Source organism: Streptomyces roseirectus (genome assembly GCF_014489635.1).
GTDB lineage: Bacteria > Actinomycetota > Actinomycetes > Streptomycetales > Streptomycetaceae > Streptomyces > Streptomyces roseirectus.
Map to the genome: position 1 here is coordinate 8,138,449 of NZ_CP060828.1, position 457,497 is coordinate 8,595,945.

General features: G+C 72.6%; 407 protein-coding genes, 1 tRNA gene, 5 pseudogenes and 2 riboswitches (2 of these 415 cut by a window edge). Of the genes and pseudogenes, 197 read left to right on the top strand and 216 right to left on the bottom strand.

Translation table 11 applies throughout. The annotated features are described in order from the left end of the window. Both IAG44_RS35210 and IAG44_RS44380 read right to left on the bottom strand, forming a co-directional pair. Window positions 1-475, bottom strand: the 5' portion of a protein-coding gene (locus IAG44_RS35210; RefSeq protein WP_187751115.1) for a bestrophin-like domain. The gene continues 290 nt to the left of window position 1, outside the view; the window shows 475 of its 765 coding nt (coding positions 1-475); it begins with the start codon at window positions 473-475; its stop codon lies off the left edge, out of view. 75 nt (window positions 476-550) lie between these two features. Continuing rightward, window positions 551-682, bottom strand: a complete 132-nt coding sequence (locus IAG44_RS44380) for a hypothetical protein (protein ID WP_281404318.1) — start codon at window positions 680-682, stop codon at window positions 551-553. Window positions 683-1,911: 1,229 nt separating this feature from the next. Here IAG44_RS44380 and IAG44_RS35215 point away from each other — a divergent pair. From IAG44_RS35215 to IAG44_RS35225, 3 genes are all read left to right on the top strand, one after another. Further along, window positions 1,912-2,931: an SCO0930 family lipoprotein gene (locus IAG44_RS35215; protein ID WP_187751116.1), complete on the top strand. Its 1,020-nt coding sequence runs from the start codon at window positions 1,912-1,914 to the stop codon at window positions 2,929-2,931. Window positions 2,932-3,178: 247 nt separating this feature from the next. Then, window positions 3,179-3,991 carry an SAM-dependent methyltransferase gene (locus IAG44_RS35220; RefSeq protein ID WP_187751117.1) on the top strand — a complete coding sequence of 271 codons (813 nt, stop codon included), beginning with the start codon at window positions 3,179-3,181 and terminating at the stop codon, window positions 3,989-3,991. Next, on the top strand, window positions 3,988-6,123 hold the full coding sequence (locus tag IAG44_RS35225; protein ID WP_187751118.1) for a putative bifunctional diguanylate cyclase/phosphodiesterase: 2,136 nt from the start codon (window positions 3,988-3,990) through the stop codon (window positions 6,121-6,123). Before IAG44_RS35220 ends, IAG44_RS35225 begins: the two co-directional genes overlap by 4 nt. 913 nt (window positions 6,124-7,036) lie before the next feature. Here the strand turns inward: IAG44_RS35225 and IAG44_RS35230 are convergent. Further along, window positions 7,037-7,921 carry a LysR family transcriptional regulator gene (locus IAG44_RS35230; protein WP_187751119.1) on the bottom strand — a complete coding sequence of 295 codons (885 nt, stop codon included), beginning with the start codon at window positions 7,919-7,921 and terminating at the stop codon, window positions 7,037-7,039. Window positions 7,922-8,052: 131 nt separating this feature from the next. Between IAG44_RS35230 and IAG44_RS35235 the strand changes: the two genes are divergently transcribed. The 6 genes from IAG44_RS35235 to IAG44_RS35260 all read left to right on the top strand — a co-directional run bounded on the left by IAG44_RS35235 (window position 8,053) and on the right by IAG44_RS35260 (window position 14,194). Beyond that, entirely contained in the window at window positions 8,053-8,724 is a 672-nt protein-coding gene (locus tag IAG44_RS35235) for a succinate dehydrogenase (protein ID WP_187752982.1), read from the top strand. 1 nt (window position 8,725) lies between these two features. Then, entirely contained in the window at window positions 8,726-10,675 is a 1,950-nt protein-coding gene (locus IAG44_RS35240; RefSeq protein ID WP_187751120.1) for a fumarate reductase/succinate dehydrogenase flavoprotein subunit, read from the top strand. Next, window positions 10,672-11,421: a succinate dehydrogenase/fumarate reductase iron-sulfur subunit gene (locus IAG44_RS35245; protein WP_187751121.1), complete on the top strand. Its 750-nt coding sequence runs from the start codon at window positions 10,672-10,674 to the stop codon at window positions 11,419-11,421. The genes IAG44_RS35240 and IAG44_RS35245 overlap by 4 nt, the downstream gene beginning before the upstream one ends. 208 nt (window positions 11,422-11,629) lie before the next feature. Further along, window positions 11,630-12,403, top strand: a complete 774-nt coding sequence (locus IAG44_RS35250; RefSeq protein WP_187751122.1) for a GNAT family N-acetyltransferase — start codon at window positions 11,630-11,632, stop codon at window positions 12,401-12,403. Beyond that, on the top strand, window positions 12,403-13,164 hold the full coding sequence (locus tag IAG44_RS35255) for a lysophospholipid acyltransferase family protein (protein WP_187751123.1): 762 nt from the start codon (window positions 12,403-12,405) through the stop codon (window positions 13,162-13,164). Before IAG44_RS35250 ends, IAG44_RS35255 begins: the two co-directional genes overlap by 1 nt. Window positions 13,165-13,168: 4 nt before the next feature. After that, window positions 13,169-14,194: an NAD-dependent epimerase/dehydratase family protein gene (locus IAG44_RS35260; RefSeq protein WP_187751124.1), complete on the top strand. Its 1,026-nt coding sequence runs from the start codon at window positions 13,169-13,171 to the stop codon at window positions 14,192-14,194. Here IAG44_RS35260 and IAG44_RS35265 read toward each other — a convergent pair. Together IAG44_RS35265 and IAG44_RS35270 are read right to left on the bottom strand one after the other, a co-directional pair. Continuing rightward, the gene (locus tag IAG44_RS35265; protein WP_187751125.1) at window positions 14,136-15,179 is read right to left on the bottom strand and encodes an LLM class flavin-dependent oxidoreductase; all 1,044 of its coding nucleotides are present in this window, start codon (window positions 15,177-15,179) and stop codon (window positions 14,136-14,138) included. The genes IAG44_RS35260 and IAG44_RS35265 overlap by 59 nt on opposite strands. Before the next feature lie 331 nt (window positions 15,180-15,510). Next, window positions 15,511-15,984, bottom strand: a complete 474-nt coding sequence (locus IAG44_RS35270; protein WP_187751126.1) for an Lrp/AsnC family transcriptional regulator — start codon at window positions 15,982-15,984, stop codon at window positions 15,511-15,513. A gap of 82 nt (window positions 15,985-16,066) precedes the next feature. Here IAG44_RS35270 and IAG44_RS35275 point away from each other — a divergent pair, with 82 nt between their 5' ends. Further along, entirely contained in the window at window positions 16,067-16,690 is a 624-nt protein-coding gene (locus tag IAG44_RS35275; RefSeq protein ID WP_187751127.1) for a LysE family translocator, read from the top strand. 67 nt (window positions 16,691-16,757) lie between these two features. Here the strand turns inward: IAG44_RS35275 and IAG44_RS35280 are convergent, their stop codons facing one another. Further along, window positions 16,758-17,915, bottom strand: a complete 1,158-nt coding sequence (locus IAG44_RS35280; protein WP_484604070.1) for a GTP-binding protein — start codon at window positions 17,913-17,915, stop codon at window positions 16,758-16,760. A 5-nt stretch (window positions 17,916-17,920) separates the two neighbouring features. Next, on the bottom strand, window positions 17,921-18,091 hold the full coding sequence (rpmF, locus tag IAG44_RS35285) for a 50S ribosomal protein L32 (protein ID WP_187751128.1): 171 nt from the start codon (window positions 18,089-18,091) through the stop codon (window positions 17,921-17,923). A 114-nt stretch (window positions 18,092-18,205) separates the two neighbouring features. Between rpmF and IAG44_RS35290 the strand changes: the two genes are divergently transcribed. After that, a complete protein-coding gene (locus IAG44_RS35290) occupies window positions 18,206-18,691 on the top strand; it encodes a phosphatase domain-containing protein (protein WP_187751129.1) in 486 nt (161 codons plus the stop codon). Window positions 18,692-18,795: 104 nt separating this feature from the next. Next, entirely contained in the window at window positions 18,796-20,937 is a 2,142-nt protein-coding gene (locus IAG44_RS35295) for an eCIS core domain-containing protein (RefSeq protein WP_187751130.1), read from the top strand. A gap of 15 nt (window positions 20,938-20,952) precedes the next feature. On the opposite strand, the gene IAG44_RS35300 is transcribed toward IAG44_RS35295, so the two are convergent. The 7 genes from IAG44_RS35300 to IAG44_RS35330 form a co-directional block, all read right to left on the bottom strand. Continuing rightward, window positions 20,953-21,168 (bottom strand): dodecin, encoded by a 216-nt coding sequence (locus IAG44_RS35300; protein ID WP_187751131.1) that lies wholly within the window; start codon window positions 21,166-21,168, stop codon window positions 20,953-20,955. Window positions 21,169-21,234: 66 nt separating this feature from the next. Further along, window positions 21,235-22,197 (bottom strand): L-histidine N(alpha)-methyltransferase, encoded by a 963-nt coding sequence (egtD, locus tag IAG44_RS35305; protein ID WP_187751132.1) that lies wholly within the window; start codon window positions 22,195-22,197, stop codon window positions 21,235-21,237. Next, a complete protein-coding gene (gene egtC / locus IAG44_RS35310; RefSeq protein ID WP_187751133.1) occupies window positions 22,194-22,967 on the bottom strand; it encodes an ergothioneine biosynthesis protein EgtC in 774 nt (257 codons plus the stop codon). Before egtC ends, egtD begins: the two co-directional genes overlap by 4 nt. After that, window positions 22,967-24,394 carry an ergothioneine biosynthesis protein EgtB gene (gene egtB, locus IAG44_RS35315; protein ID WP_246562277.1) on the bottom strand — a complete coding sequence of 476 codons (1,428 nt, stop codon included), beginning with the start codon at window positions 24,392-24,394 and terminating at the stop codon, window positions 22,967-22,969. The genes egtC and egtB overlap by 1 nt, the downstream gene beginning before the upstream one ends. Beyond that, window positions 24,391-25,668, bottom strand: coding sequence for an ergothioneine biosynthesis glutamate--cysteine ligase EgtA (egtA, locus tag IAG44_RS35320; RefSeq protein WP_187751134.1), 1,278 nt, complete (start codon window positions 25,666-25,668; stop codon window positions 24,391-24,393). The genes egtB and egtA overlap by 4 nt, the downstream gene beginning before the upstream one ends. 302 nt (window positions 25,669-25,970) lie before the next feature. Further along, window positions 25,971-27,524, bottom strand: a complete 1,554-nt coding sequence (locus IAG44_RS35325) for an NlpC/P60 family protein (RefSeq protein ID WP_187751135.1) — start codon at window positions 27,522-27,524, stop codon at window positions 25,971-25,973. Window positions 27,525-27,654: 130 nt separating this feature from the next. Beyond that, window positions 27,655-28,101 (bottom strand): type II toxin-antitoxin system PemK/MazF family toxin, encoded by a 447-nt coding sequence (locus tag IAG44_RS35330; RefSeq protein WP_187751136.1) that lies wholly within the window; start codon window positions 28,099-28,101, stop codon window positions 27,655-27,657. Between the two features lie 280 nt (window positions 28,102-28,381). On the opposite strand from IAG44_RS35330, the gene IAG44_RS35335 reads away from it, so the two are divergent. Next, a complete protein-coding gene (locus IAG44_RS35335) occupies window positions 28,382-29,596 on the top strand; it encodes a lipase family protein (RefSeq protein WP_246562278.1) in 1,215 nt (404 codons plus the stop codon). 63 nt (window positions 29,597-29,659) lie between these two features. Here the strand turns inward: IAG44_RS35335 and IAG44_RS35340 are convergent, their stop codons facing one another. Next, the gene (locus tag IAG44_RS35340) at window positions 29,660-31,216 is read right to left on the bottom strand and encodes an SPFH domain-containing protein (RefSeq protein ID WP_246562280.1); all 1,557 of its coding nucleotides are present in this window, start codon (window positions 31,214-31,216) and stop codon (window positions 29,660-29,662) included. Between the two features lie 134 nt (window positions 31,217-31,350). Then, window positions 31,351-31,569: a hypothetical protein gene (locus tag IAG44_RS35345; protein WP_187751137.1), complete on the bottom strand. Its 219-nt coding sequence runs from the start codon at window positions 31,567-31,569 to the stop codon at window positions 31,351-31,353. A 224-nt stretch (window positions 31,570-31,793) separates the two neighbouring features. Here IAG44_RS35345 and IAG44_RS35350 point away from each other — a divergent pair, with 224 nt between their 5' ends. Continuing rightward, on the top strand, window positions 31,794-33,188 hold the full coding sequence (locus IAG44_RS35350) for a glycoside hydrolase family 43 protein (protein WP_187751138.1): 1,395 nt from the start codon (window positions 31,794-31,796) through the stop codon (window positions 33,186-33,188). 54 nt (window positions 33,189-33,242) lie between these two features. Here the strand turns inward: IAG44_RS35350 and IAG44_RS35355 are convergent, their stop codons facing one another. Next, window positions 33,243-35,306: an ABC transporter permease gene (locus IAG44_RS35355; protein ID WP_187751139.1), complete on the bottom strand. Its 2,064-nt coding sequence runs from the start codon at window positions 35,304-35,306 to the stop codon at window positions 33,243-33,245. A gap of 176 nt (window positions 35,307-35,482) precedes the next feature. Here IAG44_RS35355 and IAG44_RS35360 point away from each other — a divergent pair, with 176 nt between their 5' ends. Beyond that, window positions 35,483-35,956, top strand: coding sequence for a MarR family winged helix-turn-helix transcriptional regulator (locus tag IAG44_RS35360; protein WP_223006813.1), 474 nt, complete (start codon window positions 35,483-35,485; stop codon window positions 35,954-35,956). 44 nt (window positions 35,957-36,000) lie between these two features. Here IAG44_RS35360 and IAG44_RS35365 read toward each other — a convergent pair whose 3' ends face one another. The 4 genes from IAG44_RS35365 to IAG44_RS35380 all read right to left on the bottom strand — a co-directional run bounded on the left by IAG44_RS35365 (window position 36,001) and on the right by IAG44_RS35380 (window position 39,853). Next, window positions 36,001-36,813, bottom strand: a complete 813-nt coding sequence (locus IAG44_RS35365; protein ID WP_187751141.1) for an SDR family NAD(P)-dependent oxidoreductase — start codon at window positions 36,811-36,813, stop codon at window positions 36,001-36,003. Between the two features lie 83 nt (window positions 36,814-36,896). Beyond that, window positions 36,897-38,315 carry an MFS transporter gene (locus IAG44_RS35370; RefSeq protein WP_187751142.1) on the bottom strand — a complete coding sequence of 473 codons (1,419 nt, stop codon included), beginning with the start codon at window positions 38,313-38,315 and terminating at the stop codon, window positions 36,897-36,899. Window positions 38,316-38,374: 59 nt separating this feature from the next. After that, window positions 38,375-38,569: a ferredoxin gene (locus IAG44_RS35375; RefSeq protein ID WP_187751143.1), complete on the bottom strand. Its 195-nt coding sequence runs from the start codon at window positions 38,567-38,569 to the stop codon at window positions 38,375-38,377. A gap of 81 nt (window positions 38,570-38,650) precedes the next feature. After that, a complete protein-coding gene (locus IAG44_RS35380) occupies window positions 38,651-39,853 on the bottom strand; it encodes a cytochrome P450 (RefSeq protein WP_187751144.1) in 1,203 nt (400 codons plus the stop codon). Between the two features lie 100 nt (window positions 39,854-39,953). On the opposite strand from IAG44_RS35380, the gene IAG44_RS35385 reads away from it, so the two are divergent. After that, window positions 39,954-40,583: a TetR/AcrR family transcriptional regulator gene (locus IAG44_RS35385; RefSeq protein WP_246562281.1), complete on the top strand. Its 630-nt coding sequence runs from the start codon at window positions 39,954-39,956 to the stop codon at window positions 40,581-40,583. Here the strand turns inward: IAG44_RS35385 and IAG44_RS35390 are convergent. Then, the gene (locus IAG44_RS35390) at window positions 40,483-41,790 is read right to left on the bottom strand and encodes a cytochrome P450 (protein ID WP_187751145.1); all 1,308 of its coding nucleotides are present in this window, start codon (window positions 41,788-41,790) and stop codon (window positions 40,483-40,485) included. The two genes, IAG44_RS35385 and IAG44_RS35390, sit on opposite strands and share 101 nt — an antisense overlap. Window positions 41,791-41,818: 28 nt before the next feature. Then, complete coding sequence (locus tag IAG44_RS35395) at window positions 41,819-43,012, bottom strand: NAD(P)/FAD-dependent oxidoreductase (protein WP_187751146.1); 1,194 nt, start codon at window positions 43,010-43,012, stop codon at window positions 41,819-41,821. Between the two features lie 249 nt (window positions 43,013-43,261). Between IAG44_RS35395 and IAG44_RS35400 the strand changes: the two genes are divergently transcribed. The 4 genes from IAG44_RS35400 to IAG44_RS35415 all read left to right on the top strand — a co-directional run bounded on the left by IAG44_RS35400 (window position 43,262) and on the right by IAG44_RS35415 (window position 47,631). Beyond that, window positions 43,262-44,701: an aldehyde dehydrogenase family protein gene (locus tag IAG44_RS35400; RefSeq protein ID WP_187751147.1), complete on the top strand. Its 1,440-nt coding sequence runs from the start codon at window positions 43,262-43,264 to the stop codon at window positions 44,699-44,701. 43 nt (window positions 44,702-44,744) lie between these two features. Next, window positions 44,745-45,485, top strand: coding sequence for an SDR family NAD(P)-dependent oxidoreductase (locus tag IAG44_RS35405; protein ID WP_187751148.1), 741 nt, complete (start codon window positions 44,745-44,747; stop codon window positions 45,483-45,485). 173 nt (window positions 45,486-45,658) lie between these two features. After that, complete coding sequence (locus IAG44_RS35410) at window positions 45,659-46,978, top strand: sensor histidine kinase (protein ID WP_187751149.1); 1,320 nt, start codon at window positions 45,659-45,661, stop codon at window positions 46,976-46,978. Further along, a complete protein-coding gene (locus tag IAG44_RS35415; protein WP_187751150.1) occupies window positions 46,975-47,631 on the top strand; it encodes a response regulator in 657 nt (218 codons plus the stop codon). Before IAG44_RS35410 ends, IAG44_RS35415 begins: the two co-directional genes overlap by 4 nt. Window positions 47,632-47,726: 95 nt before the next feature. Here the strand turns inward: IAG44_RS35415 and IAG44_RS35420 are convergent, their stop codons facing one another. The 4 genes from IAG44_RS35420 to IAG44_RS35435 form a co-directional block, all read right to left on the bottom strand. Further along, on the bottom strand, window positions 47,727-48,656 hold the full coding sequence (locus IAG44_RS35420; protein ID WP_187751151.1) for an alpha/beta hydrolase fold domain-containing protein: 930 nt from the start codon (window positions 48,654-48,656) through the stop codon (window positions 47,727-47,729). A gap of 308 nt (window positions 48,657-48,964) precedes the next feature. Further along, on the bottom strand, window positions 48,965-49,483 hold the full coding sequence (locus IAG44_RS44595) for a winged helix-turn-helix domain-containing protein (protein ID WP_187751152.1): 519 nt from the start codon (window positions 49,481-49,483) through the stop codon (window positions 48,965-48,967). Next, a complete protein-coding gene (locus IAG44_RS35430; RefSeq protein ID WP_187751153.1) occupies window positions 49,378-50,022 on the bottom strand; it encodes a hypothetical protein in 645 nt (214 codons plus the stop codon). The genes IAG44_RS44595 and IAG44_RS35430 overlap by 106 nt, the downstream gene beginning before the upstream one ends. Continuing rightward, on the bottom strand, window positions 50,019-51,734 hold the full coding sequence (locus IAG44_RS35435) for a PHP domain-containing protein (protein ID WP_187751154.1): 1,716 nt from the start codon (window positions 51,732-51,734) through the stop codon (window positions 50,019-50,021). The genes IAG44_RS35430 and IAG44_RS35435 overlap by 4 nt, the downstream gene beginning before the upstream one ends. 497 nt (window positions 51,735-52,231) lie before the next feature. Here IAG44_RS35435 and hisS point away from each other — a divergent pair, with 497 nt between their 5' ends. From hisS to IAG44_RS35510, 15 genes are all read left to right on the top strand, one after another. Beyond that, window positions 52,232-53,560: a histidine--tRNA ligase gene (hisS, locus tag IAG44_RS35440; RefSeq protein WP_187751155.1), complete on the top strand. Its 1,329-nt coding sequence runs from the start codon at window positions 52,232-52,234 to the stop codon at window positions 53,558-53,560. A 723-nt stretch (window positions 53,561-54,283) separates the two neighbouring features. Next, on the top strand, window positions 54,284-54,922 hold the full coding sequence (locus IAG44_RS35445) for a LysE family translocator (RefSeq protein ID WP_187751156.1): 639 nt from the start codon (window positions 54,284-54,286) through the stop codon (window positions 54,920-54,922). 373 nt (window positions 54,923-55,295) lie between these two features. Further along, window positions 55,296-55,877 (top strand): GTP cyclohydrolase II, encoded by a 582-nt coding sequence (locus tag IAG44_RS35450; protein WP_223006815.1) that lies wholly within the window; start codon window positions 55,296-55,298, stop codon window positions 55,875-55,877. Between the two features lie 15 nt (window positions 55,878-55,892). Next, window positions 55,893-57,590: a WD40 repeat domain-containing protein gene (locus tag IAG44_RS35455; protein ID WP_187751158.1), complete on the top strand. Its 1,698-nt coding sequence runs from the start codon at window positions 55,893-55,895 to the stop codon at window positions 57,588-57,590. Window positions 57,591-57,646: 56 nt separating this feature from the next. After that, complete coding sequence (locus IAG44_RS35460; protein ID WP_187752986.1) at window positions 57,647-58,597, top strand: formylglycine-generating enzyme family protein; 951 nt, start codon at window positions 57,647-57,649, stop codon at window positions 58,595-58,597. Next, window positions 58,594-59,628 carry a formylglycine-generating enzyme family protein gene (locus IAG44_RS35465; RefSeq protein WP_246562282.1) on the top strand — a complete coding sequence of 345 codons (1,035 nt, stop codon included), beginning with the start codon at window positions 58,594-58,596 and terminating at the stop codon, window positions 59,626-59,628. Before IAG44_RS35460 ends, IAG44_RS35465 begins: the two co-directional genes overlap by 4 nt. Window positions 59,629-59,640: 12 nt before the next feature. Beyond that, window positions 59,641-60,801, top strand: coding sequence for a flavodoxin family protein (locus IAG44_RS35470; RefSeq protein ID WP_187751159.1), 1,161 nt, complete (start codon window positions 59,641-59,643; stop codon window positions 60,799-60,801). 46 nt (window positions 60,802-60,847) lie between these two features. After that, on the top strand, window positions 60,848-62,749 hold the full coding sequence (locus tag IAG44_RS35475; RefSeq protein ID WP_187751160.1) for a non-ribosomal peptide synthetase: 1,902 nt from the start codon (window positions 60,848-60,850) through the stop codon (window positions 62,747-62,749). Continuing rightward, entirely contained in the window at window positions 62,746-68,313 is a 5,568-nt protein-coding gene (locus IAG44_RS35480; protein ID WP_187751161.1) for a type I polyketide synthase, read from the top strand. The genes IAG44_RS35475 and IAG44_RS35480 overlap by 4 nt, the downstream gene beginning before the upstream one ends. After that, the gene (locus IAG44_RS35485) at window positions 68,310-69,170 is read left to right on the top strand and encodes a 3-hydroxyacyl-CoA dehydrogenase family protein (RefSeq protein WP_187751162.1); all 861 of its coding nucleotides are present in this window, start codon (window positions 68,310-68,312) and stop codon (window positions 69,168-69,170) included. Before IAG44_RS35480 ends, IAG44_RS35485 begins: the two co-directional genes overlap by 4 nt. A gap of 1 nt (window position 69,171) precedes the next feature. Beyond that, on the top strand, window positions 69,172-69,426 hold the full coding sequence (locus IAG44_RS35490) for an acyl carrier protein (RefSeq protein WP_187751163.1): 255 nt from the start codon (window positions 69,172-69,174) through the stop codon (window positions 69,424-69,426). Beyond that, window positions 69,419-70,546 (top strand): acyl-CoA dehydrogenase family protein, encoded by a 1,128-nt coding sequence (locus tag IAG44_RS35495; protein ID WP_187751164.1) that lies wholly within the window; start codon window positions 69,419-69,421, stop codon window positions 70,544-70,546. Before IAG44_RS35490 ends, IAG44_RS35495 begins: the two co-directional genes overlap by 8 nt. Continuing rightward, a complete protein-coding gene (locus tag IAG44_RS35500; RefSeq protein WP_187751165.1) occupies window positions 70,531-71,631 on the top strand; it encodes an HAD-IIIC family phosphatase in 1,101 nt (366 codons plus the stop codon). The genes IAG44_RS35495 and IAG44_RS35500 overlap by 16 nt, the downstream gene beginning before the upstream one ends. Window positions 71,632-71,673: 42 nt before the next feature. Continuing rightward, window positions 71,674-72,375: an alpha/beta fold hydrolase gene (locus IAG44_RS35505; RefSeq protein WP_187751166.1), complete on the top strand. Its 702-nt coding sequence runs from the start codon at window positions 71,674-71,676 to the stop codon at window positions 72,373-72,375. Between the two features lie 18 nt (window positions 72,376-72,393). Further along, the gene (locus tag IAG44_RS35510; protein ID WP_187751167.1) at window positions 72,394-73,257 is read left to right on the top strand and encodes an MBL fold metallo-hydrolase; all 864 of its coding nucleotides are present in this window, start codon (window positions 72,394-72,396) and stop codon (window positions 73,255-73,257) included. Window positions 73,258-73,313: 56 nt separating this feature from the next. Here IAG44_RS35510 and IAG44_RS35515 read toward each other — a convergent pair whose 3' ends face one another. From IAG44_RS35515 to IAG44_RS35525, 3 genes are all read right to left on the bottom strand, one after another. Continuing rightward, window positions 73,314-74,492 carry a pyridoxal phosphate-dependent aminotransferase gene (locus IAG44_RS35515; RefSeq protein ID WP_187751168.1) on the bottom strand — a complete coding sequence of 393 codons (1,179 nt, stop codon included), beginning with the start codon at window positions 74,490-74,492 and terminating at the stop codon, window positions 73,314-73,316. Between the two features lie 35 nt (window positions 74,493-74,527). Beyond that, window positions 74,528-76,255: a hypothetical protein gene (locus tag IAG44_RS35520; protein ID WP_187751169.1), complete on the bottom strand. Its 1,728-nt coding sequence runs from the start codon at window positions 76,253-76,255 to the stop codon at window positions 74,528-74,530. Between the two features lie 273 nt (window positions 76,256-76,528). Further along, complete coding sequence (locus tag IAG44_RS35525; RefSeq protein ID WP_187751170.1) at window positions 76,529-78,073, bottom strand: AMP-binding protein; 1,545 nt, start codon at window positions 78,071-78,073, stop codon at window positions 76,529-76,531. A gap of 315 nt (window positions 78,074-78,388) precedes the next feature. Between IAG44_RS35525 and IAG44_RS35530 the strand changes: the two genes are divergently transcribed. The 4 genes from IAG44_RS35530 (at window position 78,389) to IAG44_RS35545 (ending at window position 80,585) form a co-directional block, all read left to right on the top strand. Beyond that, on the top strand, window positions 78,389-78,817 hold the full coding sequence (locus tag IAG44_RS35530; RefSeq protein WP_187751171.1) for a hypothetical protein: 429 nt from the start codon (window positions 78,389-78,391) through the stop codon (window positions 78,815-78,817). Continuing rightward, window positions 78,814-79,521, top strand: a complete 708-nt coding sequence (locus IAG44_RS35535; protein ID WP_187751172.1) for an RICIN domain-containing protein — start codon at window positions 78,814-78,816, stop codon at window positions 79,519-79,521. Before IAG44_RS35530 ends, IAG44_RS35535 begins: the two co-directional genes overlap by 4 nt. 239 nt (window positions 79,522-79,760) lie before the next feature. Beyond that, complete coding sequence (locus IAG44_RS35540; RefSeq protein WP_187751173.1) at window positions 79,761-80,348, top strand: TetR-like C-terminal domain-containing protein; 588 nt, start codon at window positions 79,761-79,763, stop codon at window positions 80,346-80,348. Window positions 80,349-80,402: 54 nt separating this feature from the next. Next, window positions 80,403-80,585 carry a hypothetical protein gene (locus tag IAG44_RS35545; RefSeq protein WP_187751174.1) on the top strand — a complete coding sequence of 61 codons (183 nt, stop codon included), beginning with the start codon at window positions 80,403-80,405 and terminating at the stop codon, window positions 80,583-80,585. A gap of 25 nt (window positions 80,586-80,610) precedes the next feature. Here IAG44_RS35545 and IAG44_RS35550 read toward each other — a convergent pair whose 3' ends face one another. The 5 genes from IAG44_RS35550 to metE all read right to left on the bottom strand — a co-directional run bounded on the left by IAG44_RS35550 (window position 80,611) and on the right by metE (window position 89,227). Beyond that, window positions 80,611-82,068: an amidohydrolase family protein gene (locus tag IAG44_RS35550; RefSeq protein WP_187751175.1), complete on the bottom strand. Its 1,458-nt coding sequence runs from the start codon at window positions 82,066-82,068 to the stop codon at window positions 80,611-80,613. 126 nt (window positions 82,069-82,194) lie between these two features. Continuing rightward, window positions 82,195-83,643, bottom strand: a complete 1,449-nt coding sequence (locus IAG44_RS35555) for a LuxR family transcriptional regulator (protein WP_187751176.1) — start codon at window positions 83,641-83,643, stop codon at window positions 82,195-82,197. Further along, window positions 83,640-84,842, bottom strand: coding sequence for a cytochrome P450 family protein (locus IAG44_RS35560; protein WP_187751177.1), 1,203 nt, complete (start codon window positions 84,840-84,842; stop codon window positions 83,640-83,642). Before IAG44_RS35560 ends, IAG44_RS35555 begins: the two co-directional genes overlap by 4 nt. Before the next feature lie 246 nt (window positions 84,843-85,088). After that, the gene (locus IAG44_RS35565; RefSeq protein WP_187751178.1) at window positions 85,089-86,732 is read right to left on the bottom strand and encodes an allantoin permease; all 1,644 of its coding nucleotides are present in this window, start codon (window positions 86,730-86,732) and stop codon (window positions 85,089-85,091) included. Window positions 86,733-86,935: 203 nt separating this feature from the next. Beyond that, complete coding sequence (metE, locus tag IAG44_RS35570) at window positions 86,936-89,227, bottom strand: 5-methyltetrahydropteroyltriglutamate--homocysteine S-methyltransferase (RefSeq protein WP_187751179.1); 2,292 nt, start codon at window positions 89,225-89,227, stop codon at window positions 86,936-86,938. 130 nt (window positions 89,228-89,357) lie between these two features. Continuing rightward, a riboswitch (cobalamin riboswitch) is annotated at window positions 89,358-89,577 on the bottom strand. 190 nt (window positions 89,578-89,767) lie between these two features. Here metE and IAG44_RS35575 point away from each other — a divergent pair. The 3 genes from IAG44_RS35575 (at window position 89,768) to IAG44_RS35585 (ending at window position 94,691) form a co-directional block, all read left to right on the top strand. After that, a complete protein-coding gene (locus IAG44_RS35575) occupies window positions 89,768-91,270 on the top strand; it encodes an MFS transporter (RefSeq protein WP_187751180.1) in 1,503 nt (500 codons plus the stop codon). Window positions 91,271-91,611: 341 nt separating this feature from the next. Beyond that, window positions 91,612-93,333 carry an ABC transporter permease gene (locus tag IAG44_RS35580; protein WP_187751181.1) on the top strand — a complete coding sequence of 574 codons (1,722 nt, stop codon included), beginning with the start codon at window positions 91,612-91,614 and terminating at the stop codon, window positions 93,331-93,333. A gap of 53 nt (window positions 93,334-93,386) precedes the next feature. Then, on the top strand, window positions 93,387-94,691 hold the full coding sequence (locus tag IAG44_RS35585) for an ABC transporter ATP-binding protein (protein ID WP_187751182.1): 1,305 nt from the start codon (window positions 93,387-93,389) through the stop codon (window positions 94,689-94,691). Here IAG44_RS35585 and IAG44_RS35590 read toward each other — a convergent pair. Both IAG44_RS35590 and IAG44_RS35595 read right to left on the bottom strand, forming a co-directional pair. Beyond that, window positions 94,678-95,094, bottom strand: a complete 417-nt coding sequence (locus tag IAG44_RS35590; RefSeq protein WP_187751183.1) for an ArsR/SmtB family transcription factor — start codon at window positions 95,092-95,094, stop codon at window positions 94,678-94,680. The genes IAG44_RS35585 and IAG44_RS35590 overlap by 14 nt on opposite strands. A 52-nt stretch (window positions 95,095-95,146) precedes the next feature. Continuing rightward, window positions 95,147-96,547 carry an FAD-dependent oxidoreductase gene (locus IAG44_RS35595; RefSeq protein WP_425508490.1) on the bottom strand — a complete coding sequence of 467 codons (1,401 nt, stop codon included), beginning with the start codon at window positions 96,545-96,547 and terminating at the stop codon, window positions 95,147-95,149. A 156-nt stretch (window positions 96,548-96,703) separates the two neighbouring features. Here IAG44_RS35595 and IAG44_RS35600 point away from each other — a divergent pair, with 156 nt between their 5' ends. The 4 genes from IAG44_RS35600 (at window position 96,704) to IAG44_RS35615 (ending at window position 101,228) form a co-directional block, all read left to right on the top strand. Next, window positions 96,704-98,014 (top strand): MFS transporter, encoded by a 1,311-nt coding sequence (locus IAG44_RS35600; RefSeq protein WP_187751184.1) that lies wholly within the window; start codon window positions 96,704-96,706, stop codon window positions 98,012-98,014. A 15-nt stretch (window positions 98,015-98,029) separates the two neighbouring features. Further along, on the top strand, window positions 98,030-98,689 hold the full coding sequence (locus IAG44_RS35605) for a response regulator transcription factor (protein ID WP_187751185.1): 660 nt from the start codon (window positions 98,030-98,032) through the stop codon (window positions 98,687-98,689). 3 nt (window positions 98,690-98,692) lie between these two features. Then, window positions 98,693-100,084, top strand: coding sequence for a sensor histidine kinase (locus tag IAG44_RS35610; protein ID WP_187751186.1), 1,392 nt, complete (start codon window positions 98,693-98,695; stop codon window positions 100,082-100,084). 169 nt (window positions 100,085-100,253) lie between these two features. Then, window positions 100,254-101,228 (top strand): TAXI family TRAP transporter solute-binding subunit, encoded by a 975-nt coding sequence (locus tag IAG44_RS35615; protein ID WP_187751187.1) that lies wholly within the window; start codon window positions 100,254-100,256, stop codon window positions 101,226-101,228. 23 nt (window positions 101,229-101,251) lie between these two features. Here the strand turns inward: IAG44_RS35615 and IAG44_RS35620 are convergent, their stop codons facing one another. From IAG44_RS35620 to IAG44_RS35640, 5 genes are all read right to left on the bottom strand, one after another. Further along, window positions 101,252-101,902: an ABC transporter ATP-binding protein gene (locus IAG44_RS35620; RefSeq protein ID WP_187751188.1), complete on the bottom strand. Its 651-nt coding sequence runs from the start codon at window positions 101,900-101,902 to the stop codon at window positions 101,252-101,254. Further along, complete coding sequence (locus IAG44_RS35625) at window positions 101,895-102,848, bottom strand: ABC transporter ATP-binding protein (RefSeq protein ID WP_187751189.1); 954 nt, start codon at window positions 102,846-102,848, stop codon at window positions 101,895-101,897. Before IAG44_RS35625 ends, IAG44_RS35620 begins: the two co-directional genes overlap by 8 nt. Window positions 102,849-103,538: 690 nt before the next feature. After that, the gene (locus IAG44_RS35630) at window positions 103,539-104,411 is read right to left on the bottom strand and encodes an ABC transporter permease (RefSeq protein WP_187751190.1); all 873 of its coding nucleotides are present in this window, start codon (window positions 104,409-104,411) and stop codon (window positions 103,539-103,541) included. Then, a complete protein-coding gene (locus tag IAG44_RS35635) occupies window positions 104,401-105,369 on the bottom strand; it encodes an ABC transporter permease (protein WP_187752989.1) in 969 nt (322 codons plus the stop codon). Before IAG44_RS35635 ends, IAG44_RS35630 begins: the two co-directional genes overlap by 11 nt. Window positions 105,370-105,452: 83 nt before the next feature. Continuing rightward, window positions 105,453-107,027: an ABC transporter substrate-binding protein gene (locus IAG44_RS35640; protein ID WP_187751191.1), complete on the bottom strand. Its 1,575-nt coding sequence runs from the start codon at window positions 107,025-107,027 to the stop codon at window positions 105,453-105,455. A 153-nt stretch (window positions 107,028-107,180) separates the two neighbouring features. Here IAG44_RS35640 and IAG44_RS35645 point away from each other — a divergent pair, with 153 nt between their 5' ends. From IAG44_RS35645 to IAG44_RS35690, 10 genes are all read left to right on the top strand, one after another. Further along, on the top strand, window positions 107,181-107,870 hold the full coding sequence (locus tag IAG44_RS35645; protein WP_187751192.1) for a M24 family metallopeptidase: 690 nt from the start codon (window positions 107,181-107,183) through the stop codon (window positions 107,868-107,870). Between the two features lie 31 nt (window positions 107,871-107,901). Further along, window positions 107,902-108,222, top strand: a complete 321-nt coding sequence (locus IAG44_RS35650) for a hypothetical protein (protein WP_187751193.1) — start codon at window positions 107,902-107,904, stop codon at window positions 108,220-108,222. A gap of 5 nt (window positions 108,223-108,227) precedes the next feature. Next, entirely contained in the window at window positions 108,228-109,250 is a 1,023-nt protein-coding gene (locus tag IAG44_RS35655) for an enoyl-CoA hydratase/isomerase family protein (RefSeq protein ID WP_425508491.1), read from the top strand. A 160-nt stretch (window positions 109,251-109,410) separates the two neighbouring features. Further along, window positions 109,411-110,541 carry a LacI family DNA-binding transcriptional regulator gene (locus tag IAG44_RS35660; RefSeq protein WP_425508492.1) on the top strand — a complete coding sequence of 377 codons (1,131 nt, stop codon included), beginning with the start codon at window positions 109,411-109,413 and terminating at the stop codon, window positions 110,539-110,541. A gap of 182 nt (window positions 110,542-110,723) precedes the next feature. Then, window positions 110,724-112,100 carry an ABC transporter substrate-binding protein gene (locus IAG44_RS35665; protein ID WP_187751194.1) on the top strand — a complete coding sequence of 459 codons (1,377 nt, stop codon included), beginning with the start codon at window positions 110,724-110,726 and terminating at the stop codon, window positions 112,098-112,100. 1 nt (window position 112,101) lies between these two features. Continuing rightward, window positions 112,102-112,980 (top strand): carbohydrate ABC transporter permease, encoded by an 879-nt coding sequence (locus IAG44_RS35670; protein WP_187751195.1) that lies wholly within the window; start codon window positions 112,102-112,104, stop codon window positions 112,978-112,980. Continuing rightward, on the top strand, window positions 112,977-113,888 hold the full coding sequence (locus tag IAG44_RS35675; protein WP_187751196.1) for a carbohydrate ABC transporter permease: 912 nt from the start codon (window positions 112,977-112,979) through the stop codon (window positions 113,886-113,888). The genes IAG44_RS35670 and IAG44_RS35675 overlap by 4 nt, the downstream gene beginning before the upstream one ends. Before the next feature lie 44 nt (window positions 113,889-113,932). Beyond that, entirely contained in the window at window positions 113,933-116,053 is a 2,121-nt protein-coding gene (locus IAG44_RS35680; protein WP_187751197.1) for a beta-galactosidase, read from the top strand. Then, window positions 116,047-117,822, top strand: a complete 1,776-nt coding sequence (locus tag IAG44_RS35685) for an RICIN domain-containing protein (protein WP_187751198.1) — start codon at window positions 116,047-116,049, stop codon at window positions 117,820-117,822. The genes IAG44_RS35680 and IAG44_RS35685 overlap by 7 nt, the downstream gene beginning before the upstream one ends. A 103-nt stretch (window positions 117,823-117,925) precedes the next feature. After that, window positions 117,926-118,576, top strand: coding sequence for an FMN-dependent NADH-azoreductase (locus tag IAG44_RS35690; protein WP_187751199.1), 651 nt, complete (start codon window positions 117,926-117,928; stop codon window positions 118,574-118,576). 1 nt (window position 118,577) lies between these two features. On the opposite strand, the gene IAG44_RS35695 is transcribed toward IAG44_RS35690, so the two are convergent. From IAG44_RS35695 to IAG44_RS35730, 8 genes are all read right to left on the bottom strand, one after another. Next, the gene (locus IAG44_RS35695; protein ID WP_187751200.1) at window positions 118,578-119,858 is read right to left on the bottom strand and encodes a YhgE/Pip domain-containing protein; all 1,281 of its coding nucleotides are present in this window, start codon (window positions 119,856-119,858) and stop codon (window positions 118,578-118,580) included. Between the two features lie 461 nt (window positions 119,859-120,319). After that, a complete protein-coding gene (locus tag IAG44_RS35700) occupies window positions 120,320-121,441 on the bottom strand; it encodes an extracellular solute-binding protein (protein WP_187751201.1) in 1,122 nt (373 codons plus the stop codon). A 121-nt stretch (window positions 121,442-121,562) separates the two neighbouring features. Beyond that, entirely contained in the window at window positions 121,563-122,057 is a 495-nt protein-coding gene (locus tag IAG44_RS35705) for a MarR family winged helix-turn-helix transcriptional regulator (protein WP_187751202.1), read from the bottom strand. A 69-nt stretch (window positions 122,058-122,126) separates the two neighbouring features. Then, the gene (locus IAG44_RS35710) at window positions 122,127-122,513 is read right to left on the bottom strand and encodes a hypothetical protein (RefSeq protein WP_187751203.1); all 387 of its coding nucleotides are present in this window, start codon (window positions 122,511-122,513) and stop codon (window positions 122,127-122,129) included. Between the two features lie 163 nt (window positions 122,514-122,676). Beyond that, on the bottom strand, window positions 122,677-124,056 hold the full coding sequence (locus IAG44_RS35715) for a glycoside hydrolase family 43 protein (protein WP_187751204.1): 1,380 nt from the start codon (window positions 124,054-124,056) through the stop codon (window positions 122,677-122,679). Window positions 124,057-124,208: 152 nt separating this feature from the next. Continuing rightward, complete coding sequence (locus IAG44_RS35720; RefSeq protein ID WP_187751205.1) at window positions 124,209-125,078, bottom strand: sugar phosphate isomerase/epimerase family protein; 870 nt, start codon at window positions 125,076-125,078, stop codon at window positions 124,209-124,211. Further along, a complete protein-coding gene (locus IAG44_RS35725; protein ID WP_187751206.1) occupies window positions 125,075-126,091 on the bottom strand; it encodes a Gfo/Idh/MocA family protein in 1,017 nt (338 codons plus the stop codon). The genes IAG44_RS35720 and IAG44_RS35725 overlap by 4 nt, the downstream gene beginning before the upstream one ends. 18 nt (window positions 126,092-126,109) lie before the next feature. Beyond that, on the bottom strand, window positions 126,110-127,531 hold the full coding sequence (locus IAG44_RS35730) for a sugar porter family MFS transporter (protein ID WP_187751207.1): 1,422 nt from the start codon (window positions 127,529-127,531) through the stop codon (window positions 126,110-126,112). A gap of 183 nt (window positions 127,532-127,714) precedes the next feature. Here IAG44_RS35730 and IAG44_RS35735 point away from each other — a divergent pair, with 183 nt between their 5' ends. Continuing rightward, window positions 127,715-128,707 carry a LacI family DNA-binding transcriptional regulator gene (locus tag IAG44_RS35735; protein WP_187752992.1) on the top strand — a complete coding sequence of 331 codons (993 nt, stop codon included), beginning with the start codon at window positions 127,715-127,717 and terminating at the stop codon, window positions 128,705-128,707. 123 nt (window positions 128,708-128,830) lie between these two features. Further along, the gene (locus IAG44_RS35740) at window positions 128,831-129,394 is read left to right on the top strand and encodes an EF-hand domain-containing protein (protein ID WP_187751208.1); all 564 of its coding nucleotides are present in this window, start codon (window positions 128,831-128,833) and stop codon (window positions 129,392-129,394) included. Between the two features lie 683 nt (window positions 129,395-130,077). Here the strand turns inward: IAG44_RS35740 and IAG44_RS35745 are convergent. From IAG44_RS35745 to IAG44_RS35755, 3 genes are all read right to left on the bottom strand, one after another. After that, window positions 130,078-130,665, bottom strand: a complete 588-nt coding sequence (locus IAG44_RS35745; protein WP_187751209.1) for a hypothetical protein — start codon at window positions 130,663-130,665, stop codon at window positions 130,078-130,080. Window positions 130,666-130,747: 82 nt separating this feature from the next. Continuing rightward, window positions 130,748-131,095, bottom strand: a complete 348-nt coding sequence (locus tag IAG44_RS35750; protein WP_187751210.1) for an ArsR/SmtB family transcription factor — start codon at window positions 131,093-131,095, stop codon at window positions 130,748-130,750. A gap of 30 nt (window positions 131,096-131,125) precedes the next feature. Beyond that, window positions 131,126-131,626: a MarR family winged helix-turn-helix transcriptional regulator gene (locus IAG44_RS35755; RefSeq protein ID WP_187751211.1), complete on the bottom strand. Its 501-nt coding sequence runs from the start codon at window positions 131,624-131,626 to the stop codon at window positions 131,126-131,128. Window positions 131,627-131,862: 236 nt separating this feature from the next. On the opposite strand from IAG44_RS35755, the gene IAG44_RS35760 reads away from it, so the two are divergent. The 4 genes from IAG44_RS35760 (at window position 131,863) to IAG44_RS35775 (ending at window position 137,455) form a co-directional block, all read left to right on the top strand. Continuing rightward, entirely contained in the window at window positions 131,863-132,648 is a 786-nt protein-coding gene (locus tag IAG44_RS35760) for a putative protein N(5)-glutamine methyltransferase (protein WP_187751212.1), read from the top strand. Window positions 132,649-133,038: 390 nt separating this feature from the next. Next, on the top strand, window positions 133,039-133,920 hold the full coding sequence (locus IAG44_RS35765) for a hypothetical protein (protein WP_187751213.1): 882 nt from the start codon (window positions 133,039-133,041) through the stop codon (window positions 133,918-133,920). 38 nt (window positions 133,921-133,958) lie between these two features. Next, window positions 133,959-134,312, top strand: a complete 354-nt coding sequence (locus IAG44_RS35770; RefSeq protein WP_187751214.1) for a hypothetical protein — start codon at window positions 133,959-133,961, stop codon at window positions 134,310-134,312. A 14-nt stretch (window positions 134,313-134,326) separates the two neighbouring features. Then, the gene (locus tag IAG44_RS35775; RefSeq protein WP_187751215.1) at window positions 134,327-137,455 is read left to right on the top strand and encodes an ATP-binding protein; all 3,129 of its coding nucleotides are present in this window, start codon (window positions 134,327-134,329) and stop codon (window positions 137,453-137,455) included. On the opposite strand, the gene IAG44_RS35780 is transcribed toward IAG44_RS35775, so the two are convergent. Beyond that, on the bottom strand, window positions 137,410-138,228 hold the full coding sequence (locus IAG44_RS35780; RefSeq protein ID WP_187751216.1) for an ABC transporter permease: 819 nt from the start codon (window positions 138,226-138,228) through the stop codon (window positions 137,410-137,412). The two genes, IAG44_RS35775 and IAG44_RS35780, sit on opposite strands and share 46 nt — an antisense overlap. Before the next feature lie 23 nt (window positions 138,229-138,251). Then, a complete protein-coding gene (locus IAG44_RS35785; protein ID WP_187751217.1) occupies window positions 138,252-139,265 on the bottom strand; it encodes an ATP-binding cassette domain-containing protein in 1,014 nt (337 codons plus the stop codon). A 182-nt stretch (window positions 139,266-139,447) separates the two neighbouring features. Between IAG44_RS35785 and IAG44_RS35790 the strand changes: the two genes are divergently transcribed. The 6 genes from IAG44_RS35790 to IAG44_RS35815 all read left to right on the top strand — a co-directional run bounded on the left by IAG44_RS35790 (window position 139,448) and on the right by IAG44_RS35815 (window position 143,564). After that, a complete protein-coding gene (locus IAG44_RS35790) occupies window positions 139,448-139,864 on the top strand; it encodes a tetratricopeptide repeat protein (RefSeq protein WP_187751218.1) in 417 nt (138 codons plus the stop codon). Between the two features lie 273 nt (window positions 139,865-140,137). Continuing rightward, window positions 140,138-141,346, top strand: a complete 1,209-nt coding sequence (locus IAG44_RS35795; RefSeq protein WP_187751219.1) for a helix-turn-helix domain-containing protein — start codon at window positions 140,138-140,140, stop codon at window positions 141,344-141,346. 94 nt (window positions 141,347-141,440) lie between these two features. Next, window positions 141,441-141,902, top strand: a complete 462-nt coding sequence (locus tag IAG44_RS35800) for a recombinase family protein (RefSeq protein WP_187751220.1) — start codon at window positions 141,441-141,443, stop codon at window positions 141,900-141,902. Window positions 141,903-142,071: 169 nt separating this feature from the next. Beyond that, window positions 142,072-142,170 (top strand) — tRNA-OTHER (locus tag IAG44_RS35805). Window positions 142,171-142,257: 87 nt separating this feature from the next. Next, window positions 142,258-142,395 carry a hypothetical protein gene (locus IAG44_RS35810; protein WP_187751221.1) on the top strand — a complete coding sequence of 46 codons (138 nt, stop codon included), beginning with the start codon at window positions 142,258-142,260 and terminating at the stop codon, window positions 142,393-142,395. Beyond that, on the top strand, window positions 142,392-143,564 hold the full coding sequence (locus IAG44_RS35815; protein WP_425508542.1) for a methyltransferase domain-containing protein: 1,173 nt from the start codon (window positions 142,392-142,394) through the stop codon (window positions 143,562-143,564). The genes IAG44_RS35810 and IAG44_RS35815 overlap by 4 nt, the downstream gene beginning before the upstream one ends. A gap of 333 nt (window positions 143,565-143,897) precedes the next feature. Here the strand turns inward: IAG44_RS35815 and IAG44_RS35820 are convergent, their stop codons facing one another. The 3 genes from IAG44_RS35820 to IAG44_RS35830 form a co-directional block, all read right to left on the bottom strand. Then, window positions 143,898-145,082 (bottom strand): MFS transporter, encoded by a 1,185-nt coding sequence (locus IAG44_RS35820; protein ID WP_187751223.1) that lies wholly within the window; start codon window positions 145,080-145,082, stop codon window positions 143,898-143,900. 155 nt (window positions 145,083-145,237) lie between these two features. Beyond that, the gene (locus tag IAG44_RS35825; RefSeq protein WP_187751224.1) at window positions 145,238-146,002 is read right to left on the bottom strand and encodes a class I SAM-dependent methyltransferase; all 765 of its coding nucleotides are present in this window, start codon (window positions 146,000-146,002) and stop codon (window positions 145,238-145,240) included. Window positions 146,003-146,007: 5 nt separating this feature from the next. Further along, window positions 146,008-146,571: a type 1 periplasmic-binding domain-containing protein gene (locus IAG44_RS35830; protein WP_187751225.1), complete on the bottom strand. Its 564-nt coding sequence runs from the start codon at window positions 146,569-146,571 to the stop codon at window positions 146,008-146,010. 264 nt (window positions 146,572-146,835) lie between these two features. On the opposite strand from IAG44_RS35830, the gene IAG44_RS35835 reads away from it, so the two are divergent. Then, window positions 146,836-147,555 carry a TetR/AcrR family transcriptional regulator gene (locus tag IAG44_RS35835; RefSeq protein WP_187751226.1) on the top strand — a complete coding sequence of 240 codons (720 nt, stop codon included), beginning with the start codon at window positions 146,836-146,838 and terminating at the stop codon, window positions 147,553-147,555. 128 nt (window positions 147,556-147,683) lie between these two features. Here the strand turns inward: IAG44_RS35835 and IAG44_RS35840 are convergent, their stop codons facing one another. The 4 genes from IAG44_RS35840 to IAG44_RS35855 form a co-directional block, all read right to left on the bottom strand. After that, a complete protein-coding gene (locus IAG44_RS35840; RefSeq protein WP_187751227.1) occupies window positions 147,684-149,015 on the bottom strand; it encodes a Gfo/Idh/MocA family protein in 1,332 nt (443 codons plus the stop codon). 95 nt (window positions 149,016-149,110) lie between these two features. Further along, window positions 149,111-150,448: a D-alanyl-D-alanine carboxypeptidase/D-alanyl-D-alanine endopeptidase gene (gene dacB / locus IAG44_RS35845; RefSeq protein ID WP_187751228.1), complete on the bottom strand. Its 1,338-nt coding sequence runs from the start codon at window positions 150,446-150,448 to the stop codon at window positions 149,111-149,113. Window positions 150,449-150,770: 322 nt separating this feature from the next. After that, the gene (locus IAG44_RS35850; protein WP_187751229.1) at window positions 150,771-152,297 is read right to left on the bottom strand and encodes an alpha/beta hydrolase; all 1,527 of its coding nucleotides are present in this window, start codon (window positions 152,295-152,297) and stop codon (window positions 150,771-150,773) included. 166 nt (window positions 152,298-152,463) lie between these two features. Then, on the bottom strand, window positions 152,464-152,787 hold the full coding sequence (locus IAG44_RS35855; protein WP_187751230.1) for an antibiotic biosynthesis monooxygenase family protein: 324 nt from the start codon (window positions 152,785-152,787) through the stop codon (window positions 152,464-152,466). Between the two features lie 119 nt (window positions 152,788-152,906). On the opposite strand from IAG44_RS35855, the gene IAG44_RS35860 reads away from it, so the two are divergent. Then, window positions 152,907-155,105, top strand: coding sequence for an MMPL family transporter (locus tag IAG44_RS35860; RefSeq protein WP_187751231.1), 2,199 nt, complete (start codon window positions 152,907-152,909; stop codon window positions 155,103-155,105). Here IAG44_RS35860 and IAG44_RS35865 read toward each other — a convergent pair. Continuing rightward, window positions 155,102-156,238 carry a hypothetical protein gene (locus tag IAG44_RS35865; RefSeq protein ID WP_187751232.1) on the bottom strand — a complete coding sequence of 379 codons (1,137 nt, stop codon included), beginning with the start codon at window positions 156,236-156,238 and terminating at the stop codon, window positions 155,102-155,104. The two genes, IAG44_RS35860 and IAG44_RS35865, sit on opposite strands and share 4 nt — an antisense overlap. Window positions 156,239-156,330: 92 nt before the next feature. Further along, on the bottom strand, window positions 156,331-157,356 hold the full coding sequence (locus tag IAG44_RS35870) for a 3-oxoacyl-ACP synthase III family protein (RefSeq protein ID WP_187751233.1): 1,026 nt from the start codon (window positions 157,354-157,356) through the stop codon (window positions 156,331-156,333). 465 nt (window positions 157,357-157,821) lie between these two features. Between IAG44_RS35870 and IAG44_RS35875 the strand changes: the two genes are divergently transcribed. Continuing rightward, window positions 157,822-159,186 carry a class I adenylate-forming enzyme family protein gene (locus tag IAG44_RS35875; RefSeq protein ID WP_187751234.1) on the top strand — a complete coding sequence of 455 codons (1,365 nt, stop codon included), beginning with the start codon at window positions 157,822-157,824 and terminating at the stop codon, window positions 159,184-159,186. A 4-nt stretch (window positions 159,187-159,190) separates the two neighbouring features. On the opposite strand, the gene IAG44_RS35880 is transcribed toward IAG44_RS35875, so the two are convergent. The 8 genes from IAG44_RS35880 to IAG44_RS35915 form a co-directional block, all read right to left on the bottom strand. Next, entirely contained in the window at window positions 159,191-160,762 is a 1,572-nt protein-coding gene (locus IAG44_RS35880; protein WP_187751235.1) for an acyl-CoA dehydrogenase family protein, read from the bottom strand. Further along, window positions 160,752-161,729 carry an ACP S-malonyltransferase gene (locus IAG44_RS35885; RefSeq protein ID WP_246562283.1) on the bottom strand — a complete coding sequence of 326 codons (978 nt, stop codon included), beginning with the start codon at window positions 161,727-161,729 and terminating at the stop codon, window positions 160,752-160,754. The genes IAG44_RS35880 and IAG44_RS35885 overlap by 11 nt, the downstream gene beginning before the upstream one ends. Window positions 161,730-162,591: 862 nt before the next feature. Continuing rightward, a complete protein-coding gene (locus tag IAG44_RS35890; RefSeq protein ID WP_187751236.1) occupies window positions 162,592-163,362 on the bottom strand; it encodes an ABC transporter ATP-binding protein in 771 nt (256 codons plus the stop codon). Continuing rightward, window positions 163,359-164,369 carry a FecCD family ABC transporter permease gene (locus IAG44_RS35895; RefSeq protein ID WP_187751237.1) on the bottom strand — a complete coding sequence of 337 codons (1,011 nt, stop codon included), beginning with the start codon at window positions 164,367-164,369 and terminating at the stop codon, window positions 163,359-163,361. Before IAG44_RS35895 ends, IAG44_RS35890 begins: the two co-directional genes overlap by 4 nt. Then, window positions 164,366-165,379: an ABC transporter substrate-binding protein gene (locus tag IAG44_RS35900; protein ID WP_187751238.1), complete on the bottom strand. Its 1,014-nt coding sequence runs from the start codon at window positions 165,377-165,379 to the stop codon at window positions 164,366-164,368. The genes IAG44_RS35895 and IAG44_RS35900 overlap by 4 nt, the downstream gene beginning before the upstream one ends. A gap of 305 nt (window positions 165,380-165,684) precedes the next feature. Then, window positions 165,685-165,809, bottom strand: a riboswitch (cobalamin riboswitch). Between the two features lie 10 nt (window positions 165,810-165,819). Continuing rightward, the gene (locus tag IAG44_RS35905; RefSeq protein WP_187751239.1) at window positions 165,820-166,377 is read right to left on the bottom strand and encodes a GNAT family N-acetyltransferase; all 558 of its coding nucleotides are present in this window, start codon (window positions 166,375-166,377) and stop codon (window positions 165,820-165,822) included. Then, complete coding sequence (locus IAG44_RS35910; protein WP_187751240.1) at window positions 166,374-166,754, bottom strand: helix-turn-helix domain-containing protein; 381 nt, start codon at window positions 166,752-166,754, stop codon at window positions 166,374-166,376. The genes IAG44_RS35905 and IAG44_RS35910 overlap by 4 nt, the downstream gene beginning before the upstream one ends. Window positions 166,755-166,775: 21 nt before the next feature. Continuing rightward, window positions 166,776-167,234, bottom strand: coding sequence for a MarR family winged helix-turn-helix transcriptional regulator (locus IAG44_RS35915; RefSeq protein ID WP_187751241.1), 459 nt, complete (start codon window positions 167,232-167,234; stop codon window positions 166,776-166,778). A gap of 120 nt (window positions 167,235-167,354) precedes the next feature. Here IAG44_RS35915 and IAG44_RS35920 point away from each other — a divergent pair, with 120 nt between their 5' ends. Further along, window positions 167,355-168,806, top strand: coding sequence for an MFS transporter (locus IAG44_RS35920; RefSeq protein WP_187751242.1), 1,452 nt, complete (start codon window positions 167,355-167,357; stop codon window positions 168,804-168,806). Window positions 168,807-168,830: 24 nt separating this feature from the next. Here the strand turns inward: IAG44_RS35920 and IAG44_RS35925 are convergent, their stop codons facing one another. The 6 genes and pseudogenes from IAG44_RS35925 to IAG44_RS35945 all read right to left on the bottom strand — a co-directional run bounded on the left by IAG44_RS35925 (window position 168,831) and on the right by IAG44_RS35945 (window position 176,021). Continuing rightward, on the bottom strand, window positions 168,831-169,469 hold the full coding sequence (locus IAG44_RS35925) for a response regulator (RefSeq protein WP_187751243.1): 639 nt from the start codon (window positions 169,467-169,469) through the stop codon (window positions 168,831-168,833). After that, complete coding sequence (locus tag IAG44_RS35930) at window positions 169,466-170,659, bottom strand: sensor histidine kinase (protein WP_187751244.1); 1,194 nt, start codon at window positions 170,657-170,659, stop codon at window positions 169,466-169,468. The genes IAG44_RS35925 and IAG44_RS35930 overlap by 4 nt, the downstream gene beginning before the upstream one ends. A gap of 147 nt (window positions 170,660-170,806) precedes the next feature. Continuing rightward, window positions 170,807-171,916 carry an ABC transporter substrate-binding protein gene (locus IAG44_RS35935; RefSeq protein WP_187751245.1) on the bottom strand — a complete coding sequence of 370 codons (1,110 nt, stop codon included), beginning with the start codon at window positions 171,914-171,916 and terminating at the stop codon, window positions 170,807-170,809. 158 nt (window positions 171,917-172,074) lie between these two features. Then, the gene (locus tag IAG44_RS43870; RefSeq protein ID WP_425508543.1) at window positions 172,075-172,353 is read right to left on the bottom strand and encodes a helix-turn-helix domain-containing protein; all 279 of its coding nucleotides are present in this window, start codon (window positions 172,351-172,353) and stop codon (window positions 172,075-172,077) included. A 624-nt stretch (window positions 172,354-172,977) separates the two neighbouring features. Beyond that, a pseudogene (locus IAG44_RS43875) lies at window positions 172,978-173,565 on the bottom strand (PucR family transcriptional regulator); the annotation flags it as partial. A 1,478-nt stretch (window positions 173,566-175,043) separates the two neighbouring features. Then, a complete protein-coding gene (locus tag IAG44_RS35945; RefSeq protein WP_187751247.1) occupies window positions 175,044-176,021 on the bottom strand; it encodes an alpha/beta hydrolase in 978 nt (325 codons plus the stop codon). Window positions 176,022-176,297: 276 nt separating this feature from the next. Between IAG44_RS35945 and IAG44_RS35950 the strand changes: the two genes are divergently transcribed. Beyond that, on the top strand, window positions 176,298-177,254 hold the full coding sequence (locus tag IAG44_RS35950) for a TerC/Alx family metal homeostasis membrane protein (RefSeq protein WP_187751248.1): 957 nt from the start codon (window positions 176,298-176,300) through the stop codon (window positions 177,252-177,254). On the opposite strand, the gene helR is transcribed toward IAG44_RS35950, so the two are convergent. Both helR and IAG44_RS35960 read right to left on the bottom strand, forming a co-directional pair. Beyond that, window positions 177,244-179,367 carry an RNA polymerase recycling motor ATPase HelR gene (gene helR / locus IAG44_RS35955; RefSeq protein ID WP_187751249.1) on the bottom strand — a complete coding sequence of 708 codons (2,124 nt, stop codon included), beginning with the start codon at window positions 179,365-179,367 and terminating at the stop codon, window positions 177,244-177,246. The genes IAG44_RS35950 and helR overlap by 11 nt on opposite strands. A gap of 24 nt (window positions 179,368-179,391) precedes the next feature. Further along, complete coding sequence (locus tag IAG44_RS35960; RefSeq protein WP_187751250.1) at window positions 179,392-180,585, bottom strand: glycosyltransferase; 1,194 nt, start codon at window positions 180,583-180,585, stop codon at window positions 179,392-179,394. Between the two features lie 235 nt (window positions 180,586-180,820). Between IAG44_RS35960 and IAG44_RS35965 the strand changes: the two genes are divergently transcribed. Continuing rightward, on the top strand, window positions 180,821-181,702 hold the full coding sequence (locus IAG44_RS35965; protein ID WP_187751251.1) for an LLM class F420-dependent oxidoreductase: 882 nt from the start codon (window positions 180,821-180,823) through the stop codon (window positions 181,700-181,702). 214 nt (window positions 181,703-181,916) lie between these two features. Here the strand turns inward: IAG44_RS35965 and IAG44_RS35970 are convergent, their stop codons facing one another. Continuing rightward, window positions 181,917-182,480, bottom strand: coding sequence for an NAD(P)H-dependent oxidoreductase (locus IAG44_RS35970; RefSeq protein ID WP_187751252.1), 564 nt, complete (start codon window positions 182,478-182,480; stop codon window positions 181,917-181,919). Window positions 182,481-182,598: 118 nt separating this feature from the next. Between IAG44_RS35970 and IAG44_RS35975 the strand changes: the two genes are divergently transcribed. From IAG44_RS35975 to IAG44_RS35985, 3 genes are all read left to right on the top strand, one after another. After that, complete coding sequence (locus IAG44_RS35975; protein WP_187751253.1) at window positions 182,599-183,267, top strand: TetR/AcrR family transcriptional regulator; 669 nt, start codon at window positions 182,599-182,601, stop codon at window positions 183,265-183,267. A gap of 128 nt (window positions 183,268-183,395) precedes the next feature. After that, window positions 183,396-184,433: a LacI family DNA-binding transcriptional regulator gene (locus IAG44_RS35980; RefSeq protein WP_187751254.1), complete on the top strand. Its 1,038-nt coding sequence runs from the start codon at window positions 183,396-183,398 to the stop codon at window positions 184,431-184,433. Window positions 184,434-184,624: 191 nt separating this feature from the next. After that, window positions 184,625-186,058 (top strand): benzaldehyde dehydrogenase, encoded by a 1,434-nt coding sequence (locus tag IAG44_RS35985; protein ID WP_187751255.1) that lies wholly within the window; start codon window positions 184,625-184,627, stop codon window positions 186,056-186,058. Between the two features lie 3 nt (window positions 186,059-186,061). Here the strand turns inward: IAG44_RS35985 and trxA are convergent, their stop codons facing one another. Further along, complete coding sequence (gene trxA / locus IAG44_RS35990; RefSeq protein ID WP_246562285.1) at window positions 186,062-186,442, bottom strand: thioredoxin; 381 nt, start codon at window positions 186,440-186,442, stop codon at window positions 186,062-186,064. Window positions 186,443-186,558: 116 nt separating this feature from the next. On the opposite strand from trxA, the gene IAG44_RS35995 reads away from it, so the two are divergent. After that, on the top strand, window positions 186,559-187,956 hold the full coding sequence (locus tag IAG44_RS35995; protein ID WP_187751257.1) for a dihydrolipoyl dehydrogenase family protein: 1,398 nt from the start codon (window positions 186,559-186,561) through the stop codon (window positions 187,954-187,956). A gap of 53 nt (window positions 187,957-188,009) precedes the next feature. Here IAG44_RS35995 and IAG44_RS36000 read toward each other — a convergent pair whose 3' ends face one another. Next, entirely contained in the window at window positions 188,010-188,633 is a 624-nt protein-coding gene (locus IAG44_RS36000) for a peptide deformylase (protein WP_187751258.1), read from the bottom strand. A gap of 136 nt (window positions 188,634-188,769) precedes the next feature. Here IAG44_RS36000 and IAG44_RS36005 point away from each other — a divergent pair, with 136 nt between their 5' ends. Further along, a complete protein-coding gene (locus tag IAG44_RS36005; RefSeq protein ID WP_187751259.1) occupies window positions 188,770-190,179 on the top strand; it encodes a PepSY-associated TM helix domain-containing protein in 1,410 nt (469 codons plus the stop codon). Between the two features lie 36 nt (window positions 190,180-190,215). Here IAG44_RS36005 and IAG44_RS36010 read toward each other — a convergent pair whose 3' ends face one another. Beyond that, entirely contained in the window at window positions 190,216-190,650 is a 435-nt protein-coding gene (locus IAG44_RS36010; RefSeq protein WP_187751260.1) for a MarR family winged helix-turn-helix transcriptional regulator, read from the bottom strand. Next, window positions 190,647-191,129: a MarR family winged helix-turn-helix transcriptional regulator gene (locus IAG44_RS36015; protein WP_187751261.1), complete on the bottom strand. Its 483-nt coding sequence runs from the start codon at window positions 191,127-191,129 to the stop codon at window positions 190,647-190,649. The genes IAG44_RS36010 and IAG44_RS36015 overlap by 4 nt, the downstream gene beginning before the upstream one ends. A 99-nt stretch (window positions 191,130-191,228) precedes the next feature. On the opposite strand from IAG44_RS36015, the gene IAG44_RS36020 reads away from it, so the two are divergent. Further along, window positions 191,229-192,194, top strand: coding sequence for a pirin family protein (locus IAG44_RS36020; protein WP_187751262.1), 966 nt, complete (start codon window positions 191,229-191,231; stop codon window positions 192,192-192,194). 6 nt (window positions 192,195-192,200) lie between these two features. Here IAG44_RS36020 and IAG44_RS36025 read toward each other — a convergent pair. Continuing rightward, a pseudogene (locus IAG44_RS36025) lies at window positions 192,201-192,938 on the bottom strand (MFS transporter); the annotation flags it as partial. Window positions 192,939-193,101: 163 nt separating this feature from the next. On the opposite strand from IAG44_RS36025, the gene IAG44_RS36030 reads away from it, so the two are divergent. From IAG44_RS36030 to IAG44_RS36070, 9 genes are all read left to right on the top strand, one after another. Beyond that, on the top strand, window positions 193,102-194,250 hold the full coding sequence (locus IAG44_RS36030; protein WP_187751263.1) for an acyl-CoA dehydrogenase family protein: 1,149 nt from the start codon (window positions 193,102-193,104) through the stop codon (window positions 194,248-194,250). A gap of 32 nt (window positions 194,251-194,282) precedes the next feature. Next, on the top strand, window positions 194,283-194,546 hold the full coding sequence (locus IAG44_RS36035) for a MoaD/ThiS family protein (protein WP_187751264.1): 264 nt from the start codon (window positions 194,283-194,285) through the stop codon (window positions 194,544-194,546). Continuing rightward, window positions 194,543-195,376: a hypothetical protein gene (locus IAG44_RS36040; protein ID WP_187751265.1), complete on the top strand. Its 834-nt coding sequence runs from the start codon at window positions 194,543-194,545 to the stop codon at window positions 195,374-195,376. Before IAG44_RS36035 ends, IAG44_RS36040 begins: the two co-directional genes overlap by 4 nt. 121 nt (window positions 195,377-195,497) lie before the next feature. Further along, window positions 195,498-196,622, top strand: a complete 1,125-nt coding sequence (locus tag IAG44_RS36045) for a hypothetical protein (protein ID WP_187751266.1) — start codon at window positions 195,498-195,500, stop codon at window positions 196,620-196,622. Between the two features lie 163 nt (window positions 196,623-196,785). Then, window positions 196,786-196,965, top strand: a complete 180-nt coding sequence (locus IAG44_RS36050; protein ID WP_187751267.1) for a hypothetical protein — start codon at window positions 196,786-196,788, stop codon at window positions 196,963-196,965. 11 nt (window positions 196,966-196,976) lie between these two features. Continuing rightward, entirely contained in the window at window positions 196,977-197,654 is a 678-nt protein-coding gene (locus IAG44_RS36055) for a hypothetical protein (RefSeq protein ID WP_246562287.1), read from the top strand. Beyond that, window positions 197,651-198,748 carry a DUF6895 family protein gene (locus tag IAG44_RS36060; RefSeq protein WP_187751268.1) on the top strand — a complete coding sequence of 366 codons (1,098 nt, stop codon included), beginning with the start codon at window positions 197,651-197,653 and terminating at the stop codon, window positions 198,746-198,748. The genes IAG44_RS36055 and IAG44_RS36060 overlap by 4 nt, the downstream gene beginning before the upstream one ends. Next, entirely contained in the window at window positions 198,748-199,662 is a 915-nt protein-coding gene (locus tag IAG44_RS36065) for a DUF6895 family protein (RefSeq protein ID WP_187751269.1), read from the top strand. The genes IAG44_RS36060 and IAG44_RS36065 overlap by 1 nt, the downstream gene beginning before the upstream one ends. Continuing rightward, window positions 199,662-200,666 carry a serine hydrolase domain-containing protein gene (locus IAG44_RS36070; protein WP_187751270.1) on the top strand — a complete coding sequence of 335 codons (1,005 nt, stop codon included), beginning with the start codon at window positions 199,662-199,664 and terminating at the stop codon, window positions 200,664-200,666. The genes IAG44_RS36065 and IAG44_RS36070 overlap by 1 nt, the downstream gene beginning before the upstream one ends. A 4-nt stretch (window positions 200,667-200,670) precedes the next feature. On the opposite strand, the gene IAG44_RS36075 is transcribed toward IAG44_RS36070, so the two are convergent. Then, window positions 200,671-200,937, bottom strand: a complete 267-nt coding sequence (locus IAG44_RS36075) for a DUF6059 family protein (RefSeq protein ID WP_187751271.1) — start codon at window positions 200,935-200,937, stop codon at window positions 200,671-200,673. A 74-nt stretch (window positions 200,938-201,011) separates the two neighbouring features. On the opposite strand from IAG44_RS36075, the gene IAG44_RS36080 reads away from it, so the two are divergent. From IAG44_RS36080 to IAG44_RS36095, 4 genes are all read left to right on the top strand, one after another. Next, on the top strand, window positions 201,012-201,719 hold the full coding sequence (locus IAG44_RS36080; RefSeq protein WP_187751272.1) for an APH(3') family aminoglycoside O-phosphotransferase: 708 nt from the start codon (window positions 201,012-201,014) through the stop codon (window positions 201,717-201,719). Window positions 201,720-201,816: 97 nt separating this feature from the next. Then, entirely contained in the window at window positions 201,817-202,266 is a 450-nt protein-coding gene (locus IAG44_RS36085; RefSeq protein WP_187751273.1) for a hypothetical protein, read from the top strand. An 11-nt stretch (window positions 202,267-202,277) separates the two neighbouring features. Beyond that, window positions 202,278-202,943, top strand: coding sequence for a two-component system response regulator CseB (gene cseB, locus IAG44_RS36090; protein WP_187751274.1), 666 nt, complete (start codon window positions 202,278-202,280; stop codon window positions 202,941-202,943). Further along, window positions 202,940-204,133 carry a sensor histidine kinase gene (locus IAG44_RS36095; RefSeq protein WP_187751275.1) on the top strand — a complete coding sequence of 398 codons (1,194 nt, stop codon included), beginning with the start codon at window positions 202,940-202,942 and terminating at the stop codon, window positions 204,131-204,133. The genes cseB and IAG44_RS36095 overlap by 4 nt, the downstream gene beginning before the upstream one ends. A 6-nt stretch (window positions 204,134-204,139) precedes the next feature. Here IAG44_RS36095 and IAG44_RS36100 read toward each other — a convergent pair whose 3' ends face one another. The 7 genes from IAG44_RS36100 to IAG44_RS36130 form a co-directional block, all read right to left on the bottom strand. Further along, window positions 204,140-205,027 (bottom strand): SDR family oxidoreductase, encoded by an 888-nt coding sequence (locus tag IAG44_RS36100; RefSeq protein WP_187751276.1) that lies wholly within the window; start codon window positions 205,025-205,027, stop codon window positions 204,140-204,142. Next, window positions 205,027-205,653 carry an enolase C-terminal domain-like protein gene (locus IAG44_RS36105; RefSeq protein ID WP_187751277.1) on the bottom strand — a complete coding sequence of 209 codons (627 nt, stop codon included), beginning with the start codon at window positions 205,651-205,653 and terminating at the stop codon, window positions 205,027-205,029. Before IAG44_RS36105 ends, IAG44_RS36100 begins: the two co-directional genes overlap by 1 nt. A 298-nt stretch (window positions 205,654-205,951) precedes the next feature. Next, window positions 205,952-206,152, bottom strand: coding sequence for a DoxX family protein (locus tag IAG44_RS36110; RefSeq protein ID WP_187751278.1), 201 nt, complete (start codon window positions 206,150-206,152; stop codon window positions 205,952-205,954). Then, a complete protein-coding gene (locus IAG44_RS36115) occupies window positions 206,149-208,116 on the bottom strand; it encodes an acetoacetate--CoA ligase (protein ID WP_187751279.1) in 1,968 nt (655 codons plus the stop codon). Before IAG44_RS36115 ends, IAG44_RS36110 begins: the two co-directional genes overlap by 4 nt. Beyond that, window positions 208,113-209,693 carry a bifunctional 3-(3-hydroxy-phenyl)propionate/3-hydroxycinnamic acid hydroxylase MhpA gene (gene mhpA, locus IAG44_RS36120; protein WP_187751280.1) on the bottom strand — a complete coding sequence of 527 codons (1,581 nt, stop codon included), beginning with the start codon at window positions 209,691-209,693 and terminating at the stop codon, window positions 208,113-208,115. The genes IAG44_RS36115 and mhpA overlap by 4 nt, the downstream gene beginning before the upstream one ends. Window positions 209,694-209,712: 19 nt before the next feature. Continuing rightward, a complete protein-coding gene (locus IAG44_RS36125; RefSeq protein ID WP_187751281.1) occupies window positions 209,713-210,651 on the bottom strand; it encodes a fumarylacetoacetate hydrolase family protein in 939 nt (312 codons plus the stop codon). Window positions 210,652-210,679: 28 nt separating this feature from the next. Beyond that, window positions 210,680-211,822: a VOC family protein gene (locus IAG44_RS36130; protein WP_187751282.1), complete on the bottom strand. Its 1,143-nt coding sequence runs from the start codon at window positions 211,820-211,822 to the stop codon at window positions 210,680-210,682. A 135-nt stretch (window positions 211,823-211,957) separates the two neighbouring features. Between IAG44_RS36130 and IAG44_RS36135 the strand changes: the two genes are divergently transcribed. Beyond that, the gene (locus IAG44_RS36135; RefSeq protein WP_187751283.1) at window positions 211,958-212,593 is read left to right on the top strand and encodes a TetR/AcrR family transcriptional regulator; all 636 of its coding nucleotides are present in this window, start codon (window positions 211,958-211,960) and stop codon (window positions 212,591-212,593) included. 2 nt (window positions 212,594-212,595) lie between these two features. On the opposite strand, the gene IAG44_RS36140 is transcribed toward IAG44_RS36135, so the two are convergent. Next, a complete protein-coding gene (locus tag IAG44_RS36140; RefSeq protein WP_187751284.1) occupies window positions 212,596-213,378 on the bottom strand; it encodes an LmeA family phospholipid-binding protein in 783 nt (260 codons plus the stop codon). A gap of 37 nt (window positions 213,379-213,415) precedes the next feature. Then, complete coding sequence (locus IAG44_RS36145) at window positions 213,416-214,054, bottom strand: TetR/AcrR family transcriptional regulator (RefSeq protein ID WP_187751285.1); 639 nt, start codon at window positions 214,052-214,054, stop codon at window positions 213,416-213,418. 186 nt (window positions 214,055-214,240) lie between these two features. Here IAG44_RS36145 and IAG44_RS36150 point away from each other — a divergent pair, with 186 nt between their 5' ends. Continuing rightward, entirely contained in the window at window positions 214,241-215,854 is a 1,614-nt protein-coding gene (locus IAG44_RS36150; RefSeq protein WP_187751286.1) for an MFS transporter, read from the top strand. Between the two features lie 423 nt (window positions 215,855-216,277). Here the strand turns inward: IAG44_RS36150 and IAG44_RS36155 are convergent, their stop codons facing one another. The 8 genes from IAG44_RS36155 to IAG44_RS36190 all read right to left on the bottom strand — a co-directional run bounded on the left by IAG44_RS36155 (window position 216,278) and on the right by IAG44_RS36190 (window position 228,643). Then, window positions 216,278-218,209 (bottom strand): Stk1 family PASTA domain-containing Ser/Thr kinase, encoded by a 1,932-nt coding sequence (locus IAG44_RS36155; protein WP_187751287.1) that lies wholly within the window; start codon window positions 218,207-218,209, stop codon window positions 216,278-216,280. A gap of 103 nt (window positions 218,210-218,312) precedes the next feature. Beyond that, entirely contained in the window at window positions 218,313-218,984 is a 672-nt protein-coding gene (locus tag IAG44_RS36160; protein WP_425508493.1) for a TetR/AcrR family transcriptional regulator, read from the bottom strand. 57 nt (window positions 218,985-219,041) lie between these two features. Next, window positions 219,042-220,130, bottom strand: coding sequence for a catalase family protein (locus tag IAG44_RS36165; RefSeq protein ID WP_187751289.1), 1,089 nt, complete (start codon window positions 220,128-220,130; stop codon window positions 219,042-219,044). A 26-nt stretch (window positions 220,131-220,156) separates the two neighbouring features. Next, complete coding sequence (locus IAG44_RS36170) at window positions 220,157-221,503, bottom strand: Dyp-type peroxidase (RefSeq protein WP_187751290.1); 1,347 nt, start codon at window positions 221,501-221,503, stop codon at window positions 220,157-220,159. Window positions 221,504-221,518: 15 nt separating this feature from the next. Next, window positions 221,519-222,127 carry a hypothetical protein gene (locus IAG44_RS36175; protein ID WP_187751291.1) on the bottom strand — a complete coding sequence of 203 codons (609 nt, stop codon included), beginning with the start codon at window positions 222,125-222,127 and terminating at the stop codon, window positions 221,519-221,521. Between the two features lie 297 nt (window positions 222,128-222,424). After that, a complete protein-coding gene (locus tag IAG44_RS36180; protein WP_187751292.1) occupies window positions 222,425-224,218 on the bottom strand; it encodes a thiamine pyrophosphate-requiring protein in 1,794 nt (597 codons plus the stop codon). A 200-nt stretch (window positions 224,219-224,418) separates the two neighbouring features. Further along, window positions 224,419-227,658, bottom strand: a complete 3,240-nt coding sequence (locus IAG44_RS36185) for an FAD-binding and (Fe-S)-binding domain-containing protein (RefSeq protein ID WP_187751293.1) — start codon at window positions 227,656-227,658, stop codon at window positions 224,419-224,421. A gap of 28 nt (window positions 227,659-227,686) precedes the next feature. Beyond that, window positions 227,687-228,643 (bottom strand): LLM class F420-dependent oxidoreductase, encoded by a 957-nt coding sequence (locus IAG44_RS36190; protein WP_187751294.1) that lies wholly within the window; start codon window positions 228,641-228,643, stop codon window positions 227,687-227,689. Between the two features lie 103 nt (window positions 228,644-228,746). Between IAG44_RS36190 and IAG44_RS36195 the strand changes: the two genes are divergently transcribed. Continuing rightward, on the top strand, window positions 228,747-229,343 hold the full coding sequence (locus IAG44_RS36195; protein ID WP_187751295.1) for a diguanylate cyclase: 597 nt from the start codon (window positions 228,747-228,749) through the stop codon (window positions 229,341-229,343). Here the strand turns inward: IAG44_RS36195 and IAG44_RS36200 are convergent. Then, window positions 229,279-229,950 (bottom strand): ANTAR domain-containing protein, encoded by a 672-nt coding sequence (locus IAG44_RS36200; protein ID WP_187751296.1) that lies wholly within the window; start codon window positions 229,948-229,950, stop codon window positions 229,279-229,281. The genes IAG44_RS36195 and IAG44_RS36200 overlap by 65 nt on opposite strands. 147 nt (window positions 229,951-230,097) lie before the next feature. Between IAG44_RS36200 and IAG44_RS36205 the strand changes: the two genes are divergently transcribed. The 7 genes from IAG44_RS36205 (at window position 230,098) to IAG44_RS36235 (ending at window position 234,310) form a co-directional block, all read left to right on the top strand. After that, on the top strand, window positions 230,098-230,439 hold the full coding sequence (locus tag IAG44_RS36205) for a MarR family transcriptional regulator (protein ID WP_187752995.1): 342 nt from the start codon (window positions 230,098-230,100) through the stop codon (window positions 230,437-230,439). Window positions 230,440-230,525: 86 nt separating this feature from the next. After that, the gene (locus IAG44_RS36210; protein WP_187751297.1) at window positions 230,526-230,717 is read left to right on the top strand and encodes a hypothetical protein; all 192 of its coding nucleotides are present in this window, start codon (window positions 230,526-230,528) and stop codon (window positions 230,715-230,717) included. A 110-nt stretch (window positions 230,718-230,827) separates the two neighbouring features. Then, window positions 230,828-231,289, top strand: a complete 462-nt coding sequence (locus IAG44_RS36215; RefSeq protein ID WP_187752996.1) for an MrpF/PhaF family protein — start codon at window positions 230,828-230,830, stop codon at window positions 231,287-231,289. A 45-nt stretch (window positions 231,290-231,334) separates the two neighbouring features. Beyond that, complete coding sequence (locus IAG44_RS36220; RefSeq protein WP_187751298.1) at window positions 231,335-231,595, top strand: Na(+)/H(+) antiporter subunit B; 261 nt, start codon at window positions 231,335-231,337, stop codon at window positions 231,593-231,595. Beyond that, window positions 231,592-232,320 carry an MnhB domain-containing protein gene (locus IAG44_RS36225; protein WP_187751299.1) on the top strand — a complete coding sequence of 243 codons (729 nt, stop codon included), beginning with the start codon at window positions 231,592-231,594 and terminating at the stop codon, window positions 232,318-232,320. The genes IAG44_RS36220 and IAG44_RS36225 overlap by 4 nt, the downstream gene beginning before the upstream one ends. Then, window positions 232,320-232,667, top strand: a complete 348-nt coding sequence (locus tag IAG44_RS36230) for a sodium:proton antiporter (RefSeq protein WP_187751300.1) — start codon at window positions 232,320-232,322, stop codon at window positions 232,665-232,667. The genes IAG44_RS36225 and IAG44_RS36230 overlap by 1 nt, the downstream gene beginning before the upstream one ends. Further along, window positions 232,667-234,310, top strand: coding sequence for a complex I subunit 5 family protein (locus IAG44_RS36235; protein ID WP_187751301.1), 1,644 nt, complete (start codon window positions 232,667-232,669; stop codon window positions 234,308-234,310). Before IAG44_RS36230 ends, IAG44_RS36235 begins: the two co-directional genes overlap by 1 nt. On the opposite strand, the gene IAG44_RS36240 is transcribed toward IAG44_RS36235, so the two are convergent. Then, window positions 234,256-235,263: a Ppx/GppA family phosphatase gene (locus tag IAG44_RS36240; RefSeq protein WP_187751302.1), complete on the bottom strand. Its 1,008-nt coding sequence runs from the start codon at window positions 235,261-235,263 to the stop codon at window positions 234,256-234,258. The two genes, IAG44_RS36235 and IAG44_RS36240, sit on opposite strands and share 55 nt — an antisense overlap. A 92-nt stretch (window positions 235,264-235,355) precedes the next feature. Between IAG44_RS36240 and IAG44_RS36245 the strand changes: the two genes are divergently transcribed. Beyond that, window positions 235,356-235,526 (top strand): hydrophobic protein, encoded by a 171-nt coding sequence (locus IAG44_RS36245; RefSeq protein ID WP_187751303.1) that lies wholly within the window; start codon window positions 235,356-235,358, stop codon window positions 235,524-235,526. 27 nt (window positions 235,527-235,553) lie between these two features. Here IAG44_RS36245 and IAG44_RS36250 read toward each other — a convergent pair whose 3' ends face one another. From IAG44_RS36250 to IAG44_RS36310, 13 genes are all read right to left on the bottom strand, one after another. Further along, window positions 235,554-235,829 (bottom strand): gas vesicle protein K, encoded by a 276-nt coding sequence (locus tag IAG44_RS36250; protein ID WP_187751304.1) that lies wholly within the window; start codon window positions 235,827-235,829, stop codon window positions 235,554-235,556. Then, the gene (locus tag IAG44_RS36255) at window positions 235,826-236,014 is read right to left on the bottom strand and encodes a gas vesicle protein (protein WP_187751305.1); all 189 of its coding nucleotides are present in this window, start codon (window positions 236,012-236,014) and stop codon (window positions 235,826-235,828) included. Before IAG44_RS36255 ends, IAG44_RS36250 begins: the two co-directional genes overlap by 4 nt. Then, the gene (locus tag IAG44_RS36260; protein WP_187751306.1) at window positions 236,011-236,835 is read right to left on the bottom strand and encodes a GvpL/GvpF family gas vesicle protein; all 825 of its coding nucleotides are present in this window, start codon (window positions 236,833-236,835) and stop codon (window positions 236,011-236,013) included. The genes IAG44_RS36255 and IAG44_RS36260 overlap by 4 nt, the downstream gene beginning before the upstream one ends. Next, complete coding sequence (locus IAG44_RS36265) at window positions 236,832-237,140, bottom strand: gas vesicle protein (RefSeq protein WP_187751307.1); 309 nt, start codon at window positions 237,138-237,140, stop codon at window positions 236,832-236,834. Before IAG44_RS36265 ends, IAG44_RS36260 begins: the two co-directional genes overlap by 4 nt. Continuing rightward, window positions 237,137-238,210 (bottom strand): SRPBCC family protein, encoded by a 1,074-nt coding sequence (locus IAG44_RS36270; RefSeq protein WP_187751308.1) that lies wholly within the window; start codon window positions 238,208-238,210, stop codon window positions 237,137-237,139. The genes IAG44_RS36265 and IAG44_RS36270 overlap by 4 nt, the downstream gene beginning before the upstream one ends. Next, window positions 238,207-238,791 (bottom strand): DNA primase, encoded by a 585-nt coding sequence (locus IAG44_RS36275; protein WP_187751309.1) that lies wholly within the window; start codon window positions 238,789-238,791, stop codon window positions 238,207-238,209. The genes IAG44_RS36270 and IAG44_RS36275 overlap by 4 nt, the downstream gene beginning before the upstream one ends. Beyond that, entirely contained in the window at window positions 238,788-239,039 is a 252-nt protein-coding gene (locus tag IAG44_RS36280) for a gas vesicle protein GvpG (RefSeq protein ID WP_187751310.1), read from the bottom strand. Before IAG44_RS36280 ends, IAG44_RS36275 begins: the two co-directional genes overlap by 4 nt. Before the next feature lie 7 nt (window positions 239,040-239,046). Continuing rightward, complete coding sequence (locus tag IAG44_RS36285) at window positions 239,047-239,775, bottom strand: GvpL/GvpF family gas vesicle protein (RefSeq protein WP_187751311.1); 729 nt, start codon at window positions 239,773-239,775, stop codon at window positions 239,047-239,049. Next, window positions 239,772-240,200, bottom strand: a complete 429-nt coding sequence (locus tag IAG44_RS36290; RefSeq protein ID WP_187752997.1) for a gas vesicle structural protein GvpA — start codon at window positions 240,198-240,200, stop codon at window positions 239,772-239,774. Before IAG44_RS36290 ends, IAG44_RS36285 begins: the two co-directional genes overlap by 4 nt. A 46-nt stretch (window positions 240,201-240,246) precedes the next feature. Further along, window positions 240,247-240,534 (bottom strand): gas vesicle protein GvpO, encoded by a 288-nt coding sequence (locus IAG44_RS36295; RefSeq protein WP_187751312.1) that lies wholly within the window; start codon window positions 240,532-240,534, stop codon window positions 240,247-240,249. A 114-nt stretch (window positions 240,535-240,648) separates the two neighbouring features. After that, window positions 240,649-241,542: a non-homologous end-joining DNA ligase gene (gene ligD / locus IAG44_RS36300; protein ID WP_187751313.1), complete on the bottom strand. Its 894-nt coding sequence runs from the start codon at window positions 241,540-241,542 to the stop codon at window positions 240,649-240,651. A gap of 3 nt (window positions 241,543-241,545) precedes the next feature. After that, window positions 241,546-242,967 (bottom strand): NAD(P)/FAD-dependent oxidoreductase, encoded by a 1,422-nt coding sequence (locus IAG44_RS36305; RefSeq protein ID WP_187751314.1) that lies wholly within the window; start codon window positions 242,965-242,967, stop codon window positions 241,546-241,548. 595 nt (window positions 242,968-243,562) lie between these two features. Then, window positions 243,563-244,027 carry a phage holin family protein gene (locus IAG44_RS36310; RefSeq protein WP_187751315.1) on the bottom strand — a complete coding sequence of 155 codons (465 nt, stop codon included), beginning with the start codon at window positions 244,025-244,027 and terminating at the stop codon, window positions 243,563-243,565. Window positions 244,028-244,466: 439 nt separating this feature from the next. Between IAG44_RS36310 and IAG44_RS36315 the strand changes: the two genes are divergently transcribed. The 6 genes from IAG44_RS36315 (at window position 244,467) to IAG44_RS36340 (ending at window position 249,553) form a co-directional block, all read left to right on the top strand. Further along, window positions 244,467-245,027, top strand: coding sequence for a hemerythrin domain-containing protein (locus IAG44_RS36315; protein ID WP_187751316.1), 561 nt, complete (start codon window positions 244,467-244,469; stop codon window positions 245,025-245,027). Window positions 245,028-245,310: 283 nt separating this feature from the next. Next, window positions 245,311-245,676, top strand: coding sequence for a 6-pyruvoyl trahydropterin synthase family protein (locus IAG44_RS36320; protein WP_187751317.1), 366 nt, complete (start codon window positions 245,311-245,313; stop codon window positions 245,674-245,676). Between the two features lie 97 nt (window positions 245,677-245,773). Continuing rightward, window positions 245,774-246,442, top strand: a complete 669-nt coding sequence (locus tag IAG44_RS36325) for a 7-carboxy-7-deazaguanine synthase QueE (RefSeq protein WP_223006882.1) — start codon at window positions 245,774-245,776, stop codon at window positions 246,440-246,442. After that, the gene (gene folE, locus IAG44_RS36330; RefSeq protein ID WP_187751318.1) at window positions 246,439-247,032 is read left to right on the top strand and encodes a GTP cyclohydrolase I; all 594 of its coding nucleotides are present in this window, start codon (window positions 246,439-246,441) and stop codon (window positions 247,030-247,032) included. Before IAG44_RS36325 ends, folE begins: the two co-directional genes overlap by 4 nt. A gap of 59 nt (window positions 247,033-247,091) precedes the next feature. Continuing rightward, on the top strand, window positions 247,092-248,300 hold the full coding sequence (locus IAG44_RS36335) for a glycosyltransferase family 4 protein (protein WP_187751319.1): 1,209 nt from the start codon (window positions 247,092-247,094) through the stop codon (window positions 248,298-248,300). Window positions 248,301-248,302: 2 nt separating this feature from the next. After that, a complete protein-coding gene (locus IAG44_RS36340) occupies window positions 248,303-249,553 on the top strand; it encodes a glycosyltransferase (protein WP_187751320.1) in 1,251 nt (416 codons plus the stop codon). A 51-nt stretch (window positions 249,554-249,604) separates the two neighbouring features. On the opposite strand, the gene IAG44_RS36345 is transcribed toward IAG44_RS36340, so the two are convergent. From IAG44_RS36345 to IAG44_RS36370, 6 genes are all read right to left on the bottom strand, one after another. Further along, window positions 249,605-250,384: an FkbM family methyltransferase gene (locus IAG44_RS36345; protein WP_187751321.1), complete on the bottom strand. Its 780-nt coding sequence runs from the start codon at window positions 250,382-250,384 to the stop codon at window positions 249,605-249,607. Further along, complete coding sequence (gene queC / locus IAG44_RS36350; protein ID WP_187751322.1) at window positions 250,381-251,133, bottom strand: 7-cyano-7-deazaguanine synthase QueC; 753 nt, start codon at window positions 251,131-251,133, stop codon at window positions 250,381-250,383. Before queC ends, IAG44_RS36345 begins: the two co-directional genes overlap by 4 nt. A 218-nt stretch (window positions 251,134-251,351) precedes the next feature. Further along, window positions 251,352-254,240 (bottom strand): helix-turn-helix transcriptional regulator, encoded by a 2,889-nt coding sequence (locus IAG44_RS36355; protein ID WP_187751323.1) that lies wholly within the window; start codon window positions 254,238-254,240, stop codon window positions 251,352-251,354. Next, the gene (locus tag IAG44_RS36360) at window positions 254,237-255,115 is read right to left on the bottom strand and encodes a class I SAM-dependent methyltransferase (protein ID WP_246562289.1); all 879 of its coding nucleotides are present in this window, start codon (window positions 255,113-255,115) and stop codon (window positions 254,237-254,239) included. Before IAG44_RS36360 ends, IAG44_RS36355 begins: the two co-directional genes overlap by 4 nt. A 245-nt stretch (window positions 255,116-255,360) precedes the next feature. Beyond that, on the bottom strand, window positions 255,361-255,687 hold the full coding sequence (locus IAG44_RS36365; RefSeq protein WP_187751324.1) for a plasmid stabilization protein: 327 nt from the start codon (window positions 255,685-255,687) through the stop codon (window positions 255,361-255,363). 36 nt (window positions 255,688-255,723) lie between these two features. After that, a complete protein-coding gene (locus tag IAG44_RS36370) occupies window positions 255,724-256,260 on the bottom strand; it encodes a type 1 glutamine amidotransferase domain-containing protein (RefSeq protein ID WP_187751325.1) in 537 nt (178 codons plus the stop codon). 87 nt (window positions 256,261-256,347) lie between these two features. On the opposite strand from IAG44_RS36370, the gene IAG44_RS36375 reads away from it, so the two are divergent. Genes IAG44_RS36375 through IAG44_RS36390 form a run of 4 tightly spaced genes read left to right on the top strand, consistent with a single transcriptional unit; the run spans window position 256,348 to window position 259,280 of the window. Next, window positions 256,348-256,572: a DUF6458 family protein gene (locus IAG44_RS36375; RefSeq protein ID WP_187751326.1), complete on the top strand. Its 225-nt coding sequence runs from the start codon at window positions 256,348-256,350 to the stop codon at window positions 256,570-256,572. 8 nt (window positions 256,573-256,580) lie between these two features. Then, a complete protein-coding gene (locus tag IAG44_RS36380; RefSeq protein WP_187751327.1) occupies window positions 256,581-258,425 on the top strand; it encodes a transketolase in 1,845 nt (614 codons plus the stop codon). Window positions 258,426-258,436: 11 nt separating this feature from the next. Beyond that, the gene (locus IAG44_RS36385; RefSeq protein ID WP_187751328.1) at window positions 258,437-258,952 is read left to right on the top strand and encodes a DUF6328 family protein; all 516 of its coding nucleotides are present in this window, start codon (window positions 258,437-258,439) and stop codon (window positions 258,950-258,952) included. Between the two features lie 55 nt (window positions 258,953-259,007). Next, a complete protein-coding gene (locus IAG44_RS36390) occupies window positions 259,008-259,280 on the top strand; it encodes a WhiB family transcriptional regulator (protein WP_246562293.1) in 273 nt (90 codons plus the stop codon). 71 nt (window positions 259,281-259,351) lie between these two features. Here the strand turns inward: IAG44_RS36390 and IAG44_RS36395 are convergent, their stop codons facing one another. Then, window positions 259,352-261,445: a catalase gene (locus IAG44_RS36395; RefSeq protein ID WP_187751329.1), complete on the bottom strand. Its 2,094-nt coding sequence runs from the start codon at window positions 261,443-261,445 to the stop codon at window positions 259,352-259,354. A gap of 181 nt (window positions 261,446-261,626) precedes the next feature. On the opposite strand from IAG44_RS36395, the gene IAG44_RS36400 reads away from it, so the two are divergent. After that, window positions 261,627-262,088, top strand: coding sequence for a VOC family protein (locus IAG44_RS36400; RefSeq protein WP_187751330.1), 462 nt, complete (start codon window positions 261,627-261,629; stop codon window positions 262,086-262,088). A 19-nt stretch (window positions 262,089-262,107) separates the two neighbouring features. Here IAG44_RS36400 and IAG44_RS36405 read toward each other — a convergent pair whose 3' ends face one another. After that, the gene (locus tag IAG44_RS36405; RefSeq protein WP_187751331.1) at window positions 262,108-262,515 is read right to left on the bottom strand and encodes a VOC family protein; all 408 of its coding nucleotides are present in this window, start codon (window positions 262,513-262,515) and stop codon (window positions 262,108-262,110) included. 87 nt (window positions 262,516-262,602) lie between these two features. Further along, entirely contained in the window at window positions 262,603-264,045 is a 1,443-nt protein-coding gene (locus IAG44_RS36410; protein ID WP_246562295.1) for an aldehyde dehydrogenase family protein, read from the bottom strand. A 58-nt stretch (window positions 264,046-264,103) separates the two neighbouring features. Here IAG44_RS36410 and IAG44_RS36415 point away from each other — a divergent pair, with 58 nt between their 5' ends. Both IAG44_RS36415 and IAG44_RS36420 read left to right on the top strand, forming a co-directional pair. Continuing rightward, window positions 264,104-264,559: a DUF1569 domain-containing protein gene (locus IAG44_RS36415; RefSeq protein WP_246562297.1), complete on the top strand. Its 456-nt coding sequence runs from the start codon at window positions 264,104-264,106 to the stop codon at window positions 264,557-264,559. Beyond that, window positions 264,546-265,196 carry a TetR/AcrR family transcriptional regulator gene (locus IAG44_RS36420; RefSeq protein ID WP_187751333.1) on the top strand — a complete coding sequence of 217 codons (651 nt, stop codon included), beginning with the start codon at window positions 264,546-264,548 and terminating at the stop codon, window positions 265,194-265,196. The genes IAG44_RS36415 and IAG44_RS36420 overlap by 14 nt, the downstream gene beginning before the upstream one ends. On the opposite strand, the gene IAG44_RS36425 is transcribed toward IAG44_RS36420, so the two are convergent. After that, window positions 265,163-266,005: an SDR family NAD(P)-dependent oxidoreductase gene (locus tag IAG44_RS36425; RefSeq protein ID WP_187751334.1), complete on the bottom strand. Its 843-nt coding sequence runs from the start codon at window positions 266,003-266,005 to the stop codon at window positions 265,163-265,165. The two genes, IAG44_RS36420 and IAG44_RS36425, sit on opposite strands and share 34 nt — an antisense overlap. A gap of 248 nt (window positions 266,006-266,253) precedes the next feature. Here IAG44_RS36425 and IAG44_RS36430 point away from each other — a divergent pair, with 248 nt between their 5' ends. Next, a complete protein-coding gene (locus IAG44_RS36430) occupies window positions 266,254-267,648 on the top strand; it encodes an NsdA family TPR-like regulatory protein (protein WP_246562299.1) in 1,395 nt (464 codons plus the stop codon). Here the strand turns inward: IAG44_RS36430 and IAG44_RS36435 are convergent. The 3 genes from IAG44_RS36435 to IAG44_RS36445 form a co-directional block, all read right to left on the bottom strand. Then, window positions 267,636-268,220, bottom strand: a complete 585-nt coding sequence (locus tag IAG44_RS36435) for a helix-turn-helix domain-containing protein (protein WP_187751336.1) — start codon at window positions 268,218-268,220, stop codon at window positions 267,636-267,638. The two genes, IAG44_RS36430 and IAG44_RS36435, sit on opposite strands and share 13 nt — an antisense overlap. After that, window positions 268,220-268,546 carry a non-heme iron oxygenase ferredoxin subunit gene (locus IAG44_RS36440; protein ID WP_187751337.1) on the bottom strand — a complete coding sequence of 109 codons (327 nt, stop codon included), beginning with the start codon at window positions 268,544-268,546 and terminating at the stop codon, window positions 268,220-268,222. Before IAG44_RS36440 ends, IAG44_RS36435 begins: the two co-directional genes overlap by 1 nt. A gap of 176 nt (window positions 268,547-268,722) precedes the next feature. Further along, window positions 268,723-269,622, bottom strand: a complete 900-nt coding sequence (locus tag IAG44_RS36445; protein ID WP_187751338.1) for a LysR family transcriptional regulator — start codon at window positions 269,620-269,622, stop codon at window positions 268,723-268,725. Between the two features lie 122 nt (window positions 269,623-269,744). Here IAG44_RS36445 and IAG44_RS36450 point away from each other — a divergent pair, with 122 nt between their 5' ends. The 7 genes from IAG44_RS36450 to IAG44_RS36480 all read left to right on the top strand — a co-directional run bounded on the left by IAG44_RS36450 (window position 269,745) and on the right by IAG44_RS36480 (window position 281,273). Next, entirely contained in the window at window positions 269,745-271,133 is a 1,389-nt protein-coding gene (locus IAG44_RS36450) for a M20/M25/M40 family metallo-hydrolase (protein WP_187751339.1), read from the top strand. 85 nt (window positions 271,134-271,218) lie between these two features. After that, window positions 271,219-272,523 carry an MFS transporter gene (locus tag IAG44_RS36455; protein WP_187751340.1) on the top strand — a complete coding sequence of 435 codons (1,305 nt, stop codon included), beginning with the start codon at window positions 271,219-271,221 and terminating at the stop codon, window positions 272,521-272,523. Window positions 272,524-272,583: 60 nt separating this feature from the next. After that, on the top strand, window positions 272,584-273,756 hold the full coding sequence (locus tag IAG44_RS36460; protein ID WP_187751341.1) for a winged helix DNA-binding domain-containing protein: 1,173 nt from the start codon (window positions 272,584-272,586) through the stop codon (window positions 273,754-273,756). A 135-nt stretch (window positions 273,757-273,891) separates the two neighbouring features. Beyond that, window positions 273,892-276,774, top strand: a complete 2,883-nt coding sequence (locus tag IAG44_RS36465; protein WP_187751342.1) for a SpoIIE family protein phosphatase — start codon at window positions 273,892-273,894, stop codon at window positions 276,772-276,774. 26 nt (window positions 276,775-276,800) lie between these two features. After that, window positions 276,801-277,289, top strand: a complete 489-nt coding sequence (locus IAG44_RS36470; protein WP_187751343.1) for an RpiB/LacA/LacB family sugar-phosphate isomerase — start codon at window positions 276,801-276,803, stop codon at window positions 277,287-277,289. A gap of 805 nt (window positions 277,290-278,094) precedes the next feature. After that, window positions 278,095-279,081 carry an ATP-grasp domain-containing protein gene (locus IAG44_RS36475; RefSeq protein ID WP_187751344.1) on the top strand — a complete coding sequence of 329 codons (987 nt, stop codon included), beginning with the start codon at window positions 278,095-278,097 and terminating at the stop codon, window positions 279,079-279,081. A 527-nt stretch (window positions 279,082-279,608) separates the two neighbouring features. Next, entirely contained in the window at window positions 279,609-281,273 is a 1,665-nt protein-coding gene (locus IAG44_RS36480; protein WP_425508494.1) for a cellulase family glycosylhydrolase, read from the top strand. A gap of 48 nt (window positions 281,274-281,321) precedes the next feature. Here IAG44_RS36480 and IAG44_RS36485 read toward each other — a convergent pair whose 3' ends face one another. The 3 genes from IAG44_RS36485 to IAG44_RS36495 all read right to left on the bottom strand — a co-directional run bounded on the left by IAG44_RS36485 (window position 281,322) and on the right by IAG44_RS36495 (window position 286,126). Further along, on the bottom strand, window positions 281,322-283,484 hold the full coding sequence (locus IAG44_RS36485) for a sensor histidine kinase (RefSeq protein ID WP_187751346.1): 2,163 nt from the start codon (window positions 283,482-283,484) through the stop codon (window positions 281,322-281,324). Window positions 283,485-283,731: 247 nt separating this feature from the next. Next, window positions 283,732-285,594: a serine/threonine-protein kinase gene (locus IAG44_RS36490; RefSeq protein WP_246562314.1), complete on the bottom strand. Its 1,863-nt coding sequence runs from the start codon at window positions 285,592-285,594 to the stop codon at window positions 283,732-283,734. Window positions 285,595-285,697: 103 nt separating this feature from the next. Beyond that, a complete protein-coding gene (locus IAG44_RS36495) occupies window positions 285,698-286,126 on the bottom strand; it encodes an ATP-binding protein (protein ID WP_187751347.1) in 429 nt (142 codons plus the stop codon). A 133-nt stretch (window positions 286,127-286,259) separates the two neighbouring features. Here IAG44_RS36495 and IAG44_RS36500 point away from each other — a divergent pair, with 133 nt between their 5' ends. Both IAG44_RS36500 and IAG44_RS36505 read left to right on the top strand, forming a co-directional pair. Next, window positions 286,260-286,481, top strand: coding sequence for a DUF397 domain-containing protein (locus tag IAG44_RS36500; RefSeq protein WP_425508544.1), 222 nt, complete (start codon window positions 286,260-286,262; stop codon window positions 286,479-286,481). A gap of 152 nt (window positions 286,482-286,633) precedes the next feature. Then, the gene (locus IAG44_RS36505; RefSeq protein ID WP_187751349.1) at window positions 286,634-287,554 is read left to right on the top strand and encodes a helix-turn-helix domain-containing protein; all 921 of its coding nucleotides are present in this window, start codon (window positions 286,634-286,636) and stop codon (window positions 287,552-287,554) included. Between the two features lie 32 nt (window positions 287,555-287,586). Here the strand turns inward: IAG44_RS36505 and IAG44_RS36510 are convergent, their stop codons facing one another. After that, window positions 287,587-288,405: an SAM-dependent methyltransferase gene (locus IAG44_RS36510; protein ID WP_187751350.1), complete on the bottom strand. Its 819-nt coding sequence runs from the start codon at window positions 288,403-288,405 to the stop codon at window positions 287,587-287,589. Between the two features lie 182 nt (window positions 288,406-288,587). On the opposite strand from IAG44_RS36510, the gene IAG44_RS36515 reads away from it, so the two are divergent. From IAG44_RS36515 to IAG44_RS36530, 4 genes are all read left to right on the top strand, one after another. Further along, entirely contained in the window at window positions 288,588-289,253 is a 666-nt protein-coding gene (locus tag IAG44_RS36515; protein ID WP_187751351.1) for a helix-turn-helix transcriptional regulator, read from the top strand. 67 nt (window positions 289,254-289,320) lie between these two features. Further along, complete coding sequence (locus IAG44_RS36520; protein ID WP_187751352.1) at window positions 289,321-290,298, top strand: threo-3-hydroxy-L-aspartate ammonia-lyase; 978 nt, start codon at window positions 289,321-289,323, stop codon at window positions 290,296-290,298. 137 nt (window positions 290,299-290,435) lie between these two features. Continuing rightward, the gene (locus tag IAG44_RS36525; protein ID WP_187751353.1) at window positions 290,436-290,795 is read left to right on the top strand and encodes a cupin domain-containing protein; all 360 of its coding nucleotides are present in this window, start codon (window positions 290,436-290,438) and stop codon (window positions 290,793-290,795) included. A 156-nt stretch (window positions 290,796-290,951) separates the two neighbouring features. After that, window positions 290,952-292,607 (top strand): multicopper oxidase family protein, encoded by a 1,656-nt coding sequence (locus IAG44_RS36530; protein ID WP_246562316.1) that lies wholly within the window; start codon window positions 290,952-290,954, stop codon window positions 292,605-292,607. A gap of 5 nt (window positions 292,608-292,612) precedes the next feature. On the opposite strand, the gene IAG44_RS36535 is transcribed toward IAG44_RS36530, so the two are convergent. The 9 genes from IAG44_RS36535 to rhaI form a co-directional block, all read right to left on the bottom strand. After that, the gene (locus tag IAG44_RS36535; RefSeq protein WP_187751354.1) at window positions 292,613-293,485 is read right to left on the bottom strand and encodes a DUF4436 family protein; all 873 of its coding nucleotides are present in this window, start codon (window positions 293,483-293,485) and stop codon (window positions 292,613-292,615) included. A 157-nt stretch (window positions 293,486-293,642) separates the two neighbouring features. Next, the gene (locus IAG44_RS36540) at window positions 293,643-294,935 is read right to left on the bottom strand and encodes a VWA domain-containing protein (protein ID WP_246564792.1); all 1,293 of its coding nucleotides are present in this window, start codon (window positions 294,933-294,935) and stop codon (window positions 293,643-293,645) included. Between the two features lie 53 nt (window positions 294,936-294,988). Continuing rightward, window positions 294,989-295,846, bottom strand: a complete 858-nt coding sequence (locus IAG44_RS36545) for an AAA family ATPase (protein WP_187753003.1) — start codon at window positions 295,844-295,846, stop codon at window positions 294,989-294,991. Window positions 295,847-295,910: 64 nt separating this feature from the next. Further along, window positions 295,911-296,555: a LutC/YkgG family protein gene (locus tag IAG44_RS36550; RefSeq protein ID WP_187751356.1), complete on the bottom strand. Its 645-nt coding sequence runs from the start codon at window positions 296,553-296,555 to the stop codon at window positions 295,911-295,913. Continuing rightward, window positions 296,552-298,030, bottom strand: a complete 1,479-nt coding sequence (locus tag IAG44_RS36555) for a LutB/LldF family L-lactate oxidation iron-sulfur protein (protein WP_187751357.1) — start codon at window positions 298,028-298,030, stop codon at window positions 296,552-296,554. The genes IAG44_RS36550 and IAG44_RS36555 overlap by 4 nt, the downstream gene beginning before the upstream one ends. Further along, window positions 298,027-298,782, bottom strand: coding sequence for a (Fe-S)-binding protein (locus IAG44_RS36560; RefSeq protein ID WP_187751358.1), 756 nt, complete (start codon window positions 298,780-298,782; stop codon window positions 298,027-298,029). The genes IAG44_RS36555 and IAG44_RS36560 overlap by 4 nt, the downstream gene beginning before the upstream one ends. A 99-nt stretch (window positions 298,783-298,881) precedes the next feature. After that, window positions 298,882-300,258 carry a rhamnulokinase gene (locus IAG44_RS36565; RefSeq protein WP_187753004.1) on the bottom strand — a complete coding sequence of 459 codons (1,377 nt, stop codon included), beginning with the start codon at window positions 300,256-300,258 and terminating at the stop codon, window positions 298,882-298,884. 56 nt (window positions 300,259-300,314) lie between these two features. Continuing rightward, window positions 300,315-302,354, bottom strand: a complete 2,040-nt coding sequence (locus IAG44_RS36570; RefSeq protein ID WP_187751359.1) for a bifunctional aldolase/short-chain dehydrogenase — start codon at window positions 302,352-302,354, stop codon at window positions 300,315-300,317. A 67-nt stretch (window positions 302,355-302,421) separates the two neighbouring features. Beyond that, the gene (gene rhaI, locus IAG44_RS36575) at window positions 302,422-303,582 is read right to left on the bottom strand and encodes an L-rhamnose isomerase (RefSeq protein ID WP_187751360.1); all 1,161 of its coding nucleotides are present in this window, start codon (window positions 303,580-303,582) and stop codon (window positions 302,422-302,424) included. A gap of 249 nt (window positions 303,583-303,831) precedes the next feature. On the opposite strand from rhaI, the gene IAG44_RS36580 reads away from it, so the two are divergent. The 11 genes from IAG44_RS36580 (at window position 303,832) to IAG44_RS36630 (ending at window position 315,210) form a co-directional block, all read left to right on the top strand. Then, window positions 303,832-305,346: a sugar ABC transporter ATP-binding protein gene (locus IAG44_RS36580; RefSeq protein WP_187751361.1), complete on the top strand. Its 1,515-nt coding sequence runs from the start codon at window positions 303,832-303,834 to the stop codon at window positions 305,344-305,346. Then, the gene (locus IAG44_RS36585) at window positions 305,343-306,398 is read left to right on the top strand and encodes an ABC transporter permease (protein WP_187751362.1); all 1,056 of its coding nucleotides are present in this window, start codon (window positions 305,343-305,345) and stop codon (window positions 306,396-306,398) included. Before IAG44_RS36580 ends, IAG44_RS36585 begins: the two co-directional genes overlap by 4 nt. Beyond that, window positions 306,391-307,398, top strand: a complete 1,008-nt coding sequence (locus tag IAG44_RS36590) for an ABC transporter permease (protein WP_187751363.1) — start codon at window positions 306,391-306,393, stop codon at window positions 307,396-307,398. Before IAG44_RS36585 ends, IAG44_RS36590 begins: the two co-directional genes overlap by 8 nt. An 11-nt stretch (window positions 307,399-307,409) precedes the next feature. Beyond that, the gene (rhaS, locus tag IAG44_RS36595; protein WP_187751364.1) at window positions 307,410-308,492 is read left to right on the top strand and encodes a rhamnose ABC transporter substrate-binding protein; all 1,083 of its coding nucleotides are present in this window, start codon (window positions 307,410-307,412) and stop codon (window positions 308,490-308,492) included. A 17-nt stretch (window positions 308,493-308,509) separates the two neighbouring features. Next, on the top strand, window positions 308,510-308,830 hold the full coding sequence (locus IAG44_RS36600; RefSeq protein WP_187751365.1) for an L-rhamnose mutarotase: 321 nt from the start codon (window positions 308,510-308,512) through the stop codon (window positions 308,828-308,830). Between the two features lie 12 nt (window positions 308,831-308,842). After that, entirely contained in the window at window positions 308,843-310,255 is a 1,413-nt protein-coding gene (locus IAG44_RS36605; RefSeq protein WP_187751366.1) for a BNR repeat-containing protein, read from the top strand. 81 nt (window positions 310,256-310,336) lie between these two features. Beyond that, window positions 310,337-311,362 carry a LacI family DNA-binding transcriptional regulator gene (locus IAG44_RS36610; protein ID WP_187751367.1) on the top strand — a complete coding sequence of 342 codons (1,026 nt, stop codon included), beginning with the start codon at window positions 310,337-310,339 and terminating at the stop codon, window positions 311,360-311,362. A gap of 41 nt (window positions 311,363-311,403) precedes the next feature. Next, the gene (locus tag IAG44_RS36615; RefSeq protein WP_187751368.1) at window positions 311,404-312,690 is read left to right on the top strand and encodes an alpha/beta fold hydrolase; all 1,287 of its coding nucleotides are present in this window, start codon (window positions 311,404-311,406) and stop codon (window positions 312,688-312,690) included. Beyond that, window positions 312,690-313,421, top strand: a complete 732-nt coding sequence (locus IAG44_RS36620) for a PIG-L deacetylase family protein (RefSeq protein ID WP_187751369.1) — start codon at window positions 312,690-312,692, stop codon at window positions 313,419-313,421. The genes IAG44_RS36615 and IAG44_RS36620 overlap by 1 nt, the downstream gene beginning before the upstream one ends. Further along, entirely contained in the window at window positions 313,418-314,341 is a 924-nt protein-coding gene (locus IAG44_RS36625; RefSeq protein ID WP_246562325.1) for a sigma-70 family RNA polymerase sigma factor, read from the top strand. The genes IAG44_RS36620 and IAG44_RS36625 overlap by 4 nt, the downstream gene beginning before the upstream one ends. A 41-nt stretch (window positions 314,342-314,382) precedes the next feature. Beyond that, window positions 314,383-315,210 carry a pentapeptide repeat-containing protein gene (locus tag IAG44_RS36630; protein WP_187751370.1) on the top strand — a complete coding sequence of 276 codons (828 nt, stop codon included), beginning with the start codon at window positions 314,383-314,385 and terminating at the stop codon, window positions 315,208-315,210. Here IAG44_RS36630 and IAG44_RS36635 read toward each other — a convergent pair. After that, entirely contained in the window at window positions 315,172-316,788 is a 1,617-nt protein-coding gene (locus IAG44_RS36635) for a cytochrome P450 (RefSeq protein ID WP_187751371.1), read from the bottom strand. The genes IAG44_RS36630 and IAG44_RS36635 overlap by 39 nt on opposite strands. Window positions 316,789-316,920: 132 nt before the next feature. Between IAG44_RS36635 and IAG44_RS36640 the strand changes: the two genes are divergently transcribed. Together IAG44_RS36640 and IAG44_RS36645 are read left to right on the top strand one after the other, a co-directional pair. After that, window positions 316,921-317,523, top strand: a complete 603-nt coding sequence (locus IAG44_RS36640) for a TetR/AcrR family transcriptional regulator (RefSeq protein ID WP_187751372.1) — start codon at window positions 316,921-316,923, stop codon at window positions 317,521-317,523. 119 nt (window positions 317,524-317,642) lie between these two features. Then, on the top strand, window positions 317,643-318,362 hold the full coding sequence (locus IAG44_RS36645) for a DUF2470 domain-containing protein (protein WP_187751373.1): 720 nt from the start codon (window positions 317,643-317,645) through the stop codon (window positions 318,360-318,362). Window positions 318,363-318,400: 38 nt separating this feature from the next. On the opposite strand, the gene IAG44_RS36650 is transcribed toward IAG44_RS36645, so the two are convergent. The 3 genes from IAG44_RS36650 to IAG44_RS36660 all read right to left on the bottom strand — a co-directional run bounded on the left by IAG44_RS36650 (window position 318,401) and on the right by IAG44_RS36660 (window position 321,297). Next, the gene (locus IAG44_RS36650; RefSeq protein WP_425508545.1) at window positions 318,401-319,651 is read right to left on the bottom strand and encodes a lactonase family protein; all 1,251 of its coding nucleotides are present in this window, start codon (window positions 319,649-319,651) and stop codon (window positions 318,401-318,403) included. A gap of 229 nt (window positions 319,652-319,880) precedes the next feature. Beyond that, a complete protein-coding gene (locus IAG44_RS36655) occupies window positions 319,881-320,183 on the bottom strand; it encodes a DUF7677 family protein (protein ID WP_187751375.1) in 303 nt (100 codons plus the stop codon). A gap of 94 nt (window positions 320,184-320,277) precedes the next feature. Then, window positions 320,278-321,297, bottom strand: coding sequence for a hypothetical protein (locus IAG44_RS36660; protein WP_187751376.1), 1,020 nt, complete (start codon window positions 321,295-321,297; stop codon window positions 320,278-320,280). 248 nt (window positions 321,298-321,545) lie between these two features. Here IAG44_RS36660 and IAG44_RS36665 point away from each other — a divergent pair, with 248 nt between their 5' ends. Next, on the top strand, window positions 321,546-322,877 hold the full coding sequence (locus IAG44_RS36665; protein WP_187751377.1) for an erythromycin esterase family protein: 1,332 nt from the start codon (window positions 321,546-321,548) through the stop codon (window positions 322,875-322,877). 2 nt (window positions 322,878-322,879) lie between these two features. Here IAG44_RS36665 and IAG44_RS36670 read toward each other — a convergent pair whose 3' ends face one another. Beyond that, complete coding sequence (locus IAG44_RS36670; protein ID WP_187751378.1) at window positions 322,880-323,374, bottom strand: FBP domain-containing protein; 495 nt, start codon at window positions 323,372-323,374, stop codon at window positions 322,880-322,882. Between the two features lie 120 nt (window positions 323,375-323,494). Here IAG44_RS36670 and IAG44_RS36675 point away from each other — a divergent pair, with 120 nt between their 5' ends. Beyond that, window positions 323,495-324,373, top strand: coding sequence for a DUF3626 domain-containing protein (locus IAG44_RS36675; protein ID WP_187753006.1), 879 nt, complete (start codon window positions 323,495-323,497; stop codon window positions 324,371-324,373). A 54-nt stretch (window positions 324,374-324,427) separates the two neighbouring features. On the opposite strand, the gene IAG44_RS36680 is transcribed toward IAG44_RS36675, so the two are convergent. Together IAG44_RS36680 and IAG44_RS36685 are read right to left on the bottom strand one after the other, a co-directional pair. Beyond that, complete coding sequence (locus IAG44_RS36680; protein ID WP_187751379.1) at window positions 324,428-325,075, bottom strand: PAS domain-containing protein; 648 nt, start codon at window positions 325,073-325,075, stop codon at window positions 324,428-324,430. Continuing rightward, a complete protein-coding gene (locus IAG44_RS36685) occupies window positions 325,072-325,515 on the bottom strand; it encodes a phosphohydrolase (RefSeq protein WP_187751380.1) in 444 nt (147 codons plus the stop codon). Before IAG44_RS36685 ends, IAG44_RS36680 begins: the two co-directional genes overlap by 4 nt. A 167-nt stretch (window positions 325,516-325,682) precedes the next feature. Here IAG44_RS36685 and IAG44_RS36690 point away from each other — a divergent pair, with 167 nt between their 5' ends. Next, window positions 325,683-328,865 (top strand): cytochrome P450, encoded by a 3,183-nt coding sequence (locus IAG44_RS36690; protein ID WP_187751381.1) that lies wholly within the window; start codon window positions 325,683-325,685, stop codon window positions 328,863-328,865. A 17-nt stretch (window positions 328,866-328,882) separates the two neighbouring features. Then, window positions 328,883-329,836, top strand: coding sequence for a phosphotransferase family protein (locus tag IAG44_RS36695; RefSeq protein WP_187751382.1), 954 nt, complete (start codon window positions 328,883-328,885; stop codon window positions 329,834-329,836). A gap of 31 nt (window positions 329,837-329,867) precedes the next feature. Here the strand turns inward: IAG44_RS36695 and IAG44_RS36700 are convergent, their stop codons facing one another. Together IAG44_RS36700 and IAG44_RS36705 are read right to left on the bottom strand one after the other, a co-directional pair. Then, the gene (locus IAG44_RS36700) at window positions 329,868-330,839 is read right to left on the bottom strand and encodes an SDR family NAD(P)-dependent oxidoreductase (protein WP_187751383.1); all 972 of its coding nucleotides are present in this window, start codon (window positions 330,837-330,839) and stop codon (window positions 329,868-329,870) included. A gap of 56 nt (window positions 330,840-330,895) precedes the next feature. Continuing rightward, window positions 330,896-331,938: pseudogene (locus tag IAG44_RS36705) on the bottom strand (PHP domain-containing protein). Between the two features lie 76 nt (window positions 331,939-332,014). Between IAG44_RS36705 and IAG44_RS36710 the strand changes: the two are divergent. Further along, a complete protein-coding gene (locus IAG44_RS36710) occupies window positions 332,015-332,269 on the top strand; it encodes a hypothetical protein (protein ID WP_187751384.1) in 255 nt (84 codons plus the stop codon). A gap of 54 nt (window positions 332,270-332,323) precedes the next feature. Beyond that, window positions 332,324-332,782: a PPOX class F420-dependent oxidoreductase gene (locus IAG44_RS36715; protein ID WP_187751385.1), complete on the top strand. Its 459-nt coding sequence runs from the start codon at window positions 332,324-332,326 to the stop codon at window positions 332,780-332,782. Here IAG44_RS36715 and IAG44_RS36720 read toward each other — a convergent pair. Together IAG44_RS36720 and IAG44_RS36725 are read right to left on the bottom strand one after the other, a co-directional pair. Next, entirely contained in the window at window positions 332,779-333,441 is a 663-nt protein-coding gene (locus IAG44_RS36720; RefSeq protein WP_187751386.1) for a VanZ family protein, read from the bottom strand. The two genes, IAG44_RS36715 and IAG44_RS36720, sit on opposite strands and share 4 nt — an antisense overlap. Before the next feature lie 91 nt (window positions 333,442-333,532). Further along, on the bottom strand, window positions 333,533-334,162 hold the full coding sequence (locus tag IAG44_RS36725; RefSeq protein ID WP_425508546.1) for a DUF4230 domain-containing protein: 630 nt from the start codon (window positions 334,160-334,162) through the stop codon (window positions 333,533-333,535). 279 nt (window positions 334,163-334,441) lie between these two features. Between IAG44_RS36725 and IAG44_RS36730 the strand changes: the two genes are divergently transcribed. Continuing rightward, window positions 334,442-334,870, top strand: coding sequence for a nuclear transport factor 2 family protein (locus tag IAG44_RS36730; RefSeq protein ID WP_187751387.1), 429 nt, complete (start codon window positions 334,442-334,444; stop codon window positions 334,868-334,870). A gap of 141 nt (window positions 334,871-335,011) precedes the next feature. Here the strand turns inward: IAG44_RS36730 and IAG44_RS36735 are convergent, their stop codons facing one another. Together IAG44_RS36735 and IAG44_RS36740 are read right to left on the bottom strand one after the other, a co-directional pair. Beyond that, window positions 335,012-335,683, bottom strand: a complete 672-nt coding sequence (locus IAG44_RS36735) for a response regulator (RefSeq protein ID WP_187751388.1) — start codon at window positions 335,681-335,683, stop codon at window positions 335,012-335,014. Window positions 335,684-335,738: 55 nt separating this feature from the next. After that, a complete protein-coding gene (locus IAG44_RS36740) occupies window positions 335,739-336,959 on the bottom strand; it encodes a sensor histidine kinase (RefSeq protein ID WP_187751389.1) in 1,221 nt (406 codons plus the stop codon). Between the two features lie 308 nt (window positions 336,960-337,267). Here IAG44_RS36740 and IAG44_RS36745 point away from each other — a divergent pair, with 308 nt between their 5' ends. From IAG44_RS36745 to tuf, 3 genes are all read left to right on the top strand, one after another. Then, window positions 337,268-338,554 (top strand): alpha/beta fold hydrolase, encoded by a 1,287-nt coding sequence (locus IAG44_RS36745; RefSeq protein ID WP_187751390.1) that lies wholly within the window; start codon window positions 337,268-337,270, stop codon window positions 338,552-338,554. Window positions 338,555-338,620: 66 nt separating this feature from the next. After that, window positions 338,621-339,583, top strand: coding sequence for a ribose-phosphate diphosphokinase (locus tag IAG44_RS36750; protein WP_187751391.1), 963 nt, complete (start codon window positions 338,621-338,623; stop codon window positions 339,581-339,583). Between the two features lie 70 nt (window positions 339,584-339,653). Then, the gene (gene tuf / locus IAG44_RS36755) at window positions 339,654-340,847 is read left to right on the top strand and encodes an elongation factor Tu (protein WP_187751392.1); all 1,194 of its coding nucleotides are present in this window, start codon (window positions 339,654-339,656) and stop codon (window positions 340,845-340,847) included. Window positions 340,848-340,853: 6 nt separating this feature from the next. On the opposite strand, the gene IAG44_RS36760 is transcribed toward tuf, so the two are convergent. Together IAG44_RS36760 and IAG44_RS36765 are read right to left on the bottom strand one after the other, a co-directional pair. Next, complete coding sequence (locus IAG44_RS36760) at window positions 340,854-341,228, bottom strand: anti-sigma factor antagonist (protein WP_187751393.1); 375 nt, start codon at window positions 341,226-341,228, stop codon at window positions 340,854-340,856. Between the two features lie 177 nt (window positions 341,229-341,405). Continuing rightward, on the bottom strand, window positions 341,406-341,831 hold the full coding sequence (locus IAG44_RS36765) for a MarR family winged helix-turn-helix transcriptional regulator (protein WP_187751394.1): 426 nt from the start codon (window positions 341,829-341,831) through the stop codon (window positions 341,406-341,408). A gap of 112 nt (window positions 341,832-341,943) precedes the next feature. Between IAG44_RS36765 and IAG44_RS36770 the strand changes: the two genes are divergently transcribed. Continuing rightward, on the top strand, window positions 341,944-343,398 hold the full coding sequence (locus IAG44_RS36770) for an aldehyde dehydrogenase family protein (protein ID WP_187751395.1): 1,455 nt from the start codon (window positions 341,944-341,946) through the stop codon (window positions 343,396-343,398). Between the two features lie 42 nt (window positions 343,399-343,440). Further along, window positions 343,441-344,514, top strand: coding sequence for an NAD(P)-dependent alcohol dehydrogenase (locus tag IAG44_RS36775; RefSeq protein WP_187751396.1), 1,074 nt, complete (start codon window positions 343,441-343,443; stop codon window positions 344,512-344,514). A gap of 18 nt (window positions 344,515-344,532) precedes the next feature. Here the strand turns inward: IAG44_RS36775 and IAG44_RS36780 are convergent, their stop codons facing one another. The 3 genes from IAG44_RS36780 to IAG44_RS36790 form a co-directional block, all read right to left on the bottom strand. Further along, the gene (locus IAG44_RS36780) at window positions 344,533-345,096 is read right to left on the bottom strand and encodes a TetR/AcrR family transcriptional regulator (RefSeq protein WP_187751397.1); all 564 of its coding nucleotides are present in this window, start codon (window positions 345,094-345,096) and stop codon (window positions 344,533-344,535) included. Beyond that, complete coding sequence (locus tag IAG44_RS36785) at window positions 345,093-345,455, bottom strand: DUF1304 domain-containing protein (RefSeq protein WP_187751398.1); 363 nt, start codon at window positions 345,453-345,455, stop codon at window positions 345,093-345,095. Before IAG44_RS36785 ends, IAG44_RS36780 begins: the two co-directional genes overlap by 4 nt. A gap of 206 nt (window positions 345,456-345,661) precedes the next feature. Next, on the bottom strand, window positions 345,662-346,105 hold the full coding sequence (locus IAG44_RS36790) for a nitroreductase family deazaflavin-dependent oxidoreductase (RefSeq protein ID WP_187751399.1): 444 nt from the start codon (window positions 346,103-346,105) through the stop codon (window positions 345,662-345,664). A 205-nt stretch (window positions 346,106-346,310) separates the two neighbouring features. On the opposite strand from IAG44_RS36790, the gene IAG44_RS36795 reads away from it, so the two are divergent. Together IAG44_RS36795 and IAG44_RS36800 are read left to right on the top strand one after the other, a co-directional pair. Further along, window positions 346,311-347,507: a cytochrome P450 gene (locus IAG44_RS36795; protein WP_187751400.1), complete on the top strand. Its 1,197-nt coding sequence runs from the start codon at window positions 346,311-346,313 to the stop codon at window positions 347,505-347,507. Window positions 347,508-347,519: 12 nt separating this feature from the next. Further along, complete coding sequence (locus IAG44_RS36800) at window positions 347,520-347,708, top strand: ferredoxin (protein WP_187751401.1); 189 nt, start codon at window positions 347,520-347,522, stop codon at window positions 347,706-347,708. On the opposite strand, the gene IAG44_RS36805 is transcribed toward IAG44_RS36800, so the two are convergent. Next, window positions 347,695-348,609 (bottom strand): hypothetical protein, encoded by a 915-nt coding sequence (locus IAG44_RS36805; protein WP_281404319.1) that lies wholly within the window; start codon window positions 348,607-348,609, stop codon window positions 347,695-347,697. The genes IAG44_RS36800 and IAG44_RS36805 overlap by 14 nt on opposite strands. A 182-nt stretch (window positions 348,610-348,791) precedes the next feature. On the opposite strand from IAG44_RS36805, the gene IAG44_RS36810 reads away from it, so the two are divergent. Next, window positions 348,792-349,760 (top strand): aldo/keto reductase, encoded by a 969-nt coding sequence (locus IAG44_RS36810; protein ID WP_187751402.1) that lies wholly within the window; start codon window positions 348,792-348,794, stop codon window positions 349,758-349,760. 18 nt (window positions 349,761-349,778) lie between these two features. On the opposite strand, the gene IAG44_RS36815 is transcribed toward IAG44_RS36810, so the two are convergent. After that, the gene (locus IAG44_RS36815) at window positions 349,779-350,564 is read right to left on the bottom strand and encodes a phytanoyl-CoA dioxygenase family protein (RefSeq protein ID WP_187751403.1); all 786 of its coding nucleotides are present in this window, start codon (window positions 350,562-350,564) and stop codon (window positions 349,779-349,781) included. Between the two features lie 36 nt (window positions 350,565-350,600). Here IAG44_RS36815 and IAG44_RS36820 point away from each other — a divergent pair, with 36 nt between their 5' ends. Beyond that, window positions 350,601-351,488 (top strand): helix-turn-helix domain-containing protein, encoded by an 888-nt coding sequence (locus tag IAG44_RS36820; RefSeq protein ID WP_187751404.1) that lies wholly within the window; start codon window positions 350,601-350,603, stop codon window positions 351,486-351,488. Here the strand turns inward: IAG44_RS36820 and IAG44_RS36825 are convergent. Genes IAG44_RS36825 through IAG44_RS36835 form a run of 3 tightly spaced genes read right to left on the bottom strand, consistent with a single transcriptional unit; the run spans window position 351,485 to window position 354,649 of the window. Next, window positions 351,485-352,072 carry a histidine phosphatase family protein gene (locus IAG44_RS36825; RefSeq protein WP_187751405.1) on the bottom strand — a complete coding sequence of 196 codons (588 nt, stop codon included), beginning with the start codon at window positions 352,070-352,072 and terminating at the stop codon, window positions 351,485-351,487. The genes IAG44_RS36820 and IAG44_RS36825 overlap by 4 nt on opposite strands. 1 nt (window position 352,073) lies before the next feature. After that, window positions 352,074-354,065, bottom strand: coding sequence for a PEP/pyruvate-binding domain-containing protein (locus tag IAG44_RS36830; protein ID WP_187751406.1), 1,992 nt, complete (start codon window positions 354,063-354,065; stop codon window positions 352,074-352,076). Next, the gene (locus tag IAG44_RS36835) at window positions 354,062-354,649 is read right to left on the bottom strand and encodes a transcriptional regulator (protein WP_187751407.1); all 588 of its coding nucleotides are present in this window, start codon (window positions 354,647-354,649) and stop codon (window positions 354,062-354,064) included. Before IAG44_RS36835 ends, IAG44_RS36830 begins: the two co-directional genes overlap by 4 nt. A 98-nt stretch (window positions 354,650-354,747) precedes the next feature. On the opposite strand from IAG44_RS36835, the gene IAG44_RS36840 reads away from it, so the two are divergent. Next, window positions 354,748-355,803 carry a TetR/AcrR family transcriptional regulator gene (locus IAG44_RS36840; RefSeq protein ID WP_187751408.1) on the top strand — a complete coding sequence of 352 codons (1,056 nt, stop codon included), beginning with the start codon at window positions 354,748-354,750 and terminating at the stop codon, window positions 355,801-355,803. On the opposite strand, the gene IAG44_RS36845 is transcribed toward IAG44_RS36840, so the two are convergent. Both IAG44_RS36845 and IAG44_RS36850 read right to left on the bottom strand, forming a co-directional pair. Next, a complete protein-coding gene (locus IAG44_RS36845) occupies window positions 355,804-356,880 on the bottom strand; it encodes a sensor histidine kinase (protein WP_187753008.1) in 1,077 nt (358 codons plus the stop codon). Window positions 356,881-356,984: 104 nt separating this feature from the next. Further along, entirely contained in the window at window positions 356,985-357,650 is a 666-nt protein-coding gene (locus IAG44_RS36850; protein WP_246562346.1) for a response regulator, read from the bottom strand. A gap of 213 nt (window positions 357,651-357,863) precedes the next feature. On the opposite strand from IAG44_RS36850, the gene IAG44_RS36855 reads away from it, so the two are divergent. From IAG44_RS36855 to IAG44_RS36865, 3 genes are all read left to right on the top strand, one after another. Then, the gene (locus IAG44_RS36855; RefSeq protein WP_187753151.1) at window positions 357,864-358,166 is read left to right on the top strand and encodes a hypothetical protein; all 303 of its coding nucleotides are present in this window, start codon (window positions 357,864-357,866) and stop codon (window positions 358,164-358,166) included. Window positions 358,167-358,189: 23 nt separating this feature from the next. Next, complete coding sequence (locus tag IAG44_RS36860; protein WP_187751409.1) at window positions 358,190-359,317, top strand: ABC transporter substrate-binding protein; 1,128 nt, start codon at window positions 358,190-358,192, stop codon at window positions 359,315-359,317. A gap of 477 nt (window positions 359,318-359,794) precedes the next feature. Further along, the gene (locus IAG44_RS36865) at window positions 359,795-361,558 is read left to right on the top strand and encodes a ricin-type beta-trefoil lectin domain protein (RefSeq protein WP_187751410.1); all 1,764 of its coding nucleotides are present in this window, start codon (window positions 359,795-359,797) and stop codon (window positions 361,556-361,558) included. A gap of 29 nt (window positions 361,559-361,587) precedes the next feature. On the opposite strand, the gene IAG44_RS36870 is transcribed toward IAG44_RS36865, so the two are convergent. Together IAG44_RS36870 and IAG44_RS36875 are read right to left on the bottom strand one after the other, a co-directional pair. After that, window positions 361,588-362,847: an SLC13 family permease gene (locus IAG44_RS36870; RefSeq protein ID WP_187753010.1), complete on the bottom strand. Its 1,260-nt coding sequence runs from the start codon at window positions 362,845-362,847 to the stop codon at window positions 361,588-361,590. A gap of 281 nt (window positions 362,848-363,128) precedes the next feature. Further along, window positions 363,129-365,501 (bottom strand): SpoIIE family protein phosphatase, encoded by a 2,373-nt coding sequence (locus tag IAG44_RS36875; RefSeq protein WP_187751411.1) that lies wholly within the window; start codon window positions 365,499-365,501, stop codon window positions 363,129-363,131. Window positions 365,502-365,745: 244 nt separating this feature from the next. Between IAG44_RS36875 and IAG44_RS36880 the strand changes: the two genes are divergently transcribed. From IAG44_RS36880 to IAG44_RS43880, 5 genes are all read left to right on the top strand, one after another. After that, window positions 365,746-368,823, top strand: a complete 3,078-nt coding sequence (locus IAG44_RS36880; RefSeq protein WP_187751412.1) for a glycoside hydrolase family 2 TIM barrel-domain containing protein — start codon at window positions 365,746-365,748, stop codon at window positions 368,821-368,823. Between the two features lie 146 nt (window positions 368,824-368,969). Beyond that, on the top strand, window positions 368,970-371,213 hold the full coding sequence (locus tag IAG44_RS36885) for a glycoside hydrolase family 9 protein (protein ID WP_187751413.1): 2,244 nt from the start codon (window positions 368,970-368,972) through the stop codon (window positions 371,211-371,213). Between the two features lie 106 nt (window positions 371,214-371,319). Then, on the top strand, window positions 371,320-371,571 hold the full coding sequence (locus IAG44_RS36890; RefSeq protein WP_187751414.1) for a hypothetical protein: 252 nt from the start codon (window positions 371,320-371,322) through the stop codon (window positions 371,569-371,571). Then, window positions 371,568-371,945 carry a toxin Doc gene (locus tag IAG44_RS36895; protein ID WP_187751415.1) on the top strand — a complete coding sequence of 126 codons (378 nt, stop codon included), beginning with the start codon at window positions 371,568-371,570 and terminating at the stop codon, window positions 371,943-371,945. Before IAG44_RS36890 ends, IAG44_RS36895 begins: the two co-directional genes overlap by 4 nt. Before the next feature lie 205 nt (window positions 371,946-372,150). Next, entirely contained in the window at window positions 372,151-374,271 is a 2,121-nt protein-coding gene (locus IAG44_RS43880) for an RICIN domain-containing protein (protein ID WP_246562348.1), read from the top strand. A 5-nt stretch (window positions 374,272-374,276) separates the two neighbouring features. On the opposite strand, the gene IAG44_RS36905 is transcribed toward IAG44_RS43880, so the two are convergent. From IAG44_RS36905 to IAG44_RS36915, 3 genes are read right to left on the bottom strand one after another with little or no spacing between them, the layout of a single operon-like run. Next, entirely contained in the window at window positions 374,277-375,446 is a 1,170-nt protein-coding gene (locus tag IAG44_RS36905; protein ID WP_187751416.1) for a lactate 2-monooxygenase, read from the bottom strand. A gap of 9 nt (window positions 375,447-375,455) precedes the next feature. Next, a complete protein-coding gene (locus tag IAG44_RS36910; protein ID WP_187751417.1) occupies window positions 375,456-376,133 on the bottom strand; it encodes an alpha/beta fold hydrolase in 678 nt (225 codons plus the stop codon). A 41-nt stretch (window positions 376,134-376,174) separates the two neighbouring features. Further along, a complete protein-coding gene (locus tag IAG44_RS36915) occupies window positions 376,175-376,357 on the bottom strand; it encodes a hypothetical protein (RefSeq protein WP_187751418.1) in 183 nt (60 codons plus the stop codon). Between the two features lie 395 nt (window positions 376,358-376,752). On the opposite strand from IAG44_RS36915, the gene IAG44_RS36920 reads away from it, so the two are divergent. Next, complete coding sequence (locus IAG44_RS36920; protein WP_187751419.1) at window positions 376,753-377,187, top strand: subtilase-type protease inhibitor; 435 nt, start codon at window positions 376,753-376,755, stop codon at window positions 377,185-377,187. A gap of 226 nt (window positions 377,188-377,413) precedes the next feature. On the opposite strand, the gene IAG44_RS36925 is transcribed toward IAG44_RS36920, so the two are convergent. From IAG44_RS36925 to IAG44_RS36960, 8 genes are all read right to left on the bottom strand, one after another. Further along, on the bottom strand, window positions 377,414-377,692 hold the full coding sequence (locus IAG44_RS36925; protein WP_343075757.1) for an STAS domain-containing protein: 279 nt from the start codon (window positions 377,690-377,692) through the stop codon (window positions 377,414-377,416). A 240-nt stretch (window positions 377,693-377,932) separates the two neighbouring features. Further along, on the bottom strand, window positions 377,933-378,247 hold the full coding sequence (locus tag IAG44_RS36930; protein ID WP_187751421.1) for a hypothetical protein: 315 nt from the start codon (window positions 378,245-378,247) through the stop codon (window positions 377,933-377,935). A gap of 53 nt (window positions 378,248-378,300) precedes the next feature. Continuing rightward, window positions 378,301-378,903 (bottom strand): response regulator transcription factor, encoded by a 603-nt coding sequence (locus IAG44_RS36935; RefSeq protein WP_187751422.1) that lies wholly within the window; start codon window positions 378,901-378,903, stop codon window positions 378,301-378,303. 420 nt (window positions 378,904-379,323) lie between these two features. Beyond that, on the bottom strand, window positions 379,324-379,923 hold the full coding sequence (locus IAG44_RS36940; RefSeq protein ID WP_187751423.1) for an RICIN domain-containing protein: 600 nt from the start codon (window positions 379,921-379,923) through the stop codon (window positions 379,324-379,326). 918 nt (window positions 379,924-380,841) lie between these two features. Next, a complete protein-coding gene (locus IAG44_RS36945; protein WP_187751424.1) occupies window positions 380,842-383,649 on the bottom strand; it encodes an NHLP bacteriocin export ABC transporter permease/ATPase subunit in 2,808 nt (935 codons plus the stop codon). Continuing rightward, entirely contained in the window at window positions 383,646-385,817 is a 2,172-nt protein-coding gene (locus IAG44_RS36950) for an NHLP family bacteriocin export ABC transporter peptidase/permease/ATPase subunit (protein WP_425508547.1), read from the bottom strand. Before IAG44_RS36950 ends, IAG44_RS36945 begins: the two co-directional genes overlap by 4 nt. Beyond that, window positions 385,802-386,605, bottom strand: coding sequence for an HlyD family efflux transporter periplasmic adaptor subunit (locus IAG44_RS36955; protein WP_187751425.1), 804 nt, complete (start codon window positions 386,603-386,605; stop codon window positions 385,802-385,804). Before IAG44_RS36955 ends, IAG44_RS36950 begins: the two co-directional genes overlap by 16 nt. Window positions 386,606-386,693: 88 nt before the next feature. Then, window positions 386,694-386,900 (bottom strand): type A2 lantipeptide, encoded by a 207-nt coding sequence (locus tag IAG44_RS36960; RefSeq protein WP_187751426.1) that lies wholly within the window; start codon window positions 386,898-386,900, stop codon window positions 386,694-386,696. 783 nt (window positions 386,901-387,683) lie between these two features. Between IAG44_RS36960 and IAG44_RS36965 the strand changes: the two genes are divergently transcribed. Further along, entirely contained in the window at window positions 387,684-389,084 is a 1,401-nt protein-coding gene (locus tag IAG44_RS36965; protein WP_187751427.1) for a S1 family peptidase, read from the top strand. 276 nt (window positions 389,085-389,360) lie between these two features. Continuing rightward, complete coding sequence (locus IAG44_RS36970; protein ID WP_187751428.1) at window positions 389,361-389,969, top strand: response regulator transcription factor; 609 nt, start codon at window positions 389,361-389,363, stop codon at window positions 389,967-389,969. Between the two features lie 13 nt (window positions 389,970-389,982). On the opposite strand, the gene IAG44_RS36975 is transcribed toward IAG44_RS36970, so the two are convergent. The 4 genes from IAG44_RS36975 to lanKC all read right to left on the bottom strand — a co-directional run bounded on the left by IAG44_RS36975 (window position 389,983) and on the right by lanKC (window position 396,888). Continuing rightward, a complete protein-coding gene (locus IAG44_RS36975) occupies window positions 389,983-391,665 on the bottom strand; it encodes an ATP-binding cassette domain-containing protein (RefSeq protein ID WP_187753013.1) in 1,683 nt (560 codons plus the stop codon). A 251-nt stretch (window positions 391,666-391,916) separates the two neighbouring features. Beyond that, window positions 391,917-393,968 (bottom strand): ATP-binding cassette domain-containing protein, encoded by a 2,052-nt coding sequence (locus IAG44_RS36980; protein ID WP_246562359.1) that lies wholly within the window; start codon window positions 393,966-393,968, stop codon window positions 391,917-391,919. A 119-nt stretch (window positions 393,969-394,087) separates the two neighbouring features. Next, the gene (locus tag IAG44_RS36985) at window positions 394,088-394,198 is read right to left on the bottom strand and encodes a SapB/AmfS family lanthipeptide (protein WP_055719801.1); all 111 of its coding nucleotides are present in this window, start codon (window positions 394,196-394,198) and stop codon (window positions 394,088-394,090) included. 53 nt (window positions 394,199-394,251) lie between these two features. Next, window positions 394,252-396,888 (bottom strand): class III lanthionine synthetase LanKC, encoded by a 2,637-nt coding sequence (lanKC, locus tag IAG44_RS36990; RefSeq protein ID WP_187751430.1) that lies wholly within the window; start codon window positions 396,886-396,888, stop codon window positions 394,252-394,254. 207 nt (window positions 396,889-397,095) lie between these two features. Between lanKC and IAG44_RS36995 the strand changes: the two genes are divergently transcribed. Then, window positions 397,096-399,561, top strand: coding sequence for a SpoIIE family protein phosphatase (locus tag IAG44_RS36995; protein WP_246562361.1), 2,466 nt, complete (start codon window positions 397,096-397,098; stop codon window positions 399,559-399,561). A 310-nt stretch (window positions 399,562-399,871) separates the two neighbouring features. Here IAG44_RS36995 and IAG44_RS37000 read toward each other — a convergent pair whose 3' ends face one another. Continuing rightward, entirely contained in the window at window positions 399,872-400,930 is a 1,059-nt protein-coding gene (locus IAG44_RS37000) for an alpha/beta hydrolase (RefSeq protein ID WP_187751432.1), read from the bottom strand. A gap of 208 nt (window positions 400,931-401,138) precedes the next feature. On the opposite strand from IAG44_RS37000, the gene IAG44_RS37005 reads away from it, so the two are divergent. Beyond that, entirely contained in the window at window positions 401,139-402,995 is a 1,857-nt protein-coding gene (locus tag IAG44_RS37005) for a cellulase family glycosylhydrolase (protein WP_187751433.1), read from the top strand. Window positions 402,996-403,082: 87 nt separating this feature from the next. Here the strand turns inward: IAG44_RS37005 and IAG44_RS37010 are convergent, their stop codons facing one another. Next, the gene (locus tag IAG44_RS37010; RefSeq protein WP_187751434.1) at window positions 403,083-404,327 is read right to left on the bottom strand and encodes a YncE family protein; all 1,245 of its coding nucleotides are present in this window, start codon (window positions 404,325-404,327) and stop codon (window positions 403,083-403,085) included. A gap of 168 nt (window positions 404,328-404,495) precedes the next feature. Between IAG44_RS37010 and IAG44_RS37015 the strand changes: the two genes are divergently transcribed. Then, the gene (locus tag IAG44_RS37015) at window positions 404,496-405,161 is read left to right on the top strand and encodes a TetR/AcrR family transcriptional regulator (RefSeq protein WP_187751435.1); all 666 of its coding nucleotides are present in this window, start codon (window positions 404,496-404,498) and stop codon (window positions 405,159-405,161) included. A 146-nt stretch (window positions 405,162-405,307) separates the two neighbouring features. Here IAG44_RS37015 and IAG44_RS37020 read toward each other — a convergent pair whose 3' ends face one another. Further along, the gene (locus tag IAG44_RS37020) at window positions 405,308-406,519 is read right to left on the bottom strand and encodes a glycosyltransferase (protein ID WP_187753014.1); all 1,212 of its coding nucleotides are present in this window, start codon (window positions 406,517-406,519) and stop codon (window positions 405,308-405,310) included. Window positions 406,520-406,744: 225 nt separating this feature from the next. Continuing rightward, on the bottom strand, window positions 406,745-407,113 hold the full coding sequence (locus tag IAG44_RS37025; RefSeq protein ID WP_187751436.1) for a nuclear transport factor 2 family protein: 369 nt from the start codon (window positions 407,111-407,113) through the stop codon (window positions 406,745-406,747). A 166-nt stretch (window positions 407,114-407,279) separates the two neighbouring features. Between IAG44_RS37025 and IAG44_RS37030 the strand changes: the two genes are divergently transcribed. Further along, a complete protein-coding gene (locus tag IAG44_RS37030; protein WP_187751437.1) occupies window positions 407,280-407,585 on the top strand; it encodes a hypothetical protein in 306 nt (101 codons plus the stop codon). Between the two features lie 93 nt (window positions 407,586-407,678). Here the strand turns inward: IAG44_RS37030 and IAG44_RS37035 are convergent, their stop codons facing one another. From IAG44_RS37035 to IAG44_RS37075, 9 genes are all read right to left on the bottom strand, one after another. Then, entirely contained in the window at window positions 407,679-408,836 is a 1,158-nt protein-coding gene (locus tag IAG44_RS37035) for a type III PLP-dependent enzyme (protein WP_187753015.1), read from the bottom strand. A 5-nt stretch (window positions 408,837-408,841) separates the two neighbouring features. Continuing rightward, window positions 408,842-410,560: an IucA/IucC family protein gene (locus IAG44_RS37040; RefSeq protein WP_187751438.1), complete on the bottom strand. Its 1,719-nt coding sequence runs from the start codon at window positions 410,558-410,560 to the stop codon at window positions 408,842-408,844. Beyond that, window positions 410,560-411,726: an MFS transporter gene (locus tag IAG44_RS37045; RefSeq protein ID WP_187751439.1), complete on the bottom strand. Its 1,167-nt coding sequence runs from the start codon at window positions 411,724-411,726 to the stop codon at window positions 410,560-410,562. Before IAG44_RS37045 ends, IAG44_RS37040 begins: the two co-directional genes overlap by 1 nt. Continuing rightward, complete coding sequence (locus tag IAG44_RS37050) at window positions 411,723-413,303, bottom strand: IucA/IucC family protein (RefSeq protein ID WP_187753016.1); 1,581 nt, start codon at window positions 413,301-413,303, stop codon at window positions 411,723-411,725. The genes IAG44_RS37045 and IAG44_RS37050 overlap by 4 nt, the downstream gene beginning before the upstream one ends. Window positions 413,304-413,314: 11 nt before the next feature. Continuing rightward, window positions 413,315-414,460: an ATP-grasp domain-containing protein gene (locus IAG44_RS37055; protein ID WP_187751440.1), complete on the bottom strand. Its 1,146-nt coding sequence runs from the start codon at window positions 414,458-414,460 to the stop codon at window positions 413,315-413,317. A gap of 141 nt (window positions 414,461-414,601) precedes the next feature. Continuing rightward, window positions 414,602-415,636 carry an ABC transporter substrate-binding protein gene (locus tag IAG44_RS37060; protein WP_187751441.1) on the bottom strand — a complete coding sequence of 345 codons (1,035 nt, stop codon included), beginning with the start codon at window positions 415,634-415,636 and terminating at the stop codon, window positions 414,602-414,604. 31 nt (window positions 415,637-415,667) lie between these two features. After that, window positions 415,668-416,480: an ABC transporter ATP-binding protein gene (locus IAG44_RS37065; protein ID WP_187751442.1), complete on the bottom strand. Its 813-nt coding sequence runs from the start codon at window positions 416,478-416,480 to the stop codon at window positions 415,668-415,670. Further along, window positions 416,480-417,520 (bottom strand): FecCD family ABC transporter permease, encoded by a 1,041-nt coding sequence (locus tag IAG44_RS37070; protein ID WP_187751443.1) that lies wholly within the window; start codon window positions 417,518-417,520, stop codon window positions 416,480-416,482. The genes IAG44_RS37065 and IAG44_RS37070 overlap by 1 nt, the downstream gene beginning before the upstream one ends. Beyond that, entirely contained in the window at window positions 417,517-418,509 is a 993-nt protein-coding gene (locus IAG44_RS37075) for a FecCD family ABC transporter permease (protein WP_187751444.1), read from the bottom strand. Before IAG44_RS37075 ends, IAG44_RS37070 begins: the two co-directional genes overlap by 4 nt. A gap of 173 nt (window positions 418,510-418,682) precedes the next feature. Here IAG44_RS37075 and IAG44_RS37080 point away from each other — a divergent pair, with 173 nt between their 5' ends. Continuing rightward, on the top strand, window positions 418,683-419,390 hold the full coding sequence (locus IAG44_RS37080) for a (2Fe-2S)-binding protein (RefSeq protein WP_187751445.1): 708 nt from the start codon (window positions 418,683-418,685) through the stop codon (window positions 419,388-419,390). On the opposite strand, the gene IAG44_RS37085 is transcribed toward IAG44_RS37080, so the two are convergent. Continuing rightward, window positions 419,387-421,171, bottom strand: coding sequence for an ABC transporter ATP-binding protein (locus IAG44_RS37085; RefSeq protein ID WP_246562362.1), 1,785 nt, complete (start codon window positions 421,169-421,171; stop codon window positions 419,387-419,389). The two genes, IAG44_RS37080 and IAG44_RS37085, sit on opposite strands and share 4 nt — an antisense overlap. 97 nt (window positions 421,172-421,268) lie before the next feature. On the opposite strand from IAG44_RS37085, the gene IAG44_RS37090 reads away from it, so the two are divergent. From IAG44_RS37090 to IAG44_RS37115, 6 genes are all read left to right on the top strand, one after another. Beyond that, on the top strand, window positions 421,269-422,357 hold the full coding sequence (locus IAG44_RS37090) for an S-(hydroxymethyl)mycothiol dehydrogenase (protein WP_187751446.1): 1,089 nt from the start codon (window positions 421,269-421,271) through the stop codon (window positions 422,355-422,357). Then, window positions 422,357-422,986 (top strand): MBL fold metallo-hydrolase, encoded by a 630-nt coding sequence (locus IAG44_RS37095; protein ID WP_187751447.1) that lies wholly within the window; start codon window positions 422,357-422,359, stop codon window positions 422,984-422,986. The genes IAG44_RS37090 and IAG44_RS37095 overlap by 1 nt, the downstream gene beginning before the upstream one ends. A gap of 76 nt (window positions 422,987-423,062) precedes the next feature. After that, window positions 423,063-424,010, top strand: coding sequence for an SDR family oxidoreductase (locus IAG44_RS37100; RefSeq protein ID WP_187751448.1), 948 nt, complete (start codon window positions 423,063-423,065; stop codon window positions 424,008-424,010). 71 nt (window positions 424,011-424,081) lie between these two features. After that, a complete protein-coding gene (locus tag IAG44_RS37105) occupies window positions 424,082-425,338 on the top strand; it encodes an MFS transporter (RefSeq protein ID WP_187751449.1) in 1,257 nt (418 codons plus the stop codon). Between the two features lie 133 nt (window positions 425,339-425,471). Next, on the top strand, window positions 425,472-426,167 hold the full coding sequence (locus tag IAG44_RS37110; protein ID WP_187751450.1) for a L,D-transpeptidase family protein: 696 nt from the start codon (window positions 425,472-425,474) through the stop codon (window positions 426,165-426,167). Between the two features lie 112 nt (window positions 426,168-426,279). Beyond that, window positions 426,280-426,453 carry a hypothetical protein gene (locus tag IAG44_RS37115; RefSeq protein WP_187751451.1) on the top strand — a complete coding sequence of 58 codons (174 nt, stop codon included), beginning with the start codon at window positions 426,280-426,282 and terminating at the stop codon, window positions 426,451-426,453. A 69-nt stretch (window positions 426,454-426,522) separates the two neighbouring features. Here IAG44_RS37115 and IAG44_RS37120 read toward each other — a convergent pair whose 3' ends face one another. Both IAG44_RS37120 and IAG44_RS37125 read right to left on the bottom strand, forming a co-directional pair. Beyond that, window positions 426,523-427,860: a S1 family peptidase gene (locus IAG44_RS37120; RefSeq protein WP_246562364.1), complete on the bottom strand. Its 1,338-nt coding sequence runs from the start codon at window positions 427,858-427,860 to the stop codon at window positions 426,523-426,525. Between the two features lie 133 nt (window positions 427,861-427,993). Beyond that, complete coding sequence (locus IAG44_RS37125) at window positions 427,994-428,884, bottom strand: hypothetical protein (RefSeq protein WP_246562366.1); 891 nt, start codon at window positions 428,882-428,884, stop codon at window positions 427,994-427,996. A 166-nt stretch (window positions 428,885-429,050) separates the two neighbouring features. On the opposite strand from IAG44_RS37125, the gene IAG44_RS37130 reads away from it, so the two are divergent. The 6 genes from IAG44_RS37130 to IAG44_RS37155 are packed head-to-tail and all read left to right on the top strand — an operon-like array spanning window position 429,051 to window position 434,796. Beyond that, a complete protein-coding gene (locus IAG44_RS37130; protein ID WP_187751454.1) occupies window positions 429,051-430,382 on the top strand; it encodes a type 2 periplasmic-binding domain-containing protein in 1,332 nt (443 codons plus the stop codon). Beyond that, on the top strand, window positions 430,379-431,287 hold the full coding sequence (locus IAG44_RS37135) for a carbohydrate ABC transporter permease (protein ID WP_187751455.1): 909 nt from the start codon (window positions 430,379-430,381) through the stop codon (window positions 431,285-431,287). The genes IAG44_RS37130 and IAG44_RS37135 overlap by 4 nt, the downstream gene beginning before the upstream one ends. After that, window positions 431,284-432,225 carry a carbohydrate ABC transporter permease gene (locus IAG44_RS37140; RefSeq protein ID WP_187751456.1) on the top strand — a complete coding sequence of 314 codons (942 nt, stop codon included), beginning with the start codon at window positions 431,284-431,286 and terminating at the stop codon, window positions 432,223-432,225. Before IAG44_RS37135 ends, IAG44_RS37140 begins: the two co-directional genes overlap by 4 nt. Window positions 432,226-432,251: 26 nt before the next feature. Then, window positions 432,252-433,154, top strand: coding sequence for a 5-dehydro-4-deoxyglucarate dehydratase (locus IAG44_RS37145; protein WP_187751457.1), 903 nt, complete (start codon window positions 432,252-432,254; stop codon window positions 433,152-433,154). Continuing rightward, on the top strand, window positions 433,151-434,401 hold the full coding sequence (locus IAG44_RS37150; protein WP_187751458.1) for a glucarate dehydratase family protein: 1,251 nt from the start codon (window positions 433,151-433,153) through the stop codon (window positions 434,399-434,401). Before IAG44_RS37145 ends, IAG44_RS37150 begins: the two co-directional genes overlap by 4 nt. A gap of 17 nt (window positions 434,402-434,418) precedes the next feature. Beyond that, window positions 434,419-434,796, top strand: a complete 378-nt coding sequence (locus IAG44_RS37155) for a PPOX class F420-dependent oxidoreductase (protein WP_187751459.1) — start codon at window positions 434,419-434,421, stop codon at window positions 434,794-434,796. 57 nt (window positions 434,797-434,853) lie between these two features. On the opposite strand, the gene IAG44_RS37160 is transcribed toward IAG44_RS37155, so the two are convergent. The 4 genes from IAG44_RS37160 to IAG44_RS37175 all read right to left on the bottom strand — a co-directional run bounded on the left by IAG44_RS37160 (window position 434,854) and on the right by IAG44_RS37175 (window position 439,950). Continuing rightward, window positions 434,854-437,613 (bottom strand): alpha/beta hydrolase family protein, encoded by a 2,760-nt coding sequence (locus IAG44_RS37160; RefSeq protein WP_246564852.1) that lies wholly within the window; start codon window positions 437,611-437,613, stop codon window positions 434,854-434,856. Window positions 437,614-437,774: 161 nt separating this feature from the next. Then, on the bottom strand, window positions 437,775-438,179 hold the full coding sequence (locus IAG44_RS37165) for a Zn-ribbon domain-containing OB-fold protein (protein ID WP_187751461.1): 405 nt from the start codon (window positions 438,177-438,179) through the stop codon (window positions 437,775-437,777). Between the two features lie 160 nt (window positions 438,180-438,339). Continuing rightward, window positions 438,340-439,020 carry a TetR family transcriptional regulator gene (locus IAG44_RS37170; protein WP_187753018.1) on the bottom strand — a complete coding sequence of 227 codons (681 nt, stop codon included), beginning with the start codon at window positions 439,018-439,020 and terminating at the stop codon, window positions 438,340-438,342. Window positions 439,021-439,101: 81 nt separating this feature from the next. Then, window positions 439,102-439,950, bottom strand: coding sequence for a bifunctional methylenetetrahydrofolate dehydrogenase/methenyltetrahydrofolate cyclohydrolase (locus tag IAG44_RS37175; protein WP_187751462.1), 849 nt, complete (start codon window positions 439,948-439,950; stop codon window positions 439,102-439,104). Window positions 439,951-440,124: 174 nt separating this feature from the next. Between IAG44_RS37175 and IAG44_RS37180 the strand changes: the two genes are divergently transcribed. Together IAG44_RS37180 and IAG44_RS37185 are read left to right on the top strand one after the other, a co-directional pair. Next, window positions 440,125-440,889: a peptidoglycan-binding domain-containing protein gene (locus IAG44_RS37180; protein WP_187751463.1), complete on the top strand. Its 765-nt coding sequence runs from the start codon at window positions 440,125-440,127 to the stop codon at window positions 440,887-440,889. Window positions 440,890-440,937: 48 nt separating this feature from the next. After that, window positions 440,938-441,144, top strand: coding sequence for a hypothetical protein (locus IAG44_RS37185; RefSeq protein ID WP_187753152.1), 207 nt, complete (start codon window positions 440,938-440,940; stop codon window positions 441,142-441,144). On the opposite strand, the gene IAG44_RS37190 is transcribed toward IAG44_RS37185, so the two are convergent. The 5 genes from IAG44_RS37190 to IAG44_RS37210 form a co-directional block, all read right to left on the bottom strand. After that, window positions 441,120-441,506, bottom strand: a complete 387-nt coding sequence (locus IAG44_RS37190; protein WP_187751464.1) for a hypothetical protein — start codon at window positions 441,504-441,506, stop codon at window positions 441,120-441,122. The genes IAG44_RS37185 and IAG44_RS37190 overlap by 25 nt on opposite strands. A 128-nt stretch (window positions 441,507-441,634) precedes the next feature. Next, window positions 441,635-442,546, bottom strand: coding sequence for a MurR/RpiR family transcriptional regulator (locus IAG44_RS37195; RefSeq protein WP_187751465.1), 912 nt, complete (start codon window positions 442,544-442,546; stop codon window positions 441,635-441,637). Window positions 442,547-442,601: 55 nt separating this feature from the next. Continuing rightward, complete coding sequence (locus tag IAG44_RS37200; RefSeq protein ID WP_246562374.1) at window positions 442,602-444,182, bottom strand: ArnT family glycosyltransferase; 1,581 nt, start codon at window positions 444,180-444,182, stop codon at window positions 442,602-442,604. A gap of 63 nt (window positions 444,183-444,245) precedes the next feature. Further along, window positions 444,246-446,144: a phosphatase PAP2 family protein gene (locus tag IAG44_RS37205; RefSeq protein WP_187751466.1), complete on the bottom strand. Its 1,899-nt coding sequence runs from the start codon at window positions 446,142-446,144 to the stop codon at window positions 444,246-444,248. 230 nt (window positions 446,145-446,374) lie between these two features. Then, window positions 446,375-447,283, bottom strand: a complete 909-nt coding sequence (locus IAG44_RS37210; RefSeq protein WP_187751467.1) for an N-acetylglucosamine kinase — start codon at window positions 447,281-447,283, stop codon at window positions 446,375-446,377. Between the two features lie 379 nt (window positions 447,284-447,662). Between IAG44_RS37210 and IAG44_RS44850 the strand changes: the two are divergent. From IAG44_RS44850 to IAG44_RS37240, 6 genes and pseudogenes are all read left to right on the top strand, one after another. Next, window positions 447,663-447,734, top strand: a pseudogene (locus IAG44_RS44850) (hypothetical protein); the annotation flags it as partial. A gap of 807 nt (window positions 447,735-448,541) precedes the next feature. Further along, window positions 448,542-449,225, top strand: a pseudogene (locus IAG44_RS37220) (ROK family protein); the annotation flags it as partial. Window positions 449,226-449,468: 243 nt separating this feature from the next. After that, window positions 449,469-450,800 (top strand): ABC transporter substrate-binding protein, encoded by a 1,332-nt coding sequence (locus tag IAG44_RS37225; RefSeq protein ID WP_187751468.1) that lies wholly within the window; start codon window positions 449,469-449,471, stop codon window positions 450,798-450,800. 37 nt (window positions 450,801-450,837) lie between these two features. Then, on the top strand, window positions 450,838-451,812 hold the full coding sequence (locus IAG44_RS37230; protein WP_187751469.1) for a carbohydrate ABC transporter permease: 975 nt from the start codon (window positions 450,838-450,840) through the stop codon (window positions 451,810-451,812). A gap of 18 nt (window positions 451,813-451,830) precedes the next feature. Then, window positions 451,831-452,703 carry a carbohydrate ABC transporter permease gene (locus IAG44_RS37235; RefSeq protein WP_187751470.1) on the top strand — a complete coding sequence of 291 codons (873 nt, stop codon included), beginning with the start codon at window positions 451,831-451,833 and terminating at the stop codon, window positions 452,701-452,703. Window positions 452,704-452,709: 6 nt separating this feature from the next. Then, window positions 452,710-454,530 carry a hypothetical protein gene (locus IAG44_RS37240; protein ID WP_187751471.1) on the top strand — a complete coding sequence of 607 codons (1,821 nt, stop codon included), beginning with the start codon at window positions 452,710-452,712 and terminating at the stop codon, window positions 454,528-454,530. Here IAG44_RS37240 and IAG44_RS37245 read toward each other — a convergent pair. From IAG44_RS37245 to IAG44_RS37260, 4 genes are all read right to left on the bottom strand, one after another. Then, entirely contained in the window at window positions 454,520-454,690 is a 171-nt protein-coding gene (locus IAG44_RS37245) for a hypothetical protein (protein ID WP_187751472.1), read from the bottom strand. The genes IAG44_RS37240 and IAG44_RS37245 overlap by 11 nt on opposite strands. Then, complete coding sequence (locus IAG44_RS37250) at window positions 454,687-454,935, bottom strand: hypothetical protein (protein ID WP_187751473.1); 249 nt, start codon at window positions 454,933-454,935, stop codon at window positions 454,687-454,689. Before IAG44_RS37250 ends, IAG44_RS37245 begins: the two co-directional genes overlap by 4 nt. Window positions 454,936-455,002: 67 nt before the next feature. Then, window positions 455,003-456,442 (bottom strand): MFS transporter, encoded by a 1,440-nt coding sequence (locus IAG44_RS37255; protein WP_187751474.1) that lies wholly within the window; start codon window positions 456,440-456,442, stop codon window positions 455,003-455,005. After that, a protein-coding gene (locus IAG44_RS37260) for an FAD-dependent monooxygenase (RefSeq protein WP_187751475.1) crosses the window boundary here: on the bottom strand, window positions 456,442-457,497 show its 3' portion. Its footprint extends 90 nt past the window's final position; the window shows 1,056 of its 1,146 coding nt (coding positions 91-1,146); the start codon falls outside the window, past its right edge; its stop codon occupies window positions 456,442-456,444. Before IAG44_RS37260 ends, IAG44_RS37255 begins: the two co-directional genes overlap by 1 nt.

A 457,497-nucleotide genomic window follows, 5' to 3' on the forward strand; every position in this document is an offset into this window, starting at 1 on the left:
CCATCAGTGGCTGGTACTGCTGGGCCTGGAAGTCCGTCGTCGGCTCGTAGTCCGTGACGTCGGCGCGCAGTCGCGCGAGGAGTTCGTCGCCCTTGTCGGTGAGCCGGCCGTCGTCCTTCATCGTCTTCCACTCGACGTCGACGATGTGTCCGACGTACGCGTTGACATCGGCGCGGATGCGGTCGCGTTCCGCCGCCGGGTACACGCGGACGCGTTCATGGATCTCGTGCAGGGCCTGGGCCTCCGCCTGGACGTGGTCCTGGGCGGCGCTCCTCGCCTCCCACACGCCGGCGATGGCGAGGCCCAGCACGATCGCGTACACGACGCCGATCCACATCGTCATGTACTCGATGACGTCCGGGGTCTCCGAGGGGTCCTCGTCCTCCGACGCGGTGCGCTGACGCAGCAGCGTGATCACGATCACGACCGCCACTGCGGCGGCCATCGAGAGGGTGAGAACAAGCCATTCCGGCAAGGGGGCCTCCTAATGGGGGGCGTGTAGGGAGCGTCTGCGGGGCGCGCGGGGTGGTGGGCGGGGCGTGTTCGTCCGTCAGCGCGGGCGCAGGGCCGCGACGGCGATCACCGCGGGGGCCGTGATCAGCAGGACGTACGTGACCGGGGAGGTGGTGCCGTGGGAGGGGCGCTTGCGGGGGGTCGCGTGGTGATAGGCCGGGTAGGTCACGGGGGATGCGGAGGGGGTGGGTGTGGGGGTCGGAGTGGGTGTCGGTGTCGGTGTGGGAGTTGGCGCGGGGGGTGGGGCCGGCCTCGGGATGGGGGCGGCGCGAGGTGGGGCGGGTGAGGGCTTCGGGGCCGGGGCGGGGGGTGGTTCGGGAGCGGGGCTCGGTTTGGGGGTGGGCTTCGGGGTCGGTTTCGGGGTCGGGGTCGGGGTGGGCTTGGGGGTCGGCGTCGGCTTGGGGGGCGTGGGGGTGGGCGTAGGCGTCGGGGTGGGGGTGGGTGTCGGAGTGGGCGTCGGGGTCGGTTCCGGGCAGTGCGGCGGTGGGGGTGGTGGCTTCGGGCGGCAGGGCGGGGGCGTGGGCCAGGGCCAGGACGAGTGACCCGCGACGGCCACCACCTCCAGGCCGTCCGGCCCCACGGACGCGTACGCGCACGCATCGGCGGACGCGACCCCGGCCGGCGCGCCCACCAGGATCCACGCAGCGGTCATCACGCCCAACACCCGTACGGTGAGGGCGGATCGGGTCGGTTCGGGTCCATGCACGACGCAGATCATCAGCCATCGCACCCCGGCGCACGCCCTTGTTCGGCCCCGCTTGACCCGAACGGGCGAACTTCTCCCCCGTTCGGTTTGACCCCGCCTCGACCGCGCGTCCGGGCAGGCGCACACATATCCACCCAACCTCGCCGCCACCGACCGCGTGAACCACCGGCGCCGGTGAGCGGCACGCGTTGCGGCTGGGCGGGCAGGCCGACGGCCCCGCGGGGTTACATCACCTGGTGGGGCCCCCGGTCCGGGCCGGGGTTCGTCCGCGTCGGTCCGGAGGGGCACGGAGTCGGCGCGCACGGTCGCCCGTCGGCTGCTGCGGAGTGTGCAGCGGTGACCCTCCTGGACGCCGAACGGCTCGTGCCGCCCTCGGGGACGACGCGCGGAGTGGCGTGACCGTTCGGGGGTGTCGGTGTGGACGCGGACTGTCGCCGGCGGTGCTTCCGAAGGGCCGTGCCGCGTGTGCCGCTTCGGCCGGTCGGGTCCCGCCGGGACGTGGCCCCGGCACAGCGCCCCCCCACCTCACCCCCACCCCTCCCGCGCAGCCCCCTCTCCGACCTCCCCCGGGGCAGCTCGCTGAAATTTTTTGGGGCGGGGTTGAACACAACCGCCGGTGCTGTGCGTAACCAATGCCGAGCGGCGGCGCAGCAGGGCGCTGGGAACGCTTGATGATGATCGGGGAGTTGACAATGAACACCTCCTGGCGGAGCGCCTCTCTCGTGGCGAGCGCTGTGGCCGTGCTGGCGCTGACGACGGCGTGCGGTCAGGAAAGCGGGGGCTCGACGGGCAGCCAGAACGTGGGGGCCACGGCGCCGGCGGGTACCGGCGGGCTCGGGAGCGTCGGCAGCGGAGGCTACGGCGGTGTCGGCACCGGCGTGGGCGCGGGCAGCAGCCCCGGCGCGAGCACCGGCGGCGGAACCGGCGGCGCGCAGGCCCAGGGCAGCGCCGGCGAACTCGCCGTCGCCACGAACGCCGAACTCGGCAAGATCGTGACCGACAGCGGCGGCCGCACCCTCTACCGCTTCGACTCGGACACCGCGGAGCCCCCGAAGTCGAACTGCAACGACGCCTGCGCGACGGCGTGGCCGCCGGTCGCGGCCGACGACGTCTCGGCGGGCGACGGCATCGACAAGTCGATCCTCGGCGAGGTCACCCGCGCCGACGGCACCAAGCAGCTGACGATCGACGGCTGGCCCGCGTACTACTACGCGAAGGACGCCAACCCGGGCGAGACGAACGGCCAGAACGTCGGCAACAAGTGGTTCGCGCTGGCCCCCGACGGCAAGAAGGCCAAGTCCGGCGGCGCGGGCGGCTCCGGCGCCACCGAGGTCTCCGACCTCCCGGGCCTCTCCACCCGCAACGACCCCAAGCTCGGCGAGATCGTCGTCGACAAGAACGGCATGACGGTCTACCGCTTCGTCAAGGACAAGGCGTGGCCGAAGCCGGTCTCGAACTGCAAGGGCGACTGCCTGGAGAAGTGGCCGATCGTCGCCCCCGTCGAGTTCTCCGACACGAAGGACATCCCGGAGAAGGGCTACATGACCTTCACCCGGCCCGACAACAACGAGGAGCAGCAGACCCTCAACTGCTCGCCGATCTACACCTTCATCAACGACAAGGAGCCCGGCGACACCAACGGGCAGGGCGTCGGCGGCACCTGGTTCGCGGTGCGCCCCGACGGCAAGCTGGTCGGCGCGCCGAACAAGTAACCGGCAACGAGTAACCGGCAAGCAGTCGCACCCTGGTCCGCCCTCTCCGCGCCGCACGGAGGGGGCGGACCTGTCGTGCGTACCGGCCGTCACCCGAAAGAGGCCACGCAGGAGCCGACAGAACCTACCGGAAACCCACACACGTTGACCGGTAACGGACGGTCAATTTCCGTTTCCGCTCGTTCTTTTGCCGGGCGATCAGTAGCCTCAGCTCGAACACCGCGCCGTCCGACGCCTTGGAGAACCGATGCAGCGACCCGCCTGGGCCCCGAGGAGCATCGACATCTCGATGCCCAGTGTGGCGCGCGTCAACGACTACTTCCTGGGCGGCTCGCACAACTTCGAGGCGGACCGGGCGGCGGCCCGCAGGGCGATGGAGTTCGTCCCGGGCCTGCCGAAGATCATGCGGGCCACCCGCGCGTTCACCCGCCGCGCGGTGCGCCATGCCGCAGCCAGGGGCATCACCCAGTTCCTCGACATCGGCGCCGGCCTGCCCACCTGCGGCGGCGTCCACGAGATGGCCCGCGACGCCGTCCCCGGCGCCCGCGTCGTCCACGTCGACAACGACGCGGTGGCCGTCGAGCACACCAGGGCCGTCCTCGCGGACGACCCGCACGCCGGCGCCGTCGCGGCCGATCTGCGCAGCCCCGAGGCGATCCTGACCAGCCCCCAGGTCCGCGAACTGCTGGACCTGCGGCGGCCGGTGGCGCTCCTGCTGATTGCGATACTGCACTTCGTGGACGACGAGGACGACCCCTACGGGGCGGTGGCGACGCTGCGCGACGCGCTCGCGCCGGGCAGCATGCTCGTCCTCACCCATGCCTCGTTCGAGGGAATCCCGCTGCCGCCCGAGCGGGCCGGCGGCGCGGTCGACGTGTTCAAGGACATCCGCAACCCGCTGATCATGCGCTCCCAGGGCGAGATCGCGCGGTTCTTCGAGGGGTACGACATGGTGGAACCTGGACTGGTGCCGATGCCTCTGTGGCGGCCCGAGACGCCCCCGGGGGACGAGGACCCCTATGCGTTCTGCGGTTTCGCCGGCGTGGGGACCACGGCGTGACGGCCGTGCAGGACGGGCCGGAGGACCGGCTGCGCCGGTTCGCGACGATCTGGAGCCGCGCCGTCTACCCGGCCACCTCCACCCCGCTCACCCGCCCCGAGTTCGAGGAACTGCTCCTGCCGCTGGCCAGGCGGCTGCGCGCGGCGCTCCTCGCGCGCACCTTCGACCCCGCCGAGGCCAGGGCCGTCGGCGCCGCCCTCGTCGGCGCGCACTGCACCGACCCCGAGGCGCTGGCCCAGGCCCTGGACTGCGTCGACGCCTACCTGGTGCTGTACTGCGGCGACGACGGCCCCGCCGAGGAGCTGCGCACCCGCTGCTCCCGTCTCCAGCACGCCCTGTCCGCCGGCTACGCGTACGCCCTGCGCGAGCGCACCCTCGCCGAGCAGGAGGCCATCGCGCAGGCCGCGCTCCAGGCCCAGGGCGTCGTCGCGCAGGCCCTGCACGCGAGCGAGGCCCGCTTCCGCGCGGTCTTCGAGGGCGCCGCCATAGGCATCTGGATCGCCGACCTCGACGGCCACGTCCTGGAGGTCAACGACGCGCTGGTCCGCATGTTCGGCGGCTCCGAACAGGCCGTGCGCGGCCGCGCCGTCACGGAGTGGACGCACACCGAGGACGCCCCGCAGGTGTGGAAGCTGTACGAGGAGCTGGTGCGCGGCGACCGTGAGCACTATCACACCGAGAAGGCGTTCTACCGGCCCGACGGCACCGTCCTGTGGACCAACCTGACGGTGTCCCTGCTGCGCGACGCCGACGGCTCCCCCCGCTACCAGCTCGCCCTCATGGAGGACACCACCGAGCGCCGCCTGCTCAACCTGCGGCTGCGCTACGAGGCCACCCACGACGCGCTCACCGGGCTGCCCAACCGCACGCTGTTCTTCGAACGCCTGGAGAAGATCGTCGCCGCCGGGGACGGCCGCCGCTACGGCCTGTGCTACCTCGACCTCGACGGCTTCAAGACCATCAACGACAGCCTCGGGCACGCCGCGGGCGACCGGCTCCTCGTCGAGATCGCCGACCGCCTCCAGTCCTGCGCGACCGCGCCCGGCGAGATGGTCGCCCGGCTCGGCGGCGACGAGTTCGTGGCCCTCACCACCGGGCCCGACTCCCCGCGCGAGGTCGACGAACTCGCCTCCCGCATCATGAACGTCCTCGTCGCGCCCGTCCGCATCGACGGCCGCGAACTCACCGTGCGCGGGTCCATCGGCATCGTCGAGGGGCAGGCGGGGGAGCGCAGCGCCGCCGAGGTGCTGCGCAGCGCCGACATCACGATGTACCGGGCCAAGTCGGCGGGCGGCAACCGCTTCGAACTCGCCGACGCGGAGGCCGACGCCCGCGCCATCACCCGGCACGGCCTGACGACCGCGCTGCCGGCGGCCCTGGAACGCGGCGAGTTCTTCATCGAGTACCAGCCGATCGTGCGGCTGGACGACGGCAGCGTGCGCGGCGCCGAGGCGCTGGTGCGCTGGCTGCATCCGCAGCACGGCGTGCTGGGCCCCGACCGGTTCATCCCGCTCGCCGAACACACCGGGCTCATCGTGCCGCTCGGCCGCTGGGTCCTGGAGCAGTCCGTCCGGCAGGCCCGCGCCTGGCGAGAACGGTTCGCGCAGCCCCGGCCGCTGCGCATCAACGTCAACCTCTCGCCCGTCCAGCTCAGCCATCCGGGGCTCGTCCAGGACACCGTCGAGATCCTGGAGCGCGAGGGCGTCGGGCCCGAGGCGCTGTGCCTCGAAGTCACCGAGTCCGCGCTCATCGGCGCCGACGACGACCTCCTCAAGCCGCTGCGGCAGCTCTCCGAGATGGGCGTCGACATCGCCCTCGACGACTTCGGCACCGGCTACTCCAACCTCGCCAACCTGCGCCGGCTCCCGCTGAACATCCTCAAGCTGGACCGGTCCTTCACCCAGGGCATGCAGCAGTTCCCCGCCGACCCCGTCGACCTCAAGATCGTCGAGGGCATCGTCACCATGGCCCACAGCCTCGACCTCGCCGTCACCGTCGAAGGCGTCGAAACCAGCGCCCAAGCCGACCAACTCCGCATCCTCGGCTGCGACACAGCCCAGGGCTGGTACTACGCAAGGCCGGGCCCACCGGAGCGGTTGCACGAGCTGGCGCTGGCGGACGCGGGGGGTTGAGCGGGCGTTGGCGGGCTGAGCGTGCGCCGGCGGGCTGAGCATGCGCGGCGGGCGCGCGGCGCGGGTTGTTGGTGAAGCGGGCGCGGTGCGGGAAGCCGGCGGTGCGGGTGACGCGGGCGGTTGGCGAATCATTTCGCGTGATCGGCGGATCATCACCCTGCCCGCGCCGCCGGGGATCGGCTTCGCGACCGCGTCCGCCGGTGGATCGGCTTCCCTGCCGGGTCCGCCGGCGGGTCAGCTCCCTGGCGGTGCCCGCCACTGGTCGGCCGCTTCCCCGGCCCCTTCTGCTGATGGTCACTTTCCTGCCCGCGTCTGCCGACGGGGTCGTTCCCCTCGGCCGCGTCCGCTGACCGGTCATCTCCCCGCCCGCGCCCGCCGGTGGATCGGCTTCCCGGCCGGGGCCGTCGGCGGGTGAGCTCCCTGGCTGGACCTGCTGGCGGGGCATCTTCCTGGCGGCGCTCGTCGGCGGTCGGTCGCTTCCCCGGCTTCTTCTGCTGATGGTCACTTTCCTGCCCGCGTCTGCCGACGGGGTCGTTCCCCTCGGCCGCGTCCGCTGACCGGTCATCTCCCCGCCCGCGCCCGCCGGTGGATCGGCTTCCCGGCCGGGGCCGTCGGCGGGTCAGCTCCCTGGCTGGACCTGCCGGCGGGGCATCTTCCTGGCGGCGCTCGCTGGCGGTCGGTCGCTTCCCCGGCTTCTTCTGCTGATGGTCACTTTCCCGCCCGCGTCCGCCGACGGGTCGTTCCCCCGGTGCGTCCGCTGACTGGTCAGTTTCCCGCCCGTGTTCACTGACCGGTCATCCCCCCGCCCGCGTCCGCCAACCGGTCAGCTTCCCGGCCGGGGCCGTCGGCGGCGGGGCGCTTTGTCGGCTGTGTTTGTCGGCCGGTCCCCCTCCCGCCCACGCCCCACGTCCGTTCACCTCTCCAGCAGCATCCGCTGGAGTTCCCGTGCTGCCCGAGGTGGGGCGACGTCGCTGCGGTGGGCCAGGGCGATGGTGCGGTGGAGGCCGGGGCGGGCCAGGGGGGTGACGCGGAGGTCATGGGCGGAGCGGGCGGCGACCATGCGGGGGACTACGGCGAGGCCGAGGCCGGCGCGGACGAAGCCGAGGACCGCGTCCATTTCGCCGCCCTCGACGGCGAACTCGGGCTCGAAGCCGGCGGAGCGGCAGGCCGCCACGGTGAGTTCGCGCAGGTCGTAGCCGTGCCGGAACATCACCAGCCGCTCGCCCGCGAGGTCCGCGACGCGCACGGCGCGCCGTCCCCCGCCCGGACGCGGCGCGTCCAGCGAGGACACCACCACCAGGTCCTCCCGCAGCAGCTCGACGGTCGTCAGCGCGGGCGCCGGCGCGGGCAGGGGGAGGACGACCAGCGCGAGGTCCAGCGCACCCCGGGCCAGTTCGCGGATGAGATCGTGCGAACCGCCCTCTTCGACGAGCAGCTGCACCCCCGGATACCGGTCGTGGAAGGCGCGCAGGACGTCGGGGAGGAGCCCCGTGCACAGGCTCGGTGTCGCGCCCAGTCGTACCCGGCCACCCCTCAACTGCACCAGTTCCCGCACCTCGTACCGCGCCGTCTCCGCGTCCGCGAGGATCCGCCGGGCCAGCGGCAGCAGCGCCTCACCGGCGTCCGTGAGCGTGATGTTGCCGCGCGCCCGCAGGAACAGATCCGCCCCGAGCTCCCGCTCCAGCGCCTTGATCTGTTGCGAAAGCGAAGGCTGGGCGACATGGACGGTCTCGGCGGCCCGCGTGAAGTGCCGGGCCTCCGCGACGGCGACGAAGTACTGAAGCTGCTGGAACTGCATACCCTCACCCTAAGCCCGCCATAGGCACAGGCTATGGAATCAAGCCGGACCATGTCTTGGACCGATGGCCTGGACGGCGCCTAGCGTTCTGAGCCATGGCTCTGGCAACGCGGACGGACCGACGGCCGTCGATGGCACGCACCGTGTGGGACTCCTCCGTCGGCAAGAAGACCGTGATGGCCGTCAGCGGCCTGATCATGCTGGCGTACCTCGTCGTCCACATGCTCGGCAACCTGAAGATCTTCTTCGGCGCCGGCGAGTTCAACCACTACGCCCACTGGCTGCGCACGATCGGCGAGCCGTTCATGCACTACGAGTGGACGCTGTGGGTGATCCGCGTCGTCCTGGTGCTCGCGGTCGTCGCCCACGCCGTCTCCGCGTACCAGCTCAGCCGCCGGGACATCAGGGCCAGGCCGAGCAAGTACGTGCACGCCAGGCGCCGGGCGAGCTACGCGACCCGGACCATGCGGTGGGGCGGGATCATCCTCGGCCTGTTCATCGTCTGGCACATCCTCGACCTGACGACCGGCACCGTGCACAGCGGCGGCTTCCAGGAGGGCAAGCCGTACCAGAACGTCGTGGACACCTTCTCCACCTGGTACGGCAACGTCATCTACCTCACCGCGATGCTCGCCCTCGGCCTGCACGTCCGGCACGGCTTCTGGGCCGCCGCCCAGACCCTCGGCGCCGGCAGCCGCAGCCGCGACCGGTTCCTGAAGACCACGGCGAACGTACTTGCCCTGCTGCTCACGGCCGGCTTCATCGCCGTCCCCGTGGGCGTGATGACCGGAGTGGTGAGCTGACATGACCGATTACACGGAGTACCGCACCGGCGACCCCCTCGCCGACACCAAGGCGCCCGCGGGCCCCGTCGCCGACCGCTGGGACACCCGCCGCTTCGAGGCCAAGCTCGTCAACCCGGCCAACCGCCGCAAGCACACCGTCATCGTCGTCGGCACCGGCCTCGCGGGCGGCTCCGCCGGGGCGACCCTCGCCGAACAGGGCTACCACGTCGTCCAGTTCTGCTACCAGGACTCCCCGCGCCGCGCCCACTCCATCGCCGCGCAGGGCGGCATCAACGCGGCGAAGAACTACCGCAACGACGGCGACTCGATCCACCGCCTCTTCTACGACACCGTCAAGGGCGGTGACTTCAGGGCCCGCGAGTCCAACGTCCACCGCCTCGCGCAGATCTCGGTGGAGATCATCGACCAGTGCGTGGCCCAGGGCGTGCCGTTCGCCCGCGAGTACGGGGGGCTGCTCGACACGCGGTCCTTCGGCGGCGTCCAGGTCTCCCGCACGTTCTACGCGCGCGGCCAGACGGGGCAGCAGCTTCTGCTGGGCGCCTATCAGGCGCTGAGCAGGCAGATCGCCGCCGGGAACGTCGAGATGCACCCGCGCACCGAGATGCTGGACCTGATCGTCGTCGACGGGCGGGCGCGCGGGATCGTCGCGCGGGACCTGATCACCGGGCGGGTGGAGACCTACTTCGCCGACGCCGTCGTCCTCGCCAGCGGCGGCTACGGGAACGTCTTCTACCTGTCGACGAACGCGATGAACTCCAACGCGACGGCGGTGTGGCGGGCGCACCGGCGGGGCGCGTACTTCGCGAACCCCTGCTTCACGCAGATCCACCCCACGTGCATCCCGCGCACGGGCGACCACCAGTCCAAACTCACGCTGATGAGCGAGTCGTTGCGCAACGACGGGCGGATCTGGGTGCCGAAGGCGAAGGGGGACACGCGGCCCGCGCACCAGATCCCCGAGGACGAGCGGGACTACTACCTGGAGCGGATCTACCCCTCCTTCGGCAACCTCGTCCCGCGCGACATCGCCTCCCGCGCCGCGAAGAACGTCTGCGACGAGGGACGCGGTGTCGGCCCCGGCGGGCAGGGCGTCTACCTCGACTTCGCCGACGCCATCAAGCGCATGGGCCGCAAGGCAGTTGAGGCGAAATACGGGAACCTCTTCGACATGTACCAGCGGATCACCGACGAGGATCCGTACGAGGTGCCCATGCGGATCTACCCGGCCGTGCACTACGCGATGGGCGGGCTGTGGGTCGACTACGACCTCCAGACGACCGTCCCCGGGCTGTTCGCGATCGGCGAGGCCAACTTCTCCGACCACGGGGCGAACCGGCTCGGCGCGTCCGCGCTCATGCAGGGCCTCGCGGACGGCTACTTCGTGCTGCCGGCCACCATCAACGACTACCTCGCCCGCAACCCCCGCCAGAGCGAGGTCACGGCCGAACACCCCGCCGTCCAGGAGGTGTTGGCCGAGACGGAGGACCGGATCAGCCTGCTCCTCGCGGTCGACGGGGACCGTACCCCCGACTCCTTCCACCGTGAACTCGGCGAGCTGATGTGGGAGTTCTGCGGGATGGCCCGCACGGACACCGGGCTGCGCAAGGCGCTGGAGCGGATCCCGCAGATCCGCGAGGAGTTCTGGCGGCGGATCAAAGTCCCGGGCACCGGCGAGGAGTTCAACCAGTCGCTGGAGAAGGCGAACCGGATCGTCGACTACCTCGAACTCGCCGAGCTGATGTGCCTCGACGCGCTGCACCGCGCCGAGTCCTGCGGCGGGCACTTCCGCGAGGAGTACCGGACGCCGGACGGTGAAGCCGCCCGCCGCGACGAGGAGTTCGGCTACGCGGCGGCCTGGGAGTTCACCGGCACCGGCGCGGCGCCCACCCTCCACAAGGAAGACCTCGTCTTCGAGTACGTCCACCCCACTCAGCGGAGTTACGCATGAGGCTCACCCTGCGCGTCTGGCGCCAGCAGAACGCCGACGCCGACGGCGCCATGTCGACCTACGAGGTCGACGGGATCTCGCCCGACATGTCGTTCCTGGAAATGCTCGACACCCTCAACGAGGACCTGATCCTGCGCGGCGAGGAACCCGTCGCCTTCGACCACGACTGCCGTGAAGGGATCTGCGGCGCCTGCTCGTTGGTCATCAACGGCGACGCGCACGGCCCCGAACGCACCACGACCTGCCAGCTCCACATGCGTTCCTTCTCCGACGGCGACACGATCGACGTCGAACCCTGGCGCGCCTCCGCCTTCCCGGTCATCAAGGACCTCGTCGTCGACCGCTCCGCCTTCGACCGCATCATCCAGGCCGGCGGCTACATCACCGCCCCCACCGGCGCCGCCCCCGAGGCCCACGCCACCCCCGTCCCCAAACCCGACGCCGACTTCGCCTTCGAACACGCCGAGTGCATCGGCTGCGGCGCCTGCGTCGCCGCCTGCCCCAACGGCGCCGCGATGCTCTTCACCTCCGCCAAGATCAACCACCTCAACGTCCTTCCGCAAGGCGCCCCCGAACGCGAGACCCGCGTCCTCGACATGGTCGCCCAGATGGACGACGAGGGCTTCGGCGGCTGCACCCTCACCGGCGAGTGCGCCACGGCCTGCCCCAAGGGGATTCCGCTGGTGTCCATCACCGCGATGAACCGGGAGTGGCTGCGGGCGACGCGGAAGTCCGCCAAGAAATAAGGAGACGTTCGCCGGGAAGAGGCGGACGGGCGGGACCGGGAGTGGTGCTCATCCCCGGTCCCGTCTGGCTTTCCGGCGGCCGGATCCCGCCGTTCGGCAACCGCACATCCCCCCTCCCCAAATTGGTCACGTACACGCCAACCCGCGTCGGGAGAACAGAGGCGGTGGCACCGCTCGCCGCCGTTCGCCCGCGACTCGGGAGAGACCCATGACCGGCGTTTCCATGCTCGACCGTCCCCAGCAGAACGTGGCGCCGGTGCGCTACGCCGTGAGCCTGGCGCGTAGTGAGGAGGAGGTGCGGGCCGCGCAGCGGCTGAGGTACGAGGTGTTCGCGGGGGAGCTGGGCGCCCTGCTGGGGGGAGCGCGGCCGGGGCTCGATGTGGACGCCTTCGACGCCTACTGCGATCACCTGCTCGTGCGGGACACGGAGACCGGGCAGGTCGTCGGGACGTACCGGCTGCTGCCGCCGGAGCGCGCGGCCGTCGCCGGACGGCTGTACTCCGAGGGCGAGTTCGAGCTGACACGGCTCGACGCGATCCGGCCCGACCTGGTCGAGGTCGGCCGCTCCTGCGTCCACCCCGAGCACCGCGACGGCGCCGTCATCTCGCTGATCTGGGCGGGCATCGCCCGGTACATGGTGGACCGGGGCCACGAGTGGCTGGCCGGCTGCTGCTCCGTACCGCTCGCGGACGGCGGGCAGCTCGCCGCCGCGACCTGGGACCGGGTGAGGGCGAAGAACCTCGCGCCGGAGGAGTTCCGGGTGCGGCCCCTGCTGCCGTGGGTGCCGAAGGGCGACGTCGCCACGCCGGAGCGCACCGAACTGCCCGCGCTGCTGCGGGGCTACCTGCGGCTGGGCGCGTGGGTGTGCGGGGAGCCCGCGCACGACCCGGACTTCGGCGTCGCCGACCTGTACGTGCTGCTGTCGATGCGCAAGGTCAACGCCCGCTACCTGCGCCACTTCCTCTCCCTCGTCCCGTCCTGATGAGCGTCTGGCTGCCGAGCGCGCCCTGCACGCCGGGCACGTGCGTCGAGGCGGGGCGCGGCGCGCGCGTGCGGGGCGCGGTGCGGCTGGTCGCGGTGGTGGTGCTGGTGCTCGCCGGCATCGCAGGGTCGCTCGCCGCGCGCCGGCTGCCGGGCGCGCTGGTGCGGGGCTGGGCGCGGAGCGTCGTACGGGCCTCGGGCGTACGGGTGCGGATCACGGGGGCCGCGCCGGGCGAGGGCGGGCTGCTGGTCGTCGCGAACCACATCTCGTGGCTGGACGTACCGCTGCTGGCGGCCGTGCGGCCCGCGCGGATGCTCGCCAAGCGGGAGATCCGGCAGTGGCCGATCGCCGGGCCGCTCGCCGCGCGGACCGCGCTGTTCATCGACCGCGACCGGCTGCGCGCCCTGCCCGCCACGGTCGCCCGCATCGCCGAGGCGCTGCGCGCGGGACAGGCCGTCGCCGTGTTCCCCGAGGGCAGCACCTGGTGCGGGCGCGAGCACGGCAGGTTCCGGCGCGCGGTGTTCCAGGCCGCGCTGGACGCGGGGACGCCCGTGCAGCCGGTGCGGATCCGGTACCGGACGGCCGACGGCGCGCCGAGCACCGCGCCCGCGTTCGTCGGCGACGACGCGCTGCTGACGTCCGTGTGGCGCGTCGTCACCGCGCGCCGGCTGGTCGCCGAGGTCGAGGTGCTGCCGGTCGTGGAGTCCGCCGGATTTCCCGACCGGAAGTCTCTCGCGCGCGCCGCCGAGGTGGGATCATGACGGCGTGAACACGGTCCTCGTCACGGGCGGCAGCGGATTCGTCGCCGCCCATCTGGTACGGGAGTTGCTGGAGCGGGGGTACACGGTGCACGCCACCGTCCGCTCCCGCACGGCCACCGCGAAGGTCGCCCCGCTCACCGCGCTCGGCGCTCAACACCCCGGCAGGCTCCGGCTGTTCGAGGCCGACCTGCTGACGGAGGGCTCCTTCGACGAGGCCGCGTCCGGCTGCGCCGTCGTCTTCCACGTCGCCTCGCCCTTCCTGATGCCGGAGCGGATCAAGGACGGGTACCGGGACGTCGTCGAACCCGCGCTCACCGGAACACGCAATGTTCTCGGGGCGGTTGAGCGCACCCGGAGCGTCGAGAGGCTGGTGTTCACCTCGACCGTCGGCGCGATCTTCGGCGACTACGCCGACGTACTCACTCACATGGGCGGGGAGTTGAGCGAGAAACACGTCAACTCCAGCAGCACCGTGGAGAACAACCCCTACCACTACGCCAAGACCGTGGCCGAGCAGGCCGCTTGGGACGCCTGCCACGCGCAGGACCGGTGGTCCATGGTCGCGGTCAACCCCGGGCTGATCCTCGGCCCCTCCCTCACCCCGGCCTCCGACTCCGGGAGCCTGTTCCTGCTGGACGAACTCTTCAAGGGCTACTTCTGCTACGGCGCACCGGACTTCAGCTTCACCACCGTCGACGTCCGTGACGTCGCCCTCGCGCACATCGCCGCCGCCGAGAACCCCGACGCGCACGGCCGGTACATCCTCGCCGAGCGGGAGATGACGTCGTTCCACGAGATGGCGACGATCGTCCGCCGGCACCACAAGGACTGGCGGCTGCCCCGAACCGCCCTGCCCCACTGGCCCGTTCGGATCCTCGGCCCGGCGTTCGGACTCTCCCAGGACTACATCCGAGGGCACCTCGGGATCCGCTTCACCGTCGACAACCGGCGCAGCATCGAGGAGTTGGGGATCAGCTACCGGCCGGTCGAGGAGACGCTGCTCGACCACTACCGGGCGTGGCGCCGATGATCCCGGCGAGCCTCCGGTAGGAGTCGGACAGTGCCGCCCGGTCGTACGTGCTCGTCGTCACCAGCACCTCCCGCGCGCCCGTCTCCTTCACGATCCGCTCCAGGCCCTCGGCGACCTGCTCCTCGGTGCCGGCGAGGTGACCGGTCAGGGCGTCCTCGTAGAAGCCGCGCTGCTTCTCGGTCATCGGGCGGCGCTCGGCGTCCTCGGCGGGCGGCAGGGGCGGGAACGCGCCGTGCGTACGGGAGTACGCCATCGACCAGGCTTCCGGGACGAGGATCCGGCGGGCCTCCTCGGGGGTGGCGGCGACGGCGACCGTGCCCGAGACGACGACGTACGGCTCGGCGGCCCAGGGCGAGGGGCGGAACGTCGCCCGGTAACGGTCGACGCCGCGCAGCATCTTCTCGGTGCTGCGGAAGTCGCCGATGACCATCGGCAGGCCCGCGCGGGCCGCGATGTCGGCGCCCTCGCCCATGGCCAGCACGAACGGCGGCACCGTCAGGCCCTCCGAGGGGCGGGCGTGGACGCCGGTCGGGGAGGTGCCCGCGAACCAGCCGAGCAGTTCCTCGATCTGGGCGGCGAAGTCGCCGGCGTCGTCCTTGCCGTGCCCGAGCGCGCGGCGCACGCCGTCCGTGAAGCCCACCGAGCGGCCCAGCCCCATGTCGATCCGCCCCGGATACAGCGACTCAAGCACCCCGAACTGCTCGGCGACGACCAGCGGACGGTGGTTGGGCAGCATCACGCCGCCCGTCCCGACCCGGATCGTGCGCGTCGCCCCCGCGACGGCCGCCGCCAGCACGGTCGGCGCGGAACCGGCGACGCCCGGCACGCCGTGGTGCTCCGACACCCAGAACCGGTGGAACCCCAGCGCCTCGGCCTCCCGCGCGAACGCGACCGTGTCCCGCAACGCCTCCGAGGGCGGATGCCCCTCGCGGGTGCGCGAGCGGTCGAGGACGGAGAAACGGGTCTGCGCGAGTGGTGAGGTCACACAGGGTTCAACGCTTTCACGCGCGGGAGATTCCTGCGGCGTCCCCTGCCGGGCGCCGTCACACTCGGGCGGGCGGCGCCGCGACGGACCGGCGGCGAACGGGACGCCGTCGAAACCGATCACCGGGACGACCCCGGGGACCCCGGCACGTCCGGCTCCGTCTGCGGGGCGACGCCGTGTCCGCGCAGAGAACCGGGGCTCGCCGCCCAGGAACAGGATGCGGCGGTGCCCGGCGAGCCGCAGGTACGAGGCCGCCTGGAGACACCCGCTCGCGCGGCGACGTCCCGGATCGTGCCGGGGTGCGGCTTCTCCCTGGTCGCGGGCGCAGACGCTACTGGACGGGCGTGCCGGGGGCCTCGGGGAGCGGGCGGTCGGCGACGACGTGCTTCATCACCAGCGTCGAGGTCAGCCGCTGGATGCCGGGCAGGGTCGCCAGCCGTTCGTCGTAGAGGCGCTGGTAGGACGCCAGGTCGGCGGCCGTGACCCGCAGCAGGTAGTCCGGCTCGCCGAACAGGCGCTGTGCCTGCACGACGTGCGGGACGGCGGCGACGGCCTCCTCGAACGCGGCGACGGTCTCCCGGTCCTCCACCCGCATTGTGACGAAGATCAGCGCCTCGAAGGCCAGCCCGACCGCCGACGGTTCGACGACCGCCCGGTACCCGCGGATCGCCCCCGACTTCTCCAGGTCGCGCAGCCGCCGGTGGCAGGGCGAGACGCTGAGGCGGACCCGCGCGGCGAGTTCGGTGACGGTGAGCCGGCCGTCGAGTTGCAACTCGGTGAGAATCTTCCGGTCGATGGCGTCCATGGGGAAGATTCTCCCCCTGAACGGCCCGCTGCGGGGAAAGAACGGAAACACCTTCGGGCGGATCGTTCCTAACCTTCCCCGCATGGACATATCGACGGTGGCCGCGTTCCTCGCGATCGACCTGCTGCTGGTGCTCACCCCCGGCGCCGACTGGGCCTACGTCATCTCCGCCGGGCTGCGCGAACGCGCCGTCCTGCCCGCCGTCGCGGGTCTGCTCACCGGCTACGTCGGCTACACCCTGCTCGCCGTCGCCGGACTCGTCGTGATCGTCGCGAGTTCCGCGACCCTCCTGACGGCGCTGACGTTCGCCGGGGCCGGCTACTTGATCTGGCTCGGCGTCCTCACCCGCCCCGCCGCCCTCAGCGCGGCCGACGGGGCACCGGCCGACTCCCGCGCCCGCATCCTCCTGCGCGGCGCCGGCATCAGCGGCCTCAACCCCAAGGCCCTCCTCCTGTACTTCTCGCTGTTCCCCCAGTTCATCGACGCCCATACCGGCTGGCCCGTCGCCGCCCAGACCGGCCTCCTCGGCGCCCTCCACACCACCGCCTGCGCAGTCGTCTACCTCACCGTCGGCCTCTTCGCCGGAACGGTCCTGCGCACCCGCCCGACCGCGGCCCGAGTGGTGACCCGCGTCTCCGGGGTGCTGATGGTGACGATCGGCGCGGTCCTGCTGCTGGAACAGGGGCACCTGGCACTCCAGCCGTAGGCCACGATCTCCAGAGGCGCCGGGGGCACGGCCCCTAGCGACCGACGGAGGCCGCACCGCGGCAGCGTCAGGCGGCGTGTTCGTGTTCGCAGGTGTCGTCGATGCCGGTGGTGGACCAGAGGGGGAACGGGTCGTCGGGGGTGGGTTCGCCGGGGGACAGCAGGCAGGTGGTGAGGGCCTGTTGGAGGGCGGGGGAGTGCAACTGGGTGCCGATGAAGACGAGTTCCTGGGCGTAGGGGGCGTCTTCGTCGCGGGCGGCGGAGGGTTCGAAGCGGGCGACCGAGCCCGCCTGGGACCACAGGCCGGTGACGTGGGGGCGGGTGGAGAGGGTGAAGAAGCCCTTGGAGCGGAGGATGCGTCCGTAGGCGCCGCTGTCCAGGTGTTCGGTGACGAACGCCCACAACCGGCCGGGGTGGAAGGGGAGTTCGGAGCGGAACACGGTCGACGAGATGCCGTACTCCTCCGTCTCCGGGACGTGGTCGCCGTTCAACTCCTTGACCCAGCCCGGCGATTGCTGGGCGCGCTCCAGGTCGAAGCGGCGCGTGTCCAGGACCTCGCGCAGGTCGACCTCGCTGTGGGTCGCCGTGACGACCCGGGCGTCCGGGTTCAGCCGGGTCAGGGTCGCGCGCAGGCGGGCCGCGGTGGGGGCGTCCACCAGGTCGAGTTTGTTGAGGACGATGACGTCCGCGAACTCGACCTGGTCGATGAGGAGGTCGCTGACCGTGCGCTCGTCGTCCTCGAACGGGGCCAGGCCGCGCTCGGCGAGTTCGTCGCCGTCGGCCAGGTCGGTGAGGAAGTTCGCCGCGTCGACGACCGTGACCATCGTGTCGAGGCGGGCCACGTCGCCCAGGGTGGCGCCGTCGTCGCGGGCGAACGCGAAGGTCGCGGCGACCGGAAGCGGCTCCGAGATGCCGCTCGACTCGATGATCAGGTGGTCGAAGCGGCCCTCGCGGGCGAGGCGGTCCACCTCGTCGAGGAGGTCGTCGCGCAGGGTGCAGCAGATGCAGCCGTTCGTCATCTCGACCAGCCGCTCCTCCGTCCGCGAGAGGGCCGCGTCGCCGCCCCTGACCAGGGCCGCGTCGATGTTGACCTCGCTCATGTCGTTCACGATCACCGCGACCTTCAGGCCCTCGCGGTTGTTCAGGACGTGGTTGAGGAGCGTCGTCTTCCCCGCGCCCAGGAAGCCCGAGAGGACCGTCACCGGGAGGCGGTCGTGCGGTGTCACGTGGGTCAGCCTTCCGGGCGCAGCAGGCCGCGTTCGTACGCCTTCACCAGGTTCTGCGGGACGAGGTGCTGGACGCCGTCGACCGTGACCGGGACCAGGGACGGGACGCTCGCCTTCCACTGGGCGCGGCGGTGGCGGGTGTTGCTGCGGGACATCTTGCGCTTGGGGACGGCCATGGAGGGCTCCTCGGGGTGGGAGGGGTGTGTGTCGAGGAGGCTATATGAAAACGGTTCCCATAAGCAATTGGGGGGTGAGGGTCGGTTGTCAGTGGGGCGTCCTACTGTGGACGTGTGACCGAACGCCGCCCCCTCGCCGTCTTCGACCTCGACAACACCCTCGCCGACACGGCCCACCGCCAGCGCTTCCTGCAAGGCGCCCGGCGGGACTGGGCCGGGTTCTTCGCCGCCGCCCCGCAGGACCCGCCGATCCCCGACGGGGTCGCGCTGGCCGTGTCGAGCGCCGAGGAGTGCGAGGTCGTCTACCTCACCGGGCGGCCCGAGCGCTGCCGCCGGGACACCCTGGAGTGGCTGGCCCGGCACGGCCTGCCCGAGGGACGGGTGTTCATGCGGCGCAACGACGACCGCAGACCGGCCCGGCAGACCAAGCTGGAGGTACTGCGCCGGCTCGGCCGGGGACGGGAGGTGCGGATGGTGGTCGACGACGACGAACTCGTGTGCGCGGACGCGGAACGGGCCGGGTTCCCCGTGACGCTCGCGCGGTGGACGGCGCCGTCGGAGGCGCTGCGGCAGGCTCAGGAGGGAGAGGGCAGGACCTGACCCCGGGAGGGCGGGACGACCGTTCGGGCAGCCAGGTCTGCCCCCGGCGCCCTTCTCACGGCGGTGATCCTGCGGGACAGTCGACGAGGCGAGAGGGGATCTTCATGCGGCACACCACAGCGTCCCGGCGCGGCACCGACCGCGAACAGGCCGAGCCGCACACCCCCGTTCGCGGCCCCCGGTTCCCGGCGGGCTCACCGGGCGCCCTGCAACGGACGATCGGGAACGCGGCCGTCGCCCGGATGATCGCCCGGGAACGCGGCCGTGACCGCGAGGCGCCCGCGCCCGGGGGCCGGGAGGCCACAGGCGGCGACGCCACACGCGGCGAGGTCGCCGGCGAGGCCGCCGTCCGGGAAGCCGCGCGGGCCGCCGGGCGCGGTGGACGCCGGCTGCCGGGCGGGGTGCGGACGACCATGGAGAACGCGTTCGGCACCAGCCTCGACCACGTCCGGGTCTCCGTCGACGAGCGGGCCGCCGCGAGCATCGACGCCAAGGCGTACACCGTCGGCCACACCATCGTCGTCCAGAACGCGAGCGTCCTGCGCGACACCGAGACGATGGCCCACGAGATCCACCACACCACCCAGCACGACGCGCCCGCCGGACTCAGCGACCCCGACGGCCGCTGGGAGCGCGAGGCGGCGGACGCGGGGGCGAGGGTCGCGCGCGGACAGAGCGTGCAGTGCGCCGCAGACAGCGGTGCGGGGCACGAGGGGGACGCGGTCCAGCGGCGGGTGGGGTTCGAGTTCGAGTCGCAGTGGCGGGTGCGGGACCACAACGACCTGACGGAGGAGGACGAGCAGAACTACCACGACGAGGTCGCGGAGCAGAAGGCCCTCGGCGGCGCACAGATCCTGGTGATGCTGACAGCCCCTCGGTCGGCACACGCCTCCCGACTGCTCGACGAGGCTGAACAGGCCACGCCCGCGCAGGACTTGAGGGACAGCTGGCTCGCCCCGCTGGCCGGGGGCAATCGCGGCGAGTATCAGCTCACCGACGAGGGCGCGGCCCGGATCGACCGGCTGCGGCAGGAGTCCCCCGAAGAGTACGAGAAGCTCCTGCCCGAAGCCCAGCATGCGCTGCGCACCAAGAAGGTGATCCGGGAGCCCCCTGTTCGCGGCCGCGACATCCCCAAGGCGGACAGCGTCGGCGGCGGCAGGAACTACCAGCTCACCTCGGACGTCAGCCCGACGGGAGGCTCGGGCCTGGAATGGGTGACCGATCCGCTGAACACCCGGGACGAGGCCGTGGAAGTGATGGACACGATCACCGCGGTCTCGGCCGCTCTGGACAGCCGGCAGGGCGAGGAATCCTTCCCGCTCGACGACGTCGTGGTCGAGGGCTTCACGGCGAACCCCGGCATCATGGTGTTCCCGATGGGCGGCGCCCTCGACTACACACCGCAGATGACCGGCGGTTTCAAACTGGGCGAACTGCCCCGGCTGGTGGAGTACCTCAACGCCCCGGCCAAGGCTCCCGGCCTTCTCGGACGCGCCGCTCACGACCGGCGCAAGGAGGCCCAGCAGGACCTGCACAGGGAGGGCATCGGCAAGGTCGACGGCATCCGCCGGACAGCCCGGGAACTGGCCGATGCCCTCCCCGAGGAGGCCACGGGCGGACAACCCACGGACGGGCTGGTGGGGCTGATCACCCTGATCGGCAGCTATCTCGACTACGGCACCCGCCTGGAAGGCAGTGGGAACTCGAAGTCGATCGCGGGCGGCCTGATGTCCCGGACCTCCTTCGCCCACAACTTCACACTGCTGCCCCACCCGCTGCGGGTGTACTTCCGCACGAAACCGGCCGAGTTCGTCACGTTCGCCCTCCAGGCGGCCGGGCTTCCGGTGGACGGAACCGATCCGCTCTACAACACCGCTGTCGAGCACGGGGACGCCGGCCGTCGTGAGCGCAGGCAGATCCCGCTGACCCGCGCCGAGTGGCTGAAGGGCATACCGGTCGGCCAGGATCTGCTGCGCAACTACAAGCACCTCACCGAGGCGGAGAAGATCCAGGTCGGCGACCGCAAGGACGACTGGGACCACATCCACAGCTCCCTGGGCGCGCTGGGCTCGGTGGACGACAAGGTCGGCAAGCCGGGCAGCGAGGAGGTCGCCCTGGTCGCCGAGTTGCGCCGGATACCGGGGGGCGCGCGTACGGCCGACCTCAAGCCGCTGGCCCTCGCCGCCTTCGACCTCGTCCAGCGCCTCAACGAAGGCAAGTCCCTGGACTACAAGAAGAAGAGGTGACCCGTCCGGCGGGGTTCAGCTCTCCTCCTCCAGCCGGAACCCCACCTTCAGTCCCACCTGCCAGTGCGCCACCTCCCCGTTCTCGATCTGGCCGCGTACCTGGGTCACCTCGAACCAGTCGAGGTTGCGCAGGGTCTGGGCGGCTCGGGCGATGCCGTTGCGGACGGCCTGGTCCACGCTCTCGGGGGAGGTGCCGACGATCTCGGTGACCCGGTATGTGTGGTTCGACATACGTCCACCGTGCCTCACGCCGGGCGGCGGCGCGAGGCGTGGCTCCCAGGTCCCAGTGGGCAGGTCTCAGCGGGCGGTGGAGAGGGAGAGGGCGAAGCGGCCGGCGGTGTCGGTCCACCAGTGCGTGAGGTCGAGCCCCGCGGCGGCCAGCTCGGCCGTGATGCCCGCCTCGCGGAACTTCGCGGAGACCTCCGTCCGCATCTCCTCGCCCGGCGCGAAGTCGACCGCGAGATCGAGGGCCGGCACCTTGACCGTCTGCGCGGTGCGCGAACGCAGCCGCATCTCGATCCACTCGTGGTCCCGGTCCCAGAGGGCGACATGGTCGAACGAGCCCGGGTGGAAGTCGGCACCGAGTTCACGGTTGACGACGTCCAGGACGTTCTTGTTGAACGCGGCGGTGACCCCGGCGGAGTCGTCGTACGCGCGGACCAGCGTGGCCTCGTCCTTGACCAGGTCCGTACCGAGGAGAAACGTATCGCCGGGGGAGAGGAGCGCGCGGACGGCGGCGAGGAAGGCGGTGCGTTCGGCGGGGACGAGGTTGCCGATCGTGCCGCCGAGGAACGCGAGGAGACGCGGCCCCGGGGTGGCCGGGAGGTCGAGGGCGGCGGTGAAGTCGGCGATCAGGGCGTGGATGGTCAGCTCCGGATGCTCCGCGAGGAGGCCCGCGCCGGCCTGGGTGAGGGCGCTCTCGCTGACGTCCACGGGGACGTACGTGTCGAGGTCCCGGAGTGCCGCGAGGAGGTGGCGGGTCTTGTCCGAGGAGCCCGAGCCCAGCTCGACCAGGGTGCGCGCGCCGGACGCGGCGGCGATCTCCGGCGCACGGGTGAGCAGGATCTCGCGCTCGGCCCTGGTCGGGTAGTACTCGGGCAACTCCGTGATCCGGTCGAAGAGTTCACTGCCCCGCGCGTCGTAGAACCACTTCGGCGGCAGCCACTTGGGGTGCGCGGTCAGACCGCGCAGGACGTCCGCGCGCAGCGCCGCGTCGGTGGCGCCCTCGGGCAGGGTGCGGGTGAGGAGGAACGGGCTCACGGACGGGGCTCCTTCGGTGCGGTGACATCCTTCAGCGGGGTGAGAAGGACCTCCGTGCGGGTCGCGGTGAGGAGGGTGGCGTCGGGGACCTCGCGCCAGGCGGGGTCGTCGTCGTAGGGCTCGGAGGCGACGACCGCGTGGCGGCCGGGGTCGAGCAGGTACCAGAGGCTGTCGCCCCAGACGGTCGCGGCGATCGAACTCCCGTCCGTGGCGAGGAGGTTGAGCCGGGAGCCGGGGGCCGCCGCGGCGACCTCGGCGAGCGCGCCGGCCAGCGCGTCCCCCAACGGGCGTCTGTTCTTCAGGCGTTGGAGCACCAGGGCCCACACGAACGCCGAGTCCGTGCGCGCCTCCAGTGACAGCAGGTCGGCCGGTGGGAGGGTCGCCGCGATGCCGGACACGCTCCGCGGCCAGCTCTTGACGGCCCCGTTGTGGCTGAACAGCCAGGTGCCGGAGGCGAACGGCGCCGCCGCGGCCTCGCCGTCCGCGCTCGGCAGGGTCGCGTCGCGGACGGCGGCCAGCAGGGCGCGGGTGCGCACGACACGGGCGAGGTCGGTGAAGGAGAGGTCGGCCCAGATCGGCCCCGCGCGCCGGTAGCGGGCCGGTACGGGATCGCCGTCCGCGTACCAACCCACCCCGAAACCATCGGCGTTGACCGTCCCCGAGCGCTGGTGCGCCGGCTCCCAGGACTGGTGGAACAGGCTGTGCGGCGGGTCCTTCAGGAGCCGGCCGAGCGGCAACGGGTCGCCCACATAGGCGAGGTGACGGCACATCAGACGGCCTCCGAGCGGGCCGTGCGGAACCCGGAGAAGATCTGCCGGCGGATCGGGTAGTCCCAGTTGCGGAACGTGCCCCGGCAGGCCACCGGGTCCACCGCGAACGAACCGCCGCGCAGCACTTTGTGCTCGGGGCCGTAGAACACCTCCGAGTACTCCTTGTACGGGAACGCCTGGAACCCCGGGTAGGGGAGGAAGTCGCTCGCCGTCCACTCCCACACGTCGCCGATCAACTGCCGTACGCCATGCGGTGATTCGCCCGCCGGGTAGCTGCCGGCCGGGGCCGGGCGCAGATGGCGCTGGCCCAGGTTGGCGTGCTGGGGCCCCGGGTCGGCGTCGCCCCACGGGTAGCGGCGGGAGGTGCCTGTCGCCGGGTCGTGGCGGGCGGCCTTCTCCCACTCCGCCTCCGTCGGCAGCCGGCGTCCGGCCCAGCGGGCGTAGGCGTCGGCCTCGTACCAGCAGACGTGGACGACGGGCTCGTCCGGCGGGACCAGCTCCGTCACCCCGAACCGGCGGCGCAGCCACTGGCCGCCGTCGCCGTGCCAGAACTGCGGTGAGCGGATGCCGTGTCGGCGGATGTGTGCCCAGCCGGCGGGGTGCCACCAGCGGGGGTCGTCGTAGCCGCCGTCGTCCATGAAGCGCAGGTAGGCGCCGTTGGTGACCGGGGTGGTGTCGATGTGGAAGCCGGGCACCTCGCGGCGGTGCGCGGGGCGTTCGTTGTCCAGGGCCCAGGGTTCGGTGTCCGTGCCCATGGTGAACTCGCCGCCGGGGACGAGGACTTCGGGCGGGCCGGTGAACAGGGCGGCCGGCTCGGGGTCGGGGGCGGTCAGGACCTGGGGGCCCTTGCGGAGCTGATGGGTGATCAGCATCGTCTCGTCGTGCTGCTGTTCGTGCTGCGCGATCATGCCGAACGCGAAGCCGGCCTCGGTCAGGCGGGTGCCGTGGAAGTCGGCCTTCTCCAGCAGGTCCATCACCCGGCCGCGCACCTCGGCCGCGTACGCGCGGGCCTCGGCGGGCGGCAGCAGGGGCAGCGTCGGGCGCTCGGAGCGGGGGTGCTCGAACGCGTCGTACAGGCTGTCGATCTCCGGGCGCATCGGGTCGCCGCCGCCGACCGTGCGCAGCAGCCACAGCTCCTCCTGGTTGCCGATGTGGGCGAGGTCCCAGACCAGGGGCGACATCAGGGGGGAGTGCTGGGCGGTGAGGTCGGGGTCCTCCACGCAGGAGGTGAGGAGGGTGGTGCGGTCGCGGGCCGTGGTGAGGGTGGCGAGGGCCCGCGCGCGGAGGGATTCCGGGTCGGTGGGCGGGAGTTGGACGGGCGCGTCGCGGGGTGCGCCCTCGGTGTGCGCGCCGCGCTGTGCCCCCTCGGTGTGCGCGGCGCGCGGTGCCCCTTCGGCGTCGGTGGCGGATTCGGGTGTGGCCGTCATCGGGGAATCTCCTCGCCGTACAGGCTGTCGAGCAGGTCGTCGGCCGGGCAGCGGCCGGGGCGGATGTAGCGGTCGTGGTAGGCGGAGACCGCGTCGAGCACGGCGGGGGCCGCGCCGAGGCGGGGGAGGGCGTCGAGGGCGAGGGCGAAGCAGGTGAGGGCGGCGTCGTGGAGTTCGGGGTCGGCCAGGCCCTCGCGGGCCGCCGTCAGCCACAGGGGGTTGTGCGGGGCGGGGCTGTGGGCGCGTTCCGCGAGCGGCTTCACCGCGCGGTAGGCGCGCTCGGCGGCCTCGGGGTCGTCGAACAGGGCCGTCGTCACCGCGAGCGGGACGATCCAGCCGTCCTCGCCGGGCTGCGCGTCGATCATCCGCAGCTCCAGGTGGCCGCGCGGGCGGACCGGCGGGAACAGGGTCGAGATGTGGTAGTCGAGGTCGGCGCGGGTCGGGGCGCCGGTGCGCAGCCACTCCCGGAAGGTCAGGCTCTCCGGCACGTCCCAGGGGCCGCTGTCGCGGCGTACGCACATCACCGGGGCGTCCAGGACGAGGCGCGACCACGCGTCGCGCGGGGCGCGGGCGAGGTCGGGGCCGCCCGCGCGGTCCGGGCCGATCTGCGTCCACAGCAGTTGCCGGGTGGAGCGCCAGCCGGTGGGCTCCGCGCCGAGCAGCGGGGAGTTCGCGAACGCCGCGACGAGGACGGCGCCCAGGTGGTGCGCGAGCCACCAGCGCCGGCCGAGCCCGAGGGGGCCCGGTTCCTCGTACCCCGCGTCCAGGCAGACCTGCACGGACGCGGACGCGCACATCATCGCCCGTCCCGCCGGGCCGGTGCGGTCGAGGTAGGTCTCCATCGCGTTGTAGCGGGGTTCGCGCAGGTAGCGGCGGGGGGTGTGCCACGGTTCGGTGCCGATGCCGCTGAGGGCGAGGCCCTGGGGCGCGAGCGCCGCGCGGACGGTGGCGAGGTCGGCCGAGACCGAGTCCACGCACTGGGTGAGGGACCTCGCGGGCCGGGAGCTGAGCTCCAGCTGGCCGCCGGGTTCCACCGTCAGGGCCGAGTCGAGCGGGACGTTCCGCAGTGCTTCGTACGCCGTCCGCAGGCGGCCTGGGGGGATCGCGCCGCGCGGGTCGGCCAGGTCGTGGATCAGCCACTCGACCTCCACGCCGACGGTCCGGGGCGGGCCGGTCTTGAAGCAGATGCCCCGGACCAGGGCGTCCACCTCGGCCTCCGTCATGGCCGTGCGGCCGTCCGTACAGTCGCCGTCGTCACTCACAGAGTCGGACATTCGGGACCCTCCTGAGGTTCCACCATGCCACCGGTCCGGCTCGGACGGGTGTCCGGGCCGGGATCACTCGTCCCACCCAAAACCCTGGACGCGGATCCCACAAGGGGGCGAAACCGGATGCACCGGCACTCGATGTCGTGGTCATCGGGTGTTCCGGCGGCGTTCTTCCCGCGTCGGCGGGACGGGAAATTGCGTTGCGGGCGCGCTCCCCCGGCACGGACGATGACTGCATGAGCACGACAGGCGGCGTCGCGGTCATGGCGTCCACGGGGGTGATGCCATGACCGCGACGCCGCGCCCGCTCAGAACCAGGTGGTGCAGACCACGTCGGGCTGCCCGGCCACGCTGCCGCAGGCCCGCATGACCACGCCCGAGTCGCGCCACTGGACGGTGTGGACGTCCTGGCCGTCGGTGATGGTGGTGTGGCCCAGTTGCGACTCCCAGTGCGCGCCGCCGTCCGCACTGCGGTCCACCCAGATGTGGTCGCCGACGCCGCCCCGGCTGATCCGGCCCCAGCCGCACTCGGTGGAGTCGCTGTAGCGCAGCTCGATCAGCCGGCCCTGGATCTCCACCGACCGGCCCGCCGGGGTCCGCGCGTCCGACCCGGTCGGATCGGTGCCGTCCGTGCAGGTGGTCGCCGGAGCCGGGGTACCGCTCGCGGAACCGCACTCGGGCACCGGCAGCACGGCCGGCCCCTGGAGGTAGATGTTGCTCACCCAGCCCTGGTAGTCCGGCAGGTAGGACCAGACGTCGTTGACGTACCCCTCGGCCTGGACGACCCCGCCGTGGGCCTGGCAGGAGATCCGCACCGAGCGGGGCGTCGCGATGGTCGCCACCGGGCTCCCGTCGAGAGAGGCGCCGGCGCGGACGTTGACGTCCGAGGCCCAGACGCTGAAGTCGCCGCCGGACGGGGTGCCCGACACGCCGCTGAGGTCACGGCCGGTTCCGCACTCGGGGACGTCCGGCAGCACGGCCGGCCCTTGGAGGTAGATGTTGGTGATCCACCCCCGGTACTCGGGCAGGTAGGACCACCAGTCGTTGGTGGTGCCCTCGGCGGTGATGCTGTCCCCGCGCTGCTGGCAGTTCACCTTGACCTGCGTCGGGCCGTCCAGCACCGCGACCACCCGGGCGCCGTGCACCGGCTGCTCGCCGAGCCGGATCCAGGTGCCCCAGGTGCTGTGCACGGGCCCCGACGCGCTCGGGTCCGGGCCCGGCTGCCCGACGGTGTCCGGGTTGATCCGGATCGCCATGACGAACTTGTCCGCGTTCAGCACCCGGGCGTGCAGCGGCGTGCCCGACTGGGCGGCCTCGGCGATCCGGTCGCCGCCCAGGGAGATGGCGACGTGCTCGATGGAGTCGCCGTACCAGTGCTTGTCGCCGAAGAACACGATGTCCCCCGGTTCGAGCCCGCCGGGGCCGTAGATCACGGTGTTGTGGGCCGTGGGCGAGGTCAGCACCTTGACCTCGTTGCCGGTGGCGCCGCTGCCGACGATGTCGTAGCCCACGGCCTGCGACCAGGCGTACCGGACGAAGCCGGAGCAGTCGAAGCCCAGCACGGTGTCGTCGTGCCGGGACGCCTCGTCCTGGCCGTCGAAGTACCCGTACGTCTTGCCCGGCCGCGCGCCGTGGCCGCCGCCCCAGGTGTACATCGTGCCGGCGGCGACCTCCGCGCAGGCCGCCTTGACCGCGAGGTCGGCCAGCCGGTTCGGGGCCGTCGCGTACAACTGGCACGGCACGTCGGCGGCCCGCGCCGGGGACGCCGTCACGCCCACCGTGAAGCCGGTGCACAGCAGCAGGCCCAGCAGGAGAACCAGCCCGTGCCGGGTTCTTCGCACGACGTCGCTCACGAAACCCATCGCCCCTCCGTTTTTCCTCGCATGATCACGACGGGCGCGAGCCTAGGTGCGCGTCCGTCGTGATTTGTGCCGGAAGGGCCGGGTTCACAACGTCTTCTTACTGAACCCGCCGTTATGCAAGGGCAGTTGGCTACGTCCAGCCGTACCTCTCGTGCAGCCGCTGCCGCACCAGGTTGAACCGGCCCCGGTCGAGCGCGCACGCCTCCCTGCGCATGCCCGCCTCGTGCAGCCGCAGCACCCGGTCCACGTCCACCCACGAATCGCGGCCCGACTTGTCCCAGGGGCCGTTGCCGATCGGCACCCACTCGCGGTCCCCGTCGTGCCGCTTGCTGGAGAGCTGGACGGCCAGGAGAGTGCCCCGGGGTTCCCGGGCGACGACGAGAACCGGACGGTCCTTGCCCCGGCCGTCGTTCTCCTCGAACGGCACCCAGGTCCACACGATCTCCCCGGGATCGGGGTCCCCGTCGTGCTCGGGGGCGTACTCGGTGCGGACCCGGCCGACGCTTCGGGGGTCGGCCTCAGTGGTGGCGGCGGGCCCGAACCGGCCCGGGACGTCGTCTTCGGTGAACGTGCTCACGGGGGCACCTTAGACGGTGCGGCCGGACAAGTGAGGGCCGGGCATGTCCAGTTGTCCGCAACGGCGGCAACAGGCCCGGAACGCCGGGAAGTTCCGGGCGGGGCGGATGTTCTGCCGCCGGCAGGGAGTGCGCGCACGGCGAACAGGACGGCCCGCTCGGCCGGTTGCCCGCCGATCGGGTGACCTCCCGGCAGGCCGCGGACCACGTCCGTCCGTTTCCCTCGAAGATCGCGGACGGGCCCGCGCCGGACGGGGCCGCCGACCGAGGGAGCACGCATCCGTGAAGGTCCTGCGCACGGCAGCCGCTGTCCTGACCGCCTGCACCGCCTGGACGACGGCCGCAGGCGCCCAACCGGCCGTCGCCCACGCGCCGTTGGCCGCGAGCAGGGCCGGGGAGGCGTTCTACGAACCGCCCGCCACCCTGCCCGCGCACAACGGCGACGTGATCCGCACCGAACGCTCCGTCTTCCATCTGGACCCGCTCAAAGTGGTCAAGGCCGACGCGGACGTCCAGCGGATCATGTACCGCACGACCGACCGCACCGGCACCCCCGTCGCCGTCACCGGCACCCTCCTCACCCCGAACGCCGCGTACCCCGCCCCTCGCCCGCTCGTCACGTTCGCCCCCGGCACCCAGGGCCTGGCCGACAAGTGCGCCCCGTCCCGCCAACTGGCCGATGGCACCGAGTACGAGGGACTGCCGGTCAAGCACCTCCTCGACCAGGGCTGGACCGTGGTCGTCACCGACTACCAGGGCTCGGGCACGCCCGGCGTCCACACCTACATGGACCGCGAGGCCCAGGGCCGTGCCGTCCTCGACTCGCTCCGGGCGGCCCAGCGGCTGCGGAAGACCGCCGGACCCGTCGCCCTCTACGGCTACTCCCAGGGCGGCGGCGCCACGGCCTCCGCCGCCGAACTCGCCCCCGCCTACGCGCCGGAGCTGAAGATCGAGGGCGCCGTCGTCGGCGCCGCGCCCGCCGACCTCGACGCGGTGGCGGCCGGCCTCGACGGCTCCGCGTACGGCGCGTTCTTCAACTACTCCCTCTCCGGGCTCGGCGCCTCCTACGGCATCGACATCGACGCCTACCTCAACGCACGAGGGAAGCGGGTGACGGCCGACCTGCGCGACAACCAGTGCACGACGCAGGCCCTCGCCAAGTACCCGTTCCTCACCTCCCGGTTCCTCACCGCGGACGGCCGTCCCCTCACCGAGCGGCTGAAGTACGCGCCCTGGAAGGCGATCGTGGCCGACCAGCGGCTCGGCACGCGCAAGCCGGGCATGCCCGTCCTGCTGTCGCACAGCCGCCTCGACGACGTCGTCCCCCATCGGGTGGGGCAGCGACTTGCCGCCGACTGGTGCAAGTTGGGTGCCGTCGTGAAGTTCAGCACCAACCACGTTCCCGGTCACATCGTCGCCGCCGCCGCGACCGGCAACGAGGGCGCGCCCTGGCTGCGGGACCGCTTCGCGGGGAAGACCGCGCCGAACACCTGCTGACCGGGGGGGAGTTGGGGACCGGTGGCGGGGTCATGTCCCGCCGCCGGTCCCCAACTCGTACGCCTACTCCTCGTCCAGCGTCACTTTCCGCGGGGCCGAAGCGGCGCCCGCTTTCTGCGGGCCGGTCCCCGACAGAACCCCGGCCCCGGCACCGGCGGATCCAGCCCCGGCACCCCCAACTCCCTTGCCCCCGGCCCCGTTCGCCGTCGACGGCGCCTCGCCCGGGGCCATCGTCGCCAGCAACTGCCGGGCCAGCCCCAGCCCGGTCCCGCCCATGGTCAGCGCCTTGGCGAACAACTCGCCCATCCCGTCGGCCCCGTTGAGCAGCACCATGTTGTCGACGTTGCCGAAGGCGGACGCCCCCGCCTGGACGATCTCGGGCCATTTCTCGGCGAGTTGCTGGGCGACGACGGCTTCCTGGTTGTCGGCGAGGGCGGCGGCCCGCGCCTTGATGGCCTCGGCCTCGGCGAGCCCCTGCGCACGGGTCGCCTCGGCCGTCGCGAGCCCCTTGGCCTGCGCGGCGGCGGCCTCGGCCTCGCCGGTCGCGCGGGTGGCCGCCGCCGACGCGGCGCCGCGCGTCTTCGTCGCCTCGGCCTCCGCGCCGGCCGCCTGCTTGACGCGGGACGCCTCCGCGGCGGCGGCGAGTTCGGTCTCCTTCGCCTTGGCCTGCGCCGCCGAGATCCGGGCGTCGCGCTCGGCCTCGGCGAGGGTGCGCTTCTCGTACGCCTGGGCGTCGGCCGGCTTGCGGACGTCCGCCTGGAGCTGCTGTTCCCGCCGGTGCGCCTCCAGTTCGGCGACGCGGGTCTCCTGGACGACGACCTCCTGCCGGGCGGCGGCCTCGGCGAGCGGCCCCGCCTGACGGGCCTTGGCCGCCGCGTGGTCGCGCTCGGCCTGGTAGCCGGCCTGGAGGATCTCGCTGTCGCGGGTCGCCTCCGACATCCGGGCGGCGGCCTGCTGCTCCGCCTCCGTGGCGAGCCGGTTGGCCTCGGCCTGGGCGATGCGCGCGTCGCGCTGGACGGCCGCCGCGTGCGGCATCGCGAGGTTCTGGATGTAGCCGGTGGGATCCTCGATCTCGTGGATCTGGAGCGAGTCGACGATCAGTCCCAGCTTCTCCATCTCCGTCCCGCACGCCGCCCGCGTCTGCCCGGTCAGCTTCTCCCGGTCGCGGATCATGTCCTCGACGGTCAACCCGCCGACGATGGACCGCAGATGACCGGCGAACACGTTGTGCACCCGCTCCGACATCAGCCGCTGCTGATCCAGGAACCGGCGGGCCGCGTTGGCGATCGACACGAAGTCGTCACCCACCTTGAAGATGACAACTCCCCGCACCTTCAGGGGAATTCCCTGGTGCGTGACGCAATCCACCTGCAACTCGGTCTCGTTGAGGTCCAGCGACAGCTTGCGCACCGCCTGCACCCCGGGCAGCACCAGCGTGCCGCGCCCCGTGACGATCCGGAACCCCATGCCCTCCTCAAGGCCCTCGGTCCGGTGTTTCGAACCCGAGATGATCAGCGCCTCGTTGGGCTCCGCGACCCGCCACATCATCTTGAACAAACCGATCAGCACGAGGACGGCGGCGACCGCCACCCCCGCGACGACGCCGATGACCATCGGCATGCGCCCCCTTTGGATGGTGCCCTCTCGGCACCGAACGAAAGGGAGTGTGCGCCCCCGCGAGCCCCAGGAGAAGACGCCGCCCGATCCTTGTCACAACCTTGACGAATACGGCTCTCACCTGGGACTTCGCACGCTCAACTGTCGTACGCGGCCGTGACGTAGACGCTCCGGGGCGGCAGGTGCTCCACCACCATCACCACCGTCCCCTTCTCGATCCGCTCCCCGCTGTTCGCCGGGTACGCGAGGAAGTGCTCCGCCCCGCCCCGCACCCGGACGATGACCTCCCCGACGAGCCCGGGTCCGACCGCCCCCGTGACCCGCCCCATCAGCCCGACCATCGACACGTCGCCCATGGGGGAAGGGTAGGCGGGGGCGGGCGTTGCGCGAAGCGGCACTACGGGCCCGCAGTCCTGCGCGAACCATTGACGTGTCTCATTCACACCCCTACCTTCTGATCGACTTCCCGAACCCTGTTCGGCCGGTCGAACCCCCATGGGGCGTTGGACGACGCCCGCAGCGCCGGCCGGCCATGCCCGCACCACCGGCCGGACGCCTGAACCACCGAGGGAGAGCCGCCATGACCCCACACCCCCACACCCCGGCCCCGTCCCGCCGCAGCCTGCTGCGCGCACTCGCCGTGGTCCCCGCCGCCGCCCTGGTCCTCGGCGAGACCCCGGGCCTGCTCGGCACCGCCCTCGCCGCCGCGCCCGCCGCGGGCTCCGCCACCAGATACACCATCGTCCCGTTCCTGAACAGCAACGACGGCACGGTGAACGTCTACACCTCGGACGACGGCACCGACTTCCGCCTCACGAAGTCCTCCGCGTACACGCCGCCGAGCAACCGGATCCGCGACGCGAGCGTCTTCAAGCACACGGACGGCTTCTACTACCTCACGTACACGACGCACACCTGGCAGGACGTCAGCACCACGATCGGCTTCGCCCGCAGCTCCGACCGGGTCAACTGGACGTTCCTGTACGACTACCAGGTCCCGATCGCGAACCTCTCCCGCGCCTGGGCCCCCGAGTGGTTCGTCGACAGCGACGGCAGCGTCAACGTCATCGTGTCCTGCTCCCTCACCAGCGACGAGTGGATCTTCACCCCGTACCGGCTGCGCGCCACCAACGCGGCGCTGACCGCCTGGAGTTCACCGGTCGCCCTGGCGGGGATCGGCGCCAACCACATCGACACGTACATCGTGAAACTCGGCTCGACCTACCACGCGTTCACGAAGAACGAGACGACCAAGTACATCGAGTACGCGACGGCGACCTCCCTCAACGGCCCCTACACGATCCGCGAGACCGGCGACTGGGCGGGCTGGGGCAGCTACCGCGAGGGCCCCTCCGTCATCCAGCTCGACAACGGCGCCTGGCGGATCTACTTCGACGGCTACGGCGACAACACCTACTACTACAGCGACAGCTACGACACCTTCGCCACCTGGTCCGCCCCCAAGGCCCTGCCCGGCATCTCCGGCACCGCCCGCCACTTCACGGTCATCAAGGAGACCGTCTCCGGCGGCCCCAGCATCGCCAGGAACACCACCCGCTCCTTCCAGTCCGTCAACTACCCCACCCGGTACTGGGAACAGCAGTCCGCCCTGCTCAACCTCCCCGTGATCACCGGCTCCAGCGCGACCGCCGACAAACGCGCCGCCACCTTCACGGTCGTGCCCGGCCTCGCCGACGCCAACGCCTACTCCTTCCGCGACGCCTCCGGCAACTACCTGCGCCACTGGGACTTCCGCGGCCGCTTCGACGCAGGCGACAACACCACCACCTTCGCCCGCGACGCCACCTTCACCGCCCGCACCGGCACCACCTCCGGCTCCGTCCGCTTCGAGTCCTACAACTACCCCGGCCACTACCTCCGCCATTACAACTACCAGCTCCGGGTGGAGCCTTCCGACGGCACGGACGTCTTCCGCCAGGACAGCTCCTTCGTGCCGGTGACGGCCTGGGCCTGAGCCACACATCCCCTGACCTGGGAGGCGCCGTCGGCTGCGCCTCCCAGGCTCCGCTCAGGGTGCACGGCGGGCCAGCCACCGGTCGATCGCCACGTTGAGCAGCAGGCACACGGCGCCCCAGCCGGCGATGGTCGCCAGGTGGCTGCCGATGCCGGTGCCGTCGAAGTAGACCGCGGCGCGGACGATGTCGACGGCGGCGGGCAGGGGCAGGACGTCGTTCAGGCCGCGGAAGGCTTCGGGGACCATGTAGAGGGAGATGGCGCCGCCGGAGGCGGGGACGCCGATCATGAGGGCGATGATCAGCACGGGAACGACGCCGGCGATGCCGAGGGTGCGGGTGAACACGGCGGTGAACAGGGAGACGCTGAAGATCGTCAGGGCGCCGAAGCCGACCATCGCCCAGCCGTGGCCATTGATCGCGCCGATCAGGACGTCGAACAGCACCCACAGCCACACGGCCATGCCCACCGCCCAGCCCGCCATCATCGGCAGGAGCTGACGCAGCCGCTTGATCTCCGGCGCGCCGCCGCGCAGCGCCGCCATGATCACGAAACCGGACATGATCCACGACATGGCCGCGTACATGCTGTTGCTGCCGTTGGAGTCGGAGGCGTCGAGCGGCTTGATGTCGGTCGTCTCCAGCGGGATCCGCTGACTCTGGGCGACCTGCTGGAACATCCCCCGCACCGCGTTGTGCTGACCGGCCCCCGCCGCCGACGAGGTGTAGAGCTGCGCCGGACCGCCCTTGGCGACGGGCGGCACGTACACGCCGACGACGTCCCGCTCACGGATCCGGTCGGTCGCCTCGTCGAGGGAGGTGCTGGTGGTCAGGGAGACCAGATCGCCCAGGCCCTCCCGAAGCCCCTCGGCCGCCTGCTCGGCCTGCTCCCGCGAGGCGCCGACGACCACGACGGGCATGTCACGGATCTCCGGCTGGTGCAGGGACGCGCTCATCATGCCGACGACGACGGTGAGGATGGCCAGCGGGAAGGCGGCCACCGCGAAGTACCGGAGCCGTTTGGAGCGCACCGGGCCGCCGGACATCGCGGGCCGCGGGACGTCGGGGTCGTCGGACCCCGGGGTGTCCGCGAGGACGGCACCCTTGCGGCGCTCCAGCAGGAGGGCGAGCGCGAGGGCGGCGACCAGCCAGACGGCGAGTGTCAGCAGGTGCGCGCCCACTCCCCGGCCGTCGAAGTAGAGCACCGAGCGCAGCGCCTCACCCGCGGCCGGCAGCGGCAGCACATCGTGCAGGAAGCCGAAGAAGCCGGGCATCGTGTGGATCGGCGTGGCGAGGTTGGAGGAGGGCACGCCGAAGACGACCCACAGCAGCATGCCGGGCAGCAGCGCCAGCCCGCCCAGGAACCGGGCGAACAGCAGTTGGCCGAGGCCCACGGCGCCGGTCGCCAGCAGGCCGATCCCGACGAACGCCGGGTAGTGGCCGTCGACCGCCCCCACGATCGGACCCAGGATCAGCCAGGTCACGGTGCTGGTCAGCACCGCCCAGCCGGCCAGCAGCGGCAGGAACCTGCGCAGGGCGAGCAGGTGGGGCACCGCCGTCATCATCCCGCTCAGCGAGACGTACCCGACCATGATCATGCCGATGGCGGCGAGCAGGACGGCGATGCCGGCGCTGTCCCCGGCGGGCAGCGGCGCGACGTCCTCGGTCCTCGTCGTCCAGTCGTGGCCCGCCGCCACCGGGGCCAGGATCTGTTTGACCATCCCCGCCTGCGAGGCGCCGGCCGCCTGGGCGGTGTAGACGGTCGCCTCCGTGGAACCGTCCGCGGGGACCACCAGGACGCCGGCGACGTCACGGTCCTTGAGCAGGCCGAGCGCCCTCTCGCGGCCCGCGACCAGCCGGGGATCGGCGGCGCCGTCCTGGACGGACCCCAACTCCTCGACGACCGACTCGGCCACGGCCCCCGAACCGACCACGGCGACCGGCATGTCCCGGGTCTTCGGCGAGTGCATCGTGCCCATGTAGGTCGCGTACATCATCGTGACCATGAGGAAGGGGATGAGGAAGAGAAAGGCGCGCTTGACGATCTCCCGCTTCCGATCCGCCTCGGACGGGGCCGGCTCGGCCCCGCTCACCTCGGCGACGGGGGTCGCTGTTTCCATGACTTGCTCCTGATAGAGGGGGTGGGGCACGCGACGCAGAGGTCGGGCGCGCGGCACACTCGCTGTGCATAATGCACATTGATTGCAGCGTACGGTGAGATTGCATGATGCACAACCGTGGCATGGCGCAATCGGCGTGTACGATGCACAGGCAACGGAACGCGGAGGAGGCGCCCGTGGACGCGGGGCAGGCACAGCGGATGGAGCGGGAACTGCTCATCCTGATGCGGCACATGACCATGGCCGGGCCACGCGGCCCCGGCAAGCAGGCAGGGCTCGACCGCAGCGCCTACGTCCTGCTCAGCCGCCTTGAGGTGCAGGGCCCCATGTCGATCCCCGACCTCGTCGAGGCGTTCGGCCTCGCGTCCTCCACGCTCAACCGCCAGACGACCGCTCTCCTCAAGAACGGCCTGGTCGAGCGCACCGTCGACCCCCACGGCAGCGTCGTCCACAAGTTCCGCATCACCGAGGAAGGGCTCAGCCGCCTCACGGCGGAGCGGGAGCGGACGGCGTCCGGCCTGGACACGACCCTCAGCGACTGGACGCCGGAACGCCTGGAGCGCTTCATCGACGACCTGGAGCGGTTCAACACCGACATCGAACGGATGACCGGCCGCCCGTGGCCTCGCACGGGCCGCGAGACGCACTGAGCCGGCCACGCACCGAGCCGGCCCACGTCCGCTCCCGGAACGAGTCAGCCCCTGGCGATGTCGGCGAGCAGGGCCTCGACGCGCGCCTGCGCTCGCTCGGCGACGTCGCCGCCGGGGGCGGCATGGACGCGGCCGGCCTCGACGGCGGCGAGCGCGGACTCGGCGACCTCGCGCGGCGACAGTTTCTCGCCGAAGCGCGCGGCGGCGTCCTGCATCGCGGCGGGAACGCCGGCCCGCAGGTCGATCGCGCCGAGCGCTGCGGAGTTCTGCCCGAGAGGCGTGTCGACGAGCCCGGGACAGAGCACGGTCGCGCCCAGCGCGGGCGCCACGCGCTTCAGCTCCAGATCAAGCGTCTCGGTCAGCCCCACGACCGCGTGCATGGTGGTGGTGTAGGGCGTGAGGTAGGGCAGGGGAGCGAGGCCGCCGGAGGAGGCGGTGTTGAGGAAGTGGCCCGTCCCCTGCTCGATGAACAGGGGAGCGAAGGCGTTGACGCCGTGGACGACGCCGAGCACCTTGACCCCGATCATCAACTCCCAGACGCGCGCCTCCTGTTCCCACAGGGGAGCGGGCGGGGAGACGACGCCGGCGTTGTTGCAGACCAGGTCAACCCGCCCGTACGCGGCGACGGTCCGGTCGGCGAGCGCGCGGACCGACGCCGCGTCGCCGACGTCCGCGACCACGGCGGTGACCTCGGCACCGGCGGCCGTCAGTGACACCTTCGCCTTCTCAAGGCCCTCCTCGCGGATGTCGGAGATGACCAGCCGCACTCCGCGGCCGGCGAGGGCTTCGGCGAGGCCGTAGCCGATGCCGCTGGCCCCTCCGGTGATGACGGCTACTTGGTCGTTCGTGATGCGCATTGCGTACTCCTGTTGGTTGTGTGGGGTTGTTCGTAGAGGGAAAAGGGGGCTGCGCCTCACCTGGGACCGCACCTCACCTGTCCTCACCTGTTCTCGCGAGGCAGGAAGGAGGCGAGCGCGCAACACAGCACGGCGGCACCGGCGCCGATCGCCAGGACGGCCCTGAAACCGTTCTCCGACGGCAGGGCGTGCCCCGCGAAGTCGGTGGTCAGCCGGGCCAGGACCACGCCGACGACCGCGCTGGAGAACGAGGTGCCGAGGGACCGCATGAGGGTGTTGAGGCTGTTGGCGGCGGCCGTCTCGGACACCGGCACCGCCCCCATGATCAGCGCGGGCATGGCCCCGTACGCCAGCCCCATGCCCGCGCCGACGACGCAGCCGACCAGGACGAGCTGCCAGATCTCGGCCATCAGCACGGTGCCGATCCCGTACCCGACGGCCACGACCAGCGCACCGGTCATCAGGGTGACCTTGGGACCGCGCGCCTTCGTGATGCGTGCGGAGAACGGGGCCGCCGCCATCATCACCAGGCCCATCGGTGCCATGGCCAGCCCCACGGCCAGCAGATCCCGGCCCATGCCGTAGCCGGTCTCCTCGGGCAGTTGCAGCAACTGCGGCATGACCAGGGACAGCGCGAACATCGAGAAGCCGATGGCGACGGACGCCAGGTTGGTGAACAGCACCTGGCGGCGGGCGGTGGTGCGCAGGTCGACCAGCGGCGCGCCGACGCGCAGCTCGAAACGTCCCCACAGGAACAGCACGAGCACCGCGACGGCGGACAGACCGAGGGTGGCGGCGCTGCCCCAGCCCCAGTCGGCCCCCTTGGACACGGCCAGCAGCAGACAGACCAGCCCGGCCGAAAGCCCGGCCGCGCCCACCAGATCGAAGCGCCCTCCCGCGCGCACCTCGGACTCGGGGACGACCGTCACGACGAGCACCCCGGCCAGGACCCCGAGCACCGCCGACGTCCAGAACAGCACGTGCCAGTCGAAGTGATCGGCGATCAGCGCGGCCGCGGGCAGCCCCAGCGCACCGCCGATGCCGAGGGACGCGCTCATCAGCGCGGTCGCGCCGGCCAGCCGCTCGGCGGGCAGTTCGTCGCGCATGATGCTGATGCCGAGGGAGACGGCACCGGCGGACAGCCCTTGCAGCACCCGGCCGACGATCATCGGAGCGAGCGAGTCACTGAGACCGCAGACCACCGAGCCGGCCACGAGGAGGGCCAGGCTGACCAGCAGCATGCGCCGCTTGCCGTACATGTCACCGAGCCGCCCCATGACGGGGGTCGCGACGGCGCCGGCGAGCAGCGTGGAGGTGATGGCCCAGGCCGTGTCCGCCGGGGAGGCGCCGAGGAGGCCCGGAAGCAGGGGGATCAGGGGGATGACCAGGGACTGCATCAGCGAGACCACGATCCCGCCGAGGGCCAGGACCGCCACGACGGCGTCCGCTCGCGGCGCCGTGGACGCCGTCGTCGCGGCCGGCTGGGGTGGTGCTGCGGACATGGGTGGCCCTCTCGGATGGAGCGGTGGACAGGGGTGCGCGGACTCGGGGCGGCGCGTGGTCACTCCGCCAGGCGGATCGCGGCCGCCGGACAGAGCGCCGCGGCCTCCCGCACGCTCTCGTGCAGCGGAGCGTCGGGCGTGTCGGTCAGCAGGACGGCGATGCCGTCCTCGTCACGCTGGTCGAAGACCTCGGGCGCGGCCACGACGCACTGTCCGGCGGCGACGCACTTGGGCTCGTCGAACTCGATGTGCATGGTTCTTTCTCCTTCTGTGGGGGCCTTCTGCGAGGGCCTTCTGTGGGGGCCTTCTGTGGGGGCCTTTTGTGTGTGAGGTGGTCAGGGCTGGTCCCAGGCGACCGGCAGGCGTTCCGGACCGCGCGTGAGCACCCCGGTCTTCCAGACGACGTCGGCCTCGGACGCGTGGAACCGCAGCCCCGGGAAACGGGTCAGCAGGGTGCGCAGGGCCACCTGTAGTTCCACCCGGGCGAGCGGGGAGCCCAGGCAGTGGTGCGCGCCGCCCCCGAAGGCGACGTGCGCGGCCTCGCGGCGTTCCAGGTCGAGCCGGTGGGGGCAGGTGAACACGGACTCGTCGTGGTTGGCGGCGTGCAGCGCGACCATCACGGCCTCGCCGGCGCGTACCGTCACCCCGCCGACCTCGACGTCCTCCAGGGCGTAGCGGGCGAAGGCGGTCCCGATGGACAGCGGGACGAAGCGCAGCAGCTCCTCCACCGCCTGCGGGATCCGCTCCAGGTCGGTGCGCAGGGCCGCGAGCTGTCCGGGGTGGGTGAGCAGCACGTACACGAAGTTGGCGATCTGCGTGGCGGTGGTCTCGAAACCGCCGACGAGGATGCCGGTGAGCAGGGTCAGCAGCTCCGCCTCGGAGAGCCGGTCCTCCTTGTCCCGCGCGGCGACGAGGTCGCCGATCAGGTCGTCACGGGGACGCGCGCGGCGGTCGGCGATCAGGCCGGCCATGTACGCGGTGAGGCTCGCCCGGTGCCGCGCGGCCTCCTCCGGCGTGTACTTGGTGGTCGAGATGAACGCCTCGGCCCAGACGTGGAAGTCGCCCCGGTCCTCGGCGGGCACCCCGAGCAGGGCGCTGATCACGCTGATCGGCAGCGGCAGCGCGAAGCCGGTGACCAGGTCGGCGTGGGTTCCCCCGGCGAGCATCGCGTCGGCCAGCTCGGCGGCGATCCGCTCGACACGGGGCCGCCACTCCTCGACCCGCTTGACGGTGAACGCCTTGGACGCGAGCCGGCGCAGCCGGGTGTGCTCCGGCGGGTCCAGGATCATGAGGGCGTCCGGCGGGGTGGGGAAGGACCGCAGGCGCGGCTCGTCACGCCGGAGGCTTTCGTTCCGGCTGAAGCGGGGGTCGCCGAGGACCAGTCGCGCGTCCTCGTGGCGGGTGGCCAGCCAGGCGGGTTCGCCGTAGGGGAGCTGGACCCTGCTCAGCGGCTGCTCTCTCCGCAGGGCGGAGTACAGGGGGTTGAGGGCCAGCTTCTCGGCCGTGAACGGGTAGGCGGCGGGCTCGGTGACCGGCATGGTCGACTCCTTCCGGGGATAACTGAGATGAAGCTATCGGTTGTGTGATGCAGCGAAGTACTTCAACAGAGAGTTGACTCTTGCTTGGTACCGTGGAGCGGTGACTGCCGAGACCCCGCGTCGACTGCGCGCCGACGCCGCCCGCAACTCCGAGAAGATCCTCCGCGTCGCGCGCGAGGTCTACGCCGAGGGCGGCTCCGACACCTCGCTGGAGGAGATCGCCCGTCGCGCGGGTGTGGGCATCGCGACGCTGTACCGGCGCTTCCCGAACAAGGAGGAACTGGTCCGGGCGGCGCTGGAGCAGAAGGTCGCCGAGGAGATGTCGCCCGCGATCAGACGAGCGCTCGACGACAGCGATCCCCTGCGGGGGCTCGCGACGCTGTGGGAGGCGTCGGTCTCCTTCGCGGCACGCGAACAGGGCATGCTGGGCGCGGTGCGCCGGTCGGGTGCCCTGGCCTCGGAGCTGTCCGCACCGTTCTACGAGGCGCTGATCCTCGTCACCCGCCGCGCCCAGATCGCCGGACACGTCCGCGCCGACCTGGTCCCCGACGACCTCCACCGGATCACGGTGATGCTGCTGAGCGTGCTGTCCACGGTCGATCCCGACGGCGACGGCTGGAAGCGCTACATCACCATGGTCCTCGACGGCCTCGCGCCCGCGCGGCCCACCGCGCTCCCGGCACCGGAACCGCTGCGGCAGTGGCCGTCGTGGGGTTCGCCCACCAGGTGACCGGCAGCGCGTGGACGCCGAACGCGGCCATGGTGCCCCGGAACGGGACCTCCTCCAGGGGCACGGCCAGCCGCAGGCCGGGCAGCCGGCGCAGGAGCCGGGGCAGCGCCTCCGTCAGCTCCACCCGGGCCAGGTTCTGGCCGAGGCACTGGTGGATGCCGTAGCCGAAGGCGATGTGCCCGCGGGTGTTGCGGCCGATGTCGAGGACCCCGGCGTTCTCCATGAACGACGGATCGTGGTTGGCGGCGGGCAGGTTGACGGCGATGATGTCCCCGGCCTTGACCTCCTGGCCGCCGATGACCAGGTCCTCGTGGGCGGCGCGCCAGATCATGTCCTGGGCGATCGAGAGATAGCGCAGCAGTTCCTCGACGGCGCCCGCGACCACCTTGGGGTCGTCGCTGTCCCGGACGACGGCCGCCTGCTCCGGATGCTCCAGCAGGGTCAGCGTGCCCAGGCCGATCATGTTGGCGGTGGTCTCGTGGCCGGCGATGAGCAGCACGAGCCCGTTCATCGCCACCTCCTCCGGCTTCAGCTCCCCCGTCTCGACGCGCTCGGCGATCAGCCGGCTGATGAGGTCGTCGCCGGGCTCGCGCTGCTTGCGCCGCACCAGCTCCATGAGGAAACCGAACAGCTCGGCGCTGGCCCGGCCCTTGTCCTGCGGGGTGACGTCCGGCTGGTTGATCGTGACGCTGTGCTCCTGGAAGAACGCGTGATCCTCGTAGGGGACCCCGAGCAGCAGGGAGATCACCAGGGACGGCATCGGAAGCGCGAAGGACTCGACGAGGTCGGCCGAGTCGCCCTCGGCGGTCATCTCGTCGAGGAACCGGTCGACCAGCGCCCGCACCTGGGGGCGCATCGCCTCCATGCGCTTGACCGTGAAGTCCTTGGTCAGCATGAGGCGGATCCGGGCGTGCTCGGGATCGTCCATGCGCGGGAAGGCCGGCACCTGCTGCTGCGCGCTCGGGTGCATACGGGGGTAGCGGAGGGTGTCGGCGCTGATCCGCTGGTCGGACAGGACGAACTTGACGTCCTCGTGGCGGGTGACCACCCAGGCGGTCTCGCCGTTCCACAGCCGCACCTTCTGCAGCCCGTCGCCCAGCCGCCACTGCGCGTACTCGGCCGGCAGATCGAGCGGACAGCGCGCGGAGCGGGCGGCGGGGTAGGCCGGCAGGCCGAGGTCGCCGGTCGGTTCGGTGGCCGTGTTCATGGGTCCTCCAGGAGTTGTGGGCAGGGGTTCAGGCGACGGGGGTGCCGACGACGGCTTCCGACCAGGCGGTGCCGTTCGCGACGAGGGAGCGCCAGGCGCGTACGGCCTTGGGCGGCAGCCCGGCGCCGAGGACGCCGGTCAGCCGTTCGCCCCGGCGGTAGGCGACCAGCAGACGCCCGGTGTCCTCGGATGTCAGGACCAGTGCCTCGTCATGGCCGCGCAGATGGCCGTACGCGTGGATCTTGACGTCGTACTGGTCGGACCAGAAGTAGGGAACGGGCGCGAACGGGCGCTGGGCGCCCAGGAGGTTGCGGGCGACGGCCATGGCCTGCTCGGCGGCGTTCGTGCGGTGCTCGACGCGCATCGAGGTGCCGAAGAGCGGGTTGTGCCAGCGGGCCACGTCACCGACGCCGTGGACGTCGGGCGCGGCGGCGCAGTACGCGTCGCACAGCAGCCCGTCCCGGAGGTCCAGGCCGTTGCCGTCCAGCCACTCGGTGTTGGGCAGGGAGCCGATGGCCACGAGGACGTCGTCGGCGGGCAGGACGCCGCCGTCGGACAGCAGGACGCCGGTGACCTGGCCGGCGGTGCTGCGGATCTCGTGGACCGAGGTGTTGGTGCGCACGTCCACGCCGTGGGCCAGGTGGATCCGGGTCAGGAACCGTCCGGCGTCGTCGCCGACGGCCTGGCCCATGGGAACCGGGCCCGCCTCCACGAGCGTCACCACGGCGCCCAGCGCGCGGGCGGTGGCCGCCACCTCCGCCCCGATGAACCCGCCTCCGACGATCACCAGACGCCGGTCCGGCCGCAGCCGGTCCTTGAGCATCAGCGCGTCCTCGACGGTGCGCAGCACATGGACGCCGGACACGTCGGCGCCGGGCAGGAGGCGGCGGGGGCGGACGCCGGTGGCGACGACCAGCGCGTCGTAGGGCACCCGGCCGCCGTCGGCCAGGTACACCTCGCGGGAGCCGCGGTCCAGCCCGATGGCGGCCGTGCCCAGGCGCAGGTCGAGGCCGAGGGCGTCGAGGTCGGCCGCCGGGCGCAGCGCCAGCCGCTCCGGTCGCCAGTCGCCCTTGAGGAGGTGCTTCGACAGGGGCGGGCGGTCGTAGGGGGCGTAGGGCTCGTCGCCCACGAGAGTGATCGCACCCTCGTAGCGCGCCCTGCGCAGCGCCTCCGCCGTGGCCAGCCCGCCCGCCGACGCGCCGACCACCACGATCCGGTTCATCAGACGTCTCCTTCGCTGCTCTCCGTACCGATAGACACTCTCATTTGCTCGTGGGCCGATGGGCAACCTACTTGAGAAGTAACTCGCGCCGACGGACTCATCCCTAGGTCTCATCCGTGAGAACGAACCGAAAAAAGCCAGCTGAAGTGGCCTTTCTTCGCGTTGACGCCGGCTTCTGGCAATCGATAGCTTCCCCTCGTTTAGTGAAGGTCGTATGGAGGCCAGTTCACTCCCGGAAAGAGGCGAAGCATGACCGACGCGTATCGGAACCTGATCGGCGGAACGCTGCGGCCACCGGAGTCGGGGCGATGGCTCGACGCGGAGAACCCGGCGACAGGAGAGGTGTGGGCGCGGATCCCCGCGAGCGGCCAGGCGGACGTCGACGCCGCGGTCGAGGCCGCGAAGAACGCCTTCCCCGGCTGGTCGGCGCAGCCGGCGGCGGTCCGCGGCCACTTCCTCCAGCAGGTGGCGAAGGTCTTCGCCGAACACGGCGAGGAACTGGCCCGGCTGGAGACCCGTGACAACGGCCGCCTCCTGGCGGAGAACATCCAACGCGCCGGAACCGGCATGGCGTTCGTCTGGAACCAGGCCGCGGGCCGGACGCTGGAGGCGGTCACCGGCGACAGCGTCGTCCTCGACCCCGGAAGCTTCGGCTTCACCCGGCGCGAGCCCTACGGCGTCGTGGCGGCGATCGTGCCGTGGAACGCGCCGCTGGCGATGCTGTCCAGCAAGGCGGCGACGGCGCTCGCGGCCGGCAACACCGTGGTCGTCAAACCCCCGGAGCAGGCGAGCGTGTCCTCGCTGCGCTTCGCCGAACTCGTCGCCGAGGTGCTGCCGCCCGGCGTCCTGAACATCGTCGCCGGAACCGGCGAGGAGGCCGGGGACCCCCTCGTCCGGCACCGGGACGTCCGGAAGATCACCATGACCGGCTCGACCCGGACCGGCCGGGCCATCCAGCGGGCCGCGGCCGACCACCTCACCCCGAGCGTCTTCGAACTCGGCGGGAAGTCCCCCAACATCGTCTTCGCCGACGCCGACCTCGACGCCGCCGCGCGGGGCGTGACGGTCGAGTCGGTCTTCACCGGCAACGCGGGACAGGTGTGCGTGGCCGGCTCCCGGATCCTCGTCCAGCGGCCCGTCCTCGACGAACTGCTGAAACGCGTCCGCGCCATCACCGAGCGGATCGTCCTCGGCGACCCGGCCGACCCCGCCACCACCATGGGCCCCCTGATCTCCCGCGCGCAGTACGACCGCGTCGTCGGCTACCTCACGTCCGGCGCCGAGGAGGCCGAGCTGGTCCTCGGCGGCCGGCACGGCCCCGGACTGGTCCCCGCACTGCCGGGCGGCTACTGGGTCGAGCCCACCCTCTTCACCACCACGGACAACTCGCTGCGCATCTGCCAGGAGGAGATCTTCGGCCCCGTCGCCGTCCTCGTCCCCTTCGACACCGACGACGAAGCCCTCGCCCTCGCCAACGACAGCCGCTACGGCCTCGCCGCCGGCGTGTGGACCCGGGACCTGGCCCGCGCGCACCGCTTCGTCCGCGACCTCGACGCGGGCAACGTGTGGGTCAACGCCTACCGCCAGACGCGCTACGAACTGCCGTTCAGCGGCGTGAAGGACAGCGGCTACGGCCACGACGCCGTCCTGGAGTTCACCCGGGAGAAAGCCGCCGTCATCGCGTCCTGACACCCCGGTCCACCCCCCCCCACCACGACGAAGGAGACACCACATGGGAGACATGGACGGCAAGGTGGCCGTGATCACCGGAGCCGGCGCCGGCATGGCCAAGGCGTGCGCGGAACTGTTCGTCCGGCACGGCGCCAAGGTCGTCGCCGCCGACATCAGCGGCAAGGAGAAGGACACCGCGGCCGAACTCGGCGAAGCGGTCGTCCCCGTCCACTGCGACGTCTCGCGGGAGGACCAGGTCGTCGCCATGTTCGACACCGCGGTACGCGAGTTCGGCCGCGTGGACGCGGTGCTGAACGTGGCGGGCATCGCCGACGGCGCCCCGCTCGCGGACTCCACCCTGGAGATGTACGACCGGATCATGGCCGTCGACCTCAAGGGCGTGTTCCTCGGCACCAAGCACGGGATCCGCGCCATGCGGGCCACCGGCGGCGGCGCGATCGTCAACTGGGCCTCGCTCGCCGCCCTGGCCACCTCCGGCGCCTACGCCGGCGTCTACTCGGCCGCCAAGGCCGGCGTCATCGCGCTGACCCGGGCGGCGGCGACCGAGTACGCCACCGACGGCATCCGGGCCAACTCGCTCTGCCCCGGCATCATCCTCACCGACATGGGACAGCACGCGGTCCGAGCGGCACCGGAAAAGCTCCAGAAGCCGGCGATGCGACGGGGCGGCACCCCGCAGGAGGTCGCCGAACTCGCCCTCTTCCTCGCCTCGGAACGCTCCTCGTACCTCACGGGGCTCGCCATCCCGGTCGACGGCGGCTGGGGCTCCCTGCTCCGCTGACCGCACACCGTCCGTGTGCTTCGGAAGGAGGGAGACCAGTACCGCGGTAGGAGGCGGCGACGGCGGATTCGCTTCCCCGGTGCCGTAGGGAGCCGGATTTCCACGCCTAACGTGAGGCACGGGTCACGCAGGCCCATCCGACCGTCGTCCGCCGCACCCCGGAGACGTACACCGTGACCACAGCTTCGCAGGGCTCCCGCGTCGCCCCCGGCACCCTGCTGGGCGGCTCGGAGCACCGCACGGTCGTCCGGATCCTGACCCTGCTGGCCTCGGTGGGCCGGGCGGACCAGGCGCGTCCCCACGTCAGACGGTGGGGCGTGCCGATGCTGTGCGCCGCGCTCGGCCTCCAGCCGTTGCTGGCCTACCCCGGCCCCGCGCCCGCGTTCCCGCTGTCCTTGGTGCTGCTGGCCGGGATCACCGTCCCGCTCCTGTGGCGGCAGAGCCGTCCGGTGCTGGTGTTCGCCGTCGTCACGGGCTTCTCCGTGGCCGAGGCCGCCTGCGGGGTCCTGACCAACGCGCACTTCCTCGCCCAGTTGGTCATGCTCTACAACCTGGCCCGCTTCGCCACGCCGCGCGCGGTGGCCGGGGCCGTGTCGGTCGCCCTGCCGCAGACACTGGTCACGGTCCTCGCCTTCTCCTCCGACGAACAGCTGAGACGCGTCACCACCGCCCTCTCCCTGGGCGTCATGCTGATGCTCGGCATGCTCGCGATGGCCGGACTGGGGCTTGGCGGCCGGGTGGCGCGCCTCTACATCACCGCGTTGCAGGACCGGGCGGTGCGGCTGGAGGTGGAGCGCGACCAGCGGGTCCGGCTCGCGGAGGCGGCGGAACGGGCCCGTATCTCCCGGGAGATGCACGACATCCTCGGCCACACCCTCGCCGTCATGGTCGGTCTCGCCGACGGCGCGGCCGGGCTCGCCGAGTCCTCACCCCACCGGGGCGCCGAGACGTTGCAGATCATCGCCGACAGCGGACGCGGCGCCCTGGCGGACCTGCGCCGCCTGCTCGGCACCCTCCGCGAGAACGGCACCGCGCCCCGCGACTCCCCGCTGGCACCGCAGCCCGGCCTGGCCGACCTCGACGCCCTCCTGGACCGCGTCCGGGCCGCAGGCCCCACGGTGACCCTGCACGCCGACGGAGACCTGACCGGCCTGCCCGCGGGACTCCAGCTCACCGTCTACCGCATCGTCCAGGAAGCACTCACCAACACCCTCAAACACGCGGCCCGCACCACGACGGTCGACGTGACCGTGGCGGCGACCGCCCACACGGTACGCGTCGGCGTCGAGGACAGCGGACCCCCGCGCACACCCCGCCGGCGCCCCCACGGCGACGGGGGACAAGGACTGCTCGGCATGCGCGAACGCGCCCTGCTCTACCAGGGGACCGTCACCGCGGGCCCCGGCCGCCGGGGCGGCTGGAGCGTCCGCGCGCAGCTCCACCTCGCCCCGCCCACCAGAACACCTACGCCCACGGAGAACCACCCGGCATGACCACTGTCCTCATCGTCGACGACCAGGCCCTGCAACGCCTCGGCTTCAGCATGCTCATGGAACAACACCCCGACCTCACCGTGGTCGGCGAGGCCACGCACGGCGGCGAAGCGGTACGGATGACGGCCGAACTCCACCCGGACGTCGTCCTGATGGACGTCCGCATGCCCGGCATGGACGGCATCGAGGCGACCCGCCGCATCGTCAGCTCCGGCGGCCGCTCCCGCGTGCTGGTCATGACCACCTTCGACCTCGACGAATACGCCTACGACGCCCTGCGCGCGGGAGCCAGCGGCTTCCTCCTCAAGGACGCCCTGCCCGAAGAACTCCTCGCCGGCATCCGCGCCGTCGCCGCCGGGGACGCCGTCATCTCACCCGGCCTGACCCGCAAACTCATCGACGCCTTCACGACGCGCCTGCCCGGCCGCACGCCCGAGCAGGAGCTGCAACTGCGGGCCCTCACCGAACGCGAGATCGAAGTCCTCACCGCGGTCGCCACCGGGTGCAGCAACGCCGAGGTCGCCGAACACCTGCACCTGGCCGAGACCACCGTCAAGTCCCACGTCAGCCGCATCCTCGCCAAGATCGGCGCCCGGGACCGGGTCCAGGCGGTCATCTTCGCCTACGACGTGGGGCTCGTACGGCCGGCATGAGCGACGCGGCCGGGTCGATCGAGGAGTGGTTCGGCCAGGAAGCGGGGGTGCCGGCCGGTCGCTTCCGGCCGGCACCCCCACGGCGCGGCAGGCGGTCAGTCGGGGTACACGGCCTGGCGCAGGTGCTGGGCCATCAGGCCGTAGACCTCTCTGGCCGCCTCGGCGTCGTTCTGGTCGTAGCCGTGGTCGGCGCCCGGCACGTCGAGGTGGTCGTGGAGCGCGCCGGCGTCGCGCAGCCGCTCGGCGTACCGGGTGCCCTCGGCGCGGAGGAGGTCGTGTTCCGGCGTGATGACGAACGCGGGGGCGATGCCGGTCAGGTCGGCGGTGTCGCGGGGGTGGGCCGGGGAGACCAGGGGGTGGGCGCGCAACGCCGGGTCCGGGACGTAGGAGGTGTCGAAGACGTCCGCCATCCACGGGCGCAGCAGCGGCCTGGCGATGACCGAGCGCTTCTCCCTGGCCGGGGTGACCAGGTCCAGCGGGGGATAGTGCAGGATCTGCAACGCGATGGACGGCCCCTTCCTCTCCAGCGCCTGACGCGCCACCGCCGCCGCGAGGGCCCCTCCGGCGCTCTGCCCGCCCACGGTGAGGAGACAGCCGTCCCAGCCGTGCTCGGCTCCGTGCGCGGCGACCCACTCGACGACCTCGTACGCCTGGTGGGGCGGCGCGGGGAAAGGGTGCTGCGGCGCGACGACGTAGTCCACGTTCACGACCACCGCGCCCGCCTCGGCCGCGAGGAACCGGCACAGCGGGTCGTCCAGTTCGACGGGCGGCAGGACGAAGCCGCCGCCGTGGAAGTTCACGTGGACCGGCGGTGGCGGCGCGTCGCGGGGGCGGTCGGGGACGTACACCACGACGCGGGCCGGGGCGACGGACGTCGGGACGGTCAGCTCGTGGACGTTCCTGGGGTACTCCGGGTACCGCCTGTGCAGGGAGGCCGTGGCGTGCCGGTCCGCCAGCAGGGCGTTCAGACGCTGCATCACTCTGGCGGCGGGAGAGGCCAGAGCCGGCCGGGCGAGGAGGGACATGGGGCTCCGTTCGGTGGCGTGGACCCACGCTAGTGATCCGGCACGGCACGGACAGGGCACCTGAGAAGCGAAAACGACGCCACGGACCGGTACTTGAGGGCACTCGCGGTGACCTCCTTCCGGACGAGGACGCCCCCTACCGGGGGAGGAACCGGCGCCGCTGGTGTGCGCGGCGCTCGGCGTCCCCGGCATCCTGGACGCGCGACCGGGGCCGGTCCGGGGCTCCCGGCCACGCTCCTGGCGCTGACACGAGACGCCCTTCCGCCCCCCGAACTCCGCCGGCGGCCGGAGCGTTCACGCCGTCCTGCTCACGTCCCCGCCGGTGGACGCGGCTCCGGACACGCCCCCGGCCCGACCTCCGCCGGCCCGTCCCGCCCGATCACCAGCCGGAAGCCGACACCGCGCACCGCCTCGATGCACAGCGCGTCGCCCAACTCGTGCCGCAGGGAGGTCACATGGGTGTCCAGGGTCTTCGTCGAACCGAACCAGTCGCTGTCCCAGACCGCCGCCATGATGGACTCGCGGGTCACCAGCGCGCCGGTCTGCCGGGACAGGTACTCCAGGAGCGCGTACTCCTTCGGACTCAGCGCGACCTCGGTTCCGTCCTTGAAGACCCGGTGCGCCTGACGGTCGACGGCGACCCGGCCGCGCGCCCCTCCGTCTCCCCACCGGAGTACCGGCGTCGCACCGCCCGCATCCGCGCCACCAGCTCGCGTTGGCGTCAGCTGTGGCCGGCGCAGCAGGGGGTGGGGTCGGGGACTTCGAAGGGGGCGAGGGTGTTGTCGGGGGCGGGGAGCAGGGCGAGGGTGAGGTGGCCGGTCTGCCATTCGGGGCGGATGTGGTCGCGGGTGAGGATGCGGGTGGTGGGGGCGGGGGGTTGGTCGGTTGGCGAGGGGTGGCCGAGGACGGTGAGGCGGTCGATGGCGGTCAGGGTGAGGAGGTCGGCGACGGTGACGGTGCCGGTGAGGTGGGCGGCGCCGGGGAAGAGGACGGCTCTGCCGCTGCGGCGGTGGGCGTGTTCCGTGGCGGCCAGGGTTGCCGGGCGGGTGCCTTCCGGTGGGCCGAGTCGGCGGGGGCCCAAGGTCGCGGTCAGGTTCGGTCTGTGAAGAGCGGCCAGTCGGTGCCAGGTCGTCTCGGCCATGTCGGGGTCGGGCAGGGCGAGGGAGACGGCGGTGCCCCGGTGGTCGGGGGTGCGGATGAGGTGGGTGCAGGCGATGACGCCCGCCGGGCGGCCAAGGGTGTCCGGTGAGAGGCCGAGGGCGTCCGCCAGGTCGTGGACGAGGTGGTCGGCGTCGCGCAGGTCCGCGAGCCCGGCGTCCACGCCGATGACGGTGTGGACGCCGGACGCGTCGTGGGGCGCGGTCATGCGGGCAGGACCCACATCGGGTTGGAGTAGAACCACAGGTCGAGCCAGGGGTCGGCGTCGCCGACGACGTCGAGGGCCGGCCCCGCCGGGTCGACGGCGGCGCCCATCGGGCCGACGGCGGTGCGCTTGCCGTCGGTGCCGCGCAGCCGGACGTACACCGGCCTGTCCACCCGGCCCAGGGAGTACGTCAGACGGACGGTGCCGGCGGACTTGTTCACCTCGAAGGACTTGACGACCTTCGTGTCCGGCGTGCTGAACGCGTCCCGGTCGGACACGGGACCGGTCACCTCGCCCTGGATCACGTCCACGCGGGCCAGCGAGGGAACGAAGCCCGCCCAGTTGGGGCCGTTCGCGAGGCTGATGTCGACGACCAGGTCGACCCGGCTGCCGCGCCGCACGTGCAGCGCGCCGCCCAGGGTGACCGCGCGCCCGGCGGAACGCAGTCGGGCGTTCAGGCCGCTGATGAGCTGACCGTGGTCGACCCAGATGCGGCCGGCCCGGATGCCGTCCATGACCGCCTGGTAGGAGAAGGAGGTCGCGCCGACGTGGGTGCGGCTGTACTGGCCGGGCCAGTAGTCGCCCTCCGTCAGGTCGAGCCTGCCGCCGTAGACGGGGTCGGTGTGCTTGCCGTTGGCGGTGTAGTCGCTCTCCGGGCCGCCGCGCACGGCGGTGTCGGCGTAGACGTGGTGGGAGTCGGAGTTGGCGGTGATCCACCACGGCTTGCCCTCGGCGAGGAGGCTGTCCCACAGGCCGCCGACGGTGGAGGTCATCCAGTCGAAGCCGCCCCACGTGCGGTAGGACTCCAGGGGGTAGCCGGGGAAGGAGTTGGCGCTGGGACTGTTGTCGTAGATGCCGCGGGCCCGGCCCATCCCGAGCGGCGCGGCGATCCCCCCGGCCTGGTGACCGGGCGCGCCCTCCATGCCGACGGCGATCCGGTGCCCGGGGCCGGTGGCGTCCCGCCAGGCGCGGATCTCGTGCGGGGAGTCGATGCCCTTGCGCGCGGGGTGGTTGGCGAGCATCAGCGCGTCCTTGACCTTGTGCCGCCTGACCTGGTCGGCGAGGAAGGACAGGCCCGCGATGGCGAGGGCTTCGTTGGCCGGTGTGGAGGCGGTCGCGCCCTTGACGCCGCCGTCGTAGTCGGTCTCGAACTGCTTGAGGACGGCGACCTCGTTCCTGCCGGGGTGCACGAACACGGTGGCGTGCTCGGCCGCCGGGACGTTCCACTCCAGGCCCTGGAAGACGAGGGTGTCCTCGTGGGCGGCCCGCGCCTCGCGGATGTCCGGGTTGACCTTCTCCACCCCGATCCTGGCGTGGGTGGCGTTGCCGTGGTCGGTGATGACCAGCCAGTCCATGCCGTAGCGGGCGCCGTTGCGGACCTGGTCGGCGACGCGGTACTTGCCGTCGTTGCTGTACTGGGTGTGGATGTGGTGGTCGCCGGCCAGCCACAGGTAGCCGCCGGAGCGCGCACTGTGCGACGCGGACGTCCGGCCGGTCGACGCGGCTGCCTCCCCCGCGCCACCGAGCACGCCGCCCGCCGTCAGCCCCGCCCCGAGCAGGCCGGTGCGCCGCAGCATCGACCGCCGCGACAACTGGCCCGGCGTCAACTCCCCGTCCGGGACGGACAGGTCGAGCGCCGGGGGCAGGGAAGCGGCGTCCGCGCTCCCGTGGTGGTGATGGTGGTGGCCGTGGTCGTGTCTGTGGCCGTGACTCATGCTCAACTCCCGCGAAGGGCCGGGGGGATACGTGCTGGGGACGTGCAGAGTGTGGAAAGCCCGGGTGAACGAGGGGAGACCAGGTGATGCTGGGACGGGGAACGACGGATGTGCAGCCGACTCGGCGGAGCCGGCCGCGCCGCCGGACGTCGCCACGGGCGTGAAACCGGTCCGCCGCCTCGTGCGCGAACCGAACCCTGTCGGCCACGGTTTCACCCTGGATACCGGGCTCAGTCGGTGCGGACCGCCCGCGGCCTGGCCGCGGCATGCCCACCCGTCCCACTCCGGTCCGGCGTCGCGGGCGCCGGGCACGGTGGGGGCGTGGCACCAGCCGCCGGGGCCGGCCGACAGGCCCGGGGCACGCGGCCGACGGGCCGTCTCACCGGCAGCCCGGAAGTGGCCCTCCGGACCCCGTTCTGCCAGGGCCGGCCGGTGTTCTGCCGGGCCGACCGGCCGGTGTTTTGCTCTGGGGTGCCGGGTTCCGGGACTATGGCGCCATGGCCTCGTTGAAACAGTTCGATCCCGCGTCCGGCACGCGTGACTTCCTTGCCGCCGAGTACGAGAGGAGGGAGCGCGCGTTCGCGACGATCCGCGACGTGTTCTCGCGGTACGGCTTCCAGCCCCTCCAGACGCCGGCGTTCGAGCGGCTGGACGTCCTCACCGGCAAGTACGGCGACGAGGGCGACAAGCTCGTCTTCAAGATCCTGCGGCGCGGCGAGCACGAGGCGTCCGGCGAGGCCGACCTCGCCCTGCGCTACGACCTGACGGTGCCCCTGACCCGCGCGGTCGCCGCCTACGGCAGCCAGCTGCCGTCCCCGTACAAGCGGTACGCGATCGCCCCCGTGTGGCGTGCCGACCGGCCGGGCAAGGGCCGCTTCCGCGAGTTCGTGCAGTGCGACCTGGACATCGTGGGCTCCTCGTCCCCGCTGTCCGACGCCGAGGTCGTCCTCGCCCTGTACGACGCGCTGACCTCGCTCGGCGTGCCCGAGTTCCGGTTCATGGTGAACTCCCGGCACGTGCTGCTCGGCCTGCTCGACGCGTACGACGTCCCCGCCGACCTCGGTCCGGGCGTCCTGATCACGCTCGACAAGCTCGACAAGCTCGCCCCCGAGGCCGTCGTCGCCGAACTGGTCACCGGCCGCGGGCTGCCGCGGGAAGCGGCGAAGGGGCTGGTGGACGACCTCACCGCGCCGGACGCCGACGCGCGGATCAGGGCGGAGCTGAAGTCCAGCGCCACCGGTCAGGAGGGCCTGGCGGAGGTGGACCGGCTGCTTGAGCTGACGGGCGACGTGATCCCCGCCGAGCGGATCGGGTTCTCCCCGAACCTCGTGCGCGGCCTCGACTACTACACCGGCATCATCTTCGAGGTCGCGGCCCCGGGCATGCCGGGGTCGATCGCCTCCGGCGGCCGTTACGACGGCCTCATCGCCCGGCTCGGCGGCAAGGACGCGCCCGCCTGCGGCGGCTCGCTCGGCATCGAACGGATCCTGCCGCTCCTCGCGGACACCGACGCGGACGACTACGCGCAGACCGACGTCGCCGTCACCGTGATGGGCGAGGACCTGGCGGCGGACAGCTTCCGGCTGGCGGCGGAGATCCGCCGGGCCGGGGTCCGCACGGGCGTCTACCTCGGGGCCAGCGGCAAGTTCGCCAAGCAGATGAAGTGGGCGAGCGACCAGGGCGCCCGGTTCTGCGTGATCTACGGCAACACGGAGCGCGACGCCGGCGTGGTCACGCTGCGGGACATGGTCAGCGGCGAGCAGACCGAGGTCCCGCTCACCGAGGCCGCCGCCGAACTCGCCCGGCGGTGCGCGCCGACCGACTGACGGCCGGACCGTCGAGGTGACGGCTGAGCCGGGGGCACGACCCCCTGGCCCAGCCGGAGCCGATACCCCGCCCCCCTGCCCCGCCCGGCTCGGCTCGGCTCGCCCCGCCCGGCTCGGCTCGCTTGCTCGCCCGGCCCGGCCCGCCCGCCCGGTCCGGCCCGTCCGTCCCCTGCCCCGCCCGCCCGGCTCGCCCTGCCCGGCCCGGCCCGCCCGCCCGGTCCGGCCCGTCCGTCCCCTGCCCCGCCCGCCCGGCTCGCCCTGCCCGGCTCGGCTCGCTTGCTCGCCCGGACCCGCCTGCTCGCCCGGCTTGGCTCGCCCCGCCCGCCCGGCCCGGCTCGTCCCGCCCGTCCCGCCCGGCCCGGCCCGCCCGGCCCGCCCGTCCCGCCCGGCCCGGCCCGCCCGGCCCGGCCCGCCCGGCCCGCCCGGCCCGCCCGGTCCGTCCGTTCCCCTGCCCTGCCCGGCTCGGCTCGCTTGCTCGCCCGGACCCGCCTGCTCGCTCGGCTTGGCTCGCCCCGCCCGCCCGCCCGCCCGCCCGGCCGGCCCGGCTCGCCCCGCCCGGCCCGCCCGGCTCGCCCGGCCCGGCCCGCCCGGTTCGGTCCGGTGGCGTGTTCGGTGCGGTCACCCGCCCCTCGCGGGCATCGCCCCAGCGGCCCCGATTCCGCATTCCGAGCAGGTCGCAGGTGTCCTTGTGACTGCGAAGACGCCCGTGGTTTCATGGTCTTCATGCTGTCCACAGACCGGTTACTGGCCTTCTCGGCCATGTCGTTCCTGCTGATCGTGATACCCGGGCCGAGCGTGCTGTTCGTGATCGGCAGGGCGTTGGCGCAGGGCCGCCGGGCCGCGCTGACCACGGTCGCGGGCAACACGCTCGGCGCCTATCTGCTCGTCATCGCCGTCGCGCTCGGGGTGGGCTCCCTGGTCGAGCGGTCGGTCGTCGTCTTCACCACGCTGAAGCTGCTGGGCGCGGGCTACCTCGTGTACCTCGGCGTCAAGGCGTTCCGCCAGCGGGGCGCGCTACACGACTCCTTCACGGGGGACGGACCCGTCTACGGCGGTATGCGCACGCTGTGGGAGGGGTTCGCGGTCGGGGTGGCCAACCCCAAGACCATCGTGTTCTTCGCGGCCGTGCTGCCGCAGTTCGTGGACCGGGACCAGGGCCACGTCGCCCTCCAGATGCTTCTGCTCGGCCTCGTCTTCAACATCATCGCCGTGGCCTCCGACTCGGTCTGGGGCATCGCCGCCTCCACCGCGCGGCAGTGGTTCGCCCGCTCCCCGAAACGGCTCTCCCTCGTCGGCGGCGTCGGCGGCCTCTCGATGATCGCCCTCGGCGTCACCGTCGCCGCGACGGGCCGCGGCGACTAGCCCCTCAGCCCTCAGCCCCACAGTTCCCGCACCGCACCGGCACGCCATCCCGTATGGCGTGCCCGTGCGGCTTTTTAGCGTGCCCGCGTCTTGATTATGTCCGGAGGCCGATCCCCGACTTCCAAGACTATGGGACTCTCCCTTGACAGCCCGAAAACCGTGCGAGACGGTGACGGTGGATCAAGTCGGGACCCGCGGCATTCGAAATGCGGCAGAAGTGGTGAGACGGTCCCGGCTGGACGCGTAGCCGACTTGAGGGTGGCGGTGACGGGGAATGTCATTAGAGAGCCGTTCTTCCTACTCGCTCAATGGAATGCAGACGCCTGAGTCGACCAGTGAAAGTCGGCCGGAACAGCCCCGAATACGGACGAGAGTGCGGGTTTCGCTGGAAGTCGCCGACGGCGAGTTCGCGGCGACCGAGGTCATCACCTTCGACGGCTTGGACGACGGCCGCGAACACCTCGTCGTGGTGTTCGGAGACGCCCTGGAGCAGCCCGTTCCGATCGTCCGGCTGCACTCCGAGTGCCTGACCGGCGACGTGCTCGGCTCGACCCGCTGCGACTGCGGACCGCAGTTGCGCGAGGCCATGGCCCTGATGCACAGACGCGGCGGCATCCTGCTCTACCTGCGCCAGGAGGGCCGGGATATCGGGCTCTACAACAAGCTCGACGCCTATGCGCTGCAGGACACCGGAATGGATACGTTCGAAGCGAATCGGGCGCTGAATTTCCTGGACGATCAGCGCACCTATTCCTCCGCCGCGCAGATGCTCGTCGCACTCGGACTCAAAGAGGTGGAGATCCTTTCGAACAATCCCGAAAAGATCCGCCAGCTGCGTGAGAACGGTGTTCTGGTCCAAGGTCAGCGACGTACCGGTGTGCATGTCACCGATTCGAATCGCGCCTATCTGAAAGCGAAAGTGGTGCACGCCGGCCATTCCATCGACATCGACTGACGAGGAGTCGGGACCGTGATCCAGCACAGGAGTCCGATCAGCGGCATCGCCGCCTACGCGGACCAGTACATCGCCAGCGCCGGCTACGACAATCAGGTCATCCTCTGGGACCAGGGCACCCAGCGCCCGGTGAACCGCGTCCTGCACGACCACCTCGCGAACCAGTGCGCGTTCAGCCCCGACGGATCCCTGCTGGTGACCTCGTCCAGCGACTACACCGCCCGCCTGTGGTCCGTCCCCGAGCTGCGGCTGCTCGCGGTGCTGAACGACCAGGCCGACGACGTCGAGATGTCGGCGTTCCACCCGTCCCGGGAGCTGATCGCCACCGCCTCCCGCGACCACCGGCTGCGCGTGTACGACTTCGGCGGGAACCTCGTGCACTCCTGCGCCGGGCACACCGCCGACGTCATCTCCGTCGACTGGTCCGCGGACGGCTCCGAGCTGGTCACCTCCAGCGACGACGGCACCGTCAAGCGCTGGTCCTCCAGCACCGGGGAGCTGCTGGAGGACATCGACCTCGGCGGCGTCGAGACCGACACGATCGTCATCGACGGCGACGGCACCATCTACGCGGGCAACGACGAGGGCCAGATCATCGTGATCCGCGGCGAGAGCCGCACGACGGTCCAGGGGCACGACGCCGGGATCAAGCGCCTGGTCCTGGGCGCCGGCCGCGACCTGCTGGTGAGCCTGAGCTACGACCGCAAGCTACTGCTGTGGCAGACCTCCGGCGGCGAGCTGCGCAGGGTCGGCGAGTCCGGCATCCCCGACGACGTGTGGCCCCGCTCCTGCGCCTTCGCGGCCGGCACCACCCTCGTCTTCGGCACCTTCGGCGCGTCCTACCGCTCCTTCGACTACACCACCGGCACCTGGTCCACCGCCGAGGTCGCCCCCACCCCGGGCGTCAACGCGGTCGTCGCCCACGCCGGCAGCGTCCACACCGTGGGCGACGCCGGCATCGTCCACCGCGACGGCGCCGAACAGGCCCGCATGGGCAGCCTCTGCAACTTCCTGACGCCGGTCGGCGAGGGCCTGACGGTGACGGGCGGGCAACTCGGCAAGGTGATGGACGCCGCCACCGGCCGTGTCCTGCACCAGCACCGGTCCCCCCTCAACTGCGGCGTCCGCTTCGAGGTGGACGGCGTCGCCCACGTTCTGATCGGCGCCTACACGGGCGAGGGCCTGGTGTTCAGGATCGACGCCGACGGCGAGCCGCGCCACGTGACCGACGTGGCGCTGCACGAGAACGCCGTCAAGGGCGTCGCCGCCTCGGGCGACCTGCTCTTCTCCGTGTGCGCCGACACCGGGGTGGCCTGGCACGACGCGCGCACCCTCAAGCTCGTGCACCGTATCGAGGGCGCCCACGACCGGATCGCCAACGGCTGCGTCGGCCTGAGCGGCGGACACTTCGCCAGCGTGGGACGCGACCTGAAACTGCGGATCTGGTCGCCGGACTTCAGCGCCGAGGTGATCCCCACGACCCACCCCAACTCCATCAAGTGCATCGCCGCCGACACCTCGGGACGCCTCATCGCGACCGGCTCCTACCACGGCCACGTCAAGGTCTACGACCGTGAGAGCAAGACGTGGACCGTCGAGGACAGGCCGACGACATCCGGGATCTCCTCCCTCGCCTACGACGAGGACCGCGGGCTGTTCCTGGCCGGCTCCTACGACAGCGCGGTCTACGAGATACCGGGGGAGTCCGCGTGACCGCTCGGCCCCTGCCGATAGTCAAGGACCCCAACCGGCTCGACGACCGGGGGGCGATGGGACTGCCCGCGTCGCTCGTGGAGCGGCTGCCGCACGACGTGTTCGCGGGCCACCCCGACCTGTTCGGGGCCTCGCCCGCCGACCTCGTCGCCGTCTGCGAGGACGAGAACCAGAAGTTCGCCCGCCGCTACGCCGCCGGGTCGCTGCTGGCGCTCCTCGGCGACCCCCGGATCCGGCCCGACGACCCCGAGACCGTCCCGGTGCCGGCGGCGCGCTGCGCGATCGGGATTCCGCCGGAGCGCGTCGAAGCGGTGGTGCGCCAGTGGGCCGACGTCGGCGTCCTGGACTCCTGGATCCGCAAGGAGGCGCCCCGCCACGAGGTCGACATCGAGGCGTTCCGGATCATGCGGTACCCGGTCACCAACCTGGAGTACCGCCTGTTCCTCGACGACACCGGGCACGACGTCCTGCCCACCTCCTGGGAACTGGGCAGCTACCCCCTCCACCAGGCCAACCACCCCGTGTGGACCGTGCGCCCCGAGGACGCCGACGCCTACGCGGCCTGGCTCGCCGAACGCACCGGACGCGCGTTCCGGCTGCCGACCGAGGCCGAGTGGGAGTACGCGGCAGGCGGCGGCGACAGCGAGCGGGAGTTCCCCTGGGGGCCCGACTTCCGCAGCGACCACGCCAACACCGTCGAGGAGGGACCGCTGACCACCACCCCGGTCGGCATCTACCCGGCGGGCCGCAGCGTGTTCGGCGCCGACGACATGGCCGGGAACGTGGAGGAGTTCGTCGCCGACGACTACGCCGCCTACCCCGGCGGCGACGAGGTCGCCGACGACCTCACGACCCGGGGCAGCTACCGGGTGGCGCGCGGCGGCAGCTTCACCCGCTTCGGCGACCTGGCCCGCTGCGCGCGCCGCCACGGCTGGTTCGACCGCCGGATCTACGCGATCGGCTTCCGGCTCGTCGAGGCCCGTCGAGGAGAGGAGGTGACGCCGTGACCCTCGCGAGCGGACACACGATGGCCATCGACCTGGACGTGATCGGCGACCGGCAGGCCATGCGGCTGCCCCCGCAGTTCCAGGGACGCTGCGAACCGGACGTCCTCGGCGAACACGCGGCCCGGCTGCTGGGGGAGTACCCCGGCGCCCTCGCCCGGATCGCCGAGGACCCCGCGGCGCCCTTCGAACGGCGGTACATGGCCGCGACCCTCTGCGGGCTGGTCGGCGACCCCCGGGTGCGGCCCGAGGACCCGGCCATGGTGGACGTCCCGGCCGCCCGGGTGCGCGTCGGGCTCGACGAGGCGCGCATCCCCGCGATCCTGGAGCGCTGGCCGGACGCCGGGCTCAAGGAGGCGTACCTGCGCAAGGAGTGCCCGGCCCACGACGTGGAGATCGGCGCGTTCCGCATCATGCGCTACCCGGTGACCAACCTGGAGTACCGGCGCTTCCTGGAGGACACCGGGGCCCGGTGGCTGCCCACCTCCTGGCAGTTCGGCTGCTACCCCGACCAACTCGGCAACCACCCCGTGTGGACGGTCCCGGCACAGGCCGCCGACGCCTACGCGGAGTGGCTGGCCGAGCGCACCGGACGCGCGTTCCGGCTGCCGACCGAGGCCGAGTGGGAGTACGCGGCGACCGGCGGCGAACCCCGCGAGTACCCCTGGGGCGACACCTTCGACGAGCACGCCGCGAACACCTCCGAGGCGGGCCCGCTGTCCACCACCCCCGTCGGCGTCTACCCGGCGGGCGCCTCGCCCTTCGGGGTCCTGGACCTCGCCGGGAACGTCGAGGAGTACACGGCCGACGACTACGGCCCCTACCCGGGCGGTGAGCTGATCGCCGACGACCTCGTCCCCTACCCGGGCGGCATGCGCTCCGGCGACGCGCGGCTGCGCTCCCTCAGCACCTACCGGATCGTGCGCGGCGGCAGCTTCACCCGGGGCGGCGACCTCGCCCGCTGCCGGCGCCGGCACGGCCTGTACGACCGGTCCCACTACGCGGTCGGCTTCCGGCTCGCGGAATCTCCCTAGGGCGGAGCACGCATGCACAGGACGCCCCGGGTCGCGGTCATCCACTACAGCAGGAACGGCACCGTCCACGCGCTCGCGCGGGCGGCGGCCGCAGGAGCGGAGGCGGACGGGGCACAGGTGCGCCTGCTCCGGGTGGGCGGAGAACACGGCACGGCGCCCGTCCACGAGGACCTGCTGTGGGCGGACGGCATGGTGCTCGCCACGCCGACCTACTTCGGCAACATCGCCTCCCCGCTCAAGCAGTTCATCGAGGCGGCCTCCCCCCTGTGGCGCGAAGGAGCGCTCGCCGACCGGGTGGTCACCGGCATCACCACCTCCAACAGCCCGCACGGCGGACGGGAGACGACCCTGCTCGCCCTCTACCAGAGCATGTACCACTGGGGCGCGCTGATCCTCCCGGCCGGGACCACGGACGGGGCGTTCACCGCCGCCGGCGGCAACCCCTACGGCGTCGCCGCCCCCGCCGACCCCGACGGCGTGACCGACACCGTGCACCAGCGGGCGGCGCAGGCCCTCGGGGCCCGGCTCAGCCGCGCCTGCGCCCGCATGGCACGCCCGCCGTCCGGCCCCCTCGGTCCCGGCGGGCCGAGCCGGGTCGCGGTCGTCTGCGACCCGACCGAACCCGGCACCCGCACCCTGGCGTCCGCACTCGCGGAGGGCGCCGAGAAGGCGGGCGCCGAGGTGCGGCTGCTCCACACCGGCAGCCCGCACGGCGCCACGCCGGCCGACGTGGAGTGGGCGGACGCCGTCGCGCTCGGCGGGCCCGCGTTCCTCGGGGGCCTCTCGCCGCTCCTGACGCGCTTCCTCGCCGACTGCGAGCCGCTGCGCGCCTCGGGCAAGCTCGACGGCAAGGCGGCGACCGGGTTCGTCACGGCCCCGCAGCCGCACAGCGGCAGCGAATCCGCGCTGCTCGCCCTCTACCACGCCATGCACCACTGGGGAGCGGTCATCGTGCCGCCCGGCTACACGGACCCGTCGATCACGATCGCCGGCGGCAACCCGTACGGGATCTCCCACACGACGGCCCACGGACCGCTGCCCGGCCGGGACGTCCTGGCGGCGGCGGTCTTCCAGGGCGCCCGGCTGGCCCGCGTCACCGCACGGCTGCGCGGCCCGCACCACCCGGACCCCGTGGTCCGGCGCGAGCCCGCGCGGCCACCGGCCGTCCGCTGACACCCCAAGGCCCGTCCGGCACCCCGCTCGCGGGAGAGGAACAGTGATGACATCTGCGACGGCACACGAGACCGGCACCACCACGATCCGCCACCTCGACCGGCTCCTGCGCGAGCAGGACGCACGCAGGCCAAAGGCCCCGGCGATCCTCGCCCCCGGCCTGCCCGCCCTGACCTACCGGGCCCTGCTCAGGCAGGCCGAGCGCACGGCGCGGGACCTGGCGGCGGCGGGCGTCGCCCGCACCGACCGCGTCGCGATCGCCCTGCCGGGCGGGCCGTGCGCGGCGACCGCGCTCGTCGCCGTGGCCCGCGCGGCGACCGCCGCCCCTCTCGACCCGGCGGGCCGGGCCCGGGAGTTCGACGCCCTGTTCACCGACATGGACGTCCGCGCGGTCCTCGTCCAGCGCGGCACCGACAGCCACGCGGCGGCCGTCGCCAGGGCCCAGGGCCGCCTCGTCGTCGAGCTGGTGCCGGACGCCGGGGGAGCGGCCGGCGAGTTCGCCCTCGTCCCCGACACCCCCGCCCCCGCGCCCGACCCCCGCACCGGCGACCCCGACGACACCGCGTTCCTCATGCACACCTCGGGGACGACCGGACGCCCCAAACTCGTCCCCCAGAGCCACGCCCTGGTCTGCGCGTCCGCCCGCAACATCGCGGCCAGCCTCGACCTCGGCGAGGCCGACCGGTGCCTGAACGTCCTGCCGCTCTTCCACGGGCACGGACTCATGAGCCCGCTGCTGGCGACCCTGTGGGCCGGCGCGAGCGTCGTCTGCCCGCCCGCCTTCGACGCCGCCGCCTTCCCGGACTGGCTGCGGACGTTCGAGCCGACCTGGTACACGGCGGTCCCGGCCATCCACCAGGCCGTCGCGGGCGTCCTCGCCGGACACCCCGACGCCCGGAGTGCCGGCCTGCGTTTCGTGCGCTCGGCGTCGGCCCCGTTCCCGGAGCGGCTGCGCGAGGCGCTGGAGGAGGCCACGGGGGCCGTCGTCATCGACTCCTACGGCATGACGGAAGCCTGCTCGATCATCACCAGCAACCCGCTGCCGCCCCGCGCCCGCAAACCCGGCTCCGTCGGCGTCTCCGTCGGCAACGAACTCGCCGTGCGCGGCGAGGACGGCACGTTCCTCCCACCCGGCGAGGAGGGCGAGATCGTGCTGCGCGGCGAGACCGTCATCAGCCGCTACGACGACAACCCCGAGGCCGACGCGAAAGCCTTCACCGACGGCTGGTTCGGCACCGGGGACAGCGGCTACCTCGACGAGGACGGCTACCTGTTCCTCACCGGCCGGCTCAAGGAGATCATCAACCGCGGCGGCACCAAGGTCTCGCCCGTCGAGGTCGACGAGGTGCTGCTCGCCCACCCCGACGTCGTGGAGGCCGCGGCCTTCCCCCTCCCGCACGCCACCCTCGGCGAGGAGGTGGCCGCCGCCCTCGTCCTCGCCCCCGGCGCCCACCCCACCGACGAGGCCCTGCACGACTTCCTCGCCGCCCGCCTCGCGGAGCCGAAGATCCCCCGGCGCCTCTTCCGCGTCGAGCGGATCCCCCGCACCTCGACGGGCAAGATCCAGCGCTCCGGACTCGCCGCCCACCTGGAACGCCCCGACGCGGCGCACCCGGCCGCGCCCGGCACGGACCTGGAGAGCGCCGTCGCCGCCGTCTGGTGCGAGCTGCTGGGCCTCGAACAGGTCGGCGTCCGCGACCACTTCTTCGACCTGGGCGGCAACTCCCTGCTCATCCGGCGGGCCCAGGTCCTGCTCAAGGAGACCACCGGCCGGGACGTGCCCGTCGTGGAGCTGTTCGCCCACCCCACCGTCGAAACGCTCGCCGCCCACCTGGCCGCGGCGGACGGGGCCGACGAGCCGGACGAGGGCCGGGCACGGGCGGAAGGAAACCGACGGCTGGCGCTCCAGCGCGCGCAGCGCCGACAGCAGACGGAAGACGAGATATGACAACGGGCCTGGAGATCGCCATCGTCGGGATGGCCTGCCGCTATCCCGGAGCCGCCAACCCGCGGGAATTCTGGACGAACCTGCGCGACGGCGTCGACTGCGTCACCCGCTTCACCGACGACGAACTCCGCGCGGCCGGCGTCCCGCGCGCACTGCTGCGCGACCCGGACTACGTACGGGCGCGCGGAGTGATCGACGGCCACGACCTCTTCGACGCGGAGTTCTTCAACATCCCCCCGCGCGAAGCGGAGTTGATGGACCCGCAGCACCGGCTCTTCCTCGAATGCGCGTGGGAGGCCCTGGAGGACAGCGGCTACGCCGGGACCCGCCGCCCCGCCGCCACCGGCGTCTACGCGGGCGCCTACGAGAACACCTACCGCCGCCACGTCCTGTCCGACCCCGCGACGGTGGAGTCCGCCGGCTGGCTGCTGACCCACCTCAGCGGCGAACGGGACTACCTCGCCACCCGGACGTCGTACAAGCTCGACCTGCGCGGCCCCGCCCTGACCGTCCAGACCGCCTGCTCGACCTCCCTGGTCGCCGTCCACCTCGCCGGCCAGGCACTGCTCAGCGGGGACTGCGAACTCGCCCTCGCCGGCGGCAGCACCGTCCGCGCCCGGCAGACCGAGGGCTACCTCTTCGAACCCGAGGGCATCCTCTCGCCCGACGGACACACCCGCGCCTTCGACGCCGACGCCCGGGGCACCGTCTCCTCCAGCGGCGTCGGCGTCGTCGTCCTCAAACGCCTGGAGGACGCGGTGCGCGACCGGGACACCGTGTACGCGGTCGTGCGGGGCACCGCCGTCAACAACGACGGGGCCGCCAAGGTCGGGTTCAGCGCCCCCAGCGTGACCGGACAGGCCCGCGCGATCCGCGCCGCCCACCTGATGGCCGAGGTCGACCCCGCCACGATCGGCTACGTCGAGGCCCACGGCAGCGGCACCTCGCTGGGCGACCCGATCGAGATCGAAGGGCTCACCCGGGCGTTCCGCGCCGCAGGCAGCCACCCGGCGGGGCCGCGCCCCATCGGCTCCGTCAAGACGAACATCGGGCACACCCACGCCGCCTCCGGGGTCGCCGGGCTCATCAAGACGGCCCTGGCCCTGCGCCACCGGCAGATCCCGCCGAGCATCGACTACCGCAAGCCCAACCCGGACATCGACTTCGCCCGCTCCCCCTTCCACGTCGTCACCGAACTCACCGACTGGAAGACGGACGGCACCCCCCGCCTCGCCGGGGTCAGCTCCTTCGGCACCGGCGGCACCAACGCCCACGCCGTCCTGGAGGAGGCCCCCGCCCGCCCCGAGACACCCTCCCGGCGGCCCTGGCGGCTGCTGCCGCTGTCCGCCCACACGGAGACAGCCCTGGACACGGCCACCGACCGCCTCGCCGCCCACCTGCGCGACGCCACCGCACCGCTCGCCGACGTCGCCTACACCCTCCAGGTCGGACGCGCCCGCTTCACCCACCGTCAGGCGCTGGTCTGCGCCGACGCGGACGACGCCGCCGAGGCCCTGGAGACCCGGGCACCGCGCCGGCTCCTGCGACAGAGCAGCCGCCCGGCCGGCGAACGCCCCGTCGCGTTCATGTTCTCCGGCCTCGGCGACCAGTACCCGGGCATGGCGCGCGAACTCTACGCGTCGGAGCCGGTCTTCCGCGCCGAGATCGACCGGTGCGCGGACCTCTTCCGCCCCCACCTCGGCATCGACCTGCGCACCCTCCTGCACCCCGACACCGCGCCCGCCCCCGCCACCGGCGGTGGCCTGGACCTGCGCGCCATGCTCGGCCGGGGCACCGCCCCCGCCGCCGAACTCGACCGCACCCTCTACGCCCAGCCCGCCATGTTCATGGTCGAGTGGGCGCTGGCCCGGCTGTGGACGGACTGGGGGATCCGCCCGCAGGCCATGCTCGGCTACAGCATCGGCGAGTACGTGGCGGCCTGCGTCGCCGGAGTCCTGACCCTGGAGGACGCCTGCCTCCTGGTCGCCGCCCGCGCCCGCCTGATCGAGGAGATGCCGGGCGGCGCCATGCTCGCCGTCGCCCTGCCCGAACACGAGGCGTCCGCGCTGGACGACCGGCTCTCCGTCGCCGCCGTCAACGGCCCCGCCCTGACCGTGCTCGCCGGCACCACGGACGCGGTCGCCGCCCTGGAGGAACGTCTCACCGGGGACGGCGTCGCCGCCCGCCGGCTCCAGACCACGCACGCCTTCCACTCGCACATGATGGAACCGGGCCGGGCACCGCTCACCGAACTGACCCGCACGGTGACCCTGAACCCGCCCACGATCCCCTACCTGTCCAACGTCACCGGGACCTGGATCACCGACGAGCAGGCCACCGACCCCGCCTACTGGGCCCGCCACATGTGCGAGACCGTCCGCTTCGCCGGCGCCGTCGAGGAGCTGTGGCGCTCGCCCGGCCGGATCCTCCTGGAGGTGGGCCCCGGACAGGCGTACAGCAGCCTCGCCCTGCAACTGCTCCCCGAGGGCGCGGACGGCGACCGCATGTCCCTGTCCTCGCTGCCCGCCGCCCACGACAGCACGCCCGCCGCCCGGTTCCTGCTCACCTCGCTGGCCCGCCTCTGGCTGGCCGGCGTCGAGCCCGACTGGGACCGCGTCCACGCCGGCGAGAGCCCGGGGCGCGTTCCGCTGCCCACCTACCCCTTCCAACGCCGCCGGCACTGGGTCGACGACACCACCGCCCCCGGACACACCCCGCGCCCGGAGCGGGCCGAGGCCGCGTCGATGGCCAGGCGCGAGGACCTGGCCACCTGGTTCTCCGTCCCCTCCTGGACCTCCACCGCGCCCCTCGACCCCGTGCACGACGACGACCTGGCCGCCGAGCCCCGGCGCTGGCTGCTGTTCCTCGACGACCACGGCACCGGACAGCGGATCGCGGAGCGGCTGCTGCGGGCCGGGCACGACGTCACCACGGTCGTGCGGGGCGAGGAGTTCCGGCGGCTCGCCGAGGGCCGCTTCGCCGTCGCGCCCGACCGCCGGGAGGACTACGACGCGCTGCTGGGCGCGCTGACCGCCCCGCCGGAGACGGTCGTCCACCTGTGGACCGTCACCGGCGAGACCCCGGCCCGCCCCACGGCCGCGCACTTCGACGAACTCCAGCGCCGGGGCTTCACCAGCCTGCTGCTGCTCACCCAGGCGTGGGGCGCCCGGGGCGACGACGCCCCCCTGCACCTGGCCGTCGTCTCGGACGGTCTGAGGCAGGTCACCGACGGCGACGTGGTCGTCCCCGCCAAGGCGACGGTCACCGGACCCGTCACCGTGGCACCGCAGGAGCACCCCGGACTCACCGCGCAGAGCATCGACGTCGCGGGCGGCGCCCCGGACGTCGACCGCCTCCTCACCGAACTCGTCCGCCGGCCCGCCGACCCCGTCGTCGCCCACCGGGGCCGCGGCCGCTGGACGCCGCGCTGGGAACCCGTGCGCCTGGAGCAGCCCGCGCGGCCCCCCGCGCGGATCCGGGAGCGCGGCGTCTACCTGATCACCGGCGGGCTCGGCGGCATCGGGCTGACGCTGGCCGAACACCTCGCGCGCACCGCACGGGCCCGCCTGGTCCTGATCGGGCGCTCGCCCCTGCCCGCACGGGAGGAGTGGGCGGACCTGCTCGCCGCGCAGCGGAACCCCGGTGACTCCGAGGACGAGACCGTGGCGCGGATCCGCAAGGTCGTGGCCCTGGAGGAACTGGGCGCCGAAGTGCTGGTCCTGGCGGCGGAGGTGACCGACGAGGAGCGGATGCGGGCCGCCGTCACCGAGGCCACCGCCCGCTTCGGGCCCGTCCACGGCGTGATCCACGCCGCCGGGGTCGCCGGCGGCGGCGTGATGCAGCTCAAGCGCCCCGAGGCGGCCGACGCGGTCCTGGCGCCCAAGGCGCGCGGCGCCCTCGTCCTGGACGCCGTCCTGGGCGAGACGCCGCTCGACTTCCTGCTGCTGTGCTCCTCCACCATCGCCTTCAGCGGGGGCCTCGGCCAGGTCGACTACTGCGCCGCGAACGCCTTCCTCGACGCCTACGCCCAGCACCGGTCCGCTTCGGGCGGCCCGTACACGGTGTCGGTGAACTGGGACGCCTGGCAGGAGGTCGGCATGGCGGCGAAGGTCGTCGGCCGCACCCCGGATCCGCGCGCCCTCGCCAACCCCCTGCTCCACACCTGCCTCGTCGACACACCGGACCTCGCGATCTACGCGGCGCGGTTCGCCAGCCCCCGCGACTGGCTCGTGGACGAGCACCGCATGCTCGGCATCTCCGTCATCCCCGGCACCGCCTACCTGGAGATGGCGCGGGCGGCGGCGGCCGACCGGGGCCTGGGCGACGCGGTCCGCTTCGAGGACGTCCTGTTCCTGGCGCCGGTGGTGCTCGGCGACGGCCAGGAACGCGAGGTCCGCGTGGTCATGGAGAAGACGGCCGACGCGTACCGGTTCTCGGTCGTCAGCGCGGACGGCGAGCGCTGGAGCGAGCACGTCACCGGCCGCGTCCTGCCCCTTCCGGACCCGGACACCCGGCCTCTGTACTCGGCCCCCGACCTGGTGGCACGGCACGCCCTGCGCGACGCGGGCGAGGTCAGCCACGACGGGCCGATGACCTTCGGACCGCGCTCGCAGTGCGTGGAACGCGTCTGGACGGGCGACGGCGTGGCCCTGGCCCGGCTGTCGGTGCCGGAACGCTACGGCGAGGAGGTGGCCGCGCTCGGCCTGCACCCCTTCCTCCTGGACATCGCCACCGGATTCGCGAGCCTCTACCTCGAAGCCGACTACCTGATGCCCCTGCGCTACCGGGCCATCGACGTCCTCGCGCCCCTGCCCGCCCGCATCCACAGCCTCCTCACCCACCGAGGCGGCCAGGAGGGCCGGGAGGGCACCCGCGAAACCCTCTCCTTCGACGTGACCCTCTTCGACGAGGACGGCCATGTCCTGCTGAAGGCCGAGGAGTTCGTCATGAAGCGGGCCCGCGCCCTCGACACGAAACTGCCGGCCCTGCGCGACGGCCGCTCCGACGAGGTCGGCGCCTACGCCTACCCCGAGACCCGCACGGACGCCGAGCGCGGCGACAACGCCTTCCTCGCCCACCTGGAGACCGGCATCCGGCCCGCCGAAGGCGCCACCGCCTTCGCACGCCTCCTGGCCCGGGAGCTGTCGCCCCAGGTCGTCGTCGCGACCAAGGACCTCGCGGCGATCGTCACGAACGTCGGCGCCCTCGGCACCGCCGCCGAGGAACCCGCCGAGAACCGCGCCCCGGCCCCGGCCCACCCCAGGCCCGCGCTCGCCACGGCCTACGTCGCCCCGCGCGACGACGTCGAGCGGGCGCTCGCCGAGCTGTGGCAGGACCAGATCGGCGTCGCCGAGGTCGGCGTCCACGACAACTTCTACGAACTCGGGGGCCATTCGCTGCTCGGCATCAAACTCCTGGCCCGCCTGCGGGACACCCTGCACGTCCAGGTCGCCCTGCAGTCCCTCTTCGACAACCTCACCGTCGCCGAACTCGCCGCGGTCGTCGCGGCGCGGCTTCCGCGCGGAACACAGCAGCAGAACCAACAGGACGGGAGTCTGACGTGAGCCGGGTCGGTGTGGTGGGCGCGGGTGTCATGGGCGGCGGGGTCGCCCAGAACCTGGCGACCGCCGGGCACGAAGTCGTTCTGATCGACGTGAGCAAGGAGGTACTGGACCGCTGCGCCGAGCGGATCCGCAACGACCTGCGCTTCAGCCGGCTGCTCCCCGGGGCGGCCCCGACGGCCGTGGACGCCGCCCGCGCGCAGGAGGCGATCACCTTCACCACCGACTACGGGGCCCTGGCCGACGCCGACTTCGTGGTCGAGAACATCACCGAACGCTGGGACCTCAAGGCGCGGGTGTACCCGGTGCTCGACGACGTGTGCCCCGAACGCACCGTGTTCGCGGCCAACACCTCCGCCATCCCCATCACCCGGATCGCCTCGCTGACCCGGCGCCCCGCCAACGTGCTGGGCATCCACTTCATGAACCCGGTGCCCCGCAAACCCGTCGTCGAGCTGATCCCCGGCCACCACACCTCGCCGCAGGCCGTCGGCACGGCCCAGGAACTCCTGGCGAGCATGGGCAAGACGGGCATCGTGGTGAACGATTCCCCGGGGTTCGTCTCCAACCGGGTCCTGATGCTCACCATCAACGAGGCGGCGTTCCTCGTCCACGAGAACGTGGCCACCCCCGAGGACGTCGACAAGGTCTTCACCTCCTGCTTCGGCCACCCCATGGGCCCGCTGGCCACCGCGGACCTGATCGGCCTCGACACGATCCTGTACAGCATCGAAGTCCTCCACGAGAGCTTCGCCGACAGCAAGTACCGACCGTGCCCCCTGCTCAAGAAGATGGTCGACGCCGGACTCCACGGCCGTAAGACCCAGCAGGGGTTCTTCTCCTACGCCTTGGAGGTCTGACATGACGGCAGCGGTGGGACCGGAGATAGCGAAGTTCCTGGCCGGCAGCTTCCCGAACCTGGACATCGGTGACGACGACGACCTCTTCGACGGGGGCATCGCGAACTCGCTGTTCACCATCCAGCTCATCATGTTCGTCGAGAAGCGCTTCGCGGTGCAGATCCCCAACGAGGATCTGGAACTGGACAACTTCCGGACCGTCACGGCCATGACCAAACTGGTCGAACGGCTGACACAGGCGCGCTCGGATGTCTGACCGCCCCCACGGCAGGGAGGAGTTCCGGGCCGCCGTCGACGCCGAGATAGCCCCCCGCGCGGCCCGGTTCGACCGCGACCAGTCCATCCCCGGCGACGTCCTGCGGCGCATGGGCGAGCTGGGCTGGTGGGGGGCCATCCTCCCGCCCGAGACCGGCGGCGCCGGTATGGACATGGTGACCCTGGGGGAGCTGCACGAGGAGGTCGGCCGGGGCTGCTCCTCCGTCCGCAGCCTCCTCACCGTCCACTCGATGGTGTCCTACGCGGTCTCCCGCTGGGGCAGCGACGAGCAGCGGGCCCGCTGGCTGCCCCGGCTGGCGCGCGGCGAGACCATCGGCGCCTTCTGCCTCACCGAACAGCGGGCGGGCAGCGACGTCGCGAACATCGCCGCCACCGCCGTCCGCCAGGACGACGGGAGCTATGTCCTCGACGGCGGCAAACGCTGGACGACCGGCGGGCAGATCGCCGGCCTCCTGCTGGTGTTCGCCCGCACCGGACGCGGCATCTCCGCCTTCCTCGTCGAACGCGACACCCCGGGCGTCGAGGTCCGGCCCGTCCACGACATGCTGGGCACCCGGGGCAGCATGCTCGCCGAGATCGATTTCCGGGACTGCCGTCTTGGCCCCGGCGCCCTCCTCGGCCCCGACGGCTTCGCGCTCGCCACGGTCGTCACCGGCGTCCTCGACATCGGCAGGTACAGCGTCGCCTGCGGCTGCGTCGGCATCCTCCAGGCGTGCCTGGAGGCCGGCGCCCGCTTCACCGCCGAGAAGGGCACCCGCACCCAGCCGCTCAGCGAACACCAGCTGATCCGGCAGATGCTCACCCAGACCGTCACCGACGTCACCGCCGCCCGGCTGCTGTGCCGGCAGGCCGGCGAACTGAAGGACCGGCAGGACCCGCAGACCATCATGGCCACCTGGATCGCCAAGTACTTCGCCTCGACCGCCGCAGCCCGCGCCGCGAGCGACGCCGTACAGATCCACGGGGCCGCCGGCTGCGCACCGGACCACCCCGCGCAGCGCTACTACCGCGACGCCAAGGTCATGGAAATCATCGAGGGCAGCACCCAGATCCAGCAGATCAAGATCGCAGAGGAGGCGTACAGGTGGACAGCCAGGTAACCGCGCCGGCCGTCCCCGGAGGCCGGCGCGAGACCCCCCGGGACAAGCCGCGCCGGGGCCGGATCAAGTGCGTGGTGTGGGACTTGGACGAAACGCTCTGGGACGGCGTCCTCCTGGAGGACGGCGAGGTCACCCCGAGGCCGGCCGTCGTGGAACTCATCAAGGAACTCGACGCGCGCGGCATCCTCCAGTCCGTGGCCAGCAAGAACGACCACGACGCGGCGGCCGAACAACTGGAGGCGTTCGGACTCGCCGAGTACTTCCTGCACCCCCGCATCGGCTGGGGCCCCAAGTCCGACTCCGTCGCCGACATCGCCGCCGCCCTCAACATCGGCGTCGACTCCCTCGCCTTCGTCGACGACCAGGAGTTCGAACTGGCCGAGGTCGCCTTCCACCACCCCCAGGTGCTGTGCGTCGCCGCCGCCGAGATCGCCCAGGCCGTCACCGGATGGGAGGAGTTCCGGCCGAGGTTCATCACCGACGAGTCCCGCAACCGCCGCTCGATGTACCGCAGCGCCATCGAACGCGACCAGGCGGAGGAGGCCGCGAAGACGACCGGCGAGGACTTCCTCGCCACCCTCGGCATGGTCTTCACCATCAGCGAGGCCGCCGAGGAGGACCTGCGCCGGGCCGAGGAACTGACCGTGCGCACCAACCAGTTGAACTCCACCGGCCAGACCTATTCCTACGACGAACTGAAAGAGCTGTGCGACTCCCCGGACCACCTCCTGCTCGTCGCCGAACTGGAGGACCGCTTCGGGCTGTACGGGAAGATCGGCCTCGCCCTCGTCGAGACCGGCGGACCCGTCTGGACGCTGAAACTGCTGCTCATGTCCTGCCGGGTGATGTCACGCGGGGTCGGCGCGGTCCTCCTCAACCACGTCATGACCCTCGCCCGCGACAACGGCGCGAAACTGCGGGCGGAGTTCGTCGAGACCGGACGCAACCGCATGATGTTCGTGACCTACCGGTTCGCCGGCTTCAAGGAGGCCGGCACCAGCGGCGACGCGACCCTCCTCGAAGCGGACCTGACCCGGGTCCAGCCGGCCCCCGACTACCTGGTGGTCACCCCGCCCCGCACCTGACGGCCCGCCACCCACCCCCGCGCAGAACGGATCGAGAACCTGATGGCAACCTTCGTACTGGTCCACGGCGCCTGGAGCGGTGCCCACGACTTCCGCAAGGTCCGCGGCCCGCTGCGCGCGGCCGGCCACGACGTCTACACGCCGAGCCTGACCGGCGTCGGGGAGCGGGTGCATCTCGCGAGCCCGCAGGTCGGCCTCACCACGCACATCGCCGACGTCGTGAACTGCGTCCGCTACGAGGACCTGGACGAGATCGTCCTGCTCGGCTTCTCCTACGGCGGCTGCGTCATCACCGGCGCCCTCGAATACATCGCCGACCGCGTCCGCCACCTCGTCTACCTCGACGCCTTCGTGCCTGACGACGGCGAGGCCGCGGGCCTGCCCGGCGGGGCGAGCGCCCCGCGCGTCACCGGCCTCGGTGACCCCTGGCTGCTGCCCGCCCCGATCCGCGAGTTCGACGACCCCGAGACCGGCGCGTGGATCACCGCACGGCGTACCCCGCAGCCGCTGGGCACCTTCACCGAACCCGTCCGGCTGACCCGCCCGCTGGAGGACTACCCGTTCACCCGGACCTTCATCAAGGCCACCGGCGAACCCCGGCCCGAGCCCCCCGGCCCCTTCTGGACCGCCGCCGACCGGGTCTCGAAGTCCCCGGCCTGGCGCTACCGGGAGATCGCCACCAACCACATGATCCCCAGCAACAGGCCCGAGGAACTGGCGGAACTGCTGCTCGAACTCGTCTGACCGGCCGAGGAGACGAAGATGACCACCAAGCCGTGGGTGTGCGAGACGTGCGGGAACCACACGTACACCGAGGAGGCCGCGCCGCCCGACGAGTGCGTGATCTGCGAGGACGACCGCCAGTGGGTCCCCGCCGGCGGCCAGCGCTGGACCACCCTCGACGCGATGGCGGACGGCGGCTACCGCTCCGTGGTGCGCGAGGTGGAACCCGGCCTCCTGGGCGTCGGCGCCGAACCGATGATCGGCATCGGCCAGCGCGGGCTGGTCCTGCGCACCGACGCGGGCAACGTCATGTGGGACCCGTCGCCCTACCTCGACGAGGCCGCCGTCGACGCCGTCCGGCAGGCCGGCGGGCTGAGCGTCGTCACCGCGAGCCACCCGCACTTCTACGGGGCGATCGTCGAGTGGGCCCGCCTCTTCGACGCGCGGATCCTGCTGCCCGAGGTCGACCTGCACTGGCTCTCCCGCCCCGCCTCGGCCGAACCCCTCGTCAGCCCCTGGGCGGACAAGGTCCCGCTGGCCGACGGCGTGACCCTCGTCCAGTGCGGCGGCCACTTCCCCGGCAGCGCCGTCCTCCACTGGGCCCAGGGCGCGGACGGCCTCGGGGTCCTGCTGACCGGCGACACCATCAACATCTCCCCCGGCGAGGACCGGGTCGCCTTCCTCTACAGCGCCCCCAACCGCCTCCCGCTGCCCGAGCGCGGCGTGCACGGCGTCATCGAGGCCGTGCAGCCGTATTCCTACGACCGGATGTACGCCCACTGGTGGGCTCCGGCGATCCGCCGGGACGCGCAGCGGATCCTCAAGGAATCGACCGACCACTATCTGAAGTTCGTTCGCGGTGACGCGCCGGAATGGCTCACCGAGGGGCACCATCACCACTGACGAGGGCCGGATTTCTTGACGCGGTCACGTCCCCGGGGGCGTGACCGCGTCGAGGGTTACGCGCTCGTCAGATTGGCGAGTCGGTTCACGGCCTCCGTCAGGACGTCGGTCCGCTTGCAGAACGCGAACCGGACCAGGCTCCGGGCCTCGGCGTCGGGGGACTGGTAGAAGACCTGGTTGGGGATGGCCGCCACCGCGCACCGGCGGGGCAGATTCCGGCAGAACTCCAGGCCGTCCGCGCCGTTCGTATCGCCGAGGCCCTGGATGCTGGTGGTGACGAAGTACGTGCCGTCCGGCGGGTAGACCGTGAAACCGGCCGAACGCAGCCCGTCGGACAGCAGGTCCCGCTTGTGCCTCAACTCCCGCCGCAGGCCGTCGAAGTAGTCGTCGGGCAGCCGAAGCGCCTCGGCGATCGCGTACTGGAACGGCCCGCTGGACACATAGGTCAGGAATTGCTTCGCCGTCAGGACCGCCGAGACCAGGTCGGCGGGACCGGTGACCCAGCCGACCTTCCAGCCCGTGAAGGAGAACGTCTTGCCGCCCGAGCTGATGGTGAGCGTCCGCTCCCGCATCCCCGGCAGCGTGGACACCGGGACGTGCTCCACGTCGTACACGAGGTGTTCGTACACCTCGTCGGAGATCACCAGCAGATCCCGCTCCACCGCGAGATCCGCGACGAAGGCCAGCTCCTCCCGGGTGAGGACCGCCCCGGTCGGATTGTGCGGCGAGTTGAGCAGCAGGATCCGCGTCCGCGGGGTGACCGCCGCCCGCAGCGCCTCCAGATCGGGACGGAAGCCCGGTGGACGCAGAGGGACCGCGACGTGCCTGCCGCCCGCCATCGCCACGCACGCCGCGTACGTGTCGTAGGTCGGCTCGAAGGCGATCACCTCGTCACCGGGCTCGATCAGCGCGAGCAGCGCCGCGGCGATCGCCTCCGTCGCGCCGGCCGTGACCAGCACTTCGGCGCCCGGGTCCAGGGTGATCCCGTAGAACCGCTTCTGATGCTGCGCCACCGCCTCCCGCAGCTCGGGGATCCCCCGGCCCGGCGGGTACTGGTTCCCCCGGCCGGCCAGGACGGCGTCGGCGGCGGCGCGGGCGATCTCGGCGGGGCCGTCCGTGTCGGGGAATCCCTGGCCGAGGTTGATCGAACCGGTTTCGGCGGCGAGGCCGGACATCTCGGCGAAGATCGACGTACCGGCGTTGGCGAGGCGGCTGTTGACGTGGGTGAGGGGCATGGACGCGTCGTTTCCTTCCGTGCGGTGGTGTCTGCTCAGCGGCGGTGGATCACGTACAGCTTGCCGCCGTGGTAGGCCGCGCCACCGGCGTCCAGGGCGGGCAGGCCCTCCTCGCCGGCGGGCGCGTCGATGCCGCCCCAGCCGCCGGCCTCGGTGCGGGCGCCGAGGCGCAGTCTGCCGTCGGCGCCGCGCGCCAGGAGGAGCGGGCCGAGGTCGGGGTGAGCGACGAGGGTGGGGCTGCGCTGGGTGAGGAGGTCGTGCGCGGGGGCGTGGGTCTGCCAGGCGGCCGGGTTCGTGGGCGCGCTGCTGTAGCTGACGTGGACCTTGTCGTCGAGGCCGCGGTGGGCGATCCACAGGGCGGTGCCGGCGGCGGTGTCCGTGGCTGTGTCCGTGGAGACGAGCGCGGGGGCGCTGTCGCTCGCGGAGTCGTCGAAGCGGTGGGTGAAGTCGCTCGTGTGGTCCTTGTCGAGGCGGTCGACGTGCGTCCGTCCGCCGTGGTCGCGGTGGGCGATCCACAGGTGGCCGTCGTGCGAGGCGATGTCCGGCGACACCGGGCTGTCCCAGCCGTCCATCCGTACCTCCCGGGTCCACGCCGAGCCGTCGAAACGGCTCCACAGGACCTCGCCGTCCGGCGTCGTGTGGAAGGCGTACAGCAGGTCCTCGTGGACGGTGAGCGCCACGCGTTGCCGGCTTCCCGAGCGGCCGACCGGCACGGGGGTGCGCCACACGCCGGCGCGCAGCCGGCTCCACATCAGCCGGTGGTCGCCGGGGCGGGCGAAGACGAGGTGCAGGTCGCCCCGGTACGAGGCCAGGGAAGGGGCGGTGACGCTCGGCAGGCCCAGGGGGACGGGGGCGCTCCATCCTCCGTCGGCTCGGTAGGTGGCGTATTCCAGGTCGCCCGAGGGGGAGGGGGGCCGCTCCCCGGTGTACCTGAGCCGTGGCGCCGGGTTCTTGAGATCAAGCGCCAGGTCGCGTCGGTGGTGGTGCACGGTGGTGGCGGCGCGGGGGAAGACGAAGCGCAGGGGGATCTCCGGGGGGTCGTCGGCGCAGATGGCCCTGAGCAGGACGAACAGCTTCATGACCGCCCAGGCGATGCCGACGTGGACCTGTCCGGGGGCGAGGTCGCCGGGGGCCAGGTCGGCGACCGCCGCGTCACAGGCACGGGTGAGGTCGTCGAGCGCGCGGATGAGGTCGGTGTTCTGTTCCGTTCGGCTGTGGGTGGTGAAGGAGACGTGGGTGGAGGCGGGAGCGTCGAAGAGGAGTGTGGAAGAGGGGTCATGACCGGCATGAAAGTCGACAAGTTCCCATGTCGCCCGGAACGACCCCCCTTCGGCCCCGCCACCGTGGGACACCCCGGCGAACCCGACGACCCCGAACCCCGCCCCCCGCACCCCGGCGACGAACTCCTCCGACCACAGGGGCTCACCCTCCGCCAGGGCCTCCGTGCTGAGGAAGGAAACATTCGCGCAGACGACCGCCTCCTCAGCCACCTCCCGCGCACAGGCCCGCAACTCCGCGAGACCGTACCCGGACGTCACCGGAAGCTCCGCCAGCTCCACCGGCACAACACCGAGCCGATGACCACGCGCGGCGACGGCCTCACGATAGACCCGCCCCCAGTCACCTATCTCCTCCTCTGCCAGAACCCCCCGCAGAACATCCAGCAGCAGCCCCTCCAGTTCCGTCGGCACCTCCCCGACCCGCAGCCGATCAGCCCCATGCAGCGCCGCCCCGACCAGCACGTTCCCGTGCCGACACCCCACCAGACCTCCCTCTCCGCCCAACACCCCCCGAAGCCGTCCCACCCGTTCCCCGGCCGTCGTTTCCCTGCTGTTGGACATGCACTCCCCTTCTCCTCCGACACCTCCACCCCTTCCACCGTCCCCAAGACCCTCCCCGCCCTCACCCCGAACCCGGCCAGTCCCTCCCAGTCCGTCAACTCCACGCCCGCACCCGGCCCCGGGGAGGGGGACGCCTGCCATAGGCGTTGACCGCCGCCGCCTCTTTCGAGGCGGCGGCCGGACTCGCGTCACTTCCTAGTTGACGTCCCGCTCCCGGCCCTCCCAATAAGGCGCGCGCAGGAGGAACTTCTGGATCTTGCCGGTGGCGGTGCGGGGGATCGAGTCGCGGAACTCGACGCTGGTCGGGGCTTTGAAGCCGGCGAGGTGTTCCTTGCAGTGGGCGATGATGTCGGCTTCGGTGACGTCGGAGCCTTCCGCGCGGACGACCAGGGCCTTGACGGTCTCGCCCCATCTGGAGTCGTCGGGGACGCCGATGACGGCGACTTCGGCGACGCCGGGGTGGCTGAAGACGGTGTCCTCGACCTCGATGGAGGAGACGTTCTCGCCGCCGGTGATGATGACGTCCTTCTTGCGGTCGGAGATGGTGAGGTGGCCGTCGGCCGCGTCGAGGGTGCCGCCGTCGCCGGTGTGGAACCAGTCGCCGTCGAGGGCCTGGGCGGTCTCTGCGGGCTTGTCCCAGTAGCCGTCGAGGACGACGTTGGAGCGGGCCAGCACCTCGCCGGAACCGGAGAGTCGGAGGCGGACGCCGAGGGCGGGGAGGCCGGCGCGGGAGAGCTTGCGGGCGCGGTCGCGGGGCGGGAGGGCGGTGTCCTCGGGGCGCGTGCGGTTGAACGTCAGCAGGGGCGACGTCTCCGTGAGGCCGTAGATCTGCGTGAACTCCCAGCCCAGTTCCTCCTCGACGCGCTGGATCAGCCGGCTCGGCGGCGGCGCCCCCGCGCACACGATCCGCACCCGGCCCCGGCCGGGGATCTCCCCGGCCCAGTCCGCCGCCGCGTTCAGCACCGTGCCCCACACCGCCGGCGCCCCGCACATCAGCGTCACCCCGTGCGCCTCGACGCGGCGCAGGATCTCCGCGCCGTCGACCTTGCGCAGGACGACCTGCTTGGCGCCGAGCCCGGCCATCACGTACGGCATGCCCCAGCCGTTGCAGTGGAACATCGGGAGGGTGTGGAGGTAGATGTCGCCCTCCCAGGCCCGCGTGTGCAGCCCGAACGTCAGCCCGTTGACCCAGATGTTGCGGTGGGTGAGCTGAACTCCCTTGGGGCGCGCGGTCGTTCCGGACGTGTAGTTGATCGTCGCCGTCGCGTCCTCGTCCGGCGCCGACCACGGCCGGGGCGCCACACCGAACCGCATCAGCTCGGCGTCCGTCTGCTCCCCGAGCACGAACCGGTGCGGGACGGCGATGTCGGCGGCCAGAAAGGCGAGTTCGGGGTCGACGAGCAGCACCGAGGCGCCGCTCTGCTCGACGACGTACGCGATCTCCTCCTGTTTCAGCCGGAAGTTGACGGGCACACAGATCCGCCCGCTCATCGGCACGGCGAACAACAGCTCAAGCAGCCGGGCCGAGTTGTGGCTCACCACCGCGACCCGCTCGCCCTCGCCCACGCCGAGCCGGTCGAACCCGGCCTGCCAGGCGCGCACCCGTTCGGCGAGTCCGCCGTACGTGTCCGCCGCGACCGGCGGCGCGGGCTGGTCCGGCTCGTCGATCACGCCCGGACTCCCGGCGAAGCCCAGCTCCGCGCGGTCCAGGAAGTCCGCGATCGTCATCGGAACACGCATCGCTTGTCCTCACTCCCCATCGGTGAACGATGTCCCTGATGCTCCCCGCCCGGGGCGGGGGCGACGCCTGTCGCGCCGACCGCTCAACAGGCCGGGCGCCGGGGAGGTGACGCGCCGGGGTCCGCCGGACGGGTGCCTGCCCTTCAGATGACGCCAGAAGTCACGGAGTCGTCGAGGCCGAAGGTGTGACGTATGCCGCCGCCCGTTGTGAATATCGGAGTGGGTGTCGACCGGTGCCCGGTTCCCACGCCTGTCCCGCCGGGGCGGGCGGGGCTACCGTGGGGAGGTCGGGCGGGGACGACGAGGGGGGATGGCGTGCTGGACGAGACGATGACCGCGCTGGCCGCGTCGGTGGGGGCGGGGGTCGTGCAGGCCGCCGGGACGGACGCCTGGGCGGGGTTCAGGGACCGGCTGGCCCGGGTGCTGGGCCGGGCGGACCGGGAGGCCGTGCAGGCGGGGCGGCTGGAGCGGACGGCGGCGGAACTGGCCGAGGCCGGACCGCCGGGCGCGGACGGCGAGGCGCGGGCCAGGCACAGCACGGTCTGGCGGACCCGCACCGAGGATCTGCTGGAGGACCTGCCACCCGGCGAACGGGCCTTGGTCGCGGGGGAGTTGCGCGCACTGCTCGACGAGGCCGCACGGGCGTCGCGCGGGGGCGTCACGGGCAACGTCTTCCACGGCGCGGCGGCGGTGCAGTCCGGCGACGGCAACGTCCAGGTGAACCGGTTCGGCTCCCGCCCGTGACCGCCGGGGACGACGGCCCTCGCGGGGACGTCTACCGGGGCCCCGCCGCGCGGCAGCACGGCGACGGCAACCTCCAGATCAACGTCCACGAGCACCGCGCCGGCATCCTCGCCGCCTGCGCGGTCGCCCTGGTGTGCGTGGCCACCGTCATCGCCGTCCTCGTCGCGGGCGACCCCGGCACCGGGGCGGCCGGCCCGGCTTCCGTGACACCGACGCCGACGCCGGCCCCGGCTACGAACCCGGCCACGGACCCGGCGCCGGGCGCGGGCGGCGGCACGGACCGGTCGGGGCTCACCGGACGGCTCGTCAACGACGGCAGCGGCCTGTGCCTGACGGCCCCCGGCACCGAGGACGACGTCCCGGTCCAGGACACCTGCACAGGCACCCCCGACCGGACCTGGACGCTCGCCGCGCAGGACACCGCCGCCCGCACCGTGCGCAACGCCCGCAGCGGCCGGTGTCTCGCCGTGGCCGGCACGGAGAACTTCGCCCCCGCCCGCCAACTCGACTGCGCCGTACGGCCCGACGCGCAGCACTGGGAACTCCTGTGGGGCACCGGCCGTCACGCGGGCCACTTCATGCTGCGCAGCACCCGCAACGCCAAGTGCCTGGCCGCACCGGGCGCCGAACCGGCCCGGCCCGCCGTGCAGACGTCCTGCGGCGAGGACTACGCCGACAAGTGGTGGCACATCGCCGCGAGGTGAACCTGCCCCAGGTCTTCACGCGGAGGCCAGGGCGGACCCGGGGAGTCGGTGGGCCCGCCCTGGCGTGATGCGGGCCGCGTTCAGGGGCGATCCGCATCTGTGGGGGGATACCGGGCGTAGTGATGTGGGGGGTGCCCGGCGCCTGTGAGACAGTATGTATCGAAGCTGATCTATGAGTCAAGACGTCTCATAGATGCGACAGTCCCGCGATCACCCGGAGTGCATCTCGAAGGAGGCCCATGCCCAGCGAAGACCCCCGCGAAGACCCCCGCGCCCGCCGCAGCCGCACCGCCGCCCTGGCCGCCGCCGCCCAACTCCTCGGCGAGGGAGGCCCGGAGAACGTCACCCACGCCGCCGTCGCGGCCCGCGCGGGCGTCGGCCGTGCCACCGTCTACCGGCACTGGCCCGACCTGCGCTCCCTCCTGCTCGCCACCCTCGCCGGCTCCGCGCCGCCGCTGCTGGTCCTCGGCGACGGGCCCGTGCGCGACCAGCTCGTCGACCAGCTCATCACCCGCGCCCACTGGCTCAACCAGCCCGTCTCCGCGTCCGTCGTCGCCACCGTCGTCGAACGCGCCGAACGCGACGCGGCCGTACGGCGGTTGCGCGAGCGGATGTTCGGACGCGGGGACGCGCACCTCGCCCAGGCCCTCGCCGTCGCCGTCTCACGCGGCGAACTGCTGCCGGGCGCCGAGCAGCAGGCCCGGACCATCGTCACCCACCTCCTCGGGCCCCTCCTGTTCCGCCGCTACATGCTCGGCGAACGGCTGGACGCCGCGGCGGTGGAGACGGAGGTGGACCGCGCGCTCGCGCCGTGGCTGGCCGCGTGAAGGAAACGCGGGTGCGCGCGGTGTTCGGCGACGAACGAAGACGCCACCGAGGCCATGGGCGGACGCCGGCTCAGCCCCGCCGAGAGCGTGCGGGCACTCGGCGAGGCCATCGACGTCATCCGGCGGGGCATCCGGGCCGCCGACGAGCGCGGCGCGCTCCGGGGCGACGGCGCGTACTACCAGGTCAAGGGCGCTGAACGAGGGCCCGCCCCCGCCCGCGACGTCCCCGGTCCGTGACGTCCCCGGTTCACAACCTCGCCGGTCACCTCGGCGGATTCATCGCCGCCTCCCAGTCCGCGTTCGGGATGCGCGAGCGGAGGTAGGCGAAGGAGTCCTCGGCGAGGCGGCGGGCGCGGGGGAGGTCGGGGCCGGTCAACTCGCCCCGGTGCTTGAGGACTCGGCCGTTCACCAGGACCGTGTCGACGTCGCCCCGGCCCGCCTGGAAGACGAGGTGCCCGGCGGGGTTGTGGACCGGGGTCATGGCGGCGGTGTCCGTGCGCAGGAGGACGAGGTCGGCGCGCTTGCCGACGGTGACGGAGCCGATCAGGGAGTCGAGGCCGAGCGCGCGGGCGCCCCCGAGGGTCGCGTACTGGAGGACGTCGGCGGCGCGCAGGGCGTTGTGCGCGACCGTGTGCCCCGCCTCGTGCGCGCGCAGATGGGCAAGTCCCCGGTCCGCGCTGAGAGTTGAGCGCATCGCCGAGAACATGTCGCCGCTCCACCAGATCACCGTGTCCATGGACAGGGAGAGCGGGATGCCGAACGCGCGCGCCTTCGCGGTGGGCGGATACCCCTGCCCCGCGCTGAGTTCGCTCTCGGAGGCGATGGACAGGAACGCGCCCTTCCCGGCGATCCGCCGGTAGGAGCCGTCGCTCAGCGAACCCGCGTGGACGAGGGTGACGGACGGCGACAGCGCCCCGAACTCGTAGAGGAACCGGATCTGTTCGTCGCCGGAGAACCCGAACACCCCCGCGTGACTGGTCACCGCGAGGTCCCGGTCCCGCGCGAACCGCAGCGCCGCACGCCCGTCCTCGGTGTCGTTCGCCTCCAAGGCGAGCTGCATCGTGACGAGTTGGTCCGGCCGCCCGGTGAACCGCTCCCGCAGGACGCGGTCCACGCGCCCGTCGGTCACCCACCCGAGGTCCGTCGCGAAGGTGTTGCCGTACGCGAACCGCGCCCGCCCCGGCACCGAGAACAGCGCGTCGACGGCCGCCTCCGCGTGCTCCGGCGTGCGCAGCCCGTGCGACCAGTCCGTCACCGTCGTCACCCCGTCGTTCACCGCCTCGACCATGCCGAGGTGGTTCGCGGCGTAGATGTCCTCCGGGCGGAACAGCGGACCCCACTTGGTGATCATCCACTGCATGTAGTCGCCGAGCGTCCAGTCCGCGCCGACGCCCCGCAGCGAGGTCTGCCACATGTGCCGGTGCGTGTCGACGAACCCGGGGATCAGCAGCCCGCCGCCCGCCTCGATCACCGTCGCGGGGGCGGTGAGCCCACGGCCGATCGCCTTGATGCGCTCGCCCTCGACCAGGACGTCCGTGTCGGGCAGGACACCCCGGTCCACGGTGACGACGGTGGCGCGGCGGATGAGGATCGGGCGCCCGGCGGGGAAGGCGACGCGCCCGGCCGCCTCGGCGCGCGGCGCGGCGAGCGCACCGGCGCCCACCGCCGCCACCGCTCCCGTGAGCGCCCGACGGCGGGTGGTCCCGCTCCAACTGGCCATGGAATGCTCCTCGTTGTCGACGTGCGGTGATCCATTTCTACGGCGGGGACGAGGGCGGCGGCATCGGGAGAACCGTGCACGTCGACGCGGACCGCGTGGGTCGTTTCACCCACGGCCGCGCTCGCCTCATTCCCGCCGTGCCGCGAGCCCGTGCTCGAACGCGTACGCCGCCGCGGCCGTCCGTGACGCCAGACCCAACTTCCCGAAGATGTTGGACAGATGACGGGCCACGGTCTTCTCGCTCACCACCAGCGCCCCCGCCACCTCCCGGTTGGTCAGCCCCTGGGCGACCAGGGCAAGCACCTCTGTCTCCCGTGCGGTCAGCGCACCCCTGGCCGGGGCCCGCGCCACCCCGATCCGGGCCAACTCCTCGTCCGCCGCCCCCTGTTCGAGCGCGGCGGCGTCCGTGTCGCCGAGCGCCCGGTACACCCGCACCAGCGACAGCCGGATCCGCGCGGCCTCGTACGGCACGTCGAGCCGGGCCCAGTGGCAGCAGGCGCGCCGCAGCAGCGGCAGCGACTCCCGCACCCGCCCCTCGGCGAGGGCGAGCCGGCCCCGGGCGTGCAGCGCGACCGCCTCCAGCGCCGAGGTGCTGTGGCCGGCGGCGAGTTCGTCCAGCCCGGCGCTCGCGGCGTGGGCGGCGGACGGGTCCCCCGCCGCGAGGGCGATCTCGACGTGGGCCGCGCCCAGGCGGGCCCGGGTGAGCCGGTCCCGGACGGCCGGTGCCGTACGGATCGAGGCGAGCGCGGTCGCCGCCTGGCCCTGCGCGAGCCTCAACAGGGCGAAACCCGGCTGGGGTTGACGGCCGTGGCGGTGCGCGCGGCGGTACGCGGACTCCGCGCCGGACAGGTCGCCGCGCAGCCGCCGCACCTCGCCGAGGATGTAGTGGGCCTCGGCGACACTGCTCGCGTGCACGCCGGTCAACTGCTCGCAGACCTGGGCCGCTTCCTTCTCGGCTCCGGCCAAGTCACCGCGCAACAGCAGCAGTTGGGCCTGGTGGACGCGGGAGAGGTCGGTGATCGGGGCGGGGACGGGCGGGTGCGCGGACCAGCGGGCCAGGGCCTGCGTCCACTCGATCATCCGGCGCAGGTCGCCCAACTCCGTGCAGGCGGCGATGAGATGGACGTAGATGCTGCCGGCCGCCGTGGCGTCGACCTCGCCGCACGCGGTCGCCAGCATCGCCTCGTCCAGCAGTCGCGTCCCCGCCTCCAGCCGGCCCTGCCTGACCAGGGCCCGGCCCTCGCCGAGGACGCCCAGCGCGGCCAGCGTGGGGGACGCGTGCCGCCGCCCGATCTCCTGCACCCGGCGTGCGCCGGCGATCACACCCGCGAGGTCGGGCCCGTCCAACCGGCCCTCCACGTCCAGGAGATGGACGAGCCTGCCGTGGGCGACGCCCTCCGGGCGGCCGTCCAGCAGACGCCGGGCGCGGCCGGTCCAGCCGGCGGCGAGGACGTCGTCGCCGCGCAGGGTCAGGGCCGTCGCGATGTCGAGCGCCGCCTGGGCCGCGTCCTCGGGGCGGCCGGCGTCCAGGTGCCGCTGGTACTCCGCCGCCAGGGCGGGCGGATCCTCGTTCACGCCGGCTCGCGTACACGCAGCGGCAGGGCTTCGGGGCCGCGCATCAGGAGGCTCTGACGGTAGGTCAACTCCGTTGGCGCAACGGCTAGTTCGAGGTGGGGGTAGCGGGCGAGCAGGTCGCGGAAGGCGACGCGGGCCTCTTGGCGGGCCAGCGGGGCGCCCAGGCAGTAGTGGATGCCGGCGCCGAAGGAGAGGTGGCGGTTGGGGGAGCGGGCCACGTCCAGGCGGTCCGGTTCCGGGAAGCGCGCGCCGTCCCGGTTGGCGGAGGTGACGGCCGCCAGGACCAGTTCCCGCGCCGGAATCTCGACGCCGGCGATGGTGACCGGCTCGGTCGTGTACCGGTACGTCGAGAGGTTCACCGGGCCGTCGTAGCGCAGGAACTCCTCGACGGCCGCCGGGATCAGGGCGGGGTCCGCGCGCAGCCGCTTCAGCTCGCCGGGGTGCGTGAGCAGGGCCCCGACGCCGTTCGCGATCAGGTTGACGGTTGTCTCGTGGCCCGCGCTGAGCAGCAGGAACACCATCGCGACGAGCTCTTCGGCGGTGAGGCTGTCGTCCTCGACGAGGGCCGAGAGCAGGTCGTCGCCCAGCGCCGTGCGCTTCGTCTCGATCAACTCGGCGAGGTACGCGGTGATGTGACCCGCCGCCGCGCTCACCACCTCCGGCGCGCCGGTGGAGTTGTAGTCCCGCGTCCACGCCCCGAACGACTCCCGCTCGCCCTCCGGGAGGCCCAGCAGTTCGCACATCACCGTCATCGACAGGGGGAACGCGTAGTCGCCGATCAACTCGATCTCGCCCCGGCCCGCGAGGCCGTCGAGCAGCGTGGCGGACAGTTCCTCGGTACGCGGGAGGAGACCGGCGATCCGTCCCGGCGTGAACGCCCTCGACACGAGCGTCCGCAGACGCGTGTGAACCGGCGGATCACTGTTGAGCATGTGACCGGCCGTCCTCCGCCCCACCGCACGCGGAGCCCGCCCCTCCACCGTGTTCCGCCGGAACAGCTCCCCGACCACCTCCGTATCCTTCGCCAGCCGGGGATCGGCCAGCACCAGCCGTACATCCTCGTACCGAGTGACCACCCACACACGCAGCCCGTCCGGAGTGACAACACCCCGCACCGGCGCGTCCCTCCGCAACTCGGCATACACCCCATGCGGATCCGCCCAGAACCCCGCCCCAAACACCTCACCTGAAGTGATCATGCGATCACACTACTTACTCCCCCACCCCAGAGAAAGACGACCGGAAGCCACCCGTCCGGCAGCTCGGGGGAGCACTGGTGGTGGGGGCTATTGTCCGGCGCGCCTTGCCAGTTCGTCCTTCACCGTGCGTCGCTCGTCGAGTTGGGCGACCGTCAGGCCGGGGAGGTCGGCGTACCAGTGGTCCAGTAGCTTCCAGCGGCTCATGGCCCACAGGATGCCGTCACCGGTACGCCGACCGCGTTTGATCTACGCCGTCGCCGGCAACACGTGGTCCCCCACCATGTCCGTGCTGAGGCACAGGCTGCACACCACTGCGTCATGCGTGGCGCAGGCCGTGAGGTCGGGGCGTTCGTAGGGCTGGTGGCAGACGTGGCAGGTGTAGGTGGTGGCGCTGGGGTTGCCGTCGGGGTCGAGGAGGGGTTCGGGGATGCCGTCGTCGGTGCGGCGGAGGTAGTACTTGCCCTTGGTGGCGATCGCCATCAAGGGGGTGAGGACGAAGGCCAGGAGCGCCGCGGCCACGGGGGAGTAGGGCTGGAGTGTGTCGCCGAGGGCGTGGAAGTACATCGCGATCGAGAGGCCCGAGGCGGCGACGAAGGCGACGACGCCCACCGGGTTCACCGCGTACAGCATGCCCCGGCGGAACTCCGGCTGGAGCGGGGAGAGTTTGAGGACGTACTTGTTGATGCCGATGTCCGTCGCGACCGTCACGACCCAGGCGATGGCGCAGTTGGAGTAGAAGCCGAGGATGCTGTTGAGGAAGCTGAACATGTCGGCCTCCATCAGGATCAGCGCGAAGGAGAGGTTGACGAGGACGAACACCATGCGCCCGGGGTAGCGCCGGGTCACCCGCGTGAAGGAGTTCGTCCAGGCCAGCGACCCGGAGTACGCGTTCGTCACGTTGATCTTGATCTGGCTGATGACGACGAGGACGACGGCCAGCGGAACGACCAGCCAGGACGGCATCATCGCGTCGAACGCGCCCCGGAACTGCTGGATCGGCTCGGGCGCGGCGTCCGCGCCGACCTTGGCGAGGATGTAGACGGCGAGGAAGACGCCGATCGCCTGCTTCAGCGCGCCGAGGACCACCCAGCCGGGCCCGGCCATGATCACGGCCGTCCACCAGCTCCGCTTGTTCGCCTCCGTCTTGGGCGGCATGAACCGCAGGTAGTCGATCTGCTCACCGATCTGCGCGATGAGCGAGAGGCAGACGCCGGCGCCGAGCAGCACGGACGCGGTGTTGACGCCGCCCTCGCCGTCCGTGCCCGCGTAGTCGAGGAACCTGTCGACCGTGCCGGGGTCGGTGGCGACCAGGTAGACCAGCGGCCCGACCATCAGCAGCAGCCAGATCGGCGTCGTCCACACCTGGAGCTTGCTCAGCGCCTTCATCCCGTAGATCACCAGCGGGATGACCATCAGCGTGGAGACCAGGTAGCCCAGCCACAGCGGGAGCCCGAGGCCCAGCTTCAGGCCCTGGGCCATGATCGACCCCTCCAGCGCGAAGAAGATGAACGTGAAGCTCGCGAAGATGACGCTGGTCAGCACCGACCCGTAGTACCCGAACCCGGAGCCCCGCGTGATCAGGTCCAGGTCGATGTTGTAGCGCGCCCCGTAGTACGCCAGCGGGAACCCGGTGACGAAGATGACGACGGCGGCCACGGCGATCGCCACGAGCGCGTTGCCGGTGCCGTGCGCGAGCCCGATGCCGGCGCCGATCGAGAAGTCCGCCATGTAGGCGATCCCGCCCAGCGCGGTCGTCGCCACGACCATCGGCGTCCAGCGCCGGTAACTGCGCGGCGCGAACCGGAGGGTGTAGTCCTCCAGCGTCTCCTTGGTGGCCTGATCGGTGCCCGGTGGTTCTTCGCGTACGTCCACTTGCGGCTCGACGCTCATACGACGTCTCCTTGCGGGGTCGGGGACAGATGTCCCGCGTGACGGCGTCGGCAGTGCGGGGCACGGAGGGACGGTAGGCAGAGGGTGTTACCCCTAAATACTTCCCGTATGAAGGAGATGTTTCGCCGGACGAGGGGACGCGCACGTGACATCGCGTGCCGGCCGAGGGTCCCCGGAGAACACCGGGGACCCTCGTCACGCCGTCAGGACAGTTCTGCCCGGACCCTCCTCGCCGCTGTCACCAGGTTCTCCAGGGAGGCCCGGGTCTCCGGCCAGCCCCTGGTCTTGAGGCCGCAGTCGGGGTTGGCCCAGAGGCGGGTGGCGGGGATCGAGGCGAGGGCGGTGCGGAGGAGGGTGGTGGTTTCCTCGGGGGTGGGGACGCGGGGGGAGTGGATGTCGTAGACGCCGGGGCCGGCCTCGCGGGGGTAGGCGTGGGCGGCGAGTTCACGGGCGACGCGCATGTGGGAGCGGGCGGCCTCCAGGCTGATGACGTCGGCGTCGAGGTCGTCGATGGCCTGGACGACGTCGCCGAACTCGGCGTAGCACATGTGGGTGTGGATCTGGGTCTCGGGGCGGACGCCGCTGGTCGCGAGGCGGAACGCCGCGGTCGCCCAGGCGAGGTAGTCCGCGCGGTCGGCCGAGCGCAGCGGGAGCGTTTCGCGCAGGGCGGGTTCGTCGACCTGGATGATCGAACTTCCCGATGATTCAAGGTCGTTGACCTCGTCTCGCAGGGCAAGAGCGACTTGGCGGGCGGTGGTGGCGAGCGGCTGGTCGTCGCGGACGAAGGACCAGGCGAGCATCGTCACCGGGCCGGTCAGCATGCCCTTGACCGGGCGGGAGGTGAGGGACTGGGCGTACGAGGTCCAGCGGACGGTCATCGGCTCGGGCCGGGAGACGTCCCCGGCGAGGATCGGCGGCCGGACGTAGCGGGTGCCGTACGACTGGACCCAGCCGTGCCGCGTCGAGAGGTACCCGGTGAGCTGTTCGGCGAAGTACTGGACCATGTCGTCGCGTTCGGGCTCGCCGTGCACCAGCACGTCGAGACCGGCCTTCTCCTGGAAGGCGATCACCTCGCGGATCTCCGCCGCGATCCGCTCCTCGTACCCGGCGTGCGAGATCCGCCCGGCCCTCAGGTCGGCGCGCGCGGTGCGCAGTTCGGGGGTCTGCGGGAACGACCCGATGGTGGTCGTCGGCAGCGCGGGCAGCCCGAGGAGCGCGCGCTGCGCCACCGTCCGCTCGTGGTAGGGCTGCGCCCGGCGCGTGTCGGCCCCGGTGACGGCGGCGGCGCGGGCGCGCACCTCCGGGTCGCGGGTGATCGGCGAGGCCGCGCGGGAGGCGAGGTCGGCGTGGTTGGCGGCGAGCGCGGCGGCGATGGTGTCGACGCCCCGGGAGAGGCCGCGGGCCAGGGTGACGACCTCGGCGGTCTTCTGCCGGGCGAAGGCGAGCCAGCGCAGGATCTGCGGGTCGACGTCGCGCTCGGCGGCGGTGTCGAGGGGGACGTGCAGCAGCGAGCAGGAGGCGGCGACGTCGACCCGGTCCGCGAGCCCGAGGAGGGTGCCCAGCAGGGAGAGCGACTTCGACAGGTCGTTCACCCAGACGTTGCGCCCGTCGACCACCCCCGCGACCAGCCGCTTGCCGGGCAGCCCGCCGACGGCGGCGAGGTCGTCGAGGGTGCCGGGGCGGGTGAAGTCGAGGGCGATCCCCTCGACGGGCGCCTCGGCCAGCACCGGGAGCGCTTCGCCGGGCCGGTCGAAGTACGTCGTGACCAGCAGCTGCGGCCGGTCGGCGAGGGCGCCCAGGTCACGGTAGGCGCGCGCGGCGGCGTTCAGCTCGGCCGGGGTGCGGTCCTGGACGAGGGCGGGCTCGTCGAGCTGGACCCAGCCGGCGCCGGCCGCGCGCAGCTCGGCGAGGATCTGGGCGTACACGGGCAGGAGCCGGTCGAGGAGGGTGAGCGGCTGGAAACCGGCGTCGGTGCCGGGCGCGGGCTTGGCCAGCAGCAGGTAGGTGACCGGGCCGAGCAGGACCGGGCGCGCGGTGAGACCGAGCGCGAGCGCTTCCCCCAGCTCGGTGAGCTGCTTGGCGGGGTGGGCGGTGAAGACGGTGTCGGGGCCCAACTCGGGGACCAGGTAGTGGTAGTTGGTGTCGAACCACTTGGTCATCTCCAGCGGCGGCGCGTCCTGCGTGCCGCGCGCCATGGCGAAGTAGCGCTCCAGCGGGTCGTCGACTCCCGCGTGGCGGGCGGGGACCGCCCCGACCATGACGCTGGTGTCGAGGACGTGGTCGTAGTACGAGAAGTCGCCGGTCGGCACCTCGTCGAGGCCGGCGTCGGCGAGGGCGCGCCAGGTGGCGGCGCGCAGGTCGGCGGCGGTGGCGTGGAGGGCGTCCGCGCCGACGCGGCCCTTCCAGTAGCCCTCGACCGCCTTCTTCAGCTCCCGGTTCCGGCCCTGCCGGGGGTAGCCGTACAGGGTTGCCGCGGCTGCGGGTTTCGTGGTCACGGAGATCTCCTTCACGAGACGATTCCCTGAGGTCCCGGCGACGGGACGCGGGCATGAAGGAGCGGACGGCCCTGTGGCCGCCTCCACGCCGACCCACCCGCGAGGTCACCGGAACTCCGCGCGTGACGTCGCCACACGCGGGCAGTCGGCAGGTCTTCGGACTCGCGGGCACACCTCGTACGAGACGAGGCACCTACTGGCCGTCGCTTCCCAGGTCCGTGCGGACCCAGTGCGTATGACGGCGGTCGTTCCCGCTCACCGCTGCGGGGCAGTCCCGGATTCCCACCGGGTTCCCTCTTGCGACGCGGCCCGTCTGGCTGACGGGGCGAACCGGCTGCGGTGATCAGCGTACGGGGCGCGGGCGCCGTGGGGGAGGGGCGATTTCCGGAAGCGGACACATCTGATAGCCGTCTATTGGTTATGTGATCCTGGTCTCACTATCGAAACGGTTGAGTTTCGCTAGCGGGGTGTGTAGCGTCTGCTGAGTACGAAACCGTTTCGTTCGCGAGACGCCCGATCATCTCATCGGAGCACGCCCCCATGTCACAGACCACCCAGACGCCGGACACGACGTCACTCACCAAGACAGCCGAGGAACCCGCGTCCCGTCACCGCTGGTGGGTCCTCGCGATGATCGGCATAGCCCAGCTGATGGTCACCCTGGACGCGACGATCGTGAACATCGCGATGCCGTCCGCCCAGGCCGACCTCGGTTTCTCCGACGGCGACCGCACCTGGATCGTCACCGCCTACTCCCTCGCCTTCGGCAGCCTCCTGCTGCTCGGCGGACGCATCGCCGACCTCTTCGGCCGCAAGGTCGCCTTCCTCGTCGGCGTCGGCGGCTTCGCCGCGGCCTCCGCGCTGGCCGGCGCCGCCACCAACTTCGAGGTCCTGGTCGTCGGCCGCACCCTCCAGGGCCTGTTCGGCGCGCTGCTCGCGCCCGCCGCCCTCTCGCTGCTGACCACCACCTTCACCGACGCCAAGGAACGCGCCCGCGCCTTCGGCATCTACGGCGCCATCGCCGGCTCCGGCGCGGCCGTCGGCCTGCTGCTCGGCGGCGTGCTCACCGAATACCTCGACTGGCGCTGGACCCTCTACGTCAACCTCGTCCTCGCCGTGATCCCCCTGGCCGGCGGCTGGATCCTGCTCAAGCGCACCGCCCGCGAACCCGGCGCCAAGCTCGACATCCCCGGCACCGTCCTGGTCACCGCCGGACTCTTCGCCGTCGTCTACGGCTTCTCCATGGCCGAGTCCCACGACTGGTCCTCGCCGCGCTCCTGGGGCTTCCTGACCGTCGGCGGACTGCTGCTGATCGCGTTCACCTGGTGGCAGACCAAGGCCGAGCACCCGCTGCTCCCGCTGCGCGTCCTGCTCGACCGCGACCGCGGCGCCTCCTTCGCCGTCATGCTGATCTCCAGCGCCGGCATGTTCGGCGTCTTCCTCTTCCTGACCTACTACCTCCAGCTCAGCCTCGGCTTCTCCGCCGTCAAGACCGGGCTCGCGTTCCTGCCGATGGTCGGCGCGCTGATGGTCTCCGCGACCGTCGCGACCAGCTTCCTCGTCCCCCGGATCGGCCCGAAGACCATCGTCCCGCTCGGCATGGCGCTCGGCGCCGTCGGCCTGGTCTGGATGACGGACCTCGGCCTGGACAGCACCTACGTCACCCACGTCATGCCGCCGCTGATCGTCACCGGCCTCGGCATCGGCCTGGTCATGGCGCCCGCCATGTCCCTGGCGACCAGCGGAGTCGCCGCCCACGACGCGGGCGTCGCCTCGGCCGCCGTCAACACCATGCAGCAGATCGGCGGCTCCATCGGCACCGCCCTGCTCAACACCCTCGCCGCCAGCGCCGCCACGAACTACATGGACGGCAAGAACCCGGGCGACAAGCTCGTCCAGGCGCACGCCGCGCTGGAGTCCTACTCCACCGCCTACTGGTGGTCGGCCGGCTTCTTCGCGGTCGGCGCGGTCATCACGCTGCTGCTCTACCGCAGCGGCGTCCCGAAGGCCGACGAGAACGCGGCCCCCACGGTCCACATGTGAGCGGCATGTGGTGAGCCGCACCCACTGAGCGGAGGGTGCGGACGACGGGCCCGGTGTCTGGGGAGACACCGGGCCCTTTTACGTGCGCGGGCTTTTACGCGGCGGCGTGCCAGGTGAGAGGTGGGCAAGAGCCCCCGTCTTTATTTGCGTATCGACGCAAGAAGGTGCAGACTCGTCGCGTCGGGCCTGGTCATGGGCTCGCGGCACCGCACCATCACTTCGCATCACTTCACTGCGCATCACGAACGGAGGCGGCCATGAACGCGGAACCTCCCAGTCCGAGCCGCCCTCAGGGCACCCGCTGACCCCCTTTTTTTTCTCCCCTCTTCAGAGGCCCCGTGATGCTGATCCGTACCGGCAAGCGCCCCGCGCTGTCCCGCTTCTCCTGGGTGGACGCGGCCGTCGCCGCCGCCGTCCTCGTCCTGCTCTACATCGTCCTGCGCGTCGGCCAGGGCACGACCGTCGCCTTCGACACCCACGCGGACGTCCACGTCGACACCGACCCCGCCCGCCTCCCCTACGACGCGGCGCGCTCCCTGCTCAGGATGTTCGCGGCGCTCGCCGCCTCCGTCGTCTTCACCTTCGGCTACGCCTACGCGGCGGCCAAGAGCCGCAGGCTGGAGCGGGTCCTGATCCCGGCCCTCGACATCCTCCAGTCGGTGCCGGTGCTCGGGTTCCTCACCATCGCGGTGACCGGGTTCATCGCGCTGTTCCCCGGCTCGATGCTCGGCCTGGAGTTCGCCTCGATCTTCGCGATCTTCACCTCGCAGGCATGGAACATGACCTTCGGGTTCTACTCCTCGCTGACCTCGCTCCCGCGTGAACTCGACGAACTGTCACGGTCGTTCGGGTTCACCCGCTGGATGCGGTTCTGGAAGGTCGAACTGCCCTCCGGGATGATCGGCCTCGTCTGGAACGGCATGATGAGCTTCGGCGGCGGCTGGTTCTTCCTCGTCGCCTCCGAGGCGATCAGCGTCAACAACAAGCAGTACGCGCTGCCCGGCGTCGGCTCCTACGCGGGCGCCGCCATCGCCGACGGCGACCTCGGCAAGGTCGGCTGGGCGATCCTCACCATGGCCGTCATGGTCATCGGCGTCAACTTCCTCTTCTGGCGCCCCCTCACCGCCTGGGCCGAACGCTTCAAGAACGAACAGTCCGAGGCCGGCGAGGTCCAGAAGTCCCTCGTCCTCGACCTCCTGCGCCGCTCCCACTGGCCCCGCCTCCTCGCCAAGGCCCTGCGCCCCGTCTGGCACGCGCTCAGCGCCGCCGCCCGCGTGTTCGGCCGCGACGACCGGCCCCTCACCGTCGACCCGGCCCGCCGGCGCACCGGGGACATCGTCTTCACCGTCGTCGCCGGCGGCCTCATCCTGTGGGGCCTCGCCGACCTCGCCCGCTACCTGAACGACCGCACCGGACTCGGCGTCTTCGGCGAACCGCTGCTGCTCGGGCTCGCGACGTTCGTCCGCGTGATCGTCCTCGTCGCGCTCGCCACCGTCGTCTGGGTGCCGATCGGCGTGAAGATCGGGTTCTCGCCGAGGCTGACCCGGATCGCGCAGCCCATCGTCCAGGTGCTGGCCTCGTTCCCCGCCAACTTCCTCTTCCCGCTGGCGGTCTGGTTCTTCCTGAAGACCGGGCTGTCCATCAATATCGGCGGCACGCTGCTGATGGCGCTCGGCGCCCAGTGGTACATCCTCTTCAACACCATCGCCGGCGCCATGGCCATCCCGACCGACCTGCGCGAGGCCATGGACGACCTCGGCGTCACCGGCCTCCAGCGCTGGAAGCGGCTCATCCTGCCGGGGATCTTCCCCGCGTACGTCACCGGCGGCATCACCGCGTCGGGCGGCGCCTGGAACGCGTCGATCGTCTCCGAGGTCGTCACCTTCGGCGGGACGACGCTGACGGCGACCGGGCTCGGCGCGTACATCGCGCAGGCCACCGCGCGCGGCGACAACCCGCACCTGCTGGCCGGGGTCGCGGTGATGAGCGTCTACGTCGTCGCGCTCAACCGGCTGCTGTGGCGCCGCCTTTACCGGCTGGCGGAGACCCGCTACTCGCTCTGAGCGCCCGCCGCCCCCTGAACTTCCCTGAATCCTCCGTGCTTGGGAGCAACGTCATGACCAACGACCTCCTCCTCGAAACCGTCGGCCTCACCAAGTCCTACGCCGGCGCCGACGGCGAACTCCCCGTCCTGTCCGGCATCGACCTCCAGGTCCGCGCGGGCGAAGTCGTCGCCCTGCTCGGCAAGTCGGGCTCCGGCAAGTCGACGCTGCTGCGCTGCCTCGCCGGACTCGTGCCCGCCAGCTCCGGCACCGTCACCTACAAGGGGACCCCGCTGACCGGGGCCAACCCCGGTACCGCGATGGTGTTCCAGACGTTCGCGCTGCTGCCCTGGCTCACCGTCCAGCAGAACGTCGAACTCGGCCTGGAGGCCAAGGGGATCGGGCCGGCCGAACGCGCCGAGGCCGCCCGGCAGGCCATCGAGCTGATCGGCCTCGACGGCTTCGAGTCCGCCTACCCCAAGGAGCTGTCCGGCGGGATGCGCCAACGCGTGGGGTTCGCGCGGGCGTTGGTCGTCGAACCGGACGTCCTCATGATGGACGAGCCGTTCTCCGCGCTCGACGTCCTCACCGCCGAGAACCTGCGCGGGGAGCTGATGGAGCTGTGGGAGTCGGGCCGCTTCCCGACCCGGGCCATCGTCCTCGTCACGCACAACATCGAGGAGGCCGTGCTGATGGCCGACCGGATCGTCGTCCTCGGCGCCCGGCCGTACGGCACGATCCGCGAGGTGTTCGAGGTGGGCCTGGAACGTCCCCGGGACCGTGACTCGGCGGCGTTCGAGGAGATCGTCGACCGGGTGTACCGCACGATGACCGGCCGGCAGAAGGAGGGCCGCGTCCCCGGCCGCCACGAGACCGCCGACAAGCGCACGCCCGCGAACACGCCCCTGCCGCCGGCCAGCGTCGACGGACTCTCCGGGCTCGCCGAACTCGTCCTCAGCCGGGGCGGCGCCTGCGACCTCGCGGACCTCGCCGACGACCTCGGCCTGGAGATCGACGACCTCCTTCCCCAGGTCGACGCGCTCGACCTGCTCGGCTTCGGCACCGTCACCGGCGACGACCTGCTCCTCACGGAGACCGGGACGGCGTTCGCGGACGCCGACGTCCAGGAGTCCAAGCGGATCTTCGCCGCGGCCGCCGTCCACGCGCCCCTGGTCAGGCTGATCACCAGCAGCCTCCAGCAGAACCCCCGGGGAACCCTGCGCGCCGGGTTCTTCCGCGATCTGCTGGCCCACCACTTCACCAGCGAACAGGTCACCCGCCAACTGGAGACCGCGACGGACTGGGGGCGGTACGCGGAGCTGTACGCGTACGACGCGGAGCCGCAGGAGTACCGGGCGGAGGAGGTCAGTGCCCGGTGACCGGCCGCGCGGCGCGGGACTTCCCCCGCGCCCGCGCCTTCTCCGGCACCGGGCGCGCGGCGGCACCGGTCTCCTCGGGGCCGTCGTCCGGGGCCGCCGACGCCTCGTCGGCGGCCAGGACCGCGCCCTCCAGCAGGGCGCGGACCCGGGGGCCGGTGGCGCGGTAGAAGATGCGGGTGCCCTCGCGGCGGGAGTCGACGAGGCCGGCGGCGCGCAGGCGGGCGAGGTGCTGGGAGGTCGCCGCGACGTGCGCCCCGATCAGCTCGGCGAGCTTGCTGACCGGCAGTTCGCGCTCGGTGAGCGCCCACAGCAGCCGGTAGCGGGACGCGTCGCCGACCGCCTTCAGCACGGCGACGACCTGCTCCGCCCGCTCCTCGTCCCAGGACCCTACTTGCGCTTCCATGCAAGTAGGGTACCGGGCGAAGACACGGCGCGGCGCGCCGAGTTGCCCACGCCTACGCGCGGTCCAGCTCGCGCGACGACTGCGGCTGGGCCGGCGTCGGAGCCGGGGCGCCGAACAGCACGGCCCGCAGCACGGGCGGCGCGAACAGGGCCGTGACGGGCTCGGCGAGCGTCAGCACGGCACGGAACGCGCGGCCCACGACGGGATCGCCGGGGGAGCGGTCCGTGACCCGGCGCAGATACCAGCCCGAGACCCGGTCGGCGGGCCTTATGGCGGCGGCGGTGCCGACAGCGCCCGGCATCTGGCGGTCCGCGCCCGCGGAGATGTCCCACGCCTGCCGGGACGCCGCGAGGAGCACCCGCTGCACCCGCCGCGTCGTGGGCGTCCGCCGGCCCGTCCCGGCGAGGGCGTCCCGCAGGGCGACCGCGCTCATCGCGGCGATCGCCATGCCCTGCCCGTAGATCGGGTTGAACGTGCACAGCGCGTCGCCGGTGGCGAGGAACCCGGCCGGCGTCCCCGGCAGGTCGTAGCGGCGCCGGACGTTCGAGGTGCGCCGGAAGCCGAACGGCGGCGTCAGCGGCTCGGCCTCCGCCAGCCACCGGTCGAGCAGCGGATGCCCGAGCCGCTTGGTGTACGCGACGAACTCCTCGTCCCCCGTGGGCGGTTCGTCGCCGCGCAGCCCTGACACGATCACCAGGTGCGTGCCGTCCTCCAGCGGCAGCGCGCCCCCGCCGTGGATCTGCTCGGGGCTGGGGTAGACGTAGTAGCCCACGGTGTCGGCGTCGAGCTGGATGCCCCCCTCGCCCCGGTAGATCCGCGAGGCGTAGGCGAGCCCGGTGTCGATGGTCTCCTCATGGACGGCGCCCGCGCCCAGCTCCGTCAGCCACTGCGGCGCCTTGGTGCCGGCGCCCGACGCGTCGACCACCAAGTCCGCCGCCAGGTCCCGCAGTCCGGCCCCCGCACCCTCGGCGCGGTCCCGCACGCGCACACCCCGCACCCGCGCGGAATCCCCGAGGAACCCGACGACGTCCGTCCCCTCCAGCACCTCGATCGCCGGATCGGCGAGCACCCGGCGGCGCACCAGCTCCTCCAACTGCCCCCGGGAACCGGTGAAGATGTGCGTCGACGCCGGGAACCGGCGCAGCCAGTGGCCGTTCTGCCACAGCGCCATGTCCGACGGCAGCCCTACCCACGGCGCCCCCGCCGCCCTCAACTCCGCCAGGAAACCCGGCAGCAGCGACTCCAGCGCCGTCTGCCCGCCCTTCAGCAGGACGTGCGGATGCCGCCCCTGCGGCACCCCGGGCCGCGCCCCGCCGCCCTCCGGGAACCGGTCCCGCTCGACCACCGTCACCCGGTCGGCGTGCCCGGCCAGGACATGCGCGGCGAGCAGCCCCGCGAGGCTCCCGCCCACCACGACCGCGTGCCGCCGGCCCGTACCCGTCGCAGAGTCCACTGATCCAACTCCCTGATCGTCACATCACGTGCTGAGACGAGTATCCCGCGTCACGGCCCGCGTCCTAAGGGATTGTTAGGACTTCGCCCCCGATCTTGTCCGGCCCCGCCGCCGCCCGGATTCTGGCTGCTCCGGGCCGCTGACGAGGGAGTTTCCATGGCCACACAGGACACCGCCGTCCACGGGAGGGACACCCGGCACGACGAGCGCAGGGTCGCGAAGAACATCGTGCGCGGCTCGGTCGGCAACCTCATCGAGTGGTACGACTGGTACGCGTACACCGCGTTCAGCGTCTACTTCGCCGCCGCGTTCTTCCCCGCCGGTGACCAGACCGCCCAACTCCTCAACACCGCCGCCGTGTTCGCCGTCGGGTTCCTGATGCGGCCGATCGGCGGCTGGGTGCTGGGCCGCTACGCCGACCGGCGCGGACGGCGGTCCGCGCTCACCCTCTCCGTGACGCTGATGGCGGCCGGTTCGCTGATCGTCGCGCTGACGCCGTCCTACGACACGATCGGCGTCGTCGCGCCCGTCATGCTCGTCACCGCCCGCCTCCTGCAAGGGATCTCGGTCGGCGGGGAGTACTCGACGTCGGCGACGTACATGTCCGAGATGGCGACGCCGGGCAAGCGCGGCTACTACTCCAGCTTCCAGTACGTGACCCTGATCGCCGGGCAGTTGACGGCGCTGGGGCTCCAGATCGTCCTCCAGTCGGTGCTGTCCGACGGGCAGATGGAGGCGTGGGGCTGGCGCGTCGCGTTCGTCGTCGGCGCCGCCGGGGCGGTCGTCGTGCTGTGGCTGCGGCGGGGGATGGACGAGTCGGAGAGCTACGAGCAGTCGGCTTCGTCCGGAGAGAGCCGGGGGTCCCTGCGGACGCTGCTCTCCTACCCCCGCCAGTGCCTGGTCGTCGTCGGCCTCACCATGGGCGGCACGCTGTTCTTCTACACCTACACGACCTACCTCCAGAAGTTCATGGTCAACACCAGCGGCATCGCCAAACCCACCGCCGCGTGGATCAACTTCTGCGCCCTGCTGGTGTTCGTCGTCCTGCAACCGGTGATGGGCCGCCTCTCCGACAAGGTCGGCCGCCGGCCGCTGCTGATCGGCTTCGGGGTGCTCGGCGCGCTCGTCGTCGTCCCCTCCCTGACCCTCCTCTCGCACACCGACAACCCGTACCACGCCTTCGTGTTGATGGTCGTCCCGCTCGCGATCAGCTCGCTCTACACCTCGATCAGCGCGGTCGTGAAGGCGGAACTCTTCCCAACGGCCATCCGAGCCCTGGGAGTCGGCCTGCCCTACGCGCTGACCGTCGCCCTCTTCGGCGGGACCGCCGAGTACATCGCCCTGTGGTTCAAGGACATCGGCCACGAGACCTGGTACTTCTACTACGTCACCGCCTGCGTCCTGGTCTCCCTGCTCGTCTACATTCGGATGCGCGAGACGTCGGACGGCTCGCCGCTGGACGACTAGGAAGGGCGCGACGCCGTGCGGGTGCTGCTGGCCGAGGACGACGACGGGGTCGCGGGCGCCCTCACCGAGGCCCTGTACGACGCCGGGCACCAGCCCGACCGGGTCCGCCGGGGCGAGGACGTCCTCACCCGGCACCGGCAGGCCGACCTGCTCCTCCTCGACCTCGGCCTGCCCGACCTCGACGGCCTCGACGTGCTGCGCAAACTCCGCGCGGTCAGCGCCCTGCCGGTGCTGGTCCTCACCGCGCGCGGCGACGAACGCTCCGTCGTGCGGGGACTGCGGCTCGGCGCCGACGACTACCTCGTCAAACCGGTCCGGCTCGCCGAACTCCTCGCCCGCATCGAGGCGGTGGCCCGGCGCGCCGCCGCCCTCGCCGCGCCCGAGCGGCGCACCGTGCGCGCCGGGGACGTCGAAGTCGACCTGGAAGCCCGGCGGGTGCGGGTCGGCGACGGCGAAGTCCGGCTCACCACCAAGGAGTTCGAGATCCTGGCCGCGCTCGCCTCCCGCGCCGGGGCCGCCGTCAGCCGTCAGCAGCTCCTCGACGAGGTGTGGGGCGACGCCTACCTCGCGGTGTCGCGGTCCCTGGACGTCCACATCACGCAACTGCGCGCCAAGCTCGGCCGGCCCGGCGTCCTCACCACCATCCGCGGGTTCGGCTACCGCTTCGGCGGCTGAACCGTGCGCGCCCGGGTCCTCACGGTGGTGCTGGCGTTCGCCCTGCTCGCCGTCGCCGGGTTCGCCGGACCGCTGCTGACGCTGACGGCCGTCCAGCGCACCGGGCAGCTCGTCGCCGCCCGCTCGGCCGACCTCGACCGCTTCGCCACCCTCGCCGAACAGGCCGCCCGGAGCGGCGACTTCGGCACGCTGGACGCCGAGGTCGAGCGGTACACGGCCCTGTACGGCGAGGCCGTCGTGGTCGTCGACGCGCGGCGCGCGCCGGTCGTCGAGACCGGGGGCATGCGGGCGTCCGACCCCGCTGTCGCCCGGCTCGTCGACGCCGCCCTGCGCAGTCAACTCCGGTATCCCGAGGGGACGGTGCGGCCCTGGTCGCGGGCCGATGTGCTGCTGTCCCGGCCCGTCGGGACCGGGACGCGGGTGTCCGGGGCGGTCGTGCTGCGGGCGTCGGTGCGGGCCGCCGCCGACGATGTCGCGCTGCGGTGGGCCCTCGTCCTCGCCGGGGCCGGGGTGTTCGCGGGGGCGTGCGTGCTGCTCGCGCGGCGGGCGACGCAGTGGGTGGTGCGGCCGTTGCACCGGCTCGACCGGGCCGTGGGGACACTGGCCGCCGGGCTGCCGCCCGAGCGGGGCGTGCGGGCCGGGGGGCCGCCTGAGTTGCGGCAGGTCGTCGAGGGGTTCAACCGGATGGCGGACACTGTGACGACCGCGCTCGCCCAGCAGCGGCGGCTCGTTGCCGACACCTCGCACCAACTCCGCAATCCGCTCGCCGCGTTGAGGCTGCGCATTGACTCGCTCCAAGGGCGGCTGCCGGAGTCGGCTGGGCGCACGTATGCGGGGGTGACGTCCGAACTGGAGCGGATGGAACGGCTGTTGGACGATCTGATGACCCTCGCTGATGCCGAACACCGGGCCGGGGAGCTGGCGGTGACTCGGCGTCAGGGCGGCGGGTGCGAGGCGCGGGCGGTGATCGAGGCACAGGTGGAGGTGTGGCGGCCGGTCGCGGAGGAGGCCGGGGTGTCCTTGGTGTGTGTGCCGGGGGAGGGGGCCGTGGTGTGCTCGGGGGATGAGCTGGCGCAGGTGGTCGACATTCTCGTCGACAATGCGATCAAGTACGGGGGTGGGCTTGTCGAGGTGGGGTGCGGGGTGGTGGGGGCTGAGGTTGTGGTCGAGGTGCGGGATGACGGGGCGGGGCTTTCGGAGGCGGAACTCGCCTGTGCCGGGGGGCGGTTCTGGCGTGCGGAGCGGCATCGGGGGGTGCGGGGGAGCGGGCTGGGGCTCGCGATCGCCGAGCGGCTGGTGGCGGGGCATGGGGGGCGGATCGAGTTCGTGGCGGGGGAGCCGAGGGGGCTGGTGGTGCGGGTGGTGCTGCCGGTACGGGGGAGTGGGGCGGGGTGACGGGGGTTGGGGGCGGAGGGGGTGTGGCTCGGGTGGCGGGGGTGTGGCGCGGGGTGTGCGTGGGGTGTGCGGCAGGGGTGTGGCGCGTGGGGCGTGAGGCGTGTGCGGGGCGTGTGATGGGTTCGGGGCGCGGTGCGCGGTGCCCGGGTGTCGGGGCGGGGGGCCTCGGATGAGCGGGGTGTTGGGGCGGCGCGTCGTCCTGTGTGCCGCCCTCGGGGGTGTCGGTGCCGGGGTGCTCGGTGGGGATGCGCGGGGTGCGGATCGGGGGCCCACCGGGCGGGTGCGGATCGCCACCGGCGAGGGCGACGGGTTCTACACGGCGTTCGGGAAGCTGCTCGCCGTGCAGGTCAGCGCCGTGTACCCGCGGCTCGGCTGCGAGGTCGTCGGGAGTCAGGGCAGCGTCGACAACGTGCGCCTGCTGGCGGCGGGGCGCGCCGATGTGGCGCTCGCGCTGGCCGACATCGCGTGGTCCGCGTACGCCGGGCGCGGGCCGTTCGCGCGGCCGGTGCCGCTGCGGGCCGTCGGGCGGGTGTACGAGAACTACGCGCAGCTGGCGGTGCGGGCCGGGTCGCCGGTCCGGAACGTGGCCGACCTCGCGGGGCGCACGGTGTCGGTGGGGGCGCCGGGGTCCGGCGGCGCGGTCCTCGGGGACCGGCTGCTGCGCGCGGCGGGGCTCACGCCGGGCGTGGACGTCCGGGTCCGGCACCTGCTGATGCCGGACGCGGCAACGGCCGTCCGCGCGGGCCTGGTCGACGCCCTGCTGGTGGCCGGTGGCGTACCGGCGCCGGTGCTCGCGGGGCTCGCCGACGACCCCGGCATCCGGCTGCTGCCGCTCGCCGGGCTGCTGCCCCGGGTCCGGCGGGAGGGCGGCGCCGGGGTCGAGGCGGTGACGGTGCCGGCGGGCGCGTACGGGGCGGCGGGCGAGGTCGCCACGATCGGGGTCGCCAACCTGCTGCTGTGCCGCCCGGACCTGCCGTCGCCGCTCGCCGCCGCGCTCACGCATGTGCTGGTGCGGCGGGCCGCCTCTTTGGTGCCCGAGGCCGCGCTCGGGACGCAGTTCCTGGACGTGCGGAGTCTGATCTCGACGGGGGAGGTGCCGTTGCACGGCGGGGCGGTGGCCGCGTACCGGGAGCTGCACGGGTGAGGGTGTTCCGGACGGCCTGCGGTTCAGGGTTGTTCGGTCACCTCCGACCAGTGCACGGTTCGGTCGCACCAGCGTTCCAGGAGGACGCGGTCGTGGCCGACCGCGAGGAGGCCGGCGCCTGTCGCGCAGCGGTAGCCCTCGACCGCGCGCACCAGTGCGGCCGTTGTCGACGCGTCGAGCATCGCCGTCATCTCGTCGCAGATCAGCCAGCGCGGGCGCAGGGACAACGCGCGGGCCAGACAGGCGCGTTGGAGCTGGCCGTCGCTGACCTCGTGGGGGCGGCGGGCGAGGAGGTCGGGGGTGAGGCCGACCGCGTCGACGAGGTTGTCGATGTGCGGGGGACGGCCGTTCGCGCGCAGCGGCTCGGCGATGAGGTCCGTGAGGGTGAGGCGGGGGTCCGCCGAGAGGCGGGGCTGCTGGAAGACGACGCCCACCGCCGTGCGCTGCTCCTTCGGCGCGCGGTGGCGCCAGCGGCGGACGCGGGTGCCGTCCAGGGTCAGGGTGCCCGCGGCGGGGCGGTGCAGGAGCGCGGCGACCCTGGCCAGCGTGGACTTGCCGCAGCCGCTCGGACCGAGGAGGCCGACGGACTCGCCGCGGGCGACCGTGAGGGACGCGGCACGGACGGCCGGGGCCTTCCTGTCGTACCCGGCGGTGATGGCGCGCAGTTCAAGCACGGAGGTCCTCCATGAGGTGGGGGTGGTGGCAGGCGACCGCGCCGGTCGTCGGCGGGAGGGTCGCGCAGGAGGCGGTCGCGCGGGCGCAGCGCGGGGCGAACGCGCAGCCGTCGGGCAGGGCGCCCAGCTCCGGGGGCATGCCGGGGACGGGGCGGAACGCGCGGTCGGGCAGGGCGTCCAGGAGACCCTGGCTGTAGGGGTGGCGGGGGCCGGGCTCGCCGAAGAACGCCGCTGCGTCGGCGAGTTCGACGATCCGGCCCGCGTACATCACCGCCACGCGGTCCGCGACGCGCCGCGCCGCCGCGAGGTCGTGCGTGATCATCAGCAGCGCGCGGCCCTCCTCGGCGGTGACGTGCCGGCGCAGCTCGTCCACGGTGTGCTCGACGAGGTCCCGGTCCAGGCCGGTCGTCGGCTCGTCGGCCAGCAACAGCGGGGCCTCGCCGACCAACGCGAGGGCGGTGGCGGCGCGTTGGGCCAGGCCGCCGGAGAGCTGGTGCGGGTAGCGGTCGAGGTGGTCGAGCGGGAACGCGGCGCGCTCGGCCGCTCTCTCGACGGCCCCTGGGTCTCTCGTGTTCGTCAACGCCCGTATGGTCTCCGCGAGTTGGGAACGGACCGTGCGCACCGGTGTCAGGTGCGCCGCCGGGCTCTGCGGCACCAGCCCGACGAGCCTGCCCCGCACCCGCCTCACCAGCGTCCCCTCGTCCGCCGCGATCAGATCCAGCCCCCTCAGCCAAGCCTCCCCGCACGCCTGCGCGTTCGCCGGCAACAGCCCCAACAACGCCGACGCCAGCACCGACTTACCGCACCCGCTCTCCCCGATCAGCGCGAGACATTCCCCCGCCGCCACGTCCAGCCGCACATCGGTGACGGCGGGTATGTGACGTCCACCCGGCATCAAGAAGCGAACGGAGAGCCCACGCAGGGAGAGAACAGGCTGGTCGGTCATGGTGCGGCTCCCTGGGGGTGGCGGGGTCGAGGAGTGGGACGGGGGTGTGGTGGGTGGGGTGGAGTGGGGGACTGGGGTGGGGTGGCGTCCGTCGTGCTGCTGGGCGCGGGCGGCTCCCGGCAGAGGTGGTGCCCCGTCGGGTGGCGCGGCTGGTCGGCAGTCCCGGCTTCGCGGACCGTGACGCTGACCGGCCCGGCCGTCGGCCGCCAGGTGGTCCGGGTGGCGGCGGCCGGTTCGCGGGGTGAGGCGGGGCGGGGTGAGGCAGGGAGGGGTGAGGCGGGGCGGGGCGGGGCGGTTCGGCTGTGCGGGCTCTCGGCGGGCCGTCCGAGGCGGCGAGGTCCGTGCGGGTGCACGACTCGGGGGTGTGCCGCTCCCCGACGGGGCCCATGCCGCCGGCCTCGGCCCGTCCGGTCGCTCCTTGGCGGGCTCCCGCACCACTGCTCCCGTCCGGTGCGGTGGGCTCCAGACCGGTCCCCGGGCCACCGGTACCGTCCGCCGCGGCCGTTTCTCGGTCGGCTTCTGCGCGAGTGCTCCTGGCCGGCGTGGCGGTTTCTCGGTGGTCCCTCGCGTGAATGCTCCCGTCCAGTGCGGCCGTCTCTCGGCCGGCCCCCGCGCAAGTCCTCCCGCCCGGCGTCGCCGCCCCTCGGCGGACCCCCGTGCTCCCGGCCCCCGTACCTCCACCCCACCCCCTCACAGCATCAGCTCCGATCTCCGGCGTGGATTGATCCGCTCGCGCCAAGCCCCCGCCGCCCCCGCGATCGCGAGGGTGGGGAGGATGAGGAGGAGGCCGGGGAAGAGGGTGGGCCACCACTGGCCGGCGAGGAGGGAGCCGCGGGCGGACTGGACGAGGCCGCCGAGGCTGGCGAGGTGGGAGGGGAGGCCGAGGCCGAGGAAGGAGAGGGCGGACTCGTGCCACATGGCGTGGGGGACCATGAGGACGGCGGCGAGGCCGGCTTGGGGGAGGACCGCGGGGAGCAGGTGGCGCATGGTGACGCGGCGGCGGGACGCGCCGGCGGAGATCGCCGCGTCGACGAAGGGGCGTCCGCGCAGGGAGAGGACTTCCGCGCGGACGATGCGGGCCGTGGACAGCCAGTGCGTGGCCCCCACCGACACGATCACCGGCCACACCCCGGGCCGGAACATGGCGACGAGGAAGATCCCGAGGAGGAGGTGCGGCACGGACGACACCGTGTCCACCACCCGCATGACCGCCCGGTCCACCCACCCCCCGAACGCCCCGGCGAGCGCCCCGACGGCCGTGCCGAGCACGGTCGCGGTGAGCGCGGCGGCGAGCCCGACGAGCAGCGACACCCGCAGCCCGTACACGCAGCGCAGCAGGAGGTCCCGCCCGAGGTCGTCGGTGCCGAAGGGATGGGCCCAGCTCGGCGGCAGCAGCTTGGACGACAGGTCGACGGCCTGCTGGTCGAGTTGGACGAGCGGCGGCACCAGCAGCACCGCAAGTGCCGTCAGGATCAGCACGGTCGCCGAGACCCGCACCCGAACCGCCCGTGTGGAGCGCCGGTTCGGCCCGTAGGACCGCCGGCTTCCGGTCTCACATGTCACGGAATCCCACCCTCGGGTCGAAGAGGCCGTACAGCAGGTCTGCGAGGAGGTTCCCGGCGAGGACGGCGGCCGTGGCGAGCGTGGCCAGCGCCGCGAGGAGCGGGAAGTCGACGGATGTGGCGGCCTCGACGGTCGCCGCCGCGATCCCCGGCCAGCTGAACACGGTCTCCACCAGCAGCGCCCCGGTGATGAGTTCGGGCACCCGGGAGCCGACCAGCGTCAGCACCGGCAGCAGCCCCGACCGCAGGGCGTGCCCGAGCAGCACCGTCCGCTCGCTCAGCCCCCGCGCGCGGGCACCTCGCACGTGGTCCTCCATGAGCGCGTCCCCGACACCTTGGCGGACGTACAGGGTGAACCAGGGGAGCTGGGACACCGCGAGCACCCCGGCGGGCAGCGCGAGATGCCGGACGACCTGCCCCGCCGTCACCGTCTCGCTCGCCGTGTCGGTCAGGCCCCCGGCGGGCAGCACGCCCCACTGGAGCGCGAACAGCCAGACGACGAGCAGCGCGACCCAGAAGACGGGCGCCGCCTCCAGCGCGTACGACAGCGAGGTGACCGCGCGGTCGAGGAGGGAACCGGGACGCCGGGCGGCCAGAACTCCCAGCACGGTCCCGGCGGTCACCGCGACGACGAACGCCGCCGCGCACAACAGGCTGGACCACACGACGCGTTCGCCGATGACCTGCGCGACCGGCGCCCGCAGCACGCTCGACTGTCCGAGGTCCCCGCCGAGCGCCGACGTCAGCCACTCCCACCAGCGGACCGTGAACGGCCGGTCCACGCCCAGGTTCTCCCGCAGCTCGGCCAGCGTCCGCGCGTCCGCGCCGAGCGCCGCCGTCCCCGCGTACGCCTTCACCGGGTCGAAGGGCGAGGCGGCGGCGATCGCGAACACGCCGAAGGTGACGACGAGCAGGACGGGCACGGCGAGCAGCAGCCGGCGCGCGGCGAGCCGGCCCATCTCGGCCCAGGGGAGCCGCCGGGCCGAACGCCCTCGCGGGGCGGGTGACGTGGTCAACCGGCCCTCGGACACGTGGGGTTCGCTCACTTCTTCGGCCGCCACGCTTCGAGGTTCCACCACGGTCCGCTCGCGAACCCGTGCTCGTGCGGCTCGACTTGGGTGGTCAGGCCCTCCCAGCGGTCGGCGAGGACGTACACGTGGTCGATGTGCGTGAGGAAGGTGGAGCCTGGGTTGTCGACGAGCGCGCGCTGGACGGTGTCGTACGCCGCCTTGCGGGCCGCCCGGTCCTTGCCGCGCCGGCCCGCGTCGAGGGCCCGGTCGACCGTCGGGTTCGTGTAGCGGCCCATGTTGTTCCAGCCGTCGCCGGCCAGCGAGGAGTGCAGCATCGTGTAGAGGCCGAAGTCCGGGTCGCCGGTGCTGCCGAAGCCCGCGAGGACGGCGTCGTCGCCGATGCGCGGCTCGATCACCTCCCAGGTCGCGCTCTGCGCCCTGACCTCGATGCCGGCCTTCTTCGCGTCGGAGGCGTAGGCGAGGGCGTGGTCCTGGCGGACCTTGTCGCCGGCCGGGTACAGGAGGGTGAAGGAGGCGCGGCGGCCGTCCTTCGCGCGGATCCCGCCGTCCCCGGCCCGCCAGCCGGCCCGGTCGAGGATCCGGCCCGCCTCCGCGAGGTCCTGCTTGCGCTCGATGCCCTTCGTGAACCAGGGGTCGTCGACCGGCAGCGGGCCGTACGCCGGGCTGCCGGCGCCGTCCAGGATCTTCGCGACCATCGCGTCCCGGTCCACGGCCCGGTCGAGCGCTCGCCGGATCGCGGTGTCCCCGGTGACCGGGTTGTCCGTCGGGAGGGTCACCAGGCGGACGTCGTACGTCTTCGCGTCGTAGCGCTTGCGGCTGCCGTCCCGCGCGAACGCGGCGGCGAGGTTCGGGGGCAGGGTCGCGCCGTCGAGGTCGCCGGAGCGCAGGCGGGTCGCGCGGACGTCGTCGTCCTGGACGATCGCCATCGTCACCTTCTTCACCCGCGGGGCGCCGCCCCAGTAGTCGGGGTTCGCCTTGAAGGTGAGGCGTTCGCCCTTGCGCCAGTCGGTGAGGACGTAGGGGCCGGTGCCGACCGGATGCGTGTTGAACGAGCCGGTGTTGGGGTCCTGGCCGCCCGCCGCGTGCTTCGGGACGATGGGCAGGATCGTGCGCGCGGCGAACGCGGCGTAGGGGTACTTGAGGGTGAAGACGACCTTGTCGCCGTCCGCCTTCACGCCCCGGAGCGCGTCGAGTTGGCTGCGGGAGGCGTTGTTGGTCTTCGGGTCGAGGATCGTCTCGTACGTGAACACCACGTCGGCGGCGGTGAGTTGCTTGCCGTCGCTGAACTTCACACCCTCGCGCAGGGTGTACGTGTAGGTCAGGCCGTCGGCGCTGATCTCGGGGAGCGCCTTGGCGAGGGCGGGTCTGAGGGCGAGGTCCGCGTCGTGGGCGAGGAGGCCGTCGAAGATCTTCGAGTTGCCGTCGCTGCCGTAGCCGAGCAGGGGGCTCAGGGTGTCCGGTTCGGAGGGCACGCCGATGACGACCGAGTCGGCCGTGCCCGCCGTGCTCTCGGTCGGGGCTGAGCAGGCGGCCGTGGCGGTGAGCAGCGCCGCCGCGAGGGCGGTGGCGCGTATACGGGGGGTCATCGGGCTCCTCGGTAGCCGTTTTGTTGCTGGTGCTGCGTTGTTGCATATGAGTTGCAGATGAGGGGTACCCAGGTCAAGTGGCGGTCAAGCGGGCGGATCGCGACGCGCTGAACGCCGTTGCGCTCGGCGATCTTCGAGGGTTAGGTTCGGGCCATGTCGGACGACGAACCCACGCGCGCGGCACGGCTGTTGAGCGCGCAGGCCAAGGCGGAGCGGCTGTTCGCCGAGATCTCCCGGCGCGGGCTGATCGCCTCCGGGGCGGGCGAGCGCGCGGTCAGTGACAGCATCCGTGACCTCGCCAACGAGCTGTTCGGCACCACGAAGCACTGGCACAAGCGGATCGTGCGCTCCGGGCCCAACACGCTGAAGCCGTACCGTGAGAACCCGCCGGACCGGGTGATCGGCGCCGACGACATCGTCTTCGCCGACTTCGGGCCCATCTTCGAGGAGTACGAGGCGGACTTCGGGCGCACGTTCGTCCTCGGTGACGACCCCGTCAAACACCGGCTGCGCGACGATCTGCCCACGGTGTTCGCCGCGGGGCGCCGCTACTTCGAGGCCACCCCCGACGTCACCGGCGCGCAGCTCCACGCCGAGATCGCCCGCCTCGCCGCCGACGCCGGCTGGGAGCTGGGCGGCTGGCACGCCGGGCATCTCGTCGGCGAGTTCCCCCACGAGTGGATCGACGGCGCCGACGTCGAGTCCTACATCGCCCCCGCCAACACCACACCCCTGCGCCGCACCGACCGCGCCGGACGCCGCTGCCACTGGATCCTCGAGATCCATCTCATCGACACCGCCCGCGAGTTCGGCGGCTTCCACGAGGAACTGCTCACCCTGTGAGACCCGTTCGCACCGACGTAGGCCCGCTCCCATGTCGGCCGTCCTCCCGTACCTGATCCTCCTCGCCGGCGGCGCGATCAGCGCCGCCCTGGTCTCCCACGAAGAGGCGTTCCGCACCACCTCCTACTCGGCCCGCATCGAGATGACCACCGAGTCCGACCGCACGGCCCTCATCCCGACGCCGGACCGGTGGCGGGTGCGGTGGGGGAGGGGGCGGAGGCGAAGGTCGCCGGGGCGGGGTGGTGCGTCGAGGTCGGGGCGGGGGAAGATCTTCGGTGAAAGTGTGGTGGCTTCGGGAAGGGAGCGGCGGCTCATGTGCGGCAGGGTGACCCCGGGATCGGTGGTTCGGTGAGCGGGGTGCGGTGGTACAGGGAGGGGCGGGTCGGCAGGGTTGTGCTGGATCGGCCCAAGGCGCTCAACGCCATCAATCACGCGATGGTCCGCGCTGTCGACGAGGCGTTGAGCGCGTGGGAGGGGGATGCGGGGATCGAGGCCGTCGTCGTCAGCGGGGCGGGGGAGCGGGGGCTGTGCGCGGGGGGTGATATCCGGGCCGTGCACGATGACGCGCGGGACGGGGACGGGCGGGCGTCGGCCGCGTTCTGGCGGGACGAGTACCGGCTGAACGCGAGGATCGCGCGGTACCCGAAGCCGTACGTCGCCGTCATGGACGGGATCGTTATGGGCGGGGGCGTCGGGATCTCGGCCCACGGGGACGTCCGGATCGTCACCGAGCGGTCGCGGATCGCCATGCCGGAGACGGGCATCGGGTTCGTTCCGGACGTCGGCGGCACGTACCTGCTGACGCGCGCGCCCGGCGAACTGGGCACCCATCTCGCGCTGACGGGCGCTCAGATCGGCGCCGGGGACGCCGTGTTGTGCGGTCTCGCCGACCACTACGTCCCGTCGTCCGCGCTGCCCGCCCTGCTGGACGACCTCGCCGCCCTCCCGCTGCGCGACGCCCTCGCCCGGCACGAACAGCCCGTCCCCGCAGGGGAGTTGGCAGCCGAGCGGCACTGGATCGACGCCTGCTACCGCGCTGGCACGGTCGAGGAGATCGTCGACCGGCTCGCCGCGTACGGCGACCCGCGCGCCAAGGACGCCGCAGAGACGCTGCTCACCCGGTCGCCGACGTCCCTGAAGGTCACCCTGGCCGCCCTGCGCCGGGCCCGGACCGGCACGCTGGAGGAGGTGCTGGACCAGGAGTTCCGGGTGTCCTGCCACGCGCTGACCACCCATGACCTCGTCGAGGGCGTGCGCGCGCAGATCATCGACAAGGACCGGCGGCCGAGGTGGGTGCCGGGAACCCTCGCGGAGGTGCCGGAGGCGGAGGTGGCGCGGTTCTTCGCGCCGCTGGGGGAGCGGGAGTTGGGGCTCGGCTGAGCTGAGGCGCCAGGCTGCGGCTCCCACCCTCGATTGTCGTCCGGACTATTGACGCCGCCCTTCTGACTGCGTAGACATGACAGCGCAGACATGACTACGCAGTCAGGTCGCCCCGTATCTGGGATCATGGACACGACGTGACGGTCGACCGGGAGGTGCTGTGACACGAGGGACCGGGCGCAACGCCGGGGGCACGGCGCCGCGCAGTGTGGACGTGGCACGGATCGCCGGGGTGTCGCAGAAGACGGTGTCGAGGGTCTTCAACGACGAGCCGTACGTGTCGGCGGACGTCCGCCGACGGGTACTGGACGCGGCGGAACAACTCGGCTACCGCCGGAACAACGCCGCACGGGCGCTCGCGTCGGGACGGACGCGGTCGATCGGGGTCGTGACGCTGGGGACGGCGCTGTACGGACCCGCGTCGCTGCTGATGGGCGTCGAGAAGGTCGTCCGCGACACGGGGTACGCGCTCCGGGTCGTCAACACCGTGGAGGGCGACCCGGCGGGCATCGCCGGCGCCGTCAACTCGCTGCTCGACCAGGGCGTGGACGGCATCGTCGTCTCCGAGCCGATCGACGAGCCCGGCAGCATCTCCCGCAGCGTGGACGTACCGGTGCTGGTGATCGGCGCGCCCTCGCCGGTCCTGTCGCCGACGGTGCTCTCCGCCGGGGACGGCGCCGACCTGATGGCCCGCACGGCGACCGAACACCTCCTGGACCTGGGCCATGTGACGGTCCATCACCTCGCGGGCCCCCAGCGCTGGTTCGCCGCCCGGGACCGACTCGCGGGCTGGCGCGCGGTGTTGACCGAGCGGGGCAGACACCTCCCGCCGGTCGTCGAGGGCGACTGGTCGGCGGCCTCGGGCTACCGGGCGGGCCGGGAACTGGCCCGACTCCCCGACCTGACCGCCGTGTTCGCCGCGAACGACGACATGGCGATCGGCCTGATCCGCGCGCTGACGGAAGCGGGCCTGCGGGTCCCGCAGGACGTGAGCGTCGTCGGGTTCGACGACATCCCGGTCGCCGCCTACGTCACACCCCCGCTCACCACGGTCCGCCAGCCCTTCGACGCCGTGGCCCAGGAGGGCCTGAAGAGACTCGTCCACGTCATCGAGAACCCCGACGACGACCCCCTCCCGGCGAGCCAGCCCCCCGTCGACCTCGTCGTCCGCGCCTCGACGGGCCCGGCGCCCGCCCGGCGCCACGAGAACCCCGCCCCGCGCGGAACCGCCCCCGCACCCCCCGACCACACCCCCGCCCCGGCCGACGGAGGTGCCCCCGCCCACGACTGACCCGCACCCCCGCGCCTGAGCGCCCCCACCGCGCCGCGCACCTTCCGCAGAGCCGCGTACGTCCTTCATGCCGCCTCGCGCCGAGGCGTGCCCCGGGGTCGGCCCGACCCCCCTTTCCTCACGGTGGACGCCTCCCCCCTCGGCGTCCCCGCACCCCTCTTCGCTTCCGGCGGGAGTCCACCATGCCCTCGAACACGTCCCCTTCCATGAGCCGCCGTCTCTTCCTCACGGCGACCGGCGCCCTCTCCCTGGGCGCCGCCCTGACCGCGTGCGGCGGCGACTCGGGGAAGTCCCAGTCGGCGACCCAGCCGGTGAGCCAGGCCGACATCGACAAGGCGATGAAGACGCCGACCGAGCTGACGTTCTGGACGTGGGTCCCGAATATCGCCAAGGAGATCGCCCTCTTCGAGAAGAAGTACCCGGCGGTGAAGGTGAAGGTCGTCAACGCCGGCCAGGGCACCCCCCAGTACACCAAGCTGCGCACGGCGCTGAAGGCCGGCAGCGGCGCCCCCGACCTGGTCCAGATGGAGTACCAGGCGATCCCCACGTTCACCATCACCAACAGCCTTCTCGACCTGCGCCCTTACGGCGCCGACGCCCTCAAGTCCCGGTTCGTGGAGTGGACGTGGGGCCAGGTCACCGGCACCGGCGGCGAGGTGTGGGCGATCCCCCAGGACACCGGCCCGATGGGCATGCTGTACCGCAAGGACATCTTCGACAAGCACGGCATCCAAGTGCCCACGACCTGGGACGAGTTCGCGGCGGCCGCCCGCAAGCTGCACCGGGCCGACCCGGACGTCTACCTCACCAACCTCGCCGCGAACCAACCCGCCGCCTGGCACGGCCTGTTGTGGCAGGCGGGCGCGAAACCGTACGTCAGCCCGAGCCGGAGCGACATCACGATCAGCGTCGACGACGCCGTCTCCAAGAAGCTCGGCGCCTACTGGGGCGGCCTCGCGAAGGAGGGCGTGATCGGCGTCGAACCCGACTTCACCGACGGCTGGTACGCGGCCCTCAACAAGGGCACGTACGCGACCTGGCTGACGGCGGCCTGGGCGCCCGCGTTCCTCTCCGGCTCCGCGAAGGACACCGCCGGGAACTGGCGCGCCGCCCCGCTGCCGCAGTGGGACGCCGCGAAACCGTCGTCCGGGAACTGGGGCGGCTCCACCACCGCCGTCATCCGGGGCACCGGGAACGCCGTGCAGGCGGCCGTGTTCGCGCAGTTCCTCAACAGCGACCCGGCGACCACGAGGATGTTCACCACCGAGCAGTTTTTCTTCCCGGCGACCAAGGCCCTGCTCGCCGACCCGGCGTTCACCGGGGACGCGCCCGCGTTCTACGGCGGCCAGAAGGTCAACGAGGTGTTCGCGGGCATCAGTTCGACCGTCGACGCCGACTTCCAGTGGCCCCCGTTCCTCGACCAGGCCGCCACCGACTGGACGGAGACCGTCGGCAAGTCCCTCGCCGGGCACGCCGACACCGTCTCGGCGCTGGGCAGTTGGCAGTCACGGCTCACGTCCTACGCCAAGGGCCAGGGCTTCACGGTCAAGGGGAGCTGAGATGGCCGCCCCACGTCGCACCAGGTCGGCGGGGCCGCTCTTCGTCGCCCCCTTCATGATCCTGTTCCTCCTCCTCTTCCTCACCCCCCTCGGCTACGCCGCCTACCTCAGCCTCTTCCAGGAACGCCTGATCGGCGGCACCGCCTTCGTCGGCCTCGACAACTACGTCCAGGCCCTCGGCGACTCCCAACTCCTGCACGGCGTCGGGCGGGTGGCGCTCTTCTTCGTCCTCCAGGTGCCGGTCATGCTGGCCCTCGCCGTGCTGTTCGCGCTCGCCCTGGACAGCGGCCTGCTGCGGCTCGCGCGGGTCATCCGGCTCGGCGTCTTCGTGCCGTACGCCGTCCCCAGCGTCGTCGCGGCGCTGATGTGGGGCTACCTGTACGGCCCGGACTTCGGCCCGTTCGCCCAGTTCGCCCGTGAACTGAGCCTGCCCGTACCGGACTTCCTCAGCGACACGTGGATGCTGGGCAGCCTTGCGAACATCGTGACCTGGGAGTTCACCGGCTACAACATGATCATCCTGTACGCGGCGCTGCGCACCGTCCCGACGGAGCTGTACGAGGCCGCCGCGATGGACGGCGCGGGCGCCTGGCGGATCGCCTGGTCCGTCAAACTCCCCGCGCTGCGGCCCGCGTTGCTGCTGTGCCTGCTGTTCTCGGTGATCGGCAGCTTCCAGCTCTTCAACGAACCCAACCTGCTGACGAAGATCGCCCCGGACGTCATCACCAGCGACTACACCGCCAACCTGTACGCCTACTCCCTCGCGTTCACCGGCCAGCAGGTCAACTACGCGGCGACGGTGTCGTTCCTCCTCGGCCTCGTGATCGTGATCGCCTCCTACGCCGTCCTGCTGACCGCGAACCGCAGGAGGACCCCGTGACGACGACCCTGGACCGGCCAACGGCCTTACGCGACACGCCCGTTCGCAAGGAGCGGCGCCCCCGCCGCAGCACCCCCCTCACCATCGCGATGCTCGCGGCCCTCGCCTACTTCCTGCTTCCCCTGCTGTGGCTGCTGATCGCCTCCACCAAGTCCGCCCACGACCTGATCGACAGCTTCGGCCTCTGGTTCTCCGACGCCCCGCAACTCCTCACCAACGTCAAGGACACGTTCACCCAGGACGACGGCGTCTTCCTCACCTGGCTGCTCAACACCCTCCTGTACGCGGGCGTCAGCGCGGTCGGCGCGGCGGTCCTGGCCGCCGCCGGCGGCTACGGCTTCGCCAAGTTCCGTTTCCGGGGCGACCGAGCCGCCTTCAACCTCGTCCTCGGCGCGGTGATGGTGCCGACGACGGCGCTGGCGATCCCGACCTACCTGCTGTTCGCCGAGGCGGGCCTCGTCAACACCCCGTGGGCGGTCATCCTGCCGTCGCTGGTCAACCCGTTCGGCCTGTACCTGATGCGGATCTACGCGGCCGACGCGATCCCGGACAGCCTCCTGGAGGCGGCCCGGATCGACGGCGCGGGCGAGGTGCGGATCTTCTTCCGGATCGCGCTCCGACTGCTCGGGCCCGGCCTGGTCACCGTCCTGCTGTTCACCCTCGTCGCAACCTGGAACAACTACTTCCTGCCGCTGATCATGCTGAACGACCCCGACCTCTACCCGGTCACCGTCGGCCTGTCGTCCTGGGCCGCGCAGGCGCAGAACGGCGGCGCGGGCGCGAGCAGCGACATGCTCGCGCTGGTCGTGACCGGCTCCCTGCTGTCCATCCTCCCCCTCGTCGTGGCCTTCCTCCTGCTCCAGCGGTACTGGCAGAGCGGCCTCGCGGCGGGCGGCGTCAAACAGTAACCACCCCCCGTTCACGGCAACCCCCTTTGTCCGGAGGTCATTTCATGGCGGAGTATCCCGCCCGCGTCCTGTTCGGCGCCGCCTACTACCACGAGTACCAGCCCTACGACCTCACCGAGGACCGCCTCAAGACCGACCTCGACCTCATGGCCGAGGCGAAGTTCACGGTGATCCGCGTCGGCGAGTCCGTCTGGTCGACCTGGGAGCCCGAGAACGGCGTCTTCGACCTCGACTGGCTCCAACCGGTCCTGGACGGCGCCCACGAACGCGGCATCGCCGTCGTCCTCGGCACCCCCACCTACGCCGTCCCCCCGTGGCTGGCCCGCCAGTACCCCGAGATCGCCGGCGAACGCCGCACGGGCGAGCGCATCGGCTGGGGCGCCCGGCAGGAAGTCGACTTCACCCACCCGGCGTTCCGCTTCCACGCCGAGCGGATCATCCGCCGCATCACCGCCCGCTACGCGAGCCACCCGGCCGTCATCGGCTTCCAGGTCGACAACGAACCCGGCAACGAACTCCTGCACAACCGGGGCGTGTTCGAGCGCTTCACCGACCATCTGCGGCTGAAGTACGGCGACGTCGAGACCCTGAACCGTGAGTGGGGCCTCGTCTACTGGTCGCACCGCCTGTCCACCTGGGCCGACCTGTGGACCCCCGACGGCAACGCGCAGCCCCAGTACGACGTCGCCTGGCGGGAGTTCCAGGCCCGCCAGGTCACCGAGTTCATCGGCTGGCAGGCCGACATCGTCCGCGAGTACGCGCGCCCCGAACAGTTCGTCACCACCTGTATCTCCTACACCCGCCCGGCGGTCGAGGACGACGAGCTGACCGACCGCCTCGACATCGCCGCCGGCAACCCCTACTACGCGATGCAGGACGGCCTGCGCCTGCCCGACCCCGCCGACCACCACCAGAAGTGGCAGACGACCGGCGTCCGGGCCCTCTACCAGACCGCCGACTGGATGTTCTCCTCACGCCAGGCGCCGTTCCTCGTCACCGAGACCAACGCCTCCTCGATCGGCTTCCCCTGGGACAACCGCCCCGCCTACGACGGCCAGTGGCGCCAGGCCGCCTGGGCGCTGGTCGCCCGGGGCGCCCGCATGATCGAGTACTGGCACTGGCACACCCTGCACTTCGGCGCCGAGACCTACTGGGGCGGCGTCCTGCCGCACACCGGCAAACCCGGCCGCACCTACGCCGAACTCGCCCGCCTCGGCGAGGAGTTCGACACGGCCGGCGACCTCGTCGTGGGCCTCACGCCCGACGCCGACCTCACGATCGTCTACTCGACGCCCAGCAAGTGGCTGATGCAGAAGTACCCGCCGCTCGCCACGCCCGACGGCGAACCCGACCCGGCCGCCTACCACGGCATCCTCGACCCCTTCTACCAGGGCGCGTTCGACGCCGGCCGGCAGGTGCGCATCGTCCACGCACGCCAGTTGCACGACCCCGACGGCGAACGCCCCGGACCCACCCCGCGGGAGGCGGCCCGGCAGCACCCGGTGCTCGTCGTGCCCGCCCTCTACCTCGCCGCCGACTCCACCCTGGACTGGCTCGCCGCGTACGCCGAGGCGGGCGGCCACCTCGTCCTCGGCCCCCGCACCGGCTACGCCGACGAGGAGGCCCGCGCCCGCACCGACCGCGCGCCCGCGAAGCTCGCGGAGGCCGCCGGGGTGTCCTACGACGAGTTCAGCAACCTCCTCGCCGAGGTGCCCGTCACCCCCGGCGGGCCGCTCGGGATCCCGGCGGGCGCGACGGCGACACGCTGGGCGGACGGGCTGACGGTGGACGGCGCCGACATCCTCGCCGGGTACGAGCACCCGCACTTCGGCCGCTGGCCGGCCATCACCACCCGGCGGCACGGCGCGGGCCGGGTCACCTGCGTGGGCACCGTCCCCGGACGGGAGCTGGCGCGCGCCCTCGCCGAATGGCTGGCGCCCGAACCCCGGCACGGATGGGGCGAGTTGCCCGCGTCGATCACGGTGACGAGCGGGACGGCACCGGACGGGCGGCGCGTGTACGTCGTCCACAACTGGGCCTGGGAGCCGGTGAGCCTGTCGGCGCCGGCCGGGCTGACGGACGTGCTCAGCGGCCAAGCCCTGGGCGAGACGGCCGAGTTGGGCGCATGGGACGTGCGCGTGTTCGTGGAGGGAAAGACATGCTGAAGAGACTCGGCGTCCTGAGCGCCGCGACCGCCCTGCTGGCGATACCGGCGGCAACCGCCCACGCCTACAACCCGACCGGCGGCATCCTGTACCAACTCGGGTCCGAGCCTTGCCTGAAGGGGCGGGGGAACTGTGCGATCTACCCCAAGTCGGCCCAGTTGCCGAGCGGTCGGCTGGTCGCGGCGTTCGAGAAGTCCACGGTCGTGCCGGCGTCCGGCAGCGCCGACGGGCAGACCATCCCGGTCTACAAGAGCGACGACCACGGCACGAGCTGGCAGCCGCTGTCCGAGGTGAAGGCCCCGGCCTACCTCGGCAACTACCCGAAGTACACCAGCAATTGGACCAACCCGTACCTGTACGTCCTGCCGCAGGACGTGGGCGCGCTGCGGCGCGGCACGCTGCTGATGGCGACGGTCGTCTCCGGCGACGACGCGTACTACAAGGAGCACAAGGCCGCCGACCCCGCCTGGACGCCGTCCAACGACGGTGACCGCAGCGACCTGGCGATCGCCCTGTACGCGAGTAATGACGGCGGCGTGAGCTGGCGGGTCGTCAACATCGTAGCCACGGGCGGCTGGCAGGGCGGGAGCGCGGGCGCGGTCGGGCAGAACGTCGCCGCCGCGAACACGACCCGCCAGGTCGATCCGCTGTGGGAGCCGTACCTGATGGTGTATCAGGGCAAGCTGGTCTGCTTCTACTCCGACGAGAACGACCACACCGGCTTCGACCCCGCCACCGGCGTCCCCGTCCTCGACCCGGCCAACGACACCGGCCCGGACTCGCACGGCCAGATCCTCGCCCACCGTACGTGGGACGGGCGTTCGGCGGCGTGGAGCAAGCCGGTCGTCGACATCGCCGGCCTCACCGGCGCCGGGGGCATCGGCGGCGGGCGCCCCGGCATGACCAACGTCGTCCCGACGACCGACGGCAAGTGGCTGCTGACGTACGAGTACTGGGGCGGCGGCGCCAACACCCGCTACCGGATCGCGAACAGCCCGCTGGAGTTCTTCAAGGGCTCGCCCGTCGGCGAGGGCGTCGACTCCCTTCCCGTGGACGCCGGTTCGCGACCCCTCGCGATGGGCGGCAGCCCGGTGCTGATCCGCCTCCAGGACGGCCGGCTCGTCTACAACGCGGCGGGCAGCGGGAGCGTCTGGGTCAACGCGAGCGGGCGCAGCGGCGGCGTCTGGAAGGAGTACCAGACCACACTGGGCCCCGGTTACAGCCGCAACCTCCAGTACGACGCCGTCACCGGGCGCGTCGTGATCCTGCGCAACCAGGGCACGTCGACGCTCGCCTACGCCGAGGTCGACCTCGGCCGCTCGGCCGGCGCCTACCACCGGCTGACGAACCGCAGGACCGGCCAGGTCATCGGCACCGGCGGCAGGACCAACGACGCGAACCTCGGCAACGGAGACGTCCCCGACGTCCGCCTCGAAACCCCCGGCGCCACCAGCGACCCGGACACCCAGTACTGGCACGTCGTGACGGCCCCGCAGGGCGGGGCGACCCTGTTGAACCGCTCCGGCGGGCGCGCGGCGGCGATCTGGACCGGCAACGCGACCGAGGGCCAGCGGATCGGGCAGTGGGTGGACGACAGCCCGCGCGGCACCTGGAACCTGGTGGACGCCGGAAACGGCTACTACCGCCTTCAGTCCGCCAAGAACCCGGAGCTGTACCTGACCGGCGCCACGCCCGGCGCCCCGCTGACCCTGCAGAAGTCCGCCACCGACGGCTCCCAGGAGTGGAGGCTCACCGACCGCAGAAACTGACCGGGACGCGAGGTGACAAAGTCGGTGCGCACCTCGCGGCACGGCACGGCCCGGACTGGTTCCCTGGACGGACGTCACCCCTGACCCTCCCGGAGACCTCCCCATGGCCACCTTGTTGCACATCGACTCCTCGCTCCAGCCCGCCGGGGTCTCCGCGTCGCGTGCCGTCACGGACGCGTTCCGGCGGGCCTGGCTGGAGCAGCACCCCGACGGCACGGTCGTGCACCGCGACCTGGCGGCCTCGCCGGTGCCGCACCTCACCGGTGAGGCGTACACCGCCGAGTCCACCGACCCCGCCCGCCACACCCCCGGCGAGGCCGCCGCGTTCGCCGAACGCCTCGTGCTGATCGAGGAGTTGGAGCGGGCGGACGCGGTCGTCATCGGGGCGCCGATGTACAACTACACGATCCCCTCGACCCTGAAGGCGTGGCTGGACAGCGTGATCCTCTTCGGGCGGACGGCCGGGGAGACCCCGTCGGCGAAGGGGACCCCCGTCACGGTCGTCGCGAGCCGGGGCGGCTCGTACGCGCCGGGCACGCCGCGCGAGTCGTTCGAGTACGTGCGGAACTATCTGGCCGCCGTCCTCACCGAAGCGCTCGGACTGGACGTCGACTTCATCGTGCCGGAGCTGACCATGGCCCCGCACAACCCGGCGCTCGCCCCGTTCCTGCACCTCTTCGAGGAGTCCAGGGCCCGCGCCCTCGACGAGGCGGCGAGCAAGGCGAAGGCGCTGGCGGACCGGCACGCCGCGTAGGTCACTGGGGCTGCGGCGTGTACCTCTTGTGGCCCTTGCGGTCGTAGTAGCGGGTCATCGCGAAGCCGAACAGCAGCGACACCACGAACCCGACGGCGATCATCAGCCAGGCGCGGCCGAGGCCGGCGTCGCCGCGCGCGTCGAAGTAGAGGATGGCCCGCACCCCGTCGCCGAGCTGGCGCATCGGCTCGAAGTGCGACAGGAACCTGTAGAAGCCGGGCACGGCCTGGAGCGGGACGGTCGTGCCGGACGACGGCAGGCCCAACACGATGAACACGAACATCGCGACGAGCTGCCCGATCCCGCCGAACGCCGCGTTGATCGCCTGCACGCCGAGGCCGACGGCGAGCGTCGCGCAGTACGAGAACACCCACAGCAGCGGCAGGTGGGAGGCGTCGATGCCGAGGACCGCGACGCACGCCAGCATCACCAGCGACGAGCTGAGCACGGTGATGCCGGCCGTCATCAGCATCTTCAGCAGCAGCGTCTGGGTGCGGTCGATACCGACGGTCGGGCGGCGGGTGTGCATCGGGCCCATCTCGATGTCGGCGTAGCCGAGGGCGCCGTCGACGCCGGAGTGGATCACGTTGCCGCCCATGAAGCCCGCGAGGATCAGCAGCAGCGCGTAGTAGAACGCCGTCAGCCCGATGCCGCTGTGGTCGCCGATCGGGTGACCGACCCGGGTGTCGATCCGCACGGGGTCGGCGAGCAGCAGCCCCGCCGTCCCGTCCGCGCCCGCCCCGGCGGCCGACGTGAGCCGCTTGCCGATCGTCAGCGACGCCTGCTGCGCCGCCGTCGTCGAGATCCGGCTCGCGAGGCTGGAGCCGAGGCTGCCCTTGCCGGGGTTGGTGAGGACCGTCAGCGTCGGGCGGGCCGTCGCGCCGGCCCTGGTCAGGGCCAGCGTGCGGTCGGTGAAGTCGGCCGGGATCACCAGCGCGCCGTACACCTTGCCGCTGTCCAGCTCGTCCTGGGCCTGCGCGCGCGTCAGCGACCGCCACTCGGCCTGGTCGCCGGGGGCCTTTCTGATCGCGTCGGCGACCTGGGTGCCCAGGTTCGCCGGCTGCCCCGCCGGAGGGCTGCCCCGGTCCGCGTTGACCAGGGCGATCGGTAGATCGTGCAGGTGCTTGTTCGGGCTCACGATGCCGCCCATGTAGAGCAGCGACAACAAAAACGCCAGCACCGTGCTGAGCAGCGTCGGCAACAGCCACAGCTTCGGCTTCCGCACCAGCGACACCGCACGGACCGTGGCACCCGCGACAGGCGCCGGAGACTCGGGGCTCATGCTCCTCCGTCGGATCTGGACTCGGTACACCGCCGCAGACGCGACGTGCTCGACTCCAGGTCAGCACGGCGACGGGGACGGCGCACGCCGGGGAGCACAGCAGACACCGGGGACAGCCCCTGCCGGCCACAGCGCGCACCGGGTCCTACCGGGCCCGCCGCCCGTGGCCTGCGTCAGAGCTGCCGCCCACAACCGCCACGCCGGTGCTGTCGCCGGCGCGTCGCCCGGGGCGCTGACGTCCGGGAGCGGCACGCGTCGCGACGGGGCGGCAGGCAGGCAGCCGCCGCTCTCCTTCCGGGCCGCGGCCCACGGCCGGCACCGTCACATCACCTGGAGGGACGCCATGTCCACTCCGGGGACGAGATTCCGCCGCGCGGCGCCCGGGCCAGGGACGCCGCCCATGGCCGCTACGCCCGAGGCCGCCCCGCCGGGGGACACGCTCCCCGCCCCCCCGCCCCGGCTCAGCCCTGGGTGCCGTTCTGGTTCACCGGGCGCAGGCCGAGGACGTTTTCCGGGTCCGAGGGGTTCACGCCCTGGACGTCGCCGACGTAGAGGTTGATGCGGGCCTTGTAGCGGTCGAGGGCGGTGCGGTCGCTCATGAACTCGCCGAGGCCGAGGGGGTTCATGTTGGCGTAGTCGAAGATGCCCTTGCGGCCGGCCGGGGCGGGGACGTCGGTGCGGGCGGACCAGGTGCCGATGTCGTGGGTCTGGGCGTCCTTGGAGAGGATCCAGCTCAGGTACAGCTTGGCCGCCGCCTTGTGCGGGGCGTCCTTGAGGATCGCGCCGGTCTGCGGCCAGGCCACCCACGGGGAGGTCTTCGGGAGGGTCACCTGGGAGAGCCCGTTCGCGCTTCCGCCGCTGCCGAAGTTGGCGACGTAGTCCCCGGTGCCGACCAGGTCGGACGAGTCCTGCGTGCCGCGCACGAACTTCGGGTGCTGCGCGAGGAGCTTGTCCAGGTACCCGAAGCCGTACTTGTCGGTGAGCTGCTTGAAGTAGTAGAGGACCGCGTCGTCGTCGTTGGGGTAGGTGAAGACGAGCTTGTTCCTGAACTCGGGCTTGAGGAAGTCCTTCGCCTCGACCGGCGCCTTGCTGCCGAGCTTCGTGGCGGTCACGTTGGCGAAGGCGAAGTAGAACAGCCCGGTGTAGTAGCCGTCCTTGTCCTTGATCCGGCTGTCGACCTCGTTCCACCCGACGGGCCGGTACTTCTCCAGCACGCCCTCCTTCTTCCAGCGCGGGAAGTCGTCGACGGTCTGGAGGTGGACGACGTCGGCGACGACGTGGCGCGCGGCGACCTGGTCGTCGACGCGGGCGTCGTGGTTCTTGCTGAAGTCGACGACGATGTCGACCTTCATCTTGGGGAACTTCTTGACGAAGGCGTCCTTGAGGTAGTCGGCCTGCCCCGGCTTGTCGCCGCCGGCGTAGACGACGAGCCGGCCGCCCTCGGCCACGGCCTGCCGGTACAGCTTCTGCAACTGGGCGTCCTCACCGGGGCGTTCGGGCGAGGCGATGGCGACGGTCGCGCCGCTCGCGGCGAGGACGCCGAGCGCGATGGCGGTGGCCCCGGCCGTGCGGGTGAACCTCATGACAGCTCCTTCGAGGGGGGTGGTTGAGGATTCAACGTCGCCGACTGTAGACCTAGGTACTGCAAATCTGCAATATCTGGAGAAGGGCAGGCCCGGTGAGACACCTCATGAGAGGAACCGGTCAGCGCCGCCAGGGCAGATCCACCGCGAGCGCCGGCCGCTCCGGCCCCGTCAGCCCCGCGAGGACGATCGCGCACGCCTCCCCGAACGCCCGCGCCTGCTCCGGCGTCAACCGGTCGAAGACGACGGAACGGACGAGGGCCACATGGCCCGGCGCCGCCTCCTCCAGGGCCGTCATCCCCGCCTCGGTCAGCACCGCGAGCTGCGCCCGCCGGTCACCGGGGGACTCCTCGCGCCGCACCCAGCCCTCCTCCTCCATCCGGGCGATGGTGTACGAGAGCCGGGTCCTGGCGATCCGCAGGTTTTCGGCCAGGTCCGTCATCCGCAGCCGCTGCTCGGGCGCCTCCGACAGGAACACCAGCACCGAGTAGTTGAGGTGGCTCATCCCCGCGTCGTGCCGCAACTGCCGGTCGAGGGCGTCCTCCAGGACGAGGCTCAGATCGGAGAACGAGCGCCAGGTGCGCTGCTCCTGCGCGGACAGCCAGCGGGGTTGCATGAAGGGCACCCTAGCAGCGCCCTCCGAGCCCCCCTTCTCCGGGCTGACCAGCACGTTCAGCGCACCGGCTCATAGCTGGGCCGCTCGACCCGGCGCAGCGTCAGGGCCGTCTCCACCGCGTGCGCCCCCGCCGGCGCTGCGGCGCGGGGTCGCGGCGACGAGGTTGGCGGAGCCGGTGACGGCCGCCGCGAAGCTGACCTCGGCCTGCCCGGCCAGAGCACGGCCGACGCCGGCCGGCACGGAGGGGGCGACGGTCAGCCACGGCATGGCCTCGACCTGGTTGCCGAGCGAGGCCCGGCCGTCCGCGTGCAGGGCCGCGAGGAGACCTTCGTCGACGCCGTCCAGCCCGACGGGTCCGGGGGCAGGACCGACCGGCAGCGGGCGCGGCGCCTCCTCCTCCCGGGGCGCCGGCGCCCGGATCTTGCCGAGCCGGCCGGCGGCACCCCCGTAGAACATGCGTAGGACACACCGCGCGTCGACCGACAGGATCCGGGGGCGCGCGGGAGCTGGCGCGGGACAGGAGACGGACGATCCACGTCGTGCGGCCCACGAGGTTCTGGTCCACCGTCCCCAGCACCCGCAGCCGCGCCGAGCCCCGCGAGGAGCACCTTCTTCCTGTTCAGTAGCCCACGCGGAACGTCGCGTCCTGGCGTTCCGTCGCCGTCGAGATCGGGTCGATGCGCAGGGCGTAGCTGTAGTGCCGCAGGTAGCGGTCCGGGTTGTTGTACGAGCGGAACGACGTCCAGCTCGCGTCCGCGAGGCCCGCCGTGCGGTGGAAGGTCGCGTCCCCGGCGAACGCCGACGTGCCGTCGTTGACGTCCAGCCGGAGGGCGTAGTCGTAGTGGCGCAGGTAGCGGTCGGGGTTGTTGACCGAGCGGAAGGAGACGCCGGAGCTGTCCGCGAGGCCCGGGACCAGCGTCCACAGCGAGTCCTTGTACGGCTCGATCGGGTACTCGTCGATGCGGGCCGCGTAGCCCGCGTGCCGGACGTAACGCGCCGGGAAGTTGTACGACTTGAGCCGGTTCCAGGCGGGGGCGCCCCACCGGGCGAGGAGGTTGTCGTGCTCGGCCGAGGTGATCGGGACGATGCCGCAGTGCTTGGAGTTGACCGGCTGCGTGTACGTCCTCTGGTCGAGGGGGGTCCAGGTGCCGGTCGCCGGGCTGGTCGACTGCCAGGCGTAGAACACGCCGTTGGGGGTGTAGGTGTCGCCCCACAGCCACCAAAGGTTGCTGCCGGCCAGGGACTTGACGACCGTCGGTGCCTCGGTGCCGCCGTGCGCGACGCCGGTGCTGTACTCCGTGAAGCTGCCGGGGTTCAGGGTGGTCGAACGGGCGCTGACCAGCGTCTGGTTCTTCTTGTAGAAGAGGTAGTGGTAGCCGTTCACGCCGAGCGCCATGTCGCCGTCGATCACGTCGTAGCCCGGGTCGAAGAAGACCTGCGGGGCCGACGCCGTCACGAAGTCCGTCGTGTGGTTGACCATGATGACGTTGTGGCCGCTCGCGTTCACCGACGAGTAGATCACCGCGTACTGCCCGCGCCCCGCGTCCCAGAACGCCTCCGGCGCCCAGCTGTGCGTGGTCATGTCGTGCAGCTTCAGCCGCCGGTACCCGGTGAAGCTCCGCAGGTCGGCCGAGTCCCAGACGTGGATGTACTGGCTGTTGTAGTTCCAGTCCGTCCCCTTCAGGTCCGTCGCCAGCACGACGAACGTCCCGTCCTGCTTGCGCATGACGAACGGATCCCGCAGCCCGCCCGCCCCCGCCGTCGGTGTCACCAGCGGATTGTTCTGGTTGAGCGGCGTCCAGTTCAGCCCGTCGCGGCTGACGGCCAGATGCAGCCCGTAGTCCGTGCCGTCCCCCAGGTTCGTCGACTCGGTGAAGTAGCACATCGCGTACGCCGAATCCGCCGCGTGAGCTGTTCCGGCGCCCAGCATCAGCGCGGCCGGCACGGCGGCGCCCATTCCGAGCAGGCCGCGACGCGAGAGGTGGGGGTATTGGCTCATTCTCGATCTCCGGTGCGGGGGTAGGTTGTCCGGGATATCGGACAAGGTTCGGGAAATCGATCAGAAGCTAGGCCGTGCGGCTCCGGAGGTCAATGGTTCTGACAAGGGTGAGGCGCCCGGGGCTCTGTGGGACCCGGGCGCCTCAGGGGCCGTCAGGCCGCCAGCTCCTTGCGGATGCGGTCCAGCATGAACGCCGAGGACTCGTGGGCGCGTTCCTCCCACGCGAAGACACACGCGGTGGCGACGCCGTCGAAGCCCAGGTCACGCAGGGTGCTGAAGAAGACGGGCCAGTCGACCTCGCCCTGGCCGATGTCGAGGTGCTGGTGGATACGGGCCGGGGTGCCCGGGGGGTTGAGGATGTACCGCAGACCGCTCGACCCCTTGTGGTTGAAGGAGTCGGCGATGTGGACGTGCTGGAGCCTGTCACCGGCGTAACGCAGCATCCGCGCGATGTCCGCACCCGGCTCGGCGGGGCCCGACAGATGGAAGGTGTGCGGCGCGCAGTACAGGTAGTTCACCCACGGCTTGTTGATCGCGCGGACCAGGTCGACCGCCGGGGCGTTCTCCTCGCAGAAATCGTCCGGATGCGCCTCCAGGTTCAGCGCGACACCCTCCCGCTCGAACAGCGGAAGCAGCTCCTCCAGCGACCGCCAGAACGCCGCCTCGCTCTCGGCGGCCCGCTCCGGACGCCCGTTGAACTCACTGTTCATCAACGGGCATTCCAGCTCCACGGTGATCTCGATCATCCGCTTCCAGTACCGCACCGCCGCCCGCCGCTCCTCCTCGTCCGGCGACGACCACTTGTACAGCGGCAACACCGACGACAACCGAACCCCGTGCGCCCGCAGGGAGTTCTTCAACGCCGCGATCCGCCCGTCGTCCGCCCGGGGATGCCGGAAGAACGGCATGAAGTCGTCCCGGGGCGACAACTCGATGTACTCGTACCCGAGTTCGGCCACCGTCCGCACCATCTCGTCGACCGGCAGCGCCCGGAACATGTAGGGGTCGAGGGCGATCTTCACGCGGCACCTCCGTAGAAGGCGGGACGGGGCTTGAGGTCGGTCGTGACGACGGCGCCGGAGTTCAGGGCCTCGACGGTCGCGGTGGTGATGGCGGTCGCGGCGTATCCGTCCCAGGCGGACGGGCCCGTAGGCGCCTCGCCGGCGGCGATACCGGCGATCCACTCGCGGAACTCCGTGTCGAAGGCGTCTTGGAACCGCGCGACCCAGTCGGTGGGGACGGGCGTCGTGTGCTGTCCGGCGCCGCGGACGGCGACGGCGGCCGGATCGGGTAGCCGGGCCAGCCCCTCCTCGCCGACCGCTTCGCACTGGATGTCGTACCCGTAGCGGCAGTTGACGAAGACCTCCAGGTCGATCCGCACCCCCTTCGCGGTCTCGAACAGCATGATCTGCGGGTCCTTGAGATGCGCGGCCCGGTGGCGGGTGGCGCGCGGCAGGACGACCTGCGCGGAGACGATCTCGTCGTCCAGCAGCCAGCGCAGCACGTCGACCTCGTGGACGGCCGTGTCGAGCGCGGCCATGTCGGAGGTGTACGTGTCCGGCACGCCCGGGTTGCGGTGCGCGCAGTGGACGATGAGTGGCGTCCCGATCCGCCCGGCGTCGATGACCTCCTTGAGCTGCCGGTACCCGGCGTCGTAGCGCCGCATGAACCCGACCTGCACGAGCCGCCGCCCGCGCGCCTGCTCGGCCTCGACGATCCGCAGACAGTCCTCGGCGGTGGTGGCGAGCGGCTTCTCGCAGAACACCGGCTTGCCCGCCGCGACCGCCGCCAGGACGTGCCCGGCGTGGGTCGGCCCCCAGGAGGTGACGAGGACGGCGTCCACGTCACCGGCCGCGACGACGGCCGCCCCGTCGGGCAGCACCCGCGCCCCCACCGGCCCCGCCGCCCGCGCCGCGCGGTCCGCGTCGAGGTCGGTGACGGCGGTGACCCGCGCCCCGGTGACGGTGTGGGTGAGGCGCCTGATGTGCTCCGTGCCGATCCAGCCGGCGCCGATGACACCTACACGTACAGTCATGTGAACATCCTCAAGAGGTCAGGAGTAGCGGGCCTTCAGCTCCGCTTCCAGCGTTTCGAGCGTGCGTCCCTTGGTCTCCGGGACGTGGAACTTGACGAACGCGAGCGAGCAGCAGCGCGCGCCGACGAAGAGGAAGAACGTGGCGGAGACGCCGATCCCGTCGACCAGGGACGGGAAGACGAGCCCGATCACGAAGTTGGTCAGCCACAGCACGACCGCCGCGACCCCCATCCCGAACCCGCGCATCCGCATCGGGAAGATCTCCGACAGCATCAGCCAGGTCACCGGCGAGATCGCCCCCTGCTGGAAGGCGAGGAACGTGACGGTCATCGCGAGCACCGCGTACGCCCGCCCGTCCCCGGCGGGCAGCGCCAGCGAGAACACCCCGATCAGGAACAGCGCGGCGATCGTCCCCACCTGACCGGTCATCAGCATCGGCCGGCGCGGCACCCGCCCCAGCAGCCAGATCCCGACGAACGTCGCCAGCACCGAGATCACCCCGTTGGCGATGTTCGCGGTGAGCGCGCCGTCCGAGGTGAACCCGGCGTCGGTGAGGATCTGCGTCCCGTAGTACATGATCGTGTTGACGCCGGTGATCTGCTGCACGATCGCGATCCCGAACCCGACGAGCATCAGCTTCCGCAGCCAGGGCGTCGCCCTGAGGTCCCGCCAGCCCCCGAGCCGCTGCTCGGCGTCCCGCACGGCCAGCGCGGTCACCTCGGCGAGTTCCGCCTCGGCCCGCTGCCGCTCCCGCACCTGTTTCAGCACGTCCAGCGCCTCGGCGAACCGCGTCCGCGAGGCCAGCCAGCGCGGGCTCTCCGGCATCACCAGCATCCCGAACCACAGCACGACCGCCGGCAGCGTCGCGACGACCAGCATCCACCGCCACACGCCGCCCGACTCGCCGCCGACGTCCGCGATCACCGCGTTCGACGTGAACGCCAGCAACTGCCCGCTCACGATCATGAGTTCGTTGCGGGTGACCAGCGCCCCGCGCCGCTCGGCGGGCGAGATCTCCGCGAGGTACACCGGCACCGTCACCGACGCCCCGCCGACCGCGAGCCCCAGCACGAACCGGGCCACCACCATCGACGCCGTGTCCGGCGCCAGCGTCGCCCCGAGCGCGCCCGCGAAGAACAGCACCGCGAGCCACAGGATCGTCCGCCGTCTGCCGCGCGCGTCCGACAGCCGCCCGCCCACGACCGCGCCCAGCGCCGCGCCGAGCAGCAGCGAACTGGTCACCATCCCCTCGGTGAACGGGGTCAGGCCCAGGTCGTCCTTCATGTACGGCAGGGCGCCGTTGATGACGCCCGTGTCGTAGCCGAAGAGCAGCCCGCCGAACGTGGCGACGACCGTGACGACCCGCAGCCTGCGCGCGACGCCCGTCTCGGCCGCTGCCGGGTCCGCTGTGGCGCGGAGGGAGGTCGGCGTCTTTGCCATGACGTGTCCTTCCGATGGACTATAGCGCTCTACTAGAGCGCTCTAAGCGAGTACGATCGACCCTGTGCAAATGTCATGTCAATAGGTCGTCACGGGGAGATGTCACGGAGTTCGCGGCCCACGTACAGTGGGCCGCGAAGGGTGGTGGAGGTGACTGTGGGCGCAGCGGGAAAGCGGCCGACGATGGAGGACGTCGCGCAGCGGGCGGGGGTGTCCCGGGCGCTCGTGTCGATCGTCTTCCGCGACCAGCCGGGGGCGAGCCGCGAGACCCGCGAACGGGTCCTGCGCGTCGCCGACGAGATCGGCTACCGCCTCGACAACGCCGCCCGCCTGCTCGCGCGCGGCCGCAGCAAGACCCTCGGCGTCCTGATGGCCGTCCGCCAGACCTTCCACGCCGACCTCGTCGAGGGCGTCTACCCCGAGGCCGAACGCCTCGGCTACGACGTCCTGCTCTCCGCCACCGGGCCCGGCCGTGGCGAGGGCAAGGCCGTCGAGGCGCTGCTCGCCCACCGCTGCGAGGCCGTCCTCCTCCTCGGCACCGAGGCCGAACCCGCCGACCTCGACGCGCTCGGCCGGCGCACCGTCGCCGTCTCCGTCGGCCGCCGCGTCCCCCACGCCCGCGTCGACAGCGTCCACACCGCCGAGGGCAAGGGCGTGCGGCTCGCCATGGACCACCTCGTGGAACTCGGCCACCGCGACATCGTCCACATCGACGGCGGCAAGGGGCCCGGCTCGGCGGAGCGCAGGCGCGCCTACCGGGCGGCGATGCGGCGCCACTGTTCGGAGGTCGAGCCGCGCATCCTTCCCGGCGACCACACCGAGGCGTCCGGCATCGAGGCGGGACGGCTGCTCCTCGCGGAACGCGACGCGGGGCGGGCCCTGCCGACGGCCGTCCTCGCGGGCAACGACCGCTGCGCGATGGGCCTGATGATGACCCTCGCGCGCGGCGGGCTCGACATCCCCCGCGACCTGTCGATCGTCGGCTACGACGACAGCCACCTCTCCCACCTGATGCCGCTCGGCCTGACGACCGTCCGCCAGGACGCACCACTCCTCGCGGAGCACGCCGTGCGGTTCGCTGTGGAACGGCTGGAGGACGACAGGCTGGAGCCCAGGGAGGCGGTGGTGGATCCGAAGCTGGTGGTGCGGGGGACTACGGGGGAGCCGCGGGGGTGAGCGGGGTATTCGTACATTCGTTCCCGGGGGGTGATGGTGCGTTCCGCCCCGCGCGCGTACCGGGCCGGTCGGGTGATCCTGGTCGGGATCCATGGCAACGTCCGTCTCCGACAAGGGGTTTCGATGAACGACGACCTGCTCACCGTGAAGATCGCTCGCGGCTTCGACCACCTCGACGTCGACGGCGACGGCCGGCTCACCGAGTACGACCACGTCCTCATGGGGCAGCGCTCGGCGCGGTCCCTCGGCCACGAGGAGGGCTCCGACGCCGAGCGGGCCATCGTCGACGCGTACGTCGGGATCTGGCGCGACCTCCACCAGCCGTTCGCGGGCGGCGCCGACGCCGTGACCCGCGAGGAGTTCATCACCTCCACGCACAGCCTCGCCGACGACCCCGAGGCCGCCCTCGCCACCGTCGGCCGGCTCGCCGAGGTCTTCCTCTCCGTCGCCGACGCGGACGGGGACGGCACCGTCGACCCCGACGAGTTCTACGCCTTCCAGACCGGCCACTTCCCCGGCCTCGACCGGCCCACCGCCGACAACGCCTTCCGCCACCTCGACCGCGACTCCAACGGCACCCTCTCCCGCACCGAGTTCATCACCGCCGTCCTCGAATACTGGACCAGCCGCGACCCGGAGGCGCCGGGGAACTGGTGGACGGGGGTGCATCCGCTGGACGCGCGTTAGGAGGAACGCCGGCGGACGGGGGCGCCGGCGGGGAGAGGCGAGGGGCGGGGGAGTTGAGGGGGCTGGGGGGGGCCGAAGGGGGCGAGGGGAAGGCGAGTCGGCGGGCGCCGACCCGGCGGGAGGGGGTGTCCGGCTGGGGCGGCGGTGTTGTGAGCGGGCCGGTGGGAGCCGGGAGGGAGTGGGGAGCCGGGGGTGAGGGGTTGAGGGGAGGCGCGTCGACGGGCGGGGTGAGTTGGGGGCGCGGTGACGTCGTGGGCGCGGGGCGGGGCGGGGTTTCGGCATGCCGACGGGTGCGTGAGTCGAGGGGGTGGGGTAGACCCGCGGGTGCGGTGAGGCGAGGGGCGAGGTGTGATGAGGGGCGGCGGGGCGAGTCGGGGTTACGGGCAAGTTCGCCTCGGCGAGCGCCAGTTGTGTTCCGGCGGCTGCTCGGCAGCCCACGCCGAACCGCCCCTGCGGGCCCACGCGACCGGACCTCGACGCCGGGCGCCGCCCTCAGGGCGTGCCCGGCGCGCCGATCCCGGAGCAGGGCTGGGCCGTCGGCCTCAGGTCAGCCCCGCCACGCTCCGCCGTGCCCCGTCGGCCGCTCGTCCCCGCCCTCGTCTCCGCCTTCGGCGTTCGGCCCCGGCGTCAGCCCCTTTCGCCCCTCGGCCCCCAACTCTTCCGTCCGCAGCCGCTTGCCGTGCCTACCCGTGTGACCGCAGCAGATAGCGCAGGGTCAGCCTGCGGGCGCGGTCCGCGTCCAGGCCCAGGGCTACTCCGATGGTTTCCCACTCCGGCTCGTCGTCCTTGATGGAGTACGCGGCTTCGTAGGCCAGGGACTGGGTGAGGCGTTCGAGTTCGCCGATGGCGCGGAGGGCGGCGACGGGGGCCTGGTCGGCGAGGTTGGCGAGTTGGAGGTGGAGGCGGTCGATGGTGTCGGAGACCTCCTCGGGGACGGGGATCGTGCGCCGCTCGACGGCCTCGATGTGCTCGCCCCAGTCCTCGTAGGCGGGCAGGACGTCGACGTCGGCGAGGTCGTCGTAGGACATGCCCGCGCGGTCGACGGGGTACGCGGTCCCGCGCCAGCCGCACATGCAGGCGCCCCGGAAACCGACCGTGAGCGGACGGGACAGCCGCCCGTCGTAGGCCCACCACTCCCGCGTCTCGACGATGCTCGCCGCGCTGGACCCGAAGTCGAGGTAGACCGGCTTGGGTTCACTCCCGTCCGGGAGCACCGCCCCCGCGTATCCCCCGTGCGACTCCCCGAACTCCTCCTGAGTCCACAGTTCCATCTCCGTTCCCCCTCCGCTGCGACGCCGGGTGCACGTCCTCCGAGCATGCCCCAACGACCCGTGCGGGGAACGGCACTTCGCGTTACAGCCCGCGACTCTCCTCCTCGGTCACCGCGTCCAGCAGCGCACTCAGCAGCCCGGGGAAGCGGACGTCCGCCTCGTCGGCGCGCAGCGCGTTGAACTTCGTCGTGCCGACGTAGTACTGGCGGATCACACCGGCCTCGCGCAGGACGCCGAAGTGGTGGGTGCGGGTCGAGAGGGAGACCGGGGTGTCGAAGGTGCCGCAGCTCATGTCCTCGGCGGAGCGGGCCAGTTGGGAGACGATCGCGCGGCGGACCGGGTCGGCGAGGGCTTCGAGGAACTGCTGGAGGGTGACGTCGGACAGGTCGGGATGGTCGATCGTCCGGGCGGCGGTGCGGGGACGGGCCACGGTGACTCCAGCGGGCGGGGGGTGGTGTGATCAAGCCATCGTACGACCGCCGCCGAACTCGGAGGAAACGGCGGAAACGGAGGAATCGCGGGGCGCGTCCTCCGTATGCCGGGGCGCGCCCTCCGCGTTGTACCGCACCAGATACGCCGCGAACCGCTCCAGATCGGCCGGCGACCACCCGTCGAGCCGTTCCCGGAACGCGGCCCGCCGGCTCTCGGTGACCTGCGCGAGGATCCGCCGCCCGGCGTCGGTGAGGTGCAGGGCCTGCACCCGCATGTCGGACGGATCGGGCCGCCGCTCGATCAGCCCGGCCCGCTCCAGCGCCGTCACCTGCCGGCTGATCGTCGACTTGTCGAGCCCGTAGTGCGCGGCGAGATCCGTCGCCCGGCACCCGTCGCTCTCCTCCAGGTGCCCGAGCAGCGTGAACGCCACGAGCGACAGCTCGGGATGCATACGCCCGGCATGCGCCCTGGCCCGCCGGGCGAACGCGGTCATCTCCCGCTGGATGGTCTCCACGGCCTCGGAACCCATCGCCGGACCTCCTCACACTCCTCGTTGCAGAGTACAACCGGATGCGCGGACCCGGCCCCTCACCCCTTGAGGTAGGGTGACGCCCGATCGCGACAGCCCCGATCACACGACCCGAGGAGGTGGGACCCATCACCGCAGTGTCAGCACGGGTGCTCCCCCTCCGTTCCGGCGCGGACCGCCGACCGTAGGGAACCGTACGAGCGCCCTTCGTCGTCCCGAAAGGCCCTCGGTCCGTCATGACCTCCCTGGACTCCGTCCGTTCCTCCGTCGTCACCGCCCTGCGCGCGGCCGGCTGCGTCTTCGCCGAGGACGAGGCGGAGCTGATCCTCGACGCCGCCCGCACCCCCGCCGACCTCACCGCGCTCGTCGAGCGCAGGGCGGCCGGTGAACCCCTCGAAGTGGTCGTCGGCTGGGCCGGCTTCGCGGGGCTGCGGATATCCGTCGCCCCCGGCGTCTTCGTCCCCCGCCGCCGCACCGAGTTCCTGGTCGAGACCGCGCTGCGCACCGCCCCGCACGCGCGCGTCGTCGTCGACCTGTGCTGCGGCTCGGGCGCGGTCGGCGCGGCCCTCGCGGCGGCCCTGAGACCGGCGGAACTGCACGCCGCCGACGTCGAGCCGGCCGCCGTCGCCTGCGCCCGCGCCAACCTCGCGCCGTACGGCGGCCACGTCCACGAGGGCGACCTGTTCGCCGCGCTGCCCGACGCCCTGCGCGGCCGGGTCGACATCCTCGCCGCGAACGTCCCCTACGTCCCCACCGGCGAGGTCGGCCTGCTGCCCGCCGAGGCCCGCGACCACGAACCCCGCGTCGCCCTCGACGGCGGCGGCGACGGCCTGGACGTCCTGCGCCGCGTCGCCGCCGAGGCCGCGCACTGGCTCGCCCCGGCCGGCTGCCTCCTCGTCGAGACCAGCGAGCACCAGGCGCCGTCCGCCGTCGCCGCGTTCCGCCGCGGCGGCCTCACCCCGCGCCTGTCGTACGACGACGACCGCTACGCCCACGTCGTGACCGGCACCCGCCCGGCCTGAGAAGCGGCCGGCCCGGACGCCGGCGCGGCGAGGTGGGCGAGTGGTGCCGACCGCGCCGCTCCGGCGTCGCACACGGACGGCGTGCTGCCCGCAAGCCACGGATGGCGAGCACGAACACCGAGGCCATCGTGGTCGTGGGCGCCTGTGAACCCATCAGCGCGTCACCGCACGCGCGCGGCCGGTCCACCCGGCCGGCCCGAGGGCGCAGCCACCGGCAGGTGCCCGCCCTGCGGAGGCCGCGGACGGCAAGGAGCGATCACGGGTGCCGGTGACCGGCCCCCGCGCGTCGGCTGAAGTTCCCCAACTCGCCCTCCCCCGTGGGCTGTACACGCCCGCCGCCGTTCGCCACACTGTTCCGCCGAACCCCTCCCTACCCAGGAGTAGCCCCTCATGCCCCCACGCACCACCCGCAGAGCCCGCCGCGTCCGTGCCGCCCTGGCGACCCTCGCCGCCGCCACGGCCGTGGCCCTCAGCGCCGCGCCGCCCGCCTCGGCCGCCGACACCTGGACCGAGGTCGGCTCGGACCGGGCCGACCCGCTGACGGAGAGCCAGGGCCTGACGTCCGTGGAGGTCCCGGCGAACAGCCCGAACCGGTACACCGGCATCGGCACGATCCCGATCGGCGTCAGCACCCGCGGCTGGAACCACGTCGGCGACCCCGACGCCGCCTACGACGGCACGTACATCGAGCCGTACCAGCGGGACTCGGGCGGCGCGAAGATGTTCCGCGTGCAGGCGCCCGGCGGCACCTGGTCCGAGTACGTCCACACGCTCGGCGCGGGCGAGGCGATGAACAACTCGTGGGTGGCGGTCTCCCCGGACGGGCAGTGGATGCTCGCCGGCGAGTGGGGCACCATGACCCGCTTCCTCGTCTTCCCGACGCCCGGCGTCAACCCGGCCACCTCGCCGGGCACGAACCTCCCCTGGGTCACGACCGTCACCCTCGACCACGCCGTCCGCGACGTCCAGGGCTGCGACTTCTCCGGCCCGACGACGCTCCTGTGCTCCTCGGACGACCCCGCCGGCACCCTCTTCGGCATGACCAAGCCGCTCCTGCAGGTCGACCTCTCCGCGAAGCCGAACGGCACGGCGAACGTCTCCGGCCACGTCACCGCCCTGCGCCAACTCCCGCTGCGCAGCGGCTGCTCCGGCGACTTCGAGACCGAGGGCGTCGACTACGACCGCCGCACCGCCACCCTGCGCGTGATCGTCCTCTCCCCGGGCATCTGCGTGCTCACCGACAGCAAGACCTACCGCTTCACCCGGAGCTGACCGTTTCGACGGCGGTGCGGGGTGGTACCCGCACCGCCATGGGCCAGGAAACCGTTTCCGTCGAGATCAGCGGCTGCCACCAGGACGACGCCCGGATCGTGTTCGACGCGCTGTGCGCCTGCTTCGCCTCGGACCGCACCCCGGACGACGTCCCCAGGCGCCTGCACGAGACCCGCCCCACCGTGTGGCTCGGCACCTTCGAAGTCGTCGAACCCCACGCCTGCCCACCGCCCGCCCACCTCTCCACCACCGTCGAGGCCGACGCCCAGGGCGGCTACCGCGCCATCGACCGCCTCCGCATCACCCTCGACTCCCTCTTCACCGTCCACGACCTCACCACCGCCTCCGGCGACCAGGAACGCGAGCTGCACGTCCTCCTGGCCAACAAGTGACCTAACCTGCCGGGGTGACCCCCGAGTTGACCCTGCTGTCCCGAGTCGCCTGTCGTGGGCGGGAGATCACCGCGCCCCGGCTGCGCGGGCTGCTGGCGCTGCTCGCGCGGGAGCCGGGGGCGGGGTGCGGGACGGGGCGGATCGTCGAGGGGCTGTGGCCGGAGGAGAAGCCGGAGCATCCGGCGAAGGCCGTGCAGATCCTGGTGTCGCGGCTGCGGGCACAGCTCGGCGCCGAGATCGTCGTCAGCACCCCCACCGGCTACCGGCTCGGACTCGCCCCCGACCGGGTGGACAGCTCGGCACTCCTCCTGCACGAAGCGGCCGGCGCCGAACGGGCCCGGACCGGCGACCACGCGGGCGCGCTCGCGCAGGCCGAGGCGGGGCTCGCGCTGTGGGACGGGGACGGCGCGGACGCCGCCGACGACGGCCCGCTCGGCGCCCTGCGCGCCGACCGGGCCCACACCCGCCGCGCCCTGGCCAGAACCCGCGCCCTCGCGCTGGCCCGCCTCGGCCGACGCCAGGAAGCCGCCGCACCCCTCGCCGAGGCCGTCGCCGACGCGCCCCGCGACGAGGAAGCCCTCGCGGAACTCCTGCGCTGCGAACCCGCCCCCGCCGCACTCGCCCGCTACGCCGCCTACCGGCACGCCCTGCGCGAAGCGCTCGGCACCGACCCCGGCCCCGCACTGCGCGCCGTCCACGAGGAGCTGCTGCACGCCGACGCGCCCCGCGTCCGCCACGGCGTACCCCACGAACCCAACCCCCTGCTCGGCCGGGACGGCGACATCGCCGCCGTCGCCGGACTGCTGCGCACGGCGCGTGTCGTCACCGTCACCGGGACCGGCGGGCTCGGCAAGACGCGGCTGGCGCACGCCGTGAGCCACGCCGCCGAACAGCCGGTCGTGCACTTCGTGCCGCTGGCCGGCGTCCAGCGCGGCGACGACGTCACCGCCGAGGTCGCCACCGCCGTCGGCACCGGCTTCCCCGGCACCGGAGACCCCGCGGACGGCATCCTCAACGCGCTCGGCCCCCGGCCCGCCCTGCTGGTGCTGGACAACTGCGAACACGTCGTCACCGGCGTCGCCGCGCTCGTCCGCACCCTCGTCGCCCGCTCCGCCGGGCTGCGGATCCTCGCCACCAGCCGCGCCCCCCTCGGCCTGACCTCCGAGTCGGTGTACGAGCTGCCCGAACTCCCGCCGGACGCCGCCGCCGAACTCTTCACCCAGCGGGCGCGCGCCGCCCGGCCCGGCGTGGAGCTGCCGCCGGAGACGGTCGCCGAGATCTGCGCCCACCTCGACGGCCTGCCCCTCGCCGTCGAACTCGCCGCCGCCCGCGTGCGCGTCCTGTCCGTCACCGACGTCTCCCGGCGGCTGCGCGACCGGTTCGCCCTGCTGCGCGGCGGCGCCCGCGACGCGCCCGAACGCCACCGCACGCTGCGGGCCGTCGTCGACTGGAGCTGGCACCTCCTCGAACCCGACGGCCGCACCGCCCTGCGCGCCCTGTCGGTGTTCCCCGGCGGCTTCGACGCGGACGCCGCCGAACGCGTCCTCGACGACGCCGGGGACACGCTCGCCCTGCTGGAACAGCTCGCCGGACAGTCCCTGCTGAAGGTCGTCGACGGCCCTCTGGGGACCCGGTTCCGGATGCTGGAGACCCTGCGCGAGTTCGGCGCCGCCCGGCGCGCCGAGGCCGGCGAGGAGGCGGCCGTCACCGACCGCTTCCTCCTCTGGGCCCGCGACTTCGGCCGCGCCCACCACGACGTCCTGTTCGGCGCCGCCCCCGTCCCCGCCTGGGACCTCATCCGCGCCGAGCAGGACAACCTCGTCCTCGCCCTGCGCCACGCCCTCGCCCGCGCCGACCACGCCACGACGGCCGCCACCGCCGCCGTCCTCGGCTCCCTGTGGGCCACCGAGTCGCACTACGCCCGCCTCGCCGCGCTCATCGAGGAGACCGGCCGCCCCCTCTCCCACTTCCGCCCCACCGACCCCCGGGACGTCGAGGCGCTGCGCAGCGCCTCCGTCGTCGCCACCGGCACCCTCTTCATGGCCCACGGCCCGCACGCCGTACGGCAGTTGGCGACCCTGCGGCGGCTGCCGCCCGCCCCGCCGGACACCGTGCCCCGCGCCCTCGCCGTCGTCCTGGCCGCCATGCCGGAGATCCGGCCGCCCGCCTACGAGCGGCTGACCGAGCTGTGCGAGGCGGACGAGCCGATGCTCGCCGGGACCGCGTCGACCGTCGCCAGCTACGTGTGGGACGCCGCGCAGGACATCCCGCGCGCGCTCCACCACGCCCGCCGCATGCTCACCACCGCGACCCCCTTCGCCAACCCCGCCCTGCGGATGCTCGCCCACGGCCGCATCAGCGAACTCTGCCTGCGCACCGAGCGCGGCGAGGAGGCGTACGAGCATCTGCGCATCGCCCACGACTCGCTCGGCGAGTACGGCAGCCACAACGACTGGACCGACCCCGTCGGCGTGCGCTGGGCGCTGGTCCTCGCCTGCCTCCAGCTCGGGCGGGTCGACGAGGCCGAGTACTGGTACGGGCTCGCCGCGCTCGACCGGACGCCGGAGACGGTCGAGGCGTTCACCTCCGACCTCGGGGCCCGCGCGGAGATCACCCTCGCGCGCGGGCGCGTCGACGCCGGGTTGCGGTTGTGGCGGGCCTCGGCGGAGCAGGTCCGGGAGACCGATCCCGACGATCCGTTCATGCGGCGTTGGTCCCTTGAGGTGCGGGCGGCCACGGTGGCGGCGCACGCGCTGCACGGGCGGGCCGAGCAGGTCGCCGGTCTGGCGGGGGAGTTGCGGGAGTTGCTGCCGGGGCTTTCGCCGGGGGCCACGCACGGGGCGGTTCTGCTGGCTGTCGCGCTGGCCGGGCTCGCCGAGGGGGATGCCGGGGCGGTGCGGCTGGTGGCGTTGAGCGAGGTGATGCCGGTCGCGCGGGATTTCCCTGTGCTGTCGGCGGGGCGGGCTCGGGGGATGGCCGAGGAGGTCGACGCGGAGGGGTACGCGCGGGCTCGGGCCGAGTTCGAGGGGTTGGGGCGGGAGGAAGTGGGGGAGCGGGTGCGGGCGTTGCTGGCGGAGGGGGCGGGGGCCGTGCCGGGTCAGTGCCGGGGTTCCCGCACGAACAGGGCCTTCGACCAGACGTAGCCCAGCACCGACAGGCCCACGCACCAGGCGAGCGTCAGCACCGCGTTCGTCGTCCCGATCGGCGTGCCCATCAGGAGGCCGCGCAACGTCTCGATCGCCGGGGAGAAGGGCTGGTACTCCGCGAACCAGCGGAACCAGACCGGCATCGAGCCCACCGGGACGAACGCGCTCGACAGCATCGGCAGCATCATCAGGGGCGTGCCGAGGTTGCTCGCGCCCTCCGGGTTCGGGGCGGCCAGGCCGATGCCGACCGCGAACCAGATCAGCGCGAGGCTCACCAGTGCCAGCAGGCCGGTCGCCGCGAGCCATTCCAGGGGCGTCGCGTTCGGGCGGAAGCCGATGGCCACGCCGATCAGCAGGAGGGCGGCCAGGGCGAGGAGGGTCTGGAGGACGCTGCCGAGGACGTGGCCGATCAGGACGGATGCCCGGGAGATCGGCATCGTCCGGAACCTCGCCATGATGCCTTCCGTCATGTCCATCGACACGGACACCGCCGTGCCGAGTGCTGTGCCGCCGATCGTCGTCAGCAGGATGCCGGGGACGATGTAGGCGACGTACGCGGAGCGGTCCGCCGTGCCGCCGGTGATGCCCGCGCTCATCACGTCGCCGAAGAGGTAGACGAACAGGAGCAGGAGGATGACCGGGGTGAGGAGGATGTTGAGGGTGAGGGAGGGGTAGCGGCGGGCGTGGAGGATGTTGCGGCGGAGCATGGTGAGGTTGTCGCGGAGGGCGTGGGCATGGGTGTGGGTGGGGGCGGTCGCGGGGGTGGTCATGGGGCGGGGTTCCTCAAGGGTGGTCATCGGGCGGCCTGGTGGGTGGGTTGATCGGTGGTCGGTGCGGACGGTGCGGTCGGTGTGGACGACGCGGTTGCCGGGGCTGCCGGGCGGGCGGTCAGGGCGAAGAAGACGTCGTCCAGGTCCGGGGTGTGGACGGAGAGTTCGTCCGCCTCGACGCCGGCCGAGTCCAGCCGGTCCAGGAGGGCGCGGAGTTCGCGCTGTGTGCCGTCGCTGGGGATCTGGAGGGTGAGGGCGTCGTCGTCGGAGGTCGTCTCGCGCAGGGCGCTCGCGGCGTGTGCGTAGGCCGCCGGGTCCGTGAAGCGCAGGCGGACGTGGCCGCCGGGGACCAGGCGTTTCAGCTCCGGGGCGGTGCCCTCGGCGACGATCCGGCCGCCGTCCAGGACCGCGATGCGGTCGGCGAGTTCGTCGGCCTCGTCGAGGTACTGGGTCGTGAGGAACACGGTCGTGCCGGCGGCGACCAGTTCGCGGACGATGCCCCACAGGGTGTGCCGGGAACGGGGGTCGAGGCCGGTGGTGGGTTCGTCGAGGAAGATGATGCCGGGGGCGCCGACCAGCGTCATCGCGAGGTCCAGCCGGCGCTTCATGCCGCCGGAGTACGTCGAGGCGGGCTTGCGGGCGGCGTCGGTGAGGCCGAAACGTTCGAGCAGGCCGGCCACGACCCGACGGCCCTCGCGCTTCGGCAGGTGGTTCAGGTCGGCCATCAGCAGCATGTTCTCCTCGCCGGTGATCAGCCGGTCCACCGCCGAGAACTGTCCGGTCACCCCGATCACACTCCGCACGGCGTGCGCCTCATCGCGCACCTCGTACCCCCCGACCCGCGCCCGCCCGCCATCCGCGCTCAGCAGCGTCGACAGCACCCCCACCACCGTCGTCTTCCCCGCCCCGTTCGGCCCGAGCAGCCCGAACACGGTCCCCTCCGGCACCCGCAGATCGATCCCGTCCAGCACGGTCTTCTCGCCGTACACCTTGCGCAGTCCCTCTGCCTCGATCGCGAGGCCGTTGTGCGTCGTCATGGGGAAGAGGGTGGGGCGGGGCGGGTTCAGCGCGGTTTCAGGGCGGTTTCAGGGGGAGGGGGCGGGGGGCGCATCTCCCTTCCCGCCCCGGAATACACCCCCGCCCCACCGCGTTCCCCCAGTGCGGTTGACGCATCAACCGCACCTGCTCGCACCGCGCGCAGTGACGAACGGAGGAACCGGTGACCAGCGAGTTCAACGCCTACGCGGCGACCGACGGGGTCGCCCCCGACCGCTGGGCGAGCGCCCTGCACCTCTTCGACGGCGGCCCCGGCGCGGCCCGCGAGGAGAGCGCGGCCGAACGCTGGGAGCGCGCCGGGCTGCTCTTCGAGGCCAAGGACTACGTCACCGCCGCGAAGCTCCTCGCGGACGTCGTCGAGGAGTTCCCGGAGCAGACCGCGCCCCGGCTGCTGCTGGCCCGCGCCTACTACCACTCGGCCCAACTGGGCCGCGCGGAGGAGCAGTTGCGCCTGATCGTGGAGCGCGACCCGGTGGAGCACTACGCCCACCTGATGCTGGGTCGCACCCTGGAGCGCCAGGGTCGCGCCGAGGAGGCGGCGCCCTGGCTGCGGATGGCCGCCGCGTTCGACGGCGAGTGACCTCGGGCGGCGTGACGTAGACGAGGACGGTCGCCGAGACCCCCAGGGTCCAGCGCCGGGTCGCGTTGCGGAAGCGCATGGCGACGATGACACCCCGCGTCGGCGTGATGTATCAACCGTCCTCGGTCCGTCAACATCTCTGACAGGCTGAACTTGATACTGCGGACCCGTGATGAGCCCCTCCTGTCTGTGATCGATCGTTGACCTCTCACGCCCCCTGCCGTGGGCCTACCATCGGAAGAGAACCGCACCCGCGCTACCGCTGAGGTGAACGTGAGCAACTGGGCAGACCTGACGACCGGCAAGCGAATCAAGCACCTCCGGGGGGACATGCCGCAAACGCGTCTCGCCGAAGTCTCGGGCGTGTCCTACGCCCTGGTGCAGAAAGCGGAGCAGGACCGAGGAGAGCTGTCGGTGGGCTCGCTCCTGAAGCTTGCGAACGGCCTCGATACTGACGTCTCCGTGGTCCTCGGCCAGCAAGCTCCGCGCAGGGGCATGGACCGCGACGACCGGGCGGCCTTGCTCACTCTGTCTGACGCCGTCCACGAAAGCGCCCTCGGCGGGTGGGTGGGGATCGAGGACCCAAGCAGCGTCGAGGACTTGGCCAACGCCCGCGATCTGGCTTGGGAAGCCTACTGGGCAAGTGACACGGCGAACGTCAGTCTCTACGCTTCGAAGGTCCTGATGGAGGGACAGGTCAGGTACGCCGTCGCAACGGGAGCCGAGCGCGAACAGCTTGGCGCTATCTTGGCGAGTGCCTATCGGGTGGCGGCGTCTTGCTCCACGGGGTTCGGGTACCGAGATCTTGCGCTGAGTGCGCTCACTTCGGCGAAACGTCTTGCTCACGACGCCGGTGATCCGGTGCTCGGTGCGTTGTTGGACTCCACGCTTTCATGGGTCTACCTGCGGGGCGCCAAGCTGCCTCGGGCCGTGTCGGTCGCGGAGCGTGCCGCTCTGGCGATCGAGCCGTCCTTCAGCAACGGGTCTCGGCCTCAACTCATCGCGTACGGACGCAACATGATCTCTGCGGCGGTCGCCGCGTCGCGTAAGGAAGACGGGGACGCGGCAAACAACTACCTGTCTCAGGCGCACGCCGCCGCCGCGCGACTCGGCAAAGATGAGAAGTTGTACGGCACCAACTTCGGTCCGACTACCGCCAAGGCAGAGGCAGTTGGAATCCACGTAGCCCTCAAGGACTACGGCGCGGCACTACGGCTTGCCGACCAGCCCGACATGCGGAAACTCCCCAAGAGCATGTCCAAGGTTGCCCGCAATCGGTACAGGCTCGACGTCGCCTTGGCCCAGGTATCAACTGGCTTGTACGACAAGGCTGGTGACACCCTCGTCGAGGTGGGGTTGGACGCACCGGAGTGGGTCAAGCACCAAGCCCTACCGGGTGTGATCGGCAAGCGTCTTGCAAAGGTCTCGACGGCTCGCGTTCGCCACATCGGAGACCTGATCGGCGTCCCCTTGATCAACTAACTCCTACGGTCCATGGGGGTTGGCGGCGTGCGACTTCGATCGACTCCTACGAACGTCGCTTCACTTTGGGTGATCGTGGCGACACGATTGATTCATGGTCGGCGAGAGCGAACAGGTCCCCCAAGCGACGTCCCGTCGCCGCACCGAAGGCGACCGTGAACGGCGGCGAGATCTTGCCGACGTTGCGGCCGGTATTCCGCCCGCCACCGAATCCGAGGTGGGAAAGTTCCGCGTTGTCATCTACCTTTGCGGCGCCCTCAACGCCGACTTGAAGTCCAGTCGCGATTCGTGCAAGGCATACGCCGATTCCCTTTCGTGGGACGTCGTAGCCGTAATCGAAGACCGTGACGGGCTCCTGCCCCCGGACGGCCGTTCCGGTCTCAATCTCGCCATCGAGCGAATCAAGGCGAGGGAAGCCGGCGCCCTGCTGACCCCCTGGCAGATGATGATCTCGTCCATCCCCTCCGAGTTCCATGAAGTCTCCCGGGAGATCGAGGGGCTGGGCGGATTCGTTCAGGTAATGGCTGTGGACTATGGCCGATCTGAAAGCAGCTGACGCGCAAATCGAGCGCTCTTCCGAGTGGCGACTCACGCTCATTAGTCCCGTGGCCTACGCGCCCCACGGGCGGTCGATCCGCTGTAAAGGCGGCTGACAGGTGAAGCGCCTCATCTACCGGTACGGATGGCTGACCTATCTCAACGTGGTTGCCACCGGACGGGACAAGCCCCCTGTAGCTCAACGGAAGAGCACTGCGCACCCTTTCCCCCACGGCGATCGAAGAATCGCCCGCGCAGAGGTCTTGGTTCGACTCCAGGCAGGGGGGCGACTCTCCGCTTCTGGTTTTCGATCAGCGAAGATCAGGGGCGGCGAGTTCACCAATCCTCACCCAACGAATTGGGAGGTAACTCAGATGCGTCTTTGGTGGCTCACGATGGCGGACGGCGGCAACCCGCAGGACGACAGCGACAGCGGAAACAAGCACGGCGGGGGTGGGTCCGACGAGGGTGGCAACACCAACGACGGCCAGGGCCCGGCGGACGGCCGCTGAAGGTGAGCGTCAACGGCGAAAAGGAGGCGGGCCTTCAGGGGCTCGCCTCCGCGCTCCTGGAAAAGGGAGCGTTGACGAGTGATTGGCTTCCCGCGTTCAACGCGGTTCCCCGGCACCTGTTCGTTCCTGATGTGATCTGGCCCGGTCGTGCGGGGATGAACCGGCAGGATGACCGAGTTATCCGCAGTGAGGTACCCAAGACGTGGTGGAAGGCCGTTTACACAGACGCTCCGATCACCACTCAGTGGGATGACGGGACGTACGACGGACCGGGGAAGGGGAAGACCCCTTCAAGCTCCAGTTCCATGCCGACCATGGTGTTCTCCATGCTCGACGCGCTGAGCGTCGAAGAGGGACACCGTGTGTTGGAGATCGGTACGGGTACCGGCTGGAACGCCGCTCTGCTGTCTCACCGGCTCGGCTCCGCGAACGTGTTCACGATCGAGGTGGACGACGCGAGTGCGCGGGAAGCCCGCAAGCGCCTGAATGACGCCGGCTTCGATCCCGTGTCCGTCATCGGCGACGGGGCCGAGGGGTACGCCGCAGGTGCCCCGTACGACCGGCTGATCGCCACGGCGTCCATCGGCCGCGTTCCCCGACCGTGGCTCGATCAGGTGAGGCCCGGTGGCATCATCGTCGCCCCGTGGGGGCCGACGTACGGCGGGGAAGCCGTTGCCCGGCTCACTGTGGCCAGGGACGGCAGCGCGTCCGGGCACTTCGTCGGGTCGTCGGCGTTCATGCGGCTACGCGAGCAGCGCAAGACCCTTCCCCCGGCGACGGCCTACGACACGAACGCCGACGGCATCCGCACCACCACGCGGCTTTCACCGGACGACGTGGGCGAGTGGCTGCACATGTTCGTGATCGGCGTTCAGGACCCGACGTTGTTCTGTCGCGTCGAGTGGGGCGAAGGCGGTTCCTACCGGCTGTGGCTGTACGACACCAGCGTCACGTCGTGGGCGGTGGCGAACTACGACCCTGGCCACACAGAGTTCGAGGTCACCGAGCACGGGCCGCGCGCACTGTGGGACGAACTGCGGTCGGCGTGGAACTGGTGGGACGGGAAAGGCCGCCCCGGATTCGAGCGCTTCGGGCTCACCGTGGACGGGGACAGCGAGCGCGTGTGGCTCGACACGCCTGACACGCCCGTCCCTCAGCTCGGAGCCTGACGGGACTACCCGCATACCCCTCTCTCGCGGCCTTCTACCGATCGCTTGAGAGGCTGAGGGGGGCTTCTTCAGGTCGCTCGCGCGCCCGTCCCGAAGCCCCTGCCGCTTTCCCCTCGTACCCTCGGAGCGGCAGGGGGCTTCTTTTTCAGGGAACGTCAGAAGGGGCACCCGGGCTGGTGCCCCTTTGTTGTTTCTCAGACCTCGAAGCAGTAGTCGGGGAAGTTCGAGAGAGCGACCTCGCGGCGCTTCAGGAAGCTGTCGATGGCCCCGCGCATCTTCGCGCCGGTGGTGCTGACCTTCCGGGCCGCACACACCCCCACCATCCGATCGAACTCAGCCTTTCGGCCGAGGAACCGTTCCGCCGGCCTCCTCCGCGTCCACTCGAACCCCCCGAGCGGCCACGACCATCACCCCCAGCCCCACCAGCACGATCCCCGCCCCCACGAACAACGGCGCCCGGTACCCCCACCCCACCGAGATCGCCGCACCCCCCAGCCAGGCCCCCAACGCGTTCCCCACGTTGGAGGCCGACACGTTCGCGCTCGCCGCCAGCGCCGCCCCGCCCGCCTGATCGGTCACCCGGGTGATCATCCCCGGCACGCTCGCGAACCCGGCCACCCCCAGCAGGAACACCAGCACCACCGAGGCCGGCCCGCTCCCCGCCAGCACCCCGAACGCGACGAGGACCACCGCGAGCGACGCCAGCGCCCACACCAGCGCCCGGTCCCGGTCGACGTCGGCCGCGCGCCCGCCCACGACGTTCCCGACGACGAGCCCGACCCCGTACACCATGAGCAGCCACGCCACGTCCCCGGATGAGAACCCGCCGACCTCGGTGAACGTGTACGCGAGATAGCTGAACGCCCCGAACATCCCCCCGTAGCCGAGCGCGGTGGCGCCCAGCGTGAGCCACACCTGCGCCGACCGGAACGCGCGCACCTGCGCCCGCAGCCCGCCGTCCGAGGGCACCGCCCGTTCCAGCGGCACCAGCGCGACGATCCCCGCCAGCGCCACCACCCCGATCCCGGCGACCGCCCCGAAGGAGACCCGCCACCCCCACCGCTCCCCGACGAACGCCCCGAACGGCACCCCGAGCACGTTCGCGACGGTCAGCCCGGCGAACATCACGGCGACGGCCCGGGACTTCTTCTCCGGCGCGACGAGCGAGCGCGCGACGAGCGACCCGATCCCGAAGAACGACCCGTGGCACAGCGCCGCGACGATCCGCCCCAGCATCATCAGCCCGTAGTCCGGCGCGACGGCCGACAGCAGGTTCCCGACGACGAACAGCGCCACCAGCCCGACGAGCACGTACTTGCGCGGCAGCCGCGCCGTCACCGCCGTCAGCGCGATCGCCCCCACCGCGACGGCCAGCGCGTACCCGGAGATCAGCTGCCCGGCCGCCGCCTCGGACACCCCGAAGCTCTCCGCGACCTGCGGCAGCAGCCCGGCGATGAGGAATTCGGTGAGCCCGATCCCGAACCCCCCGAGCGCCAACGCGACGAGCCCGACCGGCACTTGACACCTCCGTCGACACACAGGAACGTCCGGCGCCGAACAGCACCGGGACGTCACACACCATCACGACCATCGGTCGATCACACCGCGCTTTTCTTTACCTCCACGAACGCCAGGAGGGCTTCGCCCGGCTCAACCCGCCGGCGGCATGAGGATCAGGTCGGCGACGACGGAGAGGCGGGACGGAGGTGGAAGTGGACGTGGGTGGCGTCGTCGGGCACGGGTTCGCCGTCCGGGCCGGTGAGGGCGGCGACGGTCAGGCCGGCGGACGCGGCCAGCTCCTCGAAGACGGCGCGCGGGTACCAGTGCATGACCCAGGGGCGGTCCACGACGTCGCTGCCGCCGTCGTGGTGGCGCTCGTAGCGCAGGAGCGTCGTCTGCGTGCGGGCCCGCTCGTCGCGCTCCTCGGAGACGACGGACACCCGCAGGTCGGCGCCGTCGGGCGCGGTGGCCGTGCGGACCCGGCCGAACTGGTCGGCGGGGGTGGGCTCGGGAGCGAACAGCGGGACGAGCGCGGTGCCGTCGTCGGTGAGGTGGGCGCGGATACCGCGCAGGGCGGCCAGGGCGGTCGCGTCGTCGGGCAGCAGGGTGAAGGTCGGCCCGGCGAGGAAGACCGCCCGGTAGCGGCGGGGCAGATCAAGGGCCTCCATGCGCTGGTGGAACACGGTGACGGGGACGCCCAGTCCGCCCGCCCGGTGCCGCAGGCGCTCCAGCATGTCGGCGGAGGAATCGACGCCGTCGACGTCCAGACCGCGCCCGCGCAGGTCGAGCAGGGGATCGCCGTCCCCGCAGCCCAGTTCCAGCGCCGGTTCACCGGCCGCGCGGACGAACTCCGCGTAGGGCTCGGGATCCTGGGAGTGCGCCTTCAGAGGTCCGTAGATCTCCGCGACGATGCCGGTGTAGAAGTCAGCTGGGTCCACGCCGGTCACCCTAGGCGCACGAGTCCCGCACGTTCACTCGAATATCGGGCCGGCGGCTCACAGCCGGTCGTACCGGCCGAGGAACCGGAACCCCGCCCCGCGCGCCCGGTACAGGAAGTACAGCGCCCCCGGCTCCGCGCCCCCGAACTCGTCGTGAACCGCGGCGGCTTGACCAGCCCCGCGTACTCCGTCGAGGCCGGCCGCCGCACCACCGCCCCCGGCGTCACGTCGAGCCCTTCCAGCGCACGGGCGACGACGCCCACCGCGTCGTACGCCTCGGGAGCCCACCGGCCGGGCGCCACCCCGTGACGCGCACGGTAGGCGGCGACGAACCCGGCGGACACCCGCCCGGGATCGGTGAACGGCGCCCCGAACACCCACCCCTCACCGGCGGCCCCGGCCGCGCGCGGGAACTCGGGCCGCATGACGTGCCACGTCCCCAGGCACACGCCCCCGAACCCGGCGTCGGCGAGAGCCCGCGCGCACAGCGCGGCTCGCTGGGGCGACGTCCCGCTGAACACGAAGGCCCGCGCCCCGCCACCAGCACCCCGCACACCGCGACGGCACACCCGAGGCGCGCCCCTCGGTTCGTCACATGCCCTCCCCGCAAACCGGTCCCCGGCGTTCCGCTCGATGCCAGGCGAGCAACTGGCGTACGTTCACGACCGGTTGACGATCATGTGGCACCCCTGTACCGCGTCTGTCACACATCCGACGAGAACGCCCGCCTGTGAACGGACGCCCGCGTGAACGCTGTACGCACCGACGGAACGGTGTACGCGCCGCACGCTATGCTGGCCCCGACCGAGCACCCCGCGAGAAACAGGAGCGTCATGACGGCCAAGCGGAACCCGATCCCCTCCGTGTGGGCCCGCCCCCGGCGTGAGCCGGAGCAGCCCGCGCTGAGCCGGGACGCGATCGTGCGGGCGGCGGTCGCGATGCTGGACGCGGAGGGGGCCGACGCGCTGAGCATGCGCAAGCTCGGCGCCAGCCTGAACGCCGGGGCGACCTCGCTGTACCGGCACGTCGCCACCAAGGAAGAGCTGATGGAGCTGGCGGCCGACGAGGTCTTCGGCGAGATCGCGGTACCGGCCGGCGGCGACTGGCGCACCGCCGTGACCGAGGCGGCGTTCTCCTTCCGGGCGACGACCCTGCGCCACCCCTGGCTCGCCTCGGTCCTCGGCCAGGCGGGCCTCGCCTACCTGGGCCCCAACCTCATGTCCCGCACGGAGAGCCTGGCCGCCCTCTTCGTGGACGCCGGTTTCCCCGACCCCGGCAACGCGATCTCGGCGCTCCTGTCCTACGTCACCGGCATGAGCACCACCGAGGCCGCCTGGCTCGGCACGGTCGCCCGCTCCGGCGACACCGAGGCCGACTTCGTCGCCCGCCTGATGCCGGCGGCGGAACGGGCCGCCGCCGGCTACACCCACCTCGCCGACGGATACGCCGCCCAGCAGGGCCAGGGCCCGGAGGCCGCGCGGGAGGCGAAGTTCCGGTACGGGCTGGAGGTCGTGCTGGACGGGCTGGCGCTGCGGCTGCCGGACGGGGCGTGACGTAGGCACGGGGGAGGAGGGGAGAGGGACCAAGGTGCGGGCATAGTGTCATCCTGCCTGTCCCTCGCTCGTCGTACCGCTCGTCCCCCGCCGAGAGTTCGAGCCCGGCACGCACCGCCCCCGCCCCCTCACAACTCCAGCAACTCCCGCGTCCGCACCACACCCCCCGTCTCGAACGACCGATTCGCCGCCAGCCCCGTCACCAGCGACAACGCCCCGTCCCTGGCATCGGCGGCCCGCCCCAACGCGTCCGGCCCCCGCTCCCCGAACAGATCCTCCAGCATCCGCGCGTCCCCACCCCCGTGCCCGCCCTCCCCGCTCGCCACCTTCACCTCGCGCGGCTCCTCCCAGGCCCGCCGCAGCAGCAACTCGGTACGCCCGGCGGTCCCCGCGACCCCGTGCGTGGAGGGCCCGCCGGAACGCGCCGGCGTCCACGTCGTCTCCTCGACGAGCAGTTCGAGCCGCCCCTCGCTGCCGTTGAAGGCGATCCGGTACCCCTCCCAGGGCGCGTACGCGGTGAGGTGGTACGTCAGGGACGCCCCGGAGGCGTACCGGACGAGGACGGCCATGTCGTCCTCGATGGTGACGCCGGGCGCGAAGACGTTCTGGTCGCGGTGGTAGCCGTCCTCGGACTCGGCGTCGAGGTAGAGGGCCTTGAGGTCGGGCTCGTCGGCGAGGCGCAGCGCGAACGGGTCGCCCTCGGCGGCCGGTTGCCCGTGCGCCCGGTCGTACTCCCGCGCCAGACCCCGACGTTGGCCCGCCTCGTCGCCGTAGAAGAACAACTTCCCCTGCGCGTACACGGTGTCGGGCGTGCTGCCCAGCCACCAGTTGACGAGGTCGAAGTGGTGCGTGGCCTTGTGGACCATCAGGCCACCGGAGTTGGCCTTGTCCCGGTGCCAGCGGCGGAAGTAGTCCGCGCCGTGCCGCAGGTCGAGCAGCCACTCGAAGTGCACGGACCCGACGTCGCCGACCGCCCCGCCCGCGAGCAGTTCCCGGACGGCCGAATGCACCGGGTTGTAGCGGTAGTTGAAGGCGACCCGCACCTCGCGCCCGGTGCGTTCACGGGCGTCGAGGATCCGGCGCGCCCTGTCCGCGTCGGTCGTCATCGGCTTCTCGGTGACGACGTCGCACCCCGCCTCCAGCGCCCGCACGATGTACGCGTCGTGGGTCCGGTCGACACTGCACACCACGACGACGTCGATCCGCTCGCGCCGCAGCATCTCCTCGAACTCCCCGGCGGAGTACGCCGGTACGGGCGCCCCGCCCAGCCACTCGTTGTGGACGCGCATCCGGTGGGCGTTGACGTCGCAGAACCCGGCGAGTTCGTACCGGTCCGCGTAGGGGCCGGCCAGCGCGGACACGAACAGCCGAGCACGGGAACCGAGTCCGACGACGGCGACGCGACGGCGAGCGGCGCCGCCGCCGGCCGAGGAGGGCGAAGAGGGCGAGGAGGGCGACAAGGGGGTCTCCGATCGATCTGCCGGGTCCGGGGCCGGTACCGAACGTACCGACCCCGGACCCGCGCCGAAAGATCACCCAGGCCGCGTGAACAGCCCTACGCCCAGCACCCGTTGACGGTCGCCGCCAGCCCGTCCAGCGCGTCCTTCGTGTCACCCGGCGCCGCCGTCGAGTTGTTCTCGACGAACGAGAACACCTTCCAGCGCCCGTCCTGCGCCCGCGTGAACCCGCTGAGCGCGATCGCCCCGGTCAGGGTGCCGGTCTTGGCCATCACCTTGCCGACGGCGCACGAGGAGTCCGGCGTGTCGAAGCGCCCCCACTCCGGGCCGAGCGTGCCGCCGGTCGCGCCCGAGACGGGCAGCCCGTCCTTGATGTACTTGAGGAGGTGGCTGTAGCGCGGGTCCGTCGTGAGGTCGAGGATCTGCGCGAGCGTCCGTGCCGGGATCCGGTTCGCGCGCGACAGCCCGCTGCCGTCGTGGATCTCGACGTTCTCCAGCGAGACGCCGTAGCGCCGGCTGAGCACGTCGCGGACGACGGCCGTGCCGTCCTCGAAGGTGGCCGGGCGGCCCGCGCCGAGCGCGGTCATGCGCAGCAGGGTCTCGGCGATGTTGTTGTCGCTGACCGTCAGCATGTGCTTGACGATCACCGACAGCTTCGCCGAGGTGTGGCGGGCGACGGGGAAGGCCGTGAGGCCGGCGGTGGCGCGGGCGACGTCGCCGTCGACCGTCACGCCCTGGTCGGTGAGCGCCTTCGCGAAGACCTGGCCGGCGTCGAGGGAGGTGTCCGTGACGCCGTGGCCGTCCACGACCAGCGCGCGGACCGGGGCAACGTTGTCAGGGTAGTAGCCGTCGTTCCAGCCGGTCGCGAGCGAGGGCTCGGGGAAGAGGCTGTCGTCGACCCGGACCTTGACGGTGGTCAGGCCCGCCGCCTTCAGGCCGGCGACGGCCGTCTTCGCCATCGCCTGGAGATCGGCCGTCGTCAGGGTGCGGTCGCCGCCGCCGACGAGGGTCAGCGTGCCGTCGCCGTACACGACCTTCGTGGTGAAGCGGTGGCTCGGGCCGAGGACCGTCAGGGCGGCGGTCGAGGTGGCGAGCTTCGTGTTGGACGCCGGCATCAGGGCCGTCGTCGCGTCGTGGCCCCAGATCTCCTTGTCGGACTTGGCGTCGACGACGACACCGCTGAACGTGGTGCCGAGGCGGGCGTCCTGGACGCGGGTGTCGAGGTTGTCCGCGATCTGCTGCTCGGCCGGGTCGAGTTCCGTGGCGCCGGCCTTCGACGCGGTGGCCTTCTCGGCGGCGAACGCGGACGGGCCGGCCAGGATCGTGCCGGCGACCGGTGTCACGGCCGCGACCAGGAGCGCCCGGCGGACCGCCGGGTTCATCGGCCGGGTTCTGCGGTGGCGCCCGCGCGCGCCGGAGGGGGGTGTGCTCTGCATGGGGGTGGTCCTCGGAGTGGTCCCGTGGGGGGAATGTGGCGGATGTGGCCGAAAGTAGCAGTCATGGGAGCTTGTACCTTCAAGTAGACGTGAAGGGGTTGTGGAGATGGTGAGGGGTGGTGGGAGGGCGCGTGGTGCGGGGCGGGCTCCCGGAGAGGTATAGTTGATCTCACGCCGAAGGGCCCAACTCGGGCCGGACGGCAGTGCGTTGGTAGTCCAAGGAAAGACGCCCCGCTTCCTGCGGGGAGATGCAAGTGCAAGGCTTGCCCAGCGCTCAGATGCCGAAGGCCCCGCTTCCTGGGAAGCGGGGCCTTCGGTCATGTCAGGGCCGGCAGGTCACGTCCCCGGCGGGCAGGCGGCCCGTCGCGAAGTAGGCGCGGACCTGGTCGTCGGCGCACTCGTTCCCGTACACCCCGAACACCGCGTGCTGCGCCGGGCCCTCCAGGGTGACCAGGCGGGACGACGGCCAGTTCCGGCGCTGGGCCAGCGCACCGGCGTGGATCGTGCGCGGGTCGCCGGTCGCGCTGACCAGGAGCGCCGGGAAGTCGCCGCGGACACGCGTCGGGGCCTCACGCGGGGCGTCCCAGAAGGCGCACGGGGAGATGTTCCGGGTGAGCGGCGCGAGCAACGGGTCCGTCCGCCGGCCCTCCTCGATGTCACGCCGGTACACCTCCGGGTCGCGCGGCCCCGCCACGTCCCCGCACAGGATCGCCGACTGGACGCTGCCGTACGACGAGTCCTCCCCGGTCAGCACGAACCGCAGCGTCTGAGCCAGCGCCGGGGACGGCTCGACCGGCCTGCCCTGCGCGGCACGCGCCAAGTCCCGTATCGCGCGGGAGAATTCGCCGTACGCCTGGTCGTTGTCCTGGGAGAGGCCGCTGAACAGGATCACCGGGACGGCCCGGTCGTCGACCCGGTAGGGGCCCACCGCCAGGGGTGCGCGGGACGACGCCTCGTACACGCCGGTCACCGTCTTGAGCACGGCGTCCCTGCTCGCGCCCAGGCCGAACTCCGCGTGCCGGGACGCCGCCCAGGCCGCCCAGTCCTCCAGCGCCGCCCGGTTCGCGGACTCCATCGGGCGCAGCAGGCGGGGGGAGTAGTCGGCCGGGTCGATGACGCCGTCCAGGGTCATCCGCTCGACGCGGCGCGGGAACATGGTGGCGTACACCTCGCCGAGGTAACTCCCGTACGAGTAGCCCAGGTAGGAGATCTTCCGCTCGCCCAGCGCGGCCCTGATGACGTCCATGTCGCGGGCGGTGTTGCGCGTCGTCGCGTACGGGATGACATCCCCGGCGTTGCGCCGGCACCGCTCGGCGAGGTCCCGCGCGAAGGCCGCCGCCCGCTCGAATCTGGCGCCCGCGCCCCAGAGCGACGTCCCTGTCGGCCACTCGCAGTCCAACGGCGTGCTGCGCCCCACGAACCTCGGGTCCACCCCGACGATGTCATACCGGCCCGCGACCTCCTTCAACGCCCCCCGGATCCACGGCGGATCCCCGATCGTGGCCCCGCCGGGACCACCCCCGTTCAACAGCAGCGGGCCGACCCGGTGCGCGGTGTCCGTGGCCCTGATCCGCGACAACGCGACCTTGATGGTCCGCCCGCCGGGGTTCGTGTAGTCCAACGGCACCGTGACATCGGCACACGTGGCGCCCGCCCGCTCCAACTCCTTCCCGGTGGTGTCGTCCGGCCCCGTCACGCAACTCTTCCAGTCGAGCCGCTGGCTGTGGAAACGGCTCAGCGGATCGGCGGCGCGGGCGTGGGCGTCGGCTTGGGCGGTCGGAGCGGTCAGCGGGAGCGCCGCGAGGGCGAGAACTCCGCACAGAGCAAGGCGAGTCGATAAAGTCTTCACGCAACATCACGTTAGGGAGCGGGAGTTACCGGCACACTCCGACAACCCCGCTGTTCCGTCCGGGTGTCACCCCCCTTGCGCGCGCCGCCGGGACCCGTTAACGCCCGGAAGACAAACCGCGGCCGGGCGCGCGGAGAGATGCCCCCGCACGCCCGGCCCGTTTCGCTTACTCGCCCTTGGGCCCCGCCTGCTGGACCACCTCGAACGACCACAGCTGCGAGGCGGAGGACGCCGGCTTGGGGCGTTCGCCGTCGGCGCCGCCCTGGTGGGCCTGCTTCATGGGGCCCTCCATCCATGCCTGGAAGGACGCCTCGTCGCGCCAGCGGGTGTAGACGAGGTAGGTGTCGGTGCCCTCGACGGGGCGCAGGAGTTCGAACCACTCGAAGCCGTCGGAGTTCTCGACCGCGTGGGCGCGACCGGCGAACCGCTTCTCCAGCGTCTCGCGCTGCTCGGCGGGGACGGTCAGGACGTTGATCTTGACTACGCTCATGCCCCCATCCTGCCGCTCGGGGAGTCCGGGGACGCACACCGCCCCCCGGTCCACGACATGCGCCCCCTCACCCCCTGCCCGACACTGAGCCCGGGGGCCGCACGTGAGGAGCGTCTTGTATGGCCTCGTTGCTCTACCGGCTGGGTAAGTGGGCCTTCCGGCGGCGTTGGTATGTGACGGGGCTGTGGGTCGTGGTGCTGGTAGGGCTGGGCGCGGCGTCGGCGGCGGCGCCCGAGGCGCCGAGTACCGCGTTCTCGGCCCCCGGCATCGAGGCGCAGCGCGCGTTCGACCTGATGGACGAACGGTTCCCCGGCGCGCAGGCGAACGGCGCGACCGCGCGGCTCGTGTTCGTCGCGCCCGAGGGGCAGAAGGTGACGTCCGCCGAGAACAGGGCGGCGATCGACAGGGCCGTCACCCGGGCGGCGGCCGGCGCGCAGGTCGCGTCCGCGGTGGGCCCCTTCCAGGCGGGCGCGGTGAGGGAGGACGGCTCGACGGCGTACGCGACGGTCACGTACAAGGTCGCCGCCGACGACCTGACGGACGCGGCGAAGAGCACGTTGCGCGGCGCGGCCCAGGACGCGAGGGCCGCCGGCCTGACCGTCGAGGCGGGCGGCACGGCGCTGGCGGAGTCGCCGAGCGCGGGCGGAGCCGGCGAGGTCGTCGGCATCCTCGTCGCCGCCGTCGTCCTGCTGGTCACGTTCGGTTCGATGGCCGCCGCCGGACTCCCGCTGCTCACGGCCGTGCTCGGCGTCGGGCTGAGCATGACCGCGATCACCACTCTGGCGAGCCCTCTCGGCCTCACCTCGACGAGCAGCACGCTCGCGACGATGCTGGGCCTGGCCTGCGGCATCGACTACGCGCTGTTCGTGCTGTCCCGCTACCGCGAGGAGCGCGCGAACGGGCACGCGGAACAGGACGCGGCGGGCCTGGCCGTCGGCACGGCCGGTTCCGCGGTCGTCTTCGCGGGCCTCACGGTCGTCATCGCGCTGGCGGGCCTGTCCGTCGTCGGCATCCCGATGCTCACGAAGATGGGCCTGTGCGCGGCGGGCGCGGTCGTCGTCGCCGTCGCCGTGTGTCTGACGATGACGCCGGCGCTGATCGGGTTCTGGCCGCGCGCGGTGCTGTCGCGGCGCTACCGGCTGACCGGGCGGCGGGTGCAGGGCGTGCTGGGCAACCGGGGCAGCCGGTGGGCGGAGTTCGTGCAGCGCCACCCGTTCCCCGTGCGGTTCACGGCGATGGCCGCCCTGATCGTCCTCGCGATCCCCGTCCTGCACCTGCGGCTCGGCATGCCCGGCGACGAGGTGAAGTCGACGGCGACGACCGAACGCCGCGCCTACGACGACCTGGCGCGGGGCTTCGGCCCCGGCTTCAACGGGCCCCTGTCGATCGTGGTCGACGCGAGCAGGGCCGACGACCCGAAGACGGCCGTCTCGGCGATCGAGACGAAGGTCAGGGCGACGAAGGGCGTCGTCTCGGTCACCGCGCCGCGCTTCAACCGGGCCGGCGACACGGCCGTCTTCTCCGCCGTGTCCGCGTGGGCGCCGACCGACGAGAAGACCGAGGACCTGGTCCACACGATCCGCGACCACCGCGAGGGGACGGTCGCCGGGACGGGGGCGACGTTCGAGGTCACCGGCACGACCGCGCTGAACATCGACGTCGCCCAGAAGGTCCGGCGGGCGCTGGTCCCGTACCTGATCGTCGTCGTCGGGCTCGCGATCCTGCTGCTGCTCGTGGTGTTCCGGTCGATCTTCATCCCGCTGAAGGCGGCGCTCGGCTTCCTGCTCTCCGTGCTCGCCGCCCTCGGCTGCGTCGTCGCCGTCTTCCAGTGGGGCTGGGGCGCCTCGCTGCTGGGCGTGGAGACCACCGGCCCGATCATGAGCATGATGCCGATCTTCCTCGTCGGCATCGTCTTCGGCCTCGCGATGGACTACGAGGTCTTCCTCGTCTCCCGCATCCGCGAGGCGTACGTCCACGGCCAGGGCGCCGGGGAGTCCATCACCACCGGCTTCCGCTACAGCGCCCGGGTCGTGGCCGCCGCCGCGCTCATCATGATCTCCGTCTTCGCCGGCTTCGTCACCGCCGACGAGTCGATGATCAAGATGGTCGGCTTCGGGCTGGCCGTCGCCGTCCTGTTCGACGCGTTCGTCGTCCGCATGGCCTTCGTCCCCGGCGTCCTCGCCCTGCTCGGTGACAAGGTCGCCTGGCTGCCCGGGTGGCTCGACCGGATCCTGCCGCACCTCGACGTCGAGGGCGAGGCCCTGAGCCGGGCCCACCCGGCCCCGACCCCGCAGGCGGGGACGGAGCGAGCCGGCTAGCAGACGTTCTGACTGCTGTTCACCAACTGGATGTTGCGGAACGTGGTGTTGGTCCCGCACGGGTTCTCGGTGATCCGCGAGTTCGTCACCGTGAGGTTCTGGACGGTGATGTCGGCGTTGTTCGGGAACTCGGACCGGGCGGCGAGGCGGATCTCGCCGCCCCCGGAGACCGTGCCGCCGCTCGCCGCGAGGTTGACGTTGTAGCAGTTCTCGATGAGGACGGCGTTGTTGCCGGTGTTCGTCAGGCTGATCCGGTCGATGACCGCTCCGCCGCTCTCCGACACGCAGAACACGCCCCGCCCGCCGCCGCGCGCGACCACCTCGCCGACGCGGATGTTGGTCGGGTAGGAGTTGCCGATGCGCCCGTTGCGGTTGGCCATCCGGAACGCGGCGTACCCGGTCCCGGCGCCCGCCCCGTCCGCGTCGACCTTCGTCACGGACGCGTTGATCGTCTGGTTGAGCAGCAGCCCCGACTCGCCGACGTTGCGCGCGGTGACCGTGCCGACCGTCAGCCCGTCCACCCCGTACGTCTCGACGGCGTGACTGGACGCGCCGGACACGTACACGTTGTCGATGCGGACGTTGCGGGTCCACTCGGCGGTGTTGCCCCGGTTGTCGACGCGCACGCCGAGCCCGGCCGACAGCCGCATGTCGAGCTGGCCGAGGACCACGTTCTGGACGTTGCGCAGGAAGACCCCGTACAGCGGTGAGCCGGTGAGGTTGAGGTGCTGGACCTCGATGTCGCGGGTGCCGCGCGAGTACACCGGCGCCTGGTCGCCGGAGCCGCTGCCGGTGACGTTGATCGTGCCGCACACGTCCAGGACGGTGTAGCTGGGCAGGGAGACGCGCGAGCCCGCGCCGATGCTGCCCGACCCCCTCACGACGACGCGTTCCTTCGACGTCCGGTTCGCCGTCAGGCTGTTGACGGCCGCCTGCATCGCGGCCCGCATGTCGGTGCCGGTGTAGCTGACGGTGCTGCCGCGCCGCGCGGTCCAGGTGGAGCCGTTCAGGACGGCCTCCGCCTGGTAGGCGCCCTCGCCGCAGGCCGCGGCCCGCGCGGTGGGGGAGTGGGCGAACGCGAGGCCGCCGGTGAGGAGGGCGAGGGTGGCCGCGGTGGTGCCGAGTCTGCGCATGGGGTTCTCCTGTGGGGTCGGAGAGGTGCGGGTGGAAAGCGCTTTCCCGGGAGTGTGGCCAGAGCGGCGGCGGGCGTCAAGGGTTTGCAAAGTCAGCGCAGTTGGAGGTGGCCGGCGGCCGGTGCGACACGGATCGCGGGGGCGCCGGTCCAGCGCAGCAGCGTCGTCCCCCAGGTGACCCCGCCGCCGAACGCGATGATCACGACGAGGTCCCCGTGGCGCAGCCGCCCCTCGGACGCCGCCTTCGCCAGCGCGTAGGGGATGTTCGCCGCGCCGATGTTGCCCACCTCGTCACCGACCACGATGAGCTGACGGTCCGTCACCCCCATCTGTCGCGCCGCCTGTTGGAGCAGCACCGGGTTCGGCTGGTGGGTGACGACCAGCGCGACGTCGGCGAGGGTGACCCGGCCCTGGCACAGGGCGTGGGCCAGCATGCGGGGGAAGACGTCCAGGATGAAGTCCCGAACCGCCTTGCCGTTCATGGTGATCCGCTGGCCGTCGGCGTTCACGGGGAGCCGGCTGCCGCCCGCCGCGATCATCGCGTGGTCCGCGTACCGGCCGTCCGAACCGAGCGTGAACGGGCCGAACCCGAAGCCGTCGGCGACCGGACCGAGGAGGGTGGCCGCCGCGCCGTCGCCGAACAGGGACGCGGTCGCGCGGTCGGCGGGATCCACGAACTTCGAGTACGTCTCCACGCCGACCACCGCCGCATAGCGGGCCGAGGGGTCGCCGGCCAGCCAGTCGCGGGCCACCCGCGCCCCGAACAGCCAGCCCGAGCAGGCCGCCGTCACGTCCAGCGCCACCGCGTGCCGCGCCCCCACCAGCGCCTGCACCCGGCACGCCGTCGCCGGGCCCAGCTCGTCCGGCGTGGAGGTCGCCGCGACGATCAGACCGAGCTGTTCCACCTCCAAGTGGGCCGCCGCGAGCGCCGACTTGAGGGCCGCCGCGCCCAGGTCCGACGCGGCCTCGTCGGGCGCCGCCGCGTGCCGGGCCAGCACCCCCGTCCTGGCCGCTATCCACTCCGCGGACACCCCGGCCGCCGGCGCGACCTCGTCGTTGGTGCGGCGGCGCCGCGGCAGATAGGAACCGGCGCCGACGACGCCGACCGATGCGTTCATCACGAGGCCCTTCGGGAACGGGAGTCGAGGGGCGGCGCCGCACGGGTCCGTACCGGCCGAGGAGGGGACAGGATCCGGTGATCCGCCCGGCGCCGCTCCTGACGTTCTCGCACAGGACCGCGACACCGGGCGAGGCGCGCGCGAAGCAGTACGGCTCACACCCCGCCCCGCGCGAGCCGGGGGCGCACCCCACGGGGGTGCCCGACGCACGGGACGGACACCCGCCCGTCGGCGCGCGCCGCAATGCCGACCACGCGTCCTTTACAGGCGGCGATCAGGTGGTTTGACTGGGAGAGGTCACCATCCGGTGACGCCTGGTGACCGTGGGTGCGCACCGCTTCGGCTGTCTGCCTTTTCTCTTGCCCGAGCCGGCGACCCCCTTTCTCCCGTCCGGCCGATCCCGCCGGACGCGTCCCGCGCGTACGTACGACTGCTGCTGCTCATCAAGCCGACCACGAAAGGCAGTTGACGTTGAGCATCCTCACGCCGCCCGAGGAACAGGTGGCCGACTACCTCTCCACCCGCGTCGACACCGACACCGGGCAGCCGGTGCGCCGGCTCGGACTCGCGGACGTGCGGGAGGCGTTCGCGGCCGCCGGCCTCACCCCCGGCAGCCCGGTCCTCATCGCCGTCACCGACGCCCACACCCAGCTCACCGCCTTCCTCGCCGCCCACTACGCGGGCCTCGTCCCCGTCCTGCTGCCCCGCGTCTGCCCCGAACACCGCCGCCGCATCGTCGCCGACGCCCTCGGCGCCGCCGCGCTCGCCACCACCGCCCCCGGCTTCGTCGTCCGCCGCATCGCCACCGGCCACCCGCGCCTGTACGAACCCGGCCAGGCCATCGTCATGACCTCCGGCAACTCCGGTACGGCCAGCGGCTGTCTGCACCGGGTCTCCGCGCTCTTCGACAACGCGCGCCGGCACGCCGAGGCGATCGGGCTGCGCGGCACCGACACCGTCTGGCTCAACCTCCCCATGCACTACTCCTTCACGCTCGTCGCCCAGGCCCTCGCCGGGATCGTGACCGGCGCCAGACTCGTCCTGAGCGGACCCCCGTTCGACCCCGCCGCCTACCGCGAGGGCCTGCTGCGGCACGGCGTCACCGTCTCCTCCCTCTCCCCGTCCCTGGTCCGCTCGTTCCTCGACGACACCTACGAACTCCCCTCCTCCTTACGGGTCTTGACCGTCGGCGGCGACGCCCTCGAAGCCACCCACGTCAAGGAACTCCTCGCCCGCCACCGGGGCGGCGAGCTGTACCTCACCTACGGTCTCACCGAGGCGGGACCCCGTGTCTCCACCCTCGCCGCCCACCGCGAACCCCCCGAACGCCTCACCTCCGTCGGCCTCCCCCTGCCCGGCGTCGAGGTCGCCGTGCGCGGCGAGGGCGCCAAGGGCGAACTGCTCGTGACCACACCCACCGCGATGGTCCGCCGCGTCGGCCACGGCGCCGCCGGCCGGCGCGGACTCGTCGCCGCCGACACCGTCGCCACCGGCGACGTGTTCCGCGTCGACGACAGCGGCCACCTGTTCTTCTGCGGTCGGCTCTCCGACTTCGTCGTCATCAACGGCGACCGCGTATCGCTGCGCTGGGTACGGGAGTTGGTGGGCGCGCTGCCCGGTGTGCTGCACGTGCGGACCGAGATCGTGCACGCCGACGCCGGGCGCGGTGGCGTCGGACGGCAGCGGTACCGGCTGCACGTCACCGCGCGCGAGGCCAGCCAGACGATCCGCGACCAGGTGACCCGGCGCCTCAAGGAGGTGCTGCTGCGGGTGGAGTTCCCCTGCGACGTGGTGGTGCGCGAACTCCAGGCCAACGAGTTCGCCAAGTGACCCGTTACGGGGCGAAGTTGTTCCACAGGGCCGTCGCGTAGTCCGGGGCGCCGAGCGGGGGAGCGGCGCCCTCGGTGTCGAAGGGGGCGGTGAGCGCGTCCAGTCGAGGAGCGAGGTCGGCGCAGAGGCGGTCGATGGCGTCGGGGAGGGCGCGTACGTCGTCGGGGGTGAGGGTGCCGGTGGCGACGAGGCGTCCGGCGAGGCGGTCGGCCTGGAGGAGGCCGAAGAGGACGGCGAGCGGGTGGGCCGTCAGAGTGCCCGCGAGCAGGGTCGCCGCCGTCGCCTCGCCGAGTTCTTTGAGGCGGGGCAGGTGATCGGGCGAGGCGTCCGCCGCGAGCCGCAGCTCGTGCGCGCGGGCCACGCTCGGCCACCACGCCGGGTCCGTCAACTCCCTGGGGATCACCGGCTCTTCGCCGCGCACGCCGGTGAGCGTCGCGCGCCCCGTGTCCAGGAAGATCAGCGCGTTGTCGCCGCCCGCGACGGTGAACGCCCGCGCCGCCCCCAGGTACCCCTCCAACAGGTTGACGTCGAGGAACCCCGCCAGCCCGCAGTGGCGCCGGCACACCTCGACGACCCGCGCCGCCTCCTCCGTAGACGCCGCCTTGAGCAGCGCCAGCGAGGCGTCCACGGCGACCCAGGGCGACAGCGCGCCCTCGCCGGCGTCCTCGCCCGACGCCCGCGTCCGCCACGCCGCGAGCGCCGCGTCCGCCGCGCACGTCAGCGCGTGCGCCCCCGACAGCGCGCCCAACAGCGCACGCCGGTGCGTGAGATGGGCCAGCAGCGGCTCCCCCGACGGCGTTGGACGGCGCTTGGCGAACCGGAGCGCGGAGACGGCCGCCCGCCGGGACATGGCGGCCATCGCGGACGGCACCGTCGCCCACAGCGCCTGCCCGACCGACATGGTCCGCCGCAGCCGCGCGCCGGGCGAGCCCAGCGGGTCGGTGAAGCGGCCGTCGGTGTCGATCGCCGCCCCGTCGGACAGCCAACGCCCGTACGGCACCCGGCAGTCGCGGAACCGGATCAGGCCGTACGTCAGCGGCAGCGCGCTCGCCGTCAGCGGGGCCGAGATCTCCACGCCGGGCGCGGCCCGCTCGCCGTCCGTCAGGTCCACGAGGAACGCGAACGTCCCGTGCGTCACCCCGCCGACCACCACCCGGGCGATCACCGCGCCCAGCGTCGGCACCCCGCCGGGCGTCACGCTGGAGAACTTCGCGGCGTCCGCGTCCGGGGTGTCGATCACGAACTCCCGTGTCACCGGGTCGAATTCGGCGGTCGTGCGCGCGCCCAGGTGACTGCCCGCGCGGCCGATCTCCGTCACCAGGAACACGCCCTTGGCGACGCCGCCCTCCAGGGCCTCCCGGCACGGCTTGAGGCAGGCGTCGTCGGTGCCGAAGGAGACGACGGCGTTCAGGCACAGGACGTAGTGGTTGACCAGCGCCATGTAGAGCGCCGGGTGCCGGACCGCGGCCCTCGCCTGGACATCGGCCAACCGGTCGATGTCGCGCAGGAGTTGAGCGGCGTCGCCCAGAGCGGCGGCTTCGCGCAGCAGGGCCGCGGGGACCTCGTCACCTGCCATGGGACACCTCCGCGAACCCGTCCGCCGACAGCGCCGCCACCGTCGCGACGTCCCGCCCCGCGAACAACTCCCCGGCGCTGCGGGTCAGCGCGCTCCCCGTACCCGCCTCCACCACGACCGCCGGACCGCCCTCCACCGCCCGCCGCAGCGCCCCCGGCAGCCGCGCGGGCCGCGTCAGACCGTACGAGAGGACTTCCCGCACGTCGTCGTCCGGCCGGTACGCCCGCCCCAGCACCGAGGAGTACACCGGCAGCCGGGCCGCACCCACCCGGACGTCCCGCATCGCCTCGACGAACCGCCGCGCGTCGGCGCCGAGTTCGGGGTGGTGGCACAGGAACGGCAGGCGCAGCCGGACGACCGGCAGGGCCAGGCCGAGGAGGAGCTGTTCGGCGAGGGTGACGGTGTCGGGCGGGCCGGTGAGGATGATCCGGCGGTCGTCGTTGACGCAGGCGAGCGCCAGTCCGGGCAGGGCCAGGGCCGCGAGGAGCCGGCCCGCCTCGGCCTCCGGGTCGCCGTCCACCGCCGGCGCCTCCACCAGCAGCATGCCGCCCGGGTGGCCGGTGAGCGCGCGGGCCACGAGGCAGGCGACGCGGGCGCCGTCCGCGACGTCCAGGACACCCGCCGCGACGCAGGCCGCGATGTCGCCGAAGCTCATGCCGACGACCCGGTCCGGCGCCAGCCCCGCGCGGCACAGGGCCCGGTGGACGGCCACCGAGCACGCGAACAGCGCGTACTGCGCGGTGCCCGGCGGGCCGTCCGCCAGCTCCCGCGCGCTTCTCAACTCGCCGCTCAGCAACTGCGAGACGACCGGGCCCACCCCGAACTCCGCGACCACCGCGTCCCCTTCGGCGCCGACCTCCTCCAACGCCTCCTCCATCACGTCCTGCGTGTCCAACGCCCTCAGCAGGGGCGCCAGCGTGAAATCACCCTGCCCCGCGAAGGCGTGCACCACCATCCGACCGCTCACCACGACGACTCCCGCAACTCGGCTGCGTCTACGCGTACTTCGTACTTCGTGCCTCGTGCTGAGACCTCAGCACAGCCGGAGCGGGCGGCGGGAGAGCGCGCGGCGGCAAAGGGGAGCGGACTCCGGCGCGCACCGCCCGACGCGGGCCACGGCACCGGGGGCGACTGGGCCCGGCTTCGTGCGGCGGCCCGACCTCGGTCAACCGGCTCCGCACGGCTCGGGCGTGCTCAACCGGCCTCGCGCGGCGCGGCTTCGGTCAATCGGCCCGGCTGGGGCTGGTGTTGCCGGGCGTGGGTCGTGATGCCGGGGGAGTTTGGGCCCGGCCTGGCTCTGCCGGTTCCGTGTGGCTCGGGTGTGTTCAGCCGGTCTCACGCGGCTCGGCTTCGGCTAACCGGCCCGGCTGGGGCTGGTGTTGCCGGGCGTGGGTCGTGATGCCGGGGGAGTTTGGGCCCGGCCTCGCTCTGCCGGTTCCGTGTGGCTCGGGTGTGTTCAGCCGGTCTCACGCGGCTCGGCTTCGGCTAACCGGCCCGGCTGGGGCTGATGTTGCCCGGCGCGGGTCGCGATGCCGGGGCGCCTCGGCCTGGCCTTGCGCGGCGGCCCGGTCTTGCTCTCCCGGCTCCGCGCGTTTCGGGCGTGCCCAACCGGTCTCGCGCGGCGGCTCGGCCTTGTTCAACCGGCCTCGCGCGGCGCGGTCTCGGGCAATCGGCCCGGCTGGGGCTGGTGTTGCCCGGCGCGGGCCGCGATGCCGGGGGCGACCGGGCCCGGTCTCGCGCGGCCCGGCCTTGCTCAACCGGCCCCGCTGGGACCGGTGTTACCCGATCGGCCCCCGTTCAAGCCGGCCCCCGTTCAGACCGGCCCCCGTTCAGACCGGGCCCAGGAACCGGATGTGTGGTCGGCCGTCCGGGGCTTCCTCGGTGATCGTCGCGCGGACCCCGTAGACGTCCGCGACCAGCGTCTCCGTCAGGACCTCGCGGGGCGTGCCTGCTGCGACGACCCGGCCCTGTTTGAGGACCGCCAGCTGATCGCAGTACATCGCGGCGAGGTTGAGGTCGTGCAGGGCTACGACCGTCGTCACCTTCAGCTCCGTGACCAGGCTCATCAGGGCCAACTGGTGGTGGATGTCGAGGTGGTTGGTGGGCTCGTCCAGGAGGAGTTCGCGGGGCGCCTGCGCGAGGGCGCGTGCGATGTGGACGCGTTGGCGTTCGCCGCCGGACAGTGAGTGCCAGGGCCGGTTTGCCTTGTCAGCCAGGCCGGTGCGGGTCAGTGCCGTGCGGACGGCCTGCTCGTCGTCCGGCGTCGCGGGTGTCCACGCCCGGCGGTGCGGGATGCGGCCCAGGCGGACGACGTCCACGATGGTCAGCGCGACCTGGGTGTCCGCCTGCTGTTCGACGACGGCGACCCGGCGTGCGACCGCGCGGCGGCCGGCCTCGGAGAGGGGCCGGTCGTCGAGGGTGACGACCCCGGCGTCCGGGGCGAGGACGCCGGCGAGGACACGCAACAGGGTTGATTTGCCTGACCCGTTGGGTCCGAGGAGGCCGGTGACCTCGCCGGGGCGCGGCGTGAGGGTGACCCCGTCGAGGACGAGCGCGCCCCCCACCGCACGGCGCACACGCTCGGCGCGCAGCCCGCTCATCGCGCCCCCTTCGTCCGGTACAGCACCGCCACGAACGCCGGGACCCCGATCAGCGACGTCACCACGCCCACCGGGACCTCCTGCGGGGCGAGGACGGTCCGGGCGAGGGTGTCGACCCAGACCAGGAACACCGCGCCCGCGAGAGCGGTCGCCGGCAGCAGACGGGTGTGGCCGGGGCCGGTGAGCGCGCGGGTCGCGTGCGGCAGGACCAGGCCGACGAAGCCGATCGCGCCCGCCGAGCTGACCAGGGCCGCCGTCAGCAGGGCCGTCGCGCACAGCAGGACCAGCCGGGTCCGGGCCACCGACACGCCCAGCGACGCCGCCGCGTCCTGGCCGAACGCGAACGCGTCCAGCGTGCGCGCCTGCCCCACGCACACCAGCAGCGCCGCCGCGAGGACGGCCGCGCCGACGGAGACGTCCGTCCAGTCGGCCCCGCTCAGGGAGCCCAGCAGCCAGAACAGGACGCCCCTGGTGGTCTCCGCGTCCGCCGCCGTCATCACGACGAACGACGTCAGCGCCGAGAACAACTGCATCGCCGCGACGCCCGCGAGGACCACCCGGTCCGTCGTCCCGCCCAGCGTGTGACTGAGCAGCAGCACCAGGCCGAACGACAGCACCGCGCCGATGAACGCGCCGCCCGACACCGACACCAGCCCGCCGCCCGCGCCGAGCACGACCACCACGACCGCGCCCGTCGACGCGCCCGAGGAGACGCCGAGGACGAACGGGTCGGCGAGGGGGTTGCGCAGCAGCGACTGCATCACCGCCCCGCACATCGCGAGCCCCGCCCCGCACACCGCCGCCAGCAGCGTGCGCGGCAGCCGCAGGTTCCACACGATGCCGTCCCGCAGCGGGCTCAACTCCGTGTGCCCCCAGCCGAGATGGGAGGCGACCGACGCCCACACGTCGCCGACGGCGATGTCCGCCGGGCCGATCGTGATCGCCAGCGCGACCGAGGCGGCCAGCAGGGCGAGACCGCCCGCGCCGGACAGCAGACCGCGCGTCATCCCGCCAGGCCGTACGCGCGCAGGGCCGCCGCGACCTTCTCGATGCCCTCGACCGTGCGGATCGTCGGGTTCATGGCCTGCCCCGACAGCAGCACGTACCGCTTCCTCTTCACCGCCGTCATGTTCCTCGTGACCGGGTTCGACTCCAGGAACTCGATCTTCTTCGCGGCGGTCTCGGCGGTCTGCTGCCTGCGCGTGAGGTCACCGATCACCAGGACGTCCGGGTCGCGGTCGGCGACCGTCTCCCAACCCACCTGCGGCCATTCGTCCTTGGTGTCGTCGAAGACGTTCTTCGCGCCCAGCGCACGGGTGATGGCGCCGGGGGCGCCGCAACAGCCCGCCAGGTAGGGGGACTGGGAGTTCGCGAACCAGTACATGACCTCGACGTCGCCGGCCTTGAGGCCCGAAGTCGCCTTCGCCACCCGCTTCTTGAGGTCCGCGACGAGTTTTTCGCCGCGCTCCTCGACGCCGAACAGCCGTGCCAGGTCCAGGACTTCGCCGTAGACCGCGTCGAGCTTGAGGGGCTGGGTGCGGGCGCCGTCGCCGTCCCCGTCGTTGTCCTTGCCGACGCAGTCCGAGGGGGACAGGTAGGTCGGCACGCCCAGTTTCTCGAACTGCTCCCTCGGGGCGACGCCGCCCTTGCCGAGGGTGGAGGCGAACGAGGCGGCCACGAAGTCCGGTTCGGCGTCCAGGACCGTCTCCAGCGAAGGGGCGTTGTCCGCGAGGCGCCTGACCTTCGCGTTCTCCTCCTTCAAGGGGCCCTCGACCGGGTCGGTCCACGTCGCCGTGCCGGCCATGCGGTCCGCGAGGCCCAGGGAGAGCATGATCTCCGTCGTGCCCTGGTTGAGGGAGACCGCCCGCTTCGGCGGCGCGTCGACGGTGACCTCGTGCCCGCAGTTGGTGAGCGTCACCGCCGTGGCGGCGCTCTTCGCGTCGTCACCGGAGCCGGCGCAGCCGGTCAGCAGGACGGCACAGACGAGGAACAGGGCAGCGGGGCGTGCGAACTGCACAGCGTTTCCTTCGGCGTCGAGGGCTCGTACGCGAAGCCCGGTCGTACGGTCCACCCCCGACCGTCCACCCGGCCGCAGGCCGCCAGCAGGTCTTCGGACTCGGGATCACCCGACCGGAACGCCTTCCCGGACCGCGTCAACGCCGTCCAGTGGCCCTAAGGGCCTGTCGTCACATTCCCGTCTGCCGGGAGGGGTCTGGCACGCGCATCTGCGGCGTTGTCGTCGGTCGCCGACGCTCCGCGTCGACTCCCTCCTCCGCCTCGCAGCTGCACGCACCAGACCCCTCCCGGCCCGCCCTACGGGCGGACGACGCGAATGTGACGACAGGCCCTTGCCCCGCCCGTCACCCTCACCGCTGCGCGTCAGCTCCGGATTCGCACCGGATTCCCTGACCCGTGCGCCCACCTGCGCACACGGGTTCGACTGGCTTTGGGAAGCTATCACACGGCCCGCGCGGGCCACTCCCGGGCGAGGAGCGCGTACACGTACTCGCTGCCCCACTCGTCGCCGTCGAGGTCGTTCTCCACGAGGTGCGCCTCGCGGCGCATGCCCAGCCGCTCGCACACGCGGACCGACCCGGTGTTGCGGGTGTCGAGGCGGGCGAAGAGACGGTGGACGCGCAGGGCGCCGAAGGCGAGAGAGGCCGCCGCGCGCGCCGCCTCCGTCGCGTACCCCCGCCCGCCGAACGCCGGATGGAAGACCCACCCGATCTCGGCCTGCGCCGCCCGCGCGCTCGCCAGCTTCAGCACGATCTCCCCGACCACTCCCGGCTCGTCCCGCCGGCACACCGCGAGCACCAGATCGTCCCCGTCCCGCGTCCACCCCGTCCCGTCCGCCCGCCGCGCCAGCGACTCCTCGCACCTCTCCCGGGTGAGCGGCGGCCGGTAGAGGTACCTCGCCACCTCCGGCAGCCGCTGGTACGCGTACAGGTCGTCCAGGTCCGCCGGTCCGAAGAGGCGCAGCCGCAGCCGGTCGGTGTCGAGGGGAAGCGTGGTCACGGCGCCAACGTATCCCTGGCCCCCGGCCGGACGCCCGGGGTTTTCCCGTCCCCGCCCAGCCACGTCGTCAGCGCCCACCACCGGCGCGGCGTCTGCGCGTGGCCGCCCGCCCCGCTGCCCGGGGAGCCGCCGGTGATCCGCTGGAGGCGGGCGAGGCGGTAGCGGACCGTGTCGGGGCGGGTGAAGAGGGCGGCGGCGGTCTGGTCGAGACGGAGGCCGTGGTCGAGGAACGTCAGGGCGGTGAGTTCGTGCAGGCCGGAGCGGGACCGGCGGCGCGGGAGGCCGACGGCGCGCACGCACAGGCGGTGGAGCGGGGGCAGGTCCGCGAGGGGTGCGGGGAACTGCGCGACCAGCCACACCCGACCCGCACCCGGCAACGCGTCAGTTCCACCCTCCCCCTACCCCTCCCGAGGCCACGGTCTCCCCCCAATTGCCTCGATCCCATTGTTGAACCGCCGCAAATACCCCGCGAACGCCGCGATGTCCTCCTCGGACCAGTCCCCCATCACCCGCTCCAGCACCTCGACGATCCCGGCCCGCTCCTGCTCGAGCAGCCGCGAACCCTCCTCGGTGAGCCGGAACTTGCGGGCCATCCCGCCGTCGGGATCGGGGATCCGCTCCAGCAGCCCCGCACGGGTCGCGGCGGCGGTCTGCCGGTTCAACGTGGACGCGTCGAGCGCGAACGCCTCGCTCAACTCCCCGATGGACATGGGCCCTTGCATGAGGATCCGGCTCAGCATGATGTACGCGCTGCGGTCCATGAGCCCATCGGCCCGCCGCCCACCCCGCTTGCTCATGAACGAGTGGCGGCTGAGCAGCATCTGCTCGTACTCGACCTGGTGACTGGGCGTGTCCATGGATCAATCCTGGCACAGCCGCGACCACGGATCACATGCTTGATACATACGACATGTACGATGCACATCCTTCACCTGCACCCTCCCTGTTCACCCCCCTGAGAGAAAGCGGAGTCCGCCATGGACGCCCCCCAGCCCACGTCCCGCCCGGGCGCCGTGGTCGCCACCCTCGCCTTCGCCGGCACGACAGCGGCGATCATGCAGACACTGGTCACCCCGCTGATCGCGGAGCTGCCGAAGATCCTGGACACGACGGCGTCGAACGCGGCATGGGTGATCACGGTCACCCTGCTGGTCTCGGCGGTGTGCGTACCGGTCGTCGGCAGGCTCGGCGACCTGGTCGGGAAACGACCGATGCTGCTGGCCTGCTCGGTCCCGCTGGTCATCGGCTCGGTGGTGTGCGCGCTGGCCTCGGACGTCGTGACGATGATCATCGGCCGGGGCCTCCAGGGCATGGGCATGGGCATGGTCCCGCTCGGCATCGCCCTGCTGCGGGACGTCGTCCCCACGGAGAAGCTGAGCGGATCGATAGCCCTGGTCAGCGCGTCGATGGGGATCGGCGGCGCCATCGGCCTGCCGATCGCCGCGGCGGTCGCCGAGTACGCGAGCTGGCGCGTCCTGTTCTGGGGCTCGGCGACGCTCGCCGCCGCCGTCGCCGTCCTGATCTGGTTCCTGATCCCGAGCGTCCCGGCCGGCGCGAAGGGGCAGCGGTTCGACGCGCCCGGCGCGGTCGGCCTCGGCGTCGGCCTCGTCGCGCTGCTGCTCGCCGTCTCCAAGGGCGGTGACTGGGGCTGGGGTTCGGGCGCGGTCCTCGGCCTGTTCGCCGCCGCCGTCGTCGCGCTCGGCGCGTGGGGCTTCTGGGAGACGCGGACGACGGACCCGCTGGTCGACCTGCGCACGACCGCCCGCCCGCGCGTCCTGCTCACCAACGCCGCGTCGGTGTTCATCGGCTTCGGCATGTACGCGAGCATGCTGGTCCTGCCGCAGCTCCTGCAGTTCCCGAAGGAGACCGGCTACGGCCTCGGTCAGTCGATGCTGGCGGCCGGTCTGTGGATGGCGCCCGGCGGCGTCATGATGATGCTGGTCTCGCCGCTCGGTGGGAAGCTCACCAACGCGCGCGGCCCCAAGTTCACGCTGGTCTGCGGCGCGCTGGTCCTCGCGGCCGGGTACGGCGTCTCGCTCGCCCTGATGGGCTCGGCGGCGGGCCTGATGGCCGTCACGATCATCACCAGCAGCGGCGTCGGCCTCGCCTACGGCGCGATGCCCGCCCTCATCATGAGCAGCGTCCCGGCGTCCGAGACGGCCGCCGCGAACGGCTTCAACACCCTGATGCGCGCGCTCGGCACCTCGGTCGGCTCGGCCGTCATCGGCGTCATCCTCTCCCAGATGACGACGACGATGGGCGGCCACACCTTCGCCTCCGAGGACGGCTTCCGCACGGCCCTCCTGGTCGGCGGCGCCCTCGCGCTCGTCTCGGCCGGTATCGCGGCCGTCATCCCGGCGGCCAAGCCGGTGGACGGCGAGGCGGACAAGAGCGACCCGGCGGCGGAACCGGAGCAGGCCCGCGTCTGACCCACTTCTGCGGCGGGGCGCCGCTCACGACAGGTCGAGCAAGCCCCGCCGCACCGCCTCCGACACCGCCGAGGCCCGGTTGTCGACGCCCAACTTCCGGTAGATCCGCACCAGATGCGTCTTCACCGTCGCCTCGCTCAGATACAGCGCCTGCGCGATCGCCCGGTTCCCCCGCCCCTCGGCCATCAGCCGGACGACGCCCACCTCACGCTCCGTCAACTCCCGTGCGGGATCCGGCGCTTGCCCCATCAGCGCGCCCACCAGCTCCGGCGCCAGCCCCAGCGCCCCGGCCGCCGCGCCGCGCACCGCCCGGAACAGCTCGTCGGGCGGCCCCGCCTTCAGCACGTACCCCCGCGCCCCCGCCTCCAGCGCCCGCACGACGTCCGCGCGCCCCGAGTAGCTGGTCAGCATCACGACGGCCACCCCGGCGGCCGCCTCCCGCAGCCGCCGCACCGCCTCCACCCCGTCGATCCCGGCCGCCCCCGCGAACCGCAGGTCCATCAGCACGACGTCGGGCAGCAACTCCGCCGCCAGCCGCACCGCCTCCTCCCCGCTCGCCGCCTCCCCGGCCACGACGAGATCCGCCTCCCCCTCCAACAGGGCCCGCAGGCCCGCGCGGACGACCGTGTGGTCGTCCGCGAGCAGCAGACGCAGCGCGCTCACCGGACGGCGGCCTTCCCCGCCGGTACCGACGCGCACACCCGGGTCCCGTACCCCGGCGCGCTGCGCACGTCCAGAGCACCCCCGCACTCCCGCAGCCGGGCGCGCGCGGCCGGGATCCCGAAACCCCGGGCCGGGGCGGGGCGGTCGGGGAGAGAGCCGAACCCCCGCCCGTCGTCCCGGATCTCCAACTCCGTACCGTCCGGGCGCTGGTGGAGGGTGACGTGGACGTTGACGGCGCGGGCGTGCTCCCGGATGTTCGCCAGCGCGCCCTGGGCGATGCGGAAGAGGGTGGTGGCCGCCTCGTGGTCCAGTGCCGGGCCCGAGGGTCCCGTCGTGCCGAAGCGGACGCGGGCCGCCGCGCCCTCCGTCTCCGCGCGCTCGCACAACAGGCGCAGCGCGCCCGCGAGTCCCGCCTCTGCGACCGTCGACGGGGTGAGGTCGCTGATGATGCGGCGGGTCTCCGCGAGGTTCGCGTGCAGGCCGTCCGCCGCCGCCCGCACCCGCGTCCGCGCGACGTCCGGACGCGTCTCCCAGTCGCGTTCCGCGGCCTGCAACAGCATGACGCCGCCCGCGAGTTCCTGGGCCAGGGTGTCGTGCAGGTCCCGTGCGATGCGGGCCCGCTCCGTGAGCACCCCGGCCGCCCGCTGCTGGCGGGCCAGTTCCTCCCGCGTGCCGCGCAACTCCTCGACCAGCAGGCGCCGTTGGACCGCGTCCCGCTGCTGGGCCCGGTACAGGGCGACCGTGCCCCACACCGCCGCCACCGGGACGAGCAGTTCCGGGGTGAAGTCGCCGCTGCCGCGCACGAGTTGGCCGACCAGACAGAGCGTGATCACGCCCACCGCGGCGCCGGCCCACCGCCGGTCCAGCGCCCGCAGCGCCGCGCACGCCAGCGGCACCGCCGCCCACACGTACGCGTCCGTCAACGCGACCGGGGCCCGCAGCACGAGCGCCGTCCACAGCGTGACCAACGCCACCACCCACACCCGGCGCGCGACCGGCCCCCACCGCCCGCCGCCGGCCAGCCCGCCCGCGTACACCAGCGCGAGCACCGTGCTCAGCGCCACGATGTCCCGGCACAGCGGGCCACCCAGCGTCGCCGCCCGCACCACCCCCGCGACGACCACCAGCACGAACGCGCCGTGCGCGAGGTGGTCCAGCGCCCATCTGCGGGCCGGAGAAGGGTCGGACACGGTGGATCCCCCTGGACGATCATCCGTTGGAACAGGGGTGCCGATTTTAGCGGCCGGCTGTAGGGGGACTGTGAGGAACGGCGGTGAGGGGAGGGGGTGCGGGGGCTCAGGGGTGGGGTGCGGGGCGACTTGGTGGGTGGGAAGCCGTCAGGCGCCCGGGTGCAGCCCCAGCCGGCCCGGGGTCGGGTCGCCGTGGACCTCGCCGAAGTACAGGGCGAACGTCTGCTTGAGGCGTTCGACCTCCGCGCGGTCCGCCATGAACGCGGGGAAGCCGTCGAGGTGGGCGTTGGGGTAGGTCCACACGGGGCGCAGGCCCGTCGGCGGGGTGATGTCCGTGCGGACCGACCAGCCGTTGAAGGAGGACTGCTGGCGGGCGGCCGACAGGCACCAGTTCAGGTACAGCTTCGCGGCGGCCGGGCGGGCGGCGCGGCGCAGGATCGCGGCGCGCTGGCCCCACGCCATGAAGGGCGCGGAGTCGGGCAGCACCCAGCGGACCGGGCCCGTGCCGAGCGGGGCGCCGGCGCCGCCGACGCCGATCGCCTTCGCGCCGGAGCGGACCGAGTCGCCGGGGAAGTTGCTGCCGCGCGCGAAGACGACGTCCTGGGCGGCGAAGCGGGCCGCCCAGTCCCAGCCGTACTTGCGGACGTACAGGGAGTACAGGTACAGGACGGCGTCGTCGTCGTGCGGGTACGACGACGCGATCCGGCCCTTCCACGCCGGGTCCAGGAGGTCGAGCGGGGTGCGGGGCGGGGTCGGGCCGGCCGCGTCCGCGCCGTACATGAAGCCGAACGCGATCACGCCGATCGCCGTCCACGCGCCCTGCGGGTCCTTGAACGCGTCGTACACCTTCGAGAAGCCCGCCGGGCGGTACGCCAGCAACTGGCCCCGCGCCTTCCAGCGCGTGAAGTCCTGGAGCGTCTGGAGCTGGACGACGTCCGGGACGAGCGTGCCGGTCGTCAACTGGTTGTCCACACGGACGTCGTGGTACTTGCTGTAGTCCACCACGATCGTCAGGTCGATCTCCGGGAACGCCTGCCTGAACGCGGCCTTCGTCGCGTCCTGCTGGGTCGGGGTGTCGCCGCCCGCGTAGATCACGAGCTTGCCGCCCTCCGCGAGCGCGGCCCGGTACAGCTCGTCCAGGCTCCGCGTCTCCTCGGTGGCGGGCGCCGCCGTCGCCGTCCTGCTCATCACGCCGGCCGCGAGCGCGGCGCCGGCGCCCGTCGCGAGGATCCGCCGTCGGGTGGGGGAACTGGGCATGTTGAAGGGCCTCTCTGCGAGTCAGGGGGACCGGGCGCCACGGTCGTTTCACAACTGACGTGAGTCTGACGGGGAGAGGCGGTGCCGCGCGTCGGGAGAACGGACGGGACACGCGGCGGACGGTGGAATCCTGGTTCAACCGTTCGGATGAACCGGCGTCAGCTCCTCGCCAACCTCCGCATGGTCAACGCGAGTTGCAGCCTGAACCGGCCCGGCGGGGTCCTCACCGACCACCCCAACACCCCCTCCGCGTGCGCGAGTCGGTCCTGCATCGTCGAGTGATGCACCGTCAACTCCGTCGCCGCCGCCCTCAGGCTCGGCGTGAGCGCGACCGCGTGCAACGTCGCCAACATCCACGGCGCCTCACCCGCCGCGCGCTCCAACGCCCGCACATCCTCCGGCAGTTCCCCGCCCGGCGACACCAACTCCGCGAGCATCCCGATACCACCCAGCTCATCCGTCCCCACCACCCGCGGCCCAGGATCCCGAGCGGTCCCCTCCGCCGTGAACCTCAACGCGGTCCGGGCTGCCGCCCAGGAGTCGGGAAGCGCGAGGACGGGGACGGCGGGGCCGAGACCGGTACGGGGGGTGGGCGTGCTCGCGTGGTCCTGGGCGGCGGTATCCGAGCGGCTGCGGGCGCCGGCGTGCGGATGTCCCGGCGCACCGGGGGCACCGGGGGTCCTGGGGCCGCCGGAGGGCCCGGAGTTGCCGGGTGTTCCGGGGCTGCCGGAGCTTCTGGAGTTGCCGGGGGTTCTGGGGTTGGCGGAGGCTCTGGGGCTGCCGGGTGTCCCGGGGCCGCCGAGGGATCCGGAGCCGCCAAGGGCTCTGGGGCTGGCGGAGGTTCTGGAGTTGCTGGAGGTTCCGGGGCCGCCGGAGGATCCGGGGCCGCCGGAGGTTCTGGAGCTAGCGGGGGTTCTGGAGTTGCCGGGGGATCCGGGGCTGCCGAGGATACCGGGGCTGTCGAAGGGCCCGGGGCTGTCGAGGATTCCGGGGCTGTCGAAGGGTCCGGAACCGCCGAGGATTCCAGGGCTGCCGAAGGATCCGGAGCCGCCGGAGGTTCCCGGGCCCTTGCCGGGCCTGGGCACGCCACTGCCGCCGGTGCCGGCGCCGGTCTCCGGGATCAGATACGGCGGGCCCTCCGCCGGTACCGCCACCCTGACTCTCGCGTCCGGGGCGAGCCCCAGCCGCCGGGCGGCATGCAGGCGGGCCTGCTCGGGGGCGCTCGCGTCGAGAAGGGTCTCGATGAGTGCCGGGTCGTCGTAGGGGGCCCGCCCACGCGTACGGTCCAGTACCCGGCGTACGACACCGGCGGCGCGCTCCAGAATCACCGCGTCGACGACGGTGGCGGGTCCGTCCGCCCGTTCCAGCCACAACGCCGGAGGCCCGCCCGCCGCCAACGGAGCCCACGGCCACGCCGGATCCGCCTCCCCCTCCACATCCCGCCGCACCCCGTCCGCCTCCACCCGCACGCGCACCCGCTGCTCCTCGTCCACCAGCCGCACCGGCACCCCCGCGAGCACAGCGGCCCCCCTCACCAACGCCTCCACCCCCGCCCGAGCCTCCGCCAGCCGGTCGAAATAGGCGATCACCCCCACCGCCGCCCCCGCATCCGGATCCACCGCACTCAACCGCCCGGCCAGCTCTCTCATAAGCCCATCATGCGCCACCCCCGAACCCCCGGAACAAGCCTTTCCCCGAGCCGCACTCCCGCGCCAGCAAAAGCACGCGGTGCCGCCCCGGACCGGGAAAGAAAGACCGCCCGGCGGCCCGAGTCTCAGGCACGACGACCTCCGCAGACCCCATACGCACCGACGACAGAGCGACCACCACAAGCCCGACCGGCACTCATGGCATCCACCGAGCGGGCACAGCCACCCGAGCCACATCGGCACGAACGGACCCACGAGCGGCCGACACCCCCGAAGCCGCGCAGCGAGACCCGCACCGCAACGAGTCCCCGCCGCCGCACCGCACCGGGCCCGCCTCGGCGGCCGACCTTGCTCGACCTGCTCCGGCGCCCACCCTCCAGCCGCCCGGCGGCCGTGCCCGGCGCCAGTCCCTCCCAGACTGCTGCCCACGCCGCTCCTGTCTCGGCGGCCGACCTCACCCGTCCTGCTCCGGTGACCGGGTCACGTCCCGTTGGACGGTGTACCGGCGTAGAGCCGACGACTCCGCAGGTCGGCCTGCTGGGGAGGCGTCGGCGCATCGCGTAGGCGTACCGACGCCGGTGAGCAGCCCACGCCATGGCCGGACGGGCGGGTCGACAGGCACCGCTTCGACTCCGGGCGGCGCCCGACGACCCCGCATCGCCACACCACCCGGCGGGACACCATCGGTGACCGCCTTCCGGTCGACCTGCGGCCGTGCCCGGCGTCAGCCGCTCCCATGCCGCCACCCTGCGCCGGGCCCGCCTCAGCGGCCGACCTCGCCCGACCTGCTCCGGCAACCGCTCTTCAGTCGGCCGATGGCCGTGTCTGGCGTGTCAGCTGCTGTCCGGTCGCTGCCCCGCGTCGGGTCTGCCTGGGCAACCGACCCGCCTGATCCGGCTGGCGCCCGCTCTTCAGTCGGCCGATGGCCGTGTCTGGCGTGTCAGTCGCTGTCCGGTCGCTGCCCCGCGTCGGGTTTGCCTGGGCAACCGACCTGCCTGATCCGGCTGGCGCCCGCTCTTCAGTCGGCCGATGGCCGTGTCTGGCGTGTCAGTCGCTGTCCGGTCGCTGCCCCGCGTCGGGTTTGCCTGGGCAACCGACCTGCCCGATCCGGCCGGCGCCCGCTCTTCAGTCGGCCGATGGCCGTGTCTGGCGTGTCAGTCGCTGTCCGGTCGCTGTCCCGCGCCGGGTTTGCCTGGGCAACCGACCTGCCCGATCCGGCCCGGTGCGCGTCCTTCAGTCGGCCGATGGCCGTGTCTGGCGCGTCAGCCGTTCCCAGGCCGCTGCCCTTGTCGGCCCCATCTCGCCAACCGACCCCGCCCGGCCTGCTTCGGCGACCGCCCTCCGGCCAGCCGGTGGCCGTGCCCGGTGTCAGCTACTCCCCGGTCGCCGCCTTCGCCGCCCCGCCTCAGCGACCGACCCCAGTCCGCCGACGGCGGGGCCCGGCGTCAGCCGCTTCCTGGGTGCCCCCCGTCCCCCCCCTACTCCGCCAGCAACCTCCGCAGCCACCCCACCTGGGCGGAGCGGGCGGCTTGGGACAGGAGGGCCTGGGGGGCGAAGCCGTCGAAGCCGTGGAAGGCGCCGGGCCAGACGTGGAGTTCGGCGGTGCCGCCGGACTGCCAGATGCGGGTGGCGTAGGTGACGTCCTCGTCGCGGAAGGTCTCGGCGGAGCCGACGTCGATGAAGGCAGGGGGGAGGTCGGAGAGGTCGGTGGCGCGGGCGGGGGCGGCGTAGGGGGAGACGTCGGGGCCGCCCCGGGCGTCGCCCAGGAGGGCCGTCCAGCCGGTGTCGTTCGAGGTGCGGTCCCAGACTCCCAGGCCCGCCATCTGGTGGGCGGAGACCGTGTCGTTGCGGTCGTCGAGCATGGGGCACAGGAGGAGCTGGCCGAGGGGGCGGGGCCCTTTGCGGTCGCGGAGGAGGAGCGCGAGCGCGGCGGTGAGGCCGCCGCCCGCGCTGCCGCCGGCGATGACGACGCGCTCGGGGTCGATGTCCAGCTCGGCCGCGTGGTCGACCGTCCAGACCAGACCGGCGTAGACATCCTCGATGGGCGCCGGGTGGGGGTGTTCCGGCGCCAGCCGGTACTCCACGGACACGACGACGAGGTCCAGCTCGCGCCCCCACTCCAGCACCGGCTCGATGCCGGTTCGCTTGTCGCCGAGGACCATGCCGCCGCCGTGGGAGTGGTAGATCACCGCGCGGGGCCTCTCCGGCGCGGGCGTGGTGGGCCGGCAGATCAGCAGGGAGATGTCCGGCGCGCCCTCGGGCCCCGGCACCACCCGGTCCTCGACCGAGAACGCCCCGCCGAGGGTGACGTCGGTCTCGGCGATCAGCTGGGGCCCGTCCCCGCGCCGGATGGCCCGGATGTCCTCGATGGTGAGACTCGGCGGGATCGACTCCTTGATCAGTTCGAGCGCGGCGGACAGCTCGGGGTCGAAGGGCGGCGGGGACGTCGTCGTCATGGCTTCTCCTCGGTCGGTGAACCGGCGGACCGGTGAACCGGCGGCTCCTGACGACATGTTCCGGCCAGCGGACCCCGGTCCGGTGGCCGCCGTCCGGCGGAAGCTGTCCGCCGAACGGCGGGTGACACGCCCTGACCTGGCAACATTGCCGTTCGTTTACTCTTTGTTGACGTACGTGAAGTAGAAAGGATCACGCCGTTCGAGAATCATGGCGAATTCCCGACCCCCCACCTCAACAACCCCAGCCGCCCCACCGGCATCCAGGAGTGTCCCCCCGTGAACGTCTCCCTCACCGTCTGGCTGGTGACCGTGGCCGCCCTGTGCGTCCTGGTCGCCGTCGACTTCTTCATCGGCCGCAAACCCCACGAGGTCTCCCTGAAGGAGGCCGGCACCTGGACGGTCGTATGGGTGGTGCTCGCGGTCGTCTTCGGCATCGGCGTCTGGCTCTACGGCGGCGGCCAGTCCGCCGGCGAGTTCTTCGCCGGGTACATCACCGAGAAGTCCCTCAGCGTCGACAACCTCTTCGTGTTCGTGCTGATCATGTCCAAGTTCGCCGTCCCCCCGCAGTACCAGCAGCGCGTGCTGATGGTCGGCGTCCTGGTCGCCCTGGTCCTGCGCGCCGGCTTCATCGCGGCCGGCGCGGCGATCATCTCCGCGTTCTCGTGGGTCTTCTACCTCTTCGGCGCCTTCCTGATCTGGACCGCGTGGAAGCTCGTGCAGGACGCCCGCAAGGGCGGGCACGGGGAGGAGGAGTACGAGGAGAGCAAGATGCTCAAGATGGTCGAGGAGCGCTTCGGCGTCGCCGACCGCTACCACGGCACCAAGCTGTGGATCGAGGAGAACGGCAAGAAGGTCATGACCCCCATGCTGGTCGTGATGCTCGCCATCGGTTCCACGGACATCCTGTTCGCCCTCGACTCCATCCCCGCGATCTACGGCCTGACCGACGACCCGTACATCGTGTTCACCGCCAACGCCTTCGCGCTGATGGGCCTGCGCCAGCTGTACTTCCTCATCGGCGGCCTGCTGAAGAAGCTGGTCCACCTCAGCTACGGCCTGTCGATCATCCTCGGTTTCATCGGCGTCAAACTCCTCCTGCACGCGCTGCACGAGTCCGGCGTCCACGTCCCCGAGATCAGCATCCCCTTCTCCCTCGGCTTCATCGTCCTCGTCCTCGCGGTGACGACGTTCACGAGCCTGCGGGCATCGAAGAAGGCGGAACTTACGAGCTGAGGACCACCAGCTGACGGGTCGCCCGGGTCATCGCCACATAGTGGTCGACGGCGCCGAACCGCTCCGGGTCCACGAGGACGACGAAGTCGAACTCGAGCCCCTTCACCAGGTCCGGCGACAGCGACCGCACCCGGGCGTCCCCGGCGAACGACGGCGCCCCGATCACACACGCCGTCCCCTCGTCGCTCTCGGCGACCCACGCCGCGACCACCGACTCCAGCTCCCGCACCGTCCCGTACCTCACCGGCAGACCCGAACTCCGCACGGACGTCGGCACGTTCGCGTCCGGCAGCGCCGCGCGGATCACCGGCTCGGCCTCGGTCATGATCTCCTGCGGCGTCCGGTAGTTGACGCTCAGGGAGGTCATGGTCACCCGGTCGAAACCGGCCCGCTCCAGCCGCTCCTGCCACGACTCCGTGAACCCGCGCCGCGTCTGCGCCCGGTCCCCGACGATCGTGAAACTCCGTGACGGACACCGCAGGAGCAGCATCTGCCATTCGGCGTCGGTGAGTTCCTGCGCCTCGTCGACGACGATGTGCGCGAACGGCCCGGCGAGCAGGTCGGGTTCGGTGACCGGCGCCTGTGGGGTGGCGAGGGAGTTCTGTAGATCCTGGCCGGAGAGCATCGTCATCAGCATGCCCTCCCAGTCGTCGTCGCTGCGCTGGAGGTTCTCGGTGACCTGCGCCCGGTACTCCCGCTCGGCGGCGGCCTCCGCCTCCTGACGCCGTCTGCGCCCGGACGCCTTCGGGTCGCCCAGCCGCTGCCGGGCGGCGTCCAGGAGCGGCAGGTCGGACACCGTCCACGCGTGCGCGTCCGCGCGCTGGAGGCGGCGCACCTCGTCGGCCGTCAGCCAGGGCGCGGCCAGCCGCAGGTACGCCGGGACCGTCCACAGGTCGCCGACCAGGTCGGCCGCCTCGATCAGCGGCCACGCCCGCGACAGTTCCGAGGTCAGCCCCTCGATCTGGCGCAGCATCCGCTCGAACATCTGCTGCGGCACGTCGCCGTCGTACTTGTCCCACAGGATCTCGACGAGCTTCGCCCACACCTCGTCGCGGCCCTCGTTGTGCGGGGTGCCGGGCTCGGGGGCGTCGAACGCCTCCGCCCAGTCGGCGGCCGTCAGCCGCAGCAGCGACCGGTCGACGGCGACCGTCATCCCCTCGGCGGGCGGCTCCTCGTAGAAGCGGACGGCCTTCTCGATGCCCTTCACCAGCGCGGCGGACGACTTGAGGCGGGCCACCTCCGGATCGTCCTCGACGCCCGCCCGCGCGCCCTCGGCGACCAGGTCGCGCAGGACGCACGTCTGCACGCCCTCCTCGCCGAGGCTCGGCAGCACGTCGGAGACGTAGTCGAGGTAGGGCCGGTGCGGGCCGACGAACAGCACCCCGCCGCGCCGGTGCCCGAGCCTCGGGTCGGCGTACAGGAGGTGCGCGGTGCGGTGCAGGGCGACGACGGTCTTGCCGGTGCCGGGACCGCCGTCCACGACGAGCGCGCCGCGCGAACCGGCGCGGATGATCGCGTCCTGGTCGGCCTGGATCGTCGCGAGGACGTCCCGCATCCGCTCCGAGCGGTTGGAACCCAGCGACGCGACGAACGCCGACTGGTCGTCGAGGGCGACGCCGCGCTCCAGGCCGTCGGCCGTGAACACCTCGTCCCAGTAGTCGCCGACCCGCCCGCCGTGCCAGCGGTAGCGGCGCCGGGAGAGCAGGCCCATCGGGTTCGCGTGGGTCGCCGCGAAGAACGGCTCCGCCGCCGGGGAGCGCCAGTCGACCAGCAGCCGCTGCCCGTCGTCGCCGGTCAGCCCGAGCCGTCCGACGTACACGATCCCCTCCGCCGTCACCATCCGCCCCAGGCACAGATCGAGGCCGAACCGGCGCAGGGTGCGCAGCCGGCCGCCGAGCCGGTGCACCTCGATGTCGCGGTCCATCGCCGCCTGCCCGCTCCCGCCGGGCGCCTTCAGCTCGGCGTTCAGCAGCCGCGACGTCTCCGCGATCGACGTCCGCAGGTTCTCCGCGACGGCCGCGAAGTGCCGCTCGTCCTCGGCGATCAACGCCGGGTCGGCCTTCGCGGCCAGCCGCTCCGGCAGGTCGAAGGCGCTGGTGGTGAGGGGGTTCATCACAGTCTCCGTACGTTCCGAGGCTCAGCCCGCCTGTTCGATGAGAAGTTTCGCGGCCACGTCCGCGCCATCCGCGCGCACCTGCGCGGCGACCGCCTTCGCCCGCACGGCCGTTTCCGGCGCCAGCGCCGTCTCCAGTGCCGCCGTCAGGGACTCGAAGGTCGGCACCGGCCCGTCGTGCGCCGCCCCGATGCCGAGGTCCGCGACCCGCGACGCCCAGTAGGGCTGGTCCACGATCTGCGGGACGACGACCTGCGGTGCCCCGGCGAGCGCGGCCGTCGTGGTCGTACCGGCGCCTCCGTGGTGGACGACGGCGGCGACCCGGCGGAACAGGGCCTGGTGGTTGACCTCGCCGACGGTGTGGCAGTCGGCGAGGTCGTCGACCGGCATCAGCTCGGCCCAGCCGCGCGCCAGCAGCACCCGGCGCCCCTGTGCCCGCACCGCCGCGACGGCCGCCTGCGCGACCTCGGCGGAGGCGCCCCGCAGCGCCATGCTGCCGAAGCCGACGTACACCGGCGGCTCCCCGGCCGCCAGGAACGCCTCCAGGTCGGCCGCCAGCGGGCGGGTGTCGGGCAGGATCCACGCGCCGGTGTGCACGACCTGCCGGTCCGTCGGCGCGAGCGTCGTGTCGGCCGCGAGCCAGGGTCGGTCGGTGAAGACGTGGTCGCGGACGCTGTCCACCGGCGGCAGGCCGCGTGCCGCGCGGTGGGTGTTCAGCGCCTCGCCGTACAGGGCGTTCACCTTCTCGCCGTCCAGGCCCCACAGGACCATGTTGTCCTTCTCGTCCGGCGGGAACGGCTTGCCCGGCCGGGGCAGCGGCGGATAGTCGGGGGAGGGGATCGACGTCGGCTGGAACAGCGCGAACACGTACGGGATGCCCCGCAGCTCGGCCACCGAGCGGATCCCGGCGGGCAGCAGCCCACTCGCCAGCACCACGTCGCAGCCCTCGGCCGCCGCGCCGACCGTCTCGAAGTGCTCGGCGACGAGCGCCTTCGCCGTCTGGAACGGGTCCACGGGCTTCGGGCCCGACACCAGTGCCCGCACCGACATCCCGAACGGCACGACCTCCGCGCCGACGGCCTCCAGGAGCCGCGCGAACTCCTCGTCCGGCGGAACACACACCCGGACCTCCGCGCCGCGCGTCCGCAGGCTCGCGGCGAGCGCGGCCATCGGCTCCACGTCTCCTCGTGACCCGAACGACATCAACAGCACACGCATGTCTACGCCCCCCAAAAAACGCTGGTGAAACTGGTCAGGTCGGTGATTGTGCGGGACGGAGGGGGCCTTGCCGCAAGGCCCCCCTTGCGCTATAAGTTGAGAGTGGCAAGGAGAGCTTTCACCTCCTTGCCTTTTCTGTTGCCTCTCCGGCTCGCCCCGCCTGTCTTGACTTCGAGAGCGCTCGAAGTTCTAGCGTCGTGTGTGTCAGTGAACGTCCGGTGAGCGGAGACGGACCATGCGCGTCGGTGTGCACATCAATCGTTTCGACCATCCCGGGGGTCCGGCCGCTCTCGGGGCCGAACTCGCCGCCGTCGGGGCCGCGGCGGAGGCGGCCGGGGTGAGCCGGCTGTCGGTCATGGACCACTACTTCCAGATGGAGTTCAACGGCGGCGCCGAGGCCCCGATGCTGGAGGCGTACACGACGCTCGGCTTCCTCGCCGCGCACACCTCCACCGTCCGGCTCGGCGCGCTGGTGACCGGCGTGACCTACCGCCACCCCGGGCTCCTCGCGAAGATCGCCACCACCCTCGACGTCCTCTCCGGCGGGCGGGCCTGGCTCGGGATCGGCGCGGCCTGGTACGACCGTGAGCACGCGGGCCTCGGCGTGCCGTACCCGGCGGTCGCCGAGCGGTTCGAGTGGCTGGAGGAGACGCTGCGGATCTGCCGGCAGATGTGGGACCCGCGGGACGACGGGCCCTTCGAGGGCGCCCACTACCGGCTCGCCGAGACCCTGTGCGTCCCGGCGCCGGTCAGCTCCCCGCACCCCGAGATCCTGATCGGCGGCGGGGGTGAGAAGAAGACGCTGCGCCTGGTCGCCCGCTACGGCGACGCCTGCAACCTGATCGTCTCGTCCCCGCAGGAGGTGCGGCACAAGCTCGACGTGCTGCGCGGGCACTGCGAGGCGGAGGGGCGGGACTACGACACCGTCACCAAGACGCTCACGTACATGGGCGGGGCGGCCGGAGAGGGTGACCTCGACGGGTTCCTCGGCGACATCGCCGGGTACGCGAAGCTCGGCATCGACACGGTGATCCTGGGGCCGACGGTGGGCGACCCGGCGCGCTGGATCGAGGAGTTCGTGGGCCGCGCGGCACCGAGGCTGGCGGAGCTGGACTGAGCGGGGGCGCGCGAAAAAACACGTGCGGGGCCGGAACCCGGGTGCGGGCTCCGGCCCCGCACGGTGGGCCGGGGCTGGGCGACAGCTTCGGCCGCGTGGGGTGGTGGGCCGGGGCTTGCGGGAAGCTCCGGCCTCGTGAGGTGGGCCGGGGCTTGGGGAAGCTCCGGCCTCCGCGGAGATGTGCCGCGTGTGCGCGACCTCACCGCGCCGCGCCTCAGGCGGCGGCCGGCTCCACGGCCTGGCCGTGCAGGGCGGCGACGACCTCGGTCAGCTGGGCGGCGACCTCGGCGTCGTCCGACGGGTGGGTCTCGGCGAAGCGGGTCAGGGAGCCGGGGACGGAGAGCTTGGCGTCCTCCAGGACCTTGCCGCCCGCGATGCCGGCGGCCTTGCGGGCCTCGTCCTGCGCCCAGACGCCGCCGAACTGGCCGAAGGCGGTGCCGACGACGGCGACCGGCTTGCCGGACATGGCGCCGGCGCCGTACGGGCGGGACAGCCAGTCGATGGCGTTCTTGAGGACGGCCGGGATGGTGCCGTTGTACTCGGGGGAGACGAGCAGGAACGCGTCGGAGGCGCCGGCGGCCTCGCGCAGCGCGGTCGCGGCGGCCGGGACGCTGCCCTCGACGTCGATGTCCTCGTTGTAGAACGGGATGTCGGCAAGGCCCTCGTACAGCACGACCTCGGCGCCCTCGGGAGCGACCTTGACGGCGGCCTCGGCGAGCTGGCGGTTGGTCGAACCGGCGCGGAGGCTGCCGACGAGCGCGAGGATACGGACAGACATGGGTACTCCCAGAGGTGCGAAACAAGGCGGTGGGGATCCGGACCGAGGTCCGTTTAAGGTTCTACCACCATAACCGGACCAGGGTCCAGTTTGATTCCCGGTGCTTTACGCTGAGTTCATGTCCGCCCTCCTGCCGCCCTTCGTGAACCCCTCGGACGACACCCCCACCGAGCCCGAACTCCTCCAGCTCGACAACCCCGCCGACGAGCCGTGCCTGCGGGCGGACGCCGCGCGCAACCGGGCCAGACTGCTGGACGCGGCGGCCAAGCTCGTCGCCCGGCACGGCGCCGCCGGCGTCACGATGGAGGCCGTCGCCGTCGAGGCGAACGTCGGCAAGGGCACCGTCTTCCGGCGCTTCGGCGACCGCACGGGCCTGCTCACCGCGCTCCTCGACCACTCCGCGCACACCTTCCAGGCCGCGTTCCTCTCCGGACCCCCGCCGCTGGGCCCCGGCGCCCCGCCCGTCGAGCGCCTGCACGCCTTCGGGCGCGCGCTGCTGCGCGCCAGCCTCGACCACCTCGACCTCCAGCTCGCCGCCGAGGCCCCCGCCGAACGCCGGTACGCCGTCGGCGCCGGCCGCTTCCTGCACACCCACGTCACCCTGCTGCTGCGCCAGTCCGTGCCCGACGCCGACCACGAACTCCTCGCCCACGCCCTCATGGGCTACCTGAGCCCGGCGTTCATCCACCACATGGTCCGCCAGTGCGGACAGCCGCTGGAACGGCTCGAAGCGGGCTGGGACGACCTCGTGGACCGCGTCACCCGCACCGCCCCGGCGCCTGTGTGACGAACCTCTCGTCACATCGCGCGACCCTGGTCACACGGGGCGCGGACCCACCCAGGGGACCTCGGCCTGAATTCCACTTGCCCCCGCCCGGCCACCTGCGCGCCACGTCTGCCAAGATGCCGTACGTCATGGTGCAGATACCCACAACGCCCGCGCCGCCGACGCCCCCCGCGCCCCGGCCCGTGCCCACCAGCGCCGATGTCGCCCGCCTCGCCGGAGTCTCCCGGGCGACCGTCTCCTATGTCCTGAACAACACCAGCGCCGTCCGGATCAGCGAGCCCACCCGGCAGCGCGTCCACGACGCGGCCCGCGAACTCGGGTACGTGCCCCACGCGGCGGCCCGCAGCCTGCGCGCCGGGCACAGCCGCATGGTGCTGATGCCGGCCCCGGCGGTCGCCGCGGGACCCCTCTACAGCCAGTTCGTCCACGACCTCCAGCAGGCGCTGAGCCAGATCGGCTACACCGTCGTCCAGTACGGCGCGAGCGGCATGCACGGCCAGGAGGCCGTCCGCTCCTGGGCCGAACTGCGGCCGGTGGCCGTGCTGGTGCCCGGCAACGGGATCAGTGCCGAGGGCGTCGCCGTCCTCAAGCGCTCCGGCGCCAAGGCGGTCGTCGTGCTCGCCGCCGAGCACGTGCCGGGCGCCCACACGCTGATCCTCGACCACGCCGACGTCGGCCGCCTCGCCGCCCGCCACCTCCACGAGCGCGGCCGGCGCCGGATCGGTGTCGTGGTGCCCGTCGAACGCGGGATGGACATGTTCTCCGGGCCCCGGCTGGCCGGGGTGCGCGAGGAACTGGCGGGCACCGGCGCCGAGGTGGTGGCGCTGCCGATGGCCCACACCGAGGAGTCCGCCGCCGAACTCGCCGCCCGCTGGCCCGAACTGGGCCTCGACGCGGTGTTCGGCTACAACGACGAGTACGCGCTGCCGCTCGCGCGCGCCCTCCAGGACCGGGGCGTGGACATCCCCGGGGACGTCGCCGTCGTCGGCGCCGACGACCTCCTGATCGCCCGCCTCGCCCGGCCCCGCCTCACCTCCGTCGCGATCCGGCTGCCCGCCGGGCCCGCCCTCGCCGACCTGGTCGACCGCGCCGTGCACCGGCCCGGCACCGAGGCCGAGCACCCAGGCGCCATCCAAGTCGCCCTCGTGGTGCGGGAGTCCAGCTGAAGATCGGCGGTGAAACCGTGGCACAGGGGCATCGCAATCGCGTTCGACGCGCCTAAGCTGTTGCGCGCTCAACCAATCGGGGTGCGTGCCCGACACCGTCGCGCGCCCTGACGCACGCGTGCCCCACCGCTCGCGGGCCGCCGTCCACGCGCGCCCCCGTACGCCCGCGAGCCGTCGAACGGAGAGCCGACATGCCGCTGCTGCGCGACCCCTCGACCCGGCCGCCCCTCACGGGCCCCGAACACCCCGTCGTCGAACCCGCCACGGGCGACCGGCTCGCACTGCTGACCCTCGCCGCGCCTGAAGACGTCCCCCGCGCCACCGAGGCGGCCCAGGATGCCCAGCGGGAGTGGGCCGCCGCCCCGCACCACGTCCGCGCGGCCGTCCTGCGCCGGGCCGGGGACCTGTTCACCGCGCACGCCGACGAGTTGCGCGACTGGCTCGTGCGTGAGGCCGGCTCCATACCCGGCAAGGCCGACTTCGAACTCCACGTCGCCGCCCAGGAGTGCTACGAGGCCGCCGCCCTCGCCTCCCGGCCCACCGGACAGCTCCTGCCCAGCGAACAGCCCCGGCTCTCCTACACGCGCCGGCTGCCCGTCGGCGTCGTCGGGGTCATCGCGCCCTTCAACGCGCCGCTGATCCTCTCCATCCGCTCGGTCGCGCCCGCGCTCGCGCTCGGCAACGCCGTCGTCCTCAAACCGGACCCGCGCACGGCCGTCTGCGGCGGGTACGCCCTCGCCGACGTGTTCGCCGAAGCGGGGCTGCCCGAGGGGCTGCTGCACGTGCTGCCGGGCGGCGCCGACACCGGGGCCGCGCTCGTCGCCGACCCCCGCGTGCCCGTCCTGTCGTTCACCGGGTCCACCGGCGCCGGACGGGCCGTCGGGGAACTCGCCGGACGCCACCTCAAGCGGGCCCACCTCGAACTCGGCGGGAACTCCGCGCTGCTCGTCCTGGCGGACGCCGACCTCGACGCCGTCATCTCCACCGCGGCTTGGGGCTCCTTCTTCCACCAGGGCCAGATCTGCATGACCACCGGACGCCACCTCGTCCACCGCTCCCTGTACGACGAGTACGTCGACCGCCTCGCCGCCAAGGCCGACTCCCTCGCCGTCGGCGACCCCCACCGCGAGCGGGTCCACCTCGGGCCGCTCATCGACGACGGCCAGCTCGCCAAGGTCCACGGGCTGGTCACCGCGTCCACCGCGGCCGGCGCCAAGCTCGCCGCCGGAGGCACCCACGAGGGGCGTTTCTACCGGCCGACCGTCCTCGCCGACACCGGCGACACCACCCCCGCCTACACCGACGAGGTCTTCGGGCCCGTCGCACCCGTGCGGCCCTTCGACAGCGACGAAGAGGCCGTCGCCCTCGCCGGCGCGAGCACGTACGGCCTCTCCCTCGGCATCGTCACCCCCGACGTCACCCGCGGGCTCGACCTCGCCGCCCGCATCCCCACCGGGATCGTCCACATCAACGACCAGACCGTGAACGACGAGGCCGTCGCCCCCTTCGGCGGACTCGCCGCCTCCGGCAACGGCGCCCGGTTCGGGGGCGACGCCAACCTCGACGCGTTCACCGAGGTGCGGTGGACGACCGTGCGCGGGGACGTCGCCGGGTACCCGTTCTGAGCCCTACTCGTTCTCCGACTTGGCCTGCTGCTCGGCGATCGACTTGCGGACCTCGTCCATGTCCAGGTTGCGCGCCTGCCCGATGACGTCCGCGAGGGCGGCCTCGGGCAGCGCGCCCGGCTGCGCGAACACGGCGACCTGGTCCCGCACGATCATCAGCGTCGGGATCGACTGGATCCCGAACGCCGCCGCCAGCTCCGGCTGCGCCTCCGTGTCGATCTTCCCGAACACCAGGTCCGGGTTCGCCTCCGCCGCCTTCTCGTAGACCGGCGCGAACGACCGGCACGGCCCGCACCACGCCGCCCAGAAGTCGATCAGCACGAACTCGTTCTCCGTGACCGTCGTGTCGAAGTTCTCCTTGGTCAGTTCGACCGTGCTGCTCATGGTGTCCAACCTCTTCCGTAAGGGGGCGTCCGTCCCGGCCAACACGGTCCGGGGCGGCGGTATTCCGGCCGCCTACCCCTGTGGCCCCGGCGTACGCCACCCACCAGACTGGGCCCATGAGCGAATCGGAAACCCTTGACTACGACGTGGTGATCATCGGGGCGGGACCGGTCGGCGAGAACGTGGCCGACCGGACGAAGGCGGCGGGGCTGTCGACCGCGATCGTGGAGAGCGAGCTGGTGGGGGGTGAGTGTTCGTACTGGGCGTGCATGCCGAGCAAGGCCCTGCTGCGGCCGGTGATCGCACGGGCGGACGCGCGGCGGGTGCCGGGCGTCGCCCCGGGGGAGCTGGACGTGCCGGCCGTGCTCGCCAGCCGGGACTCCTTCACCTCCCACTGGAAGGACGACGGCCAGGTCGGCTGGGTGGAGGGCATCGGCGTCGACCTCTTCCGGGGGCAGGGGCGGATCGCCGGGGAGCGGACGGTGACGGTCGGGGAGCGGACGCTGCGCGCACGGCACGCGGTCGTCGTGGCCACCGGGTCACGGGCCGCGCTGCCACCGCTGCCGGGGCTCGCGGACGTCCGTCCCTGGACCAGCCGTGAGGCCACGAGCGCGCAGCGCGTGCCGGGGCGGCTGGTCGTCGTCGGCGGGGGAGTGGTGGCCGTCGAGATGGCCACGGCCTATCAGGCGCTCGGATCCCAGGTGACCGTGCTGGTGCGGGGGGACGGGGGGCTGCTGGGGCGGATGGAACCGTTCGCCGGGGAGTTGGTGGCGGAGGCGCTGACCGAGGCTGGGGCGGAGATCCGGACGGGGGTCAGCGTCGCGTCGGTGGCCCGGGAAGGCGCGGCCGTACGGGTCGGGCTCGACACCGGCGAGGTGGTCGAGGCCGACGAGATCCTGTTCGCGACCGGACGCGCGCCGCGCACCGACGACCTCGGGCTGGAGACGGTCGGACTGACGCCGGGGGACTGGCTCGACGTCGACGACACGCTGCTCGTGACCGGCACGGACTGGCTCTACGCCGTCGGCGACGTCAACCACCGCGCCCTCCTCACCCACCAGGGCAAGTACCAGGCCCGGATCGCCGGTGCCGCCATCACCGCGCGGGTCTCCGGGGGGCCGCTCAACGACGCGCACACGGCCACCGCCGACCATCACGCCGTCCCGCAGGTCGTCTTCACCGACCCCGAGGCGGCCTCGGCGGGGCTCACCCTCGCGGAAGCGGAGTCCGCCGGGCACCGCGTCCGCGCGGTCGACGTCGAGTTCTCCTCCGTCGCGGGGGCGGGGCTGTACGCCGAGGGATATCGGGGGCGGGCCCGGATGGTCGTCGACCTGGAGGAGGAGATCGTCCGCGGGGTGACCTTCGTCGGACCCGGCGTGGGTGAGCTGATCCACTCCGCGACCATCGCCGTCGCCGGGCGGGTGCCGGTGGACCGGCTGTGGCACGCGGTGCCCGCGTATCCGACGATCAGTGAGGTGTGGCTGCGGCTGCTGGAGGCGTACCGGGACAAGTAGGGGGTGAGGGGGCGGGGTTGAGATGCCGGCAGGGGCGTGCTTCCCGTCGGCCCCTACGGCAGTTCGAAGCCCAGCCCCTTCGCCGCCTCCTCCGGTGTGGGCTGGGCCCAGTGCTTCGTGTGGGACTCGTTCGAGGTCAGCGACCTCGGTTCGGCGCGGTCGAGGTACAGGAGGCCGTCGAGGTGGTCCGTCTCGTGCTGGACGATGCGGGCGGGCCAGCCGGAGAAGACCTCGTCGACGGGGCGGCCGGTCTCGTCCTCGGCGCGCAGCCGGACCTCGGCGTGGCGGGTCACGACCGCCTGGTAGCCGGGGACGCTGAGGCAGCCCTCGTAGAAGGAGGCGTGCCCGGAGCCGGTGTACGAGGGGTTGACCAGGACCCGGAACGGCTGGGGGACGCGCGCGCGGGCCGCGCGGATCTCGTCCGGGACGGTCGCGGGGTCCTCGATGACGGCGATGCGCAGGCCCACGCCGACCTGGGGAGCGGCGAGCCCCACGCCGGGCGCCGCGCGCATCGTCTCGCGGAGGGCGGCGACGAAGCGGGCGAGGAGGGCGGGGCCGAGCTGACCCTCGTAGGGGGCGGTGCCGGCGCGCAGGACGGGGTCGCCCGCGGTGACGATCGGCAACGGGCCACCGGGCGCGAGGAGTTGTTCGATCCGGTCGGTGAGGAGGGTGTCCATCGGGTCAGGATGCCATGAGAGGTCGGGAGTGTGACGCGGGTCACTGGAGGGGCCGGGAACTTACGGACCCTTCTCCCCGACTTCTGGGACACCACGGCTACAGCCACCCGTCCCCAGCCCACGGAGAACCCCGCCGATGTCCACCGCACCCTCGCCCACGACGGACGAGGCCCCGCACGACGACGCCCCGACAGCAGAAGCGGCGCCGAAGAAGCGGGGCCCCTGGGCACCCCTGCGCCCGCTGATCCTGCGGCTGCACTTCTACGCCGGAATCCTGGTCGCCCCGTTCCTGCTGGTCTCCGCGACGACGGGCCTGCTGTACGCGGCCTCGTTCCAGGTCGAGAAGGCGGTGTACGCCCACGAACTCACCGTCCCCGTCGGCGACACCAAACTCCCGATCTCCCAGCAGGTCGAGGCCGCCCGCAAGGCGCACCCCGAGGGAACGGTCTCGGCGGTACGCCCCTCCCCGCAGGACGACGCGACGACCCGCGTGCTGCTGTCCGGCGTCAAGGGCGTCGACCCCACCCACACCCTCGCCGTGTTCGTGGACCCCTACACCGCGAAGGTCCGCGGCGCGCTGGAGCAGTACGGCTCGACCGGCGCGCTCCCCGTCCGCACGTGGATCGACGAGTTCCACCGGGATCTCCACCTCGGCGAGAACGGCCGTCTCTACAGCGAGTTCGCGGCGAGCTGGCTGTGGGTCATAGCGCTGGGCGGCGTCGTGCTGTGGTTCTCGCGCCGCAGGGCGCTGCGCAAGGTGCGCGGCACCAGCGGGCGCAGGCGCACCCTCGGTCTGCACGGCGCCCTCGGCGTCTGGATCGCCCTCGGCCTCGTCTTCCTCTCCGCGACCGGCCTCACCTGGTCCAAGTACGCCGGCGAGAGCGTGACGCGGTTGCGCACCTCCCTCGGCCAGTCCACCCCCACGGTCTCCTCGGCGGCGTCCGGCGGTGAACACGCGGGCCACGGCTCCGCGTCGGCGTCCGGCGGTACGGGCGAGCACGGCGTCGGCCTGGACAAGGTTCTGGACGCGGCCCGCGCCAAGGGGCTGGGCGACCCCGTCGAGATCGTCCCGCCGGCGGACGCCGAGTCCGCGTACGTCGTCCGGCAGATCCAGCGCAGCTGGCCCGAGAAGCAGGACTCGGTGGCCGTCGACCCCGCGACCGGCGTCGTCACCGACACCGTCCGGTTCGCCGACTACCCGGTGCTGGCCAAGCTGACCCGCTGGGGCATCGACCTGCACACCGGCATCCTCTTCGGGCTCGTCAACCAGATCGCCCTGATGCTGCTCGCCCTCGCGCTGATCCTGATGATCGTCCTGGGGTACCGGATGTGGTGGCAGCGAGGGCGGGGCACCTCCTTCGGGCGCCCGGTCCCGAGGGGTGCGTGGGCGGACGTCCCGCCGTACGTCCTCGTCCCGGCGCTGGCCCTCGTCGCCGCGCTCGGCTACTTCGTGCCGCTGCTCGGCATTCCGCTGGCCGGGTTCATCGTGGTGGACGTGGTGCTGGGGGAGATCGCGCACCGGAGGAAGAGGGCGGCGTCGGTCTGAGGGGCGGACGCTCTGGTGCGGCCGGCGTGAGGGGAACTACGCCGCCGGCTCCGCCAGTTCCGCGTTCGCCCGTTCCGTCACCAGCTCCAACACCCGCCCCGTGACGGCCAGTTCCTCCTCGGAGAGGCCCGCGTACAGGCGGGCCGACACCTCCGCGACCTCCGTGGTGACCGTCGCGAACAGGTCGCGCCCCGCGTCGGTGGGCCGCAACAGCCAGGCGTCGTCGTACTCCAGGTACCCCTGCGCGGTGAGCGAGTCGACGGCCTGCTGGGACAGGGTGTGGTCCCCCTTGAGGTCGTGGGTGAGGCGTCCCGCCAGCTCCTCCGGGGCGAGGGGGCCGTCCTGTGTGATCGCCGCGCGCAGCGCGAGGTGGCCGAGGAAGGAGAGCCCGTGCCGGCCGACGACCCGCTCGGCGACCGCGCGTCCGGCGTGGTGGGCGAGACCGATGACACGGCCGTTGACAGAGGTCATGACGTCTCCTGAGGGGTGTCGCCGGAAAGGGTGAGCGGGGTGTCGAGCAGCGCCCGCAGCTCCGCCTTGAAGACCCGGGCCCGCTCGCTGTCCTGACCGCCGAGCGGATCGAGCAGCCGGTCGAGGAGGCTCTGGACGAGGGTGATCGCGCGCCCGGTGACGGCGGCACCCTCCTCGGTGAGCGTGAGCCGCATCGCGCGCGGGTCACGCGGGTCCTTCTCCCGGGCGAGGAGCCCCGCCGACTCCAGCGCGCGGGCGAGTTTCGAGACGTACAGCGCTTCGAGCCCCGTCCGGTCGGCGAGCTGCCGCTGACTGGGCGTACGGCCCTCGCGGCGCATGCCGTGCAGCGAGGCGAGGACGACGTACTGGGCGTGGGTGAGGCCCAGCGGGGCCAGCGCCCGGTCGACGGCCACCCGCCACTTGTTCGCGAGCCGCCAGACCAGTTGGCCGTGGGTCGCTCTGTCGGTTCCCGTGCTCATGCCTCGATACCGTACATGGCTACTGTAGCCATGGCTACTATCAGGGTGGAGGCATGCGGAGGTATCCCGAGCCCCCGTCACGGGTCTAGGTTGTGCCCCATGAGCAACCTTGATCGGGCCCCCGCTCCGGCGGTCTGTGGTGGCCGGGGATTCGTGGTGGCGGAACCGGTGCGTGAACTCCTCACGCCCCGCACGGTGCAGCTGGGCGACTCCACCGAGGTGCGGCGGCTGCTGCCGAACCTGGGGCGGCGGATGGTCGGCGCGTGGTGTTTCGTCGACCACTACGGTCCGGACGACATCGCCGACGAACCCGGCATGCAGGTGCCCCCGCACCCCCACATGGGCCTCCAGACGGTGAGCTGGCTGCACGAGGGCGAGGTCCTGCACCGCGACTCCACCGGCAGCCTCCAGACGATCCGCCCCCGCGAGCTGGGCCTGATGACCTCGGGCCGGGCGATCAGCCACTCCGAGGAGAGCCCCCGCGACCACGCCCGCCTCCTGCACGGCGCCCAGCTCTGGGTCGCGCTCCCGGACGCGCACCGCCACACGGAACCGGGGTTCGAACACCACGCCGCGCTCCCGCAGGTGACCGCGCCCGGCCTCACCGCGACCCTGATCCTCGGCACCCTCGACGGCACGACGTCCCCGGGCACCGCCTACACCCCCATCACCGGCGCGGACCTCACCCTCGCCGAGGGCGCGGACGTCCGTCTCCCCCTCGACCCCGACTTCGAGTACGCCGTCCTCGCCATGTCCGGCGAGACCCACGTCGACGGCGTCCCCGTCCTCCCCGGCTCCATGCTCTACCTCGGCTGCGGCCGCACCGAACTCCCCCTGCGCGCGGGCTCCGACGCGAGCGTCATGCTCCTCGGCGGCGAGCCCTTCGAGGAGGAACTGGTCATGTTCTGGAACTGGATCGGCCGCTCCCAGGAAGAGATCGTCCAAGCCCGCGAGGACTGGATGACCGGGTCCCGATTCGGAGAGGTCAAGGGATACGACGGGGCGCCACTGCCCGCCCCCGAGCTTCCGCCGACGCCGCTGAAGCCGCGGGGAAGGGTGCGCTGAAATACCTCACTGAGGCGGGTTCGGACTGCGCGGCCGCAGCATCACCGCCGCCATCGCCGCCGTCCCGGCCAGCACCGCTGCCGCGATCACCGCGACGACGGTGAAGCCCCGGTCGTACGCCTGCCGGGCCGCGTCGAGGACGGCGTCGGCGGTGGCCGACGGCAGGCGGGCGACGACGTCCTCGGCGGCGGCGAAGGACTCCTCCGCGTGGGCCCGGTCCCCCGCGCTCAGACCGGGCACCTCGGGCAGGCCGGTGCGGTGGACGAGGGCCAGCGCGGAGCCGAGGACGGCGACGCCGAGTCCCGCGCCGAGCTCGAACGACGTCTCCTGGATGGCGGCGGCCTCCCCCGACCGCTCGGGCCGGGCGGCGCTCATGATGGAGTCGGCGCCCAGGGTCATCACGATCCCGGCGCCGTACCCCGCGCACAGCAGCGGCAGCAGGAGCATCCCGTAGCGCGCGGTGTCCCCCACGGCGGCGATCGCGGCGCAGGCGGCGGCGAAGAGGAGCAGGGCGCCGGTGAGCGACCAGCGGTTGCCGAAGCGGGCCGACACGCGGGGTGCGGTGACCGCGCCGGCCGCGTTGGCTGCGGCCGGCGGCATCAGGGAGAGCCCGGCGCTCAATGGCGCGTAGCCGCCGACCTGCTGGAGCCACTGGGTGAGGAAGAACAGGAGCGCGACGTAGCTGCCGAAGCATCCGATGACACACAAGCCGGGGCGCGTGAACCCGGGGAACGGGTCTGCCCGGAGTCCTTCGCCGGCTGCCTTGCCCTGCGGCGGAGAAAGAGCCGCCCTCTGTGGGGAGAGGGCTTCGTGCGCCTGGGTGTGCGCTCTGTCCGCGCCGGTTCGGTGTGTGTCAGCGTGGCGGTGATCTGGAGGAAGAGGCGGTCGGCCGAAAGGGCATCAGATCATGACGACGCGGCTCCATGACCTGTCCGGCGACGCGGTCGGTGACTTCGTCAGAGAGCGGTGGGGCGGGCTGCTGGAGGAGATCGGGGCCGGGGCTGGTGAGCGGTATGCGGCGGGGGAGGCGTTTCCCAGGGGGTTTTTGGCGCGGGCCGCGCGGGAGGGGCTGCATCGGCTTTCGATGCCGAAGGATGTCGGTGGTGAGGGGATGGGGTCGAACGTGTGGGGCCGGGTGTTGGAGGAGGTGACCCGGCAGTGTGACGAGGCGGCGTTTCCCCTGGTGGTGAGCATGTCGACGAGTATCGCGTTCACCTTGTACCAGTCCGGGGACGCCGCCTTGGCGGAGAACTACGTGAGGCCGCTGGTGGCCGGCGAGCTGACGGCGACCCTGGGCTTCACCGAGGACGCCGACTTCTGGTCCTGGGAGACGGAGCTGACCCGCGACGGGGAGGGCGGGGTGCTGTCAGGGAGGAAGTCGTACGTGACGGGAGGGCTCTTGTCCGACGTCTTCCTGGTGTACGCCGGCTCCGGCGAGGGACGGCTCGCCGCCTGCCTGGTACGTCACGACGACCCGGGGGTGACGCTGACCCCCGCGAACGGCATCGGCTTCCAGTCCGCCGGCATGGCCGTCCTGACCATGGACGGGGTCCGGCTCGCCCCGGAACGGATCCTGACCTGGACCGACGGCCTGGACCACTCCCAGCTGTACCTGAACGAGCGCCGGAGCATGCAGGCGGCGTGGACCGTCGGCAGGATGCGCGCCCTCGTCGACCGCTGCGCGGCCCGCCTGCGCACCGCGACCCGGCAGGGCCGGCCGGTGCTGGACTACCCGAACGTGGCGGCGGGGCTCGGACGGATGCACATCGTCACGGACGCGGCCCGGACCATGACGCACGACGTCCTCGACCGGCAGGCACGCGGCGAGACGGACCTGACCTACGACGCGAAGATCTCGGCGGCCAAGCACTTCTCCGCCGAGCAGTCGATGCTCATCGCCCACGAGGCCCTGCGCGTGCTGGGCGGCCACGCCTTCTACGGCGACGAGTTCTACGGACGGTACCTGCGGGACTGCACCGGCCTGATCCCCGCGGGCGGCACCCAGCACTCCCTGGAGATCACCATCGGAAACATGGTGGCCAAGCACCTGATCTGACCGTTCCCGCGGCGACGAAGGCGAGCCCGTTCATGGACGTACACTTCTCCGGCCTGCTGCTCCGCTTCACCGACTACGAACGCACCGTCAGCGTCCGGGCCGACACCGTCGGGGACGCGATGGAGGCCCTGCGCCTGCGCTTCCCCCGGCTGGGCCCCGTCCTGTGGGACGACCGGGGCGACCTGCGGCAGGTCCACCGCCTCATCGTGAACGGCGAGGTCGTCCCCGTCGACGCCGCCCACCCCCTGCGGGACACCGACCGGCTGGAATTCCTGACTGCGGTCGCGGGCGGGTGACCGTGCCCCGCCGGATCAGCTACACCGAACCCAGCACCACCACCATGTTCAGCCCGCTGCAACTGCGCCCGCGGACGCTGCTGGGCCACGTCGCGTCGGGCCTCTCCCGCTGGCTCGCCGAGTACGTCACCCCGTTCCCGTCGATGGTGGACACCTACGGCAGCGCGGTCGTGGTCACCTCGGTGCGGATCGACTACGCCACCCCCTGCCCGGGGTTCTCCGACGCGCCGTGGCTGACCGTCCAGTTCGGCCTCCGCGTCCATCCGAGCGGGAAGTGGATGCACGTGGAGATCGACTGCACGGCCGACGGCCGGCCCGTCGCACACGTCTCCACCACGATGCGCGTCCTCGCGGTGGCCGACGGCGACAGCCTGTCCGCGAGCCCCGGCGTCCTGCACCCCGAACTCCGCAAGGCGTTCACCCCGGCCGAGACCGTCGCCACCCCGCCCCCGCCCGACCCGTATCCAGCGGGGGCGACGGCCGTGCTGCCGCCCAGGGAATGGCGCACGTTCATCAGCCGCAGCCACGCCGAGGTCGCCGACCAGTGGTCGTTCATCGAGATGATCGAACTGGCCACCCAGGCCCGGGACCGGCTGTTCGCCGAGGGACTGCACGCCCCGCTGCCGCCCCGCCAGGTGATCGGCACCCCGACGCGCACCCTGCGCGCCGTCTTCCGCCGCCCGATGTTCGTGTACGACCCCTGCGTGGTCACCACGTCTGCCCACCACGGCCCCGACGCATCCGGCCTGTACTTCCACCACCGGATCGGTCCCCCCGACTCCACGCGGCCCCACCTGACCGTCTGGGAAACCCTCGAAGCCATGGCCTGACGATCCGCGCCCGATCGGCTGTGCGCAGAAACCGACTTCACCCGGACACCAGGCGAACTCCCTTGTGCGGAAAGCGTGCTGGGCCGGTGCGGCACAGCCGCGGTGGGTAGGCTCCGGGGCCGTGGTGGAGAAGATCCGTCTCGCGGACGTCGCGCGGGTGCCGACGGACGCGCTGGTGCCCCTGATCAGTGACAGGTTCGACAACCTGGTCACCGTCGCCGTGGCTGACGCCGTCAGCGGCCGGGTTCCGCAGCGCACGCGCCGGCTGCTGCGCGGCCCGGAGTGGCGGCAGGACTGGCAGGACGCGCTGCTGTGCGCGGACGGTGAACTCCAGGTCGCTACGGAACGCATGCGCTACAGCGGGGACCGGCGCCTGGAGACCACCGAGCACCGGCTGCGCAGGGTCCGCGTCCGGCGCAACGAGGCGAGCGTCCTGGTCAAGGAGCTGCGCCGGCACGACTTCCTGGGCAGCGTGGAGCGCAGGACGGGCGCCGACTCACGGCTCACCGCGCAGGGCTGGCTCAGGATCGCGTTCCCCGAGGAGTACGCCGCCCTGCTCGCGGACGAGCGGGCCCGGCTCGACGTCGCCGAGGAGGGCGGCGAGCCGTCCTTCCGCGACGTCCACGAACAGATCGAGTACGCCTGCGCCCACGGCACGCTCACCGCACCCCGCACCCCCGAGGTCGACGCCCTGCTGGCCGCCGCCGACGCCGTCGTCCGCCACGCCGCCGCAGCCGACGCCAAGGACCAGGAGGGCCGCAACGCCGCGCTCCGCCACCCGCTGCTCCTCGGGCGCTGGGAGAACGCGCTGCGGGAGCTGGGGCGGATGACGGCGGGGCGGGCCCGCGCCGAGACCCCGCACGCGCTCGGCACCCTCCCCGCCGACTTCTACGCGCTGCCCCGCCCCGAGGCGACCGGCGTCCTCAACGCCCGCCGCTTCCTCGCCGCCCTTCTCCAGCGGCGCCTGGAGTACAAGCGGTACGTCCGCCAGCTCACCCAGGTGCTGCGCGAGCGGGCCCGCGAGAACCCGTACGTCGTCGCCGCGGCCGAGGCGAAGACCAACGCCGGCGCGCTCCTCGCCGCCCGGCACCCGGGGGAGTACGCGTACGTCCTTGCCGCGCTCGCCCCCTACGAGGAGAGCGCGGGCGTGCTGCCGGCCGCCCTGGTCTCCAGCCCTCGACGGGCCGCGCTGAAACGCGAGGTACTGGCGGCCCTGGCGGACGGAACCTGGACGCCGGCCGACTGACCCTCGAACAGGCCCTGTTCCCAGCGGAGTTCGGTCACCGGCCGCGCCGACTCCGCGTCGACGCGGGCAACTCGGGTGCAGTAACCCCCTGATGGTCAACTTGCGGTGATTTGTCCCGAATATAGGCTTTGAGGTGTCATCCCCTCTCTAGGAGCTGATTTCCATGGGCATGGAACGCACGTTGCCGACCGAACTGACCGTCCAGGTGGACCACCTGGTGGACGCGCCCGAGCAGGACGCCGTCTACCGCGACAGCGCCGAATGCGCGGCCCTCCTTCTCGTCGGCGGTCTGCTGCTGCTCTCGCCGCCGACCCCCCGCCCGAAGCTGCCGGCGAAGAGCTGAGGGGAGCCGCGTTGGCAGAGCAGGCCCAGGAAGCGGTCCCCCTGCACACTGCGGTCGCCGACGCGGCAACCGGGGTCACCCTCGCCCTGCGCGAGGGTGGCCCTTACGCCGTGTCCCGCGTCCTGCGCCCCGAAGACCCCCTGACCCCGGCCGCCGTCCGCGTGCTGGGCGCCGACACCCTCGTCCCCTACACGCTGGGCCACGGCCCGGCCGGCGACGACGGGCCCCTCGTCCGGCAGGCGCTGGCCGCCTATCCGCCGACCGCCGGTTCCGCCGTGTCCGCGTGGAGTCACCACGGGCTCGCGCAGGCCGCGCGCACCCTGCTGCCCGGCCCGTGGCCCGCAGGCGGGGAACCCGACACCGACTGGACCGCGCGCGAAACCTGGCCGCGCCTCTCCCACCAGGTATCCCAGCTCGCCTCCCTGGCGACGCCCGGACTCGCGCCCGCCCTGGAGGCGCGGCTCGCCGAGCGGACCGTCGACCTGTCGCGCGGGTTCGTGCGCGCCGTGCGCCGCCGCGACTGGCTCCAGGCCGCCGGGGTCGGACGCTGGCTCGCCCGGCTGCCCGGGGTGCCCGACTCGCTCGGGCTCGACGCGGGGCTCGTGTTCGTGGCGCACTGGGGCGCGGCCGACCCCCGCGTCGTGCTCCAGGTGGAGGCGGCCCGCCGGCTCTTCGGGACCGGACGGTGACGGCCCGTGCCGACGCCGAGCGGACGGGTACGGCCCGCGCCGCCGCCGACCGGACGGTGACTGCCGGCGCAGCCGATGCCGAGCGGGGGGTGACGGCCCGCACTACCGACGCCGACCGGACCGTGACCGCCCGCGCCGCCGACGTCGACCGGGTGGCCGAGCGGGCGTTGGGCTGGCTGGCCGCGCACCGCGACGACTTCCGGCTCCCGCCGGACGCCACGACCGACGCCGACCGCGACCTCACCTGGAAGCCGCTCGGCGAACTCGCCCAGCTCACCCGGCGGATCGCCGCCGGCCACCCCCGCGCGGACTTGCGCGCGATCGCCGCCGACCTGTTCGCGTTCGCGTGGGCCGAGACCCGCGAGGGCGCGTTGTTCGCGGAACTCGTCCACCGTGAACCCCACGCGACCTACCCGGTCGAGATCTACGGCGTCTTCGCGCAGGCCGGGCTGCGCCACCCGGCCGTCGACGAACTCCTCGGCGCCACCGCCCGGTCGCGGGCCCGCGCCATCGCCCGCGACACCCCCACCCGCACGCTCGGACTGCTGATCGCCGAGCGGCGCGTCGGGCTCGCCCCGCACGACGACCCCGCCGCCGAACTCGCCCGCACCTGGCTCGGGTTGCGCCCGGAACCCTGGGCGCTGGACCGGCGCACGGCGTACGGGCTCACCCACGACGTCTTCCACGTCACCGACTGGGGCGCCGACCGGTCCGCCCTCCCCGCCGACGCCGCCGGCTACCTCCGGCTGTGGCTGCCGGCCTGGCTGGACGGGTGGCTCACGGAGGGCGAGTGGGACCTCGTCGCCGAACTCCTCGCCGTCGGCGCCTGCTTGCCGGACGGCGGCGGACACGAGGGATACGACACCGCCTGGGCGCGGCTCGCCGAGGCCCAGTCGGCGGACGGCGCGGTGCCCGAGCACGAGAACTTTCCCCGGGACTCCTTCCGGGCCTGCTACCACTCGACGCTGGCCACGGCGTTCGCGGCGACGCTGGCGCGCGAGGCGGCCGACGCGCGGGACGACGCCGAGGCCCGCGACGACGACCTTGATGCCCCCGACGCCCCTGGCGCCCTTCTGGGAAGGACCACCGCGTGATGACCGTGACGGCAGCCTCGCCGGCCCTGCTGCACCGGGTCGGGGAGCGGGCGCTCGACTGGCTCGACACCAACCGGGACCGCTTCCGGATCACCCCGGAGGACCACGCGTCGGGGCTGGCGCTGGGGGAGCGGCTGAAGCCCGTCGGCGAACTCGCCGTCAACACCCGCGTGTTGTTCCGCGAGGGCGTCGCCGGGTCGCGGCAGCGGGAGCGGGCCGGGGCCCTGCTCGACTTCGCGTGGCGTGAACTCCTCGACGGCGGCGGGGTGTTGGCGGCCCTCCAGGCGCAGGAGCCGCACACACCGGTCGCGCTGGAGGTGTACGTGCCCTTCCACGAGAGCGGGTACCGGCACCCCGGCCTGGAGGAGATGATCGCCGTCTCGCGCCGCACCCGCAGCTGGGCCGCCGTCGAGAAGCCCCCCAACCGGCAGCTCGCCCTGCTCAGCGCCGAGCGGCGGATCGGGGTGAGACCGAGCGCGAGCTTCGACGAGACGCTGCGCCGCACCTGGCTGGGACAGCTCCCCGAACCCTGGACCGTGCAACTGCACATCGCCTACGACATCACCCACACCGTCTTCCACGTCACCAACTGGGGCGAGCGACCGGACGCGCTCCCGGCCGACATCGCCGACTACCTCGACCGCTACCTCCCGGCGTGGCTGGAGACCTGGGCCGACCTCGAACACTGGGACCTGCTCGGGGAACTCCTCGTCGTCGACGCCTGTCTGCCCCGCCCCGCGCTGGACGCCGAGATCTGGGAGCGGTACGCGGGCGCGCAGGCGCCGTCCGGGGCGATGCCGGTGCACGGCGCGATGCCCGAGGGCGACCCCGGCGACGTCTTCGACCTCCTCCACCACCCCACGCTGGTCGCCGCGTTCGCCTCCGCGATGGCCACCTCACGGGCGCTCGGCTGATGCCCCCCGACGCCCGCCTCGACGAGGCGCTGCGGATGATCGACGCGCCCGACGCCGTCGTCGGCGTCTCCCGGCACGGGCGACGGACGCTCGCCGGCGCGGACGGCCGGGTGCGGGCGCTGCGGTACGAACTCGGGTCGCTGACCAAGACGTTCACGGTGCTGCTCGCCGCGCGGCTCGCGCAGGACGGGGTGCTCGGGCTCGACGACCCGCTCAGCGCGCACCTGCCCGTACGGGCGACCCCGATCACCCTGCGCCACCTCGCGACGCACACCTCGGGCCTGCCCAGGGTGCCGTACGACCTGCTGCCGGGGGCGCTGCTGCACCCCCGGCGCAACCCGTACACCGGGTACGGCACCGGACGGCTGCTCGCCGCGTTCTCCCGGGCCCGCCCCCGGCACGCGCCCGGCACCCGCTGGAACTACTCCAACTTCGGCGTCTCCCTCCTCGGCCTGGCGCTCAGCCGGACGACCGGGACGCCGTACGCGCGGCTCCTCGACGAGCGGGTGCTGACCCCGCTGGGGCTGACCCGGACCAGCGCGACCCCCGCCCCCACGGACGCCGTCGGGCACCGCAAGGACGGCACGACGCGGGTGCCGTGCACCTCGATGGGGGCGTTCGCGCCGGCCGCGTCGGTACGGGCCACGCCGGGCGACCTCCTGACCTACACCGAGGCCCACCTCGCCCCGTCCGGCCCGCTCGCCGACGCGCTGCGCCGGGTCGTCGTCCCGCAGCTGCGGCGCGGCCGGCACGGGGAGGGGCACACGCTGACCTGGTTCGTGCACGAGACACCGCGAGGGCCGCTGCTCTTCCACAGCGGGGCGACGTTCGGGCAGCAGGCGTTCGCCGGGTTCCACCCCGCGTCGGGGACGGCCGTCGTCGCCGTCGCCAACCGGCACCACCGGGGGTGCCGGCTCGTTCCCGTCGCGCACGACCTGCTGTACGGGCTGGCCACACAGGCGCCGGGGCGCGAGGAGCCGGTGGCGCTCGGGACGGGGTGGTGACCGCTCAGCGCAGGCGGGACCAGAGGGAGCGCTCCTCGGGGGTCGGGGGGACGTGCGGGACGGGGCGTTCGGGGTGGCCGGGGCCCGGGAGACCGTCGAGCGCTTCACCGGAAGGCGCCGGCTCGCGTTCCTCGTCCAGCACCGCCGGTGACATCCCCACCGCCAGCGCCCCCATCACCTGAGCGCTCCTGACCAGTTCCCGCACGAAGCTCTTGAGGAACCGCAGCACCATCGACAACCGCCCCTCCCGGCCGGACCCTTGGGCGCGCATCGTGCGTGCGCGCCCTGCACACCCGGTCGAGGACCGCTGGAAACACGTGTGCGCGACGCGGGGGAGCGCCGGTGATGATGCGGGGCATGCGCAGCCTGTTCCCGCACCACACCTGGACCCCCGTCACCGAGGGCGAGTCCGGCGCCGACGTCTTCCGCCTCACCGGAGCCGGCCCCACCCTCTACGCCAAGACCGGCCCCGAGGTCCCCGAGGAGACCGAGCGCCTGCGCTGGCTCACCGGCACCGGGATCCCCGTCCCGGCGATCGTCGCGAGCGACGAGCGTTGGCTGGTCACCGAGGCCGTCGAGGGCGTGCCCGCGGACGACGCCCCGGAAGCCCTCGCCGACCTCGCCCGCGCCCTGCACGCGCTCCCCGCCGCGACCTGCCCCTTCGACCGGCGGCTCGACACCACGACGGACGAGGCGCGCCGCCGCGTCCGGGACGGGCTGGTACGGCTCGACGACCTGGAGGAGGAGTACACGGGCTGGTCCGGGGAACGCCTGCTCGCCGAACTGGAGCGGACCCGGCCGGTGGTGGAGGACCTGGTGGTCTGTCACGGCGACCTGTGCCCCGACAACGTCCTCGTCGACCCGAGGACGGGCCGGGTGAGCGGGGTGATCGACGTCGGGCGGCTCGGGGTCGCCGACCGCCACGCCGATCTCGCGCTCGTCCTGCGGGAGTTGACCGGCGGGCGCGGGTGGCGGTTCCTGGAGGCGTACGGGGCGGGGCGCGTCGACGAGGAGCGGCTGGCGTACTACGTGCTGCTGGACGAGTTCTTCTGATGGCGGATCGCCGGAAGGTTGTTACAAGCCGGGGGTGAGGCGATACGTACGATGTGCCGGTCCTCGCGATCACTCCGCGTGGTCGGAAGGAGCGGTGATGAGGTTCTGGCGGGTGGCCGCCTGCGGGGTGCTCGCGGTCGGGCTCGCGGCGTGCGGGCGGCCCGACGGCGGCGTCAAGGTGGAAGGGCCCGCGGTCGCGTCCGTGCAGTGGTCGGGGCCCACGTACATCAGCGACGCGTACGGGCGGGCCTGGAAGCGGCCCGAGGAGATCGCCGTCCAGAACAGCGTCTACCTCCTGGACCTGCGGTGGACGGGATGGGGGACCGCCCGGCCGCGCGCCACCGGCATCGCGCAGGACACCGGGTGCCTGGCGGGGTGTTCCGACGGGAAGCTCGCCGAGTACCGCGTCGTGGTGGTGCTGAGCGGGCTCGTGCGGCGCGGCGACGTCGCCTTCTACGGGCACGCGGCGATCACACCGGAGAAACCGCCGGCCCCGTTCTGGGCCGAGGGCAACGAGGACACGTATCTGGACGTGCCCGATGAGTGAAGGGGACCACCGTGCCTGAGGTGCTGCTGGTCGAGGACGACGACCTGATCCGCGAGGCGACCCAGCTCACGCTGGAGGCACGCGGCTACCGGGTGCGGACCGCCGCCGACGGGGTGAGCGGACTCGCCCTGTTCCGGGAGAAGCGGCCCGACGTCGCCGTGCTCGACATCATGCTGCCCGGCCTCAACGGCGTCAGCCTCGCCGGACGCATCCGGGAGGAGTCCCGCGTGCCGGTGCTGCTGATCTCCGCGCGCAACGACCCGATAGACGTCGTCATGGGCCTGGAGGCCGGCGCGGACGACTACGTCACCAAGCCGTTCGACGGCCCCGTCCTCGTCGCCCGGATCCGCTCCCTGCTGCGCCGCGCCGTGCCCACCGAGGAGGCGCCGGGCACCCGGCTGACCTTCGGCGACCTGGAGTTCTGCCCCGACTCGATGACCGTCGAACGCGGCGGACAGCCCCTCGCGCTCACCGCGACCGAGCTGCGACTGCTGAGCGAGTTCGCCGCCGCCCCCGGCGCGGTGCTCTCCCGCGACCTCCTCCTCGAACGCGTCTGGGACTACGCCTGGTCCGGGGACACCCGCGTGGTCGACGTCCACGTCCAGCGCCTGCGCGCCAAGATCGGCCGGGAACGGATCGAGACCGTGCGCGGCTTCGGCTACAAGCTGCGCGTATGACCCGCCCCGGCCGCAGTCTCGGCACCAAGGTCGCCCTCGCGGTCGCCGTCGCGGCGGCCTGCGTCGCGGGCGCCGTCGGCGTCCTCGTGCACCGCCTCACCGCCGCCGACCAGCTCGCCACGGCCCGCGCCGCGATCGACCGCGAGATGGTGACGGCCGCCTACGACCACGCCGCCGGGCGCCGCAACGACGCTCGCGTCAACCGTCCCGACCTGCCCGCGCCGGTCGCCCGCGCGGTACGCGGCAAGGTCCGCGTCACCTACCTGCACGACGGCGTCCTGTGGGCGGCGACCCCCATCGCCGGCGGCAAGGTCCTCGCGCTGAAACGCTCGTACAGTCCCCAGGAACAGGCCCTGTCCACCCTCGACCGCACTCTCCTGGCGACCGGCGCCGCCGCGACCCTCGTGGTCTCCCTCGCCGGCCTGCTGCTCGGCATGCGCATGGGCCGCCGGGCCACCGCCGCCGCCCGCACCGCCGAACGCATCGCCGAGGGCGACCTCGACGCCCGCGTCCACCCGCGCGGCCACGACGAGATCGCCCGCCTCGCCGCCTCCGTCAACACCATGGCCGACGCGCTCGGCGCCCGCCTCGAAGCGGAACGCCGGGTCACCGCGGACATCGCGCACGAACTGCGCACCCCCGTCGCCGGCATGTCCACGGCCGTGGGCCTGCTGCCGCCGGGCCGCCCCTCGGAACTCATCGCGGACAGCGTGACCAAGCTGCGCGGCCTCGTGGAGGACGTCCTCGAAGTCGCCCGCATGGACGCGCAGGTCGCCGCCGTGGAACGCGAGCAGCGCGAGGTCAGCGCCATGGCGCGGCGCGCGGTGGCGGGACTGGCCGGGGTGAGCGTGGAGATCGTCACCGACACGGTCGTCTCGACCGACCCCCGGCGCGTCGAGCGCATCCTCACCAACCTCGCCGCCAACGCGCTGCGGCACGGCGCGCCGCCGGTCGTGATGACCGTCGACGGCCCCGTCGTCCGCGTCCGCGACCACGGGCCCGGCTTCCCCGACGACCTCCTGACGGTCCTGCACGCGTCCGGGCCCCAGCGGTTCCGCACCGGGGACCGGACCGGCGGCACCGGCCTCGGCCTGACCATCGCGACCGGCCAGGCCCGGCTGCTCGGCGCTCAGTTGACGTTCCGCAACCGGCCGGAGGGCGGCGCGGAGACGGAGCTGAGACTGACCTAGCGGGGCCTATCGGTTGAGGCCGCCGTGCGCGCCGTGGTCCCGGTCGTCGTCCACCGGCGCGTACAGGTTGTCGCGCCTCGGGCCGTCCGGCTCGTCGGTCTGCTGGGACGCGTACCCGGTGCGGGCCAGGTAGCGGTCGAGGAGGGCCGGCGCCAGCCGGTTGGCCAGCAGGGTCGCCCGGGTGCTCGCGCCGACCCAGCGCTGACGGCGGCCCGGCCGGTCGGCGGCGCGCAGGACACCGCGCGCGGCCGTCTCCGGCGTATAGACGGGCGGGATCGGCTGCGGCCGGCGCGGCAGCCGCGAGCGCACCCACGTGAACTGGGGCGTGTCGACGGCCGGGAGCTGCGCGACCGTGACCCGGACCCGGCTGCCCCGGTGCAGCAGTTCGAGCCGGACGGCCGACGTGAAGCCGTTGATGGCGTGCTTGGCCCCGCAGTACGCCGACTGCAACGGCACCGAACGCTCACCGAGCGCCGAACCGACCTGGACGACCGTGCCATGGTCGCGCGGCAGCATGCGGGCGAGGGCGGCCCGCGTGCCGTTGACGTAGCCGAGGTAGGTCACCGAGGTCACCCGCTCGTACTCGGCGGGCGTGATCGCGGTGAACGGCGCGAACACGGAGGCGAACGCGCAGTTCACCCACACGTCCAGCGGGCCCAGCGCCTCCTCCGCGCCGCGCGCCGCCGCCTCCACGGCGTCCGCGTCGGCGACGTCCGCCTCGTACACGTACGGCAGCCCGCCCCGCTCGCGCACCTCGCGCGCCGCCGCGTCCAGGCCCGCCTTGCCCCGGGCGACCAGGGCGACGCGGGCGCCGCGCTCCGCGTACAGGCGGGCGACCGCGCGGCCCACGCCGCCGCTCGCTCCGGTGACGACGACCGTCGTCGGGGCGGCCATCAGCGGGTCCTGAACGGGCGGGCCTGCTCGGCGTCGAGACGGAGCCCGAGGCCGGGACCGTGGACGGTGACCGCGCCGCCGAGCGGATCGAGGACACCGTCGAACAGCAGGCGCTCCACGCGGACGTGGTCGTGGAACCACTCGATGTGCCGCAGGTTCGGCACGGCGGCAGCGGCGTGCGCGTGGGCGTGCGGGGCGCAGTGCGCGGAGATCTCCAGACCGTGCGCGAGGGCCGGCGCGGCGACCCGCAGCCAGCCCGTGGTCACGTCCGCCTGGAGGCAGTCCACCGTGCCCGTGTCGGGCATCGCCCGGAAGTACGGCAGGGTGTACCCGTACTCCCCGGCGGTGACCTCCGCCTCGACCCGGCCCCGGATCTCCGCGAGCGTGGCCGGCCGGTCGGCGGAGACCGGCTCCTCGAACCAGGTCACGCCCTCGCCCTCCAGCGCGGCCGACAGCCGCACCGCCTGCTTCGCGCCGTAGCCGCCGAGCGGGACGTCGAGCAGCCGGGACTTCGCGTCCCACAGCGCCGTGTGGTCCCAGGAGAGGGTGCCGTCGGCTTCGGGGGTCTCGGTGGGGATCGTGCAGACGGCGCTGTCGACTCGGTCGACCACGGGTTCGTCGGTCATCGGGGGGCCTCCTGGGGTGTCTCCGTTCAGCGATGGCTGTCGTGTTCCCCGGCTCATGACGGACGAAAGAAAAAAGTTCGGTCCCGGGAGCGGGTCATTCGCCTTCGTTGACCGGTTTGCCGCTCGCGGGCCCCGGACGTCGGCGCGGGCTGCCCCGGCCTCGGGGGGAGGGGAAGGCCGGTGTGCGATGACGGCCCGCGCGGAGCCGGGGAGGGGCGGCCGTCACCCCCACCCGGGGCTGCCCGTGCCCGGCCGCGCAGGACGCGTCAACCGGCGGTCATCGCCGTTGCCGCGTACGTCAAGGAGAGCAGGGCCATGACGGCGGCCGGGACGGCTCTATCGCGGCGGCCACGCCCAGTGGCACCCAGGTCAGCCCCGTCAGCAGACCGGCGACCCCGGCCACCTCCAGCGCGCCGACGACGCGATAGAGCCGTACCGGCATGCCGAGATGGTCCGCCGCCCGGCGCATGAACGGCGCCGCGGCGAGCGCGGTGGTCATGAGGCGGACCTGCTCTTGCGGCGCTCCTCGCCCAGCAGGGCGTAGTGGTCGATGAGTTCGGGGCGGTCCACCGTGGCCGGATCGACGACCTGCTCCGCCGCGGCGCCCTGGAGCAGCCGCTTGATGGGGACCTCCAGCTTCTTGCCGGTGCGGGTGTGCGGGATGCCCGGCACTGCGAGGATCTCGTCGGGGACGTGGCGGGGTGAGGCGCCGGTGCGGACCGCGTCGCGGATACGGTCGCGCAGGGCGTCGTCCAGCTCGACCCCGGCCGCCGGGACCACGAACAGCGGCATCCAGTAGCCGCCGTCGGGTTCCTCCGCGCCGATGACCAGGGCCTCGGCGATCTCGGGGAGACCTTCGACGACGTCATGGATGTCGGCGCTGCCGAGCCGCACACCGTTGCGGTTGAGCGTCGAGTCGGAGCGGCCGTGGACGATCACCGAGCCGTGCCCCGTGACCGTGATCCAGTCGCCGTGTCGCCACACCCCGGGGTACGCCGAGAAGTAGGCGTCGCGGTAACGGGTGCCCTCCGGGTCGTTCCAGAAGCACAGCGGCATCGAGGGCATGGGGCGCGTGACGACCAGCTCGCCGACCCGGTCGATGACGGGGAAGCCCTCGGCGTCGTACGCGGCCAATGCCACGCCCAGGTGCGGCGCGGACAACTCGCCTGCCCAGACCGGGGTGTTGGGGGCGCTGCCCGCGAACCCGGAGACGATGTCGGTGCCGCCGCTGATGGAGGCCGGCAGGAGGTGGTCGCCGACGTGGTCGCGGATCCAGGGGTAGGCGGAGGCGGGCAGGGCCGAGCCCGTGCAGCCGACGACGCGGACGGCCGACAGGTCGTGGACGGACGGGTCGATGCCGAACTTGGCCATACCCAGCAGGTATTGGGGGCTGGTGCCGAAGACGGTGACCCGATGGCGGGCGGCCAGTTCCCACAGCACGTCGGGCTTGGCGAAGGGGGCCGGGCTGCCGTCGTACGTACAGGTCGTCGCGCCGGTGAGGAGGGTGGAGACGACCAGGTTCCACATCATCCAGTGGGTGGTGGTGTACCAGAGGAGGCGGTCGCCGGGGCCCAGGTCCGAGTGGAGCCCCAGGGTTTTCAGGTGCTCAAGCAGCACGCCGCCGTGGCCGTGCACGATGCCCTTGGGCGGGCCGGTGGTGCCGGAGGAGAACACGACCCACAGCGGATGGTCGAACGGGACCGGTACACAGGTGAGATCTTCGGCGCGGGCGGAGGCGTCCTCCCAGGGGATGACCAGCGACGGGTACGCCCGCGACGGCCAGGGCAGGCCCATGTGGTCCACCAGCAGGGTCGCCTTCAACGTGGGGAGGGCGTGGGCGAGTTCGAGGACGGCGTCGCGGCGGTCGTGGGCGGTGCCGTTGAACAGGTAGCCGTCGGCGGCGATCAGCACGGTGGGTTCGAGCTGGGCGAAGCGGTCGGCGGCGGCCTTGGGGGCGTAGTCCTGACCGCACACCGACCACACGGCGCCCAGGCTCGCGGCGGCGAGGAACGCGACGACGGCGTGCGGGGTGTTGGGCAGATAGCCGACGACCCGGTCGCCCTTGCCGACCCCGAGATCGCGCAGGGTGGCGGTCACGGAGGCCACCAGGGCACGCAGCCGGGCGCCGGTCACCTCGTATCCGGCACCGGTCTCGTCGAGGGCGATGATCGCCGTGCCGTCGTCGCGGACGTTGCGCAGGGCGTGGTGGGCGTAGTTGAGGGTGGCGCCGGGGAACCAGCGGGCGCCCGGCATCCGCTCCTCGGCCAGCACCTGCTCGTAGGGGGTGTCGGCGTCGATGTCGAAGTACTGCCACACCGCGCTCCAGAAGCCCTCCAGGTCGGCGACCGACCACTGGTGCAGGGCGGCGTAGTCCCGCGGGTCCATGCCCTGGAGCCGGGCGAAGTCCGCGATGCGACTGGCGGCCGCCGTCTGCGGATCGGGGGTGAAGAAGGGCGTACTCATCGCGTCGTACTCCTCGACAGGCGTTTCGGGGCCGTCCGCCCGGAAGGGACGGGGCGCCGGGTGGTGTGCAGCAGGGAGGCCCAGGCGGCGGTCGACGTGAAGTCCTGACCGCCCGAGGGGAGGACGTCCAGCACGACGCGGTCGGGCCGCACCAGGACCGCGTCCGCGCGTCCGCCGCGCAGCCAGGCCGCGAGGGTGCCGTCGTCACCGAGGTCGGCCACGCAGCGCGCGCGTATGCCGAGGCTGTGGGCGAGCGCGGTCAGGGAGGGGCCGGGTTCGGTGGCGGTCAGTACGGTGAAGGAGTCGCCGAGCAGTTCGTCGAGACGGGTACGCCGTCCGTCGACGCTCACCCACGGTTGGGGGCAGTGCGTGCCCGCCAGGCGTCGGCGGACCCCGCGCCACACCAGCGGTCCGGCGGTCAGGGGCGGGCTGAGGTCGCGGCCGGCCAGCTCGGTCAGGCCGGGTATGCGGCAGGCGGCGGCCAGCGCCCGCCGGCGGAGCGCGGCGGCACCGTCCTGGCCGCCGGTCATGGCCCAGCCCATGGCGACCGCGAGGCGGACCACATGCCGTGCGTGCGGCTTGCGTTCGCTCTCGTAGGTGTCCAACAGCCGTTCGTCGCCGCCCTGCTGGAGGACGCGGGCGAGTTTCCAGGTGAGGTTGTAGGCGTCCCGCAGCCCTGAGCACAGGCCCTGGCCGACGAACGGCGGGGTGAGGTGGGCGGCGTCGCCGAGCAGGAAGACCCGTCCGTCGCGCCAGCGGTCGGCGACGCGGGCCCGGAAGGTGTACCGCGTCTCGCGGACGACCTCGAAGTCACCGTCGTACGAGGGCGGCAGCCACGGGGTGACCAGCTCACGGACCGTCTCTTGTCCTTCCCCGAGCCTGAACTCCCAGCGGTAGCGGTTCTCGCTCACGCGCATGAAGGTGGCCGGACGGGCCGGGTCGCAGATCTGGTCGACGCCTTCCCAGCAGCGGACGGGGCCCGTCGTGTCGACGTCGATGACCGTCCAGCGTTCCTCGAAGCGCAGGTCCTCCCACGCGCCGCCGATCGCCTCGCGGGTGAGGCTGCCCGCGCCGTCGCAGCCGAGGACCGCGTCGGCCCACAGCTCGTGGTCGCCGGTGCCGTCGCGGTAGGTGACACGGACGGGGCCGGCGGAGTCGGGGCCGACGCCGGTGACCTCCACACCACCGCGCAGTTCGCACTCGGGGCGCCGGGCCAGGGCGTCGCGCAGTACGCGTTCCAGCTCGGGCTGGTCGAACATGCTGGTCTGCGGGTAGCCGTGCAGGCCGTGCCGGGTGCGCGGGAACTCTGCCATCACCCGGTGCCGGGCGTCCAGCAGCCGCAGTCCCTTCGCCGGGCGGGAGATCGCGGTGAACTCCTCACCGACGCCCGCCGCTTGGAGGATCCGGCGGACCTCGTCATCGGCCGCGACGGCGCGGGGGAGGGGGTAGACGTCCTGGTGGCGTTCGAGGACGACGCTGCGGACGCCGCGCCGGGCCAGGAGAAGGGCGGCGGTCACGCCCACCGGCCCGGCCCCGACGATCACGACGGGCACACGTGCGGCTTCATCGACGGTCATGTGCGGCTCACCTCGGATGTCAGTTCGCGGCCGCGACGGGCGTGCGCTGCTCGCCGAGGTCGATGCGGCCGTCGGGGGTCGCGATCGTCGCCGTGATCACGTCGCCCGGATTCAGGTAGTGCGGGTTCTTCGCCTGGCTCCTGAAGAACGCCTTCCATTTCACGGCGGGCGGCAGCAGCGCGCCGATCTTCTCGACGGCCTTCGGCGGCGCCTTCAGGGCCGTGCCGCCGGGGGTGCCGGTGAGCAGCAGATCGCCGGCGTCCAGGGTCTGGAAGCGGGCCAGCAGGGTGAGTGCCCGCGCCGGGCGGACGATCATGTCGGCCAGGGTGCGGTCCTGGCGCGGCTCGCCGTTGACACTCAACCTCAGCCGCAGGTCCAGGAGATGGGCGAAGTCCTCCGGCTCCAGCAACGACAGGTACGGACCGGTCGGCGTGAAGGTGGGGTACGACTTGCTCTCGTAGAACTGTGTCTTGGTCAGCTGCACCTCACGGGCGCTGACGTCGTTGGTGATCACCAGCCCGGCGACGTACGACGGCAGGTCCCGCTCCTCGACGACGGTGCCGACGGGCAGCGGCGCGCCCATGACGAGGCCCAACTCGATCTCGTAGTCGAGGAATTTCACGTGCGACGGCCGGACGACGGCGTCGCCGGGGCCGCTGACCGAGCCGGACGCCTTGCGGAAGAAGGCGGGCGGGATGTCGCCGGTGAAGCCCGAATCGCGGGCGTGGCTGCGGTAGTTGACCATCTGGGCGACCACCCGGCAGGGGGTGGTGACCGGTGAGAGGGCAGCCAGGTCGGCGACGGGTGTGCCCGCCTCGCCTGAGAGGGCCGCCTCTCGTACGGCGTCGCGGTCGGCCAGCAGCTCGGCGGTGGTGGCGGCCTTGGTCTCGACGGGGACGGCGCGGTCACCGAGGACCGCCCACCAGCCGTCGGCGGTGCGCAGGACGTTCGTACTCATGTCGTTGCCTTCATCAGGGGGGTCGGGTTCAGGATTTGGCGGCCTTGAGCAGGCCGAACAGTCGTGCCGGGTCCATCTCGTTGTCGCCGCGCAGGGCCTCGACGACATCGCGGACCCGCTGCGGGGAAGGGCTCGCGCCGAGGAAGTCGCGGGTGGCCGGCGGGCCCCACTGGGCGAGGCCGCTGGTCGACATGGGCGCCCAGCCGGGCTCGACGTCGCAGGAGAACAGGTCGCCGTCGGCGAAGTGCTCCAGCATGAAGTGGTCGGGGTCGCGCCAGTAGTCGAAGAGCTGACTGCCCTGGATGTGCCGGCCGATGCCCCAACTGCGCTTGTATCCGCGCTCCTTGAGGTATTCGCCGCCGGCCGCGATGGAGTCCAGATCGGTGACCTGGTAGGCGGAGTGGACGTATCCGGTGCCCGGCCCGAGGTGCATGGCCAGGGTGTGGTGGTCGGCCGGCACGCCGCCGAGGTCGCAGCGGATGAACGCCATCGTGGGACCGCGTCCGCGCTGCCCGTCCAGGAACAGGAAGTCGGACACGATCATCCCGAGGGTGTCCAGGTACCAGTCCAGGGCCCGGCCGAACACCCGCGTCTCCAGCACCACATGGCCGAGCCGCTGGATGCGGGACGGCTCCCGAGGCGGCCGCTGGGTGGCGTTGGTACGCCGGTGATCCGTGCCGAAGTTGAGCAGCAGTGGCCGCTGTTCCGGCAGTGCGGGAAGCGGTGCGGCGCAGTGCACGACCCGGACCGGGAAGCCCGACGGGTCGAGCAGGTCGACCGCCTTGCCGCCGCCGGGAACGTCGGCGTCCCGCACGGACGATCCGGTGGCGCGGGCCAGCCGGTCCAGGTCGCCCCGCTCGGCGGCGCGGAACGCCGGACCGATGAAGCGGGACGTACGGCCGCGTCGGATCACCATGCAGGGCGAGCCGGCGAAGGTGCCGCGCAGCCACAGCTCGCTCGCGGTGCGGGCGGCGACGCCGAAGCCGAAGTCGCGGGCGAAGACCTCCGCCCGGTCCAGGTCGGGCTTCTCGAACTCCAGCCAGGCCAGGTCGGCCACCTTGATCGCGGGGTTCCGGGAGCGGCCGGGGTGTTCGCCGCGCAGGGCGCCCTGCGCGCTGTGGAGGTTCTGGTGGGCCGTGATGACGTCCCCGTCGACGCGTGTTTCAGACATGGTGCCCTCCGAGCGGCATTGCCTTGATGAGGAAATCATCAACTGTGACTGTTTCATCGTCAAGGCGTTCACCGCGGTAAATGATGAATTCATCAGGACTGCGATCCCCTTCGTCCCGGCGGGTAGGCTTTGCGCATGTCTACGTCAGCCCCGCCCAGCAACCGGTTCGAGCGGCGTCGTGCGGAGACCCGCAGGGCTCTCGTGCGAGCGGCCCGGCAGATCCTCGCCGAGAGCGGCGACACCGGCGCGAGCATCCAGACGATCGCCGAGCGCGCGGACGTCGGCTTCGGCTCCTTCTACAACCACTTCGACTCCAAGACGGAGCTGTTCGAGGCGGCGGTGGCCGACGCTCTTGAGGAGTTCGGCCAGGCGTTCGACGAGGGCCTGACGGGGATCGACGACCCGGCGGAGCTGCTTGCGGCCGGCTTCCGGCTGAGCGCGCGCATGGCCGACTCCCACCCGGAGCTGATGCAGGTCCTGCGCCGTCGCGGTCTCGGTCACGTCCACTCGGCCAACGGCCTGGGCCGCCGGGCACTGCGGGATCTCCAGGTCGGCATCGCCTCGGGCCGCTTCGCCCCCCTCGACCCCGTGGTCGCCCTGTCCGCACTGGGCGGCACCCTGCTGTCCCTGGTGGAGCTGCGTTTCGCCCGCCCCGAGGTGGACGGCGACGAGGCCGCGGCCGACCTCGCCGAGATGGTCCTGCGGATGCTGGGCCTGCCCGCGGACGACGCCCGCGAGATCGCCCGACGCCCCTTGCCCGACGCCGCCTGACCTCACGCGGACGACGAGTCCGGGTGGAACGTGACCGAGCGGCCCGTGAAGCGGGCGTCGATCCCGTCCTCGGTGGTGGTGACCGACCGCAGCCGGAGCCCTTCGGGCACGTTCCGCAGCGGAATGGGCTCGTCCAGGGCCTTGTCGAGCAGTGATCTCAGCGGAGGGGGCGGTTCACCCTGCTCCGCGCGTACGTCCGTGAAGGCGAGACGGTTGCCGTCGGCCGCCGAGACGGCCGCGCTCACGGTCACGTCGCCGACGAACGGCAGACTCGCGGTCGCGTCGACCCGGCCGGGCCCGTCCCCGGGTGACACCCGCACGCCGAGCGCGCTCGACACGTCCGCGTACGACAGGAACGCGGTCGCCGTGACGCCGTCCGCGTGAGCCTCGTCGGCGCTCCCCGAGGTCTTCAGCCCGTCCATCCCGACCGTCAGCCTCGTCACCGGGAGCGGCCGGGTGGTGCCGTCGGCCGGAATGTCGTGGGCGGTCAGGTCGACATGGTCCAGGCTGCCCGCGGCCAGTTGGTTCAGTACGGGAAAGCCCCTGACGTGCACCGACGGCCGATCGGCGGTTCCCATGCCGTCCTGGAACGCCTCGGCCGTACGGCTCTCCGCGTGAGCCGCGGCGATCCGGTCGACCGAGACTCCGCCGACCAGCAGGGCCACCAGGGACGCGGCGGTGATGATCATGCGCCGCCTGGTCCGGGCCGGAGGGCTCGCGTATACGGAGCCGTCGCCGTAGTAGGGCTCGCCGACGTACTCCTTGTCGCGGTGGGACTGGTACATGGTTCTCCTCTTCGGGTGGTGCTTGGTAGGTGCGCGCCTACGCGGCGTCGCCCGCGGGGTGGACGAGTCCGTGGACGCACGCCGCGGCGCTGTCTCCGGCCACGCCCATCGCGATCAGGGCGGCGGTCGCGGTGCCGGTGCCGTCGTCACTCCAGGCCTCGCTGTTCACGCAGTCGAGAAGCCCCAGCAGGTGCCCCTCCAGCGCCCGGGTCAGGACGACCGGGGGGATGCCGGTCTGGAAGGCGCCCTGCCGTTGCCCCCGGCCGATGATCGCCTCCGCCATGTCCCGCGCGGGGGCCGGGACTTCAGCCGGCCGATCGGCCCCGAGGTCCTGGGGAGCGAGGCGGAGCAGGATGCGGTGGCGATCTCCGACGGGCCACACCGCGAGGACGAAGCGCGCCAGCTCCGTGACGGCGTCCGCGGTCGGTGCGCGCGGGGCCGCGAGCGCCTGCCGCAAGGCCCACGTGGCCTCCTCCACCAGCCCCTCCATCAGTGCGGCCCGGCCGTTGAAGTGGCCGTAAACCGTACGGCGTACCACCCCTGCCGCCTCGGCGATGTCACCGAGGCTGCTGTCGGGGTCGCGCCCGAGTTCCTGCCGGGCCGCCTCCAGGATGCGGGCCCGCGTGAGCAGGGCGCGGCTGCGTTCCGGGGCGGCTGCCAGGTGTGCGTGGATCATGTCGAACCTCCAGTGGACGGGGGAGGGCGACTCGATAGTTGCACATCGACGGGCAATAAACTAGTCTGCACATTAACGGGCAATTAGTTGCCCCTGGTGCCGAGCCTTCTTGGTCCCACGTGCACCGATCCCATCGATTCCGCACCCCCGAAGCCTCCGCTTCACCTCCTGCCGAGGAGCCCCGCCATGCCGCTCTTTCCGAACACACCCGTCGAGAAGATGACGGAGCCCTACCACCGCCGCTGGTGGGCCCTGCTGGTTCTGTGTCTGAGCCTGCTGATCGTCGTCATGGCGAACACGTCACTGATCGTGGCCGCCCCCGACATGACCAAGGACCTCGGGCTGAGCAGCAGCGACCTGCAGTGGGTCATCGACGGCTACACCGTCCCCTACGCCGCGCTGATGCTGGTGCTGGGCGCGATCGGCGACAAGTACAGCCGCCGTGGCGCCCTCGTCCTCGGCCTGCTGATCTTCGCCGGAGGCTCGGTGATGGGCGGCCTGGTCGACGAGACGAACCTCGTCATCACGGCCCGCGCGATCATGGGGGTCGGCGCCGCCGTCGTCATGCCGGCCACCCTCTCGCTGCTGGTCGCGATCTTCCCGCGCGCCGAGCGCGCCAAGGCGATCACCGCCTGGTCCGCGACCTCCGGTCTCGCCATCGCCGCCGGTCCACTGACCGCCGGCTGGCTGCTGGAGAACCACGCCTGGGGCTCGACGTTCCTGATGAACGTCCCCCTGGCCGTCCTCGGCGTCGTCGGCGCGCTGCTGCTCGTACCGCCGTCGAAGGCGGAGGACATGGGCCGGATCGACTACGTCGGCGGTCTGCTGTCGATCGTCTCGGTCGGCTCCCTGGTCTACGCGACCATCGAGGGCCCGCACTTCGGCTGGGGCACCGGCCCGATCACCGCGGCCGTCGTCGCCGGTGTGGGCCTGCTGGCCTTCGTCGCCTGGGAGTTGAAGCACCCCAACCCCATGCTGAACGTGCGCAAGTTCGCCGAGCGTCCCTTCAGCGGCTCGATGCTCGCGGTGCTGTTCTTCTTCTTCGGCACCTTCGGCTCGATCTACTACTCCACCCAGTTCCTGCAGTTCGTCCTCGGCTACGACGCCCTGGAGACCGGCATCCGCCTGCTGCCGCTGGCCGGAGCCGTCTTCGTCGGCGCCGCCGTCACCGGCAAGCTGGCTCCGAAGCTCGGTGTGAAGACCGTGGTGGGCAGCGGCATGGTGATCGGCACCGTGGGCGTCTTCCTGCTCACCCGGATCGACTCCGGCTCCGCCTACACCGACTTCCTGGCCCCGCTGCTGCTGCTCGGCTTCGCCATCGGCCTGAGCCTGTCCCCGGCCACCGACACCATCATGGGCTCCTTCCCCGAGTCGGAACTGGGCGTCGGCGGCGGCGCCAACGACACCGCCCTGGAACTCGGCGCCTCGCTGGGCATCGCCATCCTCGGCTCGCTGCTCGCCACGTCCTACAAGGACAAGCTCACCGACCTGGCCGGCGGCCACCTCCCGGCCGAGGCCATGGACGTCGCCAAGGACTCCGTCGGCGGTGGCATCGCGGTCGCCGAGCAGGTCGCCAAGAACCCCCAGGGCGGTGCCGAGCAGGCCCAGACCCTGCTCGGAGCGGTCCACGAGTCCTTCGCCCACGCCATCGCCCACACCAGCCTCATCGGCGGCATCATCATGGCCGTCGGAACCCTGATCGTCGTCGCCGTCCTGCCCGGCCGGGGGCACACCACCAGGCACGGTGAGGAAGAAGCGACGCCGGCGACCGAGGAGCAGGCCGAGACCATGGGCGCCTGAGCCCTGTACACCGGAGGCCGGAATCTGGATTCCGGCCTCCTCCACCCCCAGGACGGGCCGTGCCTTGAGCGGCGCACGGCCCCGGGACGGTGCCGGGAGGGGACACCCGGCACCGTCCCTTTTTTGGTTGTTCGTCCCGGGTGGCTGGGGTGGCGTTCAGTGGACCTCCGAGGTGACCCCGACCGGGCCCGGTTCCAGGGTGATGGTCGAAGATCAGGCGCTGAAGACGCGTCCGCCGGGCTGCTCGCGGTGGAGCGCACTGCGCAGGCGCCATTCAGGGGCCGGGAGTCCGGGCGGGACGACGGCGCTCTCGCCGAACCCCGTCAGCAGCTCACTGAGTGACCTTCCCGAGGAAGACGGCAAAGGGCCCTCAGCCGGGCGTGGCCGGCTGAGGGCTCGATGCTGTCCGGTGTCAGCGACGTCTCACTGGCCGCCGTCCGTCGCACCTGGCGTCGCCTCCGGCGTCGTCGCCGTGTCGTCGGCGGGTGTCCCGTCGTCCGACGGCGCGTCCTGGGCCTCCTCGGTGACGACGACCACCGTGCTGCCCTCCTCGACCTCGCTCCCGGCCGCCGGGGTGCTGGAGGTGACCACGGCGTCGGAAGCCTGGGAGTACCCGGAGGCGACGGTCACCTGGAGGCCGAGGCCACCCAGTTCGTTCTGGACCTCCCCCAGGGTCTTGCCGATGATGTCCGCCGGAATCCGCACGGTCCGCACCGACTTGGCGATCCGGACACCGACCGACGAACCGGGCTCGACCTCATCTCCCGCGGTGATGCTCTGTCCGACGACGGTACCGGCCTCCGCGCTGCTTTCCACCTCGGTGGTGTCGCCCAGCTCGAGGTCGTGCTCGGCGAGCAGCTTGCGGGCCTCGCCCAGGGTGCTGCCGGTGAGGTCGGGAACCGTGGCCTTCTCGGCCTCCTTGGCCACCGTGAGCGTGATCTCGGTGCCCTTCTCGACGCTCTCGCCGCCTGCCGGATCCTGCTCCAGGACGGTCCCGGCGTCCTCGGTGGACACCTTGTGCCGGAGCTTCACCTTGAAGCCCTTGTCCTCCAGGATGCGGGACGCGTCGTCCTCGTCCTTGTCCGTGACGTCCGGCACCTCGGCCTTCGGCGCGCCGGTGGAGACGATGACCGACACCGCCTCTCCCTTGTCGAGCCGGCCGTCCAGCGGGGTCTGCTCGCAGACGTGCCCCTTGGGCTGGTCCGCGCAGGGCTCCTGCTTGGTCACGGTGAGCGTGAGTCCGACGTTGTCCGCCGTGCGCCGGGCCTCCGCCAGGGTCTGGCCGACGAGATCGGGTACGTCCGCCTTGCCGTCGTCGGCCGTACCGCGCCCGAACACGAACCAGCCGAGCGCGAGCGCCACGACGACGACCGCGACACCCGTCCCGATCAGCGCGGCACCGCCTCTGCGGCGGCCCTTCTCCGCCGCGTCATCGCCGTCGGGCTCCTCGTCGCCGCCGTCGAACCCCCCGTCCGGGACGGTTCGCGCCACGAGGCACGCCTCGACGTCGGCGTGCATCTCCCGCGCGGACTGGTAGCGATACGCGGGGTCCTTCGACAGTGCCCGCAGGACGATCGCGTCGACCTGCGGGCCCACCTCGGGGTTGTAGAGGCTCGGCGGCCGTGGCTCCTCCTGGACGTGCTGGTACATCACCGCCATCGGCGAATCACCGGTGAACGGCGTGCGCAGGGTGAGGAGTTCGTACAGAAGGCAGCCCACCGAGTACAGGTCGGAGCGGGCGTCGATGGCGTGTCCCATCGCCTGCTCCGGGGAGATGTACTGTGCGGTGCCGATCACCATGGAGGTCTGGGTCATGCTGACGTCCCGTGCGTCACGGGCGATGCCGAAGTCCATGACCTTCACCTGACCGGACCAGGTCACCATGACGTTGGCCGGCTTGATGTCCCGGTGCACGATGCCGTGCTGGTGGGAGTGCGCGAGCGCCTCCAGGACGTCCGCCGTCACCTCCAAGGCGCGTTCGACGGTCAGCGGTGGCCCGGAGTGCAGGGCCTCGCGCAGGGTCATGCCGTCGACGTACTCCATCACGAGGTACGGCAACTGCGCCCCGTACGAGATGTGTTCGCCCGTGTCGTAGACGGCGGCGATGGCCGGGTGGTTGAGCGAGGCGGTGGACTGGGCCTCCCGCCGGAACCGCTCCTGGAGTGCCGGATCGTGGGCGAGGTCGGTGCGCGGAGTCTTCACCGCGACGCCGCGGTCGAGTCGGAGATCGTGCGCGAGATGCACCTCGGCCATGCCTCCGGAGCCGAGCAGCAGCCGCAGTTCGTACCTGTCGCCGAGGAGCGCCACCGGCGCGGGCTGGGGGAAGGCCAGATCGTCTGGTCCGCCGAAGTTCATACCCAAGATAATTGCACATCTAGGGGTAACTAAAGAAGTGGGGGCGGACATGGAAAGACCCCGGCGCTCCGCACCGGGGTCACGTCGGACTGCGGGGGCGATCTCACCCCTCGGCGGCGGCCACCTCGTCGACGACGCTCTGCGCCCGCTTCTCCGGCACACCGGCCGCGATGAGCGTGGTGACGGCCACCCGGGTGCCGTCGTCCTCCAGCGCCCCGGTGTTGACCTCTTCCAGCAGGGCGACCGTCATCGCCTCCAGGCCGGCGCTCAGCACCGGGGCCGGCAGGTGGGAGTGGAAGATCCCGTCCCGTTGTCCCTGCTCCACGATGGCCGTGACCCTGACCCGGGCCGGTTCCAGGATCCCGGCGACCCGGTCCATGCCGAGGTCCCGCCGGGCCAGCGCCAGGAGCATCCGGTAGCGGTCGCCCACGGGCCAGAGCGCCAACGTGAAGTGGGCGAGCGCCCGGTCGGCCGGCTCCGTTTCCCCCGTGCCGGCCGCGACGGCGGCCTGAAGCGCCTCGGTGGCCTCCTCGGCCAGCGCGTCCAGCAGCGCCGCCCGGCCGGGGAAGTGCCCGAACAGCGTGCGCCGCACGACACCGGAGGCGCGGGCAAGTTCCTCCAGGGTGATGTCGGGATTCCGCCCGAGCTCCTGGCGAGCGGTGGCCAGGATGCGGGCCCGGTTGGACCGTGCGTTGCGTCGCTGGGGCACACGGCCGACGGGCGGAGACACGAAAGGAACCTCGAAGAAGCCAGGGCGGAGAATGGACCTCGCCATTCTGGCACGCGCGTCCCGACCGACCCGCGGCCGCGTCCTGGGTCGGTCGGGACCTGGTCAGGCGGGCAGCTCCTCGATGCCGGACGGCTCCTGCGGCTCGACGCCGTTGAAGCGGTGCCGGAAGTCGCTGGACGCGGGGTACGCGGCGCGCCGGGAGCGCATGATCGAGCCCAGCGGGCGGTGGGCCTCCAGGGCGTGCCAGGGGCTGAAGGAGAGGACGTCGTCGGCGTAGCGGCGGCGGGCGTCGCTGTAGGCGTCCTGGGCGGGCAGGTGCAGCACGGCCACGGTCTGGTGCGGTGACAGTTCCTCGGGCCACAGGACCGAGGCGTCCTCCACCGGCATCCGGTCGATGTCCGTGCACAGCTGGGCGCGGATGTCGTACTCGGCGCTGTTGTCCGCGAAGAAGTCGATGACGAGGTCGCGCAGGGCCGACTCGCCGGCCTTCTTGTCGACGTGGCTGCCGGTGAGGGCCCTGACGTTCGCCGACCGGGGCGCGGCGGACATCTTCGCCACGTGGTCGCCGTAGCGCAGCGCGGCCATGGAGTGGAAGGTCTCGCCGAGGATGTGGTCGTTGGCGGCGGCCAGGGTCTCGACGGCGGGCGGCAGCGGACGTCCGACGCGCGTGAGGGCCTTGGCGGCCACGCGGGCGGCCGCGCCGGTGAGCTGGAGCTGCTGGTCGCTCTGGCCGGGCTGTTTCTCCAGGATGCCCTGGAGTTTTGCGTATTCGGCGATGTTGCCGAAGGGCAGGGTGGGGTGGTTGACGAGGAGGAAGTCCTGGGTGGTGAAGCCGTCGTCGAGGGCGCGGGGCCCGGGGGCGCCGATCACCTTCATCGCGAGGCCGCGCTGGACGGGCACCTGGTCGGAGCGCAGGTCGCCGGGGGCGGAGGAGAAGCGGACGATCACCGGGTAGGTGACCGGTTCGGCGAAGAGGCCCTGGGCGAGGTGGGCGGGCAGGCCGGGCTGGACGCGCAGCTCGCCGGCGAGGACGCCGTGGCTCTTGGCGTGGGCGTCGCGCAGGCCGTGCCGGTGCTTGTCGGCGACCTGCTGGTTGGCCTTGCCCATGGCCGCGACGACCTGGCGGACGAGTTCGTCCTCGTCCGGAAAGGGCTGTTCGAGGTCGGGGCTGTAGCGGACGTACGAGGTCATGGGGAATGCCTTCGCGCGAGGTGGGGTCAGTTGCCGGCGAGCCAGCGGATGGCGGACAGGCTCGGCATGAAGAAGTACTCGCCGCCGAGGAGGGTGTTGAAGGACTGGATGTTCCGCACCCGGCGCGGCGGGGTCCCGGGCACCGTGAAGTAGGCACCCTTGTCCTGGAGCGAGATCATCGGGTCCTTCTCCTTGCCCAGGCCCATGAAGTTGCCGGAGTCGACCCATTCGCTCTGCAGGAACTCGACGTTGTCGATGGCTCGGGCGCCGAGGGCGATGAAGTCCAGGCCGCGCGGTGTGCCGTCGTCCTTGAGGCGGTCGGGGGGCAGTGGGGTGCCGTAGGAGGTGCCGCGCCGGATGATGCGGCGGATGTTGACGTCGCTGAGGACCGTCAGCTTGGTGTCGCGCGGGTTCATCCGGCGGATGTGGGAGCCGAGCGGGGTGCGCAGGCCGCGCGGGTCGGCGGAGTAGTCGAAGTCGTTGATCCGGTTCGGGTCCTCGCCGATCGCGGGGGTGTCGCGCTCCGGGGACAGGGCGAGGGGTGCGCCGCTGCGCCAGCGGCCGACCAGCTTGGCGGCCAGCAGCTCGCGTTCGGCCTCGGTGGAGGCGTTGTCGTGCAGCCACTTGTTGAAGGCCGCGACGTGGGAGTGGTACTTGCGGAAGACGACGTACGTGCCGTTGCGGCCCAGGACGTCCGGAGCCGGCACGGGCAGCGGTACGCCGGTCTCGCTGGGGTGGCCGAGGACGAACTCGCCGGCCTTGATGGGCCGTCCGTCGCCGGGCAGGGGTTCGGCGCCGCTGCCCTCGACCACCGGCTGGCTGAAACCGTCCCGGTAGCCGAAGACGTTGAACCCGTCGGCCGCGAAGTCCTGGTGCGACAGCAGCTTTACGCCCGGGACCTCGCCCAGTTCCTTTTCGTAGGCGGCGACTTCGGCCCGCCAGTCGTCCTCGCTCGCGGCATGCACCGTGACGGCGACATGCACGCGCGGGGTGCCGAAGGGGAACTCCCAGCGGTCCGGCGCGTTCACGCCGGTGTCCCGCAGCCGCTCGGCGCGGGCCGCCATCCCGGCGCGGAAGTTGGCGGGGAAGGAGGCCAGTGACGTCTCCGGCAGCCCCAGTGCGACCAGCCCCTGATAGCTGAGGGCGAGGGCCAGCCAGGACGGCCGCGGTTCGTCCCAGCGCGCCGCCGAGGTCACCCGTGGGGCCAGCCGGCGCAGCAGTTCCCTGCCCGCGGCCGGTTCGGTGATCTCCAGGATCGCGTGGGTGCCGAAGTAGGGCTCGGGCCGGGCCCGCAGCAACGTCGCCTGGATGTCGTCGAGGTCCAGGGTGGGCGGGCGGCGCAGCCGCCGGAACAGCGGGGGCGGGGAAGGCATGGTGTGCCTGCCTTCTCAGTTGAGGTCCGACAGGAAACGCTGGACGGCGGCCTCCTGCCGCTTGAGCCGGTGGCCCTCCGCGACGGTGAGGCCCGGGTGGGCGACGAACCACGCCTCCGCCGGGATCTGGTACTTGACGATGAAGTCCTTCACGTCCGGCGAGGTGATGCCGGGCCAGCCCTCGACGTTGCCGAACAGGTAGTCCATGAACTCGGGGATCTTGGTGGCGAAGTCGTCGATGTAGGGGTCCCACTCGCCGTCGAAGGCGGTCGCGAACAGCAGCTTCGTGTCGTTGTCGAGGAACACGAACCGCATGTTGTGCAGGGTGCCGACCTGGCCTGCACCCGCCAGGTTCCCGCCGACCAGGCTGAAGAACTTCCGCAGCCGCGCTGCGCCGTTCGGCTTCAGCGGCAGGATCGTCGTCAGCTCGGACACCTCACCGCTCTTGGCGCCGATCCGGCCGGCGGTGGTGACGGCGTGTTCGGCCATCTCCGCCTTGTCGGCCAGCACCTCGGCGGCCTTGAGTTTGAGAGCGATCACGGCGTCCGACAGTGCGGTGTCGACCTTCTCGCGGACGGCGTCGGGGAACTGCTGGAACTTGGCGTGCAGGTCTGTCTCGCTCATGGCGCCTCTCCTTGGGTGTGGGCGGCAATACTGTGCGTATCGCCATAAATAGGCCACCGCGGGGTGGCGTGCAAGCGGGATGATCCCCACTTTCTGACCATCTCCGCAGGACTGATTGAATCATCAGTTCACTGCTCCGGCTTGTCAACGTTCTCCGGAGAAGCCCACCGAGGCCGAAGGGCCGAGGATCGTCCAGAAGGCTCCGACTCGCCCCGCAAACGCTGGTCATGCGCCAGACCAGCCGCTCGTGCGCCCTGCCGAGACGTTCGCCGTGACGGCCGCCGGGCCGGTCGGCCCTCAGCGGTGGCCGTTGTGCCTGCCCGGCAGGAACTCCTGGACCTTCGCCTTGAAGCCCTGCTTGACCATCGCGGCGCGGTCGCTGTCGCCCTTCAGGACGGCCGCCGCCGCTGCCTCGATCTGGTCGAGGGTGGCGTGCGGGGGGATCGGCGGGACGGCCGGGTCGGTGACGAAGTCGAGGACGCAGGGTTCGTGCGCGGCCAGCGCCGCCTCCCACGCGCCGGTCACCTGGTCCGGCTTCTCGATCCGCATCCCGGTCAGCCCGAGCGAGCGCGCGAAGTCGGCGTACGCGACGTCCGGGATCGCCTGCGACGGCAGGAACTGCGGCGCCCCCTCCATGGCCCGCATCTCCCACGTCACCTGGTTCAGGTCACGGTTGTTGAACACGGCGACCACCAGGCGCGGGTCCGCCCACTCCCGCCAGTACTTGGCGACCGTGATCAGCTCCGCCAGCCCGTTCATCTGCATCGCGCCGTCGCCGACCAGCGCGATCACCGGACGGTCGCCGTGCGCGAACTTCGCGCCGATCGCGTACGGGACGCCGGGGCCCATCGTCGCGAGCGTGCCCGACAGGGAGCCGCGCATGCCGGCCCGCAGGTCGATGTGGCGGGCGTACCAGTTGGCGGCGGAACCCGAGTCGGCGGTGAGGATCGCGTCGTCCGGGAGGAGTCCGCTCAGTTCGTGCGCGACGTACTCCGGGTTCACCGGGTCCGCGCTCACCTCGGCGCGCCGGACCATCACGCGGCGCCAGCGGGCCACGTTCGCCTCGATCTTCTCCCGCCACGAGAAGTCCTTGACCTGGTCGAGGAGGGGGAGCAGGCGTTCCAGGGTGCGGGCCGCGTCGCCGACGAGGTTGACCTCGAAGGGGTAGCGCAGGCCCACCATGTGCGGGTCGATGTCGATCTGCACGGCCCTCGCCTTGCCGAACTCCGGAAGGAACTGGGTGTACGGGAACGACGAACCGACGACCAGGAGGGTGTCGCAGTCCCGCATCATCTCGTACGAGGGGCGGGTGCCGAGCAGGCCGATCGAACCCGTCGAGTACGGCAGGCCGTCGTCCAGGGCGTCCTTGCCGAGCAGCGCCTTCGCGACGCCCGCGCCGAGGCGTTCGGCCACCGCCGTGACCTCGGTACGGGCGCCGCGCGCGCCCTGGCCGATCAACAGGGCCGGTTTCCCGCCCGAGTTGAGGACGTCGGCGGCGCGCTGGAGGTCCGTGTCGTCCGGGACCGGGGCGTAGCGCGGCAGGCCCAGGCTGGAGGGGACCATCTTGAACGCGTGCTCCGGCGGTTCGTACGTCAGCTCCTGCACGTCCGCCGGGACGATCACCGCCGTCACCGACCGGCGCGCGTACGCCGTCCGGATCGCCCGGTCCAGGACGTTCGGCAACTGCTGGGGCACGGTGACCATCTCGCAGTAGTCCGACGCGACGTCCTTGAACAGGCTCAGCAGGTCCACCTCCTGCTGGTACGAGCCGCCCATCGCGCTCCGGTTCGTCTGACCCACGATCGCGACGACCGGCACATGGTCCAGCTTCGCGTCGTAGAGCCCGTTGAGCAGGTGGATCGCCCCCGGCCCCGAGGTCGCCGCGCACACCCCGACCCGCCCGGAGAACTTCGCGTACCCCACGGCCTCGAACGCCGACATCTCCTCATGCCGCGCCTGCACGAACCTTGGCCGGTCCTCCGCCCGCCCCCACGCCGCGAGCAGCCCGTTGATGCCGTCGCCGGGGTACGCGAAGACGTACTCGACGTCCCATTCACGCAGACGGGACAGGAGGTGATCGGAGACCTTCATGGTGACGTCCTTTCGGGGAGTCGGGTGGGTGGGCTCGGGGGTGCCGACTGGCGTGGGGCGTTGCTCGGGGGTGGCGGGTTGCGCGGGGCGCTGAGGGGCGGGGTCGGCCCGGAGAGTGGCCCAGGGCCTGTCGGGCGGGCGACCCCCTTGGTGTGCGGGCAGGTGCTCACGGCAGCCGTTTCGCTCAGCATGGCCAGGCCCTACGGGGAGGTCGTGTCCCTCGGGGCGGCGGGAGTCCCCGGGGTGCTTCGGGTGTCGGGGTTGCTCTGGGGTGCGGGGTGATTCCGGCCCTCCGGGCCGCTCCGCTCCTCCGGGCGGTCGTCGTTTCGCGGGGGGTTCCGGTCGGCCGGGGCGCCCCGGGCTTCCGAGCCTCCCTGGCCCTCCGAGCCGTTCCGGCCTCCTGAGCTGTTCCGGTCCTCTGTGCCGCTGTCGGCGACGGGGGTGTGCCGGCCCCACGGCGTGCCGGGGACGCGGGGGAGGCCCCGGCCCTGTAGTCGGTTGGTGAGGTGGAGCCTGGGGCGGCTTCGCGGGGGGTCCGGCTCGCCGGCCGCGCGTTCGGGGTGGGTCGCGGGGAGGGGGCCGTCGAGGGCGAGGGACAGGGCTTCCGCGAGGTGCAGGGCGCGGCGGCCGGTGTCGGACTGTTCGATCTGGGTGCGGCAGCTGAAGCCGTCGGCGAGGACGAGGGAGGCGGGGTCGGTGTGGCGGACGGCGGGGAGGACGCCCAACTCGCCTACTCGCAGGGATACGTCGTGGTGGCCGCGTTCGAAGCCGAAGTTGCCGGCGAGGCCGCAGCAGCCGGCGTCGAGGACGGTCGGGGTGAGGCCGGCTCGCCGCATGAGGGCGTGGTCGGCGTCGGTGCCGGTGATCGCGTGTTGGTGGCAGTGGGTCTGGACGGTGGCCCGGCGGGGGATCGACGGGGGCTGCCAGTCGGCGAGTTGTTCGGCGAAGGTGCGGGTGAGGGAGGTGAGGCGGCGGGCGTCGGGGTCGTCGGGGAGGAGTTCGGGGAGGTCGCCGCGGAAGACGGCCGTGCAGGAGGGTTCGAGGCCGATCACGGGGGTTCCGGCGTCCAGGTAGGGGCGCAGGACGCGCAGTGTGCGGCGCAACACCCGTTTCGCGACGTCGAGTTGGCCCGTCGAGAGCCAGGTCAGGCCGCAGCAGACGGGCGTCGTCGGGACGGCCACCCGGTAGCCGGCGGCCTGGAGCACCCGTACCGCCGAGCGGGCCACCGACGGGTGGAAGAAGTTGGAGAAGGTGTCCGGCCAGAGCACGACCGTCGAGGGGTCGCCCGGCGTCGGACGCTCGGCGCCCCGGGCCCGCCGGCGCCGGATGTACGGCCGGGCCGCGAACCGGGGCGCCTGGCGGGCGGTGTCGACGCCGGCGAGCCACTTCGCGGGGCGGGTGCGGACCGCGAGGTTGGCCAAGGAGGGCGCGTGCTGGGCGAGTCGGGTCCACAGGGGGAGCCAGCCGAGGGAGTAGTGGGACAGCGGGCGCAGCCGCCCGGCGTAGTGGTGGGCGAGGAATTCCGCCTTGTACGTGGCCATGTCGACCCCGGTCGGGCAGTCCGACTTGCACCCCTTGCAGGCCAGGCACAGATCGAGCGCGTTCCGCACCTCGGTGGAACGCCAGCCGTCGGTGATCGCCGAGTCGGGATGCCCGTCCAGCATCTCGAACAGCATCCGGGCCCGCCCCCGGGTGGAGTGCTCCTCCTCCCGCGTGGCCCGGTACGAGGGGCACATCACGCCCCCCTCGTGGGTCCGGCACTCCCCGATGCCGACGCACCGCAGGACCGCGCGCGTGAAGGACCCCTTGTCGTCGGGGTACCCGAAGTGCGTGCTGACGGCGGCCGGTTGCCACAGCGGCCCGACCCGCAGCCGTTCGTCCAGCGGCTCGGGGTCGACGATCTTCCCGGGGTTCATCCGCCCCCGGGGATCGAACAGTGCCTTGAACTCGCCGAACGCCGCGACGAGTCGGTCCCCGTACATGCGCCGCAGCAGCTCACCGCGGGCCTGCCCGTCCCCGTGCTCCCCGGACAGCGAACCCCCGTACCCCACCACGAGATCCGCCGCCCGCTCCACGAACTCCCGGAAATCCGCGACCCCTTGGCCCGTGCGCAGCTCGAACGGGATCCGCGTGTGCACGCACCCCTGCCCGAAGTGCCCGTACAACGTGGGGTGGTCGTAGTCGAACTCGGCGAACAGCCCTTTCAGGTCCCGGAGATACGCGCCCAGCCGCTCGGGCGGCACGGCGGAGTCCTCCCACCCCTCCCAGGTGTCCCGCCCGTCCGGCGGACGCGCGGTCACCCCGAGCCCGGCCTCCCGCGCCCGCAGCATCCGCCGCTCCCGCGCGGGGTCGTCGGAGAACGCGACCGAGGAGTCACCGGCGTCCCGCCCGACCGCCTTGAGCAGCGCGTACGCCTGCTCGTCGACCTCCTCCCGGCTCGCCCCGCCGAACTGGAGCAGCAGCCAGGCGTCCCCCTCGGGAAGCGTGGCGAGGGAGTCGGTGTGGACGCGCTCCTCGCGCATCAACCGCGCCATCCGCCCGTCCAGCGCCTCCAGTTGGGCCGGCGAGCAGTGGTCGAGCAGACGCGGCACGTCGTCGGCGGCACGGCAGATGTCGTCGTACCCGAGGACCAGCAGCGACTCGCACGGATCGACGGGGACGAGGTCCAGCTCGGCGCGCAGGACGGTGACGAGGGTGCCCTCGCTGCCGACGAGCGCCTTGGCGACGTCGAAGCCGTTCTCGGGCAGCAGCGAGTCGAGGTTGTACCCGGAGACCCGGCGCGGGATCTTCGGGTAACCCCGTCTGATCTCGGCGAGGTTGGCCGAGACGAGCCGGTCGAGCCCGTCGTACAGCTCCGCCCTCCGGCCGCCCCCGGCGCGGATCCGGGCCCGTTCGGCGCGCCCCGTCGGGCCGACCCAGGCGCGCATCCCGTCGTACGTCACCACCTCCAGGCGGCGCACGTGGTCGACGGTCTTGCCGTACGCCTGGGCGGAGGCGCCGCAGGAGTTGTTGCCGATCATGCCGCCGAGCGCGCAGTGGCTGTGCGTCGAGGGCTTCGGCCCGAACCGCAGCCGGTGGTCGGCCAGTCGGGCGTCGAGCGCGTCGAGGACGATGCCGGGCTCCACGACGCAGGTGCGGGCGTCGGGGTCGACGGCGAGCACGGCGTCGCAGTACTTGCTCCAGTCGATCACCACGGCCGCGTTGGCGCTCTGCCCGGCGAGGCTGGTGCCGCCGCCCCGGGACAGCACCGGCGCGTCGAAGGCGGCGCACACCTCGACCGCGCGGGCCCCCGCCTCCACGCTCCTCGGCACCACCAGACCCAGGGGGACGCGGCGGTAGTTGGAGCCGTCGGTGGCGTACGCGGCCCTGCTGCCCGCGTCGAAGCGGACCTCGGCGTCGGTCTCGGCGCGCAGCGCCTCGGCCAGGTCACGTGTGCTCATGGCCGCCGGGTAACCCGCGGACCGTAGTTCAGTCGCGGACCCGGGGGAGGATCTTCGTCCGGTAGAAGTCGAAGAAACCCTGCTGGTCCGGGCCGATCTGACTGACGTACACGGTGTCGAACCCGGCGTCGGCATAGGCCCGCAGCGCCGCCACGTGGACGTCCGGATCGTCGCCGCAGGGGATCGCCCCCGCCGTCCGCTCGGGCGTCACGAGCTGCGACGCCTGCTCGAAGTGGCGGGGGGTGGGCAGGAGTTGGGCGAGTTCACCGGGGAGCAGCTGGTTGGCCCACAGGCGGTGCGCGGTGCGCACGGCCTCCTCGCGGTCGGTGCCCCAGCAGACCTTGAGCCCGCCGTACACCGGCTTGGCGCCGCCCCCGGCGCGCCGGAACCGCTCGACGACCCCGGCGTCCGGCGCCATCGTGATCAGGCCGTCGCCGATCCGGGCGGCCGTCTCGGCGGCGAGCGGCCCGAACGCGGAGACGTCGATGGGCAGTTCGGTCTCGGGGAGGGTGTAGAGGCGGGCGTTCTCGACGGTGTAGTGGCGGCCGTAGTGGCTGATCCGCTCGCCCGTCAGCAGCTTGCGGATGACCTGAAGCGCCTCCTCCAGCATGCTCAGCCGCACCGGCGCCTCGGGCCAACCGGAGCCCAGGACATGCTCGTTGAGGGCTTCGCCGGTGCCGACACCGAGCCGGAAACGCCCGTCGAGCAGGGTCGCGCTGGTCGCGGCGGCCTGCGCGATCACCGCCGGGTGGGTGCGCACGAGGGGGCAGGTCACCGCCGTCTCCACGGGCAGCGACACCGCCTGCGACAGGGCGCCGATCACCGACCACACGAACGGGCTCTGCCCCTGGGCGTCGTTCCACGGGTGGTAGTGGTCGGAGATCCACAGCGCGTCGAAACCCGCCTGTTCCGCCATCCGGGCCTGGTCGACGAGGGCGGCGGGCGGGTGCTCCTCGCAGGCGAGGAAGTAGCCGAAGTCGGTCACAGCGCCTCCTGGGTGTGTGTCGTGCGGTAACCGGCCGCCCGAGTACCCGCCGTGCGCCGGGGTACCCGGACCGCCCCCGACGGACGGCCTCAGGAGGCATCTCGTGACGCGGAGTTGGCGCCACTGGCGGCGCGGCGAGCCGGAGCGGATCCCGACGCGGTCGACCGACGCGCAGGACGCGAGCCGCAGGTTCCTGCTCTACGGGATCCTGCCGCTGTGGGTCGTGCCGGGCCTCGCCGACTGGTGGCTGCACCGCCGCACCGGCATCGAACACACCAGTGGCGTACGGGAGTCGGCCGTCCACGCGGCGATGATGACCGAGGCCGGCGTGCCCGTCGTCCTCGGCCTCGTGGCCCGCGTCAACCCGCTGGTGCTGTCCGTGATGGGCGGCGCGGCGCTCGCCCATGGCGCGACGGCCGTGTACGACGTGACGTACGCGACCGGCCGGCGCGAGGTGAGCCCGGTCGAGCAGCACGTCCACAGCTTCCTCGAGGTGCTGCCGCTCACCGCGCTCGCGTTCACCGCGTGCCTGCACGCCGATCAGGTGCGGGACGCGGTGCGCGGGCGCGGCGAGTGGCGGCTGCGCCCGCGCGAACGGCCGCTGCCCGCCCGCTACTTGGCGGCGCTCGCCGCCGTCATCGGGACGGGGGTGGCGCTGCCGTACGCGGAGGAGCTTCGCCGGTGTCTGCGGGCGCGCTGACGCTCGCGACGGCTTCCGTGAGGTGACGGCGGACCGGGTCGGGCAGCGGCGTGCCCTGCACGGTGGTCACCACGGTCGACGCCAGCCGGTGCAGCTTCGTGTTGGTGTTCTGCGACGCCATCACCAGCACCTCCCACGCCTCGTCCGGACTCAGCCCGAACGACGCCATCAGGATGCCCCGGGCGAGGTCGATCTCCGGCCGGGTCTGCATGGCGCGGCGCAACTGCACGACCTCGGTGCGCAGTTCGTCGTCCACCTTCTCACGCTCCTCGACCAGCAGCGGGCGGGTGTCCGTCAGGGACAGCAGGCGCTCGGCCGCCGGGCTCGCGGCTGTCACCGTCAGCTCCTTTCCGTCGGCGAGGGCTTGTCTGCGCGCCGTCAGCAGCACGTTCAGCGCCGAGCAGTCCCAGAACTCCAGCTTCTCCAGGTCCAGTTCCACCCGGGTGACCGGTTCGCGCAGGGCCGCGCGCAAGGTGCGTTCGAGGATCCCGCTGTCGTCCAGGCACAGTTCGCCGGCGACAGTGACGACGATCCGGTCGCCGTCGCGGCGTGTGCTCAGGGTCGGCGTCGCGCGGCCTCGCTGCGCTTCGTCGGGCGGGTTCGGCATGGCTGCCTCTCTGTGGTGGGTACTCGCCGACAACTCCCTGTTTCCCAGCGTCGCCCCGTCACCGGTGACACGTCAAGCGATACCTGAATTCAAATTCGTCCTTTTGAACACGTGAATGGTTGGCCGTAGGATTTACCCATGTCTGGAGTGGATGGGGTGCCTGAGCCGCACACCGGATGGACGTTCGTCACCAATCACGCCCGCGTACTCGCGGCCATCGCCGACAACCACAGCGCGCGTATCCGCGACATCGCCGCCCGCTGCCGCCTCACCGAGCGCGCCGTGCAGAAGATCATCGCGGACCTCGAAGAGGGCGGTTATCTCTCGCATACCCGCCGGGGGCGCAGCAATGACTACGAGATCGACCCCAGCAAGATCCTCCGCCATCCCGCCGAGGCCGGCCTCACCGTCGCCTCCCTCCTGTCGATGCTGGTCAGGGACGAGGCGGAACGGAAGGAGAGGGTGAGCGAGGGGGTGCGGGAGCGGTGAGGGGGCCTCGCACCGGAGTGGTGAGGGTGCCCCGTGCCTCCTGACGGCCGCCGGTTTCGTCTTCGGGGGCCGGGCACTCGGAGGGGGTGCCGGACAGGAACGCGCGCAGGGTCCTCGCCGCCGCCGGAGAGCTGATCGCCTGGTGGGCGGCGCTCGGTGCGCTGTGGCTGGTGTACGTCAGCACCGTCGACGTCCTTGAGGTGAGCGCGGGGGCGGTCGCGGCCGGGGTCGGGGCGTGGGCCGCGCGGGCGGGGCGGCGGGCGGTGGGGCGGGGGTGAGCGGGTGGTCCGTGGCGGCCGCAGCGCCGGCCGGGGAGGCGGGGGCGTCAGGGTGGGCGGCGGCCCGTTACGCCGGGGTGTTCAGCTGGGCGGTTGCTCGCGACGCCGGGGTGAACGGGTGGGTCGTCGCCGCGACCGTGTTGATCGGGGCCGGGCTCGCGGGGGCGCTCTGGGGAGTCGTCGCCGGGTCGCTCGCGCGGCGAGTGCTCGCGCAGAACCTCACCACGTCCGTCGCCTGTCCCGGCCTGCTTCTGCTGGCCCAGGGGTATGCCCGGCCCTCCTACGTCGACGTCGCCCTCCTGACGGCGCTGCTCGGTCCCGTCGGCACCCTCGTCTTCGCCCGGCTGCTCGCCGACGAGTTGGCCGAGGGGCCGCGCGGGGCGACGGGGCTGACCTGGGCGGCCGTCGGGGTGAGCGCGGGTGTGGTGGTCGCGGTGTGCGCGGCGACCGGGCCGGGGCGGGCGATGGTGAAGGTACTGGTCGTGGGGGCGCTGCTGATCGGGGGGAACCTGGTGGCCTCGCGGGCGCTGGCGGGGGGATACCGGGCGGTGGGGGAGGCGCGGGATGAGTGAGACGCGGCGCATGGGCAACGGCGGCCCAGGCGAGGGGAGTTGCCCGTGGCCGAGCCTCTGATCGCCGTCGTCCTGGTCCTCGTCGCCGGCACCGCGACCGCCGCCGTCCTCACCCGTGACCCCGTCCGGCAGGCCCTCGTCCTGTCCGTGCTCGGTGTCGATCTCGCCGTGCTGTTCACGGTGTTGCAGGCCCCGGACGTCGCGCTCTCGCAGCTCGCCGTGGGTTCGGCGCTGACGCCGCTGCTGATCATGCTGACCGTGCGGACGGTCGGCAGGAAGAGCGGCCGGAAGAGTGGCCGGAAGTGAACCGGCGTGCACGGGCCGGGGTGTTGGCGGTCGGCGGCGTGGGAGTGGCCTTCCTGCTCGTCGCGGCATGTCTGAACCTGCCCGCGTTCGGCGGGAGTCGGCACCCGTACGGGGCCAGAGCCGTCACCGTCTCCCTCGACCGGCACACAGCGAACACCGTCGCGTTCCTCAACTTCGACCCGCGCGCGTACGACACGCTCGGCGAGGTCGCCATCATGTTCACGGCGGTCCTCGGCTGCGTCGTCCTGCTCCGGCAGGCCCGCGGCGAGCACCGAGAACCGCCCGCCACGGCCGAAGTCGCCCCGCCTGTACGGCGATACGCCCTGCTGGTCCTCCCCGTCGCCCTGCTGACCGGCGGGTACGTCGTCGCCCACGGGCAGCTCAGCCCCGGCGGCGGTTTCCAGGGCGGGGTGGTCGCCGCGACGGCGCTGCACCTGCTGTACCTCGGCGCCGACTACCGGGCGCTGGAGCGGATCAGACCGCTCGCCGCGTACGAGGCCGCCGACGCGCTGGCCGTCTTCGCCTACCTGGCCGTCGGCCTCGCGGCCCTGTTCGGCGGCGCCGCGTTCCTCACCAACTCCCTGCTGCCGTACGGGGAGTTCAACACGCTCGCGTCAGGGGGAACCGTACCGCTGCTGAACGCGGCCGTCGGCGTGGAGGTCACCTGCGCCGTGGTGGTGCTGCTCGCCCGCTTCCTGGAACAGACCGTCGAGATCGAGGGCTGATGGACGTCTTCCCCTACCTGGTCGCCGCCTGGATCTTCCTCGCCGGCGTGTACGGCCTCGCGGCCAGCCGCAACCTCATCCACGCCGTCGGCTGCCTGACCGTGTGCCAGTCCTCGACGTACGTCCTGCTGCTGGCCGTCGGCTACCGCGCAGACGCGACCGCGCCCGTCTTCTCCGACGTCACCCCCGCCAGCCGCCCCGTCGTCGACCCGGTCGTGCAGGCGCTCACCCTCACGGACGTCGTCGTCGGCGCGACCGTCACCGCGCTGCTGCTCGCCCTCGTCGTCCAAGTCGCCGCCACGCACGGCACGGTGGACCCCGACGAGCTGTCGGAGCTGCGCGGCTGATGCACCGCCTGCTGCCCCTCGTTGCCGTGCTGCCCCTGCTGGGGGCGGCGGTTCTCGCGGGCGCCGGACGGCGGCTGCGGCGGGCGGTCGCCGAGGGGATCGGCTGCGCGGTGTCGGGCGCCGGGGCCGCGCTGTCGCTGGCGCTGCTGCGGGAGGCGCCTCTCGCGGAGTGGGCCGGGGACCGGCCGCGCACCGGGATCGTCCTGGTCGGCGACCGGCCCGCGCTGGCCGCCGCCGCACTCGCCTCGACGCTCACCTTCGCCGCGCTCGCCTACTCCTGGCGGTACTTCGAGGAGCCGCCGCGCGGGCACACGGGCGTCTTTCCGGCGCTGATGCTGGTGTTCCAGGCCGGGATGTGCGGGTTCGCGGTCGCCGGGGACCTGTTCAACGCGTTCGTGTTCTTCGAGCTGATGGGCGTCGTCGCCTACGCCCTCACCGGCTACCGCATCGACGAGCCCAAGGCGGTCCAGGGCGCGTTGACGTTCGGGATCGTCAACTCCCTCGGCGGCTACGCCCTGTTGCTGGGCGTCGGGCTGCTGTACGCGCGCACCGGGGAGCTGGCGATGGCCCGCGCCGGTGCGACCCTGGACGCCCAAGGCCCGCCGGACGCCCTTGTGTCGGCCGCGTTCACGCTGGTGGCGACCGGGCTGCTCGTCAAGGCCGCCGCCGTCCCCTTCCACTTCTGGCTCCCGGACGCGCACGCCGTCGCCCCCACGCCCGTGTGCGTGCTGCTGTCCGGCGTGATGGTCGAACTCGGCGTGTACGGCGTGTGGCGCGTGTACGGCACCGTCTTCGCCGGGCCGGGCGGCGTCCCGGAGGCCGGGTTCACCCGCGCGCTGGTCGTCCTCGGCACGCTGACCGCCGTCACCGGAGCCGTGCTGTGCCGTCAACAGCGGCACGTCAAACGCCTGTTGGCGTGCTCGACGATCGCCCACACCGGTCTCTTCCTGACCGGCGTCGGCCTGCTCACCCCCGAGTCCGACGAGGGTGTCGCCCTGTACGTCCTCGGCCACGCCGGCGTGAAGGTCGCCCTGTTCGCCTGCGCGGGCGCCCTCCTGAACCGGTACGGCAGCGTCGACGAACACGAACTGCACGGCTGCGCACGGGAGATGAGAACCGTCGGCGTGCTGTGCGCGCTCGCCGCGCTGGGCCTCGCCGGGCTGCCGCCGTTCCTCACCGGGCTCGGGAAGGCGGCCGTCGAGGAGAGCGCGGGGGTGTGGCTCGCGCCGCTGTACGTCGTCGTCCCGGCGATCACCGCGGGGGCCGTCCTCAGGGTGACCGCCCGCGTCTTCTGGGGACTCGGGCCGCGCCCGCCCGGCTCCGCCGGCGCGGAGACCACCGGCTCGCGTGAACGCCCCGAGACCGGGCGGCGGCTGCGCGGCGTCCCGGACAGCATGACGGCCGTCCCGGCGCTGCTCATCGCCGCCGCCCTCGTCCCCGGCCTGCTGGGCCACTGGACGCTGTCCGGGGTGCTGTCCGGGCTCCTCGCGACGCTGCTCGCCGTCGGGCTCGCCTGGGCGTCCGTGTACCGGCCGGGGCCGGGGCGGGCGGGGTGGCTGCGGCGGCTCCAGTCGGGGCACCCCGGGGACTACGTGGCCTGGGTGCTGCTCGGCTCGGCCGTCTTGGGGATGCTGGCGAGGTGAGGGCGGGCCGGGGCCTCGGCGTGCCACCAGTCCGTGCCGTCCTCCAGGAGGCGCAGCAGGATGCCCTCGCGCACCGCCCACGGGCAGATCGTCACCGACCGCACCCCGCTCAGCTTCAGCACGCTGTGCGCGACGATCGCGCCCGCGAGGCTCTGGCGGGCGCGTGGCGCCGAGATCCCGGGCAGCGCCGCGCGCCCGGCGACGGGCAGGGCCGCGAGCCGGTCGACGGCGCGGCGCAAGTCCGCGCGGCGCAGGACCCGCTCCACGAACGGGCCGTGCCTGCCCGGCGGGGCCCCGCACAGCCGCGCGAGCTGCTGGAACGTCCGTGAGGTCGCCAGCGACGTCTGCGGGCGCTCCCAGCGGATGCGGGCGGTGGCGTCGCGCAGGGAGTGCCGGACGTGGCGGCGCAGCGCCTGGATCTCGGCCTCGGAGGGCGGGTCGGCGGACTCCAGGAAGTCGGTCGTCAGCCGGTTCGCGCCCAGTGGCAGCGACGCCGCGAACTCCGGCATCCGGCCTCGCCCGAACGCCACTTCGAGGGAGCCGCCGCCGATGTCGAACAGGGCCAGCGGGCCCGCGCACCAGCCCGTCCAGCGGCGCACCGCGAGGAACGTCAGCTCGGCCTCCAGCTCGCCCGGCAGCACCCGCAGCCGCACCCCCGTCCGCTCCCGCACGGCCGTCAGCACCTCCTCGCGGTCCGGTGCCCCGCGCACGACGGCCGTCGCGAACGCCAGCGGATCCGGCGCCCCCCACCGCCGTGCCGTACGGGCGGCGGCGTCGACCGCCGCCACCAACTGCTCCGTGGCCCGCTGCCCGAGCCGCCCGTCCGCGCCCACCTGTTCCGACAGGCGCAGCCGCCATTTCGCCGTGTGCACCGGCAGCGGAACACCGTCCCGCGCGTCGGTCACCACCAGCCGTACCGTGTTCGAACCCGCGTCCACCACGCTCACTCTCATGGCTGCCGGATACCCAGCCGAAACCCCGGGAATCGCCGGAGTGCGAATGAACTGTGGAGTATGGGAAACTCGAAAGGAAGGAGGTTCACACTATGGTTCCCATCCTTCTCGTACTGCTTCTGGCGCTTCTTCTCTTCGGCGCCGGATTCGCGGTGAAAGTTCTCTGGTGGATAGCCCTCATCGTGCTCGCCGTCTGGCTGCTGGGTTTCCTGGTGCGCGGGACGACGACCGCGGGGCACCGGGGTCGCTGGTACCGGTGGTGACCTGATCGTCCGTACATAGTCCGAGCGTCAGCTCCGCGGGAGCAGCGGTCCGAGCGGCCCGAGGTCCAGATTCAGGTCCTCGGGCCGCAGTCCGTACCGCTCCCGCAGCTCGGCCATCCGGTCCTCCAGGAGCATCAGGGTGAGCCCGACGCGCTCCTCCTGCTCCTCGGTGAGATCGCCCTGGTCGAAGCGGCGCACGGCCTGGCGCTCCATGAGCTGGCGCAACAGTTCGACCACGGTGAGCACGAGTTTGATCAGATCGCGCTCGACCGTGTCCGGTTCGAGGTCCAGGCGGTGGGTCACGGCGGCTCCTCCCACGGCGACCGCACGCGTGCCGTCACCGAACTGATCAGGGCGTTCAGGTCGATCCTGACGAGGTCCACGTCCGCGATGCGCAACGTGATGTCGCCGGTGATGACCACACCACCGGCGAGCAGACGGTCCAGCAGGTCCACGAGGGCGACCTCGCGGCGCTCGATGACGGTCACGGCCCGCCCCCCGGTTCTTCTGTTTCCGTTTCCGTGATGTTCGCGACGAAGGAATAGGCCGCCCACGGTCCGGTGAGTTCCACGCGAATTCCCGGATCTCCGTCCTGTGTCGCCTCGTCCTTTGTCGCGTCCACGGTTTCCACGAAACCCTCGGAGAGTTCCCGCCGCACCAGAAAAGCGGCGTTGAAAACATTCTGTCCCGCGTGCTGCCCGTCCGGCGAGATCGGCGAATTCTGCGGCGGCCGCAGCCGCACCGCGTCCGCGTGTTCCCGCAGCGCGTCGTGCAACCGCTCGGAGAACCGCTCCGCGCGCTGCCACGCCTCCTCCTGCGACCGGCTCTCCTGCCGCCGCCGGCGCAGATAGTCCCGCCCGGACGCCGGAGCCCCCGCCTGAGCCTGAGCCTGTGCCGCGCGCGGCGCGTCCTGCGGGGTCACATACACCTTCACCCCCCACTCCACCCGCCCCGCGATCCGCTCCAGCGCCGCCCGGAAGCGCGCCTCGCCCTCCTCCAGCATCACGCGGACGCCGCTGTCGTCCCGGAACACGGTGGCCAGGCGCAGCGGCAGCGGGGTCGTGACGGCGGTCAGCGCGTCGACGACCCGCTCGTGGGCGCGCGCCGTCGCGGTCAGCCAGTCCAGGTCCTCCAGGTGCCGGCGCAGCGGCTCCTCGGCGAAGTCGCCTTCGGGGACCCGGCTGACGACCGCGACGAGCGAGCCGTGGGCGAGCCGGGCGGGTGGCTCGCCCACGACGCCGGTGAGGTCCGCCGGAAGCGGTGTGCCGAACGGCGGGCAGACGGCGTAGACATAGCGCAGGTCACTCACGAGGGCTCCTCCAGCGCCTGGAGACGGGCCCGCAACTCGGCGTTCTCGCGGGCGAGTTCGTCACGGCGGGCCCTCGTGGACAGCGCCGGGTCGTCCTCCCACCAGTCGATGCCCATCTCCTTCGCCTTGTCGACGGAGACGACGACCAGGCGGAGCTTGACGGTGAGGAGTTCGATGTCCAGGAGGTTGATCCGGATGTCGCCCGCGATGACGACTCCCTTGTCCAGGACGCGCTCCAGGATGTCGGCGAGGTTGGCGCCGCCGTTGTTGCCGTAGGGCTCCGGGAGCCGGCTCGGCATACTCACGCCCGGCTCCGGGCACCGGCGGGCTCGGTGTCGTCCGTGTCTTCGGCGGTCTCGGCGGTCTCGACGTCCTCGACGTCCTCGACGTCCTCGACGTCCTCGACGTCCTCGACGTCCTCGACGTCGTCCGCGGGCTCCTCGTCGTACTCGTCCTCGGCGACGTCCTCGCCCTCGTCGTCATCCTCATAGGCGGCGTCGGTCTCGTCGTACTCCGGGTCCTCCGTCTCCTCGATCTCGTCCTCCTCCTGCGCGAGGGCGTCCTCGTGGGTGACGGTGACCTCGCCGTCGTGGATCTCGCCGCGCCAGCCATCCTCGGCCTCCCCCTTGAGGGTGATGAAGCGGGCGTAGTTCTTGAGGTCGAGGCGGGCGCGGCGGCCCTGGGCGCGCCAGAGGTTGCCGGTGCGCTCGAAGAGACCCGCGGGGTAGTACTCGATGACCAGCAGGACACGGGTGAGGTTGTCGGCGAGGCGGTGGAAGGTGACCGCGCCCTTGGTGGTGCCCTTGGCGCCCTGGGAGGTCCAGGCGATCCGCTCGTCCGGCACCTGCTCGGTGGTGCGCGCCTGCCAACTGCGGCTGGACCAGAAGACCTTGAGGCGCCAGTCGGAGCGGGTGTCGTCCGCGCGGTCGGCGCTCCTGACGCCCTTCGCGAAGGAGCCGAAGTCCTGGAAGCGGGTCCACTGGTCGTAGGCGGTGCGCACGGGGACGCCGACGTCGATGTGCTCCATCACGACCGTCGGCTTCTTGCCCGCCGCCCCCTTGCTCTTCCCCTTGCCCTTGGCGCCGATCCCCTTGAGGGCTTCCTTCACGTTGTCCTTGGCGCGGTGCGCGCCGACTTCCAGCGCGGTGCGCAACGGGCCCTTGCCCTCGGCGAGTTTGCGCCCGCCGTCGAGCGCGAGGCGGGCGAAGCCGGGGCTGTTGCCGGACGCGATGTCGTCCAGCTTGACCGTGGTCTCGCCGAGTTTGTGGCCGACGCCGACCAGCAGCCGCTGGGCCTGGGCCGCGGCGTAGTCGCGCAGTTCGGCCTTGAGGCGGTCGGCGGCCTCGCCGTGCAGCGGGCCGAGGCTCTGGCTCATCGCTCCCCGCCCTTCTGGGAGGCCCGCTGCTTCGCGCCGTGCGCCGTCTTCTTCGCGGTGCGCGCGGGCGAGGCGGTCTTCTGCGCGGCCGTCTTCTGCGCGGCTGTCTTCTGCGCGCCGGCCGTCTTCCCCGCGCCGGCCGTCTTCTTCGCGGTGCCGGACGCGGACGGTGTCTTCGAACTCGCCTTCTTCCGGGGCGACTCGGTCAGCTCGCGCGCCGCCTCGTCGTCGTCCCCCTCTGCTTCGGGCTCCGTCTCGGGCACGATCCCGTCCAGCCGGTCGCGCACCTGGGCCGTACGCCCGTGCAGGCGGCCCGCGAGCGAGTCCAGTTGGCGTTCCACGACCGCGCCGGTCGCGGCGCGGCCGACACCCCGCAGGTCCTCGCGGAGCTGATCGCCGATCTCCTTGAACTGCGGGTTGTCACGCAGTTGGTGGGACAGCGTCTCGGCGAGGGCCTTCGGGGTCAGGTTCAGCCGCTTGCCGGCCACCACGGAGCCGACGGCGAGCGCCAGCTTCAACTTCCTTGTGCGGCCGAGGAGATAACCGGCCCCGATCGCGAGGCCCATAGCCGTTCGGTTCATCGTGTCGTCCCGTCGCCTGTCGCCGTACTCGTCTCCAGCCGGTCGAGGAGTTCGTCCTCCGCCCGGTCGAATTCCTCCGCCGTGATCTCACCGTCCGTCAGAAGCTGTTCGAGGCGGGCCAGTTCGGCGCGGATCGCGGCCGGGTCGTAGTAGATCCGCTCCGCCTCGCGCAGCACCTGCCCGATCACCCACGCGCTGCCGCGCACCGGCGCGAACGGCAGCAGCAGCACCTCCGAGAGCAGCCCCATCGGGTCGTCACTCCGGCCCGGGTTCGACGAAGCTGTACGGCGGCAGCGGGCCGTTCAGCCGCACCTCCAGGTGCGCGTGAGTCTTGCGGAACGCCTCCACGGCCTCCGCGAACGCCGCCGAGTTGTCCCGGTCGACCAGGAAGGACACGTTGGTCAGCCAGCCCGTCGACTCCGGGCCCGGCGAGGAGGTGGCGGCCAGCGGCTCCAGCGCCTGGCGCACCGTCGCGGCGTCCTCCGCCTCACGGGCCCGCACGGCGGCCGCGATCATCTCGCCCAGGCGCAGCTTCTGCTCGTAACTCCCGCCGCCCTCCTGCCGGTTGGCCTCCGCGAGGGCGCGCAGCTCCGGGGTGTCGGCCAGCACCCGGTGCAGCACGGCCTCCTCCAGATGGCTGGCCTTCACGTTGTACTCGACCTTGTGGTCCAGCGCCCGCAGCCGCTCCCGGTAGTGCTCGGCACGCTGCGCCAGGACCTCGGTGACCGCGCCGTCGTCCGGGGCGACGCTCCCGAACCGCATCGGCAGGACACAGCCCTCGGCGCCCGCGACCGCCAGCACCTCCTGGTGGGCGAGCAGGTCGCGCCGCTTGGGCCGCAGCCCCTCGGGCGCGTCGCTGACGACCGCCGCCAGCGGGCCCTCGCGCAGCACGCGCACGGTCGTCGGCGGGTCGCCCACCCCCTTGCCGCCCTCGGGCAGGGCCGGATGCGTGCTCGCGGCGATGCCGTAGACGTAGGTGCTCACTCCTGCTCCTCCTTCCGGCGCGCGGCGGCGGTCTTGCGGCGCGGCCTCGGCTCGCCCTCCTTCTCGTCGCGCTCGTCACGGGCCTGCCGGAAGGCGTCCGAGACCGTCTCGGCCGCGCCCGACAGCGCGCCCTTGGACTTGCCGCGCGCCCCCGACTCGGTCATCTCCCCGACCAGGTCGGGCAGGCCCGGGTTGCGGTGCGGGCCCGCCTCCAGGTCGAGGCGGTTGCACGCCTCGGCGAACCGCAGATAGGTGTCGACGCTGGCCACGACGACCCGTACGTCGATCTTCAGGATCTCGATACCGACCAGGGAGACCCGCACGAACGCGTCGATCACGAGCCCCCTGTCGAGGACGAGTTCCAGGACGTCGTAGAGGCCGCTCGTGCCTCCTCCACCGCCGGACTGTGCCGGGACGACGGTCATGTCGGCCATGCCTCCTCGCATGGGGTAGGGACGGGCGTGCGGCGGCCTAGCGGCCGCCGGGCCGATGTGCGTCGGCCCGCCCGCGTTCGTAACGGCGAACGCGCCGGTAGGACGTGAGCCGCCCGTCCGGGTCGAGGTCGACCCGGTAACCCGCCATCAGACTCATCGTGTCGGGCACCCGGGCGAGTTCGAGCACCTCGATCTCCAACGACCAGCCGTCCTCGGTGCGTTCGAAGGACGACACGGTCTCGGCGGCCATGCCGGTCAGCTCCGCGAGCTGGGTGCGCGCCTCGCGCAACACCTCCATGGCGCCCGGTCGTTCCTCATCGGCCATGCCTGCCGTCCCGCGCGTCTCGTCGAGTGCGTTTCATCCAGTGCGTTTCGTGAACATCGTGAAGGGCGTGTGCCCGACCCCTGCCGAGTGGCCCGAACTCCCCTGGCCAAACCTTCAGTCGCCCCGCAGCGAGTCCAGCCGTCGGCGTGCCGGGCCCAGGGCCCTGCCCCGCCTCGGCAGGCCCTTCCACGGCCTGCGCCGGGCCTGCTCCAGCGCGTTCGTCACCGTCCACCTGCGCGGGCCCGCGCCCGGCTCGTCGAGCTGGTCCCACCCGATCGGCACGGCCACCGGGGCACCCGGGCGGGCCCGGACCGTGAACGGGGCGACGGCCGTCTGCGCGTACGCGTTGCGCTGCACGTCCAGGTACAGGCGCCCGCCGCGGGCCTGCTTGCGGACGGCCGTGGTGAGCCGGTCCGGCCGGCCCGCGGCGAGCAGTTCGGCGGTGTCACGGGCGAACGCCCGTACCTCGTCGAAGACTTGGTGACCGTCCAGCGGGACGACGATGTGCACGCCCCGCGAGCCGGTCGTCATCGGAGCCGACGGGAGGCCCAGGGTGTCGAGGAGTTCCCCGAGCCGGTGCGCCGCGTCCCGGACGGAGGCGAAGTCGCCGTCGTCCGGCGGGTCCAGGTCGAAGACCATCACGTCCGGGCGGTCGGGGCGGGCGGCGCGCGACAGCCAGCGGTGCAGGGTCAGGCACGCCTGGTCGGTGAGGTAGGCCAGGGTGGAGCGGTCGTCGCACACGGTGTGCAGGACCGTGCCGCCCTCCTTGTCGACCTCCGCGCGGGGGATCCAACTCGGGTAGTGGTCCGGGGTGTTCTTCTGCATGAACGTCGGACCGTCCAAACCGTCGGGGTGGCGCTCCAGCATCAACGGGCGGCCCCTGAGGTGGGGCAGCATGAACGACGCGAGCGCGCGGTGGTACTCGGCGAGGCCGGCCTTCGTGAGCTGCGCGCCGTCGGGGCCGGCCGGGAGGAGGACCTTGTCCGGGCGGTGGATCTCGACGGACACGGGTCACTCCTTGGCCTGGTCGGGGGTGGGGGCGACGATGGGGGAGGTGGTGTCGGGGGCGGGGGTGGTCTTGGGGGCGTTCTTGGGGCCCGGACCCTTCCCCGCCTCCCGTTGCTTCTCCGGCTCGCCCGGTACCCGCGCCAGCTCCGGGGATGCCGTGTCCAGGGGGACCGACCAGGAGCGGACGAGGCCCAACTGGACGCTCTGGCGGGGGAGTACGGCGTCCAGGAGCCAGTCGGCGGCGACGCGGACGCGGTTGCCGGGCATCGCGGCGAGGTGGTAGCCGCGGGTGACGAGACCGGCGGGCAGGCCGGAGAGGGGCAGGCCCAGCGGGTTCGCCGCGGCCTCGCCGCCGCCCAGGTCCACCACGAAGCCCAAGTCCTTGTGGCGGTACGGACGAAGCGTGCGGGAGGTGAGCGACGCGGCGACGTTCTCCGCGACCGACTTGCCCTGCCGCCAGGCGTGTTGGGCCGTCATCGCGGTGAACTCGCCCGGACGTTCGACATCCGGGACGGCCGCGACGTCGCCACAGGCGAACACCTCCGGCCTGCCGGGGACTTGGAGCGTCGGCTCGACCAGGACGCGGCCCCGCTCCAGGGGCAGGCCCAGGGACTCGGCGAGCGGATCCGGGCGGACGCCCACGCACCACACGAGCGTGCGGGTGGGGACGGACTCGCCGTCCGTCAGCAGGACTCCGTCGCCGGTCGCCTCCTTCACGGACGTGCCCGTCCGCACCTCCACGCCGCGCTCGCCCAGGACCCGCGTCGCCGTGCGGGACAGGCGTTCGTCCAGCTCCGGGAGGATGCGCGGGGCGACGTCCACGAGGAGCCAGCGGGTCGTCAGCGCCTCGTGCCGAGGGCGGGCGCGCATCAGGGCGTCCGTGAACAGGCGTCCCTGCGCGGCGACTTCGGTGCCGGTGTAGCCGGCGCCCACCACCACGAACGTGCACCTCGCCGCCGCGTCGTCCTCGTCCTCCGTCGCCGCGAGCTCCATCTGCCGAGTGATGTGGTCCCTCAGGTACAGCGCCTCGGGCAGCCCCCGGAAACCGTGCGCGTGCTCGGCGACCCCGGGGACCGGGAGGAGCTTGTTGACACTGCCGACGGCCAGGACGAGGCGGTCGTACGGGAGGTGCCCCGTGTTCCCCTCGGGGCCCCGGTAACGCACCGTCCGTCCGTCCAGGTCCACGTGCTCCGCCTGGCCCAGCACCACACGGGCGTCCCTCAGAGTGGCGGGCAGCGAGACGGTGATCCGCCTCGGCTCCAGCACCCCCGTCGCCACCTGCGGCAGCAACGGCAGGTACAGGAAGTGGTCCGTCGGGTTCAGCACGGTCACCTCGGCCCGGCCCCTCGCCGCCCTGGTGAGCTGACGAGCTGCCTGATACCCGGCGAAACCGGCTCCGACGATCACGATGCGGGGGCGGCTCACGGTGTGCCTCCTGGGGGTGGTCGGGGTGCGGAGGGGTGGGGCGGGGGGATCGGGGCGGTGGGGCGCCGGGGGAGAGGGAGAGAGAGCGCGGGGAGTCGGGGTGGGCGGAGGTGGTCAGGGTGACGGGGGCGTTCTGTGGGGCCGGGCCGTTGCGCTTCCGGTGAGGTGCCGGGCCGGGGGTGGACGACGTGGTGTCTGGCGCTGGCTCGCGGGGTGCGGGCCGTGGGCTCCGCGACTGGGTGACGCCGAGGCAGCGGGGCCTGCGGAGTTCCGGGCTTCTGGGCTTCCGGGCGCGGGGTTTCGGCGCGAACCGTGTCACCGGCCCCGGCCACTTGCTCCTGTCCGGCACAGGGCGGGCGCCGACCCGTTCCAGCGCCGGTCGGCTCGGCCGCCGGCCCCGCCGTGCCCGGGGTTTCCGGGCCTCCTTCCGGCCCCGGAAACCCCGGCCCGCAGCCCTTTCGGCCGTCGGCCTCCCGGACTCCGGTTCCCCGGTGTCCGGTCCTCCGTCCCCGTCCCCGTCCCCGTCCCCGTCCCTGGCTTCCGGCTCCGCCTCCGCCTCCGCCTCCGCCTCCGGAGCTGTGCCGCTCGGCCTCGGTCAGATCGGGCGTTGCCGGGGGTCCGGGGTGCTCTCCGGCTGGGGGGTCGTCATCGGAGGGGACGGGGGGTAGGGGATGCCGGGGCCGCCGGTCGGCATGGGTCCGCGCAGGGCGTCTTCGCGGGCGCGGTTGCGGAGTTCGGCCTCGGCTTCGGGGGTGGGGCCGGTCGGGTGGTGGGGGCGGGCCGCGCCGCGCAGCAGGTAGGCGGTGATGCCGAGGACCGCGGACGTGATCAGCGCGGCGGCCCACGCGGGGAGCCCGGCGTCGAGGGCGAGGCCGAGGGCGAACGCGAGGGCGCCGCCCGCGTACAGGGCGACCGCGCCCGACGCGGCGTACAGCGTGGCCCTGCGGCGCTGCCTGCGGGTCTGCTCGCGAAGTTCCTCGCGGATCGTCTCGCGGGCGACCTCCGTCAGCTCCTCGACCAGGTGCTTGTCGAGATGTTCGAGATGGTCCATGCGCTTCATGGCCGCCGGGTACCCAGAGGGCCGACGTCGAACCCCCGCCGGAGGGCCGGCGCCGGGCGAGCCGGCGAGACCGACGAGCAGGGACGCCCGACGGCTGCCCCATCCGTCCGTTCGCCCGCCCGAAGCCGCCGACCTGCGGTGTCGTCCCACGCCGGGTGAGCCGACGACCGGCTGCGCCGCCCGTGGGGTGCACGGGGGCACGAGCGGCACGTCCGTCCCCGGGGACACGGCCGTCGTCGGCACGTCGGCCCGGCCGTCGCCCTCTCCGAGCGAGGCCCGCCCTCCCGGCCACGGAGTGGCTCTCGGCCGTGCCGTCGTCCGGCCGGTTTGCCGCAGGGCGGCCGGGATACCCGGCGGGCGTCCGCGGCACGTGATGGGCACGCCGGACGGAGCGGGCAGGCCCCACGTGTCGGTCACGTCGTACGAAGGAGGAGCGGCCATGGGCCACGGCGGAGACGTCATCGCCGAGCTGACCACCGACCACCGCGAGGTGGAAGAGCTGTTCGCCCGTATCGAGGCGCTGCCGCCGGGGGACGCGCGGCGCCGGGAACTCACCGACGCGGCCGTGCGGGAACTCGTCCGGCACTCGGTCGCCGAGGAGATGTACCTGTACCCGGCGGTCCGCTCGGCCCTGCCCGACGGCGACCGGGTCGCCGACAAGGAGATCGCCGACCACTCGGGCGCCGAGCGCACGATGAAGGACCTCGAATCGCTGGACGCAGGCGTGCCCGAGTTCGACCGCCTGGTCCGCGAACTCATCGCCGAGGTCCGCGCGCACATCCGGGACGAGGAGGACACCCTCTTCCCCCGCCTCCGGGAGAGCACCACCCCCGACGACCTCGCCAAACTCGGCGAACAGGTCCGCCGCGCCAAGAGCATCGCCCCCACCCGCCCCCACCCCTCGTCCCCCTCCACACCCCCGGCCAACAAACTCCTCGCCCCCGGCGCCGGCATGGTCGACCGCCTGCGGGACGCCCTGACGGGCCGGGGCAAGGACTGAGGTCACACCAGCATCAGCAGGGGACACGGCCGGGCACCGAACCGACCCCACATCGCGACGCCCTCAGGGCCGTACAGAGCGCATCTGTACGGCCCTGAGGGCGTCGGCGCGCCCGACGGACACGCGCGAACGGGCCCGGCACCGGCAGCCCCGAACCGTCCGGCACCCGTGCGACCCCAGCCCACCTGGGGCAACCCTTCGGTTCGCTGCCCGAAGTCTCTCGGTACCTGCCCGTGATGTGCTGCCCGGCCGGTTGGTCCAGCCTGAGGGCAGGAGGTGAGCGATGACCTACTGCATCAGCAAGGAGTTCCACTTCTCGGCGAGCCATCAGCTCGACGGGTTGCCTGGTGACCACCCCTGCGGACGGCTGCACGGGCACAACTACGTGGTGTCGATGGAGCTCTCCGCACTCACGGACGAACTGGACGACGTCGGTTTCGTGCGCGACTACGGAGACCTGAGGGATTTCAAGGTCTGGCTGGACGACGAGGTGGACCACCAGCACCTCAACAAGGTCGTCGGGGACCGCAACCCGACCGCCGAGAACCTCGCGCGCTGGCTGTTCGAGCGATGGCGCGGACGCTACCCGGAACTGGTGGCGGTCCGGGTGGCGGAGACCCCCAAGACATGGGCGGAGTACCGCAGGTGACCGCACGCGACGCCAGCCCGTCGACGCGGACAGGGGGTGGTGCCGTCGTGGAACCGAAGCTCGTCGTGAACGAGATCTTCGGCCCGACTTGAGGGCCGTGCAGGGAGAAGGGCCCTCACTGGGCCGGCGCTGCGCCTTCGTCCGGCTCGGCGGCTGCAACCTGGGCTGTTCGTGGTGCGACACGCCGTACACCTGGGACTGGACCGGCAGTGGCGACTCCGGGAGGGCGTGGGACCCCCGCGCGGAGCTGCACGCGATGCCGTGGCAGGAGGTCGCCGGACTGCTGCGGGCCTTCGCGGCGGAGCTGATCGTGGTGTCCGGCGGGGAGCCGCTGAACCAGCAGCGCCGCCTGGTGCCGCTGCTGCGCGACCTGACCGGGCACGGACACCTGGTGGAGATCGAGACGAACGGCACGGTGGTGCCCGCCCCCGAAGTGGCGGCGCTGGTCCGCTTCAACGTGTCCCCCAAGCTCGCCCACTCCGGTGAGCCGCGGGCACGGCGCATCGTGCCGGAGGCGCTGGCCGCGCTGGCGGCGCTGCCGGGCACGGCGTTCAAGTTCGTCTGCCGGGGTCCCGGGGACCTGGACGAGGTCGCGGAGATCACGGCGCACCTCGGCGGCGCTCCTGTGTGGATCATGCCCGCGGCGCGGTCGCGGGCAGAGCTGGACCGCAATCTCGCCGCGCTCGGCGACGCTGTGGTGGCCCGTGGATGGAATCTGACAACTCGGCTGCACATCTCGGTGTGGGGTGACCGGAGGGGTACATGACGACGACGCACGACGAACGCACCGGCACGGCGAACGAGCCGGAACAGACCCGCGACCCGTTGGAGGACATCGCACGACAACTGCTGGTGGAGATCGGTGAGAACCCGGACCGTGACGGCCTGAAGGAGACACCGGCCCGGTTCGCCCGCTGGTGGCGGGAGTTCAGCCAGTACGACGCCGGCAACACCAGCACCAGCTTCCCGATCTCCACCAGCGGTCAGATGGTCATGGTGGGAGACATCCGGCTGTGGTCGCTGTGCGAGCACCATCTGCTGCCGTTCAACTGTTCGGTCACCATCGCCTACCGGCCGCTGGGCGACGTCCTCGGCCTGTCCAAGTTCGCCCGCATCGCGCATCGCCACGCGCACCGGCTCCAGGTGCAGGAGCGGCTTGTACAGGACATCGCCGACGAGGTCGGCGCGGTGACCGGTTCACCGGACGTCGCGGTGGTCGCCCAGGGCGAGCACCTGTGCATGAGCATGCGCGGGATCCGGACCCCGGCCCGGATGACCTCCTCGGTCTTCCGGGGAGTCTTCGAGGAGTACGGCCCGGTCCGCCAGGAACTGATCGCCATCGCCTTCCCCGGCTGAGCGCGGGGGCCGCCGGTGACACTCCGCCGGACGGCCCCCGCCCTCGTGAGGAGTCCCAGATGAACGTCGCCTTCGTCCTGCTGACCTACGCCCCCGACGAACCCGCAGGAGTCGAACGGGCCGTCGACTCGCTCGCGGACGGCCTGCGCGCGGCCGGCCACGACGCACTGATCATCGCGGCCGGACCGGCCCACCCCGGGGACGGCCCCCACGTGGTCCGGCTCGACTCGGTCACCCTTCCCCGCCCGCTGCTCTTCGACGACCTGCCCCAGCTCTTCGAGCACTCCGCGCCGGTGCGCCGCGAGGTGCTGGACATCCTCGGCCGGTTCGAGGCCGACGTCGTGTGCTGGGCCGACGCCGTGGTGGGCCTCGGCTTCCTCAACCCCGCACCGCCCGGCGCGCGCACCGCGCTCATGGTGCACTTCCTGCGCGTGGACGACCACATGCGGCGCGCCCTGGCACACCGTCCCGACGTGGTCCTCCCGGTCAGCCCGTTCATGATCGACGAGGCGGTGCGCGCCGGACTCGACACCACCGACTGGCGTGCGCTGCCCAACGCCCTGCCCGGCGGGCGGGCCGGGCACGGCACCGTGCCGGACGCCGCGGAACGTGAACGGCTGCGCCGGACCGGCCCGGTGCGGATCGTCACCCGCGCCGACCCGTCCAAGGGCATCACGGAACTGCTGGACGCCTGCCCCCGCGACCTCGGCAGGCCGGTCCAGATCGTCATCGCCGAGGCGGGATTCGAGCTGTGGCCGGGCATGCAGGCCGACATGATCGAGGCCGCCCGGTCACGGGCCGCGGCCCTGCCGGACGTCGAGGTGCTGCCCGCGATCCCCTGGCAGGAGGTGCAGCCCTTCCTGGCCGGGGCCGCCCTCACGCTGGTGCCCTCCACGAGCCCGGAGACCTTCGGCAACGTCGCCGCGGAGTCCCTGTCGGCCGGCACGCCGGTGGTCGGCTACGGCTTCGGCCACCTGCCGGTGCTGGTCGGCGGGGCGGGACGGCTGGTGGACCTCGACGTGGTGCACGGCTTCGGCCACCTGCCGGCGCTGACCGGCAGCACGCTGCGGACCAACGACTTCACCGCCGGCGCCGGCCGTCTCTGGCAGGCCGCCACCGACCTGCTGGCCGACCCGGACGCCTACCGGGCCGCCGCGCGGCAGGCGCTGCGCCAGGTGGCGCCGCTGTCGCCCGAGGCCGTGGCCGCCGAGTTCCTGCGGCTCACGGCCGGCGCACCGGCACCCGCTCGCGCACCGGGCGGGGAGTAGACATGGCGGCGCGCCCCTCGGCCACCGTCGTCATACCGACCTACAACCGCGCGGAACTGCTGCGGGGCACCCTGACGGCGCTGGCCGCGAACCGGCCGCCCGACGAGGGCCCCTTCGAGGTGGTGGTGGCCGACGACGGATCGACCGACCACACACGGGAGGTGGTCCGGGAGTCCGGCGACCGGCTGACGGTGCGCCACGTCTTCCAGGAGGACCGGGGCTTCCGGGCCGCCGCCGCGCGCAACGCCGGTGCCCGGCCGGCCTCGGCACCGGTGCTGGTCTTCCTCGACGCGGGAGTGCGGCCCGGTCCCGACTTCGTCCGCGCCCACCTGGCCGCCCACGCCCGCGGGCGCCGCGCGGTGATCGGCTACACCCACGGCTACCGGCCGGACCTGAGCCCGCCGGACGTCCTCGCCGCCGCCCGGCGGGACCTCGCCCCCGCCGAGGCGGTGCGCCGGCACGGCGACGCGGACGCGCTGCGCGACGTCCGGCAGCCGGTGTTCGAACGGTTCGGGTACGACCTGGCGGACGCGCTGGTGCCGTGGCAGTGGTTCTGGTCCGTCAACTGCTCGGTGAACACCTCGGACTTCCGGGCCGCCGGCGGCTTCGACGAGGACTTCCGCAGCTGGGGCGGCGAGGACCTCGACCTCGGCTACCGGCTGCACCGGGGCGGCACCGCCTTCACGGTCAGCCGGGCGGCCTGGGCGCTGGACACCCCGCACGAGCGGTCCACGGGCGCCGACCTGGCCAGCAACGCGGCCAACATCGGGATGCTCGCCGACAAGCACCCCGAACCGGTGACGGAGCTGCTGTGGGCCTTCTTCGCCCGGCCCGCCGACCGGTTCGAGATCCGCCACGAGTGGAACGTCGAGGACGAGTACCGCCTCGTCCTGGCGGCCGCCGAGCAGGCGCGCGGCACCGACGTACGCGCCGAACTCGCCCCGCTGCGCGAGGTCGCCGGCGATCAGCGGGTCGTCGTCCTGGGCTGCGGCGCCGAGCCGCCCACCGGCCTCGCCGCCGGCGTCCGGCTGTTCGACTTCGACGGCCGGCTCGCGGGGCTCTCCGGCCCGGGGGGACGGGTGGGGCACGCTCTCGGGGTCCGGCTGCCCTTCGCCGACGGTTCGGTGGACCGGATCCTGGTCACCTCCCGGCTGTCGGGTCTGTGGGAGCGCTGGCAGGCGCACATCCTGGCGGAAGGACGCCGGCTGGGGGCCCAGGTGGACGTCCCCTTCCTGAGCCGGACCGTCCGGTAGCCGGTTCGGGTGGGCGTGGTGCCCGGCGACACGCGTCGCCGGGCACCACGCTCAGGCGGCCCGGGGTACCGCGCGGACCGCGTGGACGAGATACGTGCGGATGTCGGCCGGGATGAGCGGAGCGGGACGCGCGGTGGCGGTCAGGCCCCGCAGCTCCAGCAGCGCGAGGACCGCGTCGAGCCGGCCGTCCAGGTCCTGCACCTCCAGCACGATCTGGCCGATGAGCGGCCAGTGGGCGGCGTCGATGCCTTGCAGCACGTCGAGTTCGGCGCCCTCCACGTCGATCTTCAGCAGCGCGACCGGCTCACCGCCGGACAGGAAGGCGGACAGGCGCTCCACGCGCACCGGGACCCGGGTGCCGGTGTAGTGCCGGCGGACGTAGTCCGGTGAGCCCTCGCGGGACAGGACGTCGATCTGGAGTTCCTTCTGCTCGGGATAGCGGGTGGAGTTGCCGGGTGCCCTCGGGTAGTAGACGAAGGGCACGGACTCCTCCGTCCGGGCGCCGAGCGCGCACTCCCGCACCGTCACCGTCTCCGCCATGCCGTGCAGGGCGAGATTGCGGCGCAGCGCGGCCAATGTGTGCGGCATGGGCTCGAAGGCGAGGATCCGTGCCGTGGGGGCGGCCCGGTGCACGAAGTAGCTGAAGAGGCCGATGTTGGCGCCGACGTCCAGGACGAGCGCGTCGGCCGGCAGCCGCACGTCGTCGTAGCAGCCCTCCTGGAACATCTCCGCGTACTGCCAGCGGGCCTCGGCCTCGTGGGGGACCCAGAACCAGGTGCCGGCGGCCAGCTCGACCTTGTGCGGACCGGTGCCGGCGGCGACGGCGCTCACCGGGCCGCCGGCGGGGCGAAGAGGGTGGTGTCGTCCAGGTAGCGCGTGGGGTCGGGGACCTTGGCCTCCCGGAACGCCTCACGGCGCTCGTAGCAGGTGCCGCAGGTGCCGCAGTGGGCCTCGCCGCCCTTGTAGCAGGACCAGCTGAGCTCCAGCGGCGCGCCGAGCCGCGTGCCGTGCCCGGCGATCTGTCCCTTGGTCCAGGTCATGAAGGGCGCCTCCACGCGTGGCGTCGGGAAGCCCTCGTTGGCGACGGTGACCAGCTCCCGCAGCGCGGTCAGGAAGACCGGGCGGCAGTCGGGGTAGATGAAGTGGTCCCCGGCGTGCATGCCGAGCGCGACGGTCCCGGCCCGGCGGGCGACCGCCACGGACACGGCGGCATTGGCGAGGACCGCGTTGCGGTTCGGCACCACCGTGGCCCGCATGGACTGCTCGGCGTAGTGGCCGTCGGGGACGTCGACACCTCCGTCGGTGAGCGCGGAACCGCTCAGGAGCGCGCCGAGTCCGGTGAGGTCGAGGACATGGTGGGCGGCGCCGTAGTGCGCGGCGACCCGGCGGGCCGACTCGATCTCCTTCCGGTGGCGCTGGCCGTAGTCGACGGTGAGTGCCACCAGCCGGTGCCGCAGCGCCGTGTAGTGGGCCATCAAGGTGGTGGAGTCCATGCCGCCGGACAGGACGACGAGGGTGAGGAAGGGGTCCGGCGCGTCCTTGCCGTCGCCGGCGTCCGGCGTGGCGGGGTCTGCGGTCATCGTGTGCCTCTCTCTGGCCGGTCACGGGAGTCGGGCGGACCGGTGCGGCATCCGGCGGACGGGGGGAACCGTTCCGCCGGACCGGGGCGCCGGTCAGTGCCTCGCGTCCTGCGAGTCTGTGCCGGGCCCCTGCCCCGGCACATCACGGCCGGGTCCGAAGGCGGTGCCCCCGCCCACCGAAGGAAGACAGGCACCGGCCACGTCGCCGGGCGGCCGGCCTAGGTCCGACGAGCGTCGGGGGCGCTGGTGAGCAGGGTCCACAGGCCGGGGGCGCGGAACAGGCCGGGAAAGCCGTCGCGCCCGGAGATGGCGAGCTTGCGGTAGGCGCTGGAGAGGTGAAGTTCGACGGTGCGGCGGGTGATGGTCCGCTTCTGGGAGATACGCCTGTTGGTCAGGCCGCGCATGGCGTCCACCAGGATCTCGCGCTCGCGCGGGGTGAGCGAGAGCACTCCGCCCAGCGAGGCGTGCAGAGCCGTGTCGCCGTTGAGGACCAGGATGCGCTGGCCGGCGCGGAGCGCGAGTTCTCCGGCGCCGCAGCGCTCGGCCAGTTCCACCGCGCGCGTGAGCGCGTCCACCGACTCTCTCCGGCGCCCCTGCCGTGCGTCGAGGTCGGCCAGGTCCGTGAGGGCCGCGGCGAGGTCCAGCGGAGCGTGGTCCGGCGTCAATACCGTGACGGCCTCGCGCAGCAGCGCCTCGGCGCCGTGGGCGTCGACCCGCGCCGCGGCGCGCAGGGCACGGCCCAGTTCGAAGGCGGAGCCACTGGCACGGGCGAACCGGAGCTGCTGCTCGGCCAGGGTACGGGCCTCGACGACGGCACCGATCTGGTCGAGGAGTTCGACGCCGTGCGCGCGCCACAGGCTCGTTCCGGTGCGGCGCAGGCCGTCCGCGCGAGCACGGCGCCGCAGTTCCCCGAGGTCGCGTGCGGCGTCCGGCAGCGCGCCGAGTCCTACGGCGCACCGGGCGCGGGCCAGCAGCAGATCCTGATGCCGGTGCCCCGCGGGCAGGCGGCCGAGCCAGCCGCCGTCGCGCAGCAGGTTCTGAGCCTTGTCGAGTTCTCCCCGGCCGACCAGGACGTTGGCGAGCATGCCCGCCGTGTCGGCGCGCAGGGCGGGAGCGCCGTCCGGGCCGTCGAGGACGGTGAGGGCCGCGGTGAGTGATCGGCAGGCGGCGTCGAGGTCGCCCTGGACGCACGCTATCTGCCCGGCGACGTACAGCAGTTCCGCCCGCCCGCCGTAGGGCGCGGCGGCGGACGCCTCCGCCGGGGTGCCCGCGATCCGGTTCAGGTGGGAGGCGGCCTCGGCGGGGTGGCCGCTGTCGGTGAGCACGGTCAGCGCGGCGGTGAACGCCGTCGGACACACGTCGGACCAGCGGCCGCCGCGGGCGAGAGCGGCGCGGGCGCGGTCGACCGAGTGACGCGGGCTGTCGTCGACGAGGTACTCGTAGTAGGCGGCGACGGCCTCCACGACGGTCTGCAAGGGTCCGCCGCCATGCGGGTCGGCAGGAGCGTCGCTCGCGCGGCGACGCGCCAGGCCGGCGTCGGGCCGCAGATGCGCGGGCAGGCCGCGCAAGAGGTGCGACGCCTCGGCCGGTGGCACCTTGTCGAGCCGGAGGGCCAGCCGGTGCACCCGGGGCCAGTCCTCGAACACGGTGTGGTGCAGCGCCGAGGCGACCGCGTCGAGGACGGCGGTGCCGGTGGTGGCGGCGCCGGGCGCCGAGAGCACGCGCCCGAGACGGGCAAGCAGGGCGCTGCGGGTCGCATCCTCCCTGGCGCAGCTGAGCAGAGCGGCCAGAGCGTGCGGGCCGCCGTCGGCATCGTGGTTCATGCGGAGGTCGGCGAGCGCGAGGATGGCCCGGTGCCGCTCGTCGCCGGCGGCGCTGCCCGCGACGATCTCCAGGTAGCGGCGGGCGGTGCCGTCGTGGCCCGCCTGCCGCGCGGCGCCGGCCGCGCGCAGCATCACGTCGGCCGACCAGTTCTCGTGGTGGGGCACGGTGGAGGCGCTGAGGTGATCGGCCACCTGTTGCGCGGGCGCGTGACGCTCGTGCAGATAAGCGGCGGCGGAGAGACTGACGGCGTTGCGGGCCAGTCGTGTCATGGAGCCGAGCAAGGCGTGCGCGACCAGGGGATGCCGCAGCGCCGGCTCGTCGCCGTCCGTGATCAACCCGGCGCGTGCCAGCACGTCGAGCCCTTCCAGGGTCTCCACCAGGCCGAGCCCGCTGAGGTGCGCGATCAGAGCGGGATCGGCGCCACCGGAGTTCCCGGCCACCGCGACGGTCTCGGCGAGGCGCACCGCGTGCGTGTGCTGCCGTGCGGCCCGTCCGACGAACAGGTCGCCGGCGGCCGGGAGGACCACGGAGTCCAGCTCGTCGGGGCCAGGCCGGGGGGACGCGTCGCGCAGATGAGCCGCGAGCGCGGCCAGCAGATAGGGGTTTCCCGCGGTCAGCCGATGGCACGCGGCGGTGAGACGGCTGCCGGGGCGCCCGGCGAGAAGCGGCCGAAGCAGCTCACCGGTCTCCCGGGGCGTCAGCCCCTCCAGCGTCAGCCGCCGCGCGCCCAGCGTCAGCTCCCGGTACGTGTCAGGGGCCGACGGCGCTTCTCCCGCCCGCTCGGTGAGCAGCACGAGCAGCGGCAGCCGCACGGACTCCGCCATGACGCGCAGCACCCGCTGAAGGCGGACGGCACCGGCGCAGTTGGCGTCGTCCACCATGAGGACCGCCGGCTCCCTGCCGCGCAGCGCCGCCACCAGGGCACCCTTCGGCCCGACCGGGACGGGTGCGTGCGGGTCCCCGGCGACGCCGATCAGGCTCGTCCCCCTGCCGGTGAGCGAGGACCCGGCCACCAGGGCCGGTGAGTGGAAACAGCCGGCCGGCACACGGGGTCCGCGCTCGGCCCGCGTCTGGTCGGCCGACTCCATCACGGGGACACCGCGGGCCCGGCATCCGCTGAGGAAAGCGCCCAGCAGCGCGGTGCGTCCGATGCCGGTCTCCCCTGAGACCACACACCGCACCATGCCTTCCTCGACGGTGTCGTCAAGGGCCCGGTACAGCGCCTGAAGCACGTCATGACGGCCGACGAACGCCTTTTTCCCGGTGATGACCGTTCGAATCATACGGCCACCAGGACAATGCCCTGGTCTCCTATGGCGTAGGGCCGGAGAGCGAAGTGCCGGTGAAGTGCCGGCCGCAGCGCCTCCCGCATTTCGGCCGCGCGCGGATGACCCTCGTACCAGAAATCCGTCAAGAGGGCGGCAGCGGCGGTAATGCGCTCCTCCAGGTCGGGCTCGGAGAAGTGCAGCGCGGCTTCGGTGCGGTGCAGCGAAATGTCGGTGAAGCCGAGTCCGCTCAGCGTGCGGACGGCGTCGGCGAGCAGATGGCCCTGATGGTCGTGCGGCTCCCCGGCGAGCGGGACGCACACCTCGTTGAGGAGACTGACGAGCTCGTTGTCCGGGGCCCCGCCGATCAGCACGACACGGCCGCCGGGCGCGCTCCGGTCACAGACCCGGGCCATCTCCCTGACCGCGCGGTCGGGATCCTCCGCGTAGGGCAGCACCCAGCAGGCCAGCACCGCGTCGAAGGACGCGTCCGGGAAGGGCAGGGCCTCGGCGTGCCCGGGTAAGACCTCGATCCCGCCGGTGCGCGGCACGTCCGGGGCCTGAGCGGAGCCGTCGGGGGCCTGAAGCACCTCGACGCGGCGGGCGTGCGGCTCCACCGTGACGCAGCGCTCGACCCGGGCCGCGACCGCGCGGGTGAGTTCACCGGTGCCGCCGCCGACGTCCAGCACCCGGCGGCTGGTGGCGACGGCGGCGAGGACCGCGGAGACCTCCTCGCGGCGTTCCAGACGCTCGACGAAGTTGAGCCACCCGTGGTGGCTGAGCCGGTGCGGACCGCGGTAACGGGAGGGCCTGCGGTCCAGCGGGCCGAAGAACGGATGGGCGGCAAAGTCCGTTGCCGGGAGAGCGACCGCGGCGGATTTCAGCGTGTCCACAAGCCTCGTCTTTCTGGAATCGGTCGGTTAAAACCGTGAGGTAAACCGCACGAGGGCGATCTGGATTTACCTGGAAGAAAGGGGGAGGCCCACCATTAGATGCCGCCGGAATGCCGGAGTCCAGAGGGCCCTTCGAGACTTGACTAAAAAGGAGTGAGCGAATTGCTGGACAGATCACGTGTGGGCAGATCAGGGCAGGAGGTGCGAAACGATTATGGCCGGAAACGCTCGCACCCCCCGCGCCCCTACTTCCCCAACGCCCGTGCCAGTTCCGCCTTGTTCATCCCCGACCGCCCCTCGATCCCCCGCTTGCGGGCCTCCTCGTAGAGCTGGTCGCGGGTCGGGCCCTGGGAGCCCTTGTGCGAGCGTTTGCCGCCGCGCTGGGAGGCCGACTTGGGGTCGCGGACGGATGTACGGCTCGCGGACTTGGACTCGCCGGACCGCGCGCGCTCCTTGTTGACCGTGCGGGCGGCGATCTCCGAGGCGCGGGAGTCGGACTCGCCGCGCTTCTTGGCGGACTCCTTGACGTGCTCGTACTGGCGTTCCCGTTTGGAGTTCGAGCCTCGTGGCATGGTGTGCCTCCAGAGTTCGGAGCGGTTCGGAATCGTTCAGACCTTCGCGAAGACCTCGGTGAACGTGTGTGTGAAGTCGGGCAGATCGTCCGGCTTGCGGCTGGTGATCAGCAGGTTGGGCCCGTGGTCGCAGACCTGGACGGGGACGTCGACCCAGCGCCCCCCGGCGTTGGTGATGTCGGTGCGCAGACTGGGCCAGGACGTGAGGACACGCCCGTCCACGACCCCCGCCTCCACCAGCACCCACGGCGCGTGACAGATCGCCGCGACCGGCTTCCCGGCGTCGAAGAACGCGCGGACGAACGCGACGGCGTCCGCGTCGAGCCGCAGCGCGTCGGGGTTGGCGACGCCACCCGGCAGGACGAGCGCTCCGTACTCACCAGGGTCCGCCTCGGCGACCGTCCCGTCCACCGGGAACGTGTCGCCCCGGTCGAGGTGGCGGAACGCCTGGAGCGACCCCGGCGAGGTGGACAGCAGCGACGGCCGGTCCCCGGTCGCGAGGACCGCCTGCCACGGCTCGGTCAGCTCGATCTGCTCGGTGCCCTCGGGCGCGGCCAGGAAAGCGATGTTCACGTGGATCCACTCCTCGGTGTCGGTGGCCGCACGGCGGGTACCCGGGGCTGATCCGGTGATGCGTGCCGGAGGGAAGGAGCACGGCTCATGGGACTGGGAGGGTGTCTCGCCCTGATCGCCGTAGGAGCGATCCTCACGTTCGCCACGGACTGGGAGGTGCAGGGAGCCAACCTCGACCTGATCGGGGTGATCCTCATGGCGGTCGGCCTGATCGGCACGGTCACCTTCGCGAGCATCGCGCGCCGCAGGCGGGTGATCGTCCCGCCGTCCACCCCTGTCGTCGACCAGCGCGAAACCCGCCCGTACGAGTGAGGACCACCATGCGGTACGACGAACTGGCCGAGCTGGGACAGCAGTTGAGGGTGGACGCGGTACGCGCCGCGCAGGCGGCCGGCTCCGGCCACCCGACCTCGTCGATGTCGGCGGCGGACCTCGGCGCGGTCCTGCTGGCCCACCACCTGCGCTACGACTTCGCCCGCCCCGCCCACCCGGGCAACGACCGGCTGATCCTCTCCAAGGGCCACGCCTCACCCCTGCTGTACGCCCTGTACCGGGCGGCCGGCGTGGTCGACGAGGAGGAACTGCTCACCTTCCGCCGCCAGGGCAGCCGGCTCGAGGGCCACCCCACGCCCCGGCTGCCCTGGGTGGACGTGGCGACCGGCTCGCTCGGCCAGGGCCTGCCCGTCGGCGTCGGCATGGCCCTCGCCGGGAAACGGCTCGACCGGCTGCCGTACCGGGTGTGGGTGCTGTGCGGGGACAGCGAACTGGCGGAGGGCTCGGTGTGGGAGGCCGTTGAGCACGCCGGGCACGAACACCTCGACAACCTCACGATGATCGTCGACGTCAACCGGCTGGGCCAGCGCGGTCCGACCCGCCTCGGCTGGGACCTCGACACGTACGCGGCCCGCCTCGCGGCCTTCGGCTGGCACACGGTCACCGTCGACGGCCACGACGTCGCCGCCGTCGACGCCGCCTACCGGGAGGCGACGACGGCCCGCCGCCGGCCGACGGCGGTGCTGGCCCGCACCCGCAAGGGCCGGGGCGTCGCCGCCGTCGAGGACGCGGAGGGCCGGCACGGCAAGCCGCTGCCCGACGCCGAGCGCGCGATCGAGGAACTGGGCGGGGTCCGCTCCGTCCAGGTCGGTGTCGCCCTGCCGGTCGGCAGCCGGCCCGAGGAGACCCCCAAGGCGGCCCAAGTGGACTGGCCCCGCTACGAGTTGGGGGAGGAGGTCGCCACCCGGGCCGCGTTCGGCGACGCCCTCGCCGCCCTCGGCTCCGAACGCGACGACGTCGTCGTCCTCGACGGGGAGGTCGGCGACTCGACGAAGGCCGGGGTCTTCCAGGAGGCCCACCCCGACCGGTACTTCGAGTGCTACATCGCCGAACAGCAGCTCGTCGCCGCCGCCGTGGGGATGCGGGCGCGCGGCCACACCCCGTTCGCCGCGACGTTCGCCGCGTTCCTCACGCGGGCGCACGACTTCGTCCGCATGGCCGCCGTCAGCGGGCTCGGCGTCCAGCTGTGCGGCTCGCACGCCGGGGTCGCCATCGGGGAGGACGGGCCCTCGCAGATGGGCCTCGAAGACCTCGCGATGATGCGCGCCGTCCACGGCTCGACCGTCCTGCACCCCTGCGACGCCCACCAGACGGCGTACCTCGTGAGGACCATGGCGGACCTCCCCGGTATCGGATACCTGCGTACCTGCCGCGCCCCGATGCCGGTCCTGTACGGGCCCGGCGAGCAGTTCCCGGTCGGCGGCTGCAAGACGCTGCGCTCCGGGCCCGACGACAAGGTCACCGTGATCGGCGCGGGCACCACCGTCCACGAGGCGCTGCGCGCCGCCGACTCCCTCGCGGTCGCCGGGATCGCCGTCCGTGTCATCGACCTGTACTCCGTGAAACCCGTCGACGAGGTCGCGCTGCGGACGGCGGCCGAGGAGACCGGCTGCCTGCTCACCGTCGAGGACCACCGGCCCGAGGGCGGGCTCGGCGACGCCGTGGCCGCCGTCTTCGCCGACGGCCGCCCCCAGCCCAGGCTGGTCCGGCTCGCGGTGCGGACGATGCCCGGTTCGGCGACGCTGAAGGAACAGCTGCGGACGGCAGGGATCGACGCCGAGGCCATCGCGGCGGCCGTGATGCTGCTGACGGAACGGGCCGTCACGCCGTGAAGGAGGCCGGGGTGGACAGCGAGACGAAGGACGTGACGAACGACTGGGGGCGCCGGGAGACCCCGGAGGAGCGGGCCGACCGCCGCTGGAACGACCTGCTCCAGGAGGTGCGGGTCGCCCTCACCGGCGTCCAGGTCCTCTTCGCGTTCCTGCTGGCGGTCGTCTTCCAGCCCCGGTTCGCGGACGTCTCCGACACCGACCGGGCGTTGTACGTCGTCACGGTCGTTCTCGCGGCGGGCAGCACCGGCGCGCTGATCGGGCCCGTCGCGCTCCACCGCATCCTCACCGGCCGCCGGGTCAAACCGCAGACCGTGGACTGGGCGGCCCGGCTCACCGTCATCGGCCTGTTCCTGCTGCTCGGGACGATGACGACGGCGCTGCTGCTCGTCCTGCGCGCGGTCACCGACGACACGCTCGCCGCCTGGCTGACGGTGCCGGTGGTCGGCTGGCTCGCGGTGTGCTGGCTGCTGCTGCCGCTGTGGGCGCGGGTGAGGACGAACGGAAATGGCAGGCAGGCGAGACCGTGACCGTCCGTACGCGATCGGCACTGTTCGGCACCATCGGTTAAGGAGGACCGATCCCATGAGGGCCAAGCCCGGAGCACGGTACGTCGAGACCGGCGGGCACCATCGGATGGACTGGCAGCGCGACGCCGCCTGCGCGGACACCGACGACCCTGACCTGTTCTTCCCGATCAGCCTCAACGGGCCGGGCGCCCGCCAGGTGGAACGGGCCCGAGCGGTGTGCCGACGCTGCCCGGTCGCGGTGAGGTGCGCGGAGTGGGCGCGCGAGACGCATCAGCGGTCGGGGGTGTGGGGCGGGGTGTCGGTAGAACCGGAGAACTACGGGAGGTAGCCCCTGAGGGGTACGAGGTGAGATGAGGGGCGGGCCCGTGCAGAACGGGCCCGCCCCTCGGTGTGTACGGGTTAGTACCGAACCGGCGGCCGCTGCGGATGCCGGTGCGCGGCCAGCGCCCGCGTGAACGCCTCGACGAACTCCGCACGGGCCGGCCCCGCCGCCGCGTCGCTCACCACGCCCCGGTCGGCGACCGCACCGCTCGTCGGCGTCGCCAGCCGCACCGTGTCCGGGACGACGGCCGACAGCACGCCGACGCCGGAGCCGAGCGCGGCGAGCGGCTTGCCGTGCCGGTAGGCGTCGCGGGCGAAGCGGATCACGTCCGGATCGGTGATCAGATCGGGCGTGCCGACGGGCCCGCCCGGCAGCAGCACCGCGTCGTACAGCACCGACGCCACCGTGGGCAGCGCGCGGTCCACCGGATACGGCCCCTCGGACGTCGTGTCCAGGCTCCCCGCCTCCGGCGCGATCACCTCGACGACGGCGCCCCGCGCGGCCAACGCCTCGCGCACGGACGTGAGGTGACGGCCGTCCACCCCGTCGTGCGCGAGCACCGCGACCGTCCGGGTGCGCACCGAGCCGTCGCCCGGCAGCGCCTCGATGCTCAGCGCGGGGGAGACGGCCCCGAACTCCGGCCCCTTCTCGGCGGGTTCGGGCACGCCGATGCCCCGGGCGACGCGCTGGGCGAGGTCCAGGTCGACGTGCGCCAGCTCCGCCACCGTCCGCGTGCGCACCTGCATCGCGGTGACCTTGCCCAGTTCGAAGCGGAACGCGGCGACGATGTGCTCGCGCTCCCAGTCGCTCATGCTGTGCCAGAACAGCGCGGCCTGGCTGTAGTGGTCGGTGAAACTCACCGCGCGCGTACGGGTCTTGGGGCCGTGCACCTGCTGGGGGTGGTGCATGCGGGGGCCCGAGACGTCGGGGTGGCCGCCGCCCAGCGAGCTCGGGAAGTAGTTGGCGCCCCGGTGGATGCGGCCTTGGTGGAAGCCGTCGCGCTGGTTCGTGCGGACGGGCGCGACGGGCCGGTTCACGGGGAGCTGGGAGAAGTTGGGGCCGCCGAGCCGCAGCAACTGGGTGTCCAGGTAGGAGAAGTTGCGGGCCTGGAGCAGCGGGTCGTCGGTGAAGTCGATGCCGGGTACGAGGTTCGCGGTGTGGAAGGCGACCTGTTCGGTCTCGGCGAAGAAACTCTCCGGGTTGCGGTCCAGGACCATCCGGCCGATCGGGCGGATCGGCACCAGCTCCTCCGGGATCAGCTTCGTCGCGTCCAGCAGGTCGAAGTCGAACGCGAACTCGTCCTCCTCCGGTACGAGTTGGACGCCCAGCTCCCACTCCGGGTACTCGCCGGCGGCGATCGCCTCCCACAGGTCGCGCCGGTTGAAGTCGGGGTCGCGGCCCTGGCACTCCTGCGCCTCGTCCCACACCAGCGAGTGCACCCCGAGCTTCGGCTTCCAGTGGAACTTCACGAACGTGGCCCGCCCTGCGGCGTCCACGAACCGGAAGGTGTGCACGCCGAAGCCCTGCATCATGCGGTAGCTGCGCGGGATCGCCCGGTCCGACATCAGCCACATGATCGCGTGCAGTGTCTCCGGCTGGAGCGAGACGAAGTCCCACAGCGTGTCGTGCGCGGAGGCGCCGGTGGGGATGTCGGTGTCCGGCTCCGGCTTCAACGCGTGCACGAAATCGGGGAACTTGATGCCGTCCTGGATGAAGAAGACCGGGAAGTTGTTGCCGACCAGGTCGTAATTCCCCTCCGACGTATAGAACTTGACCGCGAAGCCACGGACGTCCCGGACGGTGTCGGCGGAGCCCTTGGGGCCCTGCACCGTGGAGAACCGCACGAACACCGGGGTGCGCACCGAGGGGTCCTGGAGGAACGCGGCGCGGGTGAACTCCGCGCAGGACTCGTACGGTTCGAACCAGCCGTAGGCGCCCGCGCCGCGCGCGTGCACGACCCGCTCGGGGATGCGTTCGTGGTCGAAGTGGGTCAGCTTCTCCCGGAAGTGGAAGTCCTCCAGGAGCGTCGGGCCGCGCTCGCCGGCCGTGAGGGAGTCGTCGGTGCGGTCGACGTCGACGCCCTGGTCGGTGGTGAGGGGGCCGGTGGCCGGGTCGTCGGCGGTGGACTCCTCGCGCTGCTGCTTGCGGTCTTCGTGATCCAGGGGTGGCATGAGCCGTCCTCCTTGCCGTGGTGGTCGTCGCGGCTCCGGAGTACCCCTTCTGTCCGACTCCATACAGTGACGGCCGGACAGCGACGGCCGGGCGTGTCGGCCCCCACTAGGACAGAATCTGACCTACTCCGGTGTCACAGTGACCGCACAGCCGAACCCCCGCACCGAACGGAGCGTCCCTTTGAGCCGCCACGTCCAGATCACCTTCGACGCCCACGACCCCCGCGCCCTCGCGGACTTCTGGCGCGAAGCCCTCGGCTACATCACCCCCGCCCCGCCCGGCGTCGAACTCCCCGACGGCGCCGACGTGTGGGCCGCGTGGCACACGTTCCTCGCCCGGGTCGGCGTCCCGGAGGCGGAACGCGAGTCCAAGGCCGCCATCGAGGATCCCGACGGCCACGGCCCCCGCGTCTTCTTCCAGCGCGTCCCGGAGGGCAAGACCGCCAAGAACCGCGTCCACCTCGACGTCCGCGCGGCCCCCGGCCTCCAGGGCGACGCCCGCATGGCCGCCCTGGAGGCCGAGTGCGCCCGTCTGACCGCCCTCGGCGCGACCCTCCTGCGCCGCGATCCCGGCCGGCCTCCGCTGAGCGGCGGCTTCCTGGTCATGGCGGACCCGGAGGGCAACGAGTTCTGCCTCGACTGACAGGGCGGCCAGGCGCGCCTCAGCCCGCGATATTGACCATCCACGGCACGCCGAAGCGGTCCGTGCACATGCCGAAGACGTCGCCCCACATCTGCTTGTCGAGGGGGACGGAGACGGTGCCGCCGGCGGAGAGCTGTTCCCAGTAGCCGCGCAGCTCGGCCTCGTCGTCACCGCTGAGGCTGATCGAGTAGCGGTGCTCGGCGGGCTGGGGCATGCCGGGCGGGGTGTCGGCGCCCATCAGGGTGAAGCCGGCGGGGGTCTCCAGCATGCCGTGCATGACCTTGTCGGCGAAGTCCGGGCCGACGTCCTGGTTGAAGGCGCCGTAGGTGTTCAGCGTCAGGGTGCCGCCGAAGACCTGCTCGTAGAACTCCATCGCCTGCCGGGCCTCGCCGGTGAACGTGAGGTAGGGGTTGAGCCGAGAAGCCATGGGACCCTCCAAGGAGTGCGGTTGCTCGCACCGTAACGCGGCCCACTGACAACGGCCCGTCGGCGAGGGACCGCCGGGGCGCGGACGTCACACCAGCCGGCGCAGGATCCGCTCCTTGACCTGGGTGAACGGCGGGTACGCCACCCGCAGCGGGTCGAGCAGGAGCGGCTTGTCCAGCACGGCCTTCGTGTGGCTGAACGTGTCGACGGAGTGGGCCCCGTGATAGCGCCCGACCCCGCTCTCCCCGACCCCGCCGAACGGCAGCCCGGGGACGGTGACATGGGCGTTGGGGACGCCGAACGCCAGCGCGCCCGACGACGTCTCGGCCTCGAGCCGCCGCTTGGACCGCGCGGACCCGACGAACGCGTACACCGCGAGCGGCTTGTCGCGCCCGGTGATGAAGGAGATCGCGGCGTCGAGATCGGGCACGCGCACGATCGGCAGCACCGGCCCGAAGATCTCCTCGCGCATGACGGCCGACTCGGGGGAGACGTCGGCGAGGACGGTCGGCGCGATGAACCGCGCCGCCCTGTCGTGCTCCCCGCCCACCACGGTCCGCCCGTCCCCGAGCAGCCCGGTGAGCCGGTCGAAGTGCCGCTCGTTGACGATCCGCCCGTAGTCCGCGCTCTCGGCGGGCCGCTCCCCGTACATCTCCCGCACGGCCGCCGCGAGATGCCCCTCGATCTCGTCCGCCGCGTCCCCGACCGCGAGGACGTAGTCGGGGGCCACACAGGTCTGCCCGGCGTTCATGAATTTGCCCCAGGCGATCCGGCGCGCGGCGGTCGCGAGGTCGGCGCCGGGCTCGACGACGGCCGGCGACTTGCCGCCCAGCTCCAGGGTGACCGGCGTGAGATGACGGGCGGCGGCGGTCATGACGATCCGCCCGACCGCGCCGTTGCCGGTGTAGAAGACGTGGTCGAACCGCTGCTCCAGGAGCGCGGTCGTCTCCGGCACCCCGCCCTCGACGACGGCCACCGCCTCGGGGTCCAGCACGCGCGGCAGCCGGCGCGCGAGCAGCGCCGAGGTCGCCGGGGCCAGCTCGCTGGGCTTGACGACCGCGCAGTTGCCCGCCGCGAGCGCGCCGACGAGCGGCCCCAGGGCCAGCTGGAGCGGGTAGTTCCAGGGGCTGATGATCAGCACCGTCCCCAGCGGCTCGCGCACGGTCCGCGCGCGGGCGGGGGCCAGCGACAGGGGGACGCCGACGCGGCGCGGGCGCATCCAGCGGTTCAGGTGGCGCAGCGTGTGGTCGATCTCGTTGACGACGAAGCCGAGTTCGGTGAGGTACGACTCCAGGGGGCTCTTGCCGAGGTCGGCGTGGAGGGCGTCCGAGATCTCGCTCTGGTGGTCGACCAGGAACGCGCGCAGGGCGCGGAGCTGCGCCCTGCGCCAGGCGGCGGGGCGGGTGCGGCCGGTGGCGAAGACGGTGTGCAGACGGGCGACGGTCGCGGCGGCGTCGGAGGCGGCGTCCGGTGCGTCGGGCGCGTCGGGTGCGGGGTCGGCGTCGGGCGTGGGCTGGGTGTCGAGGCGCATGGAGCCAGGATATACAAAACGAAATTGTTTCGTTTCGCATGTGTGTATCCTCGTCCCTGTGACCCCATCCCTCGCAGCCCTCACCGACAGCCTCCTGGAACAGCTCGACCGCCCCGAGAGCGACCTGCTGGAACGCGACGCCGTCTGGAACCTCTCCCAGACCCTCCAGCACTGCACCCAGACCGTCCGCTACTCGGTCACCGGCTACCCCCGCCTCAAGCCGGCCCTGTTCCGCGCCACCGCAGGCGCGCTCGCGAAGAAGGTCTTCCTGAGCCGGGGCGCCATGAAGCACTCCCTCGCCGCCGAGATCGACGGCGCGCCGCCCCTGCGCGCCGGCCTCCCGGTCGCCGAGGCCGCCGCCGACCTCGTCTCCGCAGTCGCCCTCTTCACCGAGCACACCGGCCCGCACGCCCCGCACCCCGCGTACGGCACGTGCACCCACGACGAGTACGCGCGCCTGCACGCCTTCCACCTCGCCGAGCACCTGCCGGGCCTGACCGGTGTCCGGCACTGAGTCCCCGGCGGTCGCCGTCCGCCGGGGCCGCCCCCGCGACGCCGCCCGCGACCGCGCGCTCCTCGCGGCGACCCTCGCGGTCCTCGCCGAGAGCGGGTACGGCGGGCTGACCACCGCCGCCGTCGCCGCCCGCGCCGGCGTCTCCACCGCCACGCTCTACCGCCGCTGGTCCTCCAAGGAAGCCCTCGTCCTCGCGGCGTCCGCCGCCTTCGCCGCCGACCTCGAACAGCGCCCCGACACCGGTACCCTCGAAGGCGACCTCCGCATCCTGCTGCGCGACAAGGCCGCCGGCCTCACCGGCGAGAGCGGCCGCCTCATGCGCGCGCTCATCGGCGAGGCCGCCCACAACGTCGCCCTCGCCGAGGCCCTGACCGCCGCGCTGATCGACCCCGTCCGCGACCGCGTCGCCGAGGCGGTACGGCGCGCTGTCGCCCGGGGCGAGATCGCCCCCCTCCCGGACGTCGACCTCGTCGCCGACCTCGTCATCGGCCCGATGGTGAGCCGCTTCCTGCTCACCGCGCACCCCTCGGACACGCAGGACACGCAGGACGCGCGCGGGACGGCGGACCGCCTGCTGCCGTTCGTGCTGCGGGCGGTGGGAGGTCAGGACGCGAGCGGCGACGGCGGCTTCGCGTAGCCCGCGAGACCGCCGTCCGGGACGGAGAGCCCGCCGTCGACGATCAGGGCGTGGCCGGTCACGTACGAGGCGGCCGGGGAGGCGAGGAAGAGGACCGAGCCGGTGATCTCCTCGACGCTCGCCCAACGGCCCATCGGGACGTGCGCCATCAGCCACTCCGAGACCGGGGCGACCTCGCTCGCGAACGCCGTCATGTCGGTCAGTGTCCAGCCGGGGCACACCGCGTTGACCCGGATGCCCTGCCGCGCCCAGCCCACGGCGAGGCTCTTGGCGAGGGACACCTGGGCCGCCTTCGTCGCCGCGTACGAGTCGAGGAGCGGGGCGCCGAGGACGGCCGCCGTGGACGACATGAGGATCAGGCTGGCCCGCGACGACTCGGCGAGGTGGGGGTGGGCGGCCCGGCACAGCGCGCCCGTGGCGTCGAGGTTGACGGACATGACCGTGTCCCACGCCGCCTCGGGCAGCTCCTGGAGCGGCGCCAGCAGCATGCCGCCGTCCGCGTCCGCCGGGGTCACCCCGGCGTTGTGCACGACGACGTCCAGCCCCCCGAGCGCCTGTGCGGCGGCGTCCACGAGCCGCGCCGTGACCCCGGCCTCGCCCAGGTCCCCGGCCAGCGCCACCGCCTTGCGCCCCCGCTCCTCGACGTCCCGCACGGTCTCCTCCAGCGCGCCCAGGGTCCGCGCGGTCACGACGACGTCGCACCCCGCTTCGGCCAGCGACACGGCGACCGCCTTGCCGATGCCCCGCGAGGCACCGGTGACGAGAGCGCGGGCACCGTCGAGACGGAACAGGTCGAGGGAGGTGGCCATGGGGGGTCCTCTCGGAAAGGGGGGAGACCTGGGGGGGACGGGTACTACGGGGGAACGGTGGACCCGGCCGCCACTCATGCCCCGGTGGACGGCGTGCCGGGCCGTCGCGCGCGCCGGTGATGCGCACTGCGAGCGACCACCCGTGCGGGCACAAGCTGAGCTTGGACGACGCCGGCCCCGTACGGCGGGCGTACCGCTGACCGGTGTGTTGAACATGAGCGGACGTTGAACGTCCGTCGGGGGTGACCGTGCGACGGCTCCGTACACCCAACCGCGCCCTGCGCGCACTCCTCGCCGAGGCCGGCTGGTCCGGCGCGCGCCTCGCCCGCGAGGTCAACTCGCTCGGCGCGGCACAGGGGCTCGCGCTGAGCTACGACCGCACCTCGGTCGCCCACTGGCTCGGCGGCAGCAGACCCCGGCCACCGGTACCGGAGTTGGTGGCGCAGGCGCTGTCGGCACGGCTGGGGAGACGGGTGCGGACGGGGGACATGGGGCTCGGCCCGGTGGGGGAGCGGGGGGCCGTGGGCGGTGGAGTGGCGTGTCTCGACGGGGCGTTGAGCGGGCTCGGGAGACGGGAGGCGTACCTGCCGGGAGGCGCGGGGGAGACGGTCCCGAGGACGGGCGTGACCCTGAAATCCGACGCCGCCCTCAACGCCGGGCCGACCTTCAACGCCGGGGCGTTCCTCGGGGACGGCACCCCGCCCCACGGCCCCCGCATCACCCTCGCCCACGTCGAATCCGCCCGCCACCTCCTCGTCGTCCTCTCCCGCAGCGACGACGTCTTCGGCTCCGGTGCCGTGCGTGAACCCCTGCGGAGGTTCCTCACGACGACGCTGCTGCCGTGGCTACGGGGCGCCATGACCCCCGGCGTGCGCCGCGAACTGTTCACGGTGGCCGCGCAGTTGGCGTACCTGTGCGGCTTCGCGGCGTACGACGGCGGACGGCACGCGTCGGCGCAGCGGATGTACGGGGCGGCGGCGCGCCTCGCGCGGGAGGCGGGGGACGAGGTCGGTCACGCGGTCGCGCTGCGCGGACTGAGCGTGCAGGCCCACCAGTTGGGGTACACCGCCCACGCGCGGGGCCTCGCGGCGGAGGCGGCCCGCATCGGTGTCCGGCACGCGCCGCCGGGTCAACATGCCTTCTTCATCGGCCAGTTGGCGCTCGCCGAAGCCGCCCCCGGTGACACCGCCAGCCTCGCCCACCTGGCCCGCGCCGAACGCTGCCTCGAACGGGCGGGCGACGCGGGGGAGTTGCCGGTCGGCGCGTTCCACCCCGGCGCGCTCGCGCTGCAACAGGCGTACGTCCACCGGGCCAGGGGCGACCACCGGGCGGCCGTCACCGCCCTGGAGACCTCGCTGCGCCACCGTCCCCCGGACGAACGGCGGTCCACGGCCATCACGTTGGCGGACCTCGCCCTCACGCACCTGGCCGTGGGCCACCTGGACCGGGCCTGCGCGGCGGCCCACGCCTTCCTGGACGCCCACCTCACCGTCGCCAGCGCCCGGGTCGACACCCGTCTGCACACCCTGATCTCCCGCCTGCGCCCGCACGCCCGCAACCGCGCGGCGGCGGGCGTGCTGGAGCGGGCCAGACCGGCGCGGCGAGGCACCGGCACGAACCGGACGCCCCCTCACGCCACGTGAGTCACCCGCCGCACCAGATCCGCCCACACCCCGTGCAGCCGCTCCTCCGAGACCCCCCGCCCACGCAGGTGGTCCAGCGTCTCGAAGCTGACCGACGACAACAGCACCAGGGCCAGCAGCTCATGGTCGGCCTCGACCCCCGACTCCCGCAGCAGACCGGCGACATGAGCCCGGAACGCGGTCCCCGCCCCGGAGTCGTTGCGGTGCCCCGGCAGCAGCTCACGCGCGAGAGCGGACCCCAAGTCCCCCTCGGTGACCGTGCGTTGGATCAGCGCCTGCCCGAACGTGACGAGCCGTTCGGGCGCCGGCGCACCGGGCCCCAGCGGCGGCGGCCCGGCCGTGTACGCCTCCAGGAAGTCCGCCTCGGCGTCGTCGAGCAGCGCGAGCAGCAGCCCGTCCCGGTCCCCGAACCGCCGGAACAGCGTGCCCTTCCCGACACCGGCCTCGGCGGCGACCTCCCGCATGGTCACGTGCTCGGGCCCGTGCTCGACGACGAGCCGGCGCGCGGCCTCCAGCAGCCGCTCCCGGTTGCGCGCGGCGTCGGAGCGAGCGGAGTCGGAGGCCGTCTCCATCAGAACTCCCCGGCCACGCGCACGTACACGCGCCCGTCGGCCACCCGCACCGGATACACCGGCACCGGCCGGGTCGCCGGGGGATCGAGGGGCTTGCCGGTGCCGAGGTCGAACCGCGAACCGTGCAGCCAGCACGAGACGCTGCGCCCCTCCACCTCCCCCTCCGAGAGGGACACCGCGCTGTGCGAGCAGATGTCGTGGATCGCGAACACCTCGGACGCCGTCCGCACGACGGCGAGCGGCACCCCCGCCGCCTCGAACCGCCTGGGGACGTCCTCCTCCAGCACGTCCAGCGCACACAGGTCGATGAAACCGCTCTCGGGCACCGTTCTCCTCGCAGGGAATCGCAGGGAATCGCAGGGAATCTCAGGGAAGGGGGGATGGGGGAGGGCTCAGGCTAGTGACGGGAGCACGCCCCGGTAAGGACCTTGCGACCGAGGAGAGTCAGGCGGATCGGCTTAAGCCGGAAGACGGACCGGCCTAAGCCCGAAGTACGACACACCTACACCCCCGGCACCCTCGACAACGCCTCCGCCAGCAGCTCCGCGCACCGCGTCGCCGCCCACGACGGCCGCCGCACCGCCGCCGTCTGCACCTGCGCCTCCCGCTGCCGGAACACCGGATGGTCCACCCGGACGTGCGCCAGCCCCGTGTCGTCGAGGTCACCCAGGTCCCCCACCAGCGCGACCCCGCCGCCCGCGCGCACGAACGCGTACTGCGGGGCGAGCGCGTCGCACACCAGCGCCGCACGCACGCTCAGCCCCTCCAGCCGCACCCCGATGTCGAACAGCTCCCGCTGACTGGTCCCCGGACTGGCCAGCGCCAGCGGATACCCGCACAGCTCCGCGAGCCCCACCCGCTCCCGCCCGGCCAGCTCGTGCCCGCACGGCACGACCGCGGTCACCGGCACCACCACCGCGCACTCCACACGGACGTCGGCCTGCGGCCCCATCGCATAGGTCACCGCGATGTCCGCGAGCCCTTCCACCACCCGCCGCGTCGCCTCCTGACGCGGGACGACGTCGACACGGAACGAGACGTCGGGCCGCTCACGGCGCAGCGCGGCGACCGCCAGCGGCACCAGGCGCCGCGCGAACCCCTCCGCGCAGGCGACCGTCACACTGCGCGCCGCCGCGCCCCCGCCCGTCCTCAACTCCTCGACCAGCGACGCCGATTCGGCCTCCGTGCGGCGCGCGTGGGCCAGCAGCCGCAGGCCCGCCTCGGTCGGTGTCATCCCGCGCGGATGCCGCGCGAACAGCGCCACCCCGAGCCCCGACTCCAGCTTGGCGATCTGCCGGCTGACCGCCGACGGCGCGACGTTGAGACCCTGCGCCGCCTCCGTCACCGAACCCGCGCGGGCGACTTCGAGGAAATAGGCCAGGTTCACCGGCAGCAACTGCATCAAGACCTCCCGAGGGTTGCCGGAAAGAGAACGCGGGGCGTCACAAACGGCAATGGTCGCAGACGCGCGAGCACCCTACTCTGCTGATGCCACACCTCCCGAACGGCTGGAGCAAAGCCCCCGTGACGCCCGAGAAACTGGTCCGCGCGGCCGAGGAGTTCATCGACTCCGGGGCCTTCTTCGCGCAGCTCGCGACGATGGTCTCCTACGCCACGGAGAGTGCCCGCCCCGAGGGCCGCCTTGCCCTGGAGGCATACCTGGACGAGGTCCTGACGCCCGCCCTGACACACCTCGGCTGCGCCGTCACCCGCCACGAGAACCCCTCACCGGCGGCCGGCCCCTTCCTGGTCGGCCGCCGGATCGAGGACCCCGCCCTGCCGACCGTCCTGTGCTACGGCCACGCCGACGTCGTCGAGGGCATGGCCGGACAGTGGAGCGAGGACCGCGACCCGTGGACCCTCACGGCCGACGGCGACCGCTGGTACGGGCGCGGCGCGGCCGACAACAAGGGCCAACACCTCGTCAACCTCGCCGCGTTGCGCCTGCTGCTCGCCGAACAGGGCGCCCTCGGCTTCAACCTGACGTTCCTGTTCGACCCCGGCGAGGAGATCGGCTCCCCCGGCCTCGCCGAATTCGCCGCCGCCCACCGGGAGTTGCTGCGCGCCGACGTCTTCCTCGGCTCCGACGGACCACGCCTGGACGAGACGACGCCGACGCTGTTCCTCGGCGCCCGGGGCGGCGTACAGCTCCTGCTCGACGCCGATCTGCGGCCCGGCGCCCACCACTCCGGCAACCGGGGCGGTGTCCTGCGCAACCCGGCCACCACCCTCGCCGGGGCCATCGCCACCCTCGTCGACGGCCACGGCCGCATCCTCGTCCCCGAGCTGCTGCCCCCACCGGTCGGCCCCGAGGTCCGCGCGGCGCTGGCCGGCGTCGAGGTCGAGGCCGACCCCTACTGGGGTGAGCCCTCGCTCACGCCCGCCGAACGCCTCTACGCCTGGAACACCCTCGAAGTCCTCGCCCTCTCGGCCGGCGACGCCGACCGGCCCGTGGGCGCGATCCCCGGCCGGGCCCGCGCGATCCTCCAACTGAGGCACGTCGTCGGCACGGACGCGGAGAACGCCGCGGCCGCCGTCGCCGCGCACCTCGCCGCGCACGGCTACCCGATGATCGACGTCAGCACCCGGGGGGCGTACCCCGCGAGTCGTACGCCGCTCGACGACCCCTGGGTGCGCTGGGCCCGGCCCGTCCTCGACCGCGCCGCCGGGCGCCCCGTCGCCGTCCTCCCCAACATCGGCGGCGGCCTGCCCAACGCGGTCTTCACGGACGTCCTCGGCCTGTCCACCCTCTGGCTCCCGCACTCCTACCCCGGCTGCCGCCAGCACGCCACCGACGAACACCTGCCGATGGCCGTCGCCCGCGAGGGCCTGGTCCTGACGGTGGGACTGCTGCACGCGCTGGGCAACCCGACGCAGGACCACCCGCTGCCGGTGACGGCGTCATACCCGTAGTACCTGTAACACCCGACCCGTACTCCCCGTAATACCTCCGGCTTCTCCCCCTCCCCGCCGCTGACCGCCGGAAGGACCCCTCCCCGTGACCGCTCCCGCCCCGCAGCCCACGCCCACCCCCGCCCCCACCCGCGCCCCCGCCTCCCGGAGCACCACCCGGGCCATCGCGGCGGCCACCATAGGCAACGCCCTCGAATGGTTCGACCTCGCGGTGTACGCGCTGATGGCCGCGCACATCGGCCGCGCCTTCTTCCCCGGCGACGACCCCGGCGTCCAACTCGTCCAGGCGTACGCCGTGTTCGGCGTGACCTACCTGGTCCGCCCCCTCGGCGGGCTCCTGCTCGGCGCGTACGCGGACCGCCGCGGCCGCAAGAAGGCCCTGATGCTGTCGATCCGGCTCATGGTCCTCGGCACACTGCTGCTCGCGGTCATGCCGGGCTACGGTACGCTCGGTATCGCCGCGCCCGTGGGGGTCGTGCTCGCGCGTCTGCTCCAAGGGTTCGCGGCGGGCGGGGAGTTCGGGGCGGCGACCTCGTTCCTCGTCGAGCAGGACGAGCGCAGGAAGAGCTTCCTCGGCAGCTTCCAGTTCGCGAGCCAGGGCCTGTCGACGCTGATGGCCGCCGGGTTCGCGGCCGGCCTCACCGCCGTGCTGTCCCGTCAGCAGATGGACGCCTGGGGCTGGCGGGTCCCCTTCGTCTTCGGCCTGCTGATCGGCCCGGTCGGCTATGTCGTCCGCCGCTACGTCGAGGACTCCCCGGCCGTCGCCGCCGCGCGGGAGCCCCGGGACAGGTCCCCGATGGTGACGGTGTTCCGCGACCACTGGCGCGGCCTGCTGATCGCGGGAGGCGTCCTGGTCGTCTCCACCGCCGTCAACTTCATGCTCCAGTACCTGCCGGCCTACGGCATCGACGAACTCGGCCTCGACGACTCCCTCTCCTTCACCGCGCTCCTCATCGCCGGCGCCGTCCTCACCTTCGTCACCCCCGTCGTCGGCCTCCTCGGCGACCGCTACGGCCGGCTGCGCCTGATGGTCCCGGCCGCGCTGCTGCTCGGTGCCACGGCGGTCCCCCTGTTCCTGTGGCTGACGGCCGTCCCCTCGTTCCTGACCCTCGCCCTGTGCACGACGATCCTGGGCCTGCTGAAGGCCGTCTACTTCGGCACGCTCCCGTCGGTCATGGCCGACGCGTTCCCGCCGCACGCGCGCGCCACCGGCCTCTCCTTCAGCTACAACACGACGGTCGCCGTCTTCGGCGGCTTCACCCCGACGATCGCGGCGGCCCTGACCCGGGCGACAGGCTCCGGCGTGGCTCCCGGGTACTACCTCCTCGCGACGGCGCTGCTGAGCGTCACGGCGCTGGGCGCGGCGGTGCGGACGGGAACCCTCCGCTGACGAGTGACGAGCCGGGTGCGGACGGGCGGCCTCCGCCGGTGAGCCGGTACTCTCCGCGCCATGACCACCCCCCTCCCGAGACTCACCGACGCCCACCGCCGCGCCCTCCTCACCACCCGCCACCGCCTCACCCCGCCCCTGCGCGCCACCACCCCCGAGGAGGCCACCGCCTCGGTCCTGGCTCTGCACGCGACGGACCCGGCGTCCGTGTACCTCTCGGTGGCGGCCCGTCAGAAGGAAGCGTCCGTCGGGGAGTTGGAGCGGGCCCAGTACGAAGACGGCACCCTGGTGCGGATGCTGTGCATGCGGCGCACGGTGTTCGTGGTCCCCAGGGACCTCGCCCCGGTCGTCGACGCGGCGGCGGCCCGCCCGGTCGCCGCCCGGCTGCGCCGGGACCTCCTCAAGGTGCTGGCCGAACAACTCGGCTACGACGAGGCCAAGTTCACGGCCGTCGAACGCGAGGTCACCACCGCGCTCGCCGCCCTGGGCGAGGCGACGGCCGCTCAGCTCGGGGAGGCCGTACCGGAGTTGGGCGAGCGGATCCTCCTGGCGCCCGGCAAGGCGTACGAGGCGCGGCCGAAGATCGCCAACCGGTTCCTCGGTGTCATGGCGGCGGAGAACAGGATCAGGCGCGGGCGCCCGCTGGGCAGTTGGGCGTCGTCGCAGTTCCGCTGGCGGCTGGTCGAACCGCACCCGGAGCTGCCGCCCGCGCAGGCGAGGGCCGCGCTGGTCACCCGCTACCTGGAGGTGTTCGGCCCCGCGACCACCGAGGACGTCAAGTGGTGGACGGGCTGGAACCTCACCGACACCCGCAAGGCCCTCGCGGAGACCGGCGCCCTGCCCGTCGCCCTCGACCACGGCGAGGGCCACGCCCTGCCCGCCGACCTCGAACCCCCCGCCCCGGCCGACCCCGGCGTCGCCCTCCTGCCCGCCCTCGACCCGACCCCGATGGGCTGGCGCCACCGCGACTGGTACCTCGACCCCGCCCGCACCGCCGGCCTGTTCGACACCAACGGCAACATCGGCCCGACGATCTGGTGGGACGGCCGGATCGTCGGCGCCTGGTCGCAGCGCGCGGACGGCGAGATCGCGACCCACCTGTTCGACGCGGACGTCAGCGCGGCGGATCTCGCCGCCGAGACCGAACGCCTCGCCGCCTTCTTCGGCGACACCCGGATCCGCGCGAGTTTCCGCACCCCGCTGGAGCGCGGACTGTACGACGGCACCCTCTGACGCCCGAACAACACCTGTCACGAAGTCCCCGGGAACGAAACGGGGTTGCCCTCCGCATGGCGCAAGACCCCCGTGACCGGTGAGAATTCTGCGAAGCACGCTTTCGTCCGAGACGTGAACGATAAGGTTCCCAGCATGAACGCGCGGTTGGCTTTGCTCGGCACGGTAGGCCCAGGCATCCCGGAGAGCGAAGTCTTCCGACTGGCCCTCCAGCACGCCGTGGCCGAGCTGGGCGCCCTCGGTGGCACCATCCACCTGCGCGGCCTCAAGTCCCCGCTGCGCCTGGTCTCCTCGACCGGCCTGCCCGAACCCCTCACCCGCGCCTGGGAGATGATCGACCAGAACGGGCCGCTCGCCCCGGCCCGCGCCCTGCACCGGGGCAGCGGCGTGTGGGACCCGCTGCCCGGCGACACCACCGACCCCGCCTGGCCCGGCACCGGCCTCGCCGCCCTCCCGCTGTACCGGGGCGAACGCAGCATCGGCGCGCTCACCCTCCTCACCGGCGACGCCGGACAGCCGACCGCCGCGCAGTGGACCTACCTGCGCGCCCTGGTCGCCTGGGCCGAGGAACGCATGGGCCAGGCCCCGCCGCCCGCTCCCCGCCCGCGCACCGAACAGCACGCCCGGCTGCGGCAGGCCCTCAAGGAGGCCCGCGTCGGCTCCTGGGACTGGGACCTCACCACCGGCGCGCTGCTGTGGGACGAGGCGGCGATGGAGCTGTACGGCACCCACCCCGCCGACTTCACCGGCCACATCGACAGCTGGATCCGCGTCGTCCACCCCGACGACCTCGCCCCCACCCTCGCCCTCGCCGAACGCGCCGTGCGCGAGCACGAGGTGTTCGAGGCCGAGTACCGGGTCCGCAAACTCGACGGCGGCTGGGGCTGGACCCGCACCCGCGGCAAGGCCACGTACCGCGCGGACGGCGAGCCGCACCGGATCATCGGCATGGGCTGGGACAGCGACGACTCCCGCCCCGGCCGCGACGCCCTCGGCCGCGCCCTGCGGCACATGAGCGACGGTTTCGTCGCCGTCGACGACGACTGGCGGATCACCTTCGCCAACCTGGAGGCCGAACGCACCCTCGGCCTCACCGAGGAGGAGCTGTTCGGGCGGACCCTGTGGGACGTCCCCGCCGTCCGGTACGTCCCCGGGCTCGAACAGCGCTGCCGCAAGGCCGCCGCCGAGGACAGACCCAGCGAGTTCGACATCCACCCCAATGACACGTGCCGCCGCTACCACCTGCGGCTCGTCCCCGGCCCCGACGGGTGCACGCTCTACTTCACCGACGTCACCGAGAAGCGCAGGCTGGCCGACGAACGCCGCGCGGGCGAACGCGCCGCCTCCCAACGGGCCGCCCGCATCGCCGAGCTGACGGCCGCGCTCGCCAAGGCCAGCACCTCGAAGGACGTCGTCGAGGCGGTCGCGCGCCGGGTGCTGCCCCCGTTCGCCGCCTCCGGGCTCCTCGTCCAGGTCATCGAGGACGAACGGCTGCACAACGTCGGCGCCGTCGGCTACCCCGAGCGGTTCCTCGCCGAGATCGAGGGGCGCCGCCGGGCACCGCGCGACCCGTCCTGGGACGCCCTCACCCACGGCACCCCGCTGTTCCTGTCCAGCGTCCGCGAACTCGTCGAACGCTCACCGCAGTTGGCGGGCATGCCGGAGCGGGCGGGCAAGGAGGCGTGGGCGTTCCTGCCGCTCACCGCGTCCGGGCACACCTTCGGGATCTGCGTCGTCTCCTTCGACCGGCCGCGCCGCCTCACCGACGAGGAACGCACCCTGCTCGCCACCATCAGCGCCCTCGTCGCCCAGGCCCTGGAACGCGCCCGCCTCTACGACGCCGAGCACACCCGGTCCCGCGAACTCCAGCGCAGCCTCCTGCCGGACGCGCTGCCCGACCTGCCCGCCTGCACGACCGCCGCCCGCTACCTGCCCGCCGGTGAGGGCATGGACGTCGGCGGCGACTGGTACGACGTGATCCCGCTGTCCGGCGGGCAGGTCGCCCTCGTCGTCGGCGACGTCATGGGACACGGGCTGCCGGAGGCCGTCACCATGGGGCGGCTGCGGACGGCCGTCCACACCCTCGCGGACCTCGAACTGCCGCCCGACGAGATCATGGGCCACCTCAACGACATCGTCGGCGCGATGGGCGAACGCTCCTACGTCACCTGCCTGTACGCCCTGTACGACTCGACGAACCAGACCTGTTCCCTCGTCCGCGCGGGGCATCCGCCGCCGGCGCTGGTCCACCCCGACGGGACCGTCCACTTCCCCGACACCGCCGTCAACCCGCCGCTCGGGGCCGCGAAGCCGCCCTTCGAGTCCGCCGAACTCGCCGTGCCCGAGGGGAGTCTGCTGGTCCTCTACACGGACGGGCTCGTGGAGTCCGCGACCCGCGAGGTCGACCAGGGGATGGCCGACCTCGGCGGGCTGCTGCGCGCCGCGCACCGCGACGGGAGCGCCGCCGACCTCGAAAAGCTCTGCGACAGGATCACCGCGCGGCTGCTGCCCGCCGACCAACAGGCCGCCGACGACGCCGCGTTCCTCGTCGCCCGCCTCCACGCGCTGCCCGCCGAGAAGATCGCCTCCTGGTGGCTCCCCGACGACCCGCGCGCCGCCGGCCAGGCCCGCGGACACGTCCGCGACCAACTCGCCGCCTGGCACCTCGACGACCTCATCCCCACCACCGAACTCCTCGTCAGCGAACTCGTCGGCAACGTCGTCCGCCACGCCCGCGGCCCCGCCCGCCTGCGTCTCCTGCACGGCACCGACCTCGTCTGCGAGGTCTTCGACGGCAGCCTCACCATGCCCCGCATCCGCCGCGCCACCGACACGGACGAAGGTGGACGCGGCCTCCAACTGGTCACCGCCCTCGCCCACCGCTGGGGCACCCGCTACACCGCCACCGGCAAGTGCATCTGGACCGAACAGCCCCTCACCGCCCCCGACTTCCTCCCCCTCTTCCCCGAATTCGACGGCGACCTGGACAAACTGCCGTTCGGCGACGAGGACTGGTAGGAGCGGCCCCTCAGTAGGCTGGCCTCATGCGTATCTCAGCCTCCTCCGACATGGACGAACCCGTCGCCCGCGCCCTCGTCGCCGAGCTGCGGCGGCGGGGCCACGACGTGATCACGCACGGCGCGCTGCGCGAGGGGGCCGACCCGCAGTGGGCGTTCTGCTCCGAGGCCGCCGCGCGGGATGTGGCCGAGGGGCGCGCCGAGCAGGCCGTCGTGTGCTGCTGGACCGGGACGGGGGCGTCCCTCGCCGCGAACAAGGTGCCCGGCGTCCGGGCCGCCCTGTGCGGCGACGCCTACACCGCCGACGGCGCCCGCCGCTGGAACGACGCCAACGTCCTCGCCCTCGGCCTGCGCCTGACCTCAGAACCGGTCCTGAAGGAGATCCTGGACGCCTGGTTCGCGGCCGTCCCGAGCGGCGACGAGGACGACCGCCTGAACGTCGCCCACGTCAACACCCTGGACGGCAGCGGCGTCAGCGTCACCGAGACGGACGACGCTCTCGGCGGGGCCGCCTGAGCGGCCCGGACACGGCAGAGCCCGCCACCCCTGTTCGAAACCGGTCGCCGAGATCTGCCCCCGCCGACCCGCATCGCGCCACAGGAGGAGCCCTGCGCGGCCGGCACGCAGAGGGAGCTGGTCGGCGAAGGCGTGTGGGCCGGCCGGCGTCGACCTCGCCCCGGGCGACCCGACGCCGGGACCAGGGGTGCGAGACGGTGACGCCGATGTCGTCGAACCGCACCCACAACCGTCCGCGCAACGCGTGGTGCAGCAGCACCGACGGCCCCGCCCCCCACGAGCGGGCGCCTTGACGATCCCGGAGGCGGCCACGGCGACCCGGCTCACCACGGTCTCCCCGGTACGTGTACTCAAACACGCGATCCGGGGAAGCCGTCTGTTGTAGGCCGACCGTGTGGCGTCAAACGCCGTGAGGCAAGCGGGAGTTGGGGCGGGAAGGGGCTCAGGGGTCGCCGCGGGGCATCCGGAGTTTCGCGGGGCGCACGGCAGGTGCGTCCGGCGCAGAGGCAGGGTCAGAGCGCCGGGGCGCGTGCGCCCTGGCCCGGTCCGCCACCGGGCGCCTACTGTGGCGCCACAGCCCTGCGGCGCGGGACCGGCGGGGCGATCCGCAACACCTGGCGGACCCCGGCGGACCCCGGCCACGGCCAGGCCGGCCGGACCCGCCCCCGAAGCCGTGCCCGCGTCGCCGCCCCCGGCGGACGGGACACGGACACCCCGCGCGACAGGCACCATCCGTGACACCGCACGCGCCACGGCGCCGACCACCCGCGCCGCGAGCGCGCGCCGAGAGCATCAGGAGGCCGCTGTGTCCCGACCCCGCATCGCCCTGATCGCCGACCCCACGTCGCCCGAAGGCTGCCGGGAATACCTCGCCGAGGCGGCCGAACTGCTCACCGGCACCCCGCCCGTCCGCATCGACTCCCGGCACTTCGAGCGGGGCGGCGGCGGACGGGGCGTACGCGACGGCGACCGGTTACGCCTCCAGGTCCCGCAGGAGGACCTGGACCTGGTCCCCGACGTCGTCGTCCTCTACGAGATCCCGCCGCACCGACGCGCCGCCCTCGCCGACTTCCAGCTCCTGCTGGAACGCTGCGGCACGGTCACCCTGGGCACCGGCCCCGACGCCTGGCGCACGGCGACGGAGAAGAACCTCACGGTGGAGCGCTTCCGGCGCGACGGCATCGCCCAGATGGAGACGGCCGTCCTGTCCCGCCCGACCGCCGCCGAGGCCCGGGACGCCTTCGAGCGCCTGGGCGGCGACACCTGGGCCCGCCCGGTCGTCGGCACCGGCGGCAACGACACCTTCCACGTCACGACCCCGGACCGGCTCGCGGAGGCCGTCGCCTACTATGCGGGCCTGGACACCGACTGGCTGCTGTCGAAGGACGCCGGGAACGTCACCGCCGACGGGCAGCGCCACCAGTTCCGCGTCTTCGTCCTCGGCGGCCGGATCGTGCACGCCCGTGAACACCTCCAGCCCGAGGACGACACCCCCTGCAACACCTGCCAGGGCGCGACGCCGGTCCACCTGGGCCCGCATGGCCTGCCGCCCCGCCTCGCCGAACTGGCGATCGCCGCGACGGCGTCCGTGGGCCTGCCGTTCGCCGGGGTGGACCTGGCGGTCGAGAACGGCGGCGTCGTCTTCGAGGTGAACGTGCAGCCCGCCTTCGTGGACGGCGAACTCCCGCTGGTGGCCGTCCCGTACATCGAGGCCCACCTCGAAGCCCTCGAACTGGCGGGCGGCGCACGGCCGTTGCAGCTCAGGCGGGGAGACAGGCTCCCGTCCCGGTGACGTGACATGACGGCCGGAGCACCCGACCGACGTGCTCCGCCCCGACCGTCACCGGGACGGGGTCCAACAGTCCCGACACGCCGGGCCGTTGGACCACAGGAGGACAGAAAGCGGCGGCGCGGCCGGGGATTCCACCCCGGCCGCGCCGCCTTGCGTGTCTGCTCCGAGCTCAGTAGGGAAGCGTGCGCCCCGACGGGGTCCGCAGGTCCTGCGGCTCCGGTCGGCGGGGGCCACGGGGATGCCTGTTCAACTGGATCCTCTTCACGTCCGCCTCCTCGTCCCCCGCAGCACGGGCCGTTCCCGACTGCCGTGCGCTCGGGCGTGTTGACCTTCTTGGGGCCGGTCATCCCCATCTCACGGCCGGAATATGCCGACCGGCCGCATCGAATCTCCGCAGGTCCCGACGGTGCACGGATGAGCCCGTGCCGCCTCTCTTGACGTGTACTTGGCCAAGTGGGTTTATGGGAGCGCTCCCATGTCACTGTCCCGCAGCCTGAACCTCTTGGCGCTCACTTACTGGAGCCGCAGTGAGAACAACAGCCGCAGCGAGAACAACCAGAGCCCTCTGCCGGAAAGTGCTGGCCGCCCTCCTCGGGGCGCTCCTGCTCGGCGCACTCGCCCCCGCAGCCGCCCAGGCGGCGACCGCGCCGGGCGTCAGGGCGACCGGCCTGCACATCAGCAACGGCCGCCTGCTGGAGTCCAATGGCAACGATTTCGTCATGCGCGGCGTCAACCACGCCCACACCTGGTACCCGACCCGCCTGAACCAGTCCCTCGCCGATATCAAGGCGTTCGGCGCCAACACCGTCCGCGTCGTCCTCGCCGACGGCCACCGCTGGACCGCCAACACCGCCTCCGACGTCGCGAACGTCATCGCCCAGTGCAAGGCCAACCGCGTCATCTGCGTCCTGGAGGTGCACGACACCACCGGCTACGGCGAGGAGGCCGCCGCCGGCACCCTCGACCAGGCCGCCGACTACTGGATCGGCCTCAAGAGCGTCCTCGCCGGACAAGAGGACTACATCGCCATCAACATCGGCAACGAGCCCTGGGGCAACACCAACCCCGACGGCTGGACCGCCCCCACCATCGCCGCCGTCAAGAAGCTCCGCGCGGCCGGATTCCAGCACCTCCTGATGGTCGACGCCCCCAACTGGGGCCAGGACTGGCAGGGCGTCATGCGCGCCAACGCCCAGTCCGTGTACGCCGCCGACACCACCGGCAACCTCATCTTCTCCATCCACATGTACAGCGTGTTCGACACGGCGGCCGAGATCACCGACTACCTGAACGCCTTCGTCGCAGCCAAACTCCCGCTCCTCATCGGCGAGTTCGGCGGCCCCGCCGACCAGTACGGCGACCCCGACGAGGACACGATGATGGCCACCGCCCAGCAGCTCGAACTGGGCTACCTGGCGTGGAGTTGGAGCGGCAACACCGATCCGATCCTCGACCTCGCCCTCAACTTCGACAAGAACAACCTGAGTTCCTGGGGTCAGCGGATCTTCAACGGCGCCAACGGCATCGTCAGCACCTCCAAGGAGGCGACGATCTTCGGCGGTGGTCCCGGCGGCGACACCCAGGCGCCGACCGCGCCCGGCACGCCCACGGCCTCCTCGGTGGCCGCCAACTCCGTGGCGCTGACCTGGGCCGCGTCCTCCGACAACGTTGGCGTGAGCGCTTACGACGTCGTCCGGGTGAACGGCGGCACGGAGACGGCAGCGGCCGCCTCCACCACCAACTCGGCGACCGTGTCCGGGCTCTCGCCGGCCACCGCGTACACGTTCGCGGTGTACGCGCGCGACGCCGCCGGCAACCGCTCCACCCGGTCCGGCACCGTGAACGTGACCACGGGCCCGCCCGCACCCGGCCAGTCCTGCTCCGTCGGCTACCGGGCGGTGGGGGAGTGGCAGGGCGGCTTCCAGGGCGAGATCGTCATCAGGAACACCGACACGACCGTCGTCAACGGCTGGACGCTCGGCTTCTCCTTCGCCGACGGGCAGACCATCAGCAACATGTGGGGCGGCACCGCCACCCAGTCCGCGGGCGCCGTCACCGTGAAGCCCGCCAATTACACCGCCACCATCCCGGCCGCCGGGTCGGTGACCGTCGGGTTCATCGCGAACAAGGGCGCCACGAACAGCGCTCCGGCCTCGTTCACCCTCAACGGGACGAGCTGCGCGAAGAGTTGACGGTCCGTCACAGACAGCCGGGGCGTGCGCGGCGCGCCCCGGCCCCCGTCAGTCCTTCGTGGGTGCCTTGGCGGGCGCTTTGGCGGGTGCCTTCTTCTTCCGCCGGCGCGCCAGCAGTTGAGGACGCTCCACCTGCTCGACCTTCTCCGCCGGGTCCGCCGGCGTGTGGTCGCTCCACGACTCGTACGCCGAGAACGGGTCCGCCACGGCCCCCCGCGCCGTGTCCGTGCGGCGCAGGGTCAGCGTGTCGGAGTCCGGGAGAGCCTGGTCGGTGACCGTCGCCGGGAGCAGCACGAGGGACGTCGTGCCGGACCGGGCGGCGGAAGGCCGCAGTTGGACCCGCACGCCGTGGCGGTGGGCGAGGCGGCTGACGACGAAGAGGCCCATGCGCTGGGAGGCGGTCTCGTCCGGCGCCGGGGGATCGGCGAGCTTGCGGTTGATCGTGGCGAAGTCCTCGGGGCGCAGCCCGATGCCCTGGTCGTGGATCTCGACCATGACACCGCCGTCCGGGAGCCGTGTCGCCAGCACCCGCACCGGCGCCTTGGGCGAGGAGAACGACGTGGCGTTCTCCAGGAGTTCGGCCAGCAGGTGGACCAGGTCGGTGACGGCCGGGCCGCCGATCCCGACGTCCGGGATGCCCGCCAGCTCGATCCGCTCGTAGCTCTCCACCTCGGAGCAGGCCGCGCGCACCACGTCGACCAGGGGCAGCGGCCGGTCCCACTGCTGGGAGGGCCGGTCGCCGCCGAGGACGAGCAGGTTCTCGCCGTTGCGCCGCACCCGCGTGGCGAGGTGGTCGAGCCGGAACAGGTTCTCCAGCTGCTGCGGGTCGGTCTCGTGGTCCTCCAACTCGCCGATCAGGGCGAGCTGGCGCTCCACGAGCGACTGGTTGCGCTGCGACAGGTTGGTGAAGATGGCGCTGACCTGCCCGCGCAACCGGGCCTGGACGGCGGCGAGATGGGCCGCCTCGCGGTGCACGTGGTCGAAGGCGCGGGCCACTTCGCCGATCTCGTCCGTGGAGGTGATCGGGATCGGCGCCACCCGGGGGTCCACAGTGTGCGGGTCGTTGCGCGACAACTGGTCGAGGAGCGCGGGCAGTTGGCGTTCGGCGATGTCGATGGCGGACGCGCTCAGGCTGCGCATGCCACGGCTCGTGAGGCGCGCCATCCAGGCCGCGAACACGAACGCGAGGAGGATCGCCGCCAGCACCAGCGCGCCCGTGAGGATCGCGTCGTCGCGCGAACTGTCCGCGATCGCCATGGAGTTGGCGAGCGCGCTGTCCACCAGCTGCACCTGGACGCTGCGGTAGGCGTCGAAGCCGAGCGTGGACGACGCGAAGAACGACTCGGCGGTGATGCCCTCCCGCGCGAGTTCGTCCGCGCTCGCCCCCGAGGAGATCCGCTCGATCATCGTGGCGATCGTCGGTGGCGGCACATAGGCGCGCCCCGCCGCCTTCGCCTCGGCGGCGGCCTGGGCGTTGCGCTCCTGACCGCGCGCCTGCGCCGTCGCGAGCGCCTGCTGGAGGCGGGTCGTGTCGTCGGGGGTGCCGGCCGCCGCGTACTCCCGCAGCGCGACCTGTTCGAGATAGGCGTACGACCTGAACGCCGTGAGCTGGGCGGCGAGTTCACCCCGGCCGAGCTTGCCCCGGTCGCCGACCAGGAGGTGGGTGCCGATGGACCGGATCAGCGACTCGGCGGCCTGCGTGAGGGAGATCGCGTACAGGGAGCGGCCGAAGCTCGACTGGTTGGAGCGGCCGTACCCCAGCTCGTTGGACATCTCCATCAGCGGGTGCTGGACGGCGTAGTAGCTCTCCTCGGTCTGCACGCCGAACGTCCGCTCGGTGAAGGCGGCGGCCCGCACCTTCGGCAACTGCCGCTCCCCGGCCCGCACCAGCGCGACCCGGCGTATCAACCGGTCCTCCTGCGGCATCCGTTCGACCGCCTCGGTGAACGCCTTCGCGTCGGCGTCGGTGACCTGGCGCGCCTGGACGACGACCGGTGCGTCCCGCTCGCCGTTCAGCAGCGGCACGACGGACACGTCCCGCTCGTTGATCGCGTCGCTGGCGTACTGGCTCGCGGCGCGCACGAGTTCGGCCACCCGGACCGCGTCGTCGGCGTCCCGCCACGTCTGGAGGGAGGCGTTGACGCGGATGGAGCCGAGCACCAGGGTCACGAGCACCGGGAGCAGCAGCGCGGCCCGAAGCCGCCTGGCCACAGGCCAGTTGCGGGTGAGGGATCTGCTCCGGGGCTCGGTCCCCGGCGCGTCTGCTGCGGTGTTCGGCAAGTGCGTCCCATTCGGTTCCGAGCCGTCACGCGTCCGGACGGGGTGGGGCGGGGCTCGATCTGACGTGGCCAATTCTTAGCATCGAGCGATCGCCCATGTGCATCGTTCGGCCCAAGCCGTCCAAGTTTCACATAAACCGGCCGGTGCCCTCGACCTGCGTGTCAGGTCGGCGGGCAGCTCACCCGGAGCGCAGCGCGCTCCACGTCGCGCGGTCCACGGAGCCGGTCTCCGCGAGCCCCGCCGCGCGCTGGAAACGCCGCACCGCCGCCTCCGTCCCCGGCCCGTAACCGCCGTCCTCGCCGCCGGTGCTGTAGCCCTTCGCCACCAGTAGGCACTGCGCCTGCTGCACCTTCTTGCCGCTGGCGCCGGGACCGACCGGGCCGTTGCCCGCGTAGTAGGCGCAGCCGGCCGGTTCGGGTTCCGGGGTCGGCGACCCGGCGGTCGCGGAGGGCTCCGGGCCGCCGGGGTCGGGCGAGGCGCCCGGGTCGGCGGAGGCGGACGGGCTGTGCTCGGGCGTGGCGTCCGGACCGTCCGAGACGGGTGTCGTGGGGCTCTCGCCGCCGTCCGTGCCGGTCTGGGACCCGCCCTGCGGGTCGGAGATCGCCTTGCCGCCCGGCGAGCGCGACGCCGACGCGCCCGGGGAAGGGCTGCCGCCGTCGGCGGTCACGACGCTCTTCGGCGGGGCCGCCGCCGCGGGGGTGCCGGGGCGGGTCAGGACGAACGTCCCCGCCGCGACCGCGCACAGGGAGACGCCGGTGGTGGCGATGATCAGCCGCTTGCGACGCCGACGACCGGGACCGGCGACAGCGGGCCCCTTCTCCCCGGACGCCGCCTTCCCGCCGGGCCCCGTCGCTTCCCCGGACCCCGCAGCCGCCCCCGACCCCTTCTCGACCGCCGGTTCCGCCGCCTCGTACGCCAGCGAACCCGGCGTCTGCGCGACCCCGTTGTCCGCGACGTCCGGGATGACGACGGCCGGCGGCGCCGGACGGCTCACCGGCCCCGGCGGAGGCGTCGCGCCCAGCGGCGGACGGTGACCGCGCGGCCGCAGCAACGGCACCCGCTCCACCGGCATCTCGTGCAACACGTCGTACGCCTCGCGCAGTTCACGCACCCGCGTGGCCAGCGGCTCGGGCCACAGCGCGGTGCCCAGACGCGGCGCGGCGGCCTCGGTCAGGGCCTGCGGGACGGGACGCTCGGCGGGGTCCTTGGCGAGGCAGGACGCCAGCAGCGCGCCCAACTCGGGGTCGGACGCGGAGACTTTGGCGAGGACTTCCGCGTCGGGTTCCTCGAACGCCACCCGGTGCATGACGTCCACCCCGGTGCCGTCCCCGAACGGCGCCCGGCCCACGGCCGCGTAGATCAGCGTCCCGGCGAGCGAGAACACGTCGGACGCCGCGTCGCAGTGCCCCGTGCGCAGGTACTCCGGCGACATGTACGCGGGCGTGCCGACCCGGTTGCCCGTCCCCGTGATCGCGCTGACGTCGACGGCCTTGGCGATGCCGAAGTCGATGACGTGCGTCCCCTGGTCCGAGAGCAGCACGTTGGACGGCTTCAGGTCGCGGTGCACGACATGAGCCTCGGCCAACACCCCCAGCGCCTCGCCGAGTTCGGCGACGAGCCGCCACACGGCGGCCGTCGGCAGCGCGCCGTCCTCCCGCACGGAGTCGGCGAGGTCGAGCGCGGGCAGGTACTCGGTGGCCATCCACAGGAGTTCGGCCTCGAAGCCGGTACCCCGTAAGCGCGGCGCGCGCGGTGTGCGGATCCGGTCGTGGACCAGCGCCTCGCGCTCGAACCGGCGGCGGAAACGGGGGTCCTCGGCGTACTCGGGCCGGATCACCTTGACCGCGAAGAGCCCCGGGCCGTCGTCCGCCGCGCGCCCCAGATACACCCGGCCCATGCCGCCGCTGCCGAGCAGCGCGAGGGTCACGTACGGGCCGACCCGCCGCGGGTCCCCCGGCCGCAGCGGCGCGGCGCCGGTCCGCCGGAGGGCACCGGCCTCGTTGGTCACCGAGCCGGGTGGGACCGGTTTCTGGTCTGACACAGATCAACCCCGAAGTGATGTTCGCCGTACGTCAGTTCGTTTGGACGGGAGCTACGAGGCTAGCCCAGTGTCGCAGGTGACGCCGGTGATTCCACCGATCGGATCAGGCCGGACCCCGGGTCGCGAGCATGGCCCAGACGGTCTTGCCCACAGGCGAGCGTTTCGTCCACCCCCAGTGCTCCGACAGCGCCTCGACGATCCTGAGTCCCCGGCCGTGTTCGAGGAGCGGGTCGACGGTGGGCGGGTACACCGGCACGTCGTCGCTCTGGTCCGTGACGGCGCACATCAGGTGCGCGGGACGCAGGGTGAGCCGCAGGCGTACGTCACAGGTGTCGGCGTGCGGCAGCGCGTGCAGGACGGCGTTGGCGGCGAGTTCGGTGACGACCATGACCGCGTCGTCCAGACAGTGGTCCAACTGCCAGTCGTCCAGCGTGCGATGGGTGAAGTCACGGGCCTCGGCGAAGCCCTCCCGGCTGCCCGTGAGATCCAGGGTCGCGGACTTCGCGGCGGGGAACTGGGCGCGTGGCGGCACGGTTTCTCCCTGGGACGACGTCGGAACAGGGCTCTGGCACACCGGTTGACGGCCTGTTTATTATCCACGGTGTCGATGGCCCCGTGCAATTTCACGGGAAATTGCCCTCACCGCCTAGGAGGCAGCCGTGCCGGTGGAGAACGGAGTACGGGCGAGCTCGCTGGACGCCCGCTGGACCAAGAGCCGCCACAGCAACGCGACCGGCAACTGCGTCGAGGCCGCCGCCCTGCCCGGCGGCTACGTCGCCCTGCGCAACTCCCGCGACCCCGACGGGCCCGCGCTCGTCTACACGCCGGAGGAGATCACGGCGTTCCTCGCGGGCGTGAAGGACGGCGAGTTCGACCATCTCCTGTGAAAAACCCGGCAGTTGAGGCGCCCGGTGTGAACGGCCGTGTCCCGGCCGGGCGTTCGGGCATGTGCCGTCGGCAGGTGCGCCGCGCGCCGGTGATGGGATAATCCCGTCGGGAAAGCGCAACCCCGTCATGTGCCCGGCCCTGAGGAGTCAGGATGCCTGCGGAGTCCCCTCGCGTCTCCCGTCTCGAACCGTATCTGCACCGGCAGGAGCCCGCCCCGACCCTCCTCAAGACCCTCGTCGGCCTCCAGCTCGCCGGCATGCGCGAGGACGCGGGCCTCGCCCAGGAAGAGGCGGCCCGCGCCGTCGGGTTCAGCCCCGCCAAGCTCTCCCGCATCGAGTCCGGCAAGGGCCGTAGACCCCCCGCCGAGGCCGACGTCCACCTCCTGCTGCGGCTCTACGAGGCCGACGCCTACGAGGGGTCCGTCCTCGTCCAGCTCCTGCGCCGGGCGGGGGAGCCCGGCTGGTGGCAGCGGTACGACAAGCGGCTCATGCCCGAGTGGTTCGACCGGCTCGTCGGCCTCCAGGAGGGCGCCACCGGCATCCGCACCTTCGAGATCCAGTACGTGCCCGGCCTGCTCCAGACCCACGCGTACGCGCGCGCCGTCGTCGAACGCGGGCTGCCCCGCGCGCCCGCGCGCGAGGTCGAACGCCGCGTCGACCTCCGGATGCGGCGCGCCCGGCTCCTGCACCGCGCGGACGCGCCCTCGCTGTGGGCGATCGTCGACGAGTCCGTCCTGCTGCGGGTGCTCGGCGGGCGGGACGTGATGCGCGAACAGCTCGCCCACCTCGTCGAGATGACCGGGCGGCCCCATGTCACCCTCCAGGTCGTCCCGCTGGACGCGACGCACGCCGCCGCGCCGCCCCTGCCGGTGACATACCTGCGCTTCGGCGGCGTCGACCTGCCCGACATCGTCTACCTGGAACACCTCGCGGGCGCGGTGTTCGTGGAGGCGAGCGAGGAGACGGAGGAGTACCGGGCGGCGCTGGACCGGCTGGCGGACCAGGCGCTGAATCCCCGGGAGTCGGTGGAACTGGTGAAGGGGGTCATGGCGGAGCGGTATCCCGGGGAGTGAGGGGCGGCCGGGTCCTCACGGCACGCGGGCGTTCACGGGACGCGGGCCAGGCCGCCGAACTCGATCCATTCCAGGGTCTGTTGGCGCGGTGCGACCTCGCTGTCCGGGCGCCACGTGGACACCTCGACCAGACCCGGCTCCTGGATCTCCAGCCCCTCGAACCACTCGGCGACGTCCCGCTCCTGCCGCACCCGGCCCCAGTTCCCGTGCGTGGCCTGGTCCATGAAGCCGGTGACGAACTCCCGCACCTCGGGGTCCTCGCTGACGAGCTGGCACATCACCAGGAAACTGCCGGGCGCGAGCCGTTCGACGACCCTGCGGACCACGGCCGCCGGACCGTCCTGTTCGTCGTCCGGAATGCAGTGGAACACCGAGTTGAACAGGACGGCCACCGGCTGCGCGAAGTCGATCAGGCGCCGCGTCTCGGGGTGGGCGAAGATCTCCTCCGTGCGCCGCATGTCCGCGTGGACGACCGCGGTCCGCTCGTCCTGTTCGAGCAGCGCGCGCCCGTGCACGAGGACCATGGGGTCGTTGTCGACGTACACGACGTGCGCCGTGGGGTCGACGCGCTGGGCGACCTGGTGGACGTTGTCCTGCGTCGGCAGGCCCGACCCGTGGTCCAGGAACTGGCGGATGCCGTGCTCCCGCGCGAGCGTGCGGACGACCCGCTGGAGGAAGCGGCGGTTGTTCAGCGCGAGCACGCGCGTGCTCGGCACGACCTTGTCGAGCTGTTCGCAGGCCGCCCGGTCCGCCGCGTAGTTGTCCTTGCCGCCCAGGTAGTGGTCGTACATCCGGGCCGCGGTCGGCACCGCCGCGTCGATGTCCATGGACAGCCGTTCACCTGGCCGCATGCGTGTACCCCCCAGTCCTGCTCCGCCGGGGCGCGGAGGCGGACTCATCGTAGGGAAGCGGGAATCGGGGGCGCCAGGGGTCCGGGCGGGGTTCGCCCGGGGGTGGGGGCGTCACTCGAAAGTGGACTGTTCGTCCAGATGCTGGATGTGTAGTCTAGACGGCAGGCGGGAGGAGGCCGACGATGGGAAGCGGGAGCAGGGACGCCGAGTGGGACGCGATCCTCGCGGCGCTGAAGCCGGTGGTGGACGGCCTCGTGGCGACGTTCGGACCGGTGTGCGAGGTGGTGCTGCACGACTACCGGCACCCCGAACACTCGGTCGTGGCCGTCGCGGGCGACGTCACCGGGCGCGAGGTCGGCTCGGCGATGAGCGAGATCGGCCTCAGGGTGCTCGCCGGGGGCGACGAGGCGGCGGACGACCTGAACTACGTGACGCGTACGGTCGGCGGGAAGCTGGTGAAGTCGTCCACGATGGTGCTGCGGGACTCGGGGGGTACCGTCTTCGGCGCGCTCTGTGTCAACGTGGACATCACCGAGGTCGCCAAGGTGCAGAACCTGCTCGGCGCGCTCGCCGGACCGGCCGTGCCGGTGGCGCAGACGCCGGTGACGACGTTCGAGCACGGCATCGACTCCGTGGTGGACGTCCTGGTCGACACGCATCTCCCGGCCCGTGAGGGCACCTGGTCCGACCTCGACCGCCCGCGCCGGCTGGCGCTGTTCCGCAGCCTCGACGCGCGGGGGGTGTTCGCCGTGCGGCACTCCGTGGAGCAGGTCGCCTCCCGGCTCGGGATCTCCAGGGCCTCGGCGTACAGCTATCTGTCGCAGGCGAGAGCGGAAGAGCCGCGCTGAAGCGGAAGCGCCGCACCGAATGCGCGTGAACGACATGCGCGTGAACGACTCGAGAGGTGGACCACCCATGACGATCACAGACCTGCCGATCAGCTTCGACGACGTCCGTGAGGCGGCCGTCAGGCTGAAGGGGGTCGCGCACCGCACCCCCGTCCTGCGCTCGCGGACGCTGGACGAGCTGGTCGGGGCCGAGGTGTACCTGAAGTGCGAGAACTTCCAGCGGATCGGCGCGTTCAAGTTCCGGGGCGCCTACAACGCGGCGTCCCGGCTGACGCCGGAGGAACTGCGGCGGGGGCTCGCCGCGTACTCCTCCGGCAACCACGCCCAGGCGGTCGCCCTCGCCGCGCGTGAACTCGGCACCACGGCCGTGATCCTCATGCCGGAGGACGCCCCGCGCTCCAAGGTCGAGGCGACGGCCGGGTACGGCGCCGAGATCGTCACGTACGACCGGTACACCGGCGACCGCGAGGCCATCAGCGAGGCGCTTGCCGAGGAGCGCGGCCTGACCCTGATCCCGCCCTACAACCACCCCCACGTGATGGCGGGCCAGGGCACGGCAGCGCTCGAACTCCTCGAAGAGGTCGGCGAGTTGGACGCCCTGCTCGTGCCGGTCGGCGGTGGCGGACTGATCGCCGGGTGCGCGACCGCCGCGAAGGGGCTCGCGCCGGACGTCCGGGTGATCGGCGTGGAACCCGAGGCCGGGGACGACACGAAGCGGTCCCTCGACGCCGGTCACCGTGTCAGCGTCCCGATCCCCCGCACGATCGCGGACGGGCAGGCGCTGGACACGCCGGGGGAGCTGACGTTCGCGGTGATCCAGCGGCTGGTGGACGCCGTGGAGCTGGTCTCGGACGACGAGATCAGCGCGGCGATGCGGTTCGCGTTCGAGCGCCTGAAGATCGTGGTCGAGCCGAGCGGGGCGACACCGCTGGCCGCGCTGCTCGCGGGGCGGGTGCAGGGGGTGTCCGGGAGGGTCGGGCTGATCGTGTCGGGCGGGAACGTGGACGCGGAGAGGTTCGCGGGGCTGTGCGGGGGAGGGGCGTGAGAGGCGCCCTCTCGGTGGCGCCGGTTCTCCTGAATGGCGGCCTCCACTGAACAGGCGGACCATGAAGGCGTAAGGCCGGACGCGGTCTCGGGGCGGGCCCGGTCGTGATGCCGGTGTGGCCGGAAGGGAGGAGCGTCATGCTGGAAGTGAAGACGCTCGACAAGCCCGACGAACGGCGCGATTTCCCGCGCGGTCACCTCGAAGCCGTCCACCTCACGGGGCTCGACTTCGCCGTGGCGACCTTCGAGCCGGGCTGGCGCTGGTCCGAGTCGGTGGCCCCCCTCGCGGGCACGGACAGCTGCGAGATCCACCACAACGGTTACGTCGTCCAGGGGCGCATGCGCATCCGGATGGACGACGGCGCCGAGGGCGAGGTCGGCCCCGGCGACGTGTTCGTCTGCTCGCCCGGCCACGACGCGTGGGTGGTGGGCGACGAACAGGTCATCGTGTACGACTTCGCGGGATCGATGGCGAAGGAGTACGCGAAGGCGGACTAGCCCGTGGCCTCCCCCGCCGCTCGGCGGGGACATCTCCGCCGGTCAGGGGATGGGGCCGGACGGCCGCGAGCAGCAGGATGGGCGGCGGCCGGGGCATTCCCCCTGCCCCGGCCGCCTGCTTCTTCCAGCAGTCACGCACGAGAGAAAGAGCCTTTGTTGTCCGCACGCTCGACCGTGAGCCGGTCGCCCGCCGCCCGCCTCGGAGTCCTCGCTGTCGGGGCCACTGTCGTGTTCTCCTGTCTCGCGGGCTGCGAGAGCGCGAAGTCGGCCCCGGCAGCCGGTGAGAAGGAGCCGCCCCGGGCGGTTGCCGGAAAGCCACTGCCGACCACCGAGAAGCAGACGGTCGGCATGGTGCCAGGTGCCGCGCTGGTGGAACCGCCCGACCTCAACGAGGCGACCCCCGAGGATCAGACGGTCGAGCTGACCACGGTGGAGAAGGAGGTGACGATCTCGGGCAAGAAGGTGCTCGCGGAGACCTACAACGGCAGCCTCGTCGGGCCGACCCTCCACGTGGTTCCCGGCCAGCACGTCACCCTGAAGCTGACCAACAAGCTCCGCACGTCGACCAACCTGCACTTCCACGGGCTGCACCTGTCCCCGGAAGGGCACGCGGACAACATCAAGCTGTCCGTCCAGCCCGGCCAGACGCTCACCTACGACCTCGACATCCCCAAGGACCAGCCGCTCGGGACGTACTGGTACCACGACCACGACATGTGCGCCAAGGACAGCGGCGCGTCCATGCCGGGGATGACGATGCCCGCCGCCCCGAAGAAGGCGAGCTGTGCCGGAACCGAGAGCCAGGTCGGGGCGGGTCTGTCGGGAACCATCATCGTCGGGGACAGCCGCGCGTCACTGCCGTCGGACTACCGCCGGGTCACCGCTCACACCCTGGCCCTCAAGGACGCGCAGATCAGCTCCACCAGCTCGATCGTCTACCCGGACGGGGTCCTCGAACCCGCGTCACCGACGACTCGCCTGGTCAACGGCCAGTACCGGCCGACGCTGACCATGAAAGCCGGTGAGACCCAGCTGTGGCGCCTCGCCAACGTGGGCTACGCCATCGACTACGACCTCCAGCTCGACGGCGGCACCTTCACCGTCGTCAACCAGGACGGCAACCCCTCCGCGACGCCGACCCGGGTGAAACACCTCCTGATCCCGCCCGGTGGACGCTTCGACGTCCTGGTGACCGCGGGAGCCCCCGGCTCGACCTGGCTCAGGACGCTCGCCTACTCGACCGGGTCGGACGGCGACGACTACCCGGACACCACCCTCATGAAGGTGAACGTCCAGCAAGGAGACGGAGACGCGGAACCGGCCGCCGCCGATACACCGCCGGGCGCGGCCACCTCGCCACAGCTCACCGGGCCGCTCACCGGAGCCCTTCCCGACCTGTCCGGAGAAACCGTCGCCCAGTCCCGGAGCCTGGTCCTGAGCGACGACGGCGGCAACAACTTCTACATCAACGGCAAGCTGTACGACATGAAGCCGACCTTCGACAAGCCGGCCACGCTCGGCACGGTCGAGGAGTGGACGCTCACCAACACGGCCAACCAGAACCATCCGTTCCATCTCCACACCGTCCCGTTCCAGGTCCTCAGTGTGAACGGCGTCCCCCAGCCTCCCGCCGACTACCGGGACGAGGTGATCGTCCCCCACTCGGTCAACGGAAAGCCCGGAAAAGTGGTGATCCGGATGCGCTTCACGGACTTCACCGGGCAGTGGATGTTCCACTGCCACATCACCGGACACGAGGACAACGGAATGATGGGCTCCCTGAACGTCGTCGCCGCGGGCGAGCAGGGATAGGCAGCTCAGGCCCGGCGTTCGCGCATCTCCAGGATCAGCCCCTGCACCACGACGGCACACAGACCGCCCGCGATGAGCAGTTCGACCCAGAAGAAGGACGCGTAGTCGAACAGCGAACCCGCGGGCGGATTGCCGGGCGCGGCGTTGCGCATGCCCACCAGGGCGAACAGGGTGGCGGCCATCCACCCCATCGCGGGCCACACCAGGCCACGCCGCCGGCTGACGATGATCCAGGCCGCCGAGGCCACCCCGAGCCCGAGCAGCCACATCGCGGCCATCATGAACCACGCCAGGATGAACGACCCGCGCGAGCGCACGAACCGCACCTCGGCCTGCACCACACCGCCGGACTGCTCGGCGGCGGCCGGGCGGAGCAGGAAGAACGGATCGGCGTCCTCCACCGACAGAGTCACGGGCACCTCGCGCCCGCCCACCGCGGCGCTGAAGAAGACGTCGGCGGAGTACCGGTCGAAGGGGTAGTCGGAGATCGTCCCGCCGGACAGGACGACGGACACCTCCTGCGCCGCGATGGGGCGCCCGGCGGGGAAGGCCAGCCGGTCACGGGCCAGCCCCGACGTCGTCAGCTCAAGGTAACGGGCGGGCACCCCGGTCGCCGGGTCGCCGTAGACGCCGGAGGGGGAGACGGTCACGCGCAGGGTGGCGCGCTGGTCGGCGGCGTCCACCTTCTGGACGGTGACCTGGATGTCGACGCGGTTGGCGGACCCGGCCTCGCCGACCAGCAGGTCCCGGCCGCGGGTGTGGCGTTCGTTGAGATAGAGCAGGAAGCCACCCGTGCAGACGGCCAGCACGAGGACGAAGGTGAACACCGCGAGCAGGCCACTGCGGCGCAGATGCGGATCGGTCGGGACAAGGCGCATGGGGCGGACTCACAGGCAGAAGGGGCGTGACGGCTCCCATCACAGCGCCCGCACACGGTCACACCCCGCACCGGCGGCCTCGACAGGGCCGCACGCCAGCGGATCGGCCCAATCCCCCGCCCCGATCCCCCCCGCCCGGACGGGCAACAGCGGGAGGTCAGACCGGCAACAGCCGGCTCACGAGGTCACCGAGCTGGCGCGCGGTGCGGCACTCGTGCATCGCGACCAGTCCGGCGTACTCGGGGGCGGCCGAGTCCCCCGTCCCCCACAGCGACCGGGGCTCGGGGTTCAGCCAGTGCACGCGCCGCACGCGCCCGGCGATCTCGCGGACGGCCGCGAGGTTCGGGTCGCCCATGTTGGTGCGGGCGTCGCCGAGGACGAAGACGGTGGTGCGCGGCGTCAGCGTCAGCCCGTACCGCTCGGCGAACTCGCCGAGGGCGGCCCCGTAGTCGCTGCTGCCGTGCCACCGCGTCAGCTCGGCCTCCGCGCGGATCACCGCACCGAGCCCCGCCGGATCGGCGGCGCCGTGCCGCAGCAGCCCGGTCACCTCGTCGACGCGGTTGACGAACGCGAAGACGCGGACCTTCGAGAACTGGTCGTGCAGGGCCTGCACGAGCAGCATCGTGAAGTCGGAGAACCCCGACACGGACCCCGACACATCGCACAGCAGCACCAACTCGGGCCGCACCGGACGCCGTCGCCGCAGCACCGGACGCACCGGAACCCCGCCCGTCGAGAGGGACGCCCGCAGCGTGCGCCGCAGATCGATCGCCCCCCGCGCGGCACGCCGCCGCCGGGCCGCCAGCCGCGTCGCGAGCTTGCGCGCCAACGGCTGTACCGTACGCCGCAGTTCGGCCAGCCGGTCGCGCCCGGCGTACAGGAAGTCCACCCGGTCCGCGGTCGGCGCCACCGCGCGCCGCGCGATCGTCTCCCGCCCCCGCCGCTCGGCCACCCGCCGCCGCGCCTCGGCGGCGACCAGCGCCCGGAACTCCTCGATGCGCTCCCGGAGTTCGTCCTCAAGGAGCCGGTCCGCGAACCCCGTACCGGCACCGCGCGAGCGCACGTCGTCACGGACCCGCGCCAACAGGGTCTGGGGGCGCAGCCGTTCGAGAGTCTGATGGGCCGACCACCCGTCCGACCCCGGCGAACTCCCGTACCCGCCAAGGGCGTCGACCGCCTCGACGGCCAACTGCCCCATCAACCCCCGGTCGTTGTCCGCGAGGGCGTCCGCGAGCCGGTCCCGCAGCGACTCCCGGTCGCCCGGCGCCCGCCCCGGTGCTCCGACGGAGCGCGGGAAGTACAGGTCGAACACGGCGTCGAACACCGGCCGTTGCCCGGTCGTGTGCAGCAGCGTCGCGGCCAGCCCCTCGCGCAGCACCTCACGGTCGTCGAACCCGAGCACCGCCACCGCCTCGGCCGCGTCCACGGTCTCCCCGGTCCCGACCGACATGCCGTGCTCGCGCAGCACGCCCACGAACTCGGCCAGCCGCGCCGCGACGTCGTTCACACCGCGTCCAGTTCCAGCTTGGCGGCGGCCTTGAGGATGTCGTCCTGGTGCTTGAGGACGACGCCCAGGGTCTCGCGCACCACGGTCTCGTCCAGCGTGTCCGCGCCGAGCGCCAGCAGGGTGCGCGCCCAGTCGACGGTCTCCGCGACCGAGGGCGCCTTGCGCAGGTCTATCGCCCGCAGCGCCCCGACGACCCGGACGACGGACGCGGCCAGCGCCTCCTCGACGCCGGGCACCTTCAGGCGGACGATGCGCCGCTCCAGCTCCTCCTCGGGGAACCCGATGTGCAGGAACAGGCAGCGCCGCCGCAGCGCCTCGGACAGTTCACGGCTCGCGTTGGAGGTGAGGACGACGAAGGGGCGCTGCGTCGCGGTGACGGTGCCGAGTTCGGGGACGGTCACCTGGAAGTCGCTCAGCACCTCCAGGAGCAGCCCCTCCACCTCGACGTCCGCCTTGTCGGTCTCGTCGATCAGCAGCACCTTGCGCGCGTCCCCGCGGATCGCCGTCAGCAGCGGGCGGGGGAGCAGGAACTCCTCGCCGAAGATGTCGGTGCGCGCCTCGTCCCACGTCTCGTCACGCCCCGCGCTGATCCGCAGCAACTGCTTGGCGTGGTTCCACTCGTACAGCGCGCGGGACTCGTCGATGCCCTCGTGGCACTGGAGGCGGACCAGTTCGGCGCCGGCCACCGCCGCGACCGCCTTCGCCAGCTCCGTCTTCCCGACGCCGGCCGGGCCCTCGACGAGCAGCGGCTTGCCGAGGCGGTCGGCGAGGAAGACGGTCGTGGCGATCGCCGGGGAGGCGAGGTACCCGGCCTCGGCGAGGCGGGCGGAGACGTCGTCGACGGACGTGAACAACGGGGCCTCCGAGGGGGTCACCGAACGGAACACGGCCTATCTAAGCGCTTGTTCACCCCCGCTGTCACTCCCCGTCGTGCCCGGTCACCAGGATCACCTCCAGCGTCCGGGGCCCGTGCACCCCCTCCACCCGGTCCAGCTCGATGTCACTCGTCGCCGAAGGGCCCGAGATCCACGTCAACGGCCGCAAGGGGTCCAGCCGTTCGAGCGCCTGCGGCACCGACGACACGACCTGATCCGGCACGCGGACGACGCAGATGTGGTGGTCGGGCACGAGGGTGATCCGGCGCCGGCCCTGATCAGGACCGCCGTCGAGGACGATCGTGCCGGTCTCGGCGATGGCGAGGGCGCAGCCGGTGACAACGCTCTCCACCTTGTCCAGTTCGTGAGGCGTACTCACGGCACGGTCGTGGATCCGTACGGGATCGGCCGCCGCCATCCACTCCGGCGGCAACCCTGGCGGGACGAGTACCTGTTGAGAGCCGCGCTCGGCCAGCAACCGCATGATCAGCATCGGCAGCTCCTCGGCATTCGCCCGGTGCACGAGCGCCCGGTAGTCCGCCAGATTCTCCGCCAGCAACTCCACGTTCTCCGCGACACTCCGCGCACCGTGCTCCCGCAGATACCCCCGCTCGACCGGCGCATCGTCGCGCGGCACATCCGCGAGAGCCCTCCGCACCCGCCCCAACACCCGTTCCCTGCTGCTCACTTCGCGTCGCCCTTTCCGTCCTGCGTCCGCTGCCACCAGTCCCGGAACGGCTCGGCGGGCACCGCCGGCAGCTCCCGGGTCCCGCTCCACGCCCTGCCGGGCCCCGGCAGGGTCCGGGGATGCCAGCGCCGGGACCGGGACGCGACCCGCTGCCCCGCCCGCAGCGCGCCCGGCCGCCCGAAGGCCCACCCCGCCGCCCGCATCGCGGCCCGCTCGGCGGCGTGCCCCTTCGCGGGCTTGAGCACGACCCGGTTCCCCTCCCGAACCACCGGCCCGCCCTGCACGACCCGCTCCCGCAGGTGCACCAGCACCTCGGGGATGTCGATGGCGACCGGGCACACCTCGTAACACGCCCCGCACAACGACGACGCGTACGGCAGCGAGGCGTCGATCTCGCTTCCCGTGCCCCGGAGTTGAGGACTGAGGATCGCCCCGATCGGCCCCGGGTACACCGACCCGTAGGCGTGCCCCCCGGCCCGCTCGTACACCGGGCACACGTTCAGGCACGCCGAGCAGCGGATGCACCGCAGGGCCTGCCGGCCGACCTCGTCGGCGAGGGTGTCGGTGCGGCCGTTGTCCAGCAGGACGAGGTGGAAGACGCGCGGCCCGTCGCCGTCCGTCGTCCCCGTCCAGGTGCTGGTGTACGGGTTCATGCGCTCGGCCGTCGAGGAGCGCGGCAGGGTCTGGAGGAAGACCTCCAGGTCCCGCCAGGTCGGGACGGTCTTCTCGATGCCGACGACCGAGATCAGCGTCTCCGGGAGGGTCAGGCACATGCGGCCGTTGCCCTCGGACTCGACGACGACGAGGGTGCCGGTCTCGGCGACCATGAAGTTCGCGCCGGAGACGCCGACCTTGGCCCGCAGGAACTTCTCCCGCAGGTGGAGGCGGGCCGCCTCGGCGAGTTCGGCCGGGGTGTCGGTGAGGCCGTCGGGGGCGGGACGGCCCCACTCGCTCATCTCCGCGCGGAAGATGTCCCGGATCTCGCCCCGGTTGCGGTGGATCGCCGGGACCAGGATGTGCGAGGGCCGGTCCTTGCCCAACTGGACGATCAGCTCGGCGAGGTCGGTCTCGTAGGCGCGGATCCCGGCCGCCTCCAGAGCCTCGTTCAGCCCGATCTCCTGCGTGGCCATCGACTTGACCTTGACGACCTCCGACTCACCGGTCTCCTGGACCAGGCGTGTCACGATCCGGTTCGCCTCGTCGGCGTCGGCCGCCCAGTGCACGGTGCCGCCCGCGGCCCGGACCGACTCCTCCAACTGGACGAGGTAGCGGTCGAGATGGCGCAGCGTGTGGTCCTTGATCCGCTTGCCCGCCTCGCGCAGCTCCGCCCAGTCCGACACCTCCTCGACGGCCTTGGCCCGCTTCGCGCGGATGGTGTGCGTGGCGTGGCGCAGGTTCCCGCGCAGCGTCGGATTGCCGACGGCTTCCTTCGCGGCCACCGGGAACGCCGGCATTCCTACGAACGTTCCGCTCATACGGCGGGTTCCTCCTCCGTGCTCGCCAGGATCTCCGCGATGTGCACCGGCCGCATGCCCGTGCTCAGCCGGGCCATCGTCCCCCCGATGTGCATCAGGCACGAGTTGTCGGCGGCGCACAGCACCTCCGCGCCCGTCGACGCCGCGTTGCGGACCTTGTCCGCGCCCATCGCCGCCGAGACGTCGGAGTTCTTCACCGCGAAGGTCCCCCCGAACCCGCAGCACTCCTCCGCGCCCGGCAGCTCCTTCAGCTCAAGTCCCTTGACGGCCTTGAGGAGTTGGTACGGCCGCCCGCCCAGGCCCAGACTGCGCAGCCCGTGGCAGGTCGGGTGGTAGGTCACCGTGTGCGGGTAGTACGCCCCCACGTCGGTCACCCCCAGCACGTCCACCAGGAACTCCGTCAGCTCGTACGTCTTCGGCACGACCGGCGCGAGCGTCGTCGCCAGCCCGTCCCCGCGCCCCTCGGCCCGCGCCCGCTCGCCCATGCGCGGGTACAGCTCCCGCACCATCGCCCCGCACGAGCCCGACGGCGTCACGATCGCGTCGTACCCGCCGAAGACATCGGAGAAATGCCGGGCCAGCGGCTCGGCCTGGTGCCGGTACCCGGTGTTGTAGTGGGCCTGCCCGCAGCACGTCTGCGCCATCGGGAAGTCCACCTCGACGCCCAGTCTGGTCAGCAGCTTCACCACGGCCCGGCCGGTGTCCGGATACAGCGTGTCGTTGACACAGGTCAGGAACAGAGCGACACGCATCGCGGCTCCTCGGGGTCAGTCATCGGATGGATGCAGGGTAGTCGGAGACAGGGTCGGAGGGGAGCGGGGCCGGCGGGAACACCCCACCGGCCCCCGCTCTCATCGTGCGCCCAACCGCTCCTGCGCCGCGCGCCACCGGTCCGTGCCCCCCTGGGGCTCGTACCGGGTCAGCGGCAGACTCCGGACGAGCAGCCGCCGCATGTCGGTCCGGTCGCCCACCAGACCGTGGGCCCGCGCCTGGACCAGCACGTTCCCGAGCGCGGCGGCCTCGGTCGGCCCCGCCACCACCGGCAACCCGCAGGCGTCCGCCGTCAGTTGGCACAGCAGCGCGTTGCGCGTGCCCCCGCCGACGATGTGGACGACGTCCACCGGGTGGTCGGCGAGCCGCTGGGCGTCCTCGATCGCCCGGCGGTGCGCGAGCGCGAGGGAGTCGAGGATGCACCGCGTGATCTCGCCGCGCGTCCCGGGCACCGGCTGTCCGGACGCCCGGCACGCCTCGGCGATCCGCTCCGGCATCCGGCCCGGCGCGAGGAACGCGGCGTCACCCGCGTCCACCACCGACCGCAGCGCCGGCGCGGCGGCGGCCTCCCGCAGCAGCAGCCCGAGATCGGGCTCGCCCCAGGCCCGCACGCACTCCTGGAGCAGCCAGAGCCCCATGATGTTGCGCAGGTAGCGGACGGTCCCGTCGAGGCCCAGCTCGTTGGTGAAGTTGGCGGCGCGGCTCTCCTCGGTGAGGACCGGCGCCTCCAGCTCCAGGCCGGCCAGCGACCAGGTGCCCGTGCTGATGTACGCGAACCGCTCGGTGCCGGCCGGCACGGCGGCGACGGCCGACGCGGTGTCGTGCGACGCGACCGCCGTGACCGGCACGGGCCCGGTGAGGCCCGTCTCCTCCAGCACGGCGGGCAGCAACTCGCCCGCGAAGTCGCCGGGTTGCCGCAGCGGTGCGAACAACCCCAGGTCGATGCCGACGCGTTCGGCGACGTCGTGCGACCAGTCCCGGGTACGGGGGTCGATCAACTGGGTCGTCGAGGCGTTCGTCAGCTCCGTGCCCTGCTCCCCGGTCAGCCAGTACGTCAGCAGGTCCGGGATCAGCAACAGCCGTTCGGCGCCGCGCAGTCGCTCGGCGACGAGCTGGTACAGGGTGTTGAACGGCGCGTACTGCAACCCGGTCGCGGCATACAGCTCCGCCGCCGGGACGCTCGCCCACACCTTCTCCGCGACCCCCTCGGTGCGGGCGTCCCGGTAGTGCACGGGGTTGCCGAGCAGCGCCCCGTCCGCGTTCAGCAGCCCGTAGTCCACGGCCCAGCTGTCGATGCCGACGGAGTCGACCTGCCCGACCGCCTTGAGGCCGTCCAACACTCCGGCGTACAGGGCGAGTACGTCCCAGCGCAGCCCCTCCGGAACGCGCACCGGCCGGTTCGTGAACCGGTGCGCCTCCGTCAGCTCCAGCGACTCGGGGCTCACGCGCCCGGCCATCACCCGGCCGCTGGAAGCGCCCAAGTCGACGGCGGCGTACGCCTTCTGACGCCCGCTCACCGGAGGAAAGCGGCCGCCACACCCGCGTCGACCGGGACGTGCAACCCGGTGGTGTGCGTCAACTCCCCGCCCGTCAGCGCGAACACGGCGTTCGCGACGTGCTCGGGCAGCACCTCGCGCTTGAGGATGGTGCGCTGCGCGTAGAACTCGCCCAGCTTCTCCTCCTCGATCCCGTACGTCGCCGCCCGCTGAGCGCCCCAGCCGCCGGCGAAGATCCCGGACCCGCGCACGACGCCGTCCGGGTTGACGCCGTTGACACGGATCCCGTGCTCGCCCAACTCAGCGGCCAACAGCCGCACTTGATGCGCCTGGTCGGCCTTGGTCGCGGAGTAGGCGATGTTGTTCGGGCCGGCGAAGACGGAGTTCTTGGAGGCGATGTAGACGATGTCCCCGCCGATGCCCTGCGCGGTCATCACCCGCGCCGCCTCCCGCGACACCAGGAACGACCCGCGCGCCATGATGTCGTGCTGGAGGTCCCAGTCCTTCGCCGACGTCTCGAGCAGCGGCTTGGAGATGGAGATCCCCGCGTTGTTGACGACCAGGTCGACCCCGCCGAACGCGAGCACGGCGGCCTTGAACGCCTCGGCGATCTGCTCCTCGGACGTCACGTCCACGGTCACGGCGACCGCCTTGTCGGCGCCCCCGAGGTCCCGCGCGACGGCGGCGGCGTTCTCGGCGTTCAGGTCCGCGACGACGACACACGCGCCCTCGGCGACCAGCCGCTCGGCGATCGCCTTCCCGATGCCGCTGCCCGCGCCCGTCACCAGCGCGACCCGCGTGGCGAGCGCCTTCGGCTTCGGCATCCGCTGGAGCTTGGCCTCCTCAAGGGCCCAGTACTCGATGCGGAACTTCTCCGACTCCTCGATCGGCGCGTACGACGAGACCGCCTCGGCCCCGCGCATCACGTTGATCGCGTTGACGTAGAACTCCCCGGCGACCCGGGCCGTCTGCTTGTCCTTGCCGAAGGAGAACATCCCGACGCCCGGGACCAGCACGATCGCCGGGTCCGCGCCGCGCAGGGCGGGCGAGTCCGCGTCGGCGTGCCGCGCGTAGTAGGCCGCGTACTCCTCGCGGTACTCGGCGTGCAGCTCCTTCAGCCGCGCCACCGCCTCCTCCAGCGGGGCGGACGGCGGCAGGTCGAGGACGAGCGGGCGCACCTTCGTCCGCAGGAAGTGGTCCGGGCAGGACGTGCCGAGCGCGGCGAGGCGGGGGTGCTCGGCGCGGGACAGGAACTCCAGGACGGGCGCGGTGTCGGTGAAGTGACCGACCTGCGGCCTGTCCTGCGAGGCGAGCGCCCGCACGTACGGGGCGAGCGCGGCGGCCCGCTCACGCCGCTCGGCCTCCGGCAGCGCCTCGTACCCCGCGAGCACGGGACCGAACGGCTCGGGCCTGCCCTTGTCCGCGAGGAACTTCTCGGCCGTGCGGATGATGTGCAGCGAGTTGCGCTCGCACTCCTCCGCCGTCCCGCCCCACGCGGTGATGCCGTGCCCGCCGAGGATCACGCCGATCGCCCGCGGGTTCGCCTCCTTGATCGCGGCGATGTCCAGGCCGAGCTGGAACCCCGGGCGCCGCCACGGCACCCAGGCGACCGTGTCCCCGAAACACTCGGCGGTCAGCTTCTCCCCGTCCGCCGCGCAGGCCAGCGCGATCCCGGAGTCGGGGTGCAGATGATCGACGTGCGCGGCGTCGACGAGACCGTGCATCGCGGTGTCGATGGACGGCGCCGCCCCGCCCTTGCCGTGCAGGCAGTAGTCGAACGCGGCGACCATCTCGTCCTCGCGCTCCACGCCCGGATACACCGAGGTGAGCGCCCGCAGCCGGTCCAGCCGCAGCACGGCGAGCCCGGCCTCGGTGAGCGTCCCGAGGTCACCCCCGGACCCCTTGACCCACATCAGCTCCACCTCACCCCCGGTCACGGGATCGGTGTCCCTCCCCTTCGCGGAGGCGTTCCCCCCGGCGTAGTTGGTGTTCCGGGGATCGGCACCGAGCCGATGGGACCGGGCGAGCAGAGCGGCGGCTTCGGGATGGGTGGACATGTGCGTTCCTCGGCTTCTCGGAGAAAAAGGGGACGGGACGGTCGTCACTCGGGATTCGGTCGGCGGCTCAGGCACCCCACCCGGCCTGCTGCCCACCAACACGCTCCGCCACGATCTTCTCCGCCCACCCGGACCGGGCGTACGCGGCGATGGGATCCGCGTCCAGCCCCATCTCCTCGCGGACCTCCCGCAGCAGCGGCCGCACGTCCGTGTTGAACGCGTCCATCAGCACGGCGTTGGCGGCCAGCACGTCCCCGGCGACCTGGGCCGCGCCCAGCGCCTCCCGGTCCACCAGCAGCGCCTTCGCCGTCGCCTCCTGCACATTCATCACGGACCGGATGATCGCCGGGATCTTCGCCTCCAGGTTGTGGCACTGGTCCAGCATGAACGCGACGTCGGCCGAGAACCCCCCGCCCCGCGAGACCTCGTACATGATCCGGAACAGCTGGAACGGGTCCGCGGCCCCCACCATCAGATCGTCGTCCGCGTAGAACCGGGAGTTGAAGTCGAACCCGCCGAGCTTCCCCTCCCGCAGCAGCAGCGCGACGATGAACTCGATGTTGGTGCCCGGCGCGTGGTGCCCGGTGTCGACGACGACCCGCGCCTTGGGCCCGAGCTTGAGGCAGTGCGCGTAGGCGGTGCCCCAGTCGGGGACGTCGGTCGTGTAGAAGGCCGGCTCGAAGAACTTGTATTCGAGGAGCATCCGCTGCTCGTCGCCGAGCCGCGCGTACACCTCCGCGAGGGCCTCGCCGAGCCGTTCCTGCCGGGCGACGATGTCGTCCTGCCCGGGGTAGTTCGTCCCGTCGGCGAACCAGAGCTTCAGATCGCGGGACCCGGTGGCGTCCATGATGTCGACGCACTCGAGGAGATGCGCGACGGCCTTGCGGCGCACCGCGGCGTCCGCGTGGCAGACGCTGCCGAGCTTGAAGTCGTCGTCCTGAAACGTGTTCGAGTTGATCGCGCCGAGCTTCAGCCCGCGCTCCTCGGCATGTTTCGCAAGTGCCGCGTAGTCCTCGACCTTGTCCCAGGGAATGTGGAGTGCGACGGTCGGCGCCACGCCGGTGAACGCGTGGACCTGGGCGGCGTCGTCCAGCTTCTCCCAGGGCGAGCGCGGCACCCCCTGCTGGGCGAACACCTTGAACCTGGTCCCCGAGTTCCCGTACGCCCAGGACGGCGTCTCGACGGCCTGGTTCTTCAGTGCGGCCTTCACCGCGGCGAGATCGGTCACGTGGGGCTCCTGAGGCAGGCATCGGATGAAACGATTCAGAAGGGGAAGCTATGGGCGGGCCGGAGGAGTGTCAACCCCTTCGGTCAGGCTCGTTCTCCGTGACCATCGTGTGACCTTCGGCTATCGAAATTTTTTCGAGACGGACCCATTGACGTGACATGCCCGTGGTGCCTACGGTCCCGGCAATCCAGTTGAAACCTTTCACGACGTCGTGGGGCTCACCGCCGGCGTCGTCGTCGAGGAGTTCCCATGACCCACCCGTCCGACGCGGGACCCGCCCCGGTGCTGGCGCTCAAGGACGTCGCCAAGTCCTTCGGCGCCGTCCGGGCCCTGCGCGGCGTCTCCCTGGAGCTGTTCCCCGGCGAGGTGCACGCGCTCGCCGGGGAGAACGGCGCGGGCAAGTCGACGCTGATCAAGACGCTCGCCGGGGTGCACCGACCCGACGCCGGCCAGGTGCTCCTCGACGGCGCGCCGGTCGCCTTCCACGGCCCCGGCGACGCCCGCGACGCCGGGATCGCCGTGATCTACCAGGAGCCGACGCTCTTCCCCGACCTGTCGATCGCCGAGAACATCTTCATGGGCCGCCAGCCGCGCCGCGCCCTCGGCCGCATCGACCACAAGGCCACCCACGACGCGACCGCCGCCCTGATGGCCCGGCTCGGCGTCGCCCTCGACCCCGACCGCCCCGCGCGCGGCCTGTCCATCGCCGACCAGCAGATCGTCGAGATCGCCAAGGCCCTCTCCTTCGACGCCCGCGTCCTGATCATGGACGAGCCGACCGCCGCCCTCACCGGCAGCGAGGTCGCCCGCCTCTTCGGCGTCGTGCGCACCCTGCGCGAACAGGGCGCGGCCGTGCTGTTCATCTCGCACCGTCTGGAGGAGATCTTCCAGATCTGCCAGAAGGTGACGACCCTGCGCGACGGCGCCTGGATCGCCAGCGAGAGCGTCGACGGCATGACCGAGGACGACCTCGTGCGCCGCATGGTCGGCCGCGACCTCGACGAGCTGTACCCCAAGCAGGACGTCACCCCCGGCGCCGTCGCTCTCAGCGTGCGCCGCCTGACCCGCGAGGGCGTCTTCACCGACGTCTCCTTCGACGTCCGGCGCGGCGAGATCGTCGGCCTCGCCGGACTCGTCGGCGCCGGCCGCACCGAGGTCGCGCGCGCCGTGTTCGGCATCGACCGCTGGGACGCCGGTGAGGTCACCGTCGACGGCAGGCCCCTCACCAACGGCGCCCCCTCCGTCGCCATGGCCTCCGGGCTCGCCCTGGTCCCCGAGGACCGCCGCGCCCAGGGCCTTGTGATGGACATGTCCATCGAACGCAACATCGGCCTCACGGGTCTGCGGACGACCGTCAGGGCGGGCCTCATGGACCGGGGCGCCGAGCGCAGCCGCTCCCTCGACTGGGCCGTCAAGCTCCAGGTCAAGTACGCCCGGCTGGCCGACACCGTCAACACTCTTTCGGGTGGGAACCAGCAGAAGGTCGTCCTCGCGAAATGGCTGGCCACCCGCCCGCAGGTCCTCATCGTCGACGAACCCACCCGGGGCATCGACGTCGGCACCAAGGCCGAGGTGCACCGGCTGCTCAGTGAGCTGGCCGCCGACGGGGTCGCCGTCCTGATGATCTCCTCCGACCTGCCCGAGATCCTCGGCATGGCCGACCGCGTGCTCGTCATGCACGAGGGCCGGCTCACCGCCGAGATCTCCCGCTCCGACGCCACCGAGGAAACCGTGATGGCCGCAGCCACCGGGAGGGCCGCATGAGCGCCCTGCCCGTCGAGGTGCCGAAGTCCTCCGGGACCCGGCTCGTCGACCGTGTCTTCAAGATGCGCGAACTCGCCATCCTGGTCGTCTTCCTGGTGATGATCGCCATCACGCAGGCCGGCAACAGCGAGTTCCTGTCCGAGCAGGGCATCAAGGACCTCCTGCTCAACGCGACGATCCTCGTCCTGGTCGCCACCGGCCAGTCCCTGGTCGTCATCACCCGCAACGTCGACCTGTCCGTCGGCTCCACCCTCGGCATCAGCGCCTTCGCCGCCGGCACCTACCTGCACGGCGGCGGCAACGCGGTCGTCGCGATCGCCCTCGCGGTGCTCATGGGCATCGGGTTCGGGCTGCTCAACGGGCTGCTCGTCAGCCTCGGCCAGGTGCCCGCCCTCGTCGTCACCCTCGGCACCCTCTACATCATCCGGGGCATCGACTCCATCTGGGTCGGCTCCCGCCAGATCACCGCCGCCGACCTGCCCGGCGGATTCGTCGACTTCGGCTCCGGCGGCATCTCCGCGATCCCCTACCTCGCGCTGATCGCGCTCGCCGTGCTCGTCGGGACCGCCTACTACCTCAAGCACTTCGGCAGCGGACGCGAGCTGTACGCGCTCGGTTCCAACCCCGAGGCCGCCCGCCTCGCCGGCATCCCCGTCCGCAAGCGGATCCTCGCCGCCTACACCTTCTGCGGGGCCCTCGCCGGACTCGCGGGCGCCCTGTACCTGGCCCGGTTCGGCAACGTCGACTCCGGGACCGGCAACGGCTACGAGCTGACCGTCGTCAGCGCCGTCGTCGTCGGCGGCGTCGTCTTCACCGGCGGCTCCGGCAGCGTCTACGGCGCCGCGCTCGGCGCGCTGCTGCTGACGTCCGTCAACAGCGTCCTGCCCGCGCTCGGCGTCAGCTCCGTGTGGGTGCTCGCCATCAACGGCGTCCTGCTGCTGCTCGCCATCGCCGTGGACCGGGTGGTCGCGCTGCGGGTCGCCGCCGCGCTGAAGAAGAAGTCGGCGGGCACCCGCACGGCCGCGCAGAAGACAGGAGAGCGCCATGCCTGAGTCCCTGAACCGTGCGGTCCGCTGGGACACCGTCGTCGGTGCCCTGCTGATCGCCTTGCTCCTGCTCTCCTTCACCACCGTGGACGGCTTCGGCAACGCGCTCAACCTGTCGTTCCTGCTGGGCAACACGCTGCCGATCGCGCTCGTCGCGCTGCCGATGACGATGCTCGTCGTCTCCGGCGAGATCGACCTGTCCGTGGCGTCCACCGCCGGGCTCTCCGGGGCCGTCATGGGGGCGCTGTGGAACGAGGGGATGACGATCGAGACGATCATCCCGATCTGCCTCGCGCTCGGCGTCGTCTGCGGGCTGGTCAACGGGCTGCTCGTCACCCGGCTCGGCCTGCCGTCGCTGGCCGTCACCATCGGGACGCTCGCCGCCTACCGGGGGATCGCGCAGATCGTGCTCGGCTCCGACGCGGTCACCGACTTCCCGTCCCAGTACCTCGACTTCGCCGCCGGACGGGTCGGCGACAGCTTCCTGCCCCAGGCGTTCCTGCCGTTCCTCGTGCTGCTGGCCATCGCCGTCGTCGTCCTGCACGCCACCCCCTTCGGGCGGTCCGTGTTCGCGATCGGGGCCAGCGAGGAGGCCGCCCGGTTCGCGGGCATCAGGGTCCGGCGCAACAAGCTGATCCTGTTCACCGTCACCGGCCTGATGGCCTCGCTGACCGGGATCTTCTGGGCCCTGCACTACGCCAGCGCCCGCTACGACAACGCCACCGGCCTCGAACTCTCCGTCATCGCCGCCGTCCTGCTCGGCGGGATCGACTTCGACGGCGGCAAGGGCACCCTGGGCGGCGCCATCGCCGGCGTGTTCCTGCTGGGCACCGCGCAGAACGTCATGAGCCTCCAGGACGTCTCCGCGCAGTCGCAGATCGTCGTCACCGGCGTCCTGCTGGTCATCTCCGTGCTCGCCCCCCGCGTCGCACGCCAGATCTCCGTCGCGAGGGCGGGCAGACAAGCCGCCTCGACACCGACGCCGTCACTCCGCTCACCCTCGTAAAGGAACCCGCCATGAACAAGCGAACCCTGCGCCGCGCCTGTGTCGCGCTCGCCGCCGTCTCCTCGCTCGCCCTCACCGCCACCGCGTGCGGCGGGACCACCAAGGAGGACGTGAAGTCGGAGAACAGCGGCGGCGCGAACACCGGCGGCAAGGCCGACCCGAACGCGGCGACGAAGAAGGGGCTGACCGTCGGGTTCCTGCCGAAGCAGGTCAACAACCCCTACTTCACCTCAGCCGACAAGGGCGGCGAGGCCGCGCTGAAGGAACTCGGCTCCTCCTACAAGGAGGTCGGCCCCTCCAGCGCCACCGACACGGCCGGGCAGGTCAGCTACGTCAACACGCTGACCCAGCAGCAGGTCGACGCGATGGCCGTCTCCGCGCAGGACCCGGGCGCCCTGTGCACCGCGCTCAAGCAGGCCATGAGCAACGGCATCAAGGTCGTCACCTACGACTCGGACACCAACCCCGAGTGCCGCAACGCCTTCATCTCGCAGGCCAGCGGCGAGGACCTGGGCCGCACCGAGGTCCAACTGCTCGCCCAGCAGATCGGCTACAAGGGCGAGATCGCGATCCTGTCGGCCGCGCAGACCGCGACGAACCAGAACGCCTGGATCGGGTTCATGAAGGAAGAGCTCAAGGACCCGAAGTACAAGGACGTCAAGCTCGTCAAGGTCGCCTACGGCAACGACGACGCGCAGCAGTCCTTCCAGCAGACCCAGGGCCTCCTCCAGGAGTACCCGAACCTGAAGGGGATCATCTCCCCGACCACCGTCGGCATCAAGGCCGCCGCCCAGTACCTCTCCGGCTCCAAGTACAAGGGCAAGGTCAAGCTGACCGGCCTCGGCACCCCCAACGACATGCGCAAGTACGTCAAGAACGGCACCGTCGACGCGTTCGAGCTGTGGGACCCGGCGAAGCTCGGCGCGCTGGCCGCGCAGACCGCCGTCGCGCTGTCCTCCGGGCAGATCACCGGCAAGGAGGGCGAGACCTTCAAGGCCGGCGGGGCGTCCTACACGATCGGCGCGAACGGCGTGATCACGCTGGGCAAGCCGACCGTGTTCGACGCGAAGAACATCGACCAGTTCAACTTCTGATCAGCCAGGGGGCGTTGATGCAGCGAGTCTGTTTTCTCCTCAAGGTCCGTGCCGACCGGCTCGACGAGTACCGCGAGCGCCACGCGCGGGTGTGGCCCGAGATGCTGGCGGCGCTGAGCGCCACCGGCTGGCACAACTACTCGCTGTTCCTGCGCGAGGACGGCCTCCTCGTCGGCTACTTGGAGACCGACGACTTCGCCGCCGCGCAGGCCGGCATGGAGGCCACCGACGTCAACGCCCGCTGGCAGGCCGAGATGGCGCCGTTCTTCGAGTCGCTGGACGGCGCCCGGCCCGACGAGGCCATGAAACCCCTCACCGAGGTCTTCCACCTCGCCTAGCAGGAGCCGCGCATGAAAAGACGTACCGTCCTCACGACCGCCATACTGGCCGCCGTGAGCACGCCGGGCATCGCACGGGCGGCCGACCCCGGCCCCTCCGTCACACTCAAGAGCCGTACCCAACTCGACGCGCAGGCCGTCTTCTTCGTCTCCTACGACGGCCTGGTCAACAACAACTCCTTCCAGAAGAACGGCCTGTTGACCTACAAGGGCTACCAGTACGCCGTCTGGTACACGGCCGCCCGCAACGCGGTCGTCGCCCGCCGCGCCCTGAACTCCTCGACGTGGTCCACGGTCACGCTCTCCCACCAGCTCAAGGCGAACGACTCCCACAACGTCATCTCCATGGGCGTCTCCAAGGTGGACGGCCGCCTCCACCTCAACATGGACTCCCACAGCGACGGCTTCTTCTACGTGAAGTCGGTCGCCGGGCTGATGGACAACCCCGGTACCACGGCGTGGACTTCGGCCGCGTTCGGCGCCGTCCAGACCACCCTCGACGGCCTCGCCCTCACCTCGCAGTTCACCTACCCGCAGTTCGTCTCCACGCCCGAGGGCAAGCTCCAGCTGAGCTACCGCGTCGCGGTCTCCGGCAACGGCCGCAACGCCCTCGCCGAGTACGACGGTTCCTCGTGGACGGCGCTGGGGGAGTGGTCCAGCTCGACGGGGACCTACACCAGCGAGCACGGCTCCTCGATCGCCCGCAACATGTACCTCCACGGCATCGACTACGACCGTAACGGCCGCCTGCACTCCTTCTTCACCTGGCGGGAGCAGAACGGCGCCGTGATGTGCTCCTCGGGCGGCATCACCAACCACGACACCGGCTACGTCTACTCCGACGACCGGGGCCGCACCTGGCGCAACGACGCGGGCACCGTCGTCGGCACCACCGGCGGCTCCGACAAGGTCGCCGTCACCGACAGCGGGCTCGTGGTCGACGCCCTGAACCCCGACCACTCCCTGATGAACCAGGAGAGCCAGACCACCGACGCGGCCGGCCTGCCGCACGCGATCATCTCCTACGTCCCCGGCCGCTTCGGCCAGTGCACGACGAACTACGTCGCCGACCGCACCGCCAACGGACGCGCCTTCCACCTGCGCAAGAACAGCTCCGGCACCTGGCAGAAGACCGAGATCCCGATCCCGCTCAACTCCAGCCAGCGCACCAAGCTGGTCCTGGACAAGTACGGCAACGCCTACGCGATCTTCCCCTTCGGCCGGATCGCCGCCGCCTCCAAGGCGTCCGGCTACTCCGACTGGGCGCTGCTGTACGACGGCTCCGGACTGAACGCCTTCGGCGAGGTCGTCATCGACGAGTCCCGGATCGCCGCCGACAACGTCCTGTCCTTCATGTACCAGGAGAAGTCGAGCGGGACGACGCCGTCGGCGCTGCGCGTCGTCGACTTCACCCTGCCCGCCTGATCCGCCAGGGGTACGGCGGCGATCTGACGATAATGTGAGGGTCCGCCCGCCGTACCCCGTTCACCTGGAGGTCTCCGCCCGATGGCCCAGTCGGTGGGTATCAAGGACGTCGCCCGCGCCGCCGGAGTCTCCGTCGGCACGGTCTCCAACGTCATCAACCGCCCGGACACGGTCGCGACCGAGACCCGGGCCCGGGTGCTGTCCGCGATCGACCGCCTCGGGTACGTCCGCAGCGAGTCCGCGCGGCAGTTGCGCGCCGGGCGCAGCCGGATCATGGGGCTGCTCGTCCTCGACATGGGCAACCCCTTCTTCGTCGACGTCGCCCGGGGCGCCGAGCGCGCCGCCCGCGACGCCGGGCTCGGCGTCATGGTCTGCAACAGCGCCGAGAGCGTCACCGAGGAGGCCGAGTACCTGTCCCTCTTCGCCGAGCAGCGGGTGCGGGGCGTCCTGTTCACCCCGGCCGACGCGACGGGCCGCAACATAGCGTCGTTCCGGCGGCACGGCATCCCGTTCGTGCTGGTCGACCGGGTCTCGGACGGGACGACGGAGTGCTCCGTCTCCGTCGACGACGTCGCCGGCGGCGCCCTCGCCGTCCGCCACCTCCTCGACGCCGGACACCGCTCCCTCGCCTACGTCAGCGGCCCGCCCGGCTTCACCCAGGTCCGCGACCGCCGCACCGGCGCGCTCCAGGCGCTCGCGGAGGCGGGGCTCGGCCCCGAACGGCTGCGGGAACTCCCGACGGAACGCCTCGACGTCGCCGCCGGACGCGACGCGGGCGCCCGCCTCCTTGGCCTCGCGGACCGGCCGACGGCCGTGTTCTGCGCGAACGACCTGCTGGCGCTCGGCGTCCTCCAGGCGATGTACGCGGCCGGCGTCAACGTCCCCGACGACCTCGCGATCGTCGGCTACGACGACATCGAGTTCGCGGCGGCGGCGGCCGTCCCGCTGACGTCGGTGCGCCAACCCGCCGTCACCATGGGCGCGTTGGCGGCGGAACTGCTGCTGGAGGAGACCGACGAGGACACCCCGAAGCGGGCCCACGAGCACCGCGGGGTGGTGCTCCAGCCGGAGCTGGTGGTGCGGAGGTCGAGTCTGTCGGCGCGGTGAGTGATCATGGGTCGGACCGACCCACCGCCCCGGGAGCCCCTGTGACAGCCGACCGCTACCGCCAGCCCGGCCTTCTCCTCACCGACCACCGCTTCACCGTCCCCCTCGACCACGCCGACCCCGGCGGCGAGACGATCTCCCTGTACGCCCGGGAGATCGTCGCCGGGGAGAAAGCGGGGCAGGAACTGCCCTGGCTGGTGTACCTCCAGGGCGGCCCCGGGTTCGGCGCGGACCGGAGCGTGGGCCGGCCCGGCTGGCTGGGGCGCGCGCTGCGCGAGTACCGGGTGCTGATGCTGGACCAGCGCGGCACCGGCCACTCGACGCCCGCCACCCGGCAGACGCTCCCCCTGCGCGGCGGCCCCGCCGAACAGGCCGCCTACCTCACCCACTTCCGCGCCGACTCCATCGTCCGCGACTGCGAACTGATCCGCCGCGAGCTGACCGGCGGGGCTCCCTGGACCGTGCTCGGGCAGAGCTACGGCGGGTTCTGCACGGTCAGCTACCTGTCGCTGGCCCCGGAGGGCCTGACCGCCGCCGTCATCACGGGCGGGCTGCCGTCCCTCGACGCCCACGCGGACGACGTGTACCGGGCGGCCTACCCGCGCATGGAACGCAAGGTCGCCGCGCACTACGCCCGCTACCCGCAGGACGCCGCCCGGGCCCGCCGCATCGCCGAGCACCTGGCCGAACGCCCGCTGACCCTGCCGAACGGCGCCCTCCTCACCGTCGACGGCTTCCGCACCCTCGGCATCCTCCTCGGCGGCGGCGAGGGCAGCCACCGCCTCCACCACCTCTTGGAGGACGCGTTCGTCCCGACCGTCGCCGGCGACGCGCTCTCCGACGAGTTCCAGGAGAACCTGCAGAACCACCTCTCCTACGCGAAGAACCCCCTCTACGCGCTCGTCCACGAGTCGATCTACGGCCAGGACACCCGCCCCACGGCCTGGTCGGCGGACCGGGTCCGCGCCGAGTTCCCCCAGTTCGAGGGAACGGACCCGTTCCTGTTCACGGGCGAGACGATCCACCCGTGGATGTTCGACCACGACCCCGCCCTGCGCCCCCTGAAGGAGACGGCCCACCTGCTGGCCGCCCGTACCGACTGGACCCCGCTGTACGACCGCGCCCGCCTGGCCGCCAACGAGGTCCCGGTCGCGGCGGCGGTCTACCACGACGACCTCTACGTCCACACCCCGCACTCCCTGGAGACCGCCCGCGCGATCAAGGGCCTGCGCACCTGGGTGACGGACGAGTTCGAACACGACGGAATCCGGGCAGGCGGACCCAGGGTGCTGGACCGACTGCTCGCACTGACCCGGGACGAGGCGTGATGACGACCCAGCTGCAAGCCATGCCCACCGACTGGCACAAGGCCCTCGCGGTGGTGGCCCACCCCGACGACCTCGAATACGGCTGCTCCGCCGCCGTCGCCGCCTGGACGGACGCCGGCAAGGAGGTCGCCTACCTCCTCGCCACCCGGGGCGAGGCGGGCATCGACACCCTCTCCCCGCAGGAGTGCGCGCCCCTGCGGGAGCGGGAACAGCGCGCCAGCGCGGCCGTCGTCGGCGTCACCTCCGTCGAGTTCCTGGACCACAGGGACGGCGTGATCGAGTACGGCCCGCCGCTGCGGCGCGACATCGCGGCGGCCATCCGCGAGCACCGCCCCGAGCTGGTGATCACCCTCAACCACCGCGACACCTGGGGCGAGGTCGCCTGGAACACCCCCGACCACGTCGCCGTCGGCCGGGCGACCCTCGACGCGGCCGCCGATGCCGGCAACCGGTGGATCTTCCCCGAGCTGCGGGAACGCGGCCTCGAACCCTGGAACGGCGTGAAGTGGGTCGCCGTCGCGGGCTCGTCGACACCGACCCACGCCGTGGACGCGACGACCGGCCTGGAGCGCGCCGTCGAGTCGCTGGTGGCCCACCGCACGTACATAGAGGCACTGACCGACGAGGACCCGCGCACGTACGCGCGGGCGTTCCTGACGGACGTGGCGGGGACGGTCGGGGAGCGGTTCGGGGGCCGCCCGGCGGTGGCGTTCGAGGTGTTCACACGATGACCGAGGCGTTGGCTGGGGGAGAGATGACCGAGGCGCTGGCCGCCCGTTTCGAGGAGCACCGCCCGCACCTGCGGGCGGTCGCCTACCGCATGCTCGGCTCGCTGACCGAGGCCGAGGACGCCGTCCAGGAGACCTGGCTGCGCCTGGCCCGCCAGGACCCGGCAGGCATCCGGGAGATCCGCAGCCTGGCCGCCTGGCTGACGACCGTCACCAGCCGCATCTGCCTGGACCTCCTGAACGCCCGCACGGCACGCGGGGAGCAGCCGATCGACGAGACGTTCGTCCCGGACCCCGTCATCACCCCGCTGACCTCCACGGACCCCGAGGCCGAGGCGGTGCGCACGGACTCGGTGGGCCTCGCCCTGCTGATCGTCCTGGAGACCCTGGACCCGGCGGAACGCGTCGCGTTCGTCCTGCACGACCTGTTCGCCGTGCCCTTCGACGACATCGCCGAGATCGTGGAACGCACCCCGGCGACGACCCGGCAGCTCGCGAGCCGCGCCCGCCGCAAGGTCCAGGACGCGACCCCCGCCCCGCCGGACCCGGCACGCCAGCGCCGGGCCGTCGAGGCGTTCCTGACCGCCGCCCGCGCCGGCGACTTCGACGCGCTGCTCACCGTCCTCGACCCGGACGTCGTCCTGCGCGCCGACGCGGGCGCCCTGGCGCACGGGCCCGCCGCCTCCAAGCTGGTGCGCGGCGCCGCCCGTGTCGCCGGACAGGCGCTGCTGTTCCGCGAGTTCGCGCCGCTCGGCCGGCTCGCGCTGATCGGCGGCGAGGTCGGCGTCGTCCACGTGGCCGACGGGCGGGTGCGCTCGGTCATGGGCGTCTCGGTCGTCGACGACCGGATCGTGGCCCTGCACATCCTGGCCGACCCCGGCAGGCTCGCCGCGCTCCGCCTGCCGGAGGAGGTCGTCCGGTAGCCGGTTCGCCCGACAAGTGCGCAGGTCATTAGGGTGGCGGGATGGAAGAGACCCAGGGGCTGGACCGGACCGAGCCCGCCCCCGACGACCTGCGCGGCGACTGCGGAAGCTGCTTCGGGCTGTGCTGTGTGGCACTGCCCTTCGCGCGCTCGGCGGACTTCGCCTTCGACAAGCCCGCCGGCACGCCCTGCCGCAACCTCCTCGCCGACCACACCTGCGGCATCCACACCGAGCTGCGGCGGCGGGGCATGAACGGCTGCACTGTCTACGACTGCTTCGGCGCCGGGCAGAAGGTGTCGCAGGTCGTCTTCGAGGGGCGTGACGGGGGTCGGCGCATGCACCAAGTCTTCCCCGTCGTACGGCAGTTGCACGAGCTGCTGAAGTACCTCACCGAGGCCCTTGCCCTGCCGGACGCGCGCCCGGTCCACGCCGAACTCCGTGCGGCCCTGGCCCGCACGGACGCGCTCACGCGGGGGACGCCGGAGGAGATTTCGGCCCTGGACGTCGGTGCGCACCGGCAGGCGGTGGCTCAACTGCTTTTCAAGGCCAGCGAGTTGACGCGGGCCAGGATTCCCGGGCGGAAGAAGCAGCGCCGGGGCGCGGATCTGATGGGAGCGCGGCTCAAGGGGGCCGATCTGCGCGGGGCCGACCTGAGGGGCGCCTATCTGATCGCCGCCGACCTCACCGGGGCGGATCTGCGGGGCGCGGATCTGATCGGGGCGGACCTGCGGGACGCGGAGCTGGGGGACGCCGACCTCAGGGGGGTGCTCTTTCTGACGCAGCCGCAGTTGGACGCGGCTCGGGGGAACGGGGGGACGCGGTTGCCGGGGTCAGTCGGCAGGCCGGTGCACTGGGCAGCCGGGGGCTGAGGCGGGGGCGGTGTCCGGGGCGGTGGCTTCGGGGTCGGTCGTTTCGGGGTTCTTGGGGGCGGCCGTCGACGGGCTCTCGGGGGTGGCCACCCGGGGGCTTTCCGGCGTGGTCGTCGGTCCAACGTCCTTCGCCCGCGCGGTTGTTCGCCGCTCCAGGCCCAGCCGTAGCCCCTCCGGCATCAGCGTCAGCCGTTCCGTCACCCGCAGTTCGTAGCCCGGGTCCGGGGTCAACTCGTAGCGGCGCAGCAGGAGTCCGAGGACGAGGGTGGCCTCGTGGAGGGCGAACTGGCGGCCGATGCAGGCGCGCGCGCCCGTGCCCCAGGGCTTGAACGCGTGCGCGGGGCGGGCGCGGACGGCCGCCGTGTCGAAGCGGTCGGGGTCGAACCGCTCGGCGTCGGGGCCCCACGCCTCGGGGTCGCGGTGCAGCATCGCCGTCAGGACGAGCGCCCAGGCGCCGCGCCGCATCGGGTGCTCCCCGGCGAGCACGGTGTCCTCCTTGGCCTCGCGGGCGAACGCGGGCGCGGTCGGCCACAGGCGCAGGGTCTCGTCCAGCACCCGGCGCAGGTACCGGAGCTTGGCGACCTGCTCGTACCCCGGCACCTCGGTGTCGCCCCACACCCGGTCCACCTCCGCGCGGGCGCGGGCGGCGATCTCGGGGTGCAGGGAGAGGTAGTGCAGGGCGAAGGAGAGCGCCCCGGACGTCGTCTCGTGCCCCGCGATCAGGAACGTGATCACCTGCCGGCGCACGTTCTCGGCGGACAGCCGCTCGCCCGTCTCGGGGTGGGCCGTCTCCAGCATCCGGTCGAGCAGGTCACCGTCCCCGCCGCCGCTCGCCCGGCGCTCGCGGACGAGGCCGTCGACCGTGTCGTTGAGGAACGCGATGTCGGCCTCGTTGCGCCGGGCCGCGCTCTTGAACAGGAAGGGGAACGGCAGGCCGTTGAGGCGCTGGGCGTAGCTGAGGGCGCCGACCATCGCGGTGACGAAGGGGTGCGGGCGGGACCGCTCGAAGGAGCCGAAGTCGTGGCCGAAACCGGTGCGGGAGATCGTCTCCAGGGTCAGTTTCGTCATGTCCCCGGGGACGTCCACGCGCTCGCCCGACGCCGCCGCCCGGTCCCAGTGACCGGTGAGCCGCGCCGCCACGTCCAGCATCATCGGGTGGTAGGCGGCCATCGCGTCCCGGCTGAACCCGGGGGCCAGCACGTCGTGGGCGAGCTGCCAGTTGGGCTCGTGGTTGTGCGCCGTGAACAGGGCGTCCCCGGCGACCGGGCGGAGGTTGGCGATGCCGAGCCCGACGTGCTTGGCGAACCTCGACTCGTCCGAGAGGTCGGCGGTGTAGCGGGCGCCGCCGACGAAGACGAACTCCTTGCCGAACGCCTTGCGGCGGAAGATCGCGCCGAGTTCGCCGCCGATGCGCAGGGAATCCTGGAGGGGGGTCTTGCGGTTGACGTTGCGGACGTCGCCGAGCAGGGGCAGCCGGCCCTTCGGGTGCGGTATGCGGTGCAGTTCGGGCCAGCCGTCCTTGGCGTCGCGGAAGCCCTTGGGCAGGCCGCTGCCGGTGCCTGTCGTCGTCCCCGCCATGACGTGATCTCCCTTGATCCTGCGGCGCGTTGAGCGTGGTGTAGGTGGTGTTGTACGCGGTGTTGTACGTGGATTCAATAACGCGTTTCAGTCTGATCCGCTTGTTGAACCGGCGTCAAGTAAGGTGCGGGCATGAACGGTCAGGGGGAGCGCGTCCGGCGCCGGCTCAGTACGGGGGAGCGGCGCGAGCAGTTGCTGTCGGTCGGCGCGTGCCTGTTCTCCGAGAGCCCCTACGACGAGGTGCGGATCGAGCGCGTCGCCGAGATCGCCGGGGTCTCGCGGGGGCTGCTCTACCACTACTTCCCGACGAAACGGGACTTCTTCGCGGCGGTCGTCGAGCGGGAGAGCGAGCGGATGCTGCGGCTGACGGCGGCGGTGCCGGGGGTGCCGGTGCGCGAGCAACTGTCCGCCGGGCTCGACGTGTTCCTCGGGTACGTCGAGCAGCACGCCCACGGGTTCCGGGCGTTCCACCGCGCCGACGCCTCCGGCGACCAGGCCGTGCGCCGCGTCTACCAGCGGGCGCTGGCCGCGCAGGAGCGGCAGATCCTCGCCGCGCTCGCCGCCGACCCCGAGTTCGGTCCGCTCTTCGGCGAACGCCCGGAGGTGCGGCTCGCGGTGCGGGGGTGGCTGGCGTTCATGACGTCCGTGTCGCTGGAGTGGCTGCGCGGGGGTGAGTTGTCGCGGGGGCAGGTGCGGGAGTTGTGCGCGCGGGCGTTGCTGGGGGTGCTGGCGTGAGGTTCGCCTTCGGGCGGGGGTGTGCGGGGGTGGGATCGCGGGGTTGGTGTGGGGGGCGTGGTTGGCGTGGGCCTCGATCTTCGGTAGGTTAGGTGAGGCTTACCTAAGGAGGTCTTCGGATGGGTGACAGTCAGAGCTGGGCGGCCACGCCTTCCGCGGCGCGGCGCGCCCGGTCGATCCTCGCGACCGCGTGGTCGTGCGGGGTCACCGCGGACGGTGGACGCGAGGAGTTCGTCGGCGCCCACACCGTCACCGACGACGGCCGGGTCCTGCTGTGCGTGCCCGAGGACAGCGCCCTCGTCACCGCCGCGATCTGCGCGCCGCGCGGCGAGCCGTCCGCCGTGCTGGAGTTCGCCGACGTCGCACCCGTACCCGTCCGGGGCCGGATCCGCGCCCGCCTCTGGCTGGCCGGCTGGTTCGCCCCCGAGGACGGCGCCCTCGGCTTCCACGCCACGCGCATCGTACTCAAACAGCCGACCGGCGCGGTCGTCGTGGACCGCGACGAGTTCGCCACCGCCGCGCCCGACCCCCTCGCCACCGCCGAGGCCCAACTCCTCACCCACCTCGCCGACTCCCACCCCGACGCGGTCGAACGCCTCACGCGTCTCGTCGGCCGCGACAGCCTCCACGGCGCCGTCCGCGTCCAGCCCCTCGCCGTCGACCGGCACGGGCTGACCCTGCGCATCGAGCGCGCGCGTACGCACGGGGACGTGCGGCTGGCGTTCCACGCTCCCGCCGACGACGTCTCCCAACTCACCGAGCGGATGCACGCGTTGCTGACGCAGGCGAGCGGGGTGTCGTGCCCGCGGGCGTTGCAGCGGCAGCGCGAGGAGGGGTGAGGTCTTTTCCTGGGGAGCAGGGCGTCCGAGCGGCCCGGTCACAGGGGCAGGGCGCAGACCGCCATCGGTGAGGTGAACGGTTCGCCGGTCCGGGTCAGGGTGCCGCTCGCCTCGTCGATCCGGAAGACGGTGACCGTGCCGGAGCGCTGGTTCGAGGCGAACAGCAGCCGGCCGTCCGGCGCGATCGCGACGTGGCGGGGGAAGTCGCCGCCCACCGGGACCGTCCCCAGCAGCCGCAGCCTCGCGCCGTCCGCCTCCACGCCGTACCTGGCCAGCGTGTTGTCACCCCGGTTCGCGAGGTACGCGTACGCCCCGTCCGGGGTCACCGCCAACTGGGACGGGTAGGTGGGGCGCCGCTTCGACCCCGTCGGCAGCGGCTCGCCGATCGTCAGCCGGCCCGACGCCGCGTCGTACGCGCACACCGTGACCGTGTCGTCCAGTTCGTTCGCCAGGTACGCGTACCGGCCGCCGGGGTGGAACACGAGATGCCGGGGGCCCGCCCCCGCACGGGACCGCGCCCGCGCGACCTCCGTGAGCGTGCCCGCGTTGTCGTCCAGGCGGTAGCTGTAGACCGTGTCGGTGCCCAGGTCCACCGCGAGCACGTGCCGGCCGTCCGGCGCGGTCACGATCTGGTGCGCGTGCGGGCCCTCCTGGCCGGGGCCGGGTGCGGGGGAGGCGTGGGTCACCGACTCGGTGCGGCCGCCCAACGCGCCGTCGCTCCCGATCGGGTGCACGGTCACGCTGCCCGAGCCGTACTCCGCGCTCAGCAGCCAGCGTCCGCCGGGGTGCACCGAGAGGTGACACGGATGCCGGCCTCCCGTCCGCCGGCTCCCCAGTACCCGTCCGTCCCTGATCCGCACGGCGGTCACCGCGCCGCGCTCCCGCTCGTTCACCGCGTACAGCGTCCGGCCGTCGGGGTGCGTCGCCAGGAACGAGGGGTCCTGGACGCCGGTGACCATGCCCGTCGACCTGATCCTCCCGGTGACCGGGTGGTACGCCGCGAGCCGGATGCCTGCCCCGCCGCCGTCGGGGGAGGTGTAGGTGCCGATGTAGAGGGGGCGGGGGGTGGTGGAGTCCGGCGCGGAGGAGTCGGGGACGGCGGTGTCAGGGGTGGTGGTGTCGGGAGCGCCGGGGCCACGACTGGCGGAGCCTTGGCCTGCGGGCGAGCCGCCGGGCGACGATCCGCCGACGGACCCGGTCACCCCGGAAGAAACGCCCCCCGAAGCCCCTGCCCCGTTCCCCTCACCACCGGAACACCCCACGACCCCGGCCCCGACAACAGCCCCCATCGACCCCGCGAACCGCCGCCGACTCCACTCGCCACCCATGCCCCGCACCTCACATCCTCGCCACACCTGCCGCCTGCCACCATGACCCGCCGGAGGGCTCGGACGCAAAACGAGAGCGACGAACGGAACGTCGGCTTGCTGGGGGCCGGGGCGGGGGCTGGAGCCAGGGACGGGACCGGGGCCGGGGCTGGGGCTGGGGCGCCGGGGACGTCGGCGGCACCCGGCCTGTTCAGTGGAGTTCGGTCTCCCAAGCCTCGAAAGGGGGCTCGACCCGGTAGGTCTGGTCGCAGTGGGCGCGGATCCACTGGGCGGCCCGGTACTCGGCGTCTCCCGCGTTCAGCACCATCCCGTTCTCGTCGACCTGAAGCACGTTGCAGTAGATCGCGAAGACCTGTTCCAGGGTGGAGCCGAACTGGAAGAGAGCCGGCCGGTAGTCGATCCCGTCGAGCAGATCGAGATCGATGGTTCCGTTCGCCAGGTAGAAGGCGAAGAACCGGAGCGAAGCGCGCACGTCGACAGGCAGATGTTCCACCGGCCCATCATGCGGGGTGGCCCCTCCCGCTCCAACCGGCTTTTCTCTCCCGCCCCTCCCCTCCCTGCCCCGCCTCGCCCCTCCCCGCCCCGCCTCACCACTCCCCGTCCTCCACCGCCCTCCCCCTCTCGTCCTTGAGCTGCTTGACCTGCCCCTCGGATGGGGGCTTCCAGGTGTCGAGGTCGTCCCCGACCCAGTCGCCCACGGGCTTCACCGAGCTCAGGGGTGAGGTGGGCGGCAGGTCCTCGGCCTTCTCGTCGTAGTAGTCGAACCAGGGGAGCCCCGCCTCGGTGTACGCCGCGCGGTCGACCGGCGACGGCGGGGGAGCCTCGCCGGTGATGCGGTGCCAGTCCGGGGGAGTGACGAGGTGGACGAAGAGGCGGCCGGCGGGGGTGGGGGCCCAGTCCGAGAGGGGGCGGTCGTCGCGGTAGACCTCCTGACGCATGGTGCCGCCGACACCGAGCCCGAGGGCGGCACCGGCACGGGGCGCGGCGGACATGGCGCGGACGGGCGCGGCGGCGGACTCCTCCGCGAGGAAGCCGGTGGCTCCGAAGCGGGGCGGCGTGTGGCGGCGCTGCGCCTCGTGCCACACCCGGAGTTTGTCGTCCGTGAGCGCGAAGGACTGGAGCTGGACGCCGCCCCAGGTCTCCTCACCGGTGACCTGCCCCTCGACCGTCGCCCCGAGCCCGAGCGGCACCGCGACGAACTGCCGGACGGTGCCCTTGCCGGAGTTGATGCCGTCGAGCCAGGGCTGGCGGGGCAGGACGACGTAGTTCTGCGGATCCCGGGACAGTCGCTCGCTCCACGGCTTGCCCGACACCGCGCACACCTTCCCCACCCCGACCTGGAGCGCGGCCGGTTCCCGTGTCCCCGTGAAGTTCAGCCACATCGCCTCGCGGAGGTACATCGGCAGCATCACCCCGCCCCGCGCGAGCCACTGCGCGGGCGCCGTGTCCGGATAGTCGGCGATCGGCCGCACCGGGAAGTCCCCGAGCCCCGGGGGCAGCGGATGCGTCCCCGTCTCCGGCAGTCGCAGCGTCCGCATGAACCGCACCGCCACCCCGCCCGGCAACCGCACCGTGTCCCCGTCGATCCGCACCGTCGTCTCCGCCATGACCTCCGCTCCCTTCCCTGCCGCCGTCACCCTGCCCGGTACCGTCCCCGCTGCCCACTGAACGCCCGGCCCTCCCCACCCAGTTCCCCACCCCGCCCCGATCACCCGTTCGAACCAACCCGAATCCTTCCGCCCCAGCTCAGCCCCACCCTGAGGCAACCCCCCGCCTCCACAAGCCGGTTACCCCCACCCCACGACGGCGGCCCACCGGATGTCCCCCCACCCGCCCTCCACGCAACCCTGTGATCATGAACCGCGCCCTTCTGGCCACGACCCTCACCCTCCTCACCCTCGCAACGACGACCGCCGCCACGACCACCGCCGCAACGCCCCCCGCCCCCGACCCGCTCACCGCCGCCCTCACCCGCTCCGCCCACCCCCTCCGCACCACCGACCCCGGCGGCGACACCCGCGACCTCCGCCCCCTGGACCGGGCCGTCGGCGACGCCCGGATCGTCGGCCTCGGCGAGGCCACCCACGGCACGCACGACTTCTTCGCCCTGAAAGCCCGCGTCTTCCGCCACCTCGTCGAGACGAAAGGCTTCCGCACCTTCGCCCTGGAGGCCCCCTGGAGCACCGGCCGCCGCCTGGACGCCTACGTCGTGCACGGCGAGGGCGACCCCGAGCGGATCTTCCGCGAGGAGTTCCAGCGGGACTACTTCTGGGCGGACAACACCGACTACCTGGCCCTGGTCAGGTGGATGCGCGCCTACAACATCCGCCACCCCCACGACCCCGTCCGCTTCCTCGGCGACGACATCGCCTGGACCGGCCCGGAGATCTACGACGAGGTCGCGAGGTACGTGGCCGAGCACAGCCCCCACCTGAGCGGACGGCTCGCGCGCCTGTACCGGGACCTGCGCCCGACCCGGCAGACGGGCGCGTACATCGAGGACTACCTCGCCACCCCGTACGCGACCCGCGCGGAACGCGCCCGGCGCACGACGGAAGCCCTCAAGCTGCTGAAACGGACCCCCGCCGGACCAGGCCACGACACGGCCGTCCAGAACGCGACGGCGATCGACCGCACGGCACGCCAGTACGCGTTCGCCTTCGAGAAAGGCACCGGGGAGATCGCCAAGAGCATGCGCTACCGGGACGACATGATGGCGGCGAACGTGGCGCGGTGGGCCGGCCGCACCGGCACCAAGGTGCTCCTGTCGGCGCACGACGCGCACATCGGATACGTCCCGGTCGACCCGGCGCACTACCCCAAGATGCAGGGCGCGTTCCTGAGGGACCGCCTCGGGGACGGCTACGTCAGCGTCGGCGTGACCTTCGGAAGCGGCGGGTTCATGGCCACCGGCCCCGACGGGGGCACGCCCAGGCCCCAGACGGTGGGCCCGCCCGCCCCCGGCAGCAACGAGGAGACCCTGGACCGCGTCCGCCACCGGAACTACCTGCTCGACCTGCGCACCACAGGCGCGCCCGCGCGAGGGTGGCTGCACACGGCCCGCCCGACGCGCAGCATCGGCACGGCCTACCCGGACGAGGGCCCCTCGGACATCGCCCTCGCGCGCGCGTACGACGTGCTGATCCACCTCCGCGAGGTGGCGCCGGCCGAGCTGCGCGCGCGGTGACTTCAGACGGCGAGCTTGTCCAGGAACGCCGACAGCAGCCCCGTCGTCCGGTCGATCTGCTGCTCCACCGTCAGGCTCTCCTCGAACCGGCTGCCCGAGTCGGGGACCTTGCGGCCCCGGATGTAGAGCGAGCAGGCGAGGTCGGTGCACATGTAGACGCCGACCGAGTTGCCCTCCCGGCCCGCCGCGCCGGCCTTGCGCGCGGTCATGAGGGAGACCCCGCCGCCCCGGTGGGTCGTGAGGCACAGGGAGCACATGCTGCGGTGCAGGAAGCCCCGCTGGGACGACGGGAAGCGCAGCGTGACGCCGACGAGGCGGCCCGCGTGCTCGGTGACGAGATAGCTGCGGTCCGGTGCGCCGGGGTCGCGCCAGCCGAGGAAGTCGAGTTCGTCCCAGGGACGTTCGTCCAGGTCGCGCGGGATCGCGAGCCGCTTGGCCTCGCCCTTCGAACAGTTCACGAAGGAGCCGCGGATCTCGTGCTCGGACAACGCGCGCATGGATAACCTCCAGAGAGTCGGAATCTCAAACCTAGGAGTACTAGGTTCGAGGCTAGAGTAAGCAGCCGAGTTCAGGAGGAGCCAGTGGATTACCGGGACGCGCCCTCAGCGCACGCCGAGATCCAGACGTCCCGCGCGCGTGCCGCCGTCGCCCACGTCACCACCCAGGCCGTCGGCCCCGCCGTCCCCGTGGACCTCCGCGTCACCCTCAACTTCCACCCCGACCGGACGGCGGACGGCGAACCGATTCTGCGCGCGCTCGCGCGGGACGGCGCCTACCACTCCCAGTTCGTCACCGGTACCAGCAACGGCGGCCTGACCGCGCACCCGGGCGGCGACCGCTGGCGCTGGGAGAGCCGGATCTTCGGCGGCGCGTACGACGACGCCGAGCCGCACGAGCGGCCCGTCTACGGCGCCCTGAACTTCCGCCGCCAGGTCGTCGGAGCCGCCCCGCGCTTCGGCTCCGCCCACTTCCGGCTGACCGCCGCCGCCCTCACCCGCGCGACGTTCTGCTACCCCGACAGCGCCGCCGAACCGGCCCACTTCGGCGTCGCGGCGTCCTCGGCGCTGATCGCCCTCGCCGAGTCCGACGAGCAGGACCCCCTCAACGACTACATCGAGACCCAGATCCACGGCGGCGTCGACCTCGCGCGCGACGTCGAGGCCGTCGTCCTGGACGCCTGCTACCGGGGCACGCGCGTGGAGGACGACGCCCGCCGCCTCCCGTGCGCCGTGGAGTGGCACCCCGGCTACCGCATCACCCTCGCGGACCTCCACGCGCACGCGGACTACCGGGGCCCCGAGTACGCCGCCCTGGGCGAGGAGATCGCCGAGGACGGACACGTCGACCCGCGCGTGATCGGGGACGCCGCGCGCAGCGGCCGGTACGCACTCCAGGACCTGAAGATGGTCTGGCACACGCTGGCTCGCTTCGGGGCACCTGAGGGAGCGGGGACGGCCCGCGCGCAGGCGGCGGGCACGGGAGCGGCCGGAATCTGAGACGACGCACCCTCTGCGGCCGTCACCGTTCCAAACCACCTCTTTCGGCTGACCTCAGCACCCCCGTCCCTCACCACCCCGCCCCTCCGGCGGCCACACCCCCGCAGCCAGCACCCCTTCCGCGTAAGCCCGAGCCACCAGCTCCGTACGGTTCGACGCCCCCCACCGCGCCGACAGCCGCCGCAGGTGATAGCTCACCCCGTCCGGCGTGAGCCCCGTCTCCCGGGCGGCCCGTGCCGTCGTCGCGCCCCCGGCGAGCAGCGCGAGGATGCGTGTCTCGACCGGTGTGACGGTCTCAGGTGGCGGCGGACAGGCGCGCGTCTCCTCGCCGTGCGCCCGCAGCATGACCAGCAGCGCCGGGGTGAGGCCGACGCTGTCGCTGACGGGGTCGGCGGTGAGTTCGCCGTGCCGCAGCCGCCCGTCGGGCGCGTCCCACCGGACGGACACCTGATAGCGGGAGCGGTGGCGCAGCCGCAGCGCCTGGGCGATCCGCTCGACCTGCTCCGCCTCGACGGGCCGGAACAGCTCCAGCACGGCCCGCCCGCGCAGCCGCCCCGGCGTCGCCCCGCACTCGGCGGCCATCGCGGGGTTCGCGAGCAGGACGTCGCCGTACACGTCGCACACCGCGACCGGAACGGTCACGCGGTCGAAGAGCGTCAGCGCGCGGTTGCGCCAGACGACAGCGGCCTCGGCGGCGTTCACCGGTCACCCCCTCCTGGCCGGCCGGGGGCGACAGGGTGTTCGGCTTGCCAGGCGAGCCTGCGGTCGGCGCCGTCGCCGATGCGGGTCAGGGCCTCGTCGAGTTCCATGAAGACCTCCCGGACGGGACGGCCGCAGGCGCGCGAGAGTTCGGCGACGACCAGGTCCTCCAGGTCGGTGACGCGCTTGTTCTTCCAGATCTTGTCGGCGAAGCTCACGAGCAGGTCCTCGACGGCGGCCTCGGGCGACTGCCAGGAGGCGTGCGTGCCGGCGAACCGGGCGAGGCGGTCCGGGACGCCGTGGGCGAGCAGCAGTTCCCGGTCCACCGCGGGCCCGAACCCAGCGACGACGTCGAGGAGTTGTGCCGCGACGTCGTGCACCGCGCGCAGGGGCCGCAGCGGGGGATCGGTGGTCTCGCCGGACGCGATCGCGGAAAGGGGCATCCGGACACCTTAACCGCAGGGCCCTCTAGGGCTCTTCGGGCCTTCGCGCAAGGGCTGTTACGGATTCTTGACTGCACGATCGTGTAGTGCCCGCGCCGGGCCGGGCGCCGCCCGTGGACCACGCTGGATGACGCACCCGCCGTCCAGCGAAAGGCAGTTGACGCGCCATGTCCCCCACCGCGCCGTCCCCCGTCGCCCCGTCCCCCGCCGCGCACCCGGACCTCGCCGCCGCCCCCGTCCCCGTCGCCGACATCAGCGCCACCGGACCCGGCAGCACCCCGATCCAGCAGGTGATGGGGCTCATGCGGGAGCACGGGCCGGTCCTGGTGCGCCGGTTGCACGGGCGTGACGTGATGTTCGTCGCGGACCTGGACCTGGTGACCGACCTCGCGGACGAGAGCCGGTTCGCCAAGCACATAGGCCCCGCCCTGGAGAACGTCCGGGAGTTCGCCGCCGACGGCCTGTTCACCGCGTACAACGACGAGCCCAACTGGGCGAAGGCGCACGACATCCTGATGCCCGCGTTCGCGCTCGGCTCGATGCGCACCTACCACCCGGTGATGCTGAAGGTGGCCCGCCGCCTGATCGACGCCTGGGACGGCGCCGCCCGCGCCGGGCAGCCGGTGAACGTGCCCGACGACATGACCCGCATGACCCTCGACACCATCGGACTCGCCGGATTCGACTACGACTTCGGCTCCTTCGAACGCCCCGAGCCGCACCCGTTCGTCGAGGCGATGGTGCGCGGCCTGGAGTGGAGCATGCACCGGCTCGCCCGCGTCCCCGGCGAGGACCACTCGGCCGCCGACGCGGCGTTCCGCGCCGACGCCGACTACCTCGCGCGGGTCGTGGACGACGTCATCGCCGCCCGCACCGGCACCGACCAGTCCGGGGCCACCGACCTCCTCGGCCTCATGCTCAGCGCCCCCCACCCCGCCGACGGCACCACCCTCGACCACGCCAACATCCGCAACCAGGTCATCACGTTCCTCATCGCCGGCCACGAAACCACCTCCGGCGCCATGTCGTTCGCCCTCCACTACCTCGCCAAGCACCCCGAGGTCCTGAACCTCGTCCGCCGCGAGGTCGACGCCCTGTGGGGCGACCAGGAGGACCCGGAGCCGACGTACGACGAGGTCGGACGGCTCACCTACACGCGCCAAGTCCTGAACGAGGCCCTGCGGTTGTGGCCGACGGCCGCCGCGTTCAGCCGGCACGCCCTCAAGGACACCCTCCTCGGCGGGCGCGTCCCGATGCGCGCCGGGCAGGCGGTGACCGTGCTCGCGCCGATGCTGCACCGGCAGCCCGTCTGGGGCGACAACCCCGACCTGTTCGACCCCGAGCGGTTCACGCCCGAGGCGGAGGCGGCCCGCTCACCGCACGCCTTCAAACCGTTCGGCACCGGCGAACGCGCCTGCATCGGACGGCAGTTCGCCCTCCACGAGGCGACGATGCTCCTCGCGATGCTCGTCCACCGCTACCGCCTCCACGACCACGCCGGCTACCGGCTCACGATCAAGGAAACCCTCACCCTCAAGCCCGACGGCTTCACCCTCACCCTCACCCCGCGCACCCCCGCCGACCGAACCCACGCCCCCCTCCCCGGAGTCGCGGCGACCGCCCCCGCCCGCACCGACACCTCGGCCCTCCCCGCCCGCGTCCGCCCCGGCACCGCCGCCCTCTTCCTGCACGGCAGCAACTACGGCACCTGCCGCGACTTCACCGCCCAACTCGCGGACGAGGCAGGTGACATCGGCTGCACGACCGAGACGGCACCCCTCGACGACTACGCCGGTCACCTGCCCACCGACCGCCCCGTCGTCATCACCGCCGCCTCCTACAACGGCCGCCCCACCGACGACGCCACCGCCTTCGCCGCCTGGCTGGCGGAGGACCACGACCTCACCGGGGTCACGTACGCCGTCCTCGGCGTCGGCGACCGCAACTGGGCCGCCACCTACCAGCACTTCCCCACCCGCGTCGACGAACGCCTCGCCGAACTCGGCGCCACCCGCATCGCCGACCGCGCGGCGGCCGACGCCTCCGGCGATCTCACCGGCGCCGTACGGGAGTTCACCCGCACCCTGCGCACCGCCCTCCTGGAACACCACGGCGACCCCGACGCGACCCCCGCCGCCGACGACGCCGGTGAACCCCGACACGCCTACACCGTCCGCACGCTGACCGAAGGCCCGCTGGACGCCCTCGCCGAACGCCACGGCCTGGTCCCCATGCGCGTCACCGAGGCCCACGACCTCACCACCCCCGGCCACCCGCGCCGCAAATGCTTCCTGCGCGTCGCCCTCCCCGACGGGGTCACCTACCGCACGGCCGACCACCTCACCGTCCTGCCCGCCAACTCCCCGGCCCTGGTCGACCGCGCCCTCACCGCCTTCGGCCTCGATCCGGACGCCCTGCTCGACATACGCCCCACCCGCCGCGACGGCCTCGCCGTGGACCGCCCGCTGACGGCACGTCAACTCCTCACCCGCCACGTCGAGTTGCAGGACCGCCCGACGGCCGCCCAGCGCGCCGCGCTCGCCGCCGCCAACCCCTGCCCGCCCGAACGAGCCGCCCTCGCCGCCCTCACCGACGACGACCCGCGCACCCTGCTGGAACTCGTCGAAGCTCACCCGGCGCTGCGCGGCGCCCTCGACTGGGCCCAACTCCTCGACCTGCTCACGCCGTTGCGCCCCCGCCACTACTCCATCTCATCCTCGCCCGCGACGGACCCCGGCCACGCCGACCTGATGATCTCCCTCCTCGACGCCCCCGCCCGCTCCGGCAACGGCCGCTACCGGGGCACCGGTTCGGCCCACCTCGCCGAACTCGCCCCCGGCGACACCGTGTACGCCCGCGTCCAGCCCTGCCGCGAGGCGTTCCGCATGGACCACACCGCGCCCGTCGTCATGGTCGCCGCCGGCACCGGACTCGCCCCCTTCCGGGGCGCGATCGCCGACCGCATGACCATGACCGGTGAACTCCCGCCCGCCCTCTGCTACTTCGGCTGCGGCGCCCCCGACACCGACTACCTCCACGCCGACGAACTGCGCGCCGCCGACGCCGCCGGAGCCGTCTCCCTGCGCCCCGCCTTCAGCGCCGGGCCCGGCGGCGAGTACGTCCAGCACCGGATCGCCGCCGAGGGCGAGGAGGTCTGGAAGCTGCTGACCGAGGGCGCCCGCGTGTACGTCTGCGGCGACGGCTCCCGCATGGCTCCCGGGGTGCGCGAGGCGTTCCGTACCCTGTACCGGGACCACACGCCGGACGCCGACGCGGCGGCGGCCGAGACCTGGCTGAACGAGCTGATGGCGAACGGGCGTTACGTCGAGGACGTGTACGCCGCGAACTGACCGGAAGGGCGCGGGCGATGGACTCCTGGACGCGGGCACGGCACCTCCTCGCGAGGGCGGGCCTGCCCGCCGGACTCCTCACCCGCGTCACCCCCTTGAGCGGCGGCACCTACAACACCGTCGAGGAACTGCTCCTCGACGACGGCACCCGGTACGTCCTCAAGACCGCCCCGCACGCCGACGGCCTCCGGCACGAGAAACGGCTCCTCGTGTCGGAGGCCGACTTCTACGCGGGCGCCGCCCGAGCGGGCGTCCCCGCGCCGCGCGTCCTCGCCCAGGACGACGACCACCTCCTGATGACCGCGATCCCCGGCATCCAGTGGGCCGACGACACTCTCACGCCGACTCAACGCACCGTGCTGCGCACCGAGTTGGCCGGACAGGTCGCCCGCCTCCACAGGATCACCGGACCCGGCTACGGCTACCCCTCCGGCGCCCTCGGCCTGTTGGCCCCCGACTGGCGCACGGCGTTCACCGGCATGCTGGACGCGGTCCTCGCCGACGCCGACCACTACGGGGCCGAACTCCCCCTGGGGACGGCGGAGATCAGATCGGCCGCCGCCCCCGCGTACGCCGCGCTGGACGAGGTGACGACCCCGGCCCTGGTCCACTTCGACCTGTGGCCCGGCAACATCCTCATCGACCCCGCCGCACCCCGCGTCACCGGACTCATCGACGGCGAACGCATGTTCTGGGGCGACCCGCTCGCCGACCTCGTCTCCCTCGCGCTGCTCGCCGACATCCGCGCCGACGACACCTTCCTGACGGCCTATCAGAACGCGGGCGGGCAGGCCGACTTCGACCTGCCCGCCCGACAGCGCTACGCTCTCTACCGCACCTACCTCTATCTGATCATGCTGACGGAACAGGTCCCGAGGAAGGCGGACGAGGGACACCGCCAGTGGGCCCGGGAGACGGCGGCGCCCCAACTGCTGGCCGCGCTCGGGGAGATCGAGACACCGGCCGCGTGACACCGCCTACCGGCGACCGCGTTCGCCTCCGTCAGCCGGCGAACGCGTTCACCCCCGTCCGCTCGGCCGACAGCTCCCACAACCGCTCCGCCTGATCCGCGTCCGTCGCCCACGCCGCCACCCCCGACGACTGGTCGCCGGGCGCCGCCGGTTCGGCGATCTCGCAGTCCTCCAGATACACCCCGCCCATGGTGTCGAGCTGGGGGGACGTCGCCGCCCACACCTGCGTCGCTGCCCCCTGCTCCGGCGTCTTGAACGCCTCCGGCATCAGCGGCGTGCCGTTCTCGTCGATCCAGCCGCGCTCGACCATCTCCTCCTTGGCCAGGTGGCGCTGGAGGGGCGTGAGGATGCCGCCCGGGTGCAGGGAGAACGCGCGCACCCCGAAGGCGCGGCCCAGCCTGTCGAGGTGCAGCGCGAACAGGGCGTTGGCGGTCTTCGCCTGCCCGTACGCCTGCCACTTGTCGTAGCCCTGGCGCCAGTCGACGTCGTTCCAGCGGACGCCGGAGAAGTGGTGGGCGCGCGAGGAGACCGACACGACGCGGGCGCCGCCCGGCTCGATCGCCGGCCACAGCCGGTTGACCAGGGCGAAGTGCCCCAGGTGGTTGGTGGCGAACTGGGCCTCCCAGCCGGGGCCCACGCGCGTCTCGGGGCACGCCATGATTCCCGCGCTGTTGATCACGTAGTCCAATGTGCGTCCGGAGGCGAGGAACCGGTCCGCGAACGCCCGCACGCTCTCCAGATCGCCCAGGTCCAGCTCGTCCACCTCGACCCCGGCGATCCCCCGGACCGCCTCACGCGCGGCCTCGGCCCGCCGCGCCGGGACGACCACCCGCGCGCCAGCCTTGGCCAGCGCCCGCGTCGTCTCCAGCCCGAGCCCCGAGTAGCCGCCGGTCACCAGGGCCAGCGTGCCCGTGAGGTCACGGCCCGCGAGGACGTCGTCGGCGGTGCTGCGGAAGCCGAAGCCGGAACCGATCTTGACTTGAGGAGTGTCGCTGTTGCTCATGCCCTCGACCGTACGAATTGAAGTGCTCTCGAAGTCAAACGCGAACCGCACCTCGCTCAGCGCCGCGTCCAGTCCAGCAGCCGCTCGTACGGCCACGTCGTCACCACTCGCTCCGCCGGCACCCCGCACTCCTCGGCCCGCGCGCACCCCAGCGCCTGCCAGTCCAGCTGCCCCGGCGCGTGCGCGTCCGTGTTGACCGAGAACAGCACCCCGGCGTCCACGGCCTGCCGCAGCAGCCGTCGGGGAGGATCCAGCCGCTCGGGACGGCTGTTGATCTCCACCGCCGTCCCGGACTCCGCGCACGCCTCGAACACCGCCGCCGCGTCGAACTCGGACTCCGGCCGCCGCTTCCCGGCGATCAGGCGCCCGGTGCAGTGGCCCAGGATGTCCGCGTGCGGGTCGCGGACGGCGGCCAGCAGGCGGCGGGTCATCGAGCGGGCGTCCATCCGCAGCTTGGAGTGGACCGACACGACGACCACGTCGAGGCGGGCCAGCAGCTCGGGGTCCTGGTCGAGGGAGCCGTCGTCGAGGATGTCGCACTCGATGCCGGTCAGCAGGCGGAACGGGGCCCACGTGGTGTTCAGCCGCTCGACCAGGTCGAGCTGGGCGCGCAGGCGGTCCGCCGTGAGGCCCCGGGCGACGGTCAGGCGTGGCGAGTGGTCCGTGAGCACCGCCCACTCGTGGCCCAGCGCGGCGGCCGTCCGCGCCATCTCCTCGACGGGGCTGCCGCCGTCCGACCAGTCGGAGTGCAGATGGCAGTCACCCCGCAGCAGGGCCCTCCCCCAAGTTCTCGGCTTCGCTCGAACAGGGGGGACCCCCACCCGGCGCCGCCCGGTGGCGGCCAGGACTGCTCGGCCTCGACGCGCTCCAGGTAGGCGGGGGTGCGGCCGGCCAGGGCCTCGCGGACCACCTGTGCGGTCTTCGGGCCGACGCCCTTCAGCGCTTCCAGTGTGCCCGCCGCCGCGCGGTGCGCGATCTCCGCCTCGGGCAGCGCGGACAGCACACGGGCCGCCGTCCGGAAGGCCCGCACGCGGTACGGCGGGGCGAGGGAACGTTCCAGCAGGAAGGCGATCCGTTCCAGTGCCTCGACGGGGAGCATGCCACCAGGGTTGCCCAGGAGCCGCCGGAACGCTCGCCGGGTAGCGCCTCGCCGGAGTCGTCCTACCCTCGATTACATGACCGAGATAGCGAGCCCCTACATCTCCCACCCGCGGATCATGGTGCTCGGGGTCCAGCCGGGGACTCCCCCCTTCCGCATCATGGAGATCGACGGCCAGGTCGTCGGCTCCACCCACGCCGTCGCCGAGGTCCTGGAAACCGCCGCCCGCTTCGGCATCACGGTCCACGACCTCGACGACCCCGACACGATCCGCTGGGTCGGCGGCGACCGCTACACCTGGCGGCCCCGCCAGGGTCTGGTGCGCCCCTGAATATTGGCTCCGCGATCATGAAATGAACGGGCGGCCCCGGATGTTGATCGCGGCATGACCCAAGGACCAGCACCCCGCCCCCTGTCCGACGAAGCCCTCTCCACCCTGCTCGGCACGCAGCAGTTCGGCACGCTCGCCACCGTCAAGCGCAGCGGCCACCCCCACCTGACCACCATGCTCTACGCCTGGGACCCCGAAGCCCGCACGGTGCGCTTCTCGACGACGGCCGACCGGGTCAAACTCGCACACCTGCGGCGCGACCCGCGCGCGGCCCTCCACGTGCAGGGCGGCGACGTCTGGTCGTTCGCCGTCGCCGAGGGCGAGGCCGAGGTCTCCGAGACCACGACCACCCCCGGCGACGCCGTCGGACAAGAACTCCTCGGAATGATCCCGGAAGCGGCGAGACCCGACGACGAAGCCGCGTTCCTGCGCCAACTGGTCGCCGAGCGCCGCGTCGTCATCCGCCTGAAGGTGAACCGCCTGTACGGCACGGCGCTCGACATCGAGAGCTAGGAGGGGCCCTGGACCTTCGTCCTCCGGGCGTGCATTCCGCGCCCCAGGCGACGGCCCAGCAGCAGGTAGCCGAGCAGCGCGCCCGTCGTGTTGAGGATGACGTCGTCGATGTCGAAGGCGCGCCCGGTCACCAGCGCGCCCTGCGCGAACTCCACCGCCAGCATGACGACGGCCGTCAGCAGCAGCACCTTCACGATGCCGCGCGCCCTCGGCGCCACCACCGGGACGAGGATCCCGAACGGGACCCCCAGCAGCACGTTCCCCCCGATCTGCCGCACCGCGTCCCGCAGCTCGGGCTGGTCCAGATAGGCCCGCAGGGAGTGACCGGGACGCAGGTTCGTGTGCACCAGGGGCACCGAGGCCGGCGAGGGCTCCAGCGTCAGCCGGGCGAGGAGAGCGCCGAAGGCGACGAGGACGGCGAAACCGACGGCCATCGCCGGGATGCGCAGGAACAGGGGGAGCGGACGGGGGCCGGTGGGGGCGGTCTTGGCGGGCTCGGCGGGTTTCGGAGAGGGCTTCGCCGGCGGCTTCTTCTCGGCGCGCGGGCGGACTGTCAGCCGTTTCACCAGCCCCTTCAGGCCGCCCGGCGTGGGTTTCGACGGAGGTGCGGGTGTCGCCTTGGACTTCGTCGTACGCGGACGGGGGACGGCACGGGCCATGACAGTCCTCCAGGCTTCAACTTCCCTGCGTCATAAGGCTGTTACCCGGGAAACGCCCGGGGATGCGGGGACGACCCTGGGCGCCGTCCGGTCAGGCGACGTAGGAGACGGTGACCTCCTCGAAGCCGAGGGAGCGCAGCAGGCCCTTGAGCATGCCGGTGGTGTTGGTCTCCGCGCGCGCCGTCAGCTCGCTCTCCCGCGCGGCCTCGCCGATGTGCTTCACGGCGAGCTTCTGCACCGCCTGCTCGCTGTTGGGGTTGCCGGAGAAGAAGTCGCCGAGCCGGTCGAACAGGCCGCGCTGCTTGGACACGGCGTACGAGCGGGACGGGTCGAGCGCCGGGGTCGCCAGGCGCGCGTGCGGCAGCCGCAGGGTCGCCTTCGTCCGGTCCTCGTCGACCGTGACGTCCTTCTGGGCCACCTTGCCGAGGTCGACGTACGCGTCCACCGTGCCCGCCCCCACGTACAGGGTGCGGCTGCCGCGGATCGCGTCCGGCAGGAACTTCGCGTCCTTCTCCAGGTCGACGACGACCTGGAAGTTGCCGGACGCGCCCTCGAAGCGGCTCATGTCCTGGATCGACTGGAGCAGGGCCGGGCCGGTGCGGTCGGTGGTCTCGGTGCCGAAGAAGTCGCGCAGGCCCGGCAACAGGCTGAGCCGGATGCCCGCGAACATGACCGCCAGCACCACCACGACCGAGGTGAGCACCTTCGCCCACGCCGGCATGCGCTGGGGCAGTCGCTTCGGACGGGTCGGCACGGTGTCGGGGGGAGTCGTCGTCACGGTGGCGGTCTCCTTCCTGCGGTCCCCGCTGTCACGGGGTTCCCCGTACTGGTGTTCCCTCCCTACGGATTCCCGCCGAACGGCCCCGCGCACCGCCCTGTCGACAACCTGTGACAGGGGCGGCCCTACCTGGGAGGTAATCGCGGCGGCCCCCGCGAGGCGGCAAAAATCCCTTCCACAGCGCGAGTTCACCCCTCCGAGCCCCCGATGAGAGGCCCCGCCATGTCCCCCGACATCCGCACCTCGGTCGACCTCCTCCTGCGCCGCGTCGGAGAAGGCGACCCCGACCGCATCGCCTCCCGCTACGCCGAGCACGTGGACTGGCGACTCGACTGGCCCGCCCATGAACACGGGCGCCCGTCCACCCCCTGGATCCGGCACCGCGCCACCCGCGCCGAAGTCGCCGACCACTTCCGCCAACTGGCCGCCCACCACGTCCCCGAGGAGGCCGCCACCCGGGTCGAGCGCGTCCTCGTCGACGGCCCCGACGCCGTCGTCCTCGGCGAGATCCGCCAGACCGCGCGGGCGACGGGGCGGGCCTACCGGGCGCGGTTCGCCCTGCATCTGACGGTGGAGGACGGGCTGGTGACCCGGCATCACGTCTACGAGGACAGCCTCGTGGTGGCCCAGGCGTTCGAGGAGGCGGAGTGAGGGAGGGGGAGTGAGGGAGCCGGACCGTCCCGCCGGAGTGCGGGAGCCGGACTGGCCCGCGCCGGGCCTGTTCTACCCACCCGCTCCGCCCCGCCCGCCCGCTCCGCCCGCCCGCTCCGCCCGCCCGCTCCGCCCGCCCGGTCAGTCCTGCCCGCCCGGTCTGACCAACCCGTGATCGAACGCGAACACCACCGCGTGCACCCGGTCCCGCAGGCCCAGCTTCTCCAGAACCCGGCCCACATGGGTCTTCACCGTCGCCTCCCCGATGTGCAGCCGCGCCGCGATCTCCGCGTTGGACAGCCCCCGCCCCAGAAGCAGCAGCACCCCGTGTTCACGCTCCGTCAGCCGGGCCAGCCTCCGCGCGACCTCCGGGGACGGCTCCACCGGCGTCGCCCGCGCGAACTCCGCGAGCAGGCGCCGGGTGACCGTGGGACCCAGCAGCGCGTCCCCCGCCGCCAGCGTCCGGATCCCCTCGATCAACGCCTCCGGCGGGCTCCGCTTCAGCAGGAACCCCGCCGCACCCGCGCGGACGGCCGCGAACACGTACTCGTCCAGCTCGAACGTGGTCAGGATCAGCACCTTCGGCGCGCCGTCCCCGAGCGCCGCGATCGCCCGCGCCGCCCCGACGCCGTCCAGGACCGGCATCCGGACGTCCATCAGCACCACGTCCGGCCGGACCTCCCTGGCCAGCCGGACCGCCTCCGCTCCGTCCGGGGCTTCCCCCACGACCAGGAGGTCGGGCTGCGTCTCCAGCATCATGCGCAGTCCGGCACGCATGAGGTCTTCGTCGTCGGCGAGGAGGACACGGATCACGGGGGGCCTTTCCGGAGAAGGGGAGGGGAGGGACCGGCGGGGGTGGGGTGCCGGGTCATGGCGGGCCTTCCGCAGGGCGAGGCACGTCGGCAGGGCGAGGCGGCTCACCGACCGGACCGCTGCCGGACCCCACGCCGTCCAGCGACACAGTCCCCGACACAGCCCCCGCCCCCGGCACAGCGCCCGCCGCCCTTGCCCCCGGCCCCGCCCCCAGCCCCTTCCCCGCCACCGGCATCACCGCGGTGACCCGCCACCCCGCGCCCCCCTCTTCCCGTGGCCCCGCCTCCACCCACCCCCCGACCCCCGCGACCCGCTCCCGCATCGCCCCCAACCCTCGCCTCCCCCCGGCCACCACCCGCCCCGCACCCCCGACCCCGTCATCCGTCACCCGCACCACCACCCTCCCCTCAGCCACCTCCACCCCCACCTCCACCACCACCCGCGCGGGCCGCGCATGCCGGACGACGTTGGTCAGCGACTCCTGCACCACGCGCCCCACCGCCTCCGCGACCGGCGAGGGCAGCCCGCGCAGCTCCCCGGCGGAGGGCAGGCGCAGCTCGGAAGGGACGTCCGGGGGAAGGCGGGCGGCGAGGCCGCGAAGGTCCGCCTCCACGTCGTACGACTCGGTGAGCAGCCCGAGGACGCGGTCGAGGTCGGTCATCGCGGCGCGGCCGACCTCCTCGATCCGGGCGAGGGCGTCACGGACCGGCGGGGACGTGTCCGCGAGGGTGAGCCGGGCGGCACCGGCGTGGGTGAGCATGACGGTCACGGCGTGTCCCACGGCGTCGTGCAACTCGCGGGCCATGCGGGCGCGTTCAGCGGTCACCGCCCGTTCCCCGTCCCGTGCGCGCAGGGTTTCCGCCATCTCGTCCCGGGCCCGCCCCGCGCGCCCCGCCAGCCACGCGACGCCGTGCGCCACGGCGGCCGGCACGAACGCGCGGTCGTCGGAGGCGAGGGCGACCAGCACACCCGCCACCGGCACCGCGGCCAGCTCCAGCGCCCGGCGCGGCGGCCGTGACCGCACGACCAGGGCCAGCGCGAGGGCCGACGCGAGCGACACGTTCGTCACCTCGGCGCCCGACACCACCGCCGCGACCGTCGCCCCACCGCCCGCCCACAGCGCCCACCCCGGAGCGAACCGGCGCCCCGCGATCGCGACGAACCACACCACCGCGCACACCCGCTCCACCACAGCCCCGCCGAACACCGACGCCGTGTGGTCCGACGGCCCGATCGCGATCACCGCCGACAGATAGGCGACCACGACATCGAGCACGACCCACCACGGCCCCCGCTCCACCCCTCTTCCCTCACCCCTTCTCGCACCGCCAGGCCCCGCCCTGCCGCCCAAGCCCCTCATGTCACCCCCCGATTCCAGCCGATTCCGACCGATTCCGCGACACCCAGCCCCAAGCCCTCGGCCCGAAGCCCGCCGCACCGCTGCCCCGCCGTTCCCCCAAGCCTAGAAACCCCACCCCCCACCCCGCGTCCCCCCGCAGAGCTACCCCCCGTCCCCCTACGAGAGGACCACCCCGACCACCGCGGCTGACGCGCTACCCCGCCCCCCACCTCGACCCTCGCCGTATGACGACGACACAGCAGCTCCAGCCCCCCACCCCACACTCCACCACCCCCCGCTCCCGCCCCCGCTTCCGCGCCCTGCGCATAGCCGCCCGAGTCCTCCTCACCGCCCTCGGCATCCTCCTGGCCCCCGTCACGGCCCTGGCCGCGGCCTGGGGAACCGCCACCCTCACCCCCACCCCCTGGCTCCTAGCGGCAGCCGCCCTCACGGCGGCGGCGGTCACCTGCGCGCTCCTCGCGTACGCCGGCACCCGCAGCCGCCCCGGCACCGCCCTGATCACCGCCGCGACCCTCACCCTCACCTGCGGCGCGGCGGCCCTGACCGTCCTGAAGCCCCTGGACGAACCACCCCCCGTCCCCCGGGCGGAGCCCACCGGCTACTGGACCCTCGACACCGGATCCCGCCTCGCCTACACGCGCCTGCCCGCGCGGGGCACCCCGAGGACGACCCCGGTCATCATGCTGCACGGCGGCCCCGGCACCCCCGGAGACGGCCCGGACGCGACGCAGCGGATGCTCGCCGGACGCGGCTACGACGTGTACTCCTACGACCAGGTGGGCGCGGGCCGCTCGACGAGGCTGAAGGATCCGACGGGATACACGGTGGCGCGGCAGGTCGCCGACCTGGAGGCCGTGCGGAAGCGGATCGGCGCGGACCAGGTCGTGCTGATGGGCGCCTCCTGGGGCGCGACGCTCGCCGCCGAGTACCTGGCCGCGCACCCGGACCGCGTCGAGCGGATGGTCCTGACGTCGCCGGGCGTCCTGTGGGCACCGGCGTGGCAGGGCCGTGACGAGGGCGACATCTGGGACCGGCTGACCCCGGAACTCCAGGCCCGCATCGACGAGTTGGAGGCGAGCCCGAGGCTGGTCGCGTGGTCGCTGCTGATGGCGGCCGACCCGAGGGCCGCGCACGCGGTCGTCGGGGACGCGGAGATCGACCCGGTGTTCGCGAAGCTCCTGACGATCGCCGCGCCGGCCGCGACCTGCCACCCGGAGCGCCCGCTGACGGACCTGCCGGGCTCCCTGCCCGGCTTCTACGCCAACCAGCTGACCGCCGAGGATCAGTCGAGGGTCCCGGACCCGCGTCCGGCGCTGCGCCGGACCGACGTCCCCGTCCTGGTCGTCCGGGGCGCCTGCGACTACAAGGACCCGGGGATCGCCCGCGAGTACGACGAGGTGCTGCCGGACTCGACGCTGGTCACGGTCGAGGGCGCCGGACACCTCGTCGACCTGGAGCGGCCGGCGCAGTACCGGCGCGCGGTGGCCGGGTTCCTGGACCGACTGGACTGATCGGAAAGCGCCGGGATCCGTAGGATGAGGGCCCGACATGATCATTCGACTCTCTAGGAGCCGATCGTGCGAGACATAGCCGTCTTCAGCGGCAGCGCCCACCCCGAACTCGCGGCGGAGGTCTGTGCCCACCTCGGAGTGCCGCTGCGCCCCACGCTGGTCAGCAGGTTCGCGAACGACTGTCTTGAGGTGCAGCTCCAGGCCAACTGCCGGGAGCGGGACGTCTTTCTGGTGCAGCCGCTGGTGAAGCCGGTCCAGGAGCACCTGGTGGAGCTGCTGTTGATGTGCGACGCGGCGCGGGGCGCGTCCGCGCGGCGGATCACCGTCGTGATGCCGCACTATTCGTACGCGCGGTCGGACAAGAAGGACGCGCCGCGGATCTCGATGGGCGGCCGGCTCGTCGCGGACCTGATGGTGTCGGCCGGGGCGAGCCGGGTCCTGGCGATGACGCTGCACTCCCCGCAGGTGCACGGCTTCTTCTCGGTACCGGTCGACCACCTGCACGCGCTGCGTGAACTCGCCGCGCACTTCCGCCAGTACGACCTGTCGCGCACCACCGTCGTCTCCCCGGACCTCGGCAACGCGAAGGAGGCGGCGGCCTTCGCGCGGCTGATCGGCGCACAGGTCGCGGCGGGCGCCAAACAGCGGTTCGCGGACGACCGGGTCAGCATCAACTCGGTGATCGGCGAGGTGACCGGGCGCGATGTCATCGTCCTGGACGACGAGATCGCCAAGGGCAGCACCGTCCTCGAACTCCTGGATCGACTGCGGGAGTTGAAGCCGCGCTCGATCCGGGTCGCCTGTACGCACGGGCTGTTCGCGTCCGGCGCGCTGAAGCGGCTGACCGCGCAGCCGGACGTGCTGGAGATCGTGTGCACCAACACGGTTCCCATCGCGGAGGAGGAACTGGCGGAGCACGGCGGCAAGTTGCGGGTGCTGTCCATCGCGCCCGCGCTCGCCGAGGCCGTGCGCCGGATTCACAACGGTGAGTCCGTCAGCGCCCTGTTCGACGGGCCGGTGAGCGAATAGACAGGAGGAAGGCGCCATGTGACGGCGTATCAGACGCCGGGCGCCCCCTCAGCCGACCAGGAGGCCCGCAGTGGCGAAGGAAAAGTTCGAGCGGACCAAACCGCACGTGAACATCGGCACGATCGGCCACATCGACCACGGCAAGACGACGCTCACCGCCGCGATCACCAAGGTGCTGCACGACCGGTTTCCCGACCTGAACCCGTTCACCCCGTTCGACCAGATCGACAAGGCGCCCGAGGAGCGCCAGCGCGGCATCACGATCTCCATCGCGCACGTCGAGTACCAGACCGAGGCCCGGCACTACGCGCACGTCGACTGCCCCGGGCACGCCGACTACATCAAGAACATGATCACGGGCGCGGCCCAGATGGACGGCGCGATCCTGGTCGTCGCGGCGACCGACGGGCCGATGCCGCAGACCAAGGAGCACGTCCTGCTGGCCCGTCAGGTGGGCGTGCCGTACATCGTCGTCGCGCTCAACAAGACGGACATGGTCGACGACGAGGAGATCCTGGAACTCGTCGAGCTGGAGGTCCGGGAACTGCTCACCGAGTACGAGTTCCCGGGCGACGACGTCCCCGTCGTCCGGGTCTCGGCGCTGCGGGCGCTGGAGGGCGACCCCGAGTGGTCGCGGTCGGTGCTGGAGCTGCTGGACGCCGTCGACACGGCCGTCCCGCAGCCCGAGCGGGACGTCGACCGGCCGTTCCTGATGCCGATCGAGGACGTGTTCACGATCACCGGGCGCGGCACGGTCGTCACCGGGCGGATCGAGCGGGGCACGCTCAGGGTGAACACGGAGGTCGAGATCATCGGCATCCACGAGCAGAAGGCGCGCACGACCGTCACCGGAATCGAGATGTTCCGCAAGCTCCTCGACGAGGGCTGGGCGGGGGAGAACGTCGGGCTGCTGCTGCGCGGGGTGAAGCGGGAGGACGTGGAGCGCGGGCAGGTCGTCATCAAGCCGGGGTCGGTGACGCCGCACACGCGGTTCGAGGCGCAGGCGTACATCCTGTCCAAGGACGAGGGCGGGCGGCACACGCCGTTCTTCGACAACTACCGTCCGCAGTTCTACTTCCGCACCACCGACGTGACGGGCGTGGTGACGCTGCCCAAGGGCACCGAGATGGTCATGCCGGGCGACAACACGGGCATGCTCGTGCAGCTCATCCAGCCCATCGCGATGGAGGAGGGGCTGAAGTTCGCCATCCGTGAGGGCGGGCGGACGGTGGGAGCCGGCCAGGTCACGAAGATCATCCAGTAGGCCGGTTCATAACGTCTCGCCGGGCTTGCCCAGGGCGGTCTCCACGCTCGGCGCGGGCGGCAGGAGCTTCGACAGGCCCGTCGCCCGCAGCACCCGCAGGGTCAGCGGGTGTACGCAGACCAGGCGCAGTTCGCCCTCGCGCTCCAGGGTCCGGGCGCGGGCGCGGTAGAGCAGCCGCAGCCCCGAGCAGTCGAAGAACTCGATCGCGCTGAGGTCGATGAGTACGCGCGGGGCCTGGCCCGTCACGCGCGCGTCGATGTGCGGCAGGATCTCCATCGCCGCGACGATGTCGATCTCGCCGTGGAACTCCAGCACGACATACCCCTGTTCCTCACGGATGCGCAGGTGAGGGGTGTCGACCAGGGGTTCCTGCGGCACCATGGCATTGCCTCCAGCACGGGCCGGCGGATGGGAAACTGCGGACGCGGGGGAGCGCTCGGCGGAGCCTGCCTCAGCAAGTTACCCCGATGGAGTGAATTCCAGCATGTTCGATTGACATATGTCTCTGAAAAAGGCCCGCGTCTTTACAGCAGGGTCCGCTGTGCGGCTACGGCGCGCCTACGACAGCGCCTGCCAGGCCCGCGTGAGGGACTGTCTGAACTGGTCCGTCTGCCGCTCGGTCAACGCCGTGACCATGCGGTTCTCCAGTTCGCGCACCGGCTTTGCGTGCAGCGCGAGCAGGTCGCGCCCCGCGTCGGTCAGCAGGATCCGCAGCTCCCGCTTGTTGCGCGGATTGCGCTCCCGGCGGACCAGGCCCCGGGCCTCCAGGGTGCGCACCAGGTCGGCGGTCGACTGCGCCGTGACGAACGAGTCCCGGGCCAACTGGGCGGCGGACAGGCCGTCGTGGCGCTCCAGGACCGTCAGCGCCGTGTACTGCAGGGCCGTGATGCCCGACGGCCGCACCAGGTCGTCCAGCCGGGAGCGGACGGCGAGTTCGAGCTGCTTGACCATGTAGAGGAGGGAGGGGGGTGCGCTTCCGGCCATGTCCCAAGCGTAAACCATTGACAGGAAACCTGTCCGTAAAGAGACTGCGAACAACCAGGAAACCTGTCGGTTGACGACGCGGCGACGGCGCCGCAGAACCCGAGGAGTGGCGATGACCGCCTTCCAGATCGACCCCGGGCAGCTCTTCATCGGGGGCCAGTGGCGCGAAGCCGCCGACGGGGCCCGCACCGAGGTGACCGACCCCTCCCGGGGCCGCCCCGTCACCACCGTCGCCGAAGCCTCCGCCGACGACGTCGACGCCGCCGTGCGCGCCGCCCGCGACGCCTACGACCACGGCCCCTGGCCCCGCCTCACCGGCCGCGAACGCGGCCGGATCCTGCACCGCGTCGCCGAGCTGATCCGCGAAGAGGCCGACACCCTCGCCGAGTTGGAGAGCCTGGACGTCGGCAAGCCGATCACCCTGGCCCGCGCCGTAGACGTCACCAACACCGCCAACGACTACGAGTACTACGCGGCCCTCGCCTTCTCCCTCGACGGCGCCGCCCGCGAGACCCAGCACCACGCCCACGCCTACACCAGACGCGGCCCCCTCGGCGTCGTCGCCGCGATCACGCCGTTCAACTTCCCCCTGATCCTGGCCGGTTCGAAACTCGCCCCCGCACTCGCCGCCGGCAACACGGTCGTTCACAAGCCCGCCGACGAAACTCCCCTGAGCGCCCTGCACATGGCCGGCCTCCTCAAGCGGGCGGGCGTCCCCGACGGCGTCGTCAACGTCGTCACCGGCACCGGACCCGTCGCCGGCGAGGCCCTGCTGCGCCACCCCGGCATCGACAAGGTCGCCTTCACCGGCTCCACGCAGGTCGGCCGGCACGCCGCCGCGCTCGCCGGGCAGGCGCTGAAACCGGTCACCGTCGAACTGGGCGGAAACGCGCCCCACCTCGTCTTCGAGGACGCCGACCTGGAGAAGGCCGTCGCCGCTGTCATCAAGGGATTCGTCTTCAACACCGGCCAGTTCTGCATGGGCGGCCCCCGCCTCCTGGTCGCCCGCCCCGTCCTCACGACGCTCCTCAACATCCTCGCCGACGCCGTCCCCGGCATCCCCGTCGGCGACCCGCGCGACCCGGCGACCGTCGTCGGCCCGCTGGCCGGCGAGCGGCACCTGCGCAAGGTCGAGGAGTACGTCGAACTCGCCCGCAAGGACGGCGGCCGGATCGTCTGCGGCGGCGAACGCCTCGACCTGGACGGCGGCTACTACTACAAGCCGACCGTCATCGCCGGCCTCCCCAACGACTCCCGCGTGATCCAGGAGGAGATCTTCGGCCCCGTCCTCACCGTCCAGCCCTTCGACACCGAGGACGAGGCGGTCGCGCTCGCCAACTCCACGCCGTACGGCCTCGCTTCAGGCATCCAGACCGGCAACCTCGCCCGCGCCCACCGCGTCGCCGAGCGCCTTCAGGCGGGCATCGTCTGGATCAACGACTGGGCGATGCTGGACCCGGCGGTGCCGTTCGGGGGCGTCAAGGACTCGGGGTTCGGGCGGGAGTACGGGCCGGAGGCGCTGGCCTCCTACCAGCAGACGAAGTCGGTCGTCGTCTCGCTGGACTGACCCCCCCGAAGCAACCCGCCCTCACATCGCAGGAGTTCAGCCGTGCCCCTCACCACCCGAGCCGCCGTCGTCGAGTCCGCCGGCGCCCCCTTCACCTTCACGGACGTCACCCTCGACGACCCTGGCCCGCACGAGGCCGTCGTCCGCATCGCCGCCGCCGGCCTGTGTCACACCGATCTCGGCGTCGCGGGCGGCGGGCTGCCGTTCCCGCTGCCCGGGGTGCTCGGGCACGAGGGCGCCGGGGTCGTCGAGGCGGTCGGGGCGGCCGTCACCTCGGTCGTGCCCGGCGACCACGTCGTGCTGTCGTTCACGTCCTGCGGGGAGTGCCGCAACTGCCGTGACGGGCACCCCGCCTACTGCGCGCACTGGCTGCCGCTGAACCTGATCGGGGGCCGCCGCGCCGACGGCAGCGCCACGATCACCCGGGACGGCGAGGAGCTGGGCGGGCACTTCTTCGGCCAGTCCTCGTTCGCCGAGCGGGCCCTGGTGGACGAGCGCAGCCTCGTCAAGGTCGACCCGGAGGTGCCGCTCGCCTCGATCGCCCCGCTGGGCTGCGGAGTCCAGACCGGGGTGGGCGCGGTGTGGAACGTCCTGCGGCCGAAGCCCGGCAGTACGGTCGCCGTCCTCGGCGCCGGGGCCGTCGGACTGTCGGCGGTGATGGCCGCCGCGCTCTCCCCGGCGACCGAGATCATCGCCGTCGACCGCGTCGCCGAACGGCTGGAACTCGCCCGGGAACTCGGCGCCACGCGCACGCTGAGCGACGTCCGCGAACTGGCCGGAGTCGACGGCGTCGTGGAGACGACCGGCAGCACGGCCGTCCTGCGGGCCGGGGTCGACGCGCTCGACGCGCGCGGCACCCTCGTCGTCGTGGGGGCGCCGCCCTTCGGCACCGAAGTCGCCCTGGACGTCAACGGGTTGCTCACCGGAAAGCGGGTCGTCGGGCTCACCCTCGGGGACAGCGAGACACAGAGCCTCATCCCGACGCTGGTCGGGCTGGTCCGCTCAGGGCGGCTGCCGCTGGAGAAGCTGATCGGGACGTACGGGTTCACGGACATCGGACAGGCCGTGGAGGACATGACGACAGGGAAGACGGTCAAACCGGTGCTGGTCTTCTGACGAGGTGCGGGCGCCTGTTCACCGGCTGGCGTGCAGCGCGACCAGCAACTGCCACACCTCGTCGGCTATCTGACGGGGTGTCCCCGCCAACAGCCCGTGCAGCCAGTCCCCCAGCACCCCCGCGAAGGTCGCCGCCACCGCCGACGCCACCAGCGCCGCGTCGGCGGCCCCCGCCCGCTCCCGCTCCCGCAGGCTGTACGCGCGCAGGTCCCGGTGCAGCACCAGCCCCAGGGGACCGCCCCCGCCCGGCGTCAACAGCCGCCGGTACAGGGCGAGATGAGGGGTGAGGGAGGCGAAGAACTCCGGCAGGGCGGCCGGCGCGCGCACCGGGTCGGGCCGCCCCTGCCAGGCGTGCAGTGCCTCCACGGCCTCACGCACGACGTCCGCGCACGCGTCGACCGCGAGGTCTTCGAGGTCGGTGTAGTGGACGTAGAACGTGGCCCGCCCGGCACCGGCACGCCGGACCAGCGCGGCCACGCTCACCTCCTCCAGCGGACGCTCGGCGCACTCCGCGAGCAGCGCCGCCCGCAGCCTCGCCCGGGTGCGGGCGGCCCGCGGGTCCTCGGGCGCGGCGCGGGTCACTGCGCGATCAGCACGGCGGCCAGGGCGATCGCGCCGGGCACGGCCTGCGCGAACAGGATCCGCCGGTTCGCGGTCGCGGCGCCGTACACCCCCGCGACGATCACGCAGGCCAGGAAGAAGACCTGCGCGCGGAAACCGGTCGGGTCACCGGCGACCAGGCCCCAGACCAGGCCGGCCGCGAGGAAGCCGTTGTAGAGGCCCTGGTTGGCCGCCATCTTCGCGGTGGCCGCCGCGAACTGCGGGTCGAAGCCGTGGAAGCGGCGCCCCGGCGGCCTCTGCCACAGGAACATCTCCAGCACCAGGATGTAGGCGTGCAGCACGGCGATCAGCGCCACCAGCACGTTCGCGACCGTCTCCATGACCTTCTCGACTCCCTCGTCTCACCACCAGGACGCGTCCGGGATTTCCTGGACACCTGTCCACTATAGCTGGACAGGTGTCCAGGAACTCGCATCCGGGCATGAGGAAGCCCCGCCGCGACGGGGGAGCGCGGCGGGGCCTGATGTCCGCGTTCCCGGCAGGCGGGGTTTCACACCTGCCGGGCCGCGAATTTCCTGTGTGTTTTTTACGCGCCGGGCTCCAGCACGAACACCGGGATCTCCCGGTCCGTCTTCGTCTGGTACTCCTCGTAGGGCGGATACGCGGCGACGGCCCGCGCCCACCAGGCCGCCTTCTCCTCGCCGGTGACCTCACGGGCCGTCATGTCCTGCTTCACCGGCCCGTCCTGGAGCTCGACGCGCGGGTCGGCCACCAGGTTGTGGTACCAGGTGGGGTGCGTCGGCGCGCCGCCCTGCGAGGCGACCACCGCGTACGCGCCCTCGTGCTCGACCCGCATGAGCGGCGTCTTGCGGATCTTGCCGCTCTTCGCGCCGCGCGAGGTCAGCACGATCACCGGCAGCCCGGTGTCGAGCAGCGTCGTCCCCTCGGTCCCGCCGGACTTCTCGTACAACTCCACCTGCTCCCGCACCCACTGCGTCGGGCTGGGCTCGTACTCGCCTTCGAGCGGCATGGAAACCATCCTTCGTCATGTCGTACGCCGTGCGTGTTACGGCTCCCATCCTCACAGTCCCGGGCGATCACCGCACGGGCGGGGCCGCAGAGTTCAGGCCAGATCACCGCCGCCGTCCATCTGGCCGAACTCTTCGTCGCCAGTTAGATGCTTGAGGCATCTAATGGGGGGTGGTACGTCGGAACCCACTGTCTGCGAGGTCTCCATGACACGTCCGGCCCCCCTCGCCTTCCCGCAGGACCGCACCTGCCCCTACCAGCCGCCCACCGGCTACGACTCCCTGCGCACCGACCGCCCCCTGACCCGCGCGACCCTCTACGACGGCCGCCCGGTCTGGATCGTCACCGGCCACGCCCTCGCCCGCACCCTCCTCACCGACCCCCGCCTCTCCTCCGACCGCACCCGCCCCGGCTTCCCGGTCGTCTCACCGCGCGCCAAGTCGGCCAGCGACCGCACCGTGCCCGTCGTCGGCGTCGACGACCCCGCGCACCGCGTCCAACGCCGCATGCTCATCCCCGACTTCACCCTCCGCCGCGCCGAGGCGCTGCGCCCCGCGATCCAGCGGATCGTGGACGACCGCATCGACGCCCTCCTCGCCCAGGGCCCGCCCGCCGACCTCGTCCGCGTCTTCGCGCTGCCCGTCCCCTCGATGGTGATCTGCGCCCTCCTCGGCGTCCCCTACGACGACCACGAGTTCTTCGAGCGGCAGTCCCATCGCGTCCTGCGCGGCAAGGACGAGCACGAGGCCCGCGAGGCCCGCGAACTGCTGCGCGGCTACCTCCGCGAACTGATCGACCACAAACGCACCGCCCCGCCCGGCGACGGCGTCCTCGACACGCTCGTCCACCACCGCCTGCGCGACGGCGAACTCGACCGCGAGGGCGTCGTCGACATCGCGTTCATCCTGCTCATCGCGGGCCACGAGACGACCGCCAACATGATCTCCATCGGCACCTACACCCTCCTCGGCCACCCCGACCGCCTCGCCGAACTCCGCGCGGACCCCGCCCTGTTGCCGGGCGCCGTCGAGGAGCTGATGCGGATGCTGTCCATCGTGGACGGCCTGCCGCGCGTCGCCCTGGAGGACATCGACGCGGGCGGCGTCACGATCCAGGCCGGCGAGGGCGTCATCTTCTCCACCTCCGTCGTCAACCGCGACACCGCCGCCTACGACGACCCCGACGCCCTCGACCTGCACCGGCCCACCCGCCACCACCTCGCCTTCGGCTTCGGCATCCACCAGTGCCTCGGCCAGAACCTCGCCCGCGCCGAACTGGAGATCGCCCTGCGCACCCTCTTCACCCGGCTGCCCGGCCTGCGCCTGGCCGCGCCCGCCGAGTCGGTCCCCTTCAAATCCGGCGACATCATCCAGGGGATGCTCGAACTCCCCGTGACCTGGTAGAAGGCCGCGCCCATGCACATCGACATCGACACGGACGTCTGCATCGGCGCCGGCCAGTGCGCCCTGACCGCCCCCAAGGTCTTCACCCAGGACGACGACGGCTTCTCCACCCTCACCCCGGACCACCACGACCACCTCGACGACCCCATGATCCGCGAGGCGTCCCGCGCCTGCCCGGTCTCGGCGATCACCGTCGACTAGAACCGCACCCCACGGTCGGCCCCTCCAGCATCCCGCCCGTGTAGAGGGCCTGGCCGCGCGGCATCCAGTACCCCAGCTTGGACACGACCGTGCCGCACCGCTCCCCGACGGCGACCCGGACGACGACCGTCGACGGGTTGCCCGGCTGGAGGTCGGTCAGCGCGCAGTCCAGGGCGTACGGGGTCCGGGCGGTCGCGGGGTACCGGCCGACCAGGGGGTTCACACAGCGGGCGTCGGCGGTGGTCAGCTCCATCCCCTCGACACCGATCAGCCCGAACCGCCCGCTGCCGTCGCCGAGTTCACTGTCCCGGGCGACCGTGTACGTCAGCGTCGTCACCGCACCGGGACTCAGCTCACGCCGGTCCACCTCGATCCGGTGCGTCGGCCGCGCTGCGGGCGCGGTGAGGGTGAGCGTCGCCCGCACCGTGCCCGCCAGCTCCACCCCGGCGGGCACCGACCGGACCCGGACCGACGCCGTCACCTCGTACGTCCCCGGCCCCGGGTACGGCGTCGAACCGGGCAGCGCGCCGGACGCCACCGGCACACCGTCCCGGGTCGCGCTCCAGGTCCCGGAGGTGAGACAGGCCGGGCGGACACCGGGACGACGACAGGTGGCGGGCGCCGACACCGCCGTCACCGGCGTGCCGCTCCCCGCACAGAGGCTGACCCGGGCGACCTGCCCGCCGGGCCCGCGCAGGGTCCCGGCGGGAGCGCACAGGGTCGCGGGAGCGGCGGGCCCTTCCGCACCCGGGGCCACTGCCGCGCCGGGTGCCGCTTCCGCCGCGACCGACGTCCCCCCGGCCGTCCCCGGCACATCCCCCCACGCCGGCCCCCCGACCCCCGACGGCACCAGCAGCACCCCCGCCACCAACCCCACGAACCCGATCCGGCGTACCCGCACGACACGGCCTCCCGCACCTCACCGACCGGCCCGGCGCCGGTCGCTCACGGCGAGGATGCGCACGCCCCCGCGACCCCCCGCCGCTCCCACGCCGGGCCGTCACCTGAAATGCCTTGCGGACGGCCGACGACCGGCACGTACGCTCGCACCTGTCACCCACTCCGACGGCAGGAGCAGCAACGATGCAGTACGTGAAGCTCGGTTCGACCGGCCTGGACGTCTCCCGGATCTGTCTCGGCTGCATGACGTACGGCCTCCCGGACCGCGGCACGCACGAGTGGACGCTCGACGAGCAGGCGTCGCGTCCGCTGATCCGGCAGGCCCTGGACGCCGGGATCAACTTCTTCGACACCGCGAACGTCTACTCCGACGGCACCAGCGAGGAGATCGTCGGCAAGGCGCTCGCGGACTTCGCCGTCCGGGACGAGATCGTGCTCGCCACGAAGGTGCACAACCGGATGCGCCCCGGACCCAACGGGGGCGGGCTGTCGCGCAAGGCGATCCTCAGCGAGATCGACCACAGCCTCAGCCGCCTCGGCACCGACTACGTCGACCTCTACCAGATCCACCGCTTCGACCCGCACACCCCGGTCGAGGAGACGATGGAGGCGCTGCACGACGTGGTGAAGGCGGGCAAGGCCCGCTACATCGGGGCGAGTTCGATGTACGCGTGGCAGTTCGCGAAGATGCAGCACACGGCGGAACGGCACGGCTGGACGAAGTTCGTGTCCATGCAGAACCACTACAACCTCATCTACCGCGAGGAGGAGCGCGAGATGCTGCCCCTCTGCGCGGACCAGGGCGTCGGCGTCATCCCGTGGAGCCCGCTCGCCCGGGGCCGCCTCACCCGCGACTGGAACACCACCACCGGACGCAGCGCGACGGACGGCTTCGGCGGCACCCTCTACCAGGAGGGCGACCGCGCGATCGTCGAGGCCGTGGCCCGCGTCGCCGAGGCCCGCGGCGTCCCCCGGGCCCAGATCGCGCTGGCCTGGCTCCTCCACCAGGACACGGTCACCGCCCCGATCGTCGGCGCCGCCAAGCCGGGCCACCTCGAAGACGCCGTCGCGGCCGTCGAGTTGGAGCTGACCGACAAGGAGATCGAGGAGTTGCAGTACCCCTACTCCCCGCACCCCATCGCCGGTCACTGAGCCCACCGCCCGCTGGTGCTAGTGCGGCCCCTGCGGCGCGAACTCCGTGCCGCACGGGCCCGCGCCCTCGCTCTCCGCCAGCACCACCCGCTCGCCGCTCATCTCCAGCGTCCGGTAGTACGCCCCGATCCGCTCGGTCGAGCGCCCCACGTAGTGCCCGATGAACGAGCGGCGGAAGCGGTCGGTGGTCCGGTTCGGCTGGGAGCCGTGCACCAGGCTGCCGTTGAAGAACAGGACGTCGCCCGGCTCCATGTCGACGGGCACGGCGGACAGGCCGGGCGGCGGCGGCACGTACTCGCGGGCGAACGACACGGACTCGTCGGCGACCTCGGGACAGAACAGGTCCAACAGGTGGGTGCCGGGGACGACTTCGAGCCCGCCGTTGTCCCGGTCGATGTCGTCGCAGGCCACCCACGCGGCGACGCACGTCCCCGGCTCGACCCGCAGATAGAAGTTGTCCTGGTGCAGCGCCTGACCGCGCGCCCCCGGCGGCTTGAAGTAGAACATGCTCTGCGCGGCGAGCACGTCCTCGCCCAGCAACTCCTCCAGGACGCTCCGCAGCCGCGCGTCGAGCAGCACCTCCCGGGCGACCTCGCTGAACTCGTGCGGCTGCATCACCCGGGGGAACGCGTCCAGCGGATCGTCGCCCTCGCGCGGCCGGAAGTGCCCCGGCACCTCCTTGCCCGCCGCCTGCAACGCCGCGAACTCGCCGCGCACGCGCTCGACCTCCTCGCGCGAGAAGAGACCCCGCACGACCGTGTACCCGTCCTGCCGGAACCGGTCCAGAATGCCTGTGGCTGTCATGACACGAGAAACTAGGCGGGAGACCCGCGCAGGAGGATGACCGTGCGTGCTGAGACCTTGCCCAGGACTGCTGCCGTCGCGTCGCCGCCGCCGGGGGTCGTGGTCGTCGGACGGTTCGACGAGCGCGCCGGATACGCGATCGACCGGCCCCACGGATCGGACAGCTGGCTCGTCACCTGGACCACGGCGGGCGCCGGACTCCTCGGCCAGGGCCGCACCCAACTCCCCGTCGGCCCCGGCGACTTCGTGCTCCTCGCCCCCGGCGTCCCGCAGCGCTACGGCGTCCGCCCCGGCGCCGAACGCTGGCAATTCTGGTGGGCCCACTGCCAGTTGAGGCCCGCCTGGACCCCGTGGATCCAGGCGCACGCCCTCGGCGACGGCGTCCACGCCCTCGGCCCCGTGCCCCAACTGGCGCGCGGACGCGTCGAGTCGGCGCTGCGCCGCATGCTGGACGACGCCCGCTGGACCGGCGGCGAACCGGTCAGACCCGCCGAGGACGTGGCCGTCGCCCACAGCGACGTCGCCCGCGAACTTGCCCTGAACGCGCTGGAGGAGGCCCTGCTGCTGGCCGTCGCCTCCCTGCGCCCCGTACCGCCGGGCGCCGACGAACGCGTCCGCCGCGCCCAGACGCTGATCGCCGCCGACCCCGGCGCCCCGCACACCGTCGCCTCCCTCGCCGAGGCCGTCGCCCTGTCGCCGTCCCGCTTCGCCCACCTCTTCACCGAACAGCTCGGCCTCTCCCCGATGCGCGCCCTGCGCGAGGCCCGCCTGCGCCACGCCGCCCGCCTCCTGGAGAGCACCGCCCTCACCGCCGAACGCGTCGCCGCCGCCTCGGGGTTCGCGAGCGCCTTCCACTTCAGCCGCGCGTTCAAGGCCCGGTACGGGGTGCCACCAGGCGCGTACCGGGAGCAGGGCAGGGGTTAGGGCCGGGGGCCCGCCGCGAAGCCCGTCCAGCACAGGTCGGGCGGCAGGTGGCCCATGTCGTTGTAGACGACCAGGGTCGGCGGGACGTGGTCGCGGTACTGGAGTGCTGTCAGCGCCGCGTTGCCGCTGTCGAGGCCCAGCCAGCGGACGGGCGGCGCGTCGAGGGCATGGCGCAGGAGCCAGGCGATCGGGTAGGCGTGGGTGACCAGGACCTCGTGCGTCTCGGTCTCGGCGGGGCGCGCGAAACGCGCGGTGAGAGCGTCGGCCCGCCTGCGCGCCTCGGCGGCCTCGTCGTCGCCGTAGCCGTCGAAGAAACCGGCCCAGGCGCGCGGGGCGTCCGACGGGATGTACGGGATGTGGTCGACGAGTTCGGGCGCCTCGCGGACCGGGACGCCCGGGAGGTGGACGGCCAGCAGGCGCGCGCAGGCGCGGGCGCGGGGGAGAGGCGAGTGCCAGACCATGTCGACCGGCAGCGCGGCGAGCCGGCGGCCGGTCAGGTCCGACTGGCGTTCCCCGACGCCGGTCAGTTCACCGAAGGCGTTCGCGGCGCCGTGGCGGATCGCGTACACGTGACGAGTGGGCATGTCAGCGGGCTCCCAATACGTGGTGGGCGGCGGCGAGACGATCGGCCTCGGCGCGCTCGGTGCGGTCGCCCGAGACGTCGTCCGCCCAGGTCAGCAAGGTGTGCAAGGGGGCGTCGGCGGTGTCCGTGACGATCCTCGGGGTGCCCAGGGCGACCTCGCCGCTCGTGCCGTCGACGGTGACGAGGGTGCCCTCGGCGAGGTCCAGCCCCGCGGCGCCGACGACCGCCGGCCGGCCCAGCGCGCGGGCGACGACCGCCGCGTGGCTCGCCGGGCCACCGCGCTCGGTGACGATCCCGACGGCCGCCGCGATACCCCGCATGTCGTGCGGCGAGGTCTCCGGGCGGACCAGGACGACCGGGCTGTCCCGCGCCATCCGCACCGCCGCCTCCGCCGACACCGCGACACGGCCCACCGCGACACCGGGGCAGGCACCCAGACCCCGGGCCACGATCCGCGCCGGACCGGCGATCCGGGGGGTGCGGACGTGCGCGAGGTGACCCGGCGCGACCCTCAACAGCGCCTCCTCACGCCGGATCACGCCCGCCTCGGCGAGCTCCACGGCCGTGCGGACCGCCGCCGCGTTCTCGAACCGGCCCGGCCTGACCTGGAGCAGCCACAACTCGCCGGACTCGTAGGTGAACTCGGTGTAGCAGACGTCGCGGTAACAGCCCTCGATCCGACGCAGCGCCCCGGTCAGCTCCGCCCACAACGCCGGTTCCCGCACGGCGAGTTCGGCCAGCGGACGGGTCGCCCTCGCGCCCGAGACCACGTCCTCGCCCTGCGCGTGGAACAACACCTCGCCGTACGGCGTGTCCTCGCCGGTCGTCGGATCCCGGCTGAAGGCGACCCCGGTGCCGCTGCGGGCGTCACGGTTGCCGAACACCATGGCCTGCACGACGACGGCGGTGCCGAGGCCGTGGGGGATCGCGTGGATCGTCCGGTAGGTGTGGGCGCGGGGCGAACGCCAGGAGCCGAAGACCGCCGCGAGGGCGAGGGCGAGCTGGTCGGGGGCGTGATCGGGGACGACGGGGGCGCCGGAGGGCGGAGTGGCCGCGGCGGGGGAGTGGTCGGCGGACGACGCGGGTTCGGCGGGCGGTTCGGGGCGAAGCGGCACAGCATGACGGCGCGCCGCCCCCAGAAGCCCCGCCTCCGGCGCCCCGTCCTGAAGCGGGCGCACCTCCGGCGCCCGCGCTTGAAGCGGCCCGGTCTCCAGCGGCCCGGTCTCCAGCGGCCCTGCTTGAAGCGGCCTGGTCTGAAGCGGGTGCGCCTGGACCGGCACTGCTCCCGGTGCCCCTGCTTCCGGCGCTCGCGCTTGAAGCGGCCCCGTCTTGAGAGCCCTTGCCTCCGGTGTCTCTGCCTCCGGTGTCTCTGCTTCCGGCGCTCGCGCTTGAAGCTGCCCCGTCTTGAGAGCCCTTGCCTCCGGTGCCTCTGCCTCCGGTGTCTCTGCCTCCGGCGCCCCCGCTTCCGGCGACCGCGCTTGAGGCAGCCCCGCCTCCAGACCCCTCGCCTCCAGACCCCTCGCCTCCAGAGCCCCCGCCTCCGGCGCCCCGGCCTCCGGTGACCCCGCCCCCGCCCTCGCGAAGCTCCTCAGGAACCGTTCCCGGCAGTCCCGGGCGAACGCCTCGTCGCCGGTCTCGGCGGCCAGCGCGGCCGTCGCGGCTCGCGTGAGGCCGAGGCCGAGGACCGTGTCCATCATTCCCGGCATCGATACGCCCGCGCCGGAGCGGACGGAGACCGCGAGGGGGCGGCCGGGGCCGCCGAAGGCGCGGCCGGTGGCGTGTTCGAGGCCGGCGATGCCCAGGGCCAGCTCCTCGCGCAGCCCGTCGGGGAGACGGCCCGTGTCGAGGAACGCGCGGCACGCGTCCGCCGTCACGACGAACGCGGGCGGCACCCGCAGACCGAGCCGGTGCAGCAGGGCGAGGCCGAGCGCCTTGCCGCCCAACTCCTCGCGGGGGCCGTCGAGTTCGGCCGTGACCGGCCTGACCCACCTCATCGCGGGAGCCCGAGCGTGACGAGCAGGTCCTCGTGCAGCTCCGCCCAGATCGTGTGGTACGAACCGACGCCGTCCGTCACGAACTCCCGTTCACCGGCGACGGCCCGGTCCAGGGCGCCGGTCAGCCGGACCCGGTAGCGGCCGAACCGGGGGAGTACGGCGGCGAGTTGGTCACCCACGGACGCGAACCGCCGGTCCAGGTCGGCGAATCCGTCCAGGACACGGGCGTCGTAACCGGCGTCGGTGTGGTCGTTGACGGCCGACCGGCCGCCCACCGGGCGCAGTTGCCACGCCGTGCACAGGTCGAGCAGTTCGGGGTTGAGCGTCAGGAACCGGTCGAACCCCGCCCGCAACGCCTCCCGCGCGCCGGTCGAGTCGAGTTCGGCGGTGACGCGGCGGACGTTCTCGGCGCGCCCGGCGTCCGTGAGGCTCCAGGCGTCGTACGCGCGGGTCACGTACCCGTCGACGCCGAGATCGATGAGCGCGGACTCGACGTCGGGTTCGGTGAGGCCCGTGAACGCGCCGATCCGGGCTGGGCTCGCGGCGCCGGAACAGCGCAGGGCGTGCAGGACGGGGAGGGTCATGACCGGCCTCCGGCAATCTGGATGTTCGATGTTTTCGGATGACGTCGTCATCTGGATGGCGTCGGTATCATGGCACAGCCGGAACGTAAGGGGACACCATGGCCAGACTCACCCGTGCCGAGCAGCAGGAACGGACCCGTGCCGCCGTACTCGTCGCCGCCCGCGCCGAGTTCACCGAGCACGGGTACGCCGAGGCCAAGGTCGACCGCATCGCCGACCGCGCCGACCTCACGCGCGGCGCCGTCTACTCCAACTTCACGGGCAAGCGCGCGCTGTACCTGGCGGTGCTGGCGGACGACGCGGAGCGCGCGCGGCAAGCCGCTCGGCTGCCGTTGGAGTCACCGTCGTCCACCGGTCAGGCGCTCGCCGCGTTCGCCCGCGTCTGGCTGGAGCGTCTGCCTCTCGCCGGCGACACCCCCGGCAGCGGCCACCTCCAGCTCCGCTCCCTGTCCGGCGTCGCCGACACGGCGCCGACCCGCAAGGCGCTGGCCGAACTCCTGCGCGTGGAAGCGCGGTTGCTCGCACTCGCCCTGGACCCGCAGCGCCCGCCGGTCCGCGTCGCCGACCTCGCGCTGACCCTCCTGCACGGCGCGGCGAGCCTCGCGGAGAACGCGCCGGGCGCCGGGGACCCCTTCGACCTGGCGCTCGCGGCACAGCACCTGGCCGAACTGCCGTGGGGGGACGACGAACCGCCGCCGCACCTGGCGTTCACCGAGCCCGCCAAGCAGGTGCGCGAACCCTGGGCACCCCCGGCCGGCCTGCGCGACGAACTGACCGGCCGGCCGGTCGACCTCACCGCCGACGGGGTGGTCGTCGTACTGGGGGCGGGGCGCCTCAGCGCGGTGCGGGAGGCGGCGGGGGCCGGGGCGACGTTCGTCGTGGTCACCGCCGACCCGGCGGAGACGGGCCGACTGGTCCGCCTACGCCTCACCGACCTCGCGTCCTGCCTGCGCCGGGTGTTCCCCGAGGCCCGCCTCCCACAGGTACGCATCGCGCTGGACGACCAGGGCGCGATCGCCCAGACCCTGGGAGGCGGGGCCGCCGACGACGCCACCGAGGTCGCCGTCCGCGTCCGGAGCGGTCGGATCACGGCGCGAGCGGAGGGCCACGGCGCGGGCCACGCGGTGAGCGAGGGGGACGCGTCGCCGGGGTGATCAGAGCGGCGCGCTCATCCACACCTCGTACCCGCCGTCCTTCGTGGGCCCCGCCTCGAACGTGCCGCCCAGCAGCTCCGCCCGCTCGCCGAGGCCGATCAGCCCCTGCCCCGACCCCGGCAGCGGCAGGGCGCCGCGGGTCGCGGGCGTGTTGGTCACCGTCACCCCGAACGCCGACGCGTCGTACCACAGCCGGACGGTCGCGCGGGCGCCGGGCGCGTGCTTGCGGACGTTCGTCAGGGCCTCCTGGACGGTCCGGTACACCGCCCGCTGGGCCGTTGTACTGACCTGCCCCGGCAACTCGCCGACCAGCTCGGTCTCGATGCCGCTGGAGGAGACGAGCCGCTGGAGGTCGGTGAGCGTGGGCTGCGGGGTCAGCTCGGTCGAGTGCCCGCCGGAGGCCCGCAGCAGCGTCACCATGTGCCGGAGTTCGTCGAGCGTGTCGACGCTGAGCGTCCGGATCGCCCGGACGCCCTCCTTGAACTCGGGGTCCTTCGCGGCGACCTGGAGCGCACCGGCCTGGACGGCGATGAGGCTGACCTGGTGGGAGACCACGTCGTGCATCTCGCGGGCGAGCTGCGCCCGCTCCCGCGCGAGGACGGCCTGCGAGTGCAGCAGCCGCTCGTGCTCGCGGGCCTCCTCGATCTCGACGAGCCGCCGGGCGAGGTCACGCCGGGCCTGGAGGAGCTGGCCGAGGAGGACGGGCGCGGCGGCGGCCCCGAGCATGTAGAGGAACGTGACGACGGTCCACGCACGGCCCGGCGAGTCCCCGTCCAGCGGCCAGGGCGTGACGGACGCGAGGGCGAACAGCCCCGCGCACACGGACAGCAGCCACCGGTCACGGGACCGTTCGGCCAGCGTGAACAGCGCGGCGAACGGCGCGACCACCATCTCCTGCATGAGTGTCGCCGGGAGCGTCAGCAGGAACACCACGAGCGGGAACCGGCGCCGCAGCGGCAGCGCCGCACAGGCGATCACGGCGGTCACCTTCGCCGTGAGGCTCATGTCCCACTGGTTGATCAGGAAGTCCGCGAGCGCCACGAGGACGATCACGGCGTCCAGCACGGGCTCCGGCACCCGCGACCACTTCCCACCGGCCTCCGCAGGGACGGCCGCCCCCTGCGAGGCACCGGCCTCCTCCGAAGCGCCCTCCTTCACAGCGCCCTCCGGCGCACGCCGCCTCACTGCCCCGGCTCCCCGCCGCGTACCTCCAGCAGCCCCGCACGCTGAGCCAGCAGCGCGGCCTGCACGCGGCTGCTCACGCGCAGCTTCGTGAGGATCGCGCTCACGTGGTCCTTCACCGTCCCCGCGCTCAGATGGATCCGCGCCCCGATCTCCGCGTTGGACAGCCCCTCCGCGACCAGGACGAGCACGTCGCGCTCGCGTTCGCTGAGCCGTCCGACGCGGCCCGCCTCCTCGTCGTCGCAGGCCGGTCCGGGGCGCCCGCGCCACACCGCGTGCGACGCCTTCGGCGACATCACCACGCCGCCCGCCGCGAGCGTGCGCACCAGCTGGGCGAGCTGGTCGGGCTCGGTGTCCTTGAGGAGGAAACCGGCGGCGCCGGACTTGAGGGCGGTGACGACGTATTCGTCCGCGTCGAACGTCGTCAGCATCGCCACGACCGGCGGTTCGGGCAGCGCGCGGACCTGGCCGAGGACGGTGAGGCCGTCGACGTCCGGCATCCGGATGTCCAGCAGCACCACGTCGGGCCGCTCGCGGCGGACCGCGTCCAGGGCCTCGCCGCCGGTCGCCGTCGCCACGACCTCGATGTCGTCGGCCGCGCTCAGGATGAGCCGGAAGCCCGACCGCACCAGGGCCTCGTCGTCCACCACCATGACACGGATCACGTGCGTCCTGCCTCGTCGTTCTGATCGTCGCCGATCGTCTGGGTCGCTGGGTCGTCTGAGTTGTCCCATCCGACCGTAGAGTGCGAAACGCCTCGTGGGAGAGGGTACGGGGCGCAGTCCCGCCGGTCGGGGGGCGCGGTCCAGCCGTCCGGGGGGTGAGGGCCGGACGGGTGCCGGATACTGCGGCGGGGGCGGGCCCAAGAGCCTGGATCCATGACCCCGACCCCAGCCCCCGCGACGCTCACGGCGCCCTCCTGGGCCAGTGAACGCCCCTCGGCCGGACGGCTGATCGACGTGGACCTCACGCGCGGTCCCGCCGTGACCGGTGCCGCGCCGGCCGTCCTCGGGTACGGCGGCTCGGCGGCGTCGGCGTGGTGGCCGGACACCTGGGGCGTCCCGAGCGGCGACACCCCGTACGTGCCGCTGGTCCTGACCGGCTGCCTCGCCGCCGTCGACGCCTCCCCCCGCTTCCACCGCCTCGGCAAGGCGAACAAGCCCGCCGCACTCGTCCGCTGACCCGCAGATCCGGAGCCCCCCCCATGCTGCTCAACCCGCTCAAGAGGCCCACCCGTGTCCCGGAGCCGACCCCGCTGCGCGGCACCCTGGTCATCGCGACCCTCGCGACCAGCGTGGCCGCCGTCGGTCTTGCCGTCGGCGCGGCCACCCGCTCCGACGCCGGACACCCGGTGGAGGAGACGCGGTCCCTGGACCAGCTCTACACCGACGCGCGGGCCGAGGGCGGCACGCTCGTCGTCTACGCGGGCGGCGACCGGAAGGAGCAGGAGGACGACACCGTCCGGGCCTTCGAGAAGCGCTTCCCCGGCATCCGCCTCCGGATGGTCGTCGACCGCAGCGAGTACCAGGGCGCCCGCGTCGACCGGCAGCTCGCCACCCACACGCTCGTCCCCGACGTCGTCCGGCTCCAGACCCTCCAGGACTTCGACCGCTGGAAGCGGCAGGGCGTCCTGCTGCCCTACAAGCCCGCCGGGTTCGCTGAGGTGCACCCCAAGTTCAAGGACCCGGACGGGAGTTGGATCGTGACCGACGTCCTCGCGTCCGGCGCCGCCTACAACAAGCGTGCCGTGGGCCGCGAAGTCCCCGGCAGCGTGCGGGAGTTGGCTGGTCCCAGCTGGAAGGGCAGGATCGCCTCCGCCTACCCCAACGATGACGACGTGACCCTGTTCCTCTACAGCCGGTACGTGAAGGCGTACGGCTGGCCCTGGCTCCAAGGCATCGCCCGCAACACGGAGTTCCTGCGCGGCTTCGACACGGCCGGCGGGGAGAAGGCCGTCGAGCTCGGCGGGCGGGTCACCCCCGGCGCCGAGGGCAGCATGCTGCCGGACACCGGGGACCCGTTCGTCGCGTGGGGGCAGCGCGAGGCCATCCTCAAGGGCGCCCGCCACCCCGCAGCCGCCCGGCTCTTCCTCAACTGGCAGCTCTCCACGGAACGCCAGAACCGCAACGCCTGGTCCGTGCGCACCGACGTCGCCCCGCCGAAGGGACTGAAGCCGGTCTGGGAATACACGAACGCCAACCTCGACGCGTTCCCCGCCTTCATGGCCGACCGCGCCGCCGCCGAACGCTTCCGGCAGCAAGTCACCCTCTCCGTCGGGGAAGTCCAGGGCGCCCCCGCCTCCGGCGTGCTCGGCATCCACCCCGGCCGCTGACCATTCGTCCGAATCGCTTGTACCGATATCCCGCCCCGAACTCCGCGATGTGCGCGGTGAATATGCCGAACCCGGCATCAAGGGCGGATATCCAGCACCGGACTTCCGCCCCCCGAAAGGAACCGGGCCCGATTCGGGCGGTGTGCACGGGATGTGCGCATCGCCCGATCGCCTTGCACGGAACCGCAGTTCAGAGCCGGACTCACAAAACCCTTACCAATCGGCGAGATCCCTTGTTCCACCTCCTCGGCCTGTGCAAAAGTGTGCCTGTCGACGCGCCGACACGTTCTCCACGTACGCGCGAAGCCCTCTCCCGTCCTCCCTCACGCTTCACAAGAGCTGCCGTCGGCGGACAACGCGAGACGGCCGGTTCCGTGTGTCTCCCCCGGGAGGAATCCAGCTGTGACAAATGCGGGTCAGTCGAATTCCCCGACCGCTTCTCCGACCTCGACGCGGCGTTCGCACGCGACCGACGAAATGCTCAGCGCAGAACTGAAAAGCTGGGGCGCCGCGGAACCCGCGCTCCAACCCGTCGGCGAACTCCTCGACCGGCACTGGGAAGCCGCCTTCCGCTACGCCCGCCTGTGCACCGACACCGAACGCGCGGCCGGCATGCTCACCACCGCCGCTTTCACCCGCCTCTTCGGCGAGTCCTCGCGCCACGACGGCCCCACCTCCGCCTGGCGCCCCCACCTGCTGGTCACCGTCCGCCGCATAGCCGCCGAGTGGACCACCGACAGCCGCCGCGACCTCCTCCACCCCGGCCTGCGCGTCGACGACGCCGACCTCCTCGCCGCCCGCCTCCTGCCCCCGCCCAACAGACGCCTGCTGTCCCGCTCCTTCCAGCGGCTGCCCCAGACGTCCCGCTGCCTCCTGTGGCACGTCGAGGTCGAGGCCGAACCCCTCTCCGAGCCCGCCGCCCTGCTCGGCCTCGACGCCGAGGCCGCCCGCCTCGAACTGCTGCGCTCCCGCGACCGGCTGCGCGAGGAACTGCTCCAGTCGCACCGCGAACTCGCCGCCGACGAGGAGTGCCACCGCTACGACCGCCTCCTCGAAGCCACCAGCCGCCGCGGCGACGCCATGGACGCCGACCTGCGCGGCCACCTCGACCGCTGCCGCCACTGCGCCCACACCGCCGACCAGCTCACCTGCTTCACCGCGACCGAGCGCGACACCCTCGGCACCGCGCTGGCCGAAGGTACCCTCGGCTGGGCCGCCCACGCCTACCGCGACGCCCGCACCCGCGCCCCCGAGCCGGCGCACCCCCGCGAGCAGCCCGAGCCGCCCGGCACCGAACTCGTCCCGGTGGTCCCCGGCAGCTCCGTGCGCGCCGCCCGCAAGGCCGCCCGCCGCGCCCGGCGCCGCAACCTCGCCGTCGCCGTCCTCACCGTCAGCGGCCTCACCGTCCTGCCGCTCGCCTGGTGGGCCGCGTCGGGCTCCGACGGCGGCACCACCCAGGCCGCGGGCAGCGCCGAGACGCCCCGCCCCGGCACGGACACGGGCGCGGGCGGCCCCTCCTGGGCCGGCACCGGCGCCACCGCCCAGGGCACCCTGCGCGGCCGGCTCCACAACGTGTTCTCCGGCCAGTGCGTCGCCGTCGACGGCGGCAAGGCCGTCCCGGGCGCCGACGCCGTCCTCGCCACCTGCTCCTCCGTCGCCTCCCAGCAGTGGTCGTACGACACCGGCGGCCTCCTGCGCAACGGCCTCGCCCCCGAGCTGTGCCTCGACTCGCACCTCGGGTACGCCGTCGAACTCACACCCTGCGCGGACGCGAAGACCGACGAGGCGAACGTCCGCTACGACTTCACCCTCCAGGGCACCCTCGTCCCGCGCTGGGACCAGGACCTCGCGCTCGCGCCCGCCGCGACCGACGGCTCCGGGGCGCTCGTCGCCAAGAGTCGCGCGGACAGCGCCGCCCAGCGCTGGGTGATCGACACCTCCAAGCCCGACCTCCAGATGCAGATCGTCAACTGGGACACCGCCCGCACGCCCAGTGAGACCCCGGCCGCCCCCAAGAAGGCCGCCCCGCCCGCCCCTAAGCCGACGCCCACCCCGACGCCGCCGCGCAAGGCGGCCCCGAAGCCGTCCCCGACGCCCACGCCCATGCCGTCCATGCCGACGGGGTGCTCCCCCTACAACCCGTACGCCTGCGGGGGGAGCGGCGGTGGGTACCCCGGCGGATATCCGGGCGGCTGGGGTGGGTACGGAGGGTACGGCTACGGGGGCTACGGACGCCCTTGACCTGGGGTGACACGGTTACGCGACCCGCGTCACACCACCTGGAGCGACACCCACAGCGCCCCCACCGACGCCGCCAGCGACACCGGCACCGTCAGCAGGCCCAGCCGGGTGAACTCGCCGACGTCGACCCGCTCCTCGTGCCCGTGGACCACCCGGCGCCACAGCAGCGTCGCGAGGGACCCGGCGTAGGTGAGGTTCGGCCCGATGTTGACGCCGAGCAGGACCGCGAGGACCGCCCCGGGACCCGCCGGGGCGGCCAGCGGCGCCAGCGCCAGGACGGCGGGCAGGTTGTTGATCAGGTTCGCGAGCAGCGCCGCCAGCGCGGCGAACCCCAGCAGCGCGAGCAGCCCCGACCCACCCGGCAGGACATGCCCGAGCGCGTCCCCGAGCCCGTTGTCGACGACCCCGCGCACGACGATCCCCAGCGCCAGCACGAACGCCAGGAACCCCGGCGCCGCCGCCCGCACCACCTCCACGGGCCCCGCCTGCCGCCGCACCAGCGCCCGCACGGCCAGCACCAGCGCCCCCGCGAACGCCACCCACGCCGGCTCGATCCCCACCGCCGACGCGACGACGAACCCGGCGAGCGTCGCCGCGACGGTCACCAGCGCGAACATCGGCACGCGAGGCGCTTCGCCCGTCTCCTCGGTGCCGGCGGCCTCGGTGGCGGCGGGCAGGTCGGCCGCGAAGAACCGCCGCATCACCAGGTACTCCGCGCCGATCGCCACCAGCCACGGCAGCGTCATCAGCGCCGCGAACCGCGTGAAGCTCAGCCCGCTCGCCGTGAACGCCAGCAGGTTCGTCAGGTTCGACACCGGCAGCAACAGGGACGCCGTGTTGGAGAGGTGGGCGCAGGCATAGACGTGCGGCTTCGCGCGGACCCTCAGCCGCTGCGCGGTGGCGAACACGACCGGCGTCAGCAGCACCACCGTCGCGTCCAGGCTCAGCACGGCCGTGATCACCGACGCCAGCGCGAACACCGACGTCAGCAGCCGCCGGGGCCGCCCCGCCGCGCGCCGCGCCAGCCACGCCCCGCACGCCGTGAACAGCCCCTCCACGGCGCAGAAGTGCGCCAGCACCAGCACGGCCGCCAGGAACCCGATCACCGGCCCCAGCCGCTCCGCCTCCTCGCGCGCGTCGCCCAGGGAGATCGCCCCGAGCACCACGACCAGCACGGCGGCGGGCACCGCCACCAACGCCTCCGACCTCCCGGAGGGCCGCAGCACCGCCCATCCGAGCGAGCAGACGAGCAGGACGGAGGACAGGGAGACGGCGAGCGCGGTGTTCAGGGCGGATCCTCAAGGACGAGCGGGCGAGCGGCGACGAGCAGGCGACGGGTGACGGGCGAGCGAAGGGCGATGAGCAACCCCCTATGAAAACAGGCCCAGGTAAGAGCGGCACCTGCACCCCCACAACTCCCGCGCTCCCGCAGCTTCGGAGACGCCGCAGCCCCCGCGCCCCCGCAACTCCACAGCCCCGCGCCCCCGCAGCTCCCGCGACGCCGCGACTCCACAGCCCCCGCCCCGGCAGCTTCCGCGACTCCGCAGCCTTCGCCCCCCCCACACCCCCCTCACTCCTCGCCCAGCAACCCCAGCTCCGCCCAGATCGTCTTCCCCTCCGCCGTGTGCCGTGTCCCCCACCGGTCCGTGAGCTGCGCGACCAGCAGGAGCCCCCGTCCGCCCTCGTCCCAGGTCTTTGCGCGCCGCAGGTGGGGCGCGGTGTGGCTGGTGTCGGACACCTCGCAGATCAGCGTCGCCGCGTCGTGGATGAGCCGCAGCCGGATCGGGTGGGCGCCGTAGCGGATCGCGTTGGTGACCAGCTCGCTGACCACCAGCTCCGCCGTGAACGACACCGCGTCGATCCGCCAGGCGACCAGCCGCTCGGCGACCTGCTTGCGGACCCCGGCGACGAGCGACGGGTCGGCCGGCACGTCCCAGGTCGCGATGTGGTCGGCGGGCAGCGCACGCGTGCGCGCGAGGAGCAGCGCGACGTCGTCGGCGGCGCCCCCGGGCGGCAGGAGGGCGTGCAGGACGCGGTCGCACGTCTCGTCGAGGGAGTCGGCGTACCCCTCAAGGGCCGCGCACAGTGCCCGGAACCCGGCGTCGACGTCCCGCTCCCGCGACTCGATCAGCCCGTCCGTGTAGAGCGCGAGGACGCTGCCCTCGGCGAGCCGTATCTCCGCCGACTCGAACGGCAGCCCGCCGAGCCCGAGCGGCGGCCCCGCCGGCAGGTCCACCCGGCGCGGACGCCCGCCCGGCACCAGCACCACGGGCGGCGGATGGCCCGCGCGCGCCATCGTGCACCGCCGCGTCACCGGGTCGTACACCGCGTACAGGCACGTCGCCCCCACCTCCCCAGGACTCCCCTCGCTCCCGGCCTCCTCGGAGAGCCGCACGACGAGGTCGTCCAGGTGGGTCAGCAGCTCGTCCGGCGTCAGATCGATGTCGGCGAGGGTGCGCACGGCGGTCCGCAGCCGCCCCATCGTCGCGGACGCCTGGATGCCGTGCCCGACGACGTCCCCGACGACCATCGCGACCCGCGTCCCCGACAGCGGGATCACGTCGAACCAGTCACCGCCCACCCCCGCGCGCGCCGCCGGAAGGTACCGGGACGCGGCGTCCACGGCGGCCGTGCGCGGCAGGGAACGCGGCAGCAGACTGCGCTGGAGCGCGAGGGCGGTGTCCCGTTCGCGGGAGTAGCGGCGGGCGTTGTCGACGCAGACGGCGGCCCGCGCCGAGACCTCCTCGGCGAGCAGCACGTCGTCCGGGGTGAACGGGTCGGGGCGGCGGAACCGGGTCAGCACCGCGACCCCGAGCGTCGCGCCCCGCGCGCGCAGCGGCACCGACATCACCGAGTGGATGCCGACCTCGCGCACGCGCGCGCCGCGCGCCGCGTCCCAGGCCAGCCACTGGTCCAGCTCGCCGCCGGGCACCGTCGCCACGATCGTCCGCCCCGCCGCCAGCGAGTCGGCCTGCGGGGACCCGGCCGGGTACTGCTGGACCTCGCCGGGCTTGGCCACCGCCTCGGGGCTGCCGGGGTTCACGGACTGGTGCGCGGCCCGCCGCAGCGCCACCGGCGACGCGAACCGCGCCGGGGGCTCCGCGCCGTCCGGCGGGTCGATCAGGTCGACGCTCACGAAGTCGGCCAGCGCGGGCACGCAGACGTCCGCCAGTTCTTGCGCCGTACGGGTGACGTCGAGCGTGGAACCGATCCGCACGCTCGCCTCGTTGACGAGTTGCAGGCGCTCGCGCGCGAGGTAGTTCTCGGTGAAGTCGTGCGCGGTGAGGGCGACGCCGACGGTCCGCCCGGCCGCGTCGGTGATCGGCGCGAGCCGCGCCAGCCAGGCGTGCGCGTGCTTCTCGCCCCCGGTGCGCGTGTAGGTCTGCACGTCCTTGGGGAGGCCGCCGGTGAGCACGTCGGCCATGTGCCCCTCCAGTTCCTCGCTCTGCGGCCGTCCGCCGATCTCGGCCAGCCTGAGCCCCCGGATCCGCTCCTCGGGCAGCCCGATCGCCGCCTCCATCGCGGCGTTCAGCAGCCTGAGGCGCAGCCGCTCGTCGTAGACGGCCAGCGCGCACGGCGACTGCGCCAGCGCGGCGAGCGCGAGCGGATCACCGGGCGCGCGCGTCCCGCCGCCGGTCAGCGGCGTCACGATCAGCCAGTACCCCGGCCGCCCGTCCCGGGCCCTGCGGTGGTGCGCGAGGAGCCAGACGCGGACGGTGTACCCGTCGCGGTGGCGCAGGGTGAGCGTGCCGTCCCAGCGGGACGCCGTCGGCACCGGCAGCGCGCCGCCCGCCAGCAGGACGGCCGCCGCACGCCCCACGACCTCGCCGGGCTCCCAGCCGAGGAGCGCGCGGGCGCCGTCGTTCCACTCGACGAGGGCGCCGTCGTCCCCGACGACCACCCGTGCCGTCTCGGCCTCGTCGAACGGATAGACCGGGCTCATCCTCGCCACTCCATCGCGGACACTCACAGTGAACATGCCACCCACGTTCGCTTCAGACTAGACCGTCCGGCCCGCGCGCGAACGGGAACGGTCCGGACGGCGGACCGGAGACAGGGGTGCCGCGAGTGGCGTGAGTGCACCCCGCGCCCTTGACGGGTCCGCGCGGACCGGCGTCACATTCTGTTGTTCGACGATCAGTTGTGAGTAGTTCTGGTTCCCGACGTCCGTTTCAGGGAGAGCCGCCATGACATTCACCCGGAGATCGGTCCTGCTGGCGTCCGCCGCCGCCCCCGCGGCCGGAGCGCTGCTGTCCACCCCCGCCGCCCACGCGGCGAACGCCGCACCCGGCCGCCACACCCTGCCCCTGCGCGACGGCTGGCGCTTCGCCCTGGCCGACCCGGGCGACGTCACCGACCCGGCCGGCGCGTACGCGCGCGCCGCCGACCCGGCGTACGACGACTCCGCGTGGCGCGAGGTCGCCGTCCCGCACGACTGGTCCATCGAACTGGCCCCCACCACCGAGCACGGCACCACCAGCGGCACCGGCTTCTTCCCCGGCGGCCTCGGCTGGTACCGCCTCTCCTTCACCGTGCCGGAGGCGTTCGCGGGCCGCCGGATCGCGGTCGAGTTCGACGGCGTCTACATGGACTCCACGGTCTTCTGCAACGGCACCGAGCTGGGCACCCACCCCTACGGCTACACCGGCTTCGCCCACGACCTCACCGACCACCTCCACACCGACGGCGTCACAGCGAACGTCCTCGCCGTCCGCGTCCGCAACCGCCTCCCCAGCAGCCGCTGGTACTCCGGCAGCGGCATCTACCGCGAGGCCCGCCTGATCGTCACCGACGCGGTCCACGTCGCCCGCTGGGGCACCCACGTCACGACGCCCGAGATCACCGCCGACCGGGCGACGGTCGACGTCCGCACGACGGTCACCAACGCCTCCGGCACCCCGAGGGACGTCGAGATCGTCTCGCGGATCGTCGCGCCGGGCGGCCGTACGGTGGCCCGCGCCGCGTCCACCGTCATGGTCACCGGTACCGCGACCGAGGCCCACACCGCCGTCGTCCCCGACCCGAAGCGCTGGGACTTCGCGCACCCGCACCGCTACCGTCTGGAGACCGAACTCCGCGTCGGGGGCAGGGTCGTCGACACGCACTCCACGGTCTTCGGCTTCCGCACCTTCCGCGTCGACCCCGACGACGGCTTCGAACTCAACGGGAAACACGCCAAGTTGAAGGGCGTCGACCTCCACCACGACCTCGGCGCGCTCGGCGCGGCCGTCCACCCGGACGCGATCCGGCGGCAGATGGTCATCATGAAGTCGATGGGCGTGAACGCCTTCCGCACCTCCCACAACCCGCCCTCCCCGGAGATGATCCGCGTCTGCGAAGAGCTCGGGATCGTCATGCTGGTGGAGGCGTTCGACTGCTGGAGGTCCCCCAAGACCCGCTACGACTACGGCCGTTTCTTCGACGAGTGGTCCGACCGCGACATCGCCGAGATGGTCCTGGCCGCCCGCAACTCCCCGGCCGTCGTGATGTGGTCGATCGGCAACGAGATCAGCGAGTTCACCTCGACGGCGGGCCTCACGATCGCCGACCGCCTCATCGCCGGCATCAAGGCGCACGACACGACGCGCCCGGTCGTCATCGGCTCCCACCGCCACAGGAGCGTCCCCGCCCCCGGCACCCCGGCCGATCTGATCCTCGCCAAGCTCGACGGCCTCGGCCTCAACTACAACACCGCCAAGTCCGTCGACGCCCTGCACGCCCGCTATCCGCACCTGTTCCTCTTCGAGTCGGAGTCCTCCTCCGAGACCTCGACGCGCGGCGTCTACCAGGAGCCCGAACGCCTCAACACCGGCGAGAACCACACCCCCGGCAAGCGCGGGACCTCCTCCTACGACAACAACCTCGCCTCGTGGACGATGAGCGGCGAGTACGGCCACAAGAAGGACCGCGACCGCAAATGGTTCACCGGCCAGTTCCTGTGGTCCGGCATCGACTACATCGGCGAGCCGACCCCCTACGACGTGTTCCCGGTCAAGGCGTCGTTCTTCGGCGCGGTCGACACCGCCGGGTTCCCCAAGGACATGTACCACCTCTTCCGCAGCCAGTGGGTGAGCGAGCCCATGGTCCACCTGCTGCCGATGAGCTGGAACCACGAGCCGGGGCAGACCGTGGAAGTGTGGGCCTACGCGAACGTCCCCGACGTCGAACTCTTCCTGAACGGCCGGTCGTTGGGCGTGCGCTCCTTCGACGTGAAGAAGACCGTGGACGGCCGCGCCTACCTGGAGACGACCGAGGCGACCGGCGACGACAAGACGTTCACCGACGGCCCCTACCCCGGGAGCTACACCAGCCCGAACGGCAGCGCGGGCAAACTGCACCTCACCTGGAAAGTCCCCTTCCAGAAGGGCGAGTTGAAGGCGGTCGCCCGGCGCGCCGGCAAGGTGGTCGCCACCGATGTCCTGCGCACGGCCGGCACCCCGCACGCCGTCCGGCTCACCGCAGACCGCGACTCCCTTCCCGCCGACGGCCGTTCACTGGTCTTCGTCACCGCCGAGGTCGTCGACGCGCGCGGCACGGTCGTCCCGGACGCCGAGCACCTGCTGACGTTCACGGTCGACGGCGGCTCGCTCGCCGGACTCGACAACGGGCGCCAGGAGAGCGCCGAGAAGTACCAGGCGAGCACCCGAACCGCCTTCTGCGGCAAGGCACTTGCCATCGTCCGCGCGGGAGTCGAGTCCGGGCCGCTGAAGGTGACGGCGACGGGGGAGGGCCTGCGCAAGGGCACGGTCACCGTACGCGCCACCTGGGCGCGCTCGACCGCCTCGACCCCGGCCCCGCAGTTCGCCCCCGAAGTGCCGGAGGCGCCCAACTATCCTTATGCGGACGCCAGTTACTCCGGCCGTCCCGACACCCTCCCGGCCGCGATGCTCGACGGGAACCCGGCGACCGGGTGGTCCAACGGCTTCCACAAGCAGGCGACCGCACTGCTGCCCGCGTTCAGCGGGGCCCGCGCGAAGGACTGGGTCGCCGTGGACTACGGGCGCGTACGGGACTTCGACCGGGTCGAGGTGTCGTTCACCGTCGACGCCGGGCACAGCCTGCCGTCCGGCGTCGAGGTCGCCGTGTGGGACGGCCGGACGTACACCGCCGCGAACGGGGTGGCCGTCGAGTGGGCGGCCTCCTCGGACGCGCCGTCCGTGGTCACGTTCGGGGCACTGCGGGGGTCGCGGGTGCGGCTGACGTTCACGAGTGCGCATCCCGGTGAAGCCCAAGGAGCCGTGCGGGTCAGCAAGTTGGAAGCCTGAGCTGGAAGCGCGACCAGTCCGGCGGTCCGGGCAGGAAGTCCTGTCCGGACTGTTGACGGGGTGTCATGGCGGCAACAAACATGGGCGGCCCGTCCGCAATTTGGGAGCGCTCCCACAGCTGGGGCGCCTCGCCGAGGAGCCATGACGTGAAACGACGACGCAGAACGAGCCTGCTGACCCTGGCCGCGCTGCTGGGCGGCACCTTAGCCGTGCTGCCCGCCGCGCCCGCCGGGGCCGACGAGGTCGAGCAGGTGAAGAACGGCGGCTTCGACGCCGGCACCGCCCCCTGGTGGACCAGCAACGTCACCACCGTCCCGGCGGACGGCCGGCTGTGCGCCGACGTCCCCGGCGGCACCGTCAACCGCTGGGACTCCGGCATCGGCCAGAACGACATCACCCTCGTCAAGGGCGAGACCTACCGCTTCTCCTTCAAGGCGTCCGGCGTGCCCGAGGGGCACGTGGTGCGCGCGATCGTCGGCCTGAGCGTCGCGCCGTACGACACCTGGCAGGAGGCGAGCCCCGTCCTCACCGAGGCCGACGGCTCCTACTCCTACACGTTCACCGCGCCCGTCGACGCCACGCAGGCACAGGTCGCCTTCCAGGTCGGCGGCAGCGCGGACCCGTGGCGGTTCTGCGTGGACGACGTCTCGCTGCTCGGCGGGGTGCCGCCCGAGGTGTACGAGCCGGACACCGGGCCCCGCGTGCGCGTCAACCAGGTCGCCTACCTGCCCGCCGGACCGAAGAACGCGACCGTGGTGACCGACGCGACGGCCCGGCTGCCCTGGCAGCTGAAGAACGCGGCCGGCGCGGTCGTCGCCCACGGCTGGACCGTCCCGCGCGGCACCGACGTGTCGTCCGCGCAGAACGTCCACACCGTCGACTTCGGCGGCTACCGCAGGCCCGGCACCGGCTACACGCTCACCGCCGACGGCGAGACCAGCCGCCCGTTCGACATCGGCACCGCCGCCTACGAGCGGCTGAGCCGCGACGCCGTGAAGTACTACTACACGCAGCGCAGCGGCGTCGCGATCCGCGACGACCTGCGCCCCGGCTACGGCAGGGCGGCCGGCCACGTCGGCGTCGCCCCCAACCAGGGCGACACGTCCGTGCCGTGCCAGCCCGGCGTCTGCGACTACGCGCTGGACGTCAGCGGCGGCTGGTACGACGCCGGGGACCACGGCAAGTACGTCGTCAACGGCGGCATCGCGACCTGGGAGGTGCTGAGCACCTACGAGCGCTCCCTGCACGCCCGCACCGGCACCCCGGCCCGCCTCGGCGACGGGCAGCTCGCCCTGCCCGAGAGCGGCAACCGGGTCCCGGACGTCCTCGACGAGGCCCGCTGGCAGCTCGACTTCATGCTGAAGATGCAGGTCCCGGACGGCAAGCCGCTGGCGGGCATGGCCCACCACAAGATCCACGACGCCGAGTGGACCGGCCTGCCGATGCTGCCGGACGACGACCCGCAGAAGCGTGAGCTGCACCCGCCGTCCACGGCCGCGACCCTCAACCTCGCCGCCACCGCCGCCCAGGCGGCCCGCCTCTACAAGCCCTACGACAAGGCGTACGCCGCGAAGGCGCTGACGGCCGCCCGCAAGGCGTGGACGGCGGCGCAGGCCCACCCGGCGGTCTACGCCGACCCCAACGACGGTGTCGGCGGCGGCGCGTACAGCGACGACAACGTCACCGACGAGTTCTACTGGGCGGCGGCCGAGCTGTACCTCAGCACCGGCGAGAAGCAGTTCGCCGACTTCGTCCTCGCCTCCCCGCACCACACGGCCGACATCTTCGGCCCCGTCGGCTTCGACTGGGGCCGCACGGCCGCCGCCGGGCGCCTCGACCTCGCCCTCGTCCCGAACAAGCTCCCCGGGCGCGACAAGGTCAGGGCCTCCGTCGTGAAGGGCGCCGACACCTACCTCGCGACGCTCGCGGGCCAGTCCTACGGCATGCCCTACGCGCCGCCCGGCAACGTCTACGACTGGGGCTCCGCGCACCAGGTGGCCAACAACGCGGTCGTCCTCGCGAGCGCGTACGACATCACCGGGGCGGCCAAGTACCGGGACGGGGCCGTGCAGAGCATGGACTACCTGCTCGGACGCAACGCCCTCAACATGTCGTACATCACCGGCTACGGCGAGGCCAACGCGCACCGGCTGCACAGCCGCTGGTACGCCAAGCAGCTCGACCCGGCGCTGCCCTCCCCGCCGGACGGGACGCTCGCGGGCGGACCCAACTCGTCGATCCAGGACCCGTACGCGCAGAGCAAACTCCAGGGCTGCGTGGGCCAGTTCTGCTTCATCGACGACATCCAGTCGTGGTCGACGAACGAGACGGCCGTCAACTGGAACGCGGCGCTGACCAGGCTCGCGTCCTTCGTGGCCGACCAGGGCTGAGACCCGGCCCCCGGACGCGAACGCCTGTACGTCCGCGGTACCGCTCGGACACCTGCTTGACCTGGTGATATTTACGGGTCAGTACCCGAGCGGTACCGTGAGACGCATGCCAGCCCTCAATGTGGAATTCAGCGAACGCGAGCTGGAGGACCTGCGGCAGATCGCCAAGGAGCGCGGTACGTCGATGAAGGCGCTCGTCCGTGAGGCCGCCGCCGCCGACATCGCCCGCCACCGCGCGCTCCAGGAAGGCGCGGAGGCGTTCCGGACGTTCTTCGCCGCCCACGCCGACGAATTCGCGGCGGCCTTTCCCGACGACGAGACCCCTGCCGGGGCGAGGGGCGGGGCGGTCGGCCGATGACGTCCGTCATCCACATCGACGTACCGTGGCTGCTCCAGCGCCACGAAGAGGTCCTGCCGGACCAGCCCACCGTCAACGACTTCTCCGCGCTCGTCGCCGCCGTCGCCCGCCACCGCGTCGACCCGCCCCGGCTCGGCGTCGACTCCGACCCCGCCTGGCGCGCGGCGGCCCTGCTGCACACGCTCGCGCTCCTCAAACCGCTGCCCTCGGCCAACGCGCGCTTCGCGTGCGCGACGGCCGTCTCGTACATGTACGTCAGCGGGGCGGGGATCGATCCGCCCTACGGGGCGCTGGTGGATCTCGCCCGGGATCTGATCTCCGGGAAGGCGGACGTGTACGGGGCGGCGGACCGGCTGCGGTCGTGGCAGATATGAGGGGGAAACGGGGACGCGGGCCGGGTTCAACGTTGTGTTGAAATCCCGTTTGTGGGGCCCGAGTTGGGGGTAGCCTTCGAAATTCCTCCAAAACGCCGGACCTGCTTCCGCGCTCCTTGTTGTGTGTGAGGAAGTTGTGCAATGGTGAACTACCGTGCGCCGAGGTTCGGCCGGCCGCACCGTTCCGCACCAAAGGATCCGCCCAGTGCCCACCCCCTACCCTCCGCGTCCCCCTTACCCGCCGCCCGGCGGGGATCCGGGAGAGTCCGACGACGCGCTCGCGGCAGGGGTGCGCGGCGGCACGGACGGCGAGGTCGCCGAGGCCACCGCGCTGCTGATCGCCCGGCACTGGAGACCCGTCCACGACTACGCCGTGATCTGCCTCGCCGGGTCCGGGCAGGTCGCCTCGATGGCCACGGGGACCGCCTTCCACCAGGTCTTCGACCGGCTCGGGCTCGGCGAGTCCGGGACCGACCTGCGGCCCCGGCTGCTGCTCGCCGTCCGCGAGACCGTCCGCGTCTGGGCGTCCGCCGAACGCGTCGCCGCCGTCCTGCCCGAGCTGCGCAAGCCCGCAGGCGCGCGCGGGCTACGGACCGCCAAGGCGATGACGGCGGACAACCGGGTCCTCGCCGAGCACGCGTACCACGCGCTGCCCGCGACCGAGCGGTGCCTCCTGTGGCACGTCGAGGTCGAGGGTGAGCCCGTCAGCGTCCCGGCCGCGCTGCTCGGCATCGACACCTCCACCGCCGCCGCGGCCCTGGAGGGCGCCCGCGACAAGCTCCGCGAGGGCGTCGTCCGCGCGCACCGCGAACTCGCGCCCGGCAAGGAGTGCCGGTTCTACAACCGGCTCCTCGACGTCCCGCTCCGGCGCGGCCGCGACCTCCTCCCCGACGTCCGCCGCCACCTCGACGCCTGCCGCTACTGCCACGCCGCCGCCCAGCAACTCGCCCTCTTCGACGGCCAGTTGGGCCTGATGCTGGCCGAGGCCGTCCTCGGGTGGGGCGCCCGGCGGTACGTCGTCTCCCGGCCCGACCGGGCGCGCCAGGAACCGGTGCGGCTGCGCGGTGCGGGGCGCCGCGGACTCCTCGACCGGATACCGACGCCCGCGCGGCGGGCGGACAGCGAGGAGCGGGCGTTCGGGAAGGTGAAGGGGAAGGGCCGGGGGCGGTTCGGGGCGGGAGGCAGGCGGGGTGCCGGGGAGGCACCGGCGGAGGAGGTTCTGTTCGGCGCGGGGGCGCCGGGCGAGGGCGTGTTCGGCGGGCGCGAGGGGGACTCGGGGGCGCTCGGCGTGCCCGGGGCGTTCGCCGGTTCCCATGCGGGCGACGGGGCCGAGGTGTTCGCCGACTCCGACGGCGGGGTGTCGCGGCGGACGGCCGGGGGTGCGGGTGCGGTTCCTGGTGCCGGGGCTGGTGTCGGCGTTGGTGTCGCAGGGGGTGCGTTCCCCGCAGGCGGGGCCTTCGCGCCGGGAGTGCCGGGGGCGCCGGGGGAGTTGCCCGACCCCGACGGTGGGCTCTCGCTCGGGCGGACCGGTGACACACAGGCCGGCGCCGCCCCGGCCGAGGGGGACAGGCCCCGGTCCCGGCGGGCCGCCGGGCGGGCCAAGGTGCGGGGCGTGCGCGGAACGCGGGGTGCTCGGCGGGCTGTGCGGCGGGTCAGGAAGGGGTCGCCCCGGGCGCTCATCGCCGGCGTGGGGGTCGCCTCCGCCGGGGTGCTGACGACGTTCCTCGCCGCCGGGATGTGGTCGGACGGCGGGTCCGACCCGGCCGCGTCCACCAGCGCGAGCGGCGGGGGGACCGTCCCCGGCGCCGACTCCGTCTCGCCCGCCCCCTCGCCCAGCGCGCAGGGCAGCGTCGGCGTCCCGGGCGGGCCGGGGCAGACACGGCTGCGGAACGCGGACGCCGACCTGTGCGTCGAACTGCCCGTCGGCGCCCGCGCCGGCACGGCCCTCGAACTGGAGGTGTGCTCCTCGGACTGGAGCCAGCAGTGGTCCTACGAGGACGACGGCCTCCTGCGCAGCGTCGTCGAGCCGAACCTGTGCGTGGACTCGCACGCGGACGCGGGCGTCGTCATCGCCAACACCTGCGCGGACGCGGACAGCCCGCGCGCCGACGACGTCCGCTACGACCTCACCGTGCAGGGCGAGCTGCTGCCCCGCTGGGACGAGCGCCTGCCGCTGGCCGCCGCCGGCGACGAGGCGGGCGCGAACGTCGTCGTGAAGGTCCGCGACGGCTCGGCGTCCCAGCGCTGGCTGACGGACGCGCGCCGGGCGACGCCGAGCTCGCTGTCCGTCAGCGGCTCGGACGACCCCACGACGCGCTCCGCCTGACCCGGTCACACCGGGTCCTCCACGAGGTCGCCCGCGCCGACGGTCCCCGGGCGGGCGTGGCCGGACAGGGCGAGGGTGAGGTCGAACTCGGCGAGCAGACAGCGGATCACGTGCTCGACGCCGGGCTGCCCGTCGAGCCCCAGGCCGTAGGCGTACGGGCGGCCCACCAGGACGGCACGCGCGCCGAGGGCGAGGGCCTTGAAGACGTCGGCGCCCGTGCGGACGCCGCTGTCGAACAGGACCGTCAGCCGGTCGCCGGCCGCCGCCGCGACCCGGGGCAGCGCGTCGGCCGCCGCGACCGCGCCGGCGACCTGGCGTCCGCCGTGGTTGGAGACCACCACGCCGTCCATCCCGGCATCGGCGGCCAGGCGCGCGTCGTCCGGGTGCAGGACGCCCTTCAGGACGATCGGGCCCGCCCAGTTCTCCCGCAGGAACGCGAGGTCGGGCCAGGTCTTGCCGGGGTCCGAGAAGAGGCTCACGAACCGCAGCACCGCCGCGTTCGGGTCGTCCTGCGGCGACTTCTCCAGGCCCGCGAGGAACGCCGGGTCGGTGAAGTGGTTGGCGGTGCCCACGCCGCGCAGGAACGGCAGGTACGCCTGGTCCAGGTCGCGCGGGCGCCACGCGAGCAGCGGCGTGTCCAGCGTGACGACCAGGATCGAGCACCCCGCCGCCCGCGCCCGCTTGAGGAAACTCAGGGTCACCTCGCGGTCCTTGGACCAGTACAGCTGGAACCACCGCTCGGCGTCCCCCATCGCCTCCGCGACCTGCTCCATCGGCGTGCTGGACGCCGACGACAGCACGAACGGCACGCCCTGCGCGGCGGCTGCCCGCGCCGCCGCCGGCTCCGCGCCGGGGTGCATGATCGACAGCACCCCGACCGGCGCCAGCGCCAGCGGGGCGGACAGCGTGCGCCCCAGCACCTCGACGGACAGGTCCCGCTCGGCGACGTCCCGCAGCATGCGCGGCACGATCCGGCGCCGCTCCAGCGCCGCCCGGTTCGCCCGTGCGGTGCTGCCGTCCCCGGCGCTGCCCGCGACGTACCCGAACGGGCCGGGGCCCAGGCGGCGTTCGGCCATCTCCTCCAGCGCGGTGAGATCCGTGGGCAGGCGGGGGACCGCGCCCGTCATGCCGTCGAGGTAGATCTCGTACTGGAAGTCCGCCCGGTGCTGGGTCATGTCGCTCCTCTAGGCCGCGATCTCCCGCAGGACGCGGGCGAGTTCACGAGGCCGAGAGAACATGGGCCAGTGCCCGCTGTCCATACGGACCAGGTCCCAGGACGGGTTCCGGAGCAGTTCGGTGACCGCCGGGAGGGGTTCCTCGCCGTCCAGGAGGCACTTGATGTACGTCGCCGGGAGGGTGGGGAGCGTGCCGGTGAGGGCGGCCGGTTCGGTGAGGGTGGCGCCCGGGTGCGGGGTCGCGCCCGCGACGATCCGGGCCGCCTGTTCCGCCGTCAGCCCCAGCTCCACGAACTGCTCGACGGGCGGCGGCGGCCAGGAACCGCCGCCCGCCGCGACGGCCTCCCGCACCCAGTCGCTGTCCCAGCCGTCGAGGAACGACTCGCCGTCCACCGGCACGTTCGCGTCCACGAACACCACCCGCCGCAGCCGGTCCCCGATCCGCTCGGCCGCCTGCCCCACCGGCACGCCCGAGTAGCTGTGCCCCACCAGCACGACGTCCCGCAGATCCAGCCGCTCGATCTCCTCCACGATGTCCCGCACGTGCCGCTCCTGCCCTGCCGGCACCTCCCGCTTCTCCGCGAGCCCGGACAACGTCAACGCACGGGCCGACGGCAACTCCTCCACCACCTCGTCCCACGCCCACGCCCCGAGCCAAGCCCCCGCCACCAACACGAATTCGGTCATGTCCGCAAGGTAACCGACGGGTCTGACAGTGAGGGTGCGGACTACGTGGCCGGAGCCAGACCCTCGACGAACGCCCGGAAGTCCGCGGCCAGCGGGAGCTCCGTGCCGTCGTCCACGTCGAACCAAACGTGGTCCTCGCTCCACGACGTCGGTACATCGGTCGGAAACGCGTTCCACAGCTTCGCCACCGCCCCGCCGTTCTGGACCCGCAGGATCTCCAGCAACGAACGGGCTCGGTGGCGCCGGTGGAGGCTTGTTCTGGAGGGTGTGGGAAGCGTGCGGCGTGGGGGAGGGGCCCAGGCAGAGGTTCAATCGTCCACAAACGGCGGGGCAAGTGGATGGTTCGACCATTGTGTGGGGCGTGGAATGTTTCAGGTCGATTGCCGAACGTACGGAAACCAGCCATCCGGGCGCCGTTGCGGATCATGAAGCGCTTGCTTGCGGCGGTCTCGCGTTCGAATCCTGTAGCTTCACGCCACTGATTGAATACGCAAGGTTACTGAAATCCGTGGGGTCGAGGTGAACTCCGGCGCCGGAACCGGCAGAGTGGCGTCCGCCGCCCCAGCACCCACCCGGTGACCGGCGGCACAGACTCCAACCGAGCGGAAGGAAGCACACGATGCGGAACACCGCGCGCTGGGCAGTGATCGGCGGCCTCGCGGCCGTCACCGTGTGCGGGCCCCTCACCGGGTCCGCGCCCGCCGCCCCGTCCGCAGGCCAGGCATCCCTGTACGCGCCGTCGGCACTCGTGCTGACGGTCGGGCACGGTGAACGCGCGGCGGGCTCCACGCCGGCCCGCGCCGTCACCCTCACCTGCGCGCCGACGGCCTCCGGGACCCATCCGGCGGCGGAGCCGGCCTGCGCGGAACTGCGGGCGGCGGGCGGTGACTTCAGCGCCCTCGGCCGGCGCGCGAGCGGGCCCTGCACCAAGCGGTACGACCCGGTCGTCGTCACCGTCGACGGGGTCTGGCAGGGGCGGCGGGTCGCCTACGAGCGGACGTTCGCCAACGAGTGCGTGAAGAACGCGGGCGCGGGGAGCGTGTTCGCCTTCTAGCGGGCGGAGTACCGAACTGCGGTACGTGTGAGGTTTTCGAGACCGGAGTCGCGGGGTCCCTGTGGACGCCACGAAGGCTCGTGACTGGGGAGTGCGAGTCCTGGACACGGGTGGGCCTGCGGCTCCTTGGCCCCGGGGACCGGACGGGCGGGGTGGGGCCGCCCCCGGTCCCCGGGGTTCACTTCTGTGAGTCGCCGGGGCGACTTCATGACTCGCCGGGGCTGTTTCACGGCCCGCCGGGGATTTCGGTGAGCGGCGGGAAACGGCCCGTCAGGCGTGCCGCCAGCAGCAGTCGGCGTACCGCGTTCTGTCCCGTGACCAGCCGCAGCCGGCCGCCGCGCCCGCGCGCACGGTCGTCCGCGCGGCACAGCGCGCGCAGGCCCGAACAGTCGAAGAACGCCACGTGCCGCAGGTCCACGACGACATCCGGCGTCCCGCCGGCCGTGGCCGCGTCCAGATGCTCGGCCAGCAGGCCCACGGTCGCCATGTCTATCTCGCCGGTCACCTCGACCACGGTGAACCGGCCGTTCGATCTCGTACGCGCATGCGGATTCGCCGGCGGCGTCATGTCCGTTCCACCTCGGCAGGGGGGCACCTTCGGTCCCGGTAGCTACCCCGCCCCACCCCCGACCATCCCTGTGTGCCGCTCCGCAAGATCTGGTTCACCCGACCTGGTGAATTTCCGCACGGACAGTTGACTTTCGCCCCGCCGCCCTCAACTCGGGCCGGTCCGGGAGGCGTCCTTTCACGTGTGGTCCGACGGGAGGAGGAAGGCTGTGGCGAAGCGGTGCATCAGAGTGCGTTGGTGATGGTGCTCCCTGACCTCCCGGAGGCCGGTGATGACGGGAGCGGGGGCCTGGAACTCCAGGAGGGCGGCCGTGGTGCCGGAGTCGATGAGCAGGAGGGCGCGGACGTCGCCCGCAGGGGTGGTGTGAAGGGCGAGGAGGTGATGGGCATGGGGCGCGGCGGCCCGGAGTTGGGCGGTGTCGCACCAACGGGAGAGCTTGGCGGCGTCGAACTCGTAGAGGGCACCGGGCCGGGGGGCCTGGGGAGCGGACACGGACGTGAGTGTGGACATCGTCTTCCCTGTGCGTCGTGAGAAAGCGGCCGGCATCAGATCCAGCCCTGTCGTTCCGCGATGCGGATGGCGTCCACGAGACCCCGCGCATCGAGCTTGCCGACCACCGCCGAGAGCCGGTTGCGAGCCGTACCGACGCCGAGGAAAAGGCCCGCGGCGATCTCCTGCGCGGTCGCCCCGCCCGCCGCGAGCCGCAACGCCTGCGCCTCCCGGACGGTCAACGGCGTGTACGGCCAGGGGACGTCGGCGAGCCGGCGGGGCTCGACCGCGCGCGCCCCGGACGCGACCTCGAGGGCGGCGCGGGCGAGTTGCCGCCCCGACACGCTCTTGAGGACGTACCCGGACACCCCCGCGTCGAGGGCCTGCCGCATCCGGCCGGGACGGTCGAGGAACGTCAGCGCGATGGTCCGGCACGCGGGCGCGCGCGAGGCCGGCTCTCTGGCGAGCGTGAGGCCGTCCATGCCGGGCGCGTCCATGTCGAGCAGGGCGACGTCCGGCGCGGCCGACTCGATCGCGTCGAGCGCCTGCGCCTCGTCGCCCGCCTGGGCCCTGACCTCGATGCCGAGTTCGCCGTCGAGGAGCGCGACCAGACCCGCCCGCACGACCTCCATGTCCTCGACGACCAGGACCCCGATCACGTCCCCGTTCCCCCGCCCGAACCCACGAACGCACCTCCCTGCGACCCGCTCCGACCAGGGGCGACGCGTGCTGCCGGGCCCCGGTGCCCTGCTCGGTCATCGTCCCCCGGGCACGGCGCGAACGACTATGGGGGCCGACACCCATTCGGCGCCGGGCGGGGTTTCGGACGAACGGGGAGGGAAAAGCGGGGGAGTTGGCACGGCTGGACCCTGAGGGCGAGTTGGCGCGGCGGGACCCTGAACGGGCGCCGGCCCCGATCGCCGGGTGCCGCCCCCGCCGGGCCCCACTCGCCGGCCCCGCTCACCGGGCTCAGTTCGTCGGGTCCCGTCCGCCGGGCCCCGTCCACCAGCCCCACCCGCCATGCTCAGTCCGCCAGGATCAGCCCGCCGGTTCCCGCCGGCCCGCCCCGCCCGCCGTGCTCAGTCCGCCCAGATGTCCCACCACTGCTGCGACTGGAAGTTCTTCTGCCACAGCTGGACCCGGGCCCCGTTCCCCCATACGTTCGCGTCCCGGTCCAGGACGATGTTCCCGCCGCCGTAGAAGCGGGCGTTGTAGATGGCCCGGTCGCCCACCGGATGGGACCAGCTCTGCTGCGTCGTGTTGTTGCAGTCCCAGATCTGCACCTTCGTGCCGTTCGCGCCACCGCCGTTCGTGTCGGCGTCCAGACACTTCCCGGGGAAGCGGTAGCTCTCCAGCGCCCCGTTGTTCCACAGGTACCAGCGCTGCTGGGTCGTGCCGTTGCACTGCCAGACCTGGACGATCGTGCCGTTGCCGCCGCCGTTCGCGTCGACGTCGAGACACTGGGTCGTGGGCCGGTTGGCGAAGTCGTTCGTGATGCGCACGGGCAGGTCGAGCACCCGCTTCAGCGCGGGAGCGGCCAGCCCCTGCGCGGGGGCGGTCCAGTGCACGGGCTTGGTGAAGGCGGGCGCGGACGATCCCGCGCTCGCCGTGGAGGCGCCGGCCAGGGCGGTGACGAAGGCGACGGCGGTCACCACGGCCAGACGTCCGGTGCGGGGCATGTCTTCTCCTTGCTGCTCGGTGGTCGTTCCGGGAGCACGAGTCGATTGCCGTACGGAGGCCACCTCAGCACAGCCCCCCAACCCCCCGGCACACCCGAACAAGCCACACCCCACCCCACCGAGCGGAACCCGACCCACCTTCGAGCCCCGCCCCACCCGGCGCGCCCCGGACCCGCCCGCCTTCCCGACGGTCTGCTGCTGGGCTGTTGCCCGCCTGGCCCGGCGCGATGCCCGCCCTCAGCGCTTCCCGCCGCACCCCGGAGTCGGCTTTTCCAGCGACCGGATGCCCGGCCGCAACCTGCCCGGCCCCGCGCTATACCCGCCCCCAGCCCTCCCCGCCCTTCCCATCGCCCCCGCTGCCTCGCCGCCTCCCGCCCCGCCCGCTCCCCGGCCGGCCCCGCACCCCGCCGGCCTCCCCCCTGCCACCCTCGCCCGGCCGCAACCTGCCCGGCCCCGCGCTATACCCGCCCCCAGCTCTTCCCGTCGTCCCCGCGCCTGCCCGTGCCCCGGCCGCCCTCCAGTCCTTCCCGCTGCCCCCGCGCCTGCCCGTGCCCCGGCCGCCCTCCAGTCCTTCCCGCTGCCCCCGCGCCTGCCCGTGCCCCGGCCGCCCCCAGCTCTTCCCGTCGCCCCCGCGCCTGCCCGTGCCCCGGCCGCCCTCCAGTCCTTCCCGCTGCCCCCGCGCCTGCCCGTGCCCCGGCCGCCCCCCAGCTCTTCCCGTCGCCCCCGCGCCTGCCCGTGCCCCGGCCGCCCCCCAGTCCTTCCCGCTGCCCCCGCGCCTGCCCGTGCCCCGGCCGCCCCCAGCTCTTCCCGTCGCCCCCGCGCCCGCCCGCGCCCCGCCCGCGCCCGCACCCCGCCGGCCTCCCCCCTGCCACCCTCGCCCGGCCCCGGCGCCCCCTCCCAGGAGCCCGCGCACCCCCCCTACGCCAACTGCCTCCGCACCAACTCGTGCAGCCTCCCCCCGACATCCGCCAGCAACTCCGCCGGCGCCCCCTGCTGCGCGATCTTCCCGTTCTCCATGACCACCACCCGGTCCGCGTCCATGACGGTCGACAGCCGGTGGGCGATGACGAGCCGCGTCGCGTTGAGCTTGCGGGTCGACTCGATGACCACCCGCTGCGTCTCGTTGTCCAGCGCGCTGGTCGCCTCGTCGAAGAACAGGATCCGGGGCCGGCGGATCAACGCCTGGGCGATCATGAGGCGTTGGCGCTGCCCGCCGGAGATCGCCCCGGCGCCGGAGACGATGGTGTGCAGCCCCATCGGCATCCGCTTGATGTCGTCCGCGAGCCCAGCGAGTTCGGCGGCGGCCATCGCCTCCTCGGGCGTGTAGGACTCGGTGCCGCAGATGACGTCGAGGATGGACCCGCTGAACGGCTGGGCGTGCTGGAGGACGACCCCGCACTGCCGGCGCACGGCGGACTGGTCGAGCGCGGCGAGGTCCTGCCCGTCGTACAGGACGCTCCCGGACACCGGCCGGTCGAACCCGATCAGCAGCCGCAGCAGCGTCGACTTGCCGCACCCGCTGGGCCCCACGACCGCGACGAACTCACCGGGCCTCACCTCGAAGGAGACGTCGTCGAGGACGAGGGGACCGTCGTCGGAGTAGCGGAAGGAGAGCCGGCGCGCTTCGAGGGCCCCGGTCAGCGGCCCCGGCCGGGTCGCGGCGCCCCGCACCTCGGGCACCGCGTCGAGGACGGGCCGGATCTCCTCGAACAGCGGCAGCGCGGCGACCGCCGACACGAACGCCCCGGTCAGCGAGGTCACCGAGGTCAGCAGCATCGTCACCGACGTGTTGAAGGTGAGGAAGTCCGACGCCGACATGCTCCCGCGCGCCGGCCCCGCGAGCAGCATGAACATCAGCAGCGAGCACAGCGGCAGGTACACCGCCCCCAGCACCGTGTTGAGGTTCTTGATCCGCCCGAGCCGGTGCTGGAGCTCACGGCTGCGGGCGAACTCGGCGGCCCAGGCCGCGTACGCGTAGTTCTCGGCGGCCGCGACCCGCAGCTTCGGCAGCCCCCGCAGCGTCTGGAACGCCTGGTTGTTGAGCTTGTTGGACAGGACGACCAGACGCCGCTGCCACCGCACCTGCCACAGCCCGAGCCCGAGGAAGGTCGCCCCGATGACGACGAGCATCCCGATCGCGGCCAGCGCCATCGGCACGCTGTACCACAGGAGCAGCCCGAGGTTCATCGCCCCGACGGTCAGCGCCTGCGCCACGGACGGGCCGATGCCCGCCATCAGCCGCCGGATCCCGCTGATCCCCATCGCCGCGCTGGCCAGCTCACCGGTCGAGCGGGCCGCGAAGAACTGCGTGGGCAGCCGCAGCAGCCGGTCCCACACGGCGGGCTGGAGCGTCGCCTCGATCCGCCCTTCGAGCCGCAGGATCGTCAGGTTCTGCAGCAGCGTGAACGCGGCGGCGACGACACTGCTGAGCATCACCGCCAGACACACCTGGACGATGAGCCCTTCCTGCGCGCGCGGCACGTACTGCCCGAGCACCTTGCCCGTGGCGATCGGCACCAGCGCCCCGAGCGCGACCGTGACGAGCCCGCTGAGCAGCAGCATCGAGAGGTCGCCGCGCGTCCCGCGCATGCTGAACCGCAGCAGCCCCAGCGGCCCCATCGGCCGGTCGGGCAGCGGCCGGTAGAACATCACCGCGCGCGGCTCGAACTCGCTCGCGTTCGCCTTCTCGACCGGCGTCTCCCGCCCGGTCCCGGGATGGACGGCGACGTATCCGCCGCGCCGCCACAGCAGCGCGACCGGCGCCCCGGACAGTGCCCGGTGCCCGACGAGCGGGCCGACGTCGTCGCGCCACCAGCGCCCGTCGAGCCGTACCGCCCGGACCCGGACCCGGGAGGCGAGGGCGACCTGTTCGACGGGGTCGAGCCGGTCGTTGACGGCGCCCATCCGCGCGGGCTCCGTCAGCGGGATCCCGGCGGCCCGCGCGACCAGCTTGCACGCCGCGAACGTGGCATCGGCGTCGGCGGACGTCGTCCGGCGGGCCGAGGGCTTCTTGATGGACGCGAGGAGGGTCCGGTCGGCCTGGGCGCGGACCGCCTCACCGGCCTTGATGCCGGCGGCGGCCCGCGTCTCGTGGGTGCGCTCCAACTGCTCGATCCACCGGTCGAGGGTGGTGAGCAGCCGGTACTGCTGGTCGACCATGCTCTGCCAGACCGCCGGGTCCATCAGCAGGTCGGCGGCGGCCTCCTGGCCGTAGAGGGCGCCGTACTGGACGCTGCCGGGCGGCACCTGCATCCAGAACACGTCCTCGTCGGTGACTTCGGCGGCGCCCATCGGCGCCTGGAAGAGGATGGAGAGGCTGCGGCCGACGCCCAGGGAGAGCGCGTACTCCAGCGGGCTCGTCGTCAGCGGCGCGTACTGCGGATTGCCGTACTCGTCGTACGACCACACCTCCTGGGGCACCGGCTGGTACAGCTCCCGCAGCCCGATCCGGTGCACCACGCAGTCCCGCACGGGCCGCGCCACCAGCGTGTGCTGGGCCCCCGCGACCGGACCGAGCAGCAGCGACCCGGTCTCCAGGCGGCCCAGGTGATGCCAGTGCCCCTCCTGCCCGGCGTCCACCGCGAACAGGTCCAGCGCGCCCGACGCGACGAGCCACAGCACCTGCGGCCCCTCCAGGTCGAGGCGCGCCGAGCCCGCGCAGTCGAACCGGACGCCCGACTGCCCGAGCGCGCCCAGGACCAGGTCGCCCTCCTCCACCGCCGTCACCGCTCCCTCACCAGCGCCGCGTACGCGCCGCCGCGCGCCACCAGTTCCTCGTGCCGTCCCCGCTCCACGATCGTGCCGTGCTGCAGGACGACGATCTCGTCGCTGTCGCGGACCGTGCTGAGCCGGTGCGCGATCACCACGCAGGCGCAGCCGCGCCGCCGCAGGTTGTCCATCACGATCAGCTCGGTCTCCGCGTCGAGCGCGCTGGTCACCTCGTCGAGGACCAGCACACTGGGCCGGCGCACCAACGCCCGCGCGATCTCCAGACGTTGCCGCTGCCCGCCGGAGAAGTTGCGGCCGTCCTGCTCGACCTTGCTGTGGATCCCGCCGGGACGCCGCATGACGACGTCGTACAGGGCGGCGTCGCGCAGCGCCTCGGTCACCGCGTCGTCCGTGATGGACGGGTCCCACAGCGCCACGTTGTCGCGCACCGACCCCTCGAACAGGAACACCTCCTGGTCGACGAAGGACACGGACGCGGCGAGCGCCCCGCGCGGAATGTCGTCCAGACGCTGCCCGTCGATCCGGATCACGCCCTCCCACGGCGTGTACAGCCCCGAGATCAGGCGGGACACCGTCGACTTGCCGCTGCCCGAACCGCCCACCAGCGCGACCTGCTGCCCCGGACCGACGGTGAGGTCGAAACCGGACAGCAGGGGCTTGTCCAGCGGGCTGTAGCCGAAGGTGAGGTTCTGGAGTTCGACGTGCCCGCGCAGCCGGCGAGCCGAGTCGGCGCCGCCGGGACGGTCGTACAGCGGGTCGGCGCGGAAGTTCTCCACGTCCTTCAGGCGGGCGACGTCGGCGGCGAAGTCCTGGATGCGGCCCGCGACACCGTTCAGGCGGGTCAGCGGGGCCGTGAAACGGGCGACCAGCGCCTGGAAGGCGACCAGCAGACCCACCGACAGGTGCCCCTCGATCGCCCGCATGCCGCCGATCCACAGCAGCAGGGCGCTGTTGAGGGTCGCGAGCGTCGGCGCGACCACCCCCAGCCAGGCACTCGGCACCCCGAGGCGCTGCTGCTCCTCGAGCGTCGTCGCGTGCTGCCCGGCCCACTTGCGGAAGTAGCCGTCCTCACCGCCGGTCGCCTTCATCGTCTCGATCAACTGGAGCCCGGTGTAAGCGGTGTTGGTCAACCGGGCGTTGTCCGCGCGGAGTTTGGCCGTCCGGGTCGCGCGCAGCCGGATCACGACCCGCATCGCGACGATGTTCAGCAGCGCCACCCCCACGCCCACGAAGGTGAGTTGGGGATCGTAGGTGTAGAGGAGGACGGCGTACAGGATGACGACGACCGCGTCCACGCCGGCCGACGCGAGGTCGCGGGCCAGGGTCTCGGCGACGGCGTCGTTCGACTGGAGGCGCTGGACGAGGTCGGCGGGGCTGCGCTGGGAGAAGAACGTCACCGGCAGCCGCAGCAGGTGGCGCAGGAACCGGGCGCTGGAGAGCGTCGAGGAGATGATCCGGCCGTGGTGCAGGTTGGCCTGCTGGAGCCAGGTCAGCGCGACGGTCAGCGCCACGCAGGCCGCCATGGACGTGAACAGCACGCCCAGCAGCGAGGTCTGACCCCCGATCAGGAACATGTCGATGTACTGCCGGCTCAGCGCGGGCACCGCCGCGCCGACCAGGACGAGCAGCAGGCTCGCGAGGACGGCCGCCGGGAGCGTCCCCGCCGTCCCGCGCAGCCGCGCCGGCATCGCGCCGAGCACGCCCGCCTTGCGCCCGCCCTTCTCGAAGCCGTCGCCGGGTTCCAGGACCAGGACGACGCCGGTGAAGCTGCCGTCGAAGTCCTCCATGGGCACGAACCGGCGGCCCTTGGCGGGGTCGTTGATGAACACGCCGCGCCGGCCGAACCGGCGGCCCATGCCGTCGTAGACGACGTAGTGGTTGAACTCCCAGAACAGGATCGCCGGCGTCGGCACGCCCTCCAGGGCCGCCAGGTCCATCTGCATGCCCTTGGCGGTGAACCCGTAACTGCGGGCCGCCTTCAGGAGGTTGCTCGCGCGCGAGCCGTCACGTGAGACGCCGCACGCGATGCGCAGCTCCTCCAGCGGGACGTGGCGGCCGTGGTGCGCGAGGACCATCGACAAGGAGGCGGCGCCGCACTCGACGGCCTCCATCTGGAGCACGGTCGGCGTCCGGACCGTCTTCACGCCGCTCACGGCAGCAGCCAGTCGACGGGCCGCTGATCGGCCAGCTTGATCGAACCGCTCGCGAACGTCATCGAGTCGAGCGTGAACGGCGGCCCCTCGGCGGACGACCACCGGTACCCGCTCTTGGTCTTCGCCGTGTCGAGCTTCACCAGCACCGCCACCGGACGCCCCTTGCTGGTGAACTGCTCGCCGAGCTGGCTGTCCCCGAGGAACGCGGCGATCTGCTGCGCCGACTGCGCCGCGCGGTCCACCGACTTCACATGGCCGCGCAGCACCCCGTACCGCTGCGTGGGGACCGTCTGGACGGTCAGGTCGACGGCGGCGTCCTCGGGGATCGCGGCGGCGTTCTCGGCGGGGACGTACACGGTCGCGTACAAGGGGTCCTTGGGGCTCGCGACCTTCTCGACGGCGGCGACGTTCGCGCCGGTCCCGATGATCTGGCCGATCGTCGCGGCGAGCGCGGTGAGACGGCCGGCGGCGACGGTGCGGACGACCGTGTCGCCCTGGGCGGTGCGCACCTTCAACAGGGGCGCGTTCGCGGGAAGTTGCTGGCCCTCCTCGGCGAGGACGGCGGTGACCTGCCCGGCGGCCGGGCTCTGCAGGATGTAGCTGCCCTCGCCGTGGGTGAGGACGGCGGGCGCGCTCACCGTGGAGGCGACCGAACCGGTGACCGCCCACACGGACCCGGCACCGATCGCGACGACCGTCACCGCCAGCACCAGCCAGCCCTGCGGACGCGCGAAACGCACCGGGAGATCGAGGTCTTCCGGCGACTGGAGCTTGCTCAGGGCCTGCCTGCGGAACTGCATACGACCTTCACGGGGCTGGGGACAGAAAGCAGCGAAGAGCCCCGGAACCGGGTCCCGGCTCCGGAGCTCAGCGACTGTGGGGCGACGGTCAGAGACCGGCGACCAGGTTGGTGACCGGGGCCACGCTCAGGCCGGTGACACCCTCGACCGTGCTGACGGCCGTGTTGAGGACGCCGGAGACCGGGGCGATGTTGTCGACCAGGCCGGTGACCGTGTTGAGCGCGTTGAGGGTCAGGCCGCCGGAGACGTTGTCGAGCTCGGCGTCGGAGATCTCAACGGTCTGGATGGAGTCCATGATGGAACTTCCCTTCCTGATGGATGTGCTTGAGGGGGTGACCCCCGTAGGCCGGGGGAGCGGGCCCCCTCGGGGGGACGACTGGATCAAAGCAGTCCGGCACCGGGGCTTCCAATCAACCGCCGTCCGGTCACGGGCAGTTGAGGCCCGAGCGGCGGGAAGCGTGCAGGCGCGTCCACGTCGCGCCGCCCACTTCTTCACACGTTCCCGCTTGAAACGCGCGGCCGTTCGCACTGCGGCGCGGTGGCGAATCCGGCACTCCGCCGTCAATCGTTTCCGGCTCCTTGCGCAGTTGTGCAGGAGGCGCGCCCGAGGTGACTCCGGTGGGCAATCGGTGTGCAGATTCCTTGGAGCGGGGGTTCGGCGCGGGATTGTCGGCGGAAAGTCACCGGCCGGTCACTGCGGGGTTCGGAAGCGTCGGCTCCCGTTGCGAGCGGCGAGATTGAGACAACCGGAGCGCACGCCGCCGCACGTGCCGGGAACGCGCTCCGGGCCACCGTCCGCGAACGGCCCCGATGCCGTCGCCAACAGGCGTGACCAGCAAGGACGGTGGTGTGCGCGAGTGTGTCCTTAGCGGGTGAAACCGGCCTGGGGGATCTTGTCGGGTTCGGTGACGCTCAACGGCATATAGGGGGTTGGCCGATTCGCCGCTGTGTGCGAGAGAACCGGAAACGGGTTTGAACGCGGCCCGCGGACCCCGCGTACTCATGGCCACCAAGGCGCCGCTGTACGGAGCTGCCGACGAGGCAGCACAGACCCCGTCCCCTCAGGAGGTCGACGAAGTTGAGTCACAAGCGAATCCCGAAGCGCAAGGCAGCGATAGCCGTGGGCGGTGTGGCCGCGCTCGGAGCGGCCGCGCTCCTGCTGCCCAACGCGAACGCTTCGCAGGACGGTGACACGAACGCCTCCACCATCACGCCGAAGACGCTGAAGTCCTCGGGCGCCGTCTCCGACCTCGCGGGCCGGCTCGCCGGCCTGCTCGGCGAGTCGTTCGCCGGCTCCTACTACGACACCGACGCCAGCCAGCTGGTCGTCAACGTCGCGAACGTCTCCGGCGGCAAGAGCGACATCGTCGTCCAGGCGCAGAAGGCGGGCGCGAAGGTCCGCGAGGTCGCCAACAGCGCGGCCGAGCTGGAGCAGGCCGCGCAGATGCTGAAGACCCGGGCGACCATCCCCGGCACGTCCTGGGCCGTCGACCCCAGAACGAACAAGGTCCTCGTCACCGCCGACTCGACGGTCACCGGCGCCAAGTGGGACCGGCTCGAATCGACCGTGAACGCGCTCGGCGCGGACGTCGCCACCGTCAAGAAGTCGGCCGGCACCTTCAAGACGTTCCTCTCCGGCGGCGACGCCATCTTCGGCGGCGGGGCCCGCTGCTCGGCCGGCTTCAACGTCACCGCGGGCGACGGCTCGCCCGCCTTCCTCACCGCCGGGCACTGCGGTGTCGCCGAGGAACAGTGGGCGGACGCCGCGAACGGGCAGCCGATCGCCACCGTCGACCAGGCCGTCTTCCCCGGCGAGGGTGACTTCGCGCTCGTCAAGTACGACGACGCCGCCACCGAGGCGCCGAGCGACGTCAACATCGGCGGCGGCCAGAACGTCCAGATCCTCCAGGCCGCCGACGCGACCGTGGGCACCCAGGTCTTCCGGATGGGCTCGACGACCGGCCTCGCCGACGGCCAGATCCTCGGCCTCGACGCCACCGTCAACTACCCCGAGGGCACCGTCACCGGCCTCATCCAGACGAACGTCTGCGCCGAGCCCGGCGACAGCGGCGGCTCCCTCTTCACCCAGGACGGCAGCGCCATCGGCCTCACCTCCGGCGGCAGCGGTGACTGCAACGTCGGCGGCGAGACGTTCTTCCAGCCGGTGACGACGGCCCTCCAGGCGACGGGCGCGACCCTGGGCAACGGCGGCGCGGGCGACGCGGGCGCGGGCCAGGAGGCCGGCAACGGTCAGGACGCGGGCAACGGCGTCGGTGACAACGGCGCGGGCGCCGGGAACGGTGCCGGTAATGAGAACGGCGTAGGCGACCAGACCGGGAACGAGGCCGGCCAGGAGGCCGGGAACGGCGCCGGCGACAAGGCCGAGGGCGGCCTCGAAGGCGTCGTGGGCGGCCTGAACCAGAACGACGGACAGGGCCGGGGCGACAAGCAGAACCAGGACAGCGGCCAGAACCACTGATCCGCTCCCCGTACGACCGGAAGTCCGGCCCTCCTCCCCGGAGGGCCGGACTTCCGCCGTTCCCCCGCCCCCTGGCTCACTTCAGCGCGCTTATACCCCCCGAACGCGTCCGTACCCGGCCGAACCGAAGCGCGCGACGGCGTCCGGGCGCCGTATGTGCGCCCCCGCGCATCGCCCTGGCCGGTTCTCCGCCCTCACAACGGGACGCGGGAGCCAAGAATGGGGCACGCATGACGACATGACCATCCGGCGGGCGGGCGAGCTGAAGGGACGGCAGTGATCCGGGTACTTCTGGTCCACGACGAGTGTCTGGTGCGGACGGTGCTGGCGAGATGGCTGGCGCGGGAGAGCGACCTCAAGGTCTACGACACCTCCTGGCGCGGCGCGCTCGCCCGGGTACGCAGCGCGCGGCCCGTCGTCTGCGCGGCCGACCTCGACTGCATGGACACCTACGGCATCCCGCCGCTGGGCGAACTCTGCGCGCCGGGCGGCGACCGCCCGGTACCCCACCTGCTGGTCCTCGCCAGCGGGAACCGGCCCGGCCTGTTGAAACGGGCCCTCGAAGCGGGCGCGCTCGGCTACGTCGACAAGGCCGGGCCGCCGGAGCAGTTACTCGACGGGATCCGGACCGTCGCCCAGGGGGAACGTTTCATCAACGACTCCCTCGGGTTCGGATTCCTCAAGGCCGCGCAGATGCCCCTGACCCGGCGCGAACTGAGCGTGCTGTCGCTCGCCGCCGAAGGGGTCTCCATGGCCGAGATAGCGGGGCGGCTGCACCTCTCGCACGGCACCGTGCGCAACTACATGGCCGCGATCACGCGCAAGACGGGGGCACGCAACCGGATCGACGCGATCCGGATATCGCGGGGGCAGGGATGGTTATGACGGCCCGGGACGGCTACCGCGCCTCCCAGCGGCCGACCAGGTCGCGGTACAGGGGCGAGGACTCCAGCAGCTCGGCGTGGGTGCCGCAAGCGGTGTTCGGGCCGTCCATCACGAGGACCAGGCCGGCCCGGCGGGCCGAGGCGATGCGGTGGGCGACGACGATCAGCGTGCCGTTCGGGCGCGCCGCGAACGCCCGCTCCGCGCGCTCCTCCGCCGCCGGATCCAGGTGGCTGGTCGCCTCGTCCAGCACGGCCAGCGGGGCGGGCGAGAGGTAGGCCCTGGTCAGGGCGATCAACTGGCGTTCACCCGCCGACAGGGCCGCCGGGTCGAGCGTCGCGTGCGGGCCGCCCAGGGTCTTCATCAGCTCCGCCGACCCCACCGCCTCGGCGCCGGCCCACAGTTCGGTCTCCGCGACGGGGTCCGCGCGCAGGTGGGTCAGGTTCTCGGCCAGGGTCCCGCTGAACACGTACGCCTCCTGCGGGATCAGGACACGGTCGGCCCGCGCGTCCGGGGCCGGCCGCCCGCCGATCCGCACCTCGCCGCCCGTCGGCGTGAGGGTCGCCGCGACCAGCCCGGCCAGCGTCGACTTCCCGATCCCGCTCGGGCCGACGACGGTGAGGTGGGCGCCGGGCGGCAGGGACAGGGTGAGGCCGTCGACGACGGGCGTGGACGCGGGGCCGTAGGCGAAGGTCAGGCCCGTGAGGGTGAGGCCGACGCCGCGCGGGCCGTGCGGCGCGGGGTCCTGGGCGGGCAGGGCCCCGGTGTTCCTCGTCAGCCGGCGCAGGACGACCGTCAGACGCGAACCGCTCGTACCGAGACCGTGCACCAGGGCGTTCAGCGCCGGCAGCAGAGACTGCGTGACATACGCGAACGCGCCCAGCAGCGCGCCCGGGGTGACGTCGTGCGCGAGGAGCCACGGGGCCGTCAACAGCAGCAGGACGACGGGGAGTTGACCGCCGATCGCCAACGCCGCGACCCTCGTCACGCTCCACCTCGCCAGCGCGCGCGCCGCCCTGAACTCCGCGTCGATCAACCGCGCCGTGTCCCGGCCCGTCTCCTCCTCCGCGCCGGCCGCCGCGATGTCCCTCAACCCCGGCGCCACGACCCCCAGGTGCGCGGCCAACGCCTCGTCCGCCGCCAGGTACGCCTCCTGACGCCGGGCCAGCGGGCGCAACGTCACCACGAACAGGGCCACCCCCGCGGCCAGCGGCGGCACGACGATCACGAGGAGCGCCGGGGCCAGCGAAAAGAGTCCGACGAGGGCGCCGGCCGACGTGAACACGAACGAACGGGAGACCATGACCAGGCCGGCGAACGTATCGCGGGCGATCTCCACCTGCTGCGTCAGCCCCGAGATCGCCCCCCGCTCCCCGTCCCTGACTCCCCGCCGGACCACCCCCGTCACCAACCGATCCCGCAACGGCTCCACAAGATCGGCAACCCCTCGATAAACCCGCCCGGTCCCCACCGCCCCCACCAACACCCCACCCCCCGCCACCCCGAGCCACCCCATCCCCACTCCGACCCTCCCCGCCAGAAACCCCTCATCCAACGCCCGCGCCAACGCATACCCGAGCAAAAACGTCTGCCCCGCTTCGAGAAGGGACCAGAGGGTGAGCCGCAGAAGCACGAGCCGGTGAGCGAGGAGGTAACGGAGGGCGCGGGGGAGGAGGGGGGTGGGGGTGGGAGGGAGCATGGTGTGGTCGGCGGGGGCGGGGTGGGTGCGGGGTGCGGAGTGCGGGGGAGTCGGTGTGGGGTGGTCGTGCGTGTGGGGTGTGTACCGGGGCAGTGGACGCTCGCCGTCGGCCTGGGCCTCGTGCGGGGCACGCCTGCTCTCCGTGCCGGAGTCCCGGGTGGGCCCGGTGTGGTCGTCGCCCGCAGGGCGTTGCCGTTCCGTAAGTCCCTCGCCTGCGTCGAACCCGCGCGCCGGGGACGAACCGTCGCCGTTCACCGCGCCCCCTCCCCGGTCGACCCACCCGAACCGTCGGCCGCGTCAGCACCCCCGCCGAACAACCCCCGATACCCCGCCACCCCCCACAGCTCCTCATGCCGCCCCACCGCCCGCACCCTGCCCCCCTCCAGCCACACCACCACATCCGCCCGAGCCGCCGTCGCCGCCCGATGGGCCACCAGCACCCGGGTCGTCGGGTCCGCCGGGGACAGGAGGGACTCCGTGATCCGGTGTTCCGTGATCGTGTCGAGGCTGGACAGCGCGTCGTCGAGGACGAGGAGACGTGCCGGACGGGCGAAGGCGCGGGCGAGGCCGAGGCGTTGGGCTTCACCGCCGGAGTGGGGGGCGTCGGCGCAGGGGGTGTCGTAGCCGTGGGGGAGGCGGGCGATGAACTCGTGGGCGTACGCCTTGCGCGCCGCAGCCGAGGCCAGAGCAACGGTCCCGGCCAAGGCGGGGGCTTCGGCCGAAGCCGGTTCAGCGGATACCACTGCCTCGCCCGGAACAGCCGGACTTGCCGGAGCCGCCGGACCGGCTTGGGTCGCCGGATCGGCCGGGGTCGCCGGCCCGTCCGAAGCCCCCGACTGCACCTGAGCCGCCCACTTCGCCCGAGCCCCCGGCTTCGCCCAAGCCCCTGGTTCCCCCCGAACCCCCGCCCCCCTTCGCCTCTTTGTTCCACCCCGCCCCTCCGCCTCACCCCGAACGGCCGCCCCTGCCCGCTCCCCTTCCCGAGCCGCATCCCCCGACCCAGCCCAACCCCCCCTCCCCGAGCCCAGCATGATCGTGTCCGTGATCGTCGTACCCAGCAGCACCGGCCGATCGAAAGCGCAGGAGATCGAAGCGCGCAGGTCCGTGCGGGACAACTCGTGCAGCGGGACCCCGTCCAGCAGGATCTCGCCCTCGGCAGGGTCCGCGAGGCGGGCGATCAGCGCGGCGAGGAGCGACTTGCCCGACCCGTTGCGGCCGACGACCGCGAGGGTCGTGCCGCCGGGGACGTCGAGGGAGACGTCGTCGAGGACGACGCGGTCGTCCCGCACGCCGCACACCCCGCGCAGCTCCAGCCGGCCGGGGCCGGGAGGGAGGGGGTGGGTGCCGTAGGCGGGGGGACGTTCCGTGTGGACCTCGGCGAGGCGGCGGGCCCCCGCACGCGCGCGGACGAGCCCGGCCAGCTGGCCGGTGAGGACCCCGACGCCGGTCGCGAGGACGGCGTAACGGGAGGCGGCGAGGACGTCACCGGGGGACAGGCGATCCTGGGCCAGGAGGTACCCGGCGACGGCGACCACCCCGAGCTGGAGGAGCGGCGCCACGGCGACGGACTGCGCCGCGGCCCGCCCCTGGACGCGCCACATACGGCGCCCGGCGTCGGAGAGTTCCGGCAGCGGACGCAGAACGCGGGCAGCGTCACGCGATGCCGTACCGGCCGCCTGGATCGTCCGAACCCCGTCGACGGCCTCGGAGAGCGCGGCCGCGATCCGCCCCTGAACCTCCTGATAGCGGACGACACACGCGGACGTGTCCCGCGCGAGCACCCGCAGGAACACCGCCAGCACCGGCGCCCCCGCGAGGAACACGACGGCGAGCCAGGGATCGAGCACCCCCAGCGCCACCACGCCCCCGACGGGCCCGGCGAGCGCGGCGACCAGTGCCGCCCGTGCCGCGGGCGACGCCCCGGCCTGCGCCCCGCTCCCCACCACCCGCGCGACGAGATCCCCGGCGTCGAACCGCCCCCGGGGCCCGAGCGCGAGCACGTGCCGCACGACCCCCCGCCGCAGGAACGCGGCCGTCCGCGCGTCCACGGTCCCGGCGAGCACACTCGTGCAGCCGTCCAGCACCACCGCCACCCCCACGACCGCGAGGCACCACCCCACCCACCGCCCGGCGGGCTCCCCGGCGAGGAGCAGGTCGAGCGCCCGCCCGAGCAGCGCCGGCAGCAGCAGCCCGCACCCCGTCGCGGCCACGCTCACCAGCAGCAGCGCGGCACACCGCCCCCCGCTGTGCCGCAGGGCGTCCCGCAGCAGCCCCCGTGTACGCGCGCCGACCGGATCAGCCACCCGGCACCCCTCCTTCCCCGGACGCATGACCCTGGACGCACGACCCAGAGGGCCGTCCCGTACGGGAACGGCCCCCAGGGCTTCGCGCTAGAGACGACAGATCGATGCCGTCACTCTCGTCAGAGACAGAGCAGAACGCTCGCGGCGCTGATGCAGGACAGGAGGCTCAGGGTGCTCTGACCGCCCGTGTACTCCTCGGACTCCATCGTCTGCAGGTCGAGCAGGGCCATGGTGGGCTCCTTTCGGGTAGTCCCGTCGATTCCCGTGGGGACGGGGGTGTGGTTCACGGCTCCGTCGGATGATCCGGAGTCGTGCTCTGGGGCCGCCGCGCGGGCGGCGGGAGGAACGGCAGGTGGGCCGCGTCGGGGCGCTCGGCGAGGGCCGAGGCCAGCGCCAGCAGACAGCCGGCCGTTCCGGTGGCGAGGTCCATGGACAGGCGCATCATCTGATGGCCCGGGAAGGCGAGCTGGCCCTGGTAGGGCATGGCGAGCCAGTCGAGCGCGTCGATCTGCGCGGCGAGCTGGTCGCGCCCGGCGCCGGGCACCGTCGTCCGCGCGAGGTGCAGGATCATCCCGGCGCGGCCCTGGAGCAGTCCGGGCTGGGCGTAGAAGCGGCAGGTGGCGGCGGTGAGGATGCCGGCGCGGGCCCGCTCGAACGCCTCGTCGGACGCGTGGACGAGGTAGTCGTCGAGGACGACGCCGATGCCGGCGCTGCCGTCCCCGAGGTAGGGCATCGTCCGCCAGCCCTCGTCGACTTCGAGGGATCCGCTCGGATGGATCACGCACGCGTCGAGGTCCCGGCGCAGCGCGGTCGCCGCCGCGTCGAGCAGCGCCCGCTCGCCGGTGCGCTCGTACTGCCGCAGCAGGAACAGCGCGGGCCCGCTCGCACCCCGCATGAGCCCGGCGCGCGGCCGTGGCGTGGCGGGCCGGGGCTCGGTGAGCCGAGCCACGAGGACGTCGGCGGCCTCGGCGGCGCGCGCCGTCAGTTCGGACTCGCCGGTGAGGTCGGCGAGCGAGCCCAGCACGAGCCCGAGGCCCGCGAGCCCGCCGTGCAGGTCGGAGGAGAGCTTCTGCCAGCGCTCGCGCAGGATCCCCGAGACCAGGTCGAGGGCGCGTTCGCGGTGCCCGAGCAGGGCGAGGACGTGGGCGACGCCCGCGAGCCCGTCGTACAGGCCGAGCGGCGTGCCCGCCGGCGGCGGCGCCGTGCGGTCGAGGAGCCAGCGCTCGCCCTCCTCGTGCCGGTCGGCGCCCGCCGCGCGCAGCGCGTACAGGACACCCGCCGCGCCGTGCGCGATCCCGAGGCCGCCGCCGTCCGAGAACTGGGCGATGTCACCCGGGTAGAGCCGGTCGGAGCGGTCGGGCGTCGCGGAGGCGAGGATCGCCTTCACCATCGAGTCCCGGCTGTGCGGCCAGTCCGCCGGAGCCGGCCAGGACGCCTCGGCCGATCGTGTGCGCGCGCCGGTCCCGTCCCCGGTCGGGGCCGGCGCGCGGTACGAGAGGCCGCGGGTGATCTCGGCGACCGCCTCGGCCAGGAACTCCCGGGGCACGTCGGGGAACTGCTCCCCGATCACCTCCGCGAGATGCGCCGCCTTGGCCCGGTCGACCACGAACAGCGTCGTCACCGGCAGGAACAGCGCGAGCCGCAGACACGCCAGCGCGTACAGGTCCACGTCCACGCCCCGGCGGTCCGGCGGCGCGAAGAACCCCGGATGCGCCACCACCTGTCGGCCGTTCGCCCGGACCGGGGCCGCCGCCTCGAAGTCCAGGAGACTCACCGACTCGTCGGGCCCCACCATGATGTTGAAGACGTGCAGGTCGTTGAAGACGATCCCGCGCGCGTGGACGGCGGCCACCGCGTCCGCGACCTTCCCGTGGATCCGCACCGCCCACGCGGCGTACGCGGCGACGGCGGCCGGGTCCGGGTCGGGCACCAGCAGCGGATGCCGTTCCGCGAAGAACGAGTTGAGGGGCTTGCCCTCCAGGAAGTCCATGACGAGGAACCGGTGCCCGCCCAGCTCGAACCAGTCCCGCACCTCGGGCACCACCCCGGTACCCGCGCACGCCTCCAGCGCCTGCTTCTCGCGCTCCAGCCGGGCGATCGCGTCGGCCCCGTCCGAGGCCAGCCCCGCGTGCGGACGCCCCTCCTTGAGGACGACCTTCTCGCCGGTCCGCGTGTCGGTGCCCTGGTAGACGCCGCCGCCGTTGGAGAAGTGCAGCGCCTTCTCGATCCGGTACGGCAGCTCCCCGACCGTCGTCGTGTTCCGGGCGGCGAGATGCGGCTGGAGGAACGCCGGCAGTGTCACCCACTCCGGGACCTGGAACGACGGCGCCCTGCGGTCCGGCACCAGCGTCCCCGAGCCGTCGCGCACCGCCGGGACCAGCGAACCCCGCTCGTCGACCACGAACCGCCGCGCGAACGCCCCGTAGCGCACGTACAGCGGGCCGTCGTACCAGCGCAGGTCGGTCAGCACGTACGGGCCCTCGAAGCCGTCGAGGAGGGCGCCGAGCTCACGCAGCACCTCGTGCAGCTGTCCTTCGTCCGCCGGGTAGACGGTGACGAACTTGCCGCTGCCGTCGCGGCCCGCGTACTTCGTGTTGCGCAGGTGCAGCAGGTGCGGACCCGGCACGAACTTGAAGGGGACCCGGCGCGGCACGCAGTAGTCCCACACGATCCCGGCGATCTTCTCCGCGTTCTCGCGGGTCGCCGACACATGGATCTTCCACCCCTGCTCGGGGCCCTCGGCGGGCACCGGCGTCAGCGCCAGCCAGTCCCCGATCCGGGCCGACTCCCAGCCCTGCGGCACCGGCCTGCGCGCCGTCGCGAACCACCCCGCGGACTCGTCCCGGCCGGCGCCCAGCCGGTCCGGCGTCTCGTAGAAGTGCGCGTCCGCCAGCGCGTACACCTCGTACCGCTTGTCCATGCGTCCCCCTCCGTGGGCCGGCAACGAGACTTTCAGGGCGCGGGGGCCGCCGACAGTCACGGCTGTCATGAGATGGACATGCGGAACGCACGCGTAAAGACATGTTCGGGCCGTTTCGAGCGCCCCCGTCCGCCGGAGTGCGCCCTTCCGCCACCGGAGCCGTTCCAGGGGCTGCGCGAACGCGGCGGGGGCGCTGTAATTACGGACGTGGTGACTGAGGGTGGTGCGCGGCAGGGCGGGCGGGCGCCGCGTGCCGAGGTGGCCCTCAAGACCGTCGGCGCCGACCCCAGGTCGCCCGAACGGGTGAGGCGGACGCTGGAGCAGGCGCTCGTCTTCGCGGGCGCCTCCTGCGCCGCCGGCTACGCGCCCGGCGCCGACGGGCTGCTGTGCCTCGTCGACTCCGTCGGCGTGCCCCGCACCCTCTACGGGCTGCGCGAGACCTACCCGCCCGACGGCGGCTCCCCGGCCGCCGTCGCCGTCCGCACCGGGCGGCCCGTACGGCTCGGGCCCGGGGAGCTGGCCGGCTGCGCCGAGTCCCGCCGGATGGCCGCGGCCGAGGTCCACCTGACGGCGCTGCCGGTGCGCGGCGGCTGCCTGGTGGCCGTCGCCGAGCGGCCCTTCGACGCCGAGGACCGCGCCTGCCTGGAACTGGTCGCCGACGCCCTCACCTGGCCCGCGCCGCGTACCGCGCCGCCCGAACAGGTGCCGGGCGACGGGTTCGCGCTGGCCATGGACACCGGGCGCGTCGAGGCCGGCGAACGGCTCCTCGACCTGTTCGGGCTGCGCCGGGAACGCTTCGACGGGCGCGTGGAGACCCTGCTCGGACTCGCGGTGCCCGAGGACCTGCCCGCGCTGATGTCCGTCGTCGAGGCCGACCACATGTCGCTGGGCGACCGCGAGCTGGAGTTCCGGGTCATCGGCCCCGCCGGCACCCCCCGCTGGCTGCGGCTGCGCGGCCGGCTCGCCCCCGCCGAGGCCGGCCGCCCGGCACGGCTCGTCGGGACCATCGCCGACGCCGCCGCCGGACGCCCCGAGGTCACCGACGTGGCCCGCGTCCAGCGCCTCGCCGCCGCCCTGTCGACCGCCGGGACCGTCCGCGACGTCAGCCACGCCGTCGTCTCCGCGCTGCGCGCGCCGCTGCGCGCCGACCGGATCGCGCTCGCCGAGGTCGAGGGGGACCGGCTCGTCGTCACCGTCCTCGACCCGCCCTACCCCGAGTCCTGGCCCGAGCTGTGGCGCCTGGAGTGGCGCGGGGAGTGGCCCGACGCGCCCATGCGGTCCCTGCCGACGCTGGCCGCCGTGCTGCGCGAGGGCAGGGTACGGATCTGGAGCGCCGGCGCCGCGCCGCGCCCGGCGCCCGGGGAGAGTGGCGAGGACGACCTCGGCGGCCTCGAACCGGCGCTCGGGGAACTCGGACCCGGCGGGCTCGCGGTGCTGCCGCTGGCCGCCGCCGGGCGGACGGTCGGGGCCTGCCTCGTCGGCTGGAACGCCCCGCACGACTTCGGGCCCGACGAACGCGCCCTGCTCACCGCGTCCGCCGCGCTCGCCGGGCAGGCCCTCACCCGGGCGCATGCCTTCGACGCCGAGCACGAACTCGTCGGCATGCTCCAGCGCCAGCTCCTGCCGCGCAGCCTGCCCCGGCTGCCCGGCGGCGAGGCCGTCGCCCGGTACCTGCCCGCCACGGCCGGGCTGGAGGTCGGCGGCGACTGGTACGACGTCATCCCCCTGCCCGACAACCACGTCGCCCTCGTCATCGGCGACGTCCAGGGGCACAGCGCCGCCGCCGCGACCCTCATGGGGCAGATGCGGACCGCGCTGCGCGCCTACTCCACCGAGGGGCACCCGCCGGACGTCGTCGTCGCCCACGCCAACCGGCTCCTGCTCGAACTGGAGACGGACCTCTTCGTCACGTGCGTCTACGTCGACGTCGACATGGAGTCCGGGACGGCCTGGTGCGTGCGCGCCGGGCACCCGCCGCCGGTCCTGCGTCACCCGGACGGCTCCACGGAGACCGTCGACGACGACGGGGGGCCGCCGCTCGGTGTGCTGCCGCAGGCCGAGTTCCCCATGACGCCGCTGCGGCTGCGGGCCGGGACCGTCGTCGCGCTCACCACGGACGGGCTCGTCGAGTCGTCCGCGTCCTCGCTGGACGAGGGGTACGAGCGGCTGCGCGCCGCGCTGGCCGGGGCCGACGCGGCCCATCTCGACCTGGTCGCGGACACGGTGCTCGCGGACGCGCACCGGGGGGACGACGTCGCGCTGCTCCTGCTCCGCTACGACGGCATGTCCGTGCGTCCCCTCCGCGAGGGGTGGACCGTCTGGCGCGTCCCCGAGGCCGCCCGGCACGCCCGCCGCTTCCTGCGGCGCACCCTGCGGCGCTGGGGCGTCGCCGAGGACGACATGGACGCCGCCCTCCTCGCCGTCTCCGAGCTCGTCACCAACGCCCTCGTCCACACCGACGGGCAGGTCCGCCTCGACATCACCCTCCTCGGCCCCCGCCTCCGCCTCGCCGTCACCGACACGTCCCCCCGCACCCCGACCAAGCCGACGGGGTTGGGCTGGGAGGCGACCGGGGGGCGGGGCATCGTGCTGGTCGAGGCGGTCTCGGAGGTCTGGGGGACCGTGCCGGTCAGCGGGGGCAAGCAGGTGTGGTGCGAGCTGCGGCTGGGGTGAGGGCGCGGTAGGGGTGGGGTGGATGGGTTCGTCGGCGGGTGCGGGTCCGTTGTGGCTTGTCGCGCCCACGCGGCGGTAGCCGCATATCGATACAGCCCCGCGCCCCTGGGGGCGTGGGGGTGAGCGTTGGATGTGGAGTGGGCGGGCCGCCTGCGGGGCGTCACCGGCCACGCACGTGGCCCGCCGCAGGCGCCCGCCCGAGCACCTGCGGCAGCCGCGTTCAGGTGCTCGCCCCCCGCTTGGCGAGCACCTACCTCTCCCTTTGCGTCGTAGCCCCGCCCACCCGCCGTGGCCGTCGGCCGTCACTGGCTCAGCGTGGGGCCTTCAGCCATTGGCTGAGCAAGGTGAATGCCTCGGGGTACTCCGCCTTCCAGGTGTTGTAGTTGTGGCCGCCGCTGCTCAGGAGTTGGGTGCGGATCTCTACCTGGGTGCCCGCGGCGGCCGCTACGAACTGTTCGATGGAGGAGGCGGGGCTGAGGCGGTCCTGGCGGGAGGTCGCGAGGAAGAGGCTGACGCGGGCCTTGGTGCCCTTGACCATGTGGGTGGGGGCGTTGCGGCGGCGGACGGCGGGGTCGGTGAGGACGGACGTGTCGCCGGTCAGCGGGTCGGGGTCGAGAGCGGCGCCGGCGCCGAAGACCTTGGGGAACTGGAGGGGGAGCTTGACCGCGCAGAAACCGCCCGTCGAGTAGCCGGCGACCCCCCAGCCGCCGGGCCCGCTCAGCGTGCGGAACTTCGTGCGGATGAGGTCGGGGACGTCGGCGGAGAGCCAGGTGGCGACCTTGTGGTCGGGCAGGTCGCTGCAGTCCGTGTCGACGCTGCCGGGGTTGACGACCGGCATGACGAGGATGAAGGGGTGCACCGCCCGCTTGGCGAGGAGGTCGGCGAAGTCACCGGGCATCCCGCCGTGCTCCAGCCAGGACTGGGGCGAGCCCGGCACCCCGTGCAGCAGCATCAGCACGGGGAACTTCTTCGTGCGGTACGCGGCCTCGTGGTACTGCGGCGGCGTCCACACCAGCACCTGCCCGGACAGCAGCGACCGCTTCCCCCGGAAGTACGTGTCGAGCACCCCGCCCTGCGTGCCCTGACTGAACTTGGCCCGGTCGACGGGCGGCCCCGGCATGGTCATCGCGGTCGTGTTGTCCGTGCCCATCAGGTCGTCCCAGGACGCGTAGAGACCGTAGCTGTTGTTGATCCAGACGGCCACCACGGAGATCGCGGTCAACTGGCACACCCCGATCATCACCGCCTGCACGGCCCACCGCACCACCCGCGGTCCACGCACCCTCGCCCACAACGCGATGGTCACCACCACCGCCAGCGCGGTCACAGCGACGAGAACGGCGAAGAACGCCGTACCGGTCAGCGACATGACCACCTCCTGATCCTCAACATCCTCAACCGGACAACTTTGCTACTTCTGTACCAAAGAGACGGGACACGGCCCGTTCATGTTCGTCATGGAACGGTCAAGGATCTTCTTGACCGGCAAGAGACGATCTGGTGGGACGCAAGAGTAGAAACTTACTCATGAGTCAGAAGTATTGACGCTGTTCGGAAATCACCCGACTGTAAGGGACATGCCGAACATCCGGGCACGACTGTTAGCTGTCCTGGTCGTCCTCTGCGGATTCCTGACGGCGCTGGGCTCACCGGCCGGCGCCGCCACCCCTGTCCCCGACTCCCTGCCCTTCGACAACACCCCCCTCACCGTGTCGAACGGCCGCTTCGTCGACAGCGCCGGCCGCGAGGTCGTGCTGCGCGGCTACAACGTCTCCGGCGAGACCAAACTCGACGAGAACAAGGGCCTGCCGTTCGCCTCGGTCGCCGACGCCAGGAAGTCCGCCGCCGCGCTGCGCGCCCTCGGCGGCGGAAACTCCGTCCGCTTCCTGCTGTCCTGGGCCTACGCCGAACCCGTACGCGGCCAGACCGACGCCGCCTACCTGTCCGCCGCCACCGCCCAGATCGGCGCCTTCCTGGACGCCGGCATCCGGGTCTACCCCGACTTCCACCAGGACCTCTACTCCCGGTACCTCTTCAACCCCGGCAGCTGGTACACCGGCGACGGCGCCCCCAAGTGGGCCGTGGAGCTCGGGAACTACCCCCGGGAGTCGTGCGGCATCTGCATCCTGTGGGGCCAGAACATCACCCAGAACAACGCCGTCACCGCCGCCCAGTACGACTTCTGGCACAACAACTTCGGCGTCCAGGACAGCTTCCTGACGACCGCTCAGAAAGTCATGGCCCATCTGAAGCAGAACCTGACGGCCGATCAGTTCGCCGGTGTCGTCGGCTTCGACCCCTACAACGAGCCCTTCGCCGGCCGCTACGACTCCGGTCAGAACAGCCGGAGTTGGGAGCGGGACGTGCTCTGGCCGTTCTACGTGAAGTTCCGCGCCCGGATGGACGCGGCGGGCTGGCAGGACAAGCCGGCGATGGTCGAGCCGAACCTCTTCTGGAACGGCAACGTCAGCAAGCAGGAGGGCGGCCTCCTCGACGTCGCCACCCTCGGCTCCCGCTACGTCTTCAACACCCACTTCTACGACCAGAAGGCCATCTCCGGCATCCTGATGTGGGGCAACGCCTCCGACGGCCAGTACGTCACCGACTTCGGCACGGTCCGCGACCGCGCCGCCGCCACCGGCACGGCCGCGATCGTCAGCGAGTTCGGCCACCCCCTGAACGGCTCGACCGCGGGCAAGGCGCCGACCGTCCTCAAGGCGATGTACCAGGCCCTCGACTCCCGGGTGAAGGGGGCCAACTGGTGGGCCTCGCCCGCCGGTTCGGGCCCGGTGCTGTCCGGCTCGCAGTGGCAGTGGGACATCTACCACGGCCGCCACCACGAGTACATGAACGGCAACCCCGACAAGCTCCTCACCGACGCCGACGCCTGGAACGACGAGGACCTGTCCGCCGTCCGCCTCGACGACTCCGGCAGGGCGGTCCTGCGCCAGGACGGCCGGCTACTCGACCGGGTCTACCCGAGCGCGACCTCCGGCACGACCCTCGCCTTCACCTACGAGGACCGCTCCCGCGACGGCTCGAACGTCCTGACCTGGAACCCGGTGCCGAGTTCCCTGCCGAACGTGTCCTCCCTCGTCGGCTCCGGCCAGTACAGCGTCCACGTGTGGCGTTCCAACGGCGGCTCCGCGCCCACCGAGTTGCACCTCCCGGCGTCCTTCCCGACGGCGACGACCACTGTCGTCTCCGACCTCGGGACGGTGTACGGGCCCGCCGCGTACGGGAGTTCGGCGAAGATCGGGGCCGCCGCCGAGCCCGGCGGTTCGGGCAGTCGGCGTCTGCTGCTGTCCGCCGCAGACTCGGGGACCCTGCACTACGCGCTGGTGACCAACGGGGCGACGACGGCGCCGTCCGCCGCCGCGCTGGCCGCCGCGCGCACCGAGCTGTCCAACTGGGTGGCGCAGAAGTTCGGTTGAGCGCACACGGCGCTGCCCCAAGGCGCTGCCCCCTCGGTGAACTCGCCGAGGGGGCAGCGTTGTTGAGCGTTCTTTGTCGTGCGGGTGTCAGGACGGACTCGTCCACGTGGCGGCCACGTGTCCGATCCGGACCCGCTGCGGGTGGTCGCCCACCGGCACCGACGTCAGCTTCTGGCCGGTCGCGAAGTCGATGGCCGTGACCTGGTCGGAGCCGCTCTCCGAGACGACGCATGCCTTGCCGTCGCCGCTGACCGTCGCCCAGTAGGGCTTGGAGGCGGTGACCAGCGGGCCCTCCTGGAGCGTCGTCCGGTTCACGACGGTCGCGTAGTCGTCCATCGTGCCCGCGACGCACAGCTTGCTGCCGTCCGGGGACATCGACAGCCCGTGGTGGCGCGAGTCGTTGACGAACGAGGTGCGCTCGTCGCTGGTCGCCGCGTTCTTCGGCAGGGTCTTCGTGCGGGTGATGCGGTCGGTGGCGAGGTCGTACTCGAAGAAGCCGTTGAAGAACGACACCTGGAAGTACAGCTTCGACTCGTCCGGCGAGAACACCGCCGGGCGGACCGCGTCCGAGTAGTCGTCCAGGCCGAGCGCGTCCAGCTTCGGGCGCATGTCGATGACCTTGACCTGCTGGTACGTGGTCGCGTCGACGACCGTGATGCGCCGGTCGCCCTTCGTCCAGTCCAGCCAGGGCGCGTCGAGGTTCGTGTTCACGTCCCCGATCGACATGTTGTAGATGTACTTGCCGTCCTTGGTGAAGATGTTCTCGTGCGGCTTGTCGCCGGTCGAGAACTTGCCCAGCTCGCTGCCGGTCCTGATGTCGAGGACGTGCACGGTGTTGGAGATCGAGGCGGAGACCGCGACGCGGGTGCCGTCGGGGGAGACCGCCATGTGGTCGGAGCGGTAACCCGACACCGGGAAGCGCCAGTTGATGGCTCCGGTGGCCAGGTTGATGGAGACGACGTCGGCGAAGCTCGGGCGGGAGACGACCACCGACGCGCCGTCCGGCGTGGTGTACATGTCGTCCACGAACTGGTCGTGGCCCTCGCCCACGCCGTTGCGGATCGCCGTGAAGTAGATCCACTTGATGGGGTTCGCCTGGATCTCGGCCATCCGCTGGTCCTTGTCCGGGATGACGTTGATCCGGCCGATCTTCGCGAAGTCGCCGGTCGACTTGATGACGTCGGCGGTGCCGTCCCAGTTGTTGCCGACGAACAGCACCTCGCGCAGGGCCGCCGCGTCCGGGGCGGCGTGCGCGGAGGCCACGGGGGCGGCGAGGGTCAGGGTGAGGGCGGCGGCCAGGGTGCACAGGTGCCTGGATCTCACAGCAGGCATGGGGGGTGTCCCCTCCTTCGAAGGCGGTGACGGGGGCGTAAGCGGCTCGGCCGGATCTGAAGACGTGCGATTCCAGATCTGACTTACTGGAAAGTAAGGAGGGGGTGGGCTTCGCCACAAGACTCCGGACACGACAAAATTGATCGCGGGAACGAACGAGGAGGGTCATTGGCGGGCAGGCTGAAAGGGCCGACCGGCCGGTACGGCGGGAAGAGCGCGGCAGAACGGCAGGCCGAGAGGCGTCGGCGGTTCCTCGACGCCGGGCTGGAGCTGTTCGGCGGTTCGCCCGGGTACCGGGGCACCACCGTCGCCGCGCTCAGTGAAGCCGCGGGGCTCTCCACCCGTCAGTTCTACGAGGAGTTCCGCACGCTGGAGGACGTCCTCGCCGAACTCCATCTCCAGGTCAACAGCTGGGCCGAGGACGCGGTCCGCGCCGCCTTCGCCACCGCCGACGCCCTGCCCCTCGTCGAGCGCGTCACCGCGATCTTCCGCGCCTACGCGCGCAACGTCACCGCCGATCCCCGCCGGATCCGGATCACCTTCGTCGAGATCGTCGGCGTCAGCCATCGCCTCGAAGCCCAGCGCCTCGCCCGGCGCGCCCGCTGGATCGACCTCATCGTGTCCGAGGCGACGGCCGCGGCGGTGCGTGGTGAGGCCGTCGATCGTGACTATCGCCTGCCGGCGACGGCCTTCATCGGCAGCGTGAACGGGTTGCTGCACGACTGGAGCGCGGGGTGGGTGGAGGCGGGGTTGGACGAGGTGGTGGACGAACTGGTCCGGCAGTTGCTGGGGATTTTGCGGCCGGTGGGGGAGTGGCCTGTGCGGGAGGGGTAAGGGGGTGGGGGGGATCGGGAGTTTGCCGGGTGCGGGTGCGTCGTGGCTTGTCGCGCAGTTCCCCGCGCCCCTGAGGTGGGTGGGGGTGAGGGTGGGGTGTCGGGTGCTGGATTGTTTGTTCGGTCTGAGGGCTTCGGTTCGACGGTTCAGCTCAGGCCGTTCACCGCTTCCAGTACCTTCGCCAGGCCATCCTCCGCGCGGACCTGTGTGCCCAACTTCCTTGCCCGTTCGGTGAATTCGGGCTCGGTGGTGGCTCGGGTCAGTGCCGCTGCCAGGCGTTCCGCTGTCAGTTTGCGCAGGGTCAGGGACTGGGGGGCCACGCCCAGGGAGACCAGGCGGGCGGCCCAGAAGCCCTCGTCGAACTGGATCGGGACCGGGACCGAGGGGACCCCCGCACGGATGCCGGCGGCCGTCGTGCCCGCGCCGCAGTGGTGGACGACGGCGGCCATGCGCGGGAAGAGGAGCGAGTGCGGGACGTCGTCGATCGTCAGGATGTCGTCCGCCTCGGCGGACAGGCCGGCCCAGCCGCGTTGGACGATGCCGCGCAGGCCCGCGAGGCGCAGGGCACGGATGATCTCGGCGCTCAGTGCGGCGGGGTCGGGGACGGTCGCGCTGCCGAGGCCGATGAAGACGGGAGGCGGCCCGGCCTCGAGGAACCGGCGTAGCTCGTCGGGGAGTTCGCCGGCCGTGTCGTAGGGCCACCAGTAGCCCGTGACGTCGAGACCGGGCCGCCAGTCGCTGGGGCGGGGGACGACCAGGGGGCTGAAGCCGTGCAGCAGCGGACGCTGAGGGCGGCGCCGGCGGCGGGGCGGCCGGGGGACGCCCAACTGGGCGCGGACGGCGGGCAGCGCGGGCGCGAAGACGTGGTCCACGGAACGGTCGACGACATGGCCGGCGAGCAGATTGAGATGAGGTCCGAGGGAACCGCCGCCCAGCATCGGAGGCGCGAAGTGCCGTGTGGCGGCGAGGGGTTGGAGCGGCAGATCCAGCGCGGGCAGATCGAGCGCGTCCGCGACGACATGGCCCAGCGGCGACAGCGACGCCGACAACAGCAACGCGTCACTCTCCCGCGCCGCCGCGACGACATCGTCCGCCATCTCCCCCACCAGCGACCGCGCAAGCCGCACCACCCGGGCAAGCTTCCCCAGACCACTGCTACTGCGATGCAACCCCCGCCCCCGCGACGACTCCAACTCCGCACGCGGATCCACCGGCAACGGATGAAACGCCACCCCGGACCCGGCAACCAGAGCCTCGAAACGGCCATGGGTCACCAGAGTGACCTCATGCCCGTCCCGCACCAACGCGTGACCAACCCCCGTGAAGGGAGCGACATCACCCCGAGAACCCGCCGTCATGATCGCGACTCGCACGCCGCACAGTATGCCGCCGAACCCCACCGATCGGGAGGGAGTACGGGTGCGTTCCGCTGGTCGAGCCTTCCCGGGCCTGGAACACGGGCCCGTCGGCCCACACCGTCGGCCCGGATGTCGACTCCGGCGCCGACATCGTCGTCGTGCCCCGGCACCCCGCCGTCCGGGAGCCGTGGTTGCGGGCGGTCTATGAGCGGGGTTGGTGAGGGCTCAGTGCTGCGGCTCCTCGTCCCATGCCTGGACCATGGTTTGCCGGACGATCTTGCCGTCGCGCAGTGATATCGCGGACTCGGCGAGGACGCGTGTGCCGTCGGGGTAGCGGCAGGACTCGGTGTAGGCGAGTTCGTCGCCCTGGAGGACACAGTGTTCGAGGGTGTGGGTCATGTCGCGGCTGTAGACGTCGGCCAGCATGCGGGCGATCTCGGGGCGGCCGTGGAGGACGAGGGGGTGGCTGGGCTGGGTGTTGCGGTCGATGACGCGGATCTCGGCGTCGTCGGCGTACAGGGAGAGCAGCGTGTCGGCGGAGGTCGACTCCTCGATGCCCCGGCGCAGTGTCTCGGTGTCGAAGGTGGTGCCCATGGTGATGACCTCCTGAGGAGGGCCACGGGCCGAGACGGGGACGGCCGTAGGGCCCCCACTGCTACGAGCGTCCTCCGCGACGGCGGCACCGGCAAGCGCTCAGCCTGTCGGGTGAGCGCCGGTCACGACCCGTTACCGGCCGGGTGCCCGGCGCGTTGCTGAGGGCATGATCTCCACTCGACGCATGCTTGCCGCCGCCGCTCTCGCCGCCGGTGTCGCCGGCCTCGCCGCCCCGACGGCGAGCGCCACGGACGCCCTCCCGGACGACGGCAAGCTCAACCCGATCGCCATGCTCGACGACCTCGCCGTCAGCGACATCCCCGCCGAGCACCGTGACCAGATGCCGCGCGTGTCCAGCCAGGTCAGCGAGGTGAAGAAGCTCGGCGGGATCCCGAACGAGCTGGGCCAACTGCACCAGCTCACCGACCTCGCCGCCCCCGTCACGGGCCTGCTCCCGGCCATCGAGGGCTGACCCCGCGATCGAGGGCTGAGCAGACCCCGCAACGGCACCAGGGCCGCCCCACGATGAGGGCGGCCCTGTCGCGTGCTCAGCGCAGGAACGTGCTCAGCGCAGGAAGTGGAACCCCGGCCGGGGATGCATCAGGAACTCGTGGTGCGAGATGTTCCACGCGTACGCCCCCGCCATCGAGAACGCCACCCGGTCCCCGGCCCGCAGCCCGCCCGCCGGGACATGCCGGGCCAGCAGATCCTTCGGCGTGCACAACTGCCCCGCCAGCGTGACCAGTTCACCTTGGGCGACCGCACGGGGCCACGGATGCGGCCATTCCTCGACCGGCAGCACCGAACACGGCTGATCGTGTCCCTTCGTCGCCGGCGTCCGCAGATGATGCGTACCGCCGCGCACGACCGCGAAGTCCTCCCCGTGACTGCGCTTCACGTCGAGCACGTCGGTGACGTACCACCCGCAGTACGCGGTGAGCGCCCGCCCCGGCTCGATACGGAGCGTCAACTCCGGGTGCGCGTCGGTGATCTCGGCCAGCCCCGCCCCGTACGCCGCCCAGTCGAACCGCCGCGCGGGATCCTGGTAGTCGACGGCCATCCCGCCCCCCACGTTCACCTCGGCCAGCGGCACCCCGAGCCCGGTGGCCCAGCCGACGACGGCCCCGGCGACCGCGACCTGCGCGGCGGAGTCGAGCCCGCTCGCCAAGTGCGCGTGCACACCCACGAGTTCGATCCCCCCGTACGCCCCCGAGGCCAGCTCGCGGGCGACCCGCGCCGCCTGCGAGGGGTCCATCCCGAACGGCGTGGGCCGCCCGCCCATCGCGAGCTGACTGCCCGTCAGTGATCCGTCGGGAACAGCGAGGTTGACCCGGATCAGCACCGACACCCGCCGCCCCCGCGCGAGGTGGGCCAGCATCACCAGCTCGGTCTCGCTCTCGACGTGGAACCGCTCGACCCCCGCCTCCAGCGCGGCGGCGACCTCGTCGGGCGTCTTCCCCGGCCCCCCGAACGCCAGCGCCCGACCGGGCACCGCCCGCGCGACATGGGCGAGTTCACCCCCGGACGACACCTCGTACCCGTCGACGTACGGCCCCAGCGCCGCCAGGATCTCCGCCTCCGGGTTCGCCTTGGCCGCGTAGTACACCTCGACCCGCTCGGGCAACGCGGCCCGCACGGCGCCGGCATGCTCCCGCAACGCCGCCAAGTCGTACACGTACGCCGGGAGTTCACCGGCGGAAAGGGACAGCGTGTACGCGTGCACCCGGTTCACCGCGCCACACTCCCCGCGAGGATCGACTCCGCGAGCGGCGAGGCGAGCCGCACGTACCCCGCCTCACGGTCGGCCTTGCGCTCCCACCGCGTGAGCAGGTTGGCCTTGGCCGGCAGCGGCACCCCGGCGAGGAGCGCGGCCAGCCTCGGCGGGCAGCCCTCCCGCGCGGCGTACCGCTCGACCGCCTCCCGCACGGTCGCCCACAAGTCGCCCTCCAGGGACGGGTGGAGGTCGGCGAGCGCCGCGAGCAGTTCGGCGACGTGGTTGACGAACAGGCAGTACACGACCCGGTCCCAGCCGCGCAGCGCGTCGTACGTCATCGGCCCCGCCACGTCGGAGGGGAGCCCGGCGAGGGTGTCGGCGTGGTGCTCGGGCAGCAGCTTGGTCCCCTCCAGGTCACGGAACAGCACCTGCGCCGGCATCCCGGCGGCGTCGACACAGACCAGGACGTTCTGGAGGTGCGGTTCCAGGACGAGCCCGTGGTGGAAGTACGCGGCGAGCACGGGCGGGAGCAGCAGCTCCAGGTAGGCCGCCCACCAGTCGAGCGCCGTCTCGGGGGAGCCGTCCGGCAGCAGCCGCCCGATCTGCGCCCCGCTGACCGGGAACTCGTCGGCGACGGCCGCCGCGAGCAGCGCCGTCGCCCCGGGAACGAGCCGCCTGGGCAGCCCCTCACGGACGATCACCCCGAACCCCTCAAGCAGCTCCCGGTCGGGCACGCCGTTCGGGCCGGGCAACGCGAGGGAACGGTAGGCCGGTTCACGCAGCACCGCCGCCCCGGGGAAGCGCTCCGCGAGGTCGTCGAGCGCGGGCGCCAGCAGCCGCGTCAGCGCCACGGCCCCGGTCAGCTCGTAACTGCTGTTCTTGCGCAGGCAGTTGGTGATCCGCACGTTCAGGCTGAACTTGAGGAACGTCCGGCCGTCGTACAGGGTCCGCACGGACGCCGTCGCCGCGAACTCCCGCCCGCCGGTCCCGAGGTCCAGCACGTCACCGCGCTCCAACGCGGCCCGCAGCAAGGGATGTTCACGCAGGTGCTCGTACTGCCAGGGGTGCACCGGCAGCAGCCGGTACCCCTCCGGCACCTCACGCAGCGCGTCCAACTCCTCGTCCGCCCACGCCTCGGCGCTCTCCCCGGCCGTCAACTCCGGCCGCACGGCGAGATACCGCAACGGGAACACCGCCCCCGCCTCCGGCGCGAACGCCGCCCAGTCGTGAGCATCCCCGGTGCGCGCCTTCGGCGTGGGATGGAACCGGTGCCCGAACAGCAACGCCTGCTCGGACGCGAGATAGGGATCCCCAACGTCCGTACCGCGTACGGACGTCAGCGCCGCCTCCACCGCGTCATGACTGGACGCGACCTGCGCGAGGAACTCCTCGTTGCGCACCCCCGTCCGCAACGACAGCTCGTCCTGGGTGAGTTCGGCGAGCCGGCGCCAGCCGATCTCCGTCCACCCGTCGCGCCGCCGCTCGGTGACGGGCCCGGCGAACCGGTGGGCGCCGAACAGGGACGTGCGGCGCAGCGCGACCCGCAGGAGGGCCCCGCAGCGCGGCAGGCGCAGCAGCAGGTGGCCGTCGGCGACGACGCTCTGGTGCTCGGGCCCGGAGACCTCGCGCAGCAGGCAGTTGAGGAGGGTGTGGGCCACGGCCCCGTCGGCGCTGGGAAGCCCCGTGTCGGCGGTAGGAAGCCCCGTGGTGGCGGAGTCTGCGAGGGAGTGCATCAACGGCTCCAGCGAGTACGCGGTGCGAGGAAGAGGGTCGCGAGGGCGGTGACGGCAGCGGCGGCGCCGCCGGTCAGCACAGGGGCCGCCGGCCCGAACCGGGCGCTGCCCGCGGCGGCGGCGATACCGGCGGCGACCGCGCCGGCCTTCGAGAAGAACTCCAGTGACCCGAACATCCCGCCGGGCGCCCGGCCCCGCGCGCAGTCGGCGGCCAGCACGGACAGGCAGACGAGCCCCAGCGTGAGCCCGCCGCCCAGCACGAGCCGCACGAGGACCAGCGAGGTCAGCGACCCCGCCACCCCGTGCCCGGCCAGGCCCAGCGCGATCAGGACGAACCCCAGAGCGAGCCCGGCCAGCGGTCGGTCCTTGAACGCCGAGTGCACCGGCAACGCCGCCACCAGATAACAGAGATGAGGCAGCGCGAACAGCACCCCGGACAGCGCCGAGGACGTCCCCGGCACCCGCTCGTCGACCAGCGAGATCAGATAGGGGAAGGAGATGACGGTGGAGAACACGAACGCGCACTCCAGCGCGTACAGCACCGGCAGCGGCACGACCGGCGTGTGCGCGACGGCCGACTCCGCCTCCTTGACGGCCTGTCGGCCCCGTTCCGGCTCCGGCAGCAGCGCGAGCAGCACCGCCGCCGTCAGCGGCAGGACGGCGAGCAGGGCGTACTGCCGGTGCGGCGAGATCCAGCCCGACAGCGAGCCGACCACGATCGGCGCCGCGACCAGCGCCGCTCGCGCGCTGCCCTGCATCAGCGTGAGCGCCCGCGACAGCGCGGGCCCCTCAAGGGCCGCGCCCAGATAGCCGTTCGACGCGGCGAACGTCCCGCCGAGGATGCCCTGGAGGACCAGCGCCAGCGTGAACGTCAGCAGCGAGTCCGCCCACCCCGCCAGCAGGAACGACAGCGTGAGCCCCAACTGGGCGCGCAGCAGCAGCCGTTTGCGCCCGAACCGGTCGGCGAGCCGCCCCCACAGCGGGGCACCCAGCGCCCCGAACACGGTCGGCACGACATACAGCACCCCCGCCCAGCGCGCCTCACGGTCCCCCAACTCCGGCAGGATCTCGGTGAGATACGGAGGCAGCCCCAGCGCCGCGAACGACGCGACGAAGTAGCAGCCCGCCACCGCGAACACCTGCGGGCGCCCGAACGCGGCGCTCATGAGCCCGCCCGCAGAAGGTAGTTGGGCCCGTCGGTGTAGTGCTTGTTCACGTCGGCCGCCCCGGACCGCTCCTTGGACAGCAGCGTCCCGGCCGACACCATCGCCTTCACCGGCAGCCGGGTCGCCTCCAGCACCCGCTTGCGCAGGACAGCGCCCGCGTCCCCGCCCAGCCGCTCGACGGCCTCCGTGAGCCGGTCCCGGACCAGGTCCAGCAGCGCGGGGTCACCGAGCCCGAACGCGTAGGCGCCCGCGCAGAGGTGGAGCGTGATGGTCGTGAAGACGTCGGCGACCGGGCCGTCGTCCGTGGTGAACGTCCGGGGATCGTCGAACTCCGGGACGTATCCGAGGCGTTCGGTGTTGACGCGCGGCCCGTCGTCGTCCTTGAACAGCAGCTTCATCGTGCCGGGTGCGAGGACGACCGAGACGTTCTGCTGGTGCGACTCCAGGGCGACGCCGTACCCGAAGAGGGTGGTCTGCCAGTCGAGGAGCAGCGTGAACAGGGCTTCGAAGAAGGCGAGTCGATCGCCGCCGAAGTACCGGTCCGCGAGGTGGTCGACGACCGGACGCCCGCTCGGGGCCTCCGCCAGCAGCGCGGCCAGCGGCACGGCCGTCTCGCTCGGCAGCCGCCGGCACAGCACGGCGAGGAGTTCGTGCCCGGCGTGCGCGTACGTCGTCTCGTCGGCGTGCAGCACACGCTCCCGGAACCGGGGTTCGCGCTCAAGGACCGCCTCCACCAGCCGCTGCCCCGCCACCCCGTCCACCAGCGTGCCCGGCTTGATCGAGCGCTTGTTGCGCAGGCCCAACGTCGAGGTGGCCAGGGGGAGTTTGAGGTGCAGGGAAGGATCGCCGACGACGGCGACCGTGCGCATGGAGAGGGTGGGGACGACGTCCAGGTACGGGACGTCCGAGACGACCACGTCCAGCGCGCGGACAGCGTCGACCGTCAACGGGTGCACGGGGAACGGGACATGAGTGTCCGTCAGCTGGGGCAGGCCCAGCGTGTCGAGGGTCGGCCACACCTCGGGCAGGGTGCCGCTGAAGGTGACCGTCTCCCGGGGGACCGCGACCCAGCGCAGGGTGAACCGAGGGTGGAACTCGGGTGCGTACAGCCGCAGTTGCGCGGGGGTGAGGCCCGCCCGGCCGCGTGCCGTCGGATACACCGGGTGATCCAGGCGGGCGGCGAGGGTGTCGAGGGCGAGCGTGGGCCAGTCGGCGGGGTCGTCGCCGTACCGCGCGGCGAGCGCGCCCAGCACGTCCGAACGCGTCTCGTCGTGCAGCCGTACGGTCTCCGCCGTCTGCCGGCATTCCTCCGCGAACGCGTCGAAGCCCGCCCGGTCCTCGGGCTCGGCGAGGTCGCGCAGGGCGGCGAGGACGGCGTCGAAGGAGGTCAACTCGGCGCCGTCGCGCACCAGAAGGGGCAGCCGGGCGGTGTGGTCGCCCTGGAACCCGTCGGGCCGGACCGGCAGCAGCAGCCCGCCCCGGCTGATCCACGGCCCGTCGGGACGCTCGACCAGGGTGCCCCGCGACCGCAGCCCCACGACGTCCTCGCGCAGCAGCGCGCCGAGGACCCGCAGCATCAACGCGGCGCTCACGGCTGGATCTCCCAGCGCCGCTCGGCCAGGAACGCGGCGGCGGCCTTGTCCACGGTCTCCTGGTCGGTCCCGGTCGCGCGCAGCACTCCCAGGTAGTCCCGGTTCGTCCGGTACAGGGGGTGCGTCGAGCCGGTCTCGCGCAGCGGACGGTACGTCAGGCGCACGCCGTCCACGTCGAGGTCGGTCGCGGGCGGGGCCGACACGAGGGTGCCCGCGCGGTCGGCGCACGGGTAGTCGAGCCGGGCGGCACCGTCGCGCCGGGCGCCGAGGTCGGCGGGGAGAGCCTGACCCAGGTGGACCTGGAGGACGTGCTCGAAGAGCGGGATGTCCAGCAGGCGGGCCAGCAGCAGGTCGCACTGGTCGCCGATCGCCCGGTAGTTGACCTCGATGATCCGCGCGCGGCCCTCGTGCACCACGAACTCGGTGTGGCAGATCCCGAACCCGACCCCCAACGCGTCGAGCTGCGCGAGGACTTGCCCGACCACCGGCGCCGGATGCTCCGGAACGAACGTCATCCGCTCCTCGATGAACACCGGCGGCGCCGACACCTCGGTGTGGAACCCGCCCAGCACATGCCGGACGTGCCCGTCCCCCAGCGTCTCCAACGTGTACAGCTCGCCCGGCAGGTACTCCTCGACGACCAGCACGCTCCCCGGCCGCCGCGCGAAGATCTCCCCGGCCCGCGCCACCAACTCCTCGGGCCCGCCCACGAGAACGACGTCCTCACTGGCGACCCCTTCCCGGGGCTTCAGGACACAGGGGTACGGCGCGTCGAGCGCGACGGGCGCGCTGATCTCGACGGACCAGACATCCCCCAGCCACCGCCGCATCTCCGCCTTGTCCTTGCACCGCAACGCGGCCCGCCAGTCCTTCCCGGGAAGCCCGAAGTAGTCGGCGGCGAGGGCGGCTTGGACCTGAAGATGATCGCTGTTGGTGAAGATCCCGTCCGGCCGGTGATGCCCGGAGACCGCCGAGACAACAGCCCGGAAGTCCCGCACATCACAGGCGAGCACATCCAACCCGGGATAAGACTCAGGCTGATCGGTGAGCACAGTCACCTCAAGCCCGAGCCGAGCAGCAGCGGGCAGAAATCCATCGGCGACGGAATCAGTGGGGTTGAGGGCAAGAAGGTAGAGACGCACAGGTGAGGGGCTTCCGCTCAAAAGTTGGGGGGGAGACGAGGTTTTTAGGGGCGCGGGGCTGTGCCGATATGCGGCTCCGCCGCGTGGGCGCGACCAGCCACAACGGACCCGCAGCCGCCCCACACCCCGCAAAACCACCCGCTACTGCGCAGCCGGCAGCGCAACCCCCGTCGCCTTGGCGACGTCCTTCAGCATCTGCTCCGCCGCCTGAACCCCGATCCCGGACATCCACGTCTCATCCGGAACGTTGAACACCTTCCCCGCCTTCACGGCAGGCAGGGACTTCCACACGGGGTTGGACGTGACCTGCTTCTCCTGCGTCTTGTCCGGCGTGTCCGCGGTCGTCACGAAGATCAGATCCGCGTCGGCCTGATCGATCTGCTCGGGGCTGACGTCCTTCATCGTCACCGTCGGGTCCGTGGACACCTGGGAGGACGGCCGGGCGAACCCGATGTCGTTGAGCACGACCCCGCTGTAGGAGTTGGACTGGTAGAGCCGCGTGGGCCCGGCGATGAACCGCACGACGGAGACGACGGGCATCTTCCCGCCGTCCTTCTTCTTGATCTCCGCGCCGAGCGCGGCGGCCTGCGTCTCGTACTTCTTCAGCGCGGCGGCGGCCTCGGCCTCGCGGCCCAGCGCCTGCGCGTGCACCGCGAGGTTCTGCTTCCAGACCCCGCCGGTGGTGGCGGTGAACACGGTCGGCGCGATGGCGCTGAGCTTGTCGTAGACCTTCTCGTGCCGGACCTTGGAGGACAGGATCAGGTCGGGCTTGAGCGCGGCGATCTTCTCCAGGTTCGGTTCGAGGAGCGGACCGACGTCCTGGGTGCCGCCCAGCTCGCCCTTGAGGTAGGTCGGGAAGCCGCCCTCGGTCTTGAAGTGCGGCGGCACGGCGCCGACGGGGTCGAGGCCGAGCAGCGTCACGTCGTCCAGCTCACCGGTGTCGAGGACGACGACCCGCTTGGGCTTCGAGGGGATCTTGACGTCCCCCATGGCCGTCTTCACGGTTCTGGGGAAGCCGGCGGAGGCACCGGGCGACGCATCGGACGCGGCCTTGGACGAATCGTTTCCGCTGTCGCTGCTGCCGCACCCGGTGAGGACGAGGGCGCCGAGCACGACAGCGACGGGAACGGCCTTCAGCTGACCGATTTTGGGCAGGGTGGAGCGCATGGCGAACATGGAGGGTTGGTCTTTCTCTCGGTGGGACGGGTCAGTCGCGCGACGCGGCGGAGTGCCGCACCGCACTGCTCTTGGGGATGACCAGCGGGGTGCCGGTCTCCGGATCGGGGACGATCCGGCAGTCGACGTCGAACACGGACTTCACGAGTTCCGCGTCGAGCACGTCGCCGGGCGGCCCGGCGGCGGCGAGGCGGCCGTCCTTGAGGACGACCATGTGATCGGCGTACCGGGCGGCCTGCCCGAGGTCGTGCAGGACCATGACGACGGTCCGCCCGGCCTCGGCGTGCAGCGAGGCCACGAGGTCGAGGACGTCGAGCTGGTGGCGCAGGTCGAGGAACGTCGTCGGCTCGTCGAGCAGCAGCAGCTCGGTGTCCTGGGCCAGCGCCAGCGCGATCCAGGCGCGTTGGCGCTGCCCGCCGGAGAGCTGGTCGACGGGCTGGTCGCGCAGCGCGGCCGTGCCCGTGCGGGCCAGCGCCTCCTCGACGGCGGCCTGGTCGGCGGCGGACCACGGGCTCAGCAGCCGCTGGTGCGGGTAGCGCCCGAGCCGGACCAGCGCCTCGACGGTGATCGCCTCGGGCGTCACCGGCTGCTGCGGCAGCAGCCCCATGCGCCGGGCCAGCGTCCGCGCGTCCATGCGGTGGATGTCGGCGCCGTCGAGGGTGACGGTCCCGGCGGCCGGGGTGAGGAGCCGGCTCAGCCCGCGCAGCAGGGTCGACTTGCCGCACGCGTTGGGCCCGACGATCGCCGTGACCGCCCCGCCGGGCAGCGTGAGGTCGAGGCCGTCGACGACGGTCCGCTCGCCGTAGCGCAGCCCGAGTCCCTGGGTGGTGAGCTGGTTGGTCATCAGGTGTTCCTCTTCACGTTCACGGGCGAGGACTGCCGCAGCATCAGCACGAGCAGCCAGGGCGCCCCCAGGGTCGCGGTCACGGCGCCGACGGGCAGCCCCTCGACCGGCAGGAGGTGCTGGACGACGAGGTCGGAGGCGAGCAGCAGCACCGCCCCGGTCAGCGCGGCCAGCGCGAGCGTCACGGCGGTCGGCGGCCCCGTCAGGAACCGCACGATGTGCGGCACGGCGAGCGCCACGAAGGTGACGGGCCCGGCGAGCGCGGCGGCGAGCGAGGCCAGCACGACGGCCAGGACGAGGAGTTGCAGGCGCGCCCGGGATGTGTTCAGCCCGAGGGCGCCCGCCGAGTCGTCCCCGAGGTCGAGGACCGCGAGCCGCCGGTTCATCACCAGCGCCACGCCCAGCGCGACGACCATCGCCGACGCCCCGCCCCACACCTCGGTCCAGGTCCGCCCGTACACCGATCCGGTCGTCCACTGGAGCGCGGACCCGGCGAGTTCCGCCGGGAAGCGGACGATCATCAGGTTGACGCCGGCCGCGAGCGCCGCCTGCACGGCGAGGCCGGTGAGGACGAGGCGGGTGACGGCGAGTCCGGAGCCCCAGTTGAAGACGCCGAGCAGCAGCGCGGCGAGGAGGCCGCCGCCGAGCGCGCCGAGCGGGATGAGGGTCTGGGCGGCGCCGGTCGCCAGCAGCGCCACCGCGCCGAGGGACGCGCCGCCGGTGACGCCCATGACGTCCGGCGAGGCGAGCGGGTTGCGGAACAGGCGTTGCAGCACGCACCCGGCGGCGCCGAGCCCGGCTCCGGCGACGATCGCCGCGAACGCGCGGGGCGCCCGGAACTCCTGGACGACCAGGACGTCCCCGGGGTCCCCGAGCCCGACCAGCGCGCGCAGGGCGGTGCCGGCGGGGATGGCCATCGTGCCGGTGGTCAGGGAGAACGTCAGCAGGGCGACCAGCAGGGCCAGTCCGGTGCCCGCGAGGACCAGGACGCGCCGGCGCCGGCGGACTTGGGGTGGAACCTTGACGGCGAGCGTGCTCATCGGGCCGCCTTCCGCGCGAGCAGGGCCAGCAGGGGCGCGCCCAGGAAGGCCGTCACGATGCCGACCTCCAGTTCGGAGGGGCGGATCACCAGGCGGCCCAGGACGTCGGCGGTGAGCAGCAGCACCGGCCCCGCGATCAGGCAACCGGGCACCAGCAGCCGGTGATCGCCGCCCAGCAGCGGCCGCACGAGGTGTGGCGCGGCCAGTCCGATGAACGCGACCGGTCCCGCGACGGCGACCGAGGACCCGGCGAGCAGGACGACCGCGATGCCGCCCGCGAGCCGTACCCGGCCGACCGGCACGCCCAGCGCGGCCGCCGCGTCGTCGCCCAGCGCGAGGGTGTTGAGCGCGGGGGAGACGGCCAGGGCGAGCAGGAGACCGAGGATCAGCGTCGGCAGCACCTGCCACAGCGCGGACAGCGGGCGTTCGGCGAGCGACCCGGCGAGCCAGAAGCGGGCCTCGTCCAGGGTGCGCTGGTTGAGGAGCATCACGGCGGACGTCCAGGAGAGCAGGACCATCCGCAGGACGGTTCCGCCGAGCGCCAGGTGGAGGGGGTTGATGTCGCCGGAGCGCCGGGCCAGCGCCTGGGCGAACAGGGCGGCGCCGGCCGCGCCCGCGAAGGCGAACCAGACGTACTGCACCGGGGTGTCGAGCCCCAGCGCGTAGATCGCGACGACGACCGCGAGGCCCGCTCCCGCGTCGATGCCGAGGGTGGTCGGCGAGGCGATCGGGTTGCGGGTGATCCCCTGCGCGACGGCACCGGCGACGCCGAGCGCGGCGCCGACGAACAGGCCGATGACCGTGCGCGGCAGGCGCAGGCCGGTCACGACGAGGGCGTCACGGCCGTGCGCGTCGCCGAACAGCGCGCCGGTCACGGTCGACAGGGGCACCGAGCGCGCGCCGAGCGCGAGGCTCAGCGCCGCGCACAGCACCAACGCGCCGATGCCCAGGGCGAACAGGGAGATGTGCCGGAAGGCACGGGAGGACACACCTGTGGGTGGTGTGTCCCGAAGGGTCGCAGTCACGAGGGGTGAGCTTAGGTTAGGCTTCCTTTAGTTTTCAACCGCCTGTGAAATCGCTGTGCTCGCTCTTGCGATCTTCACACCTTACGTCGCGGTTGGGAACACCCCCGGACCGGAAACCTCTCAGTGTGGAGCGCCACATGCCCGTCACCGACGTCCTGCGCCGGCTCACCGGTCTCTGCGACGTCCTCGACGTCCAGGTCACCGACGGCGAGTTGACCGGCGTCGATGTCCTCGCCGACCCCGGCGCCCTCGTCGACGCCGAGGCCGCCCGCATCGAGGACCGGTACGGCGTCCGCGTCCCCCGGCACGTCGCCGCCTCCCGCGCCCTGCACGACTACGCCTGGTCGGCCGCCCTCCTCATCACCGGCCCCTGGTTCCTCGGGCACCGCGTCCCCCTCGTGCGCCCCGGCGACCTGCGCGCCGACCTCGCCGGCGCCTCCTACCTCGTCCGCCCCACCGGCCGCGACCTCGACGACCCCGACCCGCGCGCCGCCGTCGCCGCCCACATGGCACCCGTCCTGGCGGCGTTCGCCCCGCTGACCAGGCGGGGTTCGCGCGCGCTCTGGGGCATGGTCGGCGACGACCTCGTCTCCGGACTCTGGTACCTGGGCCGGGTGCTCGGCCGCGAGGACGACGGCATCCGCGCCGCGAGCGAGCTGTTGCCGGGCCCGGTGGCCCCCTATCCGGCGGGCGCCGGGTTCCGCAACCTCGTTGCGCCGGACGGCAGTTGCCATCCGACGCGGACGCGCGCCGGGTGCTGCATGTTCTACGCGATCCGCCCGGCGGAGGCGTGCGGGACGTGCCCGCGCACCTCCGACGCCGAACGCCTGCGCAGACTGGGCTAGTTGACTGGTTGCTCCGGCGAATCATCCGCCGCCAGGAACTGCGTCGCCGCCAGCTCCGCGTACAGCGGGTCCGCGCCCACGAGTTCACGGTGCGTACCCACGGCGCGGACCCGGCCCGCCTCCATGACGACGATCCGGTCGGCCATGGTGACCGTCGACAGGCGGTGCGCGACGACGAGGACGGTCGTCGAGCGGGCCACATCGGCGACGGTGTCCCGCAGCGCCGCCTCGTTCACCGCGTCCAGTTGCGAGGTCGCCTCGTCGAGCATCAGCAGCCGGGGCCGGCGCAACAACGCCCGTGCGATCGCCACACGTTGGCGTTCACCGCCGGAGAGCTTCGTCCCCCGGTGCCCCACCAACGTCTCCAGCCCCTGCGGCAGTCGAGCCACCAGACCGTCCAACCGGGTCGTCTTCACCACCCGTCGCACGGCGTCGTCGTCCGCGTCCGGGTTGCCCAGCAGCAGGTTGTCCAGCAGGGACCCCGACAGCACCGGCGCGTCCTGCTCCACGTACCCGATGGCGGACCGCAGTTCGGGCAGATCCCAGTCGGCGAGCGGACGCACGTCCAGGGTGACGACGCCCTCCTCGGGGTCGTAGAACCGCTCGATCAGCGAGAACACGGTCGTCTTGCCCGCGCCCGAGGGGCCGACGAACGCCGTCATGCCGCGCGCCGGCACCGTGAACGTCACCCCGTGGTGGACGAACGGCAGGTCGGCGGCGTACCGGAAACGGACGTCCGTGAAGGCGACCGAGGCCGGTTCGGCGTCGGCGCCGGGCAGCGGGGCCGGGCGGGAGGTGGGCTCGGCGGGCAGGGACAGGGCCTCCTGAATGCGCGTCAGGGCCGCCGAACCCGTCTGGTACTGGGCGATCGCGCCCACCAACTGCTGGATGGGCGACATGAGATAGAAGACGAACAGCAGGAACGCCACCAGCGTCCCGATGTCGATCGCGCCCGTCGCCACCCGCGCCCCGCCCACCGCGAGGACCGTGATGAACGCGACCTGGATGGCGAGCCCCGCCGTGTTCCCGGCCGCCGCCGACCACATCGCCGCCCGCACGCTCTGCCGCCACGACTCCTCGGCCGCCGAGTGCAGCGTCTTCTCCTCCCGGTGCTCCGCCCCGGACGCCTTCACCGTCCGCAGCGCGCCGAGCACCCGCTCAAGCGACGCGCCCATCACCCCGACCGCGTCCTGCGCCCGCCGGCTCGCCCGGTTGATGCGCGGCACGATCAGCCCGATGACCAGCGCCGTGAACACCACCACGCCCAGCGTCACCGCGAGCAGCACCCCGTCGACGAACCCCATCACCACGAGGGTCGCCACCAGCGTCAGCCCGCCCGTCCCGAGCCCCACCAGCGAGTCTGTCGTCACCTCCCGCAGCAGCGTCGTGTCCGAGGTGATCCGCGCCATCAGATCACCCGGCTCGGTCCGGTCCACCGCCGTGATCCGCAGCCGCAGCAGATACGACGACAACGCCTTGCGGGCGCCCAGCACCACCGACTCGGCGGTCCGCCGCAGCACGTACGAAGCCACCCCGCCCAGCACGGCGTCGAGGACCACCAGCCCCGTCATGAGCGCCAACTCCCCGCCGATCGGCCGGTCGTCGGAGAGGTCGGCTATCAACTCCCGTGCCACCAGCGGCAGTACGAGCCCCACCGCGCCGGCGAGCAGGGAGAGGAGGGCCCCGGCGAGCAGGGTCCGGCGGTGTGGCCGGACGTAGCCGAGGAGGAGCCGCCATGGGGGAGTGGTCCGGGGTGCGGGTCTGCTCAATGCGTCGGTCACACGGCCAGGCTACGGGTGGCGTGATGTCGCGCCGGGGTGATCACCAGCGCGTAGGGTCGGAGGCGGGACGGAGAGTCGCCGACGAAAGGGGCAGCCCATGGCACAGGAAGTGCGCGGAGTCATCGCGCCGGGCAAGGACGAGGCGGTACGGGTCGAGACGATCGTGATCCCCGACCCGGGACCCGGCGAGGCCGTCGTCCGGATCCAGGCGTGCGGGGTGTGCCACACCGACCTGCACTACAAGCAGGGCGGGATCAACGACGAGTTCCCGTTCCTGCTCGGGCACGAGGCGGCGGGCGTCGTGGAGTCGGTCGGCGAGGGCGTCACCGACGTCGCGCCCGGTGACTTCGTGATCCTCAACTGGCGTGCGGTGTGCGGGAGTTGCCGGGCGTGTCTGCGCGGGCGCCCGTGGTACTGCTTCGACACGCACAACGCGAAGCAGAAGATGACCCTCGCGTCGACGGGCCAGGAACTGTCCCCGGCGCTCGGGATCGGGGCGTTCGCGGAGAAGACGCTCGTCGCCGCCGGGCAGTGCACCAAGGTCGACCCGTCGGTGTCCCCGGCCGTCGCCGGGCTCCTCGGCTGCGGCGTGATGGCCGGCATCGGCGCCGCCATCAACACCGGCAACGTCGGACGCGGGGACAGCGTCGCCGTCATCGGCTGCGGCGGCGTCGGGGACGCGGCGATCGCCGGGGCGAACCTGGCCGGCGCCGCGCGGATCATCGCCGTCGACATCGACGACCGCAAGCTCGCCAAGGCCCGCGAACTCGGCGCCACGCACACCGTCAACTCCCGTGGCACGGACGCCGTCGAGGCGATCCGGGAGCTGACGGGCGGGTTCGGCGCGGACGTCGTGATCGAGGCGGTCGGCAGGCCGGAGACGTACCAGCAGGCGTTCTACGCACGGGACCTGGCCGGCACGGTCGTTCTCGTCGGCGTCCCCACGCCCGAGATGAAGCTCGAACTCCCGCTGCTGGACGTCTTCGGACGCGGCGGCTCCCTCAAGTCGTCCTGGTACGGCGACTGCCTGCCCTCACGGGACTTCCCGATGCTGATCGACCTGCACCTCCAAGGTCGCCTGCCCCTGGACGCGTTCGTCACCGAGACCATCCAACTCGACGAGGTGGAGAAGGCGTTCGAGCGGATGCATGAAGGCGACGTCCTGCGTTCGGTGGTGGTCCTCTGATGGCCGCGCGCATCGAACGCCTCGTCACCTCAGGGCAGTTCACGCTCGACGGCGGCACCTGGGACGTCGACAACAACGTCTGGATCGTCGGCGACGACCACGAGGTCATCGTCATCGACGCCGCCCACGACGCCGAGGCCATCGCCCGTGCCGTGGGCGACCGGCGGCTCGCGGCGATCGTCTGCACCCACGCCCACAACGACCACGTGAACGCGGCCCCCGCGCTCGCCGAGGCGACCGGCGCCCGGATCTGGCTGCACCCCGACGACCTGCCCCTGTGGCAGCTCACCCACCCCGGCACCGACCCCGACGAACACCTCGCCGACGGCCAGGTCATCGAGGCCGTCGGCGCGGACCTGCGCGTCATCCACACCCCGGGGCACGCGCCGGGCGCCGTCTGCCTCTACGACCCCGCGCTGGGCGCCGTCTTCACCGGCGACACCCTGTTCGCGGGCGGCCCCGGGGCCACGGGACGCTCCTACAGCCACTTTCCGACGATCATCGACTCGATCCGCGACCGCCTCCTCACGCTCCCGCCCGGGACACGGGTGCTGACCGGGCACGGGGACGAGACGACGATCGGGGCGGAGGCGCCGCAGCTCCAGGAGTGGATCGCGCGGGGCCACTGAGAAAGTCTCCGGCAAATCCGAGACCCGCCGGAAAAGGCGACAGAAGGTGTCCGGCTTCCCCGTGATCATCGACGTCATGAAGAACACGAAGCCGGACACCCCCCTGCACACCGCCCCGGACCTGCGCGGCAAGGTCGCCCTCGTCGCCGGGGCGACCCGAGGCGCGGGACGCGGCATCGCCGTCGAACTGGGCGCGGCCGGCGCCACCGTCTACGTCACCGGACGCAGCACCCGCGCCCAGCGCTCCGAGTACGACCGCCCCGAGACCATCGAGGACACCGCCGACCTCGTCACCGAGGCGGGCGGCACGGGCATCGCCGTCCCCACCGACCACCTGGACCCGGCGCAGGTGAAGACGCTCGTCGAACGCATCGACAAGGAACAGGGCCGACTGGACGTCCTCGTCAACGACATCTGGGGCGCCGAGAACCTGGTCGAGTGGGACACCCCGGTGTGGGAGCACGACCTCGACAAGGGACTGCGCGTCCTGCGGCTCGCGGTCGACACGCACGCCATCACCTCCCGCCACGCCCTGCCCCTGCTGCTGCGCCACCCCGGCGGGCTCGTCGTCGAGACGACCGACGGCACCGACGAGTACAACCGGGCGAACTACCGCGTGAACTACTACTACGACCTCGCCAAGACGGCCGTCCTGCGCATGGGCTTCGCGCTCGGCCACGAACTCGCCCCGCACGGCGCCACCGCCGTCGTCGTCACCCCGGGCTGGCTGCGCTCGGAACTCATGCTGGAGCACTACGGGGTCACCGAGGACACCTGGCGCGACGCCCTGGAGAAGGTCCCGCACTTCGCGATCTCCGAGACGCCCCGCTACGTCGGCCGCGCGGTCGCCGCCCTCGCCGCCGACCCGGACGTCGCCCGCCACAACGGGAAGTCGCTGTCCAGCGGGGGCCTGGCCCAGGTGTACGGGTTCACGGACCTGGACGGGAGCCGGCCCGACGCCTGGCGGTACATCGTGGAGGTGCAGGACGCGGGGCGGCCCGCGGACGTGACCGGCTATCGCTGAAGCGGCGCTCAACAGTCGGTCGAGATCTTTTCACTTGTCCCGACCGGGGGCCGTACGCCACCGTTGACCAGGTGCGATCCACCGAATCCCCCTGGCACGGGCGGGACTTCCGCGCCCTGTTCGCGGCCTCCGCGCTCAGCCAGTTCGCGACCAACGTCAGCTATGTCGCCGTCCCGCTGATCGCGGTCTCCGCGCTCGACGCGGGGCCGGGCCAGGCCGGCGCGCTGGCCACGCTCTCCACGGTCGCGTTCCTGCTGATCGGGCTGCCCGCCGGAGCCTGGGTGGACCGGATGCGCCAGCGCGGGGTGCTGATCTGCGCCGACCTGGCCCGCGGGTCGCTCCTCGCGTCCGTCCCGCTCGCCTGGTGGCTGGACGCGCTCACCCTCGGCCACCTCTACGCGGTCGTCCTCCTCAACGGCTGCGCGACCGTGTTCTTCGACGTCGGTTCCCAGAGCGCCCTGCCCAAGCTCGTCGGGCGGGGCGCTCTGGTGCGGGCCAACGCGGCCGTCGTCAGCCTCCAGGCCGTCGCCAACATCGCCGGGCGCGGTCTCGGCGGCGGCCTCGTCCAGCTCCTCACGGCCCCGGTGGCGATCCTCTGCGCGGCCGTCGGCCATCTGGCGTCCGCGCTGGGTCTGACGGCGGTACGGGCCACCGAACGGCCGCCCTCGGCACCGGGGTTGGGGGCCCAGATAGCGGAGGGCGTCCGCCATGTCGCCGGGGACCGGGAACTGCGTGCCCTCGCCGCCACCGCCGCGCTCTCCAACCTCGGCTCGCAGCTCGTCAACACCATGCTGCCGATCCTCTTCGTACGGGAACTCGGGCTGTCCGCCGGGGCGTTGGGCCTGTACTGGGCGGCCGGCGGGGTCGGGCTGCTGCTCGGCGCGCGCTGCGCCCCGCCGCTCGCCGCGCGGTTCGGGCACGGCCGGGTGCTCGGCCTCGCCGGCGCCGCCCTGGCCCCGGCGGCGCTGCTCGTCCCGCTGATCGGCGCGGCGCCGTGGCTGTGGGTCGCGGCCGGGGGCTGGGTGCTCGCGATGTTCAAGATCGGGGTGGACAACGTCCTCGGCGTGAGCCTGCGCCAGCACAAGACGCCGGACGCGCTGCTGGGCCGGATGAACGCCACGTTCCGCTGTCTGCTCACCGGCGCCCTCGCCGTGGGCGCCGCGCTCTCCGGGCTCCTCGGCGAACTCGTCGGCGTCCGGCCCACGCTGTGGGCGGGCGGGGCCGTGCTGGCGACGGCGTTCGTGCCGGTGCTGCTGTCGCCGCTGCGGGGCAGGTGGACGCTCGTGGCCGGGGAGGAGGCGCGCGAGCCCGCCGCCGGACGCCCTTGACCGTCACGGGACTGAGGGATTTTTCACCGTTCTGTCACAGGGCCATGTGGGGTACAACCGAGGTGTCCGCCGGAAGGTCTAGGCAGGCGAAGGGTTCAGGCAGGCGAGGGAACATCCCGAAGGAGGAGCGGTCGTGGGGGACATACGCAGACGAGCGGCGGTAGTGGCCGGTGTCACGGCACTGGTGGCGCCGCTCACCATCGCCCTGGGGGCCGGGACGGCGCAGGCGGCGAGCTGTACGATGTCGGCGGGGCCGTACCAGAAGAAGGTGGAGAAGTTCCTGGGCCGCCCCGTGGACGGCAAGCAGTCCAGCGCGGACTGCAAGGCGATCCGGGCGTTCCAGACCAAGCACGGCATCACCCCGAACATCGGCTACGCCGGGTCCGTCACCTGGGGGGTGATGGATCTCATGAACAAGCAGAAGGCCGTGGGGAAGAACCCCAACAAGGACGGCAAGTGCCCGACGAACAAGGGCCGGATCGCCTGTGTGAACCTGACGCTCCAGCTCAGCTGGATCCAGGACGGCAAGAAGCTCGTGTACGGGCCGGTCCCGGTGCGCACCGGACGCGACGGCTTCGAGACGCGTACGGGGCTCAAGAAGATCTACTGGCGCAACATCGACCACGTGTCGTCGATCTACCACGTGCCCATGCCCTACAGCCAGTTCTTCGACGGCGGCCAGGCGTTCCACTCCGTCGGCATCAGCGTGTGGAACCCGCCGGGCTCGCACGGCTGCACCAACATGACGACCAAGGACGCGAAGAAGTACTGGTCGCTGCTGAAGAACGGTGACGACGTGTTCGTCTACGGGCGCAAGCCCGGCACCTGACCGCCCTTTTTGTTCCGGGCAGTTGACGTGATCAGTAACACGGTCCGATATGCCCGGAATGAAACCTATTAACTCACGCGGCCTTCACCCCTGGCGCCGTAAGATTCACACCATGTCCATCACTGTTGAACCCCTTACCGAGCGATCGGCCGCGGAGGTCAACGAGGAGATCCGGGCCCTGTGGCTGCGGTCGGGCGGGATTCTGCGCGGTGACCAGCGCGAGGAGTACCAGCGGCTGGTGACGGAGTGGGCCGCCGTGTCCCACCAGACCGCCGGAGCGGCCTGACTCCCCGCCTCCCCTTCTTTTCCGGGCACCCACCCTCGGTGGGTGCCCTTCTCTGTCACCAGAAGGGGCTCAGCCCCACGTCGCCGAGTAGTACCGCTGGTACGCCTTGCGGTCGCGCTCCTCGCGCAGATACCGGGTCATGAGCAGCGCGCCCATGCTCGCCGCGATGACCAGCAGGCCGGGGCCGATCGTCAGCGGGTCGGTCAGCCGGCCGGCGAGCGAGGTGCCGATGCCGCCCACCGGAGCCGTCGAGCCCGGCGCCGCCGAACCCGGGGCGATCGCCGCCTGTGTCGGAGTCGAGCTGGGCGCCGGCTGGTTCTGCCGCGTGCCGTCCGCCCGCGCCGCCACGATCAGCTTCAGCTTCGTCTGGGTCAGCGCCGTCGACACCGGCTGGAAGAACGTCGTCCCGCCCGACGTGCAGTCACCGCTGCCGCCCGAGGTGACGCCGAGCGCGATGCCCTCGGAGAACATCGGGCCGCCGCTGTCGCCGGGTTCGGCGCACACGTTCGTCTCGATCAGACCGGTGACCGTGCCCTCCGGGTAGTTGACCGTCGAGTTCAGCGCGGTGACCTGGCCGTCGCGCAGCCCCGTCGTGCTGCCGCTGCGGAACACCCGCTGGCCGACGACCGGATCGCCGAAACCGGTGATCCGGACGCCGTTGCCGTTGCCGATCGCGACGATGTCGGCGCCCTCGCCCGCCTTGCCGCCCGCGTACTGGATCACGGAGTAGTCGCCGCCGGGGAACGACGAGTCGACGGTCTGCCCGACCTGCTGCGACGCCTGGCCGTTCGCGAACCAGACCGACCCGTTGGGCCCGCAGTGACCGGCGGTGAGGATGAAGTCCTGCTGGCCGTTGGTGACGTTGAACCCCGCCGAACACCGGCCGCTCGTCGACAGGATGGGCAGCGCGCCGTTGATCCGGGTGGTGAACTCGCCCTTGGTGCGCTCCATTTGCACGAAGCCGCCGATGCCGGAGGCGAGCTTCGTCATGCGTGACCAGTCGTCCGCCGAGACCGTGCTGTCCGCCTGGACGACGACCTTGTTGGTGCGGTAGTCCACCGACCAGGCGGTGCCGGGGACGCGGGGAGCGTCCTTCAACGTCGCGGTGGCCGCCTTGAGTTCGTTCATGCTGTGGCCGACCATCTTCGGCTCGGCGCCCGCTTTGCGGACCTCGGCCGCCGCCGCGTCGTCGGTCACCGCGACCACCGGCCTGCCGTCCGCGCCGATCCAGCTGCCCGCCGTCCGCGCGGTGCCCAGCCGCTTCGTCAGCTCGGTGCCCGTCTGGCCCGCCGTGTCGGCCGAACTGCGCACCAGCGACGACGAGTTCGGCGTCTCGCTCGCCATCGCGGCCTGGGTGACCATGGCGCCGCCCAGGAGGAGTCCGCCGACGGCCGCCAGCCGTGTCACTCGCCGGACGGTGCGTCGTCGTACGTGCCTCATGAATGGCTCCCGAACCCGAACACGCGACGCGTGCGCCGCGGGGCGCCGTGGTCGTGGAGCGCCCACTGTTCATACGGGCGGAGGCGTACGGGTGTTCACCTCAAGTGATCGCGTTCTTCAGCGCGTTGCCTTCGAGGTACGGGCGCAGCAGCTCGCCGAGCACCGGGTCGCCGGCGCCGGTGAGCGCGTCCCCGGCGATCTTCCTGGCGATCCCCGCGAGGAAGTCCGCGAGCTGCACGCGAGGCTCGTGCCGCGCCTGCACGAGCCGCATCCCGGCCAGCTCGACGCCCCTCGCGCCGGCCCGCTCCCGGATCCACGCGATCCGCGCCGGCGACAGCAGCGTCTGCCGGTCGTGCACGAGGTGCACGGGGACGCCGGGGGCCGACCAGTGGGCGGCGGTGGCGACGACGGTCGGGAAGAGGGGGTCCAGGACGGGGATCAGGGTGGGTATCGCGGCGCGGTAGGCGTGGGCCCGTTCCCGGCCCTGTGCGAGCCGCGCGAGGGCATCGCCGGATTCGCCGTCGGAAACGGCCTGGCGCAGTGCGTCGAGGGCGTCGAGGAATTCCCGGACGAGGGTCGCGGAATCGACGTCGGCCCGCACCCGCAGCAGCCGGTTGGCGGCCCGGAGAAAAACACCCCAGGGCTGTGCCCCGGCCTTTTCCCGCAGCAGTGCCTCGGCGTCGGACAGATCCCCGCCCAGCACCTCCACCACCCGCCCCACCAGGAACGACTCCTTGTGCACCAGCTCCACATGAGCCCGCCCGCACAGCGCCCCGAGCAGCCATTCCAGCACCGCCCGGTGTTTCTCCCGCAGCAGATGGTTCGCCTTGTACTCCGTGGCGGGCGACCGAATCCGCGCCCTGATCTCCACGAGATGTGCCGCCGCGATGTCCACCGGGAGATCCACGCTCGCGTGAGCGAAGAACAACGTGTTTCCCCCGACCAGGTTCTCCCCGTCGGCCCCGGACTCGTCACACGCGATCTCGACCACGCCCCCATCCTGCTCCGGCGGAGGAGCCCGAACCAGGGATTTAAGGGAGGCGCGGCGCGGCCGCAACCTCCCGGTCATGTCTTGACATGTGGCCGAAACCATCCATAGCTTGAGCCCCTAATTTAGATTCGTGAAGAGAGTTCACGGATATGAACGGAGAGTGCCCATGGTGGATCGCCGGCGAAGTCGTCGCCTCGCCGCCGGCCTCGGTGCCGCAGCGCTGATGTTCGGGGTGTCCGCGTGCGGCGGCTCGGGCAGCGGGGGCAGCAGCGACCCCGACACGCTGGAAGTCTGGACACGCAGCGACCCCGAGTCCGCGCTCACCTACGACAAGGTCTTCGCCGCGTTCACGAAACAGACCGGTATCAAGGTCCAGCACCGCCCGGTCGTCAACTTCGACCAGCAGCTCCAGGCCAGGGCGTCCACCAGGGACCTGCCCGACGTGATGATCAACGACGCCGCGCTGATGGGCAGCTACCAGGCCCAGGGCCTGCTGAAGAAGATCGACCCCGCGTCGATCGCCGGACACGACCAGCTCGACGCCAAGACCTGGGCCACCACCGTCGGCCTCGACGGCGCCCACTACGGCATCCCCTACTCCCGCCAGGCGTTCACCCTCTTCATCCGCAAGGACTGGCGCCAGAAGCTCGGCCTGCCCGCCCCGAAGACCTGGGCCGACCTGCTCACCCTGGCCAAGGCGTTCGCGGCCGACGACCCCGACGGGGACGGAAAGAAGGACACCTACGGCATGGTCGTCCCGGGCAGCGCCCAGCGCGGCTACGTCGCCTGGTGGAGCGCGAGCTTCCTCTGGCAGGCCGGCGCCCGGATCATCGAGCCCACCAAGACCGGCGGCTACCGGCCGGCCATGGACTCCGACGCCGCCGTGAACGCCGTCACCTGGCTGAAGAAGACCTGGTTCTGCACGCCGGACAAGAACGTCGTCCAGCCCGGCGCCATCACCGCGATGACCAGCAACGCCAGCAACTTCCAGGACGGAAACGCCGGGATGTACCTCACCGGCCCCTACAACATCTCCGCCTTCGACAAGTCGCTCGGCAAGGACAAGTTCGAGGTCGTCCAGGCCCCGGCGGGCCCCGCGGGCAACAGGGACGTCCTCGCCGAGGGCGAGAACATCTACTTCGGCGCCAAGACCGGCAAGACCGCGCAGGAGAAGGCGCTCGCCGCGTTCCTGATCTCCCCCCAGGGCCAGACGCTCGCCATGACCGGCGACCACCAGCCCGTCGTCCGCATCCCCGTCAACCACACCCTCGACGCGGCCAAGGTGCGCGACGACCCGCGCTGGAACGTCGTGCAGAACGCGTACCGGACCGCCTCGGTCGAGTTCCCGAACGCGCTTGACTGGGCGCCGTTGCGGCAGGACACCGCCGACGCGCTGAACTCGATCTTCACCTACTGCGGAGGCGACGTCCGCTCCAGCCTCAAGGAGCTGAACGACACCCTCGCCGGTGACCTCAAGGACCAGGACCTGCTGAAATGACCGCGACCACCCCGGCCCCGGCGCACCGCGCCCGGCGCATCGGCACGAGGAGCGTCCTGCCGTGGCTCTTCCTGGCCCCCGCGCTGCTGCTCGCGCTCCTGTTCAAGTTCTGGCCGATGGCCAAGGGCATCTGGCTCAGCCTCTTCAAGGTGCGCCCCTTCCTCGGTGACCAGTGGGTCGGCCTGGACAACTACACCCGCGTCCTGAGCGACCACCGGTTCCAGGACGCCGTCGGCCACACCCTGCTCCTCGGCATCGGCATCTCCCTCGGCGGCATCCTCGTCGGCTTCGCCCTCGCCCTGCTCCTGGAGGGCCAGAGCCGGTCACTGAAGCTCGTCCGCACGGCCGTCTTCCTGCCCGTCGTCACCGCGACCGCGGTCGTCGGCGAGCTGTGGCGGCTGCTGTACTACCCGACCTCCGACGGCGTGATCAACCACGCCCTCGGCTTCCTGGGCCTGGGACCGACCCAGTTCCTGGACAACCCGGGCACCGCGCTGTGGTCGACGATGGCCATGGGCATCTGGATGAGCGCCCCCTACAACATGGTGATCATCCTGGCCGGCCTCGCGGGCGTCGACCGCTCGCTGTACGAGGCCGCCGCGATGGACGGCGTCTCCCTGTGGCAGCGCCTGCGGTACATCACGCTCCCCGCGATCCGCCCCGCCCTCGGCATCGTCCTCACCCTCGCCGCCATCCGCGGCCTGCGCGTCTTCACCGAGGTGTACGTCCTCACCGGCGGCGGCCCGGCCGGCTCCACCGAGGTGTGGATGACCCGCGCCTACACCCTCGGCTTCACCCGCAACGACATCGGCGGCGCCTCGGCGGCCTCCGTGGTCCTGCTGTGCGTGACGCTCCTGCTGACCGTCACGGTCAACTACTTCCGCAAGAGGGGAGACGCCCGATGAGCGCACCCGCCATCGACCCCGTCCGCGCACCCGCCACCCCGGCCCGCACCAAGTCCGCCAAGGCCGCCCGCACCACCCCGGCCCGCTTCGACACCGCCCTCGGCTGGAGCGAACGGCCCGGCGTCGCCTGGGCGCTGCGGATCCTGCTCTGCCTGATCGCCCTCGGCGTCTTCGCCGTGCCCTTCCTGACGATCTTCGCGGGCGCCTTCAGCACGAACCCCAGCGGCTCCGACCTCTCCTTCCTCCCGCACCACCCGACGCTCCTCAACTTCAAGGTCGCGAACGAGCGCGGCATCTGGGACTACTTCACCAACTCCCTGGTCATCGCGGGCGGCGCCCTCCTGCTCCAGCTCGCCGTCTCGGTCCTGGCCGCCTACGCCCTCGCCCGGCACAGGTTCCGGGGCCAGGCGCTGATCATGACGCTGTTCATGCTGACGATGATGCTGCCCGAGGAGGTCATCGCGATCCCCCTCTCCCTGGTCCTCGGCCACGTTCCCGTCGTCGGCCTCGACCTCAAGGGCACCGTGTGGGGCGTCATCCTGCCGCTCGGCGCCTGGGGCTTCTCGATCATGCTGCTGACCGAGTTCATGAAGGACATCCCCGTCGAGATCGAGGAGGCCGCCCGCCTCGACGGCGTCGGCGAGTTCCGCATGCTGTGGCAGGTGATCCTCCCGCTGTGCAGGCCCGCGCTCGGCGTCGCCGGCGTCCTCGGGTTCGTCATGATCTGGGACCAGTACCTGCTGCCCCTCATCGCCTCCAAGGACCCCACCGACTACACCGTCACCGTCGCCCTGTCGATCCTGCGCACCGACCCCGAGGTCGGCTCCGGCGTCCTGCTGGCCGGCGCGGTCATCGCCCTCGTCCCCAGCCTGATCGTCTACCTCCTCCTCCAGCGCTCGCTGGTCACCGGCATCGCGGCCGGCGCCACCAAGGGCTGACCTCGACACCCCCCTTGAGAGAAGACATGAAGTTCCACGGAGTGCTGTTCTTCCCGGTCACCCCGTTCGACAGGAACGGAGACTTGGACGAGGAACGACTCGCCCAGCACATCGACAACGGTGTCCGGGCCGGCGCGGGCGGCGTCTTCGTCGCCTGCGGGACCGGCGAGTTCCACGCCCTCACCCCCGACGAGGTCGAACGCGCCACCCAGGTCGCCGTCAAGACCACCGCCGGACGCGTCCCCGTCCTCGCCGCCGCCGGCGGGCCCACCCCCGTCGCCCGCGACCACGCCGAACGCGCCGCACGCGCGGGCGCCGACGGCATCCTCCTGCTCCCGCCCTACCTGGTCACCGCCCCCCAGCAGGGCCTGCTCCGGTACACGGAGGAGGTCACCGCGGCAACCAGCCTCCCGGCGATCTTCTACCAGCGCGGCACCGCACGCCTCACCGAGGACACCGCCGCCGCGATCGCCGCCCTCCCGAACGTCACCGGCCTCAAGGACGGCCTCGGCGACCTCGAACTCCTCCACCGCATCGTGCGCCGGGTGCGCGCCGAACAGCCGGAGTTCCAGTTCTTCAACGGCCTGCCCACCGCCGAGATGACCGCCCCCGCCTACCAGGGCATCGGCGTCGGCCTCTACTCCTCGGCCGTCTTCGCCTTCGCCCCCGAGATCGCCCTCGCCTTCCACCAGGCCCTCGCCGAAGGGGACACAGCCCTCACCGGCACCCTCCTCGACGAGTTCTACGCCCCCCTCGTCGCCCTGCGCGACGAGGTACCCGGCTACGCTGTCGCCCTGGTCAAGGCCGGTGTCAGCCTGCGCGGCCTGGACGTCGGCGGCGTCCGCGCCCCCCTCGTCGACCTCACCCCCGACCACCTCGACAGGCTCGCGCAACTCCTCGACCACGGACTGGAGACCGTCGCCGCATGAGCGCCACCCGCATCCGCGAACTGATCGTCACCCCGATCGCCTTCAGCGACCCGCCGCTCCTCAACTCCAACGGCTGCCACGAACCCCTCGCCCTGCGGATCATCCTCCAACTCGTCCTGGAGGACGGCACGGTGGGCCTCGGCGAGTCCCCCGGCGGCGCCGCCCGCCTGGAACGACTTGAGATCGCCGCGCAGACCGTCGTCGGCATGGACGTCTTCGACGCGACGGCCGTCAGCGCCGCCATCGACACCGCGCTGCGTCCGACCGTCGACTCCTCCCACGAGCGCGGCTGGACCTCCTCCGCCGTCGAGGTCGCCTGCCTCGACGCCCAGGGCAAGCTGCTCGGCCGCCCGGTCAGCGACCTCCTCGGCGGCAGGGTCCGCGACACCGTGCCGTTCGCCGCGTACCTCTTCTACAAGTGGGCCGAGCACCCCGAGCTGGACGGCCGTCCCGCGATCACCGACGACTGGGGCGCCGCCCTCGACCCCGCCGGGATCGTCGAGCAGGCCCGCCTCATGCACGAGCGGTACGGGTTCGAGTCGTTCAAGCTCAAGGGCGGTGTCTTCCCGCCCGACGAGGAGATCGCCGCGATCCGTGCCCTCGCCGAGGCGTTCCCCGGCCGGCCCCTGCGCCTGGACCCCAACATCGCCTGGACCGTGGAGACTTCGCGGTACGTCGCCGAACAGCTCGACGGCGTCCTCGAATACTTGGAGGACCCGACCCGGGGCATCGAGGGCATGGCCGAGGTCGCGCGGACCGCGCCGATGCCGCTCGCGACCAACATGTGCGTGATCGCCTGGGAACACCTGAAGCCGGCGATCGAACAGGGCGCGATCCAGGTCCTCCTGACGGACCATCACTACTGGGGCGGGCTGCGCCGCACCCGTGAACTCGCCGCCGTCTGCGAGGCGTTCGGCGTCAAGCTGTCCATGCACTCCAACTCCCACCTCGGCATCAGCCTCGCCGCGATGACCCACGTCGCCGCCGCCATTCCCAACCTCGACCACTCCTGCGACACCCACTACCCGTGGAACAGCGGCGACGAGGTCATTGTCGGGGGCCCGCTGAAGATCGAGAACGGCGAGGTCAGGGTCCCGACCGGCCCCGGGCTCGGCGTCGACCTCGACCACGACGTCCTGGAGCGGCTGCACCGCCGCTACCTCGACTCCGGGATGAAGGGCCGCGACGACACCGGCTACATGCGCACCTTCCAGCCGGAGTACGAACTGAGGCTGCCCCGCTGGTGAGTACCTAGACTGCCGGTATGACTACGCCGACCGACCGACTGGGCGCGGGCAAGTACCTGCTCATCACCAGCTACCGCAAGAACGGGACCGGTGTCTCCACGCCGGTGTGGGTGGTGCGCGACGGCGACGCGCTGGGCGCCTGGACCGTGACCGACTCCTGGAAGGTCAAGCGGATCCGGGCCCGTGCGGACGTCATGGTCGGCCCCTGCGACGCCCGGGGCAACCCGACGGGCGAGCAGGTGCCGGGCACGGCGGAGATCTGCGACGCGGCGACGACGGCCCGGTACCGGACGCTGATCGCGAAGAAGTACGGGATCCTCGGCCGCCTCACCCTGCTGGGCAGCCGGCTGCGGCGCGGGCTGGACGGCACGATCGGCGTCCGGATCACGGTGTGAGGACGAGTGAGGGGGCGCGAGCCGGACAGCTCGCGCCCCCTCACCTTGGGAAGTACCTCAGGACGCGTCCGTCACCGTCCCCGTCACCGCCGTCCCCGGCAGCTCCTTCCCGTCCTGGTCGGTCTGCGCCACCCGCACCGACTCGGCCGGCTCGGTGACACTGTCCTTGACGGTCTTGATGTCGAAGTCGGCGGTGGTCTGGCCGGCCTCGATGGTCAGCCACACCCAGACGTCGGCCTTCGACAGCGCCCGCTCCGGGTCCGGCTTCTGCCCCGAGTAGTCGTCGAGCCACTGCGCGTCGACGTCCTTCGTGGACAGCTCGGTCCCCTCCGTCACCGGCACGATCCGCACCGGCTTGAAGATGTCGACGTCGGCCTTCTCGGAGAGCGTCAGCCGCCACAGCAGCGTCCCGCCCTCGGTCACCTTGTCCGTGACCGGCGTGAGCGTCGCCTTCGGCTCCGGGTCGTCGTTGAGCGCGGTGACCCCGCCCCGGTGGTTCCCGACGACCGCGCCGCGCACCGCCTTCACGGCGATGTCCTGCCGCTGGTCGTACCCGAACCGGGTGTCGCCCTTGACCTGCACCTGGACGTCGATGTTGCTGACGCCGGGCCGGACGGTCACCAGCTTGTCCGTGGCCTTGCCCGAGTCGGGGTCGAGGACGTAGTAGCGGACCTGCCCGCTGCCCTTCCCGGACACCGTCACCGGCACCCGGTAGGTACGCACCCCGGAGTCGCCCTCCTTGACGGTGAGCCGGCCGACGTCCACGCGCGCCAGCGCGGCGGCCTGGGCGGCGGGGGTGCCGGGACGCCAGCCCCAGGCGTCGATCAGCCACGCCTTGCCGGACGTCGAACGCGGCGTCAGCTCAAGGGACTTGACCTTCTTGAGGTCGAACGTCCTCGCCGTCTTCAGCGGGACCCGCACCTCGCGCGCCCAGTAGGAGGCGGTGGCGTCGGTGCCGGGCAGCCCGTCCACGGCGACCTGGCCGAGCTTGGCGCGCCGGTTCGCGGAGTCGACGAGGGTCACGTCGAGCTTGGTGCCCCGGGTGTTCGGCGGGACGAAGACGCGCAGCGCGAGCGACTGCGAACCGGCCAGCGACAGCGGCTTCGCGGGGGTGATCCGCGCGGCCGTGCCCGGCTTGGTCCAGGAGACGGCGACCGCGCGGCGGCCGGCCTCCCGCTCGGTGTCCCACTGCGCGAAGTGCGGCGAGGTGCCCTTCTTGCGGTCGAGCCCGCACGCCGCCTTCGGGTCGGCGGTGATCTCGTCGCAGAGCCGGGCGCCGGACACGGTCACGGCGGTGTCCGGCAGGAACCCGGCACCCCGGTTCGCGCCGACGGCGTGCGTGAGGACCTGCGCCTTCCCGGCCGAGGGGGCGCGGACGGCCGTCCCGTCGAGGAGCGGGCGTACCCGGTCGTCACCGGCGACGAACAGCCGCGCGGCGGCGGCGATGTAGACGGCGCCGGCCTGGTGCTGCTGGTCGGCGGTCAGCCGGGTCGCCTTGCCGGGGGCGCAGACCGCGTCGGGCTTCTCCGGGTCGGCGTAGAAGTCGTCCCAGGCCGGGGCCTTCGCCTTGCCGGGCGTCCACTCGGTGTTGAAGAAGTTGTGGTTCGCGCCGACCACGTACACCGCGCTGTGCAGCGCCTTGCCGTTGCTGACACCGCGCGTGCCGTCGACGTAGACCTCGCCCTGGAGGTCGGAGACGTCGCCGTCGCAGCCCGGCAGGATCGTCGCGGACGGCACGTCGGCGACCGGGTTCTGGCCGAAGATCGTCGGTCCGATCAGCACGGTCCCGCTGATGTGCCAGCGCGCCTTGCCGGGTGCCCCGTCCTGGGCGGCGGGCGGCGGGTACAGGCTGTCCATGGCCGCCCGGTTGACGCCCTCACCGCCGCGCGAGTGCCCGACGAGCAGCACCTTCGACAGGTCGGTCTTCGGCGCACCGCGCACGATCGCGGGCGCGGACGACGGCTTCGCGGCCCAGTCCGCCCAGCGGGCCAGGTGGCGGCGGACCAGCGAGGAGCGGGCCTGCGCCCCGGCGTCGTCGGCTTCCCAGTCCTGGCCGTTGATGCCGTTCGCGGAGATGGAGACCGTCACATAGCCCTGGGACGCGAGGAGTTGCTGGTCCTTCACGTAGCCCTGGTGGCTGGGGATCTCCTTGTAGCCCTTGGCGCAGGGCCAGTCGCCCGTGACGTCGTTCTCGCTGCCCGGCTTGTAGCAGGTCGAGTGCCTGCCGTGCAGGAACAGCGCGACGGGACGCTTGCCGGTGGCGCCCTTGGGCGCGATCACCAGGCCCCGCATCTCCACGGGCACCTTGAAACCGGGGAGTTTGACGGCGGGCAGCGAGTACTCGCCGCTCGATGTCCGGTACGGGCCGGGCTTGCCGGGGTCGACCGGGTTGGCCGGCAGCGCCGGGGCGGCCTGGGGCGCGGCGAGTGAGGGGGCGGCGGCGGGCTCCTCGACGTCCAGCCGGCGTCCGCTCGCCCGGACCTGGAGGCGGGTCAGCTCCTCGGCCTGTGCGGCGTCGTCGAGGGCGAGCTTGAACGTGCGGCCGTCGGCGGCCGGCTGAGGGACGCCCAGGAGGCGGCCGTTCGCGTGGAACTCCACGCGCGCGTCCCCCATGGGCACGGGCTGCGACGCGCGCCACAGCAGATCATGGCCGGATACGCGCCAGCCGGGCGGAAGCGGGTGCGCGGCCGACGGACTCGCCGACGGCTGCTGGGTTGCCTGGGCCAACGTCGGTGAACCCGCCAGGACCGCTATCGCGGCCACAGCGGTGACACCTATTCGCCGGGCACGGGACAAGGGAGTTCCCTCCTCGCACATGGAGTGCGGCGTCCCGTCGGAACCGGGCGCCTCGCACGTCATTGAGGATGCGAAGCATGTCCTATGGGTTGGCTGTGGGAACTCTGTTCGGATCAACGACCGACTCTTTCAAGCCAGTTCTGAAACTTTCAAGAACATCTGCAGCCGACCGCGCGGACCGGCTACCAGGACCGGTACGGCTCGTCGATCAGCTGGAACACCGGCTCGCCGCGCACCGGGTCCTGAGCGGTCGTCAGCCGCACCCGGTCCCCGCTGTGGATGCCGATCGGCGGCCCGATGACCCGGCCGCGCACCACGAACCCCTCGGCCATCTCGATCATCGACACGTTGCGCGCGGCGGGCGTGTTGCGGTGCACGACCGTCGAGTGCCGGACGGTGCCGACGCCCTCGCTGCGCTCGGTGCGCAGCTCGCTGCCCCGGCAGACGGGGCACAGCACCCGGTGGTACATCGCGGTGCCGCAGTAGGTGCACCGCTGGAAGCGGATCGTCTCGGTGTCGGGGGTGCGCCGGTCGAGGACGGCGGCCCCGCCGGCCGCCCGCTGCGTGGCGTTCGTGTGGTGATACACGCTGATCGACTCCCTGGGCTCGCGCGGACGGACCGCACGGGGCGTACCTCCGTGCCGCCGTGCACAACGATCAGCGTATGGCACTCAGTGCCAGCCGTAAAGGCACTGGGTACCCCTGACGTGGGATCAGGGGCACCCCTGTGTCAGGTCCGACGCCCGGTCAGGGGCGCCCCAGCGTCGTCTCGATCTCCTGGACCACCCGCCACAGCGGCGCACCGCGCCGGGAGACGACCACGACCACGTCCTCGGGCCGCTCGGCCGGGGGTGCGGCGGGGCCGTAGGTCGCGTGGACGTACTCCAGCGCGTGGTCGACCATCGCGCCCGCGTCACCCGTGCCGTCCGAACGCAGCCAGGAGCGCAGGGCGTTGTTGTGCGCGGCCACCACCGCCGCCGCGATCACGTCGGCGCGCAGCGTGCCGTCGGGGCGGTCGGCGTAGCGGGCGCGCAGGTACTCGGCGAGGGCGCGCTCGTAGCGCCACACCACCGACAACTCGTAGGCGCGCAGCCCCGGTACGCGCTTGGTGAGCCGGTAGCGCTGCACGGAGAAGGCCGGGTTCTCGGCGTACATCCGCAGCACCAGCCGGGCCGCGTCGCACACCCGGCGCACCGGCTCGTGCCCCGCGCCACCCGCGTCGTTCACGCCGTCCTCGGTGAGGAAGGCGGTCATGTCGGCGAGGCACCGCTCGTGGTCGGGGAAGACCACGTCCTCCTTGGAGGGGAAGTACCGGAAGAACGACCGCCGGCCGACCCCGGCGAGGGCCACGATGTCGTCGACCGTGGTCTGTTCGTACCCGCGTTCCAGGAACAGCCGGAAGGCCGCCGCGACCAGCGCGTCCCGCATGGGGGGCTTGCTCATGGCAGGGAACGTAGCACGCGATGGCACTCAGTTCCCTGCCATCTGGAGCCTAGAGGGAACTGAGTGCTACTGGCGCTCGGCGGCCTCGACCACGTTCGTCAGCAGCATCGCCCGCGTCATCGGGCCGACCCCGCCGACCGGCGGGGAGTACGAGCCGGCGACGTCGCTGACGTCGGGGTGGACGTCGCCGAGGATGCCCTCGACCGTGCGGGTCAGGCCGACCGACAGGACCGTCGCGCCGGGCTTGATCCAGTCCGGGGTGACCAGGTGGGCGACGCCGGCCGCGGCGACCACGACGTCGGCCTCGCGGGCGTGCGCCGCGACGTCCTGCGTGGCCTCGTGGCACAGCGTGACCGTGGCGTGCTCGGTGGAGCGCGTCAGCATCAGGCCCAGCGGGCGGCCGACGGTGATGCCACAGCCGATGACGCAGAACTGCTGGCCGGTGATGGCCACGTTGTTGCGGCGCAGCAGGTCGATGATGCCGCGCGGGGTGCACGGCAGCGGGCCCGGGATGCCGAGGACCAGCCGGCCCAGGTTGGTCGGGTGCAGGCCGTCCGCGTCCTTGCGGGGGTCGATCAGTTCGAGGACCGCGTGGGTGTCGATGTGCGCGGGCAGCGGGAGCTGGACGATGAAGCCGGTGCAGGCCGGGTCCTCGTTCAGGCGCAGCACGGCCGCCTCGACGTCGGCCTGGGAGGCGTCGGCGGGCAGTTCCACGCGGATGGAGGAGATGCCGACCTGCGCGCAGTCGCGGTGCTTGCCGCCGACGTAGGAGCGGCTGCCCGGGTCGTCGCCGACGAGGATGGTGCCGAGGCCCGGGGTGATCCCGCGCTCCTTGAGCGCACTCACCCGCTGGGCCAGCTCGGTCTTGATGTCGGCCGCAGCGGCCTTGCCGTCGAGAAGTGTCGCGGTGGTCACGGGAGCAGAGAACCCTTCGGGACGAGGACGCCGGTCGGGAGCCGGTGACGTCCTCGGCCCCCGTCGCTCCATGCTACGTCGTCCGGGTGAAAGATCCGATCCCGGTATGGCCTGAACCCCACCGCCCGCGCGCCCGTATCTAGCGCCGGGGATCCGAGGAGAGGGGAGAGCGGCGTGCCGACACCGCAGGGCGGCGGCGAGAACTTCGAGCGGGAGGTCCTGGAACCCATCGTGGTCCTCAGGCCCCGCCGCACCGACGCGCTCGCGGACCTGTTCCGCGAGCTGACCGAACTGAGCGACGAGGCTCCGGGCCAGGAGAAGACCCGGACGTACGAGGCGGTGAACGTGGCCCCCGCCGAGCCGCCCACTCAGCGGATCCCGCCGGTCCCGCCGCACCGCCCCGGTCCGCAGCACCGCACCGGCTCGCCGCACCGCTCCGGTCCGCAGCGCCGCTCCACTCCGTCGCACCGCCCCGGTCCGCCGCCCCCGCAGGCCACCGGCAAGGGGGTGCGCCGCGCGGCCGGGATCATCGCGGTGTCCGCCGCCGCGCTGGCCGGTTTCGCCGCCGCGATCCTGCTCCTGCCCGGCCGGGGCGGCGACAGCGCGGCGGCCCGGCCCCAGCCGCGGCCCCCGGTCGCCAGCGCGCCGGTCCAGCAGGAACCGGCCCCGGCGCCCAGTGCCCCGGCGGCCCAGGATCCGGTGGCCGAGGACCCGGGCGGCGTCCTGCGCGAGGGCGCCAGCGGCGCGGAGGTCGTCGACCTCCAGGAGCGCCTGCGCCGCATCCCGAACGTCTACGACAACGGCTCGACCAGCGGCGACTTCGACGCGGCCCTCACCGAGGCCGTGGCCCGCTTCCAGGTCTGGTACGGCATCAGGGGCGACGAGTCCGGCGTCTACGGCGACCACACGCGCCGGGACCTGGAGGCGCGCACCTCCTGACGCCTTCTGACGCGTCCCCTGACGCACGGGACGCATGAACTGTGTCCCATGTCACAATGCGTGGTGGGCCGGTGGGCGTTCGGCACCCCGGCCCACCGAGCCGAAGGCCGCGTCATGACCGTCTCCCGCGTCCCGGGCCTCGTCCTGCCCGTGATCTTCCTGGTGGCCCTGCTCGCGGGGCTGGTCTGGTACTGGCGCGAGTCCCGCGGCGAACGCCGGCGCGGCGGGCGTCAGCGCCGCAGAGAGGGCGACTGAGCCGCCAGCGCCGCCGCCACCGCCCGTACCCCGCGCGCGAGGTGCTGGAGCTGCGTCAGCTCCGCCGCGTACAGCTTGATCGTGTGCTCGATCGCCGCCTCGTGCAGCCCGAGGGCGGGCAGGTCCGCGCGGGCCGTCTGGAGCGCCGTCCGCGCCACCCGGACCTCCTGCTGGACCTGGAGGTGCGCGTGCCGGGCGAGCAGGACGGGGTGGCGCAGCAGCGCCGGATAGCTCCCGTACCGCGCCGGGACCAGCTCGCGCAGCCATTTGACGGCCGAACGCTCCCAGTCGTGGCTGCCGGGCGTCTTGACGTGGCGGGGCCAGTCCGGGCTGAGGCGCGTCGTCGTGAGACTCATGAGCATGGCTTCCGATGTGCGGCGGTGCGACCGTGAGAAGTATTTATATATGCGCTCACCTTGGCAAGACGTATGAAAACATTCACAGCGTCATCGGACGGTCTCCACGCCGTCGCTACCTGCCCGTAAGGTGCTCAGTCCCGCAGGAAGAACTGGTGGCGCTCGGCGACCTGCTCGTACTCCTCAAGCCGCGCCTGCGTCCGCTCCGGACCCGCGTCCGTCATGGCCTGGAGCAGGGCCGCCGCCATCACGCCCGGCGCCGCGTACGAGTCGAACACCAGCCGCGACCCCGTCCCCGTCGCGAACACCACGTCCGCCTCGTCGGCCAGCGGACCGAGCGCCAGGTCCGTGATCAGCGCGACCTTCAGCCCGGCCCCGCGCGCCACCCGCACGGCCATCAGCGTCTCGTGGGCGTGCCGGGGCATCGAGAACGCCAGCACCCACGTCCCGCCCGTCTCCCGGGACTGGAGCAGCGCGTCGTAGGCGACGCTCCCGCCCCGCGTCACGGGCCGCACGTCCGGGTGGACCCGGCGGGCCGCGTACGCGAAGTACTCCGCGAGCGACGCCGAGATCCGCAGGCCCAGGACGGTCAGCGGCGCCGACTCCGACAGGGCCCGGCCGACCTCGATGACCCGGTCCGGGTCGGCGAAGTCACGGCGCAGGTTCTCCAGGTTCTCGATCTCGGCGTCCACCGCCGCCTGGAGTTCGTTGCCCCGGTCCACCTCGGCCGCCCCGCGCGGACCGAGCGCCAGCGCCTGGAGCCGTTCCCGCAGCGCCGGATAGCCGCTGAAGCCGACGGCCGCCGCGAACCGGGTCACCGAGGGCTGGCTGACACCGACGCGCTCGGCGAGGTCGGTGATGGACAGCAGGGACGCCTCGGTCAGGTGCTCGATCAGGTACTGCGCGATGCGCCGCTGGCCGGGGGAGAGGCGGGGACCGTCGAACAGGTCCCGCACCTGCGAGGTCGGGGAGGGCTCGGCCGCCGGCACCGACCTGCCCGAGGTGATCGCCGACGCCTGGGCGCGGGCCTGCTGCGGCGAGGGCACGGACCCTCCTCCTTTGTCTCCCACGCGGCTCAACATAACCCACCCCAAGATCGGTTCACCGCCGGTAGACGGTGATCGAGTGCCCCACGTCGTCCACCGCCCGGCTGGTCCGCAGCAGCTCCGCGAGGCGCCCCGTCGCCTTCGCCGCCGCCGAGTCCGACACCACCAGCAGCCCCCGGACGCGCTCGGCGGGTACCGTGCGCGGATCGCTCGCGCGGATGCCGTAGTACGACGGCACCCCGGCGCCCTTGTAGACCAGCCACATCGGCTCGCCCCGGTAGCGGTCGGCGAGCCGGCCGAGGTCCTGGCCCCAGTCCACGTTGGAGTCGTGCAGCCGCAGATGGGTGCGCGCCGGACCCCCGAACGCCTCGTTGGAGTACGGCAGATAGTAGGGAAACGTCCGCAGCGAACTCACCGCGACGAACGCCACCAGCGCCCCCGTCACCCACACCCGCCGCAGCACGAGCGCGCAGCCCGCCGCCACCGCGAGGAACATCGGCAGGAACACCGCGTACCGCGTCCCCAGATCCCGCGACCCCGTCATCGCCGACGCCAGCAGCACCCCGGCCGGCAGCAGCACGAACACCGCGGCCCGCCGCAGCCGCCGCACCGCGAGCATCGCCACCGCACCGGCCGCCCACAGCGCCAGCATCCCCAAAGGTGTCTTCACCAGCAGCGCGGCCGGCAGGTAGTACCAGCGCGACCCCGTGTAGAGGCGCCCGAACAGGAACCCCTGCCACGCCTGGTTCTCGAACCGGAACTGCACCCGCATCCCGTCCCGGTACGCCTCGGGCACCGGCAGCAGCTCCACCGCGAGCCCCCGCAGCCCGCGCACCCCCGGGATCTCACCCGGCGCCGGACTCCACCGCAGCCGGGGATCCACCACGAGGTACGACACCCACACCACCGCGAACGCGGCCACCACCACCCCCACCGCCCCCACCAGCGCCCTGCGCCACCCCGCCCGCCACACCGCCACCACCGCCAGCGCCGCGAACACCGGCACCGCCGTCAGCGTGCTCATCTTCGTCGCCAGCGCCGCCCCCAACGCCAGCCCCGCGAGCGGCAGATACCGCCTCGGCCGGTGCCGGGCCCGCCATAACAGCCACGCCGACGTCAGCAGGAACCCCGCCGCCGGGACGTCCAGCGTGGCCAGCGAACCGTGCGCGATCACGTCCGGCGAGAACACGTACAGGGCCAGCGCGACGAACGCCGCCGCGCGGCCCGCGACATCGCGCGCGAAGAGGAAGACGACCAGCCCGAACAGCAGCGTCAGCGCGATCACGGGTAACCGGGCCCACAGCATCACGTCCCACGGGTCGTTGCCCGACTCGTAGAGGAGGTGTCGGCCCAACGCGCCCTGGGTGCCGGTGAATTGGGAGTCGTAGTGCGGATCGGCGATCGCCACGCCCACCGCCACGACCAGCTTGCCCAGCGGCGGGTGCTCGGGGTTGTAGCGGACCTCGTGCGCGTGCAGGTAGTCGGCGGCGGTCCCGACGTACACGGGCTCGTCGATGGTCGGCGTCTGCTGGACGGCCGTCGTGACCATGACGGCGGCCATCTGCCCGAGTAACAGGACCACCAGGAACCAGGCCACCCAGGGGCGGGAAACCAAACGCAGTGCTGTGCTCGCCATCATCCGTCCCAGGTAGCCGTACGGGGTGGGAGCGGCCCGGGCCGCCCCCACCCCGCCGTCACGTCACCGCTTCACGAGTCGTACCGACAGACCGTCCGCCGTGTAGTGAGGTACGGCCCGCAGGTGGGCCGAGTTCAGCTCCACCTTGTCGAACTGCCCGCGCAGCCGCGCCGCGTGCAGCACGTGGACGACCGTACCGGCGGCCGGCGGGTGCTTCTCGTCCAGCCGCAGCACCAGCGTGGCGCCCTTCTCCAGACGGGCCCGCCCCGAGACGCTGACGACGGCCCCGTGACCCTTGCGGACCGTCACGTCCAGCGTCGCAGCGCCCTGCGCCCACGCGCCGCGCACCCGCACCGGACGGGCCGCGCGCAGCGTGCCGCCCCTGAGGGTGACGTCGCCCTGGCCGAGCGCGTTCGCGTGGCCCGCGACCAGCGTGCCCGCCTCGACGACCGTGCCGCCGTGGTAGCGGTTGTGGCCGGTGAGGGTGAGCGTGCCGGAGCCCTTCTTGGTGAGGCCGCCGGGACCCTCGATGTCGTTGCGCCAGGCGTCCGCCGCGTGGAAGCCGCCCTTCGCCGCGTCCAGGGTGACCGTGACGTGGGACTCGAAGGCGCCGTAGCCGTCCGCCGCCGCGAACAGGTGCAGCCGGCCCCACTGTTCGAGGCCGTCCAGCAGGACGTACCCGGAGTCCACGGCCGTCGTGCGCAGCACCGCGCGGCGCTGCTCGGCCGTCAGGTACGGCTGGCGGGTCTCCAGCAGGACCTCGGCGCCCTTGGGGACCGTCAGCGGCAGCTTGCGGCCCTTGCGCGGGAGGACGTAGGTCAGCTTCGGCTCGACCAGGCAGGCGTTGCGCTCGCGGTCGGCGTACTGGTCCGAGGAGTCCGAGTGGGCGTACGCGAACAGGGTGTCGGGGGTGGTGCCCGTCCGCTGCGTGAAGTAGGCCAGCGCCTGGGCGCGCGCGGCGGCCTTGATCTCCGCGTTCGCCGGGTCGGCGAGGGTCGCGGCGGCGAGCGCGGTCGCCATGATCCGGCCGCCCATCACGTCGACCGTGGAGTGCATGCCGGACATGATCCGGGTGTGGCTCAGCTCGAAGGCGCGGGTCACGATCTCCTGGAACCGCTCCGGCACCGCGTACGCGTACGCCAGGGCGGCCAGGTGGAAGGCGTTGGTGTGGCCGCTGGGGAAGCCGCCGTCGTCCTTGGGCGAGGTGCTGCGCTGGCGCAGCAGCTGCTTGACGACGATCACCTTCGAGTCGTAGACGGGGTAGCCGAGCGCGTCGGTCTTCCCGGTGTCGACGACCTCGCTGTTCTCGTTGAGCCGCCACGGACGCGGGTACTGGAACGCGTACTTGCCGGGGTTGCCGGACGCGAACGGGCCGCGCACGGTGTCGACGAGCTTGGCGACCTGGCCGAGGTCCGAGGTGTACGAGCCGGCGCCGAGCGCGGAGCCCTCGGGGGCGCCGGCGGGGACGGCGTCCTCGACCTTCGCCGGCGGGGTGTCGTCGGGGGCGGCGGTGATCGAGGTGACCGCCTTGGCGCCGGTCCGGTAGAGCGGGGCGAGCGGGCCGAGGGCGCCGATCATCGCGTAGCTCTGGTGCTGGCGGTCGTAGACGAACGCCTCGCGGGCCTGGGCCTCGGTGCGGGCGTGCGTGAGGTTGACGCAGTACCGCACGTTGGCCCGCAGCACCTCGTGGTCGATGACCGTGCCGGTGTTCCAGTCCGGGCCGGTCTTCCAGACCTTGGTCATCCCGCCGAGGATCCGCACGACGGCGTTGGTCTCGGGCGTCAGGTTCGCGGTGATGTTCGTGCGGTAGTCGTCGACGAACGCCGCCGGCGCCGCGGTCGCGGCCTTGGCGTCGGCGGCGCCGAGCCAGGACACCAGCGTCGGCGCGGCCACCAGGGCGGCCGAACCGCCCATGGACACCTTGAGGAAACGCCTTCTGTTCACTTCGACGGGGGACGACATGCGTGTGCCTCTCTTGACGGAGATCGTGCGATCGGGGGTGGCTCGGAGGCTGCTGCCGTCGACTGAGCCGGGTGGTGCGTACGAGCGAAGATCTACGGCGGGGTCGTGACCGTTCAGGGTGGGAACGGAGGCTGGACGGTGTCCCGCGGGTGAACGGGAAGTCCGGGATGACCCCTTCTGGGGTCCGGCGCGACCCCGTTTCACCAACACATATATAAGGAGAGGGAGTTCTACAGGAGTCCGCGCGCCAGCGCCACCGCCCCGGTCACCGGGGCCACCGTCAGCGGCTGCGCCCGCGCGCCCGGCACGGCCTCGGCGAGGCCCGCCGTGAACGCGTCGTACAGCACCGGTTGGCTGAGGACCGTGCCGCCCGCCACCACCACGTCGTCCACCGGCACCCCGCGCGCGGCGAGCCGGGCGACGAGCGCGGCCAAGGCGCGGCCCGCCTCGGCGATGACGGCACGGGCGAGGGGGGAGCCGGACGCGGCGGCGGAGAAGACGACCGGGGCGTGCCGGCCCCAGTCGGCGGACGCGTTGGCGGCGCCCTCCAACGCGGCGCCCAGCGCGGGTACTTCGGGGACGCCGAGGGCCGCCACGAGACCCTGGGCGAGCGGGTCGGGGGCCTCGCCGCGGTCGTGCGCGGCCCAGCTCGCGCGGGCCGCCTCGCGGACGAGTCCGGCGGCGCCGCCCTCGTCGCCGAGGACCGCGCCCCAGCCGCCGACCTGGACCGCCGAGCCGTCGGCCAGGCGGCCCACCGCGACGGAACCGGTGCCGGCGACCAGACCGACGCCCTTGTCCAACCCGGCCGCGGGCACGAGGAGTTCGGCGTCGCCCACGACGCGGGCGGGCACGCCGAGGAGTTCTTCGAGCGCGTGCCGGATGTCGGTGCACTGCCGGGGCGTCTCGCAGGCGTGCGCGCCGACCGCGACGGCGGCCGGGCGCGCGCCCGCGGGCAGCGCCTCGGTGAGCAGGCCGGCCAGCCAGCGGACGGCGGCGTCGGTGTCGTGCGGGCGCCAGCCGTCGCTGGGGCGGACGTGGTCGGCGACCGTGTCGTCCCCCGCGAGCGCGCGGAGGTGCGTCTTGGTGCCGCCCACGTCGATGCCGACCAGGAGCGGGTACGAGGGGGGTGCGTCCTGCACGGGTTCTTCCTTCGTCGATGCGCTGAGCTGCGACGGCGGGCGAACCGTGCGAAGTGTGAACGAACGTTGAACAAATCTCGGGAAGCCCCGGGACGGGCTTCAGTCGGGCACGGCAGGCGAGTACCGTGGGGATTTCGTTAGGAAGCTAACTAACGAACTAGGGTGCGTCAAGAGACGATGTACCGCCCGGCAGGGGCTGTTCTCCCCGGCTGTGAGGCGTGTTTTCCGGACAGTGGAAGGCGTGTTCCGTCCGGTTTTCGCTGTCCAGACATTCAATCATTCGTAACTCCGGCGCCACAACGCGCCGGAGTGCTCGCCGACCTGTACTTGTGGGGGAGTTGTGCAGCACCTGAGTGAGAGCGCGGGCGCGGTGTTCGCCGTGCTGGCCGCCTCCGGCGACGCGACCCGGCCCCGGCTCGCGCAGCTCGCGGGGCTCTCCAAACCGACCGTCTCGGCGGCCGTCGCCGAGCTGGAGGCCGCCGGGCTCGCCGCCCGCACCGGCACCGCCCACGGCGCGACCGGCCGCGCCGCCGCCGTCTACCGCCTCGGCCCCGCCGCCGGCACCGTCCTCGCCGTCGACCTCGGCTCCACCCACACGATCGTCCGCGCCTGCGCCCTCGACGGCACCGTCCTCACCACCCACACCACCCAAACCCACCCCGCCGAAACCGTCCAAGCGGTCCTGCGCACCCTCGCCCACGAGGAACGGGGGCCGGTGCGGGGCGTGGTGGTGGCGGTCCCGGACGTGGTGCGACCGGCGGAGTGTGGAAGGGCGTGGCCGGGGGCGGCAGGGAAGCCAGGGACGGTTGGACGCGGCGGCGGGGGGCGGGGCCCGGAGTCCTCGGTCGGCCGACCTGCGCCTGCGGCGGGCGGCCGACGCGCACCCGCCGCGAGCGGTCGGTCGGGGCCCGGCCCGACCGACCAGGGCCGGGGCGAGGCCGGTGATCGGGCGGCGCCCGAGGCACGTGGCCGACGCGGGGCCGTGGCAGATGGCCCGCTGGGCTCCGAGGTGGGGGAAGGGCGCCAGGGTTCGGCAGGTGGCCGGTCACGGGACGAGGCAAGCGGTGAGCCCGGATCCGAGGCGAGCGGTCGGTGGGAGCCGGAGGTCGGCCGTGCCGGGGGCGCGGACACCGGCGCCCTGCCGCGCCCCGACGCCGGCCGCTCCTCCGAGCCCGGCGCCGGCCGTCCTGCGCACCCCGCTCCCGGGTACCCGTCGCACCCCGGCCCCGGCCACGGCCCCCGCTCCGGTGACCCCCGTGGGGCCCGCCCCGCCACCCCCGCCGTCGCCGCTGCCGTCGACGCGTTGGCGTTGCCCCCGCATCTGCCGGTGCACATCGAGAACAACGTGAACTGCGCGGCGTTGGCGGAGTTGCATGAGGGGGCGGCGAGGGGGCGGCACACGTTCGGGTATTTGCAGGTGGGGTACGGGATAGGGCTGGGGATCGTGGTCGGGGGGCAGGTGTTGCGGGGGGCCGGTGGGGCGGCGGGGGAGATCGCGCGGTTGCCGTACCCGTGGCGGCCGGACCGGGAGTCGGTGCTGGAGGGGATGGAGGCGTACGTAGGGGCGGGCGCGCTGATGCGCAGGGTGCGGGAGGGGTGGACGGACGGCACGGCCCCGGAGGACGCCGCCGAACTCTTCGCGCTGGCCGGAAACGGGCACACCGACGCCGCCGGATTCGTCGCCGCGCACGCCCGCGAGGTCGGCAGGCTGGCCGCGGCCACCGTCGCCGTCCTCGACCCGGGCCTGATCGTCCTGGGCGGCGGCATCGGCGCGAACCCGCAGCTCCTGCCGGGGGTGCGGGCGGAGCTGGCGCGCCTGAGCTGGCCCACCGAGGTGGTCGTCGGCGAGGTCGGCGAGGACGCCACCGTCGCGGGCGCCGCCCGCCTCGCGGTGGCCCGAGGAATCCAAACCGTGACCGAGGGGTCGGACAAGAGGCATTGACGGACTCCATCCGCTTCTGCCAATGTCCGGACAAGCGCTTTCTAGCCGGGCGGGACCCCGGCGCAGAGCGGTGAATCCAGCCGTACGGACCGTACGGGCCCACGGGGCGTGTCCGTGGGGGGATCCCGTTCGTCCAGGTGGCGCGGCCGGGCGAGGCCGCGGACCATGAGCGCACTCACTCAAAGGAACCCGAGCCGCCTCACCGGCCGGAAGATCCGTCACGCACACCCAGGGAGGGACCCGGTGGGTCACGAGATCTCGCGCAGAAGCATTTTCCGCGCCGCGAGCGGCATCACGGTCGCGACGGCGCTCGGCACCACGCTGAGCGCCTGCGGCGGCGGCACGGGCGCCGGCAGCAGCAACAGCAAGCTGACGATGACCTGGTGGGGCAGCGACCAGCGCCACGCGGCGTACAAGAAAGCGCTTGCCACGTTCCAGCAGGACAACCCGAAGATCAAGATCCAGGAGACCTACCAGGGGTACGACGGATACTTCGACAAGTTCAACACCAACGTCGCGGGCGGCTCCGCCCCCGACCTGATGCAGATGGACACCGGGCTCGTCGCCCAGTACGCGCGCAAGGGCGTCCTCGCCCCCATCGACGAGTACGTCGGCAAGGACCTCGACCTCACCGGCTTCTCCAAGACCCTGCTGGCCAGCGGCACCGTCGACGGCAAGCTGTACGGCGTCCCCTCCGGCATCGGCGTCAACCAGCTCACCGTCAACCGCAGCGGCCTCGAAGCCCTCGGCCTGAAGCTGCCCGAGCGCGAGTGGAACTGGAACGACCTCAAGGCGATCGCGCAGGAGGTCTACAAGAAGAGCGGCGGCAAGACGTACGGCGTCGACGACGGCGGCGGCTCCACCCTCCAGTGCTTCGAGATCTTCGCCCGCGAGAAGGGCCAGCAGTTCTTCTCGGACGACGGCAAGAAGCTCGGCTTCACCCCGGACACCCTCCAGGAGTGGTGGGAGTTCTGGGCCGAGATGCGCAAGACCAACGCCTCCCCGCCGGCCGCGATCACCTCGGCCGCGCACAACGACCTCACCAAGAACGCGGTCGTCATCGGCAAGGCGCTGTTCACCTTCGACTCCGGCGTCTACGGCGCGGGCGGCTCGATCACCGACGCGCAGCTCGACTTCCTGCCCACCCCGCAGGGCAACTGGTCCGGCGCCCGCGAGGGCAACTTCGTCAACGGCGGTGTCCTGCTGAGCGCCACCAAGACCAGCAAGCGGATCGCCGACTCCGTCAAGATCATCTCCTTCTTCGCGCAGAACGACACCGCGATCAAGGACATGCAGCTGCTGCGCGGCATCCCGCCGACCGAGAAGGCCCGCAACCTGATCGCCGCCGGCCTCAACGCGACGGACAAGCTCAACATGGCGAGCGCCGACTACATCTCGCAGCGCGTCGCCAAGGCCACCAACGTGCTGCCGAACCCGGTGCCGCCGCCGCAGGGCGCCGACCAGATCTGGGACCTGCTGTTCCAGTCGAACCTCGCCGTGGCCTTCGGCAAGGCCACCATCACGTCGCAGTCGGGCAAGTTCTTCGACCAGGCGGCAGGCATCCTGTCCGCCTGAGCGGGCTCAAGTACAGAAGAGGGCCAGGGAGATGAGTATGACCACCGCGAAGACCGACGAGGTCGTGAAGGAGTCGCCCGCGGCGACCCCCTCCGACCAGCGGGAGCGCGACCGGCAGCGGCGCCGCCTCGCGAGGAAGCGAGGCGGCGGCTGGTGGCCGTACCTCTTCCTGGCCCCGTGGTTCGTGGGCCTGTTCGGGCTGACGATCTACCCGATGCTCGACTCGCTGTACCTGTCGTTCACCGACTTCGACCTGCTCACCCCGGAGAAGTGGGTCGGCACCGCCAACTACGAGCGGATGTTCACCGACGACCCGGTCTTCTGGGACTCGGTCCACGCGACCCTGCTGTACGTCGTCGTCTCCGTCCCCCTCAAGCTCGGCCTCGCGCTCGCCGTCGCCATGCTCCTCAACCGCGACATCAAGGGCATCGGTCTCTACCGGGCCGCGTTCTACCTGCCCTCGCTGCTCGGCGGCGCGGTCGCCATCGCCATCGTCTGGCGCCAGGTCTTCGGCGGGGACGGCCTCTTCAACGACTTCCTGTCCTGGTTCGGCATCAAGGGCCAGGACTGGATCTCCAGCCCCGACACCGCGCTCTACACGCTGATCCTGCTGGCCGTCTGGCAGTTCGGCACCCCGATGGTCATCTTCCTGGCCGGCCTCAAGCAGCTCCCCAAGGACGTCTACGAGGCCGCCGAGATCGACGGCGCCAGCCCGGTGACCCGGTTCTTCAAGATCACCCTGCCGCTGCTCACCCCGATCGTCTTCTTCAACGTCGTCCTGCAGATCATCGACGCGTTCAAGACCTTCACCCCCGCGTTCGTCATCAGCAACGGCTCCGGCGGACCCCTCAACTCGACGATGCTCTACTCCCTGTACCTCTACAAGAAGGGCTTCACCGACCTTCAGATGGGGTACGCCTCGGCGCTGGCCTGGGTGCTGTTCCTGGTCATCGCGGGCTTCACGGCGGTCAACTTCATCGCCAGCCGCTACTGGGTCCACTACGACGACTGACGATTGAGGAAAGCTTCGATGTCCGCCATTACCCCGTCGCCGTTGCAGAAGCTCCGCTCCGCCACCGGCGCCCGCCGCATCTTCATCCACACCGTCCTCATCGGTGTCGCGATCGTCATGCTCTACCCGCTGATGTGGATGCTCAGCAGCTCCCTGAAGCCCGACACGGAGATCTTCACCCACCCCGGGCTGATCCCCAACAAGCTCAACCCCGAGAACTACAGCAAGGGCTGGGACGGCTCCGGCAACTCCTTCTCGCTCTACATCACCAACTCGCTGATCGTCACGATCGGCGCGGTCATCGGCAACATCATCTCCTGCTCGCTGGCCGCCTACGCCTTCGCGCGCTTCGAGTTCCGGTGGAAGAAGCTCTGGTTCGGCCTGATGCTCGGCACGCTGATGCTGCCGACCCAGGCGGTGCTGATCCCGCAGTACACGATCTTCTACAACCTGACCTGGATCAACACCTACCTGCCGCTGATCGTGCCCAAGTTCCTCGCGGTGGACGCCTTCTTCATCTTCCTGATGGTCCAGTTCATCCGCTCCATCCCGCGCGAGCTGGACCAGGCGGCCATGATGGACGGCGCCAACCCCTGGCAGATCTACTGGAAGATCATCCTGCCGCTGATGAAGCCGGCCCTGGTCACCACCACGATCTTCACGTTCATCTGGACCTACGACGACTTCCTGCACCAGCTCGTCTACCTCCAGCAGAACGACAAGTTCACCGTCCCCCTCGGCCTGACCCTCTTCATGGACCAGACCAGCGGATCCTCCTACGGCGCCATGTTCGCGATGTCCACCATCGCCCTCGCGCCCACCCTGATCTGCTTCCTCATCTTCCAGAAGCGGCTGGTCGAAGGCATGGCCACCTCCGGCATGAAGGGCTGAACGAGCGTGCACCTCCTCCACCAGCGCGGCTGTCTGCACGACCTCCCGGACACCCCCGAGGCGTACGACGCCGTCCTCGCCGACGTCGTCGAGCAGGCCCTCGCCCGCCTCACCCCCGAGGGCAACCTCGAACACCCCGACTGCACCGACGACATCGGCGACACCTCCCTCGGGATGACCTCCCTGCTCGCCCTGGCCTGGCACCGGTCCAAGGACCCCCGCCTGCCCGAGGCGGTGCGCCGCAGCCTCGCCTTCCACCTCGACGAGCGCGTCTACACCGAGGACAACCCCGGCTACCCGAACCTGCGGATCCGCGACTCGGGCCTGCCGTACGCCCGTTACGTCCTCGCCTCCGGCGCGCACCCCATCGGGGACTGGCCGAGCACGGTGTGGGCGCTGCTCCAGGCGGTCAACCTCCTCGACCTGTCGGGGGAGTTGGTGCCGGACGAGCAGCGGGCGCGCCTCCTCGACGTGGCCCGGGGCTACTGGTCCTGGCTCACCGAGGCGACCTTCTTCAACCCGCAGGAGGCCGGCAACCAGGCCATCGGCTGCATTGTCGGCGGCCTGATGCTGGCCGCCCACCTCCCCTCCGGCGGCGCCGAAGTCCGGGCGCGCGCACTGGAGTTGTACGAGAGCGAGATCCGCGCTCACCGCGTGTACGACCGGGGCGCGCTGCTGCCCCCCGAGCACGGCGGCGCCTACGACAACAACTACGGCCCGATCTCCCTCTCCTTCCTCGCCCAGGCCCACCGGGTCAGCGGTGAGGAGATGTTCGCCGAGGACGGCGAGACCCTGGCCCGCTACATCGACGCCCGCCTCACCGGCGGCGGCTTCGACAACGGCGGCCCGCGCTACAGCGAGCAGCACTCCGGCTTCGAATCCGTCCTCGGGCTGCGGTACTTCGGCGCCCGTATCGGCGCCGACATCGGCCGCTACCGGGGTGACACCCGCTGGGGCCGGTACGCGGTCAAACCGGACGGCGGGGTCGACGGGCACTTCGCCTGGATGCTCGTCTGGCAGATCCAGGACGACACCGTCTGGCACCGCGAGCCGTCCACCGCCCCGGCACGGCACCAACTCCGGTCCGGCGGCGTGTCGGTGGCGTTCGACTCCAAGCTGACGCCCTCGCTGGTCGAGGCGGCCGGCACCTACTACCTCCCGGCCGCCGTGAACCGCCAGCACGGCTTCGGACCGGTCCTCGACGGGTTCCTCTTCACCCGCCCGATGGGCGAGGTCCGCGTCCACGACGTCCAAGTGGACGGCCTGAGCGCCAAGTTGGTGACCAAGCCGGTCGTCGGCCGTGACCACGTCCTGCGCAGCGTCCGCTCCCTGTACGTCACCGACGGCGCCGTGCTGTGGACGACCGTCGCCGTCGAACGCCTCCCCGGCGAGCCGTACCTCCTCGCCGGACTGCCGTACGCGGCGGACGACGGCGAGCGGGTCCTGCGCACGTCCGAGGCGGCCGTCGCCTCGGCGGGCGAGCTGCGCCTCACCCACCCCGCCGCCGAAGGGCCCGACCACTTCGACGCGCGGTGCGAACTCAGCCAGCAGGAAGCGGCGTTCGCCCTCGCGGCCGACCCGCGCGGCTACGGCAACCCCGACGAGGGCTGGAGCCACCTGGTCAGCTCCACGGCCGTGGAGGCGGGCCCGCTGGCGGACGCCCCCGAGGACCTGCACGTCTTCGCCGTCCGCCACGGCGGCACCGAACCGCTGACCGTGCGCGCCGAGTGGTCCTCGGACGGACTCGTCGTACGGACCGACGCGTTCACGGCCGTCCTCGGCGGCCTCGACGCGGCGGCGGAACCGGAGTTGAGGCTCAGCCGCTGACCCGTACCAGCGTGTGGGCGGGAAGCCTGGCGTCCCGGAGGACGGCGGGGGAGAGGGACAGCCCGAACCTCCGCTCCAGGACGGCCAGGCTTCGCGTCGCCTCGTCGTCCGCCGGCAGGAAGGTGTCGCCGTCCGGAGTGAGGATCCCGGCGGCGGTCAACTCCGGGAGCAGCAGGTCGGGTCGCTCGCCCCAGCGCCACACCTCCTCGCGCAGGCCGTGCGGTGCTCCCGCGCCAGGGTGTGGCGGATCACCTCCACGCCGCCCCGGGGGACCTCCGCGAGGAGGTCGCCGCCGGGCGAGTCGCCGTACTCGACGGCCGGCGTCCACGCGCCGCTCGTGCCGACGCGGATCGCGGCGTCCCCGTACCCGTCCGCGCGGTAGGGCCCGGGAACCAGGTCGTCCATGTCGAGTTCCGTGGCGTGCACGGAAGTTCGGGCCGGGGCGGCGCCCAGAGCCAGGTGATGCCGTCGGTCATGAGCGTGACCGTAGCCTCCCGCGGGTCAGCGCGAGGGCGGGCAGCGCGGCGAGGGCGAAGAGGACGCCCGTCATCACGACGTACAGGTGCACCCCCGTCGCCGTGCTCACCGGGGCGCCGTCCGCGTAAGTCCCGGAGATCTCCGTCGCCTTGAGGATCTCGCCGCCGGCGAAGTTGAAGACGACCGAGCCGAGCGCGAGGACGACCGAGACCAACCCGGCGGTCGTGCCCTGCCGTTCGGGGGTCTCCAGGCTGGTCGCCAGGTTGTAGCCGGAGGCGCCGATCGCCCCGGCGGCGATCCCGGCGAGGGTTCCGCAGACGACCGCGAGCGGGACGACGGCGACGCCGGCCAGCATCCCGAACGCCGCGAGCGCGCCCGTCGCGATCCCGCCGAGCAGCGGTGGTGCCGGACCGAACCGGCCCGCCGCCCAGCCCGCCAGGGTGCCGCCGACGACGATCCCCAGGTTCGGCGCGGCCAGCAGCACCGCGACCGCCTCCCCGTCCCCCAGCCCGTACCCGAGCCCGAGACCGGGCGGCACCTGCGCGACGATCCCCGTCAGCTGCAACAGGCTCCGGAACGAACCCGCCGCGAGGACCAGCGCCAGCAGCGTCAGCAGGATCGGCCGGGTCAGGGCCCGGACGTCGATGACGGGCTCCTCGGTCCGCAGCGCGAGGTACGCCCACCCCGCCAGCGCCGCGCCCCCGGCCACCAGCAGCGCGACCGCGCCCGGCGAGAGCCGGCCCAGCTCGCCCCCGAGGCTGACCCAGGCGAGCACCGCGCCGAGCCCGGTGCCGAGCAGCAGCGCCCCGGCGACGTCGACCCGGCCCGTGCCCCTGACCGGCGACTCGGGGACGAACACGCGCACGCACACCGCCGCCACCGCCGCGAGCAGCGCCGCCGCCCCGAACACGCTCCGGTACCCGAACACGTCGATCACCGGCTGCATCACGAACGGCTCGACGATCCCGACGACCGACGAACCCGACGTCACCAGCCCGACCAGGGCCATCGCCACCCGGGGCGTGCTGATCCGGCGCGTCAGGGCGACCGTGAGGAACACGGCCGCGAAGGCGGCGCCCTGGAGGAAACGCCCGACCAGGAAGATCCAGAGGCTGGGAGCGACGAGACAGACCAGCGCGCCCGCGCAGGCCAGCAGCAGGGTGACGACGAGGATCCGGCGCGTGCCCAGCAGGTCGGCGCTCTTCGCGAGGAGCGGTGACCACAGGGCCCCGGCGAGCAGCGCGCTCGCGTTCAGCCACGCGGCCTGGTCGGTGTCGAAGTGGTCGAGGAGCTGCGGCAGGACCATCATGGGCGAGCCGATGGCCATGTCCGCGAGGACGTTGGCGAGGGTGAGGACGGCCGCCCACACGACGAGGCGCGCGCTCCAGCGGTGTTCCCGCGCGGCGGGGGCGGACTTCTCCAGCGTGCCTGCCATTAGGCACCCTTTCCGGCGGCGGTGCGCAGAGCCTCGTCGCGGGCGGCGATCGCGGCCCAGGTGGGCGGGAGGATGCGCTCGCGGCCGAGGTGGGCGCGGGCCTGGGCAGCGTCGACGTGCGGACGGTGGCGGGCCTCGTAGCGGGCGAACGCGGCGGTGAGGGCAGGGAGTTGAGGGCTCTCGGGGTGGTGGGGCTCGGCCGCGCCGGCGCCGTCCAGCTCCTCCGCGAGCCGCCACGCCCCGGTCAGCGCGAGGGACGTGCCCCGGCCGGAGAGGTAGGCCGGGCAGTACCCGGCGTCGCCGACGAGGACGACCCGGCCCCGGTGCCAGGCGGGCAGGTGGATCTGGCTCGCGGAGGTGAAGTAGAGGTCGGGATCGGCGAGCGCGGCGTCCAGCAACTCCGGTATCCGCCACGACCGTTGATCTGCGAACGCCTCGGCGAGGAGTTTCTTCTGGACGTCCGGGTCACGGTCGTCGTGGTCGGTCTGCGGTGACCGGAACTGGAGCACGGCGACGGCCTTGCCGCCGTACCGGAAGAGGCCCGCCATCCGGCCGGGGACGTTGTGGATCACGCCCGCGGGCCCCGTCCCGCCGGGGAAGTCGGCCAGCGCGAAGTACACGCCGAGGTGGCGCGTGTACTCCGGTTCCGGCCCGAACACCAGCCCGCGCACGCCGGAGTGCTGGCCGTCGGCGCCGATCACGACGTCGTAGCGCCCGGTCCGGCCCGACGCGAACCGCACGCCGACGCCCGCGCCGTCGTCGTCCAGCGCCTCGACCGCGTCGCCGAAGCGGACGGTCACGGTGTCGGGGAGGGCGTCGGCGAGGATCCGGACGAGGTCGGCGCGCAGGAGTTCGACGTCGTCGGCGGAGTCGTTGAACTCGGCCGGCGGCAGGGGGGCCACCGGCTCGCCCTCGCTGTCGACGAAGCGGGTCCGCTCGGACATGTCGACGCGGTGGGCGCGGATCCGCGTGAGCAGGCCCATGCGAGCGGCGGCCTGGACCGCGTCGCCGCGGATGTCGATGGGGGTGCCGGTCAGGCGTAAGTGCCGGGCGTG

Excerpts from the sequence above, each read along its gene's own strand:
- IAG44_RS35215 (WP_187751116.1), top strand. The coding sequence starts at position 1,912 with ATGAACACCTCCTGGCGGAGCGCCTCTCTCGTGGCGAGCGCTGTGGCC.
- IAG44_RS35220 (WP_187751117.1), top strand. The coding sequence starts at position 3,179 with ATGCAGCGACCCGCCTGGGCCCCGAGGAGCATCGACATCTCGATGCCC.
- IAG44_RS35230 (WP_187751119.1), bottom strand. The coding sequence starts at position 7,921 with ATGCAGTTCCAGCAGCTTCAGTACTTCGTCGCCGTCGCGGAGGCCCGG.
- IAG44_RS35235 (WP_187752982.1), top strand. The coding sequence starts at position 8,053 with ATGGCACGCACCGTGTGGGACTCCTCCGTCGGCAAGAAGACCGTGATG.
- IAG44_RS35240 (WP_187751120.1), top strand. The coding sequence starts at position 8,726 with ATGACCGATTACACGGAGTACCGCACCGGCGACCCCCTCGCCGACACC.
- IAG44_RS35245 (WP_187751121.1), top strand. The coding sequence starts at position 10,672 with ATGAGGCTCACCCTGCGCGTCTGGCGCCAGCAGAACGCCGACGCCGAC.
- IAG44_RS35250 (WP_187751122.1), top strand. The coding sequence starts at position 11,630 with ATGACCGGCGTTTCCATGCTCGACCGTCCCCAGCAGAACGTGGCGCCG.
- IAG44_RS35255 (WP_187751123.1), top strand. The coding sequence starts at position 12,403 with ATGAGCGTCTGGCTGCCGAGCGCGCCCTGCACGCCGGGCACGTGCGTC.
- IAG44_RS35270 (WP_187751126.1), bottom strand. The coding sequence starts at position 15,984 with ATGGACGCCATCGACCGGAAGATTCTCACCGAGTTGCAACTCGACGGC.
- IAG44_RS35275 (WP_187751127.1), top strand. The coding sequence starts at position 16,067 with ATGGACATATCGACGGTGGCCGCGTTCCTCGCGATCGACCTGCTGCTG.
- rpmF (WP_187751128.1), bottom strand. The coding sequence starts at position 18,091 with ATGGCCGTCCCCAAGCGCAAGATGTCCCGCAGCAACACCCGCCACCGC.
- IAG44_RS35295 (WP_187751130.1), top strand. The coding sequence starts at position 18,796 with ATGCGGCACACCACAGCGTCCCGGCGCGGCACCGACCGCGAACAGGCC.
- IAG44_RS35300 (WP_187751131.1), bottom strand. The coding sequence starts at position 21,168 with ATGTCGAACCACACATACCGGGTCACCGAGATCGTCGGCACCTCCCCC.
- egtC (WP_187751133.1), bottom strand. The coding sequence starts at position 22,967 with ATGTGCCGTCACCTCGCCTATGTGGGCGACCCGTTGCCGCTCGGCCGG.
- egtB (WP_246562277.1), bottom strand. The coding sequence starts at position 24,394 with ATGACGGCCACACCCGAATCCGCCACCGACGCCGAAGGGGCACCGCGC.
- egtA (WP_187751134.1), bottom strand. The coding sequence starts at position 25,668 with ATGTCCGACTCTGTGAGTGACGACGGCGACTGTACGGACGGCCGCACG.
- IAG44_RS35325 (WP_187751135.1), bottom strand. The coding sequence starts at position 27,524 with ATGGGTTTCGTGAGCGACGTCGTGCGAAGAACCCGGCACGGGCTGGTT.
- IAG44_RS35340 (WP_246562280.1), bottom strand. The coding sequence starts at position 31,216 with ATGCCGATGGTCATCGGCGTCGTCGCGGGGGTGGCGGTCGCCGCCGTC.
- IAG44_RS35345 (WP_187751137.1), bottom strand. The coding sequence starts at position 31,569 with ATGGGCGACGTGTCGATGGTCGGGCTGATGGGGCGGGTCACGGGGGCG.
- IAG44_RS35350 (WP_187751138.1), top strand. The coding sequence starts at position 31,794 with ATGACCCCACACCCCCACACCCCGGCCCCGTCCCGCCGCAGCCTGCTG.
- IAG44_RS35355 (WP_187751139.1), bottom strand. The coding sequence starts at position 35,306 with ATGGAAACAGCGACCCCCGTCGCCGAGGTGAGCGGGGCCGAGCCGGCC.
- IAG44_RS35365 (WP_187751141.1), bottom strand. The coding sequence starts at position 36,813 with ATGCGCATCACGAACGACCAAGTAGCCGTCATCACCGGAGGGGCCAGC.
- IAG44_RS35370 (WP_187751142.1), bottom strand. The coding sequence starts at position 38,315 with ATGTCCGCAGCACCACCCCAGCCGGCCGCGACGACGGCGTCCACGGCG.
- IAG44_RS35375 (WP_187751143.1), bottom strand. The coding sequence starts at position 38,569 with ATGCACATCGAGTTCGACGAGCCCAAGTGCGTCGCCGCCGGACAGTGC.
- IAG44_RS35380 (WP_187751144.1), bottom strand. The coding sequence starts at position 39,853 with ATGCCGGTCACCGAGCCCGCCGCCTACCCGTTCACGGCCGAGAAGCTG.
- IAG44_RS35390 (WP_187751145.1), bottom strand. The coding sequence starts at position 41,790 with ATGAACACGGCCACCGAACCGACCGGCGACCTCGGCCTGCCGGCCTAC.
- IAG44_RS35395 (WP_187751146.1), bottom strand. The coding sequence starts at position 43,012 with ATGAACCGGATCGTGGTGGTCGGCGCGTCGGCGGGCGGGCTGGCCACG.
- IAG44_RS35400 (WP_187751147.1), top strand. The coding sequence starts at position 43,262 with ATGACCGACGCGTATCGGAACCTGATCGGCGGAACGCTGCGGCCACCG.
- IAG44_RS35405 (WP_187751148.1), top strand. The coding sequence starts at position 44,745 with ATGGGAGACATGGACGGCAAGGTGGCCGTGATCACCGGAGCCGGCGCC.
- IAG44_RS35415 (WP_187751150.1), top strand. The coding sequence starts at position 46,975 with ATGACCACTGTCCTCATCGTCGACGACCAGGCCCTGCAACGCCTCGGC.
- IAG44_RS35420 (WP_187751151.1), bottom strand. The coding sequence starts at position 48,656 with ATGTCCCTCCTCGCCCGGCCGGCTCTGGCCTCTCCCGCCGCCAGAGTG.
- IAG44_RS44595 (WP_187751152.1), bottom strand. The coding sequence starts at position 49,483 with ATGGCAGACCGGCCACCTCACCCTCGCCCTGCTCCCCGCCCCCGACAA.
- IAG44_RS35430 (WP_187751153.1), bottom strand. The coding sequence starts at position 50,022 with ATGACCGCGCCCCACGACGCGTCCGGCGTCCACACCGTCATCGGCGTG.
- IAG44_RS35435 (WP_187751154.1), bottom strand. The coding sequence starts at position 51,734 with ATGAGTCACGGCCACAGACACGACCACGGCCACCACCATCACCACCAC.
- hisS (WP_187751155.1), top strand. The coding sequence starts at position 52,232 with ATGGCCTCGTTGAAACAGTTCGATCCCGCGTCCGGCACGCGTGACTTC.
- IAG44_RS35445 (WP_187751156.1), top strand. The coding sequence starts at position 54,284 with ATGCTGTCCACAGACCGGTTACTGGCCTTCTCGGCCATGTCGTTCCTG.
- IAG44_RS35460 (WP_187752986.1), top strand. The coding sequence starts at position 57,647 with ATGGGACTGCCCGCGTCGCTCGTGGAGCGGCTGCCGCACGACGTGTTC.
- IAG44_RS35470 (WP_187751159.1), top strand. The coding sequence starts at position 59,641 with ATGCACAGGACGCCCCGGGTCGCGGTCATCCACTACAGCAGGAACGGC.
- IAG44_RS35475 (WP_187751160.1), top strand. The coding sequence starts at position 60,848 with ATGACATCTGCGACGGCACACGAGACCGGCACCACCACGATCCGCCAC.
- IAG44_RS35480 (WP_187751161.1), top strand. The coding sequence starts at position 62,746 with ATGACAACGGGCCTGGAGATCGCCATCGTCGGGATGGCCTGCCGCTAT.
- IAG44_RS35490 (WP_187751163.1), top strand. The coding sequence starts at position 69,172 with ATGACGGCAGCGGTGGGACCGGAGATAGCGAAGTTCCTGGCCGGCAGC.
- IAG44_RS35495 (WP_187751164.1), top strand. The coding sequence starts at position 69,419 with ATGTCTGACCGCCCCCACGGCAGGGAGGAGTTCCGGGCCGCCGTCGAC.
- IAG44_RS35505 (WP_187751166.1), top strand. The coding sequence starts at position 71,674 with ATGGCAACCTTCGTACTGGTCCACGGCGCCTGGAGCGGTGCCCACGAC.
- IAG44_RS35510 (WP_187751167.1), top strand. The coding sequence starts at position 72,394 with ATGACCACCAAGCCGTGGGTGTGCGAGACGTGCGGGAACCACACGTAC.
- IAG44_RS35515 (WP_187751168.1), bottom strand. The coding sequence starts at position 74,492 with ATGCCCCTCACCCACGTCAACAGCCGCCTCGCCAACGCCGGTACGTCG.
- IAG44_RS35525 (WP_187751170.1), bottom strand. The coding sequence starts at position 78,073 with ATGCGTGTTCCGATGACGATCGCGGACTTCCTGGACCGCGCGGAGCTG.
- IAG44_RS35540 (WP_187751173.1), top strand. The coding sequence starts at position 79,761 with ATGCCCAGCGAAGACCCCCGCGAAGACCCCCGCGCCCGCCGCAGCCGC.
- IAG44_RS35545 (WP_187751174.1), top strand. The coding sequence starts at position 80,403 with ATGGGCGGACGCCGGCTCAGCCCCGCCGAGAGCGTGCGGGCACTCGGC.
- IAG44_RS35550 (WP_187751175.1), bottom strand. The coding sequence starts at position 82,068 with ATGGCCAGTTGGAGCGGGACCACCCGCCGTCGGGCGCTCACGGGAGCG.
- IAG44_RS35560 (WP_187751177.1), bottom strand. The coding sequence starts at position 84,842 with ATGATCACTTCAGGTGAGGTGTTTGGGGCGGGGTTCTGGGCGGATCCG.
- IAG44_RS35565 (WP_187751178.1), bottom strand. The coding sequence starts at position 86,732 with ATGAGCGTCGAGCCGCAAGTGGACGTACGCGAAGAACCACCGGGCACC.
- IAG44_RS35575 (WP_187751180.1), top strand. The coding sequence starts at position 89,768 with ATGTCACAGACCACCCAGACGCCGGACACGACGTCACTCACCAAGACA.
- IAG44_RS35580 (WP_187751181.1), top strand. The coding sequence starts at position 91,612 with ATGCTGATCCGTACCGGCAAGCGCCCCGCGCTGTCCCGCTTCTCCTGG.
- IAG44_RS35585 (WP_187751182.1), top strand. The coding sequence starts at position 93,387 with ATGACCAACGACCTCCTCCTCGAAACCGTCGGCCTCACCAAGTCCTAC.
- IAG44_RS35590 (WP_187751183.1), bottom strand. The coding sequence starts at position 95,094 with ATGGAAGCGCAAGTAGGGTCCTGGGACGAGGAGCGGGCGGAGCAGGTC.
- IAG44_RS35600 (WP_187751184.1), top strand. The coding sequence starts at position 96,704 with ATGGCCACACAGGACACCGCCGTCCACGGGAGGGACACCCGGCACGAC.
- IAG44_RS35615 (WP_187751187.1), top strand. The coding sequence starts at position 100,254 with ATGAGCGGGGTGTTGGGGCGGCGCGTCGTCCTGTGTGCCGCCCTCGGG.
- IAG44_RS35625 (WP_187751189.1), bottom strand. The coding sequence starts at position 102,848 with ATGACCGACCAGCCTGTTCTCTCCCTGCGTGGGCTCTCCGTTCGCTTC.
- IAG44_RS35635 (WP_187752989.1), bottom strand. The coding sequence starts at position 105,369 with ATGGGCCGGCTCGCCGCGCGCCGGCTGCTGCTCGCCGTGCCCGTCCTG.
- IAG44_RS35640 (WP_187751191.1), bottom strand. The coding sequence starts at position 107,027 with ATGACCCCCCGTATACGCGCCACCGCCCTCGCGGCGGCGCTGCTCACC.
- IAG44_RS35645 (WP_187751192.1), top strand. The coding sequence starts at position 107,181 with ATGTCGGACGACGAACCCACGCGCGCGGCACGGCTGTTGAGCGCGCAG.
- IAG44_RS35650 (WP_187751193.1), top strand. The coding sequence starts at position 107,902 with ATGTCGGCCGTCCTCCCGTACCTGATCCTCCTCGCCGGCGGCGCGATC.
- IAG44_RS35665 (WP_187751194.1), top strand. The coding sequence starts at position 110,724 with ATGCCCTCGAACACGTCCCCTTCCATGAGCCGCCGTCTCTTCCTCACG.
- IAG44_RS35670 (WP_187751195.1), top strand. The coding sequence starts at position 112,102 with ATGGCCGCCCCACGTCGCACCAGGTCGGCGGGGCCGCTCTTCGTCGCC.
- IAG44_RS35680 (WP_187751197.1), top strand. The coding sequence starts at position 113,933 with ATGGCGGAGTATCCCGCCCGCGTCCTGTTCGGCGCCGCCTACTACCAC.
- IAG44_RS35685 (WP_187751198.1), top strand. The coding sequence starts at position 116,047 with ATGCTGAAGAGACTCGGCGTCCTGAGCGCCGCGACCGCCCTGCTGGCG.
- IAG44_RS35690 (WP_187751199.1), top strand. The coding sequence starts at position 117,926 with ATGGCCACCTTGTTGCACATCGACTCCTCGCTCCAGCCCGCCGGGGTC.
- IAG44_RS35695 (WP_187751200.1), bottom strand. The coding sequence starts at position 119,858 with ATGAGCCCCGAGTCTCCGGCGCCTGTCGCGGGTGCCACGGTCCGTGCG.
- IAG44_RS35700 (WP_187751201.1), bottom strand. The coding sequence starts at position 121,441 with ATGAGGTTCACCCGCACGGCCGGGGCCACCGCCATCGCGCTCGGCGTC.
- IAG44_RS35705 (WP_187751202.1), bottom strand. The coding sequence starts at position 122,057 with ATGCAACCCCGCTGGCTGTCCGCGCAGGAGCAGCGCACCTGGCGCTCG.
- IAG44_RS35710 (WP_187751203.1), bottom strand. The coding sequence starts at position 122,513 with ATGTTCTACGGGGGTGCCGCCGGCCGGCTCGGCAAGATCCGGGCGCCG.
- IAG44_RS35715 (WP_187751204.1), bottom strand. The coding sequence starts at position 124,056 with ATGAGCCAATACCCCCACCTCTCGCGTCGCGGCCTGCTCGGAATGGGC.
- IAG44_RS35725 (WP_187751206.1), bottom strand. The coding sequence starts at position 126,091 with ATGACTGTACGTGTAGGTGTCATCGGCGCCGGCTGGATCGGCACGGAG.
- IAG44_RS35730 (WP_187751207.1), bottom strand. The coding sequence starts at position 127,531 with ATGGCAAAGACGCCGACCTCCCTCCGCGCCACAGCGGACCCGGCAGCG.
- IAG44_RS35735 (WP_187752992.1), top strand. The coding sequence starts at position 127,715 with ATGGAGGACGTCGCGCAGCGGGCGGGGGTGTCCCGGGCGCTCGTGTCG.
- IAG44_RS35740 (WP_187751208.1), top strand. The coding sequence starts at position 128,831 with ATGAACGACGACCTGCTCACCGTGAAGATCGCTCGCGGCTTCGACCAC.
- IAG44_RS35745 (WP_187751209.1), bottom strand. The coding sequence starts at position 130,665 with ATGGAACTGTGGACTCAGGAGGAGTTCGGGGAGTCGCACGGGGGATAC.
- IAG44_RS35755 (WP_187751211.1), bottom strand. The coding sequence starts at position 131,626 with ATGGGTTCCGAGGCCGTGGAGACCATCCAGCGGGAGATGACCGCGTTC.
- IAG44_RS35760 (WP_187751212.1), top strand. The coding sequence starts at position 131,863 with ATGACCTCCCTGGACTCCGTCCGTTCCTCCGTCGTCACCGCCCTGCGC.
- IAG44_RS35765 (WP_187751213.1), top strand. The coding sequence starts at position 133,039 with ATGCCCCCACGCACCACCCGCAGAGCCCGCCGCGTCCGTGCCGCCCTG.
- IAG44_RS35770 (WP_187751214.1), top strand. The coding sequence starts at position 133,959 with ATGGGCCAGGAAACCGTTTCCGTCGAGATCAGCGGCTGCCACCAGGAC.
- IAG44_RS35780 (WP_187751216.1), bottom strand. The coding sequence starts at position 138,228 with ATGACCACCCCCGCGACCGCCCCCACCCACACCCATGCCCACGCCCTC.
- IAG44_RS35785 (WP_187751217.1), bottom strand. The coding sequence starts at position 139,265 with ATGACGACGCACAACGGCCTCGCGATCGAGGCAGAGGGACTGCGCAAG.
- IAG44_RS35800 (WP_187751220.1), top strand. The coding sequence starts at position 141,441 with ATGGTCGGCGAGAGCGAACAGGTCCCCCAAGCGACGTCCCGTCGCCGC.
- IAG44_RS35810 (WP_187751221.1), top strand. The coding sequence starts at position 142,258 with ATGCGTCTTTGGTGGCTCACGATGGCGGACGGCGGCAACCCGCAGGAC.
- IAG44_RS35835 (WP_187751226.1), top strand. The coding sequence starts at position 146,836 with ATGACGGCCAAGCGGAACCCGATCCCCTCCGTGTGGGCCCGCCCCCGG.
- dacB (WP_187751228.1), bottom strand. The coding sequence starts at position 150,448 with ATGCAGAGCACACCCCCCTCCGGCGCGCGCGGGCGCCACCGCAGAACC.
- IAG44_RS35855 (WP_187751230.1), bottom strand. The coding sequence starts at position 152,787 with ATGAGCGTAGTCAAGATCAACGTCCTGACCGTCCCCGCCGAGCAGCGC.
- IAG44_RS35860 (WP_187751231.1), top strand. The coding sequence starts at position 152,907 with ATGGCCTCGTTGCTCTACCGGCTGGGTAAGTGGGCCTTCCGGCGGCGT.
- IAG44_RS35865 (WP_187751232.1), bottom strand. The coding sequence starts at position 156,238 with ATGCGCAGACTCGGCACCACCGCGGCCACCCTCGCCCTCCTCACCGGC.
- IAG44_RS35870 (WP_187751233.1), bottom strand. The coding sequence starts at position 157,356 with ATGAACGCATCGGTCGGCGTCGTCGGCGCCGGTTCCTATCTGCCGCGG.
- IAG44_RS35880 (WP_187751235.1), bottom strand. The coding sequence starts at position 160,762 with ATGGCAGGTGACGAGGTCCCCGCGGCCCTGCTGCGCGAAGCCGCCGCT.
- IAG44_RS35890 (WP_187751236.1), bottom strand. The coding sequence starts at position 163,362 with ATGAGCGGGCTGCGCGCCGAGCGTGTGCGCCGTGCGGTGGGGGGCGCG.
- IAG44_RS35895 (WP_187751237.1), bottom strand. The coding sequence starts at position 164,369 with ATGACGCGCGGTCTGCTGTCCGGCGCGGGCGGTCTCGCCCTGCTGGCC.
- IAG44_RS35915 (WP_187751241.1), bottom strand. The coding sequence starts at position 167,234 with ATGGACACGCCCAGTCACCAGGTCGAGTACGAGCAGATGCTGCTCAGC.
- IAG44_RS35920 (WP_187751242.1), top strand. The coding sequence starts at position 167,355 with ATGGACGCCCCCCAGCCCACGTCCCGCCCGGGCGCCGTGGTCGCCACC.
- IAG44_RS35935 (WP_187751245.1), bottom strand. The coding sequence starts at position 171,916 with ATGCCCAGTTCCCCCACCCGACGGCGGATCCTCGCGACGGGCGCCGGC.
- IAG44_RS43870 (WP_425508543.1), bottom strand. The coding sequence starts at position 172,353 with ATGCTCGCGGAGTTGGTGTCGCCGGGCGGGGAACTGCCGGAGGATGTG.
- IAG44_RS35945 (WP_187751247.1), bottom strand. The coding sequence starts at position 176,021 with ATGACGACGACGTCCCCGCCGCCCTTCGACCCCGAGCTGTCCGCCGCG.
- helR (WP_187751249.1), bottom strand. The coding sequence starts at position 179,367 with ATGAACCCCCTCACCACCAGCGCCTTCGACCTGCCGGAGCGGCTGGCC.
- IAG44_RS35960 (WP_187751250.1), bottom strand. The coding sequence starts at position 180,585 with ATGCGTGTGCTGTTGATGTCGTTCGGGTCACGAGGAGACGTGGAGCCG.
- IAG44_RS35965 (WP_187751251.1), top strand. The coding sequence starts at position 180,821 with ATGCGCGTCGGTGTGCACATCAATCGTTTCGACCATCCCGGGGGTCCG.
- IAG44_RS35970 (WP_187751252.1), bottom strand. The coding sequence starts at position 182,480 with ATGTCTGTCCGTATCCTCGCGCTCGTCGGCAGCCTCCGCGCCGGTTCG.
- IAG44_RS35975 (WP_187751253.1), top strand. The coding sequence starts at position 182,599 with ATGTCCGCCCTCCTGCCGCCCTTCGTGAACCCCTCGGACGACACCCCC.
- IAG44_RS35980 (WP_187751254.1), top strand. The coding sequence starts at position 183,396 with ATGGTGCAGATACCCACAACGCCCGCGCCGCCGACGCCCCCCGCGCCC.
- IAG44_RS35985 (WP_187751255.1), top strand. The coding sequence starts at position 184,625 with ATGCCGCTGCTGCGCGACCCCTCGACCCGGCCGCCCCTCACGGGCCCC.
- trxA (WP_246562285.1), bottom strand. The coding sequence starts at position 186,442 with ATGAGCAGCACGGTCGAACTGACCAAGGAGAACTTCGACACGACGGTC.
- IAG44_RS35995 (WP_187751257.1), top strand. The coding sequence starts at position 186,559 with ATGAGCGAATCGGAAACCCTTGACTACGACGTGGTGATCATCGGGGCG.
- IAG44_RS36000 (WP_187751258.1), bottom strand. The coding sequence starts at position 188,633 with ATGGACACCCTCCTCACCGACCGGATCGAACAACTCCTCGCGCCCGGT.
- IAG44_RS36005 (WP_187751259.1), top strand. The coding sequence starts at position 188,770 with ATGTCCACCGCACCCTCGCCCACGACGGACGAGGCCCCGCACGACGAC.
- IAG44_RS36010 (WP_187751260.1), bottom strand. The coding sequence starts at position 190,650 with ATGACCTCTGTCAACGGCCGTGTCATCGGTCTCGCCCACCACGCCGGA.
- IAG44_RS36015 (WP_187751261.1), bottom strand. The coding sequence starts at position 191,129 with ATGAGCACGGGAACCGACAGAGCGACCCACGGCCAACTGGTCTGGCGG.
- IAG44_RS36020 (WP_187751262.1), top strand. The coding sequence starts at position 191,229 with ATGAGCAACCTTGATCGGGCCCCCGCTCCGGCGGTCTGTGGTGGCCGG.
- IAG44_RS36030 (WP_187751263.1), top strand. The coding sequence starts at position 193,102 with ATGACGACGCGGCTCCATGACCTGTCCGGCGACGCGGTCGGTGACTTC.
- IAG44_RS36035 (WP_187751264.1), top strand. The coding sequence starts at position 194,283 with ATGGACGTACACTTCTCCGGCCTGCTGCTCCGCTTCACCGACTACGAA.
- IAG44_RS36050 (WP_187751267.1), top strand. The coding sequence starts at position 196,786 with ATGGGCATGGAACGCACGTTGCCGACCGAACTGACCGTCCAGGTGGAC.
- IAG44_RS36065 (WP_187751269.1), top strand. The coding sequence starts at position 198,748 with ATGACCGTGACGGCAGCCTCGCCGGCCCTGCTGCACCGGGTCGGGGAG.
- IAG44_RS36070 (WP_187751270.1), top strand. The coding sequence starts at position 199,662 with ATGCCCCCCGACGCCCGCCTCGACGAGGCGCTGCGGATGATCGACGCG.
- IAG44_RS36075 (WP_187751271.1), bottom strand. The coding sequence starts at position 200,937 with ATGCGCGCCCAAGGGTCCGGCCGGGAGGGGCGGTTGTCGATGGTGCTG.
- IAG44_RS36080 (WP_187751272.1), top strand. The coding sequence starts at position 201,012 with ATGATGCGGGGCATGCGCAGCCTGTTCCCGCACCACACCTGGACCCCC.
- IAG44_RS36085 (WP_187751273.1), top strand. The coding sequence starts at position 201,817 with ATGAGGTTCTGGCGGGTGGCCGCCTGCGGGGTGCTCGCGGTCGGGCTC.
- IAG44_RS36095 (WP_187751275.1), top strand. The coding sequence starts at position 202,940 with ATGACCCGCCCCGGCCGCAGTCTCGGCACCAAGGTCGCCCTCGCGGTC.
- IAG44_RS36100 (WP_187751276.1), bottom strand. The coding sequence starts at position 205,027 with ATGGCCGCCCCGACGACGGTCGTCGTCACCGGAGCGAGCGGCGGCGTG.
- IAG44_RS36105 (WP_187751277.1), bottom strand. The coding sequence starts at position 205,653 with ATGACCGACGAACCCGTGGTCGACCGAGTCGACAGCGCCGTCTGCACG.
- IAG44_RS36110 (WP_187751278.1), bottom strand. The coding sequence starts at position 206,152 with ATGACCACCGCGCTCGCCGCGGCGCCGTTCATGCGCCGGGCGGCGGAC.
- IAG44_RS36115 (WP_187751279.1), bottom strand. The coding sequence starts at position 208,116 with ATGAGTACGCCCTTCTTCACCCCCGATCCGCAGACGGCGGCCGCCAGT.
- mhpA (WP_187751280.1), bottom strand. The coding sequence starts at position 209,693 with ATGACCGTCGATGAAGCCGCACGTGTGCCCGTCGTGATCGTCGGGGCC.
- IAG44_RS36125 (WP_187751281.1), bottom strand. The coding sequence starts at position 210,651 with ATGAGTACGAACGTCCTGCGCACCGCCGACGGCTGGTGGGCGGTCCTC.
- IAG44_RS36130 (WP_187751282.1), bottom strand. The coding sequence starts at position 211,822 with ATGTCTGAAACACGCGTCGACGGGGACGTCATCACGGCCCACCAGAAC.
- IAG44_RS36135 (WP_187751283.1), top strand. The coding sequence starts at position 211,958 with ATGTCTACGTCAGCCCCGCCCAGCAACCGGTTCGAGCGGCGTCGTGCG.
- IAG44_RS36140 (WP_187751284.1), bottom strand. The coding sequence starts at position 213,378 with ATGTACCAGTCCCACCGCGACAAGGAGTACGTCGGCGAGCCCTACTAC.
- IAG44_RS36145 (WP_187751285.1), bottom strand. The coding sequence starts at position 214,054 with ATGATCCACGCACACCTGGCAGCCGCCCCGGAACGCAGCCGCGCCCTG.
- IAG44_RS36150 (WP_187751286.1), top strand. The coding sequence starts at position 214,241 with ATGCCGCTCTTTCCGAACACACCCGTCGAGAAGATGACGGAGCCCTAC.
- IAG44_RS36155 (WP_187751287.1), bottom strand. The coding sequence starts at position 218,209 with ATGAACTTCGGCGGACCAGACGATCTGGCCTTCCCCCAGCCCGCGCCG.
- IAG44_RS36160 (WP_425508493.1), bottom strand. The coding sequence starts at position 218,984 with ATGGCGAGGTCCATTCTCCGCCCTGGCTTCTTCGAGGTTCCTTTCGTG.
- IAG44_RS36165 (WP_187751289.1), bottom strand. The coding sequence starts at position 220,130 with ATGACCTCGTACGTCCGCTACAGCCCCGACCTCGAACAGCCCTTTCCG.
- IAG44_RS36170 (WP_187751290.1), bottom strand. The coding sequence starts at position 221,503 with ATGCCTTCCCCGCCCCCGCTGTTCCGGCGGCTGCGCCGCCCGCCCACC.
- IAG44_RS36175 (WP_187751291.1), bottom strand. The coding sequence starts at position 222,127 with ATGAGCGAGACAGACCTGCACGCCAAGTTCCAGCAGTTCCCCGACGCC.
- IAG44_RS36180 (WP_187751292.1), bottom strand. The coding sequence starts at position 224,218 with ATGAAGGTCTCCGATCACCTCCTGTCCCGTCTGCGTGAATGGGACGTC.
- IAG44_RS36185 (WP_187751293.1), bottom strand. The coding sequence starts at position 227,658 with ATGAGCACACGTGACCTGGCCGAGGCGCTGCGCGCCGAGACCGACGCC.
- IAG44_RS36200 (WP_187751296.1), bottom strand. The coding sequence starts at position 229,950 with ATGCCGAACCCGCCCGACGAAGCGCAGCGAGGCCGCGCGACGCCGACC.
- IAG44_RS36230 (WP_187751300.1), top strand. The coding sequence starts at position 232,320 with ATGGACGTCTTCCCCTACCTGGTCGCCGCCTGGATCTTCCTCGCCGGC.
- IAG44_RS36235 (WP_187751301.1), top strand. The coding sequence starts at position 232,667 with ATGCACCGCCTGCTGCCCCTCGTTGCCGTGCTGCCCCTGCTGGGGGCG.
- IAG44_RS36240 (WP_187751302.1), bottom strand. The coding sequence starts at position 235,263 with ATGAGAGTGAGCGTGGTGGACGCGGGTTCGAACACGGTACGGCTGGTG.
- IAG44_RS36245 (WP_187751303.1), top strand. The coding sequence starts at position 235,356 with ATGGTTCCCATCCTTCTCGTACTGCTTCTGGCGCTTCTTCTCTTCGGC.
- IAG44_RS36270 (WP_187751308.1), bottom strand. The coding sequence starts at position 238,210 with ATGAGCCAGAGCCTCGGCCCGCTGCACGGCGAGGCCGCCGACCGCCTC.
- IAG44_RS36275 (WP_187751309.1), bottom strand. The coding sequence starts at position 238,791 with ATGAACCGAACGGCTATGGGCCTCGCGATCGGGGCCGGTTATCTCCTC.
- IAG44_RS36280 (WP_187751310.1), bottom strand. The coding sequence starts at position 239,039 with ATGGGGCTGCTCTCGGAGGTGCTGCTGCTGCCGTTCGCGCCGGTGCGC.
- IAG44_RS36290 (WP_187752997.1), bottom strand. The coding sequence starts at position 240,200 with ATGACCGTCGTCCCGGCACAGTCCGGCGGTGGAGGAGGCACGAGCGGC.
- IAG44_RS36295 (WP_187751312.1), bottom strand. The coding sequence starts at position 240,534 with ATGGCCGATGAGGAACGACCGGGCGCCATGGAGGTGTTGCGCGAGGCG.
- IAG44_RS36310 (WP_187751315.1), bottom strand. The coding sequence starts at position 244,027 with ATGAAGCGCATGGACCATCTCGAACATCTCGACAAGCACCTGGTCGAG.
- IAG44_RS36315 (WP_187751316.1), top strand. The coding sequence starts at position 244,467 with ATGGGCCACGGCGGAGACGTCATCGCCGAGCTGACCACCGACCACCGC.
- IAG44_RS36320 (WP_187751317.1), top strand. The coding sequence starts at position 245,311 with ATGACCTACTGCATCAGCAAGGAGTTCCACTTCTCGGCGAGCCATCAG.
- folE (WP_187751318.1), top strand. The coding sequence starts at position 246,439 with ATGACGACGACGCACGACGAACGCACCGGCACGGCGAACGAGCCGGAA.
- IAG44_RS36335 (WP_187751319.1), top strand. The coding sequence starts at position 247,092 with ATGAACGTCGCCTTCGTCCTGCTGACCTACGCCCCCGACGAACCCGCA.
- IAG44_RS36340 (WP_187751320.1), top strand. The coding sequence starts at position 248,303 with ATGGCGGCGCGCCCCTCGGCCACCGTCGTCATACCGACCTACAACCGC.
- queC (WP_187751322.1), bottom strand. The coding sequence starts at position 251,133 with ATGACCGCAGACCCCGCCACGCCGGACGCCGGCGACGGCAAGGACGCG.
- IAG44_RS36355 (WP_187751323.1), bottom strand. The coding sequence starts at position 254,240 with ATGATTCGAACGGTCATCACCGGGAAAAAGGCGTTCGTCGGCCGTCAT.
- IAG44_RS36365 (WP_187751324.1), bottom strand. The coding sequence starts at position 255,687 with ATGCCACGAGGCTCGAACTCCAAACGGGAACGCCAGTACGAGCACGTC.
- IAG44_RS36375 (WP_187751326.1), top strand. The coding sequence starts at position 256,348 with ATGGGACTGGGAGGGTGTCTCGCCCTGATCGCCGTAGGAGCGATCCTC.
- IAG44_RS36380 (WP_187751327.1), top strand. The coding sequence starts at position 256,581 with ATGCGGTACGACGAACTGGCCGAGCTGGGACAGCAGTTGAGGGTGGAC.
- IAG44_RS36390 (WP_246562293.1), top strand. The coding sequence starts at position 259,008 with ATGAGGGCCAAGCCCGGAGCACGGTACGTCGAGACCGGCGGGCACCAT.
- IAG44_RS36395 (WP_187751329.1), bottom strand. The coding sequence starts at position 261,445 with ATGCCACCCCTGGATCACGAAGACCGCAAGCAGCAGCGCGAGGAGTCC.
- IAG44_RS36405 (WP_187751331.1), bottom strand. The coding sequence starts at position 262,515 with ATGGCTTCTCGGCTCAACCCCTACCTCACGTTCACCGGCGAGGCCCGG.
- IAG44_RS36410 (WP_246562295.1), bottom strand. The coding sequence starts at position 264,045 with ATGCGCCTCGACACCCAGCCCACGCCCGACGCCGACCCCGCACCCGAC.
- IAG44_RS36425 (WP_187751334.1), bottom strand. The coding sequence starts at position 266,005 with ATGGCCACCTCCCTCGACCTGTTCCGTCTCGACGGTGCCCGCGCTCTC.
- IAG44_RS36435 (WP_187751336.1), bottom strand. The coding sequence starts at position 268,220 with ATGGAGACGGCCTCCGACTCCGCTCGCTCCGACGCCGCGCGCAACCGG.
- IAG44_RS36445 (WP_187751338.1), bottom strand. The coding sequence starts at position 269,622 with ATGCAGTTGCTGCCGGTGAACCTGGCCTATTTCCTCGAAGTCGCCCGC.
- IAG44_RS36460 (WP_187751341.1), top strand. The coding sequence starts at position 272,584 with ATGACCACCCCCCTCCCGAGACTCACCGACGCCCACCGCCGCGCCCTC.
- IAG44_RS36465 (WP_187751342.1), top strand. The coding sequence starts at position 273,892 with ATGAACGCGCGGTTGGCTTTGCTCGGCACGGTAGGCCCAGGCATCCCG.
- IAG44_RS36470 (WP_187751343.1), top strand. The coding sequence starts at position 276,801 with ATGCGTATCTCAGCCTCCTCCGACATGGACGAACCCGTCGCCCGCGCC.
- IAG44_RS36505 (WP_187751349.1), top strand. The coding sequence starts at position 286,634 with ATGCCTGCGGAGTCCCCTCGCGTCTCCCGTCTCGAACCGTATCTGCAC.
- IAG44_RS36510 (WP_187751350.1), bottom strand. The coding sequence starts at position 288,405 with ATGCGGCCAGGTGAACGGCTGTCCATGGACATCGACGCGGCGGTGCCG.
- IAG44_RS36515 (WP_187751351.1), top strand. The coding sequence starts at position 288,588 with ATGGGAAGCGGGAGCAGGGACGCCGAGTGGGACGCGATCCTCGCGGCG.
- IAG44_RS36520 (WP_187751352.1), top strand. The coding sequence starts at position 289,321 with ATGACGATCACAGACCTGCCGATCAGCTTCGACGACGTCCGTGAGGCG.
- IAG44_RS36525 (WP_187751353.1), top strand. The coding sequence starts at position 290,436 with ATGCTGGAAGTGAAGACGCTCGACAAGCCCGACGAACGGCGCGATTTC.
- IAG44_RS36535 (WP_187751354.1), bottom strand. The coding sequence starts at position 293,485 with ATGCGCCTTGTCCCGACCGATCCGCATCTGCGCCGCAGTGGCCTGCTC.
- IAG44_RS36540 (WP_246564792.1), bottom strand. The coding sequence starts at position 294,935 with ATGTCGGTCGGGACCGGGGAGACCGTGGACGCGGCCGAGGCGGTGGCG.
- IAG44_RS36555 (WP_187751357.1), bottom strand. The coding sequence starts at position 298,030 with ATGAGCGGAACGTTCGTAGGAATGCCGGCGTTCCCGGTGGCCGCGAAG.
- IAG44_RS36560 (WP_187751358.1), bottom strand. The coding sequence starts at position 298,782 with ATGCGTGTCGCTCTGTTCCTGACCTGTGTCAACGACACGCTGTATCCG.
- IAG44_RS36565 (WP_187753004.1), bottom strand. The coding sequence starts at position 300,258 with ATGGCCGGGCGCGTGAGCCCCGAGTCGCTGGAGCTGACGGAGGCGCAC.
- IAG44_RS36570 (WP_187751359.1), bottom strand. The coding sequence starts at position 302,354 with ATGTCCACCCATCCCGAAGCCGCCGCTCTGCTCGCCCGGTCCCATCGG.
- IAG44_RS36580 (WP_187751361.1), top strand. The coding sequence starts at position 303,832 with ATGACCCACCCGTCCGACGCGGGACCCGCCCCGGTGCTGGCGCTCAAG.
- IAG44_RS36585 (WP_187751362.1), top strand. The coding sequence starts at position 305,343 with ATGAGCGCCCTGCCCGTCGAGGTGCCGAAGTCCTCCGGGACCCGGCTC.
- IAG44_RS36590 (WP_187751363.1), top strand. The coding sequence starts at position 306,391 with ATGCCTGAGTCCCTGAACCGTGCGGTCCGCTGGGACACCGTCGTCGGT.
- rhaS (WP_187751364.1), top strand. The coding sequence starts at position 307,410 with ATGAACAAGCGAACCCTGCGCCGCGCCTGTGTCGCGCTCGCCGCCGTC.
- IAG44_RS36600 (WP_187751365.1), top strand. The coding sequence starts at position 308,510 with ATGCAGCGAGTCTGTTTTCTCCTCAAGGTCCGTGCCGACCGGCTCGAC.
- IAG44_RS36605 (WP_187751366.1), top strand. The coding sequence starts at position 308,843 with ATGAAAAGACGTACCGTCCTCACGACCGCCATACTGGCCGCCGTGAGC.
- IAG44_RS36610 (WP_187751367.1), top strand. The coding sequence starts at position 310,337 with ATGGCCCAGTCGGTGGGTATCAAGGACGTCGCCCGCGCCGCCGGAGTC.
- IAG44_RS36620 (WP_187751369.1), top strand. The coding sequence starts at position 312,690 with ATGACGACCCAGCTGCAAGCCATGCCCACCGACTGGCACAAGGCCCTC.
- IAG44_RS36625 (WP_246562325.1), top strand. The coding sequence starts at position 313,418 with ATGACCGAGGCGTTGGCTGGGGGAGAGATGACCGAGGCGCTGGCCGCC.
- IAG44_RS36630 (WP_187751370.1), top strand. The coding sequence starts at position 314,383 with ATGGAAGAGACCCAGGGGCTGGACCGGACCGAGCCCGCCCCCGACGAC.
- IAG44_RS36635 (WP_187751371.1), bottom strand. The coding sequence starts at position 316,788 with ATGGCGGGGACGACGACAGGCACCGGCAGCGGCCTGCCCAAGGGCTTC.
- IAG44_RS36640 (WP_187751372.1), top strand. The coding sequence starts at position 316,921 with ATGAACGGTCAGGGGGAGCGCGTCCGGCGCCGGCTCAGTACGGGGGAG.
- IAG44_RS36645 (WP_187751373.1), top strand. The coding sequence starts at position 317,643 with ATGGGTGACAGTCAGAGCTGGGCGGCCACGCCTTCCGCGGCGCGGCGC.
- IAG44_RS36650 (WP_425508545.1), bottom strand. The coding sequence starts at position 319,651 with ATGGGGGCTGTTGTCGGGGCCGGGGTCGTGGGGTGTTCCGGTGGTGAG.
- IAG44_RS36660 (WP_187751376.1), bottom strand. The coding sequence starts at position 321,297 with ATGGCGGAGACGACGGTGCGGATCGACGGGGACACGGTGCGGTTGCCG.
- IAG44_RS36665 (WP_187751377.1), top strand. The coding sequence starts at position 321,546 with ATGAACCGCGCCCTTCTGGCCACGACCCTCACCCTCCTCACCCTCGCA.
- IAG44_RS36670 (WP_187751378.1), bottom strand. The coding sequence starts at position 323,374 with ATGCGCGCGTTGTCCGAGCACGAGATCCGCGGCTCCTTCGTGAACTGT.
- IAG44_RS36685 (WP_187751380.1), bottom strand. The coding sequence starts at position 325,515 with ATGCCCCTTTCCGCGATCGCGTCCGGCGAGACCACCGATCCCCCGCTG.
- IAG44_RS36690 (WP_187751381.1), top strand. The coding sequence starts at position 325,683 with ATGTCCCCCACCGCGCCGTCCCCCGTCGCCCCGTCCCCCGCCGCGCAC.
- IAG44_RS36695 (WP_187751382.1), top strand. The coding sequence starts at position 328,883 with ATGGACTCCTGGACGCGGGCACGGCACCTCCTCGCGAGGGCGGGCCTG.
- IAG44_RS36700 (WP_187751383.1), bottom strand. The coding sequence starts at position 330,839 with ATGAGCAACAGCGACACTCCTCAAGTCAAGATCGGTTCCGGCTTCGGC.
- IAG44_RS36710 (WP_187751384.1), top strand. The coding sequence starts at position 332,015 with ATGACCGAGATAGCGAGCCCCTACATCTCCCACCCGCGGATCATGGTG.
- IAG44_RS36715 (WP_187751385.1), top strand. The coding sequence starts at position 332,324 with ATGACCCAAGGACCAGCACCCCGCCCCCTGTCCGACGAAGCCCTCTCC.
- IAG44_RS36720 (WP_187751386.1), bottom strand. The coding sequence starts at position 333,441 with ATGGCCCGTGCCGTCCCCCGTCCGCGTACGACGAAGTCCAAGGCGACA.
- IAG44_RS36725 (WP_425508546.1), bottom strand. The coding sequence starts at position 334,162 with ATGCCGGCGTGGGCGAAGGTGCTCACCTCGGTCGTGGTGGTGCTGGCG.
- IAG44_RS36730 (WP_187751387.1), top strand. The coding sequence starts at position 334,442 with ATGTCCCCCGACATCCGCACCTCGGTCGACCTCCTCCTGCGCCGCGTC.
- IAG44_RS36745 (WP_187751390.1), top strand. The coding sequence starts at position 337,268 with ATGACGACGACACAGCAGCTCCAGCCCCCCACCCCACACTCCACCACC.
- IAG44_RS36760 (WP_187751393.1), bottom strand. The coding sequence starts at position 341,228 with ATGGTGCCGCAGGAACCCCTGGTCGACACCCCTCACCTGCGCATCCGT.
- IAG44_RS36765 (WP_187751394.1), bottom strand. The coding sequence starts at position 341,831 with ATGGCCGGAAGCGCACCCCCCTCCCTCCTCTACATGGTCAAGCAGCTC.
- IAG44_RS36770 (WP_187751395.1), top strand. The coding sequence starts at position 341,944 with ATGACCGCCTTCCAGATCGACCCCGGGCAGCTCTTCATCGGGGGCCAG.
- IAG44_RS36785 (WP_187751398.1), bottom strand. The coding sequence starts at position 345,455 with ATGGAGACGGTCGCGAACGTGCTGGTGGCGCTGATCGCCGTGCTGCAC.
- IAG44_RS36790 (WP_187751399.1), bottom strand. The coding sequence starts at position 346,105 with ATGCCGCTCGAAGGCGAGTACGAGCCCAGCCCGACGCAGTGGGTGCGG.
- IAG44_RS36795 (WP_187751400.1), top strand. The coding sequence starts at position 346,311 with ATGACACGTCCGGCCCCCCTCGCCTTCCCGCAGGACCGCACCTGCCCC.
- IAG44_RS36800 (WP_187751401.1), top strand. The coding sequence starts at position 347,520 with ATGCACATCGACATCGACACGGACGTCTGCATCGGCGCCGGCCAGTGC.
- IAG44_RS36810 (WP_187751402.1), top strand. The coding sequence starts at position 348,792 with ATGCAGTACGTGAAGCTCGGTTCGACCGGCCTGGACGTCTCCCGGATC.
- IAG44_RS36815 (WP_187751403.1), bottom strand. The coding sequence starts at position 350,564 with ATGACAGCCACAGGCATTCTGGACCGGTTCCGGCAGGACGGGTACACG.
- IAG44_RS36820 (WP_187751404.1), top strand. The coding sequence starts at position 350,601 with ATGACCGTGCGTGCTGAGACCTTGCCCAGGACTGCTGCCGTCGCGTCG.
- IAG44_RS36825 (WP_187751405.1), bottom strand. The coding sequence starts at position 352,072 with ATGCCCACTCGTCACGTGTACGCGATCCGCCACGGCGCCGCGAACGCC.
- IAG44_RS36830 (WP_187751406.1), bottom strand. The coding sequence starts at position 354,065 with ATGAGGTGGGTCAGGCCGGTCACGGCCGAACTCGACGGCCCCCGCGAG.
- IAG44_RS36835 (WP_187751407.1), bottom strand. The coding sequence starts at position 354,649 with ATGACCCTCCCCGTCCTGCACGCCCTGCGCTGTTCCGGCGCCGCGAGC.
- IAG44_RS36840 (WP_187751408.1), top strand. The coding sequence starts at position 354,748 with ATGGCCAGACTCACCCGTGCCGAGCAGCAGGAACGGACCCGTGCCGCC.
- IAG44_RS36855 (WP_187753151.1), top strand. The coding sequence starts at position 357,864 with ATGACCCCGACCCCAGCCCCCGCGACGCTCACGGCGCCCTCCTGGGCC.
- IAG44_RS36860 (WP_187751409.1), top strand. The coding sequence starts at position 358,190 with ATGCTGCTCAACCCGCTCAAGAGGCCCACCCGTGTCCCGGAGCCGACC.
- IAG44_RS36865 (WP_187751410.1), top strand. The coding sequence starts at position 359,795 with ATGCTCAGCGCAGAACTGAAAAGCTGGGGCGCCGCGGAACCCGCGCTC.
- IAG44_RS36875 (WP_187751411.1), bottom strand. The coding sequence starts at position 365,501 with ATGAGCCCGGTCTATCCGTTCGACGAGGCCGAGACGGCACGGGTGGTC.
- IAG44_RS36880 (WP_187751412.1), top strand. The coding sequence starts at position 365,746 with ATGACATTCACCCGGAGATCGGTCCTGCTGGCGTCCGCCGCCGCCCCC.
- IAG44_RS36890 (WP_187751414.1), top strand. The coding sequence starts at position 371,320 with ATGCCAGCCCTCAATGTGGAATTCAGCGAACGCGAGCTGGAGGACCTG.
- IAG44_RS36895 (WP_187751415.1), top strand. The coding sequence starts at position 371,568 with ATGACGTCCGTCATCCACATCGACGTACCGTGGCTGCTCCAGCGCCAC.
- IAG44_RS36905 (WP_187751416.1), bottom strand. The coding sequence starts at position 375,446 with ATGACCCAGCACCGGGCGGACTTCCAGTACGAGATCTACCTCGACGGC.
- IAG44_RS36910 (WP_187751417.1), bottom strand. The coding sequence starts at position 376,133 with ATGACCGAATTCGTGTTGGTGGCGGGGGCTTGGCTCGGGGCGTGGGCG.
- IAG44_RS36920 (WP_187751419.1), top strand. The coding sequence starts at position 376,753 with ATGCGGAACACCGCGCGCTGGGCAGTGATCGGCGGCCTCGCGGCCGTC.
- IAG44_RS36940 (WP_187751423.1), bottom strand. The coding sequence starts at position 379,923 with ATGCCCCGCACCGGACGTCTGGCCGTGGTGACCGCCGTCGCCTTCGTC.
- IAG44_RS36955 (WP_187751425.1), bottom strand. The coding sequence starts at position 386,605 with ATGCAGTTCCGCAGGCAGGCCCTGAGCAAGCTCCAGTCGCCGGAAGAC.
- IAG44_RS36960 (WP_187751426.1), bottom strand. The coding sequence starts at position 386,900 with ATGGACTCCATCCAGACCGTTGAGATCTCCGACGCCGAGCTCGACAAC.
- IAG44_RS36975 (WP_187753013.1), bottom strand. The coding sequence starts at position 391,665 with ATGCTCCCTCCCACCCCCACCCCCCTCCTCCCCCGCGCCCTCCGTTAC.
- IAG44_RS36985 (WP_055719801.1), bottom strand. The coding sequence starts at position 394,198 with ATGGCCCTGCTCGACCTGCAGACGATGGAGTCCGAGGAGTACACGGGC.
- lanKC (WP_187751430.1), bottom strand. The coding sequence starts at position 396,888 with ATGGACAAGCGGTACGAGGTGTACGCGCTGGCGGACGCGCACTTCTAC.
- IAG44_RS37000 (WP_187751432.1), bottom strand. The coding sequence starts at position 400,930 with ATGTCGCTGACCGGTACGGCGTTCTTCGCCGTTCTCGTCGCTGTGACC.
- IAG44_RS37005 (WP_187751433.1), top strand. The coding sequence starts at position 401,139 with ATGCCGAACATCCGGGCACGACTGTTAGCTGTCCTGGTCGTCCTCTGC.
- IAG44_RS37010 (WP_187751434.1), bottom strand. The coding sequence starts at position 404,327 with ATGCCTGCTGTGAGATCCAGGCACCTGTGCACCCTGGCCGCCGCCCTC.
- IAG44_RS37020 (WP_187753014.1), bottom strand. The coding sequence starts at position 406,519 with ATGACGGCGGGTTCTCGGGGTGATGTCGCTCCCTTCACGGGGGTTGGT.
- IAG44_RS37025 (WP_187751436.1), bottom strand. The coding sequence starts at position 407,113 with ATGGGCACCACCTTCGACACCGAGACACTGCGCCGGGGCATCGAGGAG.
- IAG44_RS37030 (WP_187751437.1), top strand. The coding sequence starts at position 407,280 with ATGATCTCCACTCGACGCATGCTTGCCGCCGCCGCTCTCGCCGCCGGT.
- IAG44_RS37040 (WP_187751438.1), bottom strand. The coding sequence starts at position 410,560 with ATGCACTCCCTCGCAGACTCCGCCACCACGGGGCTTCCTACCGCCGAC.
- IAG44_RS37045 (WP_187751439.1), bottom strand. The coding sequence starts at position 411,726 with ATGAGCGCCGCGTTCGGGCGCCCGCAGGTGTTCGCGGTGGCGGGCTGC.
- IAG44_RS37050 (WP_187753016.1), bottom strand. The coding sequence starts at position 413,303 with ATGCTGCGGGTCCTCGGCGCGCTGCTGCGCGAGGACGTCGTGGGGCTG.
- IAG44_RS37060 (WP_187751441.1), bottom strand. The coding sequence starts at position 415,636 with ATGTTCGCCATGCGCTCCACCCTGCCCAAAATCGGTCAGCTGAAGGCC.
- IAG44_RS37065 (WP_187751442.1), bottom strand. The coding sequence starts at position 416,480 with ATGACCAACCAGCTCACCACCCAGGGACTCGGGCTGCGCTACGGCGAG.
- IAG44_RS37070 (WP_187751443.1), bottom strand. The coding sequence starts at position 417,520 with ATGAGCACGCTCGCCGTCAAGGTTCCACCCCAAGTCCGCCGGCGCCGG.
- IAG44_RS37080 (WP_187751445.1), top strand. The coding sequence starts at position 418,683 with ATGCCCGTCACCGACGTCCTGCGCCGGCTCACCGGTCTCTGCGACGTC.
- IAG44_RS37090 (WP_187751446.1), top strand. The coding sequence starts at position 421,269 with ATGGCACAGGAAGTGCGCGGAGTCATCGCGCCGGGCAAGGACGAGGCG.
- IAG44_RS37095 (WP_187751447.1), top strand. The coding sequence starts at position 422,357 with ATGGCCGCGCGCATCGAACGCCTCGTCACCTCAGGGCAGTTCACGCTC.
- IAG44_RS37100 (WP_187751448.1), top strand. The coding sequence starts at position 423,063 with ATGAAGAACACGAAGCCGGACACCCCCCTGCACACCGCCCCGGACCTG.
- IAG44_RS37115 (WP_187751451.1), top strand. The coding sequence starts at position 426,280 with ATGTCCATCACTGTTGAACCCCTTACCGAGCGATCGGCCGCGGAGGTC.
- IAG44_RS37130 (WP_187751454.1), top strand. The coding sequence starts at position 429,051 with ATGGTGGATCGCCGGCGAAGTCGTCGCCTCGCCGCCGGCCTCGGTGCC.
- IAG44_RS37135 (WP_187751455.1), top strand. The coding sequence starts at position 430,379 with ATGACCGCGACCACCCCGGCCCCGGCGCACCGCGCCCGGCGCATCGGC.
- IAG44_RS37140 (WP_187751456.1), top strand. The coding sequence starts at position 431,284 with ATGAGCGCACCCGCCATCGACCCCGTCCGCGCACCCGCCACCCCGGCC.
- IAG44_RS37145 (WP_187751457.1), top strand. The coding sequence starts at position 432,252 with ATGAAGTTCCACGGAGTGCTGTTCTTCCCGGTCACCCCGTTCGACAGG.
- IAG44_RS37150 (WP_187751458.1), top strand. The coding sequence starts at position 433,151 with ATGAGCGCCACCCGCATCCGCGAACTGATCGTCACCCCGATCGCCTTC.
- IAG44_RS37155 (WP_187751459.1), top strand. The coding sequence starts at position 434,419 with ATGACTACGCCGACCGACCGACTGGGCGCGGGCAAGTACCTGCTCATC.
- IAG44_RS37160 (WP_246564852.1), bottom strand. The coding sequence starts at position 437,613 with ATGTGCGAGGAGGGAACTCCCTTGTCCCGTGCCCGGCGAATAGGTGTC.
- IAG44_RS37170 (WP_187753018.1), bottom strand. The coding sequence starts at position 439,020 with ATGCGGGACGCGCTGGTCGCGGCGGCCTTCCGGCTGTTCCTGGAACGC.
- IAG44_RS37185 (WP_187753152.1), top strand. The coding sequence starts at position 440,938 with ATGTCACAATGCGTGGTGGGCCGGTGGGCGTTCGGCACCCCGGCCCAC.
- IAG44_RS37190 (WP_187751464.1), bottom strand. The coding sequence starts at position 441,506 with ATGCTCATGAGTCTCACGACGACGCGCCTCAGCCCGGACTGGCCCCGC.
- IAG44_RS37200 (WP_246562374.1), bottom strand. The coding sequence starts at position 444,182 with ATGGCGAGCACAGCACTGCGTTTGGTTTCCCGCCCCTGGGTGGCCTGG.
- IAG44_RS37205 (WP_187751466.1), bottom strand. The coding sequence starts at position 446,144 with ATGTCGTCCCCCGTCGAAGTGAACAGAAGGCGTTTCCTCAAGGTGTCC.
- IAG44_RS37230 (WP_187751469.1), top strand. The coding sequence starts at position 450,838 with ATGACCACCGCGAAGACCGACGAGGTCGTGAAGGAGTCGCCCGCGGCG.
- IAG44_RS37235 (WP_187751470.1), top strand. The coding sequence starts at position 451,831 with ATGTCCGCCATTACCCCGTCGCCGTTGCAGAAGCTCCGCTCCGCCACC.
- IAG44_RS37250 (WP_187751473.1), bottom strand. The coding sequence starts at position 454,935 with ATGGACGACCTGGTTCCCGGGCCCTACCGCGCGGACGGGTACGGGGAC.
- IAG44_RS37255 (WP_187751474.1), bottom strand. The coding sequence starts at position 456,442 with ATGGCAGGCACGCTGGAGAAGTCCGCCCCCGCCGCGCGGGAACACCGC.